This is a genomic window from Curtobacterium sp. MCPF17_021, from assembly GCF_003234605.2.
Taxonomy (GTDB): Bacteria; Actinomycetota; Actinomycetes; order Actinomycetales; family Microbacteriaceae; genus Curtobacterium; species Curtobacterium flaccumfaciens.
In genome coordinates this window covers 3,143,196-3,595,737 of the sequence record NZ_CP126252.1, presented here as the reverse complement: position 1 = coordinate 3,595,737, position 452,542 = coordinate 3,143,196, and the positions used below count along the sequence as shown (strand labels likewise).

439 protein-coding genes, 4 tRNA genes, 3 rRNA genes, 4 pseudogenes and 1 riboswitch (1 of these 451 running past the window's edge) are annotated in these 452,542 nt (G+C 69.6%); of the genes and pseudogenes, 284 read left to right on the top strand and 166 right to left on the bottom strand.

Annotated elements, in window-relative coordinates; translation table 11 throughout:
- The 43 genes from DEJ29_RS17005 to map form a co-directional block, all read left to right on the top strand.
- Positions 1–1,408 carry the 3' portion of a GspE/PulE family protein gene (locus tag DEJ29_RS17005; RefSeq protein WP_111094810.1) on the top strand. Its footprint begins 260 nt before the window's first position, so the window shows 1,408 of its 1,668 coding nt (coding positions 261–1,668); the start codon falls outside the window, past its left edge; it ends in the stop codon at positions 1,406–1,408.
- The gene (locus DEJ29_RS17000; RefSeq protein ID WP_284173937.1) at positions 1,405–3,027 is read left to right on the top strand and encodes a type IV pilus twitching motility protein PilT; all 1,623 of its coding nucleotides are present in this window, start codon (positions 1,405–1,407) and stop codon (positions 3,025–3,027) included. Before DEJ29_RS17005 ends, DEJ29_RS17000 begins: the two co-directional genes overlap by 4 nt.
- Complete coding sequence (locus DEJ29_RS16995) at positions 3,027–4,259, top strand: type II secretion system F family protein (protein ID WP_111023277.1); 1,233 nt, start codon at positions 3,027–3,029, stop codon at positions 4,257–4,259. The genes DEJ29_RS17000 and DEJ29_RS16995 overlap by 1 nt, the downstream gene beginning before the upstream one ends.
- Before the next feature lie 186 nt (positions 4,260–4,445).
- Positions 4,446–4,907, top strand: a complete 462-nt coding sequence (locus DEJ29_RS16990) for a type II secretion system protein (RefSeq protein WP_111094811.1) — start codon at positions 4,446–4,448, stop codon at positions 4,905–4,907.
- 78 nt (positions 4,908–4,985) lie between these two features.
- On the top strand, positions 4,986–6,329 hold the full coding sequence (locus DEJ29_RS16985; RefSeq protein WP_111094812.1) for a carboxypeptidase-like regulatory domain-containing protein: 1,344 nt from the start codon (positions 4,986–4,988) through the stop codon (positions 6,327–6,329).
- Entirely contained in the window at positions 6,329–6,982 is a 654-nt protein-coding gene (locus DEJ29_RS16980; protein ID WP_111094813.1) for a PilW family protein, read from the top strand. Before DEJ29_RS16985 ends, DEJ29_RS16980 begins: the two co-directional genes overlap by 1 nt.
- On the top strand, positions 6,979–8,847 hold the full coding sequence (locus tag DEJ29_RS16975) for a hypothetical protein (protein ID WP_146248318.1): 1,869 nt from the start codon (positions 6,979–6,981) through the stop codon (positions 8,845–8,847). Before DEJ29_RS16980 ends, DEJ29_RS16975 begins: the two co-directional genes overlap by 4 nt.
- On the top strand, positions 8,844–9,707 hold the full coding sequence (locus DEJ29_RS16970) for a prepilin peptidase (protein WP_502866883.1): 864 nt from the start codon (positions 8,844–8,846) through the stop codon (positions 9,705–9,707). The genes DEJ29_RS16975 and DEJ29_RS16970 overlap by 4 nt, the downstream gene beginning before the upstream one ends.
- A 59-nt stretch (positions 9,708–9,766) precedes the next feature.
- The gene (gene pilM / locus DEJ29_RS16965) at positions 9,767–10,819 is read left to right on the top strand and encodes a type IV pilus assembly protein PilM (RefSeq protein ID WP_111094815.1); all 1,053 of its coding nucleotides are present in this window, start codon (positions 9,767–9,769) and stop codon (positions 10,817–10,819) included.
- Positions 10,816–11,592, top strand: coding sequence for a PilN family protein (locus tag DEJ29_RS16960; RefSeq protein ID WP_111094816.1), 777 nt, complete (start codon positions 10,816–10,818; stop codon positions 11,590–11,592). The genes pilM and DEJ29_RS16960 overlap by 4 nt, the downstream gene beginning before the upstream one ends.
- A gap of 1 nt (position 11,593) precedes the next feature.
- Positions 11,594–12,328, top strand: a complete 735-nt coding sequence (locus tag DEJ29_RS16955; protein WP_111094817.1) for a hypothetical protein — start codon at positions 11,594–11,596, stop codon at positions 12,326–12,328.
- 161 nt (positions 12,329–12,489) lie between these two features.
- Positions 12,490–13,089, top strand: a complete 600-nt coding sequence (locus DEJ29_RS16950) for a CBU_0592 family membrane protein (RefSeq protein ID WP_502866882.1) — start codon at positions 12,490–12,492, stop codon at positions 13,087–13,089.
- A gap of 27 nt (positions 13,090–13,116) precedes the next feature.
- Positions 13,117–13,632: a DUF6121 family protein gene (locus tag DEJ29_RS16945; protein WP_111094819.1), complete on the top strand. Its 516-nt coding sequence runs from the start codon at positions 13,117–13,119 to the stop codon at positions 13,630–13,632.
- Positions 13,633–13,669: 37 nt separating this feature from the next.
- Positions 13,670–14,875: a hypothetical protein gene (locus DEJ29_RS16940; RefSeq protein ID WP_111094820.1), complete on the top strand. Its 1,206-nt coding sequence runs from the start codon at positions 13,670–13,672 to the stop codon at positions 14,873–14,875.
- Between the two features lie 228 nt (positions 14,876–15,103).
- Complete coding sequence (rpsL, locus tag DEJ29_RS16935) at positions 15,104–15,472, top strand: 30S ribosomal protein S12 (protein ID WP_017885540.1); 369 nt, start codon at positions 15,104–15,106, stop codon at positions 15,470–15,472.
- Positions 15,473–15,477: 5 nt separating this feature from the next.
- Positions 15,478–15,948 carry a 30S ribosomal protein S7 gene (rpsG, locus tag DEJ29_RS16930; RefSeq protein WP_017885539.1) on the top strand — a complete coding sequence of 157 codons (471 nt, stop codon included), beginning with the start codon at positions 15,478–15,480 and terminating at the stop codon, positions 15,946–15,948.
- Positions 15,949–16,035: 87 nt separating this feature from the next.
- Positions 16,036–18,153, top strand: coding sequence for an elongation factor G (gene fusA, locus DEJ29_RS16925; protein WP_027466735.1), 2,118 nt, complete (start codon positions 16,036–16,038; stop codon positions 18,151–18,153).
- Between the two features lie 147 nt (positions 18,154–18,300).
- Positions 18,301–19,488: an elongation factor Tu gene (tuf, locus tag DEJ29_RS16920; protein WP_027466734.1), complete on the top strand. Its 1,188-nt coding sequence runs from the start codon at positions 18,301–18,303 to the stop codon at positions 19,486–19,488.
- 173 nt (positions 19,489–19,661) lie between these two features.
- Entirely contained in the window at positions 19,662–20,639 is a 978-nt protein-coding gene (locus tag DEJ29_RS16915; RefSeq protein WP_027466733.1) for a DNA topoisomerase IB, read from the top strand.
- A gap of 80 nt (positions 20,640–20,719) precedes the next feature.
- Positions 20,720–21,547 carry a DarT ssDNA thymidine ADP-ribosyltransferase family protein gene (locus tag DEJ29_RS16910; protein ID WP_084741336.1) on the top strand — a complete coding sequence of 276 codons (828 nt, stop codon included), beginning with the start codon at positions 20,720–20,722 and terminating at the stop codon, positions 21,545–21,547.
- Positions 21,548–22,068: 521 nt separating this feature from the next.
- Positions 22,069–22,377 (top strand): 30S ribosomal protein S10, encoded by a 309-nt coding sequence (rpsJ, locus tag DEJ29_RS16905; RefSeq protein WP_017885534.1) that lies wholly within the window; start codon positions 22,069–22,071, stop codon positions 22,375–22,377.
- A 12-nt stretch (positions 22,378–22,389) separates the two neighbouring features.
- The gene (rplC, locus tag DEJ29_RS16900; protein ID WP_027466731.1) at positions 22,390–23,046 is read left to right on the top strand and encodes a 50S ribosomal protein L3; all 657 of its coding nucleotides are present in this window, start codon (positions 22,390–22,392) and stop codon (positions 23,044–23,046) included.
- 2 nt (positions 23,047–23,048) lie between these two features.
- On the top strand, positions 23,049–23,708 hold the full coding sequence (gene rplD, locus DEJ29_RS16895; RefSeq protein WP_027466730.1) for a 50S ribosomal protein L4: 660 nt from the start codon (positions 23,049–23,051) through the stop codon (positions 23,706–23,708).
- Positions 23,705–24,004, top strand: a complete 300-nt coding sequence (gene rplW / locus DEJ29_RS16890) for a 50S ribosomal protein L23 (RefSeq protein WP_027466729.1) — start codon at positions 23,705–23,707, stop codon at positions 24,002–24,004. Before rplD ends, rplW begins: the two co-directional genes overlap by 4 nt.
- Before the next feature lie 18 nt (positions 24,005–24,022).
- On the top strand, positions 24,023–24,862 hold the full coding sequence (rplB, locus tag DEJ29_RS16885) for a 50S ribosomal protein L2 (protein WP_027466728.1): 840 nt from the start codon (positions 24,023–24,025) through the stop codon (positions 24,860–24,862).
- Between the two features lie 11 nt (positions 24,863–24,873).
- Positions 24,874–25,155: a 30S ribosomal protein S19 gene (gene rpsS / locus DEJ29_RS16880; protein ID WP_017885529.1), complete on the top strand. Its 282-nt coding sequence runs from the start codon at positions 24,874–24,876 to the stop codon at positions 25,153–25,155.
- Positions 25,156–25,180: 25 nt separating this feature from the next.
- Positions 25,181–25,573 (top strand): 50S ribosomal protein L22, encoded by a 393-nt coding sequence (gene rplV / locus DEJ29_RS16875; protein WP_035809257.1) that lies wholly within the window; start codon positions 25,181–25,183, stop codon positions 25,571–25,573.
- The gene (rpsC, locus tag DEJ29_RS16870; protein WP_017885527.1) at positions 25,573–26,385 is read left to right on the top strand and encodes a 30S ribosomal protein S3; all 813 of its coding nucleotides are present in this window, start codon (positions 25,573–25,575) and stop codon (positions 26,383–26,385) included. The genes rplV and rpsC overlap by 1 nt, the downstream gene beginning before the upstream one ends.
- A 2-nt stretch (positions 26,386–26,387) precedes the next feature.
- The gene (gene rplP / locus DEJ29_RS16865) at positions 26,388–26,807 is read left to right on the top strand and encodes a 50S ribosomal protein L16 (protein ID WP_017885526.1); all 420 of its coding nucleotides are present in this window, start codon (positions 26,388–26,390) and stop codon (positions 26,805–26,807) included.
- Positions 26,807–27,127, top strand: coding sequence for a 50S ribosomal protein L29 (gene rpmC, locus DEJ29_RS16860; RefSeq protein WP_017885525.1), 321 nt, complete (start codon positions 26,807–26,809; stop codon positions 27,125–27,127). The genes rplP and rpmC overlap by 1 nt, the downstream gene beginning before the upstream one ends.
- Positions 27,127–27,411: a 30S ribosomal protein S17 gene (gene rpsQ, locus DEJ29_RS16855; RefSeq protein ID WP_017885524.1), complete on the top strand. Its 285-nt coding sequence runs from the start codon at positions 27,127–27,129 to the stop codon at positions 27,409–27,411. Before rpmC ends, rpsQ begins: the two co-directional genes overlap by 1 nt.
- A gap of 31 nt (positions 27,412–27,442) precedes the next feature.
- Complete coding sequence (rplN, locus tag DEJ29_RS16850; RefSeq protein ID WP_017885523.1) at positions 27,443–27,811, top strand: 50S ribosomal protein L14; 369 nt, start codon at positions 27,443–27,445, stop codon at positions 27,809–27,811.
- Positions 27,812–27,814: 3 nt separating this feature from the next.
- Positions 27,815–28,174, top strand: a complete 360-nt coding sequence (gene rplX, locus DEJ29_RS16845; protein ID WP_017885522.1) for a 50S ribosomal protein L24 — start codon at positions 27,815–27,817, stop codon at positions 28,172–28,174.
- Positions 28,174–28,764, top strand: a complete 591-nt coding sequence (gene rplE, locus DEJ29_RS16840; RefSeq protein WP_042537502.1) for a 50S ribosomal protein L5 — start codon at positions 28,174–28,176, stop codon at positions 28,762–28,764. Before rplX ends, rplE begins: the two co-directional genes overlap by 1 nt.
- A gap of 153 nt (positions 28,765–28,917) precedes the next feature.
- On the top strand, positions 28,918–29,316 hold the full coding sequence (gene rpsH / locus DEJ29_RS16835) for a 30S ribosomal protein S8 (protein WP_017885519.1): 399 nt from the start codon (positions 28,918–28,920) through the stop codon (positions 29,314–29,316).
- A 6-nt stretch (positions 29,317–29,322) separates the two neighbouring features.
- The gene (gene rplF / locus DEJ29_RS16830; protein ID WP_017885518.1) at positions 29,323–29,859 is read left to right on the top strand and encodes a 50S ribosomal protein L6; all 537 of its coding nucleotides are present in this window, start codon (positions 29,323–29,325) and stop codon (positions 29,857–29,859) included.
- A gap of 2 nt (positions 29,860–29,861) precedes the next feature.
- On the top strand, positions 29,862–30,236 hold the full coding sequence (gene rplR, locus DEJ29_RS16825; RefSeq protein ID WP_027466725.1) for a 50S ribosomal protein L18: 375 nt from the start codon (positions 29,862–29,864) through the stop codon (positions 30,234–30,236).
- Positions 30,233–31,081, top strand: a complete 849-nt coding sequence (gene rpsE / locus DEJ29_RS16820) for a 30S ribosomal protein S5 (RefSeq protein ID WP_071406161.1) — start codon at positions 30,233–30,235, stop codon at positions 31,079–31,081. The genes rplR and rpsE overlap by 4 nt, the downstream gene beginning before the upstream one ends.
- Positions 31,081–31,266, top strand: coding sequence for a 50S ribosomal protein L30 (gene rpmD / locus DEJ29_RS16815; protein WP_017885515.1), 186 nt, complete (start codon positions 31,081–31,083; stop codon positions 31,264–31,266). Before rpsE ends, rpmD begins: the two co-directional genes overlap by 1 nt.
- On the top strand, positions 31,263–31,727 hold the full coding sequence (gene rplO / locus DEJ29_RS16810) for a 50S ribosomal protein L15 (protein WP_027466723.1): 465 nt from the start codon (positions 31,263–31,265) through the stop codon (positions 31,725–31,727). Before rpmD ends, rplO begins: the two co-directional genes overlap by 4 nt.
- Positions 31,728–31,874: 147 nt before the next feature.
- The gene (secY, locus tag DEJ29_RS16805) at positions 31,875–33,197 is read left to right on the top strand and encodes a preprotein translocase subunit SecY (protein ID WP_027466722.1); all 1,323 of its coding nucleotides are present in this window, start codon (positions 31,875–31,877) and stop codon (positions 33,195–33,197) included.
- Complete coding sequence (locus tag DEJ29_RS16800) at positions 33,194–33,784, top strand: adenylate kinase (RefSeq protein WP_110863215.1); 591 nt, start codon at positions 33,194–33,196, stop codon at positions 33,782–33,784. Before secY ends, DEJ29_RS16800 begins: the two co-directional genes overlap by 4 nt.
- A gap of 59 nt (positions 33,785–33,843) precedes the next feature.
- Positions 33,844–34,623 carry a type I methionyl aminopeptidase gene (map, locus tag DEJ29_RS16795; protein ID WP_375342288.1) on the top strand — a complete coding sequence of 260 codons (780 nt, stop codon included), beginning with the start codon at positions 33,844–33,846 and terminating at the stop codon, positions 34,621–34,623.
- Positions 34,624–34,766: 143 nt separating this feature from the next.
- Here map and DEJ29_RS16790 read toward each other — a convergent pair whose 3' ends face one another.
- Positions 34,767–36,059 (bottom strand): LCP family protein, encoded by a 1,293-nt coding sequence (locus DEJ29_RS16790; RefSeq protein ID WP_111094821.1) that lies wholly within the window; start codon positions 36,057–36,059, stop codon positions 34,767–34,769.
- Positions 36,060–36,353: 294 nt separating this feature from the next.
- Here DEJ29_RS16790 and infA point away from each other — a divergent pair, with 294 nt between their 5' ends.
- The 13 genes from infA (at position 36,354) to glmM (ending at position 48,485) form a co-directional block, all read left to right on the top strand.
- The gene (gene infA, locus DEJ29_RS16785; RefSeq protein ID WP_017885509.1) at positions 36,354–36,575 is read left to right on the top strand and encodes a translation initiation factor IF-1; all 222 of its coding nucleotides are present in this window, start codon (positions 36,354–36,356) and stop codon (positions 36,573–36,575) included.
- Between the two features lie 70 nt (positions 36,576–36,645).
- The gene (gene rpmJ, locus DEJ29_RS16780; protein WP_022903266.1) at positions 36,646–36,762 is read left to right on the top strand and encodes a 50S ribosomal protein L36; all 117 of its coding nucleotides are present in this window, start codon (positions 36,646–36,648) and stop codon (positions 36,760–36,762) included.
- A 186-nt stretch (positions 36,763–36,948) separates the two neighbouring features.
- Positions 36,949–37,323 (top strand): 30S ribosomal protein S13, encoded by a 375-nt coding sequence (gene rpsM / locus DEJ29_RS16775; RefSeq protein WP_017885508.1) that lies wholly within the window; start codon positions 36,949–36,951, stop codon positions 37,321–37,323.
- Between the two features lie 9 nt (positions 37,324–37,332).
- Positions 37,333–37,731, top strand: coding sequence for a 30S ribosomal protein S11 (gene rpsK, locus DEJ29_RS16770; RefSeq protein ID WP_017885507.1), 399 nt, complete (start codon positions 37,333–37,335; stop codon positions 37,729–37,731).
- Between the two features lie 205 nt (positions 37,732–37,936).
- Positions 37,937–38,932: a DNA-directed RNA polymerase subunit alpha gene (locus tag DEJ29_RS16765; protein WP_017885506.1), complete on the top strand. Its 996-nt coding sequence runs from the start codon at positions 37,937–37,939 to the stop codon at positions 38,930–38,932.
- A 63-nt stretch (positions 38,933–38,995) separates the two neighbouring features.
- The gene (gene rplQ / locus DEJ29_RS16760; protein ID WP_071245471.1) at positions 38,996–39,574 is read left to right on the top strand and encodes a 50S ribosomal protein L17; all 579 of its coding nucleotides are present in this window, start codon (positions 38,996–38,998) and stop codon (positions 39,572–39,574) included.
- Positions 39,575–39,731: 157 nt separating this feature from the next.
- Positions 39,732–40,850: an FUSC family protein gene (locus DEJ29_RS16755; RefSeq protein WP_111046471.1), complete on the top strand. Its 1,119-nt coding sequence runs from the start codon at positions 39,732–39,734 to the stop codon at positions 40,848–40,850.
- A 76-nt stretch (positions 40,851–40,926) separates the two neighbouring features.
- Positions 40,927–41,835, top strand: coding sequence for a tRNA pseudouridine(38-40) synthase TruA (gene truA, locus DEJ29_RS16750; protein WP_111094822.1), 909 nt, complete (start codon positions 40,927–40,929; stop codon positions 41,833–41,835).
- Complete coding sequence (locus DEJ29_RS16745) at positions 41,832–42,575, top strand: MBL fold metallo-hydrolase (RefSeq protein ID WP_111092225.1); 744 nt, start codon at positions 41,832–41,834, stop codon at positions 42,573–42,575. Before truA ends, DEJ29_RS16745 begins: the two co-directional genes overlap by 4 nt.
- Positions 42,576–42,700: 125 nt before the next feature.
- Positions 42,701–45,790: an ExeM/NucH family extracellular endonuclease gene (locus tag DEJ29_RS16740; protein WP_146248319.1), complete on the top strand. Its 3,090-nt coding sequence runs from the start codon at positions 42,701–42,703 to the stop codon at positions 45,788–45,790.
- A 330-nt stretch (positions 45,791–46,120) separates the two neighbouring features.
- Positions 46,121–46,567 carry a 50S ribosomal protein L13 gene (rplM, locus tag DEJ29_RS16735; protein WP_027466717.1) on the top strand — a complete coding sequence of 149 codons (447 nt, stop codon included), beginning with the start codon at positions 46,121–46,123 and terminating at the stop codon, positions 46,565–46,567.
- A 36-nt stretch (positions 46,568–46,603) separates the two neighbouring features.
- On the top strand, positions 46,604–47,089 hold the full coding sequence (gene rpsI / locus DEJ29_RS16730; RefSeq protein ID WP_017885499.1) for a 30S ribosomal protein S9: 486 nt from the start codon (positions 46,604–46,606) through the stop codon (positions 47,087–47,089).
- A 22-nt stretch (positions 47,090–47,111) separates the two neighbouring features.
- The gene (gene glmM / locus DEJ29_RS16725) at positions 47,112–48,485 is read left to right on the top strand and encodes a phosphoglucosamine mutase (protein WP_111094823.1); all 1,374 of its coding nucleotides are present in this window, start codon (positions 47,112–47,114) and stop codon (positions 48,483–48,485) included.
- A gap of 112 nt (positions 48,486–48,597) precedes the next feature.
- Here glmM and coaA read toward each other — a convergent pair whose 3' ends face one another.
- Both coaA and DEJ29_RS16715 read right to left on the bottom strand, forming a co-directional pair.
- The gene (gene coaA / locus DEJ29_RS16720; protein ID WP_111094824.1) at positions 48,598–49,542 is read right to left on the bottom strand and encodes a type I pantothenate kinase; all 945 of its coding nucleotides are present in this window, start codon (positions 49,540–49,542) and stop codon (positions 48,598–48,600) included.
- 105 nt (positions 49,543–49,647) lie between these two features.
- Positions 49,648–50,133 carry a glutathione peroxidase gene (locus DEJ29_RS16715; protein WP_027466713.1) on the bottom strand — a complete coding sequence of 162 codons (486 nt, stop codon included), beginning with the start codon at positions 50,131–50,133 and terminating at the stop codon, positions 49,648–49,650.
- A 70-nt stretch (positions 50,134–50,203) separates the two neighbouring features.
- Between DEJ29_RS16715 and glmS the strand changes: the two genes are divergently transcribed.
- From glmS to DEJ29_RS16665, 10 genes are all read left to right on the top strand, one after another.
- Positions 50,204–52,051, top strand: coding sequence for a glutamine--fructose-6-phosphate transaminase (isomerizing) (gene glmS / locus DEJ29_RS16710; protein ID WP_042537488.1), 1,848 nt, complete (start codon positions 50,204–50,206; stop codon positions 52,049–52,051).
- Positions 52,052–52,059: 8 nt separating this feature from the next.
- Positions 52,060–52,455, top strand: coding sequence for a holo-ACP synthase (locus tag DEJ29_RS16705; RefSeq protein ID WP_111094825.1), 396 nt, complete (start codon positions 52,060–52,062; stop codon positions 52,453–52,455).
- On the top strand, positions 52,452–53,555 hold the full coding sequence (gene alr, locus DEJ29_RS16700) for an alanine racemase (protein ID WP_111094826.1): 1,104 nt from the start codon (positions 52,452–52,454) through the stop codon (positions 53,553–53,555). Before DEJ29_RS16705 ends, alr (DEJ29_RS16700) begins: the two co-directional genes overlap by 4 nt.
- Positions 53,552–54,718, top strand: a complete 1,167-nt coding sequence (gene alr, locus DEJ29_RS16695; protein WP_181438171.1) for an alanine racemase — start codon at positions 53,552–53,554, stop codon at positions 54,716–54,718. The genes alr (DEJ29_RS16700) and alr (DEJ29_RS16695) overlap by 4 nt, the downstream gene beginning before the upstream one ends.
- Positions 54,715–55,230, top strand: coding sequence for a tRNA (adenosine(37)-N6)-threonylcarbamoyltransferase complex ATPase subunit type 1 TsaE (gene tsaE / locus DEJ29_RS16690; RefSeq protein ID WP_181438172.1), 516 nt, complete (start codon positions 54,715–54,717; stop codon positions 55,228–55,230). Before alr (DEJ29_RS16695) ends, tsaE begins: the two co-directional genes overlap by 4 nt.
- A 92-nt stretch (positions 55,231–55,322) precedes the next feature.
- The gene (locus DEJ29_RS16685) at positions 55,323–55,685 is read left to right on the top strand and encodes a GNAT family N-acetyltransferase (protein ID WP_349775193.1); all 363 of its coding nucleotides are present in this window, start codon (positions 55,323–55,325) and stop codon (positions 55,683–55,685) included.
- A 20-nt stretch (positions 55,686–55,705) separates the two neighbouring features.
- Complete coding sequence (gene tsaB / locus DEJ29_RS16680; RefSeq protein WP_111094852.1) at positions 55,706–56,341, top strand: tRNA (adenosine(37)-N6)-threonylcarbamoyltransferase complex dimerization subunit type 1 TsaB; 636 nt, start codon at positions 55,706–55,708, stop codon at positions 56,339–56,341.
- The gene (gene rimI, locus DEJ29_RS16675; protein WP_181438173.1) at positions 56,338–56,883 is read left to right on the top strand and encodes a ribosomal protein S18-alanine N-acetyltransferase; all 546 of its coding nucleotides are present in this window, start codon (positions 56,338–56,340) and stop codon (positions 56,881–56,883) included. Before tsaB ends, rimI begins: the two co-directional genes overlap by 4 nt.
- Positions 56,870–57,925: a tRNA (adenosine(37)-N6)-threonylcarbamoyltransferase complex transferase subunit TsaD gene (gene tsaD / locus DEJ29_RS16670; protein ID WP_111094828.1), complete on the top strand. Its 1,056-nt coding sequence runs from the start codon at positions 56,870–56,872 to the stop codon at positions 57,923–57,925. The genes rimI and tsaD overlap by 14 nt, the downstream gene beginning before the upstream one ends.
- A gap of 86 nt (positions 57,926–58,011) precedes the next feature.
- Entirely contained in the window at positions 58,012–58,782 is a 771-nt protein-coding gene (locus DEJ29_RS16665) for a DUF4190 domain-containing protein (protein ID WP_111094829.1), read from the top strand.
- A 57-nt stretch (positions 58,783–58,839) separates the two neighbouring features.
- On the opposite strand, the gene DEJ29_RS16660 is transcribed toward DEJ29_RS16665, so the two are convergent.
- Positions 58,840–60,042, bottom strand: coding sequence for a class I SAM-dependent methyltransferase (locus DEJ29_RS16660; protein WP_111094830.1), 1,203 nt, complete (start codon positions 60,040–60,042; stop codon positions 58,840–58,842).
- Positions 60,043–60,202: 160 nt separating this feature from the next.
- Between DEJ29_RS16660 and groES the strand changes: the two genes are divergently transcribed.
- A complete protein-coding gene (groES, locus tag DEJ29_RS16655) occupies positions 60,203–60,499 on the top strand; it encodes a co-chaperone GroES (protein WP_017885484.1) in 297 nt (98 codons plus the stop codon).
- A 163-nt stretch (positions 60,500–60,662) separates the two neighbouring features.
- Complete coding sequence (gene rarD / locus DEJ29_RS16650; RefSeq protein WP_181438174.1) at positions 60,663–61,625, top strand: EamA family transporter RarD; 963 nt, start codon at positions 60,663–60,665, stop codon at positions 61,623–61,625.
- A 118-nt stretch (positions 61,626–61,743) separates the two neighbouring features.
- On the opposite strand, the gene DEJ29_RS16645 is transcribed toward rarD, so the two are convergent.
- A complete protein-coding gene (locus DEJ29_RS16645) occupies positions 61,744–63,072 on the bottom strand; it encodes an ABC transporter substrate-binding protein (RefSeq protein WP_111094831.1) in 1,329 nt (442 codons plus the stop codon).
- 262 nt (positions 63,073–63,334) lie between these two features.
- On the opposite strand from DEJ29_RS16645, the gene DEJ29_RS16640 reads away from it, so the two are divergent.
- Positions 63,335–64,135 (top strand): SDR family oxidoreductase, encoded by an 801-nt coding sequence (locus DEJ29_RS16640; RefSeq protein WP_071404637.1) that lies wholly within the window; start codon positions 63,335–63,337, stop codon positions 64,133–64,135.
- A gap of 94 nt (positions 64,136–64,229) precedes the next feature.
- Here the strand turns inward: DEJ29_RS16640 and DEJ29_RS16635 are convergent, their stop codons facing one another.
- The 4 genes from DEJ29_RS16635 to guaB all read right to left on the bottom strand — a co-directional run bounded on the left by DEJ29_RS16635 (position 64,230) and on the right by guaB (position 67,408).
- Positions 64,230–64,631 carry a VOC family protein gene (locus tag DEJ29_RS16635; RefSeq protein ID WP_111094832.1) on the bottom strand — a complete coding sequence of 134 codons (402 nt, stop codon included), beginning with the start codon at positions 64,629–64,631 and terminating at the stop codon, positions 64,230–64,232.
- A 171-nt stretch (positions 64,632–64,802) separates the two neighbouring features.
- A complete protein-coding gene (locus tag DEJ29_RS16630) occupies positions 64,803–65,030 on the bottom strand; it encodes a hypothetical protein (RefSeq protein ID WP_111094833.1) in 228 nt (75 codons plus the stop codon).
- Positions 65,027–65,698: a hypothetical protein gene (locus DEJ29_RS16625; RefSeq protein WP_146248320.1), complete on the bottom strand. Its 672-nt coding sequence runs from the start codon at positions 65,696–65,698 to the stop codon at positions 65,027–65,029. The genes DEJ29_RS16630 and DEJ29_RS16625 overlap by 4 nt, the downstream gene beginning before the upstream one ends.
- Before the next feature lie 207 nt (positions 65,699–65,905).
- On the bottom strand, positions 65,906–67,408 hold the full coding sequence (guaB, locus tag DEJ29_RS16620) for an IMP dehydrogenase (protein WP_071404638.1): 1,503 nt from the start codon (positions 67,406–67,408) through the stop codon (positions 65,906–65,908).
- 326 nt (positions 67,409–67,734) lie between these two features.
- On the opposite strand from guaB, the gene DEJ29_RS16615 reads away from it, so the two are divergent.
- The 7 genes from DEJ29_RS16615 (at position 67,735) to DEJ29_RS16585 (ending at position 75,388) form a co-directional block, all read left to right on the top strand.
- Positions 67,735–69,045 carry a branched-chain amino acid ABC transporter permease gene (locus tag DEJ29_RS16615; RefSeq protein WP_111038505.1) on the top strand — a complete coding sequence of 437 codons (1,311 nt, stop codon included), beginning with the start codon at positions 67,735–67,737 and terminating at the stop codon, positions 69,043–69,045.
- 12 nt (positions 69,046–69,057) lie between these two features.
- On the top strand, positions 69,058–70,044 hold the full coding sequence (locus DEJ29_RS16610; protein ID WP_110863192.1) for a branched-chain amino acid ABC transporter permease: 987 nt from the start codon (positions 69,058–69,060) through the stop codon (positions 70,042–70,044).
- The gene (locus DEJ29_RS16605; protein ID WP_111094835.1) at positions 70,037–70,927 is read left to right on the top strand and encodes an ABC transporter ATP-binding protein; all 891 of its coding nucleotides are present in this window, start codon (positions 70,037–70,039) and stop codon (positions 70,925–70,927) included. Before DEJ29_RS16610 ends, DEJ29_RS16605 begins: the two co-directional genes overlap by 8 nt.
- Positions 70,924–71,730 (top strand): ABC transporter ATP-binding protein, encoded by an 807-nt coding sequence (locus tag DEJ29_RS16600; RefSeq protein ID WP_027466696.1) that lies wholly within the window; start codon positions 70,924–70,926, stop codon positions 71,728–71,730. Before DEJ29_RS16605 ends, DEJ29_RS16600 begins: the two co-directional genes overlap by 4 nt.
- A 323-nt stretch (positions 71,731–72,053) precedes the next feature.
- A complete protein-coding gene (locus tag DEJ29_RS16595; protein WP_027466695.1) occupies positions 72,054–72,245 on the top strand; it encodes a hypothetical protein in 192 nt (63 codons plus the stop codon).
- A gap of 75 nt (positions 72,246–72,320) precedes the next feature.
- Positions 72,321–73,439, top strand: a complete 1,119-nt coding sequence (locus DEJ29_RS16590) for a GuaB3 family IMP dehydrogenase-related protein (protein WP_027466694.1) — start codon at positions 72,321–72,323, stop codon at positions 73,437–73,439.
- Positions 73,440–73,501: 62 nt separating this feature from the next.
- Positions 73,502–75,388 (top strand): glycerol-3-phosphate dehydrogenase/oxidase, encoded by a 1,887-nt coding sequence (locus DEJ29_RS16585; protein ID WP_071404640.1) that lies wholly within the window; start codon positions 73,502–73,504, stop codon positions 75,386–75,388.
- A 225-nt stretch (positions 75,389–75,613) separates the two neighbouring features.
- On the opposite strand, the gene DEJ29_RS16580 is transcribed toward DEJ29_RS16585, so the two are convergent.
- Complete coding sequence (locus DEJ29_RS16580; RefSeq protein WP_146248321.1) at positions 75,614–76,114, bottom strand: hypothetical protein; 501 nt, start codon at positions 76,112–76,114, stop codon at positions 75,614–75,616.
- 75 nt (positions 76,115–76,189) lie between these two features.
- Here DEJ29_RS16580 and DEJ29_RS16575 point away from each other — a divergent pair, with 75 nt between their 5' ends.
- Genes DEJ29_RS16575 through guaA form a run of 5 tightly spaced genes read left to right on the top strand, consistent with a single transcriptional unit; the run spans position 76,190 to position 80,985 of the window.
- Positions 76,190–76,720, top strand: coding sequence for a cation:proton antiporter regulatory subunit (locus DEJ29_RS16575; protein WP_017885470.1), 531 nt, complete (start codon positions 76,190–76,192; stop codon positions 76,718–76,720).
- 3 nt (positions 76,721–76,723) lie between these two features.
- Positions 76,724–78,169, top strand: coding sequence for a cation:proton antiporter (locus DEJ29_RS16570; RefSeq protein WP_111094837.1), 1,446 nt, complete (start codon positions 76,724–76,726; stop codon positions 78,167–78,169).
- 5 nt (positions 78,170–78,174) lie between these two features.
- The gene (locus DEJ29_RS16565) at positions 78,175–78,951 is read left to right on the top strand and encodes an SURF1 family cytochrome oxidase biogenesis protein (protein ID WP_111094838.1); all 777 of its coding nucleotides are present in this window, start codon (positions 78,175–78,177) and stop codon (positions 78,949–78,951) included.
- A gap of 10 nt (positions 78,952–78,961) precedes the next feature.
- On the top strand, positions 78,962–79,408 hold the full coding sequence (locus DEJ29_RS16560) for a DUF3817 domain-containing protein (protein WP_017885467.1): 447 nt from the start codon (positions 78,962–78,964) through the stop codon (positions 79,406–79,408).
- Complete coding sequence (guaA, locus tag DEJ29_RS16555; RefSeq protein WP_111094839.1) at positions 79,405–80,985, top strand: glutamine-hydrolyzing GMP synthase; 1,581 nt, start codon at positions 79,405–79,407, stop codon at positions 80,983–80,985. The genes DEJ29_RS16560 and guaA overlap by 4 nt, the downstream gene beginning before the upstream one ends.
- A gap of 428 nt (positions 80,986–81,413) precedes the next feature.
- Here the strand turns inward: guaA and DEJ29_RS16550 are convergent, their stop codons facing one another.
- Together DEJ29_RS16550 and DEJ29_RS16545 are read right to left on the bottom strand one after the other, a co-directional pair.
- Entirely contained in the window at positions 81,414–82,286 is an 873-nt protein-coding gene (locus tag DEJ29_RS16550) for a Bax inhibitor-1/YccA family protein (RefSeq protein WP_111094840.1), read from the bottom strand.
- Positions 82,287–82,317: 31 nt separating this feature from the next.
- Positions 82,318–83,331 carry a DUF817 domain-containing protein gene (locus DEJ29_RS16545; RefSeq protein WP_111094841.1) on the bottom strand — a complete coding sequence of 338 codons (1,014 nt, stop codon included), beginning with the start codon at positions 83,329–83,331 and terminating at the stop codon, positions 82,318–82,320.
- 106 nt (positions 83,332–83,437) lie between these two features.
- Here DEJ29_RS16545 and DEJ29_RS16540 point away from each other — a divergent pair, with 106 nt between their 5' ends.
- Positions 83,438–84,460: a glycerophosphodiester phosphodiesterase family protein gene (locus DEJ29_RS16540; RefSeq protein WP_111094842.1), complete on the top strand. Its 1,023-nt coding sequence runs from the start codon at positions 83,438–83,440 to the stop codon at positions 84,458–84,460.
- Here DEJ29_RS16540 and DEJ29_RS16535 read toward each other — a convergent pair.
- Positions 84,425–85,096, bottom strand: coding sequence for a hypothetical protein (locus DEJ29_RS16535; RefSeq protein ID WP_111094843.1), 672 nt, complete (start codon positions 85,094–85,096; stop codon positions 84,425–84,427). The genes DEJ29_RS16540 and DEJ29_RS16535 overlap by 36 nt on opposite strands.
- 57 nt (positions 85,097–85,153) lie before the next feature.
- Here DEJ29_RS16535 and DEJ29_RS16530 point away from each other — a divergent pair, with 57 nt between their 5' ends.
- The 6 genes from DEJ29_RS16530 (at position 85,154) to DEJ29_RS16505 (ending at position 95,447) form a co-directional block, all read left to right on the top strand.
- Complete coding sequence (locus DEJ29_RS16530; RefSeq protein ID WP_110863185.1) at positions 85,154–87,604, top strand: ATP-dependent helicase; 2,451 nt, start codon at positions 85,154–85,156, stop codon at positions 87,602–87,604.
- Between the two features lie 99 nt (positions 87,605–87,703).
- A complete protein-coding gene (locus tag DEJ29_RS16525; protein WP_111094844.1) occupies positions 87,704–89,683 on the top strand; it encodes a LamG-like jellyroll fold domain-containing protein in 1,980 nt (659 codons plus the stop codon).
- 141 nt (positions 89,684–89,824) lie between these two features.
- On the top strand, positions 89,825–91,249 hold the full coding sequence (locus DEJ29_RS16520; RefSeq protein ID WP_111094845.1) for a pyridoxal phosphate-dependent decarboxylase family protein: 1,425 nt from the start codon (positions 89,825–89,827) through the stop codon (positions 91,247–91,249).
- Positions 91,246–92,637, top strand: a complete 1,392-nt coding sequence (locus DEJ29_RS16515) for a lysine N(6)-hydroxylase/L-ornithine N(5)-oxygenase family protein (RefSeq protein ID WP_111094846.1) — start codon at positions 91,246–91,248, stop codon at positions 92,635–92,637. The genes DEJ29_RS16520 and DEJ29_RS16515 overlap by 4 nt, the downstream gene beginning before the upstream one ends.
- Positions 92,634–95,036, top strand: a complete 2,403-nt coding sequence (locus DEJ29_RS16510; RefSeq protein ID WP_284173923.1) for a GNAT family N-acetyltransferase — start codon at positions 92,634–92,636, stop codon at positions 95,034–95,036. Before DEJ29_RS16515 ends, DEJ29_RS16510 begins: the two co-directional genes overlap by 4 nt.
- Before the next feature lie 45 nt (positions 95,037–95,081).
- Positions 95,082–95,447: a hypothetical protein gene (locus tag DEJ29_RS16505; protein ID WP_111096127.1), complete on the top strand. Its 366-nt coding sequence runs from the start codon at positions 95,082–95,084 to the stop codon at positions 95,445–95,447.
- 16 nt (positions 95,448–95,463) lie between these two features.
- Here DEJ29_RS16505 and DEJ29_RS16500 read toward each other — a convergent pair whose 3' ends face one another.
- The 8 genes from DEJ29_RS16500 to DEJ29_RS16465 form a co-directional block, all read right to left on the bottom strand.
- Positions 95,464–96,102 (bottom strand): pyridoxal 5'-phosphate synthase, encoded by a 639-nt coding sequence (locus DEJ29_RS16500; protein WP_111096126.1) that lies wholly within the window; start codon positions 96,100–96,102, stop codon positions 95,464–95,466.
- A 68-nt stretch (positions 96,103–96,170) separates the two neighbouring features.
- On the bottom strand, positions 96,171–96,581 hold the full coding sequence (locus tag DEJ29_RS16495; RefSeq protein WP_146248421.1) for a hypothetical protein: 411 nt from the start codon (positions 96,579–96,581) through the stop codon (positions 96,171–96,173).
- Between the two features lie 123 nt (positions 96,582–96,704).
- Positions 96,705–97,289, bottom strand: a complete 585-nt coding sequence (locus DEJ29_RS16490) for a hypothetical protein (RefSeq protein WP_111096124.1) — start codon at positions 97,287–97,289, stop codon at positions 96,705–96,707.
- A 2-nt stretch (positions 97,290–97,291) separates the two neighbouring features.
- A complete protein-coding gene (locus DEJ29_RS16485) occupies positions 97,292–97,636 on the bottom strand; it encodes a hypothetical protein (protein ID WP_146248420.1) in 345 nt (114 codons plus the stop codon).
- Between the two features lie 733 nt (positions 97,637–98,369).
- A complete protein-coding gene (locus tag DEJ29_RS16480; RefSeq protein ID WP_181438305.1) occupies positions 98,370–98,759 on the bottom strand; it encodes an SseB family protein in 390 nt (129 codons plus the stop codon).
- The gene (locus DEJ29_RS16475; protein WP_284173921.1) at positions 98,752–100,335 is read right to left on the bottom strand and encodes a WXG100 family type VII secretion target; all 1,584 of its coding nucleotides are present in this window, start codon (positions 100,333–100,335) and stop codon (positions 98,752–98,754) included. Before DEJ29_RS16475 ends, DEJ29_RS16480 begins: the two co-directional genes overlap by 8 nt.
- 2 nt (positions 100,336–100,337) lie before the next feature.
- A complete protein-coding gene (locus tag DEJ29_RS16470) occupies positions 100,338–100,667 on the bottom strand; it encodes a DUF6507 family protein (RefSeq protein ID WP_146248402.1) in 330 nt (109 codons plus the stop codon).
- Between the two features lie 107 nt (positions 100,668–100,774).
- Entirely contained in the window at positions 100,775–101,071 is a 297-nt protein-coding gene (locus DEJ29_RS16465) for a WXG100 family type VII secretion target (protein ID WP_071404660.1), read from the bottom strand.
- Between the two features lie 107 nt (positions 101,072–101,178).
- On the opposite strand from DEJ29_RS16465, the gene DEJ29_RS16460 reads away from it, so the two are divergent.
- Positions 101,179–105,594, top strand: a complete 4,416-nt coding sequence (locus DEJ29_RS16460; protein ID WP_111095931.1) for an FtsK/SpoIIIE domain-containing protein — start codon at positions 101,179–101,181, stop codon at positions 105,592–105,594.
- A 93-nt stretch (positions 105,595–105,687) separates the two neighbouring features.
- Here DEJ29_RS16460 and DEJ29_RS16455 read toward each other — a convergent pair whose 3' ends face one another.
- The 6 genes from DEJ29_RS16455 to DEJ29_RS16430 form a co-directional block, all read right to left on the bottom strand.
- Complete coding sequence (locus tag DEJ29_RS16455) at positions 105,688–106,299, bottom strand: FHA domain-containing protein (RefSeq protein WP_111095932.1); 612 nt, start codon at positions 106,297–106,299, stop codon at positions 105,688–105,690.
- Positions 106,299–106,907 (bottom strand): hypothetical protein, encoded by a 609-nt coding sequence (locus tag DEJ29_RS16450; RefSeq protein ID WP_071404663.1) that lies wholly within the window; start codon positions 106,905–106,907, stop codon positions 106,299–106,301. The genes DEJ29_RS16455 and DEJ29_RS16450 overlap by 1 nt, the downstream gene beginning before the upstream one ends.
- A 5-nt stretch (positions 106,908–106,912) precedes the next feature.
- Positions 106,913–107,752, bottom strand: a complete 840-nt coding sequence (locus tag DEJ29_RS16445) for an oxygenase MpaB family protein (RefSeq protein ID WP_181438282.1) — start codon at positions 107,750–107,752, stop codon at positions 106,913–106,915.
- On the bottom strand, positions 107,749–108,114 hold the full coding sequence (locus DEJ29_RS16440; RefSeq protein ID WP_111095934.1) for a hypothetical protein: 366 nt from the start codon (positions 108,112–108,114) through the stop codon (positions 107,749–107,751). Before DEJ29_RS16440 ends, DEJ29_RS16445 begins: the two co-directional genes overlap by 4 nt.
- Positions 108,115–108,172: 58 nt before the next feature.
- Positions 108,173–108,472 carry a hypothetical protein gene (locus DEJ29_RS16435; RefSeq protein ID WP_111095935.1) on the bottom strand — a complete coding sequence of 100 codons (300 nt, stop codon included), beginning with the start codon at positions 108,470–108,472 and terminating at the stop codon, positions 108,173–108,175.
- Between the two features lie 195 nt (positions 108,473–108,667).
- On the bottom strand, positions 108,668–110,299 hold the full coding sequence (locus DEJ29_RS16430) for a RecQ family ATP-dependent DNA helicase (RefSeq protein ID WP_111095936.1): 1,632 nt from the start codon (positions 110,297–110,299) through the stop codon (positions 108,668–108,670).
- Positions 110,300–110,523: 224 nt separating this feature from the next.
- Here DEJ29_RS16430 and sucC point away from each other — a divergent pair, with 224 nt between their 5' ends.
- From sucC to DEJ29_RS16390, 8 genes are all read left to right on the top strand, one after another.
- A complete protein-coding gene (gene sucC, locus DEJ29_RS16425; protein ID WP_111024796.1) occupies positions 110,524–111,693 on the top strand; it encodes an ADP-forming succinate--CoA ligase subunit beta in 1,170 nt (389 codons plus the stop codon).
- A gap of 11 nt (positions 111,694–111,704) precedes the next feature.
- Positions 111,705–112,592, top strand: coding sequence for a succinate--CoA ligase subunit alpha (gene sucD, locus DEJ29_RS16420; protein WP_071404667.1), 888 nt, complete (start codon positions 111,705–111,707; stop codon positions 112,590–112,592).
- 141 nt (positions 112,593–112,733) lie between these two features.
- Complete coding sequence (locus tag DEJ29_RS16415; RefSeq protein WP_111095937.1) at positions 112,734–114,752, top strand: cell division protein PerM; 2,019 nt, start codon at positions 112,734–112,736, stop codon at positions 114,750–114,752.
- Positions 114,753–114,793: 41 nt separating this feature from the next.
- Complete coding sequence (gene purN / locus DEJ29_RS16410; RefSeq protein ID WP_071404669.1) at positions 114,794–115,387, top strand: phosphoribosylglycinamide formyltransferase; 594 nt, start codon at positions 114,794–114,796, stop codon at positions 115,385–115,387.
- Positions 115,384–117,018 (top strand): bifunctional phosphoribosylaminoimidazolecarboxamide formyltransferase/IMP cyclohydrolase, encoded by a 1,635-nt coding sequence (purH, locus tag DEJ29_RS16405; protein ID WP_111095938.1) that lies wholly within the window; start codon positions 115,384–115,386, stop codon positions 117,016–117,018. The genes purN and purH overlap by 4 nt, the downstream gene beginning before the upstream one ends.
- A gap of 568 nt (positions 117,019–117,586) precedes the next feature.
- Positions 117,587–119,395: an ABC transporter ATP-binding protein gene (locus DEJ29_RS16400; RefSeq protein ID WP_027466673.1), complete on the top strand. Its 1,809-nt coding sequence runs from the start codon at positions 117,587–117,589 to the stop codon at positions 119,393–119,395.
- Positions 119,396–119,496: 101 nt separating this feature from the next.
- Positions 119,497–121,296, top strand: coding sequence for an ABC transporter ATP-binding protein (locus DEJ29_RS16395; protein ID WP_111095948.1), 1,800 nt, complete (start codon positions 119,497–119,499; stop codon positions 121,294–121,296).
- Positions 121,297–121,333: 37 nt separating this feature from the next.
- A complete protein-coding gene (locus DEJ29_RS16390) occupies positions 121,334–121,762 on the top strand; it encodes a DUF805 domain-containing protein (protein WP_110863162.1) in 429 nt (142 codons plus the stop codon).
- 50 nt (positions 121,763–121,812) lie between these two features.
- On the opposite strand, the gene DEJ29_RS16385 is transcribed toward DEJ29_RS16390, so the two are convergent.
- The gene (locus DEJ29_RS16385; protein WP_111095939.1) at positions 121,813–122,169 is read right to left on the bottom strand and encodes an MGMT family protein; all 357 of its coding nucleotides are present in this window, start codon (positions 122,167–122,169) and stop codon (positions 121,813–121,815) included.
- Between the two features lie 29 nt (positions 122,170–122,198).
- Positions 122,199–122,654, bottom strand: coding sequence for a GNAT family N-acetyltransferase (locus DEJ29_RS16380; RefSeq protein WP_111095940.1), 456 nt, complete (start codon positions 122,652–122,654; stop codon positions 122,199–122,201).
- Between the two features lie 85 nt (positions 122,655–122,739).
- Between DEJ29_RS16380 and DEJ29_RS16375 the strand changes: the two genes are divergently transcribed.
- The 3 genes from DEJ29_RS16375 (at position 122,740) to DEJ29_RS16365 (ending at position 127,858) form a co-directional block, all read left to right on the top strand.
- Positions 122,740–124,062, top strand: a complete 1,323-nt coding sequence (locus DEJ29_RS16375) for an ROK family transcriptional regulator (RefSeq protein WP_111095941.1) — start codon at positions 122,740–122,742, stop codon at positions 124,060–124,062.
- Positions 124,063–124,170: 108 nt separating this feature from the next.
- Positions 124,171–125,130 (top strand): hypothetical protein, encoded by a 960-nt coding sequence (locus tag DEJ29_RS16370; protein ID WP_111099524.1) that lies wholly within the window; start codon positions 124,171–124,173, stop codon positions 125,128–125,130.
- A 268-nt stretch (positions 125,131–125,398) separates the two neighbouring features.
- Positions 125,399–127,858 (top strand): lamin tail domain-containing protein, encoded by a 2,460-nt coding sequence (locus DEJ29_RS16365; protein WP_111095942.1) that lies wholly within the window; start codon positions 125,399–125,401, stop codon positions 127,856–127,858.
- Between the two features lie 160 nt (positions 127,859–128,018).
- Here DEJ29_RS16365 and DEJ29_RS16360 read toward each other — a convergent pair whose 3' ends face one another.
- On the bottom strand, positions 128,019–128,531 hold the full coding sequence (locus DEJ29_RS16360; protein ID WP_181437884.1) for a hypothetical protein: 513 nt from the start codon (positions 128,529–128,531) through the stop codon (positions 128,019–128,021).
- 138 nt (positions 128,532–128,669) lie between these two features.
- Here DEJ29_RS16360 and DEJ29_RS16355 point away from each other — a divergent pair, with 138 nt between their 5' ends.
- The 9 genes from DEJ29_RS16355 to DEJ29_RS16315 all read left to right on the top strand — a co-directional run bounded on the left by DEJ29_RS16355 (position 128,670) and on the right by DEJ29_RS16315 (position 139,696).
- Positions 128,670–129,224, top strand: coding sequence for a DUF805 domain-containing protein (locus DEJ29_RS16355; protein ID WP_111095944.1), 555 nt, complete (start codon positions 128,670–128,672; stop codon positions 129,222–129,224).
- 9 nt (positions 129,225–129,233) lie between these two features.
- On the top strand, positions 129,234–130,076 hold the full coding sequence (locus DEJ29_RS16350) for a PhzF family phenazine biosynthesis protein (protein WP_111095945.1): 843 nt from the start codon (positions 129,234–129,236) through the stop codon (positions 130,074–130,076).
- Between the two features lie 221 nt (positions 130,077–130,297).
- Entirely contained in the window at positions 130,298–131,656 is a 1,359-nt protein-coding gene (locus tag DEJ29_RS16345; protein ID WP_111095946.1) for an extracellular solute-binding protein, read from the top strand.
- A 107-nt stretch (positions 131,657–131,763) separates the two neighbouring features.
- Positions 131,764–132,714, top strand: a complete 951-nt coding sequence (locus tag DEJ29_RS16340; protein WP_110894824.1) for a carbohydrate ABC transporter permease — start codon at positions 131,764–131,766, stop codon at positions 132,712–132,714.
- A gap of 5 nt (positions 132,715–132,719) precedes the next feature.
- Complete coding sequence (locus DEJ29_RS16335; protein ID WP_371830315.1) at positions 132,720–133,613, top strand: carbohydrate ABC transporter permease; 894 nt, start codon at positions 132,720–132,722, stop codon at positions 133,611–133,613.
- Between the two features lie 39 nt (positions 133,614–133,652).
- A complete protein-coding gene (locus DEJ29_RS16330; RefSeq protein ID WP_111095947.1) occupies positions 133,653–136,664 on the top strand; it encodes an alpha-mannosidase in 3,012 nt (1,003 codons plus the stop codon).
- Positions 136,665–137,000: 336 nt separating this feature from the next.
- Positions 137,001–137,960 (top strand): hypothetical protein, encoded by a 960-nt coding sequence (locus DEJ29_RS16325; protein ID WP_111096132.1) that lies wholly within the window; start codon positions 137,001–137,003, stop codon positions 137,958–137,960.
- Positions 137,961–138,102: 142 nt separating this feature from the next.
- Positions 138,103–138,843, top strand: a complete 741-nt coding sequence (locus DEJ29_RS16320; RefSeq protein ID WP_111096131.1) for a histidine phosphatase family protein — start codon at positions 138,103–138,105, stop codon at positions 138,841–138,843.
- Positions 138,833–139,696, top strand: a complete 864-nt coding sequence (locus DEJ29_RS16315; protein ID WP_110863151.1) for an NAD(P)H-hydrate dehydratase — start codon at positions 138,833–138,835, stop codon at positions 139,694–139,696. The genes DEJ29_RS16320 and DEJ29_RS16315 overlap by 11 nt, the downstream gene beginning before the upstream one ends.
- Before the next feature lie 170 nt (positions 139,697–139,866).
- Here DEJ29_RS16315 and DEJ29_RS16310 read toward each other — a convergent pair whose 3' ends face one another.
- Positions 139,867–140,304, bottom strand: coding sequence for a YdeI/OmpD-associated family protein (locus DEJ29_RS16310; RefSeq protein ID WP_111095607.1), 438 nt, complete (start codon positions 140,302–140,304; stop codon positions 139,867–139,869).
- 184 nt (positions 140,305–140,488) lie between these two features.
- Here DEJ29_RS16310 and DEJ29_RS16305 point away from each other — a divergent pair, with 184 nt between their 5' ends.
- The 4 genes from DEJ29_RS16305 to DEJ29_RS16290 are packed head-to-tail and all read left to right on the top strand — an operon-like array spanning position 140,489 to position 144,619.
- Positions 140,489–141,631 carry an ABC transporter substrate-binding protein gene (locus DEJ29_RS16305; protein ID WP_111032298.1) on the top strand — a complete coding sequence of 381 codons (1,143 nt, stop codon included), beginning with the start codon at positions 140,489–140,491 and terminating at the stop codon, positions 141,629–141,631.
- Positions 141,632–141,636: 5 nt separating this feature from the next.
- Positions 141,637–142,641 (top strand): ABC transporter permease, encoded by a 1,005-nt coding sequence (locus DEJ29_RS16300; protein WP_258375995.1) that lies wholly within the window; start codon positions 141,637–141,639, stop codon positions 142,639–142,641.
- Entirely contained in the window at positions 142,638–143,552 is a 915-nt protein-coding gene (locus DEJ29_RS16295) for an ABC transporter permease (protein ID WP_111095609.1), read from the top strand. The genes DEJ29_RS16300 and DEJ29_RS16295 overlap by 4 nt, the downstream gene beginning before the upstream one ends.
- Positions 143,549–144,619, top strand: coding sequence for an ABC transporter ATP-binding protein (locus DEJ29_RS16290; protein WP_111054111.1), 1,071 nt, complete (start codon positions 143,549–143,551; stop codon positions 144,617–144,619). Before DEJ29_RS16295 ends, DEJ29_RS16290 begins: the two co-directional genes overlap by 4 nt.
- Positions 144,620–144,795: 176 nt before the next feature.
- Here the strand turns inward: DEJ29_RS16290 and DEJ29_RS16285 are convergent, their stop codons facing one another.
- On the bottom strand, positions 144,796–145,275 hold the full coding sequence (locus tag DEJ29_RS16285; protein WP_017888122.1) for an NUDIX hydrolase: 480 nt from the start codon (positions 145,273–145,275) through the stop codon (positions 144,796–144,798).
- A 61-nt stretch (positions 145,276–145,336) separates the two neighbouring features.
- On the opposite strand from DEJ29_RS16285, the gene nagB reads away from it, so the two are divergent.
- Positions 145,337–146,122, top strand: a complete 786-nt coding sequence (gene nagB, locus DEJ29_RS16280; RefSeq protein ID WP_071404694.1) for a glucosamine-6-phosphate deaminase — start codon at positions 145,337–145,339, stop codon at positions 146,120–146,122.
- Between the two features lie 15 nt (positions 146,123–146,137).
- Here the strand turns inward: nagB and DEJ29_RS16275 are convergent, their stop codons facing one another.
- Positions 146,138–147,313 carry a MalY/PatB family protein gene (locus tag DEJ29_RS16275; RefSeq protein ID WP_111095610.1) on the bottom strand — a complete coding sequence of 392 codons (1,176 nt, stop codon included), beginning with the start codon at positions 147,311–147,313 and terminating at the stop codon, positions 146,138–146,140.
- A 146-nt stretch (positions 147,314–147,459) separates the two neighbouring features.
- Here DEJ29_RS16275 and DEJ29_RS16270 point away from each other — a divergent pair, with 146 nt between their 5' ends.
- The 4 genes from DEJ29_RS16270 (at position 147,460) to DEJ29_RS16255 (ending at position 152,668) form a co-directional block, all read left to right on the top strand.
- Positions 147,460–149,907: a GH92 family glycosyl hydrolase gene (locus DEJ29_RS16270; protein ID WP_258375996.1), complete on the top strand. Its 2,448-nt coding sequence runs from the start codon at positions 147,460–147,462 to the stop codon at positions 149,905–149,907.
- A 67-nt stretch (positions 149,908–149,974) separates the two neighbouring features.
- Positions 149,975–150,253 carry a hypothetical protein gene (locus tag DEJ29_RS16265; RefSeq protein ID WP_111029039.1) on the top strand — a complete coding sequence of 93 codons (279 nt, stop codon included), beginning with the start codon at positions 149,975–149,977 and terminating at the stop codon, positions 150,251–150,253.
- Positions 150,250–152,121, top strand: a complete 1,872-nt coding sequence (locus DEJ29_RS16260; protein ID WP_111095612.1) for an alpha/beta hydrolase — start codon at positions 150,250–150,252, stop codon at positions 152,119–152,121. Before DEJ29_RS16265 ends, DEJ29_RS16260 begins: the two co-directional genes overlap by 4 nt.
- On the top strand, positions 152,105–152,668 hold the full coding sequence (locus DEJ29_RS16255; RefSeq protein ID WP_258375997.1) for a hypothetical protein: 564 nt from the start codon (positions 152,105–152,107) through the stop codon (positions 152,666–152,668). The genes DEJ29_RS16260 and DEJ29_RS16255 overlap by 17 nt, the downstream gene beginning before the upstream one ends.
- A 34-nt stretch (positions 152,669–152,702) precedes the next feature.
- On the opposite strand, the gene nagA is transcribed toward DEJ29_RS16255, so the two are convergent.
- The 6 genes from nagA to DEJ29_RS16225 all read right to left on the bottom strand — a co-directional run bounded on the left by nagA (position 152,703) and on the right by DEJ29_RS16225 (position 157,640).
- Positions 152,703–153,869, bottom strand: a complete 1,167-nt coding sequence (gene nagA / locus DEJ29_RS16250; RefSeq protein WP_111095614.1) for an N-acetylglucosamine-6-phosphate deacetylase — start codon at positions 153,867–153,869, stop codon at positions 152,703–152,705.
- On the bottom strand, positions 153,866–154,273 hold the full coding sequence (locus DEJ29_RS16245; RefSeq protein WP_084740750.1) for a YrdB family protein: 408 nt from the start codon (positions 154,271–154,273) through the stop codon (positions 153,866–153,868). The genes nagA and DEJ29_RS16245 overlap by 4 nt, the downstream gene beginning before the upstream one ends.
- Before the next feature lie 8 nt (positions 154,274–154,281).
- Positions 154,282–155,142, bottom strand: a complete 861-nt coding sequence (gene purU / locus DEJ29_RS16240; RefSeq protein WP_110861849.1) for a formyltetrahydrofolate deformylase — start codon at positions 155,140–155,142, stop codon at positions 154,282–154,284.
- 111 nt (positions 155,143–155,253) lie between these two features.
- The gene (locus tag DEJ29_RS16235; protein WP_111095615.1) at positions 155,254–156,591 is read right to left on the bottom strand and encodes an MFS transporter; all 1,338 of its coding nucleotides are present in this window, start codon (positions 156,589–156,591) and stop codon (positions 155,254–155,256) included.
- Between the two features lie 111 nt (positions 156,592–156,702).
- The gene (locus DEJ29_RS16230; protein WP_220037357.1) at positions 156,703–157,128 is read right to left on the bottom strand and encodes a MarR family winged helix-turn-helix transcriptional regulator; all 426 of its coding nucleotides are present in this window, start codon (positions 157,126–157,128) and stop codon (positions 156,703–156,705) included.
- 56 nt (positions 157,129–157,184) lie between these two features.
- Positions 157,185–157,640, bottom strand: a complete 456-nt coding sequence (locus DEJ29_RS16225; RefSeq protein WP_111095616.1) for a MarR family winged helix-turn-helix transcriptional regulator — start codon at positions 157,638–157,640, stop codon at positions 157,185–157,187.
- A gap of 75 nt (positions 157,641–157,715) precedes the next feature.
- On the opposite strand from DEJ29_RS16225, the gene DEJ29_RS16220 reads away from it, so the two are divergent.
- Positions 157,716–158,588 (top strand): NAD(P)H-binding protein, encoded by an 873-nt coding sequence (locus tag DEJ29_RS16220; protein WP_111095617.1) that lies wholly within the window; start codon positions 157,716–157,718, stop codon positions 158,586–158,588.
- A gap of 43 nt (positions 158,589–158,631) precedes the next feature.
- Here DEJ29_RS16220 and DEJ29_RS16215 read toward each other — a convergent pair whose 3' ends face one another.
- Both DEJ29_RS16215 and clpS read right to left on the bottom strand, forming a co-directional pair.
- The gene (locus tag DEJ29_RS16215) at positions 158,632–159,105 is read right to left on the bottom strand and encodes a DUF2017 family protein (RefSeq protein WP_111095618.1); all 474 of its coding nucleotides are present in this window, start codon (positions 159,103–159,105) and stop codon (positions 158,632–158,634) included.
- Positions 159,102–159,407 (bottom strand): ATP-dependent Clp protease adapter ClpS, encoded by a 306-nt coding sequence (clpS, locus tag DEJ29_RS16210; protein ID WP_071404706.1) that lies wholly within the window; start codon positions 159,405–159,407, stop codon positions 159,102–159,104. The genes DEJ29_RS16215 and clpS overlap by 4 nt, the downstream gene beginning before the upstream one ends.
- A gap of 38 nt (positions 159,408–159,445) precedes the next feature.
- Positions 159,446–159,530: riboswitch (ZMP/ZTP riboswitch) on the top strand.
- Between the two features lie 96 nt (positions 159,531–159,626).
- Between clpS and glyA the strand changes: the two genes are divergently transcribed.
- From glyA to DEJ29_RS16195, 3 genes are all read left to right on the top strand, one after another.
- On the top strand, positions 159,627–160,904 hold the full coding sequence (glyA, locus tag DEJ29_RS16205) for a serine hydroxymethyltransferase (protein ID WP_017888107.1): 1,278 nt from the start codon (positions 159,627–159,629) through the stop codon (positions 160,902–160,904).
- Positions 160,905–160,912: 8 nt separating this feature from the next.
- Positions 160,913–161,836 carry a tetrahydrofolate dehydrogenase/cyclohydrolase catalytic domain-containing protein gene (locus DEJ29_RS16200; RefSeq protein WP_111095642.1) on the top strand — a complete coding sequence of 308 codons (924 nt, stop codon included), beginning with the start codon at positions 160,913–160,915 and terminating at the stop codon, positions 161,834–161,836.
- Positions 161,837–161,988: 152 nt separating this feature from the next.
- Positions 161,989–162,438, top strand: a complete 450-nt coding sequence (locus tag DEJ29_RS16195; protein WP_111095619.1) for a hypothetical protein — start codon at positions 161,989–161,991, stop codon at positions 162,436–162,438.
- A gap of 138 nt (positions 162,439–162,576) precedes the next feature.
- On the opposite strand, the gene galK is transcribed toward DEJ29_RS16195, so the two are convergent.
- Both galK and galT read right to left on the bottom strand, forming a co-directional pair.
- Positions 162,577–163,716, bottom strand: coding sequence for a galactokinase (galK, locus tag DEJ29_RS16190; RefSeq protein WP_111095620.1), 1,140 nt, complete (start codon positions 163,714–163,716; stop codon positions 162,577–162,579).
- The gene (gene galT, locus DEJ29_RS16185; protein WP_111095621.1) at positions 163,713–164,810 is read right to left on the bottom strand and encodes a galactose-1-phosphate uridylyltransferase; all 1,098 of its coding nucleotides are present in this window, start codon (positions 164,808–164,810) and stop codon (positions 163,713–163,715) included. Before galT ends, galK begins: the two co-directional genes overlap by 4 nt.
- Before the next feature lie 64 nt (positions 164,811–164,874).
- Here galT and DEJ29_RS16180 point away from each other — a divergent pair, with 64 nt between their 5' ends.
- Complete coding sequence (locus tag DEJ29_RS16180; protein ID WP_111095622.1) at positions 164,875–165,729, top strand: DeoR/GlpR family DNA-binding transcription regulator; 855 nt, start codon at positions 164,875–164,877, stop codon at positions 165,727–165,729.
- Positions 165,726–166,658 (top strand): aldose 1-epimerase family protein, encoded by a 933-nt coding sequence (locus DEJ29_RS16175; RefSeq protein WP_111095623.1) that lies wholly within the window; start codon positions 165,726–165,728, stop codon positions 166,656–166,658. The genes DEJ29_RS16180 and DEJ29_RS16175 overlap by 4 nt, the downstream gene beginning before the upstream one ends.
- Before the next feature lie 87 nt (positions 166,659–166,745).
- On the opposite strand, the gene DEJ29_RS16170 is transcribed toward DEJ29_RS16175, so the two are convergent.
- The 4 genes from DEJ29_RS16170 to DEJ29_RS16155 form a co-directional block, all read right to left on the bottom strand.
- On the bottom strand, positions 166,746–167,066 hold the full coding sequence (locus tag DEJ29_RS16170) for a hypothetical protein (protein ID WP_111095624.1): 321 nt from the start codon (positions 167,064–167,066) through the stop codon (positions 166,746–166,748).
- 176 nt (positions 167,067–167,242) lie between these two features.
- The gene (locus DEJ29_RS16165; RefSeq protein ID WP_181438251.1) at positions 167,243–168,079 is read right to left on the bottom strand and encodes an SGNH/GDSL hydrolase family protein; all 837 of its coding nucleotides are present in this window, start codon (positions 168,077–168,079) and stop codon (positions 167,243–167,245) included.
- A gap of 29 nt (positions 168,080–168,108) precedes the next feature.
- Positions 168,109–168,181 (bottom strand) — tRNA-Lys (locus DEJ29_RS16160).
- Positions 168,182–168,234: 53 nt separating this feature from the next.
- Positions 168,235–168,396, bottom strand: coding sequence for a hypothetical protein (locus DEJ29_RS16155; protein ID WP_017888098.1), 162 nt, complete (start codon positions 168,394–168,396; stop codon positions 168,235–168,237).
- 127 nt (positions 168,397–168,523) lie between these two features.
- Here DEJ29_RS16155 and DEJ29_RS16150 point away from each other — a divergent pair, with 127 nt between their 5' ends.
- The 3 genes from DEJ29_RS16150 (at position 168,524) to DEJ29_RS16140 (ending at position 171,160) form a co-directional block, all read left to right on the top strand.
- Entirely contained in the window at positions 168,524–169,153 is a 630-nt protein-coding gene (locus tag DEJ29_RS16150; protein ID WP_027466634.1) for a hypothetical protein, read from the top strand.
- A gap of 535 nt (positions 169,154–169,688) precedes the next feature.
- Complete coding sequence (gene sigK, locus DEJ29_RS16145; RefSeq protein ID WP_027466633.1) at positions 169,689–170,288, top strand: ECF RNA polymerase sigma factor SigK; 600 nt, start codon at positions 169,689–169,691, stop codon at positions 170,286–170,288.
- Positions 170,285–171,160 (top strand): anti-sigma factor, encoded by an 876-nt coding sequence (locus DEJ29_RS16140; RefSeq protein ID WP_111095626.1) that lies wholly within the window; start codon positions 170,285–170,287, stop codon positions 171,158–171,160. The genes sigK and DEJ29_RS16140 overlap by 4 nt, the downstream gene beginning before the upstream one ends.
- A 274-nt stretch (positions 171,161–171,434) precedes the next feature.
- Here DEJ29_RS16140 and pstB read toward each other — a convergent pair whose 3' ends face one another.
- The 9 genes from pstB to DEJ29_RS16095 all read right to left on the bottom strand — a co-directional run bounded on the left by pstB (position 171,435) and on the right by DEJ29_RS16095 (position 181,464).
- A complete protein-coding gene (gene pstB / locus DEJ29_RS16135) occupies positions 171,435–172,214 on the bottom strand; it encodes a phosphate ABC transporter ATP-binding protein PstB (protein ID WP_027466631.1) in 780 nt (259 codons plus the stop codon).
- Positions 172,215–172,263: 49 nt separating this feature from the next.
- Positions 172,264–173,349 (bottom strand): phosphate ABC transporter permease PstA, encoded by a 1,086-nt coding sequence (gene pstA, locus DEJ29_RS16130; protein ID WP_111024123.1) that lies wholly within the window; start codon positions 173,347–173,349, stop codon positions 172,264–172,266.
- A gap of 13 nt (positions 173,350–173,362) precedes the next feature.
- Positions 173,363–174,313, bottom strand: coding sequence for a phosphate ABC transporter permease subunit PstC (gene pstC, locus DEJ29_RS16125; protein ID WP_071404716.1), 951 nt, complete (start codon positions 174,311–174,313; stop codon positions 173,363–173,365).
- A 195-nt stretch (positions 174,314–174,508) separates the two neighbouring features.
- A complete protein-coding gene (gene pstS / locus DEJ29_RS16120; protein WP_071404717.1) occupies positions 174,509–175,615 on the bottom strand; it encodes a phosphate ABC transporter substrate-binding protein PstS in 1,107 nt (368 codons plus the stop codon).
- Between the two features lie 420 nt (positions 175,616–176,035).
- A complete protein-coding gene (locus DEJ29_RS16115; protein ID WP_071404718.1) occupies positions 176,036–176,983 on the bottom strand; it encodes an NUDIX hydrolase in 948 nt (315 codons plus the stop codon).
- A complete protein-coding gene (locus DEJ29_RS16110) occupies positions 176,980–179,145 on the bottom strand; it encodes an RNA degradosome polyphosphate kinase (protein WP_111095627.1) in 2,166 nt (721 codons plus the stop codon). The genes DEJ29_RS16115 and DEJ29_RS16110 overlap by 4 nt, the downstream gene beginning before the upstream one ends.
- Before the next feature lie 116 nt (positions 179,146–179,261).
- Positions 179,262–179,855 (bottom strand): hypothetical protein, encoded by a 594-nt coding sequence (locus DEJ29_RS16105; RefSeq protein ID WP_071404720.1) that lies wholly within the window; start codon positions 179,853–179,855, stop codon positions 179,262–179,264.
- Positions 179,856–179,938: 83 nt separating this feature from the next.
- Complete coding sequence (gene mshD / locus DEJ29_RS16100) at positions 179,939–180,781, bottom strand: mycothiol synthase (RefSeq protein ID WP_111095628.1); 843 nt, start codon at positions 180,779–180,781, stop codon at positions 179,939–179,941.
- Positions 180,781–181,464: a response regulator transcription factor gene (locus DEJ29_RS16095; RefSeq protein ID WP_017888078.1), complete on the bottom strand. Its 684-nt coding sequence runs from the start codon at positions 181,462–181,464 to the stop codon at positions 180,781–180,783. Before DEJ29_RS16095 ends, mshD begins: the two co-directional genes overlap by 1 nt.
- A 178-nt stretch (positions 181,465–181,642) precedes the next feature.
- Between DEJ29_RS16095 and DEJ29_RS16090 the strand changes: the two genes are divergently transcribed.
- From DEJ29_RS16090 to ygfZ, 3 genes are all read left to right on the top strand, one after another.
- Positions 181,643–181,924 carry a hypothetical protein gene (locus DEJ29_RS16090; protein ID WP_128780538.1) on the top strand — a complete coding sequence of 94 codons (282 nt, stop codon included), beginning with the start codon at positions 181,643–181,645 and terminating at the stop codon, positions 181,922–181,924.
- A 136-nt stretch (positions 181,925–182,060) separates the two neighbouring features.
- Complete coding sequence (locus DEJ29_RS16085) at positions 182,061–182,663, top strand: heme-binding beta-barrel domain-containing protein (RefSeq protein ID WP_111095629.1); 603 nt, start codon at positions 182,061–182,063, stop codon at positions 182,661–182,663.
- Positions 182,663–183,745: a CAF17-like 4Fe-4S cluster assembly/insertion protein YgfZ gene (ygfZ, locus tag DEJ29_RS16080; RefSeq protein ID WP_111095630.1), complete on the top strand. Its 1,083-nt coding sequence runs from the start codon at positions 182,663–182,665 to the stop codon at positions 183,743–183,745. The genes DEJ29_RS16085 and ygfZ overlap by 1 nt, the downstream gene beginning before the upstream one ends.
- Before the next feature lie 95 nt (positions 183,746–183,840).
- Here ygfZ and DEJ29_RS16075 read toward each other — a convergent pair whose 3' ends face one another.
- On the bottom strand, positions 183,841–184,614 hold the full coding sequence (locus tag DEJ29_RS16075; protein WP_111095631.1) for a class I SAM-dependent methyltransferase: 774 nt from the start codon (positions 184,612–184,614) through the stop codon (positions 183,841–183,843).
- A 44-nt stretch (positions 184,615–184,658) separates the two neighbouring features.
- Here DEJ29_RS16075 and DEJ29_RS16070 point away from each other — a divergent pair, with 44 nt between their 5' ends.
- Positions 184,659–185,405, top strand: a complete 747-nt coding sequence (locus DEJ29_RS16070) for a phosphoglyceromutase (RefSeq protein ID WP_111095632.1) — start codon at positions 184,659–184,661, stop codon at positions 185,403–185,405.
- Between the two features lie 184 nt (positions 185,406–185,589).
- Here DEJ29_RS16070 and DEJ29_RS16065 read toward each other — a convergent pair whose 3' ends face one another.
- Positions 185,590–186,138, bottom strand: coding sequence for a P-loop nucleotide/nucleoside kinase family protein (locus tag DEJ29_RS16065; RefSeq protein WP_035809234.1), 549 nt, complete (start codon positions 186,136–186,138; stop codon positions 185,590–185,592).
- Between the two features lie 69 nt (positions 186,139–186,207).
- Positions 186,208–186,876: a phosphate signaling complex protein PhoU gene (gene phoU / locus DEJ29_RS16060; protein WP_027466613.1), complete on the bottom strand. Its 669-nt coding sequence runs from the start codon at positions 186,874–186,876 to the stop codon at positions 186,208–186,210.
- 146 nt (positions 186,877–187,022) lie between these two features.
- Between phoU and DEJ29_RS16055 the strand changes: the two genes are divergently transcribed.
- On the top strand, positions 187,023–188,189 hold the full coding sequence (locus DEJ29_RS16055) for a sensor histidine kinase (RefSeq protein WP_071404724.1): 1,167 nt from the start codon (positions 187,023–187,025) through the stop codon (positions 188,187–188,189).
- Positions 188,186–188,866: a response regulator gene (locus tag DEJ29_RS16050; RefSeq protein WP_027466611.1), complete on the top strand. Its 681-nt coding sequence runs from the start codon at positions 188,186–188,188 to the stop codon at positions 188,864–188,866. The genes DEJ29_RS16055 and DEJ29_RS16050 overlap by 4 nt, the downstream gene beginning before the upstream one ends.
- 96 nt (positions 188,867–188,962) lie before the next feature.
- Here the strand turns inward: DEJ29_RS16050 and DEJ29_RS16045 are convergent, their stop codons facing one another.
- A complete protein-coding gene (locus DEJ29_RS16045) occupies positions 188,963–189,619 on the bottom strand; it encodes a hypothetical protein (protein ID WP_146248376.1) in 657 nt (218 codons plus the stop codon).
- Positions 189,620–189,760: 141 nt separating this feature from the next.
- Here DEJ29_RS16045 and DEJ29_RS16040 point away from each other — a divergent pair, with 141 nt between their 5' ends.
- The 4 genes from DEJ29_RS16040 to rlmB all read left to right on the top strand — a co-directional run bounded on the left by DEJ29_RS16040 (position 189,761) and on the right by rlmB (position 193,970).
- Positions 189,761–190,243 (top strand): CarD family transcriptional regulator, encoded by a 483-nt coding sequence (locus DEJ29_RS16040; RefSeq protein WP_017888066.1) that lies wholly within the window; start codon positions 189,761–189,763, stop codon positions 190,241–190,243.
- A 61-nt stretch (positions 190,244–190,304) separates the two neighbouring features.
- Complete coding sequence (ispD, locus tag DEJ29_RS16035; protein WP_111095634.1) at positions 190,305–191,489, top strand: 2-C-methyl-D-erythritol 4-phosphate cytidylyltransferase; 1,185 nt, start codon at positions 190,305–190,307, stop codon at positions 191,487–191,489.
- Between the two features lie 32 nt (positions 191,490–191,521).
- Positions 191,522–192,931: a cysteine--tRNA ligase gene (cysS, locus tag DEJ29_RS16030; RefSeq protein ID WP_111095635.1), complete on the top strand. Its 1,410-nt coding sequence runs from the start codon at positions 191,522–191,524 to the stop codon at positions 192,929–192,931.
- Positions 192,932–192,959: 28 nt separating this feature from the next.
- A complete protein-coding gene (rlmB, locus tag DEJ29_RS16025) occupies positions 192,960–193,970 on the top strand; it encodes a 23S rRNA (guanosine(2251)-2'-O)-methyltransferase RlmB (protein WP_027466607.1) in 1,011 nt (336 codons plus the stop codon).
- A gap of 285 nt (positions 193,971–194,255) precedes the next feature.
- Here the strand turns inward: rlmB and DEJ29_RS16020 are convergent, their stop codons facing one another.
- Complete coding sequence (locus DEJ29_RS16020) at positions 194,256–195,551, bottom strand: DUF4032 domain-containing protein (protein WP_502866881.1); 1,296 nt, start codon at positions 195,549–195,551, stop codon at positions 194,256–194,258.
- A gap of 96 nt (positions 195,552–195,647) precedes the next feature.
- Positions 195,648–196,748, bottom strand: a complete 1,101-nt coding sequence (locus DEJ29_RS16015; protein ID WP_071244017.1) for an ABC transporter ATP-binding protein — start codon at positions 196,746–196,748, stop codon at positions 195,648–195,650.
- A gap of 243 nt (positions 196,749–196,991) precedes the next feature.
- On the opposite strand from DEJ29_RS16015, the gene DEJ29_RS16010 reads away from it, so the two are divergent.
- Positions 196,992–197,924 carry a DsbA family protein gene (locus DEJ29_RS16010; protein ID WP_111095636.1) on the top strand — a complete coding sequence of 311 codons (933 nt, stop codon included), beginning with the start codon at positions 196,992–196,994 and terminating at the stop codon, positions 197,922–197,924.
- A gap of 85 nt (positions 197,925–198,009) precedes the next feature.
- Here DEJ29_RS16010 and ypfJ read toward each other — a convergent pair whose 3' ends face one another.
- Positions 198,010–198,903: a KPN_02809 family neutral zinc metallopeptidase gene (gene ypfJ / locus DEJ29_RS16005; protein WP_111095643.1), complete on the bottom strand. Its 894-nt coding sequence runs from the start codon at positions 198,901–198,903 to the stop codon at positions 198,010–198,012.
- Positions 198,904–199,017: 114 nt separating this feature from the next.
- Between ypfJ and DEJ29_RS16000 the strand changes: the two genes are divergently transcribed.
- Positions 199,018–200,160 (top strand): glycerol dehydrogenase, encoded by a 1,143-nt coding sequence (locus DEJ29_RS16000; RefSeq protein WP_111095637.1) that lies wholly within the window; start codon positions 199,018–199,020, stop codon positions 200,158–200,160.
- 28 nt (positions 200,161–200,188) lie between these two features.
- On the opposite strand, the gene DEJ29_RS15995 is transcribed toward DEJ29_RS16000, so the two are convergent.
- Positions 200,189–200,992 carry an NAD(P)H-hydrate epimerase gene (locus DEJ29_RS15995; protein WP_258375998.1) on the bottom strand — a complete coding sequence of 268 codons (804 nt, stop codon included), beginning with the start codon at positions 200,990–200,992 and terminating at the stop codon, positions 200,189–200,191.
- Here DEJ29_RS15995 and DEJ29_RS15990 point away from each other — a divergent pair.
- The 3 genes and pseudogenes from DEJ29_RS15990 to DEJ29_RS18380 form a co-directional block, all read left to right on the top strand.
- A complete protein-coding gene (locus DEJ29_RS15990; protein WP_110863109.1) occupies positions 200,991–201,776 on the top strand; it encodes an alpha/beta fold hydrolase in 786 nt (261 codons plus the stop codon). The genes DEJ29_RS15995 and DEJ29_RS15990 overlap by 2 nt on opposite strands.
- 53 nt (positions 201,777–201,829) lie before the next feature.
- Positions 201,830–202,861: an aldo/keto reductase gene (locus tag DEJ29_RS15985; RefSeq protein ID WP_111095638.1), complete on the top strand. Its 1,032-nt coding sequence runs from the start codon at positions 201,830–201,832 to the stop codon at positions 202,859–202,861.
- Between the two features lie 358 nt (positions 202,862–203,219).
- Positions 203,220–203,693, top strand: a pseudogene (locus tag DEJ29_RS18380) (hypothetical protein); the annotation flags it as partial.
- 279 nt (positions 203,694–203,972) lie between these two features.
- Here the strand turns inward: DEJ29_RS18380 and DEJ29_RS15975 are convergent.
- Both DEJ29_RS15975 and msrB read right to left on the bottom strand, forming a co-directional pair.
- Positions 203,973–204,048, bottom strand: a tRNA-Thr gene (locus tag DEJ29_RS15975).
- 37 nt (positions 204,049–204,085) lie between these two features.
- A complete protein-coding gene (msrB, locus tag DEJ29_RS15970) occupies positions 204,086–204,493 on the bottom strand; it encodes a peptide-methionine (R)-S-oxide reductase MsrB (RefSeq protein WP_027466599.1) in 408 nt (135 codons plus the stop codon).
- 65 nt (positions 204,494–204,558) lie between these two features.
- Here msrB and DEJ29_RS15965 point away from each other — a divergent pair, with 65 nt between their 5' ends.
- From DEJ29_RS15965 to DEJ29_RS15935, 7 genes are all read left to right on the top strand, one after another.
- Entirely contained in the window at positions 204,559–205,032 is a 474-nt protein-coding gene (locus DEJ29_RS15965) for a GNAT family N-acetyltransferase (RefSeq protein ID WP_181422559.1), read from the top strand.
- A complete protein-coding gene (locus tag DEJ29_RS15960) occupies positions 205,032–206,033 on the top strand; it encodes a DUF2332 family protein (protein WP_111095639.1) in 1,002 nt (333 codons plus the stop codon). The genes DEJ29_RS15965 and DEJ29_RS15960 overlap by 1 nt, the downstream gene beginning before the upstream one ends.
- A 96-nt stretch (positions 206,034–206,129) precedes the next feature.
- Entirely contained in the window at positions 206,130–206,486 is a 357-nt protein-coding gene (locus DEJ29_RS15955; protein WP_349775192.1) for a DUF3263 domain-containing protein, read from the top strand.
- Positions 206,483–207,094, top strand: a complete 612-nt coding sequence (locus DEJ29_RS15950) for a LytR C-terminal domain-containing protein (protein WP_111095641.1) — start codon at positions 206,483–206,485, stop codon at positions 207,092–207,094. Before DEJ29_RS15955 ends, DEJ29_RS15950 begins: the two co-directional genes overlap by 4 nt.
- A gap of 193 nt (positions 207,095–207,287) precedes the next feature.
- Positions 207,288–207,491 carry a cold-shock protein gene (locus DEJ29_RS15945; RefSeq protein WP_017888049.1) on the top strand — a complete coding sequence of 68 codons (204 nt, stop codon included), beginning with the start codon at positions 207,288–207,290 and terminating at the stop codon, positions 207,489–207,491.
- Between the two features lie 257 nt (positions 207,492–207,748).
- The gene (groL, locus tag DEJ29_RS15940; protein ID WP_017888048.1) at positions 207,749–209,371 is read left to right on the top strand and encodes a chaperonin GroEL; all 1,623 of its coding nucleotides are present in this window, start codon (positions 207,749–207,751) and stop codon (positions 209,369–209,371) included.
- Positions 209,372–209,707: 336 nt separating this feature from the next.
- Positions 209,708–210,604 carry a putative endonuclease domain-containing protein gene (locus tag DEJ29_RS15935; RefSeq protein WP_146248407.1) on the top strand — a complete coding sequence of 299 codons (897 nt, stop codon included), beginning with the start codon at positions 209,708–209,710 and terminating at the stop codon, positions 210,602–210,604.
- Positions 210,605–210,822: 218 nt separating this feature from the next.
- Here the strand turns inward: DEJ29_RS15935 and DEJ29_RS15930 are convergent, their stop codons facing one another.
- The 5 genes from DEJ29_RS15930 to DEJ29_RS15910 all read right to left on the bottom strand — a co-directional run bounded on the left by DEJ29_RS15930 (position 210,823) and on the right by DEJ29_RS15910 (position 217,174).
- The gene (locus DEJ29_RS15930; protein WP_110863081.1) at positions 210,823–212,520 is read right to left on the bottom strand and encodes a sensor histidine kinase; all 1,698 of its coding nucleotides are present in this window, start codon (positions 212,518–212,520) and stop codon (positions 210,823–210,825) included.
- A 66-nt stretch (positions 212,521–212,586) separates the two neighbouring features.
- Complete coding sequence (locus DEJ29_RS15925; RefSeq protein ID WP_017888045.1) at positions 212,587–213,282, bottom strand: response regulator transcription factor; 696 nt, start codon at positions 213,280–213,282, stop codon at positions 212,587–212,589.
- Between the two features lie 51 nt (positions 213,283–213,333).
- Positions 213,334–215,031, bottom strand: a complete 1,698-nt coding sequence (locus DEJ29_RS15920) for a DNA repair helicase XPB (protein WP_027466594.1) — start codon at positions 215,029–215,031, stop codon at positions 213,334–213,336.
- A gap of 48 nt (positions 215,032–215,079) precedes the next feature.
- The gene (locus tag DEJ29_RS15915) at positions 215,080–216,846 is read right to left on the bottom strand and encodes a helicase-associated domain-containing protein (RefSeq protein WP_111096034.1); all 1,767 of its coding nucleotides are present in this window, start codon (positions 216,844–216,846) and stop codon (positions 215,080–215,082) included.
- A 28-nt stretch (positions 216,847–216,874) separates the two neighbouring features.
- Positions 216,875–217,174: a hypothetical protein gene (locus DEJ29_RS15910; RefSeq protein ID WP_146248408.1), complete on the bottom strand. Its 300-nt coding sequence runs from the start codon at positions 217,172–217,174 to the stop codon at positions 216,875–216,877.
- A gap of 55 nt (positions 217,175–217,229) precedes the next feature.
- On the opposite strand from DEJ29_RS15910, the gene DEJ29_RS15905 reads away from it, so the two are divergent.
- Positions 217,230–217,607, top strand: coding sequence for a cold-shock protein (locus DEJ29_RS15905; protein WP_017888041.1), 378 nt, complete (start codon positions 217,230–217,232; stop codon positions 217,605–217,607).
- Between the two features lie 79 nt (positions 217,608–217,686).
- Positions 217,687–218,430, top strand: a complete 744-nt coding sequence (locus DEJ29_RS15900; RefSeq protein WP_258376039.1) for a DUF3027 domain-containing protein — start codon at positions 217,687–217,689, stop codon at positions 218,428–218,430.
- Between the two features lie 81 nt (positions 218,431–218,511).
- Here the strand turns inward: DEJ29_RS15900 and serC are convergent, their stop codons facing one another.
- Positions 218,512–219,627, bottom strand: coding sequence for a phosphoserine transaminase (gene serC / locus DEJ29_RS15895; protein WP_111096037.1), 1,116 nt, complete (start codon positions 219,625–219,627; stop codon positions 218,512–218,514).
- A 184-nt stretch (positions 219,628–219,811) separates the two neighbouring features.
- On the opposite strand from serC, the gene DEJ29_RS15890 reads away from it, so the two are divergent.
- The 4 genes from DEJ29_RS15890 (at position 219,812) to DEJ29_RS15875 (ending at position 224,022) form a co-directional block, all read left to right on the top strand.
- Complete coding sequence (locus DEJ29_RS15890; RefSeq protein ID WP_110863077.1) at positions 219,812–220,507, top strand: iron-dependent transcriptional repressor DtxR; 696 nt, start codon at positions 219,812–219,814, stop codon at positions 220,505–220,507.
- A gap of 242 nt (positions 220,508–220,749) precedes the next feature.
- Complete coding sequence (locus DEJ29_RS15885; RefSeq protein WP_111054075.1) at positions 220,750–221,721, top strand: C40 family peptidase; 972 nt, start codon at positions 220,750–220,752, stop codon at positions 221,719–221,721.
- 352 nt (positions 221,722–222,073) lie between these two features.
- A complete protein-coding gene (locus tag DEJ29_RS15880) occupies positions 222,074–222,568 on the top strand; it encodes an HNH endonuclease (protein ID WP_027466591.1) in 495 nt (164 codons plus the stop codon).
- A gap of 308 nt (positions 222,569–222,876) precedes the next feature.
- On the top strand, positions 222,877–224,022 hold the full coding sequence (locus DEJ29_RS15875) for a TIGR03364 family FAD-dependent oxidoreductase (RefSeq protein ID WP_111096039.1): 1,146 nt from the start codon (positions 222,877–222,879) through the stop codon (positions 224,020–224,022).
- 90 nt (positions 224,023–224,112) lie between these two features.
- On the opposite strand, the gene DEJ29_RS15870 is transcribed toward DEJ29_RS15875, so the two are convergent.
- Positions 224,113–224,805: an HAD family hydrolase gene (locus DEJ29_RS15870; RefSeq protein ID WP_111096040.1), complete on the bottom strand. Its 693-nt coding sequence runs from the start codon at positions 224,803–224,805 to the stop codon at positions 224,113–224,115.
- A 215-nt stretch (positions 224,806–225,020) separates the two neighbouring features.
- Here DEJ29_RS15870 and DEJ29_RS15865 point away from each other — a divergent pair, with 215 nt between their 5' ends.
- Both DEJ29_RS15865 and DEJ29_RS15860 read left to right on the top strand, forming a co-directional pair.
- A complete protein-coding gene (locus DEJ29_RS15865) occupies positions 225,021–226,124 on the top strand; it encodes an epoxide hydrolase family protein (protein ID WP_111096041.1) in 1,104 nt (367 codons plus the stop codon).
- Positions 226,125–226,137: 13 nt separating this feature from the next.
- Positions 226,138–226,209, top strand: a tRNA-Arg gene (locus DEJ29_RS15860).
- A gap of 135 nt (positions 226,210–226,344) precedes the next feature.
- On the opposite strand, the gene DEJ29_RS15855 is transcribed toward DEJ29_RS15860, so the two are convergent.
- From DEJ29_RS15855 to DEJ29_RS15845, 3 genes are all read right to left on the bottom strand, one after another.
- Complete coding sequence (locus DEJ29_RS15855; RefSeq protein WP_111096042.1) at positions 226,345–227,556, bottom strand: tyrosine-type recombinase/integrase; 1,212 nt, start codon at positions 227,554–227,556, stop codon at positions 226,345–226,347.
- Positions 227,556–227,750 carry a helix-turn-helix transcriptional regulator gene (locus DEJ29_RS15850; protein WP_111096043.1) on the bottom strand — a complete coding sequence of 65 codons (195 nt, stop codon included), beginning with the start codon at positions 227,748–227,750 and terminating at the stop codon, positions 227,556–227,558. Before DEJ29_RS15850 ends, DEJ29_RS15855 begins: the two co-directional genes overlap by 1 nt.
- A 590-nt stretch (positions 227,751–228,340) precedes the next feature.
- Positions 228,341–228,790: a hypothetical protein gene (locus DEJ29_RS15845; RefSeq protein ID WP_111096044.1), complete on the bottom strand. Its 450-nt coding sequence runs from the start codon at positions 228,788–228,790 to the stop codon at positions 228,341–228,343.
- A 919-nt stretch (positions 228,791–229,709) separates the two neighbouring features.
- Here DEJ29_RS15845 and DEJ29_RS15840 point away from each other — a divergent pair.
- The 3 genes from DEJ29_RS15840 to DEJ29_RS15830 all read left to right on the top strand — a co-directional run bounded on the left by DEJ29_RS15840 (position 229,710) and on the right by DEJ29_RS15830 (position 232,724).
- On the top strand, positions 229,710–231,167 hold the full coding sequence (locus DEJ29_RS15840) for a hypothetical protein (RefSeq protein ID WP_111096045.1): 1,458 nt from the start codon (positions 229,710–229,712) through the stop codon (positions 231,165–231,167).
- Between the two features lie 313 nt (positions 231,168–231,480).
- A complete protein-coding gene (locus DEJ29_RS15835; protein ID WP_146248409.1) occupies positions 231,481–231,687 on the top strand; it encodes a hypothetical protein in 207 nt (68 codons plus the stop codon).
- Between the two features lie 302 nt (positions 231,688–231,989).
- Positions 231,990–232,724, top strand: a complete 735-nt coding sequence (locus DEJ29_RS15830) for a GAF and ANTAR domain-containing protein (protein ID WP_111096047.1) — start codon at positions 231,990–231,992, stop codon at positions 232,722–232,724.
- A 7-nt stretch (positions 232,725–232,731) separates the two neighbouring features.
- Here the strand turns inward: DEJ29_RS15830 and DEJ29_RS15825 are convergent, their stop codons facing one another.
- On the bottom strand, positions 232,732–232,875 hold the full coding sequence (locus DEJ29_RS15825) for a hypothetical protein (protein WP_181438292.1): 144 nt from the start codon (positions 232,873–232,875) through the stop codon (positions 232,732–232,734).
- A 460-nt stretch (positions 232,876–233,335) separates the two neighbouring features.
- Here DEJ29_RS15825 and DEJ29_RS15820 point away from each other — a divergent pair, with 460 nt between their 5' ends.
- A complete protein-coding gene (locus DEJ29_RS15820; protein WP_146248410.1) occupies positions 233,336–233,548 on the top strand; it encodes a hypothetical protein in 213 nt (70 codons plus the stop codon).
- Positions 233,549–233,588: 40 nt separating this feature from the next.
- On the opposite strand, the gene DEJ29_RS15815 is transcribed toward DEJ29_RS15820, so the two are convergent.
- On the bottom strand, positions 233,589–234,590 hold the full coding sequence (locus tag DEJ29_RS15815) for a GAF and ANTAR domain-containing protein (protein WP_284173881.1): 1,002 nt from the start codon (positions 234,588–234,590) through the stop codon (positions 233,589–233,591).
- 482 nt (positions 234,591–235,072) lie between these two features.
- Positions 235,073–235,285, bottom strand: a complete 213-nt coding sequence (locus DEJ29_RS15810) for a hypothetical protein (protein ID WP_111096074.1) — start codon at positions 235,283–235,285, stop codon at positions 235,073–235,075.
- 232 nt (positions 235,286–235,517) lie between these two features.
- Here DEJ29_RS15810 and DEJ29_RS15805 point away from each other — a divergent pair, with 232 nt between their 5' ends.
- Entirely contained in the window at positions 235,518–236,465 is a 948-nt protein-coding gene (locus DEJ29_RS15805; RefSeq protein WP_146248412.1) for an AraC family transcriptional regulator, read from the top strand.
- Between the two features lie 133 nt (positions 236,466–236,598).
- Here the strand turns inward: DEJ29_RS15805 and DEJ29_RS15800 are convergent, their stop codons facing one another.
- From DEJ29_RS15800 to DEJ29_RS15790, 3 genes are all read right to left on the bottom strand, one after another.
- Positions 236,599–237,384 carry a class I SAM-dependent methyltransferase gene (locus DEJ29_RS15800; RefSeq protein ID WP_111096076.1) on the bottom strand — a complete coding sequence of 262 codons (786 nt, stop codon included), beginning with the start codon at positions 237,382–237,384 and terminating at the stop codon, positions 236,599–236,601.
- Positions 237,385–237,515: 131 nt separating this feature from the next.
- The gene (locus DEJ29_RS15795; RefSeq protein ID WP_111096077.1) at positions 237,516–238,502 is read right to left on the bottom strand and encodes an aldo/keto reductase; all 987 of its coding nucleotides are present in this window, start codon (positions 238,500–238,502) and stop codon (positions 237,516–237,518) included.
- 34 nt (positions 238,503–238,536) lie between these two features.
- Complete coding sequence (locus DEJ29_RS15790; RefSeq protein WP_111096078.1) at positions 238,537–239,436, bottom strand: helix-turn-helix domain-containing protein; 900 nt, start codon at positions 239,434–239,436, stop codon at positions 238,537–238,539.
- Positions 239,437–239,559: 123 nt separating this feature from the next.
- Between DEJ29_RS15790 and DEJ29_RS15785 the strand changes: the two genes are divergently transcribed.
- Positions 239,560–240,402, top strand: a complete 843-nt coding sequence (locus tag DEJ29_RS15785; RefSeq protein WP_111096079.1) for an SDR family oxidoreductase — start codon at positions 239,560–239,562, stop codon at positions 240,400–240,402.
- A 547-nt stretch (positions 240,403–240,949) separates the two neighbouring features.
- Here the strand turns inward: DEJ29_RS15785 and DEJ29_RS15780 are convergent.
- The 8 genes from DEJ29_RS15780 to DEJ29_RS15745 all read right to left on the bottom strand — a co-directional run bounded on the left by DEJ29_RS15780 (position 240,950) and on the right by DEJ29_RS15745 (position 246,574).
- A complete protein-coding gene (locus tag DEJ29_RS15780; RefSeq protein ID WP_111096081.1) occupies positions 240,950–241,426 on the bottom strand; it encodes a GNAT family N-acetyltransferase in 477 nt (158 codons plus the stop codon).
- A 212-nt stretch (positions 241,427–241,638) separates the two neighbouring features.
- Positions 241,639–242,958: an MFS transporter gene (locus DEJ29_RS15775; protein WP_111096082.1), complete on the bottom strand. Its 1,320-nt coding sequence runs from the start codon at positions 242,956–242,958 to the stop codon at positions 241,639–241,641.
- 94 nt (positions 242,959–243,052) lie between these two features.
- Entirely contained in the window at positions 243,053–243,730 is a 678-nt protein-coding gene (locus tag DEJ29_RS15770) for a ribonuclease FAU-1 family protein (RefSeq protein ID WP_111096083.1), read from the bottom strand.
- A 149-nt stretch (positions 243,731–243,879) separates the two neighbouring features.
- Positions 243,880–244,251 (bottom strand): hypothetical protein, encoded by a 372-nt coding sequence (locus DEJ29_RS15765; RefSeq protein WP_146248413.1) that lies wholly within the window; start codon positions 244,249–244,251, stop codon positions 243,880–243,882.
- Between the two features lie 143 nt (positions 244,252–244,394).
- Positions 244,395–244,802, bottom strand: a complete 408-nt coding sequence (locus DEJ29_RS15760; RefSeq protein WP_146248414.1) for a hypothetical protein — start codon at positions 244,800–244,802, stop codon at positions 244,395–244,397.
- Positions 244,803–245,045: 243 nt separating this feature from the next.
- Positions 245,046–245,603: a hypothetical protein gene (locus DEJ29_RS15755; protein ID WP_111096086.1), complete on the bottom strand. Its 558-nt coding sequence runs from the start codon at positions 245,601–245,603 to the stop codon at positions 245,046–245,048.
- Positions 245,603–245,902 carry a hypothetical protein gene (locus DEJ29_RS15750; protein WP_146248415.1) on the bottom strand — a complete coding sequence of 100 codons (300 nt, stop codon included), beginning with the start codon at positions 245,900–245,902 and terminating at the stop codon, positions 245,603–245,605. Before DEJ29_RS15750 ends, DEJ29_RS15755 begins: the two co-directional genes overlap by 1 nt.
- A gap of 255 nt (positions 245,903–246,157) precedes the next feature.
- Positions 246,158–246,574, bottom strand: coding sequence for a hypothetical protein (locus tag DEJ29_RS15745; protein WP_146248416.1), 417 nt, complete (start codon positions 246,572–246,574; stop codon positions 246,158–246,160).
- A gap of 1,499 nt (positions 246,575–248,073) precedes the next feature.
- Between DEJ29_RS15745 and DEJ29_RS15740 the strand changes: the two genes are divergently transcribed.
- From DEJ29_RS15740 to DEJ29_RS15730, 3 genes are all read left to right on the top strand, one after another.
- Positions 248,074–248,595 carry a hypothetical protein gene (locus tag DEJ29_RS15740; protein WP_111096089.1) on the top strand — a complete coding sequence of 174 codons (522 nt, stop codon included), beginning with the start codon at positions 248,074–248,076 and terminating at the stop codon, positions 248,593–248,595.
- Between the two features lie 37 nt (positions 248,596–248,632).
- Positions 248,633–249,118 (top strand): hypothetical protein, encoded by a 486-nt coding sequence (locus tag DEJ29_RS15735; RefSeq protein WP_111096090.1) that lies wholly within the window; start codon positions 248,633–248,635, stop codon positions 249,116–249,118.
- Positions 249,119–249,204: 86 nt separating this feature from the next.
- A complete protein-coding gene (locus DEJ29_RS15730; protein ID WP_146248417.1) occupies positions 249,205–250,068 on the top strand; it encodes a hypothetical protein in 864 nt (287 codons plus the stop codon).
- A gap of 2 nt (positions 250,069–250,070) precedes the next feature.
- Here the strand turns inward: DEJ29_RS15730 and DEJ29_RS15725 are convergent, their stop codons facing one another.
- From DEJ29_RS15725 to DEJ29_RS15715, 3 genes are read right to left on the bottom strand one after another with little or no spacing between them, the layout of a single operon-like run.
- A complete protein-coding gene (locus DEJ29_RS15725) occupies positions 250,071–250,232 on the bottom strand; it encodes a hypothetical protein (RefSeq protein ID WP_181438298.1) in 162 nt (53 codons plus the stop codon).
- A 53-nt stretch (positions 250,233–250,285) separates the two neighbouring features.
- Positions 250,286–250,555, bottom strand: a complete 270-nt coding sequence (locus DEJ29_RS15720) for an HD domain-containing protein (protein WP_111096092.1) — start codon at positions 250,553–250,555, stop codon at positions 250,286–250,288.
- Between the two features lie 30 nt (positions 250,556–250,585).
- On the bottom strand, positions 250,586–251,368 hold the full coding sequence (locus tag DEJ29_RS15715; RefSeq protein ID WP_284173867.1) for a hypothetical protein: 783 nt from the start codon (positions 251,366–251,368) through the stop codon (positions 250,586–250,588).
- A 615-nt stretch (positions 251,369–251,983) separates the two neighbouring features.
- Between DEJ29_RS15715 and DEJ29_RS15710 the strand changes: the two genes are divergently transcribed.
- The 3 genes from DEJ29_RS15710 (at position 251,984) to DEJ29_RS15700 (ending at position 254,525) form a co-directional block, all read left to right on the top strand.
- Complete coding sequence (locus DEJ29_RS15710) at positions 251,984–252,772, top strand: DUF2510 domain-containing protein (RefSeq protein WP_181438299.1); 789 nt, start codon at positions 251,984–251,986, stop codon at positions 252,770–252,772.
- Positions 252,773–252,952: 180 nt separating this feature from the next.
- Positions 252,953–253,651: a DUF4839 domain-containing protein gene (locus tag DEJ29_RS15705; RefSeq protein WP_146248419.1), complete on the top strand. Its 699-nt coding sequence runs from the start codon at positions 252,953–252,955 to the stop codon at positions 253,649–253,651.
- 37 nt (positions 253,652–253,688) lie between these two features.
- Entirely contained in the window at positions 253,689–254,525 is an 837-nt protein-coding gene (locus DEJ29_RS15700; protein ID WP_111096096.1) for a hypothetical protein, read from the top strand.
- Positions 254,526–254,674: 149 nt separating this feature from the next.
- Here DEJ29_RS15700 and DEJ29_RS15695 read toward each other — a convergent pair whose 3' ends face one another.
- Positions 254,675–254,839, bottom strand: a complete 165-nt coding sequence (locus DEJ29_RS15695) for a hypothetical protein (RefSeq protein WP_181438300.1) — start codon at positions 254,837–254,839, stop codon at positions 254,675–254,677.
- Between the two features lie 688 nt (positions 254,840–255,527).
- Here DEJ29_RS15695 and DEJ29_RS15690 point away from each other — a divergent pair.
- The 3 genes from DEJ29_RS15690 (at position 255,528) to DEJ29_RS15680 (ending at position 261,493) form a co-directional block, all read left to right on the top strand.
- Positions 255,528–258,173 carry a hypothetical protein gene (locus DEJ29_RS15690; protein ID WP_111095293.1) on the top strand — a complete coding sequence of 882 codons (2,646 nt, stop codon included), beginning with the start codon at positions 255,528–255,530 and terminating at the stop codon, positions 258,171–258,173.
- A gap of 461 nt (positions 258,174–258,634) precedes the next feature.
- Complete coding sequence (locus DEJ29_RS15685; protein ID WP_181438218.1) at positions 258,635–259,756, top strand: DNA polymerase; 1,122 nt, start codon at positions 258,635–258,637, stop codon at positions 259,754–259,756.
- Between the two features lie 843 nt (positions 259,757–260,599).
- Positions 260,600–261,493: a DNA N-6-adenine-methyltransferase gene (locus DEJ29_RS15680; RefSeq protein ID WP_111095295.1), complete on the top strand. Its 894-nt coding sequence runs from the start codon at positions 260,600–260,602 to the stop codon at positions 261,491–261,493.
- 354 nt (positions 261,494–261,847) lie between these two features.
- Here DEJ29_RS15680 and DEJ29_RS15675 read toward each other — a convergent pair whose 3' ends face one another.
- On the bottom strand, positions 261,848–262,468 hold the full coding sequence (locus tag DEJ29_RS15675) for a hypothetical protein (RefSeq protein ID WP_111095296.1): 621 nt from the start codon (positions 262,466–262,468) through the stop codon (positions 261,848–261,850).
- A gap of 288 nt (positions 262,469–262,756) precedes the next feature.
- On the opposite strand from DEJ29_RS15675, the gene DEJ29_RS15670 reads away from it, so the two are divergent.
- The 3 genes from DEJ29_RS15670 (at position 262,757) to DEJ29_RS15660 (ending at position 265,840) form a co-directional block, all read left to right on the top strand.
- Complete coding sequence (locus tag DEJ29_RS15670; protein WP_258375967.1) at positions 262,757–263,785, top strand: EcsC family protein; 1,029 nt, start codon at positions 262,757–262,759, stop codon at positions 263,783–263,785.
- Complete coding sequence (locus DEJ29_RS15665; RefSeq protein ID WP_111095297.1) at positions 263,782–265,026, top strand: Shedu immune nuclease family protein; 1,245 nt, start codon at positions 263,782–263,784, stop codon at positions 265,024–265,026. Before DEJ29_RS15670 ends, DEJ29_RS15665 begins: the two co-directional genes overlap by 4 nt.
- 214 nt (positions 265,027–265,240) lie before the next feature.
- Positions 265,241–265,840, top strand: a complete 600-nt coding sequence (locus tag DEJ29_RS15660) for a recombinase family protein (protein WP_111095298.1) — start codon at positions 265,241–265,243, stop codon at positions 265,838–265,840.
- Between the two features lie 249 nt (positions 265,841–266,089).
- Here the strand turns inward: DEJ29_RS15660 and DEJ29_RS15655 are convergent, their stop codons facing one another.
- From DEJ29_RS15655 to DEJ29_RS15645, 3 genes are read right to left on the bottom strand one after another with little or no spacing between them, the layout of a single operon-like run.
- Complete coding sequence (locus DEJ29_RS15655; protein ID WP_181438219.1) at positions 266,090–267,340, bottom strand: 5-methylcytosine restriction system specificity protein McrC; 1,251 nt, start codon at positions 267,338–267,340, stop codon at positions 266,090–266,092.
- Positions 267,337–269,058: an McrB family protein gene (locus tag DEJ29_RS15650; protein ID WP_111095300.1), complete on the bottom strand. Its 1,722-nt coding sequence runs from the start codon at positions 269,056–269,058 to the stop codon at positions 267,337–267,339. The genes DEJ29_RS15655 and DEJ29_RS15650 overlap by 4 nt, the downstream gene beginning before the upstream one ends.
- A 2-nt stretch (positions 269,059–269,060) precedes the next feature.
- Entirely contained in the window at positions 269,061–269,897 is an 837-nt protein-coding gene (locus DEJ29_RS15645) for a DNA adenine methylase (protein ID WP_181438220.1), read from the bottom strand.
- 148 nt (positions 269,898–270,045) lie between these two features.
- On the opposite strand from DEJ29_RS15645, the gene DEJ29_RS15640 reads away from it, so the two are divergent.
- Both DEJ29_RS15640 and DEJ29_RS15635 read left to right on the top strand, forming a co-directional pair.
- Positions 270,046–271,377, top strand: a complete 1,332-nt coding sequence (locus DEJ29_RS15640; protein ID WP_220037343.1) for a site-specific DNA-methyltransferase — start codon at positions 270,046–270,048, stop codon at positions 271,375–271,377.
- Positions 271,378–271,432: 55 nt separating this feature from the next.
- Positions 271,433–271,900, top strand: a complete 468-nt coding sequence (locus DEJ29_RS15635; RefSeq protein ID WP_111095302.1) for a hypothetical protein — start codon at positions 271,433–271,435, stop codon at positions 271,898–271,900.
- A 68-nt stretch (positions 271,901–271,968) separates the two neighbouring features.
- On the opposite strand, the gene DEJ29_RS15630 is transcribed toward DEJ29_RS15635, so the two are convergent.
- Positions 271,969–272,772, bottom strand: coding sequence for a metallophosphoesterase family protein (locus DEJ29_RS15630; RefSeq protein WP_181438221.1), 804 nt, complete (start codon positions 272,770–272,772; stop codon positions 271,969–271,971).
- Positions 272,773–272,899: 127 nt separating this feature from the next.
- Here DEJ29_RS15630 and DEJ29_RS15625 point away from each other — a divergent pair, with 127 nt between their 5' ends.
- From DEJ29_RS15625 to DEJ29_RS15615, 3 genes are all read left to right on the top strand, one after another.
- The gene (locus DEJ29_RS15625) at positions 272,900–273,076 is read left to right on the top strand and encodes a hypothetical protein (RefSeq protein WP_173168803.1); all 177 of its coding nucleotides are present in this window, start codon (positions 272,900–272,902) and stop codon (positions 273,074–273,076) included.
- 644 nt (positions 273,077–273,720) lie between these two features.
- Positions 273,721–275,541 carry an ATP-dependent nuclease gene (locus DEJ29_RS15620; RefSeq protein ID WP_111095304.1) on the top strand — a complete coding sequence of 607 codons (1,821 nt, stop codon included), beginning with the start codon at positions 273,721–273,723 and terminating at the stop codon, positions 275,539–275,541.
- On the top strand, positions 275,522–277,291 hold the full coding sequence (locus DEJ29_RS15615) for a UvrD-helicase domain-containing protein (protein WP_111095305.1): 1,770 nt from the start codon (positions 275,522–275,524) through the stop codon (positions 277,289–277,291). Before DEJ29_RS15620 ends, DEJ29_RS15615 begins: the two co-directional genes overlap by 20 nt.
- Before the next feature lie 941 nt (positions 277,292–278,232).
- Here DEJ29_RS15615 and DEJ29_RS15610 read toward each other — a convergent pair.
- From DEJ29_RS15610 to DEJ29_RS15595, 4 genes are read right to left on the bottom strand one after another with little or no spacing between them, the layout of a single operon-like run.
- Positions 278,233–278,685, bottom strand: coding sequence for an HTH domain-containing protein (locus DEJ29_RS15610; RefSeq protein WP_111095306.1), 453 nt, complete (start codon positions 278,683–278,685; stop codon positions 278,233–278,235).
- A gap of 44 nt (positions 278,686–278,729) precedes the next feature.
- Positions 278,730–279,644 carry a hypothetical protein gene (locus DEJ29_RS15605; RefSeq protein ID WP_146248363.1) on the bottom strand — a complete coding sequence of 305 codons (915 nt, stop codon included), beginning with the start codon at positions 279,642–279,644 and terminating at the stop codon, positions 278,730–278,732.
- Positions 279,641–279,772 (bottom strand): RNA polymerase sigma factor, encoded by a 132-nt coding sequence (locus DEJ29_RS15600; RefSeq protein ID WP_258375968.1) that lies wholly within the window; start codon positions 279,770–279,772, stop codon positions 279,641–279,643. The genes DEJ29_RS15605 and DEJ29_RS15600 overlap by 4 nt, the downstream gene beginning before the upstream one ends.
- Positions 279,769–280,095 carry an RNA polymerase sigma factor gene (locus DEJ29_RS15595; RefSeq protein WP_258375969.1) on the bottom strand — a complete coding sequence of 109 codons (327 nt, stop codon included), beginning with the start codon at positions 280,093–280,095 and terminating at the stop codon, positions 279,769–279,771. The genes DEJ29_RS15600 and DEJ29_RS15595 overlap by 4 nt, the downstream gene beginning before the upstream one ends.
- Before the next feature lie 112 nt (positions 280,096–280,207).
- Between DEJ29_RS15595 and argG the strand changes: the two genes are divergently transcribed.
- The 3 genes from argG to DEJ29_RS15580 all read left to right on the top strand — a co-directional run bounded on the left by argG (position 280,208) and on the right by DEJ29_RS15580 (position 282,724).
- Complete coding sequence (gene argG, locus DEJ29_RS15590) at positions 280,208–281,650, top strand: argininosuccinate synthase (protein WP_111095309.1); 1,443 nt, start codon at positions 280,208–280,210, stop codon at positions 281,648–281,650.
- Positions 281,651–281,915: 265 nt separating this feature from the next.
- On the top strand, positions 281,916–282,083 hold the full coding sequence (locus DEJ29_RS15585) for a hypothetical protein (RefSeq protein WP_155896891.1): 168 nt from the start codon (positions 281,916–281,918) through the stop codon (positions 282,081–282,083).
- 41 nt (positions 282,084–282,124) lie between these two features.
- Positions 282,125–282,724, top strand: a complete 600-nt coding sequence (locus tag DEJ29_RS15580; RefSeq protein ID WP_111095310.1) for a copper resistance CopC family protein — start codon at positions 282,125–282,127, stop codon at positions 282,722–282,724.
- A gap of 224 nt (positions 282,725–282,948) precedes the next feature.
- On the opposite strand, the gene DEJ29_RS15575 is transcribed toward DEJ29_RS15580, so the two are convergent.
- Together DEJ29_RS15575 and DEJ29_RS15570 are read right to left on the bottom strand one after the other, a co-directional pair.
- Positions 282,949–284,379 carry an MATE family efflux transporter gene (locus tag DEJ29_RS15575; RefSeq protein WP_111095311.1) on the bottom strand — a complete coding sequence of 477 codons (1,431 nt, stop codon included), beginning with the start codon at positions 284,377–284,379 and terminating at the stop codon, positions 282,949–282,951.
- 238 nt (positions 284,380–284,617) lie between these two features.
- Positions 284,618–285,055 (bottom strand): MarR family winged helix-turn-helix transcriptional regulator, encoded by a 438-nt coding sequence (locus DEJ29_RS15570; RefSeq protein ID WP_220037344.1) that lies wholly within the window; start codon positions 285,053–285,055, stop codon positions 284,618–284,620.
- A gap of 454 nt (positions 285,056–285,509) precedes the next feature.
- Between DEJ29_RS15570 and nadE the strand changes: the two genes are divergently transcribed.
- Both nadE and DEJ29_RS15560 read left to right on the top strand, forming a co-directional pair.
- On the top strand, positions 285,510–286,337 hold the full coding sequence (gene nadE / locus DEJ29_RS15565; protein ID WP_111095345.1) for an NAD(+) synthase: 828 nt from the start codon (positions 285,510–285,512) through the stop codon (positions 286,335–286,337).
- Positions 286,338–286,513: 176 nt separating this feature from the next.
- A complete protein-coding gene (locus DEJ29_RS15560; protein WP_111030687.1) occupies positions 286,514–287,971 on the top strand; it encodes an SPFH domain-containing protein in 1,458 nt (485 codons plus the stop codon).
- A 34-nt stretch (positions 287,972–288,005) separates the two neighbouring features.
- Here the strand turns inward: DEJ29_RS15560 and DEJ29_RS15555 are convergent, their stop codons facing one another.
- Complete coding sequence (locus DEJ29_RS15555; RefSeq protein ID WP_111095312.1) at positions 288,006–288,395, bottom strand: hypothetical protein; 390 nt, start codon at positions 288,393–288,395, stop codon at positions 288,006–288,008.
- 217 nt (positions 288,396–288,612) lie between these two features.
- Here DEJ29_RS15555 and DEJ29_RS15550 point away from each other — a divergent pair, with 217 nt between their 5' ends.
- From DEJ29_RS15550 to DEJ29_RS15510, 9 genes are all read left to right on the top strand, one after another.
- Positions 288,613–290,673: an MDR family MFS transporter gene (locus DEJ29_RS15550; RefSeq protein WP_111095313.1), complete on the top strand. Its 2,061-nt coding sequence runs from the start codon at positions 288,613–288,615 to the stop codon at positions 290,671–290,673.
- 77 nt (positions 290,674–290,750) lie between these two features.
- Positions 290,751–291,344 carry a TetR/AcrR family transcriptional regulator gene (locus DEJ29_RS15545; RefSeq protein WP_111095314.1) on the top strand — a complete coding sequence of 198 codons (594 nt, stop codon included), beginning with the start codon at positions 290,751–290,753 and terminating at the stop codon, positions 291,342–291,344.
- Between the two features lie 239 nt (positions 291,345–291,583).
- Positions 291,584–292,921 (top strand): enolase C-terminal domain-like protein, encoded by a 1,338-nt coding sequence (locus DEJ29_RS15540; protein ID WP_111095315.1) that lies wholly within the window; start codon positions 291,584–291,586, stop codon positions 292,919–292,921.
- Between the two features lie 44 nt (positions 292,922–292,965).
- Positions 292,966–294,201 carry an ABC transporter substrate-binding protein gene (locus DEJ29_RS15535; RefSeq protein WP_244993259.1) on the top strand — a complete coding sequence of 412 codons (1,236 nt, stop codon included), beginning with the start codon at positions 292,966–292,968 and terminating at the stop codon, positions 294,199–294,201.
- A 108-nt stretch (positions 294,202–294,309) separates the two neighbouring features.
- On the top strand, positions 294,310–295,284 hold the full coding sequence (locus tag DEJ29_RS15530) for a carbohydrate ABC transporter permease (protein WP_111032368.1): 975 nt from the start codon (positions 294,310–294,312) through the stop codon (positions 295,282–295,284).
- Positions 295,277–296,167 carry a carbohydrate ABC transporter permease gene (locus DEJ29_RS15525; protein WP_111092779.1) on the top strand — a complete coding sequence of 297 codons (891 nt, stop codon included), beginning with the start codon at positions 295,277–295,279 and terminating at the stop codon, positions 296,165–296,167. The genes DEJ29_RS15530 and DEJ29_RS15525 overlap by 8 nt, the downstream gene beginning before the upstream one ends.
- 49 nt (positions 296,168–296,216) lie before the next feature.
- Entirely contained in the window at positions 296,217–297,542 is a 1,326-nt protein-coding gene (locus tag DEJ29_RS15520) for an alpha-L-fucosidase (protein WP_111095316.1), read from the top strand.
- Positions 297,542–297,886: an L-rhamnose mutarotase gene (locus DEJ29_RS15515; protein ID WP_111095317.1), complete on the top strand. Its 345-nt coding sequence runs from the start codon at positions 297,542–297,544 to the stop codon at positions 297,884–297,886. The genes DEJ29_RS15520 and DEJ29_RS15515 overlap by 1 nt, the downstream gene beginning before the upstream one ends.
- Positions 297,883–298,851: an aldo/keto reductase gene (locus tag DEJ29_RS15510; RefSeq protein ID WP_111095318.1), complete on the top strand. Its 969-nt coding sequence runs from the start codon at positions 297,883–297,885 to the stop codon at positions 298,849–298,851. The genes DEJ29_RS15515 and DEJ29_RS15510 overlap by 4 nt, the downstream gene beginning before the upstream one ends.
- 91 nt (positions 298,852–298,942) lie before the next feature.
- On the opposite strand, the gene DEJ29_RS15505 is transcribed toward DEJ29_RS15510, so the two are convergent.
- From DEJ29_RS15505 to DEJ29_RS15475, 7 genes are all read right to left on the bottom strand, one after another.
- A complete protein-coding gene (locus DEJ29_RS15505; RefSeq protein ID WP_110865416.1) occupies positions 298,943–299,218 on the bottom strand; it encodes a GlsB/YeaQ/YmgE family stress response membrane protein in 276 nt (91 codons plus the stop codon).
- A gap of 258 nt (positions 299,219–299,476) precedes the next feature.
- The gene (locus tag DEJ29_RS15500; RefSeq protein ID WP_181438223.1) at positions 299,477–301,732 is read right to left on the bottom strand and encodes an nSTAND3 domain-containing NTPase; all 2,256 of its coding nucleotides are present in this window, start codon (positions 301,730–301,732) and stop codon (positions 299,477–299,479) included.
- A gap of 187 nt (positions 301,733–301,919) precedes the next feature.
- A complete protein-coding gene (locus tag DEJ29_RS15495; protein WP_110862381.1) occupies positions 301,920–302,597 on the bottom strand; it encodes a FadR/GntR family transcriptional regulator in 678 nt (225 codons plus the stop codon).
- Positions 302,598–302,697: 100 nt separating this feature from the next.
- Positions 302,698–303,483, bottom strand: a complete 786-nt coding sequence (locus DEJ29_RS15490) for an SDR family NAD(P)-dependent oxidoreductase (protein WP_111095320.1) — start codon at positions 303,481–303,483, stop codon at positions 302,698–302,700.
- A complete protein-coding gene (locus tag DEJ29_RS15485; RefSeq protein ID WP_111095321.1) occupies positions 303,483–304,331 on the bottom strand; it encodes a fumarylacetoacetate hydrolase family protein in 849 nt (282 codons plus the stop codon). The genes DEJ29_RS15490 and DEJ29_RS15485 overlap by 1 nt, the downstream gene beginning before the upstream one ends.
- Before the next feature lie 42 nt (positions 304,332–304,373).
- The gene (locus DEJ29_RS15480) at positions 304,374–305,273 is read right to left on the bottom strand and encodes an amidohydrolase family protein (RefSeq protein ID WP_220037345.1); all 900 of its coding nucleotides are present in this window, start codon (positions 305,271–305,273) and stop codon (positions 304,374–304,376) included.
- A 79-nt stretch (positions 305,274–305,352) separates the two neighbouring features.
- Entirely contained in the window at positions 305,353–305,622 is a 270-nt protein-coding gene (locus DEJ29_RS15475; protein ID WP_110893618.1) for a glutaredoxin family protein, read from the bottom strand.
- 74 nt (positions 305,623–305,696) lie between these two features.
- Between DEJ29_RS15475 and DEJ29_RS15470 the strand changes: the two genes are divergently transcribed.
- The 8 genes from DEJ29_RS15470 (at position 305,697) to DEJ29_RS15435 (ending at position 313,850) form a co-directional block, all read left to right on the top strand.
- On the top strand, positions 305,697–306,635 hold the full coding sequence (locus DEJ29_RS15470) for a PrsW family intramembrane metalloprotease (RefSeq protein ID WP_111095323.1): 939 nt from the start codon (positions 305,697–305,699) through the stop codon (positions 306,633–306,635).
- 37 nt (positions 306,636–306,672) lie between these two features.
- Positions 306,673–308,436, top strand: a complete 1,764-nt coding sequence (locus tag DEJ29_RS15465) for an adenosylhomocysteinase (RefSeq protein ID WP_111095324.1) — start codon at positions 306,673–306,675, stop codon at positions 308,434–308,436.
- On the top strand, positions 308,433–309,818 hold the full coding sequence (locus DEJ29_RS15460; RefSeq protein ID WP_220037346.1) for an amidohydrolase family protein: 1,386 nt from the start codon (positions 308,433–308,435) through the stop codon (positions 309,816–309,818). The genes DEJ29_RS15465 and DEJ29_RS15460 overlap by 4 nt, the downstream gene beginning before the upstream one ends.
- Positions 309,815–310,312 (top strand): cupin domain-containing protein, encoded by a 498-nt coding sequence (locus DEJ29_RS15455; protein ID WP_258375970.1) that lies wholly within the window; start codon positions 309,815–309,817, stop codon positions 310,310–310,312. The genes DEJ29_RS15460 and DEJ29_RS15455 overlap by 4 nt, the downstream gene beginning before the upstream one ends.
- A 25-nt stretch (positions 310,313–310,337) precedes the next feature.
- Entirely contained in the window at positions 310,338–311,129 is a 792-nt protein-coding gene (locus DEJ29_RS15450) for a DUF3800 domain-containing protein (RefSeq protein ID WP_071404035.1), read from the top strand.
- Between the two features lie 243 nt (positions 311,130–311,372).
- Positions 311,373–312,194 carry an ABC transporter substrate-binding protein gene (locus DEJ29_RS15445; protein WP_111095325.1) on the top strand — a complete coding sequence of 274 codons (822 nt, stop codon included), beginning with the start codon at positions 311,373–311,375 and terminating at the stop codon, positions 312,192–312,194.
- 4 nt (positions 312,195–312,198) lie between these two features.
- A complete protein-coding gene (locus tag DEJ29_RS15440; RefSeq protein ID WP_071404033.1) occupies positions 312,199–313,077 on the top strand; it encodes an amino acid ABC transporter permease in 879 nt (292 codons plus the stop codon).
- Positions 313,074–313,850, top strand: coding sequence for an amino acid ABC transporter ATP-binding protein (locus DEJ29_RS15435; RefSeq protein WP_071404032.1), 777 nt, complete (start codon positions 313,074–313,076; stop codon positions 313,848–313,850). The genes DEJ29_RS15440 and DEJ29_RS15435 overlap by 4 nt, the downstream gene beginning before the upstream one ends.
- Here the strand turns inward: DEJ29_RS15435 and DEJ29_RS15430 are convergent.
- Positions 313,847–314,812 (bottom strand): NAD(P)H-quinone oxidoreductase, encoded by a 966-nt coding sequence (locus DEJ29_RS15430; protein WP_111095326.1) that lies wholly within the window; start codon positions 314,810–314,812, stop codon positions 313,847–313,849. The two genes, DEJ29_RS15435 and DEJ29_RS15430, sit on opposite strands and share 4 nt — an antisense overlap.
- 148 nt (positions 314,813–314,960) lie before the next feature.
- On the opposite strand from DEJ29_RS15430, the gene DEJ29_RS15425 reads away from it, so the two are divergent.
- Together DEJ29_RS15425 and DEJ29_RS15420 are read left to right on the top strand one after the other, a co-directional pair.
- A complete protein-coding gene (locus tag DEJ29_RS15425) occupies positions 314,961–315,368 on the top strand; it encodes a hypothetical protein (protein WP_071404030.1) in 408 nt (135 codons plus the stop codon).
- The gene (locus DEJ29_RS15420; RefSeq protein ID WP_111089059.1) at positions 315,368–315,856 is read left to right on the top strand and encodes a hypothetical protein; all 489 of its coding nucleotides are present in this window, start codon (positions 315,368–315,370) and stop codon (positions 315,854–315,856) included. Before DEJ29_RS15425 ends, DEJ29_RS15420 begins: the two co-directional genes overlap by 1 nt.
- 93 nt (positions 315,857–315,949) lie before the next feature.
- On the opposite strand, the gene DEJ29_RS15415 is transcribed toward DEJ29_RS15420, so the two are convergent.
- From DEJ29_RS15415 to DEJ29_RS15400, 4 genes are all read right to left on the bottom strand, one after another.
- Positions 315,950–316,828, bottom strand: a complete 879-nt coding sequence (locus tag DEJ29_RS15415; protein WP_071244093.1) for an aldo/keto reductase — start codon at positions 316,826–316,828, stop codon at positions 315,950–315,952.
- A gap of 67 nt (positions 316,829–316,895) precedes the next feature.
- Positions 316,896–318,143: an FAD-dependent oxidoreductase gene (locus tag DEJ29_RS15410; protein WP_111095327.1), complete on the bottom strand. Its 1,248-nt coding sequence runs from the start codon at positions 318,141–318,143 to the stop codon at positions 316,896–316,898.
- A 141-nt stretch (positions 318,144–318,284) separates the two neighbouring features.
- Positions 318,285–318,752, bottom strand: coding sequence for a DUF6264 family protein (locus DEJ29_RS15405; RefSeq protein WP_110865425.1), 468 nt, complete (start codon positions 318,750–318,752; stop codon positions 318,285–318,287).
- A gap of 10 nt (positions 318,753–318,762) precedes the next feature.
- Complete coding sequence (locus tag DEJ29_RS15400) at positions 318,763–319,635, bottom strand: HpcH/HpaI aldolase/citrate lyase family protein (RefSeq protein WP_017887994.1); 873 nt, start codon at positions 319,633–319,635, stop codon at positions 318,763–318,765.
- Positions 319,636–319,820: 185 nt separating this feature from the next.
- Between DEJ29_RS15400 and DEJ29_RS15395 the strand changes: the two genes are divergently transcribed.
- Entirely contained in the window at positions 319,821–323,648 is a 3,828-nt protein-coding gene (locus tag DEJ29_RS15395) for an ATP-binding protein (RefSeq protein ID WP_111095328.1), read from the top strand.
- Positions 323,649–323,962: 314 nt separating this feature from the next.
- Entirely contained in the window at positions 323,963–324,547 is a 585-nt protein-coding gene (locus DEJ29_RS15390) for a CDP-alcohol phosphatidyltransferase family protein (RefSeq protein ID WP_051596961.1), read from the top strand.
- A gap of 99 nt (positions 324,548–324,646) precedes the next feature.
- On the opposite strand, the gene mscL is transcribed toward DEJ29_RS15390, so the two are convergent.
- The 3 genes from mscL to DEJ29_RS15375 form a co-directional block, all read right to left on the bottom strand.
- A complete protein-coding gene (gene mscL / locus DEJ29_RS15385; RefSeq protein WP_111095330.1) occupies positions 324,647–325,141 on the bottom strand; it encodes a large conductance mechanosensitive channel protein MscL in 495 nt (164 codons plus the stop codon).
- Positions 325,142–325,218: 77 nt separating this feature from the next.
- Positions 325,219–325,509, bottom strand: coding sequence for an FmdB family zinc ribbon protein (locus DEJ29_RS15380; RefSeq protein WP_110865429.1), 291 nt, complete (start codon positions 325,507–325,509; stop codon positions 325,219–325,221).
- 1 nt (position 325,510) lies between these two features.
- Entirely contained in the window at positions 325,511–326,095 is a 585-nt protein-coding gene (locus tag DEJ29_RS15375; RefSeq protein ID WP_111095331.1) for a 5-formyltetrahydrofolate cyclo-ligase, read from the bottom strand.
- Between the two features lie 114 nt (positions 326,096–326,209).
- Here DEJ29_RS15375 and galU point away from each other — a divergent pair, with 114 nt between their 5' ends.
- From galU to DEJ29_RS15350, 5 genes are all read left to right on the top strand, one after another.
- Complete coding sequence (gene galU / locus DEJ29_RS15370; RefSeq protein WP_027466560.1) at positions 326,210–327,100, top strand: UTP--glucose-1-phosphate uridylyltransferase GalU; 891 nt, start codon at positions 326,210–326,212, stop codon at positions 327,098–327,100.
- A gap of 87 nt (positions 327,101–327,187) precedes the next feature.
- Complete coding sequence (locus DEJ29_RS15365) at positions 327,188–327,847, top strand: GNAT family N-acetyltransferase (protein WP_110865431.1); 660 nt, start codon at positions 327,188–327,190, stop codon at positions 327,845–327,847.
- Between the two features lie 118 nt (positions 327,848–327,965).
- On the top strand, positions 327,966–329,084 hold the full coding sequence (locus DEJ29_RS15360) for a hypothetical protein (RefSeq protein WP_111095332.1): 1,119 nt from the start codon (positions 327,966–327,968) through the stop codon (positions 329,082–329,084).
- 73 nt (positions 329,085–329,157) lie between these two features.
- Positions 329,158–329,233 (top strand) — tRNA-Ala (locus tag DEJ29_RS15355).
- A gap of 214 nt (positions 329,234–329,447) precedes the next feature.
- A complete protein-coding gene (locus DEJ29_RS15350) occupies positions 329,448–330,275 on the top strand; it encodes a glycoside hydrolase family 25 domain-containing protein (RefSeq protein WP_111095333.1) in 828 nt (275 codons plus the stop codon).
- A 129-nt stretch (positions 330,276–330,404) separates the two neighbouring features.
- Here DEJ29_RS15350 and DEJ29_RS15345 read toward each other — a convergent pair whose 3' ends face one another.
- On the bottom strand, positions 330,405–330,788 hold the full coding sequence (locus tag DEJ29_RS15345) for a response regulator (protein WP_071405149.1): 384 nt from the start codon (positions 330,786–330,788) through the stop codon (positions 330,405–330,407).
- Positions 330,789–330,893: 105 nt separating this feature from the next.
- Between DEJ29_RS15345 and DEJ29_RS15340 the strand changes: the two genes are divergently transcribed.
- Complete coding sequence (locus DEJ29_RS15340; protein ID WP_258375971.1) at positions 330,894–331,952, top strand: amidase domain-containing protein; 1,059 nt, start codon at positions 330,894–330,896, stop codon at positions 331,950–331,952.
- A gap of 105 nt (positions 331,953–332,057) precedes the next feature.
- Here the strand turns inward: DEJ29_RS15340 and DEJ29_RS15335 are convergent, their stop codons facing one another.
- The 4 genes from DEJ29_RS15335 to DEJ29_RS15320 all read right to left on the bottom strand — a co-directional run bounded on the left by DEJ29_RS15335 (position 332,058) and on the right by DEJ29_RS15320 (position 337,360).
- The gene (locus DEJ29_RS15335) at positions 332,058–333,278 is read right to left on the bottom strand and encodes a putative hexosyltransferase (protein WP_181438224.1); all 1,221 of its coding nucleotides are present in this window, start codon (positions 333,276–333,278) and stop codon (positions 332,058–332,060) included.
- Positions 333,279–333,428: 150 nt separating this feature from the next.
- Positions 333,429–335,321 (bottom strand): glycoside hydrolase family 2 protein, encoded by a 1,893-nt coding sequence (locus tag DEJ29_RS15330; RefSeq protein ID WP_111095334.1) that lies wholly within the window; start codon positions 335,319–335,321, stop codon positions 333,429–333,431.
- A 90-nt stretch (positions 335,322–335,411) separates the two neighbouring features.
- The gene (locus DEJ29_RS15325; protein ID WP_027466555.1) at positions 335,412–335,867 is read right to left on the bottom strand and encodes a MaoC/PaaZ C-terminal domain-containing protein; all 456 of its coding nucleotides are present in this window, start codon (positions 335,865–335,867) and stop codon (positions 335,412–335,414) included.
- A gap of 20 nt (positions 335,868–335,887) precedes the next feature.
- Positions 335,888–337,360, bottom strand: a complete 1,473-nt coding sequence (locus DEJ29_RS15320; protein WP_111095335.1) for a CHAD domain-containing protein — start codon at positions 337,358–337,360, stop codon at positions 335,888–335,890.
- A 128-nt stretch (positions 337,361–337,488) separates the two neighbouring features.
- Here DEJ29_RS15320 and DEJ29_RS15315 point away from each other — a divergent pair, with 128 nt between their 5' ends.
- Positions 337,489–338,829: a phosphotransferase gene (locus DEJ29_RS15315; RefSeq protein WP_258375972.1), complete on the top strand. Its 1,341-nt coding sequence runs from the start codon at positions 337,489–337,491 to the stop codon at positions 338,827–338,829.
- 75 nt (positions 338,830–338,904) lie between these two features.
- On the opposite strand, the gene DEJ29_RS15310 is transcribed toward DEJ29_RS15315, so the two are convergent.
- Positions 338,905–339,255 (bottom strand): DUF1844 domain-containing protein, encoded by a 351-nt coding sequence (locus DEJ29_RS15310; RefSeq protein WP_027466553.1) that lies wholly within the window; start codon positions 339,253–339,255, stop codon positions 338,905–338,907.
- Positions 339,256–339,569: 314 nt separating this feature from the next.
- Between DEJ29_RS15310 and infC the strand changes: the two genes are divergently transcribed.
- The 28 genes from infC (at position 339,570) to DEJ29_RS15170 (ending at position 372,704) form a co-directional block, all read left to right on the top strand.
- Positions 339,570–340,244 carry a translation initiation factor IF-3 gene (infC, locus tag DEJ29_RS15305; RefSeq protein WP_081827403.1) on the top strand — a complete coding sequence of 225 codons (675 nt, stop codon included), beginning with the start codon at positions 339,570–339,572 and terminating at the stop codon, positions 340,242–340,244.
- A 60-nt stretch (positions 340,245–340,304) separates the two neighbouring features.
- A complete protein-coding gene (gene rpmI / locus DEJ29_RS15300; protein ID WP_017887976.1) occupies positions 340,305–340,499 on the top strand; it encodes a 50S ribosomal protein L35 in 195 nt (64 codons plus the stop codon).
- A gap of 27 nt (positions 340,500–340,526) precedes the next feature.
- Entirely contained in the window at positions 340,527–340,910 is a 384-nt protein-coding gene (gene rplT / locus DEJ29_RS15295) for a 50S ribosomal protein L20 (protein WP_017887975.1), read from the top strand.
- 65 nt (positions 340,911–340,975) lie between these two features.
- Positions 340,976–341,827, top strand: coding sequence for a TrmH family RNA methyltransferase (locus DEJ29_RS15290; RefSeq protein ID WP_071405146.1), 852 nt, complete (start codon positions 340,976–340,978; stop codon positions 341,825–341,827).
- Positions 341,828–341,923: 96 nt separating this feature from the next.
- Positions 341,924–342,964, top strand: a complete 1,041-nt coding sequence (gene pheS / locus DEJ29_RS15285; RefSeq protein WP_110865438.1) for a phenylalanine--tRNA ligase subunit alpha — start codon at positions 341,924–341,926, stop codon at positions 342,962–342,964.
- Positions 342,964–345,456 (top strand): phenylalanine--tRNA ligase subunit beta, encoded by a 2,493-nt coding sequence (pheT, locus tag DEJ29_RS15280; protein WP_111095336.1) that lies wholly within the window; start codon positions 342,964–342,966, stop codon positions 345,454–345,456. Before pheS ends, pheT begins: the two co-directional genes overlap by 1 nt.
- A gap of 77 nt (positions 345,457–345,533) precedes the next feature.
- Positions 345,534–346,631, top strand: coding sequence for an N-acetyl-gamma-glutamyl-phosphate reductase (locus tag DEJ29_RS15275; protein WP_111047952.1), 1,098 nt, complete (start codon positions 345,534–345,536; stop codon positions 346,629–346,631).
- On the top strand, positions 346,628–347,827 hold the full coding sequence (argJ, locus tag DEJ29_RS15270) for a bifunctional glutamate N-acetyltransferase/amino-acid acetyltransferase ArgJ (RefSeq protein WP_110865441.1): 1,200 nt from the start codon (positions 346,628–346,630) through the stop codon (positions 347,825–347,827). The genes DEJ29_RS15275 and argJ overlap by 4 nt, the downstream gene beginning before the upstream one ends.
- The gene (gene argB / locus DEJ29_RS15265; RefSeq protein WP_071405141.1) at positions 347,827–348,879 is read left to right on the top strand and encodes an acetylglutamate kinase; all 1,053 of its coding nucleotides are present in this window, start codon (positions 347,827–347,829) and stop codon (positions 348,877–348,879) included. The genes argJ and argB overlap by 1 nt, the downstream gene beginning before the upstream one ends.
- Positions 348,876–350,099, top strand: coding sequence for an acetylornithine transaminase (locus DEJ29_RS15260; protein WP_111095337.1), 1,224 nt, complete (start codon positions 348,876–348,878; stop codon positions 350,097–350,099). The genes argB and DEJ29_RS15260 overlap by 4 nt, the downstream gene beginning before the upstream one ends.
- Positions 350,096–351,019, top strand: a complete 924-nt coding sequence (gene argF, locus DEJ29_RS15255) for an ornithine carbamoyltransferase (protein ID WP_110865444.1) — start codon at positions 350,096–350,098, stop codon at positions 351,017–351,019. Before DEJ29_RS15260 ends, argF begins: the two co-directional genes overlap by 4 nt.
- Positions 351,020–351,037: 18 nt before the next feature.
- Positions 351,038–352,234 carry an argininosuccinate synthase gene (locus tag DEJ29_RS15250; RefSeq protein ID WP_111095338.1) on the top strand — a complete coding sequence of 399 codons (1,197 nt, stop codon included), beginning with the start codon at positions 351,038–351,040 and terminating at the stop codon, positions 352,232–352,234.
- A gap of 38 nt (positions 352,235–352,272) precedes the next feature.
- Positions 352,273–353,709, top strand: coding sequence for an argininosuccinate lyase (argH, locus tag DEJ29_RS15245; protein WP_111095339.1), 1,437 nt, complete (start codon positions 352,273–352,275; stop codon positions 353,707–353,709).
- Positions 353,706–354,404 carry a DNA-3-methyladenine glycosylase gene (locus tag DEJ29_RS15240; protein ID WP_111095340.1) on the top strand — a complete coding sequence of 233 codons (699 nt, stop codon included), beginning with the start codon at positions 353,706–353,708 and terminating at the stop codon, positions 354,402–354,404. The genes argH and DEJ29_RS15240 overlap by 4 nt, the downstream gene beginning before the upstream one ends.
- Positions 354,405–354,467: 63 nt before the next feature.
- Positions 354,468–355,781, top strand: coding sequence for a tyrosine--tRNA ligase (gene tyrS, locus DEJ29_RS15235; protein WP_111095341.1), 1,314 nt, complete (start codon positions 354,468–354,470; stop codon positions 355,779–355,781).
- Between the two features lie 580 nt (positions 355,782–356,361).
- A 16S ribosomal RNA gene (locus DEJ29_RS15230) occupies positions 356,362–357,883 on the top strand.
- Between the two features lie 433 nt (positions 357,884–358,316).
- Positions 358,317–361,445 (top strand): 23S ribosomal RNA (locus DEJ29_RS15225).
- Between the two features lie 152 nt (positions 361,446–361,597).
- A 5S ribosomal RNA gene (rrf, locus tag DEJ29_RS15220) occupies positions 361,598–361,714 on the top strand.
- The 16S, 23S and 5S rRNA genes sit together here, the layout of an rRNA operon.
- 1,389 nt (positions 361,715–363,103) lie before the next feature.
- The gene (locus DEJ29_RS15215; RefSeq protein WP_110864218.1) at positions 363,104–363,955 is read left to right on the top strand and encodes a tetratricopeptide repeat protein; all 852 of its coding nucleotides are present in this window, start codon (positions 363,104–363,106) and stop codon (positions 363,953–363,955) included.
- A gap of 13 nt (positions 363,956–363,968) precedes the next feature.
- Positions 363,969–364,958: an HAD-IIA family hydrolase gene (locus DEJ29_RS15210; protein WP_111095927.1), complete on the top strand. Its 990-nt coding sequence runs from the start codon at positions 363,969–363,971 to the stop codon at positions 364,956–364,958.
- Between the two features lie 10 nt (positions 364,959–364,968).
- Positions 364,969–365,136, top strand: coding sequence for a hypothetical protein (locus DEJ29_RS15205; protein ID WP_181438281.1), 168 nt, complete (start codon positions 364,969–364,971; stop codon positions 365,134–365,136).
- The gene (locus tag DEJ29_RS15200) at positions 365,129–365,962 is read left to right on the top strand and encodes a TlyA family RNA methyltransferase (protein ID WP_111095926.1); all 834 of its coding nucleotides are present in this window, start codon (positions 365,129–365,131) and stop codon (positions 365,960–365,962) included. Before DEJ29_RS15205 ends, DEJ29_RS15200 begins: the two co-directional genes overlap by 8 nt.
- A complete protein-coding gene (locus DEJ29_RS15195; RefSeq protein ID WP_071245131.1) occupies positions 365,959–366,882 on the top strand; it encodes an NAD kinase in 924 nt (307 codons plus the stop codon). Before DEJ29_RS15200 ends, DEJ29_RS15195 begins: the two co-directional genes overlap by 4 nt.
- Positions 366,879–368,573: a DNA repair protein RecN gene (gene recN, locus DEJ29_RS15190; protein ID WP_111047474.1), complete on the top strand. Its 1,695-nt coding sequence runs from the start codon at positions 366,879–366,881 to the stop codon at positions 368,571–368,573. Before DEJ29_RS15195 ends, recN begins: the two co-directional genes overlap by 4 nt.
- A 126-nt stretch (positions 368,574–368,699) precedes the next feature.
- Entirely contained in the window at positions 368,700–370,415 is a 1,716-nt protein-coding gene (gene pyrG, locus DEJ29_RS15185; protein ID WP_111032684.1) for a CTP synthase, read from the top strand.
- A gap of 99 nt (positions 370,416–370,514) precedes the next feature.
- The gene (locus DEJ29_RS15180; RefSeq protein ID WP_111095925.1) at positions 370,515–371,090 is read left to right on the top strand and encodes an NUDIX domain-containing protein; all 576 of its coding nucleotides are present in this window, start codon (positions 370,515–370,517) and stop codon (positions 371,088–371,090) included.
- Positions 371,087–371,686 carry a DUF1349 domain-containing protein gene (locus tag DEJ29_RS15175; protein WP_111095924.1) on the top strand — a complete coding sequence of 200 codons (600 nt, stop codon included), beginning with the start codon at positions 371,087–371,089 and terminating at the stop codon, positions 371,684–371,686. Before DEJ29_RS15180 ends, DEJ29_RS15175 begins: the two co-directional genes overlap by 4 nt.
- Before the next feature lie 37 nt (positions 371,687–371,723).
- Positions 371,724–372,704: a site-specific tyrosine recombinase XerD gene (locus DEJ29_RS15170; protein WP_111095923.1), complete on the top strand. Its 981-nt coding sequence runs from the start codon at positions 371,724–371,726 to the stop codon at positions 372,702–372,704.
- A gap of 184 nt (positions 372,705–372,888) precedes the next feature.
- On the opposite strand, the gene DEJ29_RS15165 is transcribed toward DEJ29_RS15170, so the two are convergent.
- Entirely contained in the window at positions 372,889–373,335 is a 447-nt protein-coding gene (locus tag DEJ29_RS15165; RefSeq protein ID WP_111095922.1) for a DUF2510 domain-containing protein, read from the bottom strand.
- A gap of 124 nt (positions 373,336–373,459) precedes the next feature.
- Between DEJ29_RS15165 and DEJ29_RS15160 the strand changes: the two genes are divergently transcribed.
- Positions 373,460–373,918 carry an ASCH domain-containing protein gene (locus DEJ29_RS15160; RefSeq protein WP_502866880.1) on the top strand — a complete coding sequence of 153 codons (459 nt, stop codon included), beginning with the start codon at positions 373,460–373,462 and terminating at the stop codon, positions 373,916–373,918.
- Between the two features lie 10 nt (positions 373,919–373,928).
- Here DEJ29_RS15160 and DEJ29_RS15155 read toward each other — a convergent pair whose 3' ends face one another.
- Positions 373,929–374,966 carry an LLM class flavin-dependent oxidoreductase gene (locus DEJ29_RS15155; protein ID WP_111095920.1) on the bottom strand — a complete coding sequence of 346 codons (1,038 nt, stop codon included), beginning with the start codon at positions 374,964–374,966 and terminating at the stop codon, positions 373,929–373,931.
- A 50-nt stretch (positions 374,967–375,016) separates the two neighbouring features.
- Here DEJ29_RS15155 and DEJ29_RS15150 point away from each other — a divergent pair, with 50 nt between their 5' ends.
- Together DEJ29_RS15150 and DEJ29_RS15145 are read left to right on the top strand one after the other, a co-directional pair.
- On the top strand, positions 375,017–375,349 hold the full coding sequence (locus DEJ29_RS15150; RefSeq protein WP_111093493.1) for a TraR/DksA family transcriptional regulator: 333 nt from the start codon (positions 375,017–375,019) through the stop codon (positions 375,347–375,349).
- A gap of 130 nt (positions 375,350–375,479) precedes the next feature.
- Positions 375,480–375,929 carry a TIGR02611 family protein gene (locus DEJ29_RS15145; protein WP_111095919.1) on the top strand — a complete coding sequence of 150 codons (450 nt, stop codon included), beginning with the start codon at positions 375,480–375,482 and terminating at the stop codon, positions 375,927–375,929.
- Between the two features lie 186 nt (positions 375,930–376,115).
- On the opposite strand, the gene DEJ29_RS15140 is transcribed toward DEJ29_RS15145, so the two are convergent.
- The gene (locus DEJ29_RS15140; protein ID WP_111095918.1) at positions 376,116–377,369 is read right to left on the bottom strand and encodes an MFS transporter; all 1,254 of its coding nucleotides are present in this window, start codon (positions 377,367–377,369) and stop codon (positions 376,116–376,118) included.
- Positions 377,370–377,472: 103 nt separating this feature from the next.
- On the opposite strand from DEJ29_RS15140, the gene DEJ29_RS15135 reads away from it, so the two are divergent.
- Together DEJ29_RS15135 and DEJ29_RS15130 are read left to right on the top strand one after the other, a co-directional pair.
- Positions 377,473–377,838 (top strand): ArsR/SmtB family transcription factor, encoded by a 366-nt coding sequence (locus DEJ29_RS15135; protein WP_111095917.1) that lies wholly within the window; start codon positions 377,473–377,475, stop codon positions 377,836–377,838.
- Positions 377,835–379,451, top strand: coding sequence for a DUF7059 domain-containing protein (locus DEJ29_RS15130; RefSeq protein ID WP_258376026.1), 1,617 nt, complete (start codon positions 377,835–377,837; stop codon positions 379,449–379,451). The genes DEJ29_RS15135 and DEJ29_RS15130 overlap by 4 nt, the downstream gene beginning before the upstream one ends.
- A 3-nt stretch (positions 379,452–379,454) precedes the next feature.
- Here DEJ29_RS15130 and DEJ29_RS15125 read toward each other — a convergent pair whose 3' ends face one another.
- Positions 379,455–380,318, bottom strand: coding sequence for an NAD-dependent epimerase/dehydratase family protein (locus DEJ29_RS15125; RefSeq protein ID WP_071245140.1), 864 nt, complete (start codon positions 380,316–380,318; stop codon positions 379,455–379,457).
- Positions 380,319–380,614: 296 nt separating this feature from the next.
- Here DEJ29_RS15125 and DEJ29_RS15120 point away from each other — a divergent pair, with 296 nt between their 5' ends.
- Positions 380,615–380,932 (top strand): hypothetical protein, encoded by a 318-nt coding sequence (locus tag DEJ29_RS15120; RefSeq protein ID WP_146237681.1) that lies wholly within the window; start codon positions 380,615–380,617, stop codon positions 380,930–380,932.
- 48 nt (positions 380,933–380,980) lie between these two features.
- On the opposite strand, the gene DEJ29_RS15115 is transcribed toward DEJ29_RS15120, so the two are convergent.
- On the bottom strand, positions 380,981–381,571 hold the full coding sequence (locus tag DEJ29_RS15115) for a TetR/AcrR family transcriptional regulator (protein ID WP_111095915.1): 591 nt from the start codon (positions 381,569–381,571) through the stop codon (positions 380,981–380,983).
- Positions 381,572–381,747: 176 nt separating this feature from the next.
- On the opposite strand from DEJ29_RS15115, the gene DEJ29_RS15110 reads away from it, so the two are divergent.
- The gene (locus DEJ29_RS15110; RefSeq protein ID WP_111095914.1) at positions 381,748–384,228 is read left to right on the top strand and encodes a beta-glucosidase H; all 2,481 of its coding nucleotides are present in this window, start codon (positions 381,748–381,750) and stop codon (positions 384,226–384,228) included.
- 613 nt (positions 384,229–384,841) lie between these two features.
- Here DEJ29_RS15110 and DEJ29_RS15105 read toward each other — a convergent pair.
- Complete coding sequence (locus tag DEJ29_RS15105) at positions 384,842–385,855, bottom strand: LLM class flavin-dependent oxidoreductase (protein ID WP_111095913.1); 1,014 nt, start codon at positions 385,853–385,855, stop codon at positions 384,842–384,844.
- Between the two features lie 122 nt (positions 385,856–385,977).
- Here DEJ29_RS15105 and DEJ29_RS15100 point away from each other — a divergent pair, with 122 nt between their 5' ends.
- The gene (locus tag DEJ29_RS15100) at positions 385,978–388,548 is read left to right on the top strand and encodes a DEAD/DEAH box helicase (protein WP_111095912.1); all 2,571 of its coding nucleotides are present in this window, start codon (positions 385,978–385,980) and stop codon (positions 388,546–388,548) included.
- A gap of 64 nt (positions 388,549–388,612) precedes the next feature.
- Positions 388,613–388,864 (top strand): DUF6458 family protein, encoded by a 252-nt coding sequence (locus DEJ29_RS15095; RefSeq protein WP_027465939.1) that lies wholly within the window; start codon positions 388,613–388,615, stop codon positions 388,862–388,864.
- A 13-nt stretch (positions 388,865–388,877) separates the two neighbouring features.
- Here the strand turns inward: DEJ29_RS15095 and DEJ29_RS15090 are convergent, their stop codons facing one another.
- A complete protein-coding gene (locus DEJ29_RS15090; RefSeq protein ID WP_027465941.1) occupies positions 388,878–389,399 on the bottom strand; it encodes a ribonuclease H family protein in 522 nt (173 codons plus the stop codon).
- Between the two features lie 322 nt (positions 389,400–389,721).
- Between DEJ29_RS15090 and DEJ29_RS15085 the strand changes: the two genes are divergently transcribed.
- Positions 389,722–390,060: a hypothetical protein gene (locus DEJ29_RS15085; RefSeq protein WP_071245115.1), complete on the top strand. Its 339-nt coding sequence runs from the start codon at positions 389,722–389,724 to the stop codon at positions 390,058–390,060.
- A gap of 5 nt (positions 390,061–390,065) precedes the next feature.
- On the opposite strand, the gene DEJ29_RS15080 is transcribed toward DEJ29_RS15085, so the two are convergent.
- Both DEJ29_RS15080 and DEJ29_RS15075 read right to left on the bottom strand, forming a co-directional pair.
- Positions 390,066–390,884: an aldo/keto reductase gene (locus tag DEJ29_RS15080; RefSeq protein WP_111095911.1), complete on the bottom strand. Its 819-nt coding sequence runs from the start codon at positions 390,882–390,884 to the stop codon at positions 390,066–390,068.
- A gap of 198 nt (positions 390,885–391,082) precedes the next feature.
- Positions 391,083–392,288, bottom strand: a complete 1,206-nt coding sequence (locus DEJ29_RS15075) for an MFS transporter (protein ID WP_111095910.1) — start codon at positions 392,286–392,288, stop codon at positions 391,083–391,085.
- A 355-nt stretch (positions 392,289–392,643) separates the two neighbouring features.
- On the opposite strand from DEJ29_RS15075, the gene nrdH reads away from it, so the two are divergent.
- The 4 genes from nrdH to nrdF all read left to right on the top strand — a co-directional run bounded on the left by nrdH (position 392,644) and on the right by nrdF (position 396,595).
- Positions 392,644–392,877, top strand: coding sequence for a glutaredoxin-like protein NrdH (nrdH, locus tag DEJ29_RS15070; RefSeq protein ID WP_017886897.1), 234 nt, complete (start codon positions 392,644–392,646; stop codon positions 392,875–392,877).
- Between the two features lie 113 nt (positions 392,878–392,990).
- Positions 392,991–393,407, top strand: coding sequence for a class Ib ribonucleoside-diphosphate reductase assembly flavoprotein NrdI (gene nrdI / locus DEJ29_RS15065; RefSeq protein WP_027465945.1), 417 nt, complete (start codon positions 392,991–392,993; stop codon positions 393,405–393,407).
- A 17-nt stretch (positions 393,408–393,424) separates the two neighbouring features.
- On the top strand, positions 393,425–395,530 hold the full coding sequence (gene nrdE, locus DEJ29_RS15060; RefSeq protein ID WP_111095909.1) for a class 1b ribonucleoside-diphosphate reductase subunit alpha: 2,106 nt from the start codon (positions 393,425–393,427) through the stop codon (positions 395,528–395,530).
- A 90-nt stretch (positions 395,531–395,620) separates the two neighbouring features.
- On the top strand, positions 395,621–396,595 hold the full coding sequence (nrdF, locus tag DEJ29_RS15055) for a class 1b ribonucleoside-diphosphate reductase subunit beta (protein WP_017886894.1): 975 nt from the start codon (positions 395,621–395,623) through the stop codon (positions 396,593–396,595).
- 153 nt (positions 396,596–396,748) lie between these two features.
- Here the strand turns inward: nrdF and DEJ29_RS15050 are convergent, their stop codons facing one another.
- The 4 genes from DEJ29_RS15050 to DEJ29_RS15035 all read right to left on the bottom strand — a co-directional run bounded on the left by DEJ29_RS15050 (position 396,749) and on the right by DEJ29_RS15035 (position 398,953).
- The gene (locus DEJ29_RS15050) at positions 396,749–397,117 is read right to left on the bottom strand and encodes a DoxX family protein (RefSeq protein WP_111095908.1); all 369 of its coding nucleotides are present in this window, start codon (positions 397,115–397,117) and stop codon (positions 396,749–396,751) included.
- Positions 397,118–397,200: 83 nt separating this feature from the next.
- Positions 397,201–398,133, bottom strand: coding sequence for an NADP-dependent oxidoreductase (locus DEJ29_RS15045; protein ID WP_111095907.1), 933 nt, complete (start codon positions 398,131–398,133; stop codon positions 397,201–397,203).
- Positions 398,130–398,543, bottom strand: a complete 414-nt coding sequence (locus tag DEJ29_RS15040) for a DUF6640 family protein (protein WP_111095906.1) — start codon at positions 398,541–398,543, stop codon at positions 398,130–398,132. Before DEJ29_RS15040 ends, DEJ29_RS15045 begins: the two co-directional genes overlap by 4 nt.
- Positions 398,543–398,953, bottom strand: a complete 411-nt coding sequence (locus DEJ29_RS15035; protein ID WP_111095905.1) for a nuclear transport factor 2 family protein — start codon at positions 398,951–398,953, stop codon at positions 398,543–398,545. The genes DEJ29_RS15040 and DEJ29_RS15035 overlap by 1 nt, the downstream gene beginning before the upstream one ends.
- Before the next feature lie 85 nt (positions 398,954–399,038).
- Here DEJ29_RS15035 and DEJ29_RS15030 point away from each other — a divergent pair, with 85 nt between their 5' ends.
- Positions 399,039–399,668, top strand: a complete 630-nt coding sequence (locus tag DEJ29_RS15030) for a TetR/AcrR family transcriptional regulator (protein ID WP_111095904.1) — start codon at positions 399,039–399,041, stop codon at positions 399,666–399,668.
- A 203-nt stretch (positions 399,669–399,871) separates the two neighbouring features.
- On the opposite strand, the gene DEJ29_RS15025 is transcribed toward DEJ29_RS15030, so the two are convergent.
- Positions 399,872–400,315, bottom strand: a complete 444-nt coding sequence (locus DEJ29_RS15025) for a MarR family winged helix-turn-helix transcriptional regulator (RefSeq protein ID WP_181438308.1) — start codon at positions 400,313–400,315, stop codon at positions 399,872–399,874.
- Between the two features lie 83 nt (positions 400,316–400,398).
- On the opposite strand from DEJ29_RS15025, the gene DEJ29_RS15020 reads away from it, so the two are divergent.
- Together DEJ29_RS15020 and DEJ29_RS15015 are read left to right on the top strand one after the other, a co-directional pair.
- Entirely contained in the window at positions 400,399–400,803 is a 405-nt protein-coding gene (locus tag DEJ29_RS15020; protein ID WP_111096133.1) for a nuclear transport factor 2 family protein, read from the top strand.
- A gap of 257 nt (positions 400,804–401,060) precedes the next feature.
- Complete coding sequence (locus tag DEJ29_RS15015; RefSeq protein WP_111094444.1) at positions 401,061–401,411, top strand: HAD family hydrolase; 351 nt, start codon at positions 401,061–401,063, stop codon at positions 401,409–401,411.
- Positions 401,412–401,675: 264 nt separating this feature from the next.
- Here the strand turns inward: DEJ29_RS15015 and DEJ29_RS15010 are convergent, their stop codons facing one another.
- The 3 genes and pseudogenes from DEJ29_RS15010 to DEJ29_RS15000 form a co-directional block, all read right to left on the bottom strand.
- A complete protein-coding gene (locus DEJ29_RS15010) occupies positions 401,676–402,563 on the bottom strand; it encodes a carboxypeptidase-like regulatory domain-containing protein (protein WP_181438134.1) in 888 nt (295 codons plus the stop codon).
- A 224-nt stretch (positions 402,564–402,787) separates the two neighbouring features.
- Positions 402,788–404,022: pseudogene (locus DEJ29_RS15005) on the bottom strand (acyl-CoA dehydrogenase family protein).
- A gap of 417 nt (positions 404,023–404,439) precedes the next feature.
- Positions 404,440–404,865 carry a hypothetical protein gene (locus DEJ29_RS15000; RefSeq protein ID WP_111094446.1) on the bottom strand — a complete coding sequence of 142 codons (426 nt, stop codon included), beginning with the start codon at positions 404,863–404,865 and terminating at the stop codon, positions 404,440–404,442.
- Between the two features lie 254 nt (positions 404,866–405,119).
- Here DEJ29_RS15000 and DEJ29_RS14995 point away from each other — a divergent pair, with 254 nt between their 5' ends.
- The 3 genes from DEJ29_RS14995 to DEJ29_RS14985 are packed head-to-tail and all read left to right on the top strand — an operon-like array spanning position 405,120 to position 406,055.
- On the top strand, positions 405,120–405,323 hold the full coding sequence (locus DEJ29_RS14995) for a hypothetical protein (protein WP_146248294.1): 204 nt from the start codon (positions 405,120–405,122) through the stop codon (positions 405,321–405,323).
- Between the two features lie 5 nt (positions 405,324–405,328).
- Positions 405,329–405,598: a PLD nuclease N-terminal domain-containing protein gene (locus DEJ29_RS14990; protein ID WP_214550083.1), complete on the top strand. Its 270-nt coding sequence runs from the start codon at positions 405,329–405,331 to the stop codon at positions 405,596–405,598.
- 37 nt (positions 405,599–405,635) lie between these two features.
- On the top strand, positions 405,636–406,055 hold the full coding sequence (locus DEJ29_RS14985) for a DUF1648 domain-containing protein (protein ID WP_146248295.1): 420 nt from the start codon (positions 405,636–405,638) through the stop codon (positions 406,053–406,055).
- 138 nt (positions 406,056–406,193) lie between these two features.
- On the opposite strand, the gene DEJ29_RS14980 is transcribed toward DEJ29_RS14985, so the two are convergent.
- Together DEJ29_RS14980 and DEJ29_RS14975 are read right to left on the bottom strand one after the other, a co-directional pair.
- The gene (locus DEJ29_RS14980; RefSeq protein WP_111094449.1) at positions 406,194–407,243 is read right to left on the bottom strand and encodes a methionine synthase; all 1,050 of its coding nucleotides are present in this window, start codon (positions 407,241–407,243) and stop codon (positions 406,194–406,196) included.
- A gap of 20 nt (positions 407,244–407,263) precedes the next feature.
- A complete protein-coding gene (locus tag DEJ29_RS14975) occupies positions 407,264–408,223 on the bottom strand; it encodes a putative oxygenase MesX (RefSeq protein ID WP_111094450.1) in 960 nt (319 codons plus the stop codon).
- 119 nt (positions 408,224–408,342) lie between these two features.
- Between DEJ29_RS14975 and DEJ29_RS14970 the strand changes: the two genes are divergently transcribed.
- Positions 408,343–409,284 (top strand): LysR family transcriptional regulator, encoded by a 942-nt coding sequence (locus DEJ29_RS14970; protein WP_110861016.1) that lies wholly within the window; start codon positions 408,343–408,345, stop codon positions 409,282–409,284.
- Between the two features lie 56 nt (positions 409,285–409,340).
- On the opposite strand, the gene DEJ29_RS14965 is transcribed toward DEJ29_RS14970, so the two are convergent.
- Both DEJ29_RS14965 and DEJ29_RS14960 read right to left on the bottom strand, forming a co-directional pair.
- Positions 409,341–410,834, bottom strand: a complete 1,494-nt coding sequence (locus DEJ29_RS14965) for a family 20 glycosylhydrolase (RefSeq protein ID WP_284173832.1) — start codon at positions 410,832–410,834, stop codon at positions 409,341–409,343.
- A gap of 89 nt (positions 410,835–410,923) precedes the next feature.
- Positions 410,924–411,475, bottom strand: coding sequence for a hypothetical protein (locus DEJ29_RS14960; protein WP_284173831.1), 552 nt, complete (start codon positions 411,473–411,475; stop codon positions 410,924–410,926).
- Between the two features lie 257 nt (positions 411,476–411,732).
- Here DEJ29_RS14960 and DEJ29_RS14955 point away from each other — a divergent pair, with 257 nt between their 5' ends.
- The 5 genes from DEJ29_RS14955 to DEJ29_RS14935 all read left to right on the top strand — a co-directional run bounded on the left by DEJ29_RS14955 (position 411,733) and on the right by DEJ29_RS14935 (position 418,296).
- Entirely contained in the window at positions 411,733–412,794 is a 1,062-nt protein-coding gene (locus DEJ29_RS14955; RefSeq protein WP_111094453.1) for a LacI family DNA-binding transcriptional regulator, read from the top strand.
- Between the two features lie 147 nt (positions 412,795–412,941).
- Positions 412,942–414,279 (top strand): ABC transporter substrate-binding protein, encoded by a 1,338-nt coding sequence (locus DEJ29_RS14950; RefSeq protein WP_111094454.1) that lies wholly within the window; start codon positions 412,942–412,944, stop codon positions 414,277–414,279.
- An 11-nt stretch (positions 414,280–414,290) separates the two neighbouring features.
- Positions 414,291–415,241: a carbohydrate ABC transporter permease gene (locus DEJ29_RS14945; protein WP_111094455.1), complete on the top strand. Its 951-nt coding sequence runs from the start codon at positions 414,291–414,293 to the stop codon at positions 415,239–415,241.
- Complete coding sequence (locus DEJ29_RS14940) at positions 415,238–416,146, top strand: carbohydrate ABC transporter permease (protein ID WP_111094456.1); 909 nt, start codon at positions 415,238–415,240, stop codon at positions 416,144–416,146. The genes DEJ29_RS14945 and DEJ29_RS14940 overlap by 4 nt, the downstream gene beginning before the upstream one ends.
- Entirely contained in the window at positions 416,143–418,296 is a 2,154-nt protein-coding gene (locus DEJ29_RS14935; RefSeq protein WP_258375900.1) for a beta-galactosidase, read from the top strand. Before DEJ29_RS14940 ends, DEJ29_RS14935 begins: the two co-directional genes overlap by 4 nt.
- Positions 418,297–418,360: 64 nt before the next feature.
- Here the strand turns inward: DEJ29_RS14935 and DEJ29_RS14930 are convergent, their stop codons facing one another.
- Positions 418,361–418,942 carry a hypothetical protein gene (locus DEJ29_RS14930; RefSeq protein WP_146248297.1) on the bottom strand — a complete coding sequence of 194 codons (582 nt, stop codon included), beginning with the start codon at positions 418,940–418,942 and terminating at the stop codon, positions 418,361–418,363.
- Between the two features lie 89 nt (positions 418,943–419,031).
- On the opposite strand from DEJ29_RS14930, the gene DEJ29_RS14925 reads away from it, so the two are divergent.
- A complete protein-coding gene (locus DEJ29_RS14925; protein WP_111094458.1) occupies positions 419,032–420,291 on the top strand; it encodes an endo-1,4-beta-xylanase in 1,260 nt (419 codons plus the stop codon).
- 52 nt (positions 420,292–420,343) lie between these two features.
- Here DEJ29_RS14925 and DEJ29_RS14920 read toward each other — a convergent pair whose 3' ends face one another.
- From DEJ29_RS14920 to DEJ29_RS14910, 3 genes are all read right to left on the bottom strand, one after another.
- Positions 420,344–420,841, bottom strand: a complete 498-nt coding sequence (locus tag DEJ29_RS14920; protein WP_284173827.1) for a hypothetical protein — start codon at positions 420,839–420,841, stop codon at positions 420,344–420,346.
- A 465-nt stretch (positions 420,842–421,306) separates the two neighbouring features.
- Entirely contained in the window at positions 421,307–421,963 is a 657-nt protein-coding gene (locus DEJ29_RS14915; protein ID WP_111094459.1) for a response regulator, read from the bottom strand.
- Complete coding sequence (locus DEJ29_RS14910) at positions 421,960–423,669, bottom strand: sensor histidine kinase (RefSeq protein WP_111094460.1); 1,710 nt, start codon at positions 423,667–423,669, stop codon at positions 421,960–421,962. Before DEJ29_RS14910 ends, DEJ29_RS14915 begins: the two co-directional genes overlap by 4 nt.
- A gap of 153 nt (positions 423,670–423,822) precedes the next feature.
- On the opposite strand from DEJ29_RS14910, the gene DEJ29_RS14905 reads away from it, so the two are divergent.
- Positions 423,823–425,319, top strand: a complete 1,497-nt coding sequence (locus DEJ29_RS14905; RefSeq protein WP_111094461.1) for a CitMHS family transporter — start codon at positions 423,823–423,825, stop codon at positions 425,317–425,319.
- A 64-nt stretch (positions 425,320–425,383) separates the two neighbouring features.
- Here the strand turns inward: DEJ29_RS14905 and DEJ29_RS14900 are convergent, their stop codons facing one another.
- From DEJ29_RS14900 to DEJ29_RS14880, 5 genes are all read right to left on the bottom strand, one after another.
- Positions 425,384–426,457, bottom strand: a complete 1,074-nt coding sequence (locus tag DEJ29_RS14900) for a threonine aldolase family protein (protein WP_111094462.1) — start codon at positions 426,455–426,457, stop codon at positions 425,384–425,386.
- 4 nt (positions 426,458–426,461) lie between these two features.
- A complete protein-coding gene (locus tag DEJ29_RS14895; RefSeq protein WP_111094540.1) occupies positions 426,462–427,130 on the bottom strand; it encodes an SDR family NAD(P)-dependent oxidoreductase in 669 nt (222 codons plus the stop codon).
- Between the two features lie 11 nt (positions 427,131–427,141).
- Entirely contained in the window at positions 427,142–428,599 is a 1,458-nt protein-coding gene (locus DEJ29_RS14890) for a DUF6421 family protein (protein WP_111094463.1), read from the bottom strand.
- Between the two features lie 208 nt (positions 428,600–428,807).
- Positions 428,808–429,125, bottom strand: a complete 318-nt coding sequence (locus DEJ29_RS14885) for a hypothetical protein (RefSeq protein WP_111094464.1) — start codon at positions 429,123–429,125, stop codon at positions 428,808–428,810.
- Complete coding sequence (locus tag DEJ29_RS14880; RefSeq protein WP_111094465.1) at positions 429,122–429,643, bottom strand: hypothetical protein; 522 nt, start codon at positions 429,641–429,643, stop codon at positions 429,122–429,124. Before DEJ29_RS14880 ends, DEJ29_RS14885 begins: the two co-directional genes overlap by 4 nt.
- Positions 429,644–430,092: 449 nt before the next feature.
- On the opposite strand from DEJ29_RS14880, the gene pstC (DEJ29_RS14875) reads away from it, so the two are divergent.
- From pstC (DEJ29_RS14875) to DEJ29_RS14845, 7 genes are all read left to right on the top strand, one after another.
- Positions 430,093–431,076, top strand: a complete 984-nt coding sequence (gene pstC, locus DEJ29_RS14875) for a phosphate ABC transporter permease subunit PstC (RefSeq protein WP_071405915.1) — start codon at positions 430,093–430,095, stop codon at positions 431,074–431,076.
- 2 nt (positions 431,077–431,078) lie between these two features.
- On the top strand, positions 431,079–432,443 hold the full coding sequence (gene pstA, locus DEJ29_RS14870) for a phosphate ABC transporter permease PstA (RefSeq protein WP_111094466.1): 1,365 nt from the start codon (positions 431,079–431,081) through the stop codon (positions 432,441–432,443).
- On the top strand, positions 432,440–434,176 hold the full coding sequence (gene pstS, locus DEJ29_RS14865) for a phosphate ABC transporter substrate-binding protein PstS (RefSeq protein ID WP_258375902.1): 1,737 nt from the start codon (positions 432,440–432,442) through the stop codon (positions 434,174–434,176). Before pstA (DEJ29_RS14870) ends, pstS (DEJ29_RS14865) begins: the two co-directional genes overlap by 4 nt.
- Positions 434,173–436,776: a hypothetical protein gene (locus DEJ29_RS14860; RefSeq protein ID WP_111094468.1), complete on the top strand. Its 2,604-nt coding sequence runs from the start codon at positions 434,173–434,175 to the stop codon at positions 436,774–436,776. The genes pstS (DEJ29_RS14865) and DEJ29_RS14860 overlap by 4 nt, the downstream gene beginning before the upstream one ends.
- Positions 436,777–436,840: 64 nt before the next feature.
- Positions 436,841–438,907 (top strand): Ig-like domain repeat protein, encoded by a 2,067-nt coding sequence (locus DEJ29_RS14855; RefSeq protein ID WP_111094469.1) that lies wholly within the window; start codon positions 436,841–436,843, stop codon positions 438,905–438,907.
- Between the two features lie 88 nt (positions 438,908–438,995).
- Entirely contained in the window at positions 438,996–440,042 is a 1,047-nt protein-coding gene (locus DEJ29_RS14850; RefSeq protein ID WP_111094470.1) for a sortase, read from the top strand.
- Between the two features lie 99 nt (positions 440,043–440,141).
- Entirely contained in the window at positions 440,142–440,918 is a 777-nt protein-coding gene (locus tag DEJ29_RS14845; protein ID WP_258375911.1) for a phosphate ABC transporter ATP-binding protein, read from the top strand.
- Between the two features lie 335 nt (positions 440,919–441,253).
- Here DEJ29_RS14845 and DEJ29_RS14840 read toward each other — a convergent pair whose 3' ends face one another.
- Positions 441,254–441,793 (bottom strand): hypothetical protein, encoded by a 540-nt coding sequence (locus DEJ29_RS14840; RefSeq protein ID WP_146248298.1) that lies wholly within the window; start codon positions 441,791–441,793, stop codon positions 441,254–441,256.
- A gap of 198 nt (positions 441,794–441,991) precedes the next feature.
- Between DEJ29_RS14840 and DEJ29_RS14835 the strand changes: the two genes are divergently transcribed.
- A complete protein-coding gene (locus DEJ29_RS14835; protein WP_111094472.1) occupies positions 441,992–442,501 on the top strand; it encodes a hypothetical protein in 510 nt (169 codons plus the stop codon).
- 55 nt (positions 442,502–442,556) lie between these two features.
- Positions 442,557–443,135 (top strand): TetR/AcrR family transcriptional regulator, encoded by a 579-nt coding sequence (locus tag DEJ29_RS14830; protein ID WP_111094473.1) that lies wholly within the window; start codon positions 442,557–442,559, stop codon positions 443,133–443,135.
- A gap of 82 nt (positions 443,136–443,217) precedes the next feature.
- Here the strand turns inward: DEJ29_RS14830 and DEJ29_RS14825 are convergent, their stop codons facing one another.
- Positions 443,218–443,862 (bottom strand): GntR family transcriptional regulator, encoded by a 645-nt coding sequence (locus DEJ29_RS14825; protein WP_181438136.1) that lies wholly within the window; start codon positions 443,860–443,862, stop codon positions 443,218–443,220.
- A gap of 97 nt (positions 443,863–443,959) precedes the next feature.
- Here DEJ29_RS14825 and DEJ29_RS14820 point away from each other — a divergent pair, with 97 nt between their 5' ends.
- The 4 genes from DEJ29_RS14820 to DEJ29_RS14805 all read left to right on the top strand — a co-directional run bounded on the left by DEJ29_RS14820 (position 443,960) and on the right by DEJ29_RS14805 (position 447,046).
- Entirely contained in the window at positions 443,960–444,667 is a 708-nt protein-coding gene (locus DEJ29_RS14820; protein ID WP_027465970.1) for a DUF969 domain-containing protein, read from the top strand.
- Positions 444,664–445,752 carry a DUF979 domain-containing protein gene (locus DEJ29_RS14815; RefSeq protein WP_111094475.1) on the top strand — a complete coding sequence of 363 codons (1,089 nt, stop codon included), beginning with the start codon at positions 444,664–444,666 and terminating at the stop codon, positions 445,750–445,752. The genes DEJ29_RS14820 and DEJ29_RS14815 overlap by 4 nt, the downstream gene beginning before the upstream one ends.
- Positions 445,739–446,800, top strand: a complete 1,062-nt coding sequence (locus tag DEJ29_RS14810) for a DUF2891 family protein (RefSeq protein ID WP_258375903.1) — start codon at positions 445,739–445,741, stop codon at positions 446,798–446,800. The genes DEJ29_RS14815 and DEJ29_RS14810 overlap by 14 nt, the downstream gene beginning before the upstream one ends.
- 63 nt (positions 446,801–446,863) lie before the next feature.
- Positions 446,864–447,046 (top strand): hypothetical protein, encoded by a 183-nt coding sequence (locus DEJ29_RS14805; protein ID WP_110860976.1) that lies wholly within the window; start codon positions 446,864–446,866, stop codon positions 447,044–447,046.
- A gap of 38 nt (positions 447,047–447,084) precedes the next feature.
- Here the strand turns inward: DEJ29_RS14805 and DEJ29_RS14800 are convergent, their stop codons facing one another.
- The 4 genes from DEJ29_RS14800 to DEJ29_RS14785 all read right to left on the bottom strand — a co-directional run bounded on the left by DEJ29_RS14800 (position 447,085) and on the right by DEJ29_RS14785 (position 449,722).
- Positions 447,085–447,387 carry a putative quinol monooxygenase gene (locus tag DEJ29_RS14800; protein ID WP_071405925.1) on the bottom strand — a complete coding sequence of 101 codons (303 nt, stop codon included), beginning with the start codon at positions 447,385–447,387 and terminating at the stop codon, positions 447,085–447,087.
- A gap of 63 nt (positions 447,388–447,450) precedes the next feature.
- Positions 447,451–448,335, bottom strand: a complete 885-nt coding sequence (locus tag DEJ29_RS14795) for a 5-oxoprolinase subunit C family protein (RefSeq protein WP_111094476.1) — start codon at positions 448,333–448,335, stop codon at positions 447,451–447,453.
- Positions 448,332–448,964, bottom strand: a complete 633-nt coding sequence (locus DEJ29_RS14790) for a 5-oxoprolinase subunit B family protein (protein WP_111094477.1) — start codon at positions 448,962–448,964, stop codon at positions 448,332–448,334. Before DEJ29_RS14790 ends, DEJ29_RS14795 begins: the two co-directional genes overlap by 4 nt.
- On the bottom strand, positions 448,961–449,722 hold the full coding sequence (locus tag DEJ29_RS14785) for a LamB/YcsF family protein (RefSeq protein WP_111094478.1): 762 nt from the start codon (positions 449,720–449,722) through the stop codon (positions 448,961–448,963). Before DEJ29_RS14785 ends, DEJ29_RS14790 begins: the two co-directional genes overlap by 4 nt.
- Positions 449,723–449,891: 169 nt before the next feature.
- Between DEJ29_RS14785 and DEJ29_RS14780 the strand changes: the two genes are divergently transcribed.
- A complete protein-coding gene (locus DEJ29_RS14780; RefSeq protein ID WP_164941189.1) occupies positions 449,892–450,062 on the top strand; it encodes a hypothetical protein in 171 nt (56 codons plus the stop codon).
- 236 nt (positions 450,063–450,298) lie between these two features.
- Positions 450,299–451,663 carry an MFS transporter gene (locus DEJ29_RS14775; protein WP_071405927.1) on the top strand — a complete coding sequence of 455 codons (1,365 nt, stop codon included), beginning with the start codon at positions 450,299–450,301 and terminating at the stop codon, positions 451,661–451,663.
- Between the two features lie 99 nt (positions 451,664–451,762).
- Here DEJ29_RS14775 and DEJ29_RS14770 read toward each other — a convergent pair.
- The 3 genes and pseudogenes from DEJ29_RS14770 to DEJ29_RS14760 all read right to left on the bottom strand — a co-directional run.
- Positions 451,763–451,912: pseudogene (locus DEJ29_RS14770) on the bottom strand (DivIVA domain-containing protein); the annotation flags it as partial.
- A 12-nt stretch (positions 451,913–451,924) separates the two neighbouring features.
- A pseudogene (locus DEJ29_RS14765) lies at positions 451,925–452,017 on the bottom strand (DivIVA domain-containing protein); the annotation flags it as partial.
- 65 nt (positions 452,018–452,082) lie between these two features.
- On the bottom strand, positions 452,083–452,427 hold the full coding sequence (locus DEJ29_RS14760; protein ID WP_146248299.1) for a hypothetical protein: 345 nt from the start codon (positions 452,425–452,427) through the stop codon (positions 452,083–452,085).
- Positions 452,428–452,542 lie beyond the last annotated feature (115 nt).

Sequence of the window (452,542 nt, the reverse complement as noted above, 5' to 3'; positions counted from 1 at the left end):
CGTCGGGTTCGAGGGCGACCTGCTCATCCTCGCGATGGTGAACCCCACGAACGTGCTCGCCATCGACGACGCCCGGACGGCGTCTGGTCGCGCGATCAAGCCGCTGCAGGTCGAGGACCGTGACCTCGTCGCTGCCCTCGACCGGTACCTGCGCGCCGACGACGAGCTGAACGACCTGACGTCGTCGCTGGAAGAAGAAGCATCGACGACCTCGAAGGCGCAGATCGACATCGCCGACGGCGCCCTCGACGACGTCCCGATCGTCCGGTTCGTGAACCTGCTCGTGTCGCAGGCCATCCAGGACCACGCGTCCGACATCCACATCGAGCCCGGCGAGCACGAGGTCCGGATCCGGTACCGCATCGACGGCGTGCTGCACGAGATGGCGCCGGCGCCGAAGAACATCCAGAACGGCGTGATCAGCCGCCTGAAGATCATGAGCGACATCGACATCGCCGAGCGTCGCAAGCCGCAGGACGGCCGCATGTCCGTGCGGCACGGCGGCCGGCAGATCGACCTCCGTGTCGCGACGCTGCCCACCGTGTGGGGCGAGAAGGTCGTCATGCGGATCCTCGACAACACGAACACCTCGCTGACCCTCAAGGACCTCAACCTCCTCGAGCAGAACTTCCAGGCGTACCAGCGGTCCTACTCGAAGCCGTACGGCATGATCCTGGTCACCGGTCCCACCGGTTCGGGCAAGTCGACGACGCTGTACACGACCCTCAACGCCGTGGCGAAGCCCGAGATCAACGTCATCACGGTGGAGGACCCGGTCGAGTACCGGATGGCCGGCATCAACCAGGTGCAGGTCAACCCGAAGGCCGGCCTGACGTTCGCCTCCGCGCTCCGCTCGATCCTCCGCTCCGACCCCGACGTCGTGCTGCTCGGTGAGATCCGCGACCACGAGACCGCCCAGATCGCGATCGAGGCGTCGCTGACCGGGCACCTCGTGCTCTCGACCCTGCACACCAACGACGCCCCGTCGGCCGTGACCCGCCTGACCGAGATGGACATCGAGCCGTTCCTGGTCGGATCCGCCCTCGACTCCGTCGTCGCCCAGCGACTCGCACGCCGGCTGTGCGACCGGTGCAAGGCGCCCGCCGTGTACGAGATCGAGCAGCTCCGGGCGCTCGGGTTCCTGGCCCCCGGCGACGAGATGCCCGCGTTCTTCGCCCCGGTCGGCTGCGCCGTCTGCTCGAACACCGGCTACCGCGGCCGCATCGCCCTGCACGAGGTCATGACCGTGACCGAGGAGATCGAGCGGCTCGCCGTCGGTCGTGCCTCGAGCGCGGAGATCAGCCGCGTCGCCCAGCAGCAGGGCATGCTCACGCTCCGCCAGGACGGCTTCGAGAAGGTCAAGCTCGGCATGACGAGCGTCGACGAGATCCTGCGCGTCGTCGCATGACCGGAGAACAGGACGAGCAGATGACCGACTCCGTGTACGACATCACCATGCCCGGCGACGAGCCCGTCGCCGGATGGCACCCCGGCACCCCCGGTGCCGAGGTCGGCTCCCGCCGTGCCGCGCGGCTGGCCGCGGCCGCTGCCGCTCCGCCCGAGCAGGTCTACGACCTGACGGACGACTCGGCGGTGTGGCCCGCGCCCACCGGCGCGGCCGTGGCGAGCCCGGTTGCCGGCCCCGTGGGTGGTCCGGTCGCTGCGCCCGTGGCGCAGTCCGCCACCGCTCCGGCGACGCCGCCCGCCGCGGTGCCGTCGTCGACCGCCACCTACGGGTACGCCGAGCCGGCGACCCAGCAGCTGCCGGCCATCGCCTACAGCGGCGCGCACCACGCCACACCGGCTGAGCCTGCTCCGACCCCGGCCCTCGCCGCGGCGTCGGCCGGTGACATCGACTTCGCCCGGCACGCACGAGAGGTCGCCGACCCCGACCTCATCACCGCACTTGCACAGGTCGTCTACCAGGGGGCCTCCGACCTGCACGTCACGGCCGACGCCCCGCCCACCGTCCGCGTCGACGGCTCGCTCCGGCCGGCCGTGCCCGGAGGCGCGTGGTCGCGTGGCAAGGTCATCGCGGCGCTCAAGACGCTGCTGTCCGTCGAACAGGCCGGGCAGTTCGACCACGACCAGGAGCTCGACTTCGCGTACTCGCTGTCGCCGGAGTACCGCTTCCGCGTGAACTACTACCAGCAGCGCGGCAACTGGGGCGCCGCGTTCCGCATCATCCCCACCAGGATCAAGACGCTCAAGCAGCTCGGCATCCCCGCGCACGTCGGTGACTTCGCCGGCCTGCCCCGTGGCCTGGTCCTCGTCACCGGCCCGACCGGCTCGGGCAAGTCGACCACCCTCGCCGCGCTCATCGACCTGGTCAACGAGAGCCGTGCCGACCACATCGTGACGGTCGAGGACCCGATCGAGTTCATGCACGACCACAAGCGGTCGATCATCAACCAGCGCGAGGTCGGCGCCGACACCCACTCCTTCGCCTCCGCGCTCAAGCACGTGCTGCGGCAGGACCCCGACGTCATCCTGATCGGTGAGCTCCGCGACCTCGAGACCATCTCCGTCGCGCTCACCGCCGCCGAAACCGGTCACCTGGTGTTCGCCACCCTGCACACGCAGAGCGCACCCGGCACGATCGACCGCGTCATCGACGTCTTCCCACCGCACCAGCAGGGGCAGATCCGCACCCAGCTCGCGGCCACCCTGCAGGGTGTCGTCTGCCAGACCCTCGTCCCGAAGGCCAACGGCGTCGGCCGGGTCGTCGCCACCGAGATCATGACGATCACCCCGGCCATCGGCAACCTCATCCGCGAGGGCAAGACGTACCAGATCACCTCTGCCATGCAGGCCGGCCGTGACCTCGGCATGCACACCATGGACCAGGACCTCGCCGAACTGGTCAACGTCGGCACCATCTCGCGCAAGGCCGCGATGGAGAAGGTGCACGACGAAGAGGGCTTCGACCGGCTCGTCCAGCGCGTCGAGTCCCCGTCCGACTCCTCGGCCGCCGCGATCGCCGCCAGCGGCATCGACTTCGGCGACAAGTTCTCCGGAGGCTACTGATGTCACTCGCGTTCGACTACCGCGGGCGTGACGGCGCCGGGAAGCTCGTCAAGGGTCGCCTCGACGCCGCGTCCGAGGGAGCCGTCGTCCAGCGCCTCCGGGGGATGGGCGTCTCACCGATCGCCATCACCGAGGCCAAGGCCGGCACCGGGCTCCAGACCGAGATCAAGATCCCCGGGTTCGAGAAGGGCGTCGGCCTCAAGGACCTCGCGATCATGTCGCGACAGGCCTCGACGATGCTCACCTCGGGGCTCTCGCTCCTGCGGACCCTGACGATCCTGTCCGACCAGACCGAGAACAAGAAGCTCAAGGACATCCTCGGCAAGGTCCGCGACGACGTCGAGCGCGGCGTCTCGTTCTCCGACGCCGTCGCGAAGTACCCGGTCGACTTCCCGCCGATCATGATCAACATGATCCGCGCGGGGGAGACCGGCGGCTTCCTCGACCAGGCCATGGACTCCATCGCCACGAACTTCGAGAAGGAGCACAAGCTCCGCTCGACGATCAAGTCGGCGATGACCTACCCGGTGGTCGTGCTCGTGATGTCGCTGGTGGCGGTCGCCATCATGCTCATCTTCATCGTCCCGATCTTCCAGGACATGTTCTCGTCGCTCGGCGGCACGCTCCCGCTGCCGACGCAGATCCTCGTGACGCTGTCACACGCCATGCGGTACGTCGCGATCCCGCTCGCGATCGTCGTCGTGCTGGCGTGGCTGTGGTGGCGAGCGAACAAGAACACCGAACGCGTCCGAGCGTTCATCGATCCGATCACCCTGAAACTGCCGGTCTTCGGTCCGCTGCAGAAGAAGATCGTCATTGCTCGGTTCGCTCGCAACTTCTCGAACATGATCGGCGCCGGTGTGCCCATTCTGCAGGCATTGCGGATCGTCGGGGAAGTGTCGAACAACTTCGTCGTGAAGCGCGCGCTCGACAATGTCGCAGAGGCCGTGCGGAAAGGTGAATCAATCGCCGTGCCGCTCGCCGCACAATCGGTTTTCCCGGCAATGGTGACGCAGATGGTCGCGGTCGGTGAAGACGCCGGTTCCCTCGAGATCATGCTCGAGAAGATCGCGGTGTTCTACGACGCCGAAGTCGAGGCGACCACCGATGCCCTCACCTCGCTGATCGAGCCGCTGCTCATCGCGTTCCTGGGGGTGGTGGTGGGCGGGATGATCATCGCGCTGTACATGCCGATCTTCCAGATCACCAACGTCGTGCAGAACGCTTCCTAGTCATTCCACCCCCATGCGGGGGCATTGTAGATATCGACCCTCCCCCGCACTGGGGGTGTTTTGTGCCCAGCATGGCCCCCGTTCTCGGGATTGGCCGCTCGATGTGCCCCCCAATACGCTGATCTGCGGCGGCCGAGCAAGCCCCGAACCTATTTCCCCGACATTCCCCGCAGAATGGAAACAACCATGTACTTCGCTCTCATGGGCCAGCTCGACGCTCGCCGCAAGGGTCTCCTGAAGGACGGCGAGAAGGGCTTCACGCTCATCGAGCTCCTCGTCGTCGTCATCATCATCGGCATCCTCGCCGCGATCGCCATCCCGGTGTACATCGGCGTGCAGAACAACGCGAAGGACTCGGCAGTCAAGTCGGATGTCACCAACGCGAAGACCGCCGTCGTGAGCATCGCGACGAACGGCGACGGAACGTTCCCCGCCGACAAGACGGACATCACGACCGCTGACTACAAGAAGGCGGGCACGACCGTGGGCGGCGACACGACCCTCGTCTACACGGCCAACGCGGACAAGACCGCCTTCTGCATCCAGGGCACGAGCAGGGCCACCTCGAAGACGTTCGCTGCCACGGACTCGGCGGGTGTGGCTGAGGGCACCTGCGCTGCGGGCGTCTTCACGAAGAAGACCCCGTAACACCACAGTCAGGGTGGACGTTGACCTGTGGGTCACCGTCCGCCCTGATGTACTTCCACTCCATCCAGAAGGGACGCCATGATCTCGCGCATCGCCGAGCGACTGCGTTCCGCACGTGAGAGCGAGGAAGGCTTCACGATCATCGAGGTGATGGTCGCGATGACTATCTTCGCCCTGATCGCCGCCGGGATCGCCGCGGGCATCGCCGCCTCGCTGGTGCTGTCGAAGGACACCCGTGCTCGAGAGGTCGCGTCGACGATCGCGATGGAGGACATCGACGACCTCCGGGACACCCCGAGCATCTTCAACGTGAAGAGCGGCACCGCCACCAAGCAGGTCGGCAACCAGGTCTTCGACCTGACCCGTAAGGTCTCGTGGACCCGGTCGTCCGGCGCGGCCACCGCCTGCGGCACGGGCGACGGCAGCCTGTCGTACAAGGCCGTGACGGTCACGGTTCGTTGGAGAACCAGCGCTGCAGCGTCCGGGACCCAGCAAGTCGAGATGTCGAGCGCCATCGCTCCACTCACGAACATCAACTCGGACACCACGGGCTCGATCCTCGTCGGCGTGACGAACGCGAACGGTATCGGCGTCTCCGGGATCGTGCCGACCGTGAGCGGTGGCCCCGCCGGGGTCACGTTCCCGGCGACGGACGCGGAGGGCTGCACCTACGTGGCCGGTGTTCCGCCGGGGACCTACAAGGTGTCGGTCGCCCGCACCGGGTACATCGACTCGACCCAACAGCCGAGTCCGTCGTCGCAGTCGGTGACGGTGTCGGTCGGGAGCTCCGGTGCCGCTGCCTTCACCTTCGACAAGGTGACGACCTACTCGTTCAAGTACGTGACCTCGCCGGCGTCGTCCGCGATTCTGCCGACGAACCTGCCCTTGTCGATCACCAACGGGACGTCGGGCACGACCGTGTTGGACCCCGCCCCGACGAGCGCGGCCCTGTTCCCGTTCCCCTCGGGGTACCAGGCGGTGGCCGGGTTGTACTCCGCTGACGTGTCGTCCGACGCCGCAGCGACCTGCCTGGGCCCGGAACCAGGTGCCTGGACGACCGCCAACAAGGCCGGCAAGAAGGGGACGGCGACGGAGTTCAAGGACGCGACCGGGCCGATCCCGATCAGCATGGGCGCGATCACGCTCGCCAAGCCTGACAAGGCGCTCTTCATCACCGCGAAGACCACCACAGCCGTGAACGGCGATCCCGGCTGCGCGAAGGGGATGACCCTGAGCTTCCCGAAGCCGACGTCGGACAGCATGACGATCGCCCTGCCGTGGGGAACCTGGAAGCTGTTCACGGGCGGCACCGCGGGCGCGGCGACGACGCCGCTCGCGCTCACCGCCACCAACACCGCGATGGTCAGCAACGGTGCCGTCACCGGTGGCGTCGTCCTCGTCGACCCGAGGCCGGCCAGCTGATGCGCGCGCTCCTCCGTCGTCTGCGTGGCGACCAACGCGGGATCACGCTCGTGGAGCTCCTCGTCGCCATGCTCGTGACGTCGTTGCTGCTCACCCTGGTCGGGAGCTTCTTCGTGTCGATCTCGAAGGCGCAGCGCACGGTGTCCTCGGTCAACGACAGCACCCGACAGGGAACCACGTCGATGACGCAGCTCAGCCGGTACCTGCGTGAGGCCTCGCGGTGGCAGGTGAGCAAGACGGTCAGTGCGCCCGCGTTCGTGAGCGCCACGGGCAGGAGCGTGCAGTTCTACTCGGGTGTCGACCTGTCGAGCGCACGGGCCGGGCTCACCAAGGTGACGGTCGACGTCGTGTCGAACCGGCTGCGCATGCAGCTGCAGCGGGGCGACTGCCCGGCCGGCGGGTACTGCACGTTCACCGGCGCCACCCGGACGCTGTGGCTCGCCGACGTGATCCGGGCAGGCACGCTCTTCTCGTACGTCGACGCGGACAACGGACCCGTGTCCGCGCCGGCGAATGCCACCTACGACACGATCCGGTCCGTCCGCGTGGCACTGACCGTGGGGTCGACGGGCGGCGTGACCGTCAACGACAGCACGTTCCAGGCCACCATCAACCTGCGCAACCTCGACTACGGCGCAGCCACGGAGTCATGATGCTCATCCGGATCCTCCGAGGCCTGCGCGCCCGAGACGACGAACGCGGGGTCGCCCTCGCGGCCGTCATCGGGATCGGTGCAGTGCTCATGATCGTGCTGTCCCTCGTCGTCGCCACCGCGACGAGCGGTGCGACGAAAGCGACGACCGACACGAACTACAACAAGGCGATCGCGGCCGCGTACGCGGGGCTCTCCGACTACCAGGGCCGCCTCGCAGCCGACAACGCCTACGTCAAGTACGGCGTGCGCACCGCGTTCTCGTCGACGAGCACCTACACGGCAGATCCGGCGAACAAGGCCTTCGGCACCGCGAAGGACGGGTCCTGGGCGAACGTGGTCGGGAGCACCGACCAGTCCTACCGGTACGAGGTCGACAACTCCGACTACTCGACGACCGGCAAGGTCCGCCTGCGCGTGACGGGGAAGGCCGGTGCCACGACGAGGACCATCGTCGTGGACCTCCGCGGCGACGGCTTCGTCAACTACCTGTACTTCACGAACTACGAGTCCCAGGACCCGAGCCTGACGAACGCCGGCTGCGTCTCGAACCACCGCAACGACGACGACTGGAGCTCCAGCAGCAGCTGTGAAGCCGTCACGTTCGCCAGCGGTGACGTCCTCGACGGGCCGGTCCGGTCGAACGACGTCATCACCGCCTGCGGAGCGACGTTCAACTCGAGCGTGCAGGACACGGGGCCCGCCGACTTCTTCTACACGAGCAAGGCGACGACCATCGACTCCGCCTGCCGCTCGTCCACGAAGTTCATCGGCGGGAAGATCAAGAACGTCGGGACGCTCCCCATGCCGAGCACCAACGCGAACATGAAGCAGGAGGCACGGACCGACATCCCCGAGAAGGTGGCGAAGCCCGGGTGCCTCTACACCGGTCCGACGTCCATCACCTTCCTCGCGGGGGGCAAGATGCGCGTGGTCTCACCGTGGACCATCTCCACACAGGTCAAGGGCAACGCCAACGGCAGCGCCATCGCACCGGGCCCGGGGAACGACGCCCTGTGCGGCTCGGTCGCTGCCCTCCGGGGAACCGGTGCCGTCGTCCCCACCCTGCCCGCGAACCTGGTCTACGTGCAGAGCGTGCCGTCGACGGTCGGTGACCCGAACTACTGGGCGTCCAGCGTCACACCGTCCGGCACGGTCAACGGGACCGTGAACGCGGGTTCGCCGGTCTACTGCCAGCAGACGGTCAAGTCGGGGACCTCGACGAGTTCGGACTACGGCAACGGCCTGGGGTACCCGCTCAACGGCGAGTTCACCGGAACGCGCGGGGATGCCGGGTACTACGGGTGCCGCAGCGGTGATGCCTTCGTGTCCGGATCCTTCGGCGGACAGATGACCCTCGCCGCGGAGAACTTCCTGTACGTCACCGGGAACATCGTCTACCAGAACGGCCGGACCTCCGACGACATGCTCGGGCTCGTCGGGCAGAAGGCGGTCTCCGTCTACAACCCCGTGTCGTGCTCGAGCTACTCCGGCTGGTCGAACACGGTCTGCAACACGGGCAGCAGCTCCTACTCGACGAACACGGCGCCGACCAAGAACATCGAGATCGACGCGGCCATCGCCAGCAACCTCGGCACGTTCAACGTCCAGAACAGCCAGTACGGGTCGAACCTCGGCATCCTCACGATCTACGGATCGATCGCCCAGCAGTTCCGCGGCTCGGTCCGCACCTCGTACGGCAACGGCCTGCTGACGGGGTACGCGAAGGCGTACTCGTACGACAGCAGACTCAAGTCCTCGGCCCCGCCCAAGTTCCTGCAGCCCGTGTCGACGACGTACGGCGTGACGACCGAGACCGAGTCGGCCACGGCCTTCCGCGCCGACGGCACCCCGACGGGGAAGTGACCGTGGCTTCCTTCGCCTCGGTGGCGCCCCTCGTCGCCGCGCTGGTCGGTGTGCTCGGTCTCGCGATCGGGTCGTTCCTGAACGTCGTCGTGTACCGGGTGCCCGCGGGCATGTCCGTCGTCGCGCCGGCCAGCTCCTGCCCCGGATGCAGTCACGCGATCCGAGGTCGCGACAACGTGCCCGTGATCTCCTGGCTCGTCCTGCGCGCCCGGTGCCGCGACTGCGGCGCGCCCATCTCGGCCCGGTACCCGCTCGTCGAAGCCGCCACGGGCCTCCTGTTCGTCGCGGTGACGCTGCTCTCGGTCCTCGCACCGTGGTCGCCGCTGGCGGCGCCGGACGGCGTCCCCGGAACGATCCACGCTGCGATCCTGCTCGTCGCACTCCTGTACCTGATGGCGATCAGCATCTCGTTGACGCTCATCGACCTCGACACCCACACGTTGCCGAACCGGATCGTGCTGCCGGCCTACGTCGTGCTGCCCGTGCTCCTGCTGGCGGCGTCGGCGGTGTCCGGCGACTGGGGCGCCGCGCTCCGGGGGCTCATCGGCCTGGTCGTCCTCGGCGGCGTCTACCTCGTGCTCGCGCTGGCGGTGCCCGGCGGGATGGGGCTCGGCGACGTGAAGCTCGCCGGCGTGCTCGGCCTCGTGCTGGCGTACCTCGGATGGGGACCCCTCGCAGTGGGTTCTTTCGCGGCGTTCCTGCTCGGAGGTACCTTCGCAGTCGTCCTCCTGGTCGTGCGCCGGGCGGGCCGTCGCAGCGGGATCCCGTTCGGCCCCTGGATGCTCGCGGGTGCCTGGCTCGGCATCGCCGTCGGTGCCCCCGCATGGGACGGCTACCTGCGCCTCCTCGGACTCGCCTGACGCCTCGTCGCGCGCTGACCCACCAGACCGACCCGAAGACGGTCACGGAAGGACCACCCATGTCGAAGAGCATCGTGGGCGTCGACATCGGCGCCGCCGCGATCCGTGCTGTCGAGGTCCAGGACGCCGACAAGCCGAGACCGACGATCCTGCGGTTCGCCGAGGTGCCCGTGCCCCCGGGCGCGACGAAGCAGGGGGAGGTGCTCGAGCCGAACACCGTCGCGGGTGCGCTCCGACAGCTCTGGTCGCTCGGGCGCTTCCGCTCGAAGGACGTCGTGCTCGGCATGGGCAACCAGCGAGTGCTGTCTCGCGACCTGACGGTCCCGAAGGCCCCCATCGCGCAGATCCGTGAATCGTTGCCCTTCCAGGTGCAGGACATGCTCCCGGTGCCCGTGGGCGACGCCATCCTCGACTTCTACCCGACCAGCGAGGAGACGGGTGAGAACGGCCCCACCGTGAGCGGTCTCCTCGTCGCCGCGGTGAAGGACGCCGTGCTCGCCAACGTCCGCGCGGTGCAGAACGCCGGGCTCAAGCCGGTCGGTGTCGACCTCATCCCGTTCGCCCTGGCACGTGTCCTCGCGCCGGCGAACCGGTCGGGCACCGTGGCCATCGTCGAGTGCGGCGGCAACACAACGACCGTCGTCATCGTCACCGACGGCGTCCCGAAGTTCGTCCGTATCGTGCCGACCGGCGGCGATGACATCACGCGGCTCCTCGCCGGCCGGCTGACGATCGACGAGGGAGCGGCCGAAGCCGTCAAGCGCCACCTGGGCATGGATCCGGAGCGGGCGCGGACCGGCGACGACGCGCTCGCGGTCGCGGCGGTCCGCGAGACGATGGGCGAACTGCTCTCGAGTCTCCGCAACACCGTCAACTACTTCGTCAACACGCACCCTGCCGAGCCCGTGGGCGAGATCCTGCTCTGCGGCGCTGCAGCTGCGCTCCCCGGTTTCGCAACAGCGCTCTCGGAGTTCACCCGGACGCCCGTCCGGTTCGGGGCGCCGTTCGCCAACGTCGCGCTCGCGAAGTCCATCCGAGTCGAGGACCTGCACGCCCACGGCGCATCGATCGCGGTGGCATGGGGACTCGCCGCGGGAGGGAAGGCAGCATGAGCCAGTCGACCAAGTCGAAGCCCTCGCGCTCTGGGCGGAGTCGCCGTCGAGGAGCAGCGCCCGACCCGGCCCTGCGTGTCGCCGCCGAAACCGCGGAGCGCGTCAAGCGCCAGCGTCGGACCACCCCCAGCGAGATCGTCGTCGGGGGCCGCCCCAGCGTCGACCTCCTGCCCACCGAGGTCCTCGCCGACCGACGCAGCAGCCGTGTCGTCCGTCGGATGTGGGCGGGTGTCGTCCTCGTGGCGATCGTGGTCGGGATCGCGACCGCCGGAGCCAGCCTCCTGTCCAGCCAGGCGCACGACGACCTAACCCACGCGCAGGACGAGACCCTGTCGCTCCTGCAGCAGCAGGCGAACTACCGCGAGGTCCGGGACACGGAGGCCGGTACCGCGCTGCGTGAAGCCGCGCAGTCGGTCGGCGGGGCCACGGAGATCGCCTGGCAGCCGTACCTCGCTTCGCTGAAGGCGTCGCTCCCGGCGGGAGTCGAGATCACCGGCGTCGCGATCGACTCGGCCACGCCGCTGGAGACCTACGCGCAGGCCGACACCCCGCTCCAGGGGCAGAGGGTCGCGACCCTGACCATCGACGCGCAGAGCCCGACGCTGCCGTCCGTTCCGTCGTGGCTCGATGCCGTCAAGGGGCTCAAGGGATTCGTCGACGCGACCGCGAACTCGGTCACGCTCGACCCGACGACGGCCACGTACACGGTGAACATGACGATCCACGTCGACCAGGCCGCCTTCGACGGCAAGTACCAGGACAAGGGCGAGTGAGATGACCCGCAACCGACTCAACATGCTCCTCGCCGTCGTGGCGATGGTCGTGGTGGCACTCGCCGGGTTCTTCCTCGGCGTGCAGCCACATCTCGCACAGGCCGCGAGTGACCGTACCGACCAGGTGTCGGTGGACGCGACGAACCGGACGACGGCGGCGGAACTCGCCCGGCTCAAGGACCGCGCGAAATCCCTGCCGGCGATGAAGGCGGAACTCGCGGAGCTCACCACCTCGGTGCCGTCGAGTGCGAACATGTCCTCCTTCTACGGTGCTGTCGACAGCGTCGCGGCCCGGGTGGGTGTGAAGGTGTCCGCGATCACGACGTCGGACGCTGTGGCGTACACCGCTCCCGTCGCAGCCTCGACTGCCGCGGGCACCGAGGACTCGTCGGCCTCCGCGACGGACGAGGCGACGGATGAGGCGCCGGACGAGGCGACGCCCGAGCCGACCGCGGCATCCACCGGCGCCGCGACGGCGCCCGTGACCGACCCGGCGATCTCGGCCGCGAACTTCTCGGCCATCCCCGTCTCCGTGTCGGTCGACGGGTCGTTCGACCAGGCCCTGTCCTTCGTCGGGGGCATGCAGGACGGCGCTCGACTCTTCCTGGTCACCACGGTGTCGTCCTCCATCTCGCAGGACTCGACCGACCCGGCCGCGGCGGCTGCGACGACGTGGACGTTCGGTGGCTACGTGTACGTCCTGACCGCCGATTCGGACACAGCGGCGAAGGGCTGACCCGACCCCCACGGACTGGGGTCGGCCGCGCCACGCCGACCCCACTTCCGCGACACCCGTCGTTGTGATTACGATGCACCAGACGCCGTGATCGCGGCTGCTCATCCCCGCTCGAACGGTCGGCTCGAACCGGCCGTTCCTCGTCGTGCCCGGAGTCGCGCGTGTTGGTCGGAATCGTGGAATTCCTGGGTTGGTTCGGCGCAGTAACCGTTCTAGCCGGTTACATCTTGTTCTCCACCGGCAAGATCCCGAACGGCCCGCTCTACCAGCTGTTCAACCTCGTCGGCGGGCTCGCGGTGGCCATCAACGTCGCCGCGCACCACGCCGTCCCCTCGACCATCGTCAACGGGATCTGGGCGATCGTCGCCGTCGTCGTCCTGGTGAAGATGGGCCGAGCGCGCCGCGCGGCGAAGCGCGACGGACCCGTGTCCAGCGAGCCGCCGGTCCTGCACGCCGAGCCGGCCGCGACCACCGGGGTCCTGCCGGTCATCGGCCCGGCGCTGCGTGACCACGAGCCGGAGGACACCGCCGAGGCGGACGCCGCCACGGGCCTCCAGTCCGACGTCCCGACGGCCGCGACGGACGAGACGTCCGCGACGATGCCGGATTCCGCGCCCGCGCCCGCCCCCATGACGGAGACCGTCCCGATCATCACGGCGACGATCGCGCTCGCCCTGGTCGCCGCAGCGCAGGAGCAGTCCGACCGGGCGGACCGTCGCGAGCACGCGCACGACACGGACCACGCCGAACCCGCTCGCTGACCAGCCGGTCGGCGATACGATCGGCGCATGTCCCGGTGGTTGATCGCGACGATGACGTCCGTCCTCTTCATCGCGCTCGTGATCGCCGTCACGGGCTTCGAAGCCCTGCTCGCCGACGTCGAGGTCATCTCGCAGCCCGACGCCACCCCGTACCTCGGGCCCGCGATGGTGGTCGGTGGCGCGGTGGTGGTCTTCCTCGCGACCGCGGCCGGCGTGCACGACGGCAACCCCGGGGTCACCGCGCTGGTGGCCGCGGCGACGGTCTACCTGGTCATGCTCGGCGTCGGAGCCGTGGGCTACGCGCTCGTCCGCTCGGACGCGACGGAGCTCCTCGTCTTCCCCGCGGGGTACGCCCTCGGGCCGTTCGTGGTCGGGTCCGTCGTGGTGGCGCTCCTGTCGGTGCTCGGCGGGATCACGATGGCTCGCCACCAGGCACGGACCAGGGGCGGCGCGGGCGCGGTCGGGGCGGCGCGTCCGGACGGGCCTGACGAGCGCTCCGGGCCGAACCGGACGAACGCGGGCGAGGAACCCGCCGGACGGTAGTGTTCGCAGGGCACGACGCACACGCAACGGGGGAACGATGAGCGACCAGCACGCGCAGGATCCGGACCAGCAGGGCGGCTGGGGTGTCGTCCCGCCGGTGGACTCGATCCGTGGAACCGACGGAACGTCCGGGGCAACGGCCCAGGGGTTCGGTCCGGGTCCCGGCGCAGGAGCCCCCGGGATGCCCGGGGTGCCCGCTCCGGCGCCCCAGCGTCCTCGCCGGAAGCTCCGCCGCGGCCAGCTCATCGGCATCATCTCGGGCGGCACGGCAGTCGTCCTGCTGCTCGTCGCCGGTGTCGTCGGGTACTCGGTCGGTTCCTCCTCGCACTCGGCGGACCGCCCGGTGCGGGCGTTCCTCGACGACCTGACGGCCGGACGCGTGGCCGACGCCCTCGACGACGCGGGCATCGAACGCGAGAAGATCGACGTGCTGCTCGGCGAAGCCGCCTACGCGAAGGCATCGGACAAGGTCACCGGCTACCGCGTCGCCGCGACGCGCACGGACGGCGACACCGCGACGGTCCGCGCGTACCTGCGCCAGGGCGGGCAGGACGTCGCTGCGACCTTCACGCTGGACAAGACCGGGACGGACTGGGGTGTGTTCCCGATCTGGGAGCTGCAGGCCCCCGAGCTCGGGTCGGTCGCCGTCGCCGTGCGGGGGCCGTCCGGTGCGGCGGTCACCGTCGCCGGCCGGAACGTGAAGACCGCGAAGGACGGCACGGTGAGTCTCCGCGCGCTGCCCGGCACGTACGACGTCGCCTTCGACGGCGGCAAGTGGACCACGGCCCGTGGGGGATCGGCGAGCGTCAGCGGGTTCGGGCGGTCGACCTCGACCCCGGTCCAGATGACCACGACCCTGACCACCGCCGGGCAGCAGGCCGCCAAGCGGGCGGTGGACGACTGGGTGGACGGCTGCATCGCCTCCACCGACGCCGCCCCCGCCGGGTGCAGTTTCTACGCGTACGGGCAGAACCCGGCGTACACGTACTCGAACCAGAAGTGGACGCTCGAGACGCGGCCGACGGTCCGGGTCGGCAGCTGGACGACGAACGGCTGGTTGATCACGACGACGGCACCCGGCCGGGCGAAGTACACGGCCGACATCTCGGGGGCTGCCGGCACCGGAACGGCCTCCGCGGGGCCGCTCAACGTGAACGCGAGCGGGTACGTCACGGGCTTCTCGAGCGACGGCGCCACGTTCCGCTCGGCAGTGGGCAACGGGTCGTCCGACACCGGCTCATGACGGTGTCGGTTCCCGGGGTGACCCGGATTGATTTCGTCCCGTTACGCGGGTAGTCTCTACCGGGTGTGCGCCCTCGGGCGCGCCCGAAAAGTCCGGCGAGCGGGATCGCCCAGCCGGACCACTCCGTCCCCCACTCGAACACCCGCCGTCCGGCGGTGCTCAGCGTGGGACGAGGAAGCCGGCGGAACGCGCCGGCCAGAGAGCACGAGCGAAGAACCAGGAGAACAGTTGCCTACTATTCAGCAGCTGGTTCGCAAGGGTCGTACGCCGAAGGTCACCAAGACCAAGGCGCCCGCCCTGAAGGCGAACCCCCAGCAGCGTGGTGTGTGCACCCGCGTCTACACCACCACCCCCAAGAAGCCGAACTCGGCACTGCGCAAGGTCGCTCGTGTCAAGCTCTCGAACGGCACCGAGGTCACGGCCTACATCCCGGGTGAGGGCCACAACCTCCAGGAGCACTCGATGGTGCTCGTCCGCGGCGGTCGTGTGAAGGACCTCCCGGGTGTGCGGTACAAGATCATCCGAGGCGCCCTGGACACCCAGGCAGTCAAGAACCGTAAGCAGGCTCGTAGCCGCTACGGCGCGAAGAAGGGTTGAGTTAGATGCCTCGTAAGGGTCCCGCCCCCAAGCGTCCCGTCGTCGCCGACCCGGTCTACGGTGCGCCGATCGTCAGCCAGCTCGTCAACAAGATCCTGCTCGACGGCAAGAAGGGCCTCGCCGAGCGCATCGTCTACGGTGCACTCGAGGGCGTTTCCGCCAAGAACCAGCAGGATGCCGTCGTGACGCTGAAGAAGGCGCTCGACAACGTCCGTCCGACCCTCGAGGTCCGTAGCCGCCGCGTCGGTGGCTCGACCTACCAGGTCCCGGTTGAGGTCAAGCCGCACCGCGCGAACACCCTCGCGCTCCGTTGGCTCACCTCGTACGCCAAGGCCCGTCGCGAGAAGACGATGACCGAGCGTCTCATGAACGAGATCCTCGACGCGTCGAACGGTCTCGGTGCCGCGGTCAAGCGCCGCGAGGACACGCACAAGATGGCCGAGTCGAACAAGGCCTTCGCCCACTACCGCTGGTAGTCCCGGCACCGTCCGGGTGCCGGTGGTCAAGAACCCCGGCGCCCGGACGGCCGCCAACCTCTCCTACAACTCTTCCGGAGGAACCCTGTGGCACAGGACGTGCTCACCGACCTGAACAAGGTCCGCAACATCGGCATCATGGCGCACATCGATGCCGGCAAGACCACGACGACCGAGCGCATCCTGTTCTACACGGGCATCACGCACAAGATCGGTGAGGTCCACGACGGCGCTGCCACGATGGACTGGATGGCGCAGGAGCAGGAGCGCGGCATCACGATCACGTCGGCCGCGACGACCTGCTTCTGGGACAACAACCAGATCAACATCATCGACACCCCCGGTCACGTGGACTTCACGGTCGAGGTGGAGCGTTCGCTCCGCGTCCTCGACGGTGCGGTCGCCGTCTTCGACGGCAAGGAGGGCGTCGAGCCCCAGTCCGAGACCGTCTGGCGTCAGGCCGACAAGTACGACGTCCCGCGCATCTGCTTCGTCAACAAGATGGACAAGCTGGGCGCCGACTTCTACTACACCGTCGACACCATCGTGAACCGCCTCGGCGCGGAGCCCCTCGTGCTCCAGCTGCCGATCGGTTCCGAGAGCTCGTTCGAAGGCGTCGTCGACCTCGTCCAGATGCGTGCACTCACCTGGCGCGGCGACGCCAAGGGTGACGTCGCGATGGGCGCGAAGTACGAGATCGAAGAGATCCCGGCCGACCTGCAGGACCGCGCCGCCGAGTACCGCGAGAAGCTCATCGAGCGCGTGGCCGAGGCGGACGACGTCCTCATGGAGCGCTACCTCGAGGGCGACACCGACTTCTCGGTCGCCGAGATCAAGGCAGCCATCCGTGCCCTCACGGTGAGCAGCACGCTCTACCCGGTCCTCTGCGGTTCCGCGTTCAAGAACCGTGGTGTCCAGCCGATGCTCGACGCCGTCATCGACTACCTCCCGTCCCCGCTCGACGTGCCGCCGATGATCGGCCACGACGTCAAGGACGAGGAGAAGGAGATCATCCGCAAGCCCGACGCGTCGGAGCCGTTCTCGGCGCTCGCGTTCAAGGTCGCGGTGCACCCGTTCTTCGGTCGTCTGACCTACGTGCGCGTCTACTCCGGCTCGATCGAGTCCGGTGCCCAGGTCATCAACTCGACCAAGGGTAAGAAGGAGCGCATCGGCAAGATCTTCCAGATGCACTCCAACAAGGAGAACCCGGTCGCCAACGTGACCGCTGGCCACATCTACGCGGTCATCGGCCTCAAGGACACCACCACCGGTGACACCCTGTGCGACCCGACCAACCAGGTCGTCCTCGAGTCGATGACCTTCCCGGAGCCGGTCATCGAGGTCGCCATCGAGCCGAACACGAAGGCTGACCAGGAGAAGCTCTCCACGGCCATCCAGAAGCTCGCCGAAGAGGACCCGACGTTCCGCGTCGAGCTCAACGCCGAGACCGGTCAGACGACGATCAAGGGCATGGGCGAGCTCCACCTCGACATCCTCGTCGACCGCATGAAGCGTGAGTTCCACGTCGAGGCGAGCGTCGGCAAGCCCCAGGTGGCCTACCGCGAGACGCTCACCAAGATCGTCGAGCGCTACGACTACACCCACAAGAAGCAGACCGGTGGTTCCGGCCAGTTCGCGAAGGTGCAGATCGCGCTCGAGCCGATGGAGGTCACGAGCGAGAAGGTCTACGAGTTCGTCAACGCGACCTCCGGTGGCCGTGTCCCGCGCGAGTACATCCCGTCGGTCGACGCCGGTATCCAGGACGCCATGCAGGTCGGCATCCTCGCGGGCTACCCGACGGTCGGCGTGAAGGCCATCCTCAAGGACGGCGCGGCGCACGACGTCGACTCGTCCGAGATGGCGTTCAAGATCGCCGGCTCGATCGCCTACAAGGAAGCGGCTCGCAAGGCCGGTCCGGCGATCCTCGAGCCGATCATGGCCGTCGAGGTCCGTACTCCTGAGGAGTACATGGGCGACGTCATCGGTGACCTGAACTCCCGTCGTGGCCAGATCGCCTCGATGGAGGACGCCTCGGGCGTCAAGGTGGTCCGCGCGAGCGTGCCGCTGTCCGAGATGTTCGGCTACGTCGGCGACCTGCGGTCGAAGACCTCTGGTCGTGCGGTCTACTCGATGACCTTCGAGACCTACAGCCAGGTCCCGGCCAAGGTCGCCGAGGAGATCATCGCGAAGAACGCGGGGGAGTAGCGCTCAGCGCTTCTCCACAGGCGGGGGCGCCCGGCGACGGGCCCCTCGCCACCAAGTAAAGTACAGACACACACCGCGCACCAACGGTCCCGAGCCCATCCAGGGCCGGCCGGGGGTGACGCTTCCGAGTCCTGAGGAGGACCCACAGTGGCCAAGGCCAAGTTCGAGCGCACCAAGCCGCACGTCAACATCGGAACCATCGGTCACGTCGACCACGGCAAGACCACGCTCACGGCGGCGATCACCAAGGTTCTGCACGACCAGTACCCGGACCTCAACGAGGCCCGCGACTTCGCGCAGATCGACAACGCTCCCGAGGAGCGCCAGCGCGGCATCACGATCAACATCTCGCACGTCGAGTACCAGACCGAGAAGCGTCACTACGCGCACGTCGACGCCCCCGGTCACGCCGACTACGTGAAGAACATGATCACGGGTGCGGCACAGATGGACGGCGCGATCCTCGTGGTCGCCGCCACCGACGGCCCGATGCCCCAGACGCGTGAGCACGTCCTGCTCGCCCGCCAGGTCGGCGTCCCCTACATCGTCGTCGCACTGAACAAGTCCGACATGGTGGACGACGAGGAGATCCTGGAGCTCGTCGAGCTCGAGGTCCGCGAGCTCCTCGGCTCGCAGCAGTTCGACGAGGACGCCCCCGTCGTGCAGGTCTCGGCGCTCAAGGCGCTCGAGGGCGACGAGAAGTGGGTCAAGTCGGTCCAGGACCTCATGGCCCAGGTCGACGAGCACGTGCCGGACCCGGTGCGCGCCACCGACCAGCCGTTCCTGATGCCGATCGAGGACGTCTTCACGATCACCGGTCGTGGCACGGTCGTCACCGGTCGCGTCGAGCGTGGCACGCTCAACCTGAACGCCGAGGTCGAGATCGTCGGCATCCGCGCGACGCAGAAGACCACCGTCACGGGCATCGAGATGTTCCGCAAGCTGCTCGACCAGGCGGTCGCCGGTGACAACACCGGTCTGCTCATCCGTGGCCTCAAGCGCGAGGACGTGGAGCGCGGCCAGGTCGTCGTGAAGCCCGGTTCGGTCACGCCGCACACCGAGTTCCAGGCGAACGCGTACATCCTGACCAAGGACGAGGGTGGGCGTCACAACCCGTTCTACGCGAACTACCGCCCGCAGTTCTACTTCCGCACCACGGACGTCACCGGCGTCATCACGCTGCCCGAGGGCACCGAGATGGTCATGCCCGGTGACACCGTCGCCATGACGGTCGAGCTGATCCAGCCGATCGCCATGGAAGAGGGCCTCCGTTTCGCCATCCGTGAGGGTGGTCGTACGGTCGGTGCCGGTACGGTCGAGAAGATCATCAAGTAACTCCGGTTCCTTGCGACAGCGGGGTCGGGCCTTCGGGGCCGGCCCCGCTTCGTCGTACGGCGCCACTGGCGGGCCGTACAGGGCGCCGGACAGGAGGCCCGGGGCGGGGCCCGCCACGGGCCTCCTGTCCGCCCCGTGACCCGTCACAGGCGTCACGGAGTTGGCTCGATCGCGTGACCCGTCTCCGCAGATCCGCGACCTCCGGTCGCGGCTACCACCGCGTCCGTTCCGGACGCGGTTTCTCGTTCCGCGATCCCGACGGCAACACCGTGACGGACCCGGACGAACGCCGTCGGCTCGAGGAGTTCGTGATCCCGCCGGCGTGGGACGACGTCTGGATCTCCCCGTACGAGAACGGCCACATCCTGGCGACGGGCACGGACGGTGCGGGGCGCCGCCAGTACATGTACCACCCGTCCTGGCGTGAACGGATGGACCGGATCAAGTACGACCGTGCGCTGGCACTGGCCGAGTCGTTGCCGGTCGCCCGCCGCGGTGTCACGCAGGACCTCCGTCGCCCCGAGCCGGACCGCCGCCGTGCGCTGGCCGCAGCGTTCCGCATGCTCGATCAGGGGTCCCTCCGGGTCGGGTCCGAGCGGTACGCCACCGAGCACGGCAGTCGGGGGCTGTCCACGCTGCTGTGCGCGCACGCCCATGTGTCGGGCGACGACATCGAGCTCGACTTCCCCGGCAAGAGCGGGCAGGAGTGGTCGTCGTCGATCCACGACCACGACCTCGCGCGGGTCATCGCCGGCATGAAGCGTCGCGGGCCCAACGCGCGGTTGCTCTCGTTCCGCGAGCGTCGCGGTGCGGAGTGGGAGCCGCTCTCCGCCGAGGACATCAACGCCTACGTGAAGGAACGTGCGGGCGACGAGTTCACCGCGAAGGACTTCCGGACCCTGCACGGCACGGTCGCGGCCGCGGTCGACCTGGCGAAGACCGGACCGCAGTCGTCCCAGGCCAAGCGGAAGAAGGCCGTCTCGCACGCGGTGAAGGCCGCCAGCGACGAGCTCGGCAACACCCCGACGGTGTGCCGACAGAGCTACATCGACCCCCGGTTGCTCGACGCGTACGACCACGGGGAGACCATCGATCCGAACCGCCTGGCGTCCGCCGAGGCCGAGGTCCGGGCGCTGCTCTACCGACAATGACCCGGGGGCCGTCCGGATGACGTAGCGTTGGTCGACGTGCCGGACCACCCCCACACGGCACGGAAGGACCCACAACAGTCGTGACCGACGAGTGCATCCACGGATTCCCCACCGAGCTCTGCGACATCTGCGCACCCCGGCAGCGCGAGGCGTCGGAGATCCCAGCCACCCCGGCACCCCGCCGGACCCGCATCACCACCAACCTGCGCGTCGACCCGCCGGCCTCCGGGCCCGGGACGTCGCTCCGGTCGCCGACGTCGCTCCGTTCGTCGTCCGCCGACCTGCCCGAAGCACGTGAGTTCGCAGCGCTCCGCGCCCACCACGTCACCCACATCGACAACCTCGACGGCATCGTCGGCGCCGGCGCGATCCTGGCGTCCGACCAGGCCGAGCCGGTCGTGGACGTCAGTTCCGCCGACACCCGCGCCGCCCGCGCCGAGGCCGAGGCGCCCGACGGCTCCTCGATCGCCGGCCACGTGCCGTTCACGCTGTCGCCCGACGCCACCCGCTGGGACGAGCTCCGTACGGGCGCCGAGGGCGAGCGCTGGTCGGACGCCGCCCGCCGCACCCGGGCGATCGACTACGTCGTGCTCGTCGTGCCGGTCTCCGCGTTCGGTGCCTCGGTGATCGTCGCCGACCAGGACGCCGACGCCGACGACGTCCGGTTCGCCGTGGGTCCCGACGCCGGCACGAACCTGATCCGTCGCACCGACTTCACGGACCCGGAGATGCACGGCCTCGAGCTGCTCGCCGGTCCGAGTGTGCCGTTCACGTCCGTCGCGGTCATCGGCGTGCCGAACGACAAGGCCCGGCAGACCGTTCGCGCCGTGCTCGCCGACCACGGTGGACACGCTCCGCGAGTGGCCGTCTTCCCGCCGTGGTTCGTGCCCCCGGTGACCGCCGAGTGACGGTCTCCTGACCCGTGTCGACGCACCCTCCGGACCCCGTCCGGAGGGTGCTCCGCGTTGCGGGGCCGAGCCGGGCCTCCAGGCCGTCCGATCCGCGTGGATCCGGGCAAGCGAGCCCGCGGGACACGCCCGGTAATTCGCGACACGCCCGGGTTGCACGTGGGCCGGGGCTATGCGAGACTTGTCCGGTTCCGAATTCCCCGTGGGTGTACGCCCACAGGATCACTGCTCTGGCAGTGCACAACCCCCTTGTTCAGCAGGGCTGGGTTGGGCCGCAGGCAGCAGAACACGACTCCCCGAAGGGTGACGGACGCGGTGTACCACTGCTGCGCCCGGAGCACGAGGCAGTCGATTGCCCACGCTGGACGGCCACGGTCGCCCGCGAGGTTGACAGGTGAACAGCGGTCATCCCCAGTGGATGCGGCCGGTTGGTTCAGGAAAACAGCACGGTCCGCAGGAATGCGGAACCGAGCGGCGTCAGGCGGCCAGAGGGTGCGCGGCGCAGAGAGGACAAGAGACACATGGCGGGACAGAAGATCCGCATCCGGCTCAAGTCGTATGACCACGAGGTCATCGACACGTCGGCCCGGAAGATCGTCGACACGGTGACCCGTGCCGGTGCAACCGTGGTCGGCCCGGTGCCGCTCCCCACCGAGAAGAACGTGATCGCAGTGATCCGTTCCCCTCACAAGTACAAGGACTCGCGCGAGCACTTCGAGAAGCGCACGCACAAGCGGGTCATCGACATCGTCGACCCGACGCCGAAGGCCGTGGACTCGCTCATGCGACTCGACCTGCCGGCAGACGTCAACATCGAGATCAAGCTGTAAGGGGGCTGACCAATGGCGAACTCAACCAAGACCGTCAAGGGCCTCCTCGGCAAGAAGCTCGGGATGACCCAGGTGTGGGACGAGAACAACAAGTTCATCCCCGTCACCGTCATCGAGGTCGGCCCGAACGTGGTCACCCAGATCCGCAACGCTGAGCGCGACGGCTACGAGGCGATCCAGATCGCCGCCGGTGCCATCGACCCGCGCAAGGTCAACAAGCCGGCCGCTGGCCACTTCGAGGCCGCTGGCGTGACCCCGCGTCGCACCCTCACCGAGATCCGTACCAACGACTCCGCTGAGTACACGCTCGGCCAGGAGCTCACCGTGGACGGCACGTTCACGGCGGGCCAGAAGGTCGACGTCGTCGGTACCTCCAAGGGCAAGGGCTTCGCCGGTGTCATGAAGCGCCACGGCTTCCACGGCGTCGGCGCCTCGCACGGTGCGCACCGCAACCACCGCAAGCCCGGCTCGATCGGTGCTTCCTCGACCCCGTCGCGCGTCTTCAAGGGCATGCGCATGGCTGGTCGTATGGGTGGCGACCGCGTGACCGTCCTCAACCTCACGGTGCACGCCGTCGACGCCGAGAAGGGTCTGCTGCTCGTCAAGGGCGCCGTCCCCGGTGCTCGTGGCCGCTCCGTCTTCGTCCGCACCGCCGTGAAGGGTAAGTGATCATGGCCACCACGACCGCAACCACGATCGACGTCCTCGACGCATCGGGTGCCAAGTCCGGCACCGTCGAGCTCCCCGCAGCTCTCTTCGACGTCGAGACCAACGTCCCGCTGATCCACCAGGTCGTCACCGCGCAGCTCGCAGCCGCGCGTCAGGGCACCCACAAGACCAAGAACCGTGGCGAAGTCCGCGGTGCCGGTCGCAAGCCGTTCAAGCAGAAGGGCACCGGCCGCGCCCGTCAGGGTTCCGTCCGTGCTCCGGAGCACACCGGCGGTGGCGTCGTCCACGGACCGACCCCGCGCGACTACTCGCAGCGCACCCCGAAGAAGATGATCGCCGCTGCTCTGCTCGGCTCGCTCTCGGACCGCGCCCGCGGTGGCCGCATCTCCGCTGTGGAGGGCTTCGTCGCGGCTGAACTGCCGTCGACCAAGACCGCCCGCACGCTCCTCGAGAAGGTCGCGCCCGTCAAGAACGTGCTCGTCGTGCTCGAGACGGACGACGAGCTGACGCTCAAGTCGATCCGCAACCTGTCGAACGTCCACGCGCTCTCGTACGGCCAGCTCAACGCCTACGACGTGCTGCGTTCGGACGCCGTCGTCTTCAGCAAGAGCGCCCTCGACGCCTTCATCGCGTCGAAGACCGCGAAGGAGATCACCGCATGAGCGGCTTCAACAAGGACCCGCGCGACGTCATCATCTCGCCGGTCGTCTCGGAGAAGAGCTACGCGCTCATCGACCAGGGCAAGTACACGTTCATCGTGGACCCCCGCTCGAACAAGACCGAGATCAAGCTCGCCATCGAGAAGATCTTCGACGTCAAGGTCGCGAGCATCAACACGCTGAACCGCCCGGGCAAGACCCGTCGCACCAAGTTCGGTCTCGGCAAGCGCAAGGACACCAAGCGCGCCATCGTGACGCTCAAGTCCGGTTCGATCGACATCTTCACGGCTGTCGGCTGAGGACCAGAGGGATAAATCATGGCTATTCGTAACTACAAGCCGACGACCCCCGGTCGTCGCGGCTCGTCGGTCGCCGACTTCGCTGAGATCACCCGTTCGACTCCGGAGAAGTCACTGCTTCGTCCGCTGCCGAAGACCGGTGGTCGCAACAGCTCCGGCCGTATCACCACGCGTCACATCGGTGGTGGCCACAAGCGCCAGTACCGCGTGATCGACTTCCGTCGCTCCGACAAGGACGGCGTCGACGCCAAGGTCGCTCACATCGAGTACGACCCCAACCGCACTGCGCGCATCGCGCTCCTGCACTACGTGGACGGCACGAAGCGGTACATCATCGCGCCGAACAAGCTCAAGCAGGGCGACGTCATCGAGCAGGGCCCCGGCGCCGACATCAAGCCCGGCAACAACCTGCCGCTGCGCAACATCCCCGTGGGTACCGTCGTGCACGCCATCGAGCTCCGCCCCGGTGGCGGCGCCAAGATGGCCCGCTCCGCCGGCGCCTCGGTGCGTCTCGTCGCCAAGGACGGCCCCTACGCGCAGCTCCGTCTGCCGTCGGGCGAGGTCCGCAACGTCGACGCACGCTGCCGCGCCACGATCGGCGAGGTCGGCAACGCCGAGCAGTCGAACATCAACTGGGGCAAGGCCGGCCGCATGCGCTGGAAGGGCGTCCGCCCGACCGTCCGTGGTGTCGCCATGAACCCGGTCGACCACCCGCACGGTGGTGGTGAGGGCAAGACGTCCGGTGGTCGTCACCCGGTCAGCCCCTGGGGCCAGTCCGAGGGCCGTACGCGCAAGCCGAACAAGCCGAGCGACAAGCTCATCGTCCGTCGCCGTAACGCCGGCAAGAAGCGCAAGTAGGAGTTCAGAAGATGCCACGCAGTCTGAAGAAGGGCCCCTTCGTCGACGAGCACCTGCTCCGCAAGGTCGTCACGCAGAACGAGGCCAACACCAAGAACGTGATCCGTACGTGGTCGCGTCGGTCGATGATCGTCCCGAACATGCTCGGGCACACGATCGCCGTCCACGACGGCCGCAAGCACATCCCGGTGTTCGTCACCGAGTCGATGGTCGGTCACAAGCTCGGCGAGTTCGCGCCGACCCGCACCTTCCGTGGTCACGTGAAGGACGACAAGAAGGGCCGTCGCCGCTGAGGCGGCGACGCAGAGGAGGAACGAAATGGTGGAGTCGATCGCACGCGTGCGACACATCCGCGTCACGCCTCAGAAGGCCCGTCGCGTCATCGAGCTGATCCGCGGCAAGCAGGCCCACGAGGCCCTCGCCATCCTGAAGTTCGCCCCCCAGGGCGCTTCGGAGCCCGTGTACAAGCTGGTCGCCTCGGCGATCGCGAACGCACGGGTCAAGGCGGACTCGACGAACAGCTTCCTCGACGAGCGCGACCTCTACGTGAGCCGCGTCTTCGTCGACGAGGGCACGACCCTGAAGCGGTTCCAGCCGCGCGCCCAGGGCCGCGCCTTCCGCATCAACAAGCGCACCAGCCACATCACGGTCGTCCTCGCGACGCCCGACGAGGCCGAGGTTGCCGCGACGAGCAAGAAGGCGAGCAAGTAATGGGCCAGAAGGTCAACCCGTACGGCTTCCGTCTCGGGATCACGACGGACCACGTCTCGCACTGGTTCACCGACAGCAAGAAGGCCGGTCAGCGCTACGCCGACTACGTGGCTGAGGACATCAAGGTGCGCGAGTACCTGAAGAAGACCCTCGACCGCGCCGGCGTCGCACGCATCGAGCTCGAGCGCACCCGTGACCGTGTCCGCGTGGACATCCACACGGCTCGTCCGGGCATCGTCATCGGCCGCCGCGGCGCCGAGGCGGAGCGCGTTCGCGGTGAGCTCGAGAAGCTCACCAAGAAGCAGATCCAGCTGAACATCCTCGAGGTCAAGAACCCCGAGACCGAGGCCCAGCTCGTCGCGCAGGGCATCGCCGAGCAGCTCTCCGCTCGTGTCGCGTTCCGTCGCGCCATGCGCAAGGGCCTGCAGGGTGCACAGCGCGCCGGCGCCAAGGGTGTCCGCATCCAGGTGTCGGGTCGTCTCGGCGGCGCCGAGATGTCGCGTTCGGAGTTCTACCGCGAAGGCCGTGTGCCGCTGCACACCCTCCGCGCGAACATCGACTACGGCTTCTACGAGGCCCGGACCACGTTCGGCCGCATCGGCGTGAAGGTCTGGATCTACAAGGGCGACATCACGAACAAGGAGCTCGCTCGCGAGCAGGCGAACCAGCGTTCGTCGCGCCCGGAGCGTCGTGGCGGCCCGCGCGGTGAGCGTGGCGACCGTGGCGGCGACCGTCGTGGCGGCGACCGCGGTGACCGTCGTCCGCAGCAGGCCCCGCAGGACGCGCCGGCCGGCGCAGGAGTTGAGGCGTAACCATGCTTATTCCCCGTCGAGTCAAGCACCGCAAGCAGCACCACCCGAAGCGTTCGGGTCAGGCCACCGGTGGTACCAAGGTCAGCTTCGGCGACTACGGCATCCAGGCCCTCACCCCGGCGTACGTGACCAACCGTCAGATCGAGTCCGCTCGTATCGCCATGACGCGTCACATCAAGCGTGGTGGCAAGGTCTGGATCAACATCTACCCGGACCGTCCGCTGACCAAGAAGCCCGCCGAGACCCGCATGGGTTCCGGTAAGGGTTCGCCCGAGTGGTGGGTCGCGAACGTGAAGCCGGGCCGGGTGCTCTTCGAGCTCTCCGGCGTCAGCGAGGAGATCGCCCGTGAGGCGTTGACTCGTGCAATCCACAAGCTGCCCCTCAAGGCACGCATCATCAAGCGCGAGGAGGGCGACGCATAATGGCGATCGGTTCCAAGGAGCTCCGTCCGACGGAGCTCGACACGTTCGAGAACGAGCGTCTCGCTGACGAGCTGAAGAAGGCCAAGGAGGAACTCTTCAACCTCCGCTTCCAGTCGGCCACCGGCCAGCTGGAGAGCCACGGTCGTCTCCGTGCCGTCAAGCGCGACATCGCCCGCATCTACACCGTCCTCCGCGAGCGCGAGCTCGGCATCCGTGCCACTCCCGCGCCCGTCGAGACCGCCCCCAAGGCCAAGAAGACGACGAAGAAGGCTGACAAGCCGGCCGAGTCGACCGAGGCCGAGACCGCCGAGGAGAAGTAATGGCGAACGAAGAGAAGAACTCCGCCGCCCTCACTCGCGGCTACCGCAAGACGCGTCGCGGCTACGTGACGAGCGACAAGATGGACAAGACCATCGTGGTCGAGGTCGAGGACCGCGTGAAGCACGCGCTCTACGGCAAGATCATCCGTCGTACGTCCAAGGTGAAGGCCCACGACGAGCTCGGCACCGCTGGTGTCGGCGACCTCGTCGTGATCAGCGAGACCCGTCCCCTCAGCGCCTCCAAGCGCTGGCGCCTGGTCGAGATCCTCGAGAAGGCCAAGTAGGCCTCGGCCTGCTTCGGAATAGGAGACAGCAGTGATTCAGCAGGAATCCCGCCTGAAGGTCGCCGACAACACGGGTGCCAAGGAGATCTTGACCATCCGCGTGCTCGGTGGCTCGGGTCGTCGCTACGCCGGCCTCGGTGACGTCATCGTCGCCACGGTGAAGGACGCCATCCCCGGCGGCAACGTGAAGAAGGGTGACGTCGTCAAGGCAGTCATCGTTCGCACCAAGAAGGAGACCCGTCGTCAGGACGGCTCCTACATCAAGTTCGACGAGAACGCGGCAGTGATCCTCAAGGCCGACGGCGACCCGCGCGGTACGCGCATCTTCGGTCCGGTCGGTCGCGAGCTCCGTGACAAGAAGTTCATGAAGATCATCTCGCTCGCGCCGGAGGTGCTGTAAGCCATGGCGAACATCAAGAAGGGTGACCTCGTCCAGGTCATCACGGGCGCGACGCAGGAGCGTGGCGGCGACCGTGGCAAGCAGGGCAAGGTCATCGAGGTCCTCAAGGACAAGAACCGCGTCGTCGTCGAGGGCGTGAACTTCGTCACGAAGCACGTCCGCGTCGGTCAGACGCAGCGTGGTTCGAAGACCGGTGGCATCGAGCAGCACGAAGCCTCGATCCACGTCTCGAACGTCGCACTCGTCGACCCGAAGACGAAGAAGCCGACGCGTGTCGGCTTCCGCACCGAAGAGGTGGAGAAGGACGGCGTCAAGAAGACCGTCCGTGTCCGCTACGCGAAGAAGTCTGGTGAGAAGCTCTGATGACTGACACGACTGCTGCGCCCGCTGGCAAGATCCAGCCGCGCCTCAAGCAGAAGTACCTGGCCGAGATCAAGACGGCCCTCACCGAGCAGTTCGGTTACGCGAACGTCAACCAGGTCCCCGGCCTGGTCAAGGTCGTCGTGAACACCGGTGTCGGCGAGGCCGCTCGTGACTCCAAGATCATCGAGGGGGCCATCAAGGACCTCACGGCGATCACGGGTCAGAAGCCCCAGGTCAACATCGCCCGCAAGTCCATCGCACAGTTCAAGCTGCGCGAGGGTCAGGCCATCGGCGCGCACGTCACCCTCCGTGGTGACCGCGCGTGGGAGTTCCTGGACCGCCTGGTGACGCTCGCACTGCCCCGCATCCGCGACTTCCGCGGTCTCAGCGACAAGCAGTTCGACGGCAACGGCAACTACACGTTCGGTCTCACGGAGCAGTCCGTGTTCCACGAGATCGACCAGGACCGCATCGACCGTGTCCGCGGCTTCGACATCACTGTCGTCACCACCGCGAAGACGGACGACGAGGGACGCGCGCTGCTCCGCCAGCTCGGCTTCCCGTTCCGCTCCAACGAGCAGACGGTCTAAACTACTTCGGGCGGTGCGGGCCGGAGGATTCACGTCCTCCGGCCCGCACGCACGAACACACCGATCTCGGGGAACCGCCCCGGGATCACTCGATCGCTCAGGTCGGCATTCGTGGAACGGGTGTCGAAACCAGGCGAGAAATGGACGAACATCATGACGATGACCGATCCGGTCGCAGACATGCTGACCAGATTGCGGAACGCGAACTCCGCGCACCACGACGCAGTCGCGCTCCCGAGCTCCAAGCTCAAGAAGAACATCGCCGACATCCTCAAGCGTGAGGGCTACATCAGCGAGTGGAAGGTGGAGGACGCCCGAGTCGGGCAGACCCTCACCATCGACCTGAAGTACGGCCCCGAGCGAGAGCGTTCGATCGCCGGCATCAAGCGCGTCTCGAAGCCGGGCCTCCGGGTCTACGCGAAGTCGACGGAGATCCCCCAGGTCCTCGGTGGCCTCGGCGTGGCGATCCTCTCGACCTCCTCCGGCCTCCTGACCGACCGCGAAGCCGAGCAGAAGGGCGTGGGTGGGGAAGTCCTCGCCTACGTGTGGTGATCGACAATGTCACGAATCGGACGTCTCCCCATCGACATCCCCGCCGGCGTCACCGTCTCCGTTGACGGTCAGAACGTGGCGGTCAAGGGCCCGAAGGGCGAGCTCGCGCTCGTCATCGCGGAGCCCATCCAGGCCAAGGTCGAGGAGAACCAGGTCCTCGTCACCCGTCCGGACGACGAGCGCGAGTCGCGTTCGCTCCACGGACTGACCCGGACCCTCATCGCCAACAACATCATCGGCGTGACCCAGGGCTACACCAAGGGCCTCGAGGTCGTCGGTACGGGTTACCGTGTCGCGGCCAAGGGCTCGAACCTCGAGTTCGCCCTCGGGTACTCCCACTCGATCACGGTCGAGCCGCCGGCGGGCATCAGCTTCGCGGTGGAGGGCAACAACAAGGTCACCGTCGCCGGTATCGACAAGCAGGCTGTCGGCGAGGTCGCCGCGAACATCCGGAAGCTCCGGAAGCCCGAGCCCTACAAGGGCAAGGGTGTCCGTTACGCCGGCGAGAACGTGCGCCGCAAGGCCGGAAAGTCAGGTAAGTGATCATGGGACTCCTCAAGACACGAGGCAAGAGCAAGGCGGCCGCCAAGGCGCGTCGTCACAACCGTCTCCGCAAGAAGATCACCGGCACCGAGGCTCGTCCCCGTCTCGCCGTCACCCGCTCGTCGCGTCACGTGTTCGTGCAGGTCATCGACGACTCGAAGGGTCACACCCTCGCAAGCGCCTCGACGATGGAGGCAGACCTCCGCTCGTTCGACGGCGACAAGACCGCCAAGGCCCGTCGCGTCGGTGAGCTCCTCGCCGAGCGCGCGAAGTCGGCTGGCGTCGAGGCCGTGGTCTTCGACCGCGGTGGCAGCAAGTACGCCGGTCGCGTCGCCGCGATCGCCGATGGTGCCCGTGAAGGAGGGCTGAACCTGTGAGCGACAACGCGAACACCAACGAAGACGCCAAGACCGAGGCCGTCGAGGCCACGGAGACCGAGGCTGTCGAGACCACGGAGACCACCGAGGCGAGCACGGAGGCCACGGCCACCGACGCAACCGCCGAGGCGACCACCGAGGGCGCCAAGACCGGCAAGGAGGCGGAGGCACCTGCCGTCGCCGAGCGTCCGGTCGAGACCGCCGCGGGCTCCGCGTCGAACAACCGCGACTCCGCTGACAACCGTGGCCGTCGTGGTGGCGGTCGTGACCGTCAGCAGGGCCGCGACCGCAACAACCGCGGTGGCGACAGCCAGTTCCTCGAGCGCGTGGTGACCATCAACCGCGTCTCGAAGGTCGTCAAGGGTGGTCGTCGCTTCAGCTTCACGGCGCTCGTCGTCGTCGGTGACGGCAACGGCCTCGTGGGCGTCGGCTACGGCAAGGCCAAGGAGGTCCCCACGGCGATCTCCAAGGGTGTCGAAGAGGCGAAGAAGAACTTCTTCCGCGTCCCCCGCGTCGGCAACACGATCCCGCACCCGGTGCAGGGTGAAGCCGCCGCTGGCGTCGTCCTCCTGCGTCCGGCCGGCCCCGGTACCGGTGTCATCGCCGGTGGTCCGGTCCGCGCCGTGCTCGAGTGCGCCGGCATCCACGACGTCCTGAGCAAGTCGCTCGGCTCGTCGAACACCATCAACATCGTGCACGCGACCGTCGAGGCCCTGAAGCAGCTCGAGGAGCCCCGCGCCGTCGCGAGCCGTCGTGGCCTCGACGTCGAGCGGGTCGTCCCGGCCCGTCTGCTCCAGGCCGAGGCCGCAGCCCTGCGTGCCGCGACCGAGAAGGCAGGTGCGTGATGGCGATGCTGAAGATCACGCAGATCAAGTCCGTTATCAGCGAGAAGCAGTACCAGCGCGACACCCTGCGCAGCCTGGGCCTCAAGCGCATCGGCCGTTCGGTCGAGCGTGAGGACAACTCCCAGAACCGCGGGTACATCGCGACGGTGGCGCACCTCGTGAAGGTCGAGGAGGTCGACGCATGAGCGACGAGAAGAACGAGCGCGTGCAGGTGCTGAAGCTGCACCACCTCCGTCCTGCAGAGGGCGCCAAGAAGGACCGCACCCGTGTTGGTCGCGGTGAGGGCTCGAAGGGCAAGACCGCTGGGCGTGGTACCAAGGGCACGAAGGCCCGTTACCAGGTCCGGGTCGGCTTCGAGGGTGGGCAGATGCCGCTGCACATGCGCACCCCGAAGCTCCGCGGGTTCAAGAACCCGTTCCGGGTCGAGTACCAGGTCGTGAACCTGGACAAGATCTCGGAGCTCTACCCCGATGGTGGCGACGTCACCGTTGCGGGCCTGGTCGCCAAGGGCGCCGTCCGCAAGAACGAGAAGGTCAAGGTTCTCGGTCAGGGTGACATCACCGTGAAGATCACGGTCACGGTCGACAAGGTCTCGGCGTCCGCCGCCGAGAAGATCGTGGCTGCTGGCGGCACCGTCTCCCAGTAACCCCCGTCGGCGGCCCGTGCGTTTGCGCACGGGCCGCCGTTACGGTTTCCTTGACAGTGGCCGGCATCCGTCGGCCAGGTCGGCCCTGCCGACCGAAACCGGTCCGGCCGCGATCGACGGCCCCGGTCCCACAAGTTCGGAGTCATCGTGTTCAGAGCGGTCGCGCGCATCATGCGCACCCCTGATCTTCGCAAGAAGATCGGCTTCACCCTCGCGATCATCGCGCTGTTCCGTCTCGGGTCGTACATCCCGGCACCGTTCGTCGACTACGCCGCCGTGCAGAGCTGTCTCGCCAGCGCGTCGTCCTCCGGCGGTCTCTACGACCTCATCAACCTCTTCTCCGGCGGCGCGCTGCTGAAGCTCTCGGTCTTCGCGCTCGGCATCATGCCGTACATCACGTCGTCGATCATCGTGCAGCTCCTGCGTGTGGTCATCCCGCACTTCGACACCCTCTACAAGGAGGGCCAGTCCGGCCAGGCGAAGCTGACGCAGTACACGCGCTACCTCACGATCGCGCTCGGTGTCCTGCAGTCCACGACCCTGATCACGGTCGCCCGCTCCGGCGCCCTGTTCGGCACCAACGCCTCCGCGTCCTGCACGTCGATCATCTCGAACGACAGCTGGTACGCCATCATGCTGATGGTCGTCACGCTGACCGCCGGTACCGGCCTCATCATGTGGATGGGCGAGCTCGTCACCGAGCGCGGCATCGGCAACGGCATGTCGCTCCTGATCTTCACGTCGATCGCTGCGCAGTTCCCGTCGGCGCTCTGGGCGATCGAGCAGTCGCAGTCGTTCGAGCTCTTCCTGTTCGTGATCCTGGTCGGACTCGTGATCATGATGGCCGTCGTGTTCGTCGAGCAGTCACAGCGGCGGATCCCCGTGCAGTACGCCAAGCGCATGGTCGGGCGGCGGACGTACGGCGGCAACAACACCTACATCCCGATCAAGGTGAACATGGCCGGCGTCGTGCCCGTCATCTTCGCCTCGTCGCTGCTGTACCTGCCGGCCCTGATCGCGCAGTTCAACCAGCCCTCGGACGGTTCCGAGCCGGCCGCGTGGGTGACCTGGATCCAGAACAACCTGACCTCGGGTGACAACTGGTTCTACATGGTCCTGTACTTCCTGCTCATCGTCGGGTTCACGTACTTCTACGTGGCGATCACCTTCAACCCCGAAGAGGTCGCCGACAACATGAAGAAGTACGGCGGGTTCATCCCCGGCATCCGTGCCGGTCGTCCGACCGCCGAGTACCTCGACTACGTCCTCACCCGGGTGACGCTGCCCGGCTCGCTCTACCTCGGTCTCATCGCGCTCATCCCGCTGGCAGCACTGGCGCTGTTCGGCGCGAACCAGAACTTCCCGTTCGGTGGCGCGAGCATCCTCATCATCGTGGGTGTCGGTCTCGAGACCGTGAAGCAGATCGACTCGCAGCTGCAGCAGCGTCACTACGAAGGGCTTCTCCGTTGAGCGCACGTCTCATCATCGTCGGACCTCCCGGAGCTGGGAAGGGCACCCAGGCCGGCCGCATCGCCGACTCCTTCGGGATCCCCGCGATCTCGACCGGGGACATCTTCCGCAAGAACGTGGCAGAGGGCACGCCCCTCGGCGTGCAGGCGAAGGCGATCATGGACGCCGGCGACTACGTGCCGGACTCCCTGACGAACGAGCTCGTGAAGTCCCGCCTGCAGGAGCCGGACGCCGAGCACGGCTTCCTGCTGGATGGCTACCCGCGCACGGTCGGTCAGGTCGAGTACCTCGACGCACTGCTCGCTGAGCAGGGCACCGGGATCGACGCCGTCGTGCAGCTCGTCGCCGACCAGGACGAGCTCGTGGGTCGCCTGCTCAAGCGCGCCGAGGACCAGGGCCGCAGCGACGACAACGAGGAGACGATCCGTCGTCGCCAGCAGGTCTACGCGGAGCAGACGGCGCCCATCGTGGCGGCGTACGGCGAGCGTGGCCTGGTGGTCGACGTCGACGGCCTCGGTGCCATCGACGAGGTCGGCGACCGCATCCAGACGGCACTGGCGGGGCGCGGACTCTCCGCGACCGTCTGACCAGCGTGGTGCGGTTCAAGAAGCCCTCGATCTACAAGACCCCGGACGAGCTCCGGGCGATGGTCCGGCCGGGCCTGCTGACCGCCGAGGCGCTCGACGCCGTCCGTGCAGCGATCCGTCCGGGGACCACCACCGGTGAACTCGATGCGATCGCCGAGCGCACCATCCGTGACGGCGGGGGAGTCCCGAACTTCCAGCTCGTGCCCGGCTACCGCCACACGCTGTGCGTGTCGGTGAACGACGAGATCGTGCACGGGATCCCCGGTGAGCGCGTGCTCGCGCCCGGCGACATCGTGTCGGTGGACGCCGGCGCCGAGGTCGACGGCTGGAACGGCGACAGCGCGTTCACGACCGTCGTGCCCGGTGGCGACGCAGCGGTCACCGCAGCCCGCCAGACGCTCTGTGACACGACCGAGCGGTCGCTCTGGCACGGCATCGCCGCGCTCGCTCACGCGAAGAACCTGCACGAGGTCGGCTCGGCCGTGGAGGACGCGATCGACGAGACCGGTGCGTGGGGCATCGTCGAGGACTACACCGGCCACGGCATCGGTCGGTCGATGCACGAGGAACCGCCGGTCTTCAACTACCGCGTCCGCGGTGCCGGACCTGCTGTCAAGCCGGGGCTGGTGGTCGCCATCGAGCCGATGGTCACGGCCGGCGCGATCGACAGCTCGACGGACGACGACGAGTGGACGGTCCGGACGCTCGACGGCTCCGACGCCGCGCACTGGGAGCACAGCGTCGCGGTGCACGCGGCCGGCATCTGGGTGCTCACGGCCGCCGACGGCGGCGCTCGGGGCCTGGCCCCGCTGGGTGTGACGCCCGTCCCGATCCCGTAGGACGGGCCTCCAGTCCGCACGCGGTGCCCACGCTGGGCGTCTCCGCTCGATGCGACGGCCGGGAGGCCCGGCTGGCGTCCGCCGCGTCGACGACGTCGCGTGGACCCTCCCGACCACTGTCGGGCCCACGCCGTGACGTCGCGTCAGTTGCCGACGGAGCAGGTCTCCTCGGAGGCGCTCTGCCCGGTGATCGACGAGGGCAGCGGCGTCGCCGACGCGGTCGGCGTCCGCGTTGCGGTCGCGCTCGGCGTCGCCGACGGTGTGCCGGCGGACGAGGTCCCGGACGAACTCGAGGTGCCGGACGACCCCGAGGAGCCGGACGACCCGGTGCCGCTCGACGTCCCGCCGCTCGACGGCGACTCCTCGGACGCGCGACCGGTGCTCGAGTCGCTCAGCGAGGACCGGACGTCGTTCTGCAGCGCCACGTTCAGGGTGTGGGCAGTCTCCTGGTCGACGATCACGCGGGCGCTGTCGGCGGGGTCGTCGGCCACCGGGTACTGCACGAAGAGCATGTTGGCCGTGCTCATCCCGCGCAGCGCCGCGGCGAGCTTGACCAGGGTTCCCGTCTGGGCCAGGCCGTCGGACAGCGTCATGTTGGACAGGGCGGCGCCGGCCAGCTTGTAGAGCGTGATGGGGTTCGAGAGCGTGCCGTCCGAGGTGACCTTGCGGAGGAGCGCCGACAGGAACACCTGCTGCGAGCTGATGCGGGCGAGGTCGCTGCCGTCGCCGACCCCGTGGCGGGTGCGCAGGAAGGCCAGGGCGTCCGAGCCCTCGAGGGAGTGCGAGCCCGTCGTGAGGTGCAGGCCGGTGAACGTGTCGTCGATCGGCTCGGCGACGCAGACGTCCACGCCGCCGAGGGCGTTCGACATCTCGATCACGCCGTCGAACGTGATGAGTCCGGCGTAGGGGATGCTCAGGCCGGTGAGGTTCTCGACCGTGTCCACGACGCAGGAGACACCGCCGTTGCCGAGCGCGGTGTTGAACATCGCCGAGGTGGACGCCGGGTAGGTCGTGCCGGTCGCGGGGTTCGTGCAGGCCGGGATGGGGACCATCAGGTCGCGGGGGAAGCTGACCGCGGTGAGCTGCTGGTGGTCCGCCGAGATGTGGATGAGCATCGTGACGTCGTTGCGGGCGCCCTCGACGTCCTCGTCGGAGTCGAACTGGCCGACCCGGGTGTCGCTCCCGATGAGCAGGATGTTCGCTCCGCCCTTGATCGCCGAGATGTCGGCGGTCTTCGCGGTGCTCTGGTCGTCGGTGCTCAGCGCGACGGTCTGCGGCGCGGTGGCGAGCTGTGCCCCGGCGATCGCGGCGACGCTCGTGCCGCTGACGAGCAGGACGGCGACGGCGGACGCGACGACGGTGACGAGCGTGCCCCAACCCCGGCGACGGGCCTGCTTGCCGTGGCTGGCGAAGGGGCGTCGGGTGGCGTCGGGCACGTGTTCTCCGTTCGGTGGTCCGGCGCGATCTGCTGGTGCGACGGACGTGGCTGCGGAGCAAAACTACGGTTCGCGCGCATGTGTGCGCCCGGAGCGCGCCGTCAAACCACTGTGCAACGCTCAGGCACGGCCCCGGAAGCCCCAGACGTGGGGTGTTCCGCGTCCCCACTTGGCAATTGCGGGTTTACCACATAAGATCGATCTTTGGTGTGTCATGCCCTCTCGGGTGTGGCGACCGACCCGCAGACCGGTTCGGGGATCACACCTGTTCCACAACCAAGCGACAGTGAGGCTATGGCCAAGAAAGACGGCGTCATCGAGATCGAAGGCTCGGTGCTCGAAGCTCTGCCCAACGCGATGTTCCGCGTTGAGCTGACGAACGGACACAAGGTCCTCGCGCACATCTCCGGGAAGATGCGCCAGCACTACATCCGCATCCTCCCCGAGGACCGCGTGATCGTGGAGCTGAGCCCGTACGACCTGACCCGCGGCCGGATCGTCTACCGCTACAAGTGATCCGCGAGCTGGAAAGGAACGGCACGGCAATCCTGCCGAGCACGAAGCCAGCGAGCACGAGGAAAGAACCATGAAGGTCAACCCCAGCGTCAAGCCCATCTGCGAACACTGCCGTGTGATTCGCCGCAAGGGCCGCGTCATGGTGATCTGCAAGAGCAACCCGCGTCACAAGCAGCGCCAGGGCTAGTCCCGGGCGCGTGACCGGCGCCGACGGTGTCCATCGGACACCAGGCTGCTCGAGCACGACCCACAACTGAAGATCGACAACGCAGTACCAGAACCCGGTCGCACGACGACCGGGGGACACCTCGGGGCGGAGGCCCGAGCACCGGTACTGCGCCACACCTCCATCGACAACAGGAGCAGCCATCACATGGCACGTCTAGCAGGCGTCGACATCCCGCGCGAGAAGCGCGTGGAGATCGCACTCACGTACATCTACGGCGTCGGCCGTACCCGCGCCGTCCAGGCACTGACGGAGACCGGTATCTCCGGTGACATCCGCGTCAAGGACCTGACCGACGACCAGCTCGTCGCCCTCCGTGACTTCATCGAGGGCAACTTCAAGGTCGAGGGTGACCTCCGCCGTGAGGTCGCCGCCGACATCCGCCGCAAGGTCGAGATCGGCAGCTACGAGGGTCTTCGCCACCGTCGTGGTCTCCCGGTGCGCGGTCAGCGCACCAAGACCAACGCTCGTACCCGCAAGGGACCGAAGCGCACCGTGGCAGGCAAGAAGAAGGCTCGATAGGAGACCCCGATGGCTACCCCCAAGACTGCCGCGCGCAAGCCGCGCCGCAAGGAGAAGAAGAACGTCGCTGTGGGCCAGGCCCACATCAAGAGCACGTTCAACAACACGATCGTCAGCATCACCGACCCGTCGGGTGCCGTCCTCAGCTGGGCGTCCTCGGGTGCCGTGGGCTTCAAGGGTTCGCGCAAGTCGACGCCGTTCGCGGCGCAGCTCGCTGCCGAGTCCGCTGCGCGTCAGGCGCAGGAGCACGGCGTGAAGAAGGTCGACGTCTTCGTGAAGGGCCCGGGTTCGGGTCGCGAGACCGCGATCCGCTCCCTCCAGGCCGCTGGCCTCGAGGTCGGCTCGATCAACGACGTCACGCCGCAGGCGCACAACGGGTGCCGCCCGCCCAAGCGCCGTCGCGTCTGACGCGAGGAGCAACCGGCCGCGCCCTGCTCGTCCCCTGACCGGATCCGTTCCGGCGAGGGCGGGCAGGGCCCGCGGCCATTCCTGGTCGTTCGATCGCGCACGTGTGTGCGCGTGATCACAACTCAACAGACCCGTCGGGGCCCATGCGGCCCCGTCGTACCGCCAAGTGTCATATAGCGGACACTTCGCCGAAAGGAATCCCACAGTGCTCATTGCACAGCGCCCCACCCTGACCGAGGAGCCGATCTCCGAGCACCGCTCGCGCTTCGTCATCGAGCCGCTCGAGCCGGGCTTCGGTTACACCCTCGGCAACTCGCTGCGCCGCACGCTCCTCTCCTCGATCCCCGGCGCGGCTGTCACCAGCATCCGCATCGACGGCGTCCTCCACGAGTTCAGCACCGTTCCCGGTGTCAAGGAAGACGTCACCGAGATCATCCTCAACATCAAGAGCCTGGTCGTCTCCAGCGAGCACGACGAGCCCATCACGGCGTACCTGCGCAAGCAGGGTGCCGGTCAGGTCACCGCAGCGGACATCTCCGCTCCGGCCGGCGTCGAGATCCACAACCCGGAACTCGTCATCGCGACCCTGAACGACACCGCGCGCTTCGAGCTCGAGCTCACGATCGAGCGTGGCCGTGGCTACGTCTCGGCGACGCAGAACCGTTCCGAGTTCAGCGAAGCCGGTCAGATCCCGATCGACTCGATCTACTCGCCCGTCCTGAAGGTCACCTACCGCGTCGAGGCGACGCGTGCCGGTGAGCGCACGGACTTCGACCGCCTGGTCGTCGACGTCGAAGCGAAGCCGGCCATCACGCCGCGCGACGCCATCGCGTCGGCCGGTCGCACGCTGGTCGAGCTGTTCGGGCTCGCTCGCGAGCTCAACACGGCGGCAGAGGGCATCGAGATCGGCCCCGCGCCGGTCGACGCCGTGCTCTCGAACGAACTGCAGACCCCGATCGAGGACCTCGACCTGTCGGTCCGCAGCTACAACTGCCTGAAGCGGGAGGGCATCAACACGGTGTCCGAGCTCGTCGCCCTGTCGGAGACGCAGCTCATGAACATCCGCAACTTCGGTCAGAAGTCGGTGGACGAGGTCAAGGACAAGCTCACCGAGCTCGGCCTGTCCCTCAAGGACACCGTCCCCGGATTCGACGGCGCCCACTTCTACAGCGGGTACGACGAGGACGAGTCCAACAACTGACCTCGCGCTCACGCGCAAGCGCGCTGACACCGCGCGCACCACTTTCACCACTGGAGAACTGACATGCCGAAGCCCACCAAGGGCCCCCGCCTCGGTGGCGGTCCCGCCCACGAGCGCCTGCTCCTGAGCAACCTCGCCAACGCCCTCTTCACGCACGGTCGCATCACGACCACCGAGACGAAGGCCAAGCGCCTCCGCCCGGTCGCCGAGCGTCTCATCACGTTCGCGAAGCGCGGCGACCTGCACGCGCGTCGTCGTGTGATCAGCATCCTGCGCGACAAGTCCGTCGTGCACACGCTGTTCACCGAGATCGCTCCCCAGGTCGAGGACCGCCAGGGCGGTTACACCCGCATCACGAAGCTCGGCTTCCGCAAGGGCGACAACGCCCCGCTGGCGTCGATCGAGCTCGTCCTCGAGCCCGTCTCGAGCACGCCCGCTCCGGTCAAGCGCAACTCGGCTCCGGCCGCTGCTGCCGCCCCGGTCGACGAGCCCGCCGCCGACGAGACCACCGAGGAGGCCCCGGTCGAAGAGACCGAGACCACCGAGGAGTCCGCCCCGGTCGAGACCGAGTCCGAGACCGAGGCTGCTGCCGAGGTCGAGGCCGACGCCGCCGAGAAGTCGGACGACGCCGACACCAAGTAGTCCGGTGCCCTCCGGGGCGCTGCACCACCACGAGGAAGCCCCCGCGACCCAGGTCGCGGGGGCTTCCTCGTGTCCGAAGCTGGTCACGGGTCCGGACACCACGGCACGCACGACGCGCCGCGTATGGTGGCCGACCGGTACGACAGGGAAGGAAGTCATGGCGTTCCAGCACGTTGCGGGTCTGGGGACGAGGGTCTGGCGGTGGAGCCGGACCTCGGGCACGCAGCCGCGCCTGCTGCACGCCGGCAAGGCCGCCGCCGCCGCGGTGATCGCCTGGTTCGTGGCGCAGCACATCCCGGGCGTCGCGGCCGAGTACCCGTACTACGCACCACTCGGCGCCGTCGTCGCGATGCAGACCACGGTGTTCGCGGGCATCCGGAGCGGCGTGCAGACCCTGGTCGGGATCGCCCTCGGCATCCTCATCGCCGCGTTCACGATGTGGGTCGGCGATCCCGGCTTCCTCGCGATCGCGCTGGCGGTCGGCGTCGGGGTGCTCGTCGGCGGGTTCCGCGTGCTGGGCGAGGGCAGCTCGTGGGTGTCCACCGCGGCGCTCTTCGTCCTGCTCGTCGGCGGTGCGCACGCCGAGGGCTACTCGCTCGGGTACCTGGTGCAGATGGCCGTGGGCGTCGTGGTCGGGCTGCTGGTCAACTTCCTGGTGTTCCCGCCGCTGCACTTCTGGGACGCCGAACACCGCATCGACGCGGTGAACGGCGTGCTGGCGGACCACCTCGACGGGCTGGCAGCCGTGCTCGAGGAGGGCAAGCGCGACGAGAAGGCGTGGGACCACCAGCAGGACCGCCTGGACCGTGCGATCGCGGACGTGCGCTCACGGGTGGCGATCGCGCACGAGAGCCGTCGGCTCAACCCCCGTGGTGCCCTGCGCGGGTCGCGAGCGCGGCTCCAGAAGGACGGCGGACGCTTCCGCGCACTGGAGCGGGTCGCCTGGTACACGACCGACCTCACCGAGCTCGTCGCACGCTCCGGTCCGGTGTCCGAGGGCGTCGGGCGTCCCGACCCCGCGTTCGCCACCCCCATCGCCGAGGCACTTCGGAAGATCGCGAGCACGATCCGCGGCGACTCCCCGGAGGACCAGGCCGAAGAGGCCATCGCACGACTCGAGAGCGCGCTCGACGCATCGCGCGAGAACCCCTCGCACGTCGCGGTCACCTCGGCCGCGCTCGTCGCCCTGCGCGGGATCGTCGAGTCCGAGCGACGCGCCACCGACGACCTCGACACCCGGACCGGTCCGTCGGCGTTCGGCCGTCCGCGCGGCTGAGCGGGTACGGGCGGCCGCCGTCCGGCAGACCGAGCGCGGGCCGGGAGGCACGGATCACCCCCGCTACGGTGGTCACGTGGACGAGACGGTCGGCTTCCAGGACCCCGACAGCACGGGCGACGTGCGGCTCCGGCTGGACATCGCCTACGACGGGGCGGCGTTCTCCGGGTGGGCCCGGCAGCCCGGGCTCCGGACCGTGCAGGGCGCGCTCGAGACCGCACTCGCCACTGTCTTCACCCGCTGGGGCGAACCGCCGTTGCTCACCGTTGCCGGACGCACCGACGCCGGGGTGCACGCCACGGGGCAGGTCGCGCACCTGGACCTGTCGGCAGAGCAGTGGGCCGCGCTCACCGCCAAGCGCGGGTCGGGCCGGTCACCGCTCGACGGGCTGCTCAAGCGGGTCAACGGCATCGCGGCACCCGAGGGGGACGTCGTCGTCACCGGAGCTTCGGTGGCGCCCGACGGGTTCGACGCCCGGTTCTCCCCGCTCTGGCGCCGGTACGAGTACCGGATCGCGGACGCCGACGCCCCGCGCGATCCACGTCGACGCGGGCACACGGTCTGGCACGCGGCGCGGCTCGATCCGGCAGCGATGGAGCGCGGTGCGCTGACGTTGCTCGGGCTGCACGACTTCGCGACGTTCTGCAAGCCGCGCGAGGGGGCGACGACCATCCGGACGTTGCAGCAGTTCGGCTGGGACCGCGAGCCGGACGGCGTGCTGGTGGCGCGCCTCCAGGCCGACGCCTTCTGCCACTCGATGGTGCGGGCCATGGTCGGCGCGACCATCGCCGTCGGCGAGGGCCGCTTCGGCCCGGACCGCCTCGAGGAACTGCGCGTCGCCGAGGAGCGCACGAGTGCCTTCAAGACGGCGCCGGCGAAGGGACTGACGCTGACCGAGGTGGGCTACCCGGCAGACGCGGAGCTCGCGCAGCGGGCGGAGCAGACCCGGGCCCGCCGGTCGGTGGACGGTACCGTCGAGGGATGAGCCCGCGTGAACCCCGTTCCGTCGTGTCCGTCGCCCCCGGAGTCGTCTTCGTCGAGGGCCCGGTGTCCAACTGGGTGGTGCTGGCCGAGGAGGACGGCGTCGCGCTGATCGACGCCGGCTACCCGGCCGACACCGACCTCGTGCTCGACACCGTGCGCGCCGCCGGACACGACCCCGCCGACCTCCGACGCGTCTACGTCACGCACGGACACGTCGACCACGTCGGCGGCATCCCCGGGATCCTCGAGCGGTACCCCGACGTCGAGGTGCTCGCCCACGCCGACGAGCTCGCCAACGTGCGCGGACCGGAGCGGCAGCAGGTCACCCCGGCGGAGATCGGCGGCCGGCTCGCCAGCCCCCGCGTGCTCGCCTGGCTGGCACGGGCGATCCGTTCCGACGCCCTGCGACCCACGACCGTGCCGTCCGCTCGCGCGTTCACCGGCGCGGACTTCGCGGGTCGGGCGATCGCGCCCTTCCCGGCCGTCGGCCACACCGACGGCTCGACGGCGTACCTGCTGCCCGCGGCGGACGCGATCGTCACGGGCGACGCGGTCGTCAGCCGGCACGACACCCAGCCCGGGTCGTGGGCCCCGCGGCCGCGGATGATCACACCCTTCTTCACCGCCGACCAGGACCGCGCGCTCGAGTCGGCACGGGCGCTGCCGTTCCCGGCCCTCGTGCTGCCGGGACACGGACCGGCTGTCCGACGCGTGGGCGGGACCTGGCTGCCGATCGGCTGATGCCACCGAACGCGATCGGCTGATGCCGCGCGATCGGCTCGTGCCGCCGCACCGCTGATGTTGCCGAACGCAATCATTTACCTCGACGCAACCTGAATGTCCCCGCAGGTCGGTAGCGTGCGGGCATGGCCAACACCCTCGGGCGCACTCTGCTGTGCGCCACGGCGGCCGCGACGCTCCTCGCGGCCCCACTCGTCACCGTCACCGCAGCGACCGCGAACCCCGAGGGGACCGACCTCGTCATCGAGGAGGCCTACCTGAAGGCGGGGAGCAAGGGCGCGTTCTACAACGAGAAGTTCGTCGAGATCGGCAACCCGACCGACGATGCCGTGTCGCTCGACGGGTGGTCGCTGCAGTACCGCTCCGCCACGGGCACCGGCACGTTCTCGGCCAGTGCGCTGCAGGGCACCGTGCCGGCGAAGGGCACCTTCCTGGTGTCGATGGCGGGCAACGGCGGGGCCACCCCGGCCGGCGAGGACCTGCCCGCCGCCGACGACACCGCGACGCTCAACCCCTCGGGCACCACGGGCACGCTCGTGCTGTCCGACGCCACGGCACCCCTGGCGCTCGCCGCCGGACCCGTCGCCACCGGCACCGACGGCGTGGTCGACCTGCTCGGCTACGGCGCCTCGAACACGTTCGAGTCGGCCGTGCGCACCGTGACCGGGGACAACTCCGTCCCGAACGGCCTGGTCCGCCAGGGCACCACGGACACCGACGTCAACGGTGCGGACTTCTCCGTGACGACGACGCTCACCCCACGGAACGCCGCGGGCGAGACGACGGCACCGACCGAGCCCACGGAACCGACCGACCCGGGTGACGGCGGGACCCCCGCGCCCGGCACGCCCGCCGAGACGGTGACCATCGCCCAGCTGCAGGGCACCACGGACACCTCGCCGTACGCCGGCAAGAACGTCACGACCGACGGCGTCGTCACCGCGGTGTACGGCACCGGCGGCTTCAACGGCTACACGATCCAGACCCCCGGCACCGGCGGCGCCATCGACCTCGGCGCCCACACCGCGTCCGACGCGGTGTTCGTCTTCTCTTCCGCCACCGCCGGCCTGGTGCACGAGGGCGACCACGTGCGGGTCACCGGTGCCGTGTCCGAGTACTTCGGCCTGACCGAACTCACGGTGTCCGGGGCCTCGTCGCTGCAGCAGCTCGACGACACCGTCGCGGCACCGCAGCCCGCCGCGGTCGCGTTCCCGTCGTCCGACGCCCAGCGCGAGTCGCTCGAGAGCATGCTCGTCGCTCCCCAGGGGGCATACACCGTCGCCGACAACTACACGACGAACCAGTACGGCGAGATCGTGCTCGCCAGCGGCACGAAGCGCCTCATCCAGCCGACCGAGGTCGGCCGACCGGGCAGCGCCGAGGCGAAGGCCGTCGAGGCCGACAACGCCGCGCGCAAGGTCACGCTCGACGACGGCGCGAGCACCAACTTCCTGACCCAGGCGAACCAGGGCATCCCGGTGTCGTGGCTCACCCAGGGCCCGGTCACCGTCGGGGCCGCCGCCACCTTCACCGAACCGGTCGTCCTCGACTACCGCAACAACGGGTGGAAGTTCCAGCCGACCGCGCCGATCACGGGTGCGACCCCGGCCACCGACCTGCCGGCGTCGTTCTCGAAGGTGCGCCAGTCGGCGCCGCAGGACGTCGGTGGCGACCTGAAGCTCGCCGGCTTCAACCTGCTCAACTACTTCCCGACCACGGGCGACGAGCTCACCGGCTGCAAGTACTACACGGACCGTGCCGGTGACCCCGTCACGGTGAACTCGGGCTGCGACGCCCGCGGTGCCGCCGAGCAGGAGGACTTCCTGCGCCAGCAGGTCAAGATCGTGAAGGCCATCAACGGCCTGGACGCCGACGTCGTTTCGCTCGAGGAGATCGAGAACTCCGTCCGCTTCGGTCAGGACCGTGACGCCGCCGTGGCCACCCTGGTCGACGCGCTCAACGCCGCCACCGGCAAAGACACCTGGGCCTCCGCGAAGTCCCCGGCCGTCGTGCCCGCGAGCGAGGACGTCATCCGCCTCGCCCTCATCTACAAGAAGGACCGCGTCGAGCCCGTCGGCGAGTCGACGATCCTGATCGACGACGCGTTCACGAACGCCCGCCAGCCCGTCGCGGACGCGTTCCGCCCGGTCGGCGGCACCGCGGACGACGACTTCCTGGTGATCGCGAACCACTTCAAGTCCAAGGGCTCCGGCACCGGCGAGAACGCCGACCAGGGCGACGGGCAGGGGGCCTCGAACGCCGACCGCGTCGAGCAGGCGAAGGCCCTCGTGACCTTCTCCGCCGACATGCAGGAGCAGTACGGCACCGACAAGGTGTTCATGCTCGGCGACTTCAACGCCTACAGCAAGGAGGACCCGGTGGTGGTCCTCGACGAGGCCGGCTACACCGACCTCGGCCCGGCGCTCGACAGCACCGAGTACTCGTACGTGTTCTCCGGCCTGAGCGGCTCGCTCGACCACGTGTTCGCGTCGAAGGCCGCGCTCGAGACGGTCACGGGCGTGGACATCTGGAACATCAACTCGGTCGAGTCGGTGGGCCTGGAGTACAGCCGCTACAACTACAACGCGACGAACCTGTACACCGACGACGTGTACCGGGCGAGCGACCACGACCCGATCCTGGTCGGGTTCGACCTGGACGCCGCGGGCACCGACCCGGGCACGGACCCGACGCCGGTGCCGACGCCGACGCCGACCCCGGTGCCGAACCCGACGCCGACCCCGACCCCGACTCCGGTGCCGCCGGTCGACGGGATCACCCCGCCGGCTGTTCCGGTGGCGCCGTCGGAGTCGTTGTTGACGGAGGCGAACCGTGGTGGTGTGTCTGCTCCGGCGACCGCTCGTGCGGGGGAGACGATCACGGTGACGGTCGGTACTGCGTCGGCTGGTGACGTCGTGAACGTGTGGTTGTTCTCGGAGCCGACGCTGATCGGTACGGCTGTGGTCGCTGCTGACGGGACGGTGCGGGTGACGATCCCGGCGGACACGGTGGCTGGTGTGCACCGTCTGGCGGTGACGGCTGCGGACGGGAGTCTGATCGGGTGGACCCCGATCACGATCACCACGGATGGGCAGCTCGCGTTCACGGGCGCCGCAGGGATGGGTGCCGGTGCGTTGGTGGCGTTCCTGCTGCTCGCGGCGGGCGCGGGCGTGCTGATCGTGCGTCGCCGCAGGACCGCGGCCGCTGCGGAGTAGTCCCCAGGCCCCACGGGCGCACTTGGTGAGCAGGAATGGTCGGGTTCGCACAGCGGACCCGACCGTTGCTGCTCACCATGCGCGGTAAGCGCGACCGCGCGACGGACGGGAGGCGCGGTGCGGGGCCGCCCCGCGCCTCCAGGCCGGCAGTCGGCCGCGTTTGACCGACGTACCCCGCGTCGGCTAGGCTCTCACCTTGGTCTGTGCGCCCCGCGCGCGGACAGTCAGATGAGCCCTCCAACCGAGGTGTTCCCCGTGCTTCTGCCCGTGGAACTCCCGACCGGAGTGGGATTCACGGACTCCTCACCTCGACACGAAAGCAGCACTCCTGTGACTCGCACGTTCTCACCTAAGCCGGCAGACGTCCAGCACGACTGGATCGTCATCGACGCCACCGACGTCGTCCTCGGCCGTCTCGCCACCCACGCCGCGGCGCTCCTGCGCGGCAAGCACAAGGCCACCTTCGCCCAGCACATGGACATGGGTGACTTCGTCATCATCGTGAACGCCGACAAGGTCGCCCTGACCGGTTCGAAGCTCGCGAAGAAGGTCTACTACCGTCACTCGGGGTACCCGGGCGGCCTGACGGCGACCTCCTACCCGGAGATGCTCGAGAAGCACCCCACCCGCGCCGTCGAGAAGGCGATCCGCGGCATGCTGCCGAAGAACACCCTCGGCCGCGAGCAGCTCAAGAAGCTGAAGGTCTACGCCGGCGCGGAGCACCCGCACGCCGCGCAGCAGCCCAAGCCGTACATCTTCGACCAGGTCGCACAGTAGTTCCGGCCACGACGACTTCAAGGACACAGAAAACTCATGGCTCAGATCGCTGATTCCCTCGACCAGACCCCGGAGAGCTTCACCACGGAGAGCGCACCCGCCGCTGCCGAGGCCGCTCCCCGTCAGATCCTCAACGTCTCCGGCGGTGCCGTCGGGCGCCGCAAGGAGGCCATCGCGCGCGTCCGGCTCGTCCCGGGCTCCGGCACGTTCGTCGTGAACGGCCGCACGCTCGAGGACTACTTCCCGAACAAGCTGCACCAGCAGCTCATCAACGACCCCTTCAAGGTGCTCGAGCTCCTCGGCTCGTACGACGTCGTCGCCCGCATCACCGGTGGCGGCCCCTCGGGTCAGGCCGGCGCGCTCCGCCTCGCCATCGCCCGCACCCTGAACGAGATCGACCGCGAGAACAACCGCGCGGCCCTCAAGAAGGCCGGCTTCCTCACCCGTGACGCCCGCGTCATCGAGCGCAAGAAGGCCGGTCTCAAGAAGGCCCGCAAGGCTTCGCAGTTCTCGAAGCGCTAGTCGTCACCGGCTGAAGATCGCAATGCCGCGTCTGTTCGGTACCGACGGGGTTCGTGGTCTCGCCAACGGCGAGCTGACGGCCGCGCTCGCACTGGGTCTTGCCCAGGCGAGCGCGGCCGTCCTCACACACGGACACCATGCCGACGCCCGCCGGGCGTCGGGTCGACCGCGCCCGCGCGCGGTCCTCGCGCGTGACCCGCGCGTCTCCGGCGAGTTCCTCGGTGCCGCCGTCGCGGCCGGGCTCGCCTCGGCCGGCGTCGACGTGCTCGACGCCGGGGTCATCCCCACCCCCGCCGCGGCGTTCCTCGTCGCGGACATCGACGCCGACTTCGGCGTGATGATCTCCGCATCGCACAACCCCGCTCCCGACAACGGGATCAAGTTCTTCGCCACGGGTGGCCGCAAGCTGCCGGACGAGGTCGAGGACCGCATCGAAGCGGCCATGCACGACCACTCCGCACCCACCCCCACCGGCATCGACGTCGGGCGCATCTCGCGGTTCGCCGACGCCGAGGACCGCTACGTGGTGCACCTGCTCGGCACGCTGCCGCACCGGCTCGACGGCATCCACGTGGTGCTCGACTGCGCGAACGGTGCCGCCGCCGGCGTCTCGCCCGAGGTCTTCGTCAACGCGGGTGCCCGCGTGACGCTCATCGGCGCCGACCCCGACGGCTGGAACATCAACGACGGCGTCGGTTCGACCCACATCGACAACCTCGCCCGCGCCGTGCTCGAGCACGGTGCCGACGTCGGCATCGCGCACGACGGCGACGCGGACCGCTGCCTGGCGGTCGACGCCGCGGGCAACGCGATCGACGGCGACCAGATCATGGCGATCCTCGCGCTGTCCCTGCAGGAGCGCGGACGGCTGAAGGGCAACACCCTCGTCGCGACGGTCATGTCGAACCTCGGGCTGAAGCGCGCCATGGCCGACGCGGGCATCACCGTGATCGAGGCCGGCGTGGGCGACCGCTACGTGCTCGAGAAGATGACCGAGGGCGACTACTCCATCGGTGGCGAGCAGTCCGGCCACATCATCTTCAACGAGTTCGCCACCACGGGTGACGGCATCCTGACCGGGCTGCACCTGGTCGCCGAGATGGCGCGCACGGGCAAGACCCTGCAGGAGCTCGCCTCGTGCATGACGGTGTTCCCGCAGGTGCTGCTCAACGTCCGGGGCGTCGATCGCCACGGGCTCGCCGACCAGGGCGTGCAGGACGCCATCGCCGCCGCCAGCGAGGCGCTCGGGGACAGCGGCCGCGTGCTGCTCCGTCCGTCGGGCACCGAGCCGGTCGTGCGCGTGATGGTCGAGGCCGCTTCGCAGGACGATGCCCAGCGCATCGCCGAGGAGCTCGCCGCCGTCGTGCAGGACCGCCTGGCGCTCGACGCCGCGTAGGGGTTCCCTCCGCAAGACACCGGTGTTCGCCGGTTGAACACGTGCATGCCGCGGTTCAGCTCGCGAACACCGGTGTTTTGCGCTGCCCTGCTGGCTGCGCTGCCCCCCCCGCTCAGATCTTGCGGAGCAGGACCGAGTTCACCTTGTGGTTCGCGCCCTTCTTCAGCACCAGCGTGGCGCGGGAGCGCGTGGGCAGCACGTTCTCGATCAGGTTCGGCTCGTTGATCGCCCGCCAGACGTCGGTCGCCGTTCGCACCGCGTCCTCACGCGAGAGCGAGGCGAACCGGTGGAAGAACGAGTCGGGGCTCGAGAACGCCTCTTCCTGCAGGGCGAGGAACCGGTCGACGTACCAGGACTCGATGTCCTTCGTCTTCGCGTCCACGTAGATCGTGAAGTCGAACAGGTCGGACAGCGCGAGCCGCCCGTGCACCGGGGGTGCCAGCACGTTGAGGCCCTCGACGATGAGCACGTCGGGCTGCCGGACGACGATCTCGGCATCGGGCACGATGTCGTAGACCAGGTGCGAGTAGTACGGCGCGCGGACCTCGGTCGCCCCGCTCTTCACCTGGCTCACGAAGCGCAGCAGGGAGCGGCGGTCGTACGACTCCGGGAAGCCCTTGCGGTCCATGATCCCGCGGCGCTCGAGCTCGGCGTTCGGGTACAGGAAGCCGTCGGTCGTCACGAGCTCCACCCGAGGGGTGTCCGGCCAGCGCTTCGTCAGCTCGCGCAGCAGGCGGGCGACCGTGGACTTGCCGACCGCGACGGAGCCCGCCACGCCGATGACGAACGGCGTGCGTCCGGCGCGCTCCCCGAGGAACCGGCTCGTCTCGGCGTGCAGGTTCCGCGCGCCGGCGGCGTAGAGCGTGAGCAGGCGGGACAGGGGCAGGTAGACCTCCTGCACCTCCTGCATGTCCAACCGGTCGCCGAGACCGCGCAGCTGCACGATCTCGGTCTCGGTGAGCGACAGGTGCTCCTTCGGGGCGAGCTGGGACCAATCGTCACGTGGGATCTCCACGAACGGGGTCGGGTGCGCGACGGCGGTCTCCGAGAACGGCATGGGATCGAGCGTACAGACGGGAGGCCCGGGGCACGCGAGCCGACCGGCTCACGTGCCCCGGGCCTCCCGTCCAGTGCTCGGTGCGCGTCCGCAGGACGCGACGCGTCAGGCGGGGAGGGCCGCCTCGATGGCGGCGACGACCTCGGGGGCGTCCGGCTTCGTGGTGGGGCGGAAGCGCGTGACGGTGCTGTCGGGGGCGACGAGGAACTTCTCGAAGTTCCACGCGACGCGGCCGGCCTTGCCGTCGGCGTCCGGGGTCTCCTTGAGGGCCTGGTAGAGCGGGTGGGCGCTCTTGCCGTTGACCTTGACCTTCTCGGACATCGGGAACGTCACGCCCCACGTGGTGGAGCAGTACTCGTCGATCGCCTCGGACGAGCCGAGCTCCTGCAGGAACTGGTTGCTCGGGAAGCCCAGCACCGTGAACCCGCGGGGGCCGTACTGCTTCTGCAGGGCCTCGAGCTGCTCGTACTGCGGGGCGAGGCCGCACCGGGAGGCGACGTTCACGACCAGTACGGCCTTGTCGGCGTAGGCGCCGAACGTGGTGTCCTCGCCGTGCAGCGTGGTGATGGCGATGTCGTCGAAGCGTCCCATGGCCGAAACGTTATCCCCACCCCCGGGACTTCGCAGGGTCGGCGTCCAGGCAGACCGTAGGATCGCTTCCATGTGTGGAATCGTCGGCTACGTCGGCAGCAACAGCAGCCAGGACGTCCTCCTCGGTGGCCTCCGTCGCCTCGAGTACCGCGGCTACGACTCGGCGGGCATCGCCGTCGTCGACCCAGCCGGAGACCTCGTGTCGGCCAAGAAGGCCGGCAAGCTCCAGGCCCTGGTCGACGAGCTCGAGTCGTCGCCGATCCCGGACGGCACGACGGGCATCGGGCACACCCGCTGGGCGACCCACGGTGGCCCCACCGACGGCAACGCCCACCCGCACCTGGCCGACGGCGACAAGCTCGCCCTCATCCACAACGGCATCATCGAGAACTTCTCCGAGCTCCGCGCCGAACTGCAGGCCGAGGGCATCGAGTTCCGCAGCGAGACCGACTCCGAGGTCGCCGCGCACCTGGTCGGACGCGCCTTCCGCGACACCGGTGACCTGACCGCCGCCATGCAGCAGGCCGTGCAGCGGCTCGAAGGGGCCTTCACGCTCCTCGTCGTGCACGCCGACCAGCCCGGCGTCGTCGTCGGTGCCCGTCGCAACTCGCCCCTGGTGGTCGGGCTCGGCGACGGTGAGAACTTCATGGGCTCGGACGTCGCCGCGTTCGTCGCCTACACGCAGCGCGCGCTGTCGATCGGGCAGGACGAGATCGCCACGATCCGCCCCGACGGCGTGGACGTCATCCACTTCGACGGCACCCCGGCCACGCCGACCGAGTTCGAGGTCAACTGGGACGCCTCCGCCGCCGACAAGGGCGGCTGGAGCTCGTTCATGGCGAAGGAGATCAGCGAGGAGCCCGAGGCCGTCGCGAAGACGATCCTCGGTCGCGTCCACGACGGCGCCGTCACGCTGACCGACCTCGACCCGATCGCCGAGCGCCTGGCGACCGTCGACCGCGTCATCGTGATCGCCTGCGGCACCGCCGCCTACGCCGGCATCCTCGGCAAGTACGCCATCGAGCAGTGGGCCCGCATCCCGGTCGAGGTCGAGCTCGCGCACGAGTTCCGCTACCGCGACCCGGTGCTGAACGAGCGCACCCTGGTCGTCTCGATCAGCCAGTCCGGCGAGACCATGGACACGCTCATGGCCGTCAAGTACGCCCGCGAGCAGGGTGCGCAGGTCCTGTCGATCTGCAACACCCAGGGCGCCACGATCCCGCGTGAGTCCGACGCCGTGATCTACACGCACGCCGGGCCCGAGGTCGCCGTCGCGTCGACCAAGGCCTTCATCGCCCAGGGCGTCGCGCTCTACCTGCTCGGGCTGCACCTGGCGACGCTGCGCGGCACGCTTACCACCGAGCAGATCGCCGAGCAGGTGGCCGAGCTCGAAGGGCTCGCCCCGAAGCTGCAGCAGACCATCGAGGACGCCGCCGGCATCAAGGACCTGGCCCGCTGGATGGCGGACACCCGGAGCGTGCTGTTCCTCGGCCGCCACGTCGGCTACCCGATCGCGCTCGAGGGTGCCCTCAAGCTCAAGGAACTCGCGTACATCCACGCCGAGGGCTTCGCCGCCGGTGAGCTCAAGCACGGCCCGATCGCCCTGATCGAGCCGGGCCAGATCGTCTTCGTCATCGTGCCCTCGCCGCGCGACCCCCGATCGCTGCACCCGAAGGTCGTCTCGAACATCCAGGAGATCCGCGCCCGCGGTGCCCGGGTGATCGCGATCGCCGAAGAGGGCGACGCCGCGGTGCTGCCGTTCGCCGACGAGGTCCTGCGGATCCCGCTGGCGACCCCGCTGTTCGAGCCGCTGCTCGCCGTGGCACCGCTGCACATGTTCGGCATGGAGCTCGCCGCGGCCAAGGGCCTGGACGTCGACCAGCCACGCAACCTCGCGAAGTCGGTCACCGTCGAGTAGTCGCGACGGTGATCATCGGGATCGGGGTCGACGTGGTCGACCTGGAGCGGTTCGAACAGGTGCTGGAGCGCACACCGGCGATGCGGGCGCGCCTGTTCACGCCGTCCGAGCAGGTCCGTGACGGCGAACCCCGGCCGATCGCGTCCCTCGCCGCACGGTTCGCGGCGAAGGAAGCCCTGATCAAGGCCTTTGGCTCGAGTGCCGGCCTCAGCTGGCAGGACCTCGAGGTCGTGTCCGACGACCAGCGGAACCCGTCGCTCACCCTGCACCAGGGGGCCCGGCAGGTGGCGGACGCGCGTGGCGTGACGAGCGTGCACCTGTCGCTCTCGCATGATGGAGGGATCGCGACCGCGTTCGTGGTCCTGGAAGGAACAGACGTGGTCCTGGAGGGGACGGTTCAGTGAGTGCGTTCACCGGGATCACGGTCGACCGTGGGGCCCTGATCGAGAACTACGCGACGATCGCCGACCGGGTCGCCCCGGCCGGGGTCATCGCGGTGGTCAAGGCGAACGCCTACGGCCACGGGGCCCTCGACGCGGCCCAGGCCTTCGTGGACGCCGGTGCCGAGTGGCTCGGGGTCGCCGACATCGACGAGGCCGTCGCGCTCCGTCAGGGCGGCATCGACGAGGGGGTCCGGATCCTCGCGTGGCTGCACGCCCCCGACGAGGACTTCCGTCGCGCCGCGCAGTTCGACGTGACGCCCGCAGTGTCGAGCGTCGAGCAGCTCTCCGCAGCCGCCGACTCCGACGTCCGCGCCGTGCACCTGTGCGTCGACACCGGCCTGAGCCGCAACGGTGCGGTCGAGTCCGAGTGGGCCGAGCTCTTCGCGACCGCCGGCGCCCTGGCCCGCGGCGGCAACCGCACCCGGGTCGAGGGGCTCATGTCCCACCTGTCGAACGCGTCGCGCACCGACGACCTCGACCAGGACGCCGCACTGCAGCGGGCGCTGGACGGCCTCGCCGTGAACGGCATCGTGCCGGACGTGGTGCACCTCGCCGCGAGTGCCGCGAGCATCGCCGTGCCGGAGACCCGCCACGACCTGTCCCGCGTCGGACTCGCCCTGTACGGGCTGAGCCCCTTCGACGGTCGCACCTCTGCCGACCTGGGGCTGCGCCCGGCGATGCGGGTCACCGCCGCCGTGCTCCGCACCGTGCCGGTCGCTGCGGGCGACGGTGTCTCCTACGGCTACACCTGGCGCGCCGAGACGGACACCCGTCTCGCCGTGATCGGCCTCGGCTACGCGGACGGCTTCGACCGCGACTTCGGCAACCGGGTCTCGGTGCGGATCGGCGACCGGACGTTCCCGGTGGTCGGACGCGTCGCGATGAACGCCATGCACGTCGACATCGGCGACGCCGACGTGCAGGTCGGCGACGAGGCGGTGCTGTGGGGCGACCCCGCGAACGGCGACCCCGCCGTCGAGGACTGGGCCGACGCCGTCGGCACGATCAACTACGAGGTGGTCGCCCGGATCGGCCGCAGCGTGGAACGGAGGACGACGTGAGCTCCGCACCGCTGCGTCAGGCGCGCATCGACCTCGACGCCTACCGTGCCAACCTCGACCGTGTCCGCGAGTGGATGGACCCGGTCGCCGTGATGGCGATCATGAAGGCCGACGCCTACGGGCACGGCCTCGAGCCGATCGCGCTCGCCGCCGTCGACGCCGGCATCCGCTGGATCGGCGTGCTGACGGTGCCCGCGGCCCTGCGCCTGCGCTCGATCGGCGTCGGCGAGGACGTCCACCTGTTCACCTGGCAGCACGACCCCGACCTGGACTTCCGTGACGCCATCGACTCGGCCGTCGACCTCGGCGTCTCGAACGTCGCCGAGCTGCAGCGCATCGTCGACGCCGTCGACCAGCGACCGGCCCGGGTGCACCTCGGCGTCGACTCCGGCCTGCACCGCGACGGCGCGACCCCGGCGGACTGGCCGGCGCTCGTCGAGCTCGCCCGGGACGCCCAGCGGAACGGCCGCATCGAGGTCGTCGCCGCGTACACGCACCTGGCCGAGGCGTCCGACCACGAGGACAGCGCCGCGGTCGCCGTGTTCGACGCCGCGATCGAGATCGCCGAGGACCTCGGGCTCGACGTCCCGATGGAGCACGTCGCCGCGTCGCTCGCGGGGTTGGAGCGCAAGGAGTTCCGCAAGGACATGGTCCGGATGGGCGCGAACCTGTTCGGCATCCCCGGAGCCGACGGCGTCTCGGCGGCCGACCTCGGACTCGAGCCGGTGATGACCCTGACCGCGTCGGTCGCGAAGACGAAGCGCGTCCCCGTCGACACGGGCGTCTCCTACGACTACACGTACCGCACGGCGACCGAGACGACCCTGGCCCTCGTGCCCGTCGGGTACGCCGACGGGGTCCCGCGTCTGGCGCAGGGCCGCATCGAGGTCGCGATCCGCGGCAAGCGCTACCCGATCGCCGGCCGCGTCGCGATGGACCAGTTCCTGGTGGACGTCGGCGAGGACGACGTGCAGACCGGCGACACCGTCGTGCTGTTCGGCACCGGCGAGCACGACGAGATGACCGTGCTCGAGTGGGGCGCGGCGCTCGAGACCATCGGTGAGGAGATCGTCTGCCGCATCGGCAGCCGCGTGCCCCGGTCCTACGAGGGCCACGACATCGAGGGACGGGTCGGGGAGTACCTGCGGGGCGAGCGGCCGTGACCGAGTTGCCGCACGTCCTGCTCGACACCACCGTCGACGGCACCGAGGCGATGGGGGAGCTCGGCGCCCGGTTGGCCCCCGTGCTGCGCGCGGGGGACCTCGTCGTGCTGACCGGACCGCTCGGCGCCGGCAAGACGACCCTGACGCGCGGGCTCGGCGCCGCACTCGGCGCACGCGGCCAGGTGTCCAGCCCGACCTTCGTCCTCGCCCGGACGCACCCGACGACCGCCGGCCCCGACCTGGTGCACGTCGACGCCTACCGTCTGTCCGACCCGGTCGAGCTCGACGACCTCGACCTCGACTGGGACGCCGCCATCGTGGTCGTCGAGTGGGGTCGCGGCATGGTCGACGGCATCAGCGACAGCGTGCTCGACGTCGAGATCACCCGTGCCACCGGTGCCGACGCGGGAACCGCACCTGCCGACGACACGGACCCGGACGACGTCCCCGACGAACCCCGCCGCGTCGTCGTCACCGCCACCGGCCCGCGCTGGGAAGGCGTGGCCCTCTGACCCTGCAGCCCGTCGACGCGGACGACGTCGAGGCGCTCCGCGCGTTCCTCGTCGGGGCGGATCTGACCCTCGCCGGGCTCGACGAGCCGGCGGTGCGGCTCTGGATCGACCGCGACGACGCCGGCAGGGTGGTCGGCAGCACCGGGTTCGAGGCGAGCGCTGACGGCCTGCACGTGCTGATCCGGAGCGTGGCCGTCGGCCCGCAGCACCGCGGCTCCGGGGCCGGCACGCGCCTGGCGCGGTTCGCGATCGAGCGGGCGACCGAGGCCGGTGCCGAGCGCGCGTGGCTGTTCTCGCGTCGCTCCGGTCCGTTCTGGCAGTCGCTCGGCTTCACGCCCGCCGACCGACAGGCGCTGGCTGCCGCGCTGCCGGACACCCACCAGGTCCGCCTGTTCCGTCGGACCGGGCAGTTGGCCCGCGAGGTCGCGTGGTCCCGCGGGCTGCCGGCGCGCTGACCGCCGCCTACGATGGACGGGTGCTGCTCGCGATCGACACCTCCGCCGGGACCTCCGTCGCCGTCGTCGACCCGGCCACCGGCCAGGCCCTCGCGACCCGCGACACCGAGGACAGCCGACGGCACGCCGAGGTGATCGGCCCGTTCCTCGCGGAGACCCTGGCCGAGGCCGGCATCACCGGCGCCGACGTCACCGGCGTCGTCGCCGGCATGGGCCCCGGCCCCTTCACGGGTCTGCGCGTCGGCATCGCCGCCGCCCGCACCTTCGCCGCCGCCCGCGACGTCCCCGTCCTGCCCCTCGTCAGCCACGACGCCGTCGCCGCCGACCAGCGCGACTCGGGGATCGCCGGGCCGTTCGTCGTCCTCACGGACGCCCGCCGCCGCGAGGTCTACTGGAGCGCCTACGACGCCGACGGCGTCCGCGTGGCCGGCCCCGGACTCGCCAAGCCCGCCGATCTCGACGACGCGATCCGCGCCTCCCGGCCCGAAGCGGTGGGCTGGGACCGCGTGACGGTCGCGTCCATCCCGGCCTGGAGGCTCGGCTCGCTCGCCGCGGACCGGCTCGCGTCCGATGCGGCGTTCGACCAGGACACGCCCCTGTACCTGCGTGAGCCCGACGTCACGGTGCCGGGTGCGCCCAAGCGGGTGAAGCAGTGACCCTGCCGGACGGGCTCCGCCTGCGGCGAGCACACCCGCAGGACCTCGACGACATCATGTGGCTCGAGCACGTCTCGTTCCCGACGGACGCCTGGTCGGCGTCGCAGATGTCCGGCGAGCTGTACTCACCGCACGGGTACTACGTCGTGATCGAGACGGTCGACGACACGTCCGCGCCGCTGGTCGTCGGGTACGCCGGGCTCTCGTCGCTCGCGGGCAACCCGGTCGCCGACGTGCAGACCATCGCCGTCGCCGCGGACCAGCGCGGCAAGGGGCTCGGGAGGGTCCTGTTCACGGAACTGCTCGACGAAGCGCAGCGCCGCGGTGTGCGCGAGGTGTTCCTCGAGGTGCGCGCGGACAACCCCGTGGCACAGGCGATGTACACGGCGTTCGGGTTCGAGCACATCGCGACCCGGCCGCGCTACTACCAACCGGACGGCGTCGACGCGTGGGTGATGCGGGCGGAACTGCTCGGCCCGGACGCCGAGCGGTCGTCCGTCGTCGGACCCATCGGACAGGAGGCCCTCGGTGAGCGCGACTGAACCACTGGTGCTCGGCATCGAGACGAGCTGCGACGAGACGGGCGTCGGCATCGTGCGGGGGAGCACCCTGCTGGCGAACGTGATCGCCTCGAGCATGGACGAGCACGCGCGCTACGGCGGGGTCGTGCCCGAGGTCGCCGCACGGGCCCACCTGGAGGCGATGACGCCGGCGCTGCACGAGGCGCTCGAGCGTGCCGGCGTCACCTTCGACGAACTCGACGCCGTCGCGGTGACCGCCGGGCCGGGCCTGGCGGGGGCGCTCATGGTCGGGGTGGGAGCCGCGAAGGCGCTCGCCGTGGCCACCGGCAAGCCCCTGTACGGCGTGAACCACCTGGTCGGGCACGTCGGCGCCGACGTGCTGCGCGAGGACGGCAGCGAGATCGAGCTGCCGACGATCGCGCTGCTGGTCTCCGGTGGCCACACGTCACTGCTGCTGGTGCGGGACCTGGTCGGCGACGTCGAACTGCTCGGCGAGACGATCGACGACGCGGCGGGCGAGGCGTTCGACAAGGTCGCGCGGCTGCTCGGCCTGCCCTACCCCGGCGGCCCGCAGATCGACCGTGCGGCGGCCGATGGCGATCCGACGGCGATCCGGTTCCCCCGGGGACTGACGCTGCCGAAGGACATGGCCGCGCACCGGTACGACTTCTCGTTCTCAGGGCTCAAGACCGCCGTCGCACGGTGGGTCGAGCGCTGCCGCGACGAGGGCCGCGAGGTGCCGGTGGCCGACGTCGCCGCGAGCTTCCGCGAAGCCGTCGTCGACGTCCTGCTGACCAAGGCCCTGAACGCGTGCCGCGACACCGGCGTCGACCGGCTGCTGCTCGGTGGCGGGGTCGTCGCGAACGCCCGACTGCGACAGGTCGCCGAGGAGCGCTGCGCGGCCGCGGGCGTGCGGCTCCGGATCCCGCCGTTCGACCTGTGCACGGACAATGGCGCGATGATCGCCGCCGTCGGCGCCCGACTCGTGGCCGAGGGGCACGCGCCGAGCGACCTCGGCATCGCGGCGGACTCGACCCTGCCGGTGACGACCGTCCAGGTCTGACCAGTTCGGCCCCGGTCCTTCTTCGGGAGCCTGTGGGAGGATTCACACGGGCGTCGGAGAGACCGGACGCCCGAGAGGGGTGGACGGTGTCCGATCAGAACGAGTGGCCGAAGCCGGGCGAGACGCCGAACGGCCCGGCGAACGGACAGCCCGACGGCACGCCCGCCCCGGACGCCCCGCAGGCTCCTGACGCACCGCAGGCGCCGTCGGCCCCGGAAGCGCCCCAGAACCCGTACGGCCAGCAGCAGGACCCGTACGCGGCCCCACAGCAGCAGAACCCGTACGGCGCTCCGCAGCAGCCGCAGAACCCGTACGGGCAGCAGCAGCAGTCGAACCCGTACGGGCAGCAGCAGAACCCCTACGCGGCACCGCAGGCCTCGTCGAACCCGTACGGGCAGCCGCAGCAGCAGAACCCGTACGCGGCTCCGCAGCAGCAGCAGCAGAACGCGTACGGCGCCCCGCAGAACCCGTACGGCCAGCAGCAGAACCCGTACGCGCAGCCGCAGCAGCAGCCCTACGCGTCGAACCCGTACACGTACCAGCCCTACGCGCAGCGCCCGAAGACGAACGTCCTGTCGATCCTGTCGATCGTCTTCGCGTTCGGCGGCATCATCATCTGGCCGATCATCATCCTGACGAGCCCGGCCGGCGCGATCATGGGCCACATCGCCCTCGGCAAGATCAAGCAGACCGGCGAGGGTGGCCGCGGCCTGGCGCTCGCGGGCATCATCGGTGGCTGGATCCTGACGGGCCTGTTCATCCTGATCGTCGCCCTGGTGTGGATCTCGATCGCGAACGCGTCGGACTACTCGGACTACTCCGACTACAGCTCGAACTCCGGCGCCTTCGTCAACTGACGCTGACGCTGACGCTGCCGCTGGCGCGCTCGCAGCACCGCACGCGGCCCCCGGCCGTCAGCCGACCGTGTCGGTAAGCCGCTCGCACAGGATCGCCGTGTGGCGTCCCTCCAGGCGGGTGAGCACGAGCGTGACGCGACCCGATCCGCGCAACCGCAGCCGCTTGCGGAACTGCGCCGGGTCGACGTCGACGCCGCGCTTCTTGATCTCGACGGTGCCGATGCCGTCGGCGGCGAGCCGTGCGGCCAGTCGCTTGACGTCGAGCGGCATCGTGTCGAGCACCCGGAAACCCTGCGCGAAGGGGGTCGTGACGGCGCGGTCGGACGTGACGTAGGCGATGCCCTCGGACAGCATGTGCCCGTCGATGCCTCGTGCCAGGTCGCCGATCAGCCGTGCGCGGATCACGGCGCCGTCGGGCTCGTACAGGTAGGCACCGAGCGGTCCGACCTCGGCGTCGTCGGCGTCGGCCGCTCCGGTCATCTCGGCGATGCCGTGCGCGCCGATGACGGTGGCGGCGCGGCGGATCCCGGGTCGGGCGAGGGGGCCGAACCACAGGGCGAGCTCGACGACCTCGCGGTCGACGGAGGTCCACTGCGCCTCGGCCGTGTCCGGGATCAGGTCGCGGTCGATGCCCGGTCCGAGCTTCACACCGGTCGGCGTCGTCGTCGCCGCGGCGAACACGGTGTCGAGCGAGGGGGACCAGTCGTCCGGGTCGGCGAGCCGGCGGGTGTCCGAGTGGCCGGAGGTGCGTCGTGCGGGGTCCATCCACACGCCGTCCACCGAGGACAGGTCGAAGGACGCGGCATCACCGAGTTCCACCCGCGCGTTCGGCCAGACCGCCAGGTTGTGGGTCGCGACGGCCGCGGTCACCTCGTCGCGATCGACGGCGGTGACGTCGAGGTCGAGCGCCGCCATCGCCATGGCGTCCCCGCCGATGCCGCAGCCGAGGTCGGCGACACGGTTCAGCCCGGCCGCAGCGAAGCGTCCGGCGTGCTGGGCCGCGACCTGCAGCCGGGTGGCCTGCTCGAGGCCGGCCTCGGTGAAGAGCATGCGGGAGGCGAAGCCGCCGAACTTGCCGCGGGCCTTCAGCCGCAGCTTCGCCTGGGTCAGCACCGCGGCGACCAACCGGGGATCGTGGCCCTCGGCGCGCAGCCGGGACACCACACGGACGATCTCGCCGCCGTCGGAGACGCCCGGAGTACGGTCGAGCAGGGCCATCCCGTCGGGGGTCAGCAGTGCGGTGAGTTCGGCGGCGTCCATGCGTCGATCCTCGCAGGTGCTGCGTGTTCTCCGGATGTGCTGGCACTCGGATTGACCGAGTGCCAGAGGCCCCCTAGAGTTGGCGTTGGCACTCTCCTGTGCGAAGTGCCAACCCGGTTTTCATCTGTACCGAGTCCGTACCGAGAAAGAAGAGGTCACCGTGGCCGTCAGCATCAAGCCGCTCGAGGATCGCATCGTCATCCGCCAGGTCGAGGCGGAGCAGACCACCGCTTCCGGTCTGGTCATCCCCGACACCGCGAAGGAGAAGCCCCAGGAGGGCGAGGTCGTCGCCGTGGGTCCGGGTCGCATCGACGACAACGGCAACCGCGTCCCGCTCGACGTCGCCGTGGGTGACAAGGTCATCTACTCCAAGTACGGCGGAACCGAGGTCAAGTACTCGGGCGAGGACCTGCTGGTCCTGTCGGCCCGCGATGTCCTCGCGGTCATCGTTCACTGAGTCGAGTACTCACCACGGACGCCCCGTCCGGCCTTCGGGCCGACGGGGCGTTCGTGCGTCCGGGGCCGGCCACCCGGGTGCGCCGGTCCTGATCAGTCCGCTCACTCCGCCTGGAGGCCCGGTGCGCGTCCCACGGGTCGGCGGTCGTTCCTAGGATGGTTCCGTGAGTGAACCGAGTCCCGCGCGACCCGTCCGCAGCGAGGCGTCCGTCGGCGTGGTGCAGGCCATCGTGGCGTACGGGCTCTGGGGTCTGATGCCCCTGCTGTTCGCGGCCATGGCCCCTGCGGCGGCGTTCGAGATCGTGTCGTGGCGGATCGTCTTCGGCCTGCTGTTCTGCGTGGTCGCGATCGCCGTCACCCGCTCGTGGCTCCGGACTCGCACGCTCATGGCCCAACGCCGCGTGATGCTCGTGATGGGGCTCGCCGCCGTCCTGATCCTGGTCAACTGGACCGTCTACGTCCTCGCGACGACCACCGGCCACACCGTCGAGGCCGCGCTCGGCTACTTCATCAACCCGCTCGTCACCATCGCGCTCGGCGTCGTGGTCCTGCGCGAACGCCTGCGTCCGGCGCAGTGGGCGGCCGTCGGGCTGAGCGTCGTGGCGGTCGTCGTCATCGCGATCGGCTACGGGCAGATGCCGTGGATCTCGCTGGCCCTGGCGTTCTCGTTCGGACTGTACGGCCTGGTGAAGAAGCGGGTCGGCGGCACCGTGGACGCACTGAGCGGCCTGACGCTCGAGACCGTGTGGCTGCTGCCGATCGCGGTCGTGGCGCTGGTGGTGCTCGGAGTGACCGGGCTCGGAGGCGGGGTGACCTTCACGAGCGAGGGCTGGGGACACGTGGTCATCACCGTGCTGACCGGCCCGGCGACCGCGGTGCCGCTGCTGCTCTTCGCGTCGTCGGCCCGTCGGGTGAGTCTGTCGACGCTCGGTCTGACCCAGTACCTGGCGCCCGTGATGCAGCTGCTCGTCGGGGTCCTGGTGCAGCACGAGGAGATGTCGGCGGGCCGCTGGTTCGGCTTCGGCATCGTGTGGCTCGCGCTCGTGGTGCTGACGGCGGATTCGTTCGCCGCGGCGCGTGCGTCCCGACGCCGGACGCTCGCACTCGTCCCGGTCGAGCCGGTCTGACGGACGCACCGCGGGCCTCCAGGCCGCCCGTCGTCCCGGACACCACCGCGAAAGCGACAGTCCCCCGCGGAAGTTCCGCGGGGGACTGTCGCTTTCGCGAGCGGTGCTGGGCTGTGCCCTACTTCTTCACCGCACCCTGGATGGCGCTCTGGTAGACGGGCTTGTTGTCGCCGTCGAACTTGTAGATGCCGATGTAGGCGCTCGACGGGTCGTTGTTGTCGTCGAACGGACCGATGCCGGACGGGCCGGTGTAGTGGATGTCCTTGCCGTCGTCCAGGAGCGTCTTGCACTCCTTGAACGTGGCGCACTCGGTGCCGCCGTCAGCACCCGACACGGCAGCCATGTTGGCCTGGATCGTGCCGGAGTCGGTGCCCTTGCCCTTCACCGCGGCGAGGGCGGCGAGGACCGTGGCGTCGTAGGACTCCGCCGCGTACGAGTAGTCGGCGAGCGTCTTGCCCGACGAGTCCTTGTAGAAGGCGGACAGCTGCTTCTTGAAGTCGTCCTTCGGCGAGGCGCCGGGGATGGTGCCCTGGGCGCCGCTGAGGGTGCCCTTGTCGAAGTCCTTCGAGTAGTCAGCCGTGTTGCCGTCCGACATGTAGATCTTCGCCGTGTTCCCCTGCGAGACGAGCTCCGGGATGATCGACTTCGTCTCGTCGAAGGCCAGCACGACGATCGCGTCGGGCTTCGCGGCCAGGGCAGCGGTCACCTCGGACGAGAACGTGGTCTGTCCGGGCGGGAACTCCTGGCCCTCGCCCTTGCCGCCGTAGACGACCTGGCCACCGGAGGCCTCGACGGCCGACTGCACCGAGTTGCGGAGACCGGTGCCGTAGGTGTCGTTGAAGACCAGGAAGGCGACCTTCGCGTTGCCGTCACCGGTCACGAGCTGGCCGAGCGCGGAACCCTGCACCGAGTCCGGCGGTGCGGTCCGGTAGTAGTACGACGAGTAGCCGGAGAGGTCGGACGCGGTGTTCGCGGGCGAGATCTCCACGATGCAGTTGCTGGTCAGCTGGTCGATGACGTTCAGCGTGACCGACGAGGACTCGGCGCCGATCGCGACCGGGACCTTCGCGTTGACGAGCTTCGTCGCGGCGGAGCTCGACACGGTCATGTCGTTGCTGTCACCGGAGTCGGTCGCCGGGTCGATCGTGACGTCCTTGTCGAGGACGCCGCCCGCGGCGTTGATGTCCTTGACGGCCAGGCCGACACCGGACTCGGCCGGCGGGTTGAGGTAGGCCAGCGAACCGGTCAGGGGCAGGATCGTGCCGATCTTCAGCGCGTCCGTACCGGGGGTGTCCGGGGCCTTGCAGCTGGCGGCGGGATCCTTCTTCGCATCGCTCGACGCCGAGCTCGAGGGGGAAGCACTGCCGGTGGTGGAACACGCGGCGAGGAGGACGGCTGCTGCGCCCGCCAACGCCAGTGCCGCGGTGGCACGGGTGGTTCTGATCATCCGTGGAGCCCTTTCTCTGCGCGGAGGCTCTGCCGCTTCGGGTGAATGCGACGCCTCCACTGGATGTCGAGAAACGTAGGGTCCATGTGTTTCGCCCGTGTGACGGGGCGGTACGCAAAGGTGTTTCGTTACCGAGCCGTGACGTTCCTGTGCGCAGGGACAGGGATCGGTGCAGGAACGACGGTGTCGGCGTGACGACCCGACCTGCGCCAGGCGGATGGTCCGGCAGGGCGCCCGGGAGGCCCGGCGTACGTTCCGCCGCATGAGCGACTTCCAGCCCACCACAGCCATCGTCACCGGTTCCGAATCCGGGATCGGCCGCGCGACCGCCGTCGCGCTCGCCGAAGCCGGCATGGACGTCGGCATCACCTACCTGTCCGAACCCGACCGTGCCGAGGAGACCGCGGAGGAGGTCCGGAAGACCGGCCGTCGGGCCTTCGTCGAGCAGATCGACGTCTCCGACCTCGCCGGCGCGGCCGCCGTCGTCGACCGCCTCGTCTCGCAGCTGGGCGGCGTCGACGTCTTCGTTGCCGACGCCGGCACCGGCGACAACGCCCCGTTCCTCGAGATGACCCTCGACCAGTGGCGCCACACGGTGTCGACCGACCTCGACGGCGCCTTCGTCACGATGCAGGCCGCCGCGAAGCACATGGTGCAGGCCGGCACCGGCGGCCGGATCATCGGCATCACGAGCGTGCACGAGCACCAGCCCCGCTACGGGTCCAGCGCGTACGACGCCGCGAAGCACGGGCTCGGCGGCCTGCTGAAGACCATGGCGATCGAGCTCGCCGAGCACGGCATCACCGTGAACGCCGTCGCCCCCGGCGAGATCGCCACCCGGATGACCGGCGCCGAGGACGAGGACCCGCACACCATCGACCGCCCCGGTGTGCCGCTCGGCCGCCCGGGCAACGCGTGGGAGATCGCGGCAGCCGTGGCGTTCCTGGCCTCGCGGGCGTCGTCCTACATCACCGGGGTCTCCCTGCCGGTGGACGGCGGGATGCTGCAGATGGGCCCGCACGGCGGCTCGCACATCACGTCGAACGACTGGCGTTCGGCGTAGGAGCTCGGCCGGCGGTCCGGCCTGCAGGCCGGACGCCGGGCCGGTCAGCTCTGCCGGTCGGCGCGCTGGTCAGCTCCGGCAGCCGGCCTGCTCGTCAGCTCTGCTGGACGGCTTCTTCGTCGAGTTCGGCCTGGGACCGCAGGACGCAGAACTCGTTGCCCTCCGGGTCGGCGAAGACCACCCATCCGCCGTCCGGGTGGCGCAGGTCGGCGAGCTCCACGGCACCGATGCCGCGGAGCCGCTCGACCTCTTCGTCGCGGGTGCGGTCGGTGGGGCGCAGGTCGAAGTGGATCCGGTTCTTCACGGTCTTCACCTCGGGCACCTGGATGAAGAGCACGGTGCGCGACCGGTCGGGTGCCGTGATCTCGCACTCCTCGTGCCCGGGCGCGTTCGGGTCGTCGGGCAGATCGACGTACCCGAGCACCTGCTTCCACCACTCGGACTGGGCGTAGGCGTCGCGGGAGTCGATCGTGGTGTGTGAGACGGCGCTGACCATGCGGCGACACTACCGCCGGGGAATGCAGCAGCGGGGGTGGGGGGGAAAGACGCCGTCGTGTTCCTTCGACGCCGCGGTGCTTGCGAGACGCCGCTGTATTCGGCGGCGTTTCGGGGACTCGGCGGCGTCCAACGCACACGACGGCGTCTTGTGCTCTTCGCCAGCCGCTGCTCACGAGCTCGGCTGGCGACGTGCGCTGATCGGCGCTGCACGGAGCACCGGGAGCCCGGCAGCCGACAGCACCGCAGCCAGCGCTCGTGCATCCGCGGCCTCCCGCATCGTCCACCGCGCGAACCCGCGTACCTCTGGCAGCCGACGGAGCGCGTCCTCACGGTTCTTCTCGTCCCAGAGGGCTCGGGGGTCCTCGTACTTCAGGCGACCGTCGAACTCCCCGATCACGCCGGCGTCGGGCCACCAGAAGTCCGTTCTGCACCTGCCGCGCGGCGTCTCGAACTCGTGCTGCAACTCCGGAGCAGGAATCCCGAGGAGATGCGCGGTGACGCGGCTGATCGACTCCCGGGGGATCCGGCCCGCGCATCGGCGAAGGCGATCGCCGCGGCGGCCTGTCGGCGTCCACGCACGCGTCCGAGCGCTTCGAGCGCGCCGATGAGTCCTTCGCGGCGGAGCATGCCGCACCGGGGCACGTGGTCGAGGACGACGACGGCGTGGGTGAACGATTGCCGACGCGCGATGTCGAGGACCGTCCGCTCGAGGGACGTCGTCGGGATCCCGTCGATCACGACGCGCTCACTGTTCCGGATCCGCCCCGTGTGACGGACGACGCCCCGACCGGTGTGCGTCTTGTCGAGCCGGATGTCGATCACGTGCAACCGCCAGTCGGCAGCGTCGAAGTCGGGCAACCCCCAGAGCGCCGCGGCCGAGGTCCCCGAGACGACGCACTCGGACGCCAAGGCCCCGTACCGTGCGCGGACGAACAGGCGCCGGCGTTCCAGGAGTGAGAGCGCCTCCCACTCCGGACGTTCGACGGCGGCGCCGTGGAACAGACGCACCGGTTCGTGCAGGGCCGACGGGACACGGACCAGGACGGTGTGGGCGAGCGTGTGCATGCCCGCAGCCTGCAACGCGACCACGGTGCGAGGTGACTCGCGAGCCGGACCGGTGGAGAGCCTCCAGGCCGTTGCCGGCTGTGGAGGAGTCGCAAGACGCCGTCGTTTCCGCACCGCGCCCGGAAAGCGTTGAGACGCCGCCGAATTCGGCGGCGTCTCAACGACACGACGGCGTCTTGCGGACCAGAACCGGCCCGGACCGGAACGCTAGCTGCGGTAGTTCGGCGCCTCGACGACCATCTGGACGTCGTGCGGGTGGGACTCCTTGAGCCCCGCCGCCGTGATGCGGACGAACTTGCCACGGGCCTTCAGCTCGGGGATCGTGCGACCGCCGACGTAGAACATCGACTGCCGCAGCCCACCGGTGAGCTGGTAGACGACGTTGCCGACCGAACCGCGGTAGGGCACCTGGCCCTCGATGCCCTCGGGGATGAGCTTGTCGTCGTTCGGCACGTCCGCCTGGAAGTAGCGGTCCTTCGAGTACGAGGTCTTCTTGCCGCGGGTCTGCAGGGCCCCGAGGGACCCCATGCCGCGGTAGGCCTTGAACTGCTTGCCACCCACGAACACCAGGTCACCGGGGGACTCGTCGGTGCCGGCCAGCAGCGAGCCGAGCATGACGGTGTCGGCACCGGCCACCAGGGCCTTCGCGATGTCGCCCGAGTACTGCAGGCCACCGTCGGCGATGATCGGCACACCGGCCTCGCGTGCGGCGAGGGAGGCCTCGTACACGGCGGTCACCTGGGGCACACCCACACCGGCGACGACGCGCGTGGTGCAGATGGAGCCCGGACCGACGCCGACCTTGACGGCGTCCACGCCGGCGTCGATGAGCGCCTGGGCGCCCGCGCGGGTGGCGACGTTGCCGCCGATGACGTCGATCGCGTCGAACGTCGGGTCGGCCTTGAGCCGACGGACCATGTCGAGCACGCCCTCGCTCTCGCCGTTGGCGGTGTCGACGACGAGCACGTCGACGCCGGCGTCGCGCAGGGCCTCGGCGCGCTGCCAGGCGTCCCCGAAGAAGCCGATCGCGGCACCGACGCGAAGCCGGCCCTCGTCGTCCTTCGTGGCGTCCGGGTACTGCTCGCTCTTGTCGAAGTCCTTGACGGTGATGAGGCCGCGGAGCTTGCCGTCGGCGTCGACCAGCGGCAGCTTCTCGATCTTGTGCTGCGCGAAGATCGCGATCGCCTCTTCGGGGTCGATGCCCTCCATCGCGGTGATCAGCGGGGCCTTCGTCATCACGTCGCGCACGTACGTGGTGGCCTGCTCGAACGTGGCCACGAAGCGCATGTCGCGGTTCGTGATGATGCCGACGAGGGTGCCGTCCTGCTCGACGACCGGCAGGCCGGAGACACGGAACTGGCCGCAGAGCGCGTCGACCTCGGCCACGGTGGCGTCCGGGGTGGTGGTCACCGGGTTGGTGATCATGCCCGACTCGGAGCGCTTGACCTTGTCGACGTAGGCAGCCTGGTCCTCAATGGACAGGTTGCGGTGCAGGATCCCGATGCCGCCCTGGCGCGCCATGGCGATGGCCATGCGGGCTTCGGTGACGGTGTCCATCGCGGCGGAGAGCAGCGGGACGTTGACGGAGATCCGCTTGGTGAGCCGGGACGCCGTGGACGCCTCGCTCGGGATGACGTCGGTGTGGCCGGGCAGCAGCATGACGTCGTCGTACGTGAGTCCGATGAATCCGAACGGATCCGGCTGGTCCATGGGTCCCCTTCGTGGGCGAGTGAAGTGTCGAGACACCGGGAACACGACGACGGGTTCCGGATAGGACATGGTAACGCGAGCGGCTGTCGCCGCATTCCGCCTGGAGGCACGGATCGCGCCCGCCTCGCAGCGTTCCTCCACAACGTCACAGTTCGGGTACGAATCACACAGGGAACGTGTTGGAAACACGGGTGTCACAAAATCCCCATAGGTTCCTCGTCATCCGAACGAGAGGCTCTTCCGTGGGATCCATCACTCCTCCGGGACGGGCGCAGCCGCGCCTGTTCCGCCTCCGCCACGCACGACGACGACCGGTCCTCGCGGCCGTGCTCGTCGCCGCGTTCCTGGCGACCTTCCTGATCGACTGGGCGGTCACCCTGCCGGCCTTCAGTGCCACCTCGGCACCGGCCACCAGCCAGGCGTGCACCGTCAGCCCCGACAACGGGTGCATCCAGGGCACGATCACCGACTCCGAGCGTGAACCGGCCGAGGGCGTCGACGTCGACGTGACCGGCCCGAGCGGCTTCGACCAGACGGCCACGACGAACGACGACGGCCGCTGGTCCGTCAGCGTCGACACGGCCGGCGAGTACACCGTGAGCGTCGACCAGGGCACCCTGCCGAAGGGCCAGTACCTGACGAACGCCGCCGACGCCGAGCGCAAGGTGCAGGCCACCCTGAACGCCAACGTCGGGCAGATCTTCCAGCTGTCCGACCAGAAGGGCGCCACGACCTCGACGGACTCGTCGGGCGTGAGCATCCAGCGGGCCTGGCAGCAGTTCGCCTCCGGGCTCCGGCTCGGGCTGCTCATCGCCCTGGCGTCGATCGGGCTCTCGCTCATCTACGGCACGACCGGGCTGTCGAGCTTCTCGCACGGTGAGCAGGTCACCCTCGGCGGTCTGCTGGCGTACGTGTTCGCCAACCAGCTCGGCTGGAACATCTGGGTCACCGGCATCGTCGTCACGCTGTTGTGCGCCGCGACCGGGTACCTGCAGGACGCCGCGATCTGGCGGCCGCTCCGGCGCCGGCGCATCAGCCTGACGCAGCTCATGATCGTGACGATCGGTCTGTCGATCGCCGCCCAGTACGCGTTCCAGTACTTCTTCGGAGCCTCGACGGTCCGCATCCAGCAGGGCAACCCGGAGACCGTGCGGTTCGCCGGAGTCACCCTGACGGTGCAGTCGTACGTCGCCATGGGCATCGCGCTCGTGGTCCTCGTCGCGACCGGGCTCTTCCTGGCGAAGACGCGCTTCGGCCGGGCGACCCGCGCCGTGTCGGACAACCCGGCGCTCGCCGCGGCCTCCGGCATCGACGTCGACCGGGTGATCCGCTTCGTGTGGACGCTCGCCGCCGGCCTCGCGGGGCTCTCCGGCGTGATGCTCGGACTCGTCCTGAACGGCGTGAACTGGCAGACCGGGCTCCAGCTGCTCCTGCTCATGTTCGCCTCGGTCACGCTCGGCGGCCTCGGCACCGCGTACGGCGCCCTGGTCGGCTCGATGATCATCGGCGTCGTCGTGGAGCTCACGAACCTGGTGCTCCCCGGTGACTTCAAGTACGCCACCGCCCTCGTCATCCTCATCCTCATCCTGCTGTTCCGGCCGCAGGGCATCTTCGGCCGCGCCGAGCGGATCGGCTAAGGGAGCACGCGCATGGACTACATCCTCAACCTGCTGTCCTCGCTCACCCAGGAGGCACTCGCCCCGACCACGGCGGCGTTCGCGCTGGCCGCGATCGGCCTGAACGTGCACTTCGGGCTCACCGGCCTCGTGAACATGGGCCAGGCGGCATTCCTGCTGCTCGGCGCCTACGGGTTCGCGATCTCGATCACCAACGGACTGCCGTTCGTGATGGCGGTGCTCATCGCCCTGCTCGTCTCGATCGTGTTCGCGATCATCCTCGGCATCCCGACCCTGCGGTTGCGCGGCGACTACCTGGCGATCGTCACGATCTCCGGTGCCGAGATCATCCGCATGGTGGGCCGCTCGAGCCTGCTCACCTCGACCACGGGCGGCTCGAACGGCATCACCGGGTCGAGCTACCGCGACCCGTTCACCGCCCTCAGCCCGCTGCCCGACGGCACCACCACGATCCTGTGGTTCACGTACGCGAACAACGGCGTCAACGGCTGGTGGATCCGCATCGCGGCGTGGGCAATGGTCGCCCTGTTCACCCTGGTGCTCTTCCTGCTCATGCGCAGCCCGTGGGGCCGCGTGGTGAAGGCCATCCGCGAGGACGAGGACGCCGTCCGCTCGCTCGGCAAGAACGTCTACTCGTACAAGATGCAGGCGCTCGTGTTCGGTGGGGCGCTCGGTGCGATCGCGGGCATCATCTACGTGCTGCCGAGCTCTGTGCAACCGGACGCCATGGGCCGCTCGATGACGTTCTTCATCTGGACGGCGCTCATCCTCGGTGGTGCGGCGACGGTGTTCGGACCGGTGCTCGGAGCCGTGCTCTTCTTCGTCGTCCGGCTCTTCATCCGCACGCTGGCCGGCGACTTCATCCCCGACTCGATCATGAACGCGCAGCAGGCCGAGCAGTTCTCGTACGTGCTCGTCGGCGTCGCGCTCATGCTGCTCATCGTGTTCCGTCCACAGGGGTTGCTCGGCAACAAGAAGGAGCTGACGTTCAGTGTCTGAGACCTACGGCCACCCCAAGGCCGACCCGATCCTCACCGTCGACGACGTCACCCGCCGCTTCGGGGGCATGACCGCCGTGGACGTCGACCACCTCGAGGTCCAGCGCGGCTCCATCACGGCCCTCATCGGCCCGAACGGCGCCGGCAAGACCACGTTCTTCAACCTGCTCACCGGGTTCGACAAGCCGAGCCCGGGTGCGAAGACGCAGTTCAACGGCGCGACGCTGCAGAAGACGAGCGCGACGCACATCGCGAACAAGGGCATGGTCCGCACCTTCCAGCTGACCAAGGCGCTGTCCCGGCTCACCGTGATGCAGAACATGCTCCTCGGTGCCCGCGACCAGCCCGGCGAGAACTTCTTCGCCGCCCTGGTCAAGCCGGTGTGGGCGAAGCGCGAGCGCGAGATCACGGCCAAGGCCGAGGACCTGCTCGCCCGGTTCAAGCTCGACACGAAGGCGGAGGACTACGCCGGTTCGCTGTCCGGCGGGCAGCGGAAGCTGCTCGAGATGGCACGCGCGCTGATGTCCGACCCGACGATGATCATGCTCGACGAGCCGATGGCCGGCGTGAACCCCGCGCTCACCCAGTCGCTCCTCGGACACATCCAGTCCCTGCGCGACGACGGCATGACCGTGCTGTTCGTCGAGCACGACATGCACATGGTCCGGCACATCTCGGACTGGGTGGTCGTGATGGCCGAGGGCAAGGTCGTCGCCGAGGGCCCGGCGGACACGGTGATGGACGACCAGGCCGTGATCGACGCCTACCTCGGTGCGCACCACGACACCGACCTGGGTGACGACTCGCTCCTCACCGAGGAGACCTTCGAGGAACTGGCGGAGGAAGTCGCCGAAGAGGACGCAGCAGAGGAGACGACCCGATGACGGACGCAACGGACCCCACGAACGCGAGCAGTGCCTCCAGTCCGTCCCCGGCGGCCACGCTGGAACGCGAGCCGGTGCTCAGCGCGAAGAACCTCGTCGCCGGCTACCTGCCGGGCGTGAACATCCTGAACGGCTGCGACCTGGACTGCTACCCGGGCGAGCTCATCGGCATCATCGGGCCGAACGGTGCGGGCAAGTCGACGCTCCTGAAGGCGCTGTTCGGGCTCGTGTCCATCCGCGAGGGATCGGTGACCCTGCAGGGGGACGACATCACGAACCTCAAGGCGAACAAGCTCGTGCAGGCCGGTGTCGGCTTCGTGCCGCAGACGAACAACGTGTTCCCCTCGCTGTCCATCGAGGAGAACCTGCAGATGGGGCTGTACCTGCGGCCCCGGAAGTTCGCCGAGCGGCTCGAGGTCATCTACGACCTGTTCCCGGTCCTCGCGCAGCGGCGGAACCAGCGGGCCGGATCGCTCTCGGGTGGTGAGCGGCAGTCCGTCGCGATGGCCCGTGCGCTGATGATGGACCCGAAGGTGCTGCTGCTCGACGAGCCGAGCGCCGGACTGTCCCCCGTTCGTCAGGACGAGACGTTCCTGCGCACCCGCCGGATCAACAAGGCCGGTGTGTCGATCATCATGGTGGAGCAGAACGCGCGACGCTGTCTGCAGATCTGCGATCGTGGGTACGTGCTCGACCAGGGGAAGAACGCGTACTCGGGCACCGGGAAGGAACTCGCTGACGACCCCAAGGTCATCGAGCTCTACCTGGGGACGCTCGCCAAGGACGTCGACGCACAGCGCTAGCGCTGTCGTCGGCTACGGGTACCGCTGTGGGGGTGGTATCCGTGACGGGTGGGGCCGTGCGTGGTCGCTTCGCGCCGCACGGCCCCGCTCTTGTACCCGGCCAGGAGGCGCTACTCGCCCCTGGTTGCATGGCTGCGGTCGCATGACGCCGTCGTGTTCCGTCAACGCCGCGGTCCCGTCGAGACCCCTCGGAATTCGGCGGCGTCTCGACGGCGTGGCGGTGTCCTGCGCTGACGACGGCGTCTTCGGCTGACGACGGCGTCGCCCGTCGCACCCGGCCAGGAGGCGCGGCTCGCCCCGCGCGGGTCGGTATTGTTCCGCGGGTGCGCACCTCCGGACCCCTCGTGCTCGACGCCCTCGTCTGGCTCGTGTTCATCGCGCTCTTCGTCGGGGCGGCGTTGCTCGTCAAGGTCGCGGCCGTGCTGCTCGTCGTCCTCGTGGTGCTCGCGCTCCTGCTCGGCTTCGTGCTGCGGGCGCTCCGGAAGCGCCGACGGGCCCCGCGGCGTCCGCGCTGACGGCTCCGCCGTGACGTCTCCGCCCGCACCGTCCGGCCCGTGCACGCCGCAGAGCCCGCCCGGTAGGCTGTCCGAGTGAGCGAAGTCGAGATCGGTGCAGGCAAGCGCGGACGTCGGGCGTACGCGTTCGACGACATCGCGGTGGTCCCCTCCAGGCGGACGCGTGACCCGCGCGACGTCAGCGTGCAGTGGTCGATCGACGCGTTCACGTTCGCGTCGCCGATCCTGTCGGCGCCGATGGACTCCGTGTCCTCGCCGGCGACGGTCATCCAGATGGGCAAGCTCGGCATCCTCGGTGTGCTCGACCTCGAAGGTCTGTGGACCCGCTACGAGGACCCGACCCCGTACTACGACGAGATCAAGTCGCTCACCGACGGCAACGTCACGAAGCGCATGCAGGAGATCTACTCCGAGCCGATCAAGGCCGAGCTGATCACCGCACGCCTGGCCGAGATCCGCGCAGCCGGGGTGCCGGTCGCCGGTTCGCTCAGCCCGCAGCGCACCCAGGAGTTCTCGAAGACGGTCGTCGACGCCGGTGTCGACCTGTTCGTCATCCGCGGCACCACGGTCTCGGCCGAGCACGTCTCCCAGACCGAGGAACCCCTCAACCTCAAGAAGTTCATCTACGAGCTCGACGTCCCGGTGATCGTGGGCGGTGCCTCGACCTACACGTCGGCGCTGCACCTCATGCGCACCGGTGCCGCCGGTGTGCTCGTCGGCTTCGGTGGCGGCGCAGCGTCGACCACCCGCGCCGCGCTCGGCATCCACGCCCCGATGGCCACCGCGGTCGCCGACGTCGCCGGTGCCCGTCGCGACTACCTCGACGAGTCGGGCGGCCGGTACGTGCACGTCATCGCCGACGGCGGGCTCGACACCGCGGGCGACATCGTCAAGGCCATCGCCGTGGGTGCCGACGCCGTCATGCTCGGCACCGCGCTCGCCCGTGCGACCGAGGCCCCGGGTGGCGGCTACCACTGGGGTGCCGAGGCGCACCACCCCGAGCTGCCGCGCGGCCGCCGGGTCGAGGTGGGCACGATCGCCCCGCTCGAGAACGTCCTGAACGGTCCGACGCCGACCCACGACGGCCGCGCCAACCTGGTCGGTGCCCTCCGCCGCTCGATGGCGACGACCGGATACTCCGACGCCAAGGAGTTCCAGCGAGTAGAAGTGGTCGTGGCGCCGTACCACCAGTGACGGTGGCACCCGGGCACGAACCCGGGTGACGCCACGGCGCCGACCGTGACCCGGAGGCGACGATGGCCAAGTCCAGCACGACGAAGCAGACCAGCACGGCCGGACGTCCGCGTGACGTCACGCCCGGCGTGGGGTTCGACCCCGCGGCGAAGCTCGGGCCGGACGAACGTGCGGCCGCGATCGAGACGCTGAAGACCAAGGAGCTCGACGTCCTGGTCGTCGGCGGCGGGATCGTCGGTGCGGGCAGCGCGCTCGACGCCGTGACCCGCGGCCTGAGCGTCGGCATCGTCGAGGCCCGTGACTGGGGCTCGGGGACGTCGAGCCGCTCGTCGAAGCTCGTGCACGGCGGCATCCGCTACCTCGAGCAGCTCAACTTCGCACTCGTCCGCGAGGCCCTCATCGAGCGCGGCCTGCTGCTCCAGCGCATCGCCCCGCACCTGGTGAAGCCCGTGCGCTTCCTCTACCCGCTCAACCACCGGGTCTGGGAGCGCTTCTACATCGGCATCGGCATGGCGATGTACGACGTGTTCAGCTGGTCCGGCGGCCGTCCGCCCGGCGTGCCGCACCACCGGCACCTCAGCCGGAAGCAGGTGCTCAGGAACATGCCCGGCCTCAAGAAGGACGCCTTCGTCGGCGGCATGACGTACTACGACGCCCAGGTCGACGACGCGCGCTACGTCGCGTCCCTCGTGCGCACCGCCGCCTCGTACGGTGCCGAGGCAGCGAGTCGCGTCCGCATCGAGGGGTTCATCAAGGTCGGGGAGCGCGTGGTCGGCGCGCAGGCCCACGACATCCAGACCGGCGAACGGTTCGAGATCCGCGCGAAGCAGGTCGTCAACGCCACCGGTGTCTGGACCGACGACACCCAGGCGATGATCGGCACCCGTGGCCAGTTCAAGGTGCGGGCGTCGAAGGGCGTCCACCTCGTCATCCCCCGTGACCGGTTCCAGTCGAACACGGGCATGATCCTGCGCACCGAGAAGAGCGTGCTCTTCGTCATCCCGTGGGGCCGGCACTGGCTCGTCGGCACGACCGACACCGACTGGTACCTCGACAAGGCGCACCCGGCAGCGACCGCGGCGGACATCGACTACATCCTCGAGCACGTCAACAAGGTGCTCGCCGTCCCGCTCACCCGCGAGGACGTCGAGGGCGTCTACGCCGGACTCCGCCCGCTGCTGGCGGGGGAGTCCGACCAGACCTCGCAGCTCAGCCGCGAGCACGTCGTCGCGCACACCGTGCCCGGGCTCGTCGTGGTCGCCGGCGGCAAGTGGACGACGTACCGCGTGATGGGCAAGGACGCCATCGACGAGGCCGTCGCGGCCATGGACGGCAGGATCCCCGAGTCCACGACCGAGGACATCCCGCTCCTCGGCGCCGAGGGCTACCCCGCCGCGTGGAACCGCCGCGCCCGCACCGCACGGAGCTTCAACGTGCACAAGGTCCGCATCGAGCACCTGCTCAACCGGTACGGCACCCTCGCGACCGAGGTGCTGCAGCTCGTCGAGCAGGACCCGGCACTCGCTGAGCCGCTGCCCGGGGCCGACGACTACATCGGCGCCGAGGTGGTCTACGCCGCCTCGCACGAGGGCGCCCTGCACTTGGAGGACGTCCTCGCCCGCCGCACCCGCATCTCCATCGAGGCCTGGGACCGCGGCGAGTCAGCAGCGCCCGTCGCCGCGAAGCTCATGGCGGACGTGCTCGGCTGGGACCAGGAGACGACCGAGCACGAGGTCGCGAACTACCTGAAGCGCGTCGCCGCCGAACGGGAGTCGCAGCTGCAGCCCGACGACGAGAGCGCGGACCGCGTGCGGCTCGAGGCCCCGGACATCGCGTTCGGCTTCGACGAGGACGACGTGGTCGTGGGCGGCGGCCGTTCGGACGGCGCCGAGGGCGCGAAGGCGTCCGACGAGCAGGTCGTCGGCGAGAAGACGAGCGAGCCGGAGTAGCGAGGCCAGCAGACGCCGTCGTGTCACCGAGAAGCCGGCGTCTGCGGGTTGAACAAGACGCCGTCGTGTCGTGTTGACGCCGTCTGGTCGTCGAGACGCCGCCGGATCCGGCGGCGTCTCGGTGTCGACGAGGCGTCTCGACAAGACGACGGCGTCTTGCGGAGGCCACCCGCGCCTCCAGACCGGAAGGACGGAAGACCGGACTGGAGGCCCGTGGTGCGTCGGTCAGGCGGCGTGCGGCCGCAGGGCGGCGCGGCCACGGCGCCGCTCGCCCGCCACGAGCACCACCGGGATCGCGATCAGCGCGACGAGGCTCGTCACGTACAGCACGCCGGCCCAGATCGTGTGGTCACCACCGTTGGTGCCGAAGCCGTCCGCGACGTCCATACCGAGGGCGAACCCACCCCAGAACGACACCGGACCACCCAGCACGACCACGGCCAGCAGCACTGCGGCGATGACGTGGGTCGGTGCCCGGGTGAGGAGCAGCAGCACCGACAGCCCGGCGGCGAGCACGACACCGACCGAGGCCAGCGCGATCACGACCACGATGTCGGTCTGCACGTGGAACCCTTGTGCGTCGAGGCGCCCGTGGATCTCGGCGAGGCTCGCTCCGGGGACCGCGGCGAGCGGGTCCAGCACCAGTGCGTCCACCGCCAGCAGTGCTGCGTACAGCGCGACGACCAGCACCCCGACGACGGCCACGACGATCCGTGTTCTCCCCATCCACAGAACAGTAGCGGGAGGAATGCGCGGGGTCACCGGGTGGTTAGCATGGGGGTACTCGAAGAGGGAGCCATCATGGTCGACGTCCATCGCGTCAAACTCCCCGGAGTCGGCGTGCTGCACAGCTTCTACACCGACGACGGTGGCAAGTGCGGTGTCATCACGCACCGGTCGGGGCACTCCGACCTCATCTCGTTCGCCGACGTCTCCGACGGCGCGGACAAGTCCGAGAAGGTCTCGCTGCGTCTCAGCGAGGACGAAGCGCACACGCTCGCCGAGCTCCTCGGCGGCACCCGGATCACCGAGGGCCTCGACAAGCTCGACGAGATCCCGGGACTGTCCATCGACTGGTTCTCCGTCGACTACGACGACGCCATCGCGGGCAAGCCCCTCGGTGACCTGCACGACTCGGGCTTCATCGGCCTGACCGTCGTCGCCGTGGTCCGTGGCGACAGCGCCAACCCGGCGCCCTCGTCGGACTTCGTCGTCTTCCCCGGAGACACGATCGTCGTCGCCGGATCCCCCGAGAAGGTCGCCAAGGCGTTCTCCTTCTACCGCAGCGGAGAGCTTGCGGCCGCCTCGGCCGAGGCCCCGCGGAAGAGCTAGCGCATGCACCTGGGTGGTGAGCTGCTCACCATCGGTGTGCTCTTCGTCATCGCCTACGTCCTGGGTCGGCTCGGCAAGACCATCGGTCTGCCGGCCATCCCGATCTACATGGTGGTCGGACTCGTCGCGAGTCCGAACACCCCGTGGTTCGGGCTGAGCGTCGAGTCCCACACGATCGAGCTTATCGCGACGTTCGGGCTCATCCTGCTGCTGTTCAACCTCGGGCTCGAGTTCGACCAAGAGGAGTTCTACGGCAACGCCGGCAAGCTCCTGGTGTCGGGCGGCACCTACGTCGTCATCAACATGGGCGTCGGGTTCGCCTTCGGGTTCTCGCTCGGCTGGGGCACCCGAGAAGCCCTGATCATCGCGGGCATGACGGCGACGTCCTCGAGCGCCATCGTGACGAAGCTCCTCATCGAGCTCCGGCGCCTGGCGAACGACGAGACCCCGATGATCCTCGGTGTCACCGTGATCGAGGACGTCTTCATCGCCGTCTACCTGGCGATCGTCTCGGTCGTGCTCTCCGGTGACACCAACGTCTGGGCTGTCGTCGGCAAGCTGGCACTGGCGTTCGGGTTCCTCATCGTGATGTTCACGCTCGCGCGCTTCGCGGGCAAGTGGGTCTCGAAGATCTTCGCCACCCGTGACGACGAGCTGTTCACGGTGCTGTTCTTCGGACTCGCGGTCATGTTCGGTGGCATCGGCGACCTGCTCGGCGTGACCGACGCCATCGGTGCCTTCGTCATCGGCCTGCTCTGCGGAGCGACCCGGTACCGCGACCGCATCGAACAGCTCGCCCTGCCGATGCGCGACGTCTTCGCCGCGTTCTTCTTCGTCAACTTCGGGCTCGGCCTCGACCTGTCGACCTTCGGCGAGGTGCTCTGGCCCGTCCTCGGCGCCATCGGCATGACGGTCGTGCTCAACGCGGTCGCCGGCCAGATCGTCGCGCGGATGAACGGCTTCAACGTCCAGCAGGGCATCAACACCGCCGTCATCCTGGTGAACCGTGGCGAGTTCGCGCTGATCCTCGCGACGCTGTCGGCTGCCGCCGGGCTGGAGGCGCGGATCACCGCCTTCGCGGGCCTCTACGTCCTCTGCATGGCCGTCCTCGGGCCGCTGCTCGCGGTGAACTCGGACCGGATCGGCCGCCTCGTGGTGCGCCCGGGCCGGCTCATCCGCCTGCGCGGACGCCTGGGCGGCCGACGTGCCGCCGCAGCCGCTGCCGAGAGCGCCGAAGCGGCCGAGGCCGAGGCGGACGCCACCGCCGCGGCGCGGAAGGCCGAGCGGGACCGCCAGTTCGCCGAGGAGTTCGCGCTCGTCGAGGCTGCTGGCAGGGACGAGCGAGACAATGAAGGGTCCGAGCCGACGTCCGCCCCCGTGACGTCGCCGGTCGAGATCCCCGCCGAGCGCCCCGAGCGCCCGGTCCGACAGCGCGATCCGGAGTACTGATACAGATGTGGGCCGTTGCCCGACGACCGAGGTGGATCGCGCTGCTGTTGCTGGCGCTCGTGTTGGCGGCGGTGTTCGCCGGGCTGGGCAAGTGGCAGCTGGAGCGGTCGATCGCCAACGGCAAGCCCCTGCCGGCGACCACCGAGACCCGCCGGACGCTCGAGGCGGTCACCACCCCCGAGCGTCCCGTCAGCGAGAGTCTCGCCGGGCAGAAGGTCACCGTCACCGGGACCTTCGTCGCCGACGACACCACCGTCCTGACCGGCCGCACCGGGGGTGGGAAGTACCAGACCGTCGGTCACCTGGTGGACTCGGATGGTGGGGCGAGCCTCCCGGTCGTCATCGGGTGGTCCGACCAGCGGCCGGCCGCCGTGGCCGGGGGCGAGCGCCTGGCGGACGGCCAGACGCTCACGATCCAGGGCCGCTACTACCCGGCGGAGTCGCCCGACCAGGACGCCTACAAGAAGGGCGAGTACTCCGCAGTCGCCCCCGCCCGGTTCGTGAACACCTGGCAGGCCTTCGACGACCGCATGTACCTCGGGTACGTGGTCGCCGACAGCACCACCGCGAAGGCCGCGGACCTCGGCACCATCGCCGACCGTGCGCCGTCGCGCGAGGTCCAGTTCGACTGGCTCAACCTGTTCTACGCGATCGAGTGGGTCGTCTTCGCCGGCTTCGCCGTGTTCCTCTGGTACCGGTTCGTGAAGGACGCCTGGGAGCGCGAGCAGGAAGAGGAGCGCGAGGCAGCGCTCGCCACCGAAGCCGACGCGCTCCGACGGTAGGATTGCCGGCATGGCCCTGACCGTCCGAACCCGTGACATCCCCAAGATCCCGGGGGCGGTGAAGTGGTACCGCGTCTCGGCGTACATCACCGGTGTGCTGCTGCTCGCCCTGGTGGTCGAGGTCATCATCAAGTACACGCCGCTGCAGCTCGAGATGCAGCTCGGCAACGGTCCGTTCTTCGTGCCCAACGGCACGGCGGGCGAGACCCCGGGCACGTTCAACCTGTCGATCGCGATCCTCATCGCCCACGGCTGGCTGTACGTGCTCTACCTCTTCACGGACTTCCGTCTGTGGAGCATCATGCGCTGGAGGCCGTCGCGCTTCCTGCTCATCGCCCTCGGGGGCATCATCCCGTTCATGTCCTTCGTGGTCGAACACCGCATGCAGCAGCGGGCCATGGACACCTACCACGAGCTGATCGCTGCCCAGCAGCGTGAGAAGGAGGCCGCTCGGTGAGCGAGACCGAACAGCGTCCCGTCCTCGTCGTCGACTTCGGGGCCCAGTACGCGCAGCTCATCGCGCGTCGGGTCCGTGAAGCGAACGTCTACAGCGAGATCGTGCCGCACTCCATCACCGCGGACGAGGTCCGCGCCAAGGACCCGGCGGCCATCGTGCTGTCCGGTGGCCCGTCGTCCGTGTACGAAGAAGGCGCGCCGTCCCTCGACGGTGACATCCTCGACCTCGGCGTTCCCGTGCTCGGCATCTGCTACGGCTTCCAGGCCATGGCGACCGCCCTCGGTGGCGAGGTCGCGAACACCGGTCTGCGCGAGTACGGCGCCACCGACGTGACCCTCGCCCCCGGCACCAGCACCCTGCTCGGCGACCAGCCGGCGGACCAGGTGACGTGGATGTCGCACGGCGACTCCGTGGCCAAGGCACCGGCCGGGTTCGAGGTGCTCGCCTCGAGCGCATCGACGCCCGTCGCGGCGTTCGCGTCCGACGAGCGCAAGCTCTACGGCGTGCAGTGGCACCCCGAGGTCAAGCACTCCGTGTACGGCCAGGCCGTGCTCGAGAACTTCCTGCACCGTGCCGCGGGCCTGCCCGGCAACTGGAACTCCAGCAACGTCATCGAGGAGCAGGTCGCCCGCATCCGCGAGCAGGTCGGTTCCGCGCGGGTCATCGCCGGGCTCTCCGGTGGTGTGGACTCCGCCGTCGCCGCAGCACTGGTGCACAAGGCCGTCGGCGACCAGCTGACCTGCGTCTTCGTCGACCACGGGCTCCTGCGTGCCGACGAGCGCAAGCAGGTGGAAGAGGACTACGTCGCCTCCACCGGTGTCCGGCTCATCACGATCGACGCCGAGCAGCAGTTCCTCGACGCCCTCGCCGGCGTGAGCGACCCCGAGCAGAAGCGCAAGATCATCGGGCGCGAGTTCATCCGCACGTTCGAGGGCGCGGCCGAGGCACTCGTGCTCGAGGCCCAGGCGTCCGACTCTGATGCCGAGGTCAAGTTCCTCGTGCAGGGCACGCTCTACCCCGACGTCGTCGAGTCCGGCGGCGGAGCGGGCACCGCGAACATCAAGTCGCACCACAACGTCGGCGGCCTGCCCGAGGACATGACGTTCGAGCTCGTCGAACCGCTGCGCACCCTGTTCAAGGACGAGGTCCGCGCGGTCGGCCGCGAGCTCGGGCTGCCCGAGGTCATCGTCGGTCGTCAGCCGTTCCCCGGGCCGGGCCTGGGCATCCGCATCGTCGGCGAGGTCACGAAGGAGCGGCTCGAACTGCTCCGCGCGGCCGACAAGATCGCCCGCGAAGAGCTCACCGCGGCCGGTCTCGACCAGGAGATCTGGCAGTGCCCGGTCGTGCTGCTCGCCGACGTCCGCTCCGTGGGCGTGCAGGGCGACGGCCGGACCTACGGACACCCGATCGTGCTCCGTCCGGTCTCGTCCGAGGACGCCATGACCGCCGACTGGACGCGTCTGCCGTACGACACACTCGCGAAGATCTCGAACCGCATCACGAACGAGGTGCCCGACGTCAACCGGGTCGTGCTCGACGTCACGTCGAAGCCGCCGGGGACGATCGAGTGGGAGTAGGTCTCCCCTGAGTCACGAAGGCCCGGTACGCGTCACGCGTGCCGGGCCTTCGTGCGTCCGGGCGCGTCCCGGGGTCGGTGCCGGAGTCGCACGAACTGCCGTCTGCCGGGACGTCGGACGGCAGTTCGCGCGACCCGGGCGCTGCACGGGCGGCGCGTTGTGCGACCTCGGCCGGCTGGAGTTTTGGGCGTGGGCGCTGCCGGGGCCGTCGAGTGGTCACGACACCCCGCGGGCCCGGTGCCGAGGGGTCACGAACTGTCGGCTGGCCCCGGCCCGGACGACACTTCGTGACCACTCGGCGGGCGTTCGGCGGGGTGTTGTGACCGCTGGGGCCGCCCCGGGACCGCCGGCCGCCGCTCTCGCTTCCACCGGCCCGGGAACGACGAAGGGCCCCGGCAGCGCCGGGGCCCTTCGTGTGTGCGGTGGTACTAGTTGCGCGAGCTGCTCGCGATGATGGCGAGGATGCGCAGGATCTCGAGGTACAGCCAGACGAGCGTCACGATCAGGCCGAACGCCGCGGTCCAGGCGTAGATGCGAGGTGCCCCGCGCTCGACACCGGTCTTGATCTGGTCGAAGTCGAGGATCAGTGAGTAGGCGGCCATCAGCACGACGAACACGCCGATGAGGACACCGAGCGGGATGCCGAAGAGCGTCACGCCCATCAGGCCGAACGCGCTCTGCGTCACGCCGGTCCACATCAGAACCAGGTTCACCAGGGAGAACGCCATGTACCCGACCATCGCGATCAGGAAGAAACGCGTGGCCTTCGGAGTCGCGCGGACCTTGCCCGAGCGGAACAGGAGCAGGGTGACGAAGAACACACCCAGGGTGCCGAACACGGCCTGCGCGACGATGCCGTCGGCTTCGGGGAACGCGGTCTGGAAGTAGTTCGAGATACCACCGACGAACAGCCCCTCGAAGAACGCGTACGTCAGGATCAGACCCGGCGACGGCTTCTTCTTGAAGGTGTTGACGAGCGCCAGGACGAACCCGACGAGCGCGCCGACGACCCAGACGGCCGGGGGCAGGTTCCAACCGGCCACCGCGCCGACGACGAGCACGCCGAACGCGAGCAGCGTCTTGACGATGGTGTCTTCGTACGACATGCGGTCGGTGTCCACCGGGGACGCAGTCGGACGGTCGTACATGTACTGCAGCTGCTCGGGGGTCATGCCGCCCTGGGCCTGCTGCGGGGTCTGTCCCCAGCCGGCCTGCTGCTGACCAGCACCGCGCCCGCCCCAGGTGTTTGCCCCCTGTGCGTTGAAGGCGGGGGACTGGTCGAAACCGGGCTTGAAGGCCATGGTGTCCTCTTCCTAGGAGATTCGAGTCCTCTCAGCCTAGGGGCGCTCGGTCGCGGAAGGCTGAGGATTCGCGGCGAGCGGACGCGGGCCCGGCGGGCCCCGTCGAGGGAAGCCTAGGGTCGCCCGCTGCACGCGCGCCCCGAGGACGTCGAGAGTCCGCCGTCGAGCCCGTCGAGCCCGTCGAGCGCGCCCGTCCCGACGGCAGCGCCGGGTAGAGCCACGTGACGAGCGCGACCGAGATCGTCATGAGCAGGAACCACGCCACGATCTTCGTCGGCGCCACCGGCTGCCACACCGCGAGCTGCGCCGGGTAGCTCCACGCCCCGGCCCAGGTCGCGACGTTCTCCGCCGCCCAGATGAACACCGCGACGAGGGCCATCGCCACGAGGACGGGCATCCGCAGCGTCGCCCGGTGGATCCGGACGTGCATGGTCGTGCGAGCGAAGAGCAGCAGGACGAGCGCGAGCAGCACGTACCGGGCGTCGGCGACGAAGTGGTGGCCGAAGAAGTTCAGGTAGATCCCGCCCGCCACGACCGCCAGCAGCCACTGCCGCGGGTACCGGTCGAACCGCAGGTCGAACAGCCGGTAGACCCGCACCATGTACGACCCGACGGCGCCGTACATGAACCCCGAGAACAGCGGCACCCCGGCGACGACGAACAGCCCGCCGGGCTCGTAGGTCCACGAGCCCATGTGGGTCTTGAACACCTCCATCGCGGTGCCGACGACGTGGAACAGCAGGACGACCCGGAGCTCCCGCAGGGTCTCGAGCCCGAACACGAGCATCCCGACCTGCAGCAGCACGGCCGCGATCGTCAGGACGTCGTTCCGCATCGCCGCGGGCACGGTCAGGTGCACCACCGCCATGGTCGCGAGCAGCAGCGCCCCGAACGCGCACGCCCAGGCCTGCTTTGCGCCGAACACCAGGAACTCGGTGACGAACACCCGGACGGGCCGGTGCGGTTGATGCCCGGCGTCGAGCAGGCGGCGAGCGGCGCGGTCGATCCGGGCCTCGACGGCGGTGGAGAGCGAACGGACGGTCATGCGGTGATGCTCCGCGTCGTCGCTGGGAACGACGGCCGACGGAGCGACGCGTGTGTCCCGCGACACAGGTGCCCCGCTGGTCACCCGCGGCCAGTAGGGTCGCGCCATGACCCTCGTGATCGCCCACCGCGGTGCGTCCGGCTACCGCCCCGAGCACTCGCGGAGCGCGTACGAGCTCGCGATCGAACTCGGCGCCGACGCGATCGAACCGGACCTGGTGCCCACGAAGGACGGCGTGCTGGTGCTCCGGCACGAGAACGAGGTCTCGGGCACCACGGACGTCGCCGACCATCCCGAGTTCCGGCACCTGCGCACGACGAAGACCGTCGACGGCCAGACCCTGACCGGCTGGTTCACCGAGGACTTCACGTGGGCCGAGCTGCAGACGCTCCGCACCCGCGAGCGCCTGCCGGTGCTGCGCCCGGGATCCGCCGAGCACAACGGTGCGCAACCGATCCTGCGGCTCGTCGACCTGCTCGCGATCCTCGACGCGGCGCCCCGCCCGGTCGGGCTCGTCGCCGAGGTGAAGCACGCCGCGTCCTTCGACCGCGCCGGGTTCCCGATGGGTGCACTCGTCGACGCCGCGCTTGGCGAGGCCGGGTGGCGGCAGGACGAGCGGCTCACGGTGGAGAGCTTCGAGAAGGGCGTGCTGCGCGACCTGCGCGAACGGGGGACCGGTGGTCGGCTCGTGTACCTCCAGGAGGCCCGTGGCAGCGCCGCGGACGAGGTCGCGTCCCACGGATCGCTCGCCCCCACCTACGCCGCCGAGCGCTCCGAGGACGCGCTCGCGTCGTTCGCGACCGAGTTCCACGGCATCAGCGTCGACCTCGGCACCCTGATGGCCGGCGTCGACAGCGTCGCACTCGACGACCCGACGCCGGTGCGCAGTGCGATCGTCGACCGCGCCCACGCCGCCGGACTCGCGGTGTACACGTGGACCCTCCGGCCGGAGAACCGGTTCCTGCCGTCGCCGTTGCGTCGTGGCGGCGACGTCGCGGCGTTCGGCGACTGGGAGCGGTGGTTCACGTCCGTGATCCGCACCGGACTCGACGGAGTGTTCGCCGACCACCCCGACCTGGCGGTGCGTGCCCGGTCAGTCCTCGAGCGCCTCGAGCGGGATGCCGGTTGACCGGAGGACCTCGGCGGCCTCATCGCGTGCGGACGTGGCAGCGGCGCGGAGCCCGGCCAGGTCCTCGGGCCGGTAGAACCACGAGCTCCGGTCGCCGGGCGAGACCGTCCGTTGCGCGTCCGTCAGGTCGGCGTCGTGTTCACCCTTCCGGAGGTCGGCACGCGCACGGTCGAGCGCCTGCAGGACTGCCGAGGCACGGATGACCTCGGCCGCGGGCAGGTCCCCGGGCGCGAGACGGGCGACCCGAGGGTCGATCGGTGTCACCGGGAGGGCCTGCACCGGTGGCTGTCGGCGCCGCCGTCGATCGACGAGGACCGCGACGGCGGACGAGACGACGAGGAACACCACGACGGCGACGAGGAGCCGGGCACTCCTCGGGAACGTCGACGCAGCGAGGGCCCCGAGTACGGCCAGGCACAGCCCAGCGGTGACCAGGCCGACCGACAGCGGGACCAGGCACCCCGCCGTGTCCTGTCGAGACCGCTGAGCACGGGCCCGACGGTGGCTCTCGACGATCGCGGCGGGGTCGTCGCGCCCGTCCGGAGGCAGGATGCAGAGGACGTCCTGGGTGGTGGGGACCGCGGCCGACATCGCAGGGAGCACGAAGACGTCAGGTCGGTCCGGTGTGATCGCCACGGCGCCATCCTGCCGCACGAGGTCGCTGTCGGGGGTCTCGCCTAGAATGTCCCGAACATGACGATCGTGCTCGACCCCTTCGAATCGACGCCCGAGCCGGGCGCCGGTGCCCGCGCGTACGAAGACCCGTTCACCGCGGGTCTGAACCCCCAGCAGAAGGAAGCCGTCGAGTACCGCGGCGAGTCCCTGCTGATCGTTGCCGGCGCCGGTTCCGGCAAGACGAGCGTGCTCACCCGCCGCATCGCGCTGCTGCTCGCCAACCGCGAAGCGTGGCCGTCGCAGATCCTGGCGATCACGTTCACCAACAAGGCCGCCGCCGAGATGCGCGAGCGCGTCCGGGCCCTGGTCGGTGGCGAGGCCGAGGGGATGTGGATCTCCACGTTCCACTCGGCGTGCGTGCGCATCCTGCGGCGCGAAGCCGAGCGGTTCGGGTTCCCGCAGTCGTTCACGATCTACGACTCCGCCGACTCCAAGGCGCTGCTGAAGCGGATCATCAAGGAACTCGAGGCCGACTCCCTCGGGCTGACCGTCGGCGCCGCGGCGTCGAAGATCTCGAAGCTCAAGAACGAGCTGCAGGACATCGACACCTACGCGCGCAACATCAACGTGAACGACCCGCAAGAGGTCATGTTCACCGAGGTGTTCCGGCGCTACACGAACGAACTCCGCCGGGCGAACGCGTTCGACTTCGACGACCTCATCGGGCAGACGGTGTTCCTGTTCCGGGCCTTCCCGGACGTCGCCGCCCTGTACCAGCGCCGCTTCCGGTACATCCTTGTCGACGAGTACCAGGACACGAACCACGCCCAGTACGCCCTGATCCGTGAGCTCACCCGCCCGGTGCCGGTCGAACAGGTCGACAAGCTCGAGGACTCCGGCCAGCACGTCGCCCGGATGCGCGAGACCGACGGCTCGATCGCCCCCGCGTCCCTGACGGTGGTCGGTGACTCCGACCAGTCCATCTACGCGTTCCGCGGGGCGGACATCCGCAACATCGTCGAGTTCGAGCGGGACTTCCCGAACTCCAAGACGATCCTGCTCGAGCAGAACTACCGCTCGACGCAGAACATCCTCGACGCGGCGAACGCCGTCATCGCGAACAACTTCGACCGCCAGGCGAAGAGCCTGTTCACCGACGTCGGCGCCGGCGAGAAGATCGTCGGCTTCACCGGGTACACCGGCCACGACGAGGCGCAGTTCGTCGCCGACGAGATCCAGCGCCTGCGTGAAGACGGCATGGACTACCGCGACATGGCGGTGTTCTACCGGACCAACTCGCAGACCCGTGCGCTGGAGGAGATCTTCATCCGTGCGGCGATCCCGTACCGGGTGCTCGGCGGCACGAAGTTCTACGAGCGCGCCGAGATCAAGGACGCCATGGCGTACCTGATCACCGTCGCCAACCCGGCCGACCCGATGGCCCTGCGCCGCATCCTCAACGTGCCCAAGCGCGGCATCGGCTCGGTCACCGAGACCACGCTCCAGCGCTACGCCGACGAGCACGAGACCACCATGCGTGACGCCCTGCGGCACGCGGGGGAGCTCGGGTTCGGGCCGAAGGTGCGGAACGCCATCACCGAGTTCGCCGCGCTGCTCGACGCCGTGTCCGAGAAGGCCCCGACGCAGCCGGTGGTCGACACGCTGACGCAGCTGCTCGACGGCTCCGGGCTGCTCGACAACCTGCGGAAGTCGCCCGACGCGCAGGACGCCGCCCGTGCCGACAACATCGACGAGCTCGTGGCCGTGACGCGTGAGTTCCAGAAGAACAACCCCGAGGGCACGCTGTCGGACTTCCTGACCGAGGTCTCGCTGGTCGCCGCCGCGGACGAGCTCGACGACTCGTCGGGCACGGTGTCGCTGATGACGCTGCACACCGCGAAGGGCCTGGAGTACGACGCGGTGTTCCTGACCGGCGTCGAGGAGGACCTGCTCCCGCACCGGATGTCCGCCAACGAACCCGGCGGCCCGTCGGAAGAGCGCCGGCTGTTCTACGTGGGCATCACCCGCGCCAAGAAGGTCCTGTTCCTCTCCCTCGCGATGACCCGTGCCCAGTTCGGCGACGTGAACGTGGCGATGCCCTCGCGCTTCCTGCAGGAGATCCCCGAGGGGCTCATCGAGTGGAAGCAGTCCCCGGGCATGGCGAACAGCCGCGGTGGCACGCAGCCCCGCGCCCTGAACGCCAAGCGTGACGGCGGCTTCGGCGGCGGTGGTGGCGGCGGCGGTGGCTACCGCGGTGGTGGTGGCTGGGGCGGCGGCTCGTACGACCGTGCAGCAGCGGCCTCGAAGACCCGTCCGAAGACCGAGTGGGCGAACCGGGTGTCCGGGCAGGTGCGCGACAACGGCGACATGGAACTCGTCGCCGGCGACCGCATCAAGCACGTCGACTTCGGCGAGGGCACGGTGTCCGCGGTGACGGGGCAGGGCGCCAAGCGCATCGCCGAGATCGCGTTCGACTCCGCGGGCCGCAAGAAGCTCCTCATCAAGATCGCCCCGATCGAGAAGCTGTAGGAGCCCTCACCGGTCCACACCGAACCGGCAGCCGCGGCCGGTCTGGAGTTCACGGAACGGACCCGGGGCGTTCCCCCGCGATCCGTACGGTGCGGTGCTGTGCAGAACAGCCCTGACGACCGCGACGACGCCAACGACCACGCCGGAGAGCGCAGCAAGCGCATCCCGGTCTCCCGCCGGGGCTTCCTGGTCGGGTCCGGACTCGCCGGTGCCGCCGGTCTCGTGGCGTCGAACGGCTTCGGCAGCGCCCCGGCCGTCGCCGACGCGCTGACCGCGGCACCCGCTGCGGCTCCGGCAGCGCTCGGCGGATCGGCCGCGGCCGCGCAGGCAGCCGTGGTGCGCGGCCACACCGGACGGTGGCGCCCGGACACGACCTCGCCACGCTTCACCGTCGCGGTGATGCCGGACACGCAGTACATGTTCGACGGCGCCGCGGTCGACCAGGCACCGATGCGCGCCTCGCTCGAGTACGTCGTCCGCGAGCAGGCCCGGCACAACACGGTGTTCCTCGTCCACCTCGGCGACCTGACCCAGAACGGTGCGGCGTCCGAGATGCGCGCATCCGGTGCAGTCTTCGACGTGCTCGACCGAGCCGGGGCGCCCTACAGCGTGCTCGCCGGCAACCACGACATCGACTCCTCGACCGACGACCAGCGCGGCCGCACCCCGTACCTCGACGTGTTCGGTCCGCAGCGGTTCCGGAAGGCCCCTGGCTGGATCGGTTCGAGCCCCGACGGCTACAACACCGCCCACCGGTTCACCGCGGCCGGCCGCGAGTGGGTCGTCCTGGCACTCGACTGGCGGACGAGCGCGAGCGGGCTCGCCTGGGCCAGCTCCGTGCTCGCGGCCCGGCCGCACGCCCCGGTCATCCTCACGACGCACGCCCTCGTCGACTCGGACGCCAGTGGTGGAGCGGCGTTCGACCCCTACGGCCAGCAGCTCTGGGACTCCTTCATCTCGAAGCACGACCAGGTGTTCCTGACGCTCAACGGGCACTACTGGGGGCCGGGACGCATGACGGTGAAGAACGCCGTGGGGCACGACGTCGCACTCCACCTGACCAACTACCAGAACCGCTACTACGGCGGGGCGGCCATGATCCGGCTGTACCACGTCGACCTCGAGCGGAACGTCATCGACGTCGAGACGCTGTCGCCCTTCCTGCTCGCCGGCGGACTCGGCGACGCGAACGAGCTCGCAGCGCAGGAGACCGCGCTCAGCGGCGACGTCGACCGCTTCACCATGGCGGTGGACTTCGACGCGCGCTTCGCGGGGTTCGCGCCGGTCGCACCACGGGCCTCCCGGCCGGCGGCACGCATGCTGGTGCCGGGGACGCTGGCGTACTGGCGGTTCGACGGCAACCCGGACGGGGCGGCGCTCGCGCCGACGACACGGGTGCGCGACCAGAGCGGCAAGGGCAACGACCTGGTGGTCGCCCGGCGGACCGGTGCCGTCGCAGGGGCGCTGCGCTGGACGGCGGCGCACCACCCCGACCAGCCGGGCGCCGGCAGCCTCGCGCTGCAGGGCGGCAAGACCGGCGGCGACCACCTGCAGACCGTCGACACGGCACCGCTCAACCGGACCCACTTCCCCCGCGGCTACACGGTCGAGGCATTCTTCGCGCTGCCGACCACGTTCGACCCGAGTGCGAACGGCTTCAGTGCCCTGCTGTCGCAGTACTCGAGCGCCGGCCAGGTGGGGAAGGCGACCGGAGCCGACGGCGACCCGGACGAGCCCGCGGTGACGCTGAGCCTGTCGGGGGACCGCGAACTGCAGTGGTGCGTGTACCCGACGAGCCAGGACGGATCCCTGACCAACTGGGGGCACGAGTTGCCGCTCGGCGCCTGGTGGCACGTGGCCGTGGTGAACGACGGGACGCACACCGTGCTCTACGTCGACGGGTGCCCGGTCGTGCGCAACCCGTCCACCCCGAACCGCGGTCTCAGCACGATCGGCAAGCCGTGGCTGCTCGGTGGGTACCGCTACGGCGACAAGCTCGACAACGTGTTCGTCGGGTCGATCGGCGACGTGCGCATCGTCGGCCGGGCACTGCAGCCGAGCGAGTTCATGAACGCCTGACGCCCGGCGGCGGACGCCTGACCCGCGCGGTGGGTGGGGGCTCGGGCTGCCCGGCAGACGTGCGTCTGACACGCCCGGCCGTTCGGCGCGCCCCTCGTTCGGGTGGCACGATGACGGTTGGTGAGGTTAGCCTTACCTAACGTGACACCTCCCGTCGAACTCCTGACCACCGCCACCGCCGAGCGCTACCGCTCCGCCGTGACGTCCACGGTGGACCGTCTGGCCGACCGCTTCGCCGCCGCCGACCGTCCGACGACCGACACTGCTCCCGAGGTCCTCCGGGCCCGGGTGCAGGACGTCGACCTCGACGCCGAACCCCTCGGGACGGACCGCGCGCTCGCCGAACTCGACGAGCTGTTCGTCCGCGAGGCCGTCTGGTTCCACGACCCGGCGTACCTCGCGCACCTGAACTGCCCGGTCGCGCTGCCCGCGGTCGCCGCCGAGTCGGTCCTGGCCGCCGTGAACCCGTCGGTCGACACCTGGGACCAGTCCCGCATCGGCACCGAGATCGAGCGGCACGTCGTCGCCTGGCTCGCCGGTCGGATCGGGTTCGCCGCGGGGGACGGCATCTTCACCTCGGGCGGCTCGCAGTCGAACCTGCAGGCCCTGCTGCTGGCGCGCGAGGCCCTCAGCAGCAGCGGCACCGTGTTCACGACCGCGGAGACCCACTTCAGCATCGCGAAGTCGGCGCGACTGCTCGGGCTCGAGGCCGTGGTCGCCGTCGCCACCGACCACGCCGGCCGGATGGTGCCCGCCGCCCTCGCCGAGGCGATCGCCGCCGCCCGCGCAGCCGGGCAGACGCCGATGGCCGTCGTCGCCACCGCCGGCACCACCGACCGCGGGGTGATCGACCCGCTCGAGCCGATCGCGGACGTCTGTGATCTGGAGGGAGTCTGGCTGCACGTCGACGCCGCGTACGGCTGCGGTCTGCTCGTGTCACCGACGCGCCGGCACCTGCTCGACGGCGTCGAACGGGCCCGGAGCGTGACCGCCGACCTGCACAAGTCGTTCTTCCAGCCGGTGTCGTCGAGCGCCCTGCTCGTCCAGCGCCCGGAAGACCTGCGCCGCACCGCCTGGTACGCCGACTACCTGAACCCGGAGGACGCCGCCGAGCCGAACCAGGTCGACAAGTCGCTGCAGACCACCCGCCGGTTCGACGCCCTGAAGCTCTGGGCCACGCTGCGGGCGACCGGTGCCGACGCGATCGGTGCCGCGTTCGACGCCGTCATCGACCTCGCCGCGGCCACCCACCGGATCGTCGAGGAGCACCCGGACCTGGTGCTCGTCGCGCCGACGCAGCTCAGCACGGTGCTGTTCCGCTGGCAGCCCGCCGGCATGACCGACGAGGCCGCCGACGCGCTGGTCGCCCCGATCCGCTCGGCCCTGCTCGCCGAGGGCCGGGTGCTCATCGCCAAGACGGTCATCGACGGCCGGCCGTGCAACAAGCTCACACTGCTCAACCCGGAGACGACGCCGGAGCAGATGCGCGCGTCGCTGGAGCACGTCGTCGCGACGGCCGCCCGGGTGCGCGCCGCCACCACCGAGACCGAGGGAGCGAACCGATGAACCGCGATGAGCAGCCCGTGCACGACGTCGTCGGCATCGGCATCGGCCCGTTCAACCTCGGCCTCGCCTGCCTGACGGACCCGATCGCCGAGCTCGACGCGGTCTTCCTCGACGCGGCTGACGGCTTCGCCTGGCACCACGGCATGATGCTCGACGACGCCACGATCCAGGTACCGTTCCTCGCCGACCTGGTGACGATGGCCGACCCGACCTCGCCGTTCTCGTTCCTCGCGTGGCTCAAGGAGACCGGGCGCCTGTACCCGTTCTACATCCGCGAGGACTTCCACCCCCTGCGCAGCGAGTACGACGCCTACTGCCGCTGGGCCGCCGACCGGCTCGACACCCTGCGGTGGGGCCGCCGGGTGACCGCCGTCGAGCACGACCCGGTCACCGACACGTTCACGGTGCACGCCGAGACCGATCAGGGTCCCGAGACGTACCGCGCACACCACGTCGTCGTGGGCATCGGCACCGAGCCGTCCGTCCCCGCCCCGCTGCGCGGGATCGGCGGACCGGCGGTCCACTCCGCCGAGTTCCTGCCGAACCGCGATGCCCTGCGCGACGCCGGGTCGATCGCCGTCGTCGGCAGCGGGCAGTCCGCCGCCGAGGTCTACCGCGAACTGCTCGAGGACATCCGGCAGGACGGCTACCGCCTCGACTGGATCACGCGGTCGCCCCGGTTCTTCCCGATGGAGGACACCAAGCTCACCCTCGAGATGACGAGCCCGGAGTACACGGACCACTTCCACGGGCTGCCCGAAGCCGTCCGCGACCGCCTGGGGCGGGAGCAGCGCGGCCTGTACAAGGGCATCAGCGCCGACCTGGTCGACGACCTGTACGACCAGCTCTACCGGATCAGTGCGCGCGGCCCCGTCCCGACGACGCTCCGGACCGAGACGAGCGTCGTCGACGCCGCCTGGCTCGCCGACCGCGGCACCTACCGGCTGACGCTCCGCCACGAGCAGCTCGACCAGACGTACGAGCACGAGGTCGAGCAGCTGGTGCTGGCCACCGGGTACACCCCGCGGGTCCCGCGGTTCCTCGACCCGGTCGAGCACCTCGTCGCCCGCGACTCCCGCGGTCGCGTGGCCGTCGCCCGCGACCACCACGTCGACACCCTGGGCGGACGCATCTGGGTGCAGAACGCCGAGGAGCACACGCACGGCCTGACCGCGCCAGACCTCGGCATGGGCGCGTGGCGGAACGCGTCGATCATCCGGTCCGTCACGGGTCGCCCCGTGTACGGCCTGGAGGCCCGGATCGCCTTCCAGGAGTTCGGCCTGCCCGCCTCGGAGCAGTCAGCAGCAGCGCCGTCCACCGCCCGCCCCGGCGCCGCGGAGCGCGCGCCGGCCCGCCCCGCGACCGAGCCCGCGGAGGTCTCCGCATGAGCACGACCGTGACCACCACGGCGCCGGACGCGACCGCGCCTGGGGGAGCCGAGCCGGGCCTCCTGACCGTCGAACCCGTGGACCCGGAACGCGACGCCGCCGTCGTGCAGTCGTGGCTCGCCCACCCGGCGTCGTCGTGGTGGGAGATGGGTGACCTCGACGTGGACGCCGTGCGTGCCTACCTGGCCGGCGTGCAGGCGGACCCTGCGCAGGCAGCGTGGCTCGGCCGCCGGAACGGTGAACCGTGCTTCCTGGCGGAGACCTACGACCCCTCCGCCGTCCTGCTCGCCGACGTGTGGGCGGCCGAACCCGGCGACGTCGGCATGCACCTGCTCGTCGCGCCGGTACCCGCGGACCGTCGTGTGCACGGCCTGACCAGCGCGGTGATGCGTGCCGTCGTCGAGCACTGCCGGGACGCCCTCGGCGCGCGCCGGGTCGTCGTCGAACCGGACGTGCGGAACACCGCCGTGCAGGCGAAGAACGCCGAGGTCGGGTTCCGCGCCCTGCGACAGGTGGACGTCGACGGCAAGCGGGCCCTGTTGTCGGTGCTCGACACCGATCGCATCGGCGTCCCCGATGACGACGGGCCGGCCGCGCACCTGCGGCCCGAGCACCTGGAGCCCGCCGAACGGCACCTCGTCGCGAAGGCGATCGGGGAGTTCGCCCACGAACGGCTGATCGCACCCGTGCCGGACGGGGACGGGTGGCGGCTCGACGCGGGGGAGTCGACCTACCGGTTCCGGGCGCGGCAGCACGTGCTCGAGCACTGGTCGATGGACGAGGCCTCGCTGACGCGGACCCGTGCGGGGGCGCCGGCGCCGCTCAGCGCGCAGGAACTCGTGCTCGAGCTGCGCGCGGTGCTCGGGATCCCCGACGAGTTGCTCGGCACGTACCTGGAGGAGATCGCGTCGACGCTGGCGAGTGCCGCGGCCAAGCACCGGCGGGGTGGGCCGTCGGCGGCGCAGCTGGCGCGGGGGCGGGGCGGGGCCGGGGCGGGCGGGGCGTCCGTTTCGTCCGGTGCGACCGGTTTCGTCGAGGACGTCGTCGCGTCGTTCCAGGACGTCGAGGCGGCGATGACCGAAGGACACCCGGCGTTCGTCGCCGCAAACGGGCGGATCGGGTTCGGGCTCGACGAGTACCGGGCGTTCGCGCCCGAGTCCGGCGGCCGGTTCCGGTACCGGTGGCTCGCCGCCCGACGCGAGCACACGCACCTGGCGCTCGCCGCGGACCGGACCGAACAGGCGCACTGGGAGTCCGAGCTGTCGGCGGCGGTCGTGGCCGGGTTCCGTGCCACGCTGGAGCGTCGCGGGCTCGACCCCGACGACTACGTGTGGTTGCCCGTGCACCCCTGGCAGTGGCAGCACCGGATCGCCGTGACCTTCGCACCCGACCTGGGCCGACAGGACCTGGTCGACCTGGGCGAGGGGCCCGACGAGTACCAGCCGCAGCAGTCCATCCGCACCGCGTTCAACCGGACCGAGCCGGCACGCTCGTACGTGAAGACGGCGCTCGCCGTGCAGAACATGGGGTTCCTGCGGGGGATGTCGCCCGCGTACATGCGGAACACCCCGGCCGTGAACGACTGGGTCGAGTCGATCGTCTCCGCCGATCCCACGCTCGCCGCCGCCGGGTTCTCGGTGCTCCGGGAGCACGCCGCCATCGGCTACACGGGGGACGCCTACCACCGGGTCGACGTGTCCTCACCGCAGCGCAAGATGCTCGCGGCCCTGTGGCGGGAGAGTCCTCTGCCGCGGGTGGCGGACGGCGAGCGACTGCTGACGATGGCGGCGCTGCTGCACCGGGACGCCTCGGGGAACGCCGTGGTCTCGGCGCTGATCGAGGCCTCCGGCCTGCCCGCCGACGTCTGGGTCCGGCGCTGGCTCGACGCCTACCTGCTGCCGGTCGTCCACTGCTTGACCGTGCACGACCTGGTGTTCATGCCGCACGGCGAGAACTTGGTGCTCGTCGTGCGCGACGGCGTCGTGGTCCGGGCCGTGATGAAGGACATCGGCGAGGAGGCCGCGGTGCTCGGTCGGCACGACGACCGCCCGGTCCCCGCCGACATCGACCGGATCGTGCACCCGGTGTCCGACGACGAGGCCGCGCTCGCGGTGTTCACCGACGTGTTCGACGGGGTGCTGCGGTTCGTCGCCGCGATCCTCGACGACGACGGGGTGCTGCCGGAGTCCCGCTTCTGGCAGGTCGTGGGGGAGTGCATCGACGCCCACGCCGCCGCGCACCCGGACCGCCGTCGTCCCCTGGACCTGCGGGTGCCGACGTTCGAGCACTCGTGCCTGAACCGGTTGCAGCTGCGGAACACCCTGTCGATGGTGGACCTGGCGGACCAGTCGGCGTCGCTCATCCGGGCGGGGGCGATGGCGAACCCGATCGGGCGGTAGGGGGCGCGGGCCCTCACGGTCGATCCCGACGCTGGACCGTGGGTCGTGACCCTTGCGGCGATCGGCCTCGTGGTGATCGGGTACCTCGCTGCGTACTGGATCACCCGGAACCCACGGGCGGAACGGTCCGCCGCCGTCGATGCCGCAGCAGAGCGCATGATCGCGGCAGCGCGCGCCGGGGGATTTCCGGAGCTCGATCCGAAGAGCGTCCGGCGCGCGTTGCGCGAGGACGACAACGGGCCCGCGCCGTGGTTCGATCCCAAACTCGGGCCGCACTCGTGGCCGGTGTGGCGGATCGGTACCGTCGACCCCGCTGAGAGCCGCTTCGTCATCGCGGAACGATCGAACGATGCTCGATCGCTCACGGTCCGAGTCGAACCCGCTCAGCCGGCGTGGTGGTCCAGGGACTGAACGCCGACCGTCGGCCTCAGGGCTGGAGGCGTGTGGCCGTCCAGGCGCCCTCGGCGAGTGCGTACTGCAGTCGTCGGTGCATCCGGTCACGGCTACCGTGCCAGAACTCCACGATGTCGGGCTCGAGACGCCAGGCAACCCACCGTGCCGGCCGGGGGACGTCGTCGCCGGAGTCGTCGAGCAGGTCGTTCGCGTCGTCGATCAGGTCCTGCAGGGTGCGGGGCTCGAGCACGGCGGACTGATCGGCGATGGCCGTCGCGGCGCGTGACTTCGGGGAGCGGTCCGCGAACAGGGCGTCGGACTCGGCGTCCGACAGCCGGACGACGTGGCCCTCGAACCGGAGCTGCTGCATCGTCTCGCGCCAGTACGCCTGCAGGGCTGCGTGCGGGTTCTCGGCGAGCTGCCGGCCCTTCGGGCTGTCCTCCGACGTCCCGAAGACCAGTCCGTTGGTCGCAATTCGCTTCACGTCGACGGTGCGAGCGGACACGCGGCCGTCGGCACCGGCCGTGGCGAGGGTCATCGAGAGCGGCTCGGAGACCTCCCGGTCCTTCGCCGCGGACAGCCACTCGCGAGCGAGGTCGAGCGGAGACGCTGGCGGGTTGTCGAACTCGGGCAGGTGCAGGGAGTCGTCACCGGAGAGCGGGGCAGAGGACATGTACCCACCCAACCGCTCGCAGGGGCTGGGCGTTCAGGGAGTCACGGACGGTCGTCGCCGGCACCCGGTCAGGCGTCGGGGAACTTCGCCTCGACGAACGCGCGTTGCGCCTGCACGGTGCCGAGGTGTTCGTCGGCCGGGGCGAACACATCGACGAGGTCCTTGAACCGAGGCCGACGACCGCGGCGGAGTCGGTACGCCCGCATGCCACCGCCCTGCTGTCGCGCCATCCCACTCGGCCACACGTCGACGCGGGCCCCCTGCACGCCCAGGAGCCAGCCCTCGTCGTCGAGCGCCTCGCGCACCAGGCTCAGCGCCTCGAAGGCGTCGTACGCCGTGGCCGTGTGCTCTGTGCCCAGCAGCAACACGGTCACGGTGTAGCGCACCTGATGGTCGGGGTTCGTCAGGTCCATCTCGACGATCACGGTCGCTGGCGCGCTCGTGCCGTTCCTGTGAGCGGTTCGTTCGTAGGTCGTCATGTCACGCACCGAGCCGCAGCGAGGCCACGGCGCGCACACCGTCTTCCGTCCCGAGCACCCACAAACCGAGATCGACAACTCGTTTCCAGCCTGCGCGTCGTCGGCGGTCGAATGTGGAGGGCGTCAAGCGCTCACCTCGGCGGCCAGGAGATGACGGGCGGCATTGCGCCAGATTCGCGGAACTTCGTCGAGGTCCTCGACGACCGTTATCTCCGGGTGTGGCCTCTGCCCCAGCGCCGTGGTCGCCCGCGCCCGCCACTCGGCAGGATCGCGGTCGATCACCAGGTTCAGCGTCGGACGGGAAGCAGATTCGAACAACCGCCAGGCCGACTGCGGTCGTGCCGTGTCGCGGACGATCTCGGCCCAGATCCCCTGGATCGCTGTGATCGGCAGTGCATGAACTGCGCGGGTCGGGATCGGCAGGAGCCCATGATGACGAACGGGTCTGTCCACGACTGGGAGCCCCTCGAAACGATCTGCTGCTGCGTCGACTTGGACGATGTACCGACCGCTGGTCTCATCGTCGATGAGTGATTGACGGCTCACCTGCCGAGTGGACGTGCCCCGCCCAGCGGGCCGATCGCCTGCAATGGAGTAGGCGAACTCCACCATGACGCCCCGGTCGTACGGTTCGGTGACGCGCTCGCCGCTTGAGTCCACTGCGAGGTGGAGCGTGTCGGGGACAGCTACCGCGGGGATACGTTCCAAGATCAGTGATCCGTGTAGAACGGGCGCGTTTCGCTTTGCATCGACTCCGACAATTCGTAGGTCGTCATGTCACTCACCGAGCCGCAGGGCATGGACGAAGGGGATGCCCGGGTGCACGAGCGCGCCTCCTGGGGTCGTGCTCGGCTGAGCACAATGTCGACGACCAGTCGTCCGTCGTCGGCGAACTCTCGATTCACGGCATGCCCCACCACGAGCACGTTCGGCAGGCACTCGCGGATCATCTGGCACTCCCCGCGATCGGTCGAGGACCTGCTGTCGCGCGTGGCGGTGCACGATGGGTATCGATGCGCATCGGCATCGGCATCAGCAACGGGACTTGCGGTCACGATTCGCCGCTCAGGAGCAGGGCGTTGAACGGGCTTCCGGGGAGATCGAGGTCGGCCCCTGGCCCGATTCTCACCAGCATTCCGGAATCGGGGTCGCTCACATGATTGCGAGGTGTCGCGGAGTAAACGTTCCGCCCGAACGTCGGGAAGCGAACTCGCGGCGCAACGTCTTCGAATCGAGCTCTCCCATCCAGACGAGCCCCGTATCCAACATGCAGGTGACCAAGAGTGTCGACGTACTCGACTCGCTGGAAGGTCCGCGGCACCTGGGCAGTATCGCTGGGGGAAGACAAGACATCCGCCAAGCGAGCAAGTACTAGGCAGAGGGCGATCCGGGACGCAAGTGGTCCGGCCGGGATCTCGCGGACGAGGTCGTGCGTGAAGGGGAGATCGGTAGTGCCGCCCGAGTTCTTGACATGGACCGGGGTACTGGTGGTGATCGCCGCAGGTAGTTCGGCGTGTCGCGCGAAAGGAACGTAAGGCGGGAGCGGTGCTTCGCGGAGGTTACCGTCGTCATCGCGCCAGGATGTCTGGAGGTCGTCAGGGATGTCTTCTTCCCCAACGACGACGAGTGATCGGTCGTACAGGCTCCAGTAGGTATCGCAAGCCACGCAGCGGAAGTACTCACTCTGCTGCGCCCGACTCACCCCGATGGAGAGTTCGACGCGGCCGTGACGTTGCGTCGCCGCGGTGCAGACGGAGCACCCTGGCTCGATGAGTCCGGCCGCTGGCCTCAACCCAGCCGCCGGATGTAGTCAGCAATGGAGGTAGGCAGGAATTCCATGCCGAGTTCGAACGTCCGAGGATTCAGGACGACGCCGAACTCGGGGCGCAGTCGGCGGAAAAGCTCCCCGCCCGTCATGAGCAAGAAGTAGCCGGCCTTCTCCCCGACCTCACCGATCCGGCTTGGATCGGAGAACGCCGCCACCATCGGGGTTCCGTCACGGTCGAACAGCACGGGTGCGAGATCCTCGAAACCCTTGGCGGGAGTCGCTGACGACACCGCAATCGGCGTGTTCCATACCGCGTCCGCCACGACAAACTGGTCCGCTCGCCCGGCCCGTCCCTCAAGGATCAGCTGTTCCAACCGGTTGCGGGGTTCTACCTGGGCAGCTTCATCCAAAGCGGCGGACCACCATTCGTTCTCCGTTGTCCATGAGCTGGAACACCTCAGACCCTGCCGGAACTGGGCGACCACCGTCGATCACGAACTCGCGTGTCTCGTTGATCATGTGCCCTTCCTCGAACGCTACGGCGGTGTGCCCCCCGGGCGTGTAGTTGAGGTTCCCAGCAGCATCCGCTGCTGAAGGGAGCCGGGGGGAGGTTCCTTCCAAAGGGAACCGAATCCCGTACACGGGCTCATTGTGCATCACAGCCTGGCGTACAGAGGGGGCCAAGCCTGTCTGCACCATTGCATCGATGGGGTTGTGCACGTACTGCAGAGCGTCCTCTTCCGGCATGAGGAAGAAGGGCCTGCCGGGAGCGCCGATTGTGCTGTCGCCGGCTTCGTAGTAGGAGTGATAGCTCGCTGCGTCGAAGTAGGAGTGACCCATCTCCTGGACTGACGCACGCTCGCGCTCGCCCCTCCGGAACGCCTGGGTCATTTTCTCGATCACGACGGATGCCTTGGTCTTGAGCGCCGTGCTCAGACCTCGGACGCCCGTGATCGCTCGTTGCCCCACTCCAACGACGCGCGCAGCAGTGTTGGAGAGTGCTGCGAGCTTGGTTGCTCCCTCAGCAAGACGCGCGGTTCGAGCTGCAGCGGCGACCGCGCCGCCGGCGGGGACGCAGTCGAGCAGGGAGAACGCGAGGTCCCACCCGTCGGCTTCGCCCTTGCTCATCTTGTACAACGTGTCCGCCAACACCACGAGCGCGATCGCCGCGATGATCAACGTCCACGGCCCCGGGATGATCATCGCGATGATCCCACCCACCGCCACGACGACCTTCGCCACCGACACGATGGTCTCCCACGCCTCGGACCCGAAGATCTTGTCCCACGTGGACTGCTTCCCGAGGCCCGCGTCCGCAGCTTCACCGATCTTCGTCGCGGTCCGCTGCTCCGCGTCCTGCCAATCACCCTTCGCATCCGCCACGAGCCGCTTCGCCGCATCGATCCGCGACTGCGCCGCCGAGATGTCCCCCTGCGCCGACGACACCGCCCCCTGCGCGACGGACGCGTTGTCGGACGCTGCCCGCAACTGTGCCGGCGAGGGAACATCCACCCCGTCCGGCACGTCGGAACCTGCCGGGTACTTGTCCGCAACCTTCGACAGGTCCTTCGACGCGGACTCGTAGTGCGACAACGTCGACTGCGCATCCGCCAACCGGTCCTGCGCCGCGGCGAGGTCCCCGGTGGCGTCCTTCGCATCCGCCAACGCACCATCAGCCCGGTACTGGGTGTCATCGACCGAGTCCGCCCACCCCGACAACGCCGTCGCGGCGAGTTCGTACGAATCGACGAGCTTGGTCAGGTCCGACGGGGTGTCCTCGATCGCGTCGACGAACACATCAGCGGCCTCACCCTCCCAGTCGGTCAGCCACCCGGACCCCTTCACCGACTGCAACCGGGTCGAGGCGTCATCGGCCGCGTCGGAGATGCGCTGGTACTCCCGCGCCATCATCCGCAACGTCGACGGATCACCCTTGACCGGATCATCACCCTGATCGACAACGTCCCACCCCGACGGCCGCCCCACGACTACTGCGCCCTCGAGGCAGCGGGTCCGCCGCCGCCGTTCTCGTCGTTGACCTGCAGGGCCTGTGCCAGCTGCTCGTCGGTCTCGGTGTAGGTCTCGATGGACGAGCTCAGCATGTCCGCCAACGCCTTCGTCGACTCGCTGATCTTGTCCCGCTTGTCGCCCCAGCGGTGGTCGAAGTCGTGCAGAGCGTTCTGCACCGTCCCCGAACCGATCTCGTCGTCGGACGCGTCGACACGCTTGTGCGCCTGCTCGAGCGTGCTGTGCACGGTCGTCAGGTCGTGCTGGAGCTCCCCGAGCCCCATCAGGTCAACCAGCAGTTTGCCTGCCACGGAACAATCCCTCCCCGATCACGAACCGGCGCCGTCAGGACGGCGCCACAGGAACCGCGTCGACCCCGTGCCCCACGCGATCGCGGGGCACGGGGTCGACGACGGTGTCAGCCCTTGAGGCCGGAGGCCAGCGACTCGTCCGTCTCGGACAGGGTCTGCGAGGCCTTGGAGAGGAACGTGGAGAGGCCTTCGAGCCCCTGGACCGTCTGGGTCACGCCACGGTTGAACTCGTCGTAGGACTCGCCGAACGCGACCGACGACTTGTCGGTGACGTAGCCGTCCGAGATGAGCTGCTGGATCTTGCGCTGCAGTGCCGACAGACGGTCTTCGATGTCTGCCTGGCCCGCCTTGAGGTCGGAGGCTGCTGCCTCGAGGTCTGCGTACGAGACGTTGATGTTCGCCACGGTGTGACTCCCTTTCCCCGGAGTTTCGTTTGTCCCCCCAACGGGGCGTGTTGCAGGGGACACTACCATCGTCCTGCGACACGAAGTCAACGCTACGGGGGAATGCCATGACCTTCACGTTCACGATGGTCGACCGCGAGAGCGGCCAGACCGCGAACGTCTACGTCGACGGCGACGACTCCCGGGCGGTGCGCGAGCTGGTGGCCGAGGCCGAGCGCCTCATCGCCACGGACGTCGTCGCCTCCGGCCGGACCCCGGTGTACTTCGTCGGCGAGCAGCCGCTCGACCTCTCGGCGTCGGTCGCCGAGTCGGGCGTCCGCGAAGGCGTGGTGGTGCGCCGGAGCCTCGAGCAGGTGCCGCCGCCGCCGCTCCGCCCGCTGACCGACGCCGAGGTCCGGATCGTGTCCGGGCTGCACGCGGGGACGATCGTGCGGGTGAGCACCGGCACGGTGACGATCGGCACGGCACCGTCCGCGCACGTGCGGGTGCCGGTGAGCACCACGGACGAGGTCGAGGCCGAGGCGTCGGGGTCCGACACGGTGCCGGAGATCGCCCTGCTCGTCACGGTGACCGCCGACGGCGCGAAGGTGCGCCCGGCGAACGGCTTCTCCGGCGCGCTGCTGGACGGCGAGCCGGTCACCGAGGAGACCGACTGGCCCGAGACGGCACAGCTCGCGGTCGGCGGGGTCCTGCTCGGCTTCGGCCGTGCCGCGAACCGCGGTGCCCACCTGTCCCTGGCGGACGACGGCATGTCGCTCGAGTACAACCGGCCGCCGCGCATCCTGCCGCCGGACGAGCACACCCGCTACCAGCTGCCCCCGCCGCCGACCGAGCCGCCGGCCCGTGCACTGCCCATCCTGATGGCGCTGGCGCCGATGGGCATGGCGGTCATGTTCGTGTCGACCACCGGGCGCTGGATCTACCTGCTCATCGCCCTGCTGTCGCCGATCCTGATGATCATCACGGGCCTCCAGGGCCGCCGGCAGGGCAAGAAGACGTACCGGCAACGCGTCGTGGAGTACGAGGACACCAAGGCGCGGATCGAGGCGGACGCGACCGAGAGCCTCCAGTCCGAACGTGCACGCTGGATCGCGAGCGCGCCGGACCCCGCCGCCGTCTACGAGACGGCGGTCACGCCCCTGCCGCGCCTGTGGGAGCGACGCCGGACGGACCCGGACCACCTGCTGGTCCGCGTCGGCACGGCGACGCAGCGCTCCGAGGTCACCATCGAAGACCCGGAGCAGCTGTCCCACAAGCGGACCGTCGCGTGGGACGCGACGGACGTGCCGGTGCGCATCCGCCTGGCCGAGCGCGGCGTGATCGGCATCGCCGGTCCGGACGACGACGCCCGACGACTCGCGAACTGGGTGGTCGCGCAGCTCGCGACGCTGCAGAGCCCGAAGGACGTCACCTTCACGCTGCTCACCGACACCACACGCACGTCGCTGTGGGAGTGGATGTCCTGGCTGCCGCACGTCCGCCGCGACGGTGCGGACCAGCCGATGACGAGCATCGCCTCGAACGCCGCGTCGACCGCGCGGGCGATCGCCGAGCTCGCCGCGATCATCGACGCCCGCAAGGAAGCCGGGATCGGCAAGAAGACCCCGCCGGCCGACGAGATCGTCGTCGTGATGGACGGCGCGCGCCGGCTCCGCGCGATGCCCTCGCTCGTGCAGGTGCTCAAGGAGGGGCCGTCGGTCGGGGTGTTCAGCATCTGCCTCGACCTGGACGAGCGGCTCCTGCCCGAGGAGTGCGACGCCGTGGTGGTCGTCCGCGACGACCGGGTGCGGGTCACCCAGCAGCGCAGTGAGCGCATCGACGACGGACGCCCCGACCTGGTCGACCAGGACTGGCTCGAGTGGGTCGCCCGGTCGCTGTCCCCGATCGTCGACGCCAGCCCGGACGTGCAGGACGGCGCCATCCCGTCGTCCGCCCGACTGCTGGACGTGCTCCAGCTCGAACCGCCGACGTCCGAGGCCGTGCAGGCACGCTGGCTGCTCGGCGGCCGCAGCACCACCGCCGTGGTGGGGGCGTCGATCGACGGGCCGTTCGCGATCGACCTGCGGAACGACGGTCCGCACGGCTTGGTCGCCGGGACCACCGGTTCCGGCAAGTCGGAGCTGCTGCAGACGATCGTGGCGTCCCTCGCCGTGGCGAACCGGCCGGACGAGATGAACTTCGTGCTCGTCGACTACAAGGGCGGCGCGGCCTTCAAGGACTGCGTGGACCTGCCGCACACGGTCGGCATGGTCACCGACCTCGACACGCACCAGGTCGAGCGCGCGCTCGAGTCGCTCGGCGCTGAGCTGCGCACCCGCGAGCACGCCCTGGCTGAGGTCGGTGCGAAGGACCTGGAGGACTACCAGGACCTGCAGGCCAAGCGCGCGGCGAACGGGGACACGATCCCGAGCCTGCCGCGGCTGCTCATCGTCATCGACGAGTTCGCCTCGCTCGCCCGCGAGCTGCCCGACTTCGTCAAGGGCCTGGTGAACATCGCCCAGCGCGGTCGTTCGCTCGGCATCCACCTGATCCTCGCCACGCAGCGACCGGGCGGTGTCGTGTCGCCCGAGATCCGCGCGAACACGAACCTCCGGATCGCGCTGCGCGTCACCGACCAGTCGGAGAGCCAGGACGTCATCGGCGCGAACGACGCCGCGCGGATCGCGAAGTCGACCCCGGGACGCGCCTACGTGCGGCTCGGCGCTGCCTCGCTGCTGCCGTTCCAGTCCGGTCGTGTGGGTGGGCGCCGGCCCGGCTCGGACGACCAGGAGGCCCGCCCCGCCCTGGTCCGCGAGCTCACCTTCGCCTCGTACAGCGATCCAGCCCCCCGCCCGGCCGCCGTCGAGGCCGCGGCCAGCGACGTGGAGGTCACCGACCTGAGCGTCCTCGTCGCGTCGATCGACGACGCCACCCGCGCCCTCGGCACCCCCGAGCAGCGGAAGCCCTGGTTGCCGCCGCTCGGCGAGGTCGTCGGGCTCGACGACGTCGAGGCGACCGGCACCGGTGACCTGGCACCCCTGGCGGTCGCCTGGGGCGTCGAGGACCACCCGGGTGACCAGCGGCAGCGCCCGGCGGTGTTCGACCTCGACGCGGACGGTCACCTGTTCGTCATCGGCTCGCCGCGCTCCGGCCGCAGCCAGACGCTCCGCACGCTGGCCGGCGCGATGGCCCTGCGGCTCGGCGTCGGCGACGTGCACATGTACGGGATCGACTGCGGCAACGGTGCGCTGCTGGCCCTCGGGGCGCTGCCGCACTGCGGTGCCGTGGTGCAGCGGCACGAACCCGACCGGGTCTCGCGGCTGCTCGGCATCCTGCTCCGCACCGTGCAGGAGCGCCAGGCCGCCTTCGCCGCCGGCGGGTACTCGTCGATCGCCGAGCAGCGGACCGACGCGGGCACCGTGCCGATGCCGCACATCGTCGTGTTCCTCGACCAGTGGGAGAGCTTCATGGCGACCCTGGCGGACGCCGAGAACGGTGCGCTGCACGACGCCGTCCAGACCCTGCTGCGCGAGGGCGTCGGCGTCGGCGTGCACCTGGTCGTCTCCGGCGACCGCACCCTGACGTCCGGCCGGATGTCGAGCCAGGTGGAGCGGAAGCTGCTGCTCGCCCTGGCCGACCGTGGCGACTACAACTACGAGGGCATCAACGGCAAGAAGCTGCCGGAGTCGATCCCACCCGGGCGCGGGTTCCGCAACGCCACGGCGACGGAGACCCAGGTCGCCGTGCTGCCCGGCGGACTCGGGGGCCGCGACCAGGCCGCCGCGCTCCGGGGCATCGGTGACGAGGTCCGTGCGCACGTGCCGGCCGACGCCCCGAAGCCGTTCCGCATCGACGTGCTCCCGCGCTCCATCACCTTCGCGGACGCCGTGCGGTACCTGCCGTCGGCCGAGGCATCGGTGGGCCGGGTCGCACTCGGCGTCGGCGGCGACGAGCTCCGGCTGTTCACGCACGACTTCGTGCAGGACACCCCGGTCTTCATCGTCGGCGGCAGCCCCCGCTCGGGCAAGAGCACCGCGCTCGTCGCGATGGCCCGCCACGTGCTGTCGGCGGGTGGGTCGGTCGTCGCGGTGACACCGCGGGAGTCCCCGCTCCGAGCACTCGACGGAGCCCCTCGCGTCACGGTCGTGACCGACGGCGCCATCGGGGCCGAGGGGCTGTCCGCCGCGATCGACACCGGCTCGGACGGCTTCACGCTCGTGCTGGTCGACGACGCCGAGGCCCTGAAGGAGTCGCCGGCCGAACCGGTGTTCCGGGCGATCATGGACTCCGACCGGGGTCGTTCGGTCGGGCTCGTCCTGGCCGGTGACGTCGAGGGCGTGGCGAGTGGGTTCCGCGGCTGGCAGGTCGACGCGAAGAAGGCGCGTCGGGGCATGCTGCTCGCGCCGCTCAGCACCGTCGACGGCGACCTGATCGGCACGAAGCTGTCGAAGAGCCTCGTCACCCAGGACCGCGTCGCGGGTCGGGCGCTGCTGAACGACGCCGACCAGGCGCTCCGACTCGTGCAGGTACCGGCGGGCGACTAGCGCCGGCCGCGGGGCGCCGGCCGCGGGGGCGTCGGCCGCGGGGTCGCAGCCCGCAGCCTGCGCACCCCGGAGCCGGCCCGGTCCGGGGCCTGCTCAGCCCAGCGGCGTCTCGCTGACGAGTCCGACGGCGGGTTCGGCGCGGAGCGTGTGCCCGCCGAACACCACGGTGTCGCCGGGCTGCACGGTCGTGCGTTGGGACGGCACGAGCATCGCCGCGGGGAACCCCGGGCGCTGCAGCTCGACGCCGTTCGCCGAAGCGGTGTCGAGCACCCAGAGGGAGCCCTCGGCGCCGAACCCGAACTCCAGGTGGGTGCGGCTGAGCAGCCGCTCCGGGTCCTCCAGGGCGATCATGTGGGCGTGTCCGCCGTCCGGGTGGGCGCTCGCGGGGTCACGGCCGATCAGCCCTCCACCCGACACGGTCACCCGCTGGGTGCCGTCGAGGACGAGCACGGCAGCCGCCGTCTGGCGGGCGGGGGCGGCGTCACGACGGGCGGTGGTGCCGCCGGACGAGCCGAGCGGTCGGCCGGGCATCTGCGCCACGGTCGCCCGGACCCGGTCGGCACTCGCACGCGGAGCCGGGGGCGGTGTGGTGACCGACCGGGCGAGCTCGCCGCGCTGCGCCATCTGTGCCAGGTCACGCTCGCCGACCCGTTCGACGACGGGTTCGACGACCTTGCGCTTCTTCCGGAACGGCCAGAGGCGCATCAGGACGCCTCGCTGCCGACCGCGGCGGAGTCGATGAGCTCGAAGGTGTCGGTCACGGTCTCGAACAGTTCGTACAGGGGCTCGGCCAGGTCGGTCGCGGGCGACGAGACGCTGACCAGGGCGACCTGGTCGCCGGCCGGCACGAACGTCTGCATGAGCACGACGTCGAACGACCCGCGGCCGTCCGGTGCCTGCACCGTCGAGACGCCCCAGACGCGCGGCACCCGGCCGACGCGAGGGACCTCGTGCACGTCGACGTGCATGCCGTCGTCGTCACCGCCGAGTGCGGCGACGTGGTCGGTGAGCGCGGCGAGCGGGTCGCCGCCGGCCTCGGGCGCGGGCAGGACCGTCACGGTGAGGGCACCGGAGACGATGCCGTCCTCGCTCGGCTCGGCGAACGCGGCGCAGTACCGCGCGCCGCTGTCCCACGCCGAGCGGGCGAACCGGCGGAGCACCCGGACGATCTCGGTGCGGTGGTCCCACAGTTCCCGGTGGTCCTCGATGCGTTCCTGCACGAGGGCGCTGATCCGGTCGTCGCGGCGTTCCGGTTCGACCGGGAGCTCGAACCAGGACCGCGGGACCGTGATGGCGAAGTGGTCGACCGACATGCCCGCTACCGTACCGTGGCGTGTCGCGCAGCGGTCCGCCGCATCGCCCGCAGCAGCAGCGGCCCCGGCAGCCGCAGCAGGGCCCCCGGCACCAGCGCCCGCACCCCGGCCACCACCCGGACGGTGCGCCGGAAGCGCCGTTCCTCCCGCGGCCCCCACGCGAAGCCGTACGCCGTGCGCACCCGTTCCGGCAGCATCCCCACGGTCACGATGCGGACGAGGGGCATCGCCGCCCGCACCCACAGCGGCGCGAACCGCGGGTGCAGCAGGTCACGGACGACCCCACGGGCGTCGTCGGTGACCTCGAGCCCCTCCAGTGTCCGCTGCCAGTACCGGTCGAACGCCGCCACCGAGGTCGGCCAACGCTCCGGCGGCACCCGCAGCGCGGTCGCGATCGGGGCGTAGGCGGCGAGGACCTGCTCGGCTCGGGCCGGGGAGACGCGTGTGCCGAACAGGTCGTGCGCCCGGCGGGCGGAGTCGAACAGGGTCGCGGCCACCCAGAGCTGCCGGTCGACGTCGTCGGCGCCGGCGACGGGCCGGTGCGGACGGTTGACGAAGCCCGCTGCGGTCGCCGAGTCGGTGTCGGTGCCGATGACGACGGCGTAGACGAACATCAGGGTGTGGGCGAGCCGCTGCTGGGGTCGCCGGGCGAAGTCCGAGTGCCGCCGGACACCGGCCGCGACGACCGGGTCGGCGATCTGCAGCAGGATGGCGCGGCCGCCCGCGGCCACGGGGGTGCTGTCGGCGAGGAACCGACGCAGGTGACGGTCGTGGACGCGACCAGCAGGCGGACGGGAGGCACGGTGCGGGTCGTGTGTCGCGCCTCCAGGCCGTGGGGTGGTCACGCCGCACCCCGTCGGCGTCGCGCCTGCAGGACGGGCCACAGGTCCGCGGCGATCGCCGCCAGGAGCGCGACGGCGCCGACGACCAGGGCGACCAGTGCGGACGAGGCGTCGACGGGTGCGTCACCGGTCAGGGCGAGGACCGTCGCGACGAGCCAGATCGCGGGGAGTGGCCAGAGGCGGGTCGGTGATCCGGTGACGACCGCACCGACGACGCCGACGACGAGGAGCGGGACCCAGCGGCCACCGGGTTCCGAGCGGGCGGCGAGGTGCGCCGATGCGGCGACCAGCAGCATCACCGCGACCGCCAGCAGCCGCGCTGCCGAGGGCAGGCTGCGGACGCTGGCACGGACTCGTCGGAACACGGCCCGATGCTACCGAGCCGTGTTCCGGAGGAGCCGGGGCAGAGCGGTTGCTCGGCGGTCAGAGCGGCTTCGTGCCGAGGTCGTTGCCGAGGTCGGCGCGGTCCTCGTCCTGCTCGTTCTCGTGCTCCCACAGGTCGGGCGAACCCTCGCGCGGGGACCCGCCGGTCGGGCCGTCGTCGGAGCCGTCACCGGGCTGCGGCTCCACCGTCTCACCGGCGACCGCGTCGTTGGTCACCGTCTGGAGGGACTCCTCGGCCTCGTCCACCTCGTACGGGCCGACGTGCTCGCGGTCGATGTCGTCGTCACGGCGCTGCTGTGCGTCGAAGCCGTCGACGGGGCTGATGCCGGGGTCGCTCATGGTGGTTCCTTTCCGTTGGGGGGTTCCTGCCTACCCGTCCGCGCTTGGCGGGTGTCCGGTTTCGTGTCGTGTTCACCCGGGCGTCACCTTCCGGTCACACCGTCCCGGCAGCATCGCCGATGCTCGGGGGAGTGGAGCGCGGTCGCCGACGGGTGGTCGAGCGACCGCGCCTTCCCCGCCCGGGTCGGCGTCCGGTCAGACGCGTTCGAGCAGGTCGCGTTCCTCGACGTCGGCGAGTGCGAGGGTGCGGTAGCCGGCGGACTCGAAGAACACGGTGATGCGGTCCTCTTCGGTGCTCATCACGACGCCGGTACCCCATGCGGCGTGTTCGACGCGGGCATCCGGCGGCCAGGCATCGTCGTTGGAGCCGTCGGCCACGTGCGCGGCGGCCTCACGCGCGGTGCCCGACGAACAGGTGTCGCAGTTGCCGCACGGCTCCGGCAGCTCGTCGCCGAAGTAGCCGAGCAGGAACTGCCGCCGGCACCCGGTCGTCTCGGCGAGCTGGCGCATCATCGCGATCCGGGACTCCTCGACCCGTTCCCGTTCCGCCGCCCGGTCGGCGGTGGCACGGGCCGCGTGGTCCGCGTCCTGCGGGCCGTCCGGCACCCGGGCCACCCCGTCGACGTCGTCGCGCAGGGCGCCGGCGTCGACCAGGGCGTTGAGGGCACGACCGGCGGTGCGCGCCGACAGGCCGGAGGCCTCGACCAGTGCGGAGCGGGCGATCGAGCCCCTGGCCGGCACCGCGTCGAACACGGCCCGGACCGAGGCGGGCCGCGGCGACCCCGACGCGAAGAAGGTGCGCAGGCCGAAGTCCTCGGCGCGGTAGTGCAGGGTGGCGCCGGCGGGTTCGGCGTCACGCCCCGCCCGCCCGATCTCCTGGTAGTAGGCATCGATCGACTCGGGGACGTCGGCGTGCACGACGTACCGGACGTCGGGCTTGTCGATGCCCATGCCGAACGCGCTCGTCGCGACCACCACGTCGACGTCGCCGTCCAGGAACCCGGTGTGGACGGCCTCGCGTTCCGACACCCGCATCCCCGCGTGGTAGGGCTGGGCGCGACGACCACGGGCAGCGAGGGCGTCGGCGTACTCCGTCGTGGCTGCTCGGGTGGCGACGTAGACCACGGTCGGCCCGTCGCGCTCGGCGACCTGGTCGACCACCGCCGCCCGCTTCTCGGCGTCCTCGGCGTGCCGGACGACCTCGAGCCGGATGCCGGGGCGGTCGAAGCCCGAGGCGAGCACGAACGGGTCGCGCATGCCGAGCCGCTGGACGACGTCCTCCCGCACCGGACCGGATCCGGTCGCGGTCAGCGCCAGCACCGGCGGACGGCCGAGGCGCTCCGCGACCTCGCCGAGCGCCAGGTAGTCCGGTCGGAAGTCGTGGCCCCACGACGAGATGCAGTGCGCCTCGTCGACGGCGACCAGCGCGACGCCGGCAGCCCGGAGCCGCTCGAGCACGTCGTCCTTCACGAGCTGTTCGGGTGCCAGGAACACGTACCCGACCTCGCCCGCTGCGACGGCGTCCCACGCATCGGCGACGTCCCGTGCCCTCTTCGTGGCGTTCAGCGCGACGGCGCGGGGTGCGTCGGGATGGTGCTCGAGCCCGACGACCTGGTCCTCCTGCAGCGCGACGAGCGGGGAGACGACCACGACCAGACCGTCCAGCCCGAGGCCGGCGACCTGGTAGATCGCGGACTTCCCCGATCCGGTGGGCATGACCGCGAGTGCGTCGCGGCCGTCGAGCACGGCGTCGATGACCGACTCCTGGTCGGGGCGGAGCGTCCAGCCGAAGACCTCGGTGGCGCGGGTACGGAGTTCGGGGTGCACCGATCCACAGTGCCGAGCGCCAGCTTGGGGCCGGTCCCAGCGGTGCGCGCAGCGGCTCATGCGCGTCGGAGCGGACCCGGGCCTGGCATCCGTGCACCGGCCGTCCACCGAGCAGCGCTAGGCTGCGTGGCGGCCGTTGTCTCGACATCGAGCGACCCTCGATGTGGAGTGCGCGACCGGGAAACCGATGCCGATCGCACGAACCGTGCGGGAAGAAGAACAGCGTGGATCTTTTCGAGTATCAGGCCAGGGACCTCTTCGAGTCCTACGGCGTCCCCGTGTTGCAGGGGATCATCGCCGACACCCCCGAGCAGGCGAAGGCGGCGGCCGAGAAGATCGGTGGCGTCGTGGTCGTCAAGGCGCAGGTGAAGGTCGGCGGTCGCGGCAAGGCCGGCGGCGTGAAGGTCGCGAAGACCCCGGACGAGGCGTTCGAGCACGCGCAGGCCATCCTCGGCCTCGACATCAAGGGCCACACCGTCCAGCGCGTCATGGTCGCCCAGGGTGCCGACATCGCCGAGGAGTTCTACTTCTCCGTGCTGCTCGACCGGGCCAACCGCTCCTACCTCTCGCTCACCAGCGTCGAGGGTGGCATGGAGATCGAGCAGCTCGCCGTCGAGAAGCCCGAGGCGCTCGCCCGGGTCGAGGTCGACCCGCTGACGGGCATCGACAAGGCCGCCGCGCTCGAGATCGCTCGGCAGGCGAACTTCCCGTCGGAGCTGCAGGACGCCGTCGCCGACGTCTTCGTCAAGCTCTACGACGTCTACAAGGGCGAGGACGCGACCCTCGTCGAGGTGAACCCCCTCGTCCGCACCGGCGACGGCCAGATCCTGGCACTCGACGGCAAGGTCTCGCTCGACGAGAACGCCGACTTCCGCCACGAGGGCCACAAGGACCTCGAGGACACCGCCAGCGAGGACCCGCTCGAGGCCAAGGCGAAGGCCCACGGGCTGAACTACGTCAAGCTCGACGGCCAGGTCGGCGTCATCGGCAACGGCGCGGGGCTCGTCATGTCGACGCTCGACGTCGTCGCCTACGCCGGTGAGCGCCACGGCGGCGTGAAGCCCGCCAACTTCCTCGACATCGGCGGCGGCGCCTCGGCCGAGGTCATGGCCAACGGCCTCGACGTCATCCTCGGCGACCCGCAGGTGAAGAGCGTCTTCGTGAACGTCTTCGGCGGCATCACCGCGTGCGACGCCGTCGCGAACGGCATCGTCGCCGCGCTCGGCATCCTCGGCGACGCGGCCACCAAGCCGCTCGTCGTGCGCCTCGACGGCAACAACGTGGAAGAGGGTCGTCGGATCCTGGCGGAGGCAGCGCACCCGCTCGTCACCGTCGCCGCGACCATGGACGATGCGGCCGAGAAGGCCGCCGAACTCGCCGCCGCAGCGGCCTGAAGGGACTGACCATGTCGATCTTCCTCAACAAGGACTCCAAGGTCATCGTCCAGGGCATCACCGGTGGCGAGGGCACGAAGCACACCGCCCTGATGCTCAAGGCCGGCACGAACGTCGTCGGCGGCGTGAACGCCCGCAAGGCCGGCACCACCGTCACCCACGGCGACGTGTCGCTGCCGGTCTTCGGCTCGGTGCGCGAGGCCATCGACACCACCGGTGCCGACGTCTCGATCGTCTTCGTCCCGCCGGCGTTCGCGAAGGACGCGGTCATGGAAGCCATCGACGCCGAGATCCCGCTCGTCGTCGTCATCACCGAGGGCATCCCCGTACAGGACTCGGCCGAGTTCTGGGCGCACGCAAAGGCGAAGGGCGGCACGACCCGGATCATCGGGCCGAACTGCCCCGGCATCATCACCCCGGGGGAGTCCCTCGTCGGCATCACCCCGGCGACGATCACCGGCAAGGGCCCGATCGGGCTCGTCTCGAAGTCCGGCACCCTGACCTACCAGATGATGTACGAGCTCCGCGACCTGGGCTTCTCGACCGCCATCGGCATCGGCGGCGACCCGGTCATCGGCACCACGCACATCGACGCGCTCGCCGCGTTCGAGGCCGACCCCGAGACCGAGGCCATCGTGATGATCGGTGAGATCGGTGGCGACGCCGAAGAGCGTGCGGCCGAGTTCATCAAGGCGCACGTCACGAAGCCGGTCGTCGGCTACGTCGCGGGCTTCACCGCTCCCGAGGGCAAGACGATGGGCCACGCCGGCGCGATCGTGTCCGGTTCGGCCGGGACCGCCGAGGCGAAGAAGCAGGCGCTCGAGGCCGCCGGCGTCAAGGTCGGCAAGACACCGTCCGAGACCGCCGCGCTGCTGCGCGAGGTCGTCGCCGCTCGCTAGCGGCCAGCCCGTTCCGCAAAACACCGGTGTTCGTCGGTTGAACCGCGTCCTGCGCGTGTTCGTCCTGCGAACACCGGTGTTTTGCGTCGGCAGCCGCGCGGCTCCGGGGCGGCCGCGCGAGGGGCACGTATCCTCGCTGCGATGAACCGCCTGGGAACCGCTCTGCTCGCCGCGATCGAGGCGGTCGTGACGGTCGGCGTCGGCATCGGGATCGCCCTCGTGCCCCTGACGCTGCTTTGGGGGTTCGAGTACGGTCTGCAGGTCGACTGGGACGTGTTCTGGAAGGCCACCGGCAGCGTCTGGCTCGTCGGGCACGGCGTCGACGTCTCGTTCCTGCTCGGGTCCGCACTCGCCAAGAGCACCGGGGTCAGCGGCGCAGTCGACCCCATCCACGTGACCCTGGCAGCCCTCGGGTTCGCGGTCGTGACGGCCTGGCTCGGCGCACGCGCCGGGCGTCGGTTCGCGGAGACCGAACACCGCACCACCGGGCTGCTGGTCGGGACCGCAGTCGTCGCGCTCCTCGGTCTGGCCGTCGCACTGTCGTCGACCTCGGCTGCCACCCGCCCCACGCTCTGGCAGGCCGTGGTGCTGCCGGCGCTCTGGTTCGGGGTCCCCGCACTCGCCGCCTCCGAGGTCTGTCGTCGTCGGCGTGACCTGCCCGCCGATGCCGGCACCCAGCGGGTCATCGACCTGGTCGACCGCATCCCCGCCGTCTGGCGGACCGTGACCGGGTTCGGCCTGCGCGCCGGGACCGCCGCGACCGCCGTGGTCGTCGGGGTTGCCGCGGTGCTGGTCGGCCTGCTCCTCTTCACCTCGTTCGCCGAGGTCATCACCCTGTACGAGCAGTCGCACGCCGGGGTCATCGGCGGCGTCGCACTCACCGTCGGGCAGCTCGCGTTCCTGCCGGACTTCGTCGGGTGGGCCACCTCGTGGCTGATCGGCCCCGGGTTCGCGATCGGCACCGGGTCGAGCGTGTCCCCGATCGCCACGACCCTGGGCCCGATCCCGGGCCTGCCGGTCTTCGGCGCGCTGCCGACCTCTGGTCACACGTTCGGGCTCGTCTGGATCCTCGTGCCGGTCATCGCCGGGTTCGCGATCGGAGGCTCGATGCGGCCGCGGTTGGTGCGGGCCCTGGGCGCCGCCGACTCCGCGCTGCACCGTGCGCTCGGCGGTGTCGTCGCGGGACTCGTGGCCGGGGTGCTCACGGGGCTCATCGCCTGGGTGTCCTCCGGTTCGTTCGGCCCCGGCCGCCTGGCCGACGTCGGTCCGCACGCCCTCGCGGTCGGCGGGTTCGCCGCACTCGAGATCGGCCTGCCGGCGATCATCGCGCTCGCCGCGGGCAGTGACCTGGTCCGGCTGCCGGACCGCGGATGGACGCGAGAGCGCTGGACCGAGGCCGACGAACCCGACGATGCCCCCGACACGGCGCGCGCCGGGGCCGACGTCGGCGAGGGGTCCCTGCTCGCCGCGCTCGACCAGGCCGGTGCCGGGCGCACCACCGACGTGCACCGCTTCGTGGTCGAGGAGTCCCACGACGGGTCGACCGCTGCACGGCCCCGTGCGACGACCGAACACGTGACCGAGCCGGTCAGCAGCGAGCCCGCCTCCGCGCCCGCACGACCCGCCTCCGCACCCGCGCCCGTCGCACCGCGTGCCGGCGACACCGACCACGACGTCGAGCTCCCCGACTGGGCGAAGACCGATGCGGTGGCCGCCGACCGCCTGGCTGCTGAGCCCGAACCGGAGCGCCGCGGTGCCGGACGAGCAGCCCTGGGTGGCCTCCGCGACCGCCTGGCCGGTGCGGCCGAAGGGGTCCGGGGACGAGCCGGTGCACTCCGCGACCGCGTGACCGGCTCCGACGCCGAGCCGGAGCAGCCCAGCCCCGAGCGGCCCGCAGCCCAGGCAGCCGCGTCCACACCCGCACCCACCCCGGTGCCGACCGACGCCCAGCCGGCGTTCCCGTGGAGCACCGAGGAGTTCGTGGCCGGCCGCGACGACGTCGACGAGACGGCCGAGGCGGACCGCGTGGACGTCGCGCCCGACACCCGAGCGCCCGCCTCGAAGCCGGCGGAGCCGTCCCGCCCGGCGAAGTGGGACGTCACCGACCAGATCCCCGAGGACGAGCTGCCCTGGTGGCGGCAGCCGAAGGACGACCGGTAACAGCGCCCGTCGCGTGCGTGCCTGCCGGTAGGGTTGGTGCCGTGCTCGAACTGGTCGTCCTGATCTCCGGTACCGGGTCGAACCTCCGAGCCCTGCTCGAAGCGACCTTCGACGCCGAGTACCCCGCCCGTGTCGTCGCCATCGGTGCCGACCGTGATGCCGAGGGTCTCGGCCTGGGCGAGGAGTTCTCGATCCCGACCTTCACGGTGCCGTTCACCCGCTACGACTCCCGCGCCGAGTGGGGCCAGGCCCTGGCGGAGCAGATCCGCCCGTGGTCGCCCGACCTGCTGGTGCTCTCCGGCCTGATGCGCCTGCTGCCCCCGGCCGTGGTGTCCGAGTTCGCCCCGGGGATCATCAACACCCACCCGGCGTACCTGCCCGAGTTCCCCGGCGCCCACGGCGTGCGGGACGCCCTGGCCGCCGGGGTCACCGAGACCGGTGCGAGCGTCATCGCGGTCGACGACGGCGTCGACACGGGGCCGATCCTCGCGCAGGAGCGCATCCCGGTGCTGCCGGGCGACACCGAGTCGACGCTGCACGACCGCATCAAGCCGGTCGAGCGCCGCCTGCTCATCCAGACCATCCTCGACATCGCCAACGGCACCACCGACCTGAAGGGCACCCCGAGCGCATGAGCGTGCACGCAGCCGACCCCAGCCTCTACCGCGACCGTGACGTGGTCCCGGTCCGACGTGCACTCGTCTCGGTGAGCGACAAGTCCGGCCTGCTCGAGCTCGCCGGCGCACTGGCCGACTCCGGGGTCGAGATCGTGTCGACCGGCTCCACCGCGCAGACCATCCGTGACGCCGGGTACGCCGTCACCGACGTCGCGAGCGTCACCGGGTTCCCCGAGTCCCTCGACGGTCGCGTGAAGACGCTGCACCCGTCGGTGCACGCCGGCCTGCTCGCCGACCTCCGGCTCGAGTCGCACGAGCAGCAGCTCGCCGACCTCGACATCGCGCCGTTCGAGCTCGTCGTCGTGAACCTCTACCCGTTCGTCGAGACGGTGGCGTCGGGTGCCGACACCGCGACCGTGGTCGAGAACGTCGACATCGGCGGCCCCGCGATGGTCCGTGCCTCGGCGAAGAACCACCCGAACGTGGCGATCGTCGTCTCCCCGGCGTCCTACCCCGAGGTCGTCGAGGCCGTCCGTGCCGGCGGAACCACGCTCGAGCTCCGGAAGCGCCTCGCCGCCCAGGCCTTCGCGCACACCGCCGCCTACGACACCGCGGTGGCGTCCTACTTCGCGAGCGACGTCGTCACCGCCGCTGCGGCCCCGACGACCGCCGGCGACATCCGGACCCCCGGTGCGTTCGACGAGCACCTGACGGTCGAGGCCGAGCTGTCGGCGACCCTGCGCTACGGCGAGAACGCCCACCAGGCCGCGGCGCTCTACACGACGTCGGACGGCACCGGCATCGCACAGGCGACGCAGCTGCACGGCAAGGAGATGTCGTACAACAACTACGTCGACGCCGACGCAGCGGTCCGTGCGGCCTTCGACTTCGACGAGCCCGCCGTCGCGATCATCAAGCACGCCAACCCGTGCGGCATCGCGATCGCCCCGGCCGACGCCGCCGACCCGATCGCCTCGGCCCACGCCGCCGCGCACGCCTGCGACCCGCTCTCGGCGTTCGGCGGGGTCATCGCCGCGAACCGCCCGGTCACCGTGGCCATGGCCGAGACCGTGAAGGACATCTTCACCGAGGTCGTCGTCGCCCCCGCGTTCGACCCCGAGGCGCTCGAGATCCTGTCGCGCAAGAAGAACATCCGTCTGCTCACGCTCCCGGCCGACTTCGCGCTCGCCGACCGCGAGGTCAAGCAGATCTCCGGCGGCTTCCTGGTGCAGGACGCCGACCGCTTCACGGGCTTCGACCAGGCCACCTGGACCCTCGTCGCCGGCGAGCCCGCCGACGAGCAGACCCTCGCCGACCTGGCCTTCGCGTGGCGTGCGAGCCGTTCGGTGAAGTCGAACGCCATCCTGCTGGCGAACCAGGGCGCGAGCGTCGGTGTCGGCATGGGCCAGGTCAACCGGGTCGACTCCTGCCACCTCGCGGTGAACCGTGCCGGTGACCGTGCGACCGGCAGTGTCGCGGCGTCGGATGCGTTCTTCCCGTTCGCCGACGGCCTGCAGGTGCTGCTCGACGCCGGTGTCCGTGCGGTGGCGCAGCCCGGTGGCAGCGTCCGCGACGACGAGGTCATCGCCGCGGCGAAGGCCGTCGGCGTCACGATGTACTTCACGAGCGAGCGCCACTTCTTCCACTGATGTGAACAATCGGTGACGAACCATTGCGCGCCGTGAGTCACTGTGAATAGTCTGTAAGGCTCCGCGGCAGGCAGCCGACGATCCCTCGGGACCGGCGGCACCGCGGACACAACGGTGACGAAGACGACGACTGGAGTGACGATGGACAACATGACCGGAACCGTGGCGACGGCCGCCCGTGCAGGTCTCGTGTCCGTCGTGGGGACCACTCCCGCACGGCGATCCCTGATCGCACGGCGGCCCCGCGCCGCGGCCGCCGTCTAGTCCGGCCGTTCCCACGGCCCCGCGACGCAGCACCACCGGCGTCCGCGAACCACCCGCCTGAACCCGGGGGACGACTGTCCCTCGGTGCCTCCGGCCCGACCGACGTCACGCGAGTGACGGCGGAGACGCGACCACGCGCCCGGCCGATGATCACCACGCAACGCCACACCGAGCCTCCAGGCCGAAGCCGCGCGACGCGAGCAAGCAAGCAGCAAGCAAGCAAGCAAGCAAGCAGCAAGCAAGCAGCGAGCAAGCACCGCGCAGCGCGACCCGGGGACCCGGCAGACGCATGAGGACGCAACGCATGTCCAAGTCGCCCACCACGGCGCGCCCGTCCACCTTCCGCGCGATCGCGCGGATCTACCCCTACGTGAAGCCCTACCAGGGGCGCCTCATCGGCGGCATGGCCGCAGCGATGGGAGCCTCCCTGGTGGCGCTCGCAATCCCCTACGTGCTGCAGTGGCTCGTCGACGGTCCGCTGTCGTCGCGCGACTCGGCACAGATCTGGCCCGCCGGGCTCGGGGTGCTCGCCCTCGGTGTGCTCGAGGCGTTCTTCATCGCCTCGCGCCGCCGGCTGGTGATGCGCCCCTCGACCCGCATCGAGACCAGCATGCGCAACTCGCTCTACGCGAAGCTGCAGGACCTGCCGGTCGCGTTCCACGACCGCTGGGAGTCCGGACAGCTGCTGTCCCGCTCCGTGTCGGACCTGTCGCTGATCCGGCGCTGGCTGGCCTTCGGGGTCGTCCTGCTCGTCGTGAACATCGTGACGATCGTCGTCGGCTTCGTCGTGCTGTTCACCTTCGGGTGGATCCTCGGGCTCATCTTCCTGATCGCGTCGATCCCGCTGTGGATCAACGGCCTGCTGTTCGAGCGCCGGTACTCCGCCGTCGCACGCCGCAGCCAGGACCAGGTCGGTGACCTCGCCACGAGCGTCGAGCAGTCGGTGCACGGCATCCGCGTGCTCAAGGCGTTCGGTCGCGGCGGCGCCAAGCTCGAGGAGTTCAGCGAGCAGGCCGAGGCCCTGCGTGGCACCGAGATCAAGAAGGCGAAGGCCATCGCGGGCATCTGGCTGTGGCTGCTGCTCGTGCCGGACGTCGCGTTCGCGCTGTGCCTGCTCGCCGGCATCTGGCTGGCGTCGCAGGGCCAGCTCAGCGTCGGGCAGCTGTTCGCGTTCTTCGCGACGGCGACGGTGCTGCGGTTCCCGATCGAGTCGATCGGCTTCCTGCTCTCGATGACGTTCGACACCCGCACGGCGGTCGACCGCTTCTTCGAGGTCATGGACTCCGAGAACACCATCACGGACCCGGAGCACCCGAAGACGATCGCGGAGCCGCACGGTGCCCTGTCGTTCAACGGCGTGCACTTCCGGTACCAGGACTCCGCACCGCAGTACCCGGACCTGATCAACGGCGTCGAACTGCAGCTGCAGCCGGGCGAGACCATGGCGCTCGTCGGGCTGACCGGCTGCGGCAAGACGACACTGCTCTCGCTCGTGCCGCGTCTGTACGACGTGACCGGCGGTTCGGTGACGATCGACGGGGTCGACATCCGCGACCTCACCCGCGAAGAGCTGCGCCGGCACGTCGGCGTCGCGTTCGAGGACGCCACCCTGTTCTCGTCGACCGTGCGTGAGAACGTGCTGCTCGGTCGACCGGACGTGCAGGGTGCCGAGGCCGAAGCGCTCATGCGCGAGGCGCTCGACATCGCGCAGGCGTCCTTCGTGGACGACCTGCCCGACGGCGTCGACACCCGGGTCGGTGAAGAGGGGCTGTCGCTGTCCGGCGGCCAGCGCCAGCGCCTGGCACTCGCCCGCGCGATCGCCGCGCGGCCGTCGGTGCTGGTGCTCGACGACCCGCTGTCGGCGCTCGACGTCGACACCGAGGCACGGGTCGAGGCGGGCCTGCGACGCGTGCTCGCCGACACCACGTCGCTCATCGTGGCGCACCGTCCGTCGACGGTGACGCTGGCCGACCGGGTCGCCCTGATGGAGAACGGCGTCGTCACGGCCGTCGGGACCCACCACGACCTGATGGCCACCAACGAGCACTACCGCTACGTCATCTCGTCGCTCGACGACGACGACGCGACCGCACGACAGGAGGCGATGGCATGAGCCAGCAGACCGACCAGAACCTGCCGGGAGGAACGGCGTCCGTCCCGCAGGAAGCTCCGGACGAGCAGTCTGCCGCCCCCGTCACCGCCTCGATCACCACCATGGGCGTGCGCGGCGAGGAGCGTGAGGACTTCACGAAGGCCGAGAGCAAGCGCCTGCGGCGCCGGTCCCTCGCCCTGCTCGGGTCCCTCGCCGCACCGCTGAAGCTCCGGCTGGTGCTGCTCGGCATCGTGGTCGTGGTCTCGACCGCCGGCACCGTCGCGGGTCCGGCGCTCATCGCGTGGGGCATCGACAACGCCCTGCCCGCGGTGATGGACCAGAACGACTGGGTGCCGGCGTTCGGCGTCGTCGCGACGTACATCGTCGTGGCCGTCCTCGGTGCGGTGCTCACGGCCTGGTACACGGTGCTCGCGGCACGGATCAGCCAGGCGATCCTGTTCGACCTGCGCAAGCGGGTGTTCCTGCACACGCAGCGGCTCTCGCTCGAGTTCCACGAGACCTACACGTCGGGCCGGATCATCTCGCGCCAGACGAGTGACCTCGACTCGATCCGCGAGCTGCTCGACTCCGGACTGAACCAGCTCATCCAGGGCGTGCTGTACATGGCGTTCACCGCCGTGGCCCTGGTACTGCTCGACCCGACGTCCGGGCTCGTGCTCGCGGTGTCGCTCGTGCCGCTCTGGTTCCTGATCCGCTGGTTCCAGACGAACTCGCAGACGCTGTTCCGCTCCACCCGTGTCACCTCGGCGCGCGTCATCGTGCACTTCGTCGAGACGATGACGGGCATCCGCGCGGTGCAGGCGTTCCGCAAGGAGTCCCGCAACCGTGACGAGTACGGCGGCTACGTCGAGGACTACCGGGTGGCGAACACGAAGGTGTTCAACCTGTTCGGGACCTTCGACCCGGTGCTCGTGCTCATCGGCAACGCGACGCTCGCCGCGGTCGTCATCGTCGGTGGTTTCCGGATCGTCGGCGGGACGCTCGAGGTCGGTGCGCTGCTCGCGGTCGCGCTGTACGCCAAGCGCTTCTTCGACCCGGCGCAGGAACTCGCGATGTTCTACAACGGGTACCAGTCGGCCTCGGCGGCGATGGAGAAGATCTCCGGTGTCCTCGAGGAACGGCCGAGTGTGCCGGACCCCGTGAAGCCCACCCGTCTGGCGGACGCCACCGGGAAGATGGACTTCGACGACGTCGTCTTCGCCTACAACAAGGGCAAGGTCGTGCTGCCGGAGTTCGACCTGCACATCCCGTCGGGGCAGACCATCGCCCTCGTCGGGTCCACCGGTGCCGGCAAGTCGACGCTCGCCAAGCTCATGGCGCGCTTCTACGATCCGACCCAGGGCTCGGTCAAGCTCGACGGTGTGGACCTGCGCGACCTCGACACGAAGGACATGCGCCGCGCGATCGTCATGGTCACGCAAGAGGCGTACCTGTTCTCCGGCACCGTCGCGGACAACATCGCGCTCGGCAAGCCCGGTGCGTCCCGTGCGGAGATCGAGGCGTCGGCCAAGGCCGTCGGCGCGCACGAGTTCATCATGGCGCTGCCCGACGGGTACGACACCGACGTGAACAAGCGCGGCGGTCGTGTCTCGGCGGGCCAGCGGCAGCTGCTCTCGTTCGCGCGGGCCTTCATCGCAGACCCGAAGGCGCTCATCCTCGACGAGGCCACGGCGTCGCTCGACATCCCCTCGGAGCGACTCGTGCAGGAGGGCCTGGAGACCCTGCTCGCCGACCGCACCGCGGTGATCATCGCGCACCGGCTGTCCACCGTCGCGATCGCCCACCGGGTGCTCGTGATGGAGCACGGCCGGATCGTCGAGGACGGCACCCCCGCCGACCTCATCGCCGGCACCGGGCGGTTCGCCCAGCTGCACGCGGCCTGGCGCGACTCGCTCGTCTAGTCCACGGTCGGGCTGCACCACGTGGTTGGCTTGCTCCATGAGCAACGACAGCGTGGTGCAGCCCGGCGGCGTCGCCCTGCACGACCCCTTCTACGGTGCCCCCTTCACCGAGGCCGTCCGACGGTTCTGGCGGAAGTACACCGTGTTCACCGGACGGGCATCGCGTGCCGAGTTCTGGTGGTGGTGGCTGACGTCGTTCGCGATCGGGCTCGTGCTGCAGCTCGTGCCGCAGGTGTTCACGCCGGACACCCCGGTGCTCGAGAACCCCGTCGGCTCGTACCTGTTCATGCTGTGGGTGCTCGCGACGCTCATCGGCTCCCTCGCCCTCGGCGCCCGGCGCCTGCACGACGCGAACCTGTCCGGCTTCTGGCAGTTCCTGCACGTGCTGCCGGGCCTCGGCTCGCTCATCGTGTACGTGCTGTGCCTGCTGCCCGCGAACCCGAAGGGTGCGCGTTTCGACCGCTGACGGTGGACCCTGGCGGTGCACCCTGGCGGGCCGACCTGCGCGGCCGGGGATCAGAACGGGTCGTCCGCGTCCGTGGTGGGTGACCAGCGGGCACGACGCATGTCGAGCCTCCAGGCCGTCGTCCCCTGCACGAGCGGCGTCCCCTCGACGCGGTAGTGCTCGAGCGCCCGGGCCTCGTGGTGCAGCGGCGGGTGCCCACCCGCGCGCACCACGCGCCACCACGGCAGGTCGGCGCCCTCGTGTGCCATCACCTTGCCGACGGCACGCGATGCCCGCGACCCGAGGGCTGCGGCGACGTCGCCGTACGTCATGACGTGACCCGGCGGGATCATCCGCACCACCTCGGCGACGGCGGCGCCGAAGTCGACGACGGCGGCATCGTCGGACGGTACGGCGTCGGAGGGCATGTCGTCGGAGCGTACGTCGTCGGGGAACGCTAGAGCGTCAGGACCGCGAAGTGGTCGCCGTACTGGGTCTCGCGCACGACCTTGAAGCCCACGGCGCGGAAGAACGCCTCGGGGCTGTCGTCGCCGCCCGGCTCGTACACGACCGTCAGCCGCTCGAACCCACGGCTGCGCGCCTCGTCCGCCAGGCCGTGCACGGCGAAGCGACCGACGCCCCGGCCCTGTGCGCTCGCCGCCACGTTGACGCGCCAGATGCAGCTGCGCAGCTCTTCCTGCGCGTTGTCGGCGTCGAACGAACCGATGATCAGGCCGAGGACCTCGTCGTCGTCGAGGACGACACGGGTCCACGCGGAGCTCGGCTTGACGTCGGACTCGGCGACCCCGTAGGTGGTCGGCTGCACGAACTGTTCCTGGCCCGGCTTGAGCGTCAGGGAGTTGGCCGCGGCAGCGGTCTTCGCGGAGAGTTCTTCCAGGCGCAGGTCGGACATGCGGCCAGGCTAACGGTGCAGACCCTGCGGAAGCCAGTGACGACGGCAGACCGAGACCGCACCGTTGCCGCGGTATGGTCGCGGCATGGCAGAGCATCGACGCGGAGCGAACCTCCCGTCGATCGGCGGGTTCAACCGCACCGTGGTCCTGGACGCCGTCCGCCGCTCGCCCGACGGCCTGAGCCGCGTCGAACTCGCCGCCCGCACCGGCCTGAGCGCGCAGACCGTGTCGAACGTCACCCGGTTCCTGATCGAGGCCGGCATGATCGTCGAGTCCGGCACCGTCGTGTCCGGCCGCGGCAAGCCCCGCACCATCCTGCGGCTCGAACCGGGCAGCCGGTACGCGGTCGGCGTGCACGTCGACCCGGCCGTCGTCACCTACGTGCTGCTCGACCTCGCCGGCACCGTCGTCGCCGCGTCCACGACCTCGACCCCCACCGCCGACGACCCGTCCGAGGTGGTGCGCACCATCGCCTCGGCCGTCGACGGGCTCGTCGCCGACGCCGGGGTGGCCGTCGACAGCGTGCTCGGCGTCGGGATCGCGAGCCCCGGACCCATCGACGTCGAGGCCGGCATCGTGGTCGACCCGCCGTTCCTGCCCCGGTGGCGGGACGTGCCGCTGCGCGATGCGCTCGCCGAGGCCACCGGCTACCCGGTCCTGCTCGAGAAGGACGTCACGGCAGCCGCGGTCGGCGAGATGTTCCTGGCGGGGGAGTCCTCGGCCCGGAACTTCGCGTTCGTGTACTTCGGCACCGGGTTCGGCGTCGGGCTCGTCGTCGACCACGAACCCGTGCGCGGGGTGGGGTCGAACGCGGGTGACGCCGGGCACATCATGGTCGACCAGGGGTCGCTCGCGGGCACCCCGGACGGCTCGGGTACGCGCGGCGAGGTCGGTGCAGCCGTCGCGCCGGACCGGTTGGTGCGGGTCGCGCGGTCGCGGGGGCTGGCGTTGTCGGGCGGCGGCGCGGTCGCCGAGGTCGGTGCTGGGGCAGATGCCGCCGATGCCGCCGATGCCGCCGATGCCACCGACGCCACCGACGCCGCCGATGTCGACGCCGTGAACGCCGCATGGGACGAGCTCGCCGCGGCCATCGCGGACGGGGACGACACCGCCGTCACGCTCGCGGCCGATGCCGGCACCGTCATGGGCAACGCCGTCGTCCTCATCGTGAACCTGCTCGACATCGACCGCGTGGTGTTCGGCGGCCCGTTCTGGTCACGCATCGCGAGCGCTGCCCTGCCGGCCGCGCGGACCGCCATCGTCGGGTCGCCGCTGCTCGTGCCGAAGCACGCGGTGCAGGTGGTGGAGAGCGACCGCGGTGCCGACGTCGCCGCCGTGGGTGCCGCCTGCCTGGTGCTCGACGCCGCGCTCTCGCCGCGGGCCAGCACCCTGCTCATCCGGCGCTGACGGCACGGCGCCGTCGCCCGGCGCCCTGCTCGGCCGGAGCACTCCGCCCCGGCCCGCTACGCTGCGATCCGACGCAGCCGCCAGGTGTGCGGGATCGACGGGGGACACATGACGGACAGCACGGACACCACGGACAGCGCGAACGACACGGACGGCACGATGGACCCGCGGTGGGCGAGGGTGCGCCCACTCGTGTTCCGGACGATCATCGGCGCGGTCGTCGCCGCGGGCCTGGTCGGCATCGCCGCGGTGCTCCTCGGCGACTTCGGCATGGTCGCGGTCCAGCTGCTCCTGACGATCGTCGTGGTCGTCGTGTTCGCGCTGCTGTCCTGGTACGACGCCGATGTCTCGTCCAGGCGGTCGGGGATCTTCGCGTTCGCGAGCATCGCCACGTCGATGTACCTGCTCGTCGCCGGTCTGTACAAGGTGTGGATCGTGCCGACGGGCGTCTCCGGTGACGGCATCTGGTTCGTCCTGGAGCACTTCTGGCACTGGATCTGGCTCGTCGGCGTCGCCCGGGTGGCGCTCCTGCACGTCCACCTGCTCCTCGTGATCCACCGGCGGTACCCGACGCCCGTCCTGCAGGTCGTCGCGAAGGCCACCGTCGGCGTCATCGCCCTGCTCGCACTGCTGCTCTCGATCCCGCTGCTCGCGCCGGACGTCGACTACGCCCGCGGCTACTGGCGGCTCGTCTGGGTGGTGGTGATCCTCGACCTGCTCGGGACCGTCGTGGTGCCCCTCAGCAACGCCCTGTTCCGTCCGCGAGCCACGCTGCCGTCTGCGACGTGGCCGGTGCCCGAGCAGCAGCCGGCGTGGAGCGCGACGCCGACGCCCGCCGCTCCCGCACCGGCACCCGATGTGCCGCTGCCGCCCGCTCCTGCGCCCGCTCCCGCTCGCGCCTCCACCCCCGGCCCCGCGCCCGAGACGGTCGTCGCGTCCGACGGGCGTCGCTACGCGTCCCGTCCGTCGGCCTCCCGCGCCCTGGCCTGGCCCCGCTACGTCGACGGCACGCCCCTGCCCGCGCTGCCCGACGGGACGCCGGACTTCTCGGAGGTCACCGAGCGCTGACACCTCGAGCAACGAGTGTTCAGAAGACGTCGGGTCCGCAGTGCGGACCCGACGTCTTCTGTTCACCGGATGCGGTGAGCGCGACCGCAGGGCGGACTGGAGGCGCGGTGCGGGCCCGCACCGCGCCTCCCGTCCGCACGCGGCGCGTCCACGGCGCCGGGCGCGACCCGGGACACCGTGCGTTCACCCCGCGGCCACCGGCCGGTCGCGTGAATGCTGAACAGTCGTGCAGGTCTTCGCCCGCTCGCTCCCCCGAGAAGGACCCTGCATGCGCGCTCCCGCTCTGCGCCCGCCCACCCTGCGCCCGCCAACACTCCGCATCGGCGCCGCCGTCGCGACCGCCCTGGTCGTCGCCGCCGGTGTCGTCACCGCTAGCCCCGCCCTCGCCGTCGTCGGTGACGACGACCCGGCCGTCGGCGCCGTCGCGGCGAACGGCCTCGTCGTCAACGAGGTCGAGTCGAACGCCGACGACACCGACTGGGTCGAGCTCAAGAACACCTCGGGCACCGCGATCGACCTGACCGGGTACGCGTTCCTCGACTCCGACAACTCGCACGACGCGTACGTGCTGCCCGGCGGCTCGACGATCGCCGCCGGCGGGTACTTCGTCGTCGACCAGCTGTCCGGGACCGCCCCCGGCTTCGACTTCGGACTCGGCGGTGCCGACACCGCGCGCCTCTACGACCCCGCCGGCGACCTGGTGCTCCGGTACGCCTGGACGACCCACGCGGGTGTGACCTACGGCCGCTGCGCCGACGGTGTCGGGCCGCTCGTGGACACCACGGCCTCGACGAAGGGCACGGCGAACGACTGCTCCTCGCCCGTGCGCATCAACGAGGTCGAGTCGCAGGACGGCACCCCCGGCGACTGGGTGGAGCTGACCAACACCGGCAGCACCACCGTCGACCTGGGCGGGTACGTGCTGCGCGACAGCGAGGACGACCACACGTACACGATCCCCGCGGGCACGACCGTCGCGGCCGGGGGCTTCACCGTCCTCGACGAGGCGGCGTTCGGCTTCGGACTCGGCAAGGCGGACTCCGCGCGGCTCTTCGACGCCCGCGGTGCGGTCGTCGACTCGACCTCCTGGACGGCGCACGCGAGCACGACGTACGGCCGCAACCCTGACGGCACCGGCGACTTCGCCGAGACGGCAGCACCCACGAAGGGCTCGGCGAACCGGTTCGCCGGCGTCGTCACCGCCGAGGCCTGGCCCGGCGGCCCGGACGAGACCGTGCTCGACGACGAGGACACCTTCACCGGTGACCTGAGCGGCCTCGACTGGACGACATCGGGGAGCTCGCGGGACGGGCAGCTCTGGGCCGTGCAGAACGGTGACGGCCTGCTCTACCACCTGACCTCGGACGGCGCGGGCGGCTGGGCGCCGTCGAACGCCGCGGGCACCGACCTGCGCTACGCCGACGGCACGGGCACCCCGGACGCCGAGGGTGTGACGGTCACGAGCGACGACCCCGGCGCCGTCTACGTGTCGACCGAGCGGAACAACGACGTGTCGAGCACGAGCCGCCCGTCGGTCCTGCGCTACGCCACGACCGACGGCTCCGAGAGCACCCTGCGGGCCACAGACGAGTGGAACCTCGCCGCGGACTTCCCCGGGCTCGGCGCGAACGCCGGGCTCGAGGGCGTCACCTGGATCCCGGACACCTGGCTCACCGCGCACGGCTTCGCCGACGAGCGCACCGGCGCCGCCTACGCACCGTCGAGCTACGCCGGACACGGCGAGGGGCTGTTCTTCGTCGGGGTCGAGGGCACCGCGAGCGTGTACGCCTACGCCCTGATGGACGACGGGTCCTCGGCGCGGGTCGCCACGATCGCGACCTCGCTCGCCGTCGTCGCCGACGTGCAGTTCGACCCGACGCTCGACGCGCTCTGGGTGGTCTGCGACGAGGTGTGCTCGGGTAGGACCGCGCTGTACGAGGTGACCGACGGGGCCTTCGCCGCCTCGACGCTGTACGAGGCGCCGTCGGCCGCCGACCGCACGCTCGCCAACGAGGGCTTCGCGATCTCGGGCGTCTGCACCGACGGGGAGCGCGCGACCTTCTACGCCGACGACAACGACACGGACGGGTTCTCGCTCCGCACGGGGACGTACCCGTGCGAGGGCGGCGACACCGACCCGGGCGCGGAGCCCACGCCGACTCCGACGCCGACGCCGACGCCGACGCCGACGCCGACGCCGACGCCGACCCCGGGTGACGGTGGCACGACGCCGACCCCGACCCCGACTCCGGGTGGGACGCCCACAGCGGTCCCGACCCCGGGTCCCTCGGCTGCCCCGGTCGTTCCGGTGGCGCCGTCGGGGTCGCTGTTGACGGAGGCGAACCGTGGTGGTGTGTCTGCTCCGGCGACCGCTCGTGCGGGGGAGACGATCACGGTGACGGTCGGGACTGCTTCTGCCGGTGACACGGTGAACGTGTGGTTCTTCTCGGAGCCGACCCTGATCGGTACGGCTGTGGTCGCATCCGACGGGACGGTGCGGGTGACGATCCCGGCGGACACCGTCGCTGGTGTGCACCGCCTCGCGGTGACGGCTGCGGACGGGAGCCTGATCGGGTGGACCCCGATCACGATCACCACGGATGGGCAGCTCGCGTTCACGGGCGCCGCAGGGATGGGTGCCGGTGCGCTGGTGGCGTTCCTGCTGCTCGCGGCGGGCGCGGGTGTGCTGATCGTGCGTCGCCGCAGGACCGCGGCCGCCGCGGAGTAGCCCCCACGCCCCACGGGCACACTTGGTGAGCAGGAATGGTCGGGTTCGCACAGCGGACCCGACCGTTTCTGCTCACCATGCGCGGTGGGCGCGACCGCGTGGCGGACGGGAGGCGCGGTGCGGGGCCGCCCCGCGCCTCCAGGCCGGTGGGTGGCTGCGGTCAGTCCGCCGACCCGTGCATGGTCTGGGTGTCGTCCTGACCCGGGATGGCGTCCTTCGTGGTCCAGCCGTACCAGCGGCCGTCGATCTCGGTGACCGCGCGGCCGTCGCCGCAGGTGACCAGGCCCTTCGTCGGGAGCTCCTCGGGCAGGAAGTCGGCGGTCATCGCCGTGCCGCCGTACGACTCGTCGAGCGGGGTGCAGTCGTCCACGTCGACGCCGTCCTTCGAGGCGAACCCGATGACGTACCCGGGCTGGGAGACGTGGAGGCGCACGTCGATGTCCTTCGCGTCCTTCGGCACCCACTTCGGCATGAAGAAGGCCAGGTCCTCGGACTCCCCGGAGCGCGGGGCGTCGGAGTACGCGTCGAAGTGCTTCTGCGGGGTCTTGTTCGGCACGATGTCCTGGATCGCGCTGCAGCCGGCGGTCAGCAGCAGGGCGGACACCGCGGCGGTGGAGGCGAGGGCGATCCGGAGGGTGCGGCGGGCGGTGGTGGGGCGCGTGTCGGTGCTCATGGAACCAGTCTCACGACGGACGCGGCGCTGAAACATCACGTGCGCACCCGGAAGTGGTCGGGGGTTACCCCCACCCGCCGCGCCGGGCCTGCCGAGGAGTACTCAGGAGTGCCCAGGTCGCCCCGGTAAGCAGGTTCGGTGCACCAGACGCAGCAGCCACCGGTCGGAGTCCCCTGGCACCAGGCCACCTTCCCCGCCTCGTTCTCGCGGTTCTGGCGGGGGTACGTCGTGTTCCGCGGTCGTGCCGCTCGTGCCGAGTTCTGGTGGTGGGCGCTGTGGTGGGCGATCATCTCCGCTGCGATCAACATCGTGTACGGCGTCGGACTCTTCACCACGCCGCCGCCGATGCCGAGCCCGGAGGAAGCGCGCGTCCTCGACCAGGCGATGCAGTCCTTCAACCCGTTCCCGGTCTGGTGGTTCCTGCTCACGTCGATGCCGGTCTTCGCCCAGATCGCACTGGGGGTCTTCGTGGTCGTCGGACTCGCGGCGCTGCTGCCCTGGATCGCCATCGCGGTGCGGCGGCTCCACGACACGAACCGCTCCGGGTGGTGGGTCCTGCTGTACCTCGTGCCCGCCGGCAACATCGCGCTCGCCGTGTTCCTCGCACTGCCCTCGGAGCCACCCGCGGCACCGCAGCAGTCCGGGCCACCCGTCGGTGATCGGCCCGCGCACCCGGTCGTGACGCCGCAGTAGCGTCGGGGCATGCAGCAGGAGATCCTCCGGTACACCGCCTTCGCCGCCGAGCCGGGCGGTGGCAACCCCGCCGGGCTCGTGCTCGACGCGGCCGGGCTGTCCGACGCCCAGATGCTCGCGATCGCCCGGCAGGTCGGGTACCCCGAGACCGCATTCGTCGTGGGTGCGACGTCGACCGGGCCGCGGGTCCGCTACTTCTCGCCGAGCGCCGAGGTGCCGTTCTGCGGGCACGCCACCGTCGCACTGGCCGTCGCGCTGGCCGAGCGCGAGGGGCCGGGCCGCCGGGTGTTCACGACCCTGGCCGGCGAGGTCACCCTCGACGCCACCGTCGGCGCGGAAGGGTCGGTGCAGGTCGCGATGACGAGCGTCGAGCCGTGGACACGGGACATCGACCCCGCTCTGCTGGCGCGGCTGTTCGACCTGCTCGGACTCTCGGCCGCGGATGTCGCTGCGGGGTTCCCGGTGCTGGAGTCCTTCGCCGGCAACTGGCACCCGGTGCTCGTGCTGCACGACGGCGAGCTGTTCCACCAGTTCCGGTTCGCGCCGGGGCCCCTCGCCGAGCTCAAGCGCGAGGCCGGCTGGGCGGGGACGGTCACGGTACTGCACCGCACCGGCGACCGGGAGTACGAGGCGCGCAACCTATTCCCCGCCGGGCGCATCACCGAGGACCCGGCGACGGGATCGGCAGCGGCGTCGACCGGGGCGTACCTGCGGCAGATCGGTGCAGTGCAGCCGGGCGACCGCATCACGATCCGGCAGGGGCGACACGTCGGGCGTCCGAGTCTGCTGCTCGTGGACGTGCCCGAGGCCGGCGGGATCACGGTGACGGGGAGCGCGACCCCGATCTCCTGACGGACGTTCCTTCCCAGAACGCACGCGATGGGAAGCGGAATCGGGCGTACCTGGTCGAAACTTCCGACCCGGTACGCCCGATTCCGCCCGGTACGCCCGATTCCGCCCGGTAGGCCCGAATCCGCGCGAGAAACTCCTTGACACGGTTAAGTCAATACGGTGGACTAATCCTGCGCGCGGGCGATGGTGCCCGCGGACATCACCCGTGCAAAGGAGCACCGATGAAACGCACCCGCATCATCGCCGGACTCGCAGCTGTGGCCGTGGCCGCAGTCGGTCTGGCTGGCTGCTCGAGCTCGGGGTCCGCCTCGAGCGACACGATCAAGATCGCGTACCAGAAGTTCGGTGCCTTCCAGCAGCTCGACGCCCAGATGAAGGTCGTCAAGAAGCAGTACGAGAAGGACAACCCCGGCAAGAAGGTCACCCTCGTGCCCATCCAGGCGCAGGGCAACGACTACTACACCAAGCTCGCGCTCATGAACAAGGCGCCGGCCACCGCCCCGGACGTGATGTACGAGGACACGTTCCTCGTCAAGGCCGATGCCGAGGCGGGCTACCTGCTGCCACTCGACAAGTACACGGACAAGTGGGACGAGTGGGACCAGTTCTTCGACAACGCCAAGCAGGCCGGGCAGGGTGACGACGGCAAGATCTACGGCGTCCCGATGGGCACCGACACCCGAGCCCTCTGGTACAACAAGGACATCTTCAAGAAGGCCGGGCTCGACGTCCCGTGGAAGCCGAAGACGTGGGACGACGTGCTCGCGGCGGCGAAGACCATCAAGGAGAAGCAGCCCGACGTCATCCCGTTCAACATCTACTCGGGCAAGGCGCAGGGCGAGGCCTCGACCATGCAGGGCTTCGAGATGCTCCTGTACGGCGCCGACGGCTCCGGCAACACCCTGTACAAGGACAAGAAGTGGGTCACCGGCTCGAAGCAGTTCGAGGACTCGCTCAAGTTCGTGAAGGACGTCTACCAGGGCGGCCTCGGCCCGACACCGCAGCAGGCGCTCGACACGAACGTCGGCACGACCATCGCCCAGACGTGGCTGCCGAAGGGCAAGCTCGCGATCGACCTGGACGGTTCGTGGCAGTCCGGCACGTGGCTGAAGTCCGGCACCGCGCCGTGGCCCGAGTGGAACGACGTGATGGGCCAGGCACCCATGCCGACCCAGAACGGGCAGGCTCCCGGCTACAACTCGATGTCCGGCGGCTGGACCCTGGCGGTCGGCGCGAAGTCGAAGAACCCGCAGGCGGCGTTCCACTTCATCACGAGCTTCCTCGACAAGGACGGTTCGCTGAAGTACGACACCGAGAACAGCCAGATCGCCGTCCGGAAGGACGTCGCGGACGACCCGGCCTACACGGCGGCGAACCCGACGTTCAAGTTCTTCTCGGGGCTGGTGGAGAACACCAACTTCCGCCCGGCGACGAGTGACTACTCGCAGGTGTCCAACGCGATCCAGGTCGCGATGGAAGCGGTCATGACCGGTCAGCAGTCGCCGAAGGACGCGGCTGCCGCCTACGACAAGGCCGTCACGCAGGTGGTCGGCAAGGGGAACACCGTCTCCGCTGGTTGACGGACGTCACCCACTGACGGACTGGAGGCGCGGGGCGGTCCCGCACCGCGCCTCCCGTCCGCTCTTCCCCACCTTCGGAACCCCTCCGCACCCGGAAGGCACCCATCGTGTCCAGCACCCCCCTCGCGCCGACGCTGTCGGCGCCCGGTGCGCCGAAGCGCACCGATCCACCCGTGCCGCGCAAGCGGCGACCACTGCGGAACGTCGGACGAGCGGTCCCGCTCCTGCCCGCCCTGGTCCTCCTCGTCATCTTCCTGCTCGGCCCCGTCATCTCGTCGTTCTACGGGTCGTTCACCAACTCGGCCCTGACCGGCGCCAGCGCGGCCGACCAGCAGTTCGTCGGGTTCCAGAACTACGTCGAGCTGTTCCAGGACCCGGACTTCCCGAAGTCCGTCATCCTGACCGTCGTCTTCCTGCTGGCCTCGGCCGTGGTGGGACAGAACGTGCTCGGCCTCGGACTGGCCCTGCTGATGCGCTCGGCGAACAAGGCCGTCCGGGCGATCGTCGGCACCTTCGTGGTGGCCGCGTGGGTCCTACCCGAGATCGTGGCGTCCTTCGCGGCGTACGCGTTCTTCAACGACGAGGGGACGCTCAACACGTTCCTCGCGTCGATCGGGATCACCGGCGCGAACTGGCTCTACACGTACCCGATGCTCGCCGTGATCCTGGCGAACATCTGGCGCGGCACCGCGTTCTCGATGCTCGTCTACTCGGCCGCCGTGCAGGAGGTCCCCGAGGAGATCACCGAGTCCGCCGAGGTCGACGGAGCCACCGGCTGGCAGCGGCTCGTCTACATCACGCTCCCGGTGATCCGCCGGAGCATCTCGACGAACCTCATGCTCACGACGCTGCAGACCCTGTCGGTCTTCACGCTGATCTTCGTGATGACCGGCGGCGGTCCGGGCACGAACTCGTCGACCCTGCCGATCCTGGCGTACCAGGAGGCGTTCAAGTTCTCGCAGCTCGGCTTCGGGACCGCGATCGCGACCATCCTGCTCGTGGTGGGGGCGGTCTTCTCGATCATCTACATCCGGGCACTCAAGCCGGAGGTGGACTGATGGCCATGACAGCCCCGTCCCTCGACCAGACCACGACCCGCTCGGTGACCGCACCGGGGTCGATGCACATGACGTCACCGCGCGGCCGCACCATGCGGTGGGTGTCGAACGTCGTGCTGCTCGTCATCGCGGTGTGCTTCGCGGTGCCGCTGCTCTGGCTCGTGCTCGCCTCGTTCGACACCCAGGCCTCGCTGTCGGTGAAGCTGCCCTCGCAGTTCACGCTCGACAACTTCGCGAAGGTGCTCACCCCCGAGCTGTCGTTCATCCCGCTCGCGAACAGCCTGCTGCTCTCCGGCGGCACCGCGGTCGTCACCGTGGTGTTCGCCCTGCTCGCCGCGTACCCGCTGTCCCGGTACAAGATGCGCGTCAACAAGCCGTTCCTGTACAGCATCCTGTTCGGCACCGGCCTGCCGATCACCGCGATGATGGTGCCCGTCTACGCCCTGTTCGTGTCGCTCAACCTCATCGACAACGTGTGGGGCTGCATCTTCTTCCTCGCCGCCACGTCGCTGCCGATGGCGATCTGGATGGCGAAGAACTTCATGGACTCGGTGCCGATCTCGCTGGAAGAGGCGGCGTGGACCGACGGCGCCTCGATGCTCACCACCCTGACCCGCATCGTGATCCCGCTCATGCGTCCGGGCATCGCGGTCGTGTTCATCTTCGTGTTCATCCAGGCGTGGGGGAACTTCTTCGTCCCGTTCGTCCTGCTGCTCTCGCCCGAGAAGGTGCCCGCCGCGGTGAGCATCTTCAACTTCTTCGGGCAGAACGGGGCGGTGGCGTACGGCCAGCTCGCCGCGTTCTCGATCGTCTACTCCGTGCCCGTCATCGCCCTCTACGTGATCGTGTCCCGAGGCCTCGGCGGCGGCAACGCCCTCGCCGGCGGCATCAAGGGCTGATCCGCCGGTCCACGCCGGCACACTCTCGAAAGGAAGCACATGCACCAGGACGAACCGCTCGTCGAGGCCCGGATCGCCCGCCTCGTGCGCGACCGTGTCGACCCCGCCGTCCTCCGTCGCTCGGCGCCGGTGACGATCGAGGCGTGGGAGGTGCCGGGCGAACCGGTGCCGTTCGACGCCGCCGTGGGCGAGACGTACACACCGTTCACGGTGGGGTCGCACTGGGGCGGACGCCCGTGGGGCACGACGTGGTTCCGGGTGACCGGGACCGTGCCGGCGGACTTCGGCACCGCGCCGGGGACCACCGCCGAGCTCCTCGTCGACCTGGGGTTCACCAAGCGGCAGCCCGGGTTCCAGGCCGAGGGACTCGCGTTCCGCGCCGACGGCTCCACGATCAAGGCGATCGAGCCGCGGAACGACACCGTGCCGCTCGAGGTCGGCCCGGGGGAGTCCTTCGAGCTCTGGATCGAGGCCGGGGCGAACCCGGACATCGGCGGCGACTCGTTCCAGGGTGCGACGCCGCTCGGCTCGCGCTCCACCGCCGGCGACGACCCGATCTACCGCCTGAAGGCCCTCGAGGTCGTCGAGCGCGACGACACCGTGTGGGAGCTGCAGCAGGACCTCTGGGTGCTGCGCGGGCTGATGGCCGAGCTCCCCACCGACGGCACCCGCGGCGCCGACATCCTGCGGGCACTCGAACGGGCCGCCGACGCCCTGGACCCGGACGACGTCGCCGGCACCGCCGCGGACGCCCGGCAGGTCCTGGCGCCCGTGCTCGCCGTCCCCGCCAGCCCCGCCGCCCACCGCGCGATCGCCGTCGGGCACGCCCACATCGACTCCGCCTGGCTGTGGCCCGTGCGCGAGACGAAGCGCAAGTGCGCCAGGACGTTCTCGAACGTGCTCGACCTGATGGACCGCGACCCCGACTTCACCTTCGCCTGCTCGTCCGCGCAGCAGTACGCCTGGATCCGCGACGAGTACCCGTCCATCTGGACCCGCATCAAGCAGCGGGTCGCCGAAGGGCGGTGGATCCCCGTCGGCGGCATGTGGGTCGAGTCGGACACCAACCTGCCCGGCGGTGAGGCCCTGGCCCGCCAGTTCGTCGCCGGCAAGCGCTTCTTCCTGGAGGAGTTCGGCATCGACACCCCCGAGGCCTGGCTCCCCGACTCGTTCGGCTACTCGGGTGCCCTGCCGCAGATCGTCCGCGCCGCCGGGTCGAAGTGGTTCGTCACGCAGAAGCCGTCGTGGAACGAGACGAACGTCATCCCGCACACCTCGTTCCACTGGGAGGGCATCGACGGCTCGCGCGTCCTGACGCACCTGCCCCCGGCCGACACCTACAACTCCGACGTCTCACCCGCCGACCTGCGCCGCGGCGAACGGAACAACAAGGAACGCGGCACCGCGAACACCTCGATGCTGCTGTACGGCTTCGGCGACGGCGGTGGCGGTCCCACCCGCGAGATGGTCGGCGCCGCACACCGCCAGCACGACCTCGACGGGTCACCCCACGTCACGCTCGGCACGCCGGCGCAGGTGTTCGAGCAGCTCGAAGCCGAGCTGCCGACGCCCGGGGTCTGGTCGGGGGAGATGTACCTCGAGTTCCACCGCGGCACCTACACGTCGCAGATCCGCACGAAGCAGGGCAACCGCCGCTCCGAGCACCTGCTCCGCGAGGCCGAGCTCTGGGCGGCGACGGCGGCGGTCCGGCTCGGCAGCGAGTACCCGTACGCCGAACTCGAGGACGCCTGGCACACCGTCCTGCTGCAGCAGTTCCACGACATCCTGCCCGGGTCCTCGATCGCGTGGGTGTACGAGAACGCCGAGGAGCAGTACGCCCGGGTCGCCGAGGTGCTCGAGGGGCTGATCGGCAGCGCGACGACGGCGCTCGCCGGCGCTGCCGACGACGCCGCGTCGGTCGTGCGCTTCAACGCCTCGCCGGTCGCGGCAGGTGACGTGACCGCCCTGGCAGGTTCGGTCGTCCACGCGCCGCGACCCGTGCCTCCCGTCCGGAGCGGCGACCGCTTCGTCTTCGACACCGGCGTCGTCACCGCGACCATCGACGCTGCAGGCCACGTCGTCTCGTTCGTCGACCACGCCACCGGACGCGACGCGATCGCACCAGGCGCTGCGGCGGCGGAGTACACGGTCTTTCGGGACACCCCGAACCAGTGGGAGGCCTGGGACATCGACCGCGCGTACCAGCGCAACGGCACGGTGCTGTCGGCGTCGTCGGTCGCGATCGCAGGCGACGAGCTCGTCGTGGAACGGTCCTTCGGATCGTCGACGCTCACCACGCGCTACTCCGCCGTGCAGGGCGAACCGGAGCTGACCGTCGAGACCGAGGTCGACTGGCACGAGCACCAGAAGCTGTTGAAGCTCGCGTTCCCGATCGACGTGCTCGCGTCGTCGGCCTCGAGCGAGATCCAGTTCGGGCACATCGACCGGCCGACGCACCAGAACACCTCGTGGGACCACGCCCGCTTCGAGACCTCGGCGCACCGTTGGGTGCACGTCGCGGAGCCCGGGTTCGGCGTCGCCGTGGCGAACGACTCGACCTACGGCCACGACATCACGCGCGAGACCCGGCCGGACGGCGGGATCACCACGCTCGTGCGGGAGTCGCTGCTGCGCGGGCCGACGTTCCCGGACCCGAACGCCGACCAGGGGCACCACGTGTTCCGGACGGTGCTGCGGATCGGGGCCTCGGTGCTCGAAGCCGCCGACTCCGGGTATCGGCTGAACCTGCCGGTGCGGAGCGTCCCCGGGTCGGCCGAGGTCGCGCCGCTCGTCACGGTGTCGTCGCCGCAGGTGTTCGTCGAGGCCGTCAAGCTCGCCGAGGACCGCTCCGGAGACGTCGTCGTGCGCCTGTACGAAGGACTCGGGGGCCGGGCGACGGACGTCGGGGTCGCCTTCGGGTTCGACGCTGCGTCGGTGTCGCAGGTCGACCTGCTCGAGCGGCCGCTGGAGCGCTCGTGGTCGGCCGGGGAGCCCGTCGTGCTGACCCTGCGGCCGTTCGAGATCGTGACGCTGCGCGTGCGTCGGGCCTGAGGCAGCGGGCCCGGCGTTCGGTCGGGGAGAGACCGCGGCGCCGGACGGGACACGGGTGCGTTCCGTCCGGCGCCGTGTTGCGTGGGGGTGTGGATGGTTGCCGGGGTGGGTGCGGGTGGGGTGCGGGCGCGGGCCGGGCCGGGTGGAATCGGGCGTAGCTGGTCGAATCGGGCGTACCTGGTCGGAACTTCTGGCCAGGTATGCCCGATCTCGCTTGGCATCGCGGCCGTTCTGGGAAGGAACGTCTCCCCTCCACAACCGTCCAGGCCTGGAGGCCCGTCCACAGTTCCCGCGTCCGGCCCGTTCACGCGTGGCTGAGCGGGCATCGTCACGTGCATGAACGAGTCGCTGCCCATCCTCCGAGCCTCCGCCATGCACGAGGCCGGCCTCGACGCCACCACCCTGCGCCGCCGAACCCGGACCCAGGGTGTCGGCCGCCTGGTCCGGGTCGGGCCGAACGCCTTCGTCGACGGTGCCGCGTGGGACGCCGCCGGGCCTCGTCAGCGGTACGTCACCCGGGTCTTCGCGCGGCTCGGCCGTCTCGGCACACGGGCGACGGCCTCGCACCTGTCCGCGGCGGCCCTGCACGGCCTCCCGGCGCTCGGCGGGTGGGACGTCCCGGTGCACGCGACCGTGCCCGAGTCGATGTACCGGGGCCGGAGCGCCGAGCTGGTCCTGCACACGAGACCCGTCGGCCGGGGCGAACGGGTCACGGTCGGTGCGATCGCGGTCACCTCCGTCCCCCGGACCGTCGTCGACGTGGCGATGACCGGCGACCTGCGGGCGGGCGTCGTCATCGCGGACGCCGCGCTGCGACGTGGGTTCGACGACGCCGACCTCCGACGAGCGGTTCCTCCGAAGGCCCGCGCCCGAGCCCTGGCGCAGCAGGTGCTCGACCTGGCCGATGCTCGGTCCGGGTCACCGGCCGAGTCGCTCGCTCGGGTCGTGTTCCGGGAGCTCGGGCTTCCGGACCCGGTGCTGCAGCAGGAGTTCGTCGTCGACGGACGTCGGCCCGCAGTCGACTTCTGGTTCCCGGACCACGGGGTCATCGTCGAGATCGACGGACGGGCCAAGTACTCGCAGGAGCGCTACCTGGGCGGCCGGAGTCCGACCGAGGTGTTCCTCGACGAGAAGCGGCGGCACGGTCGGTTGCTCACCGTGCCGGGTGTGCGGACGATCATCCGGCTCGAATGGCGAGACCTGTTCGACCTCGATGCGCTGGCGCTGCGACTCCGGGCGGCGGGGCTCCCGTGCGCGGTCCGACCGGTCCGGAGCGCTCGGCTCCGTACGGGGTGACCGTCCGGCTCCGGACGGGCTGACCGTCCGGCGCCGCGCGGGGTGACCGTCCGGCGCCGCGCGGGGCGACCGTCCGGCACCGCAGGGGGTGACCGTTCGGCACCGGTGAACCGGCACAGCACGCGCTGGCTAGCGTGGCGGCATGGCAGTGCAGGAGATCTGGCTCGTCCGTCACGGCGAATCGGTCGCGAACGTCGCAGCGGCTCGGGCCGAAGCCGCTGGCGATGACGTGATCGACGTCGAGTTCCGGGACGCCGACGTCCCGCTCAGCCGGCTCGGCACCGATCAGTCCCGGGCCCTCGGGCAGGAGCTCGCCGACCGCGGGATCGACGACGTCCCCGTCGCGCTGTGGGTGTCGCCGTACCTCCGTGCGCAGCAGACCATCGCGATCGCGCTCGAGGCAGCCGGTATCGCCGAACCCGAGAAGCGGGTGGACGAGCGCCTCCGCGACCGCGAGCTCGGCGTCCTCGACCTGCTGACCCTGCAGGGCGTCCGCAACCGGTACCCGGACGAGGAACGCCGCCGGCAGTGGCTCGGCAAGTACTACCACCGGCCGGCGGGCGGGGAGTCGTGGGCGGACGTGATGCTCCGGCTCCGGTCGCTCCTCGGCGATGTCGAGCGGGTCGACGGCGCCGAGCGCCTGGTGATCGCCGCGCACGACGCCGTGGTGATGCTCGCCGTCGCGGTGTGCCTCGACCTCGACGAGCCGGCACTCATGGAGTTCGCCCGGACCCACGCGGTCGCGAACGCCTCCCTCACCCGACTCCGGCGCGGCGATGCCGGATCGCCGTGGGTGCTCGAGGAGTTCTCCTCCGTCGGACACCTGGACGACGACGAGGTCACCCAGCACACCGGCCGGAAGGACGACGAACATGTCCACTGAACCCGTCACCCCGAACTTCCTGCGGGACTGGCCACTGCCCGAACCCGGTGCCGGCAAGTACGGCCGCGGGCAGGTGCTCATCGTCGGCGGCGCTGCTCGGACCCCCGGTGCGGCGATGCTCTCCGCGCTCGCCGCACTCCGCGTCGGCGCCGGTCGCCTCACCCTGGCGGTCGGCCGGAGCGTGGCGAACGAGGTCGCGGTCGCGGTGCCCGAGTCCGGGGTCGAACCCCTCGACGAGGACCAGGACGGACACATCGCCGTCGGTGCGATCGAGGGCATCGCGGACAGCGCCTCGAGCGCCGACGCGGTACTGGTCGGGCCGGGGCTCGACGAGCCGGACGGTTCGCGTGACCTCGTGGCCGAACTCGCCGACGTCGTCGGTCCGCAGACCACCGTCGTGCTCGACGCCTTCGCCCTCGGGGTGGCCGCCGACGTGCGGGACCGCCTGGAACCGCTGCGTGGACGGCTCGTGATGACGCCGAACTCCGGCGAGGCCGAACGCCTGCTCGGGCGGGAGTGCAGCGACGACGACGTGGCCGACGCCGTGGCGATCGCGAACCGCTTCGGAGCGGTCGTGGCCCTCGGCGACTCCATCGCCACACCGCAGGGTCGGGCGTGGCTCAAGGGCACCGGCTCCGGCGGTCTCGGCACGAGCGGCAGTGGCGACGTGCTGTCCGGCGCGGTCACCGGCCTGCTCGCCCGCGGCGCCGATCCGGCACAGGCCGTGGCGTGGGCGTCCTACGTGCACGCTGCCGCAGGTGACCGGCTCGCGGTGCAGGTCGGTCCGCTCGGCTACCTGGCGAGCGAGCTCGTGACAGAGATCCCGCGGGTCCTGGTCGAGCTCGGGGCCTGAGCGCGCCCGTTCTTTCCCAAAACGCGCCGCGTTACCTGGCGCTTTCGGGCATACCTGCCGAGAACTTCCGACCAGGTACGCCCGAATCGACCAGGTACGCCCGGAACGACCAGACCGCCCGACCCCGCCCGACCCCGCCCGACCCCGCCCGACCCCGCCCGCCCCGACCCCTACCCCCGCAGCGACTCCACGGCCTTCTCGATCCGCCGGGCCCGGGTCTCCGGGGCCTTCGCCTGCGCGACCGGGTCGGCGAGTGCGCGCTGCCGTGAGTTCGACAGGGTGTCGAACGCCGCACGCACGCCGGCCTCCTGCAGCGCGGCGGCAAGGTCCTCCGGCAGGTCGACGGTCCGGGGCAGGGTGTCGACCTCGAGCGAGACCTCGACGGTGTCCCCGGCGGCGATCCCGGCGGCCGCACGGTGTGCGGCCGACAGCGGCACCAGGAACTGCCCGTCCATGACCCCGACGGTGGAGCGGTAGGTGTAGCCCCGGTTGATCGTGACGACCACCGCGGGGCGCTTGCCGGATCCGAGCGCCTCGATGACGGACTCCGGGACGGGGAGTCCGGTCGCCGTCTTCCGCGCTTGCAGGACCGTCGTCGTGAACCGCATCCGTGCCTCCAGGCCTGGTGTGGGCGCGACCCTGCGCCCAGAACGAGCAAAGCGTACAGCCGCACCCGCTGTTCCGCCGTCGTTCACCACCGGAGCACGGGCCGGAAACCGGCCGCGTCCACGATCGACCAGAACCCGGACACCCGGTCCCCGCAGCACCTTCCCCCACCCGAAAGGCCCACCCGTGCAGCACAAGCGCACCCTGGCCGGCATCGCCCTGGCCGCCGCAGCAGTCGTCACCCTCGCCGGATGCTCCTCGACGAGCTCCGCCAGCACGAGCAAGGGCGACGCCGACTGGAAGACCACCACCAGCGCCCAGTCCGCCGGCGGCATGGACGCCCTGGTCAAGGCCGCCAAGGCCGAGGGCCAGCTCAACGTCATCACGCTCCCGCCGACGTGGGCCAACTACGGCAAGATCATCGACGGCTTCACCAAGAAGTACGGCATCAAGATCAACTCCGCGAACCCGAACGGCTCGAGCGCCGACGAGGTCGCCGCGGTCAAGTCGCAGAAGGGCCAGTCCACCGCCCCCGACGTGCTCGACCTCGGCAACGCCGTGCTGCAGGAGAACCTCGACCTGTTCGCCGACTACAAGGTCGCGAACTGGGACGACATCCCCACGAACCTGAAGGACGAGGACGGCGCCTGGACGCGCGACTACACCGGCCTGATGTCGATCGGGTACGACTCGTCGAAGATCTCCGACGCCCCGAAGGACATGACGGACCTGCTCGGCTCCGAGTACAAGGGCAAGGTCTCGATCGGCGGCGACCCGACGCAGGCGAACCAGGCCGCGTCCGCGGTGTACCTGGCGGCGCTGGAGAACGGCGGCTCGGCCGACGACATCACCAAGGGCGTCGACTTCTTCGGCAAGCTCAAGCAGGCCGGCAACTTCCAGAACGTGCTGCCGACGCAGGCCACCGTCGCCTCGGGTGAGACCCCGGTCGTCGTCCAGTGGTCGTACAACAACCTAGCCTGGGGCCCGGCGGCGGGCGCGAGTGGCAACAAGGACTGGAAGACCGTCGTCCCGAAGGGGCAGGCGCTCGGGTCGTACTACTCGCAGGCCATCAACAAGGACGCCCCGCACCCCGCGGCCGCCCGCCTGTGGGAGGAGTACATCGCCAGCCCCGAGGTCCAGAACCTGTACCTGCAGGCCGGCGCCTTCCCGTCCACCCTCGCCGCGCTGACGAAGTCGGGCAAGGTCGACCAGGACGCCCTCGACGCCGCCGGTGGCGCACCGAAGGACTACGTCGAGCTGACCGACGCGCAGGTCGCCGACGCCGCCAAGGTGCTCAAGGCCAAGTGGTCCTCGACGATGGGGTCCTGAGCAGCATGACCACCGCATCGGCAGACGCGCCCGCGGCGAGCGGCGCAGCCGCGACCGACGCCGCACCGGCGACGAGCGCGACGAGCGCGACGAGCCCCGTGCGCCCGACGTCCGCACGAGCGTCCGCCGATGCCGTCCGCCGCGGCGCCGGACCCCGTGTCCGGCGCCGCGTCGGCCTCGCCTGGCTGGGGCTGACGCCCTTCGCCGCCTACGTCCTGCTGTTCCTCGCCGTCCCTGCCGTGATCGCGATCGGCAGTGGCTTCTTCGACGGCTCCGGAGCGTTCACGTTCGCGAACCTCGCGGCCTTCGCCGACCCGTCCGTGCTGCGGGCGTTCGGCGGGTCGTTCGGCCTGTCCGCCGCCTCCGCGGTCATCGGTGCCGTGCTCGGCGCGGTCGTCTGCTGGGCGCTCTCGGCACTGCGGCCGGACGGACTGGTCCGGTCGATGATCGACTCGGCGGCGAGCGTCCTCGCCCAGTTCGGTGGCGTCATGCTCGCGTTCGCGTTCATCGCGACGATCGGCGTGCAAGGCCTCGTCACGACGTGGTTGGTCACGGTCTTCCACGTCGACCTCAACGCGGACGGCGCCTTCCTCTACACGGTGCCCGGGCTCGTGATCCCCTACGTCTACTTCCAGGTGCCGCTCATGGTCCTCACGTTCATGCCCGCACTCGAGGGCGTCAAGGCCCAGTGGGGCGAGGCCGCCGCGACCCTCGGCGCCTCGCGCATGACGTACTGGCGCCGGATCGCGTTGCCGGTCCTGGCGCCGGCGTTCTGGGGGTCGCTCCTGCTGCTCTTCGCGAACGGCTTCTCGTCGTTCGCCACCGCCGCGGCCCTCATCTCGCAGGGCGGCATCGTGCCGCTGACGATCCGCACGCAGCTCACCAGCGAGACGCTCGCCGGCCTGCAGAACGTCGCCGGGGTGCTCGCCTTCGGCATGGTCGTCGTGATGGCGGTCGTGATGGGCGCGTACTCGCTGCTGCAGCGCCGTGCCGCGAGGTGGCAGCGATGAGCGCGGCGGCCCCGGTCCGTCCGGTCCGCCCGGCGAAGTCGGTTCGGCTCGGAGGCCCGTCCCGCGTCCGCCGCTTCGGCACGGCCCCGTCCCGTGGTGCGGCAGCGATCGTGCTCACCGTGATCGGGCTCCTGTTCGCCGTGCCGCTGGTCGCCCTGCTGCAGTTCACCTTCCGGCAGGGCACCGACGGCGGGCTCACCTTCGCGCACTGGGCGGCGATCGGTGACCCGGCCAACGCGTTCACCTACCAGCCCGTGTTCGACGGGCTCGGGGCGTCGCTGCTCATCGCCGTGATCACCGTCGGGATCGTGCTGCTCGTGCTGCTGCCCGCCCAGATCATCACCGCGCTCCGCTACCCCAGGCTCCGGAGCGTCCTGGAGTTCGTCTGCATCGTGCCGATCACCGTGCCGGTCGTGGTGCTCGTCGTCGGGTTCATCCCCGTGTACCAGGTCGTCTCGCAGGTCTTCGGATCCGGCTCCTGGACGCTGGCGTTCGCGATCGGGATCATCACGCTGCCGTTCGCGTTCCGCCCGATCGCCGCCGCCATCACCGCGACGGACCTGATCGTTCTGTCCGAGGCTGCCCGGTCGCTCGGTGCCTCGTGGTGGACCGTCACCTGGCGTGTGCTCCTGCCGAACCTGCGGCGGGGCATCACCGCCGCGTGCTTCCTCACGATCACCGTGGTCCTCGGCGAGTACACCCTCGCCGCGTTCCTCTCCCGCAGCACGTTCCAGACCGGGCTCGTGCTCGTGCAGGGGACCGACCCGTACGTCGCCGCGATCTTCTCGGTCGCCGCGCTCGTGTTCGGCTTCGTGCTGCTCGTCCTCATCGGCCGCATCGGGACCCGTCGCACGGGCCGAGTCCGCCGCACCCGCACCACCCGTCGTCCCCGCCTCGAGGAGTCCGCATGACCGTCACCGCTCCGGCAGCCCCGGCGTCCCTCGCCACCACCGGCGCCGTCGTCGAACTCCACGCCGTCGAGAAGCACTACGGCGCACACCGTGCACTCGCGGGACTGTCCCTCCGCGTCGAGCCGGGGGAGTTCGTCTCGCTCCTCGGCCCGTCCGGTTGCGGGAAGACGACGGCGCTCCGCGCGCTCGCGGGCCTCGAGGCCATCGACGCCGGTTCGATCCGCATCGACGGCCAGGACGTCGCCGACACCCCGGTCAACAAGCGCGACATCGGCATGGTGTTCCAGCAGTACTCGCTGTTCCCGCACATGACGGTGCGGCAGAACGTCGCCTTCGGCCTCGAGATGCGCCGGGTCCCCGCCGCCGAGCGCAAGAGCCGCGTGGTCGAGGCCCTCGACATGGTCCGCCTCGGCGAGTTCGCCGAGCGGTACCCGCACCAGCTCTCCGGCGGGCAGCAGCAGCGCGTCGCCCTGGCCCGTGCCCTGGTCACCCGCCCCCGGGTGCTCCTGCTCGACGAGCCGCTGTCGGCCCTGGACGCGAAGGTCCGGGTGTCGCTGCGCGACGAGATCCGCCGCATCCAGAGCGACCTCGGCATCACCACCGTGTTCGTCACCCACGACCAGGAGGAGGCGCTCGCCGTCTCCGACCGGATCGCCGTGATGCAGGCGGGCGACATCGAGCAGGTCGGCACGCCCGAGGAGCTCTACCGCACCCCGTCGTCGGCGTTCACGGCGGACTTCGTCGGCCAGTCGAACCGGCTGCAGGGCGACCTGCGCGGGGGCGACGTCTTCGTGTACGGGTTCCGGGTGCCGGCGCTCGACTCCTCGGCTCCGGACGGGCCGGTGCTCGCCTACGTCCGGCCGGAGGACATCGCCTTCGCCCCGGAGGGCATCACCGGCACCGTCGTCACCTCGAGCTTCCTCGGGTCGATCCGCCGCACCACCGTCCGCCTGGACGACGACACCGTCGTGACCGTCCAGCACGAGGTCGGCGACCGCCGGGCCACCGGCGACCCCGTCGCCGTGCGCCTGCTCGGCGCACCCGTGGCGGTCGCGCCGCTCGCGTAGCTCCCCCCCCCCCCCGCGAAAGCGACAGATCGCGCTCGCGACCGCGCTCACCGTCGCGAAAGCGACAGATGGGCGCGGATGCTTCGCGGACTTCTGTCGCTTTGGCGGGGTGGGCGCGACCGACGGCGGACGGGAGGCCCGTGGCGGCCTGGCACCGCGCCTCCAGACCGGTGGGGTCAGCGCTGGAAGCGCGCCTCGCGCTCGTCGGCCAGCCCGGCCTCGACGCGTGCCCGCATGTTCTCCGACATGTCGGGCAGGGCGTCGAGCCGAGCCCAGAACGCCTCGGTGTTCTCGCCGTCGGCGGGGTTCGGCGTGCCGGAGACGTACCGGCAGGCGAAGACCAGGTCGAGGTACTGCGACCGGTCGCCGTTCGGGTAGGTCATCTCGGGCAGCACCTGGACCCATGCCAGGCGTTCGGCGACGGCGACGACGTCGGCTTCCTCGAGGACCTCGCGTTCGGCGGCGACGGCGGGTTCCTCGCCCGGGTCGACGATCCCGGTGACCGGCGTGTACGCGCCCGTGTCGGCACGCCGCACCACGAGCAGTTCGCGATCGGCGCCGGAGCCGCGGGTCACGATGGCGCTCACGCCCGACAGCCAGAGCGGCGCCGTGCCGATCTTCTCGCGCAGGGACAGGACGAAGTCGGGGGTCGGCATGCCGACCACGCTACCCACACGACCCCTGTCGCAGACTGGTCATGACCAGTAGGCTTGCCGTGTGGAGATCATCATCCTGCCCACGCCGGACGAGGTCGGTCGCGTCGCCGCGGCCAAGATCGCGTCCGTCGTCGCCAAGAAGCCGTCCGCCGTCATCGGTCTCGCCACCGGATCCAGCCCGCAGGGCATCTACACCGACCTGCAGCGCCGGGTGCAGGCGGGCGAGATCTCGTTCGCCGAGGCCCGTGGGTTCGCCCTCGACGAGTACGTCGGCATCCCGCTCGAGCACCCCGAGTCGTACGCGGCCGTGATCGCCCGCGACGTCGTGGCACCGCTCGGCTTCGACGCCTCGCGCGTGCGAGTGCCGGACGGCCGTGCCGCCGACCTGGAGTTCGCGGCCAAGGAGTACGACGCCGCGATCCGTGCCGCGGGCGGGATCGACGTGCAGATCCTCGGCATCGGGGCCAACGGCCACATCGGGTTCAACGAGCCGACGTCGTCGTTCGCCTCGCGCACCCGCATCAAGACCCTCGCGCCGTCCACCCGTGACGCCAACGCGCGCTTCTTCGACTCGCCCGAGCAGGTCCCGACGCACTGCATGACGCAGGGGCTCGGCACCATCCTCGAGGCCCGCGAGCTCGTCCTCGTCGCCCAGGGTTCGTCGAAGGCGGCCGCCGTCGCCGCGGCGATCGAGGGGCCGCTCAGCTCCTTCGTGCCCGGTTCGGCCCTGCAACTGCACGAGCACGCGACCGTCGTCGTCGACGAGGAAGCCGCCGCCGGGCTGCAGCTCGCCGACTACTACCGCTACACGTACGCGAACAAGCCGGCCTGGCAGCGGTTCGAGTAGGCGTCTGGCTCGGGGTCAGGCCCTGGCGGCTGCGGCGAGGCGGCTGAGTCCTTCGTCGAGGGTCTCCGCCGAGCAGCCGAAGTTCAGCCGCGCGAAGCCCCGGCCCTGCCGTCCGAACGCCGGGCCGGAGCCGAGTGCCACCTTCGCCCGGTCGACGAGCTCCGCCGCGGGGTCGTCGCCCCACGGCAGCGCGCGCAGGTCGAGCCACGCCAGGTACGACGCCTGCGGTTGCCGGTACTCGGCGCCGGGCAGCACGTCGCCGATCCGCTCGGCCAGGGCGCGCCGGTTCGCCGCGAGCTCGGTGAGCAGCGACGCCAGCCACGGCCCGCCCTCGCTGAAGGCCGCGACGCTCGCCGTGTAGCCGAGGATGCCGGTGCGCTCGACGACCTCGGTCGGCAGTCCGTCGAACCAGGCGCGGGCCCGCTCCGAGGCGCCGATCATCATCGCGCACTTCGTGCCGGCGAGGTTCCAGGCCTTGCTCGCACTCGTCAGGGCGACGCCGAGCGACGCGGCCTCGGGGCAGGACTCCAGGAACGGCGTGAACACCGCGTCGGCGTGCACGAGCGGCGCGTGGATCTCGTCGGACACCACGACGGCGCCCCACTCGGCGGCCAGCTTCGCGAGTGCGACGAGCGACGAGCGGTCGTGCACCAGGCCGAGGGGGTTGTGCGGGTTGCAGAGCAGCACCGTGCGGGCTCCGTCGGCGAACGCCTGTGCGACGCCGTCGAGGTCCATCCGCCAGCCGGCCGTGGTGTCGAAGGGGTCAGCCGGGCTCGTGGGGGCGAGCAGCGGGACCTCGGTGACGGTGCCGCCGGCCTCGGACACGTACTCCCAGAACGGCGGGTACACGGGCGGCATGATGACGACCTGGTCGCCCGGCTCGATGACCCGGCGCAGCACCTCGACCGCCGCGACCGACACGTCCGTGGTGGTGCGGACCAGGTCGGGGTCGACCCGCCATGCCCACCGGCTCTCGGCGAAGTCGGCGAACGCCTCGGGCAGGGCCCGTCCGTGCCCGACGTACCCGGTGTCGCCGTTCGTCACCGCCGTGACCAGGGCGTCGCGGATCGGTTCGGCGAGCATGCTGTCCATCTCGGCGACGAACATGGGGAGCACGTCCGGCGGGTAGGCCGTGTACTTCTCGCTCGTGCGGGACCGGTACGCATCGAAGACGGACACCATGACGCTCATGCGCCCATCCTGACAGCGAGGCACGCGGGGCGCGAGGGTCGGGCGCCGGGCGAGGCCGGGCCCGACGCCGAACCCGACGTGAACAGCGGGAGAGCGGTCGGTGACGCAGGCGGCGTCCCCCGTCCGAGGGGGCTAGCGTCACCGATGTGAACCGATCTCGCGTGCACCGTCGCCCGCTCGTCCGTCCGCTCCCGCTCGCCGCGGTGGCCACGATCGCCGCACTGCTGGGCACGGCGATCGTCGCCGCGCCGGCCGTGGCCTCGCCGTCGACGCAGGCCGGGCGCACCGTCAGCGATCCCGCGCGGTACGTCGACCCCTTCATCGGCACGAGCAACAACGGCAACACCTGGCCGGGTGCCACGGCGCCGTTCGGGATGATGCAGTGGAGTCCCACGGGCACCGCGGGTGACCAGACGTCGACCCCGGTCGCGAACGGCTACTCGTACGACGTGAACCGGCTGCGCGGCTTCAGCCTGACGCACCTGAACGGTGCCGGGTGTGCTCCCGGGGCTGCCGGTGACGTGCCGATCATGCCGGTCACGACCCCGGTCACGACCTCGCCGTCGGCCGACTCGAAGGACGCCGTCTACGCCGCCGGGTACTCCCACGACCAGGAGTCCGCCAGCCCCGGCCGCTACGGCGTCACGCTCGACAACGGCGTCCGCACCGACCTGGCCGTGACCACCCGTGCCGGCGTCGGCGCGTTCACGTTCCCGGCTGGCAAGGACGCGAACCTGCTCTTCCGCACGTCGAACTCGATCAACGGCAGCGAGGCTGCGATCACCCGCGTCGACCCGCGCACCCGCACGGTCAGCGGCAGCGTCCTGACCGGCGGCTTCTGCAGCCGCCGCGCGAACGGCGGCGGCGCCACCAACCCGGACCGCCGCAGCTACTACCGCCTCTACTTCACCGCGACCTTCGACACGGCGTTCACGAGCACCGGCACCTGGAAGGACGGCACGGTCCAGCCCGGAGGCACGTCCTCCTCCGGTGGGGAGGGCTACCTGACCGGCGCCGACCGCGCCGGACGCGGCTCCGGCGCGTGGGTCGGGTTCGATGCGCGTCGCGGAGCGACGGTGCAGGCGAATATCGGCATCTCGTACGTGAGCGCGGCCGGGGCGGCCGCGAACCGTGACGGCGAGGTGACCAAGCGCTCGACCGTCGCCAGCGTGGCGGCCGGCACACGGGCCTCCTGGAACCGTGAACTGTCGCGCCTGCGCGTCGGTGGCGGCACGGCGGACCGGACCACCCAGCTGTACACGTCGGTCTACCACGCACTCATGCAGCCGAACACGCTGAACGACCGCGACGGTCGTTACCTCGGGCCCGACCTGCGGGTGCACCGGATGGACCGCGGACACCGGGCCGTCTACGGCACGTACTCCGGGTGGGACCAGTACCGGGCGCAGATCCAGCTGCTGGCCTTGCTGCGGCCGGACGTCGCCGGGGACATGGCGCAGTCGATGCTGCGGTTCGCCGAGCAGAACGGCGGCGTGTGGGACCGGTGGCTGCACCTCGGAGCTCCGACGCACGTGATGACCGGCGACCCCTCGGCCGCGACGCTCGCAACCTGGTACGCCATGGGCGTCCGGAACTTCGACGTCCGGGCCGCCTACGCCTCGCTCAAGCGCCAGGCGACGGTCGAGAACGCGGACGCCGAGAGCGACATCGGGTGCCCGGGGCAGTGCCTGGCGCAGCGGCCCGCACTCGACGAGTACCTGGAGCGCCAGTACGCGGCGAACGACGACTGCTCCTGCTGGGGTGGTGCGGCCGAGACCCTCGAGGACTCAATCTCCGACAGCGCGCTCGGGTACTGGGCGGGTTCGCTCGGGCTGCGCTCGGATGCCCGGATGTTCGCGGAGCGTGGGTCCTACTGGAAGAACACCTTCAACGCCGCCGTCGGCTACCAGGCTGCTCGTCAGGCCGACGGATCGTGGACGCCCGACTGGTCGCCCTCGACCGGCACCGGGTTCGCACAGGGCACCAGCGCGCAGTACACCTGGCTCGTGCCGCAGGACGTGCAGGGGCTGTCGAGCGCGCTCGGCGGTGACGACGCCGCAACCGCGCGGCTCGACGACTTCTTCCACGACAGCACCGGTGCGTTCGCGGTTACGGGTGGCGACGCCACGAAGTTCGACCCGACGAACGAGCCCGACATCCACACGCCGTGGATGTACAACGCGCTCGGCAAGCCCTGGAAGACGCAGGAGACCGTGCGGCAGGTCGTGGACGACGCCTACTCGACCGGCCCAGGCGGCCTGCCGGGCAACGACGACCTCGGCACCATGAGCGCCTGGTACGTCTTCGCGTCGATCGGTCTGTTCCCGCAGACGCCCGGGCGAGCGGAGATGCTCATCGGCAGCCCGACGTTCAGCACGGTCGACATCCGTCGCTCGAGCGGCGAGCGGATCGTCATCCGGTCCTCGGGGACCGAGCCGTACGTGCAGGGCGCCCGGTTGAACGGGTGGACGCACGAGCGGTCCTGGGTGCCGGCGTCGTTCGTGACGCGGGGCGGCACGTTGTCCCTGCGGGTCGGGGACACGGCGGACACGTCGTGGGCGAGTGGCCAGCGGGGGCGCCCGATCGACCGCTGAACACTGCTTGACACACCGTACTTCAGCGGTGATATGTTGACCTCCTCGGGGAACACGAGGGGGCACCATGGGGGATCTGACGGTCGACCTGCCGACCATGCAGGCGGTCGCACGAGCGGCGGGGCAGGCGGTCACCGACCTCCGCTCTGAGCGCCCGTTGTCCGGTTCGGACGGCGGCGCGTTCGGCTCGGGGGCTGTCGAGTCCGCGTTCGTCGCGTCGGCCAGGGCGCACGACGCGATGATCCGCTCCCTCGGTGACGACGCGGACACGCTGCGCGAGTACGTGACCGCCGCCGCCGAAGCGGTCCTGCGTGCGGATGCCGACCTCGCCCGGCGGGTCCGGTGAGCGCGGACCCGGTCGCGGGCGACCCGGACGGCATCCAGCGGATCGCCCGTCGGCACGACGACCACTCGGACGCGGTCCGTGACGGCGCCCGGCACGTGCTCGTCGCCGCGGAGCACGCGGCGTCCGGCTGGGCGGGGCGGGCGCAACAGCGGTTCCTCGTGACGGCGGCGGCGATGCCGGCGAGTGCCCAGCGCGTCGCGGCGCGGCTGGACGCGGCGTCGGCCGCACTCGCCACCTACGCACGCCAGGTGCGGGAGATCCAGGACGACGCCGCGAGCCTGCAGACGACCCGGCGGAACACCGCGGACGACATCGCGGCCAACCAGCGGGCGATCCGCGATGCCACCGTGGTGGCGTCCGGACCGGATGCGGTCGAGTCGGACCGTGCGCTCCTGCAGCAGCTGGAGCGCAGCGGCGAGTGGTTGGCAGCGCTGGACGCTCGGCTGACGGCGCAGTGGGACGAGCTCGTCGCCCGCCGAGCCGCAGCCGACCGAGCGGCGGCCTCCGCGCTCGAGGACCGGTCGGTGCTCGGCAAGCTGGTCTCCGCCACGGTCGTGTCCGCGATGAGCGACGGGCAGTTCCTCACCTGGCTCGGCACCCTCGACCCGGAGACCGTCGTCGCGCTCGGTGACGACGCACGGGTCGCCAAGCGGCTCGCCGGACTCGACCCTGCGCAGGTGGCCGGGTGGTGGCAGGCGATGTCGGGCGTCGACGGTGTGCCGTCCGCGGTCCAGCGGGCGTTCGTCGCGGCGATGCCGGCGGTCATCGGCAACCTGAACGGTGTCGCCTCCTGGGCGCGGGCACGGGCGAACACGACGGTGTTGGCTGACCGGCTCGCACACGCGCGGAAGCAGGTCCGCCACTGGCGTGGGCGGCACGACGCCGCCCGGAACCCGGCCGAAGCGGCGACGGCACGGGAGCAGCTGCTCGTCTGGGAACGGCAGCGCGACGCCTACCGGAACATCCAGGACACCCTCGCCACGACACCGGTCTCGCTGGTGGCACTCGTCGACGACCGTCCCCCGCTCGCACAGATCGTCGCGGGTGACCTCGACCGTGCCACGCACGTCAGCGTCATCGTGCCGGGCATGAACACCGCGACGTACCAGGACGGCACGGTGCAGGACTACAGCGCGATCGCCCGCGGGATGCGTCGTGAGGAAGCCCGTGTGGCTGGTATCCGCCGCAGTGACATCGCCGTCGTGTCCTGGATCGGCTACCACCCGCCGATGGCCGACGACCCGTCCTTCCGGACCGTCCTGGCGGACGACCGCGCGCGAGCGGGCGCCGAGCGACTCGTCGCCGACCTCGACGGGTTCCACGCGGCACGAGCGGCTGCCGGGCGGGACGCCGACCTGACCGTCATGGGGCACTCCTACGGCACGACCGTGGCGACCATCGCCCTGACGAAGACCCACGCCGACCACGTGGTGCTGCTGGGCTCGGCCGGCGTGACGGACGCCGTACCGAACGCGTCCGCGCTGCACGTGCCCGAGGGGCAGGTCTTCGCCAGCCAGGGCGCGAAGGACGGCTGGGCCGTCACCGGGCAGAACCTGTCCGGTCGGCGTGACCCGACCGAGTCCACGTGGGACGCGCACGCGTTCAGCTCCGAGACCGAGGGCCGTGGGTCGGACACCCTGCACGGCGTCACCCGCCACGGGCCGTACGACGGCGATGACGACGACCGCCGGTACTCGTACTTCGACGACGGGACCACCGCCCAGCACAACGCTGCACGAGCGGCGATGGGACACGGGGACGAGATCCCCGAGCGGGGCGGCCCCTTCGACCGGATGCGGCAGCAGACCAGGGACGACTGGCTCATGTACGGCTGGCAGACCGGGGGCACCGGTGACCCGACGCTCTGAACCGTGGGGCGCCTCACTCGCCGGAGCCCTGGTGGTCACCGCACTCCTGACCGGGTGCACCGGCGCCGCCCCGGACTCCCCGATGCAGAAGGACACGTCGATGAACGTCGAACAGTCGCACCAGGACGTCCTGGACATCTTCGCCGCCGTGCGCTCGGTCGTCGGGCAGGACGGGTGGGGTGACGAGGACCCCGGGTGGAACCTCTGCGGAAGTGATGGCGAGGACGCTGCGCAGTACACCTACGCGAGCACTCGGCGGCTCCCGCTTCCTGGTACAGCGGATCAGGTCGCCGAGCGGGTCACCCGGGCCCTCGCGGCGATCGGGTACGAGGGTGCGCGTGTTCAGCACGACACGGAACTCACGCCGGAGCGGACGGTCATCAGCTACCCGAAGGGGTACCTCGGTGGGACAGCGGCAGACGGGTTCGCCATCTTCTTCCAGGCGTTCGATTCGTACGCGGACGTGTCCATCGACGGGCACTGCGTCCCGGGCCGGGCCCCACGGTTCGGTGAGCCCCTCAACCCCCGCCCGACCGACCTGCCGTGACGTGTCCGAGCGAGCCGTCTGTGCCGTGCGCGCTTCAGCGCAGCTCGCGCCCGCCGCCCCAGACGCGCTCGACCTCGAGCGACGGCGTCAGCGCCACCAGATCGGCGGCGAACCCCGGCGCCAGCCGACCCAGACGGTCGCCGAGCCCCAGCGCGCCGGCCGGCACGCTCGTCAGCGCCGCCACGGCCTCGGGCAGGGTCCGCCCGGCGAGCGAGACCGCGTTGCGGAGCGCCACGTCCTGCGTCAGCGTCGATCCCGCGATGGTCTCCGTCCCCGCGACGTGTGCGACACCGTCGGTCACCGTGACGTCGAGCGACCCGAGCCGGTACGAGCCGTCCGCAGCGCCGGCGGCACCCATCGCATCGGTGATCAGCGCCACCCGCCCCGGCGTCGCCCGGAAGAGCGTGTCCGCCACGACCGGGTGCACGTGGACGGCGTCCAGGATGAGTTCGAGCGTCACGCGGTCGTCCGACACGGCGGCGCCGATCGGCCCCGGTGCGCGGTGGTGCAGCCCGGGCATCGCGTTGCAGGCGTGGGTCAGGATCGTCGCGCCGGCGTCGAACGCGGCTCGGGCCTGGTCGTACGTGCCGACCGTGTGGCCGACGGCGACCGTGACGCCGGCGTCGACGTAGCGGCGAACGGCGTCGAGGGCTCCGGGCAGCTCGGGCGCGATCGTGACCTGGCGGATGACGCCCTCGCCCGCTTCGAGCAGGGCGTCGACCGCGGTGGGGGTCGGCTCGATCAGGAACGACTCGTTGTGGGCACCCTTGTTGTGCGGGGACAGGAACGGTCCCTCCAGGTGCACGCCGAGCACGAGCGGGTCGGTCGCCATCACGGCGCGGACGTGGGCCAGCGACGCCGCGAGGACGGGGACCGGGTTCGCGACGAGCGACAGGACGGAGCGGGTCGTGCCGTGCGAACGGTGCATCGCGAGCGAACGGTCGAACGAGTCGTCCTCGTACGCCTCGGTCGCCCCACCGTGCCCGTGCAGGTCCACGAAGCCGGGCGTCAGGACCGCGTCGCCCAGGTCGACGATCCGGTCGGCCGCGGGGGCCTCGGGACCGGAGCCGGTCGCGTGGATCGTGTCGCCGACGACCAGGACCCAGCCGTCGGCCGTGGTGCCGGCCGCGTCGACGACGCGGGCTGCACGGACCAGCGTGCGCTGGGCCTCCTGGCCGGTCCGGAGGCCCGTGGTGCTCATGCGGTCTCCTTGCGGAATGCGATCACGCCGCTCAGGGCGGCGATCACGATGAAGACGATCCCGACGACCGGGTGGCCGATTGAGATCCAGGTCGCGCCTGCGGCGACGACCAGGGCGACCTCGACGATGGTCTTGCCGACGATGTCCGTCTCGATCGGGGAGCGCGGCGATCGGAAGAAGTACCAGACGACCGCGGCGAACAGGGGAGCCCCGACCATGAACAGGTAGCCGGGAAGCGGGAGCTGCCACGACCAGTAGCCCCAGAAGGCCAGGGACAGCAGGCCGAACACCATCACGGCGATCCGCAGGATCATCCAGGCCTCGAACCGCCGACGCGGCTGCCGGACGGCTGCCGGGTCGGGGACCGATTCCCAGTCGACGGGGGACTGCGGGGCGTTGGTCATGGTGCTGCCTACTTGAAGATGATGGTGCGGGCGCCGTCGAGCAGGACGCGGTCCTCCGCGATCCAGCGCACCGCCTGGGTGAGCGTGCGGGACTCCTCGTCCTGCCCGATGGACACCAGCTCTGCCGGTTCCTTGGTGTGGTCGACGCGGACGACGTTCTGCTCGATGATCGGGCCCTCGTCGAGGTCGCTCGTCACGAAGTGCGCGGTCGCACCGATGAGCTTCACCCCGCGGGCATGCGCCTGCCGGTACGGGTTCGCGCCCTTGAAGCCGGGCAGGAACGAGTGGTGGATGTTCACGGCACGGCCCTCGAGTGCCGCGCAGAGTTCGGGCGACAGGATCTGCATGTAGCGGGCGAGGACGACGAGCTCGATGTCGTGCTCCTCCACCGCCTGCAGCACACGCCGCTCCATCTGCTCCTTCGACTCGGCGTCGGTGACCGGGCGGTGCTCGAACGGCACGGAGTAGAACGCGGCGAGCTCGGAGAGGTCTGCGTGGTTGGACAGCACGAGGGGGACCTCGATCGGCAGCTGTCCGCCACGCTGCCGGTAGAGCAGGTCGTTCAGGCAGTGGCCCGCCTTCGACACGAGCACGAGGGTGCGCAGTGGACGACCGACCACGTCGAGCTGGACGCGGGCGTCGTAGCGGGCGGCGACGGGGGCGAGTGCTGCCTCGAAGGCGGCGCGGTCCACCGGCGCCATCACCTGCAGGCGCATGAAGAAGGTGTTCGTGTCGGCGCTCGAGAACTGCTGCGACTCGGTGATGTTGCCCTGGGCGGCGACGATCGCTCCGGAGACGGCGTGCACGATCCCGGGCTGGTCGTCGCAGACGAGCGTCAGGGTCCAGTGCGTGGGGGTCGGGTCGGTCACCGGATCAGGGTACCGGCCGCGGGGGAGGTGCTTCGTGAGCAGGAATGGTCGAGTGCACCGCGGCGACTCGACCATTTGTGCTCACGAAGCGTCAGGCGGCGGGCGCCAGCGTCAGCGCCCGGCGCCGGCGTCGGCGTCCCGCAAGCGCCGGTCGGCCAGGGTCAGCACGGTCAGGAGCACCGCGACGCCGAGGATCACCCACGCCAGCACGTGCAGGTCCGGCGTCGTCGGGGCCTGGCCGAACACGCCACCGATGAGCGAGGATGCCGCGATCGCCCCGATGTACACCGCGGTGCGCGACAGCCCGGCCGCGGTGCCGATGTACTCCGCGGGGACGAGCCGGTACAGCGCCGCCTGGTTCGACACCGACGCCAGGGCCTGCGGCACCCCGAACAGCGCCGGGGTCAGGGCGAGCAGGACGACGGGCGACCCGGTGTGCAGGAAGAGCAGGAGCACACCGCCCAGGATCGGCACCAGTGCGGCGACGACGAGCGGCCCGCGGATCGCGGTCTTCCGTGCGACCACGAACGAGGCCACCCCGGCGACGATCGCGGCCGGCAGCTGGATGTACCCGGCGACGTCGCTCGGGTAGCCCGCGACGTCCTGCACCCACTGCGAGAACCCGTAGGTCATCGTGTAGGCGAGCAGGTACGTCAGGAACAGGCGGCCGTACGTGCGCGACAACGCGCCGTTCCGGGCGAGCAGCCGCACGTCGACGAACGGTCGCACGGCCCGCAGCTCCCACGCCACGAGGGCGACGAGCAGCACGACGGCCACCGCGAGCAGCCACCACAACCCGGCGGACAGGTCGAGCAGGAAGACGAGCAGCGCCGAGACGGTCCCGGTCATCAGCACCATGCCGAGCGGGTCGAGCGCCTGCAGCACCGGCAGCTCGGCGTCGTCTCGTGGACGCAGCCGGTCGGACGGCAGCCAGAGCGTCGCCACGACGATGCCGAACACCGCGAGCGGCACGTTCACCAGGAAGATCGCGTGCCAGCCGAACGCGGCGATGAGCGCCCCGCCGAGCGGTGGGCCGGCGGCGGCGGACACGAGCGACGTGATCGACAGCGCCCCGAGCACGAGCGGCGGCGTGGGCTTCCCGATCCGGACGGAGTGCTGCCGGAGGGTGGTGAGTGCCGCCGGGTACGCCGACGACGTCCCGATGCCGATGAGCACCCGGGCGAACACGGCCCCGCCGAACCCGGTCAGGACCTCGGGCACCACCCCGGCGATCCCGACGATGACGAGCCCGGTCAGGAACACCTTCTTCGGGCCGAACCGGTCGGCGAGCTTGCCCATCGTGGGCTGCGCGATCGCACTCGCCAGGTACAGGGCCGCGACGAGCCAGATTGCCTGTGCCGCACCGATGCCCAGGTCGCGGGAGATCGGGGTGAGGGCGACCGACACCATCGTGGTGTTGATCGGGTTGAGCAGGGGCCCGACGAGCACCGGGATGAGGAGCTTCGGGCCGAAGCCGCTGCCCGTGGTCGTGTCGGGGGTCGTGGTGGTGGACGTGAGAGCGCTTCTTCCGGTTGCAGGACTGGGCGAGGGGTGCGCGGGTCAGGGATCGACGATCGGCCCGAGCAGGTCCATCGCCCGCGCGACGACGCGGCGGTCCGCCTCGGGCAGGGTCGCGAGCCGCTCGGCGAGCTCGTGGTTCCGCGCGGCCCAGGCGGCCTGGCGGGCGTCCCGACCGGCCGCCGTCGCGCTGACGATCGACCGCCGGCCGTCCGTCGGGTCGGCCTGCCGCTCGGCCAGGCCGAGGTCGACCAGGGCCTGGACGGTCGCGCCCATCGACTGCGGTCGGACACCCTCGGCTCGCGCCAGGTCGGCGATGGTGGCCGGCCCGTGCCGCAGCAGGCGTCCGAGGGCGGCGGTCTGCGACGCCGTGACGTCGTCCGACTTCGAGGCCAGCAACGACCGCCGCAGTCGTCCGTGCATCGTCAGCACGGCGTCGGCCAGGTCGGTCTCCGGTGCGTCCGTCACGCCCCGGAGGCTAGTCCGTCACCAGCCCACCTTGCAAGTTTGCCTTCCGATACCGGTCAGGGAACGGCGGAACCGTCGTCGCGCGGGTCCGGCTCGAGCAGCGGGAGCAGGGTCGCCGAGATCGGTTCGGCACCGTCGCCGAACCATGCGTTGCTCGCCCGGACGATCGGGTGGGCGCGTGCCAGCAGCGCCTCGCCCTGGTCGGTCAGCCGCATCCGGGAGGCCCGTCCCCGGCCGGGTGCAGCCCCCCGCTCCACGAGTCCCCGCGTCGAGAGCCCCCCGATGAGCGTCGTCATGCTCTGCGGTCGGACGCCGACCGCCCGCGCCAGGTCGGCCTGGCTGAGCTCGCCCGCCGCCGCGAGCTGGATGAGCGCCCCGAACTCCACGGGCGTCAACCCGAGCGGCGCCAGCTCGGCCGCGAGCCGGCGGGAGAGCGTCCGTGCGGCCCGGATCACCGTCCACGCCACGATGCCGTCGACGTCGTCGCGCGGGGCTGGGAGTTCCTGGGGCACGGGGCGATCGTACCGGCGTAGGTTCTGGTATCAGGAACCTGATACCAGAACGGGTCAGCGGGACGAGGAGCAGACATGGGCGAGATCGTGGCGGTCACCGGCGTGACCGGGGACGTCGGGGGCAAGACTGCGGAGCTGCTGCGGGCGGCCGGGGTGACGGTGCGTGCCGTGGTCCGACGGCCCGAACAGGTCGACGCGCTCCGGGCGCGGGGCATCGACGGACGTCTGGCCGACCTGGACGACGAGGACGCGCTCACCGCGGCGCTCGAGGGGGTCGACCGGTTCTTCCTCGTGACGCCGGTCAGCCAGCGGCAGCGCGAGCAGGGCACCACCGGGGTCCGTGCGGCGCAGCGTGCAGGGATCGGCCGGATCGTGCAGCTGTCGGGCGGGGACGCCGCCGAGCACTCCCCGATGTCGTGGGCGAGCGCCGCCTGGCACATCGACCGGCTGGTGCGCGAGAGCGGGCTGGCGTGGACGATCCTGCACCCCTCGTCGTTCATGACGAACGTGCAGCCCTCGGCCCCGGCGATCCGACGGGGGTGGTTCCCGCACACCACGGGCCGCGGGGTGATCGGCTGGATCGACACCGAGGACATCGCCCGGACCGCCGCCCGGGTGCTGACGCAGGACGGCCACGACGGCACCGAACCGGTGCTCACCGGCCCGGACCTGCTCGATGCGCGGGGTGTCGCCGCCGCGCTCGCCACCGGGCTCGGCCGACCCGTGCGCGCCCTGCACCTGCCGAGCCGGGTCTACGCCGGCGTGCTGCGCGTGAGCGGCGTGCCCGCGTGGCAGGCCGAGGGGCTCCGGCAGCAGTTCGGCCGGGTCGTCCGCCGCGGTCTCGACGGCGTCGACGTGATGAGCGACGACGTCCGGCGCATCACCGGCACCGCACCCCGGAGCCTGACCGACTGGGCGCGAGCCCACCGCGACGACCTGCTGGGGTGACCCGTCGCGCCGGAGGTGATCCGGGCCTCCAGGCCGTGGGCCGTCAGCGTGACGTGAGCGTGACGACCAGGTGCTCCTGCACGTAGCCGAGCCAGTCGTAGACGTCGCGCAGGCCGACGCCCGCGTCGGCCTCGACCGATCGCTCCTCGTCGTCGGCGTCCTCGATGCCCAGCCGGTCGGCGATCGTCAACCGCAGGTCGGTGAGGGTGCGGAGCCACGCCTGCTCGTCCTCGGCGTCGAGCGAACCGTCGCGGGTGCCCGTCAGCCAGTCGTGCACGATCGCAGCGTTCGTCGTCTTCTGCGTGAGCAGGTCGGACTGCGTGTACTTCCGGAACTCCGCGCTCGCATCGTCGTCACCCGGGTAGGCGTCCGGGAACATCCGCTCACTGATCGGGTCGGTGGACAGGTCGCCACCGAGCACCTGCCGCAGCTGCTCGGTGAGCGAGGCGAGCAGGTCGCGCTCGCCGGAGGACAGGCCGAGGTGCACGCCGTCGGCGCGGCGGACGAACGGGATCACGCTTCGGGGGCCTTGTCGACCGTGGCCTGCAGTCCGTAGCCGTGCATCGACTGCACGTGGGCCTCCATCGACTCACGCGGACCCGTCGCCACGATCGCCCGGCCGTCGTCGTTCACCTGGTGCATGAGCCGCTCGGCCTGCTCGCGCGAGAACCCGAAGTGCCGCTGGAAGACGTAGGTGACGTACGACATCAGGTTCACCGGGTCGTCCCACACCACCGTGACCCACGGGGTGTCCGCCCGCGCACTGGTCCGTTCGTCCGTGGTGGTCCGTTCGTCCACGTCGGGCGAGAGCAGCGTCATGCATCCAGGGTGACACAGGGTGCGGTGGCTCGGTACGATCGTCAGGTCGCGACTGGCGTTGGATGGGTCACCATCGGGGAGCGACAAAGACACGGTGCGCGGCCGTACGCCTGGGCTGCACCGACCGACCGTCCGAGTGCGACCAGCTGGTCGTCCGCACACCGTAGGAGTCCCGTGTCCATTGCCGATCTGCCCCCGTTCGTCTCCGACTCGGCCGAGGTGGCCGAGCAGGCCGCCGCACGCGCCGCCTTCAACGCCCCGCTCACCGAGGTCGACCCCGAGATCGCCGCCGTCCTGCAGCAGGAGCTCGGCCGCCAGCGCGACACCCTCGAGATGATCGCGTCCGAGAACTTCGTGCCGCGTGCCGTGCTCGAGTCGCAGGGCTCCGTGCTCACCAACAAGTACGCCGAGGGCTACCCGGGCAAGCGCTACTACGGCGGCTGCGAGTACGTCGACGTCGCCGAGCAGCTCGCCATCGACCGTGCCAAGGCGCTCTTCGGTGCCGAGTACGCGAACGTGCAGCCGCACTCCGGCGCGACCGCGAACGCGGCCGTCCTGCACGCCATCGCCTCGGCCGGCGACACGATCCTCGGCCTCGAGCTCGCCCACGGCGGTCACCTGACCCACGGCATGAAGCTCAACTTCTCCGGCCGCATCTACAACGCCGTGGCGTACGGCGTCGACCCCGAGACGTTCGAGGTCGACTACGACGACATCCGCGCGAAGGCCATCGAGCACCAGCCGAAGGTCCTGATCGCCGGTTGGTCCGCCTACCCGCGCCAGCTCGACTTCGCGAAGTTCCGCGAGATCGCGGACGAGGTCGGTGCGAAACTCTGGGTCGACATGGCGCACTTCGCCGGCCTCGTGGCCGCCGGTCTGCACCCGTCCCCGGTCCCGCACGCGCACGTCGTCTCGTCGACGGTCCACAAGACCCTCGGCGGTCCCCGCTCGGGCATCATCCTGTCGAACGACGAGACCCTGTTCAAGAAGCTGAATTCCGCGGTCTTCCCGGGCCAGCAGGGCGGCCCGCTCATGCACGTGATCGCCGCGAAGGCCACCGCGTTCCTGCTCGCCGGCACCCCGGAGTTCAAGGACCGTCAGGAGCGCACGATCCGTGGCGCCCAAGCCCTCGCCGCCCGCCTGACCGCCGACGACGCCAAGGCCGCGGGCATCGACGTGCTCACCGGCGGCACCGACGTGCACCTGGTGCTCGTCGACCTGCGCGCGTCCGAGGTCGACGGCAAGCAGGCCGAAGACCTGCTGCACGAGGTCGGCATCACCGTGAACCGCAACTCCGTGCCGTTCGACCCGCGCCCGCCGATGGTCACCTCGGGTGTCCGCATCGGCACCTCGGCGCTGGCCACCCGCGGATTCGGCGACGCCGAGTTCACCGAGGTGGCCGACATCATCGCGCTGACCCTCATGCCGAACCCGGACGTCGCAGCACTCTCGGCCCGGGTGAAGGTCCTGACCGACGCGTTCCCGCTCTACGCGTGAGCGGTTCGATCAGCGCGGCGCTCCCGCGCGAGCTCTGGGCCGGTGCGGGCAGTGCCGTCCGCATCGACGGCACCGCCCTTGCCGCCCGGACGCTCGACGAACTCCGGGGCCGGATCGACCGCCTGCACGAGCACGGCATCCGTCCGGGCCTCGGCACGATCATGGTCGGCTCGAACCCCGGCTCGATGTCCTACGTCGCGGGCAAGCACCGCGACTCGGCGTCGATCGGGCTCGACTCGCACCGCATCGACCTGCCCGAGACGGCGTCCGCTGCCGACATCCGGGCAGCGATCCTGCAGATGAACGACGACCCCCGGGTCACCGCGTTCATCGTGCAGCTCCCGCTGCCGCAGGGCATCGACCCGACGCCGATGCTCGAGCTCATGGACCCGTCGAAGGACGCCGACGGCCTGCACCCGACGAACCTCGGCGAGCTGGTGCTCGCCGTGCCCGGTGGTGCCGGCACGATCGACGCACCGCTGCCCTGCACGCCGCGGGGCATCGTCGCGATGCTCGACGCGTACGAGATCCCGATCCGTGGCGCGCACGTCACGATCATCGGCCAGGGGCTGACCGTCGGACGCCCGCTCGGCCTGCTGCTCACGCGGCTCGAGGCGACCGCGACCCTGACGCACTCGCTGACCGCCGACGTCGCCGCGGAGTGCCGTCGCGCCGACATCATCGTCGCTGCGGCCGGGGTCGCCGGGCTCGTCAAGCCGGACTGGGTCCAGCCCGGTGCCGCCGTCATCGACGTGGGGATCACCCGCGTGGTCAACGAGGAGACGGGGAAGGCGAAGCTGCACGGGGACGTCGACCCCGCGGTCGCGTCGGTCGCGGGCTTCCTGTCGCCGACCCCCGGCGGCGTCGGGCCGATGACCCGCGCGATGCTCATGAAGAACGTCGTCGAGGCCGCCGAGCGCCAGTTGAAGTAGCGCGGGGTCGCGCGCGGTCGCGCGCGGCGTGCGCTCGCGTGACGCTCGCGTGGCGCTCGCGTGGCGATGGTGAGCAGCAATGGTCGGGTGGCGTCATCGCACCCGACCATTGCTGCTCACGAAGTGCACTCCGCCGGTGCTACGGTCGCGGCATGGGGGAAGAACGTCTGCAGACGACGCCGGTGATGCGAGCCCGGCCCGAGCCGTCGCAAGTGACCAAGGACGCCCGGTGGCTGATCGTCATCGTGGTGCTCTGCGTGCTGTTCCAGGCTCCGGGGTCGACCTGGGCGACGACCTTCGTGCACGCCGGCCAGGAGTACACGTTCACGTCGGGCCCCTGGTCCGGATGGACGCTCGCGACGGTGGGGTTCGCGATCGCCGGGTTCGTCGTCGCGATCGCCCGCCGTGGTGCAGCCCGGTTCGACGAGCACACCGTGATGGGCCTGACCCTGGCCGCCGTGCTCGGGACCACCGCCCTGGTGTGGTTGCTCATGCCGGCGCAGACCGCGTGGGTGGAGTGGGCCGTGGAGCACGGTCGGACGCACCCGTTCGTGCTCGGGAACGTGGTGGAGTACGTCCGGTACGCGGACTACCTCGGCTGAGTCGGCGGGGGCGCGGCGGGGTGCTGCCGTTCTTTCGCGCCGAGCGACAGTCCACGGGCTGATCGCCGCGTGAACTGTCGCTGAGCGCGAAACGTCGAGCGCGCGAGCGGCTGAGCGCGCACGCGCGCGCCGCACCCGTCAGTCGCGCCGGGCGCCCTGCGCGGCGTGCACCGTGAACACGTTCGGCTCGCGGAACCCGGCGTCGGCGAAGGCGACGGTGACGGCGGCGGCGATCGCCCCGCGTGACTCCTGGTCGACCAGCGCGATCGCCGCACCGCCGAACCCGCCACCGGTCATGCGCGCACCGACGGCACCCTGCTCGACCGCGGTCGCGACGGCCAGATCGAGCTCCGGCACGGAGATCTCGAAGTCGTCGCGCATCGACTCGTGCGACGCGACGAGCAGGGAACCGATCGCCCGGGGACCCAGTTCGCGCAGCGTGCGGACGGTGTCGAGGACGCGCTGGTCCTCGGTCACGATGTGCCGTACGCGGCGGAAGGTCTCGTCGTCCAGGAGCTCCTGCGCACGAGGCAGATCCTCGACGCTGACGTCACGCAGGGCCTCGACACCGAGCACCCGCGCACCCTTCTCGCACGAGGCCCGACGAGCCGCGTAGCCACCGGTCGCGTGGGCGTGCTCGACGCGGGTGTCGATCACCAGGACCTCGAGCCCGTTCGCCTCGAGCGCCAGGTCGACGACGGCGGTGTCGAGCGTGCGGCAGTCGAGGAACACGACGGCGTCCTGCTCGCCGAGCAGCGAGGCGGACTGGTCCATGATCCCGGTGGGGGCACCGACGGCGTGGTTCTCCGAGTACTGCCCGACGCGCGCCAGGGTCTTCCGGTCGAGGCCAAGTTCCCACAGGTCGTTGAAGGCCAGCGCGACACCGCACTCGATCGCCGCACTGGACGACAGGCCCGCACCGACCGGCACGTCGGACTCGATGAAGACGTCGAACCCGGTCTTGTCGTCCAGATCGGCACCGGCCTGCTCGCGCAGGGCCCAGGCGATCCCGAAGACGTAGGCCGACCAACCGTCCATGGCCTCGGGTGACAGGTCGTCGAGGGACAGCGCCACCGGCTCGCTCGAGGCGTCGAAGGCGGAGGCGACGCGGATCGTCCGGTCGTCACGCTGCGCGATGGAGGCGGTGGTGCGACGGTCGATCGCGAAGGGCAGCACGTAGCCGTCGTTGTAGTCGGTGTGCTCACCGATCAGGTTGACGCGACCCGGGGCGGAGTACCGCACCGTCGGTTCGTACCCGTAGACCTGCTGGAACGTCATGCGCGCTCGACTCCCTGTCGGATGAACTCGGCCGCCTTCTCGGGCACGAGGTCCCCGATCCAGGCGCCCATGGCGGCTTCGCTGCCGGCCAGGAACTTCAACTTGTCCGCCGCACGTCGCGGCGAGGTGATCTGCAGCATCAGCCGCACGGTGTCGCGGGCGGCGTGCACCGGTGCCTGGTGCCACGCGGCGATGTACGGCGTCGGGTCGCCGTAGAGCGCGTCGAGCCCACGGGTGAGTCGGAGGTGCATGTGCGCCAGCTCGTCCTTCTCGGCGTCGGTCAGACCGGCGAAGTCGGGGACGTGACGGTGCGGCAGCATGTGGATCTCGATGGGCCAGCGTGCGGCGAACGGGACGAAGGCGGTGAAGTGCTCGCCAGCGAGGACGACCCGCTCGGAACCCCGCTCGTTCGCGAGGTGCTGCTCGAACAGGTCCGGGCCGAACCGTTCGATGCTCGCGAGCAGCCGCTGCGTGCGCGGGGTGATGTACGGGTACGAGTAGATCTGTCCGTGCGGGTGGTGCAGCGTGACGCCGATCGCCTCGCCCCGGTTCTCGAAGGGGAACACCTGCTGGATGCCCGGCATCGCGGAGAGTGCGGCCGTGCGGTCGGCCCAGGCTTCGACGACGGTGCGGGCACGCGACTCGGAGATGGAGGCGAAGGAGCCCGAGGTCTCGGGCGAGAAGCACACGACCTCGCACCGGCCGACCGAGCGGAGCTGGCGGTTCAGGCCGACGTCGCTCAGGGACTCGAGCGACTCGGGAGCGTCGTCGGCTTCGAGCAGCGGGCCGAACGACGGCGAGCGGTTCTCGAACACGGCGACGTCGTAGCGGCTCGGGATCTCGGACGGGTTGGCCGGACTCTGGGGCGCGAGCGGGTCCTGGTCGGCCGGCGGCAGGAACACCCGGTTCTGCCGGGACGCCGCGATCGACACCCACTCGCCCGTCAGGACGTCCTGCCGCATCCGCGCCGTCTCGGGCCGCGGGTCGAGCACGCGCTCGTCGATGCTGCGTTCTGCGGGCAGCGTCGAGTCGGCGTCGTCGAAGTAGAAGAGGTCGCGGCCGTCCGCGAGCTTCGTCACGCGCTTGGTGATCACCGGAACAGCCTAGCGCTCATCCGAAGCGTTGCGAAGGACATCGGAAGCAAGCGAAACTGTCCACATGACGGACGCCGACCTCTCCTTCCTCGCCGGCGCGCTGCCCGCGCCCCTGCGGCAGGACCGCATCGTCGCGATCGTCGACGGGGCCCCGGGCATGGTCCGGACGGCCGTGTTGGCCGCGTCCCTCGGCACCAGCGAGGTGACGGTCCGCCAGGACCTCGCCGTCCTCGACCAGGAGGCCCGGATCCGCCGGGTGCACGGGGGTGCGGTCCGCCTCGGGGCCGGGTCCACCGAGCGCCCCTTCGAGGAGACCGCCGTCGAGCACCAGGTGGCCAAGGCGGCCATCGGCCGTGCTGCGGCGGCGCTGGTGCGCCCGGGGGAGTGCGTCGTCCTCGACGTCGGCACCACGCCCGCCGCCGTCGCCGAGGCGCTCGTGGCGCGGACCGAACTCACCGGCGTCACCGTCGTCACGAACTCCCTCACCACGGCGCTCGCGCTCGAGCGAGCCGTCCCGCGCTTCACCGTGATCGTCACCGGCGGCACCCTCCGGCCTCTGCAGCACTCACTCGTCGCGCCCTTCAACGGCGCGGTCCTGCCGATGATCGCCGCCGACGTCGTGTTCCTCGGTGGCACCGGCCTCGACGTCGACCACGGCCTGACGAACGTGAACCTGCCCGAGACCGAGGCCAAGCGGATGCTCGCGAGGACGGCCCGGCGTACCGTCGTGGTCGCGGACGGGTCGAAGTTCGGCCGGGCCCACATCGGGGTCGTCCGCGCGCTCGAGGACATCGACGTCGTCGTCACCGCCGAGGCCGACGCCGCCGCGGTCGCCACGATCCGGGCGGCCGGGGCCCAGGTGATCGTCGCCGACGGCGAGCAGCACACCGAACCAGCCGGAAGGAAGAACACCCCATGACCGCAGCACCCACGGGTGGCCAGTACCGCCTCCACCACGCCGGGCCCGACGGGGTCGTCGAAGCCGTGGTCACCGAGGTCGCCGCGGGCATCCGCGAACTCCGCGTCGCCGGCTTCGACATCACCGAGCCGTTCCCCGTGACCGAGCAGCCGCCGGGAGCGAACGGGATCGTCCTGGCACCCTGGCCGAACCGCGTCGCCGGTGGTGTGTGGGAGCTGGACGGCAAGCGGCAGCAGCTCGACGTCTCGGAGCCGAAGTACGGCAACGCGTCGCACGGACTGCTCCGGTTCGCCCCGTACCGGGTGGTCTCGCAGACCGAGACGTCGATCCAGCAAGAGGCGACGATCCACCCGCAGCACGGGTGGCCCTTCACCCTCGAGACGCGCGTGCTGCACGAACTCGTCGACGACGGCATCCGCGTCACGCACGAGGTCACGAACCGTTCGGGCGTCCGTGCACCCTTCGCGGTCGGTGCACACCCGTACCTGCGCGCCGGTGACACCCCCGCCGACGACCTGGTCGTCACGCTCGACGCTGCGACCGCCTTCACCGTCGACGAGCAGAAGGTGCCGAACGGTTCGGTGCCGGTCGAGGGCACGCCGTACGACCTGCGCCAGGGGCGGCGTGCCGGGGACTCGGACCTCGACACCGCGTACAAGGACGTCAGCCCCGACGCCGAGGGGATCCGCCGGACGACGATGCACGGGCCCGAGGGCGACGGTGTGGAGCTCTGGCAGGACGCCTCGTTCCCCTACGTGCAGGTCTTCACCTCGCGCGAGTACCCGCGGGGCGACGGGACGGGCCTCGCCGTCGCGGTCGAACCGATGACGGCGCCCGCGAACGCCCTGAACTCCGGCGAGGGCCTGCGCTGGCTCGAGCCGGACGAGACCTGGACCGGTTCGTGGGGGATCCGTCGCGTCTGGTCCTGAGGACTCCGGCCGGCGCCACCGCTGACACGAGGAAGGCCCCGCCGGGTGTCCGGTGGGGCCTTCTGTGTTCGTGTCGGACGCCGGGCGTCAGCCGCGGCGCATCCGGAGCGCCTCGACCGCGAGGGACTCGGTCGCGTACCGGCCGACCTCGTGCGCCCACGCCGGGTCGTCGCCGCGGAGCGCGATGAAGTCCTTGCGCTGCCGGCAGACGTAGCCGAGCACGGCGGTGGCCGTCGCGACCTCGATGAAGTCCTTGCGGATGCGGCGGGTCGTGACCTGGGCGTTGCGGCGGAGCGTGTCGAGCAGGAGCTCGTTGCTCATCGTCGTGTTGGTCGCTGCTGCGAGCTCGACGATGCGGCGCGCGTCACCGGTGGTGCTGGTCTGCGTGGCTTCGATGGGCTCGATCACGGTGTACCCCGTTCGTTCGTGGTGGTGCTGTGCTGCAGGATCCGGTGATCGGATCCGGGAACGACACTATCGGCGGCAGCCCAACAATCCGCTGAGGGTGGGCTGTGGTGGGCAGGGGATCTCCCATGAGCCCGCTGGGGACGGGTTGTACCCCGTTCAGGAGCAGACGGCGTCCCTCAGACGCAGCGGGCGCTGCCGACGGGTGCGCCGAGGGCGTCGAGGGACTCGCTGACGCGGTCCGCCAGGTACTGGTAGCCGGCGTCGTTCGGGTGGCCGCCGTCGACGGCGGAGTACCCCGGGCTGTTGCTCGACGTGAACCACCTGCCGGCGAGGGCGTCGATGTACGGGACACCGGCGGCGGTGGCACCCGCGGAGACCGACGCGGCGACACCGACGGTCGAGTTCGCCCACGGGAGCGGTGCTGACGGGCCGAGCGCGACGACGACGGCGTCCGGCCAGGTCTGCTGCGCCGTGCGGAGGGTCCGCTCCACCGTGGTGCGGAGGGTGTCCGAGTCGACGAGCCAGTCGTTCTGGCTTCCCTGCACGATCACGAGCTGGGGGTCGAACGCAGCGTGCCGCTCGAGGCGTGGCCCGTACGTGTAGTGCGACGAACCGGTCCGACCGGTGTCGACGTAGCCCGTGCCCGGGTACCCGTCGATCTTGGCCGTCCACCCACGGTCCTCGCTGAGGTCCTGTGCCCAGCCGCGGAGTCCGCTGGCCGAGCCCCGACCCGAGGTGTACGAGTCGCCCACGATCAGGACGCGTGACCCGGGCTCGATCGCCGCGGCGACGCGGTCGGCTGAGACGCCGGGGGCAGCGACGGCCGAGGCCGAGGTCGACGAGGACACCGGCTGGCAGGCACTCGAGACGCTCGGCAGGATCAGCAGGAGTCCGGAGACCCCGAGTGCCATCGTGCCGAGGGCGAGTGCCGGCACCAGCTTCCGGCGGCGTCGGCGCATCGTCGCCGGGCCGGTGGGGGTGCCCGGCCGCTCGCGCTGCGATCGTCGGCCCATCGAGGACATTCTAGACAGGAGCTAGTGGGTGGGCCCCGTGGGGCTCGAACCCACGACCCTCGGATTAAAAGTCCGGTGCTCTACCAACTGAGCTAGAGGCCCTCACCCGCAAGGCTAGCGGGTGAGGGCCTCCGAGACGGAACCGTCTGACCGGGTCAGCCCCGGCGTCCGGTGAGCGTCCGCAGCAGCCACGCGATGACCGCGATGATCAGCAGCACGATGCCGACGTAGAGCAGGAACTTGAGGCTCGCAGCGAAACCGCCGACGAACAGCAGGATGACTGCGATCACAGCCAGGATGATGAGCAGGGCGTTCATGGATGGTCCTCTCCTTCACGTGCAGGGAGGAGCGCCTCCCTGCCGCAACACGGTACGCGTGGCGCAGCGGTTGCGTTCTGGGCGAACGGGACGCGGGCGTGTCACCGGCCGCGCCTACACTGCTGCGGTGCCTCGCGATCACCACCGTCCCGTCCACTTCACCGACGCCGAGTTCGCCGCCATCCAGGGCGGTGAGGACCCGGCGCTCGTGAACCGTGTCGCGCACGAGACCGCGAACGCCCTGCTGCACCGGGTGCGCGAGGACCCGGACCCGGCCGTGGTCGAGCGGCTCGTCACCTACACCGACGTGCACGGCATCGACGCCATCGCGGAACTGTGGGCACGGGTCGGGGCACACACGCTGCCGGGGGCGCTCTGGCGGGTGTACCTCGTGCGCATCGTCATCCGGCAGAACCCGGAGGAGATCGCGTACCTGTTCGAGCGGGGCACGGCGCAGATCGGCACGATCGACCAGGCGGTCGCGGGTGCCGAGGAACCGACGGGGCCGGCGGAGATCCTGACGCTCGCCGACCGCATCCTGCACGGCCTGTACACGGGCGACCTCGCGGTGGCGCTCGACCGCGGGGCGTCGTTCTGCCGTCTGACCGCCGCCGGCGCGACCGCCGTGGCGGACGAGTCCGACCTGGTGGCATCCGAGCGCGCGAGCGAACTCACGACGCGGGCGCTCCGCCTGACGGAGCTGGCGGCCGACCTGACCGAGGCAGCGGCGCTCTGGCGCCGCGACAGCCTGGACTGAGCGAGCGGCGGGGCGGACCCGCACCGGGCCTCCAGGCCAGGGCCGCGCACCAGCGCGATGACGCGCACGGCCAAGACCGCGCAGCAGCAGGCCGGAACGCATCCGGGCATGAAAAGACCGGGCCGCAGAAGCGCCTCTCGGCGCGAGGCCGCTCGAAGCGGCGAATTTTGGAGCCCGGGGCTTGCTGCGGCCCGGCGAGACCAAGTCTACGAGACGTCGGCTGATCACTCGACCCTGTTCACTCATGGTGGACAGAACCGGCCCCGGGCGTGCCCGCGCGCACCCCTGTGCGGGCCCGCCGCGCCCATCCCGCCGAGAAATCCCGACCCCATCCAATCCACAGCGGGGACCGCACCGAATCATCTGCGTGACGGACGGAATGCCCGTCACGAAGCGAGAGGCCCGGTGTGACCCGGACCGGCACCGCCGGTCAATTCCCTGTGGGTCACGCCGGCCCCTCGTCTCGACCGCCCATGCGGAGGCTTCGTGCTACCCGCCTGGTCAACGAAAGCAACCGAGAGGAGGGAAACCTGCAATGCTTGCCCTCGTGGATAGCGACACCGAACGCTGGAGCTCGTCAGAGCCAGCTCAGGCATCGCCGGACGACCTCCTCGCCCGGGTCGCCGCCGGTGACCAAGCCGCCTTCGCGGACCTCTACGACGCACTCTCCGGGCGGGTCCTCGGTCTGATCACGCGCCTCCTCCGGGACCGCGCGCAGTCGGAAGAGGTCACGCAGGAGGTCTTCCTGGAGGTCTGGCAGCAGGCCACCCGCTTCGACCGGAAGCGTGGGACGGCCGCCAGCTGGGTCCTCACCATGGCCCACCGCCGAGCGGTCGACCGGGTCCGTGCCTCGCAGTCGTCGCACGACCGCGACACCAAGATCGGCATCCGCGATCTCGAGGCCGGTTTCGACCAGGTCTCCGAGTCCGTCGAGATCCGCATCGAGCACGAGCGCGTCGGCCGAGCGCTGGCGAAGCTCACCGAGTTCCAGCGGCAGGCTGTGCAACTCGCGTACTACGGCGGCTACTCGCACAGCGAGATGGCCGAACACCTCGGTGTCCCCATCGGCACCGTCAAGACCCGTCTCCGTGACGGGATGATCCGACTCCGAGACGAGATGGGGGTGACCTCATGACCGAACGCCACGACGACCCCGCACTGATGACGGGTTCCCACGCACTCGACGCGCTGTCCGACGACGAGCGCGCGCTCCTCGAGGACGCCCTCCGGACGTCCCCCGAGCTGCAGGCCGAGAACGACTCGCTGCGCGAGACCGCGCTGCAGCTCGCCTACGCCGTCGCACCGATCGAGCCCCCCGCGTCGCTGAAGGCGTCGCTGCTGGCCCGGATCGCGACGACCCCCCAGGCCGCGCCCCTCGCCGACACGACGGTCGACCAGACCCCGGTCGCCGAGACCACCTCCGTCCAGGAGGCCCGTCCCGAGCCCGCCAGGCACGTCGCCTCGATCGCCGACGGCCCCACCGCCGATGGCCGGGCATCGTCCGAAGCTCGCCGCCGCTGGTTCCAGCGTCCGGCGGTCATGCTGACGGCCGCAGCTGCCGTCGCCGCGGTCTTCTTCGGCGGACTCGGCGTCGGGTCGATCTTCGACCCGAACGGCCCCGGCACCGGCACCACGCAGGCCTCGAGCGGCCTCGACCGCATCTACGCCGCCTCGGACTTCCAGCGCACGACGACCAAGGTCGCGGGCGGCGGTTCGGCGACGGTCGTGTGGTCGAACGACCTCGGCAAGTCCGCGGTGATCCTCGACGGTGTCGAGCAGGCGCCGAAGGGCAAGACGTACGAGCTCTGGTACATCGGCTCCGAGGAGCAGGGCGGCACCATCAAGTCGGCCGGCCTGGTCGACGGTGCGGCTGACGGTGTGCACTCCGCCGTGCTCAAGGGCGCGATGTCCGAGGGCGCGACGATCGGGATGACGGTCGAGCCCGAGGGCGGTTCCGAGCAGCCCACCACCTCGCCGATCATGGCGGTCCCCACCACCACGGCCTGAGGCATTCCGGAAGGTGCCCGTGCAGTCGATGCGCGGGCACCTTTCGTCGTTCCACGAGTCGATCGACGCGTGGACTGTCGGAACATGCGCACGCAACGTCTGCGTGCGCATCGAGCGACGAACCACGAGTCGATCGACGCGTGGATCGTCGGAACATGCGCACGTCCCGCGGGTTGCCGTCGCACCCGGCGCAACCACGAAGGCCCGGTGCGCGTCCGTGGCGGACGTGCACCGGGCCTCCAGGCCGTCCGTCAGTGCGACGGACGGATGCCGATCAACCGAAGCGGCCCGAGACGTAGTCCTCGGTGGCCTGCACGGACGGGTTCGAGAACATCGTCGCGGTGTCGTCGAACTCGATGAGCTTGCCGGGGGCGCCGGTGCCGGCGATGTTGAAGAACGCCGTCTTGTCGCTGACGCGCGACGCCTGCTGCATGTTGTGGGTCACGATCACGATCGTGAACTCCTTCTTGAGCTCCTCGATCAGGTCCTCGATGGCGAGGGTCGAGATCGGGTCGAGGGCCGAGCAGGGCTCGTCCATCAGGAGCACGTCCGGCTCGACCGCGATCGCGCGGGCGATGCAGAGACGCTGCTGCTGCCCACCGGACAGGCCCATGCCGGGCTTGTCGAGGCGGTCCTTGACCTCGTTCCACAGGTTCGCGCCCTGCAGCGAGCGCTCGACGATGTCGTCGGCCTCGGAGCGGGAGACGCGCTTGTTGTTGAGCTTCACGCCCGCCAGCACGTTGTCGCGGATCGACATCGTGGGGAACGGGTTCGGACGCTGGAAGACCATGCCGACCTGACGACGGACGAGCACGGGGTCGACGCCGGCGCCGTACAGGTCGTCGCCGTCGATCTTGACCGAGCCCTCGACCCATGCGCCGGGGATGACCTCGTGCATGCGGTTCAGGGTGCGGAGGAAGGTGGACTTGCCGCAGCCCGACGGGCCGATGAAGGCCGTGACGGTGCGGGGCTCGATGGTGATGTCGACACCCTCGACCGCCTTGAACTTCGAGTAGTAGACGTTGAGGCCGTCGACCTCGATGCGCTTGGACACGTTGATCCTTCTGGGTGGGTGGTGTCGCTGGTTCCGCGGGGGCGGAGGGTCAGCGGCTGAGCTTGGGGGCGAAGAGACGGGTGATGAACCGGGCGAGCAGGTTGAGCAGCATCACGATCAGGATGAGCACGAGGGCCGCGGTCCAGGCCCGGTCGACGAACGGCACCGGGTTGGCGCCCTGCTGCGAGTACTGCGTGTACGCGTACACCGGCAGGGTCATCATCGGGTCACGGAACAGGTTGTAGTTCATGCTCGCGGTGAAGCCGGCGGTGACGAGCAGCGGGGCGGTCTCACCGATGACGCGGGCGATCGAGAGCATCACGCCGGTGGTGATGCCGGCGAGGCTGGTGGGGAGCACGACCTTGAGGATCGTGAGGTACTTCGGCACCCCGAGGGCGTACGAGGCCTCGCGGAGTTCCATCGGGACGATCTTCAGCACCTCTTCGGTGGAGCGCACGACGATCGGGATCATCAGCACCGACAGGGCGACGGAGCCGACCAGGCCGAAGCGGGCCCCCGGGCCGAGGAACAGCGCGAAGAGCGCGTAGGCGAACAGACCGGCGACGATCGACGGGATGCCCGTCATGACGTCGACGAAGAACGTGATGCCCTTCGCCAGTGCGCCGCGACCGTACTCGACGAGGTAGATCGAGGTGAGCAGGCCGATCGGCACCGAGATGAGCGCCGCGAACAGCGTGATCTCGAGCGTGCCGATGAGGGCGTGGACCGCGCCGCCGCCCTCGGAGATGACCCCGCGCATCGAGTACGAGAAGAAGTTCGCGTCGAAGCGGGCGACGCCCTTGGCGATGACCGTCCAGAGCAGCGACACCAGCGGCAGGACCGCGATGACGAACGCCGTGATGACGAGCGAGGTGACCAGGCGGTCGACCGCTTTGCGGCCACCCTCGACGATGCGCGAGATGACGACGATCAGGACGTCGAACAGGACCGTGCCGAGGAAGATCGCGGCGACGACGTTGAAGTCCTTGACGGCGCCACCCGCGTTGAGCAGGGCGAAGACCAGGACGAGGGCGACCCAGCTGCCGACGAGCAGCAGCCACGGGACGGAGGCGTGCAGCTTGCCGTTGGCGTAGACGTTGCCGGCGGTGCCGGTCTGACGGAGCGCGAGGGACATCGGGTGCGACCTCTCAGCTGACTCGGCTGCGGACGATGTACCGCGCGAGCATGTTGATGACCAGGGTGATGACGAAGAGGATCAGACCCGACGCGATGAGCGCGTTCAGGGCCGTGCCGGATGCCTCGGCGAACTGCAGGGCGATGTTCGCCGCGATCGTCGAGGGGTTCTGCGACGTCAGCATCTGGAACGTGACGTTCGTCGAGACCGACAGCACCAGCGCGATCGCCATCGTCTCGCCGAGTGCACGACCGAGGCCGAGCATGATCGCGGAGACGATGCCGGACTTCGCGAACGGCAGGACCGACAGGCGGATCATCTCCCAGCGGGTCGCGCCGAGGGCCAGGGCCGCTTCCTCGTTGAGGGTCGGGGCCTGCAGGAAGATCTCACGCATGACCGCGGTCATGATCGGGATCGCCATGACGGCGAGGACGATCGACGCGGTCAGGATCGTGCGACCGGTGCCGGACACCTGGCCGGAGAACAGCGGGAACCAGCCGATGTACTCGTTCAGGAACACGTAGAACGGCTTCACCAGGGGCGCCAGCACGGCGATGCCCCAGAGGCCGTAGACGACCGACGGCACGGCGGCCAGCAGGTCGATCACGTAGCCGAGGACCGGCGCGAGTCGACGCGGCGCGAAGTGCGAGATGAAGAGGGCGATCCCCAGGGACAGCGGCACGGCGATCACCAGCGCGATGAGCGCGGACCAGACGGTGCCGAAGACCAGGGGGCCGACGAAGTCCCAGAAGTTCGTGGCCTTGCCCGGCAGCTCGCCGACCTTGGCGGAGAAGGCCGGGATGCTCTGCCAGACGAGGAACGCGGCGACGAGCACGAGCACGAAGAGGATGAGGCCGCCGGCGATGACCGAGGCGGCGGAGAAGACGCGGTCGCCGACACGGACGACGGGCTTCGGCTTGGTCGGGGTGACGGTGGCCCCTGGCTGGGCCGGTGCGGTCGTCATGGGGTACTCCTGTCGGAGGAACGCCGGGGGAGGCGACGGGTTCTGGGGTGGTGGTGCGGTGTCCGTGCCGTGGGCCCGGACGGGTGCGCGTCCTGGTGGGTCCTGGACGGCCGCGCGTCCGGTGGGGTCCTGGACGGCTGAGTGCCCGGACGCCGGTCGAGTGGGTGGGACCGGCGTCCGGGCGCTCAGGGGGCCTTACTTGATGGAAGCGACCGCGTCCTTGGCCTTCGACGCGAGGTCGGAGGAGAGGGCGGCCGACTTGGCCTCCTTGGCAGCGGCGTCCTGAGCGGCGCTCGAGACGACGTAGTCGAGGTAGCCCTTCACGAGCTCGGCCTTGTCGGCGTCCTTGTACTCCTGGCACGCGATGGCGTAGGAGACGAGGACCAGCGGCCAGGCACCGTCAGCGGTGTCCTTGCGGTCGATGTCGATCGCGAGGTCGTTGTCCTCGCGGCCGGTCGCGATCTTCGAGTCGGCGACGACCTGCGCGGCGCCGTCGGCCGAGATCTCGGTCGCCTTGTCGCCGACCATCAGCTTCGCGCGGTCGAGGTCACCCGCACCGGAGTCGTCGATGTAGGTGATGGCGTTGGTGGCGTTGCCCATCGCGGAGGCGACACCGGAGGTGCCCTTCGCGCTGTCACCGACCGAGTACGGGAAGGTCTGGCTGGGCTCTTCGGTCCAGACGTCCGAAGCGTTCGCGGAGACGTACTCCGAGAAGTTCTGCGTGGTGCCCGAGTCGTCGGAGCGGTGGACGACCGTGATGTCGGCGTCCGGCAGCTTCGCGTCCTTGTTCAGGTCGGCGATCTCGGAGTCGTCCCACTTGGTGATCTTGCCCGAGAAGATGCCCGCGATGGTCTTCGCGTCGAGCGTCAGGTCGCTGACGCCGTCGACCTTGTACGCGATGGCGATCGGGGAGATGTAGACGGGGATGTCGATGCCCTTGGTGTCCGCCTTGCAGGACTCGAACTTGCCCGAGAGCTCCTCGTCCTTCAGCGCGGCGTCGGAGCCGGCGAAGTCCGCGGCACCCGACATGAAGTTCTCGCGGCCGGCGCCCGAGCCGTCCGGGGTGTAGTTCACGGTGACGCCCGAGGCCTCGTTCTGGAAACCGGCGGCCCAGGTGGCCTGCGCGGTCTGCTGTGCCGACGAGCCGGAGCCGGTCAGGGTGCCGGAGAGCTTCGAGTAGTCGCTGCCGCTGGTGGAGGAGGACTCGGTGCTGCCCGCGTCCTCGTTCGCCGCGCACGAGGAGAGCACGACTGCGCCGGCGATCGCGATTGCTGCGATCGAACCGATTCGCTTGATGTTCACAGGGGTCCCTTCGGGAATGGAATGCAGTGGGACCACTGCGGTCCCTGGGCCGGTGCCGACCCGGGAGCGACTGTAGGGACGCGAGGTGACCGCAATCACCCCCGCTGGTGAACGGGAGGTGAACGAGGGGTTGTCCACGTCGGGGCGGCGTGCGCCGCTCCCGCGCAGGGAGCAGGATCGGGGGCACTGTGCGCTCGTTCGGAAGATGCGCACGCATGATCGCGGACGAGCGGTCGGGAGGCCCGGATCGCGTTCCCGGGCGCGGCGCGGCCCCGTCGTGTGGCCGGGTACCGGGCGTCTGCGCTGCGGTCCGGTGGCGCTGCGGTCCGGCGGCACTGCGGTGCGGCGGCGCTGTGGTCCGCCGGCGCTGCGGTGCGGCGGCGCTGTGGTCCGCCGGCGCTGCGGTCTGGCGGTGGCCAGCTACGCCGGGATCGTGTTGCGGTGCGTCTCGACCGCGACGAGGGTGTCCCCGGCGATGTGCATGACGGAGAAGTCCCCGACGGACAGCATCGCGGCGCGGCGCAGGTCGAAGCGGCCGGAGTCGTCGGCGGTCGCGGTGGCGATCCGGGCGATGATGTCGGGCAGCACCGGGCCGTGCGAGCAGAGGACGGCGGTCTTGCCCTTGTCGAGCCGGCGCCGGACGACGCCCTTGACGTCGGCGGCGCCGCGGTCGTGGGCGTCCTGGCTGATGTCGGCGGTGCTCGAGACCCCGAGCTTCGTCGCGGCGGACAGCGGTTCGACGGTCGCGAGGCACCGCGCCGCCGTGCTGCTCACAATCTTCTTCGGGCCGAACGCCGCGACCGGTGCGGCGGCGGCCTTGGCCTGCGAACGGCCGACGGGCAGCAGCGGACGGGTGGCGTCGGGGCCGTCCCAGTCCGAGCCGGGCACCGTCTTCGCGTGGCGCAGGGTGATCAGGGCGAACGTGCGGTGCTGTCCGGCGGCGGCGCGTTCGGCGAACCGGTCGAGGATCGCGACGTCCCGCTCGTACGTCAGGCGGTTGCGGGCGTCGTCGATCGTGACCCACTCGAGCGCGGCGACCTCGTGGTTCGGCACGAAGGCGCCGGCGCGGGCGTACTCCTTGGCCGAGACCCGGGCCGCCCAGTAGTGCACGACCTTGTCGCGGCCGTTCGGCAGCACGTACTCGGCGGTGCCGAGCGGTGCGCCGAGGTGGACGCGGTACCCGGTCTCCTCGTCGATCTCGCGCACGGCGGTCGTCGGGACGGCCTCGCCCGGGTCCACCTTGCCCTTGGGCAGGGAGACGTCCTTGTGGTGGTCGCGGTGGATGAGCAGCACGAGGGGCGTGCCGTCCTGTTCGCGCCAGACGACCGCACCCGCAGCGACGACGGGGCCCGAGGGACCGCCGCTCACCGAGTCGAGCGCTTCCGGGCCGAGATCTTCCGCATGGTCACATTCTGCACGTCCTCGAGCGGACGGCCCGCATCGTCCGTGGAGTGCCGTGTCCACTCGCCGTCGGACTCCAGGTGCCACGAGCTGGCGGTGTCGGCCATCGCCAGGTCGAACATCTCCTGAACCTCGTTGATGTGGTCCGGGGCGACCAGCCGCACGAGCGCCTCGACGCGTCGGTCGAGATTGCGGTGCATCATGTCGGCGCTGCCGATGAACACCGCCGGGTCGCCGTCGTTGTGGAACGCGAACGCACGGGAGTGCTCGAGGTAGCGCCCGACGATGCTCCGCACGCGGATCGTGTCGCTGACGCCTTCCATGCCCGGCTTGAGCGAGCAGATGCCGCGCACCCACACGTCGATCGGCACCCCGGCCTGGCTCGCCAGGTACAGCGCGTCGATGATCTGCTCGTCGACCATCGAGTTGACCTTGATCCGGATGCCCGAGGGCTTGCCGGCACGGGCGTTGGCGGCCTCGGTCTGGATGCGCTTGAGCAGGCCCTTCCGCAGGTGCAGCGGTGCCACGAGCAGGCGCTTGAACTTCTTCTCGATGGCGTAGCCGGACAGCTCGTTGAACAGGCGGGTGAGGTCCTTGCCCACCGTGTCGTCCGACGTGAAGAGGCCCATGTCCTCGTAGATGCGCGAGGTCTTGGGGTTGTAGTTGCCCGTGCCGATGTGGCTGTAGTGCTTGAGCGTCCCGCCCTCTTGCCGGATGACGAGCACGAGCTTCGAGTGCGTCTTCAGCCCGACCAGGCCGTAGACGACGTGCACGCCGGCCTTCTCGAGCTTCCGGGCCCAGGTGATGTTGTTCTGCTCGTCGAAGCGGGCCTTGATCTCGACCAGGGCGAGGACCTGCTTGCCAGCGGCCGCAGCGTCGATCAGCGCTTCGACGATGGGGCTGTCGCCGGAGGTGCGGTACAGGGTCTGCTTGATCGCCAGGACGTTCGGGTCGGCCGCGGCCTGCTCGAGGAACGCCTGCACGCTCGTGGCGAAGGACTCGTAGGGGTGGTGGACCAGGACGTCGTTCGCCTTGATCGCGCGGAACAGGTTGGGCTTGGTGTTCGGCTCACCCGGCTGGAACTGCACCGGGGTGGTCGGCACGTGCTTCGGGTAGTGCAGGTCCGGACGGTTGATCTTGGAGATCTCGAACAGCCCACCGAGGTCGAGCGGCGACGGCAGCCGGAAGACCTCTTCCTCGGTGATGTCGAGTTCACGCACGAGCAGGTCGAGCGTCACCGGATCCATGTCCTCGGTGATCTCGAGGCGGATCGGCGGACCGAACCGGCGGCGCAGGAGCTCGCGCTCGAGCGCCTGGATGAGGTTTTCGGCCTCGTCCTCCTCGATCTCGACGTCCTCGTTGCGAGTGACCCGGAACACGTGGTGCTCGAGGACCTCCATCCCCGGGAACAGGTCGTCGAGGTGGTTCGCGATGAGGTCTTCGAGCGGGATGAAGCGCATCCGGCCGGAGTTGTCGTCGGGGAGCTTGATGAAGCGCGAGAAGTTCTGCGGCACCTTGAGGCGCGCGAACTCCTGGCGCTGCGACTTCGGGTTGCGGACCCGCACCGCCAGGTTGAGCGAGAGCCCGGAGATGTAGGGGAACGGGTGCGCCGGGTCGACGGCCAGGGGCATGAGCACCGGGAAGATCTGCTCGTTGAAGTACTCCCGCATCCGCTGCCGGTCGGCTTCGTCGAGGTCGGACCAGTGCTCGATGTGGATGCCCGCGGCGTCGAGGTCGGGCTTGAGCGACCCGATGAAGGCCTGGGCGTGCCGGTCCTGCAGCTCGTGGGCCTTCTTCGCGATGTCCCGCAGGACGTCGCTGGGAGCACGGCCGACGTTGGTCGGGACGGCGATGCCGGTGTCGATGCGCCGCTTCAGGCCGGCGACGCGGACCATGAAGAACTCGTCGAGGTTGGACGCGAAGATCGCCAGGAAGTTCGCCCGCTCGAGCAGGGGCTGCGTGCGGTCTTCACCCAGCTCGAGCACGCGCTGGTTGAACCGGAGCCAGCTGAGCTCGCGGTCGAAGTAGCGGTCCGTCGGCAGCGACTCGTGCTCGATCTCGACGACCTCGTCGAAGTCGTCCAGGTCGGGTGCGACGGATTCGCCGTCGAGCTGCGGTTCGGTGTCCATCCCCACATCCTGCCACCCGGCCCCTGCCACCGGAGGGGCCTCGGTGGACGCTGTGGAAACCGGCGGTGAACCGTTCGGTTGTGCAGGAACGGCCGCGACGGACCGAGGTGCTGCGCTCAGCGCGCGAAGACCTGCACGAACGCGCCCCACTGCGCCGGCGCCCGCTGCTCGAGCCACGCGCAGAACTCGGGGTAGGCGGCATCGATGGACAGGACACTGATCACCCCGCGCTGGCCGTGCACCTTGACGTCCAGGCCGCCGAAGCGGTTCGTCGTGGGCCGGATGTGCTTGATGGCAGCGGGGTCGACGGTCCGGGCGGCACGGAACATCGGCGTGACGACCAGCTGCGAGTCGTACGCCTCGACCCGGCGCCGCTTCTGCCCGACGCCCAGGTAGACGAACAGCAGCCCGAACAGCCCGATGCCGAGACCGCCGAGGAGCATCCCGATCGCCTCGGGGTCGTCGAGCAGGGCGAGTGCGGCCAGCAGGAAGAACCCGCCGACCACGATGAAGACGATCCCGATGATCCGGAGCAGCAGGTAGTTCCACCGGCGAGCGCGGACGGTGAAGAGCACGCCGTACGCCTCGTCCCCGACGACCGTCGACGGGGGTCGCTTCCGGTCGCTCTGGCGGACGAGTGCGGTGACGACGGCGGGGATGGCGACCATCGCGGCCATCGCGAGGAACACCGGCGACGGGTTGAAGTTCACCGCCCTGCCCCCGAGCGTGTGTCCGGACGTCGTCGTTCGATGGGCGATCCGCCCTGGTCCCCCTGGATCATGGGCGCAGCGTATCAGCGACCTGAGGGTTGCTCCGGCGCCGCGTACTGCACGTCGATCGCGTGCTGTGTGAACCCCGAGCGCCGGTACAGCGCCAGCGCCGGCTCGTTGTCCCCCTCGACGTACAGCGCGGCGGCGGTCAGCCCGCGGCCGCGCAGCCGAGCGGTGCCCGCACGCATGAGCACTCCGCCGAGTCGCTGCCCCTGGAGGTCGGGCCGCACGGCGACGGCGTAGAACTCGCCGATGCCGTCCTCGACCTTGAGCCAGCACGAGCCCGCGAGCTGCCCAGAGGCGTCGCGGAGCAGCAGCAGGTCCTCGCCGGAGAACCAGTCGTCGGCCTCGCGGGCGTGCAGGTCGTCGAGCGTCATCCGCCCCTGCTCGGGGTGGTGGGCGAAGGCGGCGGCGTTCAGCGCGAGCCAGTCGGTCTCGTCGTCGGTGCCGGGGCGGAACGCCGACAGCGAATAGCCGTCGGGCAGCGCCACGTCGGCATCAGCGTCGGCGGCGACGTCCACATCGGAGTCGGCGACGGGCGCCCGGAGCTGCAGCAGCGTGCGGACCGCGCGCCAGCCGAACCGGTCGGCCAGCGCTCGCGCTGCCGGGTGGTCCCCGTGCGCCCACGCGAGCCGCGGAGCGGCCCCGCCGCCCAGCGCGAGTGCCTGCGTCACCAGGGCCGTGCCGATGCCCTGGCCACGGGCCTCCTGGGCGACGACGAGTTCCAGCTCGCCGTCACGGACCACGGCGACCCCGTGGTCGACGGTCAGGACGGTCGCGCGCCCGGCGCGGACGTCCACCAGGGTCTGGTCGGAGAACGGGGGAGCCTCGCCGAGGGCGACGTAGCTGCCGAGGTCGGGCAGCACTACTGCCCCATCAGGCGCTCGGCCTCGTCGTCGTAGACGTTGAAGCGGTACCCGACGTTGCGGACGGTGCCGATGAGCGACTCGAGGTCGCCGAGCTTGGCGCGCAGTCGTCGGACGTGCACGTCGACCGTGCGGGTGCCACCGAAGTAGTCGTACCCCCAGACCTCGCTGAGCAGCTGCTCGCGGGTGAAGACGCGTGACGGGTGGGTGGCGAAGAAGCGCAGGAGCTCGAACTCCTTGAACGTCAGGTCGAGCGGCCGGCCGCGCACCTTGGCGGAGTAGCTGGCCTCGTCGATGACGACACCGGACGCCTGGATCTTCGAGCTCGTCTGGCCCTTCGCCGCACGACCGGCCGACAGCCGGATGCGGGCGTCGATCTCGGCCGGGCCCGCGCTCTCGAGTACGACGTCGTCGACGTTCCAGTCGCTGTTGACGGCGGTCAGTCCGCCCTCGGTGACGACGAGCACGATCGGCGTGGTCGACCCCGACGAGGCGAGGATCTTGCACAGGGCCTTCGCGCTGACCAGGTCGGTGCGGGCGTCCACGAACATCAGGTCGCTCTGCGGGGCGTTGACCAGCTGTGCGGCCTCGGCCGGCACGTGGCGGATCCGGTGGCTCAGGAGGCCCAGGCTCGGCAGGACGTCTCCGGGCGCGGTCGAGGTGAGTACCAGGAGCTGTGCCACAGGACCTCCGGAGGTGGATGACGTCGTGGAGACATCCTAGTGATGCTCGGGAAGGACTCATCCGGCCGGACGGATTGCGCGTCATCCCGCACCGCACGGCGCGAGCAGCGCACCGCTCGGCGCGAGCACCGCACCGCACGGTGCGTGCGTTCCGCACGTCCCTGACATGATGGAGCGCGTGACCGAGCCCGTGCACCCCACCGACCAGCGTCGCCTGCGGCTGACGTCCGTCCTGCCGGTCTGGGTGCTGGCGGTCGTCGGGGCCGTGCTCGTGCTGACCGTGGCCGAGCGCGATGCCTTCGCCTGGCTGCTGCTCGTCTTCGTCGCCTGCGTGATGGTCAGCTTCGTGCTGCAGCTCATCACCGCCACCAAGGACGGTCTGGTCGAACGGATCAGCATCGCGTCGTCCGGGGCGTTCGTCGTGGTCCTCGTCACCGCGGTGGTGCTCCTGGCGCGTTGAGCCGAGCCGCGTAGACTCCGAGCATGGATTCGCTGCTTGCGCTCGAGCTCTTCTACGTCGGCCTCCTCGGCCTGGCGTCGCTCGCGATCGCGTTCATCTCGGTGGTCGTCGTCGTGAAGCTGTTCAAGGGCCAGCGTTGATCGAGCTGCCCGAGGGCCTCGCCCCCGAACTGGTCCCGCTGTCGTGGCTGGTCGGCGTGTGGGAGGGCACCGGAGTGGTCGAGTACCCGGTCGGTGACGACGACGAGGTCCGGAACTACGAGTTCGGCCAGCGTGTCAGCTTCAGCCACGACGGTCTGCCGTACCTGAACTACTCGTCGACCACGTGGCTGCTCGACGAAGACCACACCCCACTCGCCGCCGAGATGGGCTACTGGCGGATCGACCGTCCGACCGAGCCGGGCGACCGCGGCCCCGCGATGCTCCTGGGCGACGGGCCCACGCCCTTCAGCACGGTCGAGAGCGTCGAGGCGCTCCGCAACACCACGGACGGCTTCGACGTCGAGGCCGCGATCATCCACCCGACGGGCGTCAACGAGCTCTACGTCGGCCGGGTGCTGAAGGGCCGGATCGACCTGTCGACCGACGCCGTGCTGCGCTCGCCGAACGCGAAGGACTACTCCGCCGCGACCCGCCTGTACGGACTGGTCGAGGGCAAGCTCTTCTGGGCGTGGGACATTGCCGCGCTCGGTCGCGAACTCACCTCGCACGCCTCGGGGCAGCTCGCGAAGGTCGACTGATGTCGGTGTTCGCCGCGCGTGACGGCTTCGTCGCGGCCGACTCCGTCGCCGCGCACTTCGGCAACCCGATCGGGGAGCAGCGCCTGCTGACCCGGGGGCGTGCCGTCGTCGAGCTCGGACTCGGTGTCGTCACCGTCTCCGGACCGGACCGGTTGTCGTGGCTCAACTCGATCACCTCGCAGCAGCTCACCGGGTTGCCGACCGGCGTCAGCACCGAGACGCTCGTCCTCGACCAGGCCGGACGCGTCGAGCACGCGGCTCGCGTCGTCGACGACGGTGCGACGGTCTGGCTGCTCACCGAGCGCGCTGACGCAGCGCCGCTCGCCGGGTGGCTCGACTCGATGCGCTTCATGCTCCGGGTCGAGGTCGCCGACCGCTCCGCCGACTTCGTCACCCTCGGCTGGTTCGGGGCGGGCGCCCCGTTCGCGTCCGTCGAACTGCCGGAACCGCCCGTCGCCGAGTGGGTCGACCCGTGGGGCGCCGTCACGCCGGGCGGATGGGGCTACGCCGACCAGGAGGCCCACCCCGGCTCCGACTGGACCCTCCGCATCGCCGTGGTCACCCCCGGCACCGCGGCCGCGATCGCCGCGTCGGACGTGCCCGTCGCGGGGCTGCTCGCGTACGAGGCGCTGCGGATCGCCGCCTGGCGCCCGACCCTGTCCGACGTCGACGAGCGGACGATCCCGCACGAGCTCGACTGGCTGCGTTCCGCCGTGCACCTGTCGAAGGGCTGCTACCGCGGGCAGGAGACCGTCGCCAAGGTCCACAACCTCGGGCACCCGCCGCGTCGGGCCGTGCTGCTGCACCTCGACGGGTCCGATGGCGTGCTGCCGGCGCCCGGCACCCCGGTGCTGCTCGACGACAAGCAGGTCGGTCGGCTGTCGGCGTCCGCGATCCACCACGAGCTCGGTCCGATCGGGCTCGCCGTGGTGAAGCGCTCCCTCGACCCCACCGCGACCCTGCGGCTCGAGGCCGACGACGTCGTGGTGACCGCGGCGCAGGAGACCATCGTCCCGCCCGAGGCCGGTGCGACGGCGAACGTCCCGCGCCTGCCCCGGCTCGGAGCCGTCAAGCGCTCCTAGCTCCCCGTTGGCGGTCGCAAAACACCGGTGTTTGCCGGTCGCACCGCGGTTTGCGGGTGTTCGGGGCGCGAACACCGGTGTCTTGCGTCGCAGCGTCAGGCGGGCTCGACGGCCGCCCACGGGACGCTGAGCTCACCGAGCCGCCAGCGCGTCACCCCGTGCAGCACCGGCCAGCCGCGGTCACGCATCCCGCGCACCGTGGCGATCCACCGCTGCCGGGGCCCGTACGTGCCGAGCGGAGCCGCGACCGCCCACGACAGGTCGAGGTCGCGCAGGAACGCGTGCACCCGCTCCCCGGGCACGTTGCGGTGGATCAGGGCCTTGGGCAGCCGCTCGGCGACGATCGAGGGCACATCGAGCCCGGCGAGCCGGAGCGACACCGTGAAGGTCTGCGGCGCGACGTCGTCGAGTGTCACCCACGATGCGACCCGACCAACCTCGTTGCAGGTCCCCTCGACGAGCGCACCGCCGGGCTGCAGCCGGTCCTGCATGATCCGCCACGACCCGACCACCGCGGACTCGTCGTACTGCCGCAGCACGTTGAACGCCCGGATGACGGCGGGCCGGCGCTGCCCGGGCGTCGGGGTCTCGAAGCCACCCAGGTGGAACGTCACGCCGTCGCGGGTGCCTGCGTTCGCGAGCGCGACCCGCGAGGGCTCGATCTCGATGCCGGTCACCTCGACGTCGGGTCGGACGGCCGCCAGCCGGTCGCGCAGTTCGAGCGTGGTGGTCGGTGAGGCTCCGTAGCCGACGTCGGCGACGAGCGGGTCGTCCGTCCGGCGCAGCACCGGCAGGGTCGCGATCCACCGGTCGACGCGGCGGAGCCGGTTGTAACCGGTCGTCCCGCGCGTCACGTTCCCGATGGGCATGCGTCAAGGGTACGGGGCCGGTACCGCTCGGTAGACTCGGAGGCATGACCTCCACGCTCGTCCTGCTCCGTCACGGCAACAGTGACTGGAACCAGAAGAACCTGTTCACCGGTTGGGTCGACGTCCGGCTCAGCGAGCTGGGCGAGAAGGAGGCGAAGCGTGCCGGCGACCTCATCGCCGAGTCCGGCATCGTCCCCGACGTCCTGTACACCTCGCTCCTGACCCGTGCGATCCAGACGGCGGACATCGCGCTGCTGCAGGCCGACCTGGCCTGGCTGCCGGTGAAGCGCGACTGGCGCCTCAACGAGCGCCACTACGGGGACCTGCAGGGCAAGGACAAGGCCCAGACCCTGGCCGAGTACGGCGAGCAGCAGTTCATGGAGTGGCGCCGCTCGTTCGACGTCCCGCCGCCCCCCATCGCCGACGACGCCGAGTGGTCGCAGTTCGGTGACCGTCGTTACGCCGAGCTCGGCGACCAGCTCCCGCGCACCGAGTCGCTCAAGCTCGTGATCGACCGCCTGCTGCCGTACTGGGAGTCCGACATCACCAAGGACCTCGCCGCCGGCAAGACCGTGCTGGTGACGGCCCACGGCAACTCGCTGCGTGCGCTCGTGAAGCACCTCGACGGTATCTCCGACGACGACATCGCCGGCCTGAACATCCCGACGGGCATCCCGCTGGTGTACGAGCTCGACGACGCGTTCACGCCGACGAAGCCCGCGTACTACCTGGACCCCGAGGCCGCCGCCGCCGGTGCCGCCGCCGTGGCCGCGCAGGGCGCCAAGAAGTAGCACCCACGCACGAACGCCCCGTCCGGAGTCCGGGCGGGGCGTTCGTGCGTGTGCGGGGCTTCGCGAAAGCGACAGTGTGCCGCGAACGTTCCGCCGACTCCTGTCGCTCTGCCAGGAGGAACGGATCGCCCCGTCGACGACCTGTCGCTTCGGCAGCGTGGTCGGCTCGACGAGCCGTGGCTGGTCAGACGAAGTGCGACGCGATCTCCTGCACCAGGGCGCCGACGTCGTAGGGCTTCGTCGTGTCGACCCGGATCACCGGGACGCCGGGCAGTCCGACGGGCCGGGCGTCGTCGCCGTGCTCGTCCCAGAAGGCCAGCACGTCGGCCAGGTCTCCGTGCACCTCGTGCCGCACCGGCACGGTGCCCGGCTCGTACCGGTCGCGCAGCCGCTGCTCGGCGGTGGCGCGGTCCGTGTCGCACCACACCTCAACGGCGCGCGGCGACCCGGCGGACGCGAGTCCGGCCTCCAGGAGGTCGCGGTCACGCGACGGCAGCCAGACGGCGTCGAGGACGACCCCGTTCTCGACGGCCCGCGCCATGGACCACATCGTGTCCATCGCGATGCCGCCGAGCGGCCGCGAGGCGATCATCGGGCCGACGACGTCGGCGAGGGGCTCCTTGATGCGGTCCTTCGACAGGAACGGGCACCCGAGCACCTCGGCGAGTGCCGTGCCGATGCTGCTCTTGCCGGAACCGGGCATGCCGTTGACGATGATCGCGACCTGGGCCATGCCACGATCCTCGCAGACCGATCGGGCCGGGTCAGACCGATCGGGTCGGGTCAGACCGATCGGGCCGGGTCAGACCGCCGCGGTCGAGGTGGACGCGCCGGTCCAGTCGCCGGTCGCCAGGTACTCGACCTTCTTGGCGATCGAGACCGCGTGGTCGGCGAAGCGCTCGTGGTAGCGGGAGGCCAGGGTGGCGTCGACGGTGTCGATCGGCCCGCCCTTCCAGGCCTCGCCGAGCACGAAGTCGAAGACGCTGGCGTGCAGCTCGTCGACGGCGTCGTCCTCGTCGCGGATCTCGGCCGACAGCGCGATGTCCTCGGTGGCGAGCAGCCGCGTGAGCTTCTGCGCCATCGCGACGTCGTGCCGGCCCATCTCCTTGAAGGTGCTGCGCAGGCCCTTCGGCACGACCTTCTCGGGGAAGCGCTGGCGGGCGAGCTGCGCGATGTGCTCGGCCATGTCGCCCATGCGCTCGAGCGAGGAGCTGACGCGCAGGGCGGTGACGACGACGCGCAGGTCGCGGGCGACCGGGGCCTGGCGGGCGAGGATGTCGATCGCGATCTCGTCGAGGCTGTTCGCAGCGAGGTCGATCTTCTCGTCGTCGGCGATCACCTCTTCGGCGAGGGCGACGTCGGAGTCGCTGAAGGCCTGCGTGGCTCGGGTGATGGCGGACTCGACGAGCCCGGCGATCTCGGTCAGTCGCTCCTGGACGTCCTGGAGTTCCTGCTGGAAGACTTCGCGCATGGGGGAGTACCTCTCTCTGCGTACCGGACGAGTGTCGTCAGCCCAGGTGAACGAACGGTGACGCGGGGCTGAACGCTTCGCGTTCTGGCCTTCCGCAGACGGTGAACGGTACCGGAACCCCGCATGACCATCCCTACACTGGCGGCATGGACAACGCGTGGCTCGTGCCACTGTCGATGCTCCTCGGCGGGGTCTTCGGCGCGGGCGTCGTGGTGCTGATCATCACCGCCGAGCGGACGGCACGTGCTGCCGACGTGGCGGAGCGGACCCTGCCGGACGGCGTCGCAGCGGTCATCGCGACGATGCACAACCCGGCGGTCGTCATCGACCCGTCGAACACCGTCGTCGCGGCATCCCCCCAGGCCCTCACGGCGGGGCTCGTCGTGCGCCGACGCCTGGTGCACCACGAACTGCTCGAGCTCATCGACCGGGTGCGCAAGAGCGGGGAGATGGGGTCGGAGGACCTCGAGCTGCCGCGTGGTCGCCACGGGGAGCTCATCGGCTACCTCAGCTTCCGTGCCGCCCAGCTCGGCAACCGGTACGTCCTGCTCACGGCGGACGACCTGACCGAGAGCCGGCGCATCGACGAGGTCCGCCGCGACTTCGTCGCCAACATCTCGCACGAGCTGAAGACGCCGATCGGCGCCATCGGCCTGCTGTCCGAGACCCTCGTCCTCGCCGCCGACGACCCCGTGCACGTGAAGAAGTTCGCCGCGCAGCTCATCACCGAGTCCGAGCGGCTCGGAGCGCTGACGAAGGACATCATCGAGCTGTCCCGGCTGCAGTCCGTCGACGCGCTCGAGAACAGCGAGGAGACCGGCATCGACAAGATCGTGCAGGCCGCGATCGACGCGAACGAGGTCGTCGCCCGCGCCCGCTCGATCGAGATCATCCGCGCCAAGAAGTCGAAGCTGCGGGTGATGGGCGACCGGGGGCTGCTGCAGGTCGCGGTGTCGAACCTCATCGCCAACGCGGTGAAGTACTCGCCGGACAACACCCGCGTGGGCGTGGGCGTCCGGTCGTCGAAGGGCTTCGTCGAGATCGCCATCACCGACCAGGGCGTCGGCATCCCCGAGGCCGACCTCGACCGCGTCTTCGAACGGTTCTACCGTGTCGATCCCGCACGGTCGCGCGCCACCGGGGGCACCGGCCTCGGGCTCGCGATCGTCAAGCACGTCGTCAGCAACCACGGTGGTGACGTGCGCGTCTGGTCGCAGCCCGGCAAGGGCTCGACCTTCACCATCCGTCTGCCCGAGGCAGATCCCGAACTGACCACAGCACTCGAAGAGCAACTGGAAGAGCAGCCATCGTGACCAAGATCCTCATCGTCGACGACGAGCCGGCCCTGAGCGAGCCCCTGGAGTTCCTGCTGCAGCGTGAGGGGTACGAGACCTCCGTCGCTGCCGACGGCGTGACCGCGCTGTCGAAGTTCGACGCGGAGAACCCCGACCTGGTGCTCCTCGACCTCATGCTGCCGGGCCTGAGCGGCACCGAGGTGTGCCGGCAGATCCGGACCCGGTCGAACGCGCCGATCATCATGCTGACCGCGAAGGACTCGGAGGTGGACATCGTCGTCGGGCTCGAGCTCGGCGCCGACGACTACGTGACGAAGCCGTACTCGACCCGGGAGCTCCTGGCCCGGATCCGTGCCGTGCTCCGTCGCCGCACCGAGGACGACCCGGCGGACAGCGGCATCCTGCAGGTCGGCGGCATCCGGATGGACGTCGAGCGGCACACGGTGTCGGTCGACGGGTCCGAGACCCCGATGCCGCTCAAGGAGTTCGAGCTCCTCGAGCTGCTGCTCCGCAACGCCGGCCGAGTGCTGACCCGCGGGCAGCTCATCGACCGGGTGTGGGGTTCCGACTACTTCGGTGACACCAAGACCCTCGACGTGCACATCAAGCGCATCCGCTCGAAGATCGAGCGGGTCCCGTCGACCCCCGAGATCCTGGTGACGGTCCGCGGTCTCGGGTACCGCATCGAGGCCTGAGACACACGCACAGGAGGCCCGGTGCGAGTCCCTGGGACTCGCACCGGGCCTCCGGTGCGGACGATCCGTGCGCGGTGTCAGCCGCGCCGGCCGGCGTCAGTTGGTGCCGTTGTCGCCTTCGGACGAGTCCGTCTGCGAGTCGTTCGGCTGGGTGCCCGGGACGGCTTCGCCGGTCGGCTTCGAGCCGCTCTCGGAGGGCGAGGTCGAGGTGGGCGTCGGCGTGGGGCTCGGCGCCAGGGTCTGGTACTCCTCCTGCGAGCTCGTCAGCACCGGCACGTTGGCCGAGGTGCCCTCGGCGTCGGGGTAGCTGAAGTAGACCTTCACGAGCGAACCGGGCTTCGCGTCCGCGTTGTCGAACACGATCGGTTCGGCGTCACCGGCGGTGGTGCCCTGCGTGGTGTCGCCCTCTTGCACGCTCGACTCGTCGTCGCTGCCCGCACCCGCGGCCATGGCGAGGTCGACGTGGGTGTTGGCCGGCACGTCGACGGTCTGGGTGTCGCCGCCGATCTCGATCGAGACGGTGTAGTCGTCCTGGTCGTCGTTGTTCACCAGCGTGCCGATGAAGCGGGCGCTCTCACCGTCGTCCGAGATCAGGAGGGCGTTCCGCACGTCGACCTTGCCGGTCGAGACGTCCACGCCGTCGGTGATCTGCTTGATGTCGACGGTGTGGGCCGGCGACATGAACTCGCACCCGGTGGCGCCGAGCGCGATGGTTGCCGCAACGGCGACGGACACGAGTACCCGAGGTCGCAAGAGATTCCTCCGTAAGTCACGATGGAGACCGGGCGGTCCCCGCGCCCATCCTAGCGATCACCGGGAGGGGTGAGCGTTGAGGGTCCCCTTACCGGAACGGCCCTTGTGGTAAACTGGATGTCTGGGAACGGAGCCTGATACATGCAATTCGAGGTCGGCGAGACCGTCGTCTACCCCCATCACGGGGCGGCAACCATCTCTGAAGTCAAGACTCGCGTCATCAAGGGCGAGGAAAAGGTCTACCTGAAACTGCGGGTGACGCAGGGTGACCTGACGATCGAGGTCCCGGCGGACAACGTCGACCTGGTCGGCGTCCGCGACGTGATCGGCAAGGAAGGACTCGACAAGGTGTTCGAGGTCCTCCGGGCGCCGTTCACGGAAGAGCCCACCAACTGGTCACGCCGCTACAAGGCGAACCTCGAGAAGCTCGCTTCCGGTGACGTCATCAAGGTGTCCGAGGTCGTCCGCGACCTCTGGCGGCGCGATCAGGACCGCGGGCTCTCCGCGGGTGAGAAGCGGATGCTGGCCAAGGCCCGGCAGATCCTCATCTCCGAGCTCGCGCTGGCCGAGAAGACCGACGAGGACAAGGCATCGACCGTCCTCGACGAGGTCCTGGCTTCCTGAGCCTGACGACAGCGCACTGAACACGACAGCACGAACGACGACCGCACGGTTCCCCGAGGGGGTGGACCGGGCGGTCGTCGTCGTTGCGGCCGGCTCCGGCACCCGGCTCGGCATCGGGACCGCGAAGGCGTTCGTGCCCGTGGCCGGTGCGCTGATGCTCGCGCGGGCGCTCGAACCCCTGTTCGCGCTGCCGTCACCGACGCTCGTCGTCGTGGTCGCACCCGCGTCGCACCTGGACGAGTGCCGGCAGGTGGTCGGTTCGGTCGCGGGTGCTGCGGTCGCGTACACGGCCGTCGTCGCCGGAGGCACGGATCGCCACGGTTCGGTCGAGGCCGGCCTGGCCGTCCTGCCGGACTCCGTCACCACGGTGCTCGTGCACGACGCGGCGCGGTGCCTCACGCCCGCGGCGCAGTTCTCGCGGGTGTTCGACGCGGTCGCCGCCGGTGACGGTGCGGGCGTCGTGCCGGCGCTCCCCGTCACGGACACGGTCAAGCGGGTCGACGGTGACGTCGTCGTCGAGACCGTCGACCGTGCGGCGCTCGTCGGGGTGCAGACCCCGCAGGGCTTCCCGCTCGCGGCGCTGCGGCGGGCCTACGCGGTGTCGTCGCAGTCCGAGACGGACGACGCCGGGGTGTTCCAGGCCGTCGGGGGCACCGTCCGGTTCGTGCCGGGCGACGCCGACGCGTTCAAGATCACGACGCCGTGGGACCTCGGCCGGGCCGAGTCGATCGTGCGTTCGCGGTCCGGGGCGGGCGCGGGCGCGGGGGACGGCGCCGTCGCGGTCCGACTCGGGCTCGGGGTCGACGTGCACGCCTTCGACGACGCCTCGCCCTGCCGCGTCGGGCTGCTCGACTTCCCCGGCGAACCCGGCCTCTCCGGGCACAGCGACGGTGACCCGGTGGCGCACGCGGTGTGCGACGCCCTGCTCTCCGCCGGGGGCCTCGGCGACATCGGCGGACGCTTCGGCACCGCTGACCCGCAGTACGCCGGCGCCACGGGCGACGTGTTCGTGCGCGGCGCGGTCGCGTTGCTCGCCGACGCCGGGCTCGTGCCGGTGTCCGTCACCGTGCAGGTCATCGGCAACCGGCCGCGTATCGGCCGCCGCCGTGACGAGATGCAGGACGCCCTGTCCGCCGTCGTCGGCGCACCCGTGGCGGTGTCCGGCACCACGACCGACGGACTCGGGTTCACCGGCCGTGGCGAGGGGCTCGCGGCGATCGCCACCGCACTCGTGCGTCCCTCCTGAACCCGCGGCCCCGCGCAGATTAGGGTTGGGGCGTGACCGTTCGCCTCTACGACTCCCGCGCCGCAGCCGTCGTCGACCTCGTGCCCCTGGTCGACGGACACGTGAGCGTCTACGTCTGTGGTCCGACGGTGCAGTCGTCGCCGCACATCGGGCACCTGCGGTCCGCGCTCGTCTACGACGTCTGGCGCCGGTGGCTCACCCACCGCGGGTACCGGGTCACCCTGGTGCGCAACGTCACCGACATCGACGACAAGGTGCTCGACCTGGCAGCGGGCACCGACGAGGAGTGGTTCGCCCGCGCCTACCGGGTCGAGCTCGAGTTCACCGCCGCGTACAACGCCCTCGGCATCCTGCCCCCGACGTACGAGCCCCGTGCCACCGCGAGCGTGCCGCAGATGCACGAGATCATCCAGCGCCTCATCGACCGTGGGCACGCCTACGCCGCGGACGACGGATCCGGCGACGTCTACTTCGACACCGGTAGCTGGGCCGACTACGGGGTGCTCACCCGGCAGCGGCGCGAGGACATGGTCGAGGCCTCCGACGCCGACCCGCGTGGCAAGCGCGACGCCCGCGACTTCGCGCTCTGGAAGGGCGCGAAGCCCGGCGAACCGTCGACGGCCAGCTGGGACTCCCCGTGGGGCGCCGGTCGCCCGGGCTGGCACATCGAGTGCTCGGCGATGTCGCGCCGGTACCTCGGCCCCGCGTTCGACATCCACGGCGGCGGGCTCGACCTGCGTTTCCCGCACCACGAGAACGAGCTCGCGCAGTCCACGGCCGCCGGGGACCCGTTCGCGTCGTACTGGCTGCACAACGGCCTCGTGACGGTCGAGGGGCAGAAGATGTCGAAGTCGCTCGGCAACTCGATCTTCGCGGCGGACTTCCTCGGCGCCGCTCGTCCCGCCGTCGTGCGGTACTTCCTCGGTGCCGCGCACTACCGCTCGTCGATCGACCACCACGAGGGTTCCCTGGCCGAGGCCGAGGCGGCGTACGACCGCATCGCCGGGTTCCTCGAGCGCGCCGAGACCCGGCTCGAGGGCGTCCACCTCGCCGACGCCCCGGCCGTGCCCGACGCGTTCGCAGCGGCCATGGACGACGACCTCTCCGTGCCCCAGGCCCTGGCCGTGCTGCACGAGACCGTGCGCACCGGCAACGCTGCCCTGGACGCCGACGATGCGGAAACGCTCGGGACCGCGTACCATCAGGTGGCTGCGATGGTGGAGGTGCTCGGCATCGACCCGCGAGCCGCCCACTGGTCGGGCGGCGGCCACGACACCTCGGCAGGCCCGCTCGCCGCCCTCGTCGAACGCCTCGTGCAGGAGCGCGCGGACGCCAGGGCAGCACGGGACTTCACCGCGGCCGACCGCGTGCGCGACGACCTCGCCGCCGCGGGCATCACGATCGAGGACACGCCGTCCGGAACACGCTGGAGCATCGCCTGAACACGGCAGTGCCGAACAGGAGCTACGCATGAAGAACGTCTCGGGAAGCAAGAAGGGTCGGCCCGGCGCCGTCCGCACCGGTCGCAAGGGCAACAAGCAGGTCGGTTCCGGCGGACAGGGCGCCCAGGCGCTCGAGGGTCGCAAGCCGACCCCGAAGGCCGAGGACCGCCCGTACCACCCGGCCGGCAAGCGCAAGGCCGCGAAGGACCGCTTCGAGGCGGCCAAGGGTCGGCACGGTTCCTCGAGCACCCCGCAGGGTCGCACGGGCCGTCCGCCGGCACGCAAGACCGACGACTCCGAGCTGGTGACCGGGCGCAACTCCGTGCTCGAGGCCCTGCGCACGAAGACCCCGTCATCGACGCTCTACATCGCGTCGCGCATCGAGGTCGACGACCGCGTGAAGGAGATCCTCGCGCTCGCCAACCACCGCGGTGTGCCGATCATCGAGCTCATGCGTCCCGAGCTCGACCGCATCACCGGACACGACAGCGTGCACCAGGGCGTCGCCCTCAAGGTGCCGGCGTACCAGTACGCCGTGTCCGAGGACATCGTCGAGCAGGCGTTCTCGCGTGACCAGGTCCCGCTGCTCGTCGCACTCGACGGCATCACGGACCCCCGCAACCTCGGCGCGATCATCCGCTCGACCGCGGCGTTCGGCGGACACGGTGTCATCGTGCCGCAGCGTCGTTCGGTCGGCGTGACTGCGTCGGCGTGGAAGACCTCGGCCGGTGCCGCGGCACGCACCCCCGTCGCGATGGCCCCGAACCTCACGCAGACCCTGAAGTCGCTCAAGTCGATGGGCCTGTTCGTCCTCGGCCTGGACGGCGACGGTGACGTGGAGCTCGACGGTCTCGAGCTCGCCGACCGTCCGATCGTGATCGTCGTCGGCTCCGAGGGCAAGGGCCTGTCGCGCCTGGTCACCGAGACCTGCGACGCCATCGTGTCGATCCCGATCTCGAGCGCCACCGAGTCCCTGAACGCCGGCATCGCCGCGAGCGTCACCCTGTGGGAGGTCGCGCGGCGCCGTCGCACCGCGTAGCCGCAGCGCTTCGTACGACGGAATGGTCGCCTCCCCGAGCGGGAGGCGACCATTCCTGCTCACGGTGCTGGCCGGGCTGGGTGTAACGGCCTGGAGGCCCGGCGCCGGTCTCCGGGACCCGCGCCGGGCCTCCAGGCGGTCGCGTTGCCGACCCCCGAACGGTCAGGACACGTCGGCTGGTGCCCGCCGTGTGGTCACGAGTCGTCGCTGCGCGACGCCGCAGACGACGGTCTGCGACCGGTCGGCGCCCACCCGGCGGGGTGTCGTGACCGAGCGGGGACCGCGTCAGACCGTGGCGCGCCAGTCGTCGACGTCGTCGGACTCGTCGGCGTCGTCGTCGTCCAGCACCGGGATCGGCACGGTGATCGACGAGGTCGGCGGGTTGATGAGCAGGCGCTCGTCGCGACGGTGTCGGAGCACGTCGTTGATGTAGGCGGTCGTGGCCTCGGGCAGGGAGACGGAACGCTCCTCTTGCTGGGACATGAACCAGCGGTGCTCGAGCAGCTCGTGGAACACCTCGGCGGGTTCGAGCCGACCGCGCAGGTCACGGGGGATCGAGCGGACGACGGGCTCGAAGACCCGTGAGACCCACTCGTGCGCCACCATCTCCTCGTCGAGTTCGTCACGGCCGTTGCGGGCACGGTACGAGTCGAGGTCGTTGAGCAGGCGCCGGGCCTGGTTCTCGCCGGCGTCGAGCCCGGTGAGGCGCAGCAGTCGGCGCTGGTGGTGCCCGGCGTCGACGACCTTCGGCTGGATCCGGACCTGCGAGCCGCCCTCGGTCGTGTGGATCGACAGTTCTTCGATGTCGAAGCCGAGCTCGTTCAGGCGCTCGACGCGGTCGTTGATGCGCCAGCGTTCCTTGATGTCGAACTGCTCGGTGCCGGTGAGCTCGGTCCAGAGCGTCCGGTACTGGGCGACGATGCGGTTCGACACGTCCACGGGGTCGGCGTTCTCGTCGAGCCGTCCGCCGGCCTCGAGGTCGAGCAGCTCGCCGGCGATGTTCACGCGGGCGACCTCGAGGTCGTTCTCACGCTGGCCGTTCGACAGCCCGCCGGGGTAGAGCTTGCCGGTCTCGGCGTCGACCAGGTACGCGGCGAAGGCGCCGGCGTCGCGACGGAACAGCGTGTTCGACAGGGACACGTCGCCCCAGTAGAAACCGATGACGTGCAGGCGGACGAGCAGCAGCGCGAGGGCGTCGACCAGACGGGTGGCGGTCTCGGGGCGCAGCGTCTGCGAGTAGAGCGCGCGGTAGGGCAGGGAGAACCGCAGGTGGCGGGTCACGAGCACGGGGTGCAGTGGTTCACCGTCGGCGTCGACGCGGTTCGTGATGACCGCGACCGGGTCCACGCACGGCACGTCCATGCGCTGCAGGGTCCGGAGCATCTCGTACTCGGACCGGGCGACCTCTTCGCCGGTCTCCTTCACCGCGGCGACGTACCCGCTCAGGTGCACGAACCGCACGAGGTGCCGCGAGATGCCCTTCGGCAGCGCGACGATCGTGTCGTCGGGCCAGTCGGCGAGCGGCAGGTCCCACGGCAGGTCGAGCAGGCCGGGGTCGACGGTGGCGGCAGTGATGGACATCGAGTCGGGCACGGTGGTTCCTCTGGTGTCGGGGACAGCCGAGAGCCCGCGTCCGCCCTTGTGAGGCAGGCGCGGGCTCTCGGGGGAGTGCGCTGGTTACGCGCTGACGACGGCCTTGTCGTCGAGGCGGTCGCCCGACTCGGTGTCGAAGGCGTGGACGTGGCCCTGCTTCGGCGTGATGACGATCGTGTCACCGATCGACGGGTGCGCACGACCGTCGACACGGGCGACGATGTCGGCGCGCTGGCCGTTCACGTCCGCGTGACCGTAGAGGTAACCGTCGGCGCCGAGCTCCTCGACGACGTCGACCGTGACGGGCAGGCCCTCGCCGGACTGCGACACGATGACGTCCTCGGGGCGGATGCCGACCGTGATCTGTGCGGCACGGGCGTTCGACAGGGTGTCGCGGTCGATCGCGTGGTTGAGCGTGCCGAACTTGATACCGCCCTCGATGACGTCGGCGGGCAGCAGGTTCATGGCCGGCGAACCGATGAAGCCGGCGACGAACACGTTGTTCGGCTTCTCGTACAGGTCGCGCGGGGTGCCGACCTGCTGCAGGATGCCGTCCTTGAGCACCGCGATGCGGTCACCCATGGTGAGGGCCTCGGTCTGGTCGTGCGTGACGTAGACCGTGGTGACGCCGAGACGACGCTGCAGCGACGCGATCTGCGTGCGGGTCTGGACGCGGAGCTTGGCGTCGAGGTTCGACAGCGGCTCGTCCATGAGGAACACCTGCGGCTGACGGACGATCGCACGGCCCATCGCGACGCGCTGACGCTGACCACCGGAGAGCGCCTTCGGCTTGCGGCCCAGGTAGTCCTCGAGGTCGAGGAGCTTGGCGGCTTCCTGCACGCGGGTGGCGCGCTCTTCCTTGCCGACGCCGGCGATCTTGAGCGCGAAGCCCATGTTCTCGGCGACGGTCATGTGCGGGTACAGCGCGTAGTTCTGGAACACCATCGCGATGTCGCGGTCCTTCGGCGGGACGTCCGTGACGTCGCGGTCACCGATGCGGATCTGACCGGAGTTGACCTCTTCGAGGCCGGCCAGCATGCGGAGCGAGGTGGACTTGCCGCAGCCCGAGGGGCCGACGAGGACGAGGAACTCGCCGTCGGCGACGTCCAGGTCGAGGGAGTCGACCGCGGGACGGTTGCCTCCGGGGTAGAGACGGGTTGCCTTGTCATAGGTGACGGACGCCATGAGCGTTCGGTCCTTCCTTCACCGGCAGGTACGTGCCGGACGATCCGAGTGAAGCGGTGTGCCCGTACGGGCCCCGGACAGTCGCCGTCGACTGTCGAGGTTCATACAACACGAGTTCACCCGGGTGCGCCAGTGTTTTCCCCCTTGGTCGGCGGCTTCCCAGAGCGCCCCACTACAATCGCCGGGTCCGTCCGCCGAGCAGGGGAACGCCGAGCGGACACCGATCAGGAGGACGACGCACCGATGAACAACCGCCCCGAGGGTGCCGCCCGCGCCGCGCGGAACGAGCGCCGTGAAGCCGCCCGCCAGCGAGCCCAGCGTGCCCGGACCCAGCAGAAGCGACGCCAGCGTGGTGTCCGGCTCGGCCTGCAGATCGGGCTCGGGGTCGTGCTCCTCGCCGCCGCGACGATCGTCACGCTCGTGCTGGTCGACTCCGTGAAGCCCGCGGGCCCCGGCCCGTCGACCATGTCGCAGGGCGGCATCACCATCGGGCAGGGTCTGAAGCCCGTCGCGGCGTCCGGGTCCGGATCGGCTTCCGCGTCGCCGAGCAGCGCCGCGACCGACGGCGCCGGCACCGTCCGGATCACCCTGTACGTCGACTACCTCTGCCCGGGCTGCGGCCAGTTCGAGCAGGCGAACGGCGACTACATCAAGGACCTCGTCGACTCCGGTGCGGCCACGGTCGACATCCACCCGGTCGCGGTCCTGTCGAACCGCTCGCAGGGCACGAAGTACTCCCTCCGCGCCGCGAACGCCGCCGCCTGCGTCGCCGAGCACTCCCCGAACCAGTTCTACGCGGTGAACCAGGCGCTCTTCGCGAAGCAGCCGGACGAGGGCACCCCGGGTCTGACCGACGCGGAGCTCACCGACGTCGTCACGGGCGTGCAGGGGCTGCAGGAACGCAGCGCCGTCCGGAGCTGCATCGCCGACCAGGACTACGCCAAGTGGGTGGACGAGCAGACGACGGCGGTGTCCGACGGCACGATCCCCGGGTCGACGCTGAAGGAGTTCCCCGGCACGCCGCTCGTGCTCGTGAACGGGCAGCGCTACGAGCTGACCTCCCCTGTCACGAACGACGACTTCCGCACCTTCGTGGTGACGGCCGCCGGGGCGACCGACGCCACCCCGACGCCCACGCCGAGCGCGACCCCGTCGCCCACGCCGACCAAGCGCTGACGTTCGGACGAGCGCTGACGCGCTGCCCACGGACGGGAGGCCCGGTGCCAGCTGGCACCGAGCCTCCCGTGGTTCGACGGTGCGGCTACAGGGCCGAACCCGGGATGCTCAGGGTGTCGCAGCTCGTCGCGCCCTGCTGGTAGCCCCGCAGGAACCAGCGCTGTCGCTGCTCGCTCGACCCGTGCGTGAACGAGTCCGGGTCGACGCGGCCGGTCGCGCGCTCCTGGATGCTGTCGTCGCCCACGGCGCTCGCCGCCGACAGGGCGTCGGTGATCTGGGAGCGGGTGATCGGTTCGAAGAAGGTCTCGCCGTTCGCGTCCTTCGTCGTGGCGGCGTCGCCGACCCAGGCCCCGGCGTAGCAGTCCGCCTGCAGCTCGACGCGGACACTGCCCGACGACGCCCCCGTGCCGGAGCGGTCGGTGTTCGCGAACGACCCCTGCAGCTGCTGGATGTGGTGCCCCCACTCGTGCGCGACGACGTACATCTGCGCGAGCGGACCGCCGGACGAGCCGTACTGCGACTGAAGGTCGTCGTAGAACGCGGTGTCCAGGAAGACCGCACGGTCCGGTGGGCAGTAGAACGGGCCGGTCGCGGCCGATGCCTGCCCGCACGAGGTGTCGGTGGAGTCCTGGAACAGGAAGAACTCCGGTGACGTGTACGAGATGCCGAGCGACCGCGCCTCGGACGTCCAGTAGGTGTCGAGCGACTCGGCCGCGCCCTCCATCCGGCACTCGACGCGCAGGTTGGCGTCGCGCCCGGTCCGGCACTCGGGGGCGGCGTCGACGGACTCGCCCTCCTGCTGGATCGTCGTCAGGCCGTTGCCGCCGCCGACGATCCCGCTCAGGTCGAAGCCGGTGAATTGCGCGATCAGGAACACCACGATGGCGCCGACGCCCACGGCGCCTCCGCCGATCGCCGTGGTGCGACCCCGCCGCTTGACCTTGCCGCCCCGGAGTTGGGAGTCGTCGTTGAACGTCATGATCCCGAACCTACCGATCAGCACCTCTCGATCAGCGGCCGCGCGTACCGTCGGCGGCGTCGGCCACCCCGACACCTGTCGTACACCTGTCGTACAACCGGAAGGAACCGCACGATGGCCACTCCCATCAGCACCGTGATGAGCCCCGCCCGCTACGTCCAGGGCAATGACGCGATCACCCGCGTCGGCGAGTTCATCGCCCCGATCGGCAAGCGGCCCCTGATCGTCGCCGACGACGTGGTCTGGGGCATCGTCGAGACCGCCGTCTCCGAGAGCTTCCGGTCCGCCGACCTGGCCGTGGAGCGTGTCGGGTTCGGCCGCTTCGCCACCCCAGAAGCCGTCGACGAGCTCGTCGAGCAGATCCGCGCGAAGGACGCCGACGTCATCGTGGGGCTCGGCGGTGGCTCCGCGATCGACGCCGCGAAGGCCGCCGGGCACCTCGCCGGCATCCGGTGGGCCAGCGTGCCGACGGCTGCGTCCACCGACGCCCCGACCTCGGCGCTCGCCGTCATCTACACCGCCGAGGGCGAGTTCATCGAGTACCGCTTCTTCCCGCACAACCCGGACCTGGTGCTCATCGACACCAGGCTCGTCGCCAACGCGCCGGTGCAGTTCCTGGTCGCGGGCATCGGTGACGCGCTGGCGACCTGGGTCGAGGCCCGTGCCGCGAAGCGCGCCAACGCCGACACCATGGCCGGCGGCCTGCAGACCCAGACCGGCGTCGCGCTCGCCGAGCTGTCGTGGAAGCTCCTGCACGAGAACGCCCTGCAGGCCATCGAGGCCGTCAAGGCCAAGGTCGTCACCCCGGCGCTCGAGAAGGTCGTCGAGGCGAACACGCTGCTGTCCGGCCTGGGGTTCGAGTCCGGCGGGCTCGCCGCCGCCCACGCGATCCACAACGGGCTGACCGCGGCTCCGCAGGCACACGGCCTGGCGCACGGGCAGAAGGTGAACATCGGGACGATCGCGCAGCTGGTGCTCGAGGGCGCCCCGGCCGAGGAGATCGAGGACTTCGTCGTCTTCACCACGAAGGTCGGCCTGCCGAACACCCTGACCGAGATCGGCCTGACGGTGGACGACCGTGACGTGCTGCGCGCCGTGGCCGAGGCCGCGACGGTGGAGGGCGAGACCATCCACAACATGCCGTTCCCGGTGACGCCGGAGCTCGTGGTCGACGCCCTGGTCGCGATCGAGGGCATCGCACGCAGCGTCCGCGCCGAGCACGGTCTGCCGGAGCCCGTGCTGTACGAGCACCACTGACGTTCGAGCAGCACTGACGGGCGAGGGGTCAGGTGCGGATCAGCGGCTCCGTCGTCGCCAGATCCGCACCGATCCCGACGTCGACGAGTTCGATCCGGCCGGCGAGGGTGGCGGCGGGTCCGGTCAACAGGCCGGCCTTCACACCGCCGAAGGTGACGGTGACGTCGGCGTGCAGGACGTGCTCGTCCGCGACGCCGCCGGTGTCCACGTCGATGCCGCTCGGCACGTCCACCGCGACCACGAACGGCGCACGCTGGTCGCGGGCGAGCTCACGGATGGCGTCCACGACCTCCCGCGCGGGGGACCGCAGCGCGTTCGCGCCGTGCACCCCGATGCCGAGGATGCCGTCGAGCACCAGGTCGGCCTCGAGTGCCGCCTCGGTCGCGACGTCCGCCAGGCGTTCGCCGTCGCTCCGGCCGGCGGCCCGCAGGATGTCCGCCGCCCCGCCCGCGTTCGGTCCCGAGGCGCCGGACGGGCCGTCCAGCAGACGCGCGCCAGCGTCCAGCGCCGCTGCCAGGCCGGCCTCGTGGACACGGGAGCCGACGCGCAGGACCGCCACGTGCCTCCCGGCCGCTGCCAGGCGCGCGCCCGCGAACAGGGCGTCACCGCCGTTGTCGCCGCTGCCGGCGAGCACGAGGACGGATCCCGGCCCGTCGACCGGCCGCACGGCCGGGTCGTCCAGCAGGTCGCCCACGATGCGCGCGAGCCCGTCGGCGGCCCGTTGCATCAGGGGTTCCCCCGCGTCGAGGTGGGGGCGTTCCGCCGCCCGGATCTGATCGCCGCCGTAGCCGTCCATGGCCACCACACTGCCCCGATACGCTTGAGAGGACATGTCACTCGTCCCCGAAGCGCCCCGCCCCCGGTTCGTGATGTCGCCCGACGGGCTGCGACTCGCGACCTACGACTTCGGCGACCCCGACGCCCCGGCCGTGATCGCGGTGCACGGCTTCGCCTCCGGTGCGGTGCTGAACTGGCACGCCTCGGGCTGGACACGCCACCTGGTCCGTGCCGGCTACCGGGTCGTGGCACTCGACCAGCGCGGGCACGGCGCGAGCGCGAAGCCGCACGACCCGGGTGCGTACTCGATGGACCTGCTCGTCGCCGACGTCACCACGGTCATCGACACGTACCTGCTCGACGACGTCGCGTTCCTCGGGTACTCGCTCGGCGCACGGGTCGGCTGGCACACCGCCGAACGGCTGCCCGGCCGGATCTCACGTGCGGTGTTCGGCGGGATCCCGGACGCCGACCCGATGCGTCGCGTCCGCGTCGACCAGGCGAAGGCGTACATCGCCGACGGCACCCCCATCGAGGACCGCGTCACGAACGGCTACCTCACGATGGCGGGCAACGTCGAGGGCAACGACCTCGGCGCGCTCGTGGCCATGGTCGAGGGGATGCGGAACAGCATCGAGCCGACCCCGGAGAACGCCCCGGCGCAGCCGCTCCTGATCGCCGCGGGCAGCGAGGACGGCATCCGCGACAGCGCGGTCCGGCTCGCCGAGGCCGCGCCGGACGCCACCTTCTTCGAGATCCCGGGGCGCAACCACTTCAACGCCCCGACGTCGCGGCCGTTCCGCGAAGCGGCACTGCGGTTCCTGTCCGCCCCGCGCTGAGGGGTACTCGTGGGTCCCCTCGGTCGGACGGCACCGGGCGTACCGTCCCCGCCATGGACTACAGACTCCTCGGCAACAGCGGGACATCGGTGTCGACGCTGACCCTCGGCACCATGACGTTCGGCAGCGAAGCCGACGAACCCACCTCACACGCCATCCTCGACGCCTTCGTGGCCGCCGGTGGCACGCTCGTCGACACGGCGGACGTCTACTCCGGCAACGAGTCCGAGCGGATCATCGGCCGCTGGCTCGCAGCACACCCCACCGAGGCCGCGCAGGTCGTCCTCGCCACCAAGGGTCGGTTCCCGCAGGGCGACGGCCCGAACGACCTCGGCCTGTCCCGACGACACCTGCGCGTGGCCCTCGACGCCTCGCTCGAGCGGCTCGGGGTCGACCACATCGACCTGTACCAGATGCACGCGTGGGACGCCCTGACCCCCATCGACGAGACCCTGCGGTTCCTCGACGACGCCGTGTCCGCCGGCAAGATCGGCTCCTACGGGTTCTCGAACTACCTCGGCTACCAGGTCACCAAGGCCGTCTACGAGGCGAAGTCGCACGGCTGGGCACCGCCCGTCACCCTGCAGCCGCAGTACAACCTGCTCGTCCGCGACATCGAGCACGAGGTCGTGCCCGCCTGCCTCGACGCCGGCATCGGTCTGCTGCCCTGGTCGCCGCTGGCCGGCGGCTGGCTCTCCGGCAAGTACCAGCGCGACGAGGCCCCGACCGGTGCCACCCGCCTGGGCGAGAACCCGCAGCGCGGCATGGAGGCGTGGGAAGCCCGCAACGGTGACGAGCGCACGTGGGAGGTGCTCGACGCCGTCTCCGAGGTGGCCGACGCCCACGACGCGTCGAAGTCGCAGGTCGCGCTCGCCTGGCTGCTGGCCCGCCCCGCGGTCACGAGCGTGATCCTCGGTGTCCGCACCCTGTCGCAGCTCGAGGACAACCTCGGTGCCGCGGACCTGGTGCTCACCGACGACGAGCTCGACCGGCTGACCGACGCCAGCGCTCCCCGCATCGACGACTACCCCTACGGCGCGGCCGGCGTCGCGCAGCGGGAGCGGAAGATCACCGGCGGGCGCTGAGCCGGCGGGTGCTGAGCCGGCGGGTGCCGAGCTGGCGGACGCTGAGCGGACAGGACCCCTGCGCGTTCGTGCACATCGTGCGGATTTCCGCGGATGTGGGGTCAGGGTGTGGACGCGCGGGTCGGTGAGGTGTCATCCTCGTCGCACGACCGGCTGGTTACCGCGTCCAGCGCCCGGAACGCCCCCTGATCCGCGTTCCGTGTGCCGATGCCCCGGGCGAGACTTCGCCCGGGGCATCGCTTCATCAAGGGCAGTGCGTCGCACCCCCTCCACCCCTTCTGTACGGCAGTATTCCACCGTGCTGCTCTGCTTCGTCGACGAATCCTTCAAGCCGGACCTCTACGGCTTCGGCGCCGTGATGGCGGACGCGGCACAGACCCGCTGGCTCACGCATCGCATGCACGAGATCGTCGCGGCGCTCGAGGAGTACGGCGTCGAGGCGCAGGCCGAGATCCACGCTCATCCGATCTTCCACGGGAAAGGCGCTTGGAGCGCCGTCCCGCCACGCGTGCGCGTGAAGGTGTTCCTCGACGTGGTCGAAGCCGTCGTGACTTCCGGAGCAACCGTGCTGCTCCGAGGGTGCCGCCCCGGGCGGTTGCGTCGGTACCAGGACGCGCGGGGCTTCCGTGATCGGCACTCGCCGGAACAGGTGGCCTTCCAGCACCTCCTGCAGCGGGTCGACGGGAAGGCCGGTGAGATGGGTGTGCACGCGCTCGTCATCGCGGACGAACGGTCGGATCGAGACCGGCACCGTGAGCGCTTCGCGGTGTACCAGGCCTACGGGACTCCCGGAACGTACATGCAGACCCGGCTCGAACGGTTGCTCGACACCGTTCACTTCGCGCCGAGTCACCACTCACGCATGCTGCAGGTCGCCGATCTCCTGGCGTTCGTCTGGGTGCGCTCGCGGACGGTGGAGGAACGGGATCCGCGGCAGGCGCGTGTCCTCGCCGCGCTCGTCGACGACATCAAGGGTGCGCATACCAGCCCGGCGTCTGGCCCTGAAACTGGTCGACCGGCACCACCGCCCCGGACGCACGACAGCCCCGCTCGAGGCGGGGCTGAAGGCGGTGCGGGCGGCGAACGAGTCGCGGCCTGCGCATGCAGTATATGGGGCCGGCAGCGGGACTTGAACCCGCAACCCCCGTATTACAAGTACGGTGCGCTACCAATTGCGCCATGCCGGCTGACGCCGCTCATCTTACCGGTGAGGGCGTCCGGGGCTCACTCGCCCGACTTCTCCGAGAAGTTCAGCGAGATCGAGTTCATGCAGTACCGGTCACCCGTGGGGGTGCCGAACCCGTCCGGGAACACGTGGCCCAGGTGCGAACCGCAGTTCGCGCACCGGACCTCGGTGCGGGCCATGCCGAGGGAGTTGTCCTCGATCAGCTGCACGGCGTCCGGGTTCACCGACTCGTAGAACGACGGCCAGCCGCAGCCGGAGTCGAACTTCGTGCCGCTCTTGAACAGCTCCGCGTTGCAGGCCGCACAGGTGTAGACGCCGGCACGCTCCTCGTCGAGGAGTTCACCGGTCCACGGTCGTTCGGTCCCCGCCTGGCGGAGGACGGCGTACTGGTCCGGGGAGAGCTCCTCGCGCCACTGCGCGTCGGACTTGTCGACGTTGTATGCCATTGGTTCCTCCTGCTTCCGGCCGGGCTCTTCCGGGCACTCCCGACCACTTCACTAAACTCGCCACGATGTCCGAGCATTCCGTGCACCACGCCCGCTGGACCCGTCTGACGACGGACGAACTGTACGGCATCGTCGTCCTGCGCAACCGCGTGTTCGCGCTCGAGCAGCGGGTCACCGCCGAGGACTTCGACGGCCGTGACCGCGAGCCCGACACCGAGCACTGGTGGTTCGGCACGGACACCGATGCGGTTGGGTACCTGCGGCTCATCCGCCCGGCAGTCGACGAGGTTCACCCCGACGGCGCAGAGCCCCCGGCGTGGGTGATCGGCCGGGTCGCGACCGATCCCGGACACCGTGGGCAGGGGATCGCCGGCCGGCTCGTCGCCGCCGTCCTCGACGAACACGGACACGACCCGTTCGTCCTGCACGCCCAGGAGTACGTCGCCGCCCTGTACGAGCGGTACGGCTTCGTGCGGTTCGGGGAGCCGTACGACGAGGCCGGCATCCGCCACGTCGGCATGCACCGGCCCGGACGCTGATGGACACCCGCGCCCGGTACGACGCGTACGCCGACCGCATCCAGGCGGTCTCGCCGTCGTACGCCGCGTGGGCACGGTCGCTCGACGACTCCCTGGTCGCGCTCCTCGCCGAGGTCCCCGAGCAGCAGCGGCAGCCGGAACTGTTCTTCGCGGTCGCGCGGCAGCTGGGCGCGAACCCGTCGGACCCGGGTACGCTGCGCGCGCTCGGCCTGGAGGCCCGCCCTGCGCTGGTCACGGCCCTCGCCTCCGCCACGGTGCAGGCCAACGACCCGCAGCGGCTCGCCCCGGTCGTCCCGCTGTTCGCGGCACTCGCCGAACGGTCCGCGCGACCGCTCGGCCTGGTCGACGCCGGGGCCGCCGCCGGACTGTGCTCGATCCCGGACCGGGTGACCCTGGACTACCGCGTCGGTTCCGGGGCTGCGGTCCTCCGGATGCACACGGCGCTCGCCGAGCCCTCGGTCCGGCTGGTCGCGGACGCAACCGGGGCCGTTCCCGCACCCGCGACCGTCCCGATCAGGATCGGCGCCCGGGTGGCCCTCGACCCGAACCCGATCGACCTGTCGGTCCCCGGTGCGTTCGACCGGCTGGTCGAGGCCGTCCCGCCCGAGGCGTCGGACCGGACCGCCCTGATGCGGGCGGCGGCGTCCGCGACGCTCACCGTGCCTCCAGTCCGGATCCGGGGCGCGCTGCCCGGCGACCTCGACCGTGCACTGGACGCCCTGCCGGACGACGTCGAACCGGTCGTCCTGACCACCGGGACCCTGGTCTACGTGCCGGGCGCGGACCGGCAGCGGTTCGTCGACGGGATCCGAGCGCGAGGCGTGCACTGGATCGCCCTCGAACGCACCGGGATCCTGCGCGGGGTGGCGGCGACGCTGCCCGACGACGTCGATGCGACGGATCCGGACTCGTTCGCGACGGTCTCGCTCGACGGGGTCGCGGTGGCCGTCTCCGACCCGTTCGGTCGGCGTGTGCGCTGGTTCCGCGCGCCGAACCTGTGACCGGTGTTCGCGACAGTCCAGCGCCGTGCCAGGGTCCGGATCGACTCCACCCCTACGATGTGCGAGACCCGTTACCCGACCGTGATCGGAACCGCAGTGACCAGCCCCACCGACGAACGCAGCGTCGACGAGCTCCGTGCTGACGAGCTGCGTGCTGACCAGCTCGGTGCTGACCAGCTCAGTGAGCTCGCGAAGCACGTGCTGACGTTCGAGCAGGACCGGGCACGGCACGACCGCGCGAAGGAAGCGGAGATCCGGGTCGAGTTCGAGATGTCGGCGGCGCGCTACTACCAGGTGCTGAACCGCGTGATCGACTCGCCCGCGGCACTCGCGTACGACCCGCAGCTCGTCAGCCGGCTGCAGCGGCTCCGTCACGCGCGCACCAGCGCCCGGGCGACGCGCAGCTTCGTCGCGCCCGGTGCGGCTCCCGAAGGACGTGAAGAGGAACGATGAGCACGAGATTCCCCCGAGACCGGTTCGACGACGTCGCCGACGGCCCGCGGGTCGGTGCGCACCGCGGTGCCCAGCGTCGCGGCCGTGGCTGGATCGCCTTCGCCTGGGCGGCGCTCGCCACCGGTGTGCTCGTCGGCATCGGGGTGCTCGTCCTCGCGCTGCTGAACGGCAGCTACTCCTTCAACAGCTCGGATTCCCCCTCGGCCTCCACGTCGGCGTCCGCCACCGCGAAGCCCTCGGCGACGTCCAAGCCGTCCGCGTCCTCGTCGGCTGGTTCGGGCTCCGCAGGGTCGGGGTCGGGCAGCGCTGCGGCCGCGACGCCGGCGCAGCAGGGCACCACCACCGTCGTCGTCCTGAACGGCACGACCACTACGGGCCTCGCCAGCCGGGCGAGTGCGGCGCTGACCGGCGCCGGCTGGCAGGTCGCCTCCACCGGTGACGCCGGTACGACGGGCTCCACGTCGACGATCGTCTACTACCAGCAGGCGTCGCAGGCGGCGGTCGCACAGGGCATCGCGAAGCAGCTCGGCGTCACGGCCGTGCAGCAGTCGGCGGCGTTCCCGAACGCCGACGTGAGCGTCGTCCTCGGCGCCGACTACGCCGGCTGATCGGTCGTTCTGCGGGCCGTCGCGCCGCGTTTTCCGCGCATTGTGTGACGGCCGTGTTTCGGGCACGTTGATTTCTGACGGAATCGACGTGAAACAACGTCACACCTCTTGCCTGATCGGACGGGTTCGGTCAGAGTCCCATGCAGACGACGATCACGTCGTTCCGCACTGCAGTACCAGGGAGCAAGAGATCATGGCCAACGGAACCGTGAAGTGGTTCAACGCTGAAAAGGGCTTCGGCTTCATCACCGTGGATGGAGGGGGCCAGGACGTGTTCGTGCACTACTCGGCCATCGACATGTCGGGTTACAAGGTCCTCGAGGAGGGCCAGGCCGTCGTGTTCGACGTCGGCACCGGGTCGAAGGGCCCGCAGGCAGAGTCCGTCCGCCCCGCCTGAGCACGACCACTTCCAGAACGCGCCGTCCCGTCAGGGGCGGCGCGTTCGTCGTGTGCGGGGACGGCGAGCGGTACGGGGAGCGCGACCGCGGCGGTGGTGCGGGGTCCACCGGACGCGACGTGTCCTGGGAAGTCGTCACGAGCCTCCCGACTGTGTTGCACTCACACCCGGCGAGTGCCAGAATCGGCGTTGGCACTCGCTCACGCTGAGTGCCAGCACGACCCCCAAGACGACGTCCGGGAGGGACGAAAAACCACATGGCTAAGATCATTGCTTTCGACGAGGAGGCCCGCCGTGGCCTCGAGCGCGGCCTGAACCAGCTGGCCGACGCCGTGAAGGTGACGCTCGGCCCGCGCGGCCGCAACGTCGTCCTCGAGAAGAAGTGGGGCGCCCCCACGATCACGAACGACGGTGTCTCCATCGCCAAGGAGATCGAGCTCGACGACCCGTACGAGAAGATCGGTGCGGAGCTCGTCAAGGAGGTCGCCAAGAAGACCGACGACGTCGCCGGTGACGGAACGACCACCGCGACCGTCCTCGCCCAGGCGCTCGTCCGCGAAGGCCTCCGCAACGTCGCCGCCGGTGCCGACCCCGTGTCGCTCAAGCGCGGCATCGAGAAGGCCGTCGCCGCCGTCTCCGACCAGCTCCTCGCCAACGCGAAGGACATCGAGACCAAGGACCAGATCGCCGCGACCGCGTCGATCTCGGCCGCTGACCCGACCATCGGCGCGCTCATCGCCGAGGCCATCGACAAGGTCGGCAAGGAAGGCGTCGTCACCGTCGAGGAGTCGAACACCTTCGGCACCGAGCTCGAGCTCACCGAGGGCATGCGCTTCGACAAGGGCTACCTGTCGCAGTACTTCGTCACCGACCCCGAGCGTCAGGAAGCCGTCTTCGAGGACGCCTACATCCTGATCGTCAACTCGAAGATCTCGAACATCAAGGACCTCCTGCCGGTCGTCGACAAGGTGATCCAGGCGGGCAAGCAGCTCCTGATCATCGCCGAGGACGTCGACGGCGAGGCCCTGGCCACGCTCGTCGTGAACAAGATCCGCGGCATCTTCAAGTCCGTCGCCGTCAAGGCCCCGGGCTTCGGCGACCGCCGCAAGGCCATGCTGCAGGACATCGCGATCCTGACCGGTGGCCAGGTCATCTCGGAAGAGGTCGGCCTCAAGCTCGAGAACGCGACGCTCGACCTGCTCGGTCGTGCCCGCAAGGTCGTCATCACCAAGGACGAGACCACGATCGTCGAGGGTGCCGGCGACGCCGAGCAGATCGCCGGCCGTGTCCGCCAGATCCGTGCCGAGATCGAGGCGACCGACTCCGACTACGACCGCGAGAAGCTCCAGGAGCGCCTCGCGAAGCTCGCCGGTGGCGTCGCCGTCATCAAGGCGGGTGCCGCGACCGAGGTCGAGCTCAAGGAGCGCAAGCACCGCATCGAGGACGCCGTCCGCAACGCGAAGGCTGCCGTCGAAGAGGGCATCGTCGCCGGTGGTGGCGTCGCCCTCATCCAGGCCGGTGCCGTCGCACTCGAGGCCCTCGAGCTCGAGGGTGACGAGGCGACCGGTGCGAACATCGTCCGCGTGGCCATCGACGCGCCGCTCAAGCAGATCGCGCTGAACGCCGGTCTCGAGCCGGGTGTCGTCGCCGCCAAGGTCCGCGAGCTCGAGTCGGGTTGGGGCCTCAACGCCGCGACCGGCGAGTACGTCGACCTGATCGCCGCCGGCATCATCGACCCCGCCAAGGTCACGCGTTCGGCGCTGCAGAACGCTGCGTCGATCGCCGGTCTGTTCCTGACCACCGAGGTCGTCGTCGCCGAGAAGCCCGAGCGCACCCCTGCTGCTCCGGCTGGCGACCCGACGGGTGGCATGGACTTCTAAGTCCGCCGGACGGAAGGGCCCCGCACGCTGCGCGTGTGGGGCCCTTCTGCATATGGGGGTTGGCGGGGTGAGCGGGCGGGGTCGGGGCCGGGGCCGGGAGGTCACAACACCCCGCTCAGGTCCGCCGAGCGGTCAGGAACCGTCGGTTGGGTCCGTTCCAGTCGACACTTCGTGACCGTTGGCCGGCGCAGGAGCGGGGAGTCGTGGCCGGCTCGTGCGTGCGGCTTGCGCGTGTCCTGGGTCTTCTCTCCCGCACAGGAGGCCCGGCTCACCTCGTTCTCCACAGGTCCCGAGTGCGCGTGGCCGGCTCACGTGCCCCGCAACGACCATGACGGCATGCCAGCTGCCCGTCGCCTCCCTGCTCCGTTCGACCGATCCACCTTCCGCGTGGCCGATGCGGTCGGTCACGGCATCGATCCGGAACGGCTCCGACGCGCCGACCTGGCAGCCCCGGTGCACGGTGTGCGTGCTCCGATCGACTCGGTGGACTTCATCGACGCCGTCGCCCTGGTCATGCGTCCCGACCAGTTCTTCAGCCACACGACCGCCGCCGCGATCTGGGGTGCGCCACTGCCGCAGTCGGTGCGCTCGGTCGGCCCGGTGCACGTCTCGACCGCGAGGGACGGGCGCCGGATGCGTCGGCCCGGCGTGGTCGCGCACCGGCTGGACCGGCCGAGGACCGTCGAACACCGCGGGTTCCCGGTCAGTGTCCCCGCGCAGATGTGGTTCGAGTGCGCCGGCGTGCTCGCACGTGACGCGCTGGTCGCGATCGGGGACCACCTCGTCGGACCAGCCGGGCTGGCGACGGCGGACGACCTCCGTGTGTCGATCCGCCCCGGCACACGCTTCGCGCTCGCTGCTCGGCGCGCGTTGGACCTCGTCCGGGCTGGGGCGGAGTCGCCGCAGGAGACCTGGCTCCGTCTGGCCGTGGTCGAAACGGGGTTCCCCGAGCCGGAGTTGAACGTCGACGTGCACGACGGTGCGGGGCGGTTCCTCGGACGCGTCGACATGGCGTGGCCGGAGTTCCGCATCGCGTTGGAGTACGACGGCGATCACCACCGGGAGCGCGACACCTTCCGACACGATCAACGACGGGACAACGGGTTCGTGGTGAACGACTGGCTCGTGATCCACGCGACGGCATCGGACGCACACCGACCCGCGGTGTTGTTCGAGCGACTCCGCCAGGCGTTCGAGGTCCGAGCGGTCGGAAGTCGTCGGCGGTCAGCGTGACGGCAGTGATCGCCACGCTGAAGATCGCTTCGCCGGGCGGTCACGACATGCCGTCGGCTGTGCGCCGGCCGGTCACGAACTGTCGGTCAGCGAGCGTGCAGACGACAGATGGTGACCGCTCGGCGGCGTCGGACGGGGTGTTGTGACCGCCCGGGAAGCCGTGAGGGCGGAGGATGGGCGGCAGTTAGCGCTACCTCGAGCAGCGGCCGGCGTGCGGGTCAGGCGGCGAAGTCGCGGGGGAGCAGGGGGAGCCAGACGCGGAAGGTGGCGCCGCCGCCCTCGGTGTCGAAGACCTCGACGGAGCCGTGGTGCGCCGCGACGATGCCGGACACGATGGCGAGCCCGAGGCCCGAACCGCCGGTGTCGCGGGCGCGGGAGGTGTCCGCACGCCAGAAGCGCTGGAAGATCTTCTCGCGCAGCTGCGGCGGGATGCCCTCACCGTGGTCGATCACGTCGAGGTGTGCCATGCCGCGCTCGTCGTCCACGCCGATGCCGATCTCGATCGGGTCGTCGTTCGCCGTGAACCGCATGGCGTTGCCCATCAGGTTCGTGACGATCTGGCGGATCTTGTTCTCTTCCGCCAGGACGATCGGCGGGCGCTTCGGCAGCACGACCGTGGGCAGCGGGGTGGTCTCGTCGGTCGGTGCGGCACCGGCGTCGATGTTCATGGCGCGGGTCCGACGGGCCCGCAGACGCGCGATGGTCTGGCGCGAGAATGCGATCGGCCCGGTGGTGTTCGCCGAGGTGGGCGACACGGGCGGTGCTTCGCCGGAGTCCGGAGAGCCGATGGACGACGACGACGCCGATGGGCGCACGGCCTGGGGCACGCTCTCGCCGGTCAGGGAGTCCTCGACGAGGACCTGGATCTCGCGGTCGGGGTTGGAGGCCATCGTGTCGAGCGCCGAGTCGCGGGCGATGGCGACGAGGTCGACCGGGCCGAGCTCGAGGGGCTTCGACTCGTCGATGCGGGCGAGCTGCAGCAGGTCCTGCACGAGCAAGCCCATCCGCTGCGCTTCCTTCTCGATGCGCTCCATCGCCTGGGCGACGTCCTCTTCCTTGCGCAGGGCGCCCATCCGGTACAGCTCGGCGTACCCGCGCAGGGACACCAGCGGCGTGCGGAGCTCGTGCGAGGCGTCCCCGACGAACCGGCGCATCTGGGCGATGGTGCGCTCGCGGTCCTCGAACGCGGAGTCGATCCGCTCGAGCATGACGTTGAGGGAGCGGTTGAGTCGGCCGACCTCGGTGTTGGGGGTGTCGGCCTCGAGGCGCTGGTTGAAGTCACCCGCGGCGAACCGTGCGGCAGTGTCCTCGACGTCGCGCAGCGGGTCGAAGGTCGCGGTGACGAGCAGCCGGGTGAGCATGGCGCCGAGCAGGATGACCGAAGCGCCGAACCCGAGGAAGATCGCGGTGAACTTGCCGATCGTCTCGTCGGTGCCGGCGCTGGAGACCGCGATGAGCACGTAGCCGGTCTCGGTGGTGCCGTCGGACTGGTTCTGCAGCGACGCCGGGATGATCTGCGCACGCCACTCGTGGTTGTGCTGGCTGTCGTAGAGCGAGATGCGCTGGTTCGCCTGCGAGGCCTCGACCAGGGTGGCTTCGCGGACGTCGGGCCGGCTCGACGCCTTCGTCTGGCAGATCCGGTCGCCGTCGGCGTCGTACGCGGCGACGTAGGCGCTCTGCGACACCACGACGGACAGCTTGCAGTACTGCTCGCCGTCGCTGATGTTCTGGCCCTCGAGCTGTTCGGTCGTCTGCTTGACCGTGTTGTCGAGCTGCTGCATGAGGTAGGTGGACAGCACGGTCATCGTGCCGAGTCCGGCGACGAGCAATCCGAGCGCGACGAGCAGCACCGTGATCCCGGTGATCTTGGTGCGCAGGGAGATCCCGTCCCACCAGTGGTTCATTCGCGTGTGCATGCTGCCCCAACGATAGACAGCGGCCGCCCGGTGAAACCGGACGACCGCCGTGAAGAGGTGATGGTGCTACGAAGCCTTGGACGCCTTCAGCATGTAGCCGAAGCCGCGCTTGGTCTGGATGATCGGCTCGGCGGAGTACTGGTCGAGCTTGCGGCGCAGGTACGAGATGTAGCTCTCGACGATGCCCGCGTCGCCGTTGAAGTCGTACTCCCACACGTGGTCGAGGATCTGCGCCTTCGACAGCACGCGGTTCGGGTTGAGCATCAGGTAGCGGAGCAGCTTGAACTCGGTGGGCGAGAGCTCGATCTGGGCGTCGCCGATCGTGACCTCGTGCGTGTCCTGGTCCATCGTGAGCTCGCCGGCGCGGATGATCGCGTCTTCCTCGTCGTTCATGGTGCGACGGAGGATGGCCTTGATGCGGGCGACGATCTCGTCGAGCGAGAACGGCTTCGTGACGTAGTCGTCGCCGCCGACGGTGAGGCCGGTGATCTTGTCCTCGGTGTCGTCCTTCGCCGTCAGGAACAGGATCGGCGAGGTGTAGCCCGAGGAACGCAGGCGCTTGGTCACACCGAAGCCGTTCATGTCGGGCAGCATCACGTCGAGGATGATGAGGTCCGGCTCTTCTTCCAGCACGGCGGAGATCGCCTGTGCTCCGTTGCCCACCGCACGCACGGCGAAGCCGGCGAAGCGCAACGAGGTCGTCAGGAGGTCGCGGATGTTCGGCTCGTCGTCGACGATCAGGATCTTGGGGCCATCGCTCATGGTCTTATCTTCTGACTGTTCCCTCGGGGTTTCCTGAGAGCGGTTCGTACGTCAGCCCACGGGCGTCTGGACCTGGTCGGCGTCGAGGATCGTGTACGAGTACCCCTGCTCCGCCAGGAACCGCTGCCGGTTCTGCGCGAAGTCCTGGTCGACGGTGTCCCGGGCCACGAGCGTGTAGAACGACGCGGGCAGGCCGTCCTTGTTCGGGCGGAGGAGTCGGCCGAGCCGCTGTGCCTCTTCCTGCCGCGATCCGAACGAGCCGGAGACCTGGATGGCGACGGTCGCATCGGGCAGGTCGATCGAGAAGTTCGCGACCTTCGAGACGACGAGCACGTCGACCTCGCCGGACCGGAACGCGTCGTACAGCCGCTCCCGTTCGTCGACCGGGGTCGCCCCCGTGATCTCCGCGGCGTCGAGCGACGCAGCCAGTTCGTCGAGCTGGTCGATGTACTGCCCGATCACCAGGATCTGCTCACCGCGGTGCTTCTCGATGAGTTCCCGCACCACCGGGGTCTTGGCCGGGGACGTCGCGGCGAGCCGGTAGCGCTCGTCGTCGCTCGACGCCGCGTACTCCAGGCGGTCCTGGTGCGGCAGGTCGATGCGGACCTCGTAGCAGGAGGCCGGCGAGATGTAGCCCTGCGCCTCGATCTCCTTCCACGGGGCGTCGTACCGCTTCGGCCCGATGAGCGAGAAGACGTCGCCCTCGCGGCCGTCCTCGCGCACGAGCGTCGCCGTCAGGCCCAGGCGTCGGCGGGCCTGCAGGTCGGCGGTCAGCTTGAACACCGGCGCGGGCAGCAGGTGCACCTCGTCGTAGACGATGAGCCCCCAGTCGAGGGCGTCGAGGAGCGACAGGTGCGTGTACTCGCCCTTCCGGCGGGCGGTGAGGATCTGGTAGGTCGCGATCGTGACCGGCCGGATCTCCTTGACGCTGCCCGAGTACTCGCCGATGTCCTCCGGCGTCAGGGTCGTGCGCTTGAGGAGCTCGGTGCGCCACTGCCGCGCCGACACGGTGTTCGTCACGAGGATGAGCGTGGTCGCCTTGACGGTCGCCATCGCGCCCGCGCCGACGAGCGTCTTGCCCGCGCCACAGGGCAGCACGACGACGCCGGAGCCCTGGGCGAAGAACGTGTCGACGGCCTGCTCCTGGTACGGCCGCATGTGCCACTCGGCGGTGTCCAGGTCGATCGGGTGCGGCTGGCCCGGGGTGTAGCCCGCCAGGTCCTCCGCCGGCCAGCCGAGCTTCACGAGCTCCTGCTTGATCTGTCCCCGCGCCCACGGCTGCAGCTCGACCTCGGTCGAGGACCGCATGTCGCCGAGCAGCGGCTTGATGCGCTTCGACCGGATGACCTCGGCCAGCACCGACGGGTCCTCGGCGGTGAGGAGCAGGAGCGGCAGCCGCTCGAGTTCCTCGGTGGGGGAGTTCGCGATCACGGGGGCGTCGGGTCGTTCCTCGCGACGGATCACGAGTCGTCCGTAGCGCGAGACCGTGTCGCGGATGTCGACCGTGACGCTCTGCGGCACGGGGAACTTGGCGAAGCGTTCCAGGGTGTCGATCATCGCCTCGGCGTCGTGGCCCGCGGCGCGCGCGTTCCAGAGTCCGAGGCGGGTGATCCGGTAGGTGTGCACGTGCTCGGGAGCGCGTTCGAGCTCGGCGAAGGCCGCGAGCTCGTGGCGTGCGTCCTCGGCGTCGGGGTGCGCGACCTCGAGGAGCACGGTGCGGTCGCTCTGCACGATCAGCGGTCCGTTCATGACCTGCCAGCCTAGCCGTCGGCACCTGCGTGCGGGTGACCGCGCGGCTCAGGCGTCGCTCTCGACCGACACGACGAGCGACAGCGGCAGGGTGCGCTCGACGTCGACGGCCGTGTCCCGCCCGCGGACGCGTCCGGCCGCGACCGAGGTCGGCACGATCGAGAACGGCCGCTCCGAGCCGTCCGGCATCCGGACGGTCACACGGATCGGCGTGCGTCCGCGCACGGCCAGGTCGATCTGCCGACCGAGCCACTCCTGCTCCGGCTCCGCGTCGCCGCGCTGCGTCGTCAGGCGGAGCCGTTCGACGAGTGCGTGCGCCGACTGTTCCGGCGAGCGTCCGGTGGGGCTGCGTCGGCCGGGAGGCCCGTGGTGCGCCTCGGGGCGGGCTGCGGTCGTCAGGACGGCCGGGTAGCGCTGGTCCTCGAGCGCGGTGTGCACGACGTGCGGCGGGTAGCGCGTGGTCAGCGTCGTCAGGTCGGGCCGCTCCCACGCGAGCTGCCGGAGCTCGGCGTCCACCCCGACGAGGTCGAGCTGGTCGGCGGTGCCGCGGACCTCGGTCCCGACGCCGCCCGGCCCCCGGTCGACGACGATGCTGCCGTCGCGTCCGGCCACCTGGTCGATCAGGTAGGCGAGGGGCTGCGGGATCCCGGTGGCCGACAGCCGTCCGAGCAGGGACCGCAGGTCGTCGCGGGAGTGTCCGGCCCGGAACGCCGCGCGCAGGGTGTCCTCGGAGATGCGGTAGCGCGCCGCGAGGCCCGGTGCCTCGAGCACGGCGACGGTGCGCAGGGCGTCGTCGTCCACCGGCGCGAGCGGCCCCGGTGCGATGACGGTGAGGTCGTGCTGCAGGTAGACCCGCTCGACGGTGCCCGGCAGGTCGTCGGCGGCCTGCTCGGCGTCGCCGTCGAGGAGCGCCCGACCGGTGCTCGTCACGATGCCGTCGACCGCCAGGCCGAGCGACGCCGCGGTGCCGGCGACGTCGAGCAGCAGGGCGTCGAGCCAGCGGGACCCCGCCGGGTACGCCCACCGACCGAGCGGCACGAGGTCGCGCAGGTCCCCGTCGGCCAGCTCGAGCACCTGGTGCACGGCGGGCGGGAGCGTGTCCGACCACGCGGCCACCAGGGACACCCAGCGTTCCGGCCAGCTCGCGAGCAACCACGCGTGCCCGGGGTCGGTGACGATCCAGCGTCCGGTGTCGGGGTCGGCGAACCCGATGCCGTCGAGCAGCGCCAGGCGACCGGCGACGAGCTCGGCATCGGTGCCGATGCGCTCGGCCAGGGTGCGGGCGAGCGGCATGCCGATCCCGCCCTTGACGAGTTCGCGGACGGCGCCGGCGTCGACCGCCCGCAGCAGCTCGGCGAGCACCGTCATCGTCGCGAACGCCTGCTCCGCGCCGGTGGTGCGCGCACGCTCGAGTGCCGCGGCGTCGAGAGCGGGAGCAGCGGGGCGGACCTGCTCCGGGCCTCCAGGCTGCTCGTCGAGCGAGGTGAGGTCGGGGTGGGCGGCCACGCGTGCGGCGACCGCGTCGTCGACCGCGCCGTCCTCGTCGGCGAGGCCGAGCTCGATCGCGGGGCCGAGCGCGTCGACGGCGCCGCCGTCACGCAGCGCCAGGATCGTGGCGCGCGGCAGGTGCTCGACCGCGGCGTCCACGGCGTCGTCGCTGCGGAGCGCCTCGGCGAGGTCGAAGAAGTCGGTGATGCGCTGCGGGCCGGTCTCGGCGAGTGCAGCGGTGGGGAGTCGCCTCGCCGCGACGAGGCGCTCGAGCGCATCGTCCGGCATCGCCCGGAGTCGGGCGGCGAGGTCGGCGGTGGTCGTCATCGTCCGGTGCCAGCGTCCGGGGCGGACGTCAGCGAGCCGTCCGGTTCGCTCGTGCGCGACGTGTCCAGGTGATGCCGAGGAGCGTGAAGACCAGCACCATGGCGATCGGGAAGCCGAAGAGCGGGATCGCCATGACCACCGGCCACGGCATCGCACCCTGGGCGCTGGGAGCGGTGAGCCACATGATGATCATCGCGACGAAGCAGAGCAGGCCGAGGATGATGATCCCACCGATCATGAACGCCAGAGCGCGTTCGGTACGATTGAACGTCACCGGGGGTTCTGCGGAGTCCTGCGGGTTCCCGGTTGATCGGGTCGGCTTGGCCATCGACCCAGGATATCCGACGCACCACGGCCGTACCACGACCTCGAGGAGTCCACGCATGCCCACCGGCAAGGTCAAGTTCTACGACGACGACAAGGGCTTCGGCTTCATCACCGGAGACGACGGCGACCAGGTGTTCCTGCACGCGTCCTCGCTGCCCGACGGCGTCGTGACCGTCAAGGCCGGCACGCGGCTCGAGTACGGCGTCGTCCAGGGCAAGAAGGGGTCGCAGGCGTTGTCCGTGCGGCTGCTCGAGCCCCAGCCGTCGCTGTCGCGGATGACCCGTCGCTCCGCGGACGACATGGCCGTGATCGTCGAGGACCTGGTGAAGGAACTCGACCGGATCAGCGGAGACCTCCGCCACGGCCGCTACCCGAAGAACGGCGATCGCATCGCCGCCATCCTGCGGCACGTCGCAGACCAGTTGGAGGCGTGACCCCATGACCGAGTCCGAGACAGCAGGGGCCGAGACGGCTCCCGACGCAGCGTCGACTGACGCCGTGTCCACTGACGCCGTGTCCACCGACGCAGCGTCCGTTGACTACACCGACCTGGCGCGCGAGGCGTTGCTCGAGGTCACCCCGGAGTCGACCGTCGGCGCACCCGTCGGCACCGTGGACGAAGGGGACGGCGTCGTGTCCGTCCTGTTCGCCAACCGCCTGCCCGGGTACCCCGGGTGGCGCTGGACCGTCAGCGTTGCGAAGATCGGCGACGACGAACCCACCGTGCTCGAGGTCGAGTTGATGCCCGGGGACGGCTCGCTCGTCGCGCCCGAGTGGGTGCCGTGGTCCGAGCGACTGGCCGAGTACCGGGCCGCGCAGGAGCACGAGGGTGAGGGCGAGGACGCGGCGGACGAGGACTCGGACGACGAGGACTACGACGACGAGTCGGATGAGGACGACGACGAGGACTCGGACGAGGACGACGAGGACTCGGACGAGGACGACGACTACGACGACGCGGATGACGACGAGGACGACGACGAGTCGGACGACGACGATGACGACGAGTTCGACGCCGACGAGGACGACCTCGACGAGTCGGACGACGACGACATCGAGGGTGTGGACGTCGATGCCCTCGCCGATGTGAGCGACACCGACAGCGACACCGCCGCCGCCTCGGCCCCCGAGGACGAGGCCCCGCAGCCGCCCCGTCGTCGCCGTGCCCGCCGCGTGCAGCCGTTCGAGCCCGACGCCGATCTCGAGGTCGACCAGCTCGACGCCGGCGAGGCCGACCCGGGCTTCCACCGCGCCTGACCCACCCGGAACGAGGACGGGCCCGGCACCACCGATCGGGTGGTGCCGGGCCCGTCCTCGTTCCGGCGGGTGTCCCCGACGTCAGCGCAGGGCGTCGATCGTGAAGTCGATCGCGCGCACGAGCTTCGCGACGTCGTCCGGGTCGATCGCGGTGAACGTCGCGACGCGCAGCTGGTTGCGGCCGAGCTTCCGGTACGGCTCGGTGTCGACGATGCCGTTCGCACGCAGGGTCGCGGCCACGGCCTTGGCGTCGATCGAGTCGTCGAGGTCGATCGTGGCGACGACCTGGGAGCGCGCGGCGGGGTCGGTGACGAACGGGGTCGCGGAGTCGCTGGCCTCGGCCCAGTCGTAGATCGTCGACGACGAGGTCTTCGTGCGGAGGTCCGCCCACGCCAGGCCGCCGGACTCGTTCATCCACCGCACCTGCTCGTCGAGGAGCAGCAGCGTGGAGATCGCCGGGGTGTTCAGGGTCTGGTTCAGGCGCGAGTTGTCGACGGCGTTCTTGAGCGACAGGAACTCCGGGATGTACCGGTCGGAGGCGGCGATGCGCTCGATCCGCTCGATCGCGGCGGGGGAGAGCAGCGCGAGCCAGAGCCCGCCGTCCGAGGCGAAGTTCTTCTGCGGGGCGAAGTAGTAGACGTCGGTGGCGCTGACGTCGAACAGGGCACCACCGGCGGCGCTGGTCGCGTCGACGACGGTGAGGGCGCCGGCGTCACCGGTCGCGCGGACGACGGGGGCCATGACGCCCGTCGAGGTCTCGTTGTGCGGGTAGGCGTAGACGTCCACGCCCTCCACCGGCTCGAGGGCAGCGAGGGAGCCACCCGGCGCCTCGACGACGTGCGGCGCCTCGAGCCACGGGGCCGCTGCGGCCTTGGCGAACTTCGACCCGAACTCGCCGAAGGACAGGTTCTCGGCACGGCGCTCGATGAGGCCGAACGCGGCGGCGTCCCAGAACGCGGTCGAGCCGCCGTTGCCGAGGACGACCTCGTAGCCCTCGGGGACCTGGAACAGGTCGGCGAGACCGGAGCGGACGCTACCGACCAGGTCCTTCACGGGCTTCTGGCGGTGCGAGGTGCCGAGGATCGTGGCGCCGCGCGTCACGAGGGACTCGAGCTGGGCGCCGCGGATCTTCGACGGACCGCAGCCGAAGCGACCGTCGGTGGGGAGGAGTTCGGCCGGGATGACGATGTCTGCCATGCACCGATCCTACCGACGACGATCCGCCTGCCCGAGCCCGTGTACCGGCCGGACGGGGAGGGTTCGACCCACCCGTCCACCGCGTCGGATGACCCTTTCTCACGTGCACCCGGGTGCCGGTCGGTGTTCGTCGGTGCGAACAAGTAGTGTGGTCGGCGCTGGGCCCAGACATGAGAGGCGGACCGTGACCGATCTCGTCGACACCACGGAGATGTACCTTCGCACCATCCTCGACCTCGAGGAAGAGGCGATCGTGCCGCTGCGCGCGCGCATCTCCGAGCGCCTCGGACACTCGGGCCCGACGGTCTCGCAGACCATCGCCCGCATGGAGCGCGACGGCCTGGTCGTCGTCTCCGGCGACCGGCACCTGGAGCTCACCGACGAGGGACGTTCCCGCGCCACGCACGTGATGCGCAAGCACCGCCTGGCCGAACGCCTGCTGGCCGACGTCATCGGACTCGACTGGGCCTTCGTGCACGACGAGGCCTGCCGGTGGGAGCACGTCATGAGCGAGCAGGTCGAGGTCCGCCTGCTCGAGATGCTCGGCAACCCGACGGAATCCCCCTACGGCAACCCCATTCCCGGGCTCGCCGAGATCGGTGGCCCCGCGGCCGCCGGGTTCCTCGACGGCGTCCAGAACATCGTCGCCGCGACCGAGGGCACCGACGCCGTCACGACCGGGGTCGTCCGACGCCTGGGCGAGCCCGTGCAGTTCGAACCGGAACTCCTGCACCAGCTCCGCACCGCCGGGGTCATGCCCGGGCGCATGGCGAGCGTGCAGCGTGCGGGCGCCTACGTCGCGGTCCGCGTCGAGGGCGAGGACTCGGGCATCGAGCTGCCGATCGAGGTCGCGCAGCACGTCTACATCGAACGCGGCTGACCGTTCCTGGTCGTTCCTGAGAGTCTTTACCGTTTCGTTACCTGCGGGGCGTTTGGTCTCGACTCGGTAACGACGCTTCCGTACACTCGTCCGAGTCGCCGCGCTGCCCCTGAGCCGGAGACCCGTGGCAGGACGTCTCGAACCCGTCTCCTGCCTCGATCGGAAACGATGACGAACGGATGGGGTTGCTCACCGCCGGACACCCACGGCGGCGTGATGACGAGACGTTGGAGACACACCTCTTGACGCAGACCGGTACCGCCGCGGACGACCAGACGCCCGCGAACCCGACGAACACCGAGAACGCCACCACCGCCCCGCTCACCCGGCGGGCCGTGCGCGAGACCGAGGGCCGCCCGGTCCGCAAGGTCGTGCCGGTGCGCTCCGCCCCGCTGCCCGGTGGTCGTCGTGCCGCGCAGGCCGCCGCAGCCGCGAGCACCGCGAAGGCCAGCTCCTCGTCGCGCAAGCGCAAGTTCCTCGCGCCGGTCGTCCTCACCGTGGCCGCCGGCATGTTCGGTACGGTCGCGGTCGCCCCGGCCTTCGCCGCGACGACCTCCAGCAATTCGACCGCCGTCGCCGACGCCCAGCGTCAGGTCCGGGCCACGCAGAGCCAGGAGCTGTCGGTCTCCGACGCCGTGGCGCTCGCCGACACGAGCCGTGACGGCTTCGGCGCGACGTCCACCGCGACGCTCGACGCCGAGAAGGCCGCGAAGCAGGCCGCCGCCGACCAGGCTGCCGCAGCGAAGGAAGCCGCCGAGCAGGCCGAGCAGACCCAGACCGCCCGCGCCGCGACCGCGAAGCAGTACTCCTCGTACACCGGGCCCACCGCCGCCGAGTACGCGGCCAGCTCGTCCGCCGCCGACACCCCGTTCTCGCTGCCGGCCGTGGTCGCCACGGGCAAGCAGTACATCGGCACCCCGTACGTCTTCGGTGGCGCGGACCCGTCGGGCTTCGACTGCTCCGGCTTCATCATGTTCGTGTACGCCCAGTACGGCATCAACCTCGCGCACTCCGTGCCGCTGCAGGACCAGGCCGGCACCACGATCCCCGAGTCCGAGGCGCAGCCCGGCGACGTCGTCATCTTCAACAACGAGGCGCACGACGGCTTCTACATGGGGAACGGCATGATCATGGACGCCCCGAAGCCCGGTGGCACCGTGCAGATCCGTCCGATCTGGACGAGCGACTACCACATCGTCCGCTTCGGCATCTAGCGACCACTGCCCCTCCGGCGTGTGAACTTCACCGGAACCGGCCCGCACACCCTCGTGCCGGGCCGGTTTCTGGGTTAACCTGACGCTGCACCGGTCCGCACCGGCGCGAACAGGAGACCCTCATGTCGATGTTCCGCACGACCCGCACCATGGGTCGGCGCGCGCGCGTCGACATATGGTCGAGCACAGCCTGCGTGCACGAGCACGCCCCTGCATGACGAGAGCACTGCCCATCCGGGTGGTGCTCTTCGTGGTTCCAGGGGTGTGAACAGGTCGTCCTCACCCGTTCGCGTCGTCGGTCCGACGCACCCGCAGCGCCTGGAAGCCGTCCAGGCACGTCGGAAGGGAACCCATGCGCACTCTCGTCCTCAACGCCGGTTACGAGCCCCTCGCGGTGATCTCGTTCCGACGAGCCCTCGTGCTGGTCATGAACCAGAAGGCCGCCATCGTCGCCGCCGACGTCGAACACCCCGTCACCGGGTCGACGTCGAGCTACGACCGTCCGTCCGTCATCATCCTCACCCGCTACGTGCGCATCCCGCACTCCAGGCTCGTGCCGGTGTCCCGTCGCGGTGTGCTGCGTCGGGACGGCAACCACTGTGCCTACTGCGGCCGGCACGCCACCACCATCGACCACGTGCAGCCGCGGTCGCGCGGTGGGCAGGACTCGTGGGAGAACCTCGTCGCCTGCTGCCTGGCCTGCAACAACACCAAGGGCGACCGCACCCCGCAGGAGATGGGGTGGCGTCTCCGGTTCCCGCCGAAGGTGCCGCACGGGTCCTCGTGGGTCGTGCGCGGCATCGAGCGCCCGCAGGCGGAGTGGGACGAGTACCTCGTGGCCGCGTAGCGGCCGTCGGGTCACGCTTCGTGAGCAGCAATGGTCGGGTCGGTCAGGTCGACCCGACCATTGCTGCGCACCATGTGCGGACGGGAGGCCCGTGGCGACGCCGCCACGGGCCTCCCGTCCGCCGGTTGCAACGCCCGTCGGGCGGCGCCGCGACCACCTGACCTGAACGGGCTGTCGGGACAGGGACCGATCGATTTCACCTGCCGTCCACGCCGTGTGCACCGGGACGGAACCCCGCCCCACCGGTTGCCTGCGACAGTTGCGACGTCCGCACCGGACCGGCGCTTCGCTCAGCCCGAAAGGTCACCATGCCCCGCTCCGCACGCACCTCCCTCGACACCGAGAAGGACCACCAGCCGCTGACCGAACGGTACGACGTCGTCGTGGTCGGCGCGGGCATCGTCGGGCTCGGCATGGCCTACGAGGCGCTCCTGCAGGGCGCCCGGGTCGCGGTGGTCGATCGTGCGGGCGCGGTCGTGGGGGCGAGCGTCCGGAACTTCGGCCACGCCTGCGTCACCCCGCAGACCGGGGAGGCAGCCGGGTACGCGCAGGAAGCACGCCGCCGCTGGCTCGCACTCGCGCAGCTCGCCGGGTTCACGGCCCGCGAACGCGGTGCCCACGTCGTCGCCCGTCGTCCCGAGGAGCTGGCGGTGCTCGAGGAGTACCGCGACTCCGGCGCGGACCTGCGGCTGGCCGACGCGGCCGAGATCACAGCGGCGGTGCCGGTCGACCCCGGCTCGGCCCTCGGCGGCGCGCACCTCGCGCACGACCTGCAGGTCGACCCCCGGGAGGCGGCACCCGCGATCGCGCGCTGGCTCGCCGGGCAGGGGATCACCTTCCACTGGCGCACCTCCGTGCTCGAGGTCACCACCGGCGCCGTCCGCACCGGTCGCGGCATCGTGGAGGGGACCCGGATCGTCGTCTGCACCAACCACGACCTCGACCAGCTCTTCCCGGAGCTCGCCGAGTCGATCGGCCTGGTCCGCTGCCGGCTCCACATGCTGCGTGCGACGATCCCGCTCGCCTTCCCGCTCGCCACACCGCTGCTGACCGGGTGGTCGCTGCTGCGCTACTCGGGGTTCGCCGCGATGCCCGGAGCGGCTGCCCTGCGGGACCGGCTCGCCGCCGACCTGCCCGAGGGGATCCGCTGGGACCTCAACCAGATGTACACGTCGCCGCCGGACGGCAGCGTCATCGTCGGCGACACCCACGAGCGCGGGGTCGATGCGCCGCCGTTCCAGGACGAGGACGGCTTCCGGCTGCTCGTCACCGAGACCGAGCGGCTGTTCGGTGCGCCGGTCTCGGTCGTCGACCGGTGGCAGGGCGTCTACGCCTCGGCCCCGGGGCGGGAGTTCCTCATCGACCAGCCGGTCCCCGGGGTCGACGTCGTGACGGTCACCACGGGCATCGGCATGACGACCGGCCTCGGCATCGCACCGACGGTCCTCGGCTGAGGGAGACCGTCAGTCGCGGAGCATCCGACCACGCCCGCGAACGGTGCGGCCCCGGTGGCCTGTGGCACCGGTGAGGTCGTCACGTGGTCGTCACACCGTGGCAGCTGCGTCGTCGACCTCGGCGAGCACCGACGGCAGCTCGGTGACCGAGTCGAGGACGTGGGTGTGCGCGACCGTCGCGAAGTCGGCGTCCTGGTGCGTCCCGGTCCGCACGCCCGCCACGACGGAGGAGCCGGCGCGGTGTCCCGTGAGCAGGTCGGCGACGGTGTCCCCGACGACCGCCACGTCACGGACATCGTCGGTGCCGGTCCGGAGCACGGCGGTGAGCACCATGTCCGGGTACGGGCGCCCGCGTCCGGCGTCGGCGGGCGAGAGCGCGAGGTCGACCAGCGGCCGCCAGCCGAGCAGGTCGAGCACCGCGTCGCGCGTCGCGGGCGAGAACCCGGTGGTCAGCGCGATCCGTCGCCCCGCTGCGCGGAGTGCGACGAGCGTCTCGACGGCGCCGTCCACCGGCCGCACGCCGCGGTCGAGGGTTCGTGCGTAGGCGCGCTCGAAGGCGGTGTTCGCGGCCTCGGCGCGGACACCGTCACCGTCGAACAGCGCCGTGAACACGGCAATCTTCGACTGGCCCATGGTGTCGACGGCGTACTGCACGGCGCGGTCGTGCTCGGTGCTCCTGCGCTCCAGGCCGACGTCGGTGAGCGCGGTGCGGAAGGCGTCGAGGACGACGCCGCCGTCGTCGACGGTGGTTCCTGCCATGTCGAGGCAGACGAGCGAGATCATGGGACTCCTGGGTACGTGCCGTCGCGCCGGGACCGGCGCGGTCCGACCAGCGTCGACGCACCCCGTTGCGGGCAGAGGATGCGCGGGTGTCCGCCAGGTGAACGCCGCCGGGAGGCTCGTCACGGCCTGTGCGGACATGCAGTCGGTCCGCCAGGGGGAGCGGCCCAGTCCCCGCTCGCCCATCTGCGTCGGTGGCGCTGAGTAGCGTCGGCCGCATGGGCGAGACACCGCACATCGACGGCGCGACCATCGACGACCTGCGCGCGCGGCTGCGCGCCACGCGCTGGCCGGACGCACCCGCCGGGGTCGGCTGGTCGCTCGGCGTGGACCTCGACGTCCTGCGCCCGCTCGTCGAGTACTGGGCCGACGGGTTCGACTTCGACGCGCACCGTGCCGAGCTCGCCGCGCTGCCCTCGCGCCGTGTCGTCGTCGACGGCATCGGCGTCCACGTCCTGCACGCTCGCGCTCCGCAGCCCGACGCCCTGCCGGTCCTGCTCGCGCACGGCTGGCCGGACTCCGGGTGGCGGTACCGCAAGGTGCTGCCGATGCTCGTCGCCGCCGGGTACGACATCGTCGTGCCGGACATGCCCGGGTACGGCTTCTCGGATGCGCCGCCGCAGGTCCTCGACGCCCGGCAGGTGGCCGGCATGTGGGCGACGCTGATGACGGACCTGGGGTACGAGCGATTCGCGGTGTCCGGAGGCGACATCGGCACACACGTCGCCCGCTACCTGGCGCTCGACCACACCGACCGGGTCGTCGCCGTGCACCGCATCGACGGCGGGCTCGCCTGGCCGGGCCTCGACCCGTCGACGCTGTCCGGGGCCGAGCGGGAGTTCGTCGCCGCGACCGATCGGTGGCGCACCGCCGAGGGTGCCTACGCGATGCTGCACCGGACGAAGCCGCAGACCGCGGCCGTCGGGCTGAACGACTCACCCGCGGGTCTCGCGGCCTGGATCGTCGAGAAGCTCCGGGCGTGGAGCGACTGCGGCGGGGACCTGTGGTCGGTCTACACGCGCGACGAGGTCCTGGCGCTGCTGACCGAGTACTGGGCCACCGCCACGATCGGGTCGGCGATGCGGATGTACCACGCGAACGCGGCGATCCCGGCGGAGCAGCTGGAGCGACGGGTCGAGGTGCCGTCCGGCTTCTCGATCTTCCCCGGCGACATCGTGCGGGCGCCGCGGGAGTGGCTCGAGCGCACCACGAACCTCGTGTTCCACCACGAACTCGACCGCGGCGGGCACTTCGCGCCGTTCGAGCAGCCCGACCTGTTCGTCGACGAACTGCACGCGTTCCTGCAGGGCTTCCGCCGCTAGAGTGGTCGGGCCAGCCTCTGTAGCTCAATGGAAGAGCAGTTCCGTCCTAAGGAAACGGTTGGGGGTTCGAGTCCCTCCAGGGGCACAAACAAGCGGAAGTACGGGGGTCCGCAACCCCCAGTTCCACCCAGGTCAACGTTTACTCAACGTTTATGACCGCCGCTCCGGCACGAAAAAGCGGCTGCATCCAAGTGGATGCAACCGCTTCGTCGGGGCGGGGTCAATCGGTCGGCGTTTGCGTCGGGGCGAGCGTCTGCAGGGCTGCTCGCGCGTCAGCGGGTGCCTTCCTCGCCTTCGGCAGGTAAGACTCCGTCGCGGTGGCCTCGCTCGCGTGACCCAGAAGGGCGGTAGCGGCAGCCACGCCACCTTCGTCCGCGGCCGCCCGCCCGGCGGTCCGGCGGAAGGTATGCGGCGTCAACCGCAGGAGGCCCACCCGCTCGCGCACCGTGCGGAGAGAAGTACGCGCACTGCGAGCGCTCACCATTCCGCCGTCACGGCTCACGAGAAGGAAGCCTTCGGGCCGAGCAGCCGAGGCGAGGTTCCCGAGAATCTCGACGACAAAAGGCGGTGCGAATATAGCGCGGGCGCCGTCTGGGCCGCTCTTCGTATGAGCCTGAAGGAACGGTTGGCCGTATGCGGGGGTGATTACGGCGCGCCGGATGTGTACGAGGACTCCATCTGGATGCTCCCACTCGAGATCCCTGGCCTGCAGCGCAATCGCTTCGGAGATACGGAGGCCCAGGCCCAGCATCAGCTCCACCATGGCTGGCACGTACGACCGCTGCCGCATCCCGCGGAGACCCTCGCGCAGCGCTTCGAGGTCCGCCGACCCGAGCCATCGCTCGTCGTCGTCGCGGGGGTCAGCCCTGGGGTGCTCGTTGCTGAGGGGTTTCAAGCCGCTGACCGGGTTCGAGGTACGCCACTCCCACGCCACCGCAGCGCCGAGCATCTGATTAAGCAGCGTACGAGCGTGCTCAGCCTGCACACGGCGAACTTGGCGCTCTTCGAAGAGCCAGCTGGCGAGTACGTCGGCGCGCACGTCCCGCACCGGTGTTTCCCCGAGCTTGGGCAGAATCAGTCGGTCGATGACATCGCGGTACGCCAGACGCGTGTTTTCGGCGAGGCGCCCTGCGCTCTTCATCGCCCACCACTTCTCTGCGAGCTCGGTTACCGTGGGACCACTTGGCCCGGTGGGCTCCTGCTCCAGCTCTGCTTTGAGCGTGGCGAGCTTCGCCTGCAGGGCGCGCCGAGCCGCACCCGCGGTTGCACCTCGCGCTTCGATCTGCTTGGAGGGCCCCCTAGCTACACCGAGACGGGTCTTCGCGACGACATACTTCCTCTGCAGGAGTTGCCCGTCATCTCCGCGTACCGCGGCCACTTCCGTGGTGCTGATTTCACCGTGCTGCCCGGCGGGGAGCTTCTGCCGCCCCATCAGGCGACCCGCGCAGCGTCAAGCCACGTGAGGATGACGGCCCGGTCGTAGCGCACACGGCCGCCGATCTTGAAGTAGGACGGGCCGACTCCGGCGGAGCGCCAGTTGGCGAGCGTCTTTGGGCTTACACCGAGGAGGGCGGCGACGTCGACATCGGAAACGAGGTCTGGGAGAGGGAGGACAGTGGCGGTCACGATGGTGGTTTTCTGTGTGAGGTGTCCCGGCCGCCAGGTGGCCGCCGGGGCACGCGTTCGCGTGCTCTCCTCCTATGCGCGGGAGCGGGAACCAGCGGGACCTCCGGGAGATGCCAGAGAAAGCCCTGGTCAGACTTGCTTGCACCCACTCCGGTCTATCCGCGCATACCTGCATTGTGCCGTTGCTGCATTTGACCCTTCCTGCTGGCCCTGACCGGGCTTTCTTCAGTGTGGATGAGCATGTGCTGTCGGCTGCTGTGCTGGCACATGCTTTCCCAGGGCTCACCGCCACCACTCTTGCTGCTCCGGTCACGTCCGCATGCCAGGCAGCGGAGCGTCGGTACTGAATGCAAGTGCAAGGCCGTACACCGGAGCCGCTGATGAGCGGGCCGCGTACTACGCGCCCCGGCACACACTGGTCGCAGTCTCCTTCTGGAGCCCTCGGCTTCCCACGCTGTACCTGCTATATACGCAACCGCCGGCGGGAGTCGCTCCCGACAGCAACGTGGTGGTCGTGGGCGCCGCGGCCCCGGCGCCCACGATGTTTCGGCTTCTTTGTGAGAGCGGCGTGGTGGATTTTCCGTAGCCGCTCACTCCCGGCTGAGTAGCTCCGCCGCCGCCTGATACGCCGCATTCCCACCAGCACTCACCATTTCGACGACTTCCACCGCCCGCTCGTGCTTCCGGGCCGCTTCCGTGAACTCCGCAGAGACCGCTTCGGCGGCGCCGCGGATGGCGGCACGGAGATGGGCGTCGGCGGGGCTGTGAGCGTCGGTGATGCGGGTTTCGAGGAGGGCGAGAACGGTCCGTGTCGCGCGGGTCACGCTGCCGATTTCGCCGGCTACGAGTGCCGGGCCGCGGTCACCCCAGTGCTCGATGAAGCCCCCGGTGAGGATGAGGGCACGGGGTATCGGTAGGGGCTCGACGGTCTCGAGGAGAAGATGGGCCGCTTGAGGTTCGGCGTCGGTCAGGGCATCCCACAGGGGCCCGTAGAGCTCGAGATCTACATGGCAGAGGAGACGGACCAGAGGCGGTGCCACGGCGCCTTGATATTTGGGGGCTTCGCGCCACCGGCGAATGATTCCGGCTTGCACCCACCGCCGATGTTCACGGACGCGGCGCGCGAAGTGGTCTTTCTCACTCCATCTGAGGTTCACGGGTGAGATATGTGCGGATGCCGTGGGTACGGGCTCAGCTGCCGGCCCCGGCGCAATGCCGGGACCTTTCTCGTGTCGCCCGGGGTCGGCGGGATCTCGCTCGAGCTCAACCAGTTTCGTACCCCGTTACCCGAGCGCGGAGGCCGACGATCGACGCGAGAATCGGCCCGAGCACGATGACGAACAGGACGACGACGAGGACTGCCGCCCGAGCGCTGATACCGCGGTCGTGAAGATGGACAGGAGGCTGAGGAGGCCTGCCTCGGGCTACCGGGTCTTCGTCCGGACATCTAGCTTCGATGGGCTCGTCGCAGGGTCAAACTTCGGGTCCAGGCAGGGCGGACTGCCACCAGGAACCGCCACTGACGCTAGCGCGATAACGGACTCCTTCTGAGGCGGTTGGCCAGAGCACTTCCCCGAGTGATGATTCGAGTTTGGCGATGGTCTCAAGGTCCGGCCAGGTGCGGCCCTCCATCATCGTGCGAAGAGTTCCAGGAGCGACGCCGGCGGTCCGACCTACCGCGCGAACGCTGCCATCACCGATGACTTCCCGAAGCCGGACCGCGAAGCGACGCGCATATTCGCCGGCAAGCACGTCGGACGGTGCTGAGGGCCAGTCTGGCGTCAGCTCGCTGGGGCGCTTCCGCGACGTACGAGGCACATCTGCAGCGTATGGCTAAGGGCTGACGTGTCGGCGCCTCGCCCTACCCTGAGGCCGTAGGAGACGGCCAAAAGGGGCAGTGTGACCGAAGCAAGGAACGTTCGTGGGTCCGCGCAGTCCACTGGCGCTGAGGACCTGTCGATGCTGAAGGTGGACCCGGAACGGATCCACGTCGCGAACTGGTTCCTCGGCGGAGTACCAGATGACATGGGCGCGTTCGTTGGCTGGGAACTGATTCGCGACGGCGACGACTTCATGGGGCGAAATGAGGAGAGCGTCTCCGGTTCGAAGCCGAACCTGGTCCGGTGGTCCCGGTTAGGGCTGGAGGCTGACCCTTCCGAGGAGCGCGGCTATCAGCGCGTGGTCGAGCGACTGTCGAAGTACGACGAGATTGGGCCGGCGCCCGGCTCATGGGAACGAGCGGTCCGCTTGCAGCAGACGCTCCTCGAACGCCATCCGACAGAGGCGGTGCAGGCGCTTGCGGGGTTCCGGGCGCTTGTGGTCGGGACGGAGGAGGCAAAGGATCTCCCTGCCGTCCTTGCCGGGGCAACTGCGGGGCTTCGTGAGGTGGTCTTTCCTCATGCAGCGATGTATCTAGTGGAGTCGACGGAGCGCCTCGGCCGGCGATATGGCATTGCGCGCGCGATGCTGAACGTTGGCGACCGTCCGCCGGAGCCCACTGGGGACGGCGACACGTTCACCTCGTCGTTGAAGCTGATGGAGGACATCAACCTCGGGCTCGGTGCTTACCTCGAACCGCTCGTCACGAGCCTCAGTCCGCATGTTTGGGCGACGACCGCGCCCAGGCTCGGAGGTGTGCTTGTGTTCACGTTTGGCAAGGCGGTCGAGCCTCGCCCGCTGCTCGACCTGGACCTTCTCGCACTGTCAGAGCGGTCTGCGCAGATCGAGCCGTTGAAGGATGTGCGGGAGATTCCGCACGCGGCGTTCAAAGCAGCCCTTCGGTGGTGGGTGGATCGGCTCGACTTAGTCTTCTCGCACCTCACCCAGCCGGCCAACTACGTCGTCGACGGGCAGTACCACCCGCCGTCCGCTGTCGAGCGAATGCTCACCTTCGAGCAGTTGTGTCGCTCCGTCCAAGTCATCGGGTCTTCCCGGGACGGTCATGCGCGGCGGCTCGCGCTCTTCCATACCCTCGACTCACTCGCGGGCCTCAACCGCACACTCACACGTGATCGAGCGACCACCCTCTCGAAGATGGAAGCTGTCCTCACCGACCTCGAATCGACGCTCCCCGAGGATGTGCAACTCGTCCTTTTGCCGCGTGCTCGCGCGGCCGTGGGGGCACTGCGCGACGTGGGGAACGGGTTCTTCATGCGGGCACGACTTCGGGACGGGGGCGTCATGTTGCCCGACAAGAACGGCATCGACGTCCTCGTGCCGCTCGCCACCGCCGCTCGTGAATGGCTCACCGCGCTCCGCAACAGTCAGCACGGAATGGACAAGACCCCGACCGCGCGCACCCGGGCGTTGCTCGCTGCGCACTCCGGCGCCCTCGACCCACGCATCACCGACCTCGCCTGGTTAGCGCTCCTCGAGGTGCTCGCGCATCCCGAGCTGCTCCTTCGGCGGTCGCGGTGATCGGTTCCGAAGGCCGGAACGAGTTACTTCCTCGCAGCACGTCGATGTCAACGTCGAAGCGGTACCGTCGCCGCGCCCTCGGCTGTGTAGCGTTTAGCGCCCCTTCACCGGGCTTTTTTGCGGGACAGGCATACGGCAATACCCCTGGTCAGGCGCGAGTGGACAACGAGGCCCGGTGCTGGCAGCAACTGTGGTGTAGCGGTGAACGACCGGCAAATGGGACGCTTTCACCGGGCCTCGTCACTGGACGTGTGCTGTTGTCCGCGAGACGGGTCGGACGCCACTTCATGACGGCGACGATAGATTCGAACTCATGACCCCTCGACGTGTTGTACTCGTGACGCTGGGGGCACTCGTTGTCATCATCGGCTTCGTGTTGATAGCCCACTCGGACGGCAGGCTCGACCGGCTGGTGGCGGTTCTCGTCATCTTCGTCGGGTTCGCTCTAGTCGTGTTCACCACGGCTCGACCGGGCCAAGCGGCGCTCGCCCGCTACTGGAGCAAGTACGAGAAGAAGTAGCCGCGACACATGTCCCTCCTGCCGGACCGTTGAGCGATCCCCTACCGGAACGACCACGAGCGACCGAGACGACGTTCGGTAGCCCCCCTTCCGGGCAAGCAAGGCGTATAACGCTTGGATCGTGGTGCATTCATGACGTGCTCTCTGACGCCAACTCACCGGGGGTCGGACACGCAGCAGCACCCCACGCAACGTGAGCGATGCCCTGACGCTACGTCGCGGCCGCTCGTGCCGTTCATCCCCGACCCGCATGCGCGTTACGGCTGGTAGGTTCGCGAACTGTCCCGCTGTACAGTCCGACCATGACCAGGTCAGAGGCACATCGAGGTGAGGACCGCTTCGAGCGCCTCTCCGTGGGCCTGAGCAGTGTTCTGAACCCCGACCTCGAGGTCCTCGACGCCATGGACCGCGTGATCGCGGCGTGCGTGGAGCTCACCTCAGCAACGGAAGCGGGGATCGTCCTGGGCGATGCGTCCGGGACCTTGCACGTCATCGCTTCGACGAGCGAACGCACGAGCGATGCGGAAGAGGCGCAGCTCGGCACGAACGAGGGATCGTGCTTGGACTGCTTCCGGACCGGGAAGACGATCGACGTGCCCGACGTCACCACCCACGAGATCGTGTGGCCGACGTTCGCTGAGACGATGCACGAGAGAGGGCTTCGCGGGACCTTCGCCGAGCCGATCCGCCTACGCGATGGGACCATCGGTTCGCTGTGTCTGTTCGCCGACCACACCGACGGGCACGACGACCGCGACGTGGTTCTGATCCAGCTGCTCGCCGACGCGGCATCCGCCGCGCTCGTGCGGCAACGCGATGCCGGCCGGTTGCGCACCTTCGAGGAGCAGATCGACGACGCAATCCAGGCACGAGTACTCGTCGAGCAAGCGAAGGGGGCCTTGGCGTACCGACGCGGCATCCGGATTGACGAAGCCTTCCAAGTCCTACGTCGAGCAGCGCACACAGCCGGTGGCGGCATGCGCGCGAGAGCCGAGGACGTCGTCCACCACGGCGCCGACCTCAGGGAAACAGCCTGAGGGGCGCCTACTGCCGGCCAGTGTCTCCCGGGGCCGTCGAAGTCGATCTGGACGGGTCCAGCGACCTGATGAATTCGTCGTAGAAGTCGTCGAGCCAGTACGGCTCCTGGGCGATCCGGTCCTGCGGATCGCGCGGCTTGGCAGCGATCATGCCGGGAATCTACGATGCGCCACAAGCAAGCTCAACCCGTCCCACGTCACGCGGATAACGGGCCAGGGGCGCAGCGAAGTGAGCCCGGACCGCTCAGCGCGGAACGTTCAAACGGTGTTTGCCGGGCGATCGCGCCCCGACCCGAGCGTCAGGGGGAACGGCTCCAGGGTCGGAGCGTCGATGCTCAGTGCGGGCCTGCGCGCTCAGGAAGCACGACCGGGTGTGGCTCGCTTACAACGAACCTACCGGTCCTCTTTTTGGCGGACAAGCCTTAGCCGGCCCCCATTCGGGCAGGACACGAAGATGCAGCCTGGCATTCAGCGGCTCGGAGCACACTTTCCTACCGGGCGGCGGCCTCCGGGGTGTCGTCCCGGAGGAAGCCACTGTCGGATTGGGTGGGCACGGTGCCTTCGCGTCGGCCGACTTGCTCCGGCCATGAGCGCGTCGGAAGAATCATGGGATGCGGTGGAACACGGGATACGACCCGGACGATGACGGCGAACTTCAGGTAGCCGGGGTGGAGGCAGCAACGGCGCGCGATGCTGTCTCGCGACTCCGTGAGGTTGTTGGTACTGAAACCGAGGTGCTGTATGTCCTCCAAAATCCGGTCCCTGCCCAGGACGACACCGAGACATATGAGGCGTTTCTGCAGGACCCGAACCCAGCCAGCTGACCCGCTCTCCTGAACGCGGGGGCACGTGGACGAGGGCGTGTCAAAGACTGCCGTCGAGTCGTTCGCCGCGGTGGATCACGTCGTCGGCGAGTTCTCGGAGTCCTCGTCCGGCGCTGCGTGCGCCACTGCGGAGCAGCTGGAAGGCTTCGTCGATCGCGATGTTCTGTCGTTGTGCGAGGGCGCCCTTGGCTTGTTCCACCGTGACTCGCGCGGCGATGGCGTCCTCGACCTGTTCGTCGAATGTCCGCAGCCGTCCGTGGTCACGTTGCCGGACGAGGGCGGCGGACGCTGCGTCAGCGAGCAGCTGAATGAAGACGACGTCACGGTCGTCGTGGCCCTGGTCGTGGGTGGCGAAGACGCACAGCGACCCGATCGTTGCTCGTCGCAGCCGGATGGGTTCGGCGAAGGTGCCGACGAGGTTGCGGGCGTGCATCGTCTCGACGAACTGGGGCCAGTCGGAGGCGTGTGTGGAGACGTCCGGGACGTCGATGGTCTCACCGGTCCGGTAGCAGTCCAGGCACGATCCTTCGTTGGTTCCGAGTTGCGCTTCTTCGGCGTCGCTGCTGCGTTCACTGGTCGATGCGATGACGTGCAGTGTCCCGGTGCGGTCGGCGAGGACGATGCCGGCTTCGGTGGCGGAGGTGCAGCGCACGCAGAGCTCGATCACACGGTCCATCGCGTCGAGGACGTCGAGCGTGGGGTCGAGCACCTCCTCGAGGGCTGCCGCGAGCCCGTCGAACCGGTCGGGGTGTTTGGCCGCGTTCATGTGGCGGGTGAACCGGTTGGTGCGTCGGGTGAGTTCGGCGACGAACGCGTCGTCGTCCGGCTCCAGCTCGTCGTCTGGGGCGGGCTCGGTCATGACGGTGGTCACCGGACCGAGAAGGAGACCGACGGTGGTGGCAACACCGTGTGCGTCAGCGGTGGGGACGTTGATGATGTCGGTGGTGCTGTTCTGCGCGAGGACGACGGAGTAGGCAAGGACCGCGTCCGCGATCGCGTCGCCGGTCATGATTCGTGAGTTGCCGTAGACCAGGTACTTCATCCCGTCAGCAAACCCCGGTCGTGCTGACTCTCCACGCACAATGTCCGAGCGCGGGAGATCCCCGGCAGCCGGTCCGCAGGATCCGATGATCGAGGGCGTCCGCAAGTACGAGATGGGAGCTGCCCGCTCTCGTTGGGGTGAGAGCGGGCAGCCGCGTGCGTCCGAGGATCAGGGACTCAGGACGCTTTCGCTTGGGCGGTAACCAGCCGCCCGACCTCATTGGGAACCATCGTCGATAGGTGTTGTATTCCGTGCCGGAGGTTCTCCCGCCATCGGCGGCTCTGGCAAGTGTGAGTGCGATGTGAGCTGCGGCGGGTTGGCCCGGCTGCGCAGGCACTCACTCTGCTGACTGCGCGTCCAGCCCGACCCTGAGTACGGTACGGGAACCCGTGGCGGATCAGGCTGCGGGACGGGCGTTGCCGGTCCGTGTTCGGGTCACGTGATCGGTGACGCTCGCCTCGCGTCAGAGTCTTGCGTGCTGGTCAGGCCTGTTGCGCGGCGATCCAGGAGTACCAGGCGCTGAGTTGTGCTTGCGCGTTGCAGAGGGTGCTGTGTGAACCGTGGACCTGGTTGTCGGTCGTGTGGAGCTCGTACTGGTCGTGGTGCTGGATGCTGCCGACGATGACGCCGTCAGCGTGGGCTGTCCAGTCGGTGCCGGACCCCTCCCGCCAGACGATGCGTTGCGGTCGGACCATGCGTGCGGCTTCCTGTAGGCGTCTTCGCAGAAGACCCGCGAGCTGACGACATCTCTCAAAGTACGCGCCCACGATGTGCGAACAAGCTGTCCTCTCGACCTGGCTGAGCCCACCGCTCCCGGCGACGCCGGAAGCACCTCGTCGAATCCAACCACGAGAGCCGTATCCCGAACCCGTTATCCGTTTTCGGAACCCATGTGCGCGGTGATTGGGTTTTGGTGATGATCGAGTCGTGCCTGAACTGATGCGCCGCGCCCAACGGATGACCCGCACCGGGGACCCAATCGTTGCCGCAAACGCGATCGCTCGCACGCACTCCACACAGAGTGTGGACGTTGACCCGGACGGTGCGGCGTTCATGTTCGAGGAGCGGGTGCGTGGCACCCGGCTGCTGTCACTGGAGACCGCGTCGTGCACGGGGGTGGTCAGCGGCACGATCGAGCCGGACAGCGTGATGGTTCTGGCCTGGTTGAAGTCCGGGCGGGGCACCATCGACGGGAAGCAGGTTCCGATCGGCCGCCCCGTGCTGTACCGGAACGCACCACAACCCGTCCGGTTCGAGTCGTTCCAGAAGGACGTCATCCGCATCGACCGCGCCACGGTGGAACAAGTCGCCGCGGAACGTGGCGAGTGGAACCCGGGACCGCTCGAGTTCCATCCCCACCACGTACCGGAGGGCCCGACACTGGCCGCCTGGTGGCTGATGGTCCGCACCGTCGCCGCGGAGGTACTCGCCGGGCCGGACGAAGTCTCCGAGGAGCGCGAACGACAACTGGCCCGGTTCGCCGCCGGCGGCCTCCTCACAGCAATTCCGCACTGGCCCGTCGGTCAGCACGCCCCGCCCACCACCGCGGGCACACGATTCGCACGAGCGGAGGCATTCCTCCTCGAGCACGCCAGAGAACCAATCACCGTCGCGGACATTGCCGAGGCGGCCGGGCTGAGCGTCCGTGGCGTGCAGGCCGCGTTCAACCGCCACCACGGCATCACACCGCTGGCCTACCTGCGACACATCCGACTGCTCCTCGCGCGGGAGCAGCTCGAGTCCGACAACGACCTCAGCGTCGCGGAGGTCGCCCGGTGGGCTGGGTTCGCCCACCTCGGACGGTTCGCCGGAGCGTACCGGGACGAGTTCGGCGAGCTGCCCAGGCAAACTCGGCAGGCCTCCCGCAGCTGGTAAAGACCGTCCCACCGAGCGGGACTGCAACGGCCGGACTTGGCTTCGCATGCTGGTGACGCCGACAGACGCGTCCGGCTAAGCCGTCTTACGGAGCCGACCACGGCACAGCCAAGAGTGTCCGATAGACCATCGGCTACCGAACTGAGGCGTGGGCAACGACCGCTTTGCTCTCGAACGAGAGGACGTTGGAAGGGGCCTGCCGCGTCGCGGCGTCCGTGAAAACGGCCTGCATCCGTCCGCGGCTTTCGTCAGTCTGGCGCGTGTACGTCTGACCGATCGTTGCGATCCCTGCCGTCACCGCTGCCCAGAGGTCGTCGGGGCGGATCTGGAACGTGTACGAGAACAGGCTGCAGTCGACGGTGGTTGCGCCGGCGTTGCGGAACAGCTCGCGGAAGCCGTCGACGCTTCTCGGGAAATCGTCCGCTGGGGGCAATCGGTGTCCGGCGGGCACCGTGACGTCCGCTTCCCTGATGATCATGTTCCAGAACTGGTTGAGCGCTCCGACCGGTTCGGACGGCCAGATCGTCGCGGCGACGGTGCCACCAGGACGGGTGACTCGAAGGAGCTCACGAGCCGATGTGAGCGGGGTTGGTACGTGGTTGAGGACGAAGTTCGCGGTCGTGAGCGCGAACGAGCCGTCGTCGTAGGGCAGGGAGGGCAGCGCCGCAGTTCCGATGTCCACCGTCGGGTAGCGTCCTACAGCGAATCGCACCATGGAGGGTTCCTTATCGCAGGCGGTGACCGCGAATCCGCGTCGGATGAGGACACCCACGACGGATCCCGTCCCTGTTCCGACGTCCAGAGCCGGGTCGTCGCCGACGCTCACGTGGTCCCCGAGCAACCCGTCGATGGCACCTGCGCAGAGCCGCGCAAAAGACCTGTCGTACGCAGTCGCAGTATCAGACCATCCGTCGAGCATGTCTCGACGCTACCCACACAACCGATCCCCGATGAGGGATCGGCTATCGAGACGCGTGGGAACACGCGAAGCGGCCCTACCGCGCCGCTCGCGCAGTAGGGCCGCTTCGTTGTGGTGGCGGCAGCAGGCGCTCAGAAGCCGCCGGCGGGGCGCACCAGGTAGTGCTCCTCGAGTGCGGTGACCTCGTCCCCAGTGAGGTCGATGTCGACCGCGGCGGCAGCGTCGTCGAGATGGTGCGGCTTCGTCGCGCCGATGATGGGAGCGCTCACGACCGGGTTGTTGAGGACCCAAGCCATCGCGATCTGCGCCATCGGCACGTTCCGCGCCTCGGCGATCTGCTGCACGGCGTCGATGACGGGCCGGTCACGCTCGGTGTCGGCGAAGAAGCTGTTACCGACCGGGTCGTCGGAGGAGCGCTTGGTCTGCTCACCGGCGGGGCGGGCGACGCGGCCCTTGGCGAGGGGGCTGTAGGGGATGCTGCCGACGCCCTGGTCGGCGAGGAGACCGAACATCTCACGCTCTTCTTCCCGGTAGAGCAGCGAGTACTGGTCCTGCATGGACACGAACCGGGTCCAGCCATGCAGGTCCGCGGCGTGCTGCATGTTGGCGAACTGCCACGTCCACATCGCGGAGGCGCCGATGTAGCGGGCCTTGCCGGCCTTGACGACGTCGTGGAGCGCTTCCATCGTCTCTTCGATTGGCGTTTCGGGGTCGAAGCGGTGGATCTGGTACAGGTCGACGTAGTCGGTGCCGAGCCGGGTGAGGGATGCGTCGATCTGCTGCATGATCGCCTTCCGGGACAGGCCGGCGACGTGCAGGCCAGGGCCGACGCCGGGCTTGTCGGAGAAGTGCGCCTTGGTCGCGAGGACGATTTCGTCGCGGTTGGTGAACTGGCGGAGCGCTTCGCCGACGATGCGTTCGGAGTCGCCGTAGGAGTAGACGTTGGCGGTGTCCCAGAACGTGATGCCGAGGTCGAGGGCCTGCCGGAAGTAGGGCAAGGCGTCGTCCTCGGGGAGGGACCACTGCAGGTGGCCGCTGGCGGGGTCGCCGAAGCTCATGCAGCCGAGCGCGATGCTGCTGACCTTCAGTCCGGAGGTGCCGAGGCGGGTGTACTTCACGGGTGGGTCCTTTCGATGGGCACGACGAGGCGACTCATGGTTCGGTCGTTCGGGGTTCCTTCACGCTCGCGGCGTCCTTCGTCGCAGCCCAGTGCGCAAGGAGTTGCAGGCTGTCGTCGGAAGGTGATCCCGGAACTGCGATGTAGGTAATCAGGGCGAGCCCGCTTCGAGAGCTGACGTCCAGTGACTCGAACGTCAGGTCGAGGTCGCCGACGATCGGGTGGTGCACGAGCTTCTCGCCCGACCGGTGCTCCCGCACCGTGTGACTGGCCCAGAGCGTGCGGAACGCCTCGCTTGCCAGTGACAGCTCCCCGACGAGGGCAGCGAGTGCACGGTCCGCCGGGGCACGGGCCGCCTCGGTTCGGAGCACCGCGACGCTCTGCTCAGCGACGCTGTCCCAGTCGCGGTAGAAGTCGCGCGAGCGAGGGTCGAGGAAGATGTACCGGCCGAAGTTGACCGACCGGCCAGGAGTACCGAACAGGTCGATGTAGAACGCACGCCCCAGCGGGTTCGACGCGACCACGTCGAGCGTGGTGTTCTGCACGATCACCGGAATATGCGTCATGCTGTCCACGATCTGCTGCACGCCCGCACTCACGCTGCCCGGTTGTGACCGTTGCGCAGAGCGCCGCGGCCGAAGGTGGGTGGGCGCGTTGGCGGCTCGAACGAGATCGGCCAGGTGAGCCGCTTCGACGTCGTCGAGGAGCAAAGCACGAGCGACACCGAAGAGGACGCTGTCAGAGACGCCGGTCGCGTTGCCCCGTTCGAGGCGTGTGTAGTACTCGGTGCTGATCCCGGCGACCAGGGCCACTTCCTCACGGCGCAGCCCAGCAACTCGGCGGCGTCCGCCGAAGTCCGGCAGGCCAATCTGCTCCGGCAGGAGCCTGGCCCGCCGCGATGTAAGGAAATCGCGAATCTCCGCCTGAGTGTCCACGCCCCGACGGTACGTCACCGGATTGCCTGCAGGGGGTCCCTGTCAGTGACCGTGTAGACGGAGTCTGTTTCCGGACGTGACGGCGTCGTTCACTTGCGGTGTTCCCGATCGAAAGGCACACCCATGACTGACTCCACCGTTTGGTTCATCACCGGCGCAGCACGCGGGATGGGCATCGACCTGACCCGGGCCGCCCTCGCCGCCGGCCACCGCGTCGTTGCTACCGCGCGTGACGCTGCGAAGGTCACCGAGGTGTTCGGTGAGCGGGAGGACCTGCTGGCAGTGTCGCTCGACATCACCGACGAGGACGCCGCGCGGGCCGCCGCGGACGTCGCGGTCTCCCGCTTCGGACGGATCGACGTGCTCGTGAACAACGCTGGCCTGTTCTACGCGGGGTTCTTCGAGGAGATCAGTCCTGAGCAGATGCGGCAGCAGATGGAGACGAACTTCTTCGGCCCGCTCAACGTCACCCGGGCGGTCCTACCCGTCATGCGTCGTCAGCGCAGCGGGCAGATCGTCACGATCAGCTCAACTGCCGGCCTCGTCGGTCAGGAGTTCGTCGCGGCGTACTGCGCGTCGAAGTTCGCCCTCGAAGGGTGGATGGAGTCCATCCGGTACGACCTCGCGCCGTACGGTGTCTCGACCATGATCGTCGAGCCTGGCTTCTTCCGGACCGAGCTGCTCGTCGAAGGGGCATCGACCATCTGGCCGGAGCTATCCATCGACGACTACGCCGAGCGCACCGCGACGACCATCGAGGCATGGAAGAGCATGAACGGCAAACAGGGCGGCGATCCCACCAAGCTCGCTGCTGGCCTGGTGTCGTTGATCGATTCCGACGAGCCGCCGCTGCGATGGGTCGCGGGCGCCGATGCCGTGCAGACCGGTGTCGACAAAGCCAACCTGCTCCTGCAGCAGGTCGCCGCACACGAGGAACTGTCCTCTTCACTCGCTCACGACGACTGACTCCCTCGACCGGCTACCAGACGTTCTACGACTGTCCGGTAGCCGATCCCCTACCGGAACGACCACGAGCGACCGAGACGGCGTTCGGTAGCCCACCGGCTACCGGGGCGCCGTGCTTGGCTGTCAGACGTGGCAGATAAATCTCGTGGCACTGTGCGTGTCGATGCGGCACTGGAGCACGTGCCCGCCCTCATTCGGTCCGCAGTGGCAGGGATCCCACGGTCCTCGATCACCTACATGGATGACAGCACTGCGATCATCACACGACGGTCGGGCGTCCTGCTCCCCCTTGCCGAGGTCATCACTCTCGGGTTTCGGCCCGCCGAAGACGGTCGGGTGGAGGTTGTGATTTCGGCCGCTCGGCGCGGAGGACTGGCTGCTCCCGACGCAGTGCCGTCTCAATTCGAGAAGTCTCTCTTGGCGTCGATCCGCACAGCCTCGGAGACGGCGACGCACTAGGCGTGCAGTAGCCGATCGGCTATCGAGACGCCGTCGGCGCAGTTCATCGAGCCGGGAGGGCCGCGATCGGTAGCCCTCCCGGCTCCGATCAGAGAGTCCGGGCGTAGTCGACGGTCGGGTACGGGATGAAACCGAGGGATTCGTAGAGGGCTCGTGCCGGGGCGTGGAACTCGTCGCCGCCCGTTCCGATGTGCACCACGGTGACCCCAAGCTCTCCGAGCCTCGTCAGCGCCGCCAAGCAGAGCGCTCGCGCGACTCCGCGCCGTCGAACGTCAGGGTGAACGGCAACCATCTCCAGTCGTCCTGAGGTCGCACCGGTGGTGTTCCAGCCGACGTAGCCGAGCGGTTCGCCGTGTTCTTCCGCCAGTGTAATGAAGCGGCCCTCGTCGGGAGCGAGCAGGGAAGGGACTTCCTGGCGGTAGTCGTCTTCCCAGTGCCCATGGTCGTGCGCGGTGACTTCGGCCCGTAGCTGCGCGAGGGAGCCGGCGAGGAGAGGCCGGAAAGTCTCGATCGTGAGTGCGGTGAGCGCGGGCAGGTCGAGCGGCGTGCAGTCGCGGATGTGCATGGTTGTGCTTCTTTCGTGAGCAGTCTGAAGGCTCCACGCCCGGGGTTGGGGTGGAGGAGAGCGACGGCCAGAGCCGTCCCTTCAGTTGCGCGTGCGCCAGCTCGCGAAGCAGTCCATGTGACCACGGTAACCAGGGGGTGTCAGCCGGGGGAGAGGTGCGTCCTCGCGCGCACCGGTCACCCATCGGTGACCGGACATGTCGGTGCGGATCGTCAGGTTGTGGCGTCGGACTGGTGGCGGAGGCGGGACCACCCTGCGCAGATGAGTGCCATTCCTGCGGCGACCGCCCATCCGACCGACGGGGTCGACGCGGTTGCGATGAGGATGACGACGGCGGTCCCGATCGCTGTTCCGAGCTGCGCTCCGGTGTTTACGATGCCTGCTGCGCTGCCGGCCAAGGCTGCCGGGACGCTGGTACCCAGGCCGGTCGCCGCGACCGAAGCAGCTGCAAGGCCAAGGCCGATCACGGCGACGCCGCCCGCGATCCACGGCCACGAGTGACCGAGAACCGCGAGGACCGCGTTGCCGCACGCGATCGTCGCAGCCCCCACTGCGGCCAACCGGTCCGGTCCGAGTCGGGGAGCGATTCGCCCGGTTGCGACGGATCCGCCGATGACGGCGAGGCTGAATGCCATGAGGACCAGCCCGGACAGCAGTGCTGGTATGCCGAGGCGGTGCTGGAGCACGAGTGTTGCCAGCACCGACGATGAGCTGGTGGTAGCGGTGTTGACGAATGACTGCACCGACCCACGTCGGAGGTTGGCGTTGCGGAACGCAGTCCGCGGCACGAGCGGTGACCGTGCGCGGCGGAGTCGCCAGGCCAACAGCCCAGCGATCGCCAGACCGAGGAGGATCAGTCCAACACCCTGCGGCTGCGTGGCCCGCGCCTCGAGCAGGGCTGTGCCTGCGATGACCGGCATCACGGCCGCGACGAGGAGGACTGCGCCGAGGACATCGAGCCGTTCGGCCCGACCCGGCTCCGGTTCCTCCCGAACGACGAGGGCCACTCCGACGAATAGGAGCGCAGCGACCGGTGCGTTGACCCAGAACACCGACGGCCAGCCGAGCACTGTAGTGAGCAGTCCCCCGATAAGGAACCCGGTTGCGCCGGCTGCGGCGCCCACGGCGCTCCACGCGGCGAGAGCTCGCGACCGGCCCGGTCCAGCAGCCGTTGCGTGAAGGATCAGCCGGAGCGCTGACGGAGCAGACACGGCTGCCGCCGCTCCCTGAACAGCGCGCGCGATGAGCACCTGCGGAAGCGCCTGCGCGGTACCGCCGATGATGGACACGAGGCCGAAGACGACGATCCCGACGAGGAGTATCCGCCGGTGGCCGTAGCGGTCCCCGAGTCGCGCGCCGAGGATCAGCATCGCTCCGAAGAACATCGCGTAGGTCGTTGCCAGCGGGCCAGCGGCCGCCGGATCAGCACCGAGACCATTCAGGATCGCCGGAATCGCCGTGACGACGCTTGTGACGCCCAGCACGTCAACGAACTGAACGAGACAGAGCACGGTCACTACCCCGGGACGCATGCATGCACCGTACGTGAAACGTCGTCAAGGCGACGAGACGCGAGTCCGGTAGCCGATCGTCCACTGGGACACCATCGACACGTAGCTGGGTTGCCTACTGGACTGCGTCCCACCCTGGAGGCATCTGCGGTGCTGACCAGTTCGGTTGCGGTGTCCACTGGGACCAATCGGTATTGAACGGGAACGAGCCAGCGTGCACGGCGGCGGTGGCATCCTCGCCGGTGCGTTCGATCGTCGCGCGGTCCGCGTCGGAGAGCAGGCCCTTGTCCGCGTAGAAGGCGAGTTCGTCTTCGTCCTTGTACCGAATCGACCAGCGACCCTCAGGGTGCCGACGTGCGACGACGTCGAGAGTCCAGTCCTGACTGTCGAAACCCATTGAGGTTCGGACCCATGGCAGTTCGAGGTTGATGTACCAGTCCGGGAGCCACTGTGTCCCGTCGTGCCAGCGCCACACCGACCACGCTGCCCCCTTCGGGTGCACGCGAACCACGGGCGCCCCGAACCAACTGTCTTCGATGTAGGAACCATCCCAGTCGGCGGGGAGGACAAGCCTTGCGTTCGGCCCGCTCCCGACACCCGCTCGGCGGCGGACCGCGGCGCCGAGCGGGCTTGCGACCACGGCGACGTCGCCGTCATCGACGAGCACTCGACCGGCGACTGCGAACGAAACGGCCCGGCCGTGGGACCCGAACGTGTGCAGACTGCGGAGGGCTACGGACTCACCAGCACGGAACGGTTCGCTCCGCACGTCTATCGCAACATCGTCGTGCATCCGGTGATGCTCTCACGGAAGTTAGCCGCCTCATTCGTTCCGGTAGCCGATCGTCTTACGGGACACCTCGAAGACTGTTGGGACGGCAGACGAGAGCCGGGCCGTTAGTTCAGACAATGCCTGTCATGTGTGCGGCGCGACGCGCTCAACTACATGTGACGGAGCTTGTCGAGGAACGACCGGAACCCTGCTGTCTTCCGGCTGCGGCTCGTGGTTGTCGCCGATGTTGACGCCGGCTTCGGTGCGCGTTTCGGTGGCGCAGGAGTGTGTCCGTCAGGGACGACGTACCCGCCGCAGTCGACGACAGCGCCACCGCGGCTGACGGTGATGGTCTGCACGTGCATGACGCCGTCGTCGAAGTCGTACGCGCTGCGGGAGCCGTCCTCCGATGGTTCCCGGTGGCTGGCCGCCCAGGTCAGCCGGCCGACGGTCCCGCGAGGAGACGACGCCCACCAGTTCTTCCCGTCCCACTCCACCCGGAGCTCGTCGCCGACGCGGATGTGCAGGATGAGCGGAGTCACGGTGTGCTTGTGCAGGCTTGACGCTTTCGGCGTGCCTCGCGCCTCGAGGACGCGAGCGTAATCGCCGAAGATGCCGAACATCCGGTCGCCGTTCTTGTGGTCCGACCCAACCTGTGGGTAGCCGGCCGCGACCGCAGGAGTGGTCATCCGCAGAAGTCGCAGACGTTCGTCAACGGCATCAGCTCACCACAGCCTGGGTTCGGGCAGCGCTGCTGTTCCGCCTGCCGGCGCTTCGTCCCGCCGCCGTCATGGGCGTTGTTCTCCGGCATCCAGAGACCCCACAGTGGATGCCGTTCGATGCTCTGCCAGGTGGGGTTGCCGGGTCCGCCTGAGGTGACTGCCTCGTCCTGGTCGGTGAACCCGTTCACCCAGCCTTTCGCGATCCGCAGCGGCGGCTTCCCATCGGCTCGTTCCGCGCGAATGTAATCCTGCGTTTCGTGGAACGTGGCGATGCCGATGCGTTCGACGATGCGTTCCACGGTCGGCTGGTTTGCGGTGGGGACCCAGCGGAGCACGTCGTGAATCGCGAGTGGTGTCTGGCTGTCCGGCATGCTGCCCCCTTTTGCTGACGCCGGTCGGGATCCGACGTCAGCAGCATCCTGGCATGAGCGGGTGACTACTCCTCGACGAGGTGGACTTCTTCGTAGAAGAACCGACGCTGCCTGGAAGAGCCGCGGCCGACCTCGTACTGGTTGTACTGGTTCACGACCTTCACGATGTGGTCGTGGAGGCGTTGTCCGTTCGGGGTTCGGTTGAGGGTGTCCTGGTCGACGACCGACCCCTTCGCGAGCCCGCTAACGCGGACGTTGACGGACTTCGTCCCCCTTCGTCGTGCTGGACACGTTGACCGTCGCGCCGTCGGGAAGGAACCCAATGCGTTGCAGGTCCCGCAGGTCGTCGCGGACGTCCCGGGCGACGGCATTGGGTGCCTTCCCCTCGACGCTGCGCATGCCGGCGTACCGCGTGCCGCCGCCAGGCAGTGGGGATTCTGCGAGGTTGAACGGTCGGGCGGCGATGACACCCATGCCGTTCTCGTACCAGTCCTTCCGCCCGTCGGCGTAGACGACTGCAGGTCCGCCGTGGCGGTGCAGGTCGGAGTCGCGGTAGAACGCGAACGACTCGTCGGCGACGTGGACTTCGTAGTGACCGGAGCCGGACGACCACACCTCGACGACATCACCGTCGATGTCGCGGCTGCCCTGGTGATGGAGGCCGATGCGCTGGCCGGCGGGGAGGCCGAGGATGTCCTCGGGGTCGCGAGGTGCCGGCTGGTCGAGCAGGCCGGTGGCCGCTTCCGTGTGCTGCTTGAACGTGAACGTGCCGTCGGAGAGGCGCGGTGTGAACGCCGCCATCAGCGCGCCTGCCCGTCCTCGTCGACACGGCGGTCGCGGGCGACGATAGAGCCGATGAGCTCCGGGCCGACAGTGATGCCGTACGCGATGCCCTCCTCGCCGACCTCGGCGTACTCCGCACGGGCGTTGATGCCGTCGGATTCCTCGAGCCGGTTGCCGACCTCGGACTCCGCAGACGTCAGCGGCCCCCAGCTCTCGTCGTAGCCGTGCGGTTCGGTGAGGGACGAGGTTCGTCGGTCACTGAGCTCGTCGTCGAACACGTCAGCCTCGTGGCCGTCAGCGAATCGGACGCGGAGCATCGGCCCGACCTCCACGTCAACGCCGTCAGCCTCACCGAGCGGGCGGACGATGGTGACGCGCTGGCCGGACCGGTCTGCCAGGTCTGCTCACCGGTGTTCGGCGGCTGCGGGTGCTTGTATGTCGCGGTCTGCTTCGCAGCTGGCAGCGTCACCTCGTCCTGGCTCTGCTGCTTCTCGGTGAACTTCCTGGCCTGGCCGCGCGGGTGGTCGTGTTCCTGGAACGTCATGCCCTACTTGAGTGCGGCGGTAAGGCCCTCAGTCGTCGTCGTCGTCCCAGCCGACGGCGTTCGCTTCGAACTGCCGTGCGGCCTCGTCCACCTCTTCCTTGTGCTTCGCGTCGAGCTTGGCGTAGTCCGCTTCGAACTGGTCCTCGTCGAACCCGCCGTCCATCGACATGGTCATGTCGCTGACAAGGGTGTCCTGTTCGTTCTTGCTCAGTTTCGCCATTGTGTGCTGCTCCTTCAAGTGATGTTCGCTCAGCCTAAAAGGGGCAGCCGGAGGTTCGGTCAGGCGGCGACGGGGACCGTCTTCGCGGTAGTCCGCTTCCGGGCCGAGGGGACGGCGGAGAACCATCGCGACCCACTCACCTTCGGACAGCGTCGTTGCGAGCAGCTTCGACAGTTCGGAGACGTCCGCACCGGCCTGCGTGGACCGGCCGACGGGTGCGTTCATGTTCACCGCTGCGACTGCGTGCGCGAGCGGGGAGAACGTCTGCGACAGGTCACGGTCATCGCGTTCGGTTCGATGGACCCGGCGCGTGTGAACTGCCACACGCGTGCGTCGTCGAGACCTGCCACGCACACCCCTCTTCATCAGTCGCGTCCCACCCGATACGGCAGACGCGCGTTCATGCGTTCGAGCACCAAAGAAGCGGCGAAAAAGGCGACAGCTGATACCCCTCAAGCGAATCTTTGACATACCAATAACGCCCAAGGCACGCCGGGACAATCGCCCGCCGCCTCACCCGTCTCCCGCTGCCCTTTCATTCCTCGGGGTGGTCGTTTGGGTTCGCACCGTGCGGTGGGCGCCCCTCTTCTCGTTCCTCGTGTCGGGGGCTCTCTCCTCGCTGGGCTCGTCGTTCGCGCATCGCGTCGCATCGCGTCGCTGCGCTCCAAGCTATGCCCGACGGCTTCGTTCCTCGGGTCGCCGGCGGGCCTCTCAACGGTCGCTTCGCCACCGTCCCGCCGTCGTCCCGCCACTTACATATGGTCAGCGCTCCGCGCGGTTACCGGTCACCGGTCACGTCCGCAACGCAGCGCGAACCGTCACCGCACCGTGAATGTGACGGACGACGTGCGCGCAGCGCTGTGAGGGAGGAACGACCGAGCACCGGGGCACGAGGAACGAGAGCCCCGGTCAGAACCCCGAGCACACCCGTCCACCTACACCCCAGCCACCCCGCTCTTCGTCACGTCGACGGTCCGCCACCGCTCCGACCACGTGACACTCCCCGCCCCTTCCCGACCACACGCAGCCCCAAGCCGTCCACCGCCACGACCCCGCCGCCGCAGGCGCTCGCGACCGAGGAACGAGGGAGCGACCCCAAGACCCCCAGCCCCGTCCGAACCCGCAGCGACGAAGACCCCCGCGACGACACGTCCCGCAAGTCTCTCCGCCACCACAGCCCGCAAACGTCCCGCCCCACACACCGGACACACCCCGCCAACAAGACGCCCGTCGCCCCGACAGCGCACCAGCCACCGCCCGCTGGGAGCGAAGCGGACAGCGGGACAAGCCAACGCCACGCAGACCACTCCGAACACGCACCGGCAACGCCGGGGACGCGCCAGCGGACCCGGACAGTGTCCGACCCGCTGACCCGCCCCGACTGCCGGTCCGTGAACGTCGCGCCCGCTCGCCCGTGATGAAGTCGCGGGCGGACGTCAGCTTGTCCCGCTGCTTCCTCCTTCGAAGGTCAGGTCACAGTGTCGTCGTGGAGGGTCCGATCGAGTGGTTCTTCGCCCACATGTCCCACGTCTCACCCGTCCTTCCCTCCTCGAGCCCACTCCTCCTGTCCCGGAAATCCGCAGCCCGGAATCTCGCCACGACCCTCGCGGCTACCGCCGGACCGCGGGCCGCTTCGCGTCCCGGGAAGTTCACGGACGGGTCACCGCGACCGCGGTACGCGGGACATGACCCGGACGCGGTGGCATGCTCGAAGGATGGGGTGGATGAGGCAAGCGCCGACGTGGGCGGCCGGGGTCATCATGGCGGTCATGTTCGCCGCCGGCTGGTTCGGCGTGACGTCCATCACCATCCCGGAACTCACCATCGGTGCCCGCGTCGTCGTGGCCGTCGCCACCGGTGCCGCGTTCGGGCTCGTGATGGGGGTCATCCTCGGACGGCAACGACGGCAGTACGGGCAGGCGGCTAACCGCCCCGACTTCGCTCGAGCAGTACGCCGCGGCACCGTCCCACCGGATGTGAACACCGGGCAATGGCGGCAGGCGCTGCTGCGGCGGCAGAAGGAGTACCGGACATTGCGGTGGACGGCGCCGCTGCTGTACCTGCCGATGACCGGCCTCAGCATCTGGCTCGCCGTCACCGGGCAGCCGCTGTTCTGGTTCGCCGCAGCGTTCTTCGTCGGCGTGCTCACCCTCACCGTCGCCGTCACCCCGCGGACGCTCCGGAACACCGACGCGATGCTCACCGAACTCGACCGCCGCGAACACGCCCAACACATCGGCCAGTGACGGCGACGTCAGCCGCCGCTACCGTGAGCGCACGCCCATGGACTTCGACGCAGCACGACGTCGCGCGCACGACGAACTCGACGCCGCCGACACCGCAGCACGAGACCGTGCGGACGCTGCCGCAGCCGCCGCAGCCGAGAAAGCGTCCCATGAGCGGCAGGCGTTGCAGCTTGGGCGGGAAGCAGCCGCAGCACTCACCGCCGCCGGTGTGCCGACGATGAAGAAGCACGTCCTCGTCGCCGGACCTCGAGGCGCTGACCTCATCGGCTGGGAACTTGGGTCGCAGACGCAGCTGCCGACCGTCAGCTTCTGCACCACCGACGGGGCCCTCCACCATCACAGAGGTCACTTCCACGAGCCACTGCACGACCTCGACTCACGCGCCTTCGAACCGAAGCGCTGGGCGGCCATCACGCAAGAGGTCGAGGAAGCCGTCGGGTACCGCCTCGCCGAACACGAACGGAACCCACCCGCGCCGGAGCCCGCATCCAAGAAGCGTGGGCTGTTCGGGTGGAAGCGGTGACCGTGACTGGGGTGCGACCCGAACGCGGGACTGCCACCTGACCGACGGCCGCGCATAGGGTCAGCGGACCGGAAGGACGCCCCCGTATGCCTCGTTGGACAGAACCGCTCGGCACGACGTTCCGGCGACCGCCGAACCTCGTGCCGGTACGACCTGGCGAAGTCCCGCCGGTGCTGTCCTTCAACGACGCGCTCGAGCGGCTCCACGCGCAAGCGCTCACGGACTTCGCGGTGCGTCGCGAAGCGGACGGCTACATCTCCGGTTCGACGCGGGAGAAGCCGATGACGTGGGACGACGTCGAACGGTCGCTACACGAGAAGCTCGAGTCCTACCGGCAGACGCCCCGCGCCCTGGTGCTGCAACTCGGCGTGGAAGTGCAGAAGCCGACGCCGTGGTGGCGTCACACCGGACTCGGTCTCGACCAGTTCCTCGACCCGACCCCGGGACGCTCCCCAGTGGGGAAAGTCGTCTGGTCGCCCGCGCCGGAGGTGCTCGACGACCTGGTGTTCGGGGACCTGTACCTGCTGCCCGGCCAGTACCCGAAGTGGGTGGCGGAATCCATCAGGAACGTCCGCACCGCGTACGGCATCCGTCAGGCGTTCTCCCTCGCCCCTGACGTGCCGCTGCGCTGGGCGAGCCGACTCCGCATCGTGCAAGTCACCGCAGCACTTGAACAGCAGCGCAGCGACCACATCGTCCGGCTCCAGAAAAAGGCGGAAGCCGAAGGTGAGTCCGGCTACCGCGCGTACGACATGTGGCACAACCGGCACGCGCAGACCGTGTTCATGACCCCGACGCTCGGCCGCCGCGTCCTCCGCGCGGGAAGCGTCGCCGAGCTCGCGGACCTCCTGGTCAGCAGCATCCCGTGGCTCACCGACCGCGACCTCACCGAGCAACGGCTCCGCAGCACGCTCGCGGTCCCCGTCGCCCCGCCGGCCGTCCGCCGCTGACCTCAGGGGTCAAGCCGCGGGACCCCGAACTCGTCGAGGATGTCGGCCAGCGTCGTCCCGAGGAACGCCGCGGTCCGTTCGTACTTCCCCTGCAGCCGGGCACGAGTCGCATCGTCGGTAATGGTCGCGGGCGGGCCGGGCCGGGTCGGCGTTGTGGCTGACATCGGCGCGCTTCACTCGCGGCGCGACCGGGTCAGCCATGACCCGAGCCATCGACTCAGCGAGTGTCTCCCCCCGGCGCTTCGTCATCGCGTCCACCGCCGAGACCTGCCGGGGCGGTGAACCCGAGCGCGCGGAGTTCGGCGAGGGTGATGTCCGTGTCCTCGACGACGTCGTGGAGGAACCCGACGACCTGCTGGTCCTCGGTGGTGAGCGGTTCCGCGACCGCGGTCGGATGCTCGATGTACAGCCGGCCGACCTTGTCCACCTGCCCGGCATGCGCCCGGGCCGCCGTCGAATGGGCCAGTCGCACCAGGTCCTTCGTCATGACCCGAGCGTGGCACGACCAACCGACCGGTCAACGGCGAGAACCGACGACGCCGGACACTTCCGTTCCGTTCCCGTCCGGCCACCACACGGACACGGTCTGCCCGTCCTGGTCTCGGGGTGTGTGTTCGAAGGCGACGATGACCTGCTGTGCTTGCCGTCTCGTCGGGACGACCGCTGTCACCCCTGTCCCGCCGACTTCCATCCGGTTGACGCCCGGGTGGTCGGTGACGACCTGCGCTGCGGTGGCGATGGTGGTGTCCGACGCTCCGAACTGTCCCGTCACGCCGGTGGACATCGACCACTTCTTCGCCGTCCCGACGTACACCCACGTGTCCGCCGGGTCATTGAAGTGCGCCCGCAGCCAGGCCGTGGCAGCCATCACCGATGCCGGACTGCGGACACGGATAGTCGTGGAGCCTCCGAACACCTGCGCGACGGTCACCCCGGGCAGAGCCGCTGCTTCCGTCGCCACACGGTAGCCTTGGTCGTCCACCAGGAGCGGCGCAGCAGTCGGTGACGGTGTCGCACCGGACGGGTTGGACAGCTCCAGGTCCCACGCGGAGAGGTCGCCGCCTGCAGCAGCGCTGACCGTTCCCCTTGACGGTCCGAGTGCCGCGCGGACTGCGCGGACCTGCTCGAGCGTGAACCCAGATCGGACATGCACGGTGAAATCTGCGGACCACGACGCCGTCCGCAGGTACTTCCGGGAGACACAGTGAGAATCATCCGGCTGCCAGAACCGCGCGCTCACCCGGGCCACACCAGGCAGCGCTTCGAGACGAGACGACGTCGGCGCGTACTCCGCTGTCACCGACGGTCCGGGTTCCAACGGGGCGCACCAGCCCGCATTGGAGCAGCCTGACAGGGTGGCCGCAACCGCTGCCCCCACAGCAGCGGCCGCGACCCACCGGATTCCCCACACAGACACCACTGTGCCGCGCCCCCAGCACCGGCACATCAACCGGACGGGTGAACTGCGCCCGAAGACACACCCGAGCCAAGACAGGGGCGTCCACTTGCCGCCGGTCAGCGGAGCCAGCGAGTACGGGGCAACGAGGGCTGCGCAGCTACGGCCGGTAGTCCCGCCGCCGTCGGTATGCGTCGTCCTGGTCCGCACGCCGCTTTGCCTCGTCGCCACGAACGCCAGGGCCGGTCCAGCTGGACGCATCGAAGCCTCGCGCGAGCACCCCGAGTATGTTCACGAACCGGTTGACGAACTGCATCGTGCACCACCTCGTGGCCGAGCATGCCACGGTGGAACCCGCCAGGCCACGTCCACGCCCGCAGGAACAGCCCCCGTTCGAAAGTCCGAGTCTGGCGCACCGCGTAGCAGACGCTTCTCCCACGCCGACGACGAGTTAAGGCGAGCTGCTGAGGGCGCCTCATCACCCGTAAGCTGTCACGGTTCGCCGACGAAAGGTGCTCCGTGCACGACGACGCTGCTCCCGCCGCCCCTGCAGGTTGGTACCCCTCGAGCACCGCTGGTGTGGAACGGTACTGGGACGGTGAGACGTGGATCGCCGAACGGCCCAATCCCGACCAGCAGCCGTCACCTCCGGACGCAGACGTCCGCGCCACGGCACCCGAAGCGTCCGCGCCCGCGGTGGCGTCGCCGGGGCTAAACAACGTCCGGACGGTCGGATGGCATGAACACGGGTGGAAGAAGAACACCTACCGGTACTGGACCGGGAAGACATGGGTGAACCCCGGTGACGACGGCTACGACAGCATCACCACCCCGAAACCGGTCCGGGCGAACCCGCAGACGATGGCGACCGGCTGGTGGTTCGTCATCATCGCCGTCCCCGTCCTCGCACTCATCGTCGCCATGCTGACCCTCGGCACCGGCACCCCGGACAACAGCACGACCGACGCCGACACCGCGGTCGTCGCCGACAAGCCAGACATCCCCACCGGCTTCACCGACAACGGCAACGGCATCGCGTTGAAGTGGCTCAAAGAAGGCGACGACGGGTTCGCCGGCGGCTGCGAGTACAGCATCGGCCCCTGCTTCAAGATGGAGGTCTACGCGTACGAGAGCTGCCCCGCCAGCGTCTACGCCGAGGTGAACGGCGTGAACAGCGCCGGCACCGTCATCGCATCCTCCAACGACGCCCTCTCCGCCCTCAATGAGGGGGAGACCGGAGCGCTCGAGTTCACCTTCACCGACCGCGACGTCATCCACGCGAAGTTCATCAGCGCCAGCTGCTTCTGACCACACGGCCTCCAGCGGCATCGCATCGGGCGTCATCACCGGCCGGGTGACAGCAGGTGAGCCGCGCGGACATCGCTACCCTGAGAGAAGCTCGGCAGCTTGTCGGCGGGAATGCGAAGGGCCGAGATGACCGAGGAACAGCCGACGTACGAGACACGGACGGTGAAGTCCGTGCGTGGGATGGAATCCCGAACTCGGACGAGGTGGGAGCAGGACGGCTGGGAACTGGTCTCGATAACCCAGGGGCGGCTGCAGTCGCAGCTGGAGTTCCGACGGCCGAAGAAGCGCATCGGTCGTCGTACACTCCTCGCAGTCGGAGCGGGAGCCGCAGCGCTCGTCGTGGTCATCGTGCTCGGCGCCACCGGGGTGTTCGGCGGCGACGAGGACGTACCAGCTGAGGCCAAGGCGTCAGCCAACTCGGTGGCGCCGAGCACGGAGCCCGCAAACACCGCCGGGAGCCCGTCGGAGCCGAGCCCGACCACGGACACTACGGAGGTCATCACGGCCGAGAACTCGCCCCAGTTCGCAGCACTGCTACAACTCACCGACACCTGCGACACATCGATCGCCGAGTTCGCCGACGAGAGCGAAGGGCGAACCGTCCGACTCGACGGTTCTATCGCTGCGATGGCTCCACACGACGGGGCGAAGTCGCGGTACGACATCCTTATCGGCGCGGGCGACTTCAGCGAGACGTCCGCGCCGGGCCCAGCGTTCCAGTTCAACGACGTGAACACGACGTACGACATGCACTACACGGGTGAGACCCCGTACGGCATCGGTGTCGGGACGAACCTCGCCATCACCGCTGAAGTCAGGGAGTACAACGCCGACCAGTGCCTCTTGCACCTGAAGCCGGTGGAGACCGTGTTCCGGTAGATGTCGTGCCCGCTGTCTCAGCCGCTACGGTCGAACCATGACCGACGATGACGACGTCTCCTTGACCGTCGCCCCTGCGGAGCTTCGGGCGATGCTCGAGCGGGCTCCGCTGGAAGCGGCGGGACGGAATCTCCGGCTGCTGCCGGCGATGGTCGTGAAGAACACTGACGTGTTGTTCGCGGCTCCTGAGGTCACTCTCGACGAGGCGCTCGACATTGCGGTGCACGTCGGCGCGGCGTTCGTCACTCTCGGGGAGCGGCTGTTCGACCTGGCGGAGTTCCTCGGCGACGCCGAAGGGGTACCCGCCGGCATTCGGAACAATGCGGCCAGTCATGATGGTGACCTTGAAGGGATGGACCTTCGGTTCATCGGCGCGGGTGTCTCCTACGCATGGTGGGCGGCCGTGGATTGGTCGCAGGAGTTGACCGCCGAGCTCGAGGATTGGCAGGAGGACGCCGACGAGAAACGCGACCGAGAGCGACGGGAGCGGTTGGCGCGGGCGCAGCAGCTCATCCAGGCCGCCATCGACGATGCCGGAGTCCGTGCGGCGAAACCGATGTCGAGGAAGCCCGTCGTCGAAGCGTTCATCCGCAGCCGCATGGAATCGAAGAACGACGTCGGCGCCGAATACGCGCTCCGGTGGGCGCCGCAACGGGTCGCCGAGGAGTGGCGATCTGCGTACGCGCTCCTCGACAACAGCGCGAAGGTGTTCATCGCCGACCTCCAAGAACTGGCTGAGTGGCAACGGTCGAAGTGGAAGTCCGCCGCGCGTCGAGATGTGCTCCTGCGGTACGCGATGAGCCGCACAGGCGGCTGGGCACCCACCGATAAGTGGCTGAAGGATATGGACGCGAAGTCCGCACCCTCAACCTGACGCGCCGCACAAACTTCGAGCAGGGTCCGCGCACACCCCTGTCAGGGGCATCAACAGCACCAGTGCCGTGATCCGAGGTACGACCGAGGGTGGCGAGGTGCGCGGACGTCCCGTCCGAACGGCTTGCACCCCGGGCAGGACCAGTCGATCTACAGGTCCACCTTCTCCGGCTTCGACGTCGTCGGTGCGACGGGCGTCGCTGGCTTCTTCACCGTCGGGGTGACAGCGCCGTCCTCGCCGCGGAACGCGATCTCTCTGGCGGTGGTGTTCGACGGCGACTGCCCGGCCGGCGCCGGCGCGTCTGCCGACGTCACACGCAGTCCGCGTCTGACACACAACCACTCAGAACGCCTCAGCCTCACACGCTGAGGCGTTTTGCGCGTCCGCGATGCCAGCCGACCGTGACGGGGGTGAGCGGGGAGGCGGTCTTGCCGCTGGTAGGGCCGAAGCGTCTGCCACAGCGGAGGCCAGGCCGCGGGAGACCTGAGAGCGGGTCGCTGTCGCAGCCATGCCGTGTACGCCGTCCGGAGGCGAAGTGCGCCCGAAGCCCCACGCCCAGCCGGCATGCAGCGGGCGCCTGCCGGAGCGATGCGGAGTGAGGAGCTCGTGCGCGCGCGTCAGTTCGGGTCAGGCTCTGACCCGAATTCTCGCTCAGGCCGCGTGCGCCTCGCACCTCAAAGCTAGCCAGGGGGGGATGGGGGGCAGGGGGGGTGTTTTTCGGTCGCTCCCCGTGTAAGGAGAGCGCAGACTCCATTTTCCTCACCCAGCACGACTGAAAAGGACCCCCCTGACCCCCCTAACCCCCCCCCCCCCCCCGTCGGTCGAAAGGGCAGCTCAACCCCGACCGCTAGTCGACCCTCACCCCCGCCTTCCGCGCGTGCCGAAGACGATCCGGCAGGACCACCTCCGGCTGATCTGCTTCTCGCCGCATAGCTCCCTTCGAACGGGCACGCGGCCCACTGAGTGTAGGAACTCACCGCGACCTGAGAGTGGAAGCAAGAGATGATCAGCGGAAACACCATCGCCTTAGAGTCGCTGGGCGGCCACCGCGTACTGCGTACGCTGGAGCTCCTGCGCGGGCAGAGCCTAACCGTCGCTATCGACGGAGCGACCATCGCACCGACTGACGCCCTGCCCGAGGTGATGGCCGGAACTCAGGTGGGCCTGCGTCTCGGGATCCCGGGCCGCGTCGCCCGTACGGACGGGAGCTTCATGTACCCAGTGGCGCTCCGGGCCGCAGACTTGAACGGCGCCACCGGGGAGGCTCTGAGCGACGCGGTTACCCGCGCAAGCCTTGGCCGGCTGATGACGCTGGTTGATGCTGGGTGGTGTGAAGACCTCCCGGATGGCCGCCGCCTCCGCGTCCTCGGGGTCACTGCTCGAAGTGATGAGGAGTACAGGGCGGTACTGAGCAGCCTCGCGACCCGCCGCGCTCTGCAAGACGGCACCGTCATCGCGGACATCGCCGTAGGCGGAAGCACGACAATCGCACCAACCATCACCGAGACTGGCACACACCGACTGGCGAGCGGCGAAGTCGGCATACTGACGCCGGTCACGCATGGCGAGCTGGCCGGTCTCGGCGTATTGCTCGACAGCCTCTCGGACGCACGCGACCCGCGAACCGCTCGGTCGGTGTACGACATCCGAGCCCACGACGAGCAGACCAACAACGTCCGGGACCGCTACAACCGTGGGGCGACCACAGAGGACATGACCCGGTTCCTGACCAGCGCCGGCTGGGTGGAATCCGGCGAAGGCGAAGCCGGCCGGCTCTTCTCCCGCGAGGCCGAGCACGGCGAGCTGCTGGAAGAATCACGAGCTTTTGCCCATGCTTCCGACGTTGGTAACGGTGCCGTCGCACGGGCCTTCGACCTCTGCCTTGAGAGCCCACCGCGCGCCGACATCACCTCACCCGAATACCTCGCGCAGTACCTCGTCGACGAGGGCCACGTCGCGGTCACCGCCGAGGTCTTCACCCGGCACGGCGCCCGCGCCGAGATCGAATCCCAGCAGGAGACCACCAAGGTGATTTCGGACTTCGTGACCGAGGTTCGCGCCGCGCGAAGCGCATCAGACCGCTCCCGGCCGCTCGCCTTTTCGTACGTGCTGGAGGGAGAACCGGCGGGCCCGGTGTACATCGACGCCGGCGGCCGCGTCCGTTATTGGGATTCGCAGTCAGCCTCTCGCCTCATGATCGCAGCAGCGCAGCTTGGCACCAGCTTCACCAGCAAGGACGGTACCGCAGGCTTCCGCCCCACACACCAGCTGCCGCCGACTGTCGTGCAGGGTGTCTTCGAGACGCTGAAAGGGTACGGGGCGCTCCCGCCACTTCACTACGTCGGCCGTGAGCCGGTGCTCACCCGCGAGGGCCGGGTGGTCTCCAAGCCGGGCTACGACATGGCCTCGAAAGCGTTCGTCACGCTTCCGCACCGAGACCGCACCCGCTGGGCCCGTGAATACGCCGTACCGGAGAAGCCGACTCTCGCTGAAGCGCAGGCCGCTTTCGAGATGCTTGACGACGAGCTCCTCTGGGACTTCAACTTCGCGACCCCGGGCGACCGCGCCCGCGCGATGGTGTACCTACTGACGTGCGTGGGCCGACCGCTGCTGAACGGCTCACCCCTTTTTCTCGCGAACGCAGCCGACCGCGGTGCGGGTAAGAGCTACCTACTGCTGATCGGCCGGCTGCTTGCCACGGGTACACCGGCGGCCACCTCCTTCCGGGTGGGTGGCTTCAACGACGACGAGACCGAGAAGAGGCTCGTCGCGCTCCTGATGGCGGGCGGGCGCTTCCTCCACTGCGATGAGGTGCCGCGCGGAGCGAAGCTCTCCGGCCTCATCGTGACCGAGCTGCCGACCGCCCTCGATGGTGAGCAGGAGCGCCGCAAGCTCGGCTCGAACGACGCCGTTAAGCAGACCGGCGTCATCGCGACGATGGCAGGAAACAATGTCGAGCTCGGCGGCGACTACAACCGCCGCGTGATTGAGGTCAGGCTCGGCTCCTTCGGTGCGGGTTCACCGATTGCCCGAACCGAGTACCGCCACCCCTCCCTGCCGAAGTACATTGCGGAGAACCGACCGATGCTGGTTGCTGCTGCACACACCGTCCTCCTCTACGGACTGCAGAACCCGGTCGACACCCCCGGCTATGGCTTCTCGCACAACTGGGCAGCAACCATCCTCGGCGCGCTCACCCATGTCACGAACGAGGGCGGCGTCCCGGTCCACGAAGCCGCTATGGAGGGCTTCTTCGAGAAAGTCGATGAGGACGACGAGCTCGGCGAGGAGTGGGGGCCCATCCTCGAGTACCTGTGGGAGCGTCGGGGTGAAACCCGCCGTACGGCAGCCGACATCCGCCAGGATGCGAGGTCTCCGCTTCAGGGACAGCAGCGGCCGAATCTGCCGACTTCGCTGGCGTTGATCAACCCGATGCTGCCGGAAACCGCTCAGGCCACCGCATGGGGTAAGTCGATGAAGGCAGTACTCGGCACTGGCATCCCGTACCGCGGTACCCGGTATGTGCTGCAGGCTGTGCAGAAGGCAGCGTCGTCGAAGAAGTCGAACTTCTACTTCATCACCGCGAGCGTCGAGGGCGAGCGTCGCATCCCGGGTCGCGCCGCCGAGCCTGAAGGGGCGGCAGCCTGATGACCCGGCTCACGTATGAGGGAGCGGCCGCCTTCGAGCAGTGGCTGCAGTCATCGCGTCGTGGGTTGGGTTTCGCGGTCACTGAAACTCAGCTCGCGGTTGGCGACGCGACGGGGTCCTCGTGGACCGTGCCGCTGCGAGATGACCCGACTGTCCGTAGGGCACTGACCGCCCTCCGGAGCCTGGGCCCCGAAGAATCGAAGGTGTGGGCCGTTCGCGGATCAGCTGCGGCCACAGCACTGCACCGACGTTTCGGCGTGAAACTGTCGACGCTCACCTGGCTGCGAGATGCCTCAACCGCCCACGCGGTGCTTCGGCCGGGGGCTGAGGGCTGGATGATGCCCCGGCCAGGCGTCACATACTCGGATGAGCCTCTTGGTGCTGCACGCGCCGCAGTTGCGTGTGCTCGTGCCGTCGCCGGCTTGGCGGCGGAGAGCACTCCGACTTCCCGTGCGGCAGCAATGCGCTCGGTCCGGCAGGATCACGCGTGGCGTCCGGTACAGGCACGCGGCATCCGTCTCGATGTAGACCGTTTGGTGCGTGAACGAACTGATATCGAGGAGGAGGCGCGCCGGCTTCGGGTGGAGAACGGCGTTGATCTGATGGCTGCGTCGGATGCGGGCGTCGCTGCGGCGCATGCGTGGTTGGCAGCCAACGGCGTCACCGTTCGGGATGCAACAGGTCATCCCTCGCTTGAGCAGAACGCCGTCGCGCAGGCTCAGGTGGAAGATACAACCCGCGCCCGTGTCTCCTACGGTGCGTTGCTAGCCGCCCGTGAGCTGGGCCGCACCCGGGGGAAGCTTCTTGAGCTTGACCGGCTCCGGCAAGGGGACCGGGTGTACCCGCAGATGATTGTTCGGCACACGAAGACCGGCCGCGCGCTCGCGCGGCGCCCCGCGTTGCAGAATCTCGGCCGGGCGCTTCGAGGCATGCTGATGGCGGATCCGGGTTACGTGCTCGTGAGCTTGGATTACCACCAGGTGGAGCCAACGGTCGCTGCCGCGGTGTCCGGCGATGCGCAGCTCGCCGCGGATGTAGCGAGTGGTGACGTGTACACAGCGGCGGCTGCCGATTGGACCTTCGGCGGGGCTCCAATCAATCGGTCGCAGGCGAAAGTGGCTTTCCTGGCCTGCCTGTACGGGCGCGGCCCCGCGAGCACTGCAGCGGATCTCTGCATGTCGGAGAAGGATGCCGCTTCGCTCATTGACGCGGTCTGGACTCGGTACAACCGATTGCAGGAGTACCGGGTTGAGCTGCAGGACCGCTTCGCCGCATCTGAGTTCATGGCGACGCTCGGCGGTCGACCGCTTCCGGCGCTAGGCCGGGGTGAGCTGTACAAGTCACTGAACTGGATGATCCAGGGGAGCGCCGCAGACATCTTTCAAGGAGGAGTCATGCGAGTAGCTGATGCCATCGGCCCCGAAGCACTCTTCCTCGGCGTGCACGACGAGCTCATCCTCCACGTACCCTTCGCGCAAGCCGAGTCTGCACGTCAGGTGCTGGCTGAGCAGATGCCGTGCACGCTCGGCTCCGTGATCATCACCGGTGAGGCCGAGATCCTCGGCACCCACTGGAGGAAGTAAGACCCGCGTCGCCGGACCTCCTACAGATGGCGGCGCTCTCCAGAATCGGCCCTTGCCTGCGTTGCTTCCACTCCGCGGCGGGGGCCGCTTCGTGCCCGTGCAGACACGAGGTGTGAAGGATGGCATCCCCGGCCGCTCGGCACCCCCACCCTTCGCCACCCGCTCGTCTCGCCTCCGCGCATACCGCTTCTATGACACGCGCACTTCTCTGGGCTCACGAGCTCCACGGCGACGGGCGCCTCATCACAGCGGAGTCTCCCGTCGCGCTGGTCGTCGGCATCCTGTGCTTGGAGCCGACAGCCGAGTGGACACCCCGCCGGATTCCCGCCTACGCGGTGGCGCGTGCCGCGATGCGTGCGCAGCGGAGCGCCTGGACGGCTTGGGCCCGTCGTCGCGGTCGTGAATTCCCCGGTGAAGCCGCCGGAGCGCTTCCCGAAGACTCGGTGCGGGCGCTGCGTGCACGGAAGGACGCCCTGTTCGAGGCGGCGGTGCCGGAGCCGTGGAGTGCGGACTGGCCGCCGTTGTATGTGACCCGGCAGATGCTAGGGGTTGGGCGTCGCCTTCCCGAAGGCACGATGGCCGTCGCGGGCTACCCCACCGGTGTACTCCGGGTGATGCAGCATGCGGAAATGATTCAGGTCGGGATTCTGCATCAAGATGGCCGTGGTGGTGCACTCTCGGGACGTGCGGAAAAAGGAGCGCCGACGCCCTGAATCTGCACCACGGAGTGTCGACTGGTAGGTGGCTGGGGAGTGCTGACACGATTTCTGGGTGACGCGCCCTTCCGCCGAATCCGCTGCCCGCCGTGCTGCGCTTACCGCTGAGCTGCGGCGCCTTCACCGAATGGGCCACTCGCAGCGGGCGCTTGCTGAGCGCTTCGCGGTGAACCGGCGGACGGTCTCGGCGCTGCTCACCGGGCCGGCGGCCCGGGCGTCCACGGTCGGCAAGAGGGCCGCCCCGGTGATGGCACCCTTCGAGCAAGCGGTGCTGCATCTTCTGCAGACGGGCGTGCGCAGCCCGCCGGAGATCCGGCGCCGGCTGATTGAGGAGTATGGGCTGCCGGCGGGCACGTCGCCGAACACGGTACGTGACTTCGTGAACCGGAGGCTTAGCTCCGTAGCGCCGCTGCGGCCGAGCACCGGCGTGCGTTCCGGCGATACAGCCTCCGGCGCGGTGGAGTGGTACACGCCCCCGGAGCTTTTCTCGGCGTTCACCGACGACGACGGGGCGCCCATCCACTTCGACGTCGATGTCGCCGCGCCAGGCGTCGATGGCGTCGTGACCAGCCCTCACATTGCTGTGCCGGCCAGCCGATTCATCACGAAGGACCTCGACGCACTGGTGCCGGCGACATCATGGGGTTCTCGTACGAAGTGCTGGATGAACCCGCCGTACGGCTCCCTCTTGCCCGCCTTCACCCGCCGGGCCGCGGAGCACGCCGCCGCGGGCGGGGAAGTGCTCGCCCTGCTGCCGGCGCGGACGGATACGAGGTGGTGGCACAGCACCGTCATGACTCACGCCGACGCGGTTGTCTTCATTCGCTCTCGCCTGCGTTTCATTGACGCGACCGGCCGCCGCGGCGAATCACCGGCGTTCGGCCAGGTGCTTGTCGCGTACGGAGCCACCTTCGCGGATGTGCTCGAGCGGGCCACCACCAGCCCAGCTGCCCTCGGATCTTTCGTCCGGCTACGTGGGAGCGGCACCCCGACCCGGAGCCAAGAAGAAGAGGCAGCGTAGTCTATAAGCAGCCTCCTTCCGTGTCGTCCTTCTAGTGTCGATTCGTGCCGCGGCGAACCCAGCGATGAGCAGACACTGTTCTTGCCGGTCGGTGTCCTATTGCCGGGTGGATGCGCACGCGTACCCGATGAGCTTCACCACTGTCGCGCAACTGACCTCCTTGACGGCCACCTTGGCCGATACCAGCGACAAAAAGTTGTAAGACTTGTTGCACTACTGAATTGCGCAGCGAGTTGCCGGTCCGTTCCAAACGGCGCGCGGCAAGCCCCGACCCGCTACAGACCGAATTTCTTGGTAGCTCTGCTCGCTCTCGCCCCGCTGCATAGTCCGGTCTAGGTCCGCGACAGAGACTCCCTAGTCCCTGTCTCGGCGTGGGCCAGGCTTCCGGCGTGCCCAGCTGGTCCCCTTCGGGAACCGGACCGCGGCGAAGAAACCTTCCCCGATCGGACGCGCATCCATGTCGAGTGGAAGCACTGTCTGCTTCATGTAGAACTGCAGCACGAGGTCGTTCACGTCTCTGTAACTTCTGCGCGCGAACACGCGCGGGTCACTCTTCCAATCACTGATCACGACCCGAGTCGCGGACAGCCAAGGCTGCAAGCGCTCAAGCTGGTAGTCGTGAACGTCATCCCAATTCACTTTCTCCAGCTGCATTCCGAATCCTTCCTGGAGGTCTTGGATAGCCCTACTCAACTTCGGGTAAGAAGTATTCGCCGCGAGTATGGCGCTACCGTGAGCGCGACGAAGGGACCGCCAAACCTTGGTGTCCAGCTCAAGTCGGTGTTCGTGCGACTGCAGGAGCGTGCGGATTTGGGTGAACATTTCGCGATTCGCTTCGTCGAGCTCCGCCATCGCCGTGGTGATCTGCTCCTGTGCTTGGCCGCGACGATTGCTGCGAGCGCCCGCTCGAATGCCCCACCAGGCGAGCGCAACGCTGAGAAGGCCGCCACCGACCGCCAACACCACTTCAAGCATGGGGCGACTGTAGCGCTACCAGGACGCCGGAGCGGCGGATCCTTTCCGACCACGCATCACGTCGGACGCAACGCGGAGCCGGATGAACCCCGCATTTCAGCTAGGCAGGGTCCCGTCCAAGACGGGGTGATGGAGCGACGTCCGGTGCAGCTAGGTCTGTTCAGCAGCACGAGTCTTCCCATTCGCGAGAAACCCGCCGATTCAGCGCCGTAGGCCGAGATTCAGTTTCTGAGGCCGAGTCGGGTCCCGCATGATGGTCTTCACAACCAAGGTGAGGAGACCACCCCCGTGACCGAGTCCGCTGGCGATGCCGCCGCGTCCGCTTTGATGACCACGTACGACCGGCAAGTCTGGGACGTGCTCAACCAGCACTGGGAGCGCCGGAACAACCGGCGAGGCTTGCCGAACTGGGGCGTCGAGGCCTTTGAACGCGGTACTGCCGCGACCGGAAAAGCGGTCAAGAAGGCCGTCGACGTTGTGCCGGAGGTCCTGAAGGACCCTGTGCGGCGGGCAAGTGGTGCGGTCGGGGACGCAGCCGTCAAGCCGCTGCTTCATGGCATCGTGTCGCTACTCGACCTTGTCAACGAGTGGTCGCTCGAGCTTAACGACCCGAAGTACGTCGAGAGGCTCGCATTGAAGCACGGGCTGAACATTGAGACGTTCGCTGATCTGCGGGACGAAGAGCTCAAAGCCTGTGACCGGCTCCTCACGCGCAACACCTTGACATGGCGGAGCGCCGGCGCGCTCGAAGGCGGCGCGATGGGAGCGCTCGCGCTCCTGCCCGTAGCCGGCGTCGTCGCGTCCATCAGCCTCGACATCGTTGTTATCCAGGTCCTCAGTACCGCCATCGCTGCTCGCGTCGCCTACTCCTACGGTTTCGATGCGAGGGACCCCGCGGAGGAGCAGTTCATCCAGCGGCTCGTGCGCCGTTCCTTCATGGCACAAGCGGCGAAGGCGGAGCCGCTGCGGGATGTCTCTCGCGCCGCCAATGCGATGAGGAATCGCGTTCGGTGGTCCGACAAGCTCCGGTCGGACCACAAGCTCGTCGCCGCGCTTGAACGTCTCATGAACCAGGCAGGGATCAACGGCGGCAAGGTGTCTGTCGAAAGCGTCGCAAAGGTCGTCCCGTACATCGGCATCCTGCTCGGGGCCGGCATCAACTCCACCGTACTTGGCAACGTGGCGGCCGATGCAAAGCGCTACTGCCAGACCCGGTTCCTCTGCGAGAGATATGGTTTACCGCTCCCGGCAGCGCTGTCCGGAACCTCTGACGAAGATCCTGGCGCGGACTCAGACTGGGTCGGCTCGCGATCATGAACGACGGGTTTGATTGGCCTCGGCTGATGCTGCCGTCCCCGCAGACGGACGCCGATTACGCAGCGCTGCGTGTTTTGGGGCGGACGACGAAGGGCAGAGCTTTCGACATGCGTTTTGGCCCGTATAAGGGTGAGAGAGCGTCCACCGTGTGGCAGATCATCAGCGACGACTACAGTGATGTGGTCGGTCCGGCGAAAACAGACGAGGAAGTCGTGAACCTTCATGAGAGCCCGGCCGGCCGGGTGCAGGTCAAAGCTCGGATCGTTCGAGAGCAGGGGAACGTGGCCGAGATTCGGTTGGAGCGTGTAACCGGCTCCGCAAACAAAGATGCGTTGATCACGAATTTGGTCACGCTCGACGCGGAGGCCGCCCAGCGCCTCATCTCGCTCTGCTTGGCTCTGAGGGGGATGAGCCCCGACAACGATGACACGGTCAAGTTCGACGAGGGTCTCTTAGCGGCGGTTCTCGAGGATCCGACGGCTATGGACGCCCTCTACCGACGTGACAGAGAAGGATTTGCGGCGGTCATCGAAGCAGACGTGTCTGCCCGCGATGTTGTTGCTGTGGCCGCGAGGAAGGACGTGGTGCGCAGATTTGAGGAGCTCCTTACCGATGCTGGCGCCTTCGAAGCAGCCCGGGCTGGTCGTGGGGCAGAAGCAGTTTGGCAGGACCTGTTCGAGCAGAACCCGTGGCTCCTGGGAGTGGGGCTCGCAGGTCAGCTGCTTACGTCTTGGAGCGAGGGACGCCTGGAACGTGTCGTGGCGGGTGCGAGTATCGCGAACGTCGGTAAACGTGCCGATGCCGTCCTTGCCACAACTGGCGCCATTCGTAGTCTCGCGCTTGCGGAGTTGAAGCTTCACAACGACCCGTTACTGGAGACGCGTACGTATCGGTCGGGAACGTGGGCTCCGTCGCGGGAAGTGGTTGGTGGAGTGGCTCAGTCGTTGGTAACTGGCGACCGTGCTCGTGACGAACTCGAGCGATGGCTGAACTCCGTCGACTCCGATGGCTTCGAGACTGTCGACCGAGTTTGGACGGGCACACCACGCTCGTTTCTCGTCATCGGTTCGCTCAGCCAGTTCAGCCGCGACGGCCGCGTCAATGGCGACATGGTGCGCTCGTTTGAGCTTTACCGACGAAACATTCACGCGCCGGAAATCATCACGTACGACGAAGTGCTCGCGCGAGCGAAGTGGTCGGTGGAGCTTCTTGAGCGTGGGGCCGGAAACGAGCCAACCTGACCGGGAAGTAAGCCCCTACGGCTCGCCTGATAGGGACTGTCGCGCGCAGACTCAGGCTCGAGACTGTCTCGCAACCGGTCGGTTGAGTGACGTCTCGAAGGCTTGATGGCGAGTTCGAACAGGTGCTCACGAGCCCATGTCTCCTATCCATGTCTTGCAAGTTCCGCGCATATTCGCGTAAGCGAAGCAGGATGCGAGACAGGGAGAGCAGCACATGACCGCTAAGTTGATCGGATACGCACGTGTGAGCACCGGGACACAGCGGACTGACCGGCAGGAGCAAGACCTTCTCAACGCTGGCGTCTTTCCCGCTGACCTCTACGTCGACTCCGGCGTTTCCGGCGGGAAAGCCTCACGCCCCGCGTTCGATGCTGCTCGTCGGACTCTCCGCGATGGAGACACCCTCCTTGTCACAACCTTGGACCGCTTGGGCCGCAGCACTCAGAATCTGCTCGACCTCGCAGCGGAACTCCGCGCCGGCGGGGTGGGGTTGCGGGTACTGAACCTCGGCGGTGGGGAAGTGGATACAGCAACGCCGATGGGCGCCATGGTGTTCACGGTCATGAGTGCGCTGGCCACGATGGAACTCGAAATCAAGCGGGAGCGCATCCGGGACAGCGTCGCGAAGAGGCGCGCCGCTGGCGGTGATCTTGGTGGGCGTCGGCGGTTGTACACAGATTCGGCGATTGCCAGCGCCGTTCGACTCATCGAAGCCGGTGTGCCGGCAGCCCAAGTGGCGCGGGATCTCGGGATGAGCAGGGCCACCCTGTATCGACGCATAGGCAGTGCTAGTCCGTTGAAGCGTGAATCGTGAGCACGGCGTGGTCCCGGATTCGACGCAGCCAGGGATGCGGTCATCGCAGCGTGGACGGTCCCCTGATGCCGCGCCGACCTACTACTGCGGAACAGGTGCCGTGGCGTGAGCTCGTTCTTGGAGGGCAGGCGCTCTTCCGACAATACGGACGCGTCTGATGACGACACCCTGATCCAAAGGGTGCGCACCGTAGGCGGCGCCGCTGCTGCCGAAGGTCGCTCTGTCACGTCATCGGTCGCTGCCTTGGAGTCAAGCGAGCGGCGGGGCTGCTCCGCGGTCCTGGAGCAGCCGCCAGAGACGATCCGCGCGAAGGGCGTCTCCGCTTCCACGCTTGTAGGAGAAGAGGCTGAGGCCGACCGTGATGAGCTCCACCGGCGAACCGAGAAAGCCGGCGACGTCGTATCGAACCGGCGGGTCGTCTCCGGGATAGACGAGGACCGACGACGGTGAACGAAGCGCAGCGGCAGTCGCCAAGGCCTGGTGGACATGGTCGTCGTACGGGTTCCTACCAGGCCGCGTGTACTTGCACTCGAACGTCGCCCGTACCTCCCCGTGGAGGCGGATGGCACCGTCGGGAATCACGGAAACTGAACGACTGCCATTCCGGCTCAGCAAGGTGTGGTTCGTCTTCGGGTCTACGGTCACACCGTCGATCGTCGCAGCCATCGCGCGCAACGCTCGTTCAAGCGCTGTCTCGAGCAACGGCCAGGGCTCTACCGCGACCTCCAGACCGGCGGCGCGACCGGGGTCGCCGACAACAGACAGGTGGCGTAGGAGTGGTGCGGCGATGTCCCACGCTGGTCGGTACTTCGCCCACTGCGAGGGGATTCGTTGTCGAGCGACTGCGGGGTTGACGTACGTCGGCACCGGGCTCGCGGGGATGACCGCAGTCTGTAGCCGGCGCAGGCGCGAACCGAGCTCGCCCGACGCCGTTCGCCCGAGCCACCCCGCCACGAGCGACAGCCCGCGGGTGAAGTCGTTTCTTGGAGTGAGTTCGTCACGTGTGACAACGAAAGTCGTCGGATCGAGTGGCGCAGTCCGCAGCCAGCGTGTGACTTCGAGGTGGCCGTTCAGCCGCTTACTTCGCGTCGTGGGTCGCTCGTACGTCTCGAGTGGGCCTGAAGTGCTCAACGCAGATTCGAGACGGCGGGCGTACTCGAGCGCGAGGGCTGCCGTGAGGTCGTCCCGTCGAGTAGACGCCTGCGAGCGTTGAGAACCCGTGACAGCTATGCGTGTCGATGGTTCGAGTAGCTGAACGACCGCGAGGGGCCAGTTGTCGGTCGTCTCGACCTTCGGTGCGACTTCGACGATTTCTCCGGTGGGGAGCAGCGCGGAGCCGACGAGGTTCTGGAATCGGACAGAACCGTTCTCGACCGACAGGACAGGCCGGCGAGGTCGCAGCGCCACGTTGAGTGACGAGCCCGCCTGGTGGAAGTAGCTGAGGCGCTCGTTGGAGACCTGTTGCGCGACCAGTTCGTCAAAGTGCAGGCGCGTCGTCACTTCAGTCTTGCCTGGGCCAGTAACTCGTTGAGCGATTGGTCGGCGTTGAGCGTCGAGATGTCACGGAAATGCAGCCGGTCTGACGCAAATGCGTTGAGCTCGGGGTCTGGCTGTACCCAGGTCGCCACGCTATTCGCCCGGGAGGTGGGCTGATCCGCCGGTCCTGCACGGAAGATCGCCGCGAGCGAGCCGTCGTCATCCTGCAGAGACAAGCGAAGCGACTGTACGACTCGATGGTCGAACGCGGAAGCCAGTGAGAGAAGGGCGTCATCAACCGTCGGGCCACCCACGTGCCAGAAGTTCGAGTGCCCCAGCCGGAAGTCCGGTCCAAGCACCGCGTCGATGCGCCGGTTGAGCTCGCGAAGAAGGTGCACCGCGAGCGATCCGACATGCCCGACGGTCCAGCCGGCCACATCCACGGACAGGTCGAGGTCCTCGTCGGCACCTAGGCGTTCGCTGAGGAGGTCATAGTCGGGTGGCACCTCAACGATGGTGAATCGTCGTCGAAGGGCAGCATCGAGGGGGGCAACCGAACGGTCCGAGGTGTTCATCGCAGCAACGATCCACAGGTCCTTTGGGAGCGTGAAAGAGTGCGGAACGGTTGTGGTGCCGTTGGCCTCGAACTCGTTCGGAACCTCGATAGTCATGTCGGCGTACGGTAGATCGATGAAGGCTTGACTGCGCTTGTCTTTGTCTAGCAACGCGAGGGTGTCGCCGAGGACCGCGGCTGCGTTCGCACGGTTGAATTCGTCCAGCACGAGGAGCGCCCGGCGCCCGTTCTCCGACGCGTAGTGTGCCAGGCTCACCAACGGGCCCGGCGACACCCGGACTCCGACGCCCCCGCTCTCCGAGGGCTCCGGCAATAGGCCCACGACCAGATTGTCGTACTGGTAGCTGGGGTGGAGCACGACAGAGCGTGCCTTGCCCGGTTCGCCACCCGAACGGACGTCCCAGGCGTCATGATTCGCGTCTGGATCGAAGTAGATGGTCTGCCGTGGGTTCGTGACGAAGTCGACCAGCGCCTCGAGAAGAACCGTCTTACCGGTGCCTGGCGGGCCGACGAGTAGCAAGCTTGGGTTCTCGTCCAACTTCTCTACTGCAGCGGCGAGGCCCGGCGGCACCATCGCTCCATCGTCGAATGTGGCCCACGCAAAGGCGCGGGTCCTGGTAGTGGACTCGACCAAATCGCGAACATCGTCAGGAAGGTGACTGACGTCTGCGTAGTCGAGCCGGTTTGCCGAGCCGCGAACGTACGTGCGTACATGTAACCGGTCGGGCTCTTCGCGGAGCTTGACGGCGACGAGATACGCATCATCGCCGGACGCGACCCACTTGTCGTACTCCCGAGTGGCGTCCGCTTGATCGGTGTGACTTGGGTCTCCGAGCAGTGTCTCGGGCCCGGACGCCGACGGCGCTGGACTCATCTTCCACGGTAGGGGAGCTTCGGAGAACGGCCATGCCAGGTGTGGTCTGTCCGCAGACTTGAGCTTGATGAAGCCGCTCTGCTCCCCATTGGGCCACACATAGGTGATCGGAATCGAGTCATCCGCAGTGGTCGGACTCGGGAAGAGCCGTAGGAGAGCTTGCCGGAGTGCCTCGTCCTGCGTGAGCTGCAGGTAGTCCTTCGAGTATCCACCCGACAAGCGACCATAGGTTGCCTTGTGCGCCGCGAGCCCGTAGAACACGACGAACACGGCTTCGACGGGCTGATACGGCATGGCTACCTTCCGATGATGACCGCCTCCGGGGAGTGGTGAGACTCCACTTCGCGCTTCGACTGCGCGGCAAGAGAGCGGTGGGTTGTGAATCCGACGATAGTGGCGTCCGAGAAGAGCTGCCGTACCCCGTCCGAGTCACGGTTCGACATGACCCACTTCACGTCACGGTCGCTCAGCTCGTGACAGATCTCCGCGAGCTCCTTCAAGTCTGCGAGACCGAACACCTTCGCTGTGTACTTGTTGAACTTCGCTGTGGGCTCTTTCTCGAGGCCTGGCTTCGAGAAGAGCGGCAGGTACGGCGGGTCGAGGTAGACGAAGTCCCCGGGTTGCGCGCGACTCAACGACTCTCGGAAGTCTTCGTGTCGGACGTCAGCGATTGAGAGAGTCCGTTCGAGCGCGTCGAAGGCGTCGTCCGTGAATCCTTTGAACGGCCGGTCGCCCCAAGGGACGTTCATCGCGCCGGTCTTCGAGTTCTCCCGCCAGAGGTGGTTCCACGACGTCGCGTTCAGGTAGAGGAAGCGTGCTGCCTGCTCTATCGCACCGGATGGTGCTTGGGCTCGGACCTCGTAGTAGTACTCCTTCGAGTCGCGCTTCTTGTGTGCATCGAGAAGGGGCCGAAGCAGCGCCTGTGAATCCCGCATCGCAACCCACGCGTTGACGAGGTGACCGTTCAGGTCTGCGAGGTGGGCGCGGCCATTGATACGGTCTCGAACACCGAAGAACATCGCGCCGCCGCCCAGAAACGGTTCGTGGTAGTTGCGGAAGGACTCGGGCACATGCGGCAGGATCTTCGGCAGGAGACGGGTCTTGCCGCCGGCCCAGCGGATGAACGGCTTCACCGTGAGGGGTCCGACCTCGGACCGGCTGGGCAGTGTCTGCTCGATGATGGTGGCTCCCGTCGCGCCTGCTGAAGAACGTCGCTGGCTAGTGCCATCGTAGTGTCGGCGGAGCCACCGACACGGGAGCGTGTCCGCGCATAGAACGGGAGTGCACGAAGCGATGAACGACGCGGTGGAGCTGGTCTGGCCGAACAAGGACCTCTCGTTGCGCGCCTCCGGCCTCACCTCGTATGAGTGGGTTCAACGGACAGACTGCCGCCTTTCGAAGCCCCTCAAGGTCGAGGGGGCATGCGATGGACTCAGCGCTCGGTCGAACGTGCTTGTCGTCGGTGACGGACTCGATGCCCTTGAAGCACTCGGTGCTACCCCGGTACTCGGCGACGGCATCCGGCTCGTCTACATCGACCCTCCGTTCAATACGCAGAAGACGTTCAATCAGTACGGCGACTCGCTCGCGCGGCCGATGTGGTTGTCGATGCTGCGGGATCGCCTGGATGCCTTGAGGCCACACCTCCGCGAGGACGCGTCCGTGTGGGTGCACCTTGACGACAGCGAGGTGCACCGAGCGCGCGCAATCATGGACGAGGTCTTCGGCGAGAGCGCATTCGTTGCTTCTGTGGTCTGGCAGAAGCGGACCAGTCGGGAGTCGCGATCCGCGTTCAGCTCCAACCACGACACCCTCCTCGTCTACGCTCCGAGCGGGCCGCGGCGCTGGAAAGCCAGCCGAAACCTGCTCACCAAGGATGAGGCGCTGCTGCGGAACCGCGACGACGACCCTCGCGGGCCGTGGGCTGATGCGCCTTTCACCGCGCCCGGCTACCGTAAAGCTCAGCAGTACGACATCGTCACACCATCGGGTGAAGTGCTTCGCCCGCCTCGAGGCCGGTCCTGGTACGCCACGGCGAAGACGTTCGAAGACCTGCTCGCGGACGACCGCATCTTCTTTCCCCGGAACGGGAGCGGCTCCCCTCGAATCAAACTCTTTGCCCACCAGCTACGCGGCCTCGTGCCCTTCACGGTCTGGGGGGCGGCCGACGTGGGCACGAACGACGACGCGAAGCGGCACTTGATGGAACTGTTCCCTGACACCAGTGTTTTCGACACGCCGAAGCCCGAAGAACTCCTCGAACGTGTCATCCACATCGCAACGAACCCGCACGAGCTCGTCGTCGACCTGTTCGCAGGGTCTGGAACGACTGCGGCGGCTGCCCATAAGATGCGACGTCGCTGGGTGACGGTCGAACGCAACACTCAGACTGTGCTCGACTTCACGCTTCCGCGCCTCTTGAAGGTGGTTCGCGGAGAAGATAGTGGAGGCATCACCGGCCAGTTCTCCTGGACAGGCGGTGGCTCGCTGGAGGTTCTACACGTCGCGCCACGATTCGGCGCCCTGACCGGGATTCATCGCTCCAGCGCGTTCATGGGCTCGGCGGGGACGCTACTTTCAACCGCTCGAAACGAGCAGCGCGCGACCGGCTGACGCCGCGTTCCGGCGGCAGTGTGAGGCGGGAACTGCTTCCGCGCATACCTTCCACATGACCTGGGAGCTGGTGCCGACCGCAACGCTGGTCACCGACGCAGGCGCGACCGTCGAGTGGGTCGTGCTCGAGAAGCACATTGCAGCGCTGGCGCAAGCGGAGCCCGGCTCTGCCGCTCGTATCACCGCGCACCGGCCTGGCGAAGAGGAGGCGCTCACTGCGGTGCAGCTTCTTACCCTCCCGGACGGGCGGCTCGCCGTCGAAGTGAACTTCTCGTACGGCACCCGCGGGAGCCGGTACCAGCGTGTGAAACCGGCTGGTTCTTCCGCGCGTATCCAACGGCTCCTGGTACGGCCGGGCTGGGTGGCTCGCATCCAGAAGGGCGCCATCCTCATCCCGGCGCAGGCTCTCGACGCCACAGCATGGGCATGTGCGGAAGGCTCGCTTCACAGCTCCCTTCATACGACGCACGTGGCAGAGGATTTCTGGGCCGACGTGGCCGCTGGCCGCCGCAGCCCACCCTGACTCGGTGTCGTCCTCGCAGCGCCGAGCGTCGGCAGGGATGCCCCCTATGCTCGGCCGACGCCGAACCCTCATTCTTCGAGTAGCTCGACGCTTAGGTCCGGAAGGTCTACGACCGCGTTAGCTGGCCCCAACCCCAGCTTGTTGAGGATGACGCTTCGTGATTCGAACGATGCACCGTCGTCGCCGACGTAGGACTCCACCGTCTCCAAATTCAGGTGGTAGTGCCCTGAAACGACCAGCCGCGGCTTCACCTGCAGAAACCCTCGGTGGAACATCCGCTGACCACGCTTGCTGTACTCAAGCCCCGCCGGATCCCACAGGTGGTCCGTGCGTTCAAGCACCTCACCCAGCGCCCTGGACGTCGGCGCATCGTGGCCGAGTAGCAGGTCGACGGGCTCGTGGCCGAGGGCGGTGAGGTCCGCTTCGGTAATGGACTCTTCCGGCCACCAGTTCGGCAGCGAGTCCTCGAAAAGCTGCTGACCCCTGGTGCTGACATCAATGCTGTTCGCACCGCCCAGCGCCGCCACGGTCGTGCCTGTCGCGGTCCGCGCTCGCCAGCCACGGGGGAGGAAACCGATGCGTTCGTCGAAACGACGCACGCCTTCACTGTCGGTGGGGAGCCTGTTGATCGCTGTGTACCCGTCGTGATTACCGGGCACCACGAGCAACTGAACGCCGCGAAGCTCAAGGTGCGCGGATAGCCTCCGGAGTCGCTCATGCTCATGCGCGGTCCCGTGAAAGAGCATCTGCAAGTCACCAAGCTGGACAAGCGTGCGGACGCCGGCCGCGGCGACCGTGTCGATGGCGGCCGGCGCGAGGTCCAGCCGCCCGTGCCAGTCGCCGGACACAGCGATGCGGGGGTCGAGAATCACGGCGGCTGCCTTCCGGTCGGCGGGTCGGGTGGGGCAGGAATCGTACCGTCGACCGCTGACGGTCGGAGTCCGCGCATAAGCAGGGTGGGCGGGGCCGGGTGGCGGCCCACGGTGAAGGGAGCACAGCATGGCAATCTCGGCGGGCACGGTCGTGGCGGCAGCGAAGGATCACGGCGGCATGAGCAGGTCGTTCGTGGCCGGTGGTACGCGTGGGGTCGTCACGAAGGGCGGCGGCTGGCCAATCGAAGTGCGGTGGGAGGGCCTGAGCTACGGGCAGCCCGCATACCGCGATGAGGTGATCTGAACCGCGGCCGTAGGAGCGGCAGAAGAAGCGTGAGCCCCACCGGGCTCGCGCTTCTTCTGTTTCACAGACGCACCGTGGGAAGGTGTCTTGTACGGTGCGTAGGAGCGGCTACAGCGCGGGAAGTCGCCTTGGCCCACCTCTGGGGCCGGTCGCACCTGCGGCTTCACCGCACACACGGCGACGAGGTCAACGCTTTGGTCAACGTTTATGGCGGGAACGGCCGGGAATCAACGGGAAAACCCGGGAGACGGTGTCCGACCGGTTCCGAACGAAATGCCTGGTCAGACCAGATATTCGGGTAGCGCCAGGAATGCCCGGGAGTGAAGTAACCTAAGGAAACGGTTGGGGGTTCGAGTCCCTCCAGGGGCACCAATATTATGAATACGAATTCCTTATAACAGGGGTTCGAACAGTCCGATCAGCCCGGCTGCGTCGGACTTTTTCATTGCTCGTGCGTCGCTGGCCGATTCGCCCACTCATGTCGATAAGTTGTTGTTCCGTCAGGGGGTGGTCGCCGGTGCGTCGACCTCGGGCCTTCGTGCCGGTTCGTCACCCCTGAGCAATGTACCGCTGATGTTGTCGATTTGACGCTATTCCACCAAACGTCGGTGCATCACAATAAGAAACGTCAGAAATGGGGGAATATGCGTCTTTCGCGACTTACGCTGAGCAACTTTAGATCGTGCGTGTCGACATCTGTGGATTTCGATGAGAGCCTAACTGTCCTCGTGGGCGAGAATGCGTCCGGGAAGTCAGCCATCATCGATGCCCTTCGGCTCGCGACTTCGCCAGCCCTGGAGAACCGCACCTACTGGTTCGATGCAGAACGGGATTCAACTTACGGGCTCGTTGATCCGACGGTTCACATGGCGGTGCGATTCACGGATCTTGACGACAGTGACAAAGCTGTTTTCCTAGCGCAAATCGTTGATCCCCATGAGGATCTTATTCTGCGCACGTCCTTCGTTCCAAAGCCATCATTTCCGGGAAAATCAAGTTACCAACTGTCGGTGGGTGACGAGATGTCTTCAGACGCAGAGCCGGGCCTTCGCGAACGAGTGGCGCACGTCTATCTTCCGCCGCTTCGAGACGCAGTCAGAGAAATCGGCTCTGGAGATGGGAGGCGGCTCGCTGAGGTGCTCCGAGTGCTCTCCGACGACAACACGGAGAAGTTCAGGGCTGAGGCCAACGAGCTCGTAGCAGCGATCTCGGCCCTTCCGCTTCCTCAGGGAGTCAAGATGGCCGTACAGGCCGAGCTCGAACAGCTCACGCATCCCTCTCGAGGACATGAAGCGCATGTAGGAGGACGTACGCACGAACTGAGGCGCCTCGCGGGGCTGATCCGAATGATGCTTTCGGAAAGAGGTATTCAGCCTGCGGAGATCGCAACGGCTGGACTGGGGTATGCAAACCTTCTGTACGTCGCCATGGTCGTCGTACAACTTTCTCGGGCCCATGAGCACGATCTGACAGTTCTCTTGGTGGAAGAGCCCGAGGCGCATCTGCATCCTCAGCTTCAGGCGGTTCTCCTCGAATATCTCCGCGCACGAGCTCGCGAAAGCCGAAACAAAACGCGTGACGGACTCGAGCCGGCTGGAATCATTCAGGTCGTCGTAACCACTCATTCGCCGAACCTCTCAAGTTCCGTTTCGACGACAAATATCGTTGCTGTCTCGCGCCAGTCTGACGACTCGGAGACCTGGTCGACGAAGGCCAGGCCGCTGACAGATTCCGCGCTGAAGCCAGTCGAGCAGCGCAAAATTGATCGATACCTCAATGCGACGCGATCCGCACTAGTTTTCGCTCGGCAGGTGATCCTCGTTGAAGGCATCGCCGACGCAGTAGTAATTTCGGCGCTTGCCGAAAGCTTGGTCCTGAAGGGCGACGAGGCGTCGCTTCGTCAGCTAAGAGGGGCTTCCATCATCCCAGTCGACGGTGTTGACTTCGCGCCCTACTTAAAACTCCTACTGGGCGGCGCCTTCCCGCTCGTCGACAAGATCGTCGTCGTCACTGATGGAGACGAGAAGGGCGAGGCAACGCCCGGACAAGATCGCAAGACGACTTACGAAGCGGACTGGGCAACCCAGATGGAGGCGGGCATCCTCACGATAGCCGTTGGGACTCACACGATGGAAGCTGACCTCTTTGCTAAGAAGGAGAATGACACCCTCCTGAAGGCCGCGTACCTCGGGGTCCATCCGAAATCAGCAAAGAAATGGGAGGCGGTCGCCGCGGGGGATGATGCCGGTAGGGGGCTTCGCTTCCGAGACGCCTTGAACGACGGTTCTTTGGAAATCGGCAAGGGCGACTTCTCTCAGATAGTCGCTGAGGCGCTTGCAGACCAGGCGGAAGGCTTCGTCGTTCCCGGCTACTTGGAAGACGCCATCAAGGCGGTGGTCATCGAGGGAGCTGACCCCCTCGAGCCGGTGCTGGACGGCTCTAAGGATGACGATGCCCCCTTCTGACGGATCGCTTTCGGACGCACAGCTTCTAGCGCTCGCTGCGAATGTTCAATTGATCGAAGCGTGTCCGGGGGCGGGTAAGACTCGCGCCGTGGTTGAGCGCTACAGGCAGCTCGTCGCAAAGTCGTCTCGTGGCGTTGCCCTGACCTCTTTCACCAACGCGGCTGTCGACGAGGTGTCGGCCCGATGTGGCGACAACCCCGGGGCCCTGCAAGCCCCAAACTTCGTCGGCACGATCGACACGTTCATACACCGCTACATAGTTACTCCCGTCGAAATCTCGAGACTCGGCAAGAGTCCGAGGTATCTGCAGTCCTGGGATGAGCTCGCTCAGTATGCTCGTACCGTCAAGATCGGGACGAACGCCTATGAAGTGGTCAGATTGGCGCTTTTTTCGCATGACAGTTCTGGGCAGATTCACTTCCGCGAAGACGCGGCAACGGGGGACGACTCTAGATATCTCGCTCGGGCCACTGTCGCGCAAAAGTTGACTTTCGTATCCAAGGGAATTCTCCGAATTCAGGGGCTTAATAATGCCGGTACATACGACAGCGATTCTGCGCGTTATCGGGCACTCGAAATTCTCAGGTCCGATTCCGGCGTGCCTCTACTGCGCGTGCTGAAAAACCGATTCTCGGAGCTGATCGTCGACGAGTTTCAAGATTGCTCCGCGATCGAACACGAGATTCTGTCCTTACTGGCAGCCGCGGGCATGCATGTAACGGTCGTTGCGGATCCGGATCAGGCGATCTTCGGATTCAGGCATGCGGAAGACCGGACTTATGAGGACTACAGGGCCTTGGTTGCTGATGCAAACGTCGTTGGCTTCACTGTCAACTACAGATCTTCGGAGTCCATCTGCAAGCTGATCTCCTCGTTGCGATTCCACGGGAACAAGGACGTCGTCCCGCATGATGATCGCGGGCCGAAGCTCGACCCGCCGACGATTTACCTTCTGTCGGGTTCCGATGAGGCGATCAAGACGCGCTTTTTAGAACTCGCCGAAGAGTGGTCTGTTCCACACGGTGAGCGCGTCGTACTGGCGCATTCCGCGGCCGATGCTCGGAAACTAGCCTCCAGTGAGCGAGTCGCCGCCCCGACGGGACGAGCTTTCTCGTCTCAGTTACTACGGCACCTAGCGGTCCTCGGAGGCAGTGCGAGTTCGGCTCAACGACGGAAGTCCTGTAATGAGCTCGGGCGACTTCTCCTCGAAACTCTCACATGGAAAACTAGCGAATCGAATTTCTCCGTGTCCGACAAACTGGAACTGCTTGGGAAAGACGAAGTGTGGGTGCGGTCCGTTGCCGGGCAGCTCATGGGTCAGGCATCACATTGGGCTGATGCTGATGCGGCCGGGAAAAGCATCCGGAAGATCCTCGGGCCTCATCTTCAGAATTTGGACCGTCCTTTCGATGGCTCGTTCTCATCGAAGCTCGCGAAGCCGACTTCTGATGCTTGGAACTATTGGTCCGATGCCCGAGACAGGTATGAAAGTCCTGGGCTCGTCAGCTGGTCGACGATCCATTCTTCAAAGGGGCACGAGTATGAAGCGGTTCTTCTGAAAGTTCCTTCGAAAGATGTTGTTGCTGGGTGGATCGCTGACGACCCTTCGGAGCAGAGGAGGATCTTCTACGTCGGTGCAAGCAGGGCTGAGAGACTTCTGGTTTTAGCCGCGCCCAAGACGCGCTTCGCCGAGGTGAAGAGAGCGATCGAGAGTCAGGGCATTCCACTGATCGCGGAGAGGGTGACTTAGTCGACGCAGTTGCACGTATCGTCATGGACGGAGCACATAAACAGGGATCCTGTCCTAGCCCTCCTTTTGCGCAGTGCGCCCCAGTTCTTCACCGTCTTTCCTCCCGCCGGTCAGTGGAAAATCCACAGTTTCTACGCGCCCTCCCTCGACCTTTCCGACCCGCAGGTCCTCGCCCATATCGCTGAGGCGTCGAGACGGGAGCCCTCGCTTACGAACCGGGTCAGATAGCACTGGGCATGTCTCTCCAACCTGCATGCCGCCGACGTAGGAATGGTGGATGCGGGCAACTGCCCGGCCATCCGATTCCTGCTGTCGCGAGACCTTTTCCGTGCGGCGGGGCCGGACGTCGAATCGGTCGGGGCCGGTGCGTGTCTTTCCAGTCGTCCGTCCAGAGATCGACAGGCAGAAGCTCGCCTGCACGTTCCTCGTGCTTGGTCGGCTCGACGGTAACCGACCCGACGCAGGGGAAGCCGCCTGGGCCGAATCCGTTCCCGCCCGCGCCGCCTTCACCGTCTTCGGATCCCGTCGGATTCCTCGTCCGATCGCGTTCAGTGACATGCCGGCGTCGGCGAGCCTATTGACCCGGAAGATCTCGGAGCGGGTAAGCGGCTGTGGCCCGAGTTCCAGCCCGCGGCTCTTCAAATGCTTCGCGACGATGTTCCTGCTGGCGCCGCATCTAGTCGCTAGCTGCCGTACGGTGGCCCCGCCCGCCGAGTGCTCCGCGGCGAGGCCGTCGATTTCGGCGGGGGCGAGGCGCCTATGCCGTGGGAGCTCCTGCCTCTCCGGCTCGGAATGCACGGGCCCGGCCAGCACTCGGCCAACGGGCCGGCGCGTAGCGTCTGGGACAGGTGTTTTACGGGGGTCCGAAAGTTCGCGAACGCTTCGCTTCGGCGCACCGGTACATCGAAGTGGTTCGAGTCCCTGCCGCACGTTGGCATCGCTCAGTGGCTCGGCGTCGCGAGATTGACGGTGTTCACGAGGTACGAGGTTCGGGTCGCGATCGTGTACTTCACGGCAGCGCTCACCCCGGTCGGATCGATCGTGAACGCGTCGAGGTCGGACTCCGCGATCCCGGTGAGCGACGCGATGTTCGCGACCGTCAGCCCGGAGGCCTGCGTGAGACCCTCGAGGATGCCCCGGACGCGGTCGTCGTCGGGCACGCTCGGCGCTGCGGCCAGCATGGCTGCGAGGACGGCGAGCCGCTGCGATTCGTCGGGAGTCAGTCCGGTCCCGAGGGCGGTCAGGCCCTGGTGCTCGGTCCCTGGGCCGTCCAGGTACGCGGAGAGCTCGGACTCCGAGATCCCGGTCATCTGCACGATCGCGTCGAGCGCGACGGAACCGCGCTCGATCAGCGTGCTGAGTCCCGCCCGGACGTCGAGGGCTTCGGCAGTCATCTCGTTCTCTTCCTCGGTCGCAGGAGTCTCTGCGCCATGGTGCATCAGCCGGTGGGCTGGGCCGGCGGGTCCTCCGGCATCGGGTGTTCCGCCTGCCAGAGCGCGTCGACCTGGCCGAACTCCCGCGGGTAGCACTGGGTGTCGAACACCTCGAGGCCCTCGGCCGGAGTGGAGTAGAGGTACCAGGGCCCCGTGCCCACCGGTCGGCTCGTCCAGGACCCGTTCGCGAACCACGAGAGCGGCACGTCGTCCATCGGGTGTCCTGCCTGCGTCAGACAGGCCTCGAGCCGGTTGAAGGCGGCGCGGTAATCGTCGAGGGTGATCCGGTCGTCCCGGATCTCGGCTCGCTGCTGGGCAGAGGGTTCCGCGATCGGCGCGGACTCGACCCACGAGGCCCAGACGGCGTAGCGGGCGGAGCCGCCGCCCGACATGCTGATGGTCGCCGCCGAGTGTCCGGAACCGGGCGCTGGGGACAGGCTCCAATGCTCACCGCTCACCCCGCCGGTCGTGCCCGGTGTGCAGCGGGTGGGCCCGTCGATGGTCGTCCCGTCGATGGCCACGGTGAAGGTCCCCGGGTCCAGGCACTTCCACATGAGCGTCACCTGGTCGGCGTCCGCGGGGCGGGCACCGAGCGAGAACGAACCATCGTCCTGCGTGACCGCGAAGGCCGGAGTCCCGAGGATCGTGGCGTGGTTGGCTTCCTCGACCATGTAGCGCGTCGAGGTCGCAAGGGTGCTCTCCAGCGCGGCGTCCGGGTCGTTCGACGGGAGGGCAGCCGCGGTGATCCCGCCCGTGACGGCCGATCCCGCCAGGAACGCCGCCGCGATCGCCAGGACCGTGCCGCGGGTCGGTCGGCGACGTCGACGGAGCGGCGCTCCTGTGGCCCTGGTCGCGTCGACCTCTGCGACGAGTGCGTCGCGCATCGCTGCGAGACGAGGGGAGATCTGGTCGTGGTTCACAGTGTGCCTCCGAGGGGTTCCGCTGTCGCCGAGTACTGCTTGTGGAGCCGCGCCTTCGCACGGTGGGGCCTGGACTTGACGGTGCCGGGTGGGACGCCGAGGACCTTCGCGGCTTCACGCTCGCTCAACCCCTCGGATCGTCGACCGGGAACCTGCCGAGGAACGAGCGGTGGCGCCGAGACGACCGCGTCAGGTTGTGTGCCGTGTTGGTCGCCGTGACGAGGAGCCACGGCAGCATCGAGTCGTCGACGAAACGGACGTGGTCCCGCTTCCGCCAGGCTTTGAGGAACACCACGGCGACCACGTCGTCGGCGTCGTCCGGCGTCGGGACGAGCGCTCGGACGTGACGACGAAGTCGCGCCGCATGCCGGTCGAAGAGCCGACCGACCGCACGGCCGTCCCCGGCGACGCCCAGCGCCCAGTCGGACCGGTCCCCCGTGATCTGGTTCATGCCCTGTATTGTCCGGTCGCCCTGGATCGGTTCCGGGTTGTGGCAGGTCCAGTTCTCCACAACCGTCGCCCCGGACGGTAGTCGAGCCCGCTGGCCCCGTACGATTGACCCCGTGTCCAAGGTCCTGAGCAGTCTCCCCGTCGGCGAACGAGTCGGCATCGCGTTCTCAGGGGGTCTCGACACCTCCTGCGCCGTTGCCTGGATGCGCGAGAAGGGAGCGATCCCCTGCACGTACACGGCCGACATCGGCCAGTACGACGAGCCGGACATCGACGCCGTCCCGAGCCGCGCCCACGAGTACGGCGCGGAGATCGCCCGACTGGTCGACGCGAAGAGCGCCCTGGTCGAAGAGGGCTTGGTCGCCCTGCAGACCGGTGCGTTCCACATCCGCTCCGGCGGCAAGACGTACTTCAACACGACGCCGCTCGGCCGCGCGGTGACGGGCACGATGCTCGTCCGCGCGATGAAGGAAGACGGTGTCGACATCTGGGGCGACGGCTCCACCTACAAGGGCAACGACATCGAGCGGTTCTACCGCTACGGCCTGATGGCCAACCCGCGCCTGCGCGTCTACAAGCCGTGGCTCGACTCCGAGTTCGTCGAGGAGCTCGGCGGCCGCAAGGAGATGAGCGAGTGGCTCGTCGCCCGCGGGTTCCCGTACCGCGACTCCACCGAGAAGGCGTACTCGACCGACGCGAACATCTGGGGCGCGACGCACGAGGCGAAGAGCCTCGAAGAGCTGTCGAGCGGCCTGGACATCGTCGAGCCGATCATGGGTGTCGCCGCCTGGCGTGACGACGTCGAGGTCGCGACCGAGATCGTCAGCGTCCGGTTCGAGGCCGGTCGCCCCGTTGCGATCAACGGCGTCGAGCACACCGACGCGGTCGCCCTGGTCTACGAGGCGAACGCCATCGGTGGCCGCCACGGCCTGGGTGCGTCCGACCAGATCGAGAACCGCATCATCGAGGCGAAGAGCCGTGGCATCTACGAGGCTCCGGGCATGGCGCTGCTGCACATCGCCTACGAGCGCCTGCTCAACGCGATCCACAACGAGGACACGGTCGCCTCGTACCACAACGAGGGCCGCCGTCTCGGTCGCCTGATGTACGAGGGCCGCTGGCTCGACCCGCAGTCCCTCATGCTCCGCGAGTCGCTGCAGCGCTGGGTCGCCTCCGCCGTCACCGGCGAGGTCACGCTGCGCCTGCGTCGCGGCGACGACTACACGATCCTCGACACCACGGGCCCCGCGCTGTCGTACCACCCGGACAAGCTGTCGATGGAGCGCGTCGGCGACGCCGCCTTCGGCCCGGACGACCGCATCGGCCAGCTCACCATGCGCAACCTCGACATCGCGGACTCCCGTTCGCGGCTCGAGCAGTACGCGGCCGCGGGCCTCATCGGTGGCGCGACGGCCGAGCTCGTCGGCGAGCTCGAGGCGGGCGAGGCCGAGGAGATCCTCGGCGGTGCGATCGTCGCCTCCGACGCCGAGGACGCGATGGGTCGTCGCACGGACCTCGCCTCCGAGGGCGCGGCCTTCGACTCCGGCACCGACTGATCGAGCAGACCCGCGCCCTGGGCGCGACCCCTGATGACGGGAGGCCCGGTGCCAGCTGGCACCGGGCCTCCCGTCCGCCGTCGACCGGTCGGCCGAGAAGCGCACTGCGTTCGACGCGACGCCTTCCAACACCTAGCGTGGAGGTACCGGGTCAGTCATCAGGGACTCGTCGTCACGATGCTCCTCACGATCTGTGAGGTCTGGCACAGCGGGTCGACCCGGACGGATCCGAGATGCGCATCATCTCGACGAAGGGCTGGTCGCCATGACCGCCACCATCCAGAACGCCTGGCACCGCCACGGCCTCCGTTCGCCCGAGGACCTCGCCGCCCTCGTCGCCGAACGCCTCGAAGGAACCGGCCACCAGCTCGTCAGCGTCAGCGAAGCGCGCTACGAGCCCACCTACGCGGACTTCCTCGGCGAGCAGCTCTGACCCCCAGCGGGCTGCCGCTCGACCGTCGGTAGAGTCTGCGCATGCGCACAGCCCGAACCACGGCGGCGGCACTGGCGATCGTCGCGGCGGGACTGCTGACGCTCGTCGGTGTCCAGCCCGCGTCGGCCCACTCGGCCCTGACCAGCAGTACCCCGGCGGACGGGGCGGTCGTCACCGAACCGCTCGAGTCCGTCGACCTGACCTTCTCCGAGGCACCGCTCGCCGGCCTCGACGCCGGACTCCGGATCCAGGTGACGGACGCTTCCGGTGCCGACGTCGCCAGGGGTGACGTGACGGTCTCCGGAACGACCATGCGCCGCGCGGTCGACCTCGACCAGGGCCGCTACACGGTGCTCTGGCGGTACGTGTCGCCGGACGGCCACCCGATCGAGGGCACGCTCGCGTTCGAGTACCGGGCCGCAGCGCCCGTGTCGACCCCGAGCGCGAGCGTCACCCCGACCCCGACGGCGAGCACCGCTCCGACGTCGAGTGCCACCGCGACGGCCACCGGAGCCTCGGACGGTGCTCCGTCCTCGTCGCCGGGCATCGCGCCGGGCGTGTGGATCGGCCTCGGCGCCGGGGCCGTCCTGGTGGCCGGCGCGGTCGTCGTGTTGCTGCTGCGGCGCGGCCGCAGCGCGTAGCGCGCGCGGCGGCAGCGGCGCCAGCGCACTTCGTGAGCAGGAACGGTCGGGTCGCACGCACGCACGCACCCGACCGTTCCTGCTCACGAAGCGCACACACGCAGCGAGCCCACGAAGCGCACGCGGCGCACGGAACGTGACCACGTGCGGACGGGAGGCCCGGTGCCGGACCGGCACCGGGCCTCCCGTCCGCACGTGGTGCGTGACGCCGGGGGCGACGCGCCTCACGCCACGGGAGCGACCTCCAGCGCGGCGTCGGCGCGTGCCGCGCTGCCCTCGGCCAGGCCTCGGGCGATGCGGCCCCGCGTCGCCAGCCAGAGGACGATCGCGGCGGCGAACACGATGCCCTCGGTGACGGTGAGCGCCCAGATGATCCCGGCGAGCCCGAACCACACGTTGCCGGCGATCACGATCGGGATGAACAGCACGCCCTGCGCCATCGACAGCACCATCGCGGGCATGACCATCCCGGTCGCCTGGAACAGCGAGGTGAGCAGCCCCGTGAACCCGTTGACGACGGCGGCGACGAGCTGTGCCGTCAGGATCGTCATGCCGATCGCGAGCACGGAGTGGTCACCGGAGAAGATCGTGAAGACCTGCTCGCGGAACACGAACACGGTGCCGGAGAAGACGAGCACGATGCCGCCGACGGTCAGGGCCGCAGCGCGCAGGCCGGAGCGGAGTCGATCGGCGTCACCCGCTCCGAACGCGTAGGCGAGCAGCGGCAGCACACCGATGGTCACGCCCATCACCAGGAACTCCGGCACCTGGGCGATGCGGACCGCGACGCCCATCGCTGCCAGCGGGTCGTCACCGTAGGCGGCGGCGAGGTTGTTGAGGACGAGTGTCGTGACGATGAGGAACGCGGACTGCAGCAGCTCGCCGACGCCGATGCCGAACACGGGCTTCAGGATGTCCGCCCGCAGGGTGAACCACTTCGGCGCGAAGCTGACGTTCTCGCTGTTCCGCTGCAGCCACGTCACCCAGTAGGCGATCGAGACCACGTTGGCCAGGCCCACCGCGAGTGCGGCGCCGCCGACACCCCAGTGCAGCCCCAGGATGAACAGGACGTCGAACACCAGGTTGCCGACCGTGGACAGGACCAGGCCGATCATCGCCTGCCGCGCGGCACCCTCGGAGCGGATGATCTGCTCGAGCGCGAAGGACGCGGCGAGGACGGGGACGAACGCGAGCATCACGGCGACGTACTCGCTCGTGGCGGGGACCGCTGCCGCGTCGGCACCGAGGACGGCGACGAGCGGGCGGAGCAGCAGGAGCCCGACGACGCCGAGCACGGCTCCGGTCACGACGGCTCCCCACAGGGCGAACGAGGCGACGTGCTTGATGTCCCGCGCCTTGTCGGGATCGTGTTCCGAGGCGCCGAGCAACCGGGACATCAACGCGCTGCCGCCGACGCCGAACACGCCGCCCACGGCCATCACGAGGCCGAGCAGCGGCGTGCCGAAGGTGATCGCGGCGAGCAGGGACGTGTCGTGCTGGGCGCCGATGAAGCCCGCGTTGATGACGTTGTACAGGGCGCTGACGACCATCGCGGCGGCCATCGGCACGCACAGGTGCACCAGGGCTCGGGCGATCGGGGCAGCGGAGAGGTACCAGCGGTTCGTCGCCGCAGCGGTGGTGGTGGTGGAGGACATGACGGTTCCCTTCCGGGCATGGCGGTGGGCGCGCCGACGGACGCCGGCACGGCAGGAGGAGCGCGCGACCGAGGGGGTCGCGGGATCGCAGGGTCGCGGGTCGGGAAGGCGCGGGATCGCGGGGTCGCGAGGGCGCGCCAGCGGATCCGGCCGGGAGGCGCGTGGTGCGTGGAACGGGTCGGTGCGGTGGCGCGGGTGGTGCGCTGGTGCGGGTGGCGCGGGTGGTGCGGTGGTGCGGCTAGCGGGTCGGCGGCGCGAGTTCCGCGGTCACCTTCTGCAGCAGTCGCCGCAGGGTGTCGCGTTCGTCCTCGTCGAGGGGTGCGAGCAGGGAGTCGTCGAGGGCGACCATCGCGTCGGTGAACCCGGCGATGAGGTCGATGCCCGCCTGGGTGGCGTGCACCGTCTTCGTCCGCCCGTTCGTGGCGTCCGGTCGTCGTTCGATCAGGCCACGCCGCTCGAGCCCCTGCAGGAGACTCGAGACGCTGGCCGCGCTGGTCCGGGTGGCCTCGGCGACGTCCCGCTGGATGGCGCCGGGGTGTTCCTGCAGGTACCCGAGCACGAAGGACTGCTCGTGGGTGAGGTCGCGCTCACGGACCCACTCCTCGGCGCCCTTACGCTGTGCCCATCCGATCCACCGCATGAGCTGGAGCGGTGTCGTGAAGTCCGATGCCTGCATGATCAGGACTCTAACTGTTAGCCATCGAACTGTCAACCAAAGCAGTTTGAGTCGTGACCCCACAACGGGGGTGTCGAGCCCTGCTCGCATCCTGGTACCTTCCACAGCAAGCGGCCTCACCAGCCGCCCTCGGCCCGTTCGACGGGCCCCACATCCTCCGGCTCACCACCGGGGGCGGATCAGCGGCGGAGACCCCGTCGGAGGAGGAGGCACCGTGCCACACCACGGACCACCCACCGCGATCCCGGCGCGACGAGTTCGTCGCGCCTGACCAGGACGGGCGCCGGCGGGTACCGGCGTCCGCCTCACCGGGTCCGCGACGCGTTCGGGTCGTCGCGGATCCCCGGGGCGGTGGTGATCGGGTCACCGCCGCCCCGGGACCTCCCGGTCGATCCGACCGACGTCTTCGGGAACCCGCCGGTCCACGGAGCCGGATCGGCGTGATACTGGGGTGGTGCGTGAACTCCAAGCCGCCATCGCAGCGGACCTCAACGTCCAGCCGACCATCGACCCGGAGCAGGAGGTCGCCCGTCGTGTCGGGTTCCTGCGCGACTACCTGCTGACGACCGAGGCGAAGGGGTACCTCCTCGCCATCAGCGGCGGGCAGGACTCCACCCTGGCCGGCCGCCTGACCCAGCTCGCGGTCGAGTCGCTCCGTGCCGAGGGGCACCCGGCCGAGTTCACGACCGTCCGCATGCCCTACCGCGTGCAGGCCGACGAGGACGACGCCCAGCTCGCCCTGCGGTTCATCGCGGCCGACCCGGGCGTCACCGTGAACATCGAGCACGGGGTCGACGGGGTCATGCAGGACACCGCGGCCTCGGGCGTCGAGCTGAGCGACTTCGTGAAGGGCAACGTCAAGGCGCGCATGCGCATGGTCGCCCAGTACGCGATCGCCGGGCAGCGCGGCCTGCTGGTGGTCGGCACGGACCACGCGGCCGAGGCCGTCACGGGCTTCTTCACCAAGTACGGCGACGGCGGCGTCGACCTCACCCCGCTCACCGGGCTGTCGAAGAGCCAGGGGCGGCAGCTGCTCGAGCACCTCGGCGCACCCGCCCGCCTGTACGAGAAGGCGCCCACCGCCGACCTGCTCGACGAGTTGCCCGGGCAGACCGACGAGGCGAACCTCGGACTCACCTACGCCGAGATCGACGCGTACCTGCAGGGCCACGACGTGCCGGTCGACGTCGCCGAGGCGATCGAGTCGCGCTACCGCGCGACGGAGCACAAGCGCCAGGTGCCGGCGACGCCCTTCGACGACTGGTGGCGTGCGGGCGCGTAGGCGCTGACGCTACCCCGGCCTGGAGGCGCGGTGCAGGTGATCCTGCACCGCGCCTCCCGCCTGTTGTCCCCAACCCTTCCCTGAGCGCTCCGGCTGTCCGCGCGCGCTCCTAGGATGGGAGCCAACGGAACAACAGATGCGGAATCCAGGCTGGCGCCTGGTCCGGAGGGGGAGTCATGGAAGTCCTGTTCGCGCTCGGAGCCGTCCCGCTGATCATCGTGGGGATCATCGTCCTCGCCGTGATCGCGCTGATCTACGCCAAGGTCGTGTACCGCAACGCCGGTGCCGACGAAGCGCTCATCATCACCGGCAAGCGCTCCCGCAAGGTCAAGAACGCCGACGGCACCGAGACCGTCGAGTCCGGCATCAAGGTCGTGCTCGGCGCCGGCGTGCTCGTCCGCCCCTTCTTCGAGAAGGTCGCGAAGCTGTCGCTCAGCTCGCGTGCGATCGACATCAACGTCAACGCGCAGGACTCCCGCGGCGTCACCATCGACGTCGAGGCCGTGGCGCTCGTCAAGGTGGGCGAGGCCGACGCGTCCATCCGGGCGGCAGCGCAGCGGTTCCTCGGCCAGGAGAAGAAGATCGACGACTTCGCGCGCGAGGTCCTGTCCGGCTCGCTCCGTGCCTCGATCGGCGCGACCGACGTCTCGACGATCATCCGGAACCGCGACCAGCTCACCGTCGCGGTCCTCACCGTCGCGCAGGACGCCCTGCACAGCCAGGGTCTCGACGTCGACTCGTTCGAGATCAAGGGCATCTCGGACCGCAACGAGTACATCAGCGACCTCGGTCGTGCCGAGCGTGCACGCGTGCGACTCGAGGCCGAGAACGCCGAGGCCCAGGCCGACCGCGAAGCGCGAGAAGCCCGCGCCACCGCCGACCAGGCGATCGCCGAGGCCGAGAACACCCTGGCCATCCGCCGTGCCGCGCTGCAGCTCGACGCTGACCGTGCGTCCGCCGAAGCCGCTGCCGCCGGCCCGCTCGCCCAGGCGCGTGCGTCCCAGGGCGTCGTCGAGCAGGAGCAGATCACCGCGCAGAAGCGTGCCGAGCTGCGCCGTGCCGAGCTCGAGTCCGAGGTCTCTGCGGTCGCCGAGGCCCAGGCGCGCAAGACCCGCGTCGAGGCCGAAGCCGCTGCTGGGGCCCAGGTCGAGACCGCCCGCGCCCAGGCCGAGGCCCGCCGGATCTCCGCCGAGGCCGTCGCGGCCGAGGCGAAGGCCGAGGCGGATGCCCGCAAGCTCGCCGCCGACGCCTCACGCGCCGAGGGTGAAGCCGCCGCCGACGCGATCCGTGCGAAGGGCCAGGCCGAGGCCGATGCGACCAAGGCGCAGGCCGACGCGCTCGCCCAGCACTCCGAGGCCGTCCTGCGGGTCAAGGCCATCGAGACACTGCCGAGCATCGCCCGCGAGCTCGCTGCTCCGATGAGCAACATCGACACGCTCACCGTGGTGTCCTCCGACGGCGCCGGTGCACTGTCGAAGAGCGTCGTCAGCCAGTTCAGCGAGGTCGATGCGCTGCTCGGTGCCACCGCCGGGTTCACCCTGAGCGACATCGTGAAGAGCACCACGACGGGTCAGGCCGCTGCCCGTGCCGTCGTGCGCGAGCAGTCGGTGCCGCAGGTCGAACCGGCCGAGTAACCGAGCGGGTGCCTGCAGCGGGCGCGACGGGGGATCAGCCCTCGTCGTGCCCGTTCTCGTTCTGCGGGTCGCGCTGCTGAGCACCGGCGTCCTCACGCTCGCCCGCGAGCCGCTGCTGCCACACGACACTGCGGGCCGCACCCTCGAGCACGTCGTCGACGCTGCGACCGCTCTGGGCAGCGAGGGCACCGCTGAGTCCGGCGGTCAGGGTGCCGCCGGCCGCGGCGAGTCGCTCGACGACCTCCTCCTGCCGCGGGGTCAGGGGCTCGTCGACCAGTTCATCGATCGTGTCGCGGATGTTCTGCTCGCTCGCGTCCAGTGCCGCCTCGTCGCCGGACTGCAGGGCTGCTGCTTCTCCGACGACGACGAGACCGAGGCGCGCGGCGTCGTCTTCGGGACGCGGGCTGCGGTGCTCATCAGTCATGCGGTGGACCGTACGCTCCGGTGTGCTGCGCTCCCTGGACAGACGCGTCCCCCGGGCCACCCTGAGAACCCGTACACGAACGTGCACGCTCGGCAACTTTGCGTTGGCAGCAAAGGTGCTTGCGGTGTAAAGTTGCAGAGCCTGCAAGGTTGACACCCGTTCGGGGTCCCGACCAGGCCGACGACCACCACGCCACATCCCCTGTGAGGAACTCCGCATGTCCACTGCCACCGCACCCGTTGAGGTGTCGCGCGGACGACAGGACTCCCCGGCGAGCACGCCGGGCAAGCCGATCATGTCGCACCGCCAGATCCTGCTCGTCATCTACGGCCTGATGGCGGGCATGTTCCTGTCGTCCCTCGACCAGACCATCGTCGGCACCGCGATCCGCACGATCGGCGACGACCTGCACGGCCTCGACCAGCAGGCCTGGGTCACGACGGCCTACCTGATCGCGTCGACCATCACCACGCCCATCTACGGCAAGCTCTCCGACATCTTCGGCCGTCGCCCGCTCTACATCTTCGGCATCGCGGTCTTCATCCTCGGGTCGCTGCTCTCGACCCTGTCGACGTCGATGACCATGCTCGCCGCCTTCCGCGCGTTCCAGGGCATCGGTGCCGGTGCGCTGATGTCGCTCCCGCTCGCGATCATGGGCGACATCCTCGCGCCCCGCGAGCGCGCGAAGTACCAGGGCTACTTCCTGGCGGTCTTCGGCATCTCGTCCGTGATCGGCCCGCTGATCGGTGGCCTGTTCGCCGGCGCGAGCTCGATCGTCGGCATCACCGGCTGGCGCTGGGTGTTCCTGATCAACGTGCCGATCGGCGTCGCCGCGCTCCTCATGGTGATCGCGTTCCTGCACCTGCCGAAGTTCGGCGAGGCCAAGGCCAAGCCGCGCATCGACTGGTGGGGCGCGACCTCGGTCATCGTCACGCTCGCGCCGCTGCTCCTCGTCGCGGAGCAGGGCCGCACGTGGGGCTGGGGTTCGGCCAGCGCGATCGCCTGCTACGTCATCGGTGCGCTCGGCCTCGTCGCCTTCCTGGTGATCGAGACCCGCATGCAGGACGACGCGATCATCCCGCTCAAGCTCTTCCGCTCGAGCACCTTCTCGATGGCGACCATCCTGGGCTTCCTGGTCGGCTTCGCGATGTTCGGCGCGATGCTCACCATTCCGCTGTACCTGCAGATCGTGACCGGCCTGACGCCGACCGAGTCCGGGTTCGCGACGCTGCCGATGATCGGTGGCCTGATGATCGCCTCGATCGCTTCGGGGCAGATCGTGGCCCGCACCGGCCGGTACCGGATCTTCCCGGTCATCGGCACGGCCCTGGTGTCGCTCGGCTACGTCGTCCTGACCTTCATGACGATCGACAAGCCGCTGTGGTTCCTGATGATCGGCATGTTCCTCATCGGTCTCGGGCTCGGCCAGCTCATGCAGAGCATCACCCTGGCCTCCCAGAACGCGGTGCAGCCGCGCGACATGGGTGTGGCGACGTCGTCCGCCACGTTCTTCCGCCAGATCGGTGGCACGCTCGGTACCGCCGTCCTGCTGTCCGTCCTGTTCTCGCTCATGCCGACGAACATCCTGCACGCCACAGCGGACGAGTCGAACCTGAAGCCCGCCCTCAGCGCGGCGCTCGACCCGAAGATCGCCAGCGCGAAGGCGAACCAGGGCGTCATGGACCAGATCTGGAACCCGATCGTCACCCCGCTCCAGCAGCAGGTGCAGTCCGGCCTCGACACCGCCACCGACCAGGTGACCCAGGCCACCGCCGGGGCTCCCGACGCCGTGCAGCAGCAGGCGCTCACCGCCGCCGCCGACAAGGCGCACGCGAGCGTGCAGGACGGCCGGCTCGTCGTCGACTGGTCGGACTCGGGGCAGCGCACCTACTGGGTGGACCAGCTCGCACCGGAGCTGTCGAAGCAGATCGACAAGGGCGCGAACGACTCGAGCGACTCGAACGCCGAGACGAGCGACACGTCGTACCTCAACGGTGCGGACTCGGCCCTGACCCGGCCGTTCATGTCCGGGTTCAACGCCTCGGCCGTGACCGTCTACTGGGTCGGCTTCGCGGTGATCCTGCTCGCGTTCGTCCTGAGCTTCTTCTTCAAGGCGCCGCCGCTCCGCAAGAGCTCGGCCCTGCAGGAACAGGCGGACGACGCCGGCACCGCCGACGACCTCGAGGCGCAGGCCGTGCGGGCCGCGGACACGATGGGCTCGCCCACCGCCCCGGTCACCGGTTCGATCCCCGTCCAGGGCGGTCGGTCGCAGGTCTGAACCACGCCGGGCCTCCCCGTCACACGACGCGGAGGCCCGGCGTCGCACGGACCCGAGAACAGGACGGAGCGCAGCACGTGCACCAGACCACCAGCACCGAGGACCTCGTCGCGAGCGACTGCGGCCTGCGGGAGCGCAAGAAGCAGCAGACCCGGTCCGCCATCCACCGGTCGGCACTCGCCCTGGTCACCGACCACGGGCTCGCCGGGGTGACGGTCGAGCAGATCTGCGCGGACGCCGGGGTCTCCCCGCGGACGTTCTTCAACTACTTCCCGTCGAAGGCCGAAGCAGCCCTCGGATTGCCGGCGACGACGGTCCCGGACACGGCGTGCGCAGCGTTCCTCGGTGCCACGGGTCCGCTCGTGTCGGACCTCTGCGACCTCGTCGCGCACACGGTCACCCTGCCGCAGGACCGCCGGCGCATGAAGGAGCTCGTCCGAGCCCGCCCCGAGATGGTCCCGGCGATGATGCAGTGGATGGCGCACGCGCGGCAGACCGTGCTGGCGGTCGCGGCCGAGCGCGTCGACGAGGACACCGCGCGGACCGCGACCACCCTCGTGATGGCCGCCGTGATCGAGTCCGCCCACCGATCGGCGGACGGCTCCCGCGACGAACTGGCTGCGCGGCTGCGCGCGGTCGTCGGCGAGATGGGGCGGCTCGCCACCGCCTGACCAGCGTGACCATCGCGTCGCCCCCGGCGCGGGGCGGCCACGGCCTGGAGGCGCGGTGCGGGTCCGACCCGCACCGCGCCTCCAGGCCGTTGTCGTGTCCACACCGTCGGTCCGCAGTCATCGGACGGTTGGGCGACCACTTTCGCCATAACGGCAAGAACAAGGCTCTTGACGCACAAGACATCGGATGTTTTGATTGCACCGTTCGGTCGACGGAGACCGGACGGCAGGAGACACAGATGAGCCGCATCACCGGTCTGCACGTGCACGACATCCGGTTCCCGACCTCGCGGGAGCACGACGGGTCCGACGCCATGAACCCCGCACCCGACTACTCCGCTGCCTACGTCGAGCTCACCACCGACGCGCTCGACGGCCTGGTCGGCACCGGCTTCGTCTTCACCATCGGCCGCGGCAACGAGGTGCAGGAGTCGGCGATCGCAGCCCTCCGTGGGCACGTCGTCGGCGCCGATGCCGAGGCGGTCCTGGCCGACATGGGCGGTACCTGGCGCGCGATGGTGCACGACTCGCAGCTGCGGTGGCTCGGGCCGGAGAAGGGCGTCATGCACATGGCGATCGGCGCCGTCGTGAACGCCCTGTGGGACCTGCGGGCGAAGCGTGCGGGGCAGCCGCTGTGGGCCCTGCTCGCCGACCTGCGACCCGAGGAGCTCGTCGACCTGGTGGACTTCCGGTACCTGACCGACGCGATCACCCCGGCCGAGGCGCTCGAACTGTTCCGCGCCGCCGAACCGATGCGTGCCGAACGTCGAGCGCGCCTGGAGCGTGAGGGCTACCGTGCCTACACGACGACCCCGGGCTGGCTCGGCTACGACGACGAGAAGCTCGCGCGGCTGTGCCGGGAAGCCGTGGACGACGGGTTCACCCAGATCAAGCTGAAGGTCGGCGGCGACGTCGACGAGGACGTCCGACGGATGGGCATCGCCCGCGCCACCGTCGGCCCGGACGTCCGGATCGCGATCGACGCGAACCAGCGCTGGGACGTCGACGAGGCCGTGGCGTGGATCGACCGGCTCCGCCCCTTCGACGTCGCGTGGGTCGAGGAGCCGACGAGCCCGGACGACATCCTCGCCCACGCCGAGATCGCCCGGCGCATCGCCCCGATCCCGGTCGCGACGGGGGAGCACATGGCGAACCGGGTGATCGCGAAGCAGCTGATCCAGGCCGGGTCGATGTCGGTGCTGCAGATCGACGCCACCCGGGTCGCCGGGGTGAACGAGAACCTGGCGATCCTGCTCCTCGCCGCCAAGCACGGCGTCCGTGTGTGCCCACACGCCGGCGGCGTCGGCCTGTGCGAGGCGGTGCAGCACCTGTCGATGTTCGACGCGGTCGCCCTGACCGGTGACCTCGACACCCGGTGCATCGAGTTCGTCGACCACCTGCACGAGCACTTCGTGACACCGGTCGACGTCCACGACGGCCGCTACTGGCCGCCGACCACGCCCGGCGCCGGCACCGAGATGCTCGCCGACACCCTGACCACCCACGCGTTCCCGGACGGCCCGGTCTGGGCCGAGTCCGATCCCGATCGTGTCCCGGACGCCGTCCGGGTCGCCTGAAACCCCACCGCACACCCCATCACCACGACGAAGTGGAGACACCGATGCAACGACGACGCACCGCCGGGCTGGCGGCAGCAGCAGCTGCCGTGCTCGTGCTCACCGGCTGTTCCGCTGGCAGCAACGCCAGCGACGGCCAGTCGAAGGACTCCCTCACCTGGGCCATGTGGATCGCCGGGAAGGAGGACAAGGCCGCGTGGCAGAAGGTCGCCGACACGGTCAAGACCGACGACGACGTGGACGTCTCGATCCAGGGCTCACCCTTCAACGACTACTGGACCAAGCTCCGCACCCAGCTGTCCACCGGCACCGCACCCTGCATCGTGAGCATCCAGTCGCTCCGCGCCGCGAACTACACGGACGTGCTCGTGCCGATCGACGACATGGCGAAGCAGGCCGACCTCGACCTGGGTGAGTACGACCAGACCGGGCTCGACGGCATGAAGGTCGACGGCAAGCTCTACGGGCTGCCGTACGACACCGGCCCCATGGTCATGTTCTACAACAAGGACATCTTCGAGAAGGCGGGCGTCGACGAGCCGAAGCCGGGCTGGACGGTCGACGAGTTCGAGGACGCTGCGAAGGAGCTCAAGGCCGCGGGCACGCCGATCTGGGGCACGAGCGTCGAGGACATCCCCCTCGAGTCGATGGTCCTCGGCTACAACGGCGGTCGGGTCATCGACGAGGACGGCACGCTCGACGCCTCGAACGCGGAGTTCGCCGAGGGGCTCGACTGGATCGGCGGTCTGGTGAAGGACGGCTACGCCACGCAGGCGAGCACCGACGGTTCCACCGACGACAACGCGTTCGTGTCCGGTGACGTGGCGATGTACAGCGACGGCCCCTGGTCGATCATCAGCCAGAAGGCCAAGGTCAAGTTCGACCTCGGCATCACGACGATCCCCTCGGGAACGGACGGCCCCAGCTCGTTCGCCGCCGGGTCGGGCTTCGGCATCTCGAAGCAGTGCAAGTACCCCGAGCAGGCGTTCAAGGCCATCACCACGATGACGAACGAGGCCACGCTCACCTCGCTCGCCGAGCAGGGTCGCGCCTTCCCGGCACGCACCGCGGCGCAGCAGGCCTGGTACGACAACGCCGGCATCGACGGGGTCGAGGACGCCCTGAAGACCGGGCTCGAGAACGCCACCCCGTTGCCCGGCAACAAGCAGAGCGACCAGCTCAACCAGCTCTTCGCGCAGTACGCCCTGCAGGCGGTGAACGGACAGACCTCCGGCAAGGAGACGATGTCGTCCATCGCGAGCCAGCTCGGCTCGCAGTGACGGGCGTCACCCCCTGACGGACGGAAGGCGCGGGTGGACCCCGCCCCGCGCCTCCCGGCCTGTCCCATCCCCTGACCAGGACCGCGCGAACGACGAGGAGGTCGTCGCATGACCACCATCCAGGACCCACCCGCCGAGGCGGCGCTGCCCGCCCCCGCGGTCGCGGTCGCGACCGGCGCAGCTCCGCGCCGGAAGGACAGCGGCGCCGACGCCGAGCTCGGCCGCCGCTCCTGGTGGGGCGCCGCCTTCGCCGCTCCGCACTCGATCGGCCTCGTCGTGTTCACGGCGTTCCCGATCCTCGCGTCGCTCGTCGTGAGCTTCATGAACTGGCCGATGCTCGGCGAACGCTCGTGGGCCGGCCTGTCGAACTACGCGCAGCTGTTCTCCGACCCGATCTTCCGCACCGTGACGCTGAACACCGTGCTGTTCGTCGTGCTCTACGTGCCGCTCAACCTGGTCGTGTCCCTCGGACTCGCGGCCTGGCTCACGCCGAAGATCCGCCACCGGCACGTCTTCCGCGTGCTGTTCTTCATCCCGACCATCACGCCGATCGTCGCGAACGTCGTCGTCTGGCGGATGCTGTACCAGCCGGGCGGTGCCATCGACGCGACGCTGCAGTCGACCGTCGGCGTGAACGCCCCGAACTTCCTGGCCGACGACAACTGGGCCATGCTCGCCGTCGTCGCGATGAGCGTCTGGCAGGGGTTCGGCTACAACATGCTGATCTTCTCGGCGGCGCTCGACTCGGTGCCGGAGAACCAGATCGAGGCTGCGCAGCTCGACGGGGCGAACGCCTGGCAGATGTTCTGGCGGATCAAGTTCCCGCTCATCTCGCCGTCGATCTTCTTCGCGACGATGATGACCCTGATCACCTCGTTCCAGGTGTTCGTGCAGCCGTTCGTCCTGACGAAGGGCGGACCCGGCACCGCCACCGAGACCCTGGTGCAGTACATCTACAACACGGGGTTCCAGACCCAGCAGCTCGGACTCGCATCGGCCGGGGCGTGGGTGCTGTTCGTCATCATCCTCGGCATCACGGCCATCCAGTTCCTCGGACAGAAGCGGTGGGTGCACTATGAGTGAGCTGACCTCGTCCAACCGGACGATCAACCCGCGGGCGCTGCCCCGCACGCACCGGCAGACCGGCCGGGTGCGCCACGCGGTGGGCTACGTGCTGCTCTGCCTGGTGGCCCTGCTGTTCGTCTCGCCGCTCATCTACATGGTGGCGACGAGTCTGAAGCCGTCGGCCGACGTGTTCACGACCCCGCCGACGCTCTGGGGCTCGTCCATCGAGTGGGGCAACTACGCACAGGCGTTCACGTACCTGCCGTTCGCCCGGTTCATCCTGAACGGTGTCTTCGTCGCCGCGGCCGGCACGGCGATCAACGTCGCCGTCGCGGTGCTGTCCGGCTACGCGTTCTCGCGACTGCGGTGGCGCGGCCGGAACACGGTGTTCGTCCTGTTCCTGGCGACGCTGATGATCCCGCAGGACGTCCTCGTCATCCCGATGTACGTGATGATGCAGGGCTTCGGGTGGGTCGACACGTTCCAGGCACTCATCATCCCGTGGGCGTTCACGGCACTCGGCGCGTTCCTGGTGCGGCAGTTCTTCCTCACCGTGCCGCAGGAGCTCGACGACGCCGCCCGGGTGGACGGAGCCGGAGCAATCCGGACGTTCTTCTCGGTGATGCTCCCGCTGGCCCGACCGACGATGGCGGTCCTCGCCGTGTTCTCGTTCATCGCGTACTGGAACTCGTTCCTCTGGCCGCTCGTCATCGTCAACGACGTCGAGGCCCGTGGCACCATCCCGCTCGGCCTGCAGCAGTTCTTCGGGCAGCAGGGCTCCGAGTGGAACCTCGTGATGGCGGCGTCGGTGATCTCGATGCTGCCCACGGTGGTCCTGCTGATCCTGCTCCAGAAGCACCTCGTCAAGGGGATCGTCACCAGCGGTCTCGGCGGCCGGTGACATCGCCGACCGTCCCCCCTCGCCCTCCACTGAAAGGAACACTGGCCTCATGACCATCACCGCACCTGCCGAGCCGCAGACCGCGACCGACTCCGCGGGGTTCCCCGCGTGGTTCTCCCACGACCGGTTCGGCATGTTCATCCACTGGGGGCTGTACGCCCTGCCGGCACGGCACGAGTGGGTGAAGAACCGCGAACGGATCACCGACGAGGACTACCAGAAGTACTCCGACCACTTCGACCCGGACCTGTTCGACGCCGCGGACTGGGCACGTCGGGCACGGCAGGCGGGGATGAAGTACGTCGTCCTCACCACGAAGCACCACGAGGGCTTCTGCCTGTGGGACACCGCCCTGACCGACTACAAGTCCACGAACACCCCGTTCGGCCGCGACATCGTGCGCGAGTTCGTCGACGCCGTCCGTGCCGAGGGGCTGCGGGTCGGCTTCTACCACTCGCTCATCGACTGGCACCACCCGGACTTCACCGTCGACGGCGTGCACCCCCGGCGCGACGACTCACCGGAGGAGATCGAGGCGTTCAACGAGGGCCGCGACATGTCGCGCTACCGCGAGTACCTCCACGGTCAGGTCGAGGAGCTGCTCACCGACTACGGGCAGATCGACTACCTGTTCTACGACTTCTCGTACCGGGACAACGACCACGAGGACATCTGGGGCGGCAAGGGCCGGGACGAGTGGGGGTCCGAGGAGCTCATGGCGCTGACGAAGCGGCTGCAGCCCGGCATCATCGTGAACGACCGGCTCGACATCCCCGGTGACCTGGTCACCCCCGAGCAGTACCAGCCCGACAAGCCGATGGAGGTCGACGGCGTCCCGGTGCCGTGGGAGGCCTGCCAGACGCTGAACGGCTCGTGGGGCTACGACCGCGACAACCTGAACCTGAAGCCGGTCGACCTGCTCGTCCGCATGCTCGTCGACGGCGTCTCGAACAACGGGAACATGCTGCTCAACATCGGCCCGACCGGTCGCGGCGAGTTCGACGGGGTCTCGCGGCAGACACTCGACGGCATCGGGACGTGGATGCACCAGCACGCTCGCTCGGTGTACGGGGCGGGGCCGTCGCGGTTCGTCGCCCCGCGGAACACCGTCTACACGCAGAACGGCAACCGCCTGTACCTGCACCTGTTCGCCTGGCCCTTCGAGCACGTGCACCTGCCCGACCTCGCCGGCCGGGTGGCGTACGCGCAGCTGCTCAACGACGCATCGGAGATCCACTTCCGCGAGATCCCGCCGGGCACCCGGGCGCAGAACACCGGGCTCGGCGGTCAGCCCGCCGGCACGCTCACCCTGACGCTGCCGATCGTGCGGCCCGACGTCGCCGTGCCCGTCGTCGAGCTGTTCCTGCGCGACTGATGCAGCGGATCCTGACGCGGACGCGACTGCGGGCCGGGAACGAGGCGGCGTACGACACCGTGCACGCCTCGGTCCCGCCCGCGCTTGCGGCGCGACTGCGCGAGGCCGGCGTGCACGACTGGACGATCTGGCGGGACGGGCTCGACCTGGTCCACCTGATCGAGGTCGAGGACCACCGGGCGATGCGCCGGGCGCTCGCCGACGACCCGGTCAACGCCGAGTGGCAGGAGACGATCAACCCGCTGCTCGAGGCGGACGACGACTACTCGGGCGACGACGACGGGGTCCCGCGGGTCTGGTCGCTGGCGGACCAGGTGCACCACGCGGACCGGGTGGACCCGTGACGGCCCTCGACCTCGACCTGGACCTCGACCGCGGTCCGTTCTGGTTCGGCGGGGCCGGCATCGGCAACCTGCTCCGTCCGGTGTCCGACGACGACGCCCGCGCCACGGTTGACGCCGCGTGGGACGCCGGCGTCCGCGGGTTCGACACCGCCCCGCACTACGGCCTGGGCCTGTCCGAACGGCGGCTCGGTGCGGCGCTCGCCGGACGCCCCCGGACGGAGTTCCTCGTGTCGACGAAGGTCGGGCGGGTGCTCGTGCCCGGGCGCGGTGACGGCGACGACCTGGCGTCCGGGGGCTTCGCGGTGCCGGACGACACCGTGCGGCAGTGGGACCCGTCGCCGTCGGGCGTGCGGCGCTCGCTCGACGAGTCGCTCGGCCGCCTCGGGCTCGACCACGTCGACGTCGCCTACCTGCACGACCCGGACGTGTACTCACTCACTGACGGTCTGACCCAGGCGCTGCCGACGCTCGCCGAGCTCCGTGACGAGGGCCTGGTACGCGCGATCGGCGTCGGGTCGAACTCCGTCGAGGCGCTGTCGGCGGCCGTCGACACCGGGCTCTGCGACGTCGTCATGCTCGCCGGGCGGTACACCCTGCTCGAGCAACCGGCGTCGGCGCTCGTCGACCGGTGCGCGTCGCTGGGCGTCGCGGTCGTGGCGGTCGGGGTCTACAACTCGGGGCTGCTCGGGCAGGAGCGCCCTTCGGCGGGTGCGACCTACGACTACGCCGAGGCCTCCGCGCAGCTGCTCGCGCGGGCGAATTCCATCGCCGACGTCTGCGAGCGCCACGGGGTCACGCTGCCCGAAGCCGCGCTGGCGTTCCCGCGTCGGGCCCCGGCGGTCGCGGCGATCGCCCTCGGGGTGCAGTCCGCCGACCAGGTGCGCTCGAACGTCACCCGGGCCGCCGCCGTCGTGCCCGAGGCGCTCTGGGACGACCTGCGTGCAGCGGGCCTGCTCGCGATGTGACGCCACGTACGACGAAAGTCACCCCGAACCACGCGTCTGCGTGGTTCGGGGTGACTTCGGTGGTGCGCCGGTCGGACCGGCAGCGTGGTGCCTAGCGGCGCGAACCGCGGCCGGCGACGCGCGTGTAGATGAACAGCACGATGATGGCGCCGATGATCGAGCCGATGATGCCGGCGGGCTGGAAGAAGCCGTCGTTCCCGTCGTGGTTGAAGATCAGGTAGCCGAGGAACCCGCCGACGAACGAGCCGACGATGCCCAGGACGATCGTCATGAGGATGCCGATGTTCTGCTTGCCGGGGATGATGAGCCGGGCGAGAGCGCCGGCGATGAGTCCGATGATGATCAAGCTGATGATGAGACCGAGCACGGTGTCCTCCTCGTGGGTGCGGTTGCCGCGGCATGGTTGCCGGAGTCAGGGCCGAGGACCGACACAACTCCGAGGTTCCTGGGAGGATTGTCGGGTTCAGTCGAGGGAGCGCCGCAACCAGCGCTCGACACCCCCGACGTGAGCCGTTGGCGGTGTCGGAGCGACGACCGTATTGCTCACTCGTGTTTGGCGATACGCAGCAATATTGCAAGGAAAGCTCAGGAAAAGTTCGATCGCTGGTGCGCGTTCCGCGCCGAGTCAGAGCGACGCGAACAAACTACCAACTTCGTCCGCACCCCCATCGAATGGGGCTTCGGCTCCTCCCTCGTAATCATCGTCATCGTAATCCGGCTCCCAATGCATCTCCATAAGCTGGTCGTACATCTCGGACATCTCCTCAGGCATCTCAATCCGCTGCTTGGTCTGCTCTGCGGCGTTAATTGCTTCCCAACCGTCGTCAGGATCTCCGGACGAAACAGCACCGGATAGTAGCGCCCCCAACCGATCGACCACCTCCTGGCGTTCGATTACCGCTTCCCCAAGAAGAGCAGCAACCTCAAAGCGAGCGAAAGCCTTCGAGAACTCTGGCTCCTTGGATGAACCGACCTCCCCAAGAACAGTAGTCGCCCACGTGGTCTTTTGATCATGAGTCAAAAGGGAGGCTGCTCTCTTGAATATTCCTATGACTTCTCGGACATTCGCTTTTGAATCTGGAACGAGGACATCGATACGCGCAGTTGTCGCTTCGGCGACAGTCGCGGATAGCGCAGACTCTTGTAGCGCAACGTTGATCAGAAGATTTAGCGTTCCGAGGGGGCCGGTCGGAACGAAGCCGAGTACACGGTGCGGAGAAGGCACATAAGACGAACAGGATGCCTGGATCACATCCAGAAGGTGATCGACGGAGGATTTTACGGCTTCAAATGCCCCGGCGCGCTGGTTTGAGCTCATTTCGTCCCAGCTGAGCGCCCCGACCAAGTCTCGAGAATCCATCCACCCGAGCATTGCGTTGATGCCCGAGACGCTTTGTGTTGCTTGGAGATGACGTCGGAAGCCCTGCGGGTTTGCGACTATGCGTTCGGCAAGAAAATCTCGGACGGTGGGATTGGTTAGGGAAAGGTGCAAGCGGGCGCCACCCGAGCGCGATTTCACAAACACCTTTTCGAGGACATCGATCGATCGGTGGAAATTGTGTGGGTCGATGGAGCTGCTTTTATAGGGTTCATACCGCATCGCTGCGTCAAAGAGATCGTCGTCACTGATCTCCGGCGGAAGTGTCGCCATGATCTCGAGTAGATCCCTTGCGAACCCGGAGAGGTGAACCTCAATTACCTCTTGCCACAGCTCGTGAGGTTTGTCGAGTCCATTTATGATGTATTGGTCGATATTCGAACCGACTCGTGACGTCTCGGCCCCCTCGACGAGCATTCGAAGCATTCGCGGATTATAGTTCTGGTGATTCAGAATGCGAAGGTGGACCCGGGATTCGGCAACGCGCAATCGCGCCTCGTTGGGAAGCGATGAATAGTGGATGTGATTGTAAAGTATGAGGGCTCGTTCGAAGAGTGAATAACTTTTCACTTCCACCATGAACTTGCTGTGATCGAACTGGCGGGAACTCAGTCGGGAATATGTTTGGGTTGCTTGCGCGAATATGTACTCGCGAGTGGTCAAGATGAGTCGATGATTATCTGACTTCTTGAAGTTGGCAATGAGGCGCGAAAGCTCGCTATCTTCATTGCGGCCGAGCTTCTCCGTTAGGGAAGTCTGTCCCAAGAAGTCGTCGTAGATGAAAAGTTGCTTTGCGTCTTCTCTGTGGTTCCGGTATATGGTTTCGGCTGAGTCGACAAGCCAAACTTCCCACTCTTCGTCGAGGAACCGCACTCCGATCATGTTTGCTACGGTGGATTTTCCGACGCCAGGAGCACCGCTAATGATCACCGCATGCTTCTCGTCCAGCATTTTTCGTATTGCAGCGTAAGCGTGGTGTTCCACGAAGAGACTGCGATCGTCTAGGATTTCTTGAAACTTGATCCGCTGTTTCGATACATCGGCATTATTGAGGATTCTGTTCAAGACAACGAGGCTTGAGAGGTACAATTTGGTGTGCGCTTGCTCAATTTTGGGCGCATTGCGAATGGCTGCATTTAGATCGTTGACGCCAAGGATGTGTTCGGGTGTTAACTTCTGCTTAGCGAACGTGATAGCAATTTTTGCCTTCGCTTCGTTCGTTATTTTTGCGCTGGTTGCTAGCCAATACTCGCGAAGATCCTTACCTGAAATCTTCGCTGCTTCCTTTTCCAGCGCTGCGGAAATGTCTCCATGTAGTTTTCCCGGGGAGTGCTTGCACTGGACGTACCGATTACCTCCCGCTGAGAGGAGTCGAACGTCGATGCCGCCATCTTTTCCTGCCGGAAACGTTTCCGTAGGCTGGCCCCACCTCTTTGCCATCAGGTCGGCGACGAGCCTCTCGAAGTCATGAGGGGAAAGCTCTTGGAACGTGTATTCGGTCAAGACGGGCGCCTCTCTGCGTGTCTTTTGGAGGGCGATCATATCGAGATTGACGCTCGCAATCGAGTGCGGCGTGGGAGCGGCGAGAATCGACGTGTGGCGCTGCGCAAGGCCAGGGGGCGTAGGGAGCCGAAGTGAGCTTCGTTGAGCCCTTGCCATCGACGTAGGATGCGTTCAATCTGTCTCGGGTTCAGTCCAGGGAGCGCCGCAACCAGCGCTCGACACCCTCGACGTGGGACACCACGAGGGCCTGTACGAGCTGCGGATCCCGGCGCCGGATGGCGTCGACGATGGCCGCGTGCTCGTCGAGCGTGCGCTGCACCGACCCGTTCTGCGTCAGTCCGCGCCACACCCGCACCCGCACCGTCTTGCTCGACAGCGCGTCGAGCAGCCCGGACAGGTACTGGTTGCCGCCGATGCCCGCGATGGTCGAGTGGAACAGCAGGTCGTGGGCGACGAGGTCCTCGACGCCGGTGTCCTCGCCGACGGACTGCATCAGGGTCGCGAGCTCGTCGATCTGCTGCTCCGTGGCGCGGGCCGTCGCCAGGACGGCGGACGCCGGTTCCAGGATGCGGCGCACCTCGAGCAGGTCGACGAGCGACCGGTCGTGGTGCATGTCGACGACGAACGACACCGCCTCGAGCAGGACGCCCGGTTCGAGCGACGTCACGTAGGTGCCGTCGCCCCGTCGGACGTCGAGCACGCGGATCAGTTCGAGCGCCTTCACCGCTTCACGGAGGCTGTTGCGGGACAGTCCGAGCGACTCGCTCAGTTCCTTCTCGGGCGGGAGGCGCTGGCCGGGTTGGAGCTCACCGCTAACGATCATCTGCTGGATGCGTGCGATCGCATCGTCGGTCAACGACGCCACGTCACCACCTCCTGTGGACCCGGCCGCGTGCGCGACGGGACGTCCCGACGATACCCGGGACGGGCCTCCAGGCCGGTGCGGCGGAGCCGCGGGACGACCATCAGGCCGGCCGCAGCCGGAGTGCCTGCATCCCGCCGTCGACCGCCAGCTCGACGCCCGTCGTCGACCGGGCGAGCGGGCTCGTCAGGTAGGCGACCGCCTCGGCGACCTCCGCCGCCTGCACCAGGCGTCCGTGCGGCTGGCGTGCCTCGAGCGCGGCGCGTTCGGCGGCCGGGTCGTCCGCGGACGACAGGAGTCGCGCGATCCACGGGGTGTCCGCGGTGCCCGGGTTGACGGCGTTGACGCGGATGCCCTCGCGGACGTGGTCGGCGGCCATCGCGCGGGTGAGCGCGGAGATCGCCCCCTTCGTGGCGGAGTAGAGCGCCCGCTGGGGCAGTCCGGCCGTGGCCGCGACGGAGCACGTGTTGACGATGCTCGCGCTGTCCGACGCTCGGAGGTGGGGGAGTGCGGCGCGGGACAGGCGCACGGCGCCGAGTACGTTGACCTCGTACACGCGGCGCCACTCGTCGTCGGTGTTGTCCTCGACCGTCCCCTGGGCGCCGATGCCGGCGTTGTTGACGAGCACGTCGAGACCGCCGAGCTGGTCGACGGCCGACGCGACGGCGGCACGGACGGACTCGTCGGACGACACGTCGCAGGTGACGGAGACGAGTCCGTCGGCGGCGGACGGTTGCAGGTCGAGCACGGCGACCGCTGCGCCGCGCTCCTGCAGTGCGGTCGCGATGGCCGCGCCGATGCCGGAGGCGCCGCCGGTGACGATCGCGCGGAGCCCCGCGTGGGTGCCGGGCGTCCCGGTCGTGCCGGTCTGGTCGGTGGTGTCGGTCATCAGGCTGCTCCCACTGTCTGGCGCTGGGAGCCGAGCCCGTCGGCGGTGAGCTCGACCACGTCGCCGGGCTGCAGGTACGGCGCGTGTCCGGCCAGGGCGACCCCGGCCGGGGTGCCGGTGCTGATGACGTCGCCCGGGTACAGCACCATGAACTGCGACAGGTACCGGACGATCTCGACGGGTCGGAAGATCATGTCGGCGGTGGTGCCGTCCTGCCGCACCTCGCCGTTGACGGTGAGCCGGAGTGCGAGCGCCGCCGGGTCGACCTGGTCGGGGGTGACCAGCCACGGGCCGAGCGGGTTGAACGTCTCGCAGGACTTCCCCTTGTCCCACTGCCCGCCGCGCTCGAGCTGGAATGCCCGTTCGGAGACGTCGTTGGCGATGGCGTAGCCGGCGATGCAGGCGCTCGCGGCCTCGTCGGAGTCGCAGTAGCGGGCGGTCTGCCCGATGACGACGGCGAGTTCGATCTCCCAGTCGGTCTTCTCACTGCCGCGGGGGATCAGGACCTCGTCGTCCGGGCCGATCACCGTCATCGGGTCCTTCATGAACACGATCGGCTCGGTCGGGATCTCGGCGCCGGTCTCGGCGGCGTGGTCGCGGTAGTTCAGGCCGATGCAGACGACCTTGCCGGGGCGGGCCACCGGTGCACCGCGGCGGAGGCTCTCGGCGTAGGGCAGCGCTCGGAGGTCCCCGGCGCTGCGCGCGTGCCGGACGCGGGCGACCGGGTCGGACGCCAGGAAGGCCCCGCCGTTGTCGGTCGTGATCGGGCGGAGGTCGAGGACCTCGCCGTCGGTGTCGACCGCGACGGGGATCTCGCCGCCCGCGGGGCCGAGTCGTGCGAACTGCATCGTTCCTCGCTCTCCGGCTGCACCGGCGCAACCAGAGACATCCTATGTCTGCGCCGGGTTGCCGACAAGGTCGCGGGTGCTGAGGGTCCTCCCATGCAGGTACGTGCGCTCCGCCGTCCCGCTCAGCACCGACTGCCGTTCGTCCGGGGTCAGGTCGGCCAGCGCGTCGGTGGTCCGCCGCACCACGTCGTCGTAGGTCGTGGCGAGCGTCGAGACTGGCCAGTCCGACCCGAACAGCGACCGCTCCGGGCCGAACCGCTCGACCACCGCACGGACGTACCGGTCGACGGGCTGCCGTCGCCACTCCGGTCCGGCCTCGGTGAACAGTCCGGACACCTTGCAGGCCACGTTCGGCCGTGCGGCGAAGTCGTCGATCCGGGCCGCCCACCCGGGGTCCCCGCCCGCGATGTCGGGTTTGCCGGCGTGGTCGAGGACGAACGATCCCTCGGGCACGGCGTCGAGCAGCGCGAGGGCAGCGCGGTGCTCACGCGCTCGGACGAGCACGTCGAACACCAGACCGGCGGCGGCCACCGCACGGACCCCGCGGACGACCTCGGGCCGGGCGAGCCAGTCCGGGTCCGGTTCGTCCTGCGCCTGGTGCCGGATGCCGACGAGGCGGTTGCCGACGAGGCGGTTGCCGGCCAGTCGGTCGCCACCGGGTCCCGCGATGAGGGCGGCGACCCGGTCGACGACGTCCGGGGCGGTCAGGTCCACCCAGCCGACGACCCCGACGACCGGTTCGGGCTGCTCGAGGAGCCACGCGGTCTCGCCGGGATCGTGCACGGCCTGCACGACGATCGTCCGGGCGACGTCGGTGCTCCGGGCCGCGGCGCGGAGGTCCTCCACGTCGAACCGGCGGCGGAGCGGGGAGACCGAGTCGCCCATCCAGGGGTACGGCCGGTCGGCGGGGTCCCAGAGGTGGTGGTGAGCGTCGATGATCACGCGCTCATGATGCCCGATTCATCCGATGTCCGCCCGGGGGCGTCGGTGTCGTCGGTGCCGCCGCGACGGCCGGCGCCGCTCAGACGACGCCGGAAGCCTCGAGCTCGGCCCGCAGCTCGGCGTCCGACGGCTCGACGAAGTGCTTGCCGTTCGGCAGCACCACGACGGGGATGTTCTTCCGGCCGCTGATCGCCTCGGCGCGGTCCGCAGCGGACAGGTCCTGCTCCACGTCGACGTACTCGTAGTCCACGCCGAGGGTGTCGAGCAGTGCCTTGGACCGACGGCAGTCGCGGCACCAGTCGGCGCCGAACATGGTCACGCGGTCGGGGGCAGTCGTCGCTTCGCTCATGTGCAGAGAGTACGTCGGCGCGGTCCCGGACATTCCCGTGACGCTCCTCGCCCCCGCCGGAGCACGATGTGCCCATGAGCCTGTCCTGGGACACCCCCGTCGCGCACCCGCACCACCGGCACGGCTGGTGGTGGAAGACCCTGCTCGTCGGCTTCGTGCTGTGGGTCGTCACGATCGTCGTCACGGTCTCGACGCAGAACACGAACCTCGTGCCGACGATCATCCTGCTCGGCAGCTTCCTCGTGCCGTTCACCGTCGTGCTGTTCGTGATCGAGCGCGTCACGGGGACGGTCAGCACGATGCAGCTGGTGACCGCGTTCTTCGTCGGCGGGATCCTCGGCGTGCTCGGGGCGTCCCTGCTCGAAGCCGACCTGGAGCAGGGCGCCGGCCTGTACCTGGTCGTCGGTTTCGTCGAGGAGTTCGTGAAGGGCGTCCTGCTCGTCGTCGTGGGGTGGCGCGTCCGCCCGAAGACGGCGAGGCAGGGTGCGCTGCTCGGCGCGACGATCGGTGCCGGGTTCGCCGCGTTCGAGTCCGCCGGCTACGCCTTCAACGCGGCGATCACGGCCCGGGGGATCGACCTGGCGTCGCTGCTGCAGACCGAGGTGGTCCGCGCGGTGCTGGCGCCGGTCGGGCACGTGCTCTGGACCGCGATCCTCGGTGCGGTGCTCTTCGGTGCGGCCACCGGGCGTGCCCGTTTCCACTGGTCGTGGCCGCCGATCGTCGCGTACGTGGTGGTCTCGGTGCTGCACGGGCTGTGGGACGCGAACGGCACCATCGCGACGTTGATCGCGTTCGTCGTGTCCGGGGTCCCGTTCTCGGCCGCGCAGTACGGCATGGTCCCCGCGGCGGTCGGCGGGATCGTGACGACCGTCTACGTGATCGGGCTCGCGATCGTGAGCCTGATCGGGGTGGCCGTGCTCGTCGGTGTGCTCCGCCACCACCGCGGGCGGACCCCGGCCGAGCCGGCACCCGAGGGCTGGGGTACGACGCCCGGCCCCGGCCACCTGCGATGAGCCCGGTCGCCACCGCCGGTCGCCCTACGATTGGCACATGCCGCCAGCACCCGACGCCGAGACGCTCGCATGGGCCTCGGCGGCCGTCCGGCGCTTCGCCGCAGCGACCAACCTGCTCGACGCCGCACGCCGGTTCCGCATCGTCGGCGGCGACCCCCGTGACGCCGACGCACTCCGGCGCCTGCTGACCGCCCTCGGCGCGAGCGAGGCCGAGCAGCCGCACGAGGCCGAGCAGCCGCACGAGCGGCCGCACCGGCCGCACCAGCAGTCCGGGCAGCCCCGGCAGCACCCGTCCGACCTGGTCGACCAGCTCTGGTGTCTCGGCACGCCCGAGGAATCGACCCCCGCGGTCGAGCAGGCCGCCGACCGCCCGCGCGGGGCGACCCTGATCGTCATCGACGCCGGCCGGTACCTGCCCGCCGTCGACGAGGACGCCTTCGGCCCTGTCACGCCCGCCCGCCCCGGCGTCCTCGCCGTCCCGATGCTCTCCGACGACGTCTTCCTGGTGTCCACCGGCCGCGACCCCGAGGACGACCCCGCAGCGGACGCCCGCCTGCGCTGGGCACGGCGTTCCATGCCGGTCGCCCGGTCGGTCGCCGCGGAACTCCGCGACGGTGGACTCCTGCGCGGCACCCGCATCGGCGTCGCGATGTTCCTCGAGCCCAAGACGGCGGTACTGAGCCTGCTCCTCCGTGACGCCGGCGCCGAGGTCGTCGTCTACGCCCACGCCGACGAGACCGACGACGCCGTCGCCGAGGCACTGCGGTCCGCCGGCCTGACGGTGTTCGCCAGCAGCACGGCGACGCTTCCGGAGCAGAAGCAGCTGGCCCTCGCGATGCTCGACACCGCGCCGCACATCCTGCTCGACGACGGCTCGCACGTCATCCGGCTCGCCCACCAGGAACGCCCCGACCTGCTGCCGACGATGCTCGGCGCCGCCGAGGAGACCACGAGCGGCCTGCGGCCCCTGCGTGTACTCGCGGCGCGAGGCGAGCTCGGCATCCCCGTGATCGCGGTGAACGACGCCCGCACCAAGACGTTCTTCGACAACCGGTACGGCACCGGGCAGTCGACGGTGTTCGCGGTGCTCGACCTGGTCGACGGGCTCGCGTCCGGCACGCACCGGGTGATGCCGGGAGGCGCGGCGGTCGTCGCCGGGTTCGGGCACGTCGGCGAGGGGGTCGCCCTGGTGCTCACCGCCCTCGGGTTCCGGGTGACGGTCGCCGAGACCAACCCGGTCCGCGCCCTGCAGGCGCGGTTCGCCGGGTACGCCGTGGCCCCGCTCGTCGAGGCGGTGCGCGACGCCGACCTCGTGATGAGCGCCACCGGGGTGCCGGACACGATCGACCTCGAGGTGCTCCGTGCCTGCGCGGACGGTGCGGTCCTCGCCGTCGCCGGTGGGGTCGACCAGGAGATCGCCGTCGACGACGCGCTCGCCGCCGGGGCCGAGCGACGGAACGTGGGCCCGAAGGCCGAGCGGTTCGTGTTCCCCGGGTCCGACGGTGGGCCGATCGTGCTCGACGACGGTGGCTGCATCAACATCACCGCGGCCGAGGGCAACCCGGTCGAGATCATGGACCTGTCGTTCGCCGTGCAGCTCGGCGCCGTCCGGATGCTCCTGGAGCGCGGCGACGAGCTGGAGCGTGCCGTCGTGCCGATCGACCCCGCGGTCGACGACGTGACCGCCCGCACGGCGCTCGCCGCGTTCGGAACGCACGTCGGGCCTCCCGGCCTTCCCCCTGAACACCCGGCGGACCGCGAGCCGGACGTCCGGACGCACCGTTTCGGAGCCCCGTCGTGAGCGCCCGACAGCAGCCGGTCACGGTGCACTCGGCGCGCGTCGTCGTCCCGATGACCGCACCACCGATCGCGGACGGTTCGGTCGCCGTGCAGGACGGCCGGATCCTGCACGTCGGAGACCGGTCGTGGGTCATCGACCAGCTCACCGGGTCCGGCGCGACCTTCACCGAGCGGCAGTGGCGGGGGGCGCTCCTGCCCGGACTCGTGAACGCGCACTCGCACCTCCAGTACACCGGCATGGCCAGTGTCGGCCGAGAGCAGTACAGCGGATTCGAGGACTGGGCCGCAGCGTTCAACGTCGACTACGCCGAACCGCACGACTGGCGGGCCGAAGCCGCGGACGGTGCACGGGCGTCGATCCTGGCCGGCGTCACGAGCATCGCGGACATCGTCACCGACATCGAGGCCTCGACCGCTCTGCAGGACGCCGGCCTCGGCGGCATCGCGTACTGGGAGGTGATGGACTGGGAGAACGACGCCTGGCAGTCGCACGGTCGCGACCAGGTGCTCGACGAACTCGACCGGATCCCCATGACGCCCGGAGCCGGCCTGTCCCCGCACGCGCCGTACTCGCTCGAGGTTGCCCCGCTGCTCGAGCTCCCCGACATCGTGCGGCAGCGCGGTCTGCGACTGCACCTGCACCTCGGTGAAGCGGCGTTCGAGGGGGAGCGCACCGCCCTCGGTCCGGTCCCCGGGCTCGACGGGGTCGACGGCGTCGGCCACGGGAACGACTGGCACCTGGCGAACGTGCCCTCGTTCCGGGCGCTGCGAGCCCTGGGCTTCGGCGCGAGTGCCACCGCGTTCGTCGACCGCCTCGGCGTGCTCGGTCCGGACTGCCACATCGCCCACGGGGTGTACATGACCGCCGCCGACCGGGCGCTCCTGCGTGCCCGTGGCACCGCGGTGGCGCTGTGCCCCCGCTCCAACGCCGTCATCGGCCTCGACCCGCCGCCCGTCGCCGACTACCTGCGCGAGGGCAGCCCGATCGCGATCGGCACCGACTCCCTGTCGTCGTCGCCGTCCCTCGACCTGATGGCCGACGTCACCGCGCTCCACCGCATCGCTCGTGCCCAGGGCTACGGGCACCGTGACCTGCACGAGCGGCTGCTCGCGGCGGCGACCCTCGGTGGTGCGCACGCGATGGGCCTCGCCGTCGGGCCGGACCGCATCGGGCACCTCGCCGTCGGGGCGCGCGCCGACCTGGCGGTCTTCGACGTCGATGCCCGGACCGTGCCGGACGCGCTCGCCGAGCTCGTCGAGGACGGCGCCGGGCGGGCGGCCGCCACCGTGATCCGTGGCGTGGTCCGCGCCGCGGCGGGCGTCGTCACCGAACCGGCTTCCCCGCACATGGACGTCCCCACACCGCACCAGGAGGAACGATGACCGAGTCCGCACCCCGCCCCGGGATGGCCGCACGCCGAACCGTCACCGGTGAGCTCATCGAGTGGCTCGACGTGCCGAAGCGCGCGATCGCCCTCGGCATGGAACCGCACCCCGAGGGTGGCTGGTACGTCCGCACCTGGACCTCGCCGGCGACGGTCACCACCCCCGCGGGGGACCGTCCGGCCGCCACCCTGATCCACTTCCTGCTGCCCCCGGGCGAGGCCTCCGCCTGGCACCGGGTCACGAGCGACGAGATCTGGATGTGGCACGGGCCGGACACCGTCGACCTGCAGCTCGGCGGTGACGGTGACGTCCCCGAGCCCGGTGCGACGATCACCCTCGGCCCGGACGCCGGGCGCGACCGGGTGAACGATGCGCAGGCGTTCGTGCGCGGCGGGGTGTGGCAGCGGACGATCCCGGGCGACGGCGAGGTGCTGCTGAGCTGCCTGGTGTCGCCGGGCTTCTCGTTCGACGACTTCACGATGGCCGACTGACGTACCACATTGGTATGTTGGCTGGATGGAGTCCGGTCGCGTCCCTGCCCTCGCTCGCGCGGCGCTCGACGCGCCGTTCGAGTTCGCGTACGTGGACGAGACCGGAGACAAGGGTGACCCGGCTGCGTCTCCGGGCGCGACTCGTACCTACACACTGGGGTGCGTGCTCGTCCCGGGCGGTGACTGGACCGATCGGCTCGACTGGCTGACTGGGGTCCGTCGTGAGATCCGTGACACCTACGGCATCCTCCTGCGCCATGAGCTCAAGGCGAACGTGCTGCTGCGTGGGCGAGGAGACCTGCGTGACCTCGGGCTCGGAGACGGCCAGCGGCGTGACGTGTTCCGGAGGTCGCTCGGTGCGCTGACCGTCGTGGCATCGGGGGTCTTCGCGGTGGTGATCGACAAGGAAGCCCGGCCGATGGACTACCGGCCCGAGGACCGAGCGTGGACCTACCTGCTCCAGCGTCTGCGGATCCGGTCCGAGCAATCCGGCAAGCCGATCATCCTGGTGCACGACGCGGGCGACGACGCGACGGTCCGCGCTATCCACCGGCGCTTCCGTCGGCACAGCTTCGCGCCGGGCGGTTCTCGCGTCAGTGCGCCGCTGCTCGTCGAGGATCCGGTCCCTCGTGACTCGGGGTCGTCGTACTTCGTCCAGGCGGCCGACCTGGTCGCGTACGCAGGGTTCAGGCGGTTCCAGGCGCCCGGCACGAAGACCGGCAGCGTCTGCGACGAGACGATGTGGGACGAGCTGCGACCCGTCTGGCGCACCGAGGTGACGAACGCACGGCGCGACGCCGTCGTCGTCTGGCCGTGACGGCGTTCGGGGGCGTCTGGAAACAGAAAGGGGGCGCCCCGTGCTGGGACGCCCCTTGATCTCAGACCTCAGCCGAGCATGCGCCCGGTTCAGCCTGCGTCGCCAGATTACCAGCCCGGTCCCGACCCGTCGACTGGTGTGTGACACGAGACCAGGTCGCCAGGGCCGCCCGGAGTCGCGTTGGTATCCCACTGCGAAGTACACTTCGACCTGCCCCCACCCCCCTCGCACGAAGGCCCGACCGTGACCCGTCACCTCCGCTTCACCCTCGCCGTCGCCACCGCCGCGGTCGCCGCCCTCGCCCTGTCGGCCTGCTCCGCCGGGGGCAGCAGCAACGCCGACGGCACCGTGACCGACGGCAAGCTCACGATCGCCACCGGTGACCCGGCGTACTCGCCCTGGGTCGAGGACAACAAGCCGCAGTCCGGCAAGGGCTTCGAGTCCGCCGTGGCCTACGCGGTCGCGAAGGAGATGGGCTACAGCAAGTCCGACGTCGTGTGGAAGCGCAGCACCTTCGACAGCGCCATCGCGCCGGGCCCGAAGGACTGGGACCTCAACGTCCAGCAGTTCTCGATCGACGCGAAGCGCAAGAAGGCCGTCGACATGTCGAGCGCCTACTACACGACGACCCAGGCGGTCGTGACGACCTCCGGGTCGAAGGCCGCCGGCGACACCACGATCGCTGCCCTCAAGCAGGACGCGATCGGCGTCGCGACCGGTTCGACGAGCATCGCGAGCGTCAAGGACGTCCTCGGGGTCACGCCGCAGGTGTTCAACTCCAACGACGACGCCGTGCTCGCACTCAAGTCCGGGCAGATCGACGCGATCGTCACCGACCTGCCGACGGCGTTCTACATGGCCTCGGCCCAGGTCGACGACGGCACCGTGTCCGCACAGTTCCCCGACGACGGCAAGGGCGACCAGTTCGGCTTCGTCCTGCCGAAGGACTCGGAGCTGACGAGCAAGGTCGACAAGGCCCTGAAGACCCTCGACGACGACGGCACCCTGCAGGACCTGCAGACCAAGTGGCTGTCGTCGGAGACCGGCACGCCGGTCCTGAAGTAACCGGATGACCCTGCCAGCAGGGGCCGGCACCCCGGTCGCCGCACCCGCGCCGAGCCAGGTCGAGCTCGAGCGTCGGCTCTACCGCCGCCAGCGTGGCCGTCGCTCGGTCGTGGTGTCGGTCGTCTCCACCCTGGTCGTGCTCGCCGTCGTGTACTTCGGCGTCGTGAACACCCCCGGCTGGGCGGCGGTGCAGCAGTCGTTCTTCGACCCGCAGACCGCGGTCGACACGTTCCCGGACATCCTGCTGGGCCTCTGGCTGAACGTCCGGATCCTGTTCTTCAGCGCCATCGGCGTCGCCGTGTTCGGCACGCTGCTCGCGGTCGTCCGCGGCCTGCGCAACCCGGTGTTCTTCCCGCTGCGGATGCTCGCGACCGGCTACACGGACCTGTTCCGCGGTCTGCCGCTCATCATCGTGCTCTACCTGGTCGGCTACGGCATCCCCGGGCTCGGGGTGTTCCCGCGGCTCCCCGCCGAGGTCTGGGGCACGATCGCGATCACCCTGACCTACTCGTCGTACATCGCCGAGGTGCTCCGGGCCGGCATGGAGGCCGTGCACCCCTCCCAGCGCCTGGCCGCCCGGTCGCTCGGACTCTCGCACGCCAAGACGCTGCGGCTCGTGGTGCTGCCGCAGGCGATCCGCAAGGTCACCCCGGCGCTCATGAACGACTTCGTGTCGATGCAGAAGGACGTCGGTCTGGTGTCGATCCTCGGGGCCGTCGACGCGGTCCGCTCCGCCCAGATCGCGCAGGCCGAGACCTACAACTTCACGCCGTACTTCGTCGCCGGGCTGCTGTTCGTGGTGATCAGCCTGCCGCTGATCCGCGTCACGGACGCGATCGCGCGTCGCCAGCAGCGGCGCGAGCAGATCGGAGGGACCGTATGAGCGAGGCCGGCCTGGAGGCCCGTGGTGCGTCCGGCACGGACGCCGCGGTCCTCGAACTGCGCGGGTTGCGCAAGGCCTTCGGCGAGCACGAGGTCCTGCGCGGGATCGACCTGACGGTCCACCGCCACCAGGTCATCTGCGTCATCGGGGCCTCGGGCTCCGGCAAGTCGACGCTGCTCAAGACGGTCAACCTGCTCGAGGGCATCGACGACGGCGAGATCCTGCTGCAGGGCACGGACATCGCCGACCCGCGCGTCGCCGTCGACGCCGTGCGAGCGCGCATCGGCGTGGTGTTCCAGCAGTTCAACCTGTTCCCGCACATGAGCGTGCTCGACAACGTCACGCTCGCCTCCCGCCAGGTGCACGGCATCGGACGGGCCCAGGCCGAGGACACCGCGCGCCGGCTGCTCGACCGGATCGGCCTCGCTTCGTTCGCCGATGCGTACCCCGACCGCCTGTCCGGTGGGCAGCAGCAGCGCGTCGCGATCGTCCGGGCGATCGCGTCGGACCCGGAACTCCTGCTGCTCGACGAGGTCACGAGCGCCCTCGACCCGCAGCTCGTCGGCGAGGTGCTCGACCTGGTCACCGAGCTGAAGCGGCAGGGTTCGACGATCCTGATGACGACGCACGAGATGCACTTCGCGCGGAACGTCGCCGACCGGATCGTGTTCCTGCACCGCGGCGAGGTCGTCGAGCAGGGTTCCCCCGCCGACGTCCTCGACCACCCGCAGCACCCGGCGCTCGTCGAATTCCTCGCCCGCGTGCACGCCTAGGGCGTCAGCAGCACCTTGCCGATCACCTCGCCGTCGCGCACGCGGCGGTGGGCCTCCTCGACCTCGGCCAGGGGCAGCACCGAGTCGATGACCGGGCGCACCCGGCCGGCGGCGACCAGCGGCCAGACGTTGTAGCGGACCGCCTCGACGATGGCGGCCTTCTCAGCGAGCGGCCGCGCGCGCAGGGTCGTGCCGCTGATCGTCGCGCGCTTCCGCATCAGCACCCCGAAGTCGAGCTCGGCGGTGCGGCCGCTGCCCGAGGCGATGACCGCGATGTGCCCGTTCGGGGCGAGGGCCTGCAGGTTCCGCTCCAGGTAGGACGGACCGACGACGTCGAGCACCACGTCGACGCCGACACCGTCGGTGAACGCCATGACGCGTTCCACGAAGTCCTCCGTGCGGTGGTCGACCACCAGGTCGGCGCCGAGGTCACGGGACGCGGCGACCTTGCGGTCGCCGCCGCTCGTCGCGATCACCGTCGCACCGAGGGCCTTGGCCCACAGCACCGCGTGTGAGCCCATGCCGCCCGTACCGCCGTGGACCAGGAGCGTCTGCCCCGGTCGGAGCCCGGCGAGCATGCCGATGTTGGAATGGACGGTGCAGGCGGCCTCGGGCAGCCCGGCCGCCTCGACCAGGTCGACGCCCTCGGGGACCGGCAGCACCTGGGTGACCGGCGCGACCACGAGTGCCGCGTACCCGCCGCCGGAGAGCAGTGCGCACACCCGGTCGCCCACCGCCACGGTCGTGACGCCCGCACCGACGGCCCGCACCGTGCCGGAGACCTCGAGCCCGAGGAGCTCCGACGCCCCGGGCGGCGGCGGGTAGTTCCCCGCGCGCTGCTGCAGGTCGGCGTTGTTGACGCCGGCCGCGGCGACCTCGATCAGGACCTCGCCCGCACCGGGTTCCGGGTCGGGCAGGTCGGTGACGGACATGGAAGCGTCGTCGAACGTGATGGCTCGCATGCCCTCGACGGTACGCGCCACTCGCCTCCGGCCGGGTGCCGATCGCCCACAACCCGGCCGGTCTCCCTGTGGATGTTCCCTGTACGCTCGATGACGGATCTGCACCTCATCCGGGGGAGTGCGGACAGATCGAGGGGGACTCTCCACCATGCCCAAGAAGCTCATCGCGCTGGCCACCGCCGGCCTCGCGCTCACGCTGCTCGCCGGTTGCTCGACCGGGCCGTCCAAGGCCGAGCAGTGCACGCAGTTCGAGAAGACCGTCAAGTCCGCCGCCCAGGGCGTCCAGTCCGAGGCCGCGAACCTGCAGTCCGACCCGGACGCCGCCGTCACGAAGCTCAAGGAGCTCGACGAGAAGATCTCCGACGGCGTCGACGACCTGTCGGACGACGACCTGAAGGCCAAGGGCGACGCCTTCGAAGAGGCGTACGGCGACCTGGTCGACGACATCGAGGACATCGCCGACGACCCGCAGTCGGCTGACGTCTCGGCCCTGACGAAGTCCAGCACCAAGGTGCAGGACGCCGGCAACGCGTTCCAGAAGGAGTGCAACTCCTGATGCGCCGCACCCTCACCGCGCTCGCCACCGCCGGCCTCGCGCTCACGCTGCTCGCCGGCTGCTCGGGCGGCGACGGCGGTTCGTCCGACGGCGGCTCTTCCGGGGGTGACTCGGGCTCGTCCAGCGCCCCGTCGGCCTCGAAGACCGCCGCCGCGGCACCCGCCCAGACCAAGCAGGAAGCCTGCTCGCTGCTCGAGAACGAACTCGCGTCGTTCCTCAAGGAGCAGGGTTCCAGCTCTGCCCCTGCCGAGCCGAAGGCCCGTGCGGCGCTCGTCGACGAGTTCGTCCAGCGCATCGACTCGGCGCTGACGAAGGTCTCGAACGACCAGGTGCACGACACGTTCGAGGACTTCTCCGGCGCGGCCAAGGGCTACAGCTCGGCCATCCGCTCCGGCGCGGCCGAGGACTCCACCGAGGTCACGAAGGCCCAGTCCGAGGTGCAGACCACGCTCGACCAGGTCTCGGCGGTCTGCCCCGCCAAGAGCTGAGCGGGCGCACTCCCTGCCACGCACGACGACGCCCCGCCGCTCCTGGACCAGGAGCGGCGGGGCGACGTGCTTCCCCCGTCGGGGGAACGGGCGTCAGACGGCCGCGGGCTGCGAGGCGTCGAGGCGTGCGACGTCCTCCGGCCGCAGCCGCACGGTCGGCGCCGTGATCGAGTTCAGGATCGACTGCGGCCGCGACGCACCGGGGATCGGCACGACGACGTCGCTCTTCTGCAGCTCCCACGCCAGGGCGATGACCTGCGGGGTGACCCCACGGTCGCGGGCGATGTACGCGAAGTCCTCGAACGCCGTGCCGAGGTCCGCCGCGCTCCCGATGCCACCGAGGGGGCTCCACGGCAGGAACGCGATGCCGAGCTCGTCGCACAGCTCGAGTTCCGGCTCACTCGACCGGAACTTCGGCGAGTACTGGTTCTGCACCGACGCCAGGCGTCCGCCGAGCACCTCGTTCGCGGTGCGGATCTGATCCGGGTCGGCGTTCGAGATGCCCGCCATCCGGATGACGCCCTCGTCGAGCAGCTCGGCGAGCGCCCCGATCGAGTCGGCGTACGGCACCGCCGGGTCGGGGCGGTGGAACTGGTACAGGCCGATCTGCTCGACGCCGAGCCGCTTCGCCGAGGCCTTCGCCGCCTCCTTCAGGTACTCCGGGTGCCCGTTCTGCGCCCAGTTGCCGGCTTCGGGGCGCAGGTGTCCGCCCTTCGTCGCGATGAGGACGTCCGAGGTGTCGTCGTGGAACTCCCGGACGGCCCGCGCGATGAGCTCCTCGTTGTGCCCCACCTCGTCGTGGCCGCCCAGGTGGTAGGCGTCGGCGGTGTCGATGAGCGTGACACCGTTCTCGAGCGCTGCGTGGATCGTGGCGATGGACTGACGCTCGTCCGGTCGGCCCTCGATCGACATGGGCATCCCGCCCAGACCGATGGCACTGACGGACACGTCTCCGATGACTCGTTGCTTCATCGGCCCAGCATGCGCCCGCCCCCGACGCCGACGCCCAGTTCCCGCACCGACGCGCCACGAGCCCCCGTCACCGACGAGCCCACGACGGCGCGTGTTCCGGCAGCGGGCCGAACGCGATGCCGCGGGCGTAGAGGCCCCGGACCGGCGGGACCCAGCGCGCGAGCAACACGGGGAGCAGCGGCGGACCGTCCTGCAGGTGCCCGGCGAAGGCCCGCTCGAACACGACCCGGTGCAGCACCGCCTGCGCGGCCTGCACCAGGGCTGCGGGCGGGGTCCGGCGACGCTGGACGGCTGCGAGCGCCCGGTCGAGGCCGTCACCGCGGAGCCCCCGTCGGAGCGCCGGCACCAGGATCGTCGCGGTCGCCACCGCGTCCTGCACCGCGAGGTTGATGCCGACCCCACCAGCGGGCGACATCGCGTGCGCGGCGTCCCCGATGCAGAGCAGCCCCGGGCGCCACCACCGGCGCAGGCGGTCCATCCGGACGTCGAGCACGTGCACGTCGTCCATCGAGGCGATCGCGTCGACCCGGTCCGCGAAGTCCGGTCGGAGTCGCGCCACACGGGACCGGAAGGCCGTCACCCCCGCTGCGCGCAGGGCCGCGTCAGAGCCCTTCGGCGCGAAGTACGCGACCTGGTGGTAGTCCGGCCGCGGGAAGCTCAGCAGCACGTCCCGGTCCGAGAACGCGGGGGTGAGGGCGCTCGCCGCGTCCCCGGGGTGCCGGGGCAACCGGAACCACCAGGTGTCGAACGGCACCCGGAACGCTCGTGGCACGAGGCCGGCGGCGCGACGCAGCACCGAGTTCCGCCCGTCGCAGGCGATCACGACGTCCGCGCGGAGTTCCTCGGGTTCGCCGGTCCCGTCCCGCGGCCGCAGGTGGACCCCGGTCACGACACCGTTCTCCTCGATGAGCCCGGTCGCGGCGAGGCCCATCGAGATGCCGAACGACGGTTCCCGACGGGCGGCGGTCACGAGCAGGTCGAGCAGGTCCCACTGCGGCACCATCGCCACGTGGTCGTACGGCGGTGCGAGACGCGAGAAGTCACCGAGCAGCAGCCGTGAGCCGTCCGGCATCGGCAGCGAGAAGTCGTCGAGGCGTGACTGCGGCAGCGCCCGGAACGGTGCTCCGAGGCCGAGTTCGTCGAGCAGCCGGATGGTCGAGGCGTGCACCGTGTCGCCCCGGAAGTCCCGGTTGAAGTCGTCGTGCCGCTCGAGCACACGCACGTCGACGCCGGCGCGGGCGAGCAGCAGCCCGAGCACGACCCCTGCGGGGCCGCCACCGACCACCGCGACCGTCGTCCGCGACACCGTCACCATGCTCCGGACGCTACCCCGCTCCGGACTGGAGGCGCGTGGCGGCCCCGCCCCGCGCCTCCAGGCCGGAACGCACACGCGTTCTCGGACCCGGCACGCGTCGGACGACGGCGTCCGGTCGGAAGGGTGGTGTCGGTGCGCCGGTCAGGCGCTGGCGGACACCGACGACGAGGCAGGACCGCTGTCGACGGCGTTCGCGAAGACGACCCCGCCCCACACGATGACGACGATCGCGAGCACGAAGCCGATCGCGGCGATCCACCACGAGGGCTTCCGCCGGATCCACGCGCCGATCGACAGCACGATCGTGGCGACCCCGATGACGAAGGCGCCACCGACCGCGATGGCCGCGCCACCGAAGTACCCGCCGGGCGTGCAGCCCGACGAGGCGTCGCACTCCGCCGTGGCCGAGGCGATCGCGACGATGCCGACGACCGCCGTGATCGCGGTCATGACGGCACCGAACACCAGGAGCAGCACCGTCGAGATCCGGTCGGCGAGCTTCGCCGGCGGGAACAGCGTGGTGCCACCGCGCTCCCACGCCGCGCGCTGCGCGTCCGTGGGGCCGGAGGAGGACTGCGGCGGAGGGCCGGGGACGTTGGACCAGGTCATGCGTGCAGTCCTACCGCGCCTCGACCCCGAACGCCTGTGCGAGCCGCTGGATCTTCTGCGCCCGACCGAGCCGCGGCAGGTCGGAACCGTCGCGGATGACCCGGCCGCGGGCCTCGAAGTCGTCGAGGAAGTCCTGCGCCCAGGCGACGTCGGTCGGCGTGGGGGAGATGACCTCGTTGATGACGGGGAGCTGCTCGGTGTCCAGGCAGAGCTTGCCGGTGAGGCCGAGCGACACGGCCACCTGCGACTGCTCGCGGAGGATCGGGTGCGACGACCCGACCGTGGGGCCGTCGATCGGGCCCGGCAGGTCGCCGACGCGCGAGGCGACGACCAGCTTCGACCGCGGGTACGCCATCGCGAGCGTGTCGGCGCTGGTCCCGGTGTCGCGGCGGTAGTCGCCGGAACCGAAGGCCAGGCGGAACGCGCCCTGCGCCTTGGCGATCGACACGGACTCCTCGATGCCCAGGGCCGACTCGACGAGGGCGATCACCGGCGTCTGGCCGCCGAGCCGGTGCCAGGTGTCGGTGACCTGGGCGGGGGACTCGGTCTTGGCGAGCATGACGCCCTGCAGCCCGGGCAGGCCGCGGAGCTCCTCGACGTCGTCCGCCCAGAAGTCCGTCGTGACGTCGTTGATGCGCACCCAGGCCTCGCCACCGCCGGCCAGCCAGGCGGCGACGCCCTGCCGGGCCGAGGGCTTGGCGGCGGGGTCGACGGCGTCCTCGATGTCCAGGATGATCTGGTCGGCGCGGGAGCGCTGGGACTTGTCGAACCGGTCGGTGGCGGTGCCGGAGACCAGCAGCCACGACCGTGAGATCTCGGCGGGGACCGATCGACGCCGGTTCGGCGTGGGGGCGGACGGAGCGGTGCGGTCGTCGATGGCCATGCCCCGTTGGTACCACACCGGACGGGGCCGCCGTCGGATCGGGCGCGCCGCACGTCGGGTCGGACGGTGGCGTACGTCGGGCCGGACGGCGGTCACGTCCGTGCGGAAACCCCGAAACCTCGGTTCATTGCCAGAGAGGCCGTCCGGTTCCGCCTACAGTGTCGGATGTGTGGCGAGCGGACAGGGTGACCGACGGTGAGGACGACGTGAACGACGACGTCCCCGTCGAGGGTGCCCGCGCGCGCCCCGACGACGATCGAGACGAGCAGCAGGACGTGGACCAGGAACGGACCGACGACGAGCCGGACCGCACGCTCCGCCCGGAGCTGCAGATGACGAGCCCGCAGGCGATCAGCCTCGGCGACCCGCGGTTGCAGGCCGGCAACGCGGCCGAACCCACGTGGGACGGCTGGCGCACCCAGCTGACCGGCGTCGGCGGCACGAGCCCGCTCACGCACTTCAGTGACCACCCGCGCGCCCGCATCGAGCTCTCGACCACCCACCCGGGCGGTCTCGCGCAGTTCATCACCGGCAAGACGACCCTGCTGTCCAGCCTGATCCGCGACGAGGTGGCGCTCCGTGCCGCCCGCGTGGCCGCTGGACACGTCGAGGCGAAGGGCACCGAGCTCGCCACCGTGCGCGGCATCGACGCCGTGAAGCTCGGCATCGGCATGGCCGACTGGAAGCACGGCGACGAGCAGTTCCGCGGCCCGGTCCTCCTGCGCCCCCTGGCGATCCGCCGGCACGGACGCGACTTCGAGGTGCGCCTGCTCGGCGAACCGGTGCTCAACCCGGGCCTCGCCGACGCGCTGCACGAGCAGTTCGGGGTCATCCTCGACGCGCAGTCCTTCGTGGCCCTCGCGCAGCAGGACGGCTCCTTCACGCCGAACCCCGTCATCGACCGCCTGCGTGGCCTGACCGCGCACATCCCCGGCTTCTCGGTGCACGCACGCCTCGTGGTGTCCACCTTCGCCGAGGTCGCCACCTGCATGGTCGAGGACACCGGTGACCTGTCGCACCCCGTGCTCGACGCCCTCGCCGGCAACCCGAGCGCGAAGTGGCAGGTCGAGCAGTCCTACCACCCGGTCGAGCAGACCCCGTCGGACGAGCGCAGCCCGGAGACCGACACGCTCCTGCTCGACGCCGACGACGAGCAGGAGAACGTGATCGCGCAGATCACGGCCGGCAACTCCATCGTCGTGAAGACCCTGCCCGGCACCGGTGGCACCCAGACCATCGTGAACGCCCTGGGTGGCCTGGTCGCCGCGAACAAGCGCGTGCTCGTCGTGAGCCCGCGCCGCGCGACCCTGCGGGGCATCGCCGCCCGCTTCGGCGAGGTCCAGCTGCCCGGGGTCGCGGTCACGCCGTCGACCCTGCGCCGTGACGTCGTCCGTGCCATCGCCCGGAACGAGAAGGCCGCGCGTCCGAACCTCCGCGAGGTCGACGACGCCCTGGTCCGCCTGCGCAAGGTGCTCAAGGACTACCGCGGCTCGCTCACCCGCAAGGACCCCGACTTCGGCGTCTCGGTGCTCGACTGCCTGGTGGAGCTGTCGCGCCTGTCGCTGCTGCCCGTCGCCCCGTCGACCACCGCACGCCTGTCGAAGCAGTCCGTCGCCTCGATGGTCGAGGGCCGCTCACGCGTCGCCGAGACGATGGTCAGCGCTGCGAACCTCGGTGAGTTCCGCTACGGCCCCGACGACTCGCCCTGGTACGGCGCGAAGTTCGGTTCGAGCGACGGCGCCCAGCGTGCGCACCGCATCGCGAAGGACCTCGACGCCGACGGCCTGCCGACCCTGCTCCGCCGCGCCCACGACCTGGTGAGCTCGACGCACATGCGCCAGTTCACGACCATCAACGAGCTCGGCATCTACCTGCGCCTGCTCACCGAGATCCGTGACACGCTCGACCGCTTCCTGCCGGTGGTCTTCGACCGCTCGGTGTCCGAGCTCGTGGCCGCCACCGCGCCCCGCGGCGAGGGTGCCCCGATGTCGTCGACGAACCGTCGCCGGCTCAAGAAGCTCGCCCGCGAGTACGTCCGTCCGGGCGTGCACGTGTCCGACCTGCACGAGGCCCTGACCCGCGTCCAGCAGCAGCGGGTGCTCTGGCAGCGCTACGTCGCCGCCGGCGTGAACCCCGAGGTGCCCACCGGCATCGCCGACGTCCAGGTGCTGTTCTCGAACGTCGCCGAGGACCTCGCGCGCCTCGACGAGCCGCTGGGTCGCACCGAGCGTGACCGCCAGCTCGCGAACACCCCGGTCGACCAGCTCGTCCCGACCATCGCCGAGCTCGCCGCCGAGTCCGACGTCCTGCACAACCTGCAGGAGCGCACCGAGCTCATGCAGACCCTGCGCGACCTGCAGCTCGAACCGCTCATCACCGACCTGGCGAACCGGCACGTGCCGGACGTGCAGGTGCCGGCCGAGCTCGAGCTCGCCTGGTGGCAGTCCGCCCTCGAGACCATGCTCGAGTCCGACCGGGCACTGCTCGGCGCCAACACCGACATGCTCGACCGGGTCGAGGCCGACTTCCGCCTGGTGGACGACGCCCACGCGGCCGGGGTCTCCCAGGGCCTGGCGTGGCAGCTCGCCGAGAACTGGAAGGTCGGTCTCGTCGACTGGCCCGAAGAAGCGACCGCACTCAAGACCCAGCTCCGTGACGGCGCGATCACCTCGCGCCTGCTGCAGGACTCCGCACCGCACCTGTCCCGGTCGATCGCACCCGTCTGGCTCGCCAGCCCGTACGAGGTGCCGCAGATCGCCGACACGATGCCCTTCGACACCGTGATCCTGGTCGACGCCGGCGCCGTGACGATCGCCGAGACCGTCGGTGCCGTCCGACGTGCCCGGCAGACCGTCGTGTTCGGCGACCCGGTCACCCAGACGCCGTCGCCGTTCCGCATCGCCGTGGACCCCGAGCACCGGGCGCTGCAGGTCGACGAGGGCACGCTCGACGCGTTCCACGCCGACTCCGCCCTGGCGAAGCTGTCCACCCTGCTGCCGACCCTGTCGCTGTCGCGGTCGTACCGCGCCGGCGGCGAGGACCTGGCCGAACTCGTGAACCGTCGCTTCTACGGCGGCAAGATCGAGTCCCTGCCGTGGGCCGGCTCGTTCCTCGGCCACGGCTCGATCGCGCTCGACTACGTCAGCGACGGCAAGGCCGTCCCGGACCCGGAGTCCGGTGCCGTCGAGAGCGTCGATGCCGAGGTCGACCGCGTGGTCCGGCTCGTCATCGACCACGCCCGCACCCGTCCGACCGAGTCGCTCATGGTCATCACCGCGTCGGCGAAGCACGCCGTGCGTGTCGAGCAGGCCGTGCTGACCGCCGCCCAGGGCCACAAGGACCTGACCGAGTTCGTCATCGGCGACCGTGCCGAGCCGTTCATCGTGGCGACGCTCGAGCAGTCGGTGGCGCAGAGCCGCGACCGCGTCGTGTTCTCCATCGGCTACGGCCGCACCCCGCACGGCCGCGTGCTGCGCGACTTCGGTCCGCTCGGCAAACCCGGCGGCGAGCGGCTGCTGGCGGTCGCCATGACCCGCGCGCGTCGCTCGATGGTCATCGTCACCTGCTTCCAGCCGTCGGACATCGAGGCCGAGCGCATGGGCCACGGCACCGTCGCCCTCGCCGAGATCCTGGCCGAGGTGCGTGCCCGCACCACCGCCGAGTACGTGCCGGACGACTCCGACCCGCTGCTCGTCGACCTGGCCCGGCGCCTCGAGATGCGTGGCATCCCGGTGGCGCTCGGACACCGCGGCAAGCTCGGCCTCGTCGCCGCGCACGGCGGGGTGTGCGTCACGATCGAGACCGATGCGTCGCTGGTCAAGGGATCGCTGCGCGAGTCCCTGCGCCTGCGTCCCGAGGTGCTCCGCCGACTCGGCTGGCACTACGTGCGCGTGCACGCGTTCCAGCTGTTCTCCGACCCGGACCGCGTCGCCGACACCGTCGCCGCCGTGCTCGGGGTCGACCGCGGCGCCACGCAGGAGATCTCGATCCCGCCGATCCCCGCACGCCGATGACGTCTCGGCCGAGCCGCCGGGCCTCGCGGCCCGCCGGTCCGGTGACGCCGGAGACGGACCAGCTGGTGGGCACGTGGACGCGGGCCGACGACGCGTCGTCAGCCGCGCCTCCCGGTCAGGCAGCGTCGTCCGGACGCGAGACGGCGGACCAGCCGGGAGGCCCGGCGCGGCGCCGCAGACGCGTCACCACCCAGCCGGTGGCGGGCTACGACCCCGCGCCGCCGCCGGAACCGGCGCGGCACCGCGACGGTGAGAACGACGACCAGCTCCGACGCGACGTCCCCCCGCACTGGTAACCGGTAGCCTGGCCCGTGATGACTGACACCGCGCGACAGCGCCCCGACTGGCAGACCTGGCCGAACCTGATCACGCTGTTCCGCCTCGTGCTGATCCCGGTGTTCATCGGCCTCGTCGTCGCCGGCCACCCGGGGTGGGCGCTCGTCGCCCTCGTCGTGATCGGCGTGAGCGACTGGGCGGACGGCTTCATCGCCCGCAAGTTCGACCAGGGGTCCAAGCTCGGCAAGGCGATCGACCCCGTCGCCGACCGCCTGGCCATCATCGCGATCGTGCTGTCGCTGGTGCTCGTCGGCCTGCTGCCCTGGTGGGTGGTGGCGGTCGTGGTGCTCGTCGACCTGGTGCTCGTCGTCCTGTCGAGCGTGCTGTTCCACGGCAACCCGGACCTCGACGTCACGTGGACGGGCAAGATCCGCTCGGCCCTGCTGTTCGTCGGGCTGCCGGTGCTGCTGTTCTCCGCGGTGCACACCGTCGACGAGAACGCGCCGTGGGTCCGGGTCGTGGCCCTGGTGTTCGTGTACCTCGGCACCGCGGGCCACGTGCTCGCCGGCGCCCAGTACGCCGTCGCGATGTTCGCGAAGCGCCGCGCGGTTCCCGCCGCCTGACGCGGGCGCCCTCTCCGCAAAACACCGGTGTTCGCGCTGCGCACCGCGGTTTGCGGGTGTGCAGCGCACGAACACCGGTGTCTTGCGACGGCGCCGGGGCTAGAGCTTCGTCGAGCCGCCGATGCCGGGCCCCTCGGGAGCGTTCGACGGGGCGATGTGCGCGCCCGTGCTGGTCGCGCCGCCGTTCTGCGGGCGGAGCAGGTCGCGGATCTCGAGCAGCACCTCGACGTCGGTCGGGGGCACGTCCTGCGGGGTCTGCTCCTCGTCGTTCTTGACGCGCTCGAACGCCGCCTTCTTCAGGTGGTTGACCGGCACGACGAGCGCGAAGTACACGACCGCGGCGACGATGACGAAGTTCAGGACGGCGCCGATGATCGCGCCGAACTTCAGTTCTGCGTCACCGCCGGAGAACGTGGGGATCGCCACGACCAGCGCCTTGTCGAGGCTCGAGGCGTTGAACACCGCACCGATGAGCGGGTTGATCAGGGCGCTGACGATCGTGCTGACGATCGCGGTGAACGCCGCACCGATGACGACTGCGACGGCCAGGTCGATGACGTTGCCGCGGAGCAGGAACTCCTTGAAGCCCTTCATGCGAGGGTCTCCTTCCGGGTCGAGGACGGCCGCCGGGTGGCGACGCGCCCCAACCTATCCGGAGAGCGCAGGCCGCGTCAGGACGCGGCGGGCTTCGAGCCGCTGGGCTTCGACTCGGACTTCTTCGCCGGCTCGGACTTCTTCGGCTCGGACTTCGCGGGGGTGCTCGACGAGCCCTCGGACTTCGGGGCCGGGCGCGAGTCGGTGCGGTAGAAGCCGCCGCCGTTGAAGGTCACGCCGACCGGGGAGAACACCTTGCGCAGGACGCCGCCGCAGACCGGGCACTCCGTCAGGGTGGCGTCGGAGAAGGACTGCTTGATGTCGAACGCGTTGTCGCACTCGGTGCAACGGTACGAGTAGGTGGGCACGTCAGCTCCGGAACGTGATGATGCGCGACGGCGTGATGATGCCGTCAACGGGTTCGTCGTGGGGTTCGCGCGGGACCTCGTCGAGGTACTCCGCGTCGAAGATCACAGCATAGACGGGCGGACGGTTCGCCATGGACCCGAGGGTCTTGTCGTAGTAGCCGCGCCCCCAGCCCATGCGGACGCCGTCGTGCCCGACCGCCGCCGCCGGGGCCAGGATCGCGTCGACGTCGTTGATCGCGAGCGGGGACAGGACCTCGCCGACGACCTCGGGCAGGCCGAGCAGGCTCTCGGTCTCGCTCTCGCCGTCGCCCACGGCCCAGTCGAGCAGGCCGTCCTCGCGGGTGACCGGCAGCAGCACGCGGATGCCCTGCCCGAACGCCCAGTTCAGGAACGGCCGCACGTTCGGCTCGTCCGGTGCGGACAGGTACAGGGCGAGGGACGTCACCTGGCGCTCCTCGACGAAGCGCTGCAGGGTCGCGGTCAGGGTCTCGGTGTCCGCGTCGCGTTCGGTCGTGGTCCGGGTGCGCCGCCGCTGCCGGAGTTCGGCTCGCAGGGCGCGCTTCTCGTTCCCGAGATCGGCGATCATGCGCAGGAGTCTACCGAGGGGCACGGTTGCGGCTTCCCGCCGGGAACACGCGGGGTCCCGTGTCCCCCGGAGCGACGACATGCCCTCGAAAGGGGGATCGGATACGGTCTGAGCATGGGCTTCCAGATTTCGAAGGCGGTGATCCCGGCCGCAGGGCTGGGTACCCGCTTCCTCCCCGCGACCAAGGCGATGCCGAAGGAGATGCTCCCCGTCGTCGACAAGCCGGCCATCCAGTACGTGGTGGAAGAGGCTGTCGGTGCCGGGCTGACCGACGTGCTGATGATCACCGGGCGCAACAAGAACGCGCTCGAGAACCACTTCGACCACGTGTCGGAGCTCGAGGAGACCCTCCGCAAGAAGGGCGACCACGAGAAGCTGCAGAAGGTGAACCAGTCGACGGACCTCGCCGACATGCACTACGTGCGACAGGGTGACCCGCTCGGCCTCGGCCACGCGGTGCTCCGCGCGAAGATGCACGTCGGCCGCGAGCCGTTCGCCGTGCTCCTCGGTGACGACATCATCGACGCTCGTGACCCGCTGCTCCAGCGCATGATCGAGGTCCAGGGCGAGAAGAACGCCACGATCGTGGCCCTGCTCGAGGTCCCCGAGTCGCAGACCCACCTGTACGGCATCGCCACGGTCGAGCCGACCGACACCGACGACGTGGTGAAGATCACCGGCCTCGTCGAGAAGCCCCCGCAGGGCGAAGCGCCCTCGAACCTGGCCATCATCGGCCGCTACGTCATCCGTCCCGAGGTCTTCGACGTCCTCGAGAAGCAGGAGCCGGGCAAGGGCGGCGAGATCCAGCTGACCGACGCGCTCATGAAGATGGCGAGCGCCGAGGAGTGGACCGGCGGCGTGTACGGCGTCGTGTTCCGTGGACGCCGGTACGACACGGGTGACAAACTCGACTACATCAAGGCGATCGTGCAGCTCGCCTCGGACCGCGATGACCTCGGCCCCGACCTCAAGTCGTGGCTGAAGGAGTTCAACGCGGGCGAATAGTCGGCCATCCCGCTCGGGTCCGGTGATCACGGACCCGGGCGGGACACCCCGTCCCGCACCGGGGCGGGACCCCGGAGGAACCCAGCGATGACGACGATCCCGACCCTGTCCCACGGGCGGGTCACCATCCGGCCCCTCCGGCTCCGTGACACCCGCGACCTCGACGCGGCACTCGCGACGAACCGTTCGTGGCTCCGCACCTGGGAGGCCACGAACCCCTCCGGACACGTCTCCACCGACGTCCGGGGCAGCATCCGCGCGCTTCAGGCCAACGCCCGCGCGGGACTCGGACTCCCGTTCGCGATGGAGCTCGACGGCCGCTTCGTCGGGCAGCTCAACGTCTCCGGCATCTCCTACGGCTCGCTCGCGAGTGCCTCCATCGGCTACTGGGTCGTCGAGGACGCCGCAGGCCACAACGTGACGCCGATCTCCGTCGCCCTCGCCGTCGACCACTGCTTCCGCTCGCTCGGCGTGCACCGGATCGAGATCTGCATCCGGCCGGAGAACGCCCCGAGCCTGCGCGTCGTCGAGAAGCTCGGCTTCCGGTACGAGGGACTCCGTCGCCGCTACATCCACATCAACGGGGACTGGCGCGACCACTTCTGCTTCGCGCTGGTGGCCGAAGAGGTCCGCGGGGGCGTCCTCGAGCGCTGGGTGCAGGGGCAGGTGCCGCCCGGCGTGGGGGCCGTGCCGCTCGCCGCACGCGACGAGGCGGCGATGCCGCTGGACACGACGCCCCGCATCTGACGTCCCACGTCTGACGGGCCTGGAGGCGCGGCTCGCCTCCCACGGATTCCGCCCCGACACGCGCAACACGCGTCCGGCAATGACGCGGCGCGGGAACCGCCACCCCTACCGTGTTCGCATGGCAGGAATCGGCTCGTGGGGTGGCGGCATCGTCCTGCTCGTCGCGGCCGTCCTCTGGCTCGTCTACCTGATGCCGTCGTGGGCCGCCCGCCGCCAGTACCTGGCCACCGAGCGGAACGCCATCCGGCTGCAGCAGACCCTCCGGATCCTCGCGCAGACCGCCGAGCTGCCGGACGAGGTCCGCATCGAGATGAACGCGAAGTCCCTCGCCCAGGCGCAGCGCGTCGCCCGCTCCGAAGAGGCCAAGCGCACCGCCATCGTCCGAGCCCACGAAGCCGCGCGGCAGCGTGAGATCACCCGCCGCCTGGCCGAGCAGGCACCGGTGCTCGAGCGGGCGTCCGCCGTGCCGGCCCTGACCGCGATGCGCATGCGCCGGTCCCGGCTCGGGGCGACCCTGTTCGGCACGCTCGGCGTCGTCATCGCCCTCGTGGTCTTCGTCGCGGCACCGTCGCTCTGGCTCGTCGGTGTCGCCGGACTCGTCGCCGCCGGTGGGTCCGCAGCGGTCCTGGCCCAGCTGCACCAGGTGGCGACGGCGCGGAAGCAGCGTCTCGCGGCCGCCGAGACGGGCGCGACCCGCGCCTCCCGGCCGGCCACCGCCTGGACGGACCCGGCGCCGCCCCTGTCGACCGAGCAGCCTGCCGAGCCCGCAGCAGACCGCTCCTGGACCCCGAACCACGTTCCGAAGCCCCTCTACGTGGAGCGGCCGGCTGCTCCGGCCGCCTCGCCCGAGTCGTCGGCGGAACTCGCTGCCCGCCTGAAGGAGCGCGTCGCCGCGGCCAAGGCGGAAGCCGAGGCCGAAGCTGCCGCGATCCGCGCTGGGGAGTCCGACCCGTCGCTGGCGCGGGTGTCGCGGATGCGACCCGAACTCGAAGAGGCTGCGGCGTCGCTGTCCGCGCACGACCAGGGGCGTCTGGCCGAGCGGCTCGGGCTCCGGGCCCCCGCCGCCCCTGCCGCGTCGGCCGGTGTTGCTCCCGGAGCTCCTGCTCCCGGCGCTCCTGCTCCCGCCGACGAGCCCGCCGGGCCGCCGAGCAAGTGGGCCGGCATGGGTGTCCTCGACGACGACGCCTACCAGCAGGCCGACCTCGACGCGATCATGCGACGGCGCCGCGCGGTCTGACCCGCGGCACGCCCGACGGGCCACCTGCGATTTCGGCTGGGCCGAACGAGGGTGCTAGTGTGATCGAGCACTTGGGGCTATGGCGCAGTTGGTAGCGCGTCTCGTTCGCAATGAGAAGGTCAGGGGTTCGAATCCCCTTAGCTCCACCAGGTAGCAACCACGAGAACGGCCCGGAACCCACAGGTTCCGGGCCGTTCTGTCGTTGGCGGACGTGTCGAGGGGACCGTCCTCCACAGGCCGAGTCAGGTGGATCGTTCGACACAGTTCACGGACAGGGGTGGTGTGTTGTCCAACGCACCGCCCTAGACTCCCCGTGCGCCGGTGGGGCGCGGCCGACCGGTTCGGCCCGATCAGGGGGAGAGCATGTTCCGTATCAGTCGTCTCGTCGCGACCATCGCGACCACGGTGGTGGTGGCCGCCGGCATCGCCGTTGCCGGCCCGTCGTCGGGTGCATCCGCAGCGGTCACGCCGCTGGGTGTCGACATCTCCTGGCCGCAGTGCGGCAGCCAGGTGCCGACCGACCAGGCGTTCGGCATCGTCGGCGTCAACGAGTCCCTCGGCAACACCACGAACCCGTGCCTCGCCGAACAGCTCGCCTGGTCGGCGAAGTCCGTCGGGGGTTCGGCCCAACCGAAGACGCAGCTGTACGCGCTGTTCGCCAACCCGGGTCTCCAGGCGTCGGTCTGGCCCACGTCGAACCGGTACCAGAACACGGTGCCCACGAACCCGTTCGGCAAGTGCGTGACCAAGGGCGGCAAGAAGCAGGTCACTCTGGCGTGCTCGTTCATGTACGGCTACGCCCGTGGGTACGACGACGTCCAGAGCCGTGGCGTCCCGAACCCGTCCGCCTACCGCTGGTGGATCGACGTCGAGACGGGTCTGTCCTACCAGCGCGACACCGCCCAGAACCGGGCGGCGATGCAGGGCATGATCGTCGGGCTCAAGACGGCCGGCGTGAAGCGGATCGGCCTCTACTCGACCACTTCGCAGTGGAAGACCATCGCCGGCACGGTCAAGTCGAACAGCCCGCTCTACGGCCGGTCGAACTGGATCGCGCTCGGCAAGAGCACGGTCACCAAGGCGCGGAAGGCCTGCTCCGGCACCCCGCTGCCCGGTGGCACCATCGCGATGGTCCAGGTCGTGGTGCCCTACGGGTCCGGCAGCATCGACCGCAACGTCTCCTGCACGTGATCGCACTGCCGTGACGTCGTGACGTCGTGACGTCGTGACGTCGTGATAGACGGGAGGCCCGGTGCCAGCTGGCACCGTGCCTCCCGTCCGTCTGTGGGTCGCGTCGGACCCGTCCCCGCCGTCGACGTGTCAGCCGGCGATGCTCTCCGTCAGCACGCCGGACTGCGCGAAGGTGGTGTGGATCGCGTTCGCGGCCTGCTCGAAGGCACGGTTGCCGCGCGAGATGCCGAGCGCTCCACCCTTGATCGCGGACTTGCCCGAGCCGCGCAGCAGTCGGGCGACCGTGCGGCCGTCCGGGGCGATCATGATCTGCACATCGAGGCGGGTGTGGAACGTGCGGTCGTTCGCCATGCCGCCGATGAGCAGCGTCAGGCCGAGGCTGCCACGGGTCGCACGGAGCGCCCCCTGCTCGGCGTCGTCGACGGTGTAGCCCTCGCGGGACAGGGCCTCGCGCACCTGGGCACGTGCGGTCTCGGGGTCAGTGGCGACGAAGAAGTCGTGGCTCTCGGGCATGTGTGTTCCTTCCGAACGGGTCCGCTGGGACACGGAGGACGCTCGCCCCCGAAGACGATCATGCCGTGTCGGAACGACGGAGGTGTCGCTTACGCTGGTCGTGTCATGACTGCCTCGATGAACCGCCGCGCACTCCTGTCCCTCGCCGGCGTCGCCGGGATCGGGCTCGCCGTCGCGGCGTGCTCCTCCGGCAGCGACAAGGGCGGCGACTCGGGCAAGGGTTCGGGCGGCGGGCGCGGGAGCTCCGGGGGTGGGGACGCATCGTCCACCCCGACGGCGAAGCCCGTCGCGAAGGCCGTCACTCCAGCGCAGGTCCCGCTCGCCGGGGGCGTCACGATCACCGTCACGGGGACCGGACTCGCCGCCGTCAAGGGCGTCACCGTCGGCGGTGTCGCTGCGCGCGACGTCACAGCGACCGCGTCGAAGGTGACCTTCACGGCCCCGCACCAGGCGATGTACACCGCCGGTGACGCCGACGTCGCGCTCTTCACCTCGGTGATCGAGCCCACCGCGTCGGCGAACCAGTCCTCCGACGGCAACGGCAGCGCCGCGAACGACGGGCAGAGCGGCGCCACCCAGGACACCGCGACGACCACGCCGACCCCGACCGCCGCCACGACGCCCGCTGCAGACAGCGCGGTCGCCTCGACCACCCTGGCCTACGCCGTACTGACCGACGTCGACCGGCAGCTCGCCTACGCGATGCGGTACTGGAAGGACTACAACCTCGCCGAGTACGGCACGATGAACCCGATCGGCGGCGACTGCGCGAACTACGTCAGCCAGACGCTCATCGCTCGCGGGTGGGAGCAGCGGTCCGACTGGTACAACCGCGCGGCCGGTGCCGAGCACAGTGCGACGTGGACCTACTGCCCGACGATGGACCCGTGGCTCGAGACCAACGCGGCCGAGTTCGGACTCACCCGGCGTTCGTCGGACGAGCGCGACAAGGTGCAGGTCGGCGACATCGTGTTCTTCGACTGGAACGCCAACGGCTCACCGGACCACACCACCATCGTGTCCGAGGTCTTCACCGAACCCGACGGCACGATCCGCATCAAGTCGGCGAGCCACAACCAGGACGGCCCCTACCGCGACCTCGACGAGATGATCACGGTGCAGCACCCCGGCGGAGCGGCCTGGTTCCACACCTTCGACGCGTAGCGCTGTCGCAGCCCGCAAGACACCGGTGTTCGCGCGTCGCACCGCGGTCTGCGCGTGTTCAACCGGCGAACACCGGTGTCCTGCAGCGCCGACTGACAGCGCCGCTCACGGGTAGCCGAGGAACCACAGCAGCACGATCGCGACCGGCTGCAGGCACACCCCGACGACCAGCCACGTCACCTCCCGCCGCCGTGTCCGCACGAAGACGTCCGATCCGAGCAACGGCGCCATCGGCATGAGCAACCGCGGCAACGACTGCTGCGGCAGGAACACCGCCACCAGGTACAGCCCGTAGGACGCCGTGAACGCGAGCACGTCGGTACCCAGGGCCCTGGTGCTCCTGCGCGAGAAGTACCACACAGCGCCGGCGAGCACCACGACGACGAGCACGATGCCGAGCGGCCCGAGCCACGTCGACGCCATCGTGAACCACGGCGTCAGCGGCGCGAAGTGCTGCCGCCCGACGAACCCCACCCACCACGACAGCTCCGTGTCCAGGTACGCGTTCGGCCGCCCCGTCACGGCCGTCGCGATGACGGGCCACGCAAGTCCCGCAGCCGCGACGACCAGGCCGGTCACCACGATCGCGATCCGGTCCCGCCACGGGAACGCGTCCTGCTGCCGGCGCCAGGCCACCCACCGCAGGACCAGGTGCACGGCCAGTGCCAGCGCCAGCGCGAGGACCCCGGGTTTCGTGAACGCCGCCACGACACCGAGCGGCGCGATCAGCCAGTACCGACGCCGCACCAGCGCGAGCAGCGCGCCGAACAGCAGCACGAGCAGCAGGCTCTCCGCGTAGGCGACCTGCAGCAGGAACCCCGTCGGCGCGAACGCGAACAGGGCTGTCGCCCAGCGGGCCCGGTGCGAGCAGCCGACGGCGAGCACCAGCCGGTACAGCAGCACGCAGGCGCCCGCTCCGGCGATCGACGCCACCACGACCCCGGCGACCCAGAACGAGGCGCCGGTCAGCGTCATCAGGAGCCGCACGACCGCGGGGAAGACGGGCAGGAACGCCCACGCGTTCGGCAGGACGTGCCCGGAGTCGTCGACCGGCAGCGTCGCGGGGTACCCGTGCTCGGCGATGGTCCGGTAGAACGAGGCGTCCCACGAGCCCGAGAACGTGAAGAACGAGGGGTCCTGCCGGTACGAGGCGAACGCCCAGCCGTTCGCGGTCGCCAGCAGGTACACGGTCGCCAGCAGCACCGTGCTGACGACCCGCGAGCCCGCCCAGATCAGCAGCGGTGCGGTCCAGGCGCTGCGCCGTCCGGTCAGCAGGCTGCGGAACCCCCGCCTGGAGGCCCGGCTCGCTTCCGCCACGCTCGTCACCCGCCCGATCCTCCCAGATCGCAGGCCGCGCCCCGCATCGCGGGCCGCCACCCGCCCGGCGCGAGGCAACCCGTGTGCATCGTGAGCAGGAATGGTCGGGTCCGCCTGCCGGACCCGACCATTCCTGCTCACGAAGTGCGGGCCTCCCGGCTAGCGCCCCGTGACCGCGCGACGGATCTGCTCGATCGGGACCTTCGGGGAGCGGTCTGCGTTGAGCAGGCCGTTCGTCTCCTGCATGGTGTCGGTGAGCTGCGTGTAGCAGGACCCGGCGAGGAACGAGCTCGCGCGGATCGCGTCGTACAGCGCGGTGATCCGAGCGACCCAGTCGTCGCCGTCAGTGGCCGACGTGTACCCCCAGCCGTCCTCGCGCTGGACGCCGGGCTGGTAGTTCACGCCGCCGAACTCGGTGAGCATCACCGGCTGGCCGAGGTCCTCGGCGCCGCCGACGAGGATGCGGCGGTCCGCCGGGCCGATCCCACCGAGGAGTCGGGTCCGTGCGGTCTCGTCCGCGTAGGTGGCCGCGAGCCGGGGTCCGTCGCCCTCGTAGTCGTGGATCGTGACGATGTCGGAGTTCGTGTGCTCCCACCCGTCGTTCGAGATCACCGGACGCGTCGGGTCCAACGCCCGCGTGACGTCGGCGAGGGCCCGGGCGTAGGCCTGCTGGGCCGGGTCGGTGGCGATGTGCTGCACACCCCAGCTCTCGTTGGCGGGCACCCACGTGACGATCGACGGGTGCGAGGCGTCACGCTCGACAGCGTCCATCCACTCACGCATCAGACGCTGCACGGCGCGGGGGGAGAACGCGTAAGCGCCGGGGGCCTCGCCCCACACCATGAGTCCGAGCCGGTCGGCCCAGTACAGGAACCGGGGGTCCTCGATCTTCTGGTGGTTGCGGGCCGCGTTGAAGCCGAGCTCCTTGATGAGTTCGACCTCGCGGCGGAGTGCCTGGCGGGACGGGGCGGCGATGTGCGACTCGGGCCAGTAGCCCTGGTTCAGGACACTGCGGACGTCGTGGCGTCGGCCGTTGAGCAGGAACGCGCCGCCGTCGACCCCGACCGTCCGGATCCCGAAGTAGCTGGCGACGGCGTCGAGCGCGCCCGTGCCCACCGTCGTGCCGTTGCCGTTGCCGTTGCCGGAGCGCGCCAGCAGCGTGACCGTGGCGTCGATCAGCCGGGGCGTGTCCGGCGTCCAGTGCAGCTCGTCCTCGGCCTGCCCGTTCGTCTGCCGCGCGATCGGCACGACCACGTCGAACTCGTCCCCGGTCTCGCCGACGGTGGTCTCGATCGTGGCGAGGTGCTCGTCGCGGTCGTCCCAGCGGGCCTCGACGCGCAGGCGCTCGCCGCCGGTGCGGTGACCGTCGAGCCGGACCGTCAGGCGCATGGTCGCGTGGTCGACGTTCGTCCAGCGCAGGGACGCGATCGAGGCGGTCGGCACGGCCTCGAGCCAGACCGTCTGCCAGATCCCCGTGGTCCGGCGGTACCAGATCGCGTGCGGGTCCTCGTGCCAGTCCTGCTTGCCGCGCGGCTGGGTCAGGTCGTGCGGGTCGTCCTCGGCGCGGACCACCAGGGTGTGCACGGCGTCGGGGTCCGTGGTCAGCGCCTCGGTGACGTCGAAGGAGAACGGGGTGTGGCCGCCCTCGTGTCCGCCGATGAACTGCCCGTCGATCCAGACGCGGGCGCGGTGGTCGACGGCGCCGAAGTGCAGCACGAGCCGAGGCGCGCCGGTGCCGAACCCGGCGGCGTCGAGCTCGGAGCGGGTGATCGCGCGGGAGTACCAGACCACCGGGTGGAACCCGGGCTCGTCGATGCCCGAGGCCGGGGACTCCGGCGGGAACGGGACGACGATGTCCCGGGCGTCGGTGAAGCCGGTGCGCCAGGCGTCGTCGTCGCCGTCGTTCCGGAACGACCACGTGCCGTCGAGGTCGGCCCAGGCGGTGCGGAGCATCTGCGGCCGGGGGTACGTGCCGTCCTGCCGCGAAGCGAGGGGGAGGCCGGGGGCGGAAGCGGAGTCAGGTGCGGCCACGATGCCGTCGAGCGTGCTCATGCGTCCATGCTCCCGTGCTGGTACATCGTTGTAAAGAGGGAGTCGGGATTGCGCAGAGCAGGTTCCGCAGGGCGCTCGTCGAGCGGTCGCTCAGTCGATCGCGGCGTCGCGCGTGAGCACCATGACGTCCATCCGTCCCTGCTGGACGACCACGCCGTGCTGGTTCCGCAGGGCCACCGCCCGCTCGACGATCCCGGTCGTGCCCGAACTCGTCAGCCGGGTGCCCAGGACCTCGACGGTGCAGGTCACGGTGTCCCCGATGAACACGGGCTCGGTGAAGCGCCACTGGTCGATCCCGAGCAGTGCCACGGCGGATCCCTCGAAGACGCCCGTGCGCGCGATGAGCCCGAGGCACAGCGAGGTGCCGAGCAGCCCGTGCACGATCCGCTGGCCGTACCGGGTCTTCCCTGCGAACTCGACGTCCGTGTGCACCTGGTTGTTGTCGTTCGTCCACGAGGCGAACGACACCACGTCCGCCTCGGTGATGGTGCGCCCCGGCGTGGTGAAGGTCTGTCCGGCAGCGAGGTCCTCGAAGTAGTGCGGCACGGCCCGATTCTCGCACCCGGTCAGAGCCGCGCGAGCAGCTTCCGCGATCGGTGCAGGCCCTGCGTGCTGGCCGTCTGCTCGGTCGTCGCCAGGACGCCGTACCCGAACGTGTCCTCGCCGTGCTGCGCTGCCACGCCTGCCAGCCGTCGGTACGCATCGGCGGCGTGCGCGGCGTCGAGCGTCTCGCCGAGGGTCTCCTGCACCCGTCGCAGTCGACCGAGCCGGCGCTTCCCGACGTCGGGCACGTCACCGGCCGCCTGCAGGGCGTAGCGCAACCGGCGCGCGGCCTTCCGGACCTCGTGCAGGGTGTCGAGGTCATCGCTCGGATTACCCAGCAGCCGACCGACGCGTGCCCGCTCGTGCCGGATGCGCCGGGCGGCGAACGTGGCCGCGTCGTCGTCCGCGTGCGGGCCGGCCGGTGCCCGCAGCAGCAGGTCGTCGAGGGCATCGAGTGTCCGGAACCAGGCGTCGGAGCGCAGCGCTCGCCGGAGTTCAGCAGCGGCGACGCTGCGACGTTCCGCGGTCTCGGCGCCGATGCGGTCCAGGGTCTCGGTGTCCACGTACCCGTCGGGGGCGTCGGCCGCCGACCGGGACAGGCCGGCGTGCAGCACCTCGGCGTCGCGAGCGGTCCCGGCGATCCGTCCGGTCTCGGCCAGGGCGGCACGAAGCTCCTCGGTCGCCTGGCGGTCGAGCGCGCCGCGGAACGCCGCGAGCACACTCCGCAGGCGGCGCAGCACCTTCCGCAGGTCGTGCACGGCTTCGGGCTCGTCGGCCCGTACCCGGGGATCCACCGCGACGAGGTCACGCCGCAGGGCATCGAGCACCCGCAGGACGAACCCGGCGGCGGTGTCCGACCGGGGGCGCTTCGCTCGGCCGCGTCGGCGCTCCGGGGCGGGCTCGGGGCCGCGGGGGAGCGGAACCGACGAGACGTCCACCGGATCGGTCGCCGCGTCGTGCAGCGCTCGTTCGGCCGCTCGTTCCGTGGCGCCGTCGCGTCCGTCGTCCGTCAGGGCCCACCACCGCGACGACCGCAGCACGGTGGTGTCCGGGTCGCCGTCGTCCACGCGAACGTCGGCGACCTCGGCCCGCACCCGGCCGTCCCTGCCGCGGAGGGTCACGAGCGTCGTGGTGGTGTCACGGACCAGGACGGTCCGCAGTGGACGACCACGCAGGAACACCTCGACGGCGTCGCGTGGGGGACCGTCGGACGCAGCGTCGAGCGGTTCCGGACCGACCCCGTGGGCACCCCGGTCGATCGTCCAGGTGCCGTCCGGCGAGCGTGTGAGCACGACACCCTCGGCGGCGAGCACCCGGTGGTCGGAGTCCCACACCGTCTCGCGCACCGTCACCGCTTCGTGACGGCGGACGTCGGCGGCGAACGGCTCGAGTGCGGGGAGCCTGCGGTCGTCGAGGATCCGCCAGGTCCGGCGGGGGTCGGGGAGCGCAGGTGCAGCGTCAGCGGCGGAGGCAGGAGCGGCAGCGGATCGGGGCATGCCGCAAGTGTCGTCCGGCGCACCCGTGTCAGACCGGGGGCAGCGGGGTTCTGTGGACGGAGCGCTCCCCGGCCCGTCCTGTGGGGGACTCGGCACCTCGCCAGGCCCCGGCGCGTAGGTTCCGCTGCATGAGCGACGGAGCACCCAGCGCCCCCGACACCCGCGCAGACACGAGCGCAGACACCCACGCAGACGCCAGCGCCCCCGACACCAGCGCCCCGGACACCAGCACGCCGAGCGACCGCGACCTCGAGTCCTGGATCGCCGACCGCCGCTGGTACGCCTCGAAGGGGTCCGTGCCACGCCTCCGGACGATCTCGGCCGACGACGGGACCCGGCTGGTGCTCGACGAGGCACCCGCGGTCCCCGTCCTCTACCAGTCACCGATCACCACCGGCCCCGACGGCACGGTCGTCGACGCCACCACCGATCTCGCGTGGGTGTCGGCACTCGCCGCACGCATCGACGCGGCACCGGACAGCCTCAGCCCGATCGGCCGGGTCACCGCCGCCCGCGTCCTGACGGGCGAGCAGTCCAACACGTCGGTCATCTGCGACACCGAGTCCGGCGACCGCGTCATCATCAAGGTCTTCCGCGTGCTGCACCACGGCGACAACCCCGACGTGACCACGCAGCTCGCCCTCACGGCGGCGGGCAGCACGCGCGTGCCGCGGGTCTACGGCGCCCTCCGCGCCGACTGGCCCGACGTCGGACGCCCGGACGGCACGGCGACGGGGCACCTCGCCTTCGCCCAGGAGTTCCTCCCCGGGCTCGACGACGCCTGGCGCGTCGCCCTGCAGGAGGCGCAGGCCGGCACGCCGTTCGGTGACCGCGCCGAGCAGCTCGGCACCGCGCTCGCCGACGTGCACCGCACCCTCGCCGGAGCGCTGCCGACGGAACCGGCCGACGCGCCCCGACGGGACGCCGCCGTCGCCACGATGCACGCCCGACTCGACACCGCCGCCCGCGAGGCCCCGGCCGTCGCCGACCACGCCGACGCCATCCGCGCGGTCTACGCCCGTGCCGCCGACGCGACGTGGCCGGACCTGCAGCGCATCCACGGTGACCTGCACCTCGGACAGGTCCTGTCGGCACCGGATCCCCGTGGCTGGGTCTTCCTGGACTTCGAGGGCGAACCCCTCCGCCCCCTCGACGAACGCTCGCTGCCGGACGTCACCCTGCGCGACGTCGCGGGCATGCTCCGCTCGTTCGACTACGTCGCGGGTGCGCTGGCGCACGACGCCGAACCGGTCGACGCGGCCGCCTGGGCGGCCGAGGCGCGGGCACGCTTCCTCGAGGGCTACCAGCGGGGCACCGGCGCGGACCTCGCCGCCCACAGCGCATTGCTCGACGCCTTCGAGCTCGACAAGGCGGTCTACGAGGTCGTCTACGAGACCCGCAACCGACCCGACTGGGTCGGGATCCCGCTCGCGGCCGTCGCGCGCCTGGTCGGCGACAGCGGGTCCTGAGCGCGCCCCACGAACGGACGGGAGGCCCGTGGCGACACCGCCACGGGCCTCCCGTCCGTCTCCGGGTGACGTCGTCTAGTTGACGGGACCCGTGTACTTCTCGCCCGGTCCGGCACCGATCGGGTCCGGGATCGCCGACGCCTCGCGGAAGGCGAGCTGCAGCGACCGGAGTCCGTCGCGGAGCGGACGGGCGTGGTGGTCGCCGATCTCGGTCGCAGCGGCGGTGACCAAGCCGGCCAGCGCGGTGATCAGCTTCCGCGCCTCGTCCAGGTCCGTCTGCTCCTGCGGGTCGTCTGCCAGGCCGACCTTGACGGCCGCGGCACTGAGCAGGTGCACCGCAACGGTGTTGATGAGTTCGACCGCCGGCACCTCCGCGATGTCCCTGGCGGCGTCGATGCCGGTGTCGTCGATCGGGGTGTCGCTCACGGTGCTCCTCTGCTAGGCTTGCTCGCGGCAGATGCTGTCCGTGTGCAGTCAGTTCCCTTGACATCAGTTCTCCTGAGATCAAGATCCTCGACAACACCCGGACGGTGTCACGAAAGAGGAGTCTCTCCCACCCGCGGCCGCGTTCCACCAGGCTACCGGGTCACCACCGCTCCGCGAGTGCACGTGTTGCACCCGTCGTTCGGATCCCACGGATCCGATGCAGGGCGGCTGCCGAACGGGTCGACATCCCGTGCGTCAGATCTCCTCTCTCGTGCTGTCGTCCAGGGCAAACGCCCCGGACGGCCACCACCTGATTGAAGGAGCTCCGCATCACCGATCCCCGTACCAACGACCGAATCCGCGTTCCCGAAGTCCGACTCGTCGGTCCGCAGGGTGAGCAGGTCGGCGTTGTCCCGATCGCCATGGCACTGCGTCTCGCGCAGGAAGCCGAACTGGATCTGGTCGAGGTCGCGCCGAACTCGAAGCCGCCCGTGGCCAAGATCATGGACTACGGCAAGTTCAAGTACGAGGCCGCTCAGAAGGCCAAGGAAGCCCGTCGCAACCAGGTGAACACGGACCTGAAAGAGGTCCGTTTCCGCCTGAAGATCGACGTGCACGACTACGAGACGAAGCGCAAGCGCGCCGAGGGGTTCCTCCTCGGCGGCGACAAGGTGAAGGCGATGATCCTCTTCCGTGGCCGCGAGCAGTCGCGTCCGGAGCAGGGTGTCCGTCTCCTCCAGAAGTTCGCGGAAGAGATCGCCGAGTTCGGTGTCGTCGAGTCGCGTCCGACCCAGGACGGTCGCAACATGACGATGATCATCGCCCCGCTCAAGAACAAGTCCGACGTCAAGGGCGAGCAGAACGCCAAGCGTGCTGCACAGAAGGCCGAGCGTCGTGCCACCGAGCACGCCGCGAAGGGCAAGGACGAGGCCGAGGCCGGTTCCACGTCCGAGGCAGCTGCGGAATCCACGGACGCCGCGGCCGAATAGGTCCCCGGACCGAACCCGCAACGACGCGGCCCCCCATCCATCCCACGGAAAGGCACCACCATGCCCAAGCAGAAGACCCACTCCGGGTCGAAGAAGCGCTTCAAGGTCACCGGTACCGGCAAGATCATGAAGCAGCAGGCCGGTATGCGTCACAACCTCGAGGTCAAGAGCTCCAAGCGCAAGGCCCGCCTGAACGAGGACCAGGTCCTCTCCAAGGGTGACGCGAAGAACGTCAAGAAGCTCCTCGGCCACTGAGCCCCCGGATCGTAAAGGAATAGTGCAATGGCACGAGTAAAGAGAGCGGTCAACGCCGCCAAGAAGCGCCGCGTCATCCTCGAACGCGCCGAGGGCTACCGCGGCCAGCGTTCGCGCCTGTACCGCAAGGCCAAGGAGCAGGTCACCCACTCCCTCGTCTACGCGTACCGCGACCGTCACGCGAAGAAGGGCGAGTTCCGTCGCCTGTGGATCCAGCGCATCAACGCTGCGTCCCGTGCGAACGGCCTGACCTACAACCGCCTCATCCAGGGTCTCAACCTGGCCGGCGTCGAGGTCGACCGTCGCATCCTCGCCGACCTCGCGGTGAACAACCCCGAGACCTTCACCGCGCTCGTCGAGACCGCGAAGAAGGCCCTCCCCGCCGACACCTCGGCCCCGAAGGCTGCGTAGTCAGTTCTTCTGCTCGCGAAACCCCCGCCGCACGGCGGGGGTTTCGTCGTTCCTAGACTTGGGTCGTGAGCGATCTCCTCGAGAACCCCCGTGCCGGACGCGTGAAGGCCGTTGCGGCCCTGGCCAAGAAGGACGTCCGGGCCGAGACCGGCCTGTTCCTGCTGGAAGGACCCCAAGCCGTCCGCGAAGCCCTGGAGTACGCCCCGGAGCTCCTGCGCGAGCTCTACGTGACGCCGACCGCCGCAGCCCGCTACGGGCTGGACGACGCGCCGGTGGACACCTGGTTCGTGACCGAGCAGGTGCTCGACGCGATGGCCGACACGGTCACCCCGCAGGGCGTGGTGGCGGTGTGCCAGCAGTTCCCGACGTCGGTGAAGGACGTCTTCCCGGACCGCGCTGCGGCCGCCGCCGACCGGGAGGCCCGTGATGCGTCCGACGAGCAGGCCGCGTTGCCCGGACTGGTCGCCATCCTCGAAGAGGTGCGGGACCCGGGGAACGCCGGCACGATCATCCGGGCCGCCGACGCGGCCGGCGCCGACGCGGTGGTGCTGACCGGACGCTCGGTCGACCCGTACAACCCGAAGGTCGTCCGGTCGACGACCGGGTCCCTGTTCCACGTCCCGGTGTCCGTCGGCGTGACCCTGGCCGACACGATCGAGCGGGCGAAGGCCCTCGGCTACACGGTGCTCGCGGCGGACGTCTCGGGCGACGACCTGCCGGTGGTCCGCGCTGAGGGGATGCTCGACGGTCCGACCGCGTGGGTCTTCGGCAACGAGGCCCGCGGACTCACCGCCGACGACCTGGCGCTCGTCGACCGGGCCGTCAAGGTGCCGATCTACGGGCAGGCGGAGTCGATGAACCTCGCCACCGCTGCGTCGGTGTGCCTGTACGAGTCGGCCTTCGCGCTCCGGAGCTGACGCTCCTCCCTCCCCAGGCCGGTCGTCGGCGTCGGTCATCCACCGTCCGCTCGGTGCAGGTGGGTGGTATCCCGACGGCCGGTAGGCTTGGGTCTCGTGTCAGAACCTCTCGAGATCAGCGAATCGGCCGTCGCCGACGCGGTGGACGCGGCCCTCGCCGCCGTCCGTGCCACGACGACGGTCGCCGAACTGAAGCAGGCCAGGGCCGAGCACACCGGTGAGCAGTCACCGTTGGCGCGGATGAACGCATCGATGCGCAGTGTGCCGCCGGAGCAGAAGGCCGCGGCGGGCAAGCTCGTCGGGCAGGCCCGTGGGCGGGTGAACGCGGCGATCGCCGAGCAGGAATCCGTCCTCGCGGTGGCCGAGGAACACGCACGGCTCGAAGCCGAGCACGTCGACGTCACCGCGTTGCCGGTCCACCGCGCCACCGGCTCCCGCCACCCGCTCTCGCTGCTGAACGAAGCCGTCGCCGACATCTTCGTCGGCATGGGGTGGGAAGTGGCAGAAGGCCCCGAGCTCGAGCACGAGTGGTTCAACTTCGACGCGCTGAACTTCGACCAGGACCACCCGGCCCGGGCCATGGCGGACACGATCTTCGTCGAGCCCGTCGACCGGCACCTGGTCATGCGCACCCACACCTCGCCGGTGCAGGTGCGGTCGCTGCTGTCGCGCGACCTCCCGCTGTACGTGATCGCGCCGGGTCGCGTCTACCGTGCCGACGAGCTCGACGCCACGCACCTGCCGGTCTTCACCCAGGTCGAGGGCATCGCGATCGACAAGGGCCTGACGATGGCGCACCTGCGCGGGACGCTCGAGCACTTCGCCCGGCAGATGTTCGGCGCCGAGGCGCAGATCCGGCTCCGCCCGAACTACTTCCCGTTCACCGAGCCCAGCGCCGAGATGGACGTCTGGCAGCCGAACGCCAAGGGTGGCGCGCGGTGGGTCGAGTGGGGTGGCTGCGGCATGGTGAACCCCAACGTCCTGCGTGCCGCCGGCATCGATCCCGACGAGTACCAGGGCTTCGCGTTCGGCATGGGCATCGAGCGGACACTGCAGTTCCGCAACGGCCTGAACGACATGCGTGACTTCCTCGAGGGCGACATCCGCTTCTCGCAGCAGTTCGGAACGGTGGTCTGATGCGCGTCCCACTCCGTTGGCTCGGTGAGTCCGTCGACCTCCCCGAGGACGTCACCCTCGAGCACGTCCACGCGGCGCTCGTGTCGGTCGGCTTCGAGGAAGAGGACGTCCACACCTTCGACCTGACCGGTCCCATCGTGGTCGGTCGGGTCCTCGAGCGCGTCCCCGAGCCGCAGAAGAACGGCAAGACCATCAACTGGTGCCAGGTGGACGTCGGCGAAGCCGAGCCCCGCGGCATCGTCTGCGGCGCGCACAACTTCGACGTCGGCGAGCTCGTCGTCGTCACGCTGCCCGGCGCGGTCCTGCCGGGGCCGTTCCCGATTGCCGCCCGCAAGACCTACGGGCACGTGTCCGACGGCATGATCGCCTCGGCCCGCGAGCTCGGGCTGGGCGACGAGCACGACGGCATCCTGCGCTTCGCCGACCTCGGCATGGACCCCACCGTCGGTGCCGACGCCATCGCGCTCCTCGGCCTCGACGACGCCGCGGTCGAGATCAACGTCACGCCGGACCGCGGCTACGTCCTCAGCATGCGCGGGGTCGCCCGTGAGTACGCGCACGCCACCGGAGCCAGCTTCCACGACCCCGTCGACCGCGTCGCGCCGCGTGCGGCCGAGGGGTTCCGGGTCGCGATCGACGACCAGGCCCCGATCCGGGGTCGGGCCGGAGCGTCGACGTTCGTCACGCGCGTCGTGCGCGGGATCGACCCGACCGCGAAGACACCGTCCTGGATGGTGTCGCGCCTGTCGCTGGCCGGGGTGCGCTCGATCTCCCTCCCCGTCGACATCACGAACTACGTCATGTTCGAGCTCGGCCAGCCGCTCCACGGCTACGACCTGCAGACCGTCGCGGGCGGCCTCGGCGTGCGCCGGGCGACCGCTGGCGAGACGCTCGAGACCCTCGACGGCACGGTCCGGAAGCTCGACCCCGAAGACCTCGTCATCACCGACGACGACGGTCCCGTCGGCCTCGCCGGCGTCATGGGCGGAGCCCGCACCGAGATCTCGGCGAGCACCACCGACGTCCTGATCGAGGCCGCCGGGTTCGACCAGGTCTCCATCGCCCGCACAGCTCGTCGCCACAAGCTCCCCAGCGAGGCATCCCGTCGCTTCGAGCGCGGGGTCGACCCGCAGGTGGCCGAGGCCGCGGCGAACCGTGCCGTCGAGCTCCTCGTCGAGCTCGCCGGCGGTACCGCTGACGCCCTCGGATCCACGCTCGTCGACACCGAGCCGCGGGCGACCGTGACGATGCGGCTCTCGCGTCCGGCCGAGCTCGTCGGCGTCGAGTACACCGACGCCGAGGTCATCGACACGCTCCGTGCGATCGGCGCCACGGTCGAGACCGACGGTGAGCAGCTCGCGGTCACCCCGCCCACCTGGCGTCCCGACCTGACCGACGACACCACCCTCGTCGAAGAGGTCGCACGCATCGTCGGCTACGACCGGATCCCCAGCGTGCTGCCGGTCGCTCCGCCCGGTCGGGGCCTGACCCGGCACCAGCAGGCTCGTCGTCGGGTCGCCTCGGCGCTGGCCGCCGCGGGCCTGACCGAGGTCGTCACGGCACCGTTCGTGTCGGCGGCCACGCAGGACGCCTACCCGGGGATCGACCCGCAGGGCGGACCGAGCGTCGTGCTCGCGAACGCCCTGGACAGCGAGCAGAACCTCCTGCGCCGGAGCGGCGTTCCGGCCCTGGTCGAAGCTGCCCGTCGCAACGTGTCGCGCGGGCTCGTCGACGTCGCGCTCTACGAGACGTCCCGGGTGTTCCTGCCGGTGACGGGCGTGACGCTCGGCACCGACGAGGTCCCGGCGGGCGCCGCCCGGCCCGACCGTGCAACGCTCGAGGCGCTGGACGCCTCGCTGCCCGCCCAGCCCTTCCACGTCGCCGCGCTGCTCACCGGCCACCGGGTCGTCAAGCAGCCCGGCACCACGGCAGAACCGTTCGGCATCGCCGACGCGATCGACGCTGCCCGCCAGGTCGCCTGGGCCGTCGGTGTGGAACTCACCGTCGCGCAGACGACCCACCCGTCCCTCCACCCGGGCCGGGCCGCGTCGCTGCTCGTCGACGGCACGGTCGTGGGCGTCGCCGGTGAGCTCCTGCCCGAACTGGCCGAGGCCGCCGTCCTGCCCCGGGTGGTGGCGGTCGTCGAGCTCGACCTCGACGCGCTGGTCGCCGCGGCCCCGGAACTCGTCGCGGTCGCGCCGATCGTCTCCTACCCGGCGGCCACGCAGGACCTCTCGCTCGTCGTCGATGCCAGCGTGCCGGCCGGTGACGTGCTGGATGCGGTGCGCTCTGGCGCCGGAGACCTGTTGGAGTATGCTCGGCTCGTGGATGACTACCGGGGCTCCGGCGTGGACGAGGGACAGAAGTCCCTGACGTTCGCCCTGCGCTTCCGTGCCACGGACCGCACGCTGACCGCTGCCGAGGCCACCGAGGCCCGTGACGGCGCTGTCCGACGTGCCGGCGAGCGATTCGGGGCGACCCTGCGCGACTGACCCACACGGGATCAGCACCGCCCGGGGTCGCCGCCTCCGACTCTCTCGACGACCAGTCCGACCAAAGGTGGAATCCCATGTCCGTATCCGTCGCCGTGGCGGGAGCCTCCGGCTACGCGGGTGGTGAGCTCCTGCGCGTGCTCTCCGCCCACCCCGAGTTCGAGGTCAGGACGGTGACGGCGTTCTCGAACGCCGGACAGCCCCTGATCGCGACCCAGCCGCACCTCCGTTCACTGTCGCACCTGACGCTGGCGGAGACGACGGCCGAGACGCTGCGCGGGCACGACGTGGTCTTCCTGGCGCTGCCGCACGGCCAGTCGGGTGCGATCACCGCGGAACTCGGCGACGACACGCTCGTCATCGACTGTGGCGCGGACCACCGGCTGACGGACCCGGCGGCGTGGGAGCGGTTCTACGGCGGTGACTACTTCGGCGCGTGGACCTACGGGCTGCCCGAGCTCCTGCTCGCGGCGCCCACCCCGGGTTCGGCCGATGAATGGCGCGAGGTCGACGACATCGCGTCGCAGGGCAAGCAGCGTTCCGCCCTGGTCGGCACGAAGCGCATCGCGGTCCCCGGCTGCAACGTCACCGCGGTGACGCTCGGCATCCAGCCGGGCATCCAGGCCGGCCTCGTCGAGTCCGACGACCTCGTCGCAGTGCTCAGCGTCGGCCCGAGCGGTGCCGGCAAGAAGCTGGCCACCACCTACCTGGCCTCCGAGATCATGGGGTCCGCCAGCGCGTACGCCGTCGGCGGCTCGCACCGGCACGTCCCCGAGATCCAGCAGAACCTGCAGGTCGCGGGGGCCGCCGACGTGACGATCTCGTTCACGCCGGTCCTGGTCCCGATGTCGCGGGGCATCCTGGCGACCACCACCGCGAAGCTCTCGCCCGGCGTCAGCGCACGCGACGTCCGACTCGCCTGGGAGCAGGCGTACGCCGACGAGCCCTTCGTCCACCTGCTGCCCGAGGGCGAGTTCCCCCGGGTCGCGGACACGATCGGTGCGAACACCGCGCTCGTCGGCATCGCCGTCGACGAGGCCGCCGGCCGCGTCGTCGCGGTGACCGCGCTCGACAACCTCGCCAAGGGCACGGCCGGCGCCGCCGTCCAGTCGGCGAACATCGCCCTCGGTCTCCCCGAGACCACGGGCCTCAGCGTGGACGGAGTCGCACCGTGACCGACGCAGGCGCGACCACCCAGACCGAGCCGGGCCTCCAGGGCGTCACCGCGGCAGCGGGCTTCCGCGCCGCCGGTGTCACCGCAGGCCTCAAGACGAGCGGCAAGCCGGACGTGGCCCTCGTCGTCAACGACGGCCCCGACGCGGCCGTGGCCGCCGTCTTCACCAGCAACCGAGCCCAGGCGCACCCCGTGATCTGGTCCCGCCAGGTCGTCGGGGACGGCGTCGCCCGTGCCGTCGTCCTGAACTCCGGCGGCGCGAACTGCTTCACCGGCCCGTTCGGCTTCCAGACCACGCACCTGACGGCCGAGGCCGTGGGCGACGCCCTCGGGATCGGAGCCGGCGACGTCGTCGTCTGCTCCACCGGGCTCATCGGTGTCGGCGACCAGACCTTCCGCGACAACGTGCTCCGTGGCGTCGACCTGGCGAGCACTGCACTCAGCAGCGACGGCGGCCCGGACGCGGCGACCGCGATCATGACGACGGACACGAAGGCCAAGCAGTCCGTCGTGACCGAGGACGGCTGGACCGTCGGCGGCATGGCCAAGGGCGCCGGGATGCTCGCCCCGGGCCTCGCGACGATGCTCGTCGTCATCACGACCGACGCCGTGCAGACGCCGGACCAGCTCGACCAGGCGCTCCGCGCCGCCACCCGCATCACGTTCGACCGGGTCGACTCCGACGGCTGCATGTCCACGAACGACACCGTCGTGCTGCTGTCGTCGGGTGCGAGCGGGGTGACGCCCGAGGTCGGTGACTTCCAGGAGGCCCTGACCGCGGTCTGCGCCGATCTGGCCCGCCAGCTGCAGCAGGACGCCGAGGGTGCCAGCCACGACATCGCGATCGAGGTCGTGCACGCCGCGACGGAGGACGACGCCGTGACCGTCGGTCGGAGCGTCGCCCGGAACAACCTGTTCAAGGCGGCTGTCTTCGGCAACGACCCGAACTGGGGCCGGGTGCTCGCGGCGATCGGTACGACCGACGCCGAGTTCGACCCGTACGCGGTCGACGTCAGCATGAACGGCGTCCGGGTCTGCCACGCGGGCGCACCCGATGAGCCGAGCGACACCGTCGACCTGACCCCGCGTGACACCCACGTGCGCATCGACCTCGGTGTCGGCACGCACTCGGCCACGATCCTGACCAACGACCTCACGCACGACTACGTGCACGAGAACAGCGCGTACTCCAGCTGATGGCGGCGGACACGAACGGGGCCGGCACGCCCCTCACGAAGGAAGAAGAACACGAGTTCGCCGCGGTCAAGGCCGCGACGCTCATCGAGTCGCTGCCCTGGCTGAAGCGCTTCTCGGGCAAGGTCGTCGTGGTCAAGTTCGGCGGCAACGCCATGGTGAACGAGGACCTGAAGCGCGCCTTCGCCGAGGACATGGTCTACCTGCGCTACGCCGGTCTGCACCCCGTCGTCGTGCACGGCGGCGGCCCGCAGATCTCCGCGGCCCTCAAGGAACAGGGCATCGAGTCCGAGTTCCGCGGCGGCTACCGCGTCACGACGACCGAGGCGATCACCGTCGTCCGCGACGTCCTGGCCGGCGAGGTCAACCGCGAGATCGTCGACTTGGTGAACGAACACGGCGAGGGCCTGGCCGTCGGCGTGTTCGGCGACGGCGGGTCGCTGTTCACCGGCGAGAAGAAGGGCGTCGTCGTCGACGGGCAGGAGTACGACCTCGGCCACGTCGGGGACATCACCCACGTCGACCCGTCCGGTGTGCTCGCCGCGATCGAGGCCGGCCGGATCCCGGTCGTCTCGAGCATCGCGATCGACGACGCGCACCCCGACCAGGCACTCAACGTGAACGCGGACGCTGCGGCGGGTGCACTGGCGATCGCGCTGCGGGCCTCGAAGCTCATGATGCTCACCGACGTCCCCGGCCTGTACCGCAACTGGCCCGACCGTGACTCGATCGTCGACCTCATCGCCGTCGACGAGCTCCGCGAACTCCTGCCGAGCCTCGAGTCCGGGATGATCCCGAAGATGACCGCGTGCCTCGACGCCGTGGTCGGCGGGGTCGGCGGTGCGACGATCATCGACGGCCGGATCCCGCACTCGATCCTGCTCGAGGTCTTCACCCTGCGGGGTGCGGGCACCGAGGTGATCCCGGACCCGAGCCGACGAACCGAGAACCAGATGACCCACGCCGAGATCGGCCGTCGCGTGGCGTCGCCGTCGATCGACAGCAGTACCGGCCAGCACGTGGCGGGTACGGACGAGAAGGGACACCAGCAGTGAGCACCGAGACGCAGACCGAGACCTGGAACGACCGGTTCGGGGCGTCGCTCATGCGATCCCTGACCCCGCCCAAGATCATGCTCGAGCGTGGCCAGGGCTGCCGCGTCTGGGACGTCGACGGCAACGAGTACCTCGACTTCCTCGCCGGCATCGCGGTGAACTCGCTCGGCCACGCGCACCCCGCCCTGGTGGAGGCGATCGCTGACCAGGCCGCGAAGCTCGTGCACGTGTCGAACTACTTCGCCACCCCGCCGCAGCTCGAACTCGCCGAGCGCCTCAAGCGCATCACCGGTGCGGGCGACGCCGGCCGTGTCTACTTCGGCAACTCCGGCGCCGAGGCGAACGAGGCCGCGTTCAAGCTGGCCCGCCTCAACAAGGGTGCGGACGGCACGAAGACCCGGATCCTCGCGCTCAAGCAGGGCTTCCACGGGCGCACGATGGGTGCCCTCGCGCTCACCGGCAAGCCCGCGCTGCAGCAGGACTTCCTGCCGATGATCCCGGGCGTCGAGCACATCGACACCTCGATCGAGGCGCTCGAAGCGTCCATCGACGACTCCGTCGCCGCCCTGATCCTCGAACCCATCAAGGGCGAGGCCGGCGTGGTCGACCTGCCCGTGGGCTTCCTGCTGGCGGCACGCCGACTGACCGCGGAGCACGGCGCACTGCTGATCCTCGACGAGATCCAGACGGGTGTCGGCCGGACCGGCAACTGGTTCGCGTTCCAGGGCCACGGGGTGACGCCGGACGCCATCACCGTCGCGAAGGGCATCGCCGGTGGCTTCCCCATCGGCGCCCTCGTCACGTTCGGCTGGGCGTCCGACCTGTTCTCGGCCGGCCAGCACGGGTCGACCTTCGGCGGCAACCCGCTCGGCACCCGCGTCGCCAACGCGGTGCTCGAGGAGATCGAGCGTGCGGAACTCGTCGCCGGCGCAGTGGTCAAGGGCGAGCGGATCCGTGACGGCATCCGCGCCATCGGTTCCCCGCTGGTGGAAGAGGTCCGTGGCACCGGCCTGCTCATCGGCGTCGGTCTGACCGGTCCGATCGGTCCGGCCGTCAACGCTGCCGCCCTCGAGCGTGGCCTCATCATCAACGCCCCCAACGAGTCGAGCCTGCGCATCGCGCCGCCGCTCATCGTGTCCGACGCCGAGATCGACGAGTTCCTGTCGATCCTCGCCCAGAGCCTCGCGGCCGTCGCCGCAGCGCAGGAGCCCACCGCATGACCCGCCACTTCCTCCGTGACGACGACCTGAGCCAGGCCGAGCAGTCCGCGATCCTCGACATCGCCGACCGCATGAAGGCCGACCGCTGGGCGGAGAAGCCGCTGGCCGGTCCGCAGAGCGTCGCGGTGATCTTCGACAAGTCGTCGACCCGCACCCGGGTGTCCTTCCACGTCGGCATCTCCGACCTCGGCGGCAGCCCGCTGATCATCTCGACGGCGAACAGCCAGCTCGGCGGCAAGGAGACCCCGTCGGACACGGCCCGCGTGCTCGAGCGCATGGTGTCGGCGATCGTGTGGCGCACCTACGGTCAGGCCGGGCTCGAGGAGATGGCCGCCGGCACGACGGTCCCCGTCGTCAACGCGCTGTCCGACGACTTCCACCCCTGCCAGCTCCTCGCCGACCTGCTCACCATCCGTGAGCACCGCGGCGCCCTCGCCGGGCAGACCGTGGCGTTCATCGGCGACGGTGCGAGCAACATGGCGCAGTCGTACCTGCTCGCCGGGGCGACAGCGGGCATGCACGTCCGCGTCGCCGCCCCCGCCGAGTTCTCCCCGTCGCCGCAGGTCGTCACCGACGCCGAGGAACGCGCCGCCGTGACGGGCGGCTCCGTCCTCGTGGTGAGCGACCCGGTGGCCGCGGTCGCGGGTGCCGACGTGGTCGTCACCGACACCTGGGTGTCGATGGGCAAGGAGTCCGAGAAGCAGTCGCGCCTCGACACCTTCGCGGGGTACCGCGTCGACGACGCGCTCATGGCGCACGCCGCCGACGACGCCGTCTTCATGCACTGCCTGCCGGCCGACCGGGGGTTCGAAGTGACCGCCGACGTCATCGACGGCCCCCGCAGCATCATCTGGGACGAGGCGGAGAACCGTCTGCACGCCCAGAAGGCGCTGCTGGCCTGGCTGCTCGCCAACGACTAGCCGACGGACCGATCACCAGTGGCTGACCGCGTCGTCCTCGCGTACTCCGGCGGTCTCGACACCTCCGTCGGGATCGGCTGGCTGCGCGACGCCACCGGCAAGGACGTCGTCGCACTCGTGGTCGACGTCGGCCAGGGCGGCGAGGACCTCGAGGCGGTCCGGCAGCGTGCGCTCGACTGCGGCGCCGTCGAGTCGCTCGTCGTCGACGCCAAGGACGAGTTCGCCGACGAGTACATCGTGCCGGCGCTCCGGGCCAACGCGCTCTACCAGAAGCGGTACCCGCTCGTCTCGGCACTGAGCCGCCCGCTCATCGCGAAGCACCTCGCACTGACGGCGAAGCAACTCGGTGCCGACAGCGTCGCGCACGGCTCCACCGGCAAGGGCAACGACCAGGTCCGCTTCGAGGCAGCCGTTTCGGCGATCGCACCGGACCTGCGGACCGTCGCACCGGTGCGGGACCTCGCCCTCACCCGCGGCCGCGCCATCGCCTACGCGGAGGAGCACCGGCTGCCGATCCAGCATTCGGAGCGGGAGCCGTGGTCGGTCGACCAGAACGTGTGGGGCCGAGCGGTCGAGACCGGGCTCCTCGAGGACCCGTGGACCGCCCCCGCAGACGACCTCTACGCGACCACGCAGGACCCGGCGCTCCCGCAGCAGGCCGACGAGGTCACGATCACCTTCGACCGCGGTGTCCCGGTCGCCCTCGACGGGCAGCGGTTCAGCGTGCTGCGCATGGTGCAGGAGCTCAACGCGGTCGCCGGCAAGCACGGCGTCGGGCGGATCGACGTCGTCGAGGACCGGGTGGTCGGCATCAAGTCGCGCGAGGTCTACGAGGCGCCGGCCGCGATCGCGCTCATCGCCGCGCACGAGGAGCTCGAGAGCCTCACCCTCGAGCGCGACGTCGCCCGGTTCAAACGCGGCGTCGAGTCCGAGTGGGCCGACCTGGTCTACGACGGCCTGTGGTTCGGCGGACTCAAGCGCAGTCTCGACGCGTTCGTGGAGCACACCCAGCAGCACGTCTCCGGCGACGTCCGGTTGCGGCTGCAGGGCGGGCGTGCCACCGTGACGGGCCGTCGGTCGGAGCAGAGCCTCTACGACTTCGACCTGGCGACGTCGGACACCGGCGACGCGTTCGACCAGTCCGTGTCCAGAGGGTTCATCGAGCTCTGGTCACTGCCCAGCAAGATCTCCGCCCGCCGCGACGCGGCGAACTGACCGACAGCCGCACCACAGACGAAACGACGCAGGACGACATGACCGACGAGAAGACCGACGCCACCAACACCGGTGCCCTCTGGGGCGGCCGCTTCGCCGACGGCCCGAGTGCGGCCCTCGCTGCGCTCTCGAAGTCGACGCACTTCGACTGGCAGCTCGCGCCGTACGACATCGCGGGGTCCCGAGCCCACGCCCGGGCGCTGCACACCGCGGGCTACCTGACCGCCGACGAGCTCGAATGGATGCTCGCCGGCCTCGACCGGCTCGAAGCGGCGCACGCCGACGGCACGCTGCAGCCCGACGATTCCGACGAGGACGTCCACGGCGCCCTGGAACGCCTGCTCATCGCCGACCTCGGTCCCGAGCTCGGCGGCAAGCTCCGCGCGGGTCGCAGCCGCAACGACCAGATCGCCACCCTCGGCCGCATGCACATGCTCGACCACGGGCGGCGCATCGGCCGGCTCGTGATCGACCTCGTCGACGCGATCACCCAGCAGGCGACCGAGCACCCGGCCGCGATCATGCCGGGGCGCACGCACCTGCAGCACGCACAGCCCGTGCTCCTGGCCCACCACCTGCTCGCGCACGCCTGGCCGCTCGTCCGCGACCTCGAGCGCCTCCGCGACTGGGCCGGCCGCGCGAGCGTCAGCCCGTACGGTGCCGGTGCGCTGGCAGGGAGTTCGCTCGGCCTCGACCCCGCCGCGATCGCCGCGGAGCTCGGCTTCGACCGTCCGGCGGACAACTCGATCGACGCCACGGCAGCCCGTGACGTCGTCGCCGAGTTCGCGTTCGTCCTCGCGCAGATCGGCATCGACGTCTCGCGCCTGTCGGAAGAGGTCATCCTCTGGAACACGAAGGAGTTCGGCTTCGTCCGGCTCCACGACGCCTTCTCGACCGGCTCGAGCATCATGCCGCAGAAGAAGAACCCGGACATCGCCGAGCTCGCCCGGGGCAAGTCGGGGCGTCTGATCGGCAACCTGACCGGGCTCCTCGCAACCCTCAAGGGACTGCCGCTGGCGTACAACCGCGACCTGCAGGAGGACAAGGAGCCGGTCTTCGACTCCGTCGCCACGCTCGAGGTCCTGCTGCCCGCGTTCACCGGCATGATCGCGACCCTGACCTTCGACACCGACCGGATGGCCGAGCTCGCGCCGCAGGGCTTCTCGCTCGCGACGGACGTCGCCGAGTGGCTGGTCCGCCAGGGGGTCCCGTTCCGGGATGCGCACGAGGTCTCCGGCGCGCTCGTCCGGTACTGCGAGGAGCGCGGCATCGAGCTCGACGAGCCGACCGACGACGAGTACCGGTCGGTGTCCGAGCACCTCACGCCCGACGTCCGTGCCGTCCTGACCATCGAGGGCAGCGTCGCATCGCGCTCCGGCGTCGGGGGCACCGCACCCGACCGGGTCGCCGAGCAGCTCGCGTCCGTCACCCGCCGCGTCCGCGACCTGGCCGAGGGCGCGCCCTTCTCGCGATGACCGAGGGGATCGCCGCGCTGCTCGCCGAGCCCGCCCCGATCGCCGCGCCGGCCCTGCTCGGTGCGACGATCGCGGGGCGCGGCGTGGCGCTCCGCATCACCGAGGTCGAGGCCTACTCCGGCCCCACCGACCCCGGATCACACGGTCACCGGGGGATGACGGAGCGCAACCGCCACCTGTTCGGTCCGCCCGGCACGCTGTACGCCTACCGCTCGTACGGCATCCACACCTGCGTCAACGTCGTGAGCGGGCCTGCCGGCACCTCGTCGGGCTCCCTGCTGCGCGGTGCGCAGGTCGTCGAAGGACTCGACGTCGCGCGAGCGCGTCGCGGGTCGAAGGTCGCGGACGTCGCCCTGGCACGCGGGCCCGGCAACCTCGGTGGTGCGCTCGGAGCGGTCCTCGGGCAGGACGACGGCACGTCGCTCCTCGACGGGTCCGGCCCGTTCGAGCTCACCCTGGCACCCGGCCTGGAGGCCCGGCTCGCCTCTGCCGGACCGGCCCACGTGATCGACGAGCTCCTGTCCGAGACCCTGGCCGGTCCGCTCGCGGGCGCTGCGGTCCCGCGGATCTCCCGGGGCCCGCGCACCGGCGTCGGCGGCATCGCCGGCGGGGCGCGGTACCCCTGGCGCTTCTGGCTGACGGGTGACCCCACGGTCTCGACGTACCGGCGGCACAAGGGCGCCCTCGACTCGTGAACCCGGCCACGGGCCTCCCGGCTGCCGCGCCTGCCGGACGTCCGTCGCCGCTACGATGGCGGGGTGTCCAGTGATACCGCTCAAGACGTCCTGACGCGCCAGCAGAACGACCCCGCCTTCGACTCGGTGTGGGACGAACTGCAGTGGCGCGGTCTGGTGCAGGTCTCGACCGACGAGACCGCGCTGCAAGAGGCCCTCGACGGTGAGCCGATCACGTACTACTGCGGCTTCGACCCCACCGCGCCGTCGCTGCACTGCGGCAACCTCCTGCAGCTCCTGACCATGCGTCGGCTGCAGCTCGCCGGGCACAAGCCGCTCGCGTTGGTGGGTGGTTCGACCGGTCTCATCGGCGATCCGCGTCCCACGGCCGAGCGCACGCTGAACACGCCGGAGACCGTGGCGGAGTGGGTGTCCCGGCTGCAGACCCAGGTGTCCCGGTTCCTCAGTCCGGACGGCGACAACGGCGTCCGGCTGGTGAACAACCTCGACTGGACCGCACCGTTGTCGGCGATCGACTTCCTGCGCGACATCGGCAAGTACTTCCGCGTCAACTCGATGCTCAAGAAGGACGCGGTGGCCGCACGGCTGAACTCTGATGCGGGGATCAGCTACACCGAGTTCAGCTACCAGATCCTCCAGGGGCTCGACTACCGCGAACTCTGGCGGCAGTACGGGTGCACGCTGCAGACCGGCGGCTCGGACCAGTGGGGCAACCTGACCTCCGGTACCGAACTCATCCGTCGTGCCGAAGGTGCCACGGTGCACGCCCTCGGGACCCCGCTCATCACGAACTCCGATGGGACGAAGTTCGGCAAGAGCGAGGGCAACGCCATCTGGCTCGATGCCGAGATGACCTCGCCGTACGCGCTGTACCAGTTCTGGCTCAACACGGCGGACGCCGACGTGATCGCCCGGCTGCGGCAGTTCACGTTCCTGACGCGTGCCGAGATCGAACGACTCGAGCAGGTCGTCGCCGACGAACCCTTCCGACGAGAGGCCCAGCGGACCCTGGCGTTCGAGGTCACCTCGATCGTGCACGGAGTCGCGGCGACCCAGGCGGCGATCGATGCCGCGGCCGCGCTGTTCGGCAACGGTGACCTCGGTGCGCTCGACGTGGAGACCCTGCGGTCGGCGATCGCCGCGCTGCCGGGGTCGGTCACACTCGACTCCGGAGCGGACGTCGCACGGGCACTCGTGGAGACCGGACTCGTGAAGTCCCTCGGTGAAGCCCGCCGCGCGATCGACCAGGGCGGCGTCTCCGTGAACAACGTCCGGGCCGAAGACCCGGCCGCCCCGCTGTCCGGACTCGCCCTGCCCGGGGGAGTGCTCGTCCTCCGTCGTGGCAAGAAGACCCTCGCCGGAGTGACGCTCGCCTGATCCCGGTTGCTCGACCCCCTGCGATGCCCGGTTCCCCTGTGGAACCGGGCATCGCTGCGTCCGGGCGACGTGTGTTGCACAACCCGACACGCCCGGGATGGGGGCTGGCTTGGCGCACTCGCTCAGGGCTGCGTATAGTTCTTACTCGTCACCCCAAAGGTGCGGCGGAGCGGCTGGAGCGAAAGCCCAGAGCACGTCGGCCCTCAAGCGGGACCATCCTCCACTGAAGTTCAGATCGGGCCTTGCGCCGGATCGCTTCGACGCCTAGGATGACAAGCCCACCGGTTCTCTCCCCTCGGGATGAGCCACTGGACCTCCGGGTCCGACGAACAACCGGTGGCAGCCAAGAACACAAGCCTTGTGGCTGAAGCTCGAACTCGAGCCGAGGAGCAAGTGCGTCTGGTCCTTGAGAACTCAACAGCGTGCACATTGTCAATGCCAATTTATTGATTGACCTCGTGCCTGGTCGGCTTGCTGACTGGGTCATGAAGCAATTCCTTTTGGATTGAAGATTGTCAGTAGACAGTCAACAGTCAGAATCAACTCGGTCTGATGCCTTCGGGTGTTGGGTCTGTATTTTTTTACGGAGAGTTTGATCCTGGCTCAGGACGAACGCTGGCGGCGTGCTTAACACATGCAAGTCGAACGATGATGCCCAGCTTGCTGGGTGGATTAGTGGCGAACGGGTGAGTAACACGTGAGTAACCTGCCCCTGACTCTGGGATAAGCGTTGGAAACGACGTCTAATACTGGATATGATCACTGGCCGCATGGTCTGGTGGTGGAAAGATTTTTTGGTTGGGGATGGACTCGCGGCCTATCAGCTTGTTGGTGAGGTAATGGCTCACCAAGGCGACGACGGGTAGCCGGCCTGAGAGGGTGACCGGCCACACTGGGACTGAGACACGGCCCAGACTCCTACGGGAGGCAGCAGTGGGGAATATTGCACAATGGGCGAAAGCCTGATGCAGCAACGCCGCGTGAGGGATGACGGCCTTCGGGTTGTAAACCTCTTTTAGTAGGGAAGAAGCGAAAGTGACGGTACCTGCAGAAAAAGCACCGGCTAACTACGTGCCAGCAGCCGCGGTAATACGTAGGGTGCAAGCGTTGTCCGGAATTATTGGGCGTAAAGAGCTCGTAGGCGGTTTGTCGCGTCTGCTGTGAAATCCCGAGGCTCAACCTCGGGCTTGCAGTGGGTACGGGCAGACTAGAGTGCGGTAGGGGAGATTGGAATTCCTGGTGTAGCGGTGGAATGCGCAGATATCAGGAGGAACACCGATGGCGAAGGCAGATCTCTGGGCCGTAACTGACGCTGAGGAGCGAAAGCATGGGGAGCGAACAGGATTAGATACCCTGGTAGTCCATGCCGTAAACGTTGGGCGCTAGATGTAGGGACCTTTCCACGGTTTCTGTGTCGTAGCTAACGCATTAAGCGCCCCGCCTGGGGAGTACGGCCGCAAGGCTAAAACTCAAAGGAATTGACGGGGGCCCGCACAAGCGGCGGAGCATGCGGATTAATTCGATGCAACGCGAAGAACCTTACCAAGGCTTGACATACACCGGAAACGGCCAGAGATGGTCGCCCCCTTGTGGTCGGTGTACAGGTGGTGCATGGTTGTCGTCAGCTCGTGTCGTGAGATGTTGGGTTAAGTCCCGCAACGAGCGCAACCCTCGTTCTATGTTGCCAGCGGGTTATGCCGGGGACTCATAGGAGACTGCCGGGGTCAACTCGGAGGAAGGTGGGGATGACGTCAAATCATCATGCCCCTTATGTCTTGGGCTTCACGCATGCTACAATGGCCGGTACAAAGGGCTGCGATACCGTAAGGTGGAGCGAATCCCAAAAAGCCGGTCTCAGTTCGGATTGAGGTCTGCAACTCGACCTCATGAAGTCGGAGTCGCTAGTAATCGCAGATCAGCAACGCTGCGGTGAATACGTTCCCGGGCCTTGTACACACCGCCCGTCAAGTCATGAAAGTCGGTAACACCCGAAGCCGGTGGCCTAACCCTTGTGGAAGGAGCCGTCGAAGGTGGGATCGGTGATTAGGACTAAGTCGTAACAAGGTAGCCGTACCGGAAGGTGCGGCTGGATCACCTCCTTTCTAAGGAGCATCTGGTCAGTGCTGGTCGCCCATTAGGGGTGGTTGGTTGCTGGTCCAGGCGCCTGTTTCGGACCGAACGTGTCCGACGGGTAGCTCATGGGTGGAACATTGACAGTGCAGTTGGGAGTGATGCTTCCGACCTCAGTACGCTCTGCTTGCAGGGTTGGGACGGGTCGTGGGTGGAGCTGCTGGCTGGTGCACGTTGTTGGGTCCTGAGGGACCAGGCTTCCTACTGTCACGTGAGTGATGGTGGGGGTTGGGCCTACGGGTCCTTCGTCGGGCCAGGGTGAACCTACCGTTGTGGTGGGGGAGTGCTGGTGCCGATCGTATGTTGAGAACTACACAGTGGACGCGAGCATCTTTGATTCGCGTCATCCATGATCAGCCTTCGGGTTGGTGTGGTGTGACGTTGGATCGCAATTTTAATCTTTGTGGTCAAGTTTCTAAGAGCAAACGGTGGATGCCTTGGCATCTGGAGCCGATGAAGGACGTAGAAATCTGCGATAAGCCTCGGGGAGCTGATAATCGAGCTGTGATCCGAGGATTTCCGAATGGGGAAACCCCGCCAGGCGCTTTTGCGACCTGGTGACTCCCGCCTGAATATATAGGGCGGGTAGAGGGAACGTGGGGAAGTGAAACATCTCAGTACCCACAGGAAGAGAAAACAACATGTGATTCCGTGAGTAGTGGCGAGCGAAAGCGGATGAGGCTAAACCGATCATGTGTGATAGCCGGCGGGCGTTGCATGGTCGGGGTTGTGGGACACGTCACTCAGTTCTGCCGGACTGGGACGGTTACAGCGCATCATAGTCGAACCGGTTTGAAAGCCGGGCCGTAGTGGGTGCCAGCCCCGTAGACGAAATGGTGTTATGGCCGGATGTGTATCCCAAGTAGCACGGGGCCCGAGAAATCCCGTGTGAATCTGTCAGGACCACCTGATAAGCCTAAATACTCCCAGATGACCGATAGCGGACAAGTACCGTGAGGGAAAGGTGAAAAGTACCCCGGGAGGGGAGTGAAATAGTACCTGAAACCGTTTGCTTACAAACCGTCGGAGCCTCCTTAGTAGGGGTGACGGCGTGCCTTTTGAAGAATGAGCCTGCGAGTTAGTGATATGTGGCGAGGTTAACCCGTGAGGGGCAGCCGTAGCGAAAGCGAGTCTGAATAGGGCGTTTGAGTCGCATGTTCTAGACCCGAAGCGAAGTGATCTATCCATGGCCAGGTTGAAGCGACGGTAAGACGTCGTGGAGGACCGAACCCACTTCAGTTGAAAATGGAGGGGATGAGCTGTGGATAGGGGTGAAAGGCCAATCAAACTTCGTGATAGCTGGTTCTCTCCGAAATGCATTTAGGTGCAGCGTTGCGTGTTTCTCGCCGGAGGTAGAGCTACTGGATGGCCGATGGGCCTCAACAGGTTACTGACGTCAGCCAAACTCCGAATGCCGGTGAGTGAGAGCGCAGCAGTGAGACGGTGGGGGATAAGCTTCATCGTCGAGAGGGAAACAACCCAGACTACCAACTAAGGTCCCTAAGCGTGTGCTAAGTGGGAAAGGATGTGGAGTTGCACAGACAACCAGGAGGTTGGCTTAGAAGCAGCCACCCTTGAAAGAGTGCGTAATAGCTCACTGGTCAAGTGATTCCGCGCCGACAATGTAACGGGGCTCAAGCACACCACCGAAGTTGTAGATTTCGCACTATAGACAAGCCTTCGTGGTTCAGTCGTGCGGAGTGGTAGGAGAGCGTCGTGTGGCGAGTGAAGCGGCGGAGTGATCCAGCCGTGGACGCTACACGAGTGAGAATGCAGGCATGAGTAGCGAAAGACGGGTGAGAAACCCGTCCTCCGAAAGACCAAGGGTTCCAGGGCCAGGTTAATCCGCCCTGGGTAAGTCGGGACCTAAGGCGAGGCCGACAGGCGTAGTCGATGGACAACGGGTTGATATTCCCGTACCGGCGAACAACCGCCCAAGCTAATCCAGTGGTGCTAAGAGTCCTAACCCGGTACAACCGGATCCCTTCGGGGTGATGGTGGCCGGTCTAACGCTCGACCCCATGCTGGTGCGGTTAGCGTATGAACAGGTGTGACGCAGGAAGGTAGCTGAGCCAGGCGATGGTATCCGTAAGGTGAACCTGGTGTAAGGATGTAGGGCTGACGATAGGCAAATCCGTCGTCTGTGTGCCTGAGATCCGACGCGTACCCGTAAGGGGAAATCAGTGATCCTATGCTGCCGAGAAAAGCATCGACGCGAGGTTGCAGCCGCCCGTACCCGAAACCGACTCAGGTGGTCAGGTAGAGAATACCAAGGAGATCGAGAGAATCGTGGTTAAGGAACTCGGCAAAATGCCCCCGTAACTTCGGGAGAAGGGGGGCCGGACACGTGACCGGATTTACTCCGTGAGCGTTGAAGGCCGCAGAGACCAGTGGGAAGCGACTGTTTACTAAAAACACAGGTCCGTGCGAAGTCGCAAGACGATGTATACGGACTGACGCCTGCCCGGTGCTGGAAGGTTAAGAGGAAGGGTTAGCCTTTGGGCGAAGCTCTGAATTTAAGCCCCAGTAAACGGCGGTGGTAACTATAACCATCCTAAGGTAGCGAAATTCCTTGTCGGGTAAGTTCCGACCTGCACGAATGGCGTAACGACTTCCCAGCTGTCTCAACCGCGAACTCGGCGAAATTGCACTACGAGTAAAGATGCTCGTTACGCGCAGCAGGACGGAAAGACCCCGTGACCTTTACTACAGTTTGGTATTGGTGTTCGGAGTGGCTTGTGTAGGATAGGTGGGAGACTGTGAAGCGGGCACGCTAGTGTTCGTGGAGTCATTGTTGAAATACCACTCTGGTCACTTTGGATGTCTAACGTAGGACCCTGATCGGGTTCATGGACAGTGCCTGATGGGTAGTTTAACTGGGGCGGTTGCCTCCCAAAGAGTAACGGAGGCGCCCAAAGGTTCCCTCAACCTGGTTGGCAATCAGGTGGCGAGTGTAAGTGCACAAGGGAGCTTGACTGTGAGACTGACAGGTCGAGCAGGGACGAAAGTCGGGACTAGTGATCCGGCAGTGGCTTGTGGAAGCGCTGTCGCTCAACGGATAAAAGGTACCTCGGGGATAACAGGCTGATCTTGCCCAAGAGTCCATATCGACGGCATGGTTTGGCACCTCGATGTCGGCTCGTCGCATCCTGGGGCTGGAGTAGGTCCCAAGGGTTGGGCTGTTCGCCCATTAAAGCGGTACGCGAGCTGGGTTTAGAACGTCGTGAGACAGTTCGGTCCCTATCCGCTGCGCGCGTTGGAAATTTGAGAAGATCTATCCCTAGTACGAGAGGACCGGGATGGACGAACCTCTGGTGTGTCAGTTGTTCTGCCAAGGGCACCGCTGATTAGCTACGTTCGGACCGGATAACCGCTGAAAGCATCTAAGCGGGAAGCCGTCTTCGAGATGAGATTTCCATGCACCTTGAGTGTGAGAGGCTCCCAGCAGACTACTGGGTTGATAGGCCGGATGTGGAAGCGGGGACTAACGACCCGTGGAGCTGACCGGTACTAATAAGCCGAAGACTTGATAACACACTGATTTCCGTGCACTTGTTGCACGGGCTCGCGTCCACTTTGTGGTTCCCGACAGACGATCGGGAATCGAAACTGAATACACCGCTCTGCCCTCTTCACGGAGGGCAGCAGCCGGGACAGATTTGAGACCAGATCATGGTCGAAGGTGTTCCGGTGGTCATAGCGAGAGGGAAACGCCCGGTCACATTCCGAACCCGGAAGCTAAGCCTCTCAGCGCCGATGGTACTGCAAGGGGGACCTTGTGGGAGAGTAGGACGCCGCCGGACTTAACGTATGAAAGATGTGGCCATCGGCCCTCCATCGAGAATTCGCAGGGGAAACCCTCGTTCTCGGTCGGGGCCGGTGGCCATTTCTGTTTCTGCCGCCGTTCACTCGACGCCGGCTCCGGTTCGTGATGGACTGGAAGCCGACGTCGGTTGACCGACGCGGCACCCAACACAACGACACAGCGGACGAACGCCCGAGGCACTGCACCGGGCACGCGATGAGGAGCAACGGTGGCGAACGACGACGATCAGCGGCGGAACGACGGGGACCGCGGAGATCGACCTCGACGGGACGGCGACCGGTTCCCGCGTCGCGACGGCGCTCCGCGTCGGGACGGCCAGAGCGATGGTCGTTGGTCGTCCGGTCCTCGTGAGTTCGAGCGGCGCGAAGGCGACCGTCGTGATCGTCCGCAGGGTGGAGACCGTCCGTTCCGAGACGGCGCACCCCGCCGGGACAGCGCTCCACGTCGCGATGGCGATCGTCCGTTCCGGTCCGGCGACCGGAACGACCGTCCGTCGTGGCAGGGTGACCGCGGTGACTCCGGCCGGCCGCCGCGCGGTGATGGTCCGCGCGGTGCCGATCGTCCGCGACGCGATGGCGATCGTCCGTTCCGTGGTGGCTCCGACCGCCCGGCTCGTGACGGTGATCGTCCGTTCCGTGGCGGGAGTTCTGACCGTCCGCGTCGTGACGGTGACCGCCCGTTCCAGGGTGGTTCAGACCGTCCGCGTCGAGATGGCGATCGTCCGTACCGCGGTGGTTCGTCCGATCGTCCCGCTCGTGACGGCGACCGCCCCTACCGCGGTGGATCGTCAGACCGCCCGGCTCGTGATGGCGATCGCCCGTACCGCGGTGGCTCGGACCGTCCCGCTCGTGATGGTGATCGTCCGTACCGTGGCGGGTCGTCGGACCGGCCGCGCCGTGACGGGGACCGACCCTTCCAGGGCGGTTCTGACCGTCCGCGTCGCGATGGCGACCGCCCGTACCGCGGGGGCTCCGATCGTCCCGCTCGTGACGGGGACCGCCCGTACCGCGGGGGCTCCGATCGTCCCGCTCGTGACGGGGACCGCCCGTACCGCGGGGGCTCCGATCGTCCCGCTCGTGACGGAGACCGTCCGTACCGTGGTGGTTCGTCCGACCGTCCGGCCCGTGGTGGTTCGTCCGACCGTCCGTTCCGCGGCGGTTCGCCGGACCGCCCGGCTCGCGACGGCGGTGAGGACCGTCGTCGTTTCGGTGACGGCAGCCGTCACGCCGGCGCCCGTTTCGGTGAGGCCGCGCGCGACGACTGGGAAGACCGCGACCCCTACGGCACCAAGTCGATCCGTCCGCGCCACGACGACCCGGAGATCCCCGAGGAGATCCAGGCGCGCGACCTCGACCCTGCGGCCCGGATGGAGCTGAAGACCCTCAGCAAGGACAACGCCGACTGGGTTGCGCGTCACCTCGTGGCTGCAGCGCTCTTCGTCGACGACGACCCCGAGACGGCCAACCAGCACGCCCTGAGTGCTGCTCGTCGTGCCGGTCGTGTCGGTGTCGTCCGCGAGACGGCCGCGATCACCGCGTACCGCCTCGGCGACTTCGCCACCGCGCTCCGGGAGCTCCGCACCTACCGTCGGATCTCCGGTCGCAACGACCAGCTGCCGATGATGGTGGACTGCGAGCGTGGCCTGGGCCGTCCGGAGCGGGCACTCGAGCTCGGTCGTTCGGTCGAGCGCTCGGCCCTCGAGACCCCGGTGCAGGTCGAGCTCGCGATCGCCATGTCCGGCGCTCGTCTCGACCTCGGGAATCCCACAGCCGCCCTCGGCGAGCTGGAGATTCCACAGCTCGACCCGTCCACCGCCTACACGTGGTCCCCGGCGCTCTACAGTGCTTACGCGGCCACGCTCGAGGAGCTCGGTCGACAGGACGAGGCCGACGAATGGTGGGCCCGTGTGGACCGCGCGGCAGCGGCCCTCGCCGAAATCGCGGACGACAACGCTTGGGAGACAGTTGATGTGGTCGAGGAAACGCTCGAAGTCGAAGAACACGGAGACGCCGGAGACGACGCCGCCGATGACCTCGGAGCCGACGACGTCGCGACCGACGAACTCGACGGCGACGACGAATCCGCCGACGACATCGACGACGACCTCGATGACGAACCCGCCCTCGACGACCTCGACGACGACACCTCCGCAGCCGACGAGCCCGGCGAGATCGACGACGACAACCCCCGCGACGTCGACGGCTCCGCAGCCGGCTGAGCACTCGGCGGCCTTGACCGACGGCGTCGACGTGGTCCTCACCGACCTCGATGGCGTCGTCTACCGGGGCCGCAACGCCATCCCGCACGCGGTCGAAGCCCTGACCCGGGCGTCGCTCACGGCGCGGGTCGGCTACATCACGAACAACGCATCGCGCCGGCCGATCGACGTCGCCGAGCACCTCGAGCGCTACGGGCTCGAGGTGTCCGAGGGCGACGTCGTCACCTCGTCACAGGCTGGCGTCCAGCTACTCGCGACCCTGGTGCCGGCCGGAGCGACCGTCCTGGTCACCGGCGGGCTCGGGCTGTCCAGCATCGTCGAGGAAGCCGGATTCACCGTCACCTCGAGTGCCGAGGACTCCCCGGCCGCGGTCATCCAGGGCTTCTCACCGGACCTCGGTTGGAAGGAACTGGCCGAGGCCTCCTTCGCCCTGGCCGACCCGGACGTGCCGTGGGTGGCCACGAACATGGACTGGTCGATCCCGGTCGAGCGGGGCATCGCGCCCGGCAACGGCACGCTCGTGTCCGCCGTGCACCAGGCGGTCGGCCGGATGCCCGTCGTCGCCGGCAAGCCCGAGCGGCCGATCTTCGACACGGCGGTCGAGCGCTTCGGCGGCGGTCGGACGCTGTTCATCGGGGACCGGTTGGACACCGACATCAAGGGTGCGAACGACGTCGGGATCTCGAGCGTGCTCGTGCTCACCGGCATCGACAAGGCGAAGCAGGTGCTCGCGGCCGACCAGCGCTCGCGTCCCACCTACGTGCTCGAAGACCTCCGGGGGCTGTCCCAGCCGTACCCGGAGACGGTGCGGCGCGAGGACGAGGACGGCACCCGGTACGTGACCGTCGGGACTGCGACGGTGGCGATGCGCGGGCACGTCGTCCGGGTGCTCGACGCCGGGACGGACATCGATCGGCTCCGGGCCGGCTCGACGCTCATCTGGGAGTCCGGGTTGGCCATCTACGGCCTCGACGTGGACCCGCAGCTGTACGGCGGCGAGTAGCGTGTCGGACGTGCCGAACCCCGAGCAGCCGTCCGCCGAACCCGAGCTGCAGGACGCCTTCGCCGCGCGCACCGCCGAGGCCGAGGCCCTGCCGCTCGCCGAGCGCGCCGACGCCTTCTCCGCCCTGCACGACGAGCTGCGGACGCGGCTCGAGAGCGGCGGCTCCGCGAGTGCCTGAGCCGGACGGAGCCGTGCACGACGCGACCCCGGTCCGCCTCGACGCCCTCCTCGCTGCACGCGGGCTCGCACGGTCGCGCACCGTCGCCAGCAAGCTGATCCAGGACGGCCGGGTGCTCGTGGGTGGCCGTGCCGTCCTGAAGCCGTCGACGCCGATCGCGTCCGACGCGGACATCGAGGTCGACGCCGCGGACGAGTGGGTCTCGCGCGCGGCCCGGAAGCTCGTCGGTGCACTCGACGCGTTCGACGTCGACCCTTCCGGTCAGGTCGTGCTCGACGTGGGCGCGAGCACCGGTGGGTTCACCCAGGTGCTGCTCGCACGCGGCGCGCGCCGTGTCATCGCGCTCGACGTGGGGCACGGACAGCTGCACCCGACCATCGCGCTCGATGAACGCGTCGCCGTGGTCGAGGGGACGAACGCGCGGAACCTCACGCGCGCCGACTACCTGGCGCTCGACGGCACCGCCGCCGAGACGAGCCTGGTGGTGGGGGACCTGTCCTTCATCTCGCTCCGACTCGTCCTGCCGGCGCTGGCCGAAGCCGTCCCCGCGGACGAGTTCGTGCTCCTGGTGAAGCCCCAGTTCGAAGTGGGTCGTGGCGGTGTCCGCGAGGGCATCGTGCACGACGCCGGGCTCCGGAACGACGCGCTCATGAACGTGCTGTGGGCGGCGTGGGACCTGGGCCTCGGCACCAGTGGGCTCGCCGCGTCCCCGATCGTCGGGACACACGGCAACCACGAGTACCTGGCCCGCTTCCAGCGCGGTGTCGGGGGCAATCCGACAGAATGGAGAGTCCGGGCGACCGAACTCACGGAAGGGTCTTCATGAGTGACGAACGGCACATCCTGCTCGTGTCCCACACGGGTCGCCGTGACTCGATCGACGCTGCGGTCGAGGTCTGCGACCTCCTGCACGCGGCCGGTCTCACGCCCGTCATGCCCTTCGACGAGTACGCCGACATCCGTCGTGCCGAAGCGTCGGTCGGCAAGGTCGACATCCTCGGCGTCGACGTCCAGCCGAACCAGCTCGAGATCGTCATCGTGCTCGGTGGCGACGGCACGATCCTCCGCGCGGCGGAACTCGTGCGGAACACCGGCGCTCCGCTGATCGGGGTGAACCTCGGGCACGTCGGGTTCCTGGCCGAGAGCGAGCGTGACGGCCTGTCCGAGACGGTCGAGCGCGCGCTGTCCGGTGAGTACAACGTCGAGGAACGCGTCACCCTGCAGGTCGACGTGGTCGTGGGCAACCAGATCGTCTACTCGAGCTGGGCGCTGAACGAGGCCACGATCGAGAAGGCCTCGCGGGAGCGGATGCTCGAGGTCGTCACCGAGGTCGACGGCCGCCCGCTGTCGTCGTTCGGCTGCGACGGCGTGGTCGTGTCGACCCCGACCGGCTCCACGGCGTACTCGTTCTCCGGCGGTGGCCCCATCGTGTGGCCGGACGTCGACGCGCTGCTCATGGTGCCGCTGAGCGCCCACGCCCTGTTCGCCCGACCGATCGTCGTCGGGCCGGACTGCACGCTCGCGATCGAGGTCCTGCGGCGCACGAGCGGCGTCGGTGTCCTCTGGTGCGACGGCCGACGGACCCACGACCTGCCCCCGGGTGCCCGTGTCGAGGTCCGGCGTTCGCCCGACCCGGTGCGTGTCGCCCGCCTCAAGGACGCTCCGTTCACCGACCGCCTGGTCGCGAAGTTCCAGCTGCCCGTCGCCGGGTGGCGCGGCCCCCAGAGCGACGAGGACGACCGATGATCGAGGAGATCGCGATCCGCGACCTCGGTGTCATCGGTGAGACCACGCTCGAACTCGGGCCGGGCTTCACCGTCGTCACCGGGGAGACCGGTGCGGGCAAGACCATGATCGTCACCGCGCTCGGGCTGCTGCTCGGTGCGCGGGCCGATGCCGGCTCGGTGCGACGCGGTGCGTCGAGCGCCGTCGTCGAAGGCCGCTGGCACGTCCCCGAGCAGGACGCCGTCGCCGAACGCGTCGAGGACGCCGGCGGCACCGTCGAGGACGGCGAACTCATCCTCACCCGCACGGTCTCCGCCGAGGGGCGCAGCCGTGCCACGGTGGGCGGCCGGAGTGCGCCCGTGGCGGTACTCGGCGAGCTCGCCGACCAGCTCGTCACCGTGCACGGGCAGTCGGACCAGATCCGCCTGACCTCGGCCACGGCGCAGCGAGCTGCCCTCGACGGGTTCGGGGGAGCCTCGCTCGAGAAGGCCCTCGCCCGGTACGTCGCCGCGTACGACGCCTGGCAGCAGCACGCCGGTGACCTCGAGGTCCTGGTCCGCGACCGGGACGACCGTGTGGCCGAGGCCGAGCGGATCCGCGCGGCCTCCGACGAGATCGAGGCCGCCGACCCGCAGCCCGGCGAGGACGTCGAGCTGGCCGAACGCGCCGAACGGTTGGGCAACCTCGAGGAGCTCCGGTTGTCCGCTGCCCTGGCGCACGAGGCATTGTCCAGCGAGTCCCTCGACGGCGTCTCCGACGTCGTCGGCCTGGTCGAGTCCGCACGCCGTGCCGTGGAGCGCGTCGCGTCGTCGGACAGTGCCCTGCAGCCGGTGCTCGAGCAGCTCACGGAGCTCGGGATCCAGGCGGCCGAGGCCTCGGCGAGCATCTCGAGCTACCTTGGTTCCCTGGAACCCGAGGCCGGGCACGACCTCGAACTCATCAACGAACGCCGAGCCCTGCTGGCCGGCCTCACCCGCAAGTACGGCGAGACGGTGGACGACGTCATCGCCTACGGACAGCGCGCGAGCGACCGGCTGCTCGAGCTCGACGGCGACGACGACCGGATCGCGGCGTTGCAGCAGTCGGTCGAGCAGGACGAGCAGGCGCTCGAGTCCGCCGCCGCCGCGCTCACGACGGCGCGCACCAAGGCGGCCACCGACCTGGCGAAGCGCGTGACCGCTGAGCTGAAGACCCTCGCGATGGGTGGCGCGACGCTGGTGGTCGAGGTCACCGACGCCGGCGAGTACCGCCGCCACGGCCGTGACCAGGTCACGATCCTGCTCCAGCCGCACTCCGGCACCGACCCCCGGCCGATCGGCAAGGGGGCGTCCGGCGGTGAGCTGTCGCGCGTGATGCTCGCGATCGAGGTCGTCATGGCCGGCAGCACCACGGTGCCGACGTTCGTCTTCGACGAGGTCGACGCCGGTGTCGGCGGGGCGGCGGCGATCGAGATCGGCCGACGGCTGGCGAAGCTCGCCGAGCGCACGCAGGTCATCGTCGTCACGCACCTGGCCCAGGTCGCGGCCTTCGCGAACAACCACCTCAACGTCGTGAAGGACGCCAGCGGGGCCGTCACGTCGTCGAGCGTGCGCCGGCTCGAGGGCGAGGACCGGCTGCAGGAGATGGCACGGCTGCTCTCCGGACTCGGTGACAGCGCCAGCGGCATCGAGCACGCCCGCGAGCTGCTCGACGTGGCCGGCCAGCGAGCCTGACGACCAAGCAGGCGGGTGCCGCCCGCCGACCCGGCCACGGCCCGAGGACCCAGCCACCCACCCGCGCAACGCCCACGGCGAACCGAGGTCGCGCCTCCCGGCAGTTCTGACGTACGATGGAATCCCGTGGCGGACACTCTCAGCGGCGGTACCAATTCTTCGAACTCGACCCCGAAGGTGACGAAGCAGATCTTCGTGACCGGCGGGGTCGTCTCGTCTCTCGGCAAGGGCCTGACGGCGGCCAGCCTCGGCAACCTGCTCACGGCTCGCGGCCTCAAGGTCGTCATGCAGAAGCTCGACCCGTACCTCAACGTGGACCCGGGCACCATGAACCCGTTCCAGCACGGCGAGGTCTTCGTGACCGACGACGGTGCGGAGACGGACCTCGACATCGGGCACTACGAGCGCTTCCTCGACATCAACCTGTCGCAGGCCGCGAACGTCACGACCGGTCAGGTGTACTCGACGGTGATCGCCAAGGAGCGTCGCGGCGAGTACCTCGGCGACACGGTGCAGGTCATCCCGCACATCACCGACGAGATCAAGCGCCGGATGCGCGAGCAGGCGCAGAACGACCCGCAGCCCGACGTCATCATCACCGAGGTCGGTGGCACCGTCGGCGACATCGAGTCGCAGCCGTTCATCGAGTCCGCCCGTCAGGTCCGGCACGAGCTCGGCCGCAACAACGTGTTCTTCGTGCACGTCTCGCTGGTGCCGTTCATGAACGCCTCGGGTGAGCAGAAGACCAAGCCCACGCAGCACTCCGTCGCCGCGCTCCGGTCGATCGGCATCCAGCCCGACGCGCTCGTGCTGCGGTCGGACCGTCCGGTGTCGGAGTCGAACAAGCGCAAGATCGCGCTGATGTGTGACGTCGACGAGGACGCCGTGGTGAATGCCGTCGACGTCCCCTCGATCTACGACCTGCCGACGCTGCTGAACAACCAGGGCCTCGACCAGGTCATCGTCGAGGCGCTCAAGCTCGACGCCGGTCCGGTCGACTGGACCGCGTGGACCCCGGTGCTGAAGGCCGTGCACGAGCCGAAGAAGGCCGTCACGATCGCCCTGGTCGGCAAGTACATCGACCTGCCGGACGCCTACCTGTCCGTCACCGAGGCGCTCCGTGCCGGCGGCTTCGCGCACGACGCCAAGGTGACGCTGAAGTGGGTCGTGTCCGACGACTGCACCACGCCCGAGGGCGCGGCGAAGCAGCTCGGCGACGTCGACGGCATCTGCATCCCCGGTGGGTTCGGCGTGCGCGGCATCGAGGGCAAGCTCGGCGCGCTGAAGTTCGCGCGTGAGCAGGGCATCCCGACGCTCGGCCTGTGCCTCGGCCTGCAGTGCATGGTCATCGAGTACGCCCGCCACGAGGTCGGTCTGACCGACGCGTCGAGCACCGAGTTCGACCCGGAGACCTCCACTCCGGTCATCGCGACGATGGCGGAGCAGGTCGACATCATCGCGGGCGGCGACCTGGGCGGCACGATGCGCCTGGGCCTGTACCCGGCGTCGTTCACGCAAGGCTCGCTGGCGGCGGAGCTGTACGGAGCGCCCGAGGCCTCCGAGCGCCACCGTCACCGCTACGAGGTGAACAACAAGTACCGCGAGCAGATCGCGGACGCCGGCCTCGTCTTCTCGGGTACCTCGCCCGACGGCACGCTGGTGGAGTACGTCGAGCTCCCGCGCGACGTGCACCCGTTCTACATCGCCACCCAGGCGCACCCGGAGCTCCGCTCGCGTCCGACCGATGCGCACCCGCTGTTCGCGGGGCTCGTCGCGGCCGCGATCGAGCGCCACGAGGCGTCCAGCCTGTTCGACCCGCAGACCGAGGAGCAGGTCGCGTAAGCGCCGGTCTCCACGATCGGACGGGAGGCGCGGTGCCAGCTGGCACCGCGCCTCCCGTCCGTCTGTCGCCGCGTCAGGGGCGCGTGCTTGGATGGGGACGTGACAGACGCACCGATCGCTGACGAGTCCGCCTCCTTCGAGGTCACCGAATCCACCGTCGTGTACGAGGGCGCCGTCTGGGACGTGCGCCGCGACACCGTCGCGTACAACGGCGACTCGATGGTCCGCGAGTACATCGACCACACGGGTGCCGTCGCCGTGTACGCGGAGGACGACGAGGGCCGCGTCCTGGTCATCCAGCAGTACCGGCACCCGGTGCGGTTGCGCGACTGGGAGCTGCCCGCGGGCCTGCTCGACATGGAGGGCGAGGACCACCTGACGGCCGCGAAGCGCGAGCTGGGCGAGGAGGCCGACCTCGAGGCCGACACGTGGGAGCCCCTGGTCCGGTACAACACGTCCTCGGGCGGCAGCGACGAGTTCATCCAGATCTACCGGGCGCGCGGTGTCCGGTCGACCGAGTCTGCGTTCGAGCGCGAGGCGGAAGAGGCCGACATCGTGACGCGCTGGGTCCCGCGGGCGGAGCTGCTCGAGGGGATCCTGGGCGGTCAGCTCAACAACTCGGCCCTCGTCGTCGCGACGCTCGCCGTCGAGGCCATCGAACAGCGCGGCAAGTGAGCGGGTCCGCGGCCGACGGTCTGCGCGACCTGGTCACCTCCGGCACCTGGACGCACGAGCCGGAGGTCGCCGGGTTCGACGGCGACGTGTTCCGCGTCACCGCGGTCGAGGGCAGTGACGCCTGGCGGACCACCTCGTACGGGTTCGTGCACGACTCCGAGCACGCGCTGCTGCAGCCGACGGACGGGCCGTTCTCGGTCGAGGCGTCGTTCGTGCTCGACTACACCGAGCAGTTCGACCAGGCCGGGGTGTTCCTGCGCGTCGACGAACAGACCTGGATCAAGGCCGGTGTGGAGTTCTCGGACGGAGCGCCGCAGCTCGGCGCCGTGGTGACGCGGGGGTTCTCGGACTGGTCGGTGTCGCCCGTGCCGGAGTGGGCGGACCGGGTGGTGACCGTCCGCGCGAGCCGCGATGGCGACGCCGTGACGATCCGGGCGTGGGCCGAGGGTGAGGAACCCCGCCTCGTCCGGGTCGCGTACCTCGACCCGGACGCCGTCGTGTCCGCGGGGCTGCTGTGCGCCGGGCCGACGCGGGCCGGGCTGACCGTGACGTTCACCGGGTTCCGCGTGGGCACGCCGGACGAGGCGTTGCACTGACGGCGGGTGGCCCCGCGCCGGTTAGCCTGCTGAGGTGATGCCCCTCGACCGTGCCGCGGAGACGTACCTGCGGCACGTCGCGATCGAGCGGGGACTCTCGCAGCACACGTTGTCGGCGTACCGGAGGGACCTCGCCGTGTTCGCAGAGTGGCTCGAGGCCGCACCGGTGGTCGAGTCGGACGGTGCGGACCGGGCCGGGGGCTCCTCGGTGCTGCTGGACGTGGCACGGTTGGCACGGGCGGACGTCTCGGGGTTCGTGACGCACCTGGCCACCCGACCGGAAGGTCCGCTCGCACCGCGGTCGATCGCGCGGATGCTCAGCTCGGTCCGGTCGTTCACCGCCTTCGCCGCGGGGGAGGGCTGGCTGCCGCTCGACCCCGGCACCGCCGTCCGCCCGCCGAAGGCCCCGATGCGGCTGCCGAAGGCGATCCCCGTCGAGGACATGGAACGGCTGCTCGGGGCGGTGTCCGTCGACGCCGACGACCCTGTCCAGCTGCGGGACAAGGCCCTGCTCGAGCTGCTCTACGCCACCGGTGCGCGGATCTCCGAGGCGGTGGGACTGTCGGTCGACGACGTGACGACGCTGTCGGACGCCGACGGCGAGCTCTCGGTCGTGAAGGTCACGGGCAAGGGCAACAAGCAGCGCATCGTGCCGCTCGGCAGCTTCGCCCGTGCAGCGATCGACGCGTACCTGGTGCGGGCACGGCCGGTGTTCGCGGCACGCGGGCCGTCGACGCCGGCACTGTTCCTCGGTGCCCGTGGAGCGCGGTTGTCGCGGCAGAGTGCCTGGCTCGTGATCCAGGCCGCCGCTGCTGCCGCCGACCTGGAGGCACACGTGTCACCCCACACGTTCCGGCACTCGTTCGCGACGCACCTGCTCGAGGGCGGTGCCGATGTGCGCGTGGTGCAGGAGTTGCTCGGCCACGCGAGTGTCGCCACGACGCAGATCTACACGATGGTCACGGCGGACATGCTGCGGGACGTGTACCAGACGGCACACCCGCGGGCGCGGCGGTAGGCGGGCCCGGTGGGCCGTGCGGGTGCCTGGGCCGTGCGGGTGCCTGGGCCGTGCGGGTGCCTGGGCCGTGCGGGTGCGCGACGGGCGCGTTTCGTGAGCAGAAATGGTCGGGTCGCGTCGTCCCACCCGACCGTTTCTGCTCACGAAGTGCCGTGGACCGCGACGGTGAGCGGGGCCTACGCGCTCAGAACAGGTGGAACTGGGCCGACGCGGCGATGACCGTCGTCGTCACCGCGACGACGAGGGCGCTCGCCGAAGCGCTCCGCGCCAGGACGGCCCAGGCACCGACGGCCCCGGGACGGACGACGCCGATGACGCCGCACGCCACGGCGAGCAGTCCCGCCAGGCCCCAGGGGTTCGCGACGACCGAGACCACGGCGAGCAGCACCGCGAGCACCGTGAACACGCAGAGCCGACGGTCGCCGGCGGTGCCCGATGCCCACGCGTCCGTCCGGATCGCCGCGGTCTGCACCGAGAACGACGGCCCCACCGGCGCGACGACGATCGGCGTGACCGGGTCAGCAGCAGCCGCGGGGACCCGCGTGGCTGCGCCCCAGGTGCGACCGTCCCACCAGCGCAGACGACGGGCGTCCTGCGGGTCCGGGAACCAGCCTGCGGCCGGCAGCGTCACGGTTGCTCCTCGAGGTGCGGGGTGGATCGACGCTCCCGAGCCTAGGAGCGCGGTCGGCCTCGCCCCAGTCCCCAGCCGGGTGTCAGCACAAGGGGGGACCGGACCGGTGCACTACGGTCGGGGCGTGCCCTCGACGCTCGACGACTTCTGGACCGCGCGACGCAGCGAGCGTCCGAGCCTTCCGATGGACGTGCCGGAGGCGTGGTCGTTCGGCGCGACCCCGGAGCAGGCGGACGCGCTCCTGCAGCTCGTGCTCGACGGGGTCAAGGTCGGCACGGCGTCGTCGCTCTGGGACTACGAGGCGACCGGCGATCCACTGCCCGCGGCCGACGAGGTGAGCATCGTGACCGACGGCTCGGGTGCGCCCCATGCCGTCATCGAGACGACGGCGGTCCGGGTGGTGCCGTTCGACCAGGTCGACGCCGACCACGCCTGGGCCGAGGGGGAAGGCGACCGGACGCTCGACCACTGGCGGAGGGTGCACGAGGCGTTCTGGCGCGCACACTCGGAGAACCCGCGCGGGTTCGGGCCGGACATGCCGGTCGTGTGCGAGCGGTTCCGGCTGCTCTGGCCGAGCAGCTGAGGTCTTCCGGTCAGGCGGGGACCGGCTCCGCGTCGACCTCGGTGAACACGTCCTTCACGGCGGCGAGCAGCCGGGCGTTGAAGTCCACACCGAGCTGGTTCGGCACGGTGACGAGCACGGTGTCGGCAGCACGGACGGCCTGGTCGGCCGCGAGTTCTGCGACGAGCTGCTCGGGCTCACCGATGTAGGACCGGCCGAACCGGGCCAGCCCGCCGTCGAGGTGCCCGACCTGGTCCTGGCCCTCGACCTGTGCACGGATGCCGAAGTAGTGCCGCGACTCGTCGTCGATGATCGGGATGATGCTGCGCGAGACCGAGACGCGCGGTTCGCGGTCCCAGCCCGACTCGGACCACACCCGGCGGAAGCGCTCGATCTGCTCGGCCTGCAGCTGGTCGAAGGGCACGCCGGTGTCCTCGGTCAGCAGGGTCGAGGACATGAGGTTCATGCCCTGCTCGGCGGTCCACTCGGCGGTGGCACGTGTGCCGGCGCCCCACCAGATCCGGTCGCCGAGCGAGTCGGAGAGCGGGGAGATCGGCAGGGACCCGACCGAACCGGTCATCTGCGGGTTGGCGTTGGCCATCGGCTCGCCGGCGATCGCACGGCGGAACACGTTCGTGTGCGCTCGGGCCATGTCGCCGCCGTTCTCGTCGGAGGTGTCGGGCACGTACCCGAACTGCTGGTAGCCGGCCAGGGCGGTCTCGGGTGATCCCCGCGAGACGCCGAGCTGCAGTCGGCCGCCGGAGATCAGGTCGGTGGCGGCGGCCTCTTCCGCCATGTAGAGCGGGTTCTCGTAGCGCATGTCGATGACGCCTGTGCCGATCTCGATCCGGCTGGTCTTCGCGGCGATGGCGGAGAGCAGCGGGAACGGTGCGGCCTGCTGCGGCGCGAAGTGGTGGACGCGGAAGTAGGCGCCGTCGACGCCGGCTTCCTCGGCTGCGACCGCGAGGTCGATCGCCTGCACCAGGGCCTCCCGCCCGCTGCGCACCTTCGACCCCGGCACGTCACGCCAGTGTCCGAACGACAGGAACCCGATCTTCGTCATGTCCATGCGAACGCATCCGGAGGCGGGGCCATTCCGCCGCGACTACCGTGGCCGGGATGGAGGACCCCCGCCCCGCACTCGAGGCCGAGCGCGCCCGCAACGTCCGGCTGCTCGCCGAGGTCGAGCGGAGCATGCGCGACGTCAGCGACGCCCGGCAGGACGCGAACTCCGACGACGAACACGACCCGGAGGGTGCGACCCTGGCCTGGGAACGCGGCTCGCTCGGTGCGGTCCGCGACGGCGCCCAACTGCGGATCCGCCAGGTGGACGCAGCGCTCGCACGACTCGACGACGGCACCTACGGGCGCTGCACGGTCGGCGGCGAGCCGATCCCGGAGGCCCGGCTGGCCGCCGTCCCGTGGGCGGCGACGTGCGTCGCGCACGCGTGAGGGGCACGCGATCGGTGCCGCCTGACGGCCTGGAGGCGCGGGCTGTCCCCGCCACGCGCCTCCCGGCATGCGCACCCCGCGTCCACCCCGTGCGCCGCTGATTCCCAGCCGCGCGCCCTAGGTTTTCGGCATGGACGGCGACCCGAACGACCGACCCGGCGAGGCCCGGGCCGACGGCGCGCCGCGCCAGCGCTTCCAGTGGTTCCGCCGCCTGCGCACCTGGATCCACGCGCGGCCGCACGTGCACCTGCTCTACAAGGTGCTCGTCGGCCTGGTGGGCGGGCTGGTCGTCATCATCGGGCTGATCCTGGTGCCGCTGCCGGGCCCGGGGTGGCTCGTGGTGTTCATCGGCCTCACGGTGCTGGCGAGCGAGTTCCACTTCTTCCACAAGATCATCACGTGGCTCAAGGCGCAGCTGCACCGCTTCTGGGACTGGGCCAAGCGGCACGGGCCGAAGCGTCTGCGCGATGCTGCGGACCGGGGCAAGGCCGATGTCGATGCTGCGCACACCGGGGCAGCGCGGACCGTCGGGGTGCGTGCGCGCGCTCGCGGGACGAACTCGGCGCGCCCGGGCCACTAGTCGGGCCGCCGCGGTCGGGCCCCCGCGGTCGGCACCGTGCGGTGCTGGTCACCGCGTGCGAGGTTGATGGCTTCGTGCGGTGCCGCAGGCCCCCACCGAGCGGTCAACCTCGCACCGAATGGGCATCTCCGCACCTTGCGAGCGCGTCGCACTGTGCGAGCGTGTCCAACCGTGCCGGACGGCTCGCTACTCGGCCGCGACCCGGATCGAGCCGGTGGCGGTGCGCTCGATGACCTCGGCCGCGCGCTCCTCGACCTCGGCGGCGTCCTTCGACGACAGCTGCAGCACGAGGGCGACGACTGCGGCGAGCACGATGAAACCGCCGTACCCGGCGATGACCGGGACGAGCCCGACCGAGGGCTCGAGCAGGCCGCCGATGACCGAGGGCACCCCGAACGCCAGGTAGCTGACGACGTAGATCGTGGAGAGCAGCCCGGCGCGGTGGGTCGGGGCAGCGGTGGCGAGCAGCATCCGCAGCGGCGCTTGGAACCCGGCGCCGAATCCGACACCGGCGATCGCGCTGCCGATGACCACGCCCGGCAGGGAGTGTGCGAACACGAACGACACGGTGACGATCGGGCCGAGCACGAGGGCCACGAGCCCGAGCAGGACCGCGCGACGGGTGTCCATCCGCTGGATCGCCAGGCCGGTCAGGGCGCCGACGCCGGTGACCACGGCGATGAGCGCACCGGCGGCGAAGTGGTTCGTGATGCCGAACACCGTGCCGAGCGCCGAGGGCACGAGCGACAGGAACATGCCGCCGAGCGCCCAGCTGGCGACGAGCGACCCGGCGACGCCGCGGAACAACCGGCGTGAGGACCGCGGCACGCTGATCGTCGGGCGCAGGGAGCGGAGTGCGCCGGGACGACGCTGCACCTGCTCGGGGACGACGAACAGTGCGAGCACGAGGAGCACGAGGAGTGCGCCGAACAGCAGGTAGACGAGCTGCTCCGGTGCCGGGCCCCACTGCACCAGCGCGCCGCTCGACATCGCGCCGGTGGCCAGGGCGATCGGCGGGATGACGCCGTTCAGCACGCCCGCCATGGTGGGGTGGCGTTCGAGGGAGTTGTCGATGAGGGCCGCGCCGAGGGCCCCGATGAGCAGCCCGACCGAGACACCCTGCACGATCCGGTCGACGATGAGCGCGACGACCCCGTCCGCCATCGCGAACAGGCCGAGCGACAGTGCGACACCCAGGCCGCCGACGACCAGGACAGGCTTGCGGCCGACGTGGTCGGACAGGCGACCCGCGACGAGCAGGCTCGCCAACAGGCCGGCGACGTAGATGGCGAAGACCCCGGTGAGCATGAGCGGGGTGAGGTGCCACTCGGCTGCGTAGACCGGGTAGATCGGCGACGGCACGGCCGACGACGCGACCGAGACCAGGAGCATCGCCGCCAGGATCCAGAACCCGGCGACCGAACGAGCTGACTGGTGCATGCGCACCCCTTTCCATCTCCGTGCAGTACGGCTGCATTCGTACCGCATTCGAACAGTACGACGCAAGTCGTACAGCAAGCCGAACGGTGGTAGCGTCCCGTCCATGCCCGCGCACGTCGATGCTCCTGAACGGCTGCCGCAGCCGTCCGTGGCCGAGATGGACCTCCCGGTCGTGATGGACGCCCTGAGTGATCCGATCCGGCTCGCGATCCTGCACCGCTACCTGGTCGACGCGGCCGGGGGCGAGCGCAGCTGCGGCTGGGTCGGCATCGACCGGCCGAAGTCCACGCTGACCCACCACTTCCGGGTCCTGCGCGAGGCCGGTCTGCTCGAGCAGCACCTCGAGGGCCTGACCCGCGTCAGCCGCGTCCGCGTCGAGGACGTGCAGCAGCGGTTCCCCGGGCTCCTCGACCTGGTGCTCGAGTGGCAGGTCCCCGCGGCGCTGCTGCGCGAGGGGATCGCCTCGTGAGCGCCGGCGCGGGCACCGGCGTGGACACGGTGCGCACGCTGCCGTCGATCTCCGCGGACCCCGCCGTCACCACGGCGCTCGCCGCGGACCTGACGGCGGCCGGCTTCACCGTCGACCGGCTCGAATCCCTGTGGGGGGCCGAGGCCGCCGCATCGCTGCACCGCGGTTCGCGGGTCGCCGCGCTGCGTGCGCTCGCCGCCCGCGAGACCACGCCGCTCGGCACCCTGGCGACGCTGTTCGTGCTCGGCCTGCCGGTGGCGCGGGCCGAGGCCGCCGCGGCCTTCCCGACCGCCGGGCTCGACGCCGTCATCGCCGCGGGCCTGCTGCGCAGTGAAGGCGAAGGCGAAGGCGACGGCGACGGCAACGGCAGCGGCGCCGACGTGCTCGTCCACCCCACCGTCGACCTGCGCCCCTACGCCTTCGTCGACGACCTCGGCGCCGGCAGCTGGTGGATCGTCTCCGACCTCGGCGAGCTCGCCCTCGGGCACGCCATCAGCGAGGAACACGTCCTCGGCATCGGCGGCGCCACCACGACGCTGAGCGGCCTGCAGGTGCCCGTCCCGGTCGAGCGTGTGCTCGACCTCGGCACCGGGTGCGGCATCCAGGCCATGCACGCGCGGCGCTTCGCCGACCAGGTGGTCGCCACCGACATCTCGCGCCGTGCCCTCGACATCGCCCGGTTCAACGCCCGACTCAACGGCATCGACGGCATCGACTTCCGGTTCGGCTCACTGTTCGAGCCGGTTGCGGGGGAGCGTTTCGACCGGATCGTCTCGAACCCGCCCTTCGTCATCACACCCCGTCGCGAGGGTGTCCCGTCCTACGAGTACCGCGACGGCGGCATGGTCGGCGACGCCCTGGTCGAGACGGTGCTCCGCGGCCTGTCCGACCACCTGGAGCCCGGCGGCACCGCTCAGCTCCTCGGCAACTGGGAGTACCACTGGGGCGTCGACGGCCTGGACCGCGTGCGCGGCTGGTTCGCCGACACCGACCTCGACGTCTGGGTGATCGAGCGCGAGCGGCAGGACCCGACGTCCTACGCGGAGACCTGGATCCGCGACGGCGGGACGAAGCCCGGCACGGCCGAGTTCGACAACCTGATGGGCGCCTGGCTCGACGACTTCGCGGACCGTCGCGTCACCGGCGTCGGCTTCGGCTACGTCGTGGTGCGTCGACCCCTGCCGGGAGGCCCGTCCGGCCTCCGCCGGTTCGAGCGCGTCCCCGAGACGCTCGGCTCCAACCCCGCAGGCCTCGGCGCGACGGTCGCCCGCGTCCTCGACGCGGCCGCCTGGCTCGCCGCGCACGACGATGCCGCGCTCGCCACCGCCCACCTGTCGGTGGCCGGCGACGTCACCGAGGAGCGGTACTACTGGCCGGGCAACGACGACCCCACCGTGATGACGCTGGTGCAGGGCGGCGGGCTCGGGCGCCGGGTGGACGCGGACACGGCACTCGCGGCGTTCGTGGGCGCGTGCGACGGGGACCTGTCCGTCGCGGCGATCATCGGTGCGCTCGCACAGATCACGGGCGTGGACGAACAGGCGCTCGCCGCCGACCTGCTGCCGGCGGCGCGCGACCTGGTGCTCGACGGGCTGCTCGTCCCCGCCGCCTGACGATCAGGCGCGGTGGTCGCGCCAGCTGTGCTCGGGCGTGTAGCCGAGGAGTTCGCGGGCCTTCTCCGACGACAGCAGCGAGCTGACGCCGTCGATGTCCGCGCGGCGTTCGATGTCCGGCACGAAGCGTTCGACGAGCTCGATGGTCGGGGTGTCCATCACCGTGTCGGGGCTGGCGATGACGAACGCCTCGAACCCGGTGAGGTCGGCCTCGAGCGCCCGGCGAACAGCCTGGGCGCCGTCGCGGGAGTCGATGTACGACCACAGGTTGAACGTCTTCGCCTCGGGGGTGGCGTCCCACGGGAACGCCGGGTAGTCAGTCTCGTCCATCACGTTCGAGAAGCGCAGGCCGATCATCTTCAGCTCCGGGTCCCAGCGGGTGAAGTGGCGGGCCATCTCCTCTTCCACCGCCTTGCCGAGCGAGTACGACGACTGCGGGCGGACCGCGAACTCCTCGTCGACCGGCAGGTAGGGCGGGTGGTGCTCGCCCATCGGGATGCCGAGCAGGGTCTCGCTCGACGCCCACACGACGTTCTTGATCTTCGCGGCACGTGCGGCGTGGAAGACGTTGATCGACGAGGTCACGTTGTTCGTGATGAGGGCCACGTCGGGGACCTGCCCCGGGGCCGGCACCGCCGCGAGGTGCACGACGGCGTCCACGTGGTCGTACCGGTCGTCGATGCCGAGCAGGGCGTTCAGGACCTGGCCGTGGTCGGTCAGGTCGATCCGCACGAACGGGACACGCTCGGGCTTGTCGGGGGAGGGGACACGGTCGAGCAGGACCACGTCGTACCCGTGCGCATCGAGGTCACGCACCACCGCTCGTCCGAGCTTGCCGCTGCCACCGGTCACCACTACACGCGTCATCGCGTCACTCCACATCGTCGTCGGAACACACCCTGGCGGGCACCGACCATCCTGCCCCGCCGCACCTGACGCGACCAGGCCCTGTCCGTACCCCGGAGCTGGCGGCTGGGCCCGTTTTACATATCGACACCCATACGCCAGTGTTCGACCATGGAACGATCGCAGACCTCATGAGCAATGAAATGAGCGAGATAGCGCACCTCGTCGACGGGGGAAGGATCGGTGATGCCGTCCGAGCCGCCCGCGGGCTCACCCCTCAGCGGGTCCGTGAACTCCTCTTTGCTTCTGGTGGGTTCATGCAGGACTCTGGCCCGTACGACGAGTTCTTCCGCCGCTGGTACGCCACGCTCGAGAGCCCGTACCTGCGGGCCGAAGCAGCGGATTGGTTCTGCCAGGCGTACCTGACCGAACTGGCCGACGTCCCTGGTGCGGAGCACTACGGAGCGGCCTTGTCGACGGATTCGAAGCGAGCGGTGCGTGACCACCTCGCGCGGGAGATGCGGGGCCGGAACATCTCAGATTGGTCGATGTCTCCGGAGGAACCCCTCTCGAAGACGCAGGTCCGCGCGTGGAGCACCGCGGCGGACGAACTCGCTGCCGTGCGCTTGCCCTGACCACTTCGCCGGCGGGAGGCTCGGTGCGGACGTGCGGTGCGCCTCCCGTCAGGCGGTGGGGTCGACCTGGGCGATCGCGAGGCGGGCGACGAGCTCGACGTGCTCGGCCATGTCGCGGGTGGGGTCGAAGAGCCACTGGATCTGCATGCCGTCCGACACCGCGAGCAGGACGCTGGTCAGTTCGTCGGGGTCGATGTCCGTGCGCAGCCGGCCGTCCTGCTGCATGGCTCGGAAGTCGGCGGACAGGTCGCGGCGGCTGCGGTCGTAGCGCTCGCGGAAGTACTCGTGCGCCGGGTGCTCGGCGTCGGTGGCGGCCGCGGCGGACAGGTTGACGAACATCTGCACCAGACCCGGGACCTCGGCGTTGTGCCGCACGATCGCCGCGAGCAGGGCTGCCGGGTCGGCGGCCTGCCAGTCGTGCGCGAGGTCGAGCTCGTCGCGACGGCGGAGGATCTCGACCCAGAGCTCGTCCTTCGAGTCGAAGTAGTGCAGCAGGCCGGCCTGGGTCAGCTCCACGGCGTCGGCGATGTCCTTGATGCTCGTCCGCCGGAAGCCCTGCGACGCCACGAGGTCCAGCGCGACCGTGAGGATCTCCTCGCGCTTCGCGATGCCCTTTGCGTACGAACCCCGTCGTGCCATGGCCAGACTGTACCGCCCGCAGGAGACCCGGAGAAACCAAGCAACGGTTGGTTTTCGGTGGTACGGTGCAGGAGCTGCCAGCGCGGGCGGCGAACCCGGTGGATGGTGGGTGTGGGCGACGAGGCCCCGGCCGTCCAGGCGGCGCCCCGCGGCCCTGAACGAGAGGACCGACCACCGTGACCACCGTGAACGACGCGAGCACCGCCTCCAGTCCGTCGACGCCGCTGACTGAGCGCATCGATGCGCTCCTCGGCCAGCTGACCACCGACGAGAAGGTGCAGCTGCTCACCGGACGTGACTTCTGGACCACCTGGCCCATCGAGAAGATCGGGCTGCGCCGGATCCTGATGTCGGACGGCCCGTCGGGCGTGCGCGGCGAGGTGTGGGACGAGCGCGACCCGTCCCTGAACCTGCCGTCGGCGACCGCGCTGAGCGCCTCGTGGGACCGCGCGATCGCGAAGCGCTACGGCGCCGCCGCCGCGGTGGAGGCCCGTCGGAAGGGCGTCGACGTCGTGCTCGGCCCGACCATCAACCTGCACCGGTCCCCGCTCGGTGGCCGGCACTTCGAGGCGTTCAGCGAGGACCCGGTGCTCACGGGTGACCTGGCCGCGTCGTACGTCGACGGCGTGCAGGAGAACGGTGTCGCTGCCACCCCGAAGCACTACATCGCGAACGACTACGAGACCGACCGCTTCACCGCGTCGACCGAGGTGTCGGACCGTGCGCTGCGCGAGCTGTACCTGCTGGCGTTCGAGAAGGCCGTGACCGAGGCGCACGCCTGGGCGATCATGTCGTCGTACAACGCGATCAACGGTGTGACGGCGTCGGAGAACGACCTGCTCGAGACCCCGCTCAACTCGGAGTGGGGCTTCGACGGCATCGTCGTGTCCGACTGGACCGGGGTGCGTTCGGTGGACTCGGCGAAGGCGTCGCAGGACGTCGCGATGCCCGGACCGAACCCGTGGTGGAGCGAGGGCCCGCTGCTCGCCGCCGTGCAGTCCGGCGAGGTGCCGATGGCGGCGATCGACCGCAAGGTCCGCCGGATCCTGACCCTCGCCGCCCGCGTCGGCGCGCTCGAGGGCTTCGAGCCCGTCGCCGCTTCGCCCGTGCACGTCGAGGACGGCATCGCGTTCGTGCGCGAGGCCGAAGCCGAGGGCACCGTCCTGGTCCGCAACACCGGTGTCCTGCCGCTCGACGCCCCCGCCGTGTCGCGCATCGCGGTGATCGGCCACAACGCCGACCAGGCCCGCACGCAGGGCGGTGGCTCGGCCACGGTCGTGCCGTCGCAGGTCGTGTCACCGCTGGACGGCATCCGCTCGGCCTTCCCCGGCGCGAGCGTGGACTACGCGATCGGCGCCGTCGTGCAGGAGGGCATCGCGGAGTTCCCGCTGTCCACCATCACGAACCCCGGCACCGGGGAACCCGGCGCCCGGGTCGCCTTCGTCAAGGACGGCGAGGAGCTGTTCGTCGAGGACCGCCGCGCGACGGCACTGTTCTGGTTCGGCGGCGACGCCCCGACGCGTGAAGCCGACCGGCTCGACATCACCACCACGTACACGGCCGAGTCGACCGGCACCGTGCGGTTCGGCATCGGCGCGGCCGGACGGTCACGCATGTGGATCGACGGCGAGCTGCTGCTCGACGAGGACGTGCCGTTCGAGGGCGACCAGCTCGGTGCCGCGTTCCTCAACCCGCCGGCGCGGTCGGTGCCGGTCGAGGTGACGGCGGGACAGCAGGTCGCGATCCGCATCGAGTACGACATCGTGCAGGACGAGACGCTCGGCGGGGTGCTGGCGTACCAGTTCGGCACCGAGCCGTCGGACGACGACCCCGCCGTGCTCATCGAGGCCGCGGTGGACGCCGCCCGTGGTGCGGACGTCGCCGTCGTCGTGGTCGGCACGAACTCCAAGGTCGAGTCCGAGGGCTACGACCGGTCCTCGCTGGCACTGCCCGGCCACCAGGACGACCTGGTGCGCGCGGTCGCCGCGGCGAACCCGAACACGGTCGTCGTCGTGAACGCCGGGTCGCCGGTCGAGATGCCCTGGCGGAACGACGTCGCCGCGGTGCTGCTGACCTGGTTCGGTGGGCAGGAGTACGGCAACGCCCTGGCCGACGTGCTGACGGGGGCGCAGGAGCCCGGCGGCCGCCTGCCCACGACGTGGCCGGTCGCGATGGCCGACGTCCCCGTGCTCGACGTCACCCCGGTGGACGGCAAGGTCGCGTACGACGAGGGTGTCCACGTCGGCTACCGGGCCTGGCTGCGGGCCGGCACGGAGCCGGCGTACCCGTTCGGGCACGGCCTCGGCTACACCACGTGGTCGATCGAGGGCGTCTCCGCGACCCCGACCGTGCGCGAGGGCGACGCCGTCATCGTCACGGCGACCGTCGTGAACACGGGCGACCGGGCCGGCAAGCACGTCGTGCAGGTCTACGCGTCCCGTGCGGAGTCGGCGGTCGACCGCCCGGTGCGCTGGCTGGTCGGGTTCGCCCCCGTCCGGCTCGCCGCGGGCGCCTCGACGGAGGTCTCGATCGAGGTCCCGGCGCGTGCCCTCGCCCACTGGGACGGCTCGTGGCAGTACGAGTCGGGGACCTTCACGTTGCACGTCGGCGCCTCGGTCGTCGACGACGCCGGAACCGCGTCCCTCGAACTGGAGTGACGAAGTCGTCCGGTTTCCGCGCAGCTCCCAACTCCATTCAGTAACATCTATGTGCGCGAGTCGGCTGGTTACCGTCCGCGCACGCACCGACTACGGGGTCGCTGGGTGAGCGACTCGGTCTCCTGATCCGGCCGTTGTTGCCCTGGCCTCCCCGGTGCGTCCCAGAATGCGTCCCCGCGTCCGCGCGGGGACGCATTCGTCGTTCCGGCCCCGATGCGCAGGCGAACCGGCGCGGGAACCAGGTTCCGGACACAACACCACGGAATCGCGCGGTGCTGTGTCCGGAACCTGGTTCCGTGGCTCGTTCCGGCCCCGATGCGCACCGGTGAACCGGTTGCCGCACTTCGTCCCGGTTCGGAAAAACGAGTGACACTTGGTCAACTTCATACGTCCCAGGTGCGCGGAACGGTGTGACAAACCGCTCGGTAGGTGGAACGATGGGTGCACCATCTCGTGCGGATCAGGGACGAGATGGTCATCCGGCCGGGCTCTCGGGCCTCACCAACTCGATCAGAGCCCCGCCGGATGCCCTTGACTCTCGGTGGCGGTGCGGCGGCGGGACCGGAGGCGGTCAGGCCAGCGGCGCCGGCGGTCAGGCCCGCGGCACCGGCCCTCAGGCCCGCAGTGCCGGGGCGATCTCCTCGGCCACGATGCGCAGGATCCGCTCGTGCGCCGCACGGTCGCCGTTCGCCGGCAGGGTGATGACCAGTTCGTCGGTGGCGGTGACCGCCGGGTCGGCGAGCAGGCTGTCGACGATGGCCGCCGGTTCGCCGGACACGACCTTGCTGAAGCGGAACGGCGGGGTGCCCGAGAGCGGTCGACCCTCGTCGTCCATCCCGGAGGCGTACCCGGTCAGGAACTCCTCGTGCACGGCGCGGTCGTGTTCGTCGAGGAGCGGCACCACGATCCGGCCCACGGCGACCTTGGACTCGCGCTGCGGGTGGAGCTCGGCGAACCGGTCGCGGTAGGCGGCGATCTGGTCGGCCTGCGCCTGGGCGAACGGGGCGCCGGTGTCCTCGGTGTTCAGGGTCGAGCAGTGCAGCAGGAGGCCCTTCTCGGCCGTGCGGACCGCCGTGCCCATGCTGCCGCCGCCCCACCACACCCGATCGCGGAGGCCCGGGCTGAGCGGCTGCAGGGTCAGGTCCGCACCGGCGGGGATGCTCTCGTAGCCCTTGCCGGCGCTCCCGAGGGGCTCGCCCTGCAGGACCTCGAGCAGCCGTGCGGCGCGGGCCTCGGCCTCGTCGCGGAAGCTGCGCTCGACCGTGCCGAACACCGGGTCGAGGATCGGACCGTACCCGGCGATGCCCGTGCTGATGCCGAGCTGGACCCGGCCACCGCTGAGCAGGTCGACGGTGCTGGCGTCCTCGGCCAGGCGCACCGGGTCCTCGTACCGCATGCCGAGCACGGCGGTGCCGAACGCGATGGTGCTGGTTCGCTGTGCGGCCGCCGCGAAGAACGTCATCGGGCTCGTCAGGTACGGCTCGAAGTGCCGGCCGCGCACCCAGCCCGTCCCGTAGCCGAGTGACTCCGCGGTCTCGAACAGGCGGAGCCCGTCCTCGAGGGCGCCGGCGGCGCCGTCGGTGCCCCCGTGGTTCGGGACGAAGGAGAGGAAGCCGAGTTCGCGCATGACGCGAGTCTATGCGCACGTATCGAAATGTGCCCGAGTCGGCGACCAGGCGGACGGGAGGCCCGTGGCGGCGCCGCACCGCGCCTCCCGTCCGGCACATGCGCACCTGGGAAGATGGGCGCATGACCGACGTCGCCGCCCTGCCCCCGCTCGTCGCCGCGATCCCGGCGGCGGTGGACGGTGTCGTCGATCCCGACGAGGTCTACGAGGCCTTCGCGGCCTGGGCCGCCGACGGCGGCCGGCCGCTGTACCCGGCGCAGGACGAAGCGGTCATCGAACTCGTCTCCGGCGCGAACGTCGTGCTGAGCACGCCGACCGGCACCGGGAAGTCCCTGGTCGCCGCCGGCGCACACTTCGCGGCGCTCGCCGAGGGCAAGCGGAGCTACTACACGGCGCCGATCAAGGCGCTGGTGTCCGAGAAGTTCTTCCAGCTCGTCGAACTGTTCGGCGCGCAGAACGTCGGCATGGTCACCGGCGACTCGAGCGTCAACGGCGACGCCCCGATCGTCTGCTGCACCGCCGAGATCCTGGCGAACCTGGCGCTGCGGCAGGGACCCGACGCCGACGTCGACGTCGTCGTGATGGACGAGTTCCACTTCTACGGCGACCCCGACCGCGGCTGGGCGTGGCAGGTGCCGCTGCTCGTGCTCGAGCGGGCGCAGTTCCTGCTCATGTCGGCGACCCTCGGCGACGTCACGACCATCGCCGACGACCTGTCCCGACGCACCGGACGACCCACCGCCCGCGTGACCGGCGTCTCGCGCCCCGTGCCGCTCGAGTACCAGTACGTGATGACGCCCGTGCAGGAGACGGTGGAACGACTGCTCGAGGAGGGCAAGGCGCCGATCTACATCGTGCACTTCGCCCAGGCCGCAGCCCTCGAACGGGCGCAGTCGTTGATGTCCGCGAAGGTCGCGTCACGCGAACGCCGCGACCAGATCGCGGACGCCATCGCCGGCTTCCGCTTCAGCGCCGGGTTCGGGCAGACCCTGTCCCGACTGATCCGGGCGGGCATCGGCGTGCACCACGCCGGCATGCTGCCCAAGTACCGACGACTCGTCGAACAGCTCGCCCAGCGCGGACTGCTGCCCGTCATCTGCGGCACCGACACCCTGGGCGTCGGGATCAACGTGCCGATCCGATCCGTGCTGTTCACCGGGCTGACGAAGTTCGACGGCACGAAGATGCGCCAGCTGTCCGCGCGCGAGTTCCACCAGATCGCCGGACGTGCCGGACGCGCCGGGTACGACACCGAGGGTGACGTCGTCGCCGAGGCACCCGAGCACGACATCGAGAACGCCCGCGCGGTCGCGAAGGCCGGTGACGACCCCAAGAAGAAGAACAAGATCAAGCGGAAGAAGGCGCCGGAGGGCTTCGTGTCCTGGGGGCAGGCATCGTTCGAACGGCTCATCGCCGCCGAGCCGGAGCCGATGGTCTCGCGCATGCGGATCACGCACGCGATGGTGCTGTCCGTCGTGGCCCGTGGTGGGGACGCCTTCGCGGAGGTCCGGTCGCTGGTCTTCGACAACCACGAACCGCGGTCCCGGCAGCTCGCGATGGCCCGACGTGCGCTCGTCATCGCCCGGACCCTCATCAACGCGCGGGTGATCGAGAAGGTCGACGGCGCCTACCGCCTCACCGTCGACATCGCACCCAACTTCGCGCTCAACCAGCCGCTGTCGCCGTTCGCGCTCGCCGCGTTCGAGTTGCTCGACCCTTCTTCTCCCACTTATGCACTGGACATGGTCTCGGTCGTCGAGGCCACGCTCGACGACCCGCGGGCGATCCTGTCGCAGCAGCAGTTCAAGGAACGCGGCGAGGCCGTCGCCCGCATGAAGCAGGAGGGGATCGAGTACGAGGAGCGGATGGAGCTGCTCGAGGAGGTCACCTGGCCTCGCCCGCTGTCCGAGCTGTTGGAGGCGGCGTACGAGGCCTACGCCGCCGAACAGCCCTGGGTGCTCGACTTCCAGCTGTCCCCGAAGGCCGTCGTCCGCGACATGTACGAACGCGCGATGACCTTCGGCGACTTCGTGCGCTTCTACCAGCTCACCCGCTCCGAGGGCCTCGTGCTCCGCTACCTGTCCGACGCGTACCGGACCATGCGACAGACCATCGCCGAGGAACAGCGGACCCAGGAGCTCGACGACCTGATCGAGTGGCTGGGCGAGGTCGTCCGGCAGACCGACTCCTCGCTCGTCGACGAGTGGGAGGCGCTGCTCAACGGCGACGTCCTGCTGGCCTCCGAGGAGCACGAGGAGATCGCGCCGCCGCAGCCCGCACGACTCACCGGCAACCCGCGGGCGTTCCGGGTGCTCGTGCGCAACGCCCTGTTCCAGCGGGTGCTGCTCGCCGCGGCCGACGACATCGACGGGCTCGGGGAACTCGACGCGACCGTCGGCTTCGACCGGTCGGCGTGGGACAACGTGCTCGAGGAGTACTACGAGGAGCACGACAGCATCGGCACCGATGCCGACGCGCGCTCGATGCAGTACCTGGTGCTCGACGAGAGCGGTGCCACCGCATCACCCCGGGTCTGGAAGGCACGGCAGATCTTCGCCGACCCCGAGGGCGACAAGGACTTCGGCTTCTCGGCGACGATCGACCTGGACGCCTCGGACGAGGTCGGCGAGGCTGTCGTGCGGCTCACCGAGATCGGGCGGTTCGACGGTTGGGCCGAGGTGGACGTCGACTGATCGGCGCTGGGGTTGTCAGACGTGTACCGTCTCCGGCACCACCCCCACCCGAGAGGACTGCGTCATGCGCATCGGATCCAGCATCGCCCTGATCGTCATCGGCGCGATCGTCGCCTTCGCGCTGAACATCCAGCTCGCCGGTATCGACCTCCGCCTGATCGGCTACATCCTGATGGCAGCCGGTGTCGTGCTGCTCATCATCAGCCTCGCCGTGGCCTTCGGCGGTCGCCGCACCACGACCACCACGCGCTCGGGCGTCGACCCGGCGTCGGGGGAGCAGATCACCCGCCAGGATCGGCGTGACGGGACCTACTGACCCGCGGGAAGGGTCAGAAGAGGGTCGCGGGCGGGGTCGCGTCGGGCAGCGCGGACGGCTCGGGGACCTCGGCGCCTGGCCAGCCGGGACCGTGCGGCACGTCGGTGCCGTTCTGGAACGCGGTGGCGGCACCGCGGGCACGCACGTCGGCGGCCTCGTTCATCTCGTGACCGACGTGGCCGCGGACCCACTCGAACGTGACCTTGCGGCCCTGCAGTTCCGCGTCGAGTTCCTTGATGATCTCGACGTTGAGGACCGGCTTGCCGTCGGCCTTCCGCCAGCCCTTGCGCTTCCAGCCGGCGAGCCACTCGGTGCAGGCCTTGATGGCGTACTGGCTGTCGCACAGGATGTGCAGCGGCTCGCCGGTGTCCTTCGTGGCGCGGAGCAGCTGCAGGACGGCGGTGAGCTCGCCGATGTTGTTCGTCGCGCGGGGCCAGCCGCCGGCCGCCCACCGGTCGTCGTCGACGTACCAGGCCCAGCCGGCGGGGCCGGGGTTGCCGAGGGCTGAGCCGTCTGCGGCGGCGACGATCGTCACGATGGGACCTCCTGGTGGTGCCGAGTGCTGGTCAACCGTAACGGACCCGACCGGCCCCTCGGCTCAACGCCGAACGGGGTCGATGTTGAGCGTGCTGCCCTCGAGCAGCCGGACCGCTCCGCGACCGTCGAGAGCTCGTCACCGGTTGCGACCAGGTGGTTCGCCGGTCGGCTGTCGATGTCCGTGACGATGCCGTGGGCGTCCGGTCGGTCCGCGTCGGCAGCGGAGCGGGGGCGAGGGGCCTCATCGAGTGCGGGGAGCGGACCGAGCCAGACTCGTTACACGGGGCCGGGGACTACCGTCCGCTGCAGGAGGAAACACCATGAGCGACAGCATCCCGAACGCCCCCGGCCCCGAGCCGTCCGACGACCGCGCACGCAACGACGCGCTCCGCGACGCGGCACACAGCGACGACGTCGACGGGGTCAGCGGCCGCGAGCAGCGGGCAGCGGACACGTCGTACAGCCCGTCGAGCGAGCGTGAGATGGACGCATCCCAGACGAAGCAGCGCGACGACGCCGACCTGCGTGAGGACGGCATCGACCCGTCCAGGGTCATCGCGGCCCCCGGGACGGGCGGCGCGGACGACGCCGGCGACGTGGAGCCCGAACCGGGCGACCTGCACCTGCCGTGGCAGTCCGAGGAGGACCGCCGGGGCTAGCCCGGCTACGACACCGAGTCCGGGTGGGAGCCCGTCCGCTGCCCGGACTCGAGTGTCGCGATCGCCGCGAACTCGTCGTCGGTCAGCTCGAAGCCGTCGACGTCGAGGTTCGAGCGGATCCGCGACGGCGTGACCGACTTCGGCAGCACCACGACGCCCTGCTGGACGTTCCACCGCACGAGCACCTGCGCCACGCTCACCCCGTGCGCGTCCGCGATTCCGGTCAGCACCGGCTCGTCGATCAGACGCCCGCGACCGAGCGGCGACCACGCCCCGGTCACGATGTCGTGCTGCTCATGGAACGCGATGAGTTCGCGCTGCGGCAGCCACGGGTGCCGTTCGACCTGGTTCAGCGCCGGTACCTCGCCGGTCTCGTCGATGAGTCGCTGCAGGTGCGGCACCTGGAAGTTCGAGACACCGATGCTCCGCGCCCGCCCCGACTTGCGCAGTTCCACCAGCGCCCGCCAGGTCTCGACGTAGCGGTCGTTCGCGGCGGCCGGCCAGTGGATCAGGTAGAGGTCGACGGCGTCGAGCCCCAGCCGCTCGAGGCTGCCGTCGAACGCCCGCAGGGTCGCTTCGCGCCCCTGGTGGTCGTTCCACACCTTGGTCGTCACGAAGACGTCGTCACGGTCCACCCTGGAGGCCCGGATCGCCTTGCCGACGCCGGTCTCGTTGCCGTACATCTCGGCGGTGTCGACGTGCCGGTAGCCGGCGTCGAGCGCGAGGCCGACCGCCGTCTCTGCCTGGGCGTCGTCGACCTTGTAGACGCCGAAGCCGATCGCGGGGATCGAGCGGCCGTCGCGCAGGGGAACTGAGGTGACCATGCACCCATCCTGCCGGTGCCTGGCGGGCGCGCGCCGGGCCTCCAGGCCATCTGTGGAGAACGCGACCCGTCCGCCGGGCGCACGTTCCTTCCCATACCGGCCGCGATGGCGAGTGGAAACGGGCGTACCTGGCCAGAACTTCCGACCAGGTACGCCCGATTCGACCAGGTACGCCCGGAACTGCCCGCCGCCCGCCGCTCAGGTCGGCAGGTGCACCGGCTCGGTGTCGGGGAGGGGGCTTGCGTCACGGCCGCGCAGGTCGGGCAGCCAGCTGCGCATCGCCAGGGGGAGCAGCACGCCCAGGCCGGCCATCACGGCGCCGACGGTGAAGCCGCCGACGGGGCCGCTGCCGTCGATCAGGAAGCCGGCGATCGCCGAACCGCCGGCGGCACCGATCAGCTGGCCGGTGCCCATCCAGCCGTAGGCCTCGGCCGTGTCGGAGAACTTGACGGTGGCGGAGACCGAACCGAACATCACCGCGAGGGCCGGCGCGATGCCCACACCCGCGATGACCAGGGCCAGGCAGAGCCACCAGAAACCCGTGCCACCGAGGGCAAGGGTGAGGCCGACGAAGACGACGGCCATGCGCGTCCACAGGGTGTTGCGGGAGATCGGGCGGTGGCCGAACGCCAGGCCGCCGGCGAGCGAACCGACCGCGAACACCGCGAGGACGATGCCGGCGTTCGGGCTGCCCTCGCCGAAGACGCTCGTGACGCTCGCCTCGACCGCGGCGCAGGCCCCGATGAGCAGCAGACCGGTCAGCGTGGCGACGACGACGGCAGGGCGCTTCAGCACGACACCGAAGGCGCGCTTGGAACGGGGGATGCGGACGCGGCCGAGCTCGGGGGAGGCGATGAACCACGCGCCGCCGACGACCAGGAAGACCATCGCGACGACGATCGCCTCGACCGTGCCGACCTGGGTGGCGACGAAGGTGGTGATGACCGGGCCGGCGACCCAGATGAGCTCCTGCGCGCTGGCGTCGAGGGAGAAGAGGGGTGTGAGCTGCGCCGACGTCACCATCTTCGGGTAGATGGTGCGCACCGCAGGCTGCACGGGCGGGACCGCCAGGCCGCCGAGGAACCCGACCACCACGTAGCCCCAGAGCGGCATGATCACGAACGCGATGACCACCATGCTGACGAGCGCGACGATGCTCGTCAGGATGAGGACGGGGCGCATGCCCCAGCTGCCCATCCACCGGCTGGTCAACGGCCCGGCGATCGCCTGCCCGATGCTCGTCGTCGCGAGCACCAGCCCGGCGGCGCCGTAGGAATCGAAGACGTGCTCCACGTGCAGCAGGTACGCCAGCGACAGCATGCCGAACGGGAACCGCGCGGTGAGCTGTGCGGCGATGACACGACCCACGCCAGGGGTCTTCAGGAGGGGCCCGTACGTACTCACGAGACGAGTGTACGGACCGGCCGGACGGGGCTGTCCCCCGTCCTGGGGAGGGGCGGTTCGCGACACGCCGATGCGCTGATTCCACACTTGTGGATCGGGACTGTCCACGGGTGTGGGGAAGTGTCGGTGGTCGGCCGCAGACTGGCGGAAACTCGGGCCTCCCGGGAATCCACAGACTGTGGAGGACGTTGTGGAGAACTACATGGCTGTAACACTTCCTCTTGTGGTCGGTGCTGCGGCTAGCCACTAGATGTAGTGTGGAGGCATCGCAGCGGCCCCTCCCGGACACGACTGCGGACAGACATCAGCACCACCTCCACAGCACAGCAGAAACCAGTAGGAACCAGGGGAGAACATGGCCGTCACCGTCTACACCAAGCCGTCCTGCGTCCAGTGCACCGCGACGTACCGGGCCCTCGACAACAAGGGCATCGAGTACGAAGTGCACGACGTCTCCACGGACGAAGCAGCGCTCGAGCACGTCAAGAGCCTGGGCTACATGCAGGCCCCCGTCGTCGTCACGGACGACGACCACTGGTCGGGCTTCCGCCCCGACAAGATCGCGACCCTCAGCGCCGAACTGGCGTAGTCGTCTCCCGTCCTGCGGACGGTCACCCCGGTCCCGTTCAGGAGGCCCGGCGATCGCCCGCAGGACACCCCCCCCGGTCCGCCTGTTCCGCACCTTCTCCAGAGGAGCGCACCATGAGCCGATTGGTCTACTTCTCGAGCGTGTCCGGGTACACCGCGCGCTTCGTCGAGAAGCTCGGCCGCGACGCGGACCGGATCCCGCTCTACCCGAGCGAACCGTTCCTGCACGTCGACGAGCCCTACGTCCTGGTCCTGCCCACCTACGGTGGCGGCAACGGCGAGGGTGCAGTCCCCAAGCAGGTCATCAAGTTCCTCAACGACGCCCACAACCGCTCGCTCATCCGCGGCGTGGTGGTGGGTGGCAACACGAACTTCGGCGAGGCGTACGGCCTCGCAGGGGACGTCATCGCGCAGAAGTGCAACGTCCCCCTTCTGTACAGGTTTGAACTCTTCGGGACCCCTGACGACGTGTCGGCGGTCAACTCAGGATTGGATGCATTTTGGACGCAGCAGTTGCAGACGTCGATCTGACGTCGCCGCAGACGGGGATGGACTACCACTCCCTCAACGCGATGCTCAACCTCTACGACGCGGACGGGAACATCCAGTTCGACAAGGATCGTGAGGCCGCCAAGCAGTTCTTCCTGCAGCACGTCAACCAGAACACCGTCTTCTTCCACAACCTGAAGGAGCGGCTCGACTACCTGGTCGAGAACGAGTACTACGAACAAGCCACGATCGACATGTACTCGCTGGACTTCATCCAGCGACTCAACGACCTGGCGTACTCGAAGAAGTTCCGGTTCCAGACGTTCCTCGGCGCGTTCAAGTACTACACGAGCTACACGCTCAAGACGTTCGACGGCAAGCGCTACCTCGAGCGCTTCGAGGACCGCGTCGTCATGACCGCCCTCGGCCTGGCCCAGGGCAACGAGCAGCTCGCCATCGACCTGGTCGAAGAGATCGTCGCCGGCCGCTTCCAGCCCGCGACCCCCACGTTCCTCAACACGGCGAAGGCACAGCGCGGCGAGCTCGTCTCCTGCTTCCTGCTCCGCATCGAGGACAACATGGAGTCGATCTCGCGCGGCATCAACTCCTCGCTGCAGCTGTCGAAGCGCGGCGGCGGCGTGGCCCTGCTCCTCTCCAACATCCGCGAGGCCGGCGCCCCGATCAAGCAGATCGAGAACCAGTCCTCGGGCATCATCCCCGTGATGAAGCTGCTGGAAGACTCCTTCTCCTACGCGAACCAGCTCGGTGCGCGTCAGGGTGCCGGCGCGGTCTACCTCAGCGCCCACCACCCGGACATCATGAAGTTCCTCGACACCAAGCGCGAGAACGCCGACGAGAAGATCCGCATCAAGACGCTGTCCCTCGGCGTCGTCGTGCCGGACATCACGTTCGAGCTCGCGAAGAACAACGAGGACATGTACCTGTTCTCGCCGTACGACGTCGAGAAGGTCTACGGCGTCCCCTTCGGCGACGTCCCGATCTCCGAGAACTACCGCGCGATGGTCGACGACTCGCGCATCAAGAAGACGAAGATCAAGGCGCGTGACTTCTTCACGACCATCGCCGAGATCCAGTTCGAGTCGGGCTACCCGTACATCGTGTTCGAGGACACGGTGAACAAGGCCAACCCGATCAAGGGTCGGATCAACATGTCCAACCTGTGCTCGGAGATCCTGCAGGTCAACACCCCGACGACCTTCAACGAGGACCTGTCCTACAAGGAGATCGGCAAGGACATCTCCTGCAACCTCGGCTCGCTGAACATCGCGCTGACGATGGACTCGCCTGACTTCGGCAAGACCATCGAGACCGCCATCCGCGGCCTGACCTCGGTCTCGCAGATGTCGCACATCACCTCGGTGCGTTCCGTCGAGGACGGCAACGACAAGTCGCACGCCATCGGCCTCGGCCAGATGAACCTGCACGGCTACCTCGCTCGTGAGCGCGTCTACTACGGCTCCGAAGAGGGCATCGACTTCACGAACATCTACTTCTATACGGTGCTGTTCCACGCCCTTCGTGCGTCGAACAAGATCGCGATCGAGACCGGCGAGACCTTCGACGGCTTCCGCGACTCGAAGTACGCGTCGGGTGAGTTCTTCGACAAGTACACGGACCAGACGTGGACCCCCGCGACCGCTCGTGTTGCCTCGCTGTTCGACAACGCGAACATCACGATCCCGACGCAGGACGACTGGAAGGCGCTGAAGGCGTCCGTCCAGGAGCACGGCATCTACAACCAGAACCTGCAGGCCGTCCCGCCGACCGGTTCGATCTCGTACATCAACCACTCGACGTCGTCGATCCACCCGATCGCGTCGAAGATCGAGATCCGCAAGGAAGGCAAGCTCGGCCGCGTCTACTACCCGGCGCCGTTCATGACGAACGACAACCTGGACTACTACCAGGACGCGTACGAGATCGGCCCCGAGAAGATCATCGACACGTACGCCGCGGCGACGCAGCACGTGGACCAGGGCCTGTCCCTGACGCTGTTCTTCAAGGACACCGCCACCACGCGTGACATCAACAAGGCGCAGATCTACGCATGGCGCAAGGGCATCAAGACGATCTACTACATCCGTCTCCGCCAGCTCGCGCTGGAGGGCACGGAGGTCGAGGGCTGCGTCAGCTGCATGCTGTAGAGCTGCCGCTCTGCTCCCTGGAGGCGCGGTGCCAACCCGCACCGCGCCTCCAGTCCGTCACTTAGTCACCATCTCTGTAAGGAACACACGTTGGTCGAGAAGCTGAAGCTCATTGATCGGGTCCAGGCCATCAACTGGAACCGCATCCAGGACGACAAGGACGTCGAGGTCTGGAACCGTCTCGTCAACAACTTCTGGCTGCCCGAGAAGGTGCCGCTGTCGAACGACGTGCAGTCGTGGAACACGCTGACGCCGGCCGAGCAGACCCTGACCATGCGTGTGTTCACCGGTCTGACCCTGCTCGACACGATCCAGGGCACCGTCGGCGCCGTGTCGCTCATCCCCGACGCGATCACCCCGCACGAGGAAGCCGTCTACACGAACATCGCGTTCATGGAGTCGGTGCACGCCAAGTCCTACTCGTCGATCTTCTCGACCCTCGCGTCGACGCGTGAGATCGACGAGGCCTTCCGCTGGTCCGAGGAGAACCCGAACCTGCAGAAGAAGGCGTCCATCGTGATGGACTACTACCAGGGCGACAACCCGCTGAAGCGCAAGGTCGCCTCGACGCTGCTCGAGTCGTTCCTGTTCTACTCGGGCTTCTACCTGCCGATGCACTGGTCGTCGCGCGCCAAGCTCACGAACACTGCTGACCTGATCCGCCTGATCATCCGTGACGAAGCCGTCCACGGGTACTACATCGGCTACAAGTACCAGAAGGGCCTCGAGACCCTCACGCAGGCCGAGCGCGACGAGCTCAAGGACTACACGTTCTCGCTGCTGTTCGAGATGTACGAGAACGAGGTGCAGTACACGCAGGACCTCTACGACGAGGTCGGTCTGACCGAGGACGTCAAGAAGTTCCTGCACTACAACGCCAACAAGGCGCTGATGAACCTGGGCTATGAGCCGATGTTCCCGAAGAACATCACCGACGTGAACCCGGCCATCCTCTCCGCCCTGTCGCCGAACGCGGACGAGAACCACGACTTCTTCTCGGGCTCCGGCTCGTCGTACGTCATCGGCAAGGCCGTCAACACTGAGGACGAGGACTGGGACTTCTGATCCTGGTCTGACTCGAGGGAACGCCCCGCTGGCTTCGGCTGGCGGGGCGTTCCTGCAAACATGGCTGCCTGCGGACGATCTCCAGATCGTGGAGCTGCGCCGACGTGGCAGTGCTGTCTGTCGGCGGCCCGCACCTTCACAGTGGCTGCGGGCTCACGAGAGCACGAGGATGAAGCCGAGGATCGCGGCGGCGAGGGGCAGCGCGGTCAGGACGACTGCCGCGATGGGAGATTCCTTGCGGCGGACGTGAACGGCGATCGCTCCGGCCATGATCACGGTCAGGGCGACGCCGGCGACGGGGCTGAGGGCCGGCACGATCCGGGTCGCGATGGGGAGGACGAGGCCGATTGCTCCGACGACTTCTGCGAGGGCGATGAGCTTGACGGTGGTGTTGGAGTAGTCCTCGACCCAGCCCATACCGGCTTCCTCGAGGGCCGGTACCGGGCGGATCAGTTTCATCAGGCCTGCGCCGAAGAAGGCGACTGCGGCGAGACCGGCGACGATCCAAAAAGTGATGGCCATGGGTTGTAGCTCCAGGTGGGGTGATGGTGTCCAACGGGGTACTCGATCGAGGAGCGTCGACGTGACCGGGTGAACCCCGCAGGTCAGTCGACGGTGATGACGAGTTTTCCGCCGCCGGAGGTGGGGGTGGTTTCCAGCTCCGCGAGGGCGGGGATGGCGTCGCTGAGGGCGACGGCGCGAGTGATGCGGGTGACGATCTCGCCTCGTCCGGCGGCGTCGGCAACGTGTTGCAGGTCGTCGCTGTCGGGGCGGGCCATGAACGCGTTGTAGGGGCCGGGCAGGATGCTGCGGACGAACTTCGATGCCGAGGGGACGATGTCGATGATGTGTCCGCGCGGGCTGAGCATCCGGCGTGCGACGTCGTAGGGCAGGGTCCCTGCCGTGTCGAAGACGACGTCGAACCGGCCGGTGTACGGGACGGGATCTGTGTCGAACGTGATGACGGGGTCGACGCCGAGGTGACGGGCTTCGGGTTCCGTCCCGGAACGGCAGCTGCCGGCCACGGTCGCGCCTGCCGCGAGTGCGACCTGGACGGCGATTCGTCCGACTCCGCCGAGGCAGCCGTTGATGAAGATGCGCTGTCCAGGTCGGAGCTTGCCGGCCGTCGTAACCGCCTGGTAGGCGGTGAGGCCGGCCACCGGCAGGGTTGCCGCATGTTCGAAGGAGAGGTCGTCGGGCTTGGAAGCCATGGACTGCTCGTTGGCGATCACGAACTCCGCGAACGCTCCTGCATGCTGCAGGCGCGCTGCGCCGAGGACCGCGTCGCCTACCCGAAAGCGGGTGACGCCCTCTCCGACCTGTTCGACGACACCGGCGAAATCGTGGCCGACACCGCGTGGGAACCTCCTGCCGGTCATGACCCGCATCTCGCCGTTGCGGATCTTCCAGTCCATGGCGTTCGCCGATGCCGCACGCACGCGCACGAGGACCTGGCGTCGGCCTGGCTGCGGGATGGCCGCGTCGTCCAACACCAGGACCTCGAGACCGCCGTAGCGGTGGTACTGCAGGCGCCTCATCGCTGCCGGGTCCCAGTGAGCCCGCGGCGTGCGAGGAACCAGCCGACGCTGATCACGGTCAGCATGGGGATGGTGAACTTGAGCTGCGGCCAATCGTCCTCACCGGGCGGGTCCACGCTCGCGGTTCCGGGGTAGAAGAACGCCGAGAGCTGACTGAGCCAGTAGGTGCTTGCTGCGATGGCGGCCGCGTCCACGCCCACACGGCCGGAGCCCGGTCGCCACAAGTTCACCAGGGTCGCTATCGACAACGCGACGCCGGAACTCATGGTCTGCGCGTTGTGGAACTTCGCGTGCGGAGGCCAGGAGTCGTTGTAGATGTGGGTTTCGTTGAAGTCGAACACGTACGGGCCGACCATCTGCGCCACTGCAGTAGCGGAGACCAGGACCTTGCCGAGCATCGCGATGCGCATCAGTGCTCGTCGTTGGATGCCGGACGGAGGGGCAGGATGACGCGGCTCGCGATGAGCCAGCGGTCTTCGTGCAGGACGACCGTGTCGTCGTACACGACGCCGTGCACGCCGCCGTGAGCCATGATCATCAGTCCTTTGGACCGCACCGACGCCGTCGACTCCCCCGTCTCCGAGATGACGATGTTCGTCACGAAGTGCGACAGCGGCGCATGCCCGGAGGCGAACAGCTGCCCCGCCGCGGCCCGCAGGGCCTCAAGGCCCTCAAAAGCACCCATCCCCGAACTGGTCATGTCGTACGTGGCGTCGGGGGTGAACACCTGCCCGAGCTGATCCAGCGCGTTGTCGTCGACCATGAAGGCCTGACGCGAGAGGGTTTCGGCGATCCGGAGCCGGTCGTCAGTCGAGAGCATTGCTCCTCCTTTGTTGGTACTCAGTACCGTAACACACCCGGTGCCGAAAGGGATCGAGTTTGATTTCCGTTGGTACAGTGGCACCATGACCGAGCAGGCAGCAGAGGCAGACACCACCCCACTGACGCTGGTCGAACGCAAGCAGCGTGCCGCGCGGAACCGGATTGTCGACGCTGCAGATGAGCTGTTCGCCGAGCGGGGATTCGACGCGGTCTCGGTCACGGACATCGCCGAGCGAGCCGAAGTCGGGCGGACGACGTTCTTCCGACACTTCGGCGACAAGACGGAAGTCGTCTTCGCCAAAGAGCAGGCCATGTTCGACGCGATCACCACCGCCGCGTCCACGCTGTGGGACCCCGCGCCACCAGTGCAAACACTCGGAGACGCCCTCAGTGCACTCGAACCGCTGGTACTGCGACTTTGTGCTCAGGCGACCTCAGACCTTGCCATGTACCGGCGGCACACGATGCTTCTCGACGCGCACGAGGAGTTGCGGGCGCGCGAAGCGCTGAAGCACCAGTACATCGCGAACGAGTTCACGAAGGCGCTCATCGTGCAGAACGCCCCCGTTGGCGTTGCCACCATCGCAGGGCAACTCGCGGTCGCCTGCTACCACAGCGGTCGGATCTTGGCCGGCGACCCCGCCGACCTGGTGGAAGCGACCTCGGATGCCTTCCGGAAGACACGTGCGATGCAATCTGCAGACTCGAACTAGTCAAGCTCGCGATCGGCTAGCGGACAACGCTCGAGCGAGACTCTCGAGTGCCGCGGGTGCCGTGACGGATCACTGGATGGACGGGGCGCCTGATACTCCGGCCGGTATCTTCGGGGCTTGGTTCAACCCCTCCGGGGGGCAGCCAACGGAGGAGCGCCGTCGTCGCGATGAAGAACATCACTGCCGGGTCGACGGGCCTGCAGCTAGTGGGCGACTTCAGTGGTGATGAGATCGAGCAGCCGCTTCAGCGTCGCCCGTTCCGCTGAGGTCAACTGAGTCAGCAGCTGGTCCTGCGCCGCCGCGAAAGCGGGGTCAAGCCGCTTGAGGAGCTCCGTCCCCGCAAGCGTGTTCTCGAGCAGGTTGCGTCGCACGTCTGCGGGGTCAGGACGCCGTGTGACCAAGCCGAGCTGCTCGAGCCGCGCAGCGTACCCCGATAGGTCTTTGCGGTCGATCCGGACGCGACGGCCGACTTCGGCTTGGCTGAGCGGACCAGCCGCCTCGAGCACGGCAAGGATCGGGTACGCCGCCTTCGGGACGCCGGCCTCGGTGGTGATCTCCGACACGACGCGAGTTGCTCGCGCCGCAGCCTCGACGAGCAGCCAGCTCGGAAGCGAACTCAGTCGCTCCGGAATCTCCCGCTCAGCCATGTTCTCCACGGTAGGCGAAACTCCGTCTCCCATGTATCGTTGGAACTCCAACGTTGGGATCCCAACAGTAAGAGAGGCTTCTCATGTCGAGCACACCGTCGGACATCATCTCCCGCATCTTTGCTGCCATCGACGACCACCGCTTCGACGATCTCGTCAGCATGTACGCGAGCGACGTGGAAGCCACAACGGTCATGGGTGTCACTGTCGGCGCCGACTTGGTGGTCGAGCAAGTCCGCGCCGTTCACGAACCGATCGCCGCCACGCAGCACCTCGTCTCGGGCGTCGTGGCCGACATCGCGGGAAACCAGGCGGAAGTTCGCGGCAATGTCACTGCGATCTTCTGCGACGAGGCGCACACGCCAGCGTTCGAAGGATCGAACGTCTGGCGCGGTCGCCTGATCCGTCACGGCGACATCTGGCTCGTCACGTCGTTCTCCATCAACCTGGTGTGGGCGCGCGGAACGTTCCCCCAGCTGCAGGCCTGACCACCGCGAACCTCCCCGACTGTCGTGCCTCACCACTCCGTCTTCAGGCATGGCGGACTCCCTCTCACTGATGGTCCGACCGACGTTCCTGTGACTCATCGGCTAGCGGACTGCGCTGCTGTCCAGCACCGAGGTTGCTCCCTGTTGGGGACATGAGATGTACGGCGAGTGACTCGCGCTGAGGACTTCACGGCTTCCGGTGTCGGATCCCTCGAAGGGATGTTGCGCCCGCTGGGCTCAGCTGAGAGTTTCGAGTCGTGGATGATGCGACAACTGCGGAAGCTCTTCGGCAGGCGTTCCGTGAAGCTGACGGCTTGGAGCCGCTGGTCCTTCCTGATGCTGAAGTGATCGGCGTCGGCTTGGACTCGTTGTTCGACGGCTACCTGAGCTCGTATCGTGCGTCGTGGCGGGCGTTCCTGACCGTGGCGCACGAGCTAGGGGTCGACGCCTCCGACTGTCTGTTCGTCGGCGACAGTGCAGCGCACGACATCGCCGGCGCGCGCTCCGCTGGCATGCGCGGCCTGCTGGTCAACCACTCCGTGGAAGAAGCGGTGGGTATCAAGACTGCCGTGCTGGCGTGCATCACGGCTCACGGCGACGCGCGGTAGCCGATCGGCTACCGAGCGCTGAGCTCGATCGCAGTTCGCAGCAGCACTGCTCGTCGGCTCGAAGACCTCCACGCTCCCTCTGCCCGAACGCGGGCGCATTGCCGCGACCGTGTACCGGACAGGAGGCGCGGTGCCAGCTGGCACCGCGCCTCCCGTCCGTTGCTTCTCACGCGATCGCGTGCAGTCACGCTGCCGGCTGCGTCCGGACGGTCCGTTGCTCGGAATGGTGCTGGGGTCGAACCGCCCAAGGGTGGCGCCGAGCACTCAGCGCGACACCGTGTCCGGTACCGCGCCGCCCCAGAAGTTGCCACCGCCGAACACGACCTTCACCGGCACGGCCTGCGCTCGGTCGGCCACGTACCGGTACACGCCGCCCGGACGTCCGAGCCACAGCACCTGCGCGGTCGTTGTGGCCGTCGCCGCCGTCCGGAGCTCCACCACGTACTGCCCGGAGGGGATCTGGAACTGCGCCGTCTGCTCGCTGTCGAGCAGCGTTGAGAACCGTGTCGAGAACGACGCACCGGTCGTCGTGTTCGTCACGGTGACGCTCGCGCCGCTCAGCTGCGCCGACGGGCTGCGGGACGCCGAGGCCGCGTAGACGACCAGGTCGTAGTCGCTGTGGGCGTAGTGCTGTGACAACGTGACCCGCGAAGCCGGGAGGGTCCCTCGCTGCTGGTACACCCGGGTCTTCCAGACGGCGGGCGACGCCGTTCCGCTGGCGTACGCCTCGATGCGGTACTTCCCGGTGCTCAACCCGACGAACCGGTACTGGCCGGTGCTGTCCGAGGTTGTGGTGAACACCTGCGAGGTGTCCTCGTTCCAGGCGTACATCAGGCGCCCAGCTGCGGGTCCCGTGGGGCCCACCACACCGCCCTGCACGGTGGCGCCGATCACGAGCGGCACGGTGACCGCGACCGTCGAACCACCGCGGACGGCGATGCCCGAGCGGAGTCCGGGTGCGTAGGTCTCCGTTCCGTGCGGCGGGAGCTGCCGCGTCGTCACCGTGACGGTGTCCGGTGCGGGGACGCCGGTGAACGTGGCGGTCCCGTCATCGTCGGTGGTGGCGTTCCCGACGACGACGTCGGTGCCGATCGCTGCGAGTTCGACGTCCGCCAGCCGGATCGCGGTGCCGGCTGGCGTTGCGAGCTGCACGGTGATCGTTCCGGATCCGGCCGCAGTCGCTGGCGGCGCCAGGCCGATCAGCGCGCCTGCTGCCATCGCAACGACCAGTGTCGTCCCCGTGATCAGTCGCATCGCGTTCCCCGATGGTTGGCCAGCCGTGCGTTGCCAGGGACTGTACGCGCACGGCGGCCGGGCGGCGGGGCAGGCACATCGCAGCAGCGGTCACGCGGAAGCCGTCTCGGCTTCGACAGGCGTCACGAGGTCCGGGTCGCACCGATCGCCCAGACGCGGGGCGGTTCGGCACCGTTGACGGCGTGGTCACCGATGATCCGCGCCTTGAACACCCACGGGTTGTGGCTGCCCGCGGTGCGAGCGTTCCGCCAGTGCGGTCGAGGTTCTTCGTCGTGCTCACCCCGGACGCCGCGAGCGCGTCGAACAGATGCGAGGTCGCCGTCGTCGCCAGGGTGGTCAGCGCCACCTGCGCCTGTGCGGTCGCGAGTTCGGCGCGGTCGTTGCGGCGCTCGTCCTCGGCTGTGTCGAGCCCGGCTCCCTCGTACGCACCCTGCAGGGCCGCGGCGGCCCGGTCGACGATCGCGGTGGCGGCGAACCCGGCCGCCGACACCTCGCCGACGACCTGGAGGATCTGCGGGTCGGCTGCGAACGTGTCGGCGTTGCCGTGCGAGAAGACGCGGGTGCGGTTCCGGACCTCGCGCGCGATCTCCCGTTCGGCTGCGAGGACGGACCCGGCGAGGACGCTCAGCAGGACCCCCTGGTAGAACGCCGTCTGGTACTTGAACCGCTCGTCGAAGGGGATCACCGCGTCGGCCTGCACCACGGCGTCGTCGAAGGTGCTGGTGCCGGAGCCGGTGGTGCGCTGCCCGAACCCGTCCCAGTCGTCGGTGTGGGTGACCCCGGGCTGGTGCGCGTCGACGATCGCGATGACCCGCTCGCCGGTGTCCGTGCGCTCGGCGTAGGTGTCGATCCAGTCGGCGAAGATGCTGCCGGTCGAGTAGTACTTCTGCCCGGTGATCCGGAACGTCCCGTCCGGCTGCGGGGTCACCTTCGTGACCACATCGCCGACCTGCACCGACCCGACCTCTGTCCACGAGTTGCCGGCGATCTCACCGCGGCCGAAGCGGTCCAACCATCCCTCGCGTTCCCCGGTGCGGGCGACCAGCCGGTCCTCCACGAGTGCGAAGTGGCCGCGGAGCGCCTGGGGGATGTTGCTGTCAGCGGCGGCGAGTTCGGTCAGCAGGCGGAACAGCTGGGGCAGTGTCGCCCCGGCTCCGCCGTGGGCGACGGGGACGCGGACGGCGCCGAATCCTGCCGCGGCGAGTTCGCGGATCTCCTCGAACGGGAGGCGGTGGTCGCGTTCGCGCTCGGAGGCGCCGGCAGCGATGCGGTCGAAGATCGGACGGAAGCGGGCGAGGAGCTCGTCGTCGGCGCCCTCGTCGATCCTGCTGTCGGCGGTCTGGTTGCTGATGGTCACGAGGACTCCTTCGTGCTCTGGGTTGCTACCTGTCGCGTGGTGTGGCGTCGTCTGGTGTCGATTCGTCCGGTGTGGGCGGACAGCCCGACCAGTTGTGCGCCATCGCGAGACTGTGGCATCGCCGAACGCCCGCGAGAAGGGTTGTGTCGATGTGTGTCGGAGGGTGACTTCCCATGACACGTGACCACGCTGCGACGAGGTGGGGGTTCGCAACAGCCTCATCGCGGTGCTGCGCGTGTGTGATGGCCGCGGAGCCCGTCGGACGAAGACGGGCATGCTCCTCCGAGAGACCCGCGTCGGCCACGCTCACAGCAGCGCGCATCAACGAGGGAGTACGCACCCGCCAGAGGACCGGCCGCTGGCTTGCTTGGGTGTAGGCGAAAGCCGTGGCCTCGGCGCTGTTCACCCCGGTGTGGTTCAGGCCGGCGGGGTCGTCCCTGCGCCCTCGGTGTCGTCCGCACCCGCAAGACCCGTCCCGGCCTGGTCGAGGTTCTCGTGTGGGTCGCCCATGTCCCCGGTTGCAGCGCCGGCGGGGGACAGCCCGAAGTGTTTGCGGACGGCGTTCGCCTCGGCGGGGGACAAGGTGCGTCCGGCTCCGAGGGACGGCGCGTCCTTGATTGCGTCCTTCGTGTACCCGACGTGCACGTCCGTGCCGTCGAACGTGGCGTCGTCGGCGGGGACGAGCGCCTGGTGTCGCCCGAGCAGTCCCGTCGCGACACAGACGTAGGCCGCACTGCCGTCCTGGTCGGAGGGGAACACCTGCACGACCTTGCCGACTGACACGCCGTTGCGATCCCGGACAGTCGCACTCTCGACCTGGTGGATGACGCCCTTGGTGATCATGAACGTAGTCAACGCCCTCGAGTCTGACGCTTCGCAGACGCCGTCCCCCTGGTGGGCGGGGTGGACTCGAACCTCGGAGTCCGGGGCCGCCTTGGCGCGCCACTCGATCGGCCGATAGCCCTCCGCGCGTCAACGACACGCCCGGAACAATTCGGAAGTTGCAGATCTGATGTATCACGAAGTTGACTGCTCGTTGTCGGCAACGCCGCCGACGCGAAAGCCGGCGTTGAGGCAGGAGAGCGAGGGGAATGTCCATGAAGCAGTCAACCTACGGACGTGTCGTCTCGATCGGCGCAGCCTGCGCCGTCGTCGGCGGACAGGCCACTGCGAAGTGCAAGGTCGTCGTGAAGCGCGGTGTGCCGACTCCATGGGGCACGGTTGCGTGGAGCACCTACTCCTCGATCCAGCGCCTCAGCGCCAAGGGCAACGGCGCGATCACATACAACCGCTGGGAGTGAGCGGAATGGCGTCTTGGCAGGAGGAGCAGATGATGAATCCACTTGTTCCAACAGCGCTCGACGGCGTGCTGATGGCCGTATCCCTCTTCGCGCTGTTCCTCGCACTCGCAGCGTTCATCTCGCTGATCCGATCTCGGTCGACCTTTGGCCGTCGTTTGCTCGGATGGACTCTCGTCGTCCTGTTCGCTCCGATCATCGGGCCGGCAACGTGGTTCGTCGCTCGGCACCGCGAACGGTCGATCGAGCCCAGAAGTGACGACGTTGGCCAGCGGTGAGGGGAACTTTCGGTCGGATCAGCACCCTGTCCGCAGCATGAATCCGCGTGCCTTGTTCGCAGCCGTCGCTGCTGCGTTCCCCGTCGTGGTCGAGGTCGCGGTCACCAGCGTCTGGTGGGATCGGTTGCCCGACCGGATCGCGACGACGTTCGGCCCGGATGGCAGCCCGAGCGGGTACGGAACTCCGTTGGGAACCGCGATCCTGCTCGCGGCGGTACAGGCGCTGTTCCTCGTGGGGGCGGTCGGCTCCGCTTTTGCTCACGACCGGCGCAGAGGTCGCATCTCGTGTGCGGTCACCGCAGGGTTCGTTGCGGCTCTCGCGATGAGCTGGCTGATCATTGTGGGATTGGCGTCTTCGACGTTGAGTCCGACGGCTTGGTGGCTTCTCGCGGCGGCGCCCGCGTGGGCGTTTGTCCCGTACTGGTTGCTTTCCCCCGCGAGGGGCGGTGGAAGGTGACGCCACTGCCGGCGTGACCTGCCAGCCGGAGCGCAGCCGCGCCTCCAGGCCGGGGTGAGAGCCGCCCACGCGGCGGACGCAACACGAACGGCGGCTCTCCTCCTTCCGGAAGGGAGCCGCCGTGGTGTCTCGCGGTGATCAGTGGGCCGACGGGACCGCCGTGCCGACGAGCTCGGCTCGCACGATGTCCGCACCAGCGGACAGTGCGCCGAGCTTGTCCAGCGCCGCACCCCGCGCCAGGGGCGCCATCCCGCAGTTGGAACTCGGGATGAGCTTGTCGGCGTCGACGAACTCGAGCGCCCGACGCAGGACCTCCGCGACCTCCTCGGGGGTCTCGACGGTCTCGGTGGCGACGTCGATCGCCCCGAGCATGACCTTCTTGCCGCGGATAAGCTCGACGAGCTCGAGGGGGACGTGCGAGTGGATGCACTCCAGCGAGACGATGTCGATCGACGACTGCTGCAGCAGCGGGAAGGACTGCTCGTACTGCCGCCACTCCGCTCCGAGCGTCTCCTTCCACTTGTTGTTCGCCTCGATGCCGTAGCCGTAACAGATGTGCACGACGGTCTCGGCGCGCAGACCCTCGGCTGCACGCTCGAGCGCGGCCACGCCCCAGTCCTGCACCTCGTCGTGGAAGACGGTGAAGGCGGGCTCGTCGAACTGGATGATGTCGACGCCGGCGTCCTGCAGTTCGCGGGCTTCTTGGTTGAGGATCGTGGCGAACTCCCACGCCAGCTTCTCGCGGCTCTTGTAGTGCTGGTCGGAGAGCGTGTCGATCATGGTCATCGGGCCGGGCAGCGCCCACTTGATCGGCCGGTCGGTCTGGGCGCGCAGGAACTTCGCGTCCTCCACGAAGACGGGCGCCCGGCGGCTCACGGCACCGACCACGGTCGGGACGGCCGCGTCGTACCGGTCACGGATCCGGACGGTCTCCTTGCGCTCGAGGTCGACGCCGTCGAGGTGCTCGATGAACGTCGTGACGAAGTGCTGGCGGGTCTGCTCGCCGTCGCTGACGATGTCGATGCCGTGCCGCTCCTGCTCGTGGACGGCGGAGCGGAGTGCGTCCTGCTTGCCCTCGGTGAGCGATGCCCCCTGCAGGTTCCAGGGGGACCAGAGCTGTTCGGGCTCGGCGAGCCAGGACGGTTTCGGCAGGCTGCCGACGATCGAGGTGGGGAGGAGAGAACTCATGGAGGTGACGGTCCAGACGGTCAGCGGGCGGGGACGGAGTCGGCAGCGAAACGCGAGAGGAGCGCGTGGTGCGGCGTCACGAGGTGCTCCTCGGTCCACCGGCCCTGGGTGATCCCGAGGCGGCTGCGCTCCTCGCGGTCGTACGTCACCGGGGTGGGCGTGAAGTCGGTGTGGTCGAGGGTGGGACGGTAGGTGCTGCCGGCCGGGGTGTTCGCGGCGTAGACCTCCGGGCGGTAGATCTTCTGGAACGTCTCCATGGTGGCGATCGTGCCGATGAGCTGGATGTCCGTGTAGTCGCCGGTCAGGTCGCCGCGCGTGTAGAACGCGAGCGGGGCAGCCGCCCCGGCGGGCTGGAAGTACCGGACCCGCATGCCCATCCGGCCGAAGTAGTCGTCGGTGAGCGAGGAGTGCTCGTGCTCGTACTCGGCGCCGAGGACCGGGTGGACGTACCCGGTGCGGCGGTAGGTCTGGCTCGTCGAGACGCTGATGCACACGACGGGCTCGGCACTGAAGTCTGAGCGGAACGCGGACGACTCCAGGAAGCGCTGGAAGAGCGCCCCGTGCAGCGCCCCGAAGTCAGACGGCAAGCCCGGCGATGACGGCAGCAGGACGGAGAAGTCGTAGTCGCGCAGGTACGACGAGAAGTTGTTGCCGAGGATGCCGTGGTGGTGCTCGCCGGTGTGCTGGTCGACGATCGTGACGTCGAGCATCTCGAGCAGCGGGAACTCGGCGTCCGATCCACCGTCGGAGAACTGCAGTGCGGCCGAGACGATGTCGAGCTGCAGGCGGTAGCGGTCACCGGCAGCCAAGAGCTCGTTCGCTCGCCCGTCGATCATCGTCAGCGCAGCACGGAGGTTCTGCTGACGGTGCTCGCCGCGCGCCAGGTTGGCGAAGTTCGTGGTCAACCGGGAGCTGTCGGCAGGGGAGTAGTCCTCGTCGAACGGGGTCCGGGTGATGCTGAAGGTGAGTTCGTTCGCCATGGTCGGCAATCTGTTCGTCGAGCGCCCGTGGGCGCTGGGGAAGGGGTTCCTCGATCATGGCGGGATTCGTGGGCCATCAGGTAATACCGAGACGCTATGCACCGGTATAGCCTCGGCCTATGGCCCGGGTCTCGAACGACATCACCCTGCAGCAGCTCCGGTACTTCATCGAGGTCGCGACCGAGGGCTCGATCAGCGCAGCGGCCGACCTGCTCTACGTGTCGCAGCCGACGATGTCTGCAGCGATGAAGGACCTCGAGACGCGGATCGGACGCCCGCTCTTCACCCGATCGGCCAGGGGCGTGGTGCTCACCGTCGACGGCGTCGAGTTCCTCGGGTACGCCCGACAGGTCGTCGAGCAGGTGTCCCTGCTCGAGCAGCGGTACGTCGGCGGCCAGCGGTCGCGTCGGCTGCTCGGGGTGTCCGCCCAGCACTACTCGTTCGCGGTGGAGGCCTTCGTCCGGATGGTCGAAGCAGCGGCTGCAGACGAGTACGAGTTCTCGCTGCGCGAGACGCGCACCTGGGACATCATCGAGGACGTCCGCACGCTGCGCAGCGAGGTGGGCATCCTCTACCGCAACGACTTCAACAAGCAGGTGCTCGGCAAGCTGCTGCGGGACGCCGGGGTCGTGTTCACACCGCTGTTCGTCGCGCAGCCGCACATCTTCGTCGCCAAGCGGAACCCGCTCGCGTCACGGGAGCGGGCGACCCTCGAAGACCTCGCCGACCTGCCTCGGCTCACGTTCGACCAGGGCGCCAACAACTCCTTCTACCTGGCGGAGGAGATCCTGTCGACGATGTCGAGCAAGCGGGAGATCCGTGTCTCGGACCGGGCGACGATCTTCAACCTCATGATCGGCCTGGGTGGCTACACGATCTCGACCGGGCTCATCAGCGATGACCTCGACCCCGAGATCGTCGCCATCCCCCTCGACGTCGACGAACGCATCGAGATCGGCTGGATCGCGCACGCTTCGGTTCCCCTCACCGTGCAGGCGCAGACGTACCTGGACGAGTTGCGTGCGGTGGTCACCAGCTACGGCGTCGAGCCGCTCGGGTAGGCAGGCGGCGGGTCCGGCGGGTCCAGCGATCGGCCTGGAGGCCCGACATGCGTCCGTCAGGAGGCTGCGGTCTCGATCATCGCCCTCACGTGCGGTGCGCTCCACCGCAGGAGCGCGTCAGATGGCGGGTCCTCGAGGTCCTCACCCCAGATCGCGACGGCGGCGCCCGACATCGGAGCCGCGAGCCGCGAACCGGAGTCGCCGTCCCACGCCCGGAGTGACCAGTTCTCGCGGAGGTCGGCGACGGTGTACTCGCTGTCCGCCGGTTCGAGGTCGGTCGGCACCTCGTAGAGGTAGTACGAGTTGTAGTTGAGCAGGTCGACCCCGGCCTGCTGCAGGTCGACCGCACTTGCCCGTCGCGCTCGGCGTTCGCGCCGCTCGGCTGCGTCCTCGGTGTCGCCGTCGAAGCTCCAGTACGTGACGTGGATGCGCGGATCGAGTCGCCCGACCGCGACCCGATCGATCCCGTCGTTCCAGGCCCAGACCTCGCGGTTGCCGACCGTGGCCGCCATCGCGTTCATCCAGGCGACGCGTTGGGCGGCGGTGACGTCGTCGCCCCATTCGTCGCCGCCGATGTGCACGGTTCGGCTGGAGGGGAAGGTCTGCTGCGCCTCCGCGTACAGCTTCTTCGCCAGCGCGAGACTCTCGGGCGCCGACGTGTCGAGCTCGTTCTCGCCCGAACGGATGCGGTCGACCCACTTCGTGCCGTGTTCCGCCTCGAGCAGGGCGAAGGCGGCGGCCATGTGTCCGGGAGTGTCGATCTCCGGCACGATCGCGACGCCTCGCTTCGCCCCGTAGGCGGCGATCGAGCGTGCCTGCGCGGCGCTCAGGAACGGGCGATGGGTCACGCGGCTCGTGTACACGCCGTCGTCGAGATCAGCGTTGGCGAGGGTCTGGCCGAGCACCGTGCTCTCGATCCCGACGTTCTGGTCATCGGTGAGGTGCAGGTGCAGGAAGCGGCCGCCATCGTCGGCGAGGAGGTCGATGTACCGCTTGAGCAACGCCACGGGGTAGTAGGCGCGAGCGACGTCGAGCATCACGCCCGTCTCCGGACGCGCGCGCTTCGTCGGCTTGGTGGTGACGGTCGCAGACGACGTGCGGCACTGCTTCGCGGAGTACGCACCCACGCAGGCGAGGACGGAGTACTTGCCGGCTTCGGCACGGGAAGGTGTCCCGCGAACTGCGGTGACCGAGGTGCTCGACCCAGCGGCGAGTGCTTTCACCGCGACCCGGCCGAGCGTGTACTTCTTCGTGCCGGCGGACAGGTACAGCCACGCGGAGGAAGCCGGCTTCCGCACCGAGGCGGTGTTCTTGACCTTGAGCGTGGTGCGAACGGCGGTGCCGGTCGAGGTGACGGTCGTCGTCGCGGTGACCTTCGTGACCGTCACCGCCGAGGCTGCGGTGTCCGCTGATCCTGCCGTTGCACGAATGCCGACCAGAGCTGCGGCCGACAGGGCGATCGCCAGGCCGACCGCGAGCGCGCGTCTGGCAGACGATCCGGGACCCACGTGCCCCTGTTGACGCACCACGACGTTCTCCCCCTCGAACACCCCGTTGCCCTCGTTGAGTCAGGATGCGCGCACGATCGTATCCGCACCGCGTCGAACGCACATCGCCCAGCGACGTGCAGGGGGGCTCCTCAGCGGACCTCCGCACTCGCCCACAGCGCATGCACAAGACTCCGGGCGCGGCGAAGAACCGGCTGCAGGCTGAGGGCAGCCCCGACGACCAGCGTGCCGGCCTGCGCGAGGAGGAACGCCACGAGCGCCACCGGGATGAACGCGGTGACGATCCAAGCGGCGGCGAACCCCACGAGCATCACCGCGAGGACCCGCACGGCGGCGAAGTTCTGTGGACCGCGAAGGACCAGCAGCCCGCCGGCAGCGAAGGTCAACGGGACGAGCGCCTGCAGGACGACCGCGATGGAGAGCCACAGGTGACTGCTGGTCGCGGGGGAGAGGGTCGCCACGAAGCAGACGACGGCGACAGCGATGACCAGACACGCAGCGTCGCGTGCGAGCGCGGCACCGGCAGCGGCCACGATTCCTGCAGACACGGTGAGTGCTGCGACCATCGGCACTGAGCCCGCGGTGAGCGTGTGCGTTCCGATGAAGCCGAGCAGGTTGTCGACCGCCAGCAGTGAGGCGCCGGTGGTGGCGACCATCAAGGCGGCGGCGGCAGCTCTGCGCACGGAGGGCCAGGTGCCTGACGCCCTCAACGCTCGTCTCCGCCCGCGCGGCATGCGACCCGGATCTTCTCCATGTTCTTCCTCTCGGTTCGCGCTCGGCACGGCCAACCAATCCAGAATGCTGCACATCAATACGAGCCACAACCTTGCAGCTGCGATGACCACCGCGGAATCGTTCTTGACTACGTAGACAATCCCGTGGTTGTCTTGCTCCCATACCCGGCCCCCACCGGACCCACGGAGCAGCGAAGGAGCTGACGATGAACGGCAACGCCTCGGTTCACCGCCTCCGTCCGGCCTCCATGACCGACGTCGCGGCTCGCGCCGGGGTGTCCCAGAAGACCGTCTCCCGTGTCGTCAACGACGAGCCGCACGTCACTGCAGCCGTCCGTGCCGAGGTCGAAGCGGCGATCGCGGAGCTGGGCTTCCGCCCGAACGCCGCCGCCCGCTCGCTCAAGTCCCAGCGCTCCCGCCGCGTCGGCATCATCACCATCGGTACGAACCTGTACGGCCCGACCGCCATGCTCACGGGCGTCGAGCAGGCCTGCCGCACGAACGGCTACAGCCTGGCCATCGTCCGGACCGTCGCCGCGACCGCATCCGAGCTCCAGCCGGCGGTCGACTCGCTCGTCGGCCAGGACGTCGAGGCGATCGTCTTCTCCGAGCCGGTCGAGAACCAGATGGACCAGCTCCGTCTGCCCCAGGGTGTGACGGTGCTGACGCTCGGCCCGCCCGACGTCGCGGACCGCGAGAACACGCTGGCTGTCGGGCTCGACGAGAGCGGCGCCGCCTTCGCGGCCACCGACCACCTGCTCGCCCTCGGCCACGAGACCGTGTGGCACATCGCCGGCCCGGCGGACTGGACCTCGAGCTCCCGGCGACTGGCCGGATGGCGCGCGGCGCTGCAGGACGCCGGCGTCGCCGAACACGCACCGGTCGAGGGGGACTGGTCCCCGCAGAGCGGCTACGAGGCCATGCGCTCGCTGCTCGGACGCCGTGACGTGACCGCGGTCTTCGTGGCGAACGACCAGATGGCGATCGGGGCGATGTCCGCCATCCAGCAGCACGGGCTGTCGGTGCCGGCTGACGTCAGCATCGTCGGCTTCGACGACATGCCGATCTCGGCCTACCTGCCGACACCGCTCACGACCATCCGCCAGGACTTCGACGAGGCCACCCGCCTCGCGATGCACCGACTCTTCCGCACGCTCGACGGCCACCCGCCTGCCGAGCGCCACCGGATGCTGCCCGGCCAGCTGATCACGCGTGCCACCAGCGCGCCACCGTCGCCCGCGCGGCGCCACCTCCGCCCCGCCGACTGAACCACCGGACGGGAGGCGCGGCTTGCGTCCGTCCCGTGAGTGAGCGCTCACACGCGCTCACCGCCACTTCCGCACGCACCTCGACGACGACGTCAGGAGACCTCCGTGACCCCAGTACCCAGGCGACTTCCCCCACCCGCGCCACCCGTGCCTCCAGGCCGTGGGCCGAGCCGACGCGACCTGCTCCGCTGGGGCGCCGCCGCGGGCGGCAGCATCGCCCTCGGCGCCCTGCTCGCCGGCTGCTCCCCGCAGTCGACGGCCGCCGTCCGTTCCGGACGCGCCGACCTGTCCTTCTGGACACACGACCCCGGCTACGAGAAGTTCTTCACCGAGGCGCTGCCGGTCGCGGACCGGAAGTCCGACTTCGACTTCGCGCTCGACATCACCACGATCGCAGCGGCGGACATCCCGACCAAGCTCATCGCGCAGGCAGTCGCCGGCACGGGCACGCCGGACGTCGCCGGGCTCGAGATCGGCGCCTTCTGCCGGATGCTGCGCGGGGACATCGCGAAGGAACTGCTGAGCGACCTGTCGCCGTCGGTGGCGTCGCGCAAGGACGACCTGATCGCTGCGCGACTCACGCCGTTCTCGAAGGACGGGCACCTCTACGCGCTCGATTCGGACACCCCGTTGTGCGTCTACTACCACCGCACCGACCAGTTCGAGGCCCTCGGGATCCCCGACGACCTGACGACGTGGGAGGAGTACATGGACGTCGGCGCGAAGCTCCACACGAGCAAGGGCGTCTCGCTGCACGCCGTGGCGGTCACCGATCCGGGCGGCACCCTGCAGAGCTACCAGATCCTGCTGCTCCAGCGCGGCGGCGACCTGTACGACGAGGACGGCGGCATCACGATCCAGACACCGGAGGCCGAGCGAACCCTGCAGTTCCTGGTCGACGGTGTGCAGTCCGGCGCGATCGCGACGGTCGCCGACATGTACGGACCGAGCCTGCAGTCCGGGCTGAAGGGCGGCACGATCCTGGCCGTCGACATGCCGTCCTGGTACGCCAGCTACGGCATCAAGCCGAACGTGCCCGAGCAGAAGGGCAAGTGGAAGGTGCGGAACCTGCCCCGGTTCGCCGGCGGTGGCAGCACGACGAGCGTCGGCGGCGGCACCGGGTTCTCGGTGCTCCGCGACAAGCCGCTCACGAAGGCCGGGATCGACCTGGTGCTCGCCGCGTACCTCGACCCGGACCAGCAGGTGAAGCGCTACCAGGACCTCGGGTACCTGCCCACCCTGCGCTCCGTCTACGACGACCCGCGGCTCGCGGCCTTGAGCGACCCGTACTTCGGTGGGCAGCAGCTGTTCGGCGTCTACAAGTCGGTCGTCGACGACGTGCCCTCGCAGCACCAGAGCGCCGACGCCTCGATCCTGCAGACGGTCCTGAGCGGATACCTCATCAAGGCCTACAAGGGCCAGATCTCCCCGAAGCAGGCGCTCGACGCCGCTGCGGCCGACTTCCGCGGCCAGACCCGCGCCTGAGGAGGACGACGATGTCCACGACCGCCACCGGTATCCCGGTGTCCGCCACGACCACCACCACCACCGATCCGCCGGTCCGCCGCCGACGCCTGAACACGAACGGGGGCAGCGCGCCGTACCTGTTCATCGCACCGTTCTACGTGCTGTACGGGCTCTTCATGATCGTGCCGGTGCTCGCCGCCGTGTACCTGTCACTCACCGAGTGGGTCGGCCTCGGCACGCCGAACTGGATCGGCCTGTCCAACTACGTGAACCTGTTCCGGGACACCAGCTTCGGCACCGCCCTGGTCAACTCGCTGATCTACACGCTCATCGCGGTGTTCGTCATCGTGCCGTGCTCGCTGCTGGTCGCGCAGGCGCTGAACGCCAAGGGACTCCGCGCCCGTGACCTGTTCCGCGTGACGTTCTTCATCCCGATGGTGCTGTCGCCGATCGTCATCGCGCTCATCTACAGCCTGGTCTTCGACACGAACTACGGGCTGCTCAACGCCACGCTCAAGGCGCTGTTCGGGTTGCCGAACACCGACTGGCTCGGCGACCCGACGCTCGCGAAGGTCGCCATCGGGTTCGTGCTCCTGTGGCGGACGGTCGGGTACCTGACGATCTTCTTCCTGGCGGCACTGCAGAACGTGTCGCCCGAGCAGTACGAGGCCGCATCGCTCGACGGGGCAGGCACCTTCCGGAAGTTCACCAACGTGACGCTCCCGGCGATCCGCCCGGTCACGGCGTTCGTCGTGGTGACGAGCTTCATCAGCGCCGCCCAGCTGTTCGACGAGCCCTACCTGCTCACGAAGGGCGGACCGGGCGAGGCCACCCTCTCCGTCGCCATGTTCATCTACCGCGCCGCCTTCGAACGGCAGCAGTTCGGGTACGCGGCAGCCGCCGGTGTCGTGCTGTTCGTCGTCGTGTTCGGCGTCAGCCAGATCCTCAACCGCGCACTCGCCATCGGGAGGGACGCATGACCGCCACCACCGACCGCCCGGACACCCGGGCCGTCACGACCGTCGGAAGCCGGGCGCCCCGGTCCGGACCACCGCGCACCAGGGGCTGGATCGCTCGCCGCGGCCTGCTCTACGCCACCCTCGTGGCCCTGCTGCTGGTGTTCGTGTTCCCGTTGCTCTGGGCACTGTCCGGCTCGTTCAAGCAGCGCGGCGACATCTTCGCGACACCGCCCTCGCTCATCCCGAGCCCGGCGACCGGCGAGAACTACACGAACCTGCTCGCCACACAGCCGTTCTGGGGGTGGTTCGGCATCAGCGTCGGCACCGCCCTGATCGCGACGGTCGTGTCCGTGTTCGTCTGCGCGATGGCCGGGTACGGGTTCGCGAAGTTCCGGTTCCGGGGCAAGCGGATCCTGTTCGCGGTGATGTTCTCGTCGCTGTCGGTGCCGTTCGCGGTGATCCTCGTACCGCTCTTCATCCTGGTGGTGAAGTCCGGGCTCACGAATCCCTGGTTCTCGCTCGTCGTGCCCTGGGTGGCACCGGCGTTCGGCATCTTCATGATGCAGCAGTTCATCGTGCAGGCGATCCCCGACGAGCTCATCGAGGCGGCGCGCATCGACGGCAACTCCGAGTTCGGCACGTTCCGCCGGGTCGTGCTCCCGCTGCTCCGGCCGTCGCTCGGCGCCCTGGCGGTGTGGAGCTTCCTGCAGAGCTACAACTCGTTCCAGTGGCCGTTGGTCCTGCTGTCCGACTCGAGCCAGTACACGTTGCCCCTCGGCCTCAACGCGATCTTCGCGTCGGAGAACCGGTCGTACGACCTGGTGCTCGCCGGCGCCGTGTTGGCGAGCGTGCCGACGATCCTCGTGTTCCTGCTCCTCCGCAAGCAGCTGCTCGACGGGCTGACCGCGGGGGCGGTCAAGGGATGACCGACGCCCCCACCCACAACCGATCCTTCTCGAACGGAGCACCCAGCACCATGCAGCACGACCGCGTCCTCTTCGGCGCCGCCTACTACCACGAGTACCAGCCGACCCCTCGGCTCGACGAGGACATGCGCCTGATGCAGGAGGCCGGGTTCTCGGTCATCCGCGTCGGCGAGTCCGTCTGGAGCACCTGGGAGCCGGAGAACGGCCGCTTCGACCTGGAGTGGCTCGCGCCGGTGCTCGACGCCGCCCACGAGCACGGCATCCGGGTGATCCTCGGCACGCCGACCTACGCCGTCCCGATGTGGCTCGCCCGCATCGTGCCGGAGATCAACGTCCGCCGCCGCACCGACGGCGAGGCGATGGGCTGGGGTGCCCGGCAGGAGATCGACTACGCCCACCCGGCGTTCCTGTTCCACGCCGAGCGGGTCATCCGGAAGATCGTCGCCCGGTACGCCGAGCACCCGGCCGTGATCGGCTACCAGGTCGACAACGAGCCGGGCAACGAACTCATCGCCAACCCCGAGGTGTTCCAGCGCTTCGTCGACCACCTGCGCCACACCTACGGCAGCGTCGAGCGGCTGAACGAGGAGTGGGGGCTCACCTACTGGTCCCACCGGCTGTCCACCTGGGCCGACCTGTGGACGCCGGACGGCAACGCGCAGCCGCAGTACGACCTGGCATGGCGCCGGTTCCAGGCATCGATCACGACGGACTTCATCGCCTGGCAGGCGTCGGTCGTGCGGGAGTACTCGCGTCCGGACCAGTTCGTGACCACGTGCATCGCGTACGAGCGGCCGACCGTCGAGGACGAGGTGCTCACCCGGGCGCTCGACGTCACCGCCGGCAACCCGTACTACCGGATGCAGGACGCTCTCGAACTGCCGAGCACCGAGGAGCCCGCACAGTTCTGGACCTCGTCCGGTGCCTGGTCGATCTTCGCCTCGGGCGACCGCATGTACGGGTCGAAGCAGGCGCCGTTCCTGGTCACCGAGACGAACGCGCAGGCCATCGGGTTCTCGTGGATGAACGAGCCGGCCTACGAAGGGCAGTGGCGCCAGGCGGCCTGGGCCCTCGTGTCCCGCGGCGCATCGATGATCGAGTACTGGCACTGGCACACGCTGCACTCCGGCGTCGAGACGTACTGGGGTGGCGTCCTGCCACACTCGCAGCAGCCCGGTCGCACGTACGAGGAGATCGCCCGGATCGGTGCGGAGTTCGCGCACGCGGGAGACCGGGTCGCCGGCCTCCGCCCACAAGCCGACGTCGCCCTGCTGTTCTCGAACGAGTCGAAGTGGGCGCTGAACGAGCACCCGGCGCTCGGCGACGGCATGGAGCCCGACCGGCGGTCGTGGCAGACCGTCCACGACGCCTTCGCCCGGGGCGTCTTCGACGCCGGACTGCAGGCGAACACCGTGCACCCGTCGCAGGTCTTCGACCGTGATCCGGCGTCGTTCGCCGCGGAGCGACCGGTGCTCGTCGCTGCCGCGTTCACCATCGCGACCGACGCCCAGCTGCAGTGGCTCGCCGCCTACGCCGAGGCGGGTGGCCACCTGGTCGTCGGCATCCGCACCGGGTACGAGGACGAAGAGGCCCGTGCGCGGCTCGAACGGAAGCCCGCGTTCCTCGACGTGCCCGCAGGCGTGCACTACGACGAGTTCAGCAACCTCGGCCGACGCATCCCGGTGTCGGCCGGAGCCGCTGCCGCTGCGCACGGGTTCACCGTGCCGGCCGGGGCGACGGCGACCCGGTGGGCGGACGGCCTGCTCGTCGACGACGCCGACGTGCTCGTCGGGTACGACCACCCGCACCACGGTCGTTTCGCGGCGGTGACCACGCGGTCGCACGGTGCCGGTCGGGTCACCTACGTCGGGACCGTCCCGGATCCGGCGCTCGCCGCAGCGATCACGGAGTGGGCGGTCGCGCAGGGAAGCGGGTCGCCGAGTTGGCAGCCGCAGGCCGACACGCAGTCGGTCGCGAGCTCGGTCAACGGTCGTGGCGAGACGGTGCACGTCATCCACAACTGGTCGTGGGGACCGAGCACGTACACGGTGCCGGTTGCCGCGGAGGACCTGTTCGAGGGCACGGCGCTCGACGCGGATGCCGTGCTCGAGCTCGGGCCGTGGGACGTCCGGGTGGTCGTCGTCGCCTAGCGAGACCGGAGCAGGCGGGCCGTCGGGTCGGACGGTCCGCCTGCTCCTCTGTCCGGGCGGGAGCTCAGCTCGAGCGTGCGGCGAGGTCGCTGTAGGCCGCTGCGTACCAGCCGACGGTGCCGTCGCCGGCGGTCGGTCCGATCGTGATCCACCCGCTCGACGTGACCACGTACAGGTCCTCGTCATGTCCGCAGTGGACGGAGCGTGACGTGAGTCGCTTGCCCGTCTCCGACCCGTTCGCACCGATGCGTCCTGCCCACACGGCCATCTGCACGGTTCCGCCGCCCTGGCATGTGACCGAAACGCGGATCCGCGCACGGTCCCCGGCCCCGTCATCGCCGAAGGAGAGCCGGCTCGACGAGTCGTTCGTGCCAGCGCCGCTGCCCAGTTCGCCGGGCTGTCCGGCCCATCGCTCCTGGACAGCCTGCATCCAGCGGGAGTGCGCCTTGTCGTTCTCTTCCGGTGTCGGGTGGTCGGAACACGCCGCGAGCGACACGAGGGCCACGACGGCCACAACGGCGACGCCGATGGTGAGGGGGTGCCGCGTCGTCGGCCGCGGCGGGCGTGCAGGAACGGCCCCGAACACGCAGGCGAGCACCGGCATCCACCTCGTGGTGCGTCGAGCGCAGTGCTTCTGCGAGTTCACACCATCAATCTACGGCGTGACGTCCACGTCCTCCGCTGCTATGTTTGCGCGCACAACAAATCCCGGACGACGATGTCGGAGGACGCGCGATGACGCACGCAACAGAGCACCGCTTCGGTGAGACGACCCTGACGGTCGTCGATGCCACCGGCGCACCCATCCCCGATGCCGACATCACGGTCGAGCAGACCCGCCATGCCTTCGCCTTCGGCAACATCGGCTTCGATTTCATCGGACTCGCCAACGGCGAAGCGACAGGCGAAGCGGCCGGCGAAGCCAACGCCGAAGCGCAAGACGAAGCAGACACCGAGCACCTCGCCGACCTCTACACCGACGTCTTCAACACCGCGACGCTCCCGTTCTACTGGGGCCGCTTCGAGCCCGAGCGCGGAGCCCCGGACACCGCCAGACTCCTGACGACGGCGCAGTGGTTCCGCGACCGCGGCATCGCCCTCAAGGGTCACCCGCTCGTCTGGCACACCGTGCAGCCCGACTGGCTGCTGGGGCTCCCGCTGGACGAGGTCGAGCTGCTCCAGCGGGAGCGCATCCGCCGCGAGGTTTCCGCTTTCGCGGGCACGATCGACACCTGGGACGCCATCAACGAGGTCGTCATCATGCCGGTGTTCGACAACGGCGACAACGCGATCACCCCGCTCGCCCGGGCGAAGGGCCGCATCCCGATGATCCGGATGGCCTTCGAGGAGGCCCGCGCCGCCAACCCGCACGCCACCCTGCTGCTCAACGACTTCGACCTGTCGAGCGCGTACGAGTGCCTGATCGAGGGCGTGCTCGAGGCCGGCGTGCAGATCGATGTCATCGGACTGCAGACCCACATGCACCAGGGCTACTGGGGCGAGGACACGATGCTCGCGATGGTCGACCGGTTCGCCCGCTACGGCCTGCCGCTGCACCTGACCGAGACCTCGCTCGTCTCCGGCGACCTCATGCCCGCGCACATCGTCGACCTCAACGACCACCAGGTTGCTTCGTGGCCGTCGACGCCCGAGGGTGAGGCGCGCCAGGCCCACGACATCGAACGGCACTACCGGAGCCTGGTCGGCCACCCTTCCGTCGAGGCGATCACCTACTGGGGCATCACCGACGCCGGCGCCTGGCTCGGCGCCCCGATCGGACTCGTCCGCGCCGACGGGACACCCAAGCCGTCCTACGACGCGCTCCGCCGCCTGGTCAAGGAGGAGTGGTGGCTCGGCCCGACGGTGCTCCGCACCGACGACCGCGGTCGGGTGCAGGTCCGCGGCTTCCGCGGCGACTACCGGGTCGACGTGCGCGGCACGTCCGCCCCGTTCGCCGTCACCGACGTGCCCACGCAGGTGCAGATCGTCGCGTGACCACCTGACGGACTGGAGGCCCGGTGCGGCCCCGCCCCGCGCCTCCAGTCCGTCAGTGGCGGACCTGGCTGTGGGGGTGCTCATGGCTCTGATCGGGGTGGTGCGCTTTGCTGGGCGAGACCAGCGGACCGTCCGCGGCACCGTGAGGGGTGGACTTGATGCGTATGAGCAGACCGCACGGACGGCTCCTGCTCGTGCAACGCTCGGTCCTCGTGACCGCCGTGCTGGCGTCGGGGCTCGCACTGGTGGCCGGGTGCAGTTCGCCCCGGTTGCCGCCGTCGTCCGCAACCGCCGTCGAGGTGACGAAGGTGTACCTGGCTGCGGCGAAGGCGCAGCGGTGTGACGTGACGAAGGCGTTGACGCTCGACAGCACGTGGGCGTGGTGCCGGAACCCGACGCTGCGGAGGTACACCGTCGCGGACAAGGCGGAATCGGTGCCGTTCAACCCTGGCCATACGACGGAGTCCTGCGTCGACACGACGGTGACGAGTCGAGCGTCGGAGGAATCGGAGCCGATGAACGGGACGCGCACGTGGAGCTTCTGCTTCACGAAGACGGCGTCCGGATGGCGCCTCGCGGACCAGGGACAGGGCTAGGGCGCGCCCCTGCTGAGGTGGCCGGAAGGGCCAATCTTCAGCGTGGGTGTGCGGCACCGCGACGACCTGGACGGCATCCCGGTAGACGATCCGCCCCGGGGAGCTGGTCACGAGTTGCATCCACGCGATCTCGTGGTGGTCGAGGAGTTCCAGGTACGGGCCGACCATCTCGAGCAGTGCGAGGGCGTCCGCGCTGAACCACGCCCGTGCCCCGGGGTTGTAGGTCTCGTCGTAGCAATCGGGCTGCACTGTGGTCGGGTCGGCGTACATCGCGGTCGCGCGCGTGTTCGCTTCCCGGAGCCACCTCGTCTCGGCGTCGCTCAGCCGGCCGTCCCGCTGCAGACCGTTGGCAAGAGCGAAGACCCCCGGAAACCGCCCGCGGCGGTTGGGGACGGCGCTCTGGTACCGGACGAACTCGCTCACCGCCGCACGTACCGGTGCTCCGGCCGCCCCGCAGCCCCGTACCGCAACTGCATCGCCACGGTCCCGTCCGCCGTGAGCTGCGCCAGGTACCGCTGCGCCGTCGCCCGCGAGACCCCGATCGCCGCAGCCACCTCGGCGGCGGATCGTTCCTCACCGGCGACGAGCTGCTCGAGCACCAGCGCCGCCGTGGCCGCCCGGGACGGCGACGCCCCACCGCTGTCCCCGGCGTGCAGGATCCGGAACGCCCGCTCGACGGCCTCTTGATCGAGTGTCGAGCGCTCGTCGAGCACGTTCCGCGAGCGCGCGTACGCCTGCAGTCGTTCGGCCAGCACCCCGGCTGCGAAGGGCTTGATCAGGTAGGCGAGTGCCCCGCTCCGCATCGCCCGGCGAACGGTGCCGGAGTCCGAGGCGGCACTCAGCACGAAGGCATCGGTGTCGATCGACCGCAGCAGCTCGAGCCCGCTGCCGTCGGGCAGGTACACGTCGACGAGCACCAGGTCCACGGTCCCGCTCGACAGCGCGGAGCGGGCGGCCGCGAGGGTCCCGACGGGTTCGAGCGCCCGGAACCCCGGTACCTCGTCGACCTGCCGCCGGTGCAGGTCGGCGACGTGGAAGTCGTCGTCGACCACCAGCACGGTGAACACGGAACTCACGACACCACTCCTTCCAGTCGGGCGCAGAAGACCGCGCCGTGGTCGGCACCGCCGGGGGAGGCGAGCCACACGTCGCCACCGTGTCGCCGGGCGATCTCCCGCGACAACGGCAGCCCGATCCCGAGCCCGTGCACCTGCGAGACGTCCTCCGACGCAGGAACAGGCGCCGGACCGCGCACGAACAGCGAGTCCGCGGCATCGGCTGGCACCCCCGGCCCGGAGTCCATCACCGACAGGTGCAGCGTCGTGCCGTCGTCGAGCACCTCGACCTCCACCCACGGGGATCCGCCGTCCCTCGACTGCTCGTCCCCGTCCAGGGCCGCCGACACCGCGTTGTCGACCAGGTTGCCGAGCACGGTCGTCACGTCGCCCGGGTCGGTGATCGTCCCCTGCACGAGCGTCTCCGCCCCGATCCGCAGCAGCACCCCGCGCTCGGCGGCCTCGACACCCTTCGCCCCGAGGAACGCCTGCAGGTACGGCTCGGTCAACCGGTCGGCGTGCTGCACCGGGTAGCGCAGCGGCCCGCGCTCCTGCACGTCCGCCAGGTACGCGCGCGCCCGGGCGGTCTCGCCGATGTCGAGCAGCCCCGAGATCGCGTGCAGCCGGTTCGCGAACTCGTGGCGCTGCGCGCGGAGCGCCGTGCTCATCGCCCCGACGGCGTCGAGTCGCCGGGTCAGGGCCTCGACGTCGGTGCGGTCGCGCAGGACGGCGACCCGGCCCAGGTCGCGGCCGTCGCGGAACACCGTGCGGACGTCGACGAGCAGCACCCGGTGCCCGGCGACGATCGTGGCGCTCGCCGGAGCCGCGGTGGTCACGTCCAGCATCGACCCGAGCGGCGCGGGCAGGTCGAGCGATGCCACCGGACGGCCGACCGGATCGGCCAGCCCGAGCAGTCGCACGGCTTCGGGGTTGCAGACGGTGACGACCCCCGACGGCCCGATCGCGATGACGCCTTCACCGACACCGCCGAGCACGGCCTGCTGGTTCTGCACGAGCGTCACGAGCTCCTCCGGCTGCAGCCCGAGCGTCAGCCGCACCAGCCTGCGTCGGATCAGCACCGAGGCGATCACCGCGAGCAGGACCGCCGCCAGCCCGGCACCGATCACCGGCATGCTGTCCTCGACCAGGGTGTCGTAGACGCGTGCCCGGTTGAACCCGACGCTCACCTCGCCGACGACGGCGGACTGCCGGGAGGCCCGGCTCGTCGCCGCCCCGCCGGCCGCGGGCGCGGAGACGGGCACCTTCGCCCGCGCCGACTCGCCGAGCGTGCCGCGTGCCCAGGACACGGTCTCGCGGCCCGCGAGTGCGGCGTCGGGGGAGGTGCTCACCATCTCGCCGATCCGGTCGGCGTCGGGGTGGGCCAGCCGGATGCCCCGGTCGTCGGTGACCACGACGAAGAGTGCCCCGGTCCGGCGCTGGGCTGCGAGTGCCGCTCGCTGGACGGGCCCGTCGGCGAGGGCCGCGGGGTCGAGGTCGGTGCCGTCGACGCTGAGCCGGGCGACCGCGGCCCGGACGTCGGACTGCGCGGCGACGCTCTGTGCGATCGCGAGTGCGGTCCCCTCGGCAGCGCGCTCCAGCCGGGTGACCTCGATCCGGACGAACACGGCACTGGTCAGGGCGACGACGGCGACCACCACGGCGAGCTGCAGCACGAGCACCTCGGTGGCGAAGCGGAGCCTGGGGCGCCGTGAACGGTCGTCGGTCACGACCCCAGCGTACGGAGGGCGAGCCGACCTGCCTGCGCACAATGCGCAGAAAGCGGTCAACGCGCGATGGTGCGCCAATGTGCAGAAGCGCGCCGCGCCTCCAGGCCGGGTCGTAGCGTGCCCGGACTGCCAGACACGGACGAAGGAGTCCTGATGCTCGTCATCCTCGGGTACGCGATGGTCCTGACCTTCATGGTCCTGATCATGACCAAGCGCATGTCGCCCATGCTCGCGCTGATCATCGTGCCGACCGTGTTCGGACTGTTCGCGGGGGCGGGTCTGGGACTCGGCGACATGGTGACCGAGGCGATCGGCACGCTGGCACCGACGGCCGCGCTCCTGATGTTCGCGATCATGTACTTCGGGCTGATGATCGACGTCGGCCTGTTCGACCCGCTCGTCCGGTTCATCCTGCGGGTGACCGGCAACGACCCGGCGAAGATCGTGCTCGGCACGGCTCTGCTGGCCGGTGCGGTCTCGCTCGACGGGGACGGCTCGACGACGTTCATCGTGGTCACGGCGGCGATGCTGCCGATCTACCTGAAGCTCGGCATGAGCCCGGTCGTGATGACGTGCGTGGCGGGTCTGACGAACGGCACGCTCAACATCGTGCCCTGGGGCGGTCCCACCGCCCGTGCCGCCGCCGCGCTGAAGATCGACCCCACGGACATCTTCGTGCCGCTCGTGCCGTCGCTCGTGGTGGGGCTGCTGCTGTGCTTCACGTTCGCGTGGACGATGGGCCTGCGGGAGCGGAAGCGGCTCGGGCTGATCGAGTTCACCGAGGCCTCGCGGGGTGCACGGGTGCCGGAGCGGGCGAACGCCCGGGCCGGGTCACGGGTGCTCGCGGCGGTCGGCGGGACCGGCGGCGGGATGTTCACGAGCCCCACGGTCGCGCTCGGACTACGCGGCGGGAAGGCCGACGGTCGGCGTGCGGACGGCGAAGGTGTGGACGGCGCGGGTGCGGGGGACGAGGGCGGCACGGGGACCGGCACCATGGCCGAGACGATGCTCGACCCGAACCGCCCGACCCTGCGGCCGAAGCGGATCTGGTTCAACCTGGCGCTGACCGTCGCCGTGATGGTGGCGCTCGTGCTGGGCCTGCTGCCGCTGCACTTCGTGTTCATGATCGGCACGGCGATCGCCCTGCTCGTGAACTTCCCGCAGCTCAAGCAGCAGACCGCGCAGATCGTGGCGCACGCCCCGAGCATCGTCGGTGTCGTGTCGATGGTGTTCGCCGCCGGGGTGCTGATCGGGGTGCTCGACGGCACCGGGATGGTCGCGGCGATGGCCGACTGGCTCGTCGCGGTGATCCCGGACTCGATGGGCCCGTACCTGGCGGGCATCACCGGTGTGCTGAGCATGCCGCTGACGTTCTTCATGAGCAACGACGCGTTCTACTTCGGGATCCTGCCGGTGCTGTCGGAGAGCGCCGCGGCGTACGGGATCACGCCGGCCGAGATGGCGCGGGCCTCGGTCGTCGGGCAGCCGGTGCACATGCAGAGCCCGCTCGTCCCCGCGATCCTGCTGCTGGTGTCGCTGGCCAACGTGAACCTCGGCGACCACCACCGGAAGGTGCTGTGGCGGGCGGCCGTGGTCGCGATGGCGATGCTCGTGGTGGCGATCGTGGTGCGGGTCATCCCGTTCGGGTGAACCGACCGCCGGTGCCGACTCGGCGCGCGCCCGACCGGTGCGCGCCTGACCGGACGGTGCCGGCTCAGGCGGCGTCGAGCTCCCGCGTCAGCGCCGCGACGAAGTCGTCGATGTCCTGCTCCGAGGTGTCGTACGCGCACATCCACCGCACCTCGTTGCGGCTGGCGTCCCAGTCGTAGAACCGGAAGTGCTTCCGCAGCCGGTCGGCCACCCCGGCGGGCAGGGTCGCGAAGACGCCGTTCGCCTGGGTCTGCTGGCTGAAGCCGACGCCCTGGATGCTGCCGTCGGCGATACCGGCCTCCAAAGCACCGCGCAGTCGGGCGGCCATGGCGTTGGCGTGCCCGGCGGAGCGCAGGTACAGGTCGTCGCTGAGCAGGGCGATGAGCTGCGCGGAGACGAACCGCATCTTCGACGAGAGCTGCATGTTCATCTTGCGCAGGTAGTGCAGCCCCTCGGACGCCGAGGGGTTCAGCACGACGATCGCCTCGCCGTAGAGCATGCCGTTCTTCGTGCCGCCGAAGCTCAGCACGTCGACACCGGCGTCGGTGGTGAAGTCGCGCAGGGGCACCCCGAGGGACGCCGCGGCGTTCGAGATGCGGGCGCCGTCCATGTGCAGCTTCATGCCGAGGGAGTGGACGTGGTCGGCGATCGTCCGGACCTCGTCCACCGTGTAGGCGGTGCCGAGCTCGGTGGTCTGCGTGATCGACACGACGAGCGGCTGGGCGCGGTGCTCGTCGCCCCAGCCCCAGGCCTCGCGGTCGATGAGCTCGGGCGTCAGCTTGCCGTCGGGTGCCTCGACCGGCAGGAGCTTGATGCCGGCGACGCGCTCGGGCGCTCCGGCTTCGTCGGTGTGGATGTGCGCGGTCGCGGTGCACACGACCGCTCCCCACCGCGGCAGCATCGACTGCAGGCCGACGACGTTCGCGCCGGTGCCGTTGAACACCGGGAACGCCTCGGCCTGCGACCCGAAGTGCTCGCGGATCACCTCGTTGAGACGTGCGGTGTAGACGTCCTCGCCGTAGGCGATCTGGTGGCCGTCGTTGGCCGCGGCGATGGCGGCGAGGATCTCGGGGTGGACGCCGGCGTAGTTGTCCGAGGCGAAGCCCCGCAGGTCCAGGTCGTGCAGTCGGAGGGTCACGCGTTCATCCTAGGTTCGAGGGATCAGGCGCCGTGAGCGGGATGCGGGCACCGTTGACGTCGGCCGGTGGGACGTCCCAGAGCCGGACGACCTCGGTGCCGAGCCGCTCCTCGAGGCCGGACAGTGCACCGACGACGAACACGGCGGCCGCGGCGGTCTCCGGTGCCTCCTTCCGGAACCCCTGCGCGACGGCCCGGACCCAGGCGTCGGACGCGGCCTTCGCCGACGCGTAGTTCGCGGCGCCGGCGGTGGGGGAGTCGACCGCGGTGGACGACACGAACGCGAGCCGCCCGGCAGGGGACGCCACGAGGTCGTCGTGGAAGACCCGGGTCGTGTTCCGCAGGGTCCGGAAGGCGCGGTCGAAGAAGTCCCAGTCCGCGTCGGACTGGCCGACGATGCTGCCACCGCCGCGCCACCCGCCGACCAGGTGGACCAGTCCGTCGACGCGGCCGGCGTCCGCGTGGACGTCGTCGGCCAACGCGGTGACCGCACCGAGGTCCGACAGGTCGCACGTCCGCGTCGTGACGCCCGGGACGGACGCGCGCAGGGCCTCCAGGGCGTCGGGTCTGGTGCCGACCGCGACGACGGCCGCACCGGCGGCGGTGAGTGCGCGCGCGACGGCTGCGCCGCTGGCACTGGTCGCACCGGCGATCAGCACCAGGCGACCGGCCATCGAGCCGTCGGTCACGCGGCGGCCTCGCCGACGAGCTCGGCGTCCGTGGTGCCGGTGATGCCGGCCGTGGACGCGATGACGGTCGCCATCTTCTTGTCGAGCGCCTCGTAGAACATCGACAGCGGGAACTCGTCGTCGAGCACCGCATCGGTGTAGCCGCGCGGCGGTCCGGCGAGCGTCTCGTCGGGCAGGCCACGCGCCCACTTCGACGCCGGGTGCGGCGTGAGCGTGCGGATCAGCATCTCGTACGCGGCGAGCCAGTGCGCCGACTTCGGCCGGTCGATCGAGCGCCGGTAGAGCTCGTTGATCTCGTCGCTCAGGGCGATGATCACGTCCGGCACCTCGGGCCAGTCGATCGTCAGCTGCGTGTCCGTCCAGTGCAGGACGCCGTGCTGGTGCATCCAGGCGAACAGCAGCTGGCCGCCCAGTCCGTCGTAGTTGCGGACGCGGCTGCCGGTGATCGCGAAGCGGAAGATGCGGTCGAAGACGACCGCGTACTGCACCAGGCGCGCGTGGTCGCGGATGGCGCGCTGCGCGTCCTGGAGGCCCGTGTCGGGTCCGGCGGACAGCTCGCGTTCCAGACGCACGGACTCCCGGAACGCGGTCAGGTCGCAGCGGAGCTCCTCGAGCGAGTAGAGGAAGAACGGCATCCGCTGCTTGATCATGAACGGGTCGAAGGGCAGGTCCCCACGCATGTGCGAGCGGTCGTGGATGATGTCCCACATCACGAAGACCCGCTCGGTCAGCTGCTGGTCGTCGAGCATCGCAGCGGCCTCGGGCGGCAGCTCGAGCTTGGTGACGTCGGCGGCGGCACGGACGACCCGGCGGTAGCGGGCGGCCTCGCGGTCCTGGAAGATCGCGCCCCACGTGAAGGCGGGGATCGAGCGCATCGCGACGGTCTCGGGGAACAGCACCGCCGAGTTCGTGTCGTAGCCCGGGGTGAAGTCGACGAATCGCAGCGCGACGAACAACGCGTTGCCGTGGTCGCCGGCCTCGAGCTCGGCGATGAACTCCGGCCAGATGACCTCGACCAGGACCGCCTCGACGAAGCGCGAGGTGCTGCCGTTCTGGGTGACCATCGGGAACACGACCAGGTGGCCGAGCCCGTCGTCGCGGTGTTGCTGCGGTTGGAACGCGGTGAGGGAGTCGAGGAAGTCGGGGACCCCGAAGCCCTGCTCCTGCCAGCGTGCGAAGTCGAGCTGCAGCACGTGCAGGAACGCGGCGTCGTGCGGGAAGTGTGGTGCCAGCTCGGCGACGGCCGGCACGATCACCGCGACGTGTCCGGCGGCAGCGGCGTGGTCGGACGGTTCGGGGACGGAGCCGTCCCGCGTCTGCAGGGCGACGACTGCACGCTTGAGCCGGAGCCAGGCGGGGTGGGCGGCGATCTCGCGCACGGACAGGTGGTCCTCGACGACCTCGGGCTCTCCGACGATGGCGTCCTGCGAGATCTTCTGGGCGAACTGGGACATGTCGAACCTCCCGTCATCGGGGTCGGCCGCGGATCTGCGGACGAGTGGTGCGCGTTACCGGATCGTCTCGAGCCTAGGGAAGTTCGGGGGACGCAAAGTTGCCCATCTGCGGTGGAATCGTGCGTCGTCGTGGTGCTCGCGCGGGGATCCGACTGCTGCGCGCATGGAACCGTCGCCGGTCCTGCGTGGGCGGTCAGCGTGGTCGGAGTCAGCGGCGCCGGGCGGGTCGCCCGGAGCTGTTGTCTCCACGGGCCTCCGAGTCGATGCGCTCACGCTTGGTGACGGCATCGATCGCTTCGCTCACCGTCGAGTCCGGATGCGTCTCACGCCAACTCCGCACCTTTGCCGGGTCTGGTGCGCACCCCGGGGGGATCGGGGTACTCCCGACGATGCTCGGAGCGAAGGCGGCGTACGTGATCGTCGCGAGCGCGGCCAAACACGCGTAGAGCAGATCGAGCGAGAGCCAGGCACCGACCGTCGACACGATCCCGAAGAGGACGATGAAGGCCGGCGCCCGACGCCTCATCGGAAGCACCCTCGCTTCACTGCCGCGATGCCGAGGAGCTCAGCCCCCAGCGCAGCCGCAGCCCCGCCGAGGGCCCGGATCTTCTCCCAGCTGAAGGACGCGCCCCACATGATCCGGACTGCCTTCGTGACGCCGCCGAGCGAGTTGATCAAACGTTTGATCTTCAAGATCTTCGCGACAGGGAACGCCGTTGAGGCGATCACGAGCGCGATCGCTCCCGTGCACTCGAGGACGCTTGCACGAGTCGCTCGCTGGACCATCGGGTTGCCAGCTGCCCATTCCTCGTACGCGGTCTGGCCCTGGAGCAGGACGGCTTCCGGAACGCTCTCGATCAGCGCCAGCCCGCGTTCGACGTCGGCGGCCTGGAGATCGAGGTCCTCGACGATCGAGGTGACCGAAGCCGCGGGTTCTGCCGTGGCAGCGTGAGCTGGCGGAGCGGCGAACGTGGACGCGCACAACCCTGCTGTCAACAGCCCGACAATTGCGATCTTGCTCGTGGAGACGGTGAACGACGTCATTGGGTGCCCTCCCGATCGACGTCCTTCGCCGATCGGAGACCAATCTGCCGCTATCCGGTGAAATGTGCAACGACAAATTTGATACGTGGGACCGGAAGCTCGAGCCTCGTTCCCCTGGGTGTTCACCCAGTGCCGGGAGGGGCGCGTGTGAGTGTGAGGAAATATTGGTTCCGGGAACGAACCACCTTCCGATCTGGGGTTCTGTGGCGCATCGGGCTTGTGCCCCGATCGCTGTACCCCGGACTGCTCCGTCCGCCCCCGAACGGAGGGTGTGGCGACCACACAAAGCTTGCGATCCGCTCAGGAAACCCGTCTGTTCACTTCTGAGCCGTTTCCTGGACGCCGGCTGAGGGGCCTTCGTTGGTCGAGCGACTGCCAATGTGATGCCCGCCGGAACGGGAGCGCAGCATCCCCCGGCGCACCCGACCTGCTGCCCCGGATTCCGAAGGATGCCGTTGTCCACAGATTCGCCCCGCCTGCTCACGGTCGTGCGGGACCCATCGGACGTCAGGTTCCGGAACATCGCCCGTGCCGGCGGTGTCACCGTCCTCGCGATCATGTTGCTCGTCGGGCTGTTCCTGGCAGTCCGGGCCGCCGAGGCCCTGCGCGTCGCCGGGTTCGGGTTCCTCACCACGCAGGCCTGGGACCCCGACGCCCACCGGTTCGGCATCGCCGCCGTGCTGGTCGGCACGGTCCTGATCGCCGCCGTCGCAATCGCGTTCGCCCTGCCGCTCTCGCTCGGCACCGCGCTGTACATCACCGAGTACGCACCCCTGCGGATCCGCAAGGCGTTCATCGGGCTCGTCGACCTGATGGCCGCGATCCCGAGCGTCGTCTACGGGCTCTGGGGCTTCTTCTTCCTGCAGTCGCAGATCACGCCGGTGTCGCGGTGGATCTCGCAGTGGTTCGGCTGGATCCCGCTCTTCTCGGTGTCGGGCGTCGACCTCGACGACCCGCTCGCGTCGCCGACCGCGTACACGGCCTCGACGTTCATCGCCGGCATCGTCGTCGGGCTGATGATCACGCCGATCGTCACCTCGATCATGCGCGAGGTGTTCTCGCAGGCCCCGCTCGGTGAGCGTGAGGGGGCGCTCGCGCTCGGGTCGACTCGGTGGGGGATGATCCGCTCGGTCGTGCTGCCGTTCGGCCGGGGCGGCATCATCGGCGGGACGATGCTCGGTCTGGGCAGGGCGCTGGGCGAGACCATCGCCGTCTACATGATCATCTCGCCGGTGTTCGTCATCCAGCCGCACGTCCTGCAGGCCGGGGCGAGCTCGGTCTCCTCGCTGATCGCCCTGCGGTACGGCGACGCGACACCCTTCGGCATGTCGGCGCTCATGGCAGCGGGTCTGACGCTGTTCCTGATGACGCTGTGCATCAACTTCGCCGCGTCCGCCGTGGTCGCCCGATCGCGTTCGGGAGCGAGCAGCTAGCCATGACGAACACCACCCAGGCGCCGTCGGGCGTCACGTCACCCCTGCCCACCGTCCCCCTGTCGACGCCCGTCCCGGCCAGCCCGGTGACGGTGTCGACGCCCTCGGGTTCCGGCTCCGGCACGGTCCTGCCGCGGCTCGAGCGGGAGTCCGAGCCGGCCCGTGGGCCCGAGGAGCGCCGGTTCAGCGGCACCCGGATCAGCGACGTGCTGTGCGTCGTCGGTGCCGCGGTCGCTTCGGTCTCGGTCACGTCGATCGTGTTCACCGAACTCGCCCCGGTCTCCGGCCCGATCGCCTTCGCGGCCGTCGCCTACGTGATGTTCCTGGTGTTCTACGCGCTCCTCGTCGCCACCAACGAGAGCGCGGCCGTGGTCCGTGACCGGGTCGTCTCCGCCGCGGTGCACTCGCTGGCGTTCGTCGTGGTGGCCACGCTGGTGTTCGTCGTCTCGTTCAGCGTGATCCGGGCCACGAAGGCGCTGCCGCACTGGAACTTCTACACGCAGGACATGGCGCTCACCGGGCCGCTCGACCCGATGACCTCCGGCGGAGTGCTGCACGCCATCGCGGGGTCGCTCATCCAGATCTCGATCGCGCTCGTGATCACGGTGCCGCTCGGCGTGACCACGGCGCTGTTCCTGACCGAGGTGCCCGGACCCTTCGCCCGGTTCGTCCGCACCATCGTCGAGGCGATGACCGCGCTGCCCTCGATCGTCGCGGGGCTCTTCATCTACGCGAGCGTCATCGTCGGGCTCGGCTTCGACAAGTCCGGGTTCGCGGCGTCCCTGGCGATCAGCGTGATGATGCTGCCGATCATGATCCGGTCCGCCGACGTCGTGCTCCGCCTGGTGCCGTCGACGCTGAAGGAGGCGTCGATCGGGCTCGGTGCCGGTCAGTGGCAGACGGTGTGGCGGGTCGTGCTGCCGACGTCCCGCTCCGGCCTGGTCACCGCGATCATCCTCGCCACCGCGCGCGGCATCGGTGAGACGAGCCCGGTGCTGCTGACCGCCGGCTTCGCGCCCGACCTGAACCTCGACCCGACGAGCGGCCCGATGATCTCGCTGCCCCTGGCGATCTTCGAGTTCGTCAAGTCGCCCGAACCGAACATGATCGCCCGTGGCTTCGGCGCGGCCGCGGTCCTGATGTTCCTCGTGCTGGTGCTCTTCGTGATCGCCCGGGTGATCGGGTCGCAGACCGTCGCGACCCGCGAGCGCCGCAACGACCGCGTCCGGGCGCTCGGTCGCCTGGTCCTGCGCGGTGTCGCCGCCGCCGGGCCGGTCTGGCGCCCCGTCGGCCGTTTCATCCGCCGGCACGCCCGCCGTTACGTCCACCCGTTCCCCGCCGACGCCTCCCAGAAGGACCCATCGTGAGACCCCGCAGAACACGCCTGATGGGCGCGGTCCTGGCCGCCGCCGCACTGGCCCTGTCGATCCTCCCCGCCACCGCGGCCGACGCGGGCGAGTCCTACGTGCCCATCTCGGGCGCTGGCTCGTCGTGGAGCTCCGTCGCGATCCAGCAGTGGGCCGTGAACGTGCAGCAGTACGGGATGAAGGTCCGGTACGCCAGCACCGGGTCCTCCGACGGCCGCAACCAGTTCAAGGCGGGCACGGTCGACTTCGCCGTCTCCGAGATCCCGTACGGCATCAAGGACGGTGGGGTCACCGACGTCCCGCCGACGGTCGGCTACGCGTACATGCCGATCGTCGCCGGTGGCACGTCGTTCATGTACAACCTCAGTGCCGGTGGCAAGCAGATCACGAACCTGCGGCTGTCCGGCCCGGTGCTCGCGGGCATCTTCACCGGCAAGATCACGAGCTGGGACGACCCGAAGGTCAAGGCCGACAACCCCGGGCTCGACCTGCCGAAGCGCCGCGTCGTGCCGGTCGTCCGGTCCGACGGATCCGGGTCGACCGCGCAGTTCACCACCTGGATGAGCAAGAAGTACCCGTCCGAGTGGAACGCGTACTGCAAGCAGGCGGGTCGGCCGCTGCCGTGCGGCATCACGTCGAACTACCCGACGGTCGCCGGCAAGGGGTTCATCGCCCAGCCGAACTCGCAGGGCGTGTCCGGCTACGTCGCCCAGAAGGCCAACGTCGGCACGATCACGTACGTCGAGTACTCCTACGCGTTGAAGACCGGCTACCCGGTGGCGAAGGTGCTGAACAAGGCCGGTTACTACGTCGAACCGACCGCCTCGAACGTCGCGGTCGGCCTGCTCGGGGCGAAGATCAACCAGGACAAGCGGTCGTCGTCGTACCTGACGCAGATCCTCGACGGCGTCTACGACAACCCCGACGCACGCACCTACCCACTGTCGTCGTACTCCTACATGGTGGTGCCGACGACCACGGACGCGAGCCTGACCCCGGCGAAGGGCAAGACCCTCGGGGCGTTCGACTACTACTTCCTGTGCGAGGGGCAGCAGCAGGCCGAGGTGCTCGGCTACTCGCCGCTGCCGATCAACCTGGTGCAGGCCGGACTCGACCAGGTGCGGCGCATCCCCGGTGTCGAGGCGAAGAAGATCGACATCCGGAAGTGCAACAACCCGACGTTCTCCGCTGACGGCAAGAACACCCTCGCCGTCAAGGCGCCGCAGCCGCCCGCGTGCGACAAGCTCGGCGCGACCCAGTGCAACACGGGCACCGGCGGGGCGAAAGGCACCACGACGCCGACCCAGAGCGGTGGCGCGGCCGGTGGTGGCGCGGGCGGTTCCGGTGGCGGTACCGGGGCGGCCGGGGGCTCGGGCTCCGGCGGCGGTTCGGGGTCCGGTGCGAAGGGCGGCGGGTCCGGGGGTTCCGGTTCCGGAGGCTCGAGCGGATCCGGTTCGGGATCCGGGAGCGGGTCGACCGAGCTCTCCGGCCGCAGCACCGGCAGCGGTGGCACCGGCGCGGTGCCCGCACTGAACAACGGCTCGCCCGTGCAGTGCGACGCCGACAGCGGTGTGTGCCAGAACGTGGCCGCCCTGCCGGTCGAGGTCGACGCGGCCGACGGTTGGACGCCGACCCGCACCCTGATGCTCTGCGCCGTGGCCGCACTGCTGGGCGTGGTCCTGCTGCCCCCGCTGATCGGCGTGCTCGTGTCCCGACGGAGGACCCAGAAGTGAAGAACCAGCACCTCGTCCGACTCGGTTCCGCGGCCCTCGTCTTCGGTGCCGTCACCTCGACCATCGCCGGGTCGTTGCTCGTCGCCACGATCCCGGCGTCGGCCACCGCGCCCTCGGCCACCCCCTCGTCCGCGGTGACGAAGTCGTGGGCCGACGCGCAGGCCGCCCTCGGTTCCGGGGGATCGACCACCACGCCCGACCCCGACGCGGCCGACTTCTCGAAGATGTCCTTCACGGTCAGCCAGACCCGCGAACTCACCGACCAGGGCGTCACGGTGAGCTGGACCGGTGCGAAGCCGACCTCGCCGAGTGAGTACGCCACCGACTACGTCCAGGTCATGCAGTGCTGGGGCGACGAGGCGGCCGGACCGTCCCCCGAACAGTGCCAGTGGGGCGCTCCGTCGTCGACGATCGCGGCCCTGACCGGCGTCGGTGCCGCCAAGCGCGACCTGGTGAACGGGGACGACCCGCTGCAGGACCCGACCCTGACCGGACCGGACGCGAACCCAGACCTGCTGCTCGACCCGCCCGTCGAGAACCCGTTCCTCCGCGCCTACCGCGTGCCCTTCCGGTCGGTCGACGGGACCCTGTCGAAGAGCACGACGGAGCTGTCGAAGCAGTTCGACGCGACGACCACGAACGAGGTCACGGCCGCGCGCACCGCGAGCGACGGCACCGGTCAGGTCACCTTCGAGACCCAGTCGGGGCTCGAGGCGCCGCAGCTCGGCTGCGGGCAGGACCGGGTGGCTGCCGGAAGGACGACGCCGCGGGACTGCTGGCTCGTGATCGTGCCGCGCGGCAGCCACAACCTCGACGGCGGCACCGCGGGGTCGACCGCCGCCGGTCGTGTCACCGGCTCGCCCCTGTCGGCATCGGCCTGGCGCAACCGCGTCGTGTTCCCGCTCGGGTTCCAGTCCGTTGCCCAGGCCTGCCCGATCGGCAACGCGGAGCAGCGCCTGGTCGGCTCGGAGCCCGCCACCGAGGCGGTCACCGCCTGGCAGCCCGCACTGTGCGGACTCGGCACCACCTACGGCTACTCGCAGATCGGCGACGAGGAGGCACAGCACCAGATCGTCTCGACGACCGGTGGGGCATCGCGCCTCGCCCTGGTGAACACCCCGCTCGACCCCGCGACCGCCCCGGACACGACCATCCGGTACGCCCCCGTGGCGCAGTCGGCGATCGTGATCGGTTTCTCGATCGACTACCGGCTGTACCCGGACGCCCCCGCCAAGGCGCGGAACGGGCTGCAGGCGCAGGAACTCACCCTCGACGCACGGCTCGTCGCGAAGCTGCTCACGCAGTCGTACCAGGCGGACGTGCCCGGCCGCGGCAAGGGCGACCCCACCGTGTCGGCGAACGCCTCGAGCATCGTGACGGACCCGGAGTTCCTCGCGCTCAACCCGACCTTTGTCGGCTCGAAGAGCGACACCGCCCCGGCCGGACTGATGGTCGCGCTCGGGGACACGAACGCGAACGCCCGGGTCTGGGCGTGGCTGCGGGCGGACCCCGTCGCGGCGGCGTTCCTCGACGGGCGCCCGGACGAGTGGGGGATGCGGATCAACCCCGCCTACAGCCCGCTGTCACTGGCGACCGACACGACGATCGACAGCTTCCCGAAGGCCGACCTGACCATCGCGAAGGGCGGCGACCCGGACGAGACCGGCTACGGCACCCTGGACATGCGCCCGTACATGAACGACATGCACGAGGGCGCCTACCGGACGCTCAAGGCGGACCCCAACCAGAAGGACTCCTGGAACCCGTTCGGGCAGCCGAAGGGCTACACCTCGCTCGGCGCCCAGGTGCCGGGGAGCCGGTTCCTGCTGTCGATCACCGACACGGCCTCGGCCGCCCGGTACGCGCTCCCCACCGCGAAGCTCGTGAACGCCGCCGGCGAGGCCGTCGCTCCGACCACCGAGGCGATCACGAAGGGCATCGCGACCATGCGGCCGTCGACCGTGCCGGGCGTCGTCGTGGCCGACCCCGCGAACCGTGACGCGGCGGCCTACCCGCTGGCCATGCTCAGCTACGCGGCCGTGAACGTCTGCGCCTCGAGCCCGGCGGAGCGTTCGGACTACGCCACCTTCATCCGGTACGCGAGCGGTGCCGGTCAGGTACCGGGGGAGAAGCAGGGCGAGCTCCCCGCCGGCTACGTCCCGCTCTCGAGCAGCATGCGGGCAGCGGCCGGGCAGGTCGCCGCCGGGCTGACCGACGCCCGGACGGTCGCCGCGGCGTGCCCGAAGCCGCCGGCGGCGTCGGCGCCGACCGAGCCGACGGCGTCCGGCACCGACGGGGCGGTCCCACCGCCCACCGACACGACGGAGACCGTCACCGATCCCGTCACCGACCCGGGGACGTCGACCGACACCCTGCCGGACGCGACCGTCGACCCGGTGGCCGACGCCGCGCCTCCCGTGTCGACCAACGACGTCGACGAGGCGTCCGGACCCACCCAACGCACCCACGACCAGCCGCTCGCGGCGACCCGCCTGGGTCTCGCCGCGGCGCTCGGAGCCGGCCTGCCGGCGCTCGGCGTGGGGCCGTTCCTGATCCGCCGTGGCCGGAGGCTGGCGATGCTGGCCGCCGCCCACGTGTGACCGAGTTCCACCCACGACCGCTGCCACCTGGGCAGCGTCGAACCCACGAAAGGAAACACCAGCCATGAAGGTCAACACCTTCTGCAAGTCGGCAGTCACGTTCGGTGCAGCCGCGCTGATCGTCGGTGCCCTCTCCGTGCCGGCGGCCCAGGCCGACCCCGCGGGGAACGCGTTCGGCAAGCTCGTCGGCCTCGGCTCGGACACGACCCAGGACGTCATGAACGGCGTCGCCGCAGCGGTCGGGGGGAACCAGATCGCCTCGTACGACGCGACGAACGCCGGCCCCACCGTCGTCACGCGATCCGGCGGAGCGGCCATCCCGCGCGTCTCCGGCTCCGGTGCCGGCCGTGACGAGCTGCTCGTCTCCGTCGGTGCGGTCGCCAACAAGTCGGGCGTCGCCCTGGCCGACGGCACGAGCACGACGATCGACGAGTCCGTCGTCGGCCAGCTCGACTTCGCCCGTTCGTCGGGCGGCCCCGCCGCCAAGGACCAGTCGGCCGACGGCGTCCTGGCGTACGTGCCGTTCGCCCGCGACGCGGTCGACGTCGCCTACGCACCGGGCAGCCCGCTGGCGAAGGTGCCCTTCTTCATCGGGGACGGGACGCAGGCCAAGACCGCCCCGACGCTCTGGAACGTCTACCGCGGTGACGTGTCCTACGCGTACTTCAACGCGGACGGCACCTACAACTCCGTGGGCGGCAGCGCGACGGGTCCGGACGGCACCAAGGCGTCCAAGATCCAGCCGCTCCTGCCCAAGTTCGGTTCGGGCACCCGCAGCTACTTCCTCGGCCAGCTCGGTCTGACCGACGCCTCGGGCTTCACGAGCACGAACTCCTTCGTCTCCGACACCTCGGCCGGCAAGCCGATCGAGGAGCACGACGGCACCGCAGTCGTCGCGGCCGACACCGGCTCGACGCTCGCGATCGCCCCGTTCTCGGTCAGCCAGTGGGTGGCGCAGGCCAACGGCGTCGGCGGGGTCACCGACCGTCGCCACGGCGTGACGCTCGCCGACCTCGGCAAGACCGCCGGCAGCCAGACCGCGGCGACCACCGGCAGCGGCAAGGCCTACGCGACCAACCCGGCGTACGCCGGCTTCGTCCGTGACGTCTACAACATCGTCCCGTCGCGCCTGGCTGACGACCCGTCCAGCGCGATCGCGAAGGCGTTCGTCGGCAAGGACTCGCTCGTCTGCAAGCAGACCGCGACCATCGCCGCCTACGGGTTCCTGCCGGAGCCGGCGACCAACGCCGCCACCACCTGCGGCTACGCCCAGCTGCGTGCCTTCCCCGCGTCGCTGAGCACCACCGCGCTGTCGATCCCGGCGAAGGCCGTCGCGGGCAAGCCCGTCAGCGCCACCGTCTCCGTCGACTCGTTCGGCACCGGCGGCGGCACGGTCCGGTTCCTGAACGGCTCCACCGTCGTCGGGACCGGCACCATCGCCAAGGGTGCGAAGAGCGTCACCGCCCCGGTGACCCTGCCCAGCGGCACGGCCTCGGTGAACGCGCTGTTCATCCCGGCGCTCGCCGGCGTCGCGTCGAGCACCTCGGCGGCGTCCACCGTCACGGTCTCGGCCGCGACCGGCGTCACGATGACGGTCCCGCGTCTGACGGTCGGCAAGACCGCCAAGGTCACCACGACGATGACGGGAGGGAACGCCACGGGCGGCACCGTCACGATCGCGAACGGCACGGAGACCGTCGGCACCGCCAAGGTCGCCGCCGGGGCCACCACCGCGTCGGTCTCGTTCGTCCCGAAGCGCACCTCGTACAGCCTCGTCGCCACCTACACCCCGGCCACGGCCGGCGGGACGGTCGCCACGAGCGCCGTGTCGACGGTGAAGGTCGCCAAGGGCGCGCCGACGGTGAAGGCCGGCAAGGTCAAGTCAGTCTCCGCGAAGTCCCACGCCAAGGTCACCGTCGCCGTGAGCGGCGCCGGCGTGACCCCGACCGGCAAGGTCACCGTCAAGGAGGGCAGCAAGACGCTCGCCTCGGTGTCCCTGTCGAAGACCGGGCGCGGCACCGTCTCGCTCCCGCGTCTCAAGGCCGGCACGCACAAGCTCACCGTCGTCTACAGCGGTGACTCCCTCTGGAACACCGCGCGGACCTCGTCCTCGGTGAAGATCACGCGCTAGCCCCACCCCCGCCCGGCCGGTCCACCAGGACCGGCCGGGTGCTCCACCCGCGACACAACCACCCCCGAACACCCCGACGGACGGATCGATGACGAGCTTCACCTCCTGGTTGCCGGGCCGGCGACCCACCGGCGAACCGGACGCGAGCGGCCGCCGTCGCGCCGTCCGGACGTGGCGGCCGATCCGAGCGCTCCGTCCGTCCCGCACCCGGCGTCCGACCCGGCCGGTCAGTGGCTGGTCCCACGAGTCCGCCGGCCCCGCCGCCCGGGCGATCCCGGTCCTCGGCGCCCCCGACCGCTGGCGGTTCAGCGGGTCGGCGATCGTCGTCGTCGGGCTGTTGCTCGTCGGCTTCGCGCTGCAGTTCACGGCCGTGTCGCAGGTCACGTACTCGCGCGACCAGCAGCTCGCCCGTGACGCGTTCCGCTACCAGCTCGCCGACGCCACCGCCCCCGTCGGCCAGACCGGCACCGACGGCCGCCTGGTCCCCGAGGGCACCCCCGTCGCGATCGTCCGGGTGCCGGCGCTCGGCCTCGACACGGTCGTGCTGCAGGGCACCACGTCGGAGACCACCCGCTCCGGCCCCGGCCACCGGCGGGACACCCCGCTGCCCGGTCAGGTCGGCGCGAGCGTCGTCTACGGGCGCCAGACCGCCTACGGCGGCCCCTTCGGTCGCATCGACCAGCTCGACAAGGGTGCCGTCATCACCGCGACGACCGGGCAGGGGACCGCGAAGTACCGGGTCGTCGACGTCCGCCGCACCGGCGACCACGTCCCCGCACCGCTCGAGGCCGGCGACGGTCGGCTCACCCTGGTCTCCGCCGCCGGGCTGCCGTTCCTGCCCGACTCCGTCGTCCGCGTCGACGCCGAACTCGTCTCGAAGGCCGCTCCGACCCCGACGCCCTCGTTCGGCTACGCCGCACTCGCCCCCGCCGAACTGACGATGGCCGGTGACGGCTCGGTGTGGCCGTTCCTGGTGCTCGGCCTGATCGTCCTGGCCGGCATGGTCGCGCTGTTCGCGGTCGGGATCCGCTTCTGGGGCCGTCGGCAGACACTCGTCGTCGCCGTCCCGGTGGTGCTCGCCGTCGGGCTCTCCGCGGCGTCCCAGCTCACCGTCCTCCTGCCCAACCTGATGTGACCGATAGAGACCACGATGCCCGGAACAGAAACCGAAACCCTCCTCGCCGAGTTCGACAGCTGGTTCGACCGCGTGCCGCCGGCACCGGATCCGTCGACCCTGCCCGCGACGCTCGACGCCCGATCCGTCTCCGCCTGGTTCGGCGAGCACAAGGTGCTCGACCGTGTCTCGCTGACCATGCCGGCCGGCCAGGTCACCGCCCTGATCGGACCGTCCGGCTGCGGCAAGAGCACGTTCCTCCGCACGCTCAACCGCATGCACGAGCTCGTCCCCACGGCGTCGCTCGCGGGTGAGGTGCTCCTCGACGAGGTCGACATCTACGACGCGTCCCGGCGCATCACCGAGGCCCGGCGGCAGATCGGCATGGTCTTCCAGAAGCCGAACCCGTTCCCCGCGATGAGCATCCAGGACAACGTGCTCGCAGGACTCGCCCTGACGGGCGTGCGGCTCGACAAGGCCGCGAAGGCCGCGCTCGTCGAGGAGACCCTGACCAAGGCGGGCCTGTGGAACGAGGTCAAGGACCGCCTTCGGCAACCCGGCGGCGGTCTGTCCGGTGGGCAGCAGCAGCGGCTCTGCATCGCCCGTTCGCTCGCCGTCCGTCCGCGGGTGCTCCTGATGGACGAGCCGTGCTCCGCCCTCGACCCCACGTCGACCCGGCGCATCGAACAGACGATCACGGAGCTCGCCACCGACGTGACGATCGTCATCGTCACGCACAACATGCAGCAGGCGCAGCGCGTCTCCGACCGCTGCGCGTTCTTCCTGGCCGAGGCCGGGACACCCGGTGCGATCGTCGAGCACGGCCCGACCGACGCGATGTTCCAGACACCGCAGGATCCCCGCACCGCCGACTACGTCAACGGTCGCTTCGGATGACGCACGGGAGGCACGGTGCGGGCCCGCACCGCGCCTCCTGTCCGGTGGACGGACCGTCGTCGTGCGGTCGGACTACGCGAGTACCTGGTTGAGGACAAGCGCGGCGCAGATCACTGCGACGCAGACCAGGAACGCAACCGGTGCTGCCCTGCTCTTCGGGTGCACCATGCCAGCAAAGCCCGAGGCACTCAGGCCAGCTGCTCCCGCTGCGACCGAGAGCGGCCATCCATTGACGACGAGCACGACACAAGCGACGCCGAGCAAGACCGCGCACGCTGCGAGCACCCTGCTGAGCACGCGGCGGAGACGAGCCGGCGTTGCTCGCTCCGGAACGGTCAACGGTAGATCGCCATACACGTTCGGCCACGTACTTCGCCGTTGTTCCGGAAGTCGACGCACATGCTCCCCGGACGCAACGTGTGCTTCTTGACGCTGGGGATGTTGAAGACGGCTTGTCCGCAGCCTGAACGCACCGACGTCGTCTCCTGCGCGTACTGCCGCCCGTTGACGTCCTTGAAGCGGTAGACGCCGCTCCAGTTGCAGAACATCCCCGGGATGACCGCAGCGAGGCCGTAGCACTCGACCGCGGTCGTCGACCCCGTGACCCGCAGCCCCGAACCTCGAACGGACATGTTGAGGAAGCATCCCGCTGGTACGACGATCGTCACGCCTCGGTAGCTCCAGCGGAAGGACGCAACTGGTGACGTCGCGAACCCTCCGTTGACCGTGTTGCCCCCGCCGGCCTGATTCGAGTCGTAGGCGTGCGAAAGGTCAGCGAGTTTCCGTGCCTGTTCGTGCACGTCCACGTCGGCGACTGGCTCCGCGACGTTCGGTGCCGCCGTTGCTGGCGAGGCAAGAGCTGCCACGAAGAGCAAGCACGCTCCGAGCGCTACCGAAGATCGTCCAATGAAATTGCGGGACAACGTCATCTCCCCATGTCAGTCCCGGCCTGTGCCGAGGACCTCACGCTACTGATCTTCCAGCACGTAGAACAAGCAATTTGTATTTCGGCGGAACGAGGGCTGGGTCAGTAGAGTCGAGATGTGGAACATCAGCGGCGGACGGTTGGGCGCGTGGGGCAGAGCGGGGCCCGGGCGATCCCGTTCGCCAGCATGGCGCTCGGGGCCTCGATGCTGAGTGCTCCGAACGAGGCGTCCTGGAATCCGGGGGCGTTCCTGCTCGTCGGTGGCGCCGTCTGCGCCCTGCCGCTCTTGCCCGGTCGGCGTCGGCGCAGAGGCACCGTGCGGGCCGGGATCTCCACGTCGGACTGGGTAGTGCTGTCGATCGGTCTCGGGGCAGGGCTGCTCGTCGGACTCCTCTTCTTCGACGGCTCGGCTGCCTTCGCCGCGCTCTTCCCGGTCCCGTTCGTGGCGATCCACGCCGCCGTGAGTCGCTCGGACGGGAGCCTGCGAGCCCGGTCGATCGTGCTCGCGGTGACGGCGGCGTTGGTCGTCGCGATCCTCGTCACGGGTGACGATCTGCAGCGCGGCTTCGCCGACGTCGTCCAGGGGGCCGTGGTCGCCGGCGTCCTGTTGACGCTCGCGCTGGTCCTCTGGAGCGCTCTGCGGAGACAGCGGGCCTGAAGCTGCTGCGGTGCACTCCAGCTCTGTGCGCCGCGTGATCGGTACGGTGGTCGCCATGGCCCGATTCACGCCCCCAGCCGCTGACGCGATGCGTGCCCGGCTCCTGCTCGCCGCGCGGGACGAGTTCGCTGCGGTCGGACTGGCCGCCGGCAGGGTCGAACGGATCGGTGCCGCAGCGTCGAGCAACAAGGCGCAGGTCTTCCACTACTTCGGCAGCAAGGAGGGGCTGTTCGACGCCCTCGTCGCGGAGACCGTGACCGAGACGTTCGCCGAGGCTCCACTCGACACCGCCGACCTCGCCGCCTGGGCCGGCCGGGTGCACGACTCGTACGTCCGTCGCCCCTGGGCCCAGCGGCTCGCGACCTGGCACCGGCTGGAGCGTGCCGACGTCCCGCTCGAGTCCGTCGCGACCAGCTACGCCGACGCCGTGGCCGAGGTCGAGCACGCCCAGCGTGCAGGGGTCCTGCCGCGGGCGTTCCGTCCGGCAGTACTGCTCGGGCTCGTCCTGCACACCGCGGCGTTCTGGAGCGCGACCGCTCCGGAGTACGAGCCGCTGGTGCAGGCCGTGACGCCGCCGCGGCGTCGCCAGGTCGTGGTGGACGCGGTCGCCGCCCTGCTCGGCGGGAAGTCCTGACCGAAGGGTCCGCGAGCACCAGCGTGAGGGCGCTGGGGCCGAGCGTGCGGGACGGGGCCGCACCGGGCCTCCTGGCCGCCCCTCAGTCGGCTGCGCCGGCGGCGACCCGCAGCGTCCGCTCCGCGTCGTCGAGGTAGTCGGCGAGCAGTGCCGAGGCGGCGTCCTGGTCGCCACCGCGCAACGCGGACACGATCGCGTCGTTGCGTTCGACGAAGTCGGCGTGGAACGAGGCCGGGTCCGCGGCGGTCAGAAAGGCGAGCCGCATCTCGGCGAGCAGGCCGTCCATCAGAGCGTGGATCCGCTCGCTCGGCACCGCGCGCACGAGCTCGGCGTGGAAGCGGATGTCGGCGGTGCCGACCGCACCCCAGTCGCCCGCGGACGCTGCTGCCCGGGCGTCGGCGACCGCTGCGGCGGCCTCGGCGAGTGCCGGTGCGTCGGGGGCGCAGGCGCGGACGGCTGCCTCTTCGAGCACCCGCCGAGCCGCGTAGAGATCGGTGACGTCGGCGGCGGAGAGCCGGCGGACGAAGACCCCGCGGTTGAACACGTGCTCGACCAGACGGTCGCGGGCGAGCAGTCGGAAGGCCTCGCGCAGGGTGTTCCGTGACACCCCGAGCTGGTCGCTCAACCGTTCCTCGGACAGCTGCGCCCCGGGGGAGAACCCACCCGACGCGATCATGGTGCGCAACCGCGTGGCCGTGGAGTCAGCGCCGCCGACGGTTCGGGTCATGGCACCGATCCTGGCACGGGTGGCGTTTGTGAAGGGCGTGTTACAGAGCGGAACCGGCTCTTGCGATTGTTGAACAATGCGGTCCAGACTGTCCCGCATGTTCGTCCTCATCGGCGTCGCCGTCGTCATCGTCGGCTTCGCGCTGCGCATCAACGCGCTCCTCGTCGTCACGGTCGCGGGCATCGTGACCGCGGCCATCGGCGGGATCGGTCCCGTCGGCATCCTCGACGCGTTCGGCAACGGGTTCGCCTCGAGCCGGTCCGTCACGACCTTCGCGCTCGTCCTGCCCGTCATCGGTCTGATCGAGCGCTACGGCCTGCAGGACCAGGCGAAGCGCCTGATCGCGAAGCTCGACAAGCTCACGACGGGTCGCCTGCTCGCCGGCTACCTGGTGATCCGGCAGGTCACCGCGGCGGTCGGCCTGACCAGCATCGGTGGCCCGGCGCAGACCGTGCGCCCGCTGGTGTACCCGATGGCCGAGGGTGCGGCGACCAAGAAGTACGGGCGCATCGACGACCGCATGCGCGAGAAGATCAAGGGCTACTCGGCCTCGTCCGACACCGTCGGCGTGTTCTTCGGCGAGGACGTCTTCGTCGCCGTCGGCTCGATCCTGCTCATCACGACGTTCGTCGACTCGACCTACGGGCTGTCGCTCGAACCGATCGACCTGGCCCTGTGGGCGATCCCGACGGGCATCGCGGCGCTCATCGTGCACGGTGGACGCCTGCTGCTGTTCGACCGTCGACTCGACAAGATGGCGGCGGACGCCCGTGCCGACGCACCGACCCTGGGGGCAGCAGCGTGATCACCAGCGAATGGCTCTACTGGCTCATCGGCGCGTTCTTCATCGCCGTCGCCGTCCTGATCGTCACCGACACCGCGCACGCGAAGCGCCTGGGCAACGCGGCGTTCTGGGGCATCCTCGGGCTGTCGTTCTTCTACGGCACCTTCGTCGCCGCCGGCACCGTGCCGGCCTGGACGCTCGGTATCGCCGTCCTCGTGATGGTCGCGCTCGCCGGACTCGGCTTCACCGGCACGACGAGCCGCACCCGGGTCGCGAGCATCCCCGGCGCGGGCACGGGTGCCGAGACCGGCCCCGCCGAACCCACCGGCGTGACGCAGGAGATCACGAACGCCGGCAGCGGCAGCGGCAGCACGAGTGTGCTCGCCACCACCAGCCCGGACGAGCGCGCCGCGTTCGCGACGAAGTACGGCAACCGGCTCTTCATCCCGGCCCTCGTGGTGCCGGTGGTCGCCGTGCTGGTCGCCACGCTCGGCCCGCTCGTCTCGTTCGGCGGCGAACCACTCCTCGCCGAGGGCAGTGCGACCCTGACCGGTCTGGGCATCGGTTCGGTGCTCGCCGTGGTCGTGGCCGTGTTCGTCCTGCGCCCGCCGAAGATCGCCACCCCGATCCGCGAGGGCGGTCGCCTGCTGCAGGCGATCGGCTGGGCGGCGCTGCTGCCGCAGATGCTCTCGACGCTCGGCATCGTCTTCACGCAGGCGGGGGTCGGTGACGCCGTCGGCACGATCATCAAGTCGGTCCTGCCCGACGGCTCGCTGCTCGCCGCCGTGGTCATCTACTGCCTGGGCATGGCCCTGTTCACCATCATCATGGGCAACGCCTTCGCCGCCTTCCCGATCATGACGGCCGCGATCGGCTGGCCCGTCCTGGTGCAGGGCTTCGACGGCAACCCCGCCGCGATCTTCGCGATCGGCATGCTCGCCGGCTTCTGCGGCACGCTCGTCACCCCGATGGCCGCGAACTTCAACCTGGTGCCGGCTGCGCTGCTCGAGATGCGGGACAAGTACGGCCCGATCAAGGCGCAGATCCCCACCGCCGCCATCCTGCTCGTCGTCAACATGGGAGTCATGTACCTTGTCGCATTCTGATGCCGCCCCGATCGACCTGACCCGGGCGGCCTGGGCCGACCGCTTCGCGGCCGTCGCCGCGGACAACACGACCCGCGAGTACCCGTACGCCGCGCACCACGCGACGTCCGGACCGGACGACCGGGCCCTGCCCGTCGAGCTCCACCCCGCCTTCGCCACGTCCTACGACTGGCACTCGTCGGTGCACATGCACTGGCTCGCGGCGCGCCTGGTCGCGCACGGCCTGCCCGCCGATCTGGAGGCCCGGCTCACCTCGATCCTGCAGGCGCACCTCACGACGGATCACCTCGCGACCGAGGCCGCCTACCTGCGCGAGACGCCGCACTACGAGCGCCCCTACGGCTGGGCGTGGCTCGCGCGGCTCGCCGCCGAGGTGTCGGCATCCGAGGCACCCGCTGTCCGGGCACTGGCGCCGGGCTTCGCACCCGTCGTCGACGTCCTCGAAGACTTGGTCGTCCGGTGGATCGACGGCGCCGCGCACCCGGTCCGGCACGGCGTGCACTCGAACTCCGCGTTCGGACTGCTGCTCGTGCTCGAGGCCGCCCGGTCGCTCGACCGTCCGGCCCTGGCGGCAGCGGTCGAGGGGGCTGCGAAGGACTGGTTCGGCGCGGACGCCGGGTGGCCGTTCGCCTGGGAGCGGAGCGGGCACGACTTCCTGTCCGCGGGCCTGGCCGAAGCCGACCTGATGCGGGCGGTGCTGCCCGCCCCGGAGTTCGCCACGTGGGCGCGCGGCTTCTTCGCCGCGGTGCAGCCGGGTGACGCGATCCTGCGGTCGACGGTGGTCCGGGACGAGAACGACCCGCAGCAGGTGCACCTGTTCGGGCTCGACCTGTCGCGGGCAGGCTCGGCCCGGCGCATCGCGGACGCACTCCGCGCCGGCGGCCCGGACGATTCCGGCACCGGCATCGCCGATCTGCTCGACGACGCGGCCGATCGGCTGCTCGCCTCGGGTCTCGCGGCGAGCGTGGGCGAGGAGTACTACTCCACCCACTGGCTGGCGAGCTTCGCCTGGGACGCCATGGAGGCCCGGGAGCACGCCGCTCGCTGATCGTTCGTCGGGAGCGCTGATCGTCTGCGGACACGTCGAGGATCCGGAGGTAGCTTCGGGGCCATGAGCGATCCGAAGGACGACGAGACCCTCGACGACTTCCGCGAGGCGCAGGAGACCGACTACGAGCCGGAGCCGACCGTACTCGACCCCGACGACCTGCCGGTGGTCGACGACGCGGACGACGAACTGCTCCCCGACGACGACCGACCGGTGCCGCTCGACACCGACGACGACGCGATCTGAGCGATCGCGCCGCCGTCAGCTTCGGCGTCGGCGTGCGCTCAGTCGAGCGGGAGGGTCCGCGCGAAGGTGCGGGTGACCGGAGTCGCGGCGAGGAACGGTGCCATCGCCGGAGCGCCCTCGGGTGTCGCGCGCCAGGCCACGTAGGTGTCGTGGTCCTCGGGGGTCGTCCACGACTCGACGACGACCATGCGCGCCGGGTCCTCGTCGTCGACCAGGACCTCGAGCGACTCCAGGCCGTGGAACGACGCGGTCTGTTCGAGCGTCTCGCGGATCGCACCCTGGAGTGCGTCTTCGGGGGCATCGCTCTGGAACTGGACCTCGAGCAGGACGGTCATCGACATGGGGAACCTTTCGTCAGCGGTGTCCAAGCCAACCCCTGGCCCCCTGCGCTTGTTCCGGGTCGGTCAGCCGACGATGCGGAACCGGAGCGGATCGCCCGGACGGAGCTGCGCAGCGAGGTCGATCGACGACGGCGTCAGGACCGCGACGACCGGGTAGCCGCCGGTCACCGGGTGGTCGGCGAGGAACAGCACGGGGAAGCCCTCGGGCGGCACCTGCAGCGAACCGGTCTCGACGCCCTCGCTCGGCAGTTCGCGTGCCACGGAGCGGGTGAGCGGCGTCTCGGCCGTGGTGCGGACCCCCACGCGGTCGCTGTCCGCACTGACGGAGAAGTCCTGGCCGGTCAGGGTCGTGCGCCACTCCGGGGTGAACCAGTCGTCGCGCGGTCCGGGCACCACGTCGAGCACGACCGGCTCGTCGGGCCACCGCGGCTCGGGCTGCGGCACCGCGTCGACGATCGGCCACGACACCCGCGCGTCACCGACGGGCAGGACGTCACCGGCCGACAGTGGCGGCGGTCCGAGGCGCGCGAGGGAGTCCCACGAGCGGCTGCCGAGCACCGGGTCGACCGCGAAGCCCCCGAGGACCGCGACGTAGGTGCGGAGGCCCACGGTCGCGGTGCCGATCCGGAGCGTGTCGCCCGGGGCCAGCAGCAGCACCTGGTGCGAGGCGGCACCGCGGACCGATCCGTCCGCCCGCTCGACCTCGACGGGGCAGGCCGCGCCGGTGGTGGCCGCGACCACGTACGCGTCGGCGCGGAGCGTGACGGAGCCGAGCAGGGCCTCCAGGACGGCCGCGTCGGGACGGTTGCCGACCAGCCGGTTGGCGAGTGCCGCGGAGCCGCGATCGGCTGCTCCGGCCGCGCCGAGGCCCATGTCGCTGAAGCCCGGGCGCCCGAGGTCCTGGGTGGTCGCACCGTAGCCGACCTGCACGACGGTCAGCGCGGTCATGCCGCACCCGCCACGACGAACCGGACGAGCGTGCCGGCGGGGGCGAGTGCCGGAGGCGTGCGGTCGAGGGACCACATCGGCATCTCGGTGCGGCCGATGAGCTGCCAGCCGCCGGGCGATGTCCGCGGGTAGACGGCGCTGAACTCGCCGGCCACCGCGACGGCCCCGCTCGGGACGGCCGTGCGGGCGGTGCTGCGACGGGGCAGGTCGAGCGGCCGATCGCTGCCGGTGAGGTAGCTGAAGCCGGGTGCGAAGCCGCAGAACGCGCTCGTCCAGAGCTGCCCGGTGTGCCACGCCACGAGCTCGTCCCGCGGCATGCCGGTCAGTTCGGTGACGGTGTCGAGGTCCTCACCGTCGTAGGTGACGGGGATGACGAGCGGCTCGGAGTCGTGCGCTTCGAGCGCTGCGCTGACCGGGGCGACCTGCGCGAGCTCGGAGCGGAGCCGTCCGGGGTCCGTCGTCGTCGGGTCGAATCGGAGCAGCAGTGTCCGGGCGCCGGAGACGACCTCGGTCAGCCCCGGCAGGGTGGCCTGTGCGAGTCCGGCGCGGAAGGCGACGACGTCGGCGAGGGACCCGAACGTGGCGAGGAGGGCGGTGCCGCCCGCGGAGCGGACCTCCGGACCAGTCACGGTGCGAAGGGCGCGATCGTCACGCCGTGCTCGGTCAGCAGCGCTCGGATGGCCCGGGCCATCGCGACCGCGTCCGGGGAGTCACCGTGCACGCAGACCGAGACGGCACGCACGGCGATCTCGGACCCGTCGACAGCGGTCGCGACACCGTCGGTGACCATGCGGAGCACCCGGGCCGCGACCTCGTCCGGGTCGTGCAGCACCGACCCCGGCTGCTTCCGCGACACCAGCGAGCCGTCGGGTTCGTAGGCGCGGTCGGCGAAGGACTCGCTCACCGCGCGGAGCCCGTGCCGCTCGGCCGCCAGCAGCAGCTCCGACCCGGGCAGCGCGAGCACGGCGAGCGACGGGTCGACGTCGGCCACGGCGCGGACGACGGCCTCGGCCTGCACCGGGTCGGCGCAGGCCGTGTTGTACAGGGCGCCGTGCGGCTTGACGTAGGTGACGGCCGTGCCCGCGACGTGCGCGGTGGCGGCCATCGCGCCGAGCTGGTGCACGACGTCGGCGTACAGCTCGTCGGGGGTGACGTGCACGGGTCGGCGGCCGAAGCCGATCAGGTCGCGGTAGGCCACGTGCGCGCCGATCGCCACACCACGCTCGGCGGCGGCGCGGGCGGTGGCGAGCATGATCGTCGGGTCGCCGGCGTGGAACCCGCAGGCGACGTTGGCGCTCGAGACGACGTCGAGCATCGCGTCGTCGTCGCCCATGGCCCAGGCGCCGAAGCCCTCGCCCAGGTCGCTGTTCAGGTCGATCGTCGTCACGCGTGCTCCCTGTCGTCGCGGGTTGTTGAACAATCTACCGATCACCCCGGTCCCTGTCATCCGCTTCCCCTGGTCGGACGGCGGTTTCCGAGGTGCGCCACGTACTGTCCGAGTCCTCAGTACCACCGGCGGCAGTGCTGCCGGATCGATCTCTGCACTGGAGCAGCTCATGACCGACAGTGACAACACGCACGACGCCCCGAAGAACGACTCGGAGGGCACCGAGAAGCCGGGCGGCCTCGGCGACGACAACACCATCCCGAACAACCCCGACGGCCTGGCCGCGGGGCACACGGGCGACGACTCGCACTTCAACCCGGAAGAGGACGGCGAGCACTAGCGGCTCCTTTCCGGCCTGCGGGTCGATGCAGAACGACACCGTCGTTGTCCCCCGACAACGGCGGTGTCGTTCTGCGTCGGCAAGCGTCCGCACGCGTCCGCACGCACTCGTCCGCCCCGACGATACATGCGTCACAAAACCTTTCGGCACGAGGTTTCCGGTGCTACAGTCCCGATCACCTAGCAGCACTAGGGATTCAGCGGGCACCGAAGCCCCCTGTGACTCAAGGAGGAGTCATGTCGACACCGACGTCGAAGGAAGAACCCACGCGGGGCATCGCCGGGACCGCGTCCCCAGCGGTCACCGCAGCCGCCGGCGCCACCGCCACCGACGCCGCGGCGTCCCGAGCCTTCTCGGTCGAGGGCATCACGCAGTCCGTCAGCACCGTCCGGGTGGGCCGCGGCTACCTCTGGGGCCTCAGCTTCGCCCAGTTCGGCCTGTTCGTCGCCCTGCTCACCCCGGTCTTCGTGAGCATGTCGATCAAGGCGACGGAGCTGAACCCGACGAGCCCCGAGACCGTCGTCGGCTCGGTCCTGCCGTTCGGAGCGCTCGGCGCCCTGTTCGCCAACCCCCTGTTCGGCGCGCTCTCCGACCGCACCCGCACGCGGTGGGGCCGTCGCCGCCCCTGGATGGTCGGCGGTGTCGTCGTCTTCGTCGGTTCCCTCGCCTGGCTCGCGTTCTCGCCCGACGTGCTGCAGCTCACCCTGGCCTGGGTGCTGGCGCAGGTCTCCGCCAACGCCGTCCTCTCCACGCTGACGGCGAGCTTCGCCGACAACGTGCCGGAGTTCCAGCGCGGCAAGGCCTCGAGCGTCATCGCCCTGGCGCAGAACATCGCGATCCTGGCCGGGCTCTACCTGGCCGTGTACCTGGTCGGCAACCTGCCGGTCCTGTTCATCGCACCGGGCGTCCTGGCGATCGTCGCGGTCCTCGTCTACTCGTTCGTCGCCCGCGACGACCTGCCGACGACGCCGGTCAAGCCCTTCAGCTGGGTCAACCTGATCAGCTCGTTCTGGACGAACCCGATCAAGCACCGAGACTTCGGGCTCGCCTGGTGGGGCCGTTTCCTCATCACCTTCGGCACGTTCATGTTCACGACGTACCGACTCCTCTACATGCAGGACCGCATCGGGCTCCCGCAGGGCGAAGCGGTCGGGGTCGTCGCGTTCGGCGTGCTGCTGTACACGATCGCCCTGCTCGTCAGTGCGGCCGTCTCCGGCTGGGTGTCCGACCGGATCCAGCGTCGCAAGGTCTTCGTCTGGGGTTCGACGGCCATGACCGCCGTCGGCCTGGTGATCCTGGCCCACGTCGACAGTGTCGGCGGGTTCTACTTCGCCGAGATCGTGCTCGGTTTCGCCTTCGGCATCTACGCCGCCATCGACACCGCCCTGGTCGTCGACGTGCTGCCCGACCCGGAGCGCCCCGGCAAGGACCTCGGCGTCATCAACATCGCGAACGCCCTGCCGCAGTCACTCGCCCCCGCCGTCGGTCTGTTCCTGCTCGGCATCGGTGGCGGCCAGAACTACACGCTCATGCTCTGGGGTGCCGGCGTCGCCGTCATCCTCGGCGCCCTCGTGATCCTGCCCATCAAGTCGGTCCGCTGACCGACGCGACCGCCTGGAGGCGCGACCCGCGTCCGCGACGCACGCCGCGCCTCCAGGCGGTCACCTGCACCGCACGTGGCCGCTTCAGCGGGCGCCGTGCTGTCGCAGTGCGACGACGACCTCGTCGAGGAAGTCGTCGACCTGCCCCTGGTCGTACCCCTCGCGGAACTTCGTCGGCTGGAACCGGACCGCTGCGACCTGCTCCGGTGTGAGCGGGTCGACGGGGCGTCGCTGCTCGTACCCGGCCAGGGTGGTCTGGATCCGGTCGAGGAACGCGTCGACCTCGCTCTGGTCGTACCCCTCGCGGAACTTGGTCGGCCGGAACCGCTTGTCCGCCACGTCTCGTGCGAGCATGTCCTCCCCCTTCTGCTGGCGCCTCTCGTGGCCCTGCCATGGTGTCACGGGCGGGTTGCCGGGGGTCAGAGCTGCGGTGAGCGCCTGCCGAACAGCGCGTCGAGCAACCGCGAGAACCGCGACTCCGGCTCGTGGGGCGTCTCGATCGAGCGGGTCGGTGAGCGGAACGCGAGATCGTGCAGCATGTTCCGCTTCGACCCGTCCCAGTTCGCGAACAGGTAGGTCCCGCCGATGAAGGACATGCTCCGGACCGGCGCGCGCTTCCACGAGTCGGCAGCCACGTAGTAGCCCGCGTGGCCGGCGCGGATGTGCTGGATCACGGTGTCCACGTCGATGACACCGGTCGGTGTCACGACGGCGGTGATGCCCGTGCGGTCGCGGGCGACGTACTCGATGAGGTGTTCGGTCACGATGGAACTCTTCGTCACGGTGGTGAGACGCCACGACAGGGAGCGTGGCGAAGGGGATTCGGAACCGCCGTTGCTTCCGTTTCCAGAGTACGTCCGCCGCGGGCGTGCCGTCCCC

What these genes read in the sequence shown, in the direction of transcription:
- DEJ29_RS14880 (WP_111094465.1), bottom strand. Translation starts at nt 429,643, where the DNA reads ATGACGTCGTTCACCGTCTCCACGAGCAAGATCGCAATTGTCGGGCTG.
- rplD (WP_027466730.1), top strand. Translation starts at nt 23,049, where the DNA reads ATGGCCACCACGACCGCAACCACGATCGACGTCCTCGACGCATCGGGT.
- DEJ29_RS14895 (WP_111094540.1), bottom strand. Translation starts at nt 427,130, where the DNA reads ATGGCCGGTCGCCTGGTGCTGATCGCCGGTGCGACCAGTGCCAGCGGC.
- DEJ29_RS15800 (WP_111096076.1), bottom strand. Translation starts at nt 237,384, where the DNA reads ATGCTCGACGGATGGTCTGATACTGCGACTGCGTACGACAGGTCTTTT.
- DEJ29_RS16745 (WP_111092225.1), top strand. Translation starts at nt 41,832, where the DNA reads ATGAGCCCGCGTGAACCCCGTTCCGTCGTGTCCGTCGCCCCCGGAGTC.
- rpsQ (WP_017885524.1), top strand. Translation starts at nt 27,127, where the DNA reads ATGGCGAACGAAGAGAAGAACTCCGCCGCCCTCACTCGCGGCTACCGC.
- DEJ29_RS16315 (WP_110863151.1), top strand. Translation starts at nt 138,833, where the DNA reads ATGTCCACTGAACCCGTCACCCCGAACTTCCTGCGGGACTGGCCACTG.
- DEJ29_RS16645 (WP_111094831.1), bottom strand. Translation starts at nt 63,072, where the DNA reads ATGATCAGAACCACCCGTGCCACCGCGGCACTGGCGTTGGCGGGCGCA.
- DEJ29_RS16010 (WP_111095636.1), top strand. Translation starts at nt 196,992, where the DNA reads ATGAACAACCGCCCCGAGGGTGCCGCCCGCGCCGCGCGGAACGAGCGC.
- DEJ29_RS15660 (WP_111095298.1), top strand. Translation starts at nt 265,241, where the DNA reads ATGACCGCTAAGTTGATCGGATACGCACGTGTGAGCACCGGGACACAG.
- DEJ29_RS15375 (WP_111095331.1), bottom strand. Translation starts at nt 326,095, where the DNA reads ATGATCGCCGATCTCGGGAACGAGAAGCGCGCCCTGCGAGCCGAACTC.
- DEJ29_RS16290 (WP_111054111.1), top strand. Translation starts at nt 143,549, where the DNA reads ATGACCGTCACCGCTCCGGCAGCCCCGGCGTCCCTCGCCACCACCGGC.
- glmS (WP_042537488.1), top strand. Translation starts at nt 50,204, where the DNA reads ATGTGTGGAATCGTCGGCTACGTCGGCAGCAACAGCAGCCAGGACGTC.
- DEJ29_RS15150 (WP_111093493.1), top strand. Translation starts at nt 375,017, where the DNA reads ATGGAGGACCCCCGCCCCGCACTCGAGGCCGAGCGCGCCCGCAACGTC.
- DEJ29_RS16975 (WP_146248318.1), top strand. Translation starts at nt 6,979, where the DNA reads ATGATGCTCATCCGGATCCTCCGAGGCCTGCGCGCCCGAGACGACGAA.
- rpmJ (WP_022903266.1), top strand. Translation starts at nt 36,646, where the DNA reads ATGAAGGTCAACCCCAGCGTCAAGCCCATCTGCGAACACTGCCGTGTG.
- DEJ29_RS14985 (WP_146248295.1), top strand. Translation starts at nt 405,636, where the DNA reads ATGAATCCGCGTGCCTTGTTCGCAGCCGTCGCTGCTGCGTTCCCCGTC.
- DEJ29_RS16980 (WP_111094813.1), top strand. Translation starts at nt 6,329, where the DNA reads ATGCGCGCGCTCCTCCGTCGTCTGCGTGGCGACCAACGCGGGATCACG.
- infA (WP_017885509.1), top strand. Translation starts at nt 36,354, where the DNA reads ATGGCCAAGAAAGACGGCGTCATCGAGATCGAAGGCTCGGTGCTCGAA.
- DEJ29_RS15920 (WP_027466594.1), bottom strand. Translation starts at nt 215,031, where the DNA reads ATGAACGGACCGCTGATCGTGCAGAGCGACCGCACCGTGCTCCTCGAG.
- DEJ29_RS15775 (WP_111096082.1), bottom strand. Translation starts at nt 242,958, where the DNA reads ATGCGTCCCGGGGTAGTGACCGTGCTCTGTCTCGTTCAGTTCGTTGAC.
- DEJ29_RS16380 (WP_111095940.1), bottom strand. Translation starts at nt 122,654, where the DNA reads ATGTCCGACCTGCGCCTGGAAGAACTCTCCGCGAAGACCGCTGCCGCG.
- DEJ29_RS15000 (WP_111094446.1), bottom strand. Translation starts at nt 404,865, where the DNA reads ATGATCACCAAGGGCGTCATCCACCAGGTCGAGAGTGCGACTGTCCGG.
- DEJ29_RS15315 (WP_258375972.1), top strand. Translation starts at nt 337,489, where the DNA reads ATGAGCGACGGAGCACCCAGCGCCCCCGACACCCGCGCAGACACGAGC.
- recN (WP_111047474.1), top strand. Translation starts at nt 366,879, where the DNA reads ATGATCGAGGAGATCGCGATCCGCGACCTCGGTGTCATCGGTGAGACC.
- serC (WP_111096037.1), bottom strand. Translation starts at nt 219,627, where the DNA reads ATGGCAGACATCGTCATCCCGGCCGAACTCCTCCCCACCGACGGTCGC.
- DEJ29_RS15880 (WP_027466591.1), top strand. Translation starts at nt 222,074, where the DNA reads ATGCGCACTCTCGTCCTCAACGCCGGTTACGAGCCCCTCGCGGTGATC.
- mscL (WP_111095330.1), bottom strand. Translation starts at nt 325,141, where the DNA reads ATGAAGGGCTTCAAGGAGTTCCTGCTCCGCGGCAACGTCATCGACCTG.
- phoU (WP_027466613.1), bottom strand. Translation starts at nt 186,876, where the DNA reads ATGCGCGAAGTCTTCCAGCAGGAACTCCAGGACGTCCAGGAGCGACTG.
- DEJ29_RS16960 (WP_111094816.1), top strand. Translation starts at nt 10,816, where the DNA reads ATGAGCCAGTCGACCAAGTCGAAGCCCTCGCGCTCTGGGCGGAGTCGC.
- argH (WP_111095339.1), top strand. Translation starts at nt 352,273, where the DNA reads ATGACCGACGAGAAGACCGACGCCACCAACACCGGTGCCCTCTGGGGC.
- rpmC (WP_017885525.1), top strand. Translation starts at nt 26,807, where the DNA reads ATGGCGATCGGTTCCAAGGAGCTCCGTCCGACGGAGCTCGACACGTTC.
- DEJ29_RS15520 (WP_111095316.1), top strand. Translation starts at nt 296,217, where the DNA reads ATGACCATCACCGCACCTGCCGAGCCGCAGACCGCGACCGACTCCGCG.
- DEJ29_RS15585 (WP_155896891.1), top strand. Translation starts at nt 281,916, where the DNA reads ATGACCGCCACCATCCAGAACGCCTGGCACCGCCACGGCCTCCGTTCG.
- pstA (WP_111094466.1), top strand. Translation starts at nt 431,079, where the DNA reads ATGACGAACACCACCCAGGCGCCGTCGGGCGTCACGTCACCCCTGCCC.
- rplE (WP_042537502.1), top strand. Translation starts at nt 28,174, where the DNA reads ATGACTGACACGACTGCTGCGCCCGCTGGCAAGATCCAGCCGCGCCTC.
- DEJ29_RS15570 (WP_220037344.1), bottom strand. Translation starts at nt 285,055, where the DNA reads ATGCAGGCATCGGACTTCACGACACCGCTCCAGCTCATGCGGTGGATC.
- DEJ29_RS15465 (WP_111095324.1), top strand. Translation starts at nt 306,673, where the DNA reads ATGCCGCCAGCACCCGACGCCGAGACGCTCGCATGGGCCTCGGCGGCC.
- DEJ29_RS16330 (WP_111095947.1), top strand. Translation starts at nt 133,653, where the DNA reads ATGCACCAGGACGAACCGCTCGTCGAGGCCCGGATCGCCCGCCTCGTG.
- DEJ29_RS15170 (WP_111095923.1), top strand. Translation starts at nt 371,724, where the DNA reads ATGCCCCTCGACCGTGCCGCGGAGACGTACCTGCGGCACGTCGCGATC.
- argF (WP_110865444.1), top strand. Translation starts at nt 350,096, where the DNA reads ATGACCCGCCACTTCCTCCGTGACGACGACCTGAGCCAGGCCGAGCAG.
- DEJ29_RS15690 (WP_111095293.1), top strand. Translation starts at nt 255,528, where the DNA reads ATGATCAGCGGAAACACCATCGCCTTAGAGTCGCTGGGCGGCCACCGC.
- DEJ29_RS15350 (WP_111095333.1), top strand. Translation starts at nt 329,448, where the DNA reads ATGTTCCGTATCAGTCGTCTCGTCGCGACCATCGCGACCACGGTGGTG.
- DEJ29_RS16570 (WP_111094837.1), top strand. Translation starts at nt 76,724, where the DNA reads ATGCACCTGGGTGGTGAGCTGCTCACCATCGGTGTGCTCTTCGTCATC.
- DEJ29_RS16450 (WP_071404663.1), bottom strand. Translation starts at nt 106,907, where the DNA reads ATGTCGGTCGACCACTTCGCCATCACGGTCCCGCGGTCCTGGTTCGAG.
- DEJ29_RS14795 (WP_111094476.1), bottom strand. Translation starts at nt 448,335, where the DNA reads ATGACCGCGCTGACCGTCGTGCAGGTCGGCTACGGTGCGACCACCCAG.
- DEJ29_RS15950 (WP_111095641.1), top strand. Translation starts at nt 206,483, where the DNA reads ATGAGCACGAGATTCCCCCGAGACCGGTTCGACGACGTCGCCGACGGC.
- DEJ29_RS14935 (WP_258375900.1), top strand. Translation starts at nt 416,143, where the DNA reads ATGACCGACGCCCCCACCCACAACCGATCCTTCTCGAACGGAGCACCC.
- rplB (WP_027466728.1), top strand. Translation starts at nt 24,023, where the DNA reads ATGGCTATTCGTAACTACAAGCCGACGACCCCCGGTCGTCGCGGCTCG.
- DEJ29_RS16310 (WP_111095607.1), bottom strand. Translation starts at nt 140,304, where the DNA reads ATGCGGTTCACGACGACGGTCCTGCAAGCGCGGAAGACGGCGACCGGA.
- DEJ29_RS16295 (WP_111095609.1), top strand. Translation starts at nt 142,638, where the DNA reads ATGAGCGCGGCGGCCCCGGTCCGTCCGGTCCGCCCGGCGAAGTCGGTT.
- rpmI (WP_017887976.1), top strand. Translation starts at nt 340,305, where the DNA reads ATGCCCAAGCAGAAGACCCACTCCGGGTCGAAGAAGCGCTTCAAGGTC.
- DEJ29_RS15720 (WP_111096092.1), bottom strand. Translation starts at nt 250,555, where the DNA reads ATGACGAAGGACCTGGTGCGACTGGCCCATTCGACGGCGGCCCGGGCG.
- DEJ29_RS16040 (WP_017888066.1), top strand. Translation starts at nt 189,761, where the DNA reads ATGCAATTCGAGGTCGGCGAGACCGTCGTCTACCCCCATCACGGGGCG.
- DEJ29_RS16345 (WP_111095946.1), top strand. Translation starts at nt 130,298, where the DNA reads ATGAAACGCACCCGCATCATCGCCGGACTCGCAGCTGTGGCCGTGGCC.
- DEJ29_RS15875 (WP_111096039.1), top strand. Translation starts at nt 222,877, where the DNA reads ATGCCCCGCTCCGCACGCACCTCCCTCGACACCGAGAAGGACCACCAG.
- DEJ29_RS14890 (WP_111094463.1), bottom strand. Translation starts at nt 428,599, where the DNA reads ATGTCCCAGTTCGCCCAGAAGATCTCGCAGGACGCCATCGTCGGAGAG.
- DEJ29_RS16540 (WP_111094842.1), top strand. Translation starts at nt 83,438, where the DNA reads ATGACCCTCGTGATCGCCCACCGCGGTGCGTCCGGCTACCGCCCCGAG.
- DEJ29_RS15095 (WP_027465939.1), top strand. Translation starts at nt 388,613, where the DNA reads ATGCGCATCGGATCCAGCATCGCCCTGATCGTCATCGGCGCGATCGTC.
- DEJ29_RS14975 (WP_111094450.1), bottom strand. Translation starts at nt 408,223, where the DNA reads ATGGCGAACGAACTCACCTTCAGCATCACCCGGACCCCGTTCGACGAG.
- DEJ29_RS15045 (WP_111095907.1), bottom strand. Translation starts at nt 398,133, where the DNA reads ATGAGGCGCCTGCAGTACCACCGCTACGGCGGTCTCGAGGTCCTGGTG.
- DEJ29_RS15615 (WP_111095305.1), top strand. Translation starts at nt 275,522, where the DNA reads ATGACGATGCCCCCTTCTGACGGATCGCTTTCGGACGCACAGCTTCTA.
- DEJ29_RS15145 (WP_111095919.1), top strand. Translation starts at nt 375,480, where the DNA reads ATGGACGGCGACCCGAACGACCGACCCGGCGAGGCCCGGGCCGACGGC.
- msrB (WP_027466599.1), bottom strand. Translation starts at nt 204,493, where the DNA reads ATGGCATACAACGTCGACAAGTCCGACGCGCAGTGGCGCGAGGAGCTC.
- DEJ29_RS15675 (WP_111095296.1), bottom strand. Translation starts at nt 262,468, where the DNA reads ATGCTTGAAGTGGTGTTGGCGGTCGGTGGCGGCCTTCTCAGCGTTGCG.
- DEJ29_RS15855 (WP_111096042.1), bottom strand. Translation starts at nt 227,556, where the DNA reads ATGGGGCGGCAGAAGCTCCCCGCCGGGCAGCACGGTGAAATCAGCACC.
- DEJ29_RS15390 (WP_051596961.1), top strand. Translation starts at nt 323,963, where the DNA reads ATGACTGACACCGCGCGACAGCGCCCCGACTGGCAGACCTGGCCGAAC.
- rpsS (WP_017885529.1), top strand. Translation starts at nt 24,874, where the DNA reads ATGCCACGCAGTCTGAAGAAGGGCCCCTTCGTCGACGAGCACCTGCTC.
- DEJ29_RS16375 (WP_111095941.1), top strand. Translation starts at nt 122,740, where the DNA reads ATGGCAGAGCATCGACGCGGAGCGAACCTCCCGTCGATCGGCGGGTTC.
- DEJ29_RS16545 (WP_111094841.1), bottom strand. Translation starts at nt 83,331, where the DNA reads ATGACCGTCCGTTCGCTCTCCACCGCCGTCGAGGCCCGGATCGACCGC.
- pilM (WP_111094815.1), top strand. Translation starts at nt 9,767, where the DNA reads ATGTCGAAGAGCATCGTGGGCGTCGACATCGGCGCCGCCGCGATCCGT.
- DEJ29_RS16070 (WP_111095632.1), top strand. Translation starts at nt 184,659, where the DNA reads ATGACCTCCACGCTCGTCCTGCTCCGTCACGGCAACAGTGACTGGAAC.
- DEJ29_RS15035 (WP_111095905.1), bottom strand. Translation starts at nt 398,953, where the DNA reads ATGCTCTCGACTGACGACCGGCTCCGGATCGCCGAAACCCTCTCGCGT.
- DEJ29_RS16635 (WP_111094832.1), bottom strand. Translation starts at nt 64,631, where the DNA reads ATGGTCAGCGCCGTCTCACACACCACGATCGACTCCCGCGACGCCTAC.
- sigK (WP_027466633.1), top strand. Translation starts at nt 169,689, where the DNA reads ATGCTTGCCCTCGTGGATAGCGACACCGAACGCTGGAGCTCGTCAGAG.
- DEJ29_RS16740 (WP_146248319.1), top strand. Translation starts at nt 42,701, where the DNA reads ATGGCCAACACCCTCGGGCGCACTCTGCTGTGCGCCACGGCGGCCGCG.
- DEJ29_RS15825 (WP_181438292.1), bottom strand. Translation starts at nt 232,875, where the DNA reads ATGATCGCTGCCAAGCCGCGCGATCCGCAGGACCGGATCGCCCAGGAG.
- DEJ29_RS16360 (WP_181437884.1), bottom strand. Translation starts at nt 128,531, where the DNA reads ATGAGCACCGACACGCGCCCCACCACCGCCCGCCGCACCCTCCGGATC.
- rplW (WP_027466729.1), top strand. Translation starts at nt 23,705, where the DNA reads ATGAGCGGCTTCAACAAGGACCCGCGCGACGTCATCATCTCGCCGGTC.
- argB (WP_071405141.1), top strand. Translation starts at nt 347,827, where the DNA reads ATGGCGGCGGACACGAACGGGGCCGGCACGCCCCTCACGAAGGAAGAA.
- DEJ29_RS14800 (WP_071405925.1), bottom strand. Translation starts at nt 447,387, where the DNA reads ATGTCGATGACCGTCCTGCTCGAGGTCCAGTTCCAGAGCGATGCCCCC.
- DEJ29_RS15415 (WP_071244093.1), bottom strand. Translation starts at nt 316,828, where the DNA reads ATGAAGCAACGAGTCATCGGAGACGTGTCCGTCAGTGCCATCGGTCTG.
- nagA (WP_111095614.1), bottom strand. Translation starts at nt 153,869, where the DNA reads ATGAGCACCACGGGCCTCCGGACCGGCCAGGAGGCCCAGCGCACGCTG.
- DEJ29_RS16610 (WP_110863192.1), top strand. Translation starts at nt 69,058, where the DNA reads ATGGACTACATCCTCAACCTGCTGTCCTCGCTCACCCAGGAGGCACTC.
- DEJ29_RS15020 (WP_111096133.1), top strand. Translation starts at nt 400,399, where the DNA reads ATGTCGAGCACACCGTCGGACATCATCTCCCGCATCTTTGCTGCCATC.
- DEJ29_RS15560 (WP_111030687.1), top strand. Translation starts at nt 286,514, where the DNA reads ATGGAAGTCCTGTTCGCGCTCGGAGCCGTCCCGCTGATCATCGTGGGG.
- DEJ29_RS15905 (WP_017888041.1), top strand. Translation starts at nt 217,230, where the DNA reads ATGCCCACCGGCAAGGTCAAGTTCTACGACGACGACAAGGGCTTCGGC.
- DEJ29_RS16320 (WP_111096131.1), top strand. Translation starts at nt 138,103, where the DNA reads ATGGCAGTGCAGGAGATCTGGCTCGTCCGTCACGGCGAATCGGTCGCG.
- DEJ29_RS16195 (WP_111095619.1), top strand. Translation starts at nt 161,989, where the DNA reads ATGGGGGAAGAACGTCTGCAGACGACGCCGGTGATGCGAGCCCGGCCC.
- DEJ29_RS16940 (WP_111094820.1), top strand. Translation starts at nt 13,670, where the DNA reads ATGAGCGACCAGCACGCGCAGGATCCGGACCAGCAGGGCGGCTGGGGT.
- DEJ29_RS16565 (WP_111094838.1), top strand. Translation starts at nt 78,175, where the DNA reads ATGTGGGCCGTTGCCCGACGACCGAGGTGGATCGCGCTGCTGTTGCTG.
- DEJ29_RS15945 (WP_017888049.1), top strand. Translation starts at nt 207,288, where the DNA reads ATGGCCAACGGAACCGTGAAGTGGTTCAACGCTGAAAAGGGCTTCGGC.
- pstC (WP_071405915.1), top strand. Translation starts at nt 430,093, where the DNA reads ATGCCGTTGTCCACAGATTCGCCCCGCCTGCTCACGGTCGTGCGGGAC.
- galK (WP_111095620.1), bottom strand. Translation starts at nt 163,716, where the DNA reads ATGACGTTCCAGCAGGTCTACGGGTACGAACCGACGGTGCGGTACTCC.
- DEJ29_RS15115 (WP_111095915.1), bottom strand. Translation starts at nt 381,571, where the DNA reads ATGGCACGACGGGGTTCGTACGCAAAGGGCATCGCGAAGCGCGAGGAG.
- DEJ29_RS16385 (WP_111095939.1), bottom strand. Translation starts at nt 122,169, where the DNA reads ATGCCCTCCGACGCCGTACCGTCCGACGATGCCGCCGTCGTCGACTTC.
- DEJ29_RS15540 (WP_111095315.1), top strand. Translation starts at nt 291,584, where the DNA reads ATGAGCCGCATCACCGGTCTGCACGTGCACGACATCCGGTTCCCGACC.
- DEJ29_RS16395 (WP_111095948.1), top strand. Translation starts at nt 119,497, where the DNA reads ATGGGCGTGCGCGGCGAGGAGCGTGAGGACTTCACGAAGGCCGAGAGC.
- DEJ29_RS16055 (WP_071404724.1), top strand. Translation starts at nt 187,023, where the DNA reads ATGGACAACGCGTGGCTCGTGCCACTGTCGATGCTCCTCGGCGGGGTC.
- DEJ29_RS16415 (WP_111095937.1), top strand. Translation starts at nt 112,734, where the DNA reads ATGAACCGCCTGGGAACCGCTCTGCTCGCCGCGATCGAGGCGGTCGTG.
- DEJ29_RS16165 (WP_181438251.1), bottom strand. Translation starts at nt 168,079, where the DNA reads ATGGGCCGACGATCGCAGCGCGAGCGGCCGGGCACCCCCACCGGCCCG.
- rpsI (WP_017885499.1), top strand. Translation starts at nt 46,604, where the DNA reads ATGGCTCAGATCGCTGATTCCCTCGACCAGACCCCGGAGAGCTTCACC.
- guaB (WP_071404638.1), bottom strand. Translation starts at nt 67,408, where the DNA reads ATGGACCAGCCGGATCCGTTCGGATTCATCGGACTCACGTACGACGAC.
- rplC (WP_027466731.1), top strand. Translation starts at nt 22,390, where the DNA reads ATGGCGAACTCAACCAAGACCGTCAAGGGCCTCCTCGGCAAGAAGCTC.
- DEJ29_RS16985 (WP_111094812.1), top strand. Translation starts at nt 4,986, where the DNA reads ATGATCTCGCGCATCGCCGAGCGACTGCGTTCCGCACGTGAGAGCGAG.
- DEJ29_RS15925 (WP_017888045.1), bottom strand. Translation starts at nt 213,282, where the DNA reads ATGAGCGATGGCCCCAAGATCCTGATCGTCGACGACGAGCCGAACATC.
- DEJ29_RS15680 (WP_111095295.1), top strand. Translation starts at nt 260,600, where the DNA reads ATGGGCCACTCGCAGCGGGCGCTTGCTGAGCGCTTCGCGGTGAACCGG.
- DEJ29_RS15555 (WP_111095312.1), bottom strand. Translation starts at nt 288,395, where the DNA reads ATGACTGATGAGCACCGCAGCCCGCGTCCCGAAGACGACGCCGCGCGC.
- nrdH (WP_017886897.1), top strand. Translation starts at nt 392,644, where the DNA reads ATGGCCGTCACCGTCTACACCAAGCCGTCCTGCGTCCAGTGCACCGCG.
- DEJ29_RS16175 (WP_111095623.1), top strand. Translation starts at nt 165,726, where the DNA reads ATGACCGCAGCACCCACGGGTGGCCAGTACCGCCTCCACCACGCCGGG.
- DEJ29_RS16285 (WP_017888122.1), bottom strand. Translation starts at nt 145,275, where the DNA reads ATGCCGACCCCCGACTTCGTCCTGTCCCTGCGCGAGAAGATCGGCACG.
- DEJ29_RS15525 (WP_111092779.1), top strand. Translation starts at nt 295,277, where the DNA reads ATGAGTGAGCTGACCTCGTCCAACCGGACGATCAACCCGCGGGCGCTG.
- DEJ29_RS16715 (WP_027466713.1), bottom strand. Translation starts at nt 50,133, where the DNA reads ATGGGACGCTTCGACGACATCGCCATCACCACGCTGCACGGCGAGGAC.
- DEJ29_RS15120 (WP_146237681.1), top strand. Translation starts at nt 380,615, where the DNA reads ATGCAGGACTCTGGCCCGTACGACGAGTTCTTCCGCCGCTGGTACGCC.
- DEJ29_RS14940 (WP_111094456.1), top strand. Translation starts at nt 415,238, where the DNA reads ATGACCGCCACCACCGACCGCCCGGACACCCGGGCCGTCACGACCGTC.
- ygfZ (WP_111095630.1), top strand. Translation starts at nt 182,663, where the DNA reads ATGTCGGTGTTCGCCGCGCGTGACGGCTTCGTCGCGGCCGACTCCGTC.
- DEJ29_RS15360 (WP_111095332.1), top strand. Translation starts at nt 327,966, where the DNA reads ATGGCAGGAATCGGCTCGTGGGGTGGCGGCATCGTCCTGCTCGTCGCG.
- DEJ29_RS15405 (WP_110865425.1), bottom strand. Translation starts at nt 318,752, where the DNA reads ATGACCTGGTCCAACGTCCCCGGCCCTCCGCCGCAGTCCTCCTCCGGC.
- DEJ29_RS15595 (WP_258375969.1), bottom strand. Translation starts at nt 280,095, where the DNA reads ATGAACCAGATCACGGGGGACCGGTCCGACTGGGCGCTGGGCGTCGCC.
- DEJ29_RS15835 (WP_146248409.1), top strand. Translation starts at nt 231,481, where the DNA reads ATGACCCCTCGACGTGTTGTACTCGTGACGCTGGGGGCACTCGTTGTC.
- DEJ29_RS15770 (WP_111096083.1), bottom strand. Translation starts at nt 243,730, where the DNA reads ATGCACGACGATGTTGCGATAGACGTGCGGAGCGAACCGTTCCGTGCT.
- DEJ29_RS16995 (WP_111023277.1), top strand. Translation starts at nt 3,027, where the DNA reads ATGTCACTCGCGTTCGACTACCGCGGGCGTGACGGCGCCGGGAAGCTC.
- DEJ29_RS15820 (WP_146248410.1), top strand. Translation starts at nt 233,336, where the DNA reads ATGCGGTGGAACACGGGATACGACCCGGACGATGACGGCGAACTTCAG.
- DEJ29_RS15865 (WP_111096041.1), top strand. Translation starts at nt 225,021, where the DNA reads ATGGGCGAGACACCGCACATCGACGGCGCGACCATCGACGACCTGCGC.
- DEJ29_RS15430 (WP_111095326.1), bottom strand. Translation starts at nt 314,812, where the DNA reads ATGCGAGCCATCACGTTCGACGACGCTTCCATGTCCGTCACCGACCTG.
- DEJ29_RS14970 (WP_110861016.1), top strand. Translation starts at nt 408,343, where the DNA reads ATGGCCCGGGTCTCGAACGACATCACCCTGCAGCAGCTCCGGTACTTC.
- DEJ29_RS15530 (WP_111032368.1), top strand. Translation starts at nt 294,310, where the DNA reads ATGACCACCATCCAGGACCCACCCGCCGAGGCGGCGCTGCCCGCCCCC.
- rpsC (WP_017885527.1), top strand. Translation starts at nt 25,573, where the DNA reads ATGGGCCAGAAGGTCAACCCGTACGGCTTCCGTCTCGGGATCACGACG.
- nrdI (WP_027465945.1), top strand. Translation starts at nt 392,991, where the DNA reads ATGAGCCGATTGGTCTACTTCTCGAGCGTGTCCGGGTACACCGCGCGC.
- DEJ29_RS14855 (WP_111094469.1), top strand. Translation starts at nt 436,841, where the DNA reads ATGAAGGTCAACACCTTCTGCAAGTCGGCAGTCACGTTCGGTGCAGCC.
- DEJ29_RS15755 (WP_111096086.1), bottom strand. Translation starts at nt 245,603, where the DNA reads ATGGCGGCGTTCACACCGCGCCTCTCCGACGGCACGTTCACGTTCAAG.
- pheT (WP_111095336.1), top strand. Translation starts at nt 342,964, where the DNA reads ATGCGCGTCCCACTCCGTTGGCTCGGTGAGTCCGTCGACCTCCCCGAG.
- DEJ29_RS14905 (WP_111094461.1), top strand. Translation starts at nt 423,823, where the DNA reads ATGCTCGTCATCCTCGGGTACGCGATGGTCCTGACCTTCATGGTCCTG.
- DEJ29_RS16435 (WP_111095935.1), bottom strand. Translation starts at nt 108,472, where the DNA reads ATGAGCGACCCCGGCATCAGCCCCGTCGACGGCTTCGACGCACAGCAG.
- DEJ29_RS14775 (WP_071405927.1), top strand. Translation starts at nt 450,299, where the DNA reads ATGTCGACACCGACGTCGAAGGAAGAACCCACGCGGGGCATCGCCGGG.
- DEJ29_RS14830 (WP_111094473.1), top strand. Translation starts at nt 442,557, where the DNA reads ATGGCCCGATTCACGCCCCCAGCCGCTGACGCGATGCGTGCCCGGCTC.
- DEJ29_RS14820 (WP_027465970.1), top strand. Translation starts at nt 443,960, where the DNA reads ATGTTCGTCCTCATCGGCGTCGCCGTCGTCATCGTCGGCTTCGCGCTG.
- DEJ29_RS15995 (WP_258375998.1), bottom strand. Translation starts at nt 200,992, where the DNA reads ATGTCCTCTCAAGCGTATCGGGGCAGTGTGGTGGCCATGGACGGCTAC.
- DEJ29_RS15915 (WP_111096034.1), bottom strand. Translation starts at nt 216,846, where the DNA reads ATGACGACCACCGCCGACCTCGCCGCCCGACTCCGGGCGATGCCGGAC.
- DEJ29_RS15470 (WP_111095323.1), top strand. Translation starts at nt 305,697, where the DNA reads ATGAGCCTGTCCTGGGACACCCCCGTCGCGCACCCGCACCACCGGCAC.
- DEJ29_RS15330 (WP_111095334.1), bottom strand. Translation starts at nt 335,321, where the DNA reads ATGAGCACGCTCGACGGCATCGTGGCCGCACCTGACTCCGCTTCCGCC.
- DEJ29_RS15140 (WP_111095918.1), bottom strand. Translation starts at nt 377,369, where the DNA reads ATGCACCAGTCAGCTCGTTCGGTCGCCGGGTTCTGGATCCTGGCGGCG.
- rplX (WP_017885522.1), top strand. Translation starts at nt 27,815, where the DNA reads ATGGCGAACATCAAGAAGGGTGACCTCGTCCAGGTCATCACGGGCGCG.
- DEJ29_RS16600 (WP_027466696.1), top strand. Translation starts at nt 70,924, where the DNA reads ATGACGGACGCAACGGACCCCACGAACGCGAGCAGTGCCTCCAGTCCG.
- DEJ29_RS15815 (WP_284173881.1), bottom strand. Translation starts at nt 234,590, where the DNA reads ATGAAGTACCTGGTCTACGGCAACTCACGAATCATGACCGGCGACGCG.
- DEJ29_RS15910 (WP_146248408.1), bottom strand. Translation starts at nt 217,174, where the DNA reads ATGGCCAAGCCGACCCGATCAACCGGGAACCCGCAGGACTCCGCAGAA.
- DEJ29_RS15930 (WP_110863081.1), bottom strand. Translation starts at nt 212,520, where the DNA reads ATGCACACGCGAATGAACCACTGGTGGGACGGGATCTCCCTGCGCACC.
- DEJ29_RS15410 (WP_111095327.1), bottom strand. Translation starts at nt 318,143, where the DNA reads ATGGTGACGGTGTCGCGGACGACGGTCGCGGTGGTCGGTGGCGGCCCC.
- DEJ29_RS15745 (WP_146248416.1), bottom strand. Translation starts at nt 246,574, where the DNA reads ATGAACGCACCCGTCGGCCGGTCCACGCAGGCCGGTGCGGACGTCTCC.
- nrdE (WP_111095909.1), top strand. Translation starts at nt 393,425, where the DNA reads ATGGACTACCACTCCCTCAACGCGATGCTCAACCTCTACGACGCGGAC.
- DEJ29_RS15320 (WP_111095335.1), bottom strand. Translation starts at nt 337,360, where the DNA reads ATGCCCCGATCCGCTGCCGCTCCTGCCTCCGCCGCTGACGCTGCACCT.
- DEJ29_RS15725 (WP_181438298.1), bottom strand. Translation starts at nt 250,232, where the DNA reads ATGTCAGCCACAACGCCGACCCGGCCCGGCCCGCCCGCGACCATTACC.
- DEJ29_RS16460 (WP_111095931.1), top strand. Translation starts at nt 101,179, where the DNA reads ATGACCTTCACGTTCACGATGGTCGACCGCGAGAGCGGCCAGACCGCG.
- DEJ29_RS15780 (WP_111096081.1), bottom strand. Translation starts at nt 241,426, where the DNA reads ATGCACATCCGCGACTGCACGCCGCTCGACCTGCCCGCGCTCACCGCA.
- DEJ29_RS15740 (WP_111096089.1), top strand. Translation starts at nt 248,074, where the DNA reads ATGAGGCAAGCGCCGACGTGGGCGGCCGGGGTCATCATGGCGGTCATG.
- DEJ29_RS14805 (WP_110860976.1), top strand. Translation starts at nt 446,864, where the DNA reads ATGAGCGATCCGAAGGACGACGAGACCCTCGACGACTTCCGCGAGGCG.
- purH (WP_111095938.1), top strand. Translation starts at nt 115,384, where the DNA reads ATGAGCGTGCACGCAGCCGACCCCAGCCTCTACCGCGACCGTGACGTG.
- DEJ29_RS16265 (WP_111029039.1), top strand. Translation starts at nt 149,975, where the DNA reads ATGGGGGATCTGACGGTCGACCTGCCGACCATGCAGGCGGTCGCACGA.
- DEJ29_RS14825 (WP_181438136.1), bottom strand. Translation starts at nt 443,862, where the DNA reads ATGACCCGAACCGTCGGCGGCGCTGACTCCACGGCCACGCGGTTGCGC.
- galU (WP_027466560.1), top strand. Translation starts at nt 326,210, where the DNA reads ATGGGCTTCCAGATTTCGAAGGCGGTGATCCCGGCCGCAGGGCTGGGT.
- DEJ29_RS14885 (WP_111094464.1), bottom strand. Translation starts at nt 429,125, where the DNA reads ATGAGGCGTCGGGCGCCGGCCTTCATCGTCCTCTTCGGGATCGTGTCG.
- DEJ29_RS15085 (WP_071245115.1), top strand. Translation starts at nt 389,722, where the DNA reads ATGAGCGACAGCATCCCGAACGCCCCCGGCCCCGAGCCGTCCGACGAC.
- DEJ29_RS15435 (WP_071404032.1), top strand. Translation starts at nt 313,074, where the DNA reads ATGAGCGAGGCCGGCCTGGAGGCCCGTGGTGCGTCCGGCACGGACGCC.
- DEJ29_RS15420 (WP_111089059.1), top strand. Translation starts at nt 315,368, where the DNA reads ATGCGCCGCACCCTCACCGCGCTCGCCACCGCCGGCCTCGCGCTCACG.
- DEJ29_RS16350 (WP_111095945.1), top strand. Translation starts at nt 129,234, where the DNA reads ATGCAGCAGGAGATCCTCCGGTACACCGCCTTCGCCGCCGAGCCGGGC.
- DEJ29_RS14945 (WP_111094455.1), top strand. Translation starts at nt 414,291, where the DNA reads ATGTCCACGACCGCCACCGGTATCCCGGTGTCCGCCACGACCACCACC.
- DEJ29_RS16500 (WP_111096126.1), bottom strand. Translation starts at nt 96,102, where the DNA reads ATGTCCTCTGCCCCGCTCTCCGGTGACGACTCCCTGCACCTGCCCGAG.
- DEJ29_RS15785 (WP_111096079.1), top strand. Translation starts at nt 239,560, where the DNA reads ATGACTGACTCCACCGTTTGGTTCATCACCGGCGCAGCACGCGGGATG.
- DEJ29_RS15985 (WP_111095638.1), top strand. Translation starts at nt 201,830, where the DNA reads ATGGACTACAGACTCCTCGGCAACAGCGGGACATCGGTGTCGACGCTG.
- DEJ29_RS16300 (WP_258375995.1), top strand. Translation starts at nt 141,637, where the DNA reads ATGACCACCGCATCGGCAGACGCGCCCGCGGCGAGCGGCGCAGCCGCG.
- rplQ (WP_071245471.1), top strand. Translation starts at nt 38,996, where the DNA reads ATGCCGAAGCCCACCAAGGGCCCCCGCCTCGGTGGCGGTCCCGCCCAC.
- DEJ29_RS16945 (WP_111094819.1), top strand. Translation starts at nt 13,117, where the DNA reads ATGTCCCGGTGGTTGATCGCGACGATGACGTCCGTCCTCTTCATCGCG.
- DEJ29_RS15760 (WP_146248414.1), bottom strand. Translation starts at nt 244,802, where the DNA reads ATGCCGGACAGCCAGACACCACTCGCGATTCACGACGTGCTCCGCTGG.
- DEJ29_RS16580 (WP_146248321.1), bottom strand. Translation starts at nt 76,114, where the DNA reads ATGGGGAGAACACGGATCGTCGTGGCCGTCGTCGGGGTGCTGGTCGTC.
- DEJ29_RS15575 (WP_111095311.1), bottom strand. Translation starts at nt 284,379, where the DNA reads ATGTCCTCCACCACCACCACCGCTGCGGCGACGAACCGCTGGTACCTC.
- DEJ29_RS14780 (WP_164941189.1), top strand. Translation starts at nt 449,892, where the DNA reads ATGACCGACAGTGACAACACGCACGACGCCCCGAAGAACGACTCGGAG.
- DEJ29_RS15275 (WP_111047952.1), top strand. Translation starts at nt 345,534, where the DNA reads ATGTCCGTATCCGTCGCCGTGGCGGGAGCCTCCGGCTACGCGGGTGGT.
- DEJ29_RS15400 (WP_017887994.1), bottom strand. Translation starts at nt 319,635, where the DNA reads ATGGCCATCGACGACCGCACCGCTCCGTCCGCCCCCACGCCGAACCGG.
- pstC (WP_071404716.1), bottom strand. Translation starts at nt 174,313, where the DNA reads ATGACGACCGCACCGGCCCAGCCAGGGGCCACCGTCACCCCGACCAAG.
- map (WP_375342288.1), top strand. Translation starts at nt 33,844, where the DNA reads ATGGTCCGGCCGGGCCTGCTGACCGCCGAGGCGCTCGACGCCGTCCGT.
- DEJ29_RS15240 (WP_111095340.1), top strand. Translation starts at nt 353,706, where the DNA reads ATGACCGAGGGGATCGCCGCGCTGCTCGCCGAGCCCGCCCCGATCGCC.
- DEJ29_RS16955 (WP_111094817.1), top strand. Translation starts at nt 11,594, where the DNA reads ATGACCCGCAACCGACTCAACATGCTCCTCGCCGTCGTGGCGATGGTC.
- DEJ29_RS15635 (WP_111095302.1), top strand. Translation starts at nt 271,433, where the DNA reads ATGACCTGGGAGCTGGTGCCGACCGCAACGCTGGTCACCGACGCAGGC.
- rplF (WP_017885518.1), top strand. Translation starts at nt 29,323, where the DNA reads ATGTCACGAATCGGACGTCTCCCCATCGACATCCCCGCCGGCGTCACC.
- DEJ29_RS15345 (WP_071405149.1), bottom strand. Translation starts at nt 330,788, where the DNA reads ATGCCCGAGAGCCACGACTTCTTCGTCGCCACTGACCCCGAGACCGCA.
- DEJ29_RS16640 (WP_071404637.1), top strand. Translation starts at nt 63,335, where the DNA reads ATGAGCGACTTCCAGCCCACCACAGCCATCGTCACCGGTTCCGAATCC.
- rplT (WP_017887975.1), top strand. Translation starts at nt 340,527, where the DNA reads ATGGCACGAGTAAAGAGAGCGGTCAACGCCGCCAAGAAGCGCCGCGTC.
- rpsK (WP_017885507.1), top strand. Translation starts at nt 37,333, where the DNA reads ATGGCTACCCCCAAGACTGCCGCGCGCAAGCCGCGCCGCAAGGAGAAG.
- DEJ29_RS14990 (WP_214550083.1), top strand. Translation starts at nt 405,329, where the DNA reads ATGGCGTCTTGGCAGGAGGAGCAGATGATGAATCCACTTGTTCCAACA.
- DEJ29_RS15485 (WP_111095321.1), bottom strand. Translation starts at nt 304,331, where the DNA reads ATGCAGTTCGCACGACTCGGCCCCGCGGGCGGCGAGATCCCCGTCGCG.
- DEJ29_RS15870 (WP_111096040.1), bottom strand. Translation starts at nt 224,805, where the DNA reads ATGATCTCGCTCGTCTGCCTCGACATGGCAGGAACCACCGTCGACGAC.
- ypfJ (WP_111095643.1), bottom strand. Translation starts at nt 198,903, where the DNA reads ATGACGTTCAACGACGACTCCCAACTCCGGGGCGGCAAGGTCAAGCGG.
- groL (WP_017888048.1), top strand. Translation starts at nt 207,749, where the DNA reads ATGGCTAAGATCATTGCTTTCGACGAGGAGGCCCGCCGTGGCCTCGAG.
- DEJ29_RS15340 (WP_258375971.1), top strand. Translation starts at nt 330,894, where the DNA reads ATGACTGCCTCGATGAACCGCCGCGCACTCCTGTCCCTCGCCGGCGTC.
- DEJ29_RS16065 (WP_035809234.1), bottom strand. Translation starts at nt 186,138, where the DNA reads ATGGCCCAGGTCGCGATCATCGTCAACGGCATGCCCGGTTCCGGCAAG.
- DEJ29_RS15440 (WP_071404033.1), top strand. Translation starts at nt 312,199, where the DNA reads ATGACCCTGCCAGCAGGGGCCGGCACCCCGGTCGCCGCACCCGCGCCG.
- DEJ29_RS15050 (WP_111095908.1), bottom strand. Translation starts at nt 397,117, where the DNA reads ATGGCCATCACTTTTTGGATCGTCGCCGGTCTCGCCGCAGTCGCCTTC.
- DEJ29_RS15025 (WP_181438308.1), bottom strand. Translation starts at nt 400,315, where the DNA reads ATGGCTGAGCGGGAGATTCCGGAGCGACTGAGTTCGCTTCCGAGCTGG.
- DEJ29_RS15475 (WP_110893618.1), bottom strand. Translation starts at nt 305,622, where the DNA reads ATGAGCGAAGCGACGACTGCCCCCGACCGCGTGACCATGTTCGGCGCC.
- DEJ29_RS16455 (WP_111095932.1), bottom strand. Translation starts at nt 106,299, where the DNA reads ATGCGCCTCTGGCCGTTCCGGAAGAAGCGCAAGGTCGTCGAACCCGTC.
- DEJ29_RS15750 (WP_146248415.1), bottom strand. Translation starts at nt 245,902, where the DNA reads ATGCTCCGCGTCCGATTCGCTGACGGCCACGAGGCTGACGTGTTCGAC.
- DEJ29_RS16020 (WP_502866881.1), bottom strand. Translation starts at nt 195,551, where the DNA reads ATGTCCATCACTGCCGCCACCGTCGACCCCGGCCTGCTCGACCTGCCG.
- DEJ29_RS16400 (WP_027466673.1), top strand. Translation starts at nt 117,587, where the DNA reads ATGTCCAAGTCGCCCACCACGGCGCGCCCGTCCACCTTCCGCGCGATC.
- DEJ29_RS15425 (WP_071404030.1), top strand. Translation starts at nt 314,961, where the DNA reads ATGCCCAAGAAGCTCATCGCGCTGGCCACCGCCGGCCTCGCGCTCACG.
- rpsM (WP_017885508.1), top strand. Translation starts at nt 36,949, where the DNA reads ATGGCACGTCTAGCAGGCGTCGACATCCCGCGCGAGAAGCGCGTGGAG.
- DEJ29_RS15450 (WP_071404035.1), top strand. Translation starts at nt 310,338, where the DNA reads ATGGAGTCCGGTCGCGTCCCTGCCCTCGCTCGCGCGGCGCTCGACGCG.
- rlmB (WP_027466607.1), top strand. Translation starts at nt 192,960, where the DNA reads ATGAAGAACGTCTCGGGAAGCAAGAAGGGTCGGCCCGGCGCCGTCCGC.
- DEJ29_RS15810 (WP_111096074.1), bottom strand. Translation starts at nt 235,285, where the DNA reads ATGGTCCGACCGCAACGCATCGTCTGGCGGGAGGGGTCCGGCACCGAC.
- DEJ29_RS16245 (WP_084740750.1), bottom strand. Translation starts at nt 154,273, where the DNA reads ATGACCAACGCCCCGCAGTCCCCCGTCGACTGGGAATCGGTCCCCGAC.
- DEJ29_RS16515 (WP_111094846.1), top strand. Translation starts at nt 91,246, where the DNA reads ATGAACCGCGATGAGCAGCCCGTGCACGACGTCGTCGGCATCGGCATC.
- DEJ29_RS15620 (WP_111095304.1), top strand. Translation starts at nt 273,721, where the DNA reads ATGCGTCTTTCGCGACTTACGCTGAGCAACTTTAGATCGTGCGTGTCG.
- DEJ29_RS15515 (WP_111095317.1), top strand. Translation starts at nt 297,542, where the DNA reads ATGCAGCGGATCCTGACGCGGACGCGACTGCGGGCCGGGAACGAGGCG.
- DEJ29_RS15080 (WP_111095911.1), bottom strand. Translation starts at nt 390,884, where the DNA reads ATGGTCACCTCAGTTCCCCTGCGCGACGGCCGCTCGATCCCCGCGATC.
- DEJ29_RS15735 (WP_111096090.1), top strand. Translation starts at nt 248,633, where the DNA reads ATGGACTTCGACGCAGCACGACGTCGCGCGCACGACGAACTCGACGCC.
- DEJ29_RS15610 (WP_111095306.1), bottom strand. Translation starts at nt 278,685, where the DNA reads ATGACTGCCGAAGCCCTCGACGTCCGGGCGGGACTCAGCACGCTGATC.
- DEJ29_RS15840 (WP_111096045.1), top strand. Translation starts at nt 229,710, where the DNA reads ATGCTGAAGGTGGACCCGGAACGGATCCACGTCGCGAACTGGTTCCTC.
- DEJ29_RS15960 (WP_111095639.1), top strand. Translation starts at nt 205,032, where the DNA reads ATGGACACCCGCGCCCGGTACGACGCGTACGCCGACCGCATCCAGGCG.
- DEJ29_RS15125 (WP_071245140.1), bottom strand. Translation starts at nt 380,318, where the DNA reads ATGACGCGTGTAGTGGTGACCGGTGGCAGCGGCAAGCTCGGACGAGCG.
- DEJ29_RS17000 (WP_284173937.1), top strand. Translation starts at nt 1,405, where the DNA reads ATGACCGGAGAACAGGACGAGCAGATGACCGACTCCGTGTACGACATC.
- DEJ29_RS15550 (WP_111095313.1), top strand. Translation starts at nt 288,613, where the DNA reads ATGTCCACTGCCACCGCACCCGTTGAGGTGTCGCGCGGACGACAGGAC.
- DEJ29_RS15135 (WP_111095917.1), top strand. Translation starts at nt 377,473, where the DNA reads ATGCCCGCGCACGTCGATGCTCCTGAACGGCTGCCGCAGCCGTCCGTG.
- DEJ29_RS15535 (WP_244993259.1), top strand. Translation starts at nt 292,966, where the DNA reads ATGCAACGACGACGCACCGCCGGGCTGGCGGCAGCAGCAGCTGCCGTG.
- DEJ29_RS16110 (WP_111095627.1), bottom strand. Translation starts at nt 179,145, where the DNA reads ATGGACACCGAACCGCAGCTCGACGGCGAATCCGTCGCACCCGACCTG.
- DEJ29_RS16325 (WP_111096132.1), top strand. Translation starts at nt 137,001, where the DNA reads ATGAACGAGTCGCTGCCCATCCTCCGAGCCTCCGCCATGCACGAGGCC.
- DEJ29_RS16625 (WP_146248320.1), bottom strand. Translation starts at nt 65,698, where the DNA reads ATGCACACGCTCGCCCACACCGTCCTGGTCCGTGTCCCGTCGGCCCTG.
- DEJ29_RS16370 (WP_111099524.1), top strand. Translation starts at nt 124,171, where the DNA reads ATGACGGACAGCACGGACACCACGGACAGCGCGAACGACACGGACGGC.
- DEJ29_RS15040 (WP_111095906.1), bottom strand. Translation starts at nt 398,543, where the DNA reads ATGCGCATCGCGATGCTCGGCAAGGTCCTGGTCTCCGCTACTGCAGTG.
- clpS (WP_071404706.1), bottom strand. Translation starts at nt 159,407, where the DNA reads ATGACGCTGCTCTCGCCCGACGTGGACGAACGGACCACCACGGACGAA.
- DEJ29_RS15155 (WP_111095920.1), bottom strand. Translation starts at nt 374,966, where the DNA reads ATGGACATGACGAAGATCGGGTTCCTGTCGTTCGGACACTGGCGTGAC.
- DEJ29_RS15105 (WP_111095913.1), bottom strand. Translation starts at nt 385,855, where the DNA reads ATGCGCGAACTCGGCTTCCTCTCCTTCGTCCCGAACCACGGGGGCACC.
- DEJ29_RS16560 (WP_017885467.1), top strand. Translation starts at nt 78,962, where the DNA reads ATGGCCCTGACCGTCCGAACCCGTGACATCCCCAAGATCCCGGGGGCG.
- DEJ29_RS16575 (WP_017885470.1), top strand. Translation starts at nt 76,190, where the DNA reads ATGGTCGACGTCCATCGCGTCAAACTCCCCGGAGTCGGCGTGCTGCAC.
- DEJ29_RS16015 (WP_071244017.1), bottom strand. Translation starts at nt 196,748, where the DNA reads ATGGCGTCCGTCACCTATGACAAGGCAACCCGTCTCTACCCCGGAGGC.
- DEJ29_RS14955 (WP_111094453.1), top strand. Translation starts at nt 411,733, where the DNA reads ATGAACGGCAACGCCTCGGTTCACCGCCTCCGTCCGGCCTCCATGACC.
- DEJ29_RS15100 (WP_111095912.1), top strand. Translation starts at nt 385,978, where the DNA reads ATGACCGACGTCGCCGCCCTGCCCCCGCTCGTCGCCGCGATCCCGGCG.
- rpmD (WP_017885515.1), top strand. Translation starts at nt 31,081, where the DNA reads ATGGCGATGCTGAAGATCACGCAGATCAAGTCCGTTATCAGCGAGAAG.
- DEJ29_RS15730 (WP_146248417.1), top strand. Translation starts at nt 249,205, where the DNA reads ATGCCTCGTTGGACAGAACCGCTCGGCACGACGTTCCGGCGACCGCCG.
- DEJ29_RS16550 (WP_111094840.1), bottom strand. Translation starts at nt 82,286, where the DNA reads ATGGCCTTCAAGCCCGGTTTCGACCAGTCCCCCGCCTTCAACGCACAG.
- rpsG (WP_017885539.1), top strand. Translation starts at nt 15,478, where the DNA reads ATGCCTCGTAAGGGTCCCGCCCCCAAGCGTCCCGTCGTCGCCGACCCG.
- DEJ29_RS14925 (WP_111094458.1), top strand. Translation starts at nt 419,032, where the DNA reads ATGACGCACGCAACAGAGCACCGCTTCGGTGAGACGACCCTGACGGTC.
- DEJ29_RS16335 (WP_371830315.1), top strand. Translation starts at nt 132,720, where the DNA reads ATGACAGCCCCGTCCCTCGACCAGACCACGACCCGCTCGGTGACCGCA.
- DEJ29_RS15705 (WP_146248419.1), top strand. Translation starts at nt 252,953, where the DNA reads ATGGAATCCCGAACTCGGACGAGGTGGGAGCAGGACGGCTGGGAACTG.
- DEJ29_RS16990 (WP_111094811.1), top strand. Translation starts at nt 4,446, where the DNA reads ATGTACTTCGCTCTCATGGGCCAGCTCGACGCTCGCCGCAAGGGTCTC.
- DEJ29_RS15030 (WP_111095904.1), top strand. Translation starts at nt 399,039, where the DNA reads ATGACCGAGCAGGCAGCAGAGGCAGACACCACCCCACTGACGCTGGTC.
- DEJ29_RS15935 (WP_146248407.1), top strand. Translation starts at nt 209,708, where the DNA reads ATGCCAGCTGCCCGTCGCCTCCCTGCTCCGTTCGACCGATCCACCTTC.
- DEJ29_RS14995 (WP_146248294.1), top strand. Translation starts at nt 405,120, where the DNA reads ATGAAGCAGTCAACCTACGGACGTGTCGTCTCGATCGGCGCAGCCTGC.
- DEJ29_RS16510 (WP_284173923.1), top strand. Translation starts at nt 92,634, where the DNA reads ATGAGCACGACCGTGACCACCACGGCGCCGGACGCGACCGCGCCTGGG.
- DEJ29_RS16000 (WP_111095637.1), top strand. Translation starts at nt 199,018, where the DNA reads ATGGCCACTCCCATCAGCACCGTGATGAGCCCCGCCCGCTACGTCCAG.
- DEJ29_RS15365 (WP_110865431.1), top strand. Translation starts at nt 327,188, where the DNA reads ATGACGACGATCCCGACCCTGTCCCACGGGCGGGTCACCATCCGGCCC.
- DEJ29_RS16075 (WP_111095631.1), bottom strand. Translation starts at nt 184,614, where the DNA reads ATGCCCATCGGGAACGTGACGCGCGGGACGACCGGTTACAACCGGCTC.
- DEJ29_RS16275 (WP_111095610.1), bottom strand. Translation starts at nt 147,313, where the DNA reads ATGAGCGTCATGGTGTCCGTCTTCGATGCGTACCGGTCCCGCACGAGC.
- DEJ29_RS15830 (WP_111096047.1), top strand. Translation starts at nt 231,990, where the DNA reads ATGACCAGGTCAGAGGCACATCGAGGTGAGGACCGCTTCGAGCGCCTC.
- DEJ29_RS15965 (WP_181422559.1), top strand. Translation starts at nt 204,559, where the DNA reads ATGTCCGAGCATTCCGTGCACCACGCCCGCTGGACCCGTCTGACGACG.
- DEJ29_RS16390 (WP_110863162.1), top strand. Translation starts at nt 121,334, where the DNA reads ATGAGCAACGACAGCGTGGTGCAGCCCGGCGGCGTCGCCCTGCACGAC.
- DEJ29_RS15990 (WP_110863109.1), top strand. Translation starts at nt 200,991, where the DNA reads ATGTCACTCGTCCCCGAAGCGCCCCGCCCCCGGTTCGTGATGTCGCCC.
- DEJ29_RS16140 (WP_111095626.1), top strand. Translation starts at nt 170,285, where the DNA reads ATGACCGAACGCCACGACGACCCCGCACTGATGACGGGTTCCCACGCA.
- DEJ29_RS15195 (WP_071245131.1), top strand. Translation starts at nt 365,959, where the DNA reads ATGAGTGACGAACGGCACATCCTGCTCGTGTCCCACACGGGTCGCCGT.
- glmM (WP_111094823.1), top strand. Translation starts at nt 47,112, where the DNA reads ATGCCGCGTCTGTTCGGTACCGACGGGGTTCGTGGTCTCGCCAACGGC.
- DEJ29_RS16585 (WP_071404640.1), top strand. Translation starts at nt 73,502, where the DNA reads ATGGCCAAGTCCAGCACGACGAAGCAGACCAGCACGGCCGGACGTCCG.
- DEJ29_RS15625 (WP_173168803.1), top strand. Translation starts at nt 272,900, where the DNA reads ATGGCAATCTCGGCGGGCACGGTCGTGGCGGCAGCGAAGGATCACGGC.
- sucD (WP_071404667.1), top strand. Translation starts at nt 111,705, where the DNA reads ATGTCGATCTTCCTCAACAAGGACTCCAAGGTCATCGTCCAGGGCATC.
- DEJ29_RS14980 (WP_111094449.1), bottom strand. Translation starts at nt 407,243, where the DNA reads ATGAGTTCTCTCCTCCCCACCTCGATCGTCGGCAGCCTGCCGAAACCG.
- rplV (WP_035809257.1), top strand. Translation starts at nt 25,181, where the DNA reads ATGGTGGAGTCGATCGCACGCGTGCGACACATCCGCGTCACGCCTCAG.
- DEJ29_RS15650 (WP_111095300.1), bottom strand. Translation starts at nt 269,058, where the DNA reads ATGCCGTATCAGCCCGTCGAAGCCGTGTTCGTCGTGTTCTACGGGCTC.
- DEJ29_RS16155 (WP_017888098.1), bottom strand. Translation starts at nt 168,396, where the DNA reads ATGAACGCCCTGCTCATCATCCTGGCTGTGATCGCAGTCATCCTGCTG.
- DEJ29_RS15700 (WP_111096096.1), top strand. Translation starts at nt 253,689, where the DNA reads ATGACCGACGATGACGACGTCTCCTTGACCGTCGCCCCTGCGGAGCTT.
- rpsH (WP_017885519.1), top strand. Translation starts at nt 28,918, where the DNA reads ATGACGATGACCGATCCGGTCGCAGACATGCTGACCAGATTGCGGAAC.
- DEJ29_RS16180 (WP_111095622.1), top strand. Translation starts at nt 164,875, where the DNA reads ATGACGGACGCCGACCTCTCCTTCCTCGCCGGCGCGCTGCCCGCGCCC.
- rpsJ (WP_017885534.1), top strand. Translation starts at nt 22,069, where the DNA reads ATGGCGGGACAGAAGATCCGCATCCGGCTCAAGTCGTATGACCACGAG.
- rplR (WP_027466725.1), top strand. Translation starts at nt 29,862, where the DNA reads ATGGGACTCCTCAAGACACGAGGCAAGAGCAAGGCGGCCGCCAAGGCG.
- rplP (WP_017885526.1), top strand. Translation starts at nt 26,388, where the DNA reads ATGCTTATTCCCCGTCGAGTCAAGCACCGCAAGCAGCACCACCCGAAG.
- DEJ29_RS16220 (WP_111095617.1), top strand. Translation starts at nt 157,716, where the DNA reads ATGGGCGAGATCGTGGCGGTCACCGGCGTGACCGGGGACGTCGGGGGC.
- DEJ29_RS15665 (WP_111095297.1), top strand. Translation starts at nt 263,782, where the DNA reads ATGAACGACGGGTTTGATTGGCCTCGGCTGATGCTGCCGTCCCCGCAG.
- DEJ29_RS15580 (WP_111095310.1), top strand. Translation starts at nt 282,125, where the DNA reads ATGCGCACAGCCCGAACCACGGCGGCGGCACTGGCGATCGTCGCGGCG.
- DEJ29_RS15490 (WP_111095320.1), bottom strand. Translation starts at nt 303,483, where the DNA reads ATGACCGACACCACCGACCAGACCGGCACGACCGGGACGCCCGGCACC.
- DEJ29_RS15685 (WP_181438218.1), top strand. Translation starts at nt 258,635, where the DNA reads ATGCGCTCGGTCCGGCAGGATCACGCGTGGCGTCCGGTACAGGCACGC.
- DEJ29_RS16755 (WP_111046471.1), top strand. Translation starts at nt 39,732, where the DNA reads ATGGCGTTCCAGCACGTTGCGGGTCTGGGGACGAGGGTCTGGCGGTGG.
- DEJ29_RS14850 (WP_111094470.1), top strand. Translation starts at nt 438,996, where the DNA reads ATGACGAGCTTCACCTCCTGGTTGCCGGGCCGGCGACCCACCGGCGAA.
- coaA (WP_111094824.1), bottom strand. Translation starts at nt 49,542, where the DNA reads ATGCCGTTCTCGGAGACCGCCGTCGCGCACCCGACCCCGTTCGTGGAG.
- pstA (WP_111024123.1), bottom strand. Translation starts at nt 173,349, where the DNA reads ATGTCCCTCGCGCTCCGTCAGACCGGCACCGCCGGCAACGTCTACGCC.
- DEJ29_RS16530 (WP_110863185.1), top strand. Translation starts at nt 85,154, where the DNA reads ATGACGATCGTGCTCGACCCCTTCGAATCGACGCCCGAGCCGGGCGCC.
- DEJ29_RS16365 (WP_111095942.1), top strand. Translation starts at nt 125,399, where the DNA reads ATGCGCGCTCCCGCTCTGCGCCCGCCCACCCTGCGCCCGCCAACACTC.
- DEJ29_RS15215 (WP_110864218.1), top strand. Translation starts at nt 363,104, where the DNA reads ATGGAGCTGAAGACCCTCAGCAAGGACAACGCCGACTGGGTTGCGCGT.
- DEJ29_RS16495 (WP_146248421.1), bottom strand. Translation starts at nt 96,581, where the DNA reads ATGACGACCTACGAACGAACCGCTCACAGGAACGGCACGAGCGCGCCA.
- DEJ29_RS15455 (WP_258375970.1), top strand. Translation starts at nt 309,815, where the DNA reads ATGACCGAGTCCGCACCCCGCCCCGGGATGGCCGCACGCCGAACCGTC.
- DEJ29_RS16660 (WP_111094830.1), bottom strand. Translation starts at nt 60,042, where the DNA reads ATGGACGCCGCCGAACTCACCGCACTGCTGACCCCCGACGGGATGGCC.
- rplO (WP_027466723.1), top strand. Translation starts at nt 31,263, where the DNA reads ATGAGCGACGAGAAGAACGAGCGCGTGCAGGTGCTGAAGCTGCACCAC.